Origin of the sequence: Actinomadura decatromicini (assembly GCF_008121305.1) — a bacterium.
Classification (GTDB): domain Bacteria; phylum Actinomycetota; class Actinomycetes; order Streptosporangiales; family Streptosporangiaceae; genus Spirillospora; species Spirillospora syzygii.
Map to the genome: position 1 here is coordinate 1,375,309 of NZ_VSRQ01000001.1, position 453,700 is coordinate 1,829,008.

The 453,700-nt window shown below is 71.8% G+C and carries 389 protein-coding genes, 1 other RNA gene and 3 pseudogenes (1 of these 393 cut by a window edge); 181 read left to right on the forward strand and 212 right to left on the reverse strand.

What is annotated here, in order from left to right:
• A protein-coding gene (locus FXF68_RS05620; protein ID WP_148757782.1) for an NAD-dependent epimerase/dehydratase family protein crosses the window boundary here: on the forward strand, positions 1-887 show its 3' portion. The gene continues 97 nt to the left of window position 1, outside the view; the window shows 887 of its 984 coding nt (coding positions 98-984); the start codon falls outside the window, past its left edge; the stop codon is at positions 885-887.
• Between the two features lie 7 nt (positions 888-894).
• Here FXF68_RS05620 and FXF68_RS05625 read toward each other — a convergent pair whose 3' ends face one another.
• Positions 895-1,785 (reverse strand): polysaccharide pyruvyl transferase family protein, encoded by an 891-nt coding sequence (locus FXF68_RS05625; RefSeq protein ID WP_148757783.1) that lies wholly within the window; start codon positions 1,783-1,785, stop codon positions 895-897.
• Between the two features lie 154 nt (positions 1,786-1,939).
• Between FXF68_RS05625 and FXF68_RS05630 the strand changes: the two genes are divergently transcribed.
• The gene (locus tag FXF68_RS05630; RefSeq protein WP_148757784.1) at positions 1,940-2,176 is read left to right on the forward strand and encodes a hypothetical protein; all 237 of its coding nucleotides are present in this window, start codon (positions 1,940-1,942) and stop codon (positions 2,174-2,176) included.
• Between the two features lie 48 nt (positions 2,177-2,224).
• Here the strand turns inward: FXF68_RS05630 and FXF68_RS05635 are convergent, their stop codons facing one another.
• From FXF68_RS05635 to FXF68_RS05650, 4 genes are all read right to left on the reverse strand, one after another.
• Positions 2,225-2,467, reverse strand: a complete 243-nt coding sequence (locus FXF68_RS05635; RefSeq protein ID WP_148757785.1) for a CDGSH iron-sulfur domain-containing protein — start codon at positions 2,465-2,467, stop codon at positions 2,225-2,227.
• Positions 2,442-3,131, reverse strand: coding sequence for a HemK2/MTQ2 family protein methyltransferase (locus tag FXF68_RS05640; protein WP_187437792.1), 690 nt, complete (start codon positions 3,129-3,131; stop codon positions 2,442-2,444). Before FXF68_RS05640 ends, FXF68_RS05635 begins: the two co-directional genes overlap by 26 nt.
• Positions 3,131-4,210 (reverse strand): iron-containing redox enzyme family protein, encoded by a 1,080-nt coding sequence (locus FXF68_RS05645; RefSeq protein ID WP_148757787.1) that lies wholly within the window; start codon positions 4,208-4,210, stop codon positions 3,131-3,133. Before FXF68_RS05645 ends, FXF68_RS05640 begins: the two co-directional genes overlap by 1 nt.
• 209 nt (positions 4,211-4,419) lie before the next feature.
• The gene (locus tag FXF68_RS05650) at positions 4,420-5,442 is read right to left on the reverse strand and encodes a Ppx/GppA phosphatase family protein (protein WP_148757788.1); all 1,023 of its coding nucleotides are present in this window, start codon (positions 5,440-5,442) and stop codon (positions 4,420-4,422) included.
• 285 nt (positions 5,443-5,727) lie between these two features.
• Here FXF68_RS05650 and FXF68_RS05655 point away from each other — a divergent pair, with 285 nt between their 5' ends.
• Positions 5,728-6,720, forward strand: a complete 993-nt coding sequence (locus tag FXF68_RS05655; RefSeq protein ID WP_148757789.1) for a helix-turn-helix domain-containing protein — start codon at positions 5,728-5,730, stop codon at positions 6,718-6,720.
• A 23-nt stretch (positions 6,721-6,743) separates the two neighbouring features.
• Here the strand turns inward: FXF68_RS05655 and FXF68_RS05660 are convergent, their stop codons facing one another.
• Genes FXF68_RS05660 through FXF68_RS05670 form a run of 3 tightly spaced genes read right to left on the reverse strand, consistent with a single transcriptional unit; the run spans position 6,744 to position 9,159 of the window.
• Complete coding sequence (locus tag FXF68_RS05660) at positions 6,744-7,517, reverse strand: ABC transporter permease (RefSeq protein ID WP_148757790.1); 774 nt, start codon at positions 7,515-7,517, stop codon at positions 6,744-6,746.
• Complete coding sequence (locus FXF68_RS05665) at positions 7,514-8,485, reverse strand: ATP-binding cassette domain-containing protein (protein ID WP_148757791.1); 972 nt, start codon at positions 8,483-8,485, stop codon at positions 7,514-7,516. Before FXF68_RS05665 ends, FXF68_RS05660 begins: the two co-directional genes overlap by 4 nt.
• A gap of 11 nt (positions 8,486-8,496) precedes the next feature.
• Positions 8,497-9,159, reverse strand: coding sequence for a DUF4097 family beta strand repeat-containing protein (locus FXF68_RS05670; RefSeq protein ID WP_148757792.1), 663 nt, complete (start codon positions 9,157-9,159; stop codon positions 8,497-8,499).
• 226 nt (positions 9,160-9,385) lie between these two features.
• Between FXF68_RS05670 and FXF68_RS05675 the strand changes: the two genes are divergently transcribed.
• A complete protein-coding gene (locus FXF68_RS05675) occupies positions 9,386-10,138 on the forward strand; it encodes a GbsR/MarR family transcriptional regulator (RefSeq protein WP_148757793.1) in 753 nt (250 codons plus the stop codon).
• A gap of 31 nt (positions 10,139-10,169) precedes the next feature.
• Here FXF68_RS05675 and FXF68_RS05680 read toward each other — a convergent pair whose 3' ends face one another.
• Positions 10,170-11,690: an alpha/beta hydrolase gene (locus tag FXF68_RS05680; RefSeq protein WP_148757794.1), complete on the reverse strand. Its 1,521-nt coding sequence runs from the start codon at positions 11,688-11,690 to the stop codon at positions 10,170-10,172.
• A gap of 140 nt (positions 11,691-11,830) precedes the next feature.
• Between FXF68_RS05680 and FXF68_RS05685 the strand changes: the two genes are divergently transcribed.
• The 3 genes from FXF68_RS05685 (at position 11,831) to FXF68_RS05695 (ending at position 14,981) form a co-directional block, all read left to right on the forward strand.
• Entirely contained in the window at positions 11,831-12,979 is a 1,149-nt protein-coding gene (locus FXF68_RS05685; RefSeq protein WP_148757795.1) for a sensor histidine kinase, read from the forward strand.
• Positions 12,967-13,641 carry a response regulator transcription factor gene (locus FXF68_RS05690; RefSeq protein WP_148757796.1) on the forward strand — a complete coding sequence of 225 codons (675 nt, stop codon included), beginning with the start codon at positions 12,967-12,969 and terminating at the stop codon, positions 13,639-13,641. The genes FXF68_RS05685 and FXF68_RS05690 overlap by 13 nt, the downstream gene beginning before the upstream one ends.
• Before the next feature lie 116 nt (positions 13,642-13,757).
• Positions 13,758-14,981: an MBL fold metallo-hydrolase gene (locus FXF68_RS05695; protein ID WP_148757797.1), complete on the forward strand. Its 1,224-nt coding sequence runs from the start codon at positions 13,758-13,760 to the stop codon at positions 14,979-14,981.
• Between the two features lie 112 nt (positions 14,982-15,093).
• Here the strand turns inward: FXF68_RS05695 and FXF68_RS05700 are convergent, their stop codons facing one another.
• On the reverse strand, positions 15,094-15,693 hold the full coding sequence (locus FXF68_RS05700) for a QsdR family transcriptional regulator (RefSeq protein ID WP_148757798.1): 600 nt from the start codon (positions 15,691-15,693) through the stop codon (positions 15,094-15,096).
• A 99-nt stretch (positions 15,694-15,792) separates the two neighbouring features.
• On the opposite strand from FXF68_RS05700, the gene FXF68_RS05705 reads away from it, so the two are divergent.
• The 4 genes from FXF68_RS05705 (at position 15,793) to FXF68_RS05720 (ending at position 20,387) form a co-directional block, all read left to right on the forward strand.
• On the forward strand, positions 15,793-17,241 hold the full coding sequence (locus FXF68_RS05705; RefSeq protein ID WP_148757799.1) for a carboxylesterase/lipase family protein: 1,449 nt from the start codon (positions 15,793-15,795) through the stop codon (positions 17,239-17,241).
• Positions 17,238-18,065, forward strand: coding sequence for an enoyl-CoA hydratase (locus FXF68_RS05710; RefSeq protein ID WP_148757800.1), 828 nt, complete (start codon positions 17,238-17,240; stop codon positions 18,063-18,065). The genes FXF68_RS05705 and FXF68_RS05710 overlap by 4 nt, the downstream gene beginning before the upstream one ends.
• Positions 18,058-19,470 carry an AMP-binding protein gene (locus tag FXF68_RS05715; RefSeq protein ID WP_187437744.1) on the forward strand — a complete coding sequence of 471 codons (1,413 nt, stop codon included), beginning with the start codon at positions 18,058-18,060 and terminating at the stop codon, positions 19,468-19,470. Before FXF68_RS05710 ends, FXF68_RS05715 begins: the two co-directional genes overlap by 8 nt.
• Before the next feature lie 311 nt (positions 19,471-19,781).
• On the forward strand, positions 19,782-20,387 hold the full coding sequence (locus tag FXF68_RS05720) for a three-helix bundle dimerization domain-containing protein (protein WP_148757801.1): 606 nt from the start codon (positions 19,782-19,784) through the stop codon (positions 20,385-20,387).
• Between the two features lie 78 nt (positions 20,388-20,465).
• On the opposite strand, the gene FXF68_RS05725 is transcribed toward FXF68_RS05720, so the two are convergent.
• Together FXF68_RS05725 and FXF68_RS05730 are read right to left on the reverse strand one after the other, a co-directional pair.
• Positions 20,466-20,942, reverse strand: coding sequence for a hypothetical protein (locus tag FXF68_RS05725; protein ID WP_148757802.1), 477 nt, complete (start codon positions 20,940-20,942; stop codon positions 20,466-20,468).
• Positions 20,943-21,038: 96 nt separating this feature from the next.
• Complete coding sequence (locus FXF68_RS05730; RefSeq protein WP_148757803.1) at positions 21,039-22,043, reverse strand: GlxA family transcriptional regulator; 1,005 nt, start codon at positions 22,041-22,043, stop codon at positions 21,039-21,041.
• A 71-nt stretch (positions 22,044-22,114) separates the two neighbouring features.
• Here FXF68_RS05730 and FXF68_RS05735 point away from each other — a divergent pair, with 71 nt between their 5' ends.
• Both FXF68_RS05735 and FXF68_RS05740 read left to right on the forward strand, forming a co-directional pair.
• A complete protein-coding gene (locus FXF68_RS05735; protein WP_148757804.1) occupies positions 22,115-22,435 on the forward strand; it encodes a cupin domain-containing protein in 321 nt (106 codons plus the stop codon).
• A 282-nt stretch (positions 22,436-22,717) separates the two neighbouring features.
• Positions 22,718-23,761 carry a hypothetical protein gene (locus FXF68_RS05740; RefSeq protein WP_148757805.1) on the forward strand — a complete coding sequence of 348 codons (1,044 nt, stop codon included), beginning with the start codon at positions 22,718-22,720 and terminating at the stop codon, positions 23,759-23,761.
• Between the two features lie 70 nt (positions 23,762-23,831).
• Here the strand turns inward: FXF68_RS05740 and FXF68_RS05745 are convergent, their stop codons facing one another.
• Positions 23,832-25,376, reverse strand: a complete 1,545-nt coding sequence (locus FXF68_RS05745; RefSeq protein WP_222869809.1) for an alpha/beta hydrolase — start codon at positions 25,374-25,376, stop codon at positions 23,832-23,834.
• 48 nt (positions 25,377-25,424) lie between these two features.
• On the reverse strand, positions 25,425-26,582 hold the full coding sequence (locus FXF68_RS05750) for a serine hydrolase domain-containing protein (protein ID WP_187437745.1): 1,158 nt from the start codon (positions 26,580-26,582) through the stop codon (positions 25,425-25,427).
• 190 nt (positions 26,583-26,772) lie between these two features.
• On the opposite strand from FXF68_RS05750, the gene FXF68_RS05755 reads away from it, so the two are divergent.
• The gene (locus tag FXF68_RS05755) at positions 26,773-28,143 is read left to right on the forward strand and encodes an ATP-grasp domain-containing protein (RefSeq protein WP_148757807.1); all 1,371 of its coding nucleotides are present in this window, start codon (positions 26,773-26,775) and stop codon (positions 28,141-28,143) included.
• A 101-nt stretch (positions 28,144-28,244) separates the two neighbouring features.
• On the opposite strand, the gene FXF68_RS05760 is transcribed toward FXF68_RS05755, so the two are convergent.
• The 4 genes from FXF68_RS05760 to FXF68_RS05775 are packed head-to-tail and all read right to left on the reverse strand — an operon-like array spanning position 28,245 to position 31,700.
• Entirely contained in the window at positions 28,245-28,880 is a 636-nt protein-coding gene (locus FXF68_RS05760) for a hypothetical protein (protein ID WP_148757808.1), read from the reverse strand.
• A complete protein-coding gene (locus FXF68_RS05765; protein WP_148757809.1) occupies positions 28,868-30,004 on the reverse strand; it encodes a hypothetical protein in 1,137 nt (378 codons plus the stop codon). The genes FXF68_RS05760 and FXF68_RS05765 overlap by 13 nt, the downstream gene beginning before the upstream one ends.
• Positions 29,986-30,732 carry a PIG-L family deacetylase gene (locus FXF68_RS05770; RefSeq protein WP_148757810.1) on the reverse strand — a complete coding sequence of 249 codons (747 nt, stop codon included), beginning with the start codon at positions 30,730-30,732 and terminating at the stop codon, positions 29,986-29,988. Before FXF68_RS05770 ends, FXF68_RS05765 begins: the two co-directional genes overlap by 19 nt.
• Before the next feature lie 2 nt (positions 30,733-30,734).
• The gene (locus tag FXF68_RS05775) at positions 30,735-31,700 is read right to left on the reverse strand and encodes a tetratricopeptide repeat-containing protein (RefSeq protein WP_187437746.1); all 966 of its coding nucleotides are present in this window, start codon (positions 31,698-31,700) and stop codon (positions 30,735-30,737) included.
• 201 nt (positions 31,701-31,901) lie between these two features.
• On the opposite strand from FXF68_RS05775, the gene FXF68_RS05780 reads away from it, so the two are divergent.
• Positions 31,902-32,615, forward strand: coding sequence for a phosphatase PAP2 family protein (locus FXF68_RS05780; protein WP_148757812.1), 714 nt, complete (start codon positions 31,902-31,904; stop codon positions 32,613-32,615).
• Positions 32,616-32,625: 10 nt separating this feature from the next.
• On the opposite strand, the gene FXF68_RS05785 is transcribed toward FXF68_RS05780, so the two are convergent.
• Together FXF68_RS05785 and FXF68_RS05790 are read right to left on the reverse strand one after the other, a co-directional pair.
• Positions 32,626-33,363 (reverse strand): GntR family transcriptional regulator, encoded by a 738-nt coding sequence (locus FXF68_RS05785; protein WP_148757813.1) that lies wholly within the window; start codon positions 33,361-33,363, stop codon positions 32,626-32,628.
• A gap of 47 nt (positions 33,364-33,410) precedes the next feature.
• Entirely contained in the window at positions 33,411-34,145 is a 735-nt protein-coding gene (locus FXF68_RS05790; protein WP_148757814.1) for an SDR family NAD(P)-dependent oxidoreductase, read from the reverse strand.
• 65 nt (positions 34,146-34,210) lie between these two features.
• Here FXF68_RS05790 and FXF68_RS05795 point away from each other — a divergent pair, with 65 nt between their 5' ends.
• Positions 34,211-34,819, forward strand: a complete 609-nt coding sequence (locus FXF68_RS05795) for a TetR/AcrR family transcriptional regulator (protein WP_148757815.1) — start codon at positions 34,211-34,213, stop codon at positions 34,817-34,819.
• Positions 34,820-34,821: 2 nt separating this feature from the next.
• On the opposite strand, the gene FXF68_RS05800 is transcribed toward FXF68_RS05795, so the two are convergent.
• A complete protein-coding gene (locus FXF68_RS05800; protein ID WP_148757816.1) occupies positions 34,822-36,276 on the reverse strand; it encodes an MFS transporter in 1,455 nt (484 codons plus the stop codon).
• 97 nt (positions 36,277-36,373) lie between these two features.
• Between FXF68_RS05800 and FXF68_RS05805 the strand changes: the two genes are divergently transcribed.
• Positions 36,374-36,868 (forward strand): winged helix-turn-helix transcriptional regulator, encoded by a 495-nt coding sequence (locus FXF68_RS05805; RefSeq protein WP_148757817.1) that lies wholly within the window; start codon positions 36,374-36,376, stop codon positions 36,866-36,868.
• Positions 36,869-36,914: 46 nt separating this feature from the next.
• Here the strand turns inward: FXF68_RS05805 and FXF68_RS05810 are convergent, their stop codons facing one another.
• The gene (locus tag FXF68_RS05810) at positions 36,915-37,778 is read right to left on the reverse strand and encodes an alpha/beta fold hydrolase (protein ID WP_246178333.1); all 864 of its coding nucleotides are present in this window, start codon (positions 37,776-37,778) and stop codon (positions 36,915-36,917) included.
• Between the two features lie 95 nt (positions 37,779-37,873).
• Here FXF68_RS05810 and FXF68_RS43660 point away from each other — a divergent pair, with 95 nt between their 5' ends.
• The 4 genes from FXF68_RS43660 to FXF68_RS05830 all read left to right on the forward strand — a co-directional run bounded on the left by FXF68_RS43660 (position 37,874) and on the right by FXF68_RS05830 (position 42,690).
• A complete protein-coding gene (locus FXF68_RS43660; protein WP_148757819.1) occupies positions 37,874-38,407 on the forward strand; it encodes a CGNR zinc finger domain-containing protein in 534 nt (177 codons plus the stop codon).
• 74 nt (positions 38,408-38,481) lie between these two features.
• Complete coding sequence (locus FXF68_RS05820; protein ID WP_148757820.1) at positions 38,482-40,029, forward strand: MFS transporter; 1,548 nt, start codon at positions 38,482-38,484, stop codon at positions 40,027-40,029.
• A 6-nt stretch (positions 40,030-40,035) separates the two neighbouring features.
• Positions 40,036-40,650, forward strand: coding sequence for a TetR/AcrR family transcriptional regulator (locus FXF68_RS05825; RefSeq protein ID WP_148757821.1), 615 nt, complete (start codon positions 40,036-40,038; stop codon positions 40,648-40,650).
• 111 nt (positions 40,651-40,761) lie between these two features.
• Positions 40,762-42,690 carry an amino acid transporter gene (locus FXF68_RS05830; protein ID WP_148757822.1) on the forward strand — a complete coding sequence of 643 codons (1,929 nt, stop codon included), beginning with the start codon at positions 40,762-40,764 and terminating at the stop codon, positions 42,688-42,690.
• Positions 42,691-42,740: 50 nt separating this feature from the next.
• Here FXF68_RS05830 and FXF68_RS05835 read toward each other — a convergent pair whose 3' ends face one another.
• Positions 42,741-43,064, reverse strand: coding sequence for a hypothetical protein (locus FXF68_RS05835; RefSeq protein WP_148757823.1), 324 nt, complete (start codon positions 43,062-43,064; stop codon positions 42,741-42,743).
• 186 nt (positions 43,065-43,250) lie between these two features.
• On the opposite strand from FXF68_RS05835, the gene FXF68_RS05840 reads away from it, so the two are divergent.
• Positions 43,251-43,706, forward strand: a complete 456-nt coding sequence (locus tag FXF68_RS05840; RefSeq protein ID WP_148353904.1) for a tellurite resistance TerB family protein — start codon at positions 43,251-43,253, stop codon at positions 43,704-43,706.
• 15 nt (positions 43,707-43,721) lie between these two features.
• Here FXF68_RS05840 and FXF68_RS05845 read toward each other — a convergent pair whose 3' ends face one another.
• The 3 genes from FXF68_RS05845 to FXF68_RS05855 form a co-directional block, all read right to left on the reverse strand.
• Positions 43,722-44,612, reverse strand: coding sequence for a M48 family metalloprotease (locus FXF68_RS05845; protein ID WP_148757824.1), 891 nt, complete (start codon positions 44,610-44,612; stop codon positions 43,722-43,724).
• Positions 44,609-44,980: a BlaI/MecI/CopY family transcriptional regulator gene (locus tag FXF68_RS05850; protein WP_148757825.1), complete on the reverse strand. Its 372-nt coding sequence runs from the start codon at positions 44,978-44,980 to the stop codon at positions 44,609-44,611. The genes FXF68_RS05845 and FXF68_RS05850 overlap by 4 nt, the downstream gene beginning before the upstream one ends.
• A 62-nt stretch (positions 44,981-45,042) precedes the next feature.
• Positions 45,043-47,082 (reverse strand): SpoIIE family protein phosphatase, encoded by a 2,040-nt coding sequence (locus FXF68_RS05855; RefSeq protein ID WP_148757826.1) that lies wholly within the window; start codon positions 47,080-47,082, stop codon positions 45,043-45,045.
• 160 nt (positions 47,083-47,242) lie between these two features.
• Here FXF68_RS05855 and FXF68_RS05860 point away from each other — a divergent pair, with 160 nt between their 5' ends.
• The gene (locus tag FXF68_RS05860) at positions 47,243-47,695 is read left to right on the forward strand and encodes a MaoC family dehydratase (RefSeq protein WP_148757827.1); all 453 of its coding nucleotides are present in this window, start codon (positions 47,243-47,245) and stop codon (positions 47,693-47,695) included.
• An 18-nt stretch (positions 47,696-47,713) separates the two neighbouring features.
• On the opposite strand, the gene FXF68_RS05865 is transcribed toward FXF68_RS05860, so the two are convergent.
• Positions 47,714-48,538, reverse strand: a complete 825-nt coding sequence (locus FXF68_RS05865; RefSeq protein ID WP_148757828.1) for an SAM-dependent methyltransferase — start codon at positions 48,536-48,538, stop codon at positions 47,714-47,716.
• Between the two features lie 185 nt (positions 48,539-48,723).
• Complete coding sequence (locus FXF68_RS05870; protein ID WP_222869810.1) at positions 48,724-49,845, reverse strand: PQQ-dependent sugar dehydrogenase; 1,122 nt, start codon at positions 49,843-49,845, stop codon at positions 48,724-48,726.
• A gap of 311 nt (positions 49,846-50,156) precedes the next feature.
• Between FXF68_RS05870 and FXF68_RS05875 the strand changes: the two genes are divergently transcribed.
• Positions 50,157-51,002 (forward strand): SMP-30/gluconolactonase/LRE family protein, encoded by an 846-nt coding sequence (locus FXF68_RS05875; protein ID WP_148757829.1) that lies wholly within the window; start codon positions 50,157-50,159, stop codon positions 51,000-51,002.
• 22 nt (positions 51,003-51,024) lie between these two features.
• Here the strand turns inward: FXF68_RS05875 and hpnH are convergent, their stop codons facing one another.
• The 9 genes from hpnH to FXF68_RS05920 form a co-directional block, all read right to left on the reverse strand.
• Positions 51,025-52,029: an adenosyl-hopene transferase HpnH gene (gene hpnH / locus FXF68_RS05880; protein ID WP_148757830.1), complete on the reverse strand. Its 1,005-nt coding sequence runs from the start codon at positions 52,027-52,029 to the stop codon at positions 51,025-51,027.
• Positions 52,030-52,078: 49 nt separating this feature from the next.
• On the reverse strand, positions 52,079-53,944 hold the full coding sequence (gene shc / locus FXF68_RS05885) for a squalene--hopene cyclase (protein ID WP_148757831.1): 1,866 nt from the start codon (positions 53,942-53,944) through the stop codon (positions 52,079-52,081).
• 37 nt (positions 53,945-53,981) lie between these two features.
• Positions 53,982-54,992: a polyprenyl synthetase family protein gene (locus FXF68_RS05890; RefSeq protein WP_148757832.1), complete on the reverse strand. Its 1,011-nt coding sequence runs from the start codon at positions 54,990-54,992 to the stop codon at positions 53,982-53,984.
• The gene (gene hpnE, locus FXF68_RS05895; protein ID WP_148757833.1) at positions 54,989-56,359 is read right to left on the reverse strand and encodes a hydroxysqualene dehydroxylase HpnE; all 1,371 of its coding nucleotides are present in this window, start codon (positions 56,357-56,359) and stop codon (positions 54,989-54,991) included. Before hpnE ends, FXF68_RS05890 begins: the two co-directional genes overlap by 4 nt.
• A complete protein-coding gene (gene hpnD / locus FXF68_RS05900) occupies positions 56,356-57,216 on the reverse strand; it encodes a presqualene diphosphate synthase HpnD (RefSeq protein ID WP_148757834.1) in 861 nt (286 codons plus the stop codon). Before hpnD ends, hpnE begins: the two co-directional genes overlap by 4 nt.
• Before the next feature lie 4 nt (positions 57,217-57,220).
• The gene (gene hpnC, locus FXF68_RS05905; RefSeq protein WP_148757835.1) at positions 57,221-58,078 is read right to left on the reverse strand and encodes a squalene synthase HpnC; all 858 of its coding nucleotides are present in this window, start codon (positions 58,076-58,078) and stop codon (positions 57,221-57,223) included.
• A 343-nt stretch (positions 58,079-58,421) separates the two neighbouring features.
• Positions 58,422-59,285 carry a DUF5753 domain-containing protein gene (locus FXF68_RS05910; protein WP_148757836.1) on the reverse strand — a complete coding sequence of 288 codons (864 nt, stop codon included), beginning with the start codon at positions 59,283-59,285 and terminating at the stop codon, positions 58,422-58,424.
• A gap of 162 nt (positions 59,286-59,447) precedes the next feature.
• A complete protein-coding gene (locus tag FXF68_RS05915) occupies positions 59,448-60,248 on the reverse strand; it encodes an SAM-dependent methyltransferase (RefSeq protein ID WP_148757837.1) in 801 nt (266 codons plus the stop codon).
• 477 nt (positions 60,249-60,725) lie between these two features.
• Positions 60,726-61,787 carry a PucR family transcriptional regulator gene (locus FXF68_RS05920; RefSeq protein WP_148757838.1) on the reverse strand — a complete coding sequence of 354 codons (1,062 nt, stop codon included), beginning with the start codon at positions 61,785-61,787 and terminating at the stop codon, positions 60,726-60,728.
• 211 nt (positions 61,788-61,998) lie between these two features.
• Between FXF68_RS05920 and FXF68_RS05925 the strand changes: the two genes are divergently transcribed.
• The 6 genes from FXF68_RS05925 to FXF68_RS42140 all read left to right on the forward strand — a co-directional run bounded on the left by FXF68_RS05925 (position 61,999) and on the right by FXF68_RS42140 (position 67,530).
• Positions 61,999-62,730 (forward strand): SDR family NAD(P)-dependent oxidoreductase, encoded by a 732-nt coding sequence (locus tag FXF68_RS05925; protein WP_148757839.1) that lies wholly within the window; start codon positions 61,999-62,001, stop codon positions 62,728-62,730.
• Complete coding sequence (locus FXF68_RS05930) at positions 62,731-63,477, forward strand: SDR family NAD(P)-dependent oxidoreductase (protein ID WP_148757840.1); 747 nt, start codon at positions 62,731-62,733, stop codon at positions 63,475-63,477.
• Positions 63,478-63,538: 61 nt separating this feature from the next.
• A complete protein-coding gene (gene speB, locus FXF68_RS05935; RefSeq protein ID WP_148757841.1) occupies positions 63,539-64,480 on the forward strand; it encodes an agmatinase in 942 nt (313 codons plus the stop codon).
• Positions 64,477-65,403, forward strand: a complete 927-nt coding sequence (locus FXF68_RS05940; protein ID WP_148757842.1) for a polysaccharide deacetylase family protein — start codon at positions 64,477-64,479, stop codon at positions 65,401-65,403. Before speB ends, FXF68_RS05940 begins: the two co-directional genes overlap by 4 nt.
• Positions 65,400-66,863: an APC family permease gene (locus tag FXF68_RS05945; protein WP_187437747.1), complete on the forward strand. Its 1,464-nt coding sequence runs from the start codon at positions 65,400-65,402 to the stop codon at positions 66,861-66,863. Before FXF68_RS05940 ends, FXF68_RS05945 begins: the two co-directional genes overlap by 4 nt.
• Positions 66,864-67,371: 508 nt before the next feature.
• On the forward strand, positions 67,372-67,530 hold the full coding sequence (locus tag FXF68_RS42140; protein WP_187437748.1) for a DUF6183 family protein: 159 nt from the start codon (positions 67,372-67,374) through the stop codon (positions 67,528-67,530).
• A gap of 3 nt (positions 67,531-67,533) precedes the next feature.
• On the opposite strand, the gene FXF68_RS05950 is transcribed toward FXF68_RS42140, so the two are convergent.
• On the reverse strand, positions 67,534-69,963 hold the full coding sequence (locus FXF68_RS05950) for an ABC transporter permease (protein ID WP_148757843.1): 2,430 nt from the start codon (positions 69,961-69,963) through the stop codon (positions 67,534-67,536).
• Positions 69,963-70,724, reverse strand: a complete 762-nt coding sequence (locus tag FXF68_RS05955; RefSeq protein WP_187437749.1) for an ABC transporter ATP-binding protein — start codon at positions 70,722-70,724, stop codon at positions 69,963-69,965. The genes FXF68_RS05950 and FXF68_RS05955 overlap by 1 nt, the downstream gene beginning before the upstream one ends.
• Before the next feature lie 110 nt (positions 70,725-70,834).
• On the opposite strand from FXF68_RS05955, the gene FXF68_RS05960 reads away from it, so the two are divergent.
• Positions 70,835-71,440, forward strand: a complete 606-nt coding sequence (locus FXF68_RS05960) for a response regulator transcription factor (protein ID WP_148757844.1) — start codon at positions 70,835-70,837, stop codon at positions 71,438-71,440.
• Here FXF68_RS05960 and FXF68_RS05965 read toward each other — a convergent pair.
• The gene (locus tag FXF68_RS05965; RefSeq protein WP_148757845.1) at positions 71,437-73,611 is read right to left on the reverse strand and encodes a sensor histidine kinase; all 2,175 of its coding nucleotides are present in this window, start codon (positions 73,609-73,611) and stop codon (positions 71,437-71,439) included. The two genes, FXF68_RS05960 and FXF68_RS05965, sit on opposite strands and share 4 nt — an antisense overlap.
• Positions 73,612-73,793: 182 nt before the next feature.
• Between FXF68_RS05965 and FXF68_RS05970 the strand changes: the two genes are divergently transcribed.
• Positions 73,794-74,630, forward strand: a complete 837-nt coding sequence (locus tag FXF68_RS05970; protein WP_148757846.1) for a class I SAM-dependent methyltransferase — start codon at positions 73,794-73,796, stop codon at positions 74,628-74,630.
• A 33-nt stretch (positions 74,631-74,663) separates the two neighbouring features.
• On the opposite strand, the gene FXF68_RS05975 is transcribed toward FXF68_RS05970, so the two are convergent.
• Together FXF68_RS05975 and FXF68_RS05980 are read right to left on the reverse strand one after the other, a co-directional pair.
• Complete coding sequence (locus FXF68_RS05975; RefSeq protein ID WP_148757847.1) at positions 74,664-75,626, reverse strand: SRPBCC family protein; 963 nt, start codon at positions 75,624-75,626, stop codon at positions 74,664-74,666.
• 10 nt (positions 75,627-75,636) lie between these two features.
• Positions 75,637-76,431: an SRPBCC family protein gene (locus FXF68_RS05980; RefSeq protein WP_222869811.1), complete on the reverse strand. Its 795-nt coding sequence runs from the start codon at positions 76,429-76,431 to the stop codon at positions 75,637-75,639.
• A gap of 599 nt (positions 76,432-77,030) precedes the next feature.
• Between FXF68_RS05980 and FXF68_RS05985 the strand changes: the two genes are divergently transcribed.
• The 4 genes from FXF68_RS05985 to FXF68_RS06000 all read left to right on the forward strand — a co-directional run bounded on the left by FXF68_RS05985 (position 77,031) and on the right by FXF68_RS06000 (position 80,996).
• Complete coding sequence (locus FXF68_RS05985) at positions 77,031-78,278, forward strand: extracellular solute-binding protein (RefSeq protein ID WP_148757848.1); 1,248 nt, start codon at positions 77,031-77,033, stop codon at positions 78,276-78,278.
• Positions 78,279-79,223, forward strand: coding sequence for a carbohydrate ABC transporter permease (locus FXF68_RS05990; protein WP_246178335.1), 945 nt, complete (start codon positions 78,279-78,281; stop codon positions 79,221-79,223).
• A gap of 73 nt (positions 79,224-79,296) precedes the next feature.
• A complete protein-coding gene (locus tag FXF68_RS05995; RefSeq protein ID WP_148757849.1) occupies positions 79,297-80,112 on the forward strand; it encodes a carbohydrate ABC transporter permease in 816 nt (271 codons plus the stop codon).
• Positions 80,109-80,996, forward strand: coding sequence for an ROK family protein (locus FXF68_RS06000; RefSeq protein ID WP_148757850.1), 888 nt, complete (start codon positions 80,109-80,111; stop codon positions 80,994-80,996). The genes FXF68_RS05995 and FXF68_RS06000 overlap by 4 nt, the downstream gene beginning before the upstream one ends.
• Here FXF68_RS06000 and FXF68_RS06005 read toward each other — a convergent pair.
• Positions 80,993-81,466 (reverse strand): SRPBCC domain-containing protein, encoded by a 474-nt coding sequence (locus FXF68_RS06005; RefSeq protein ID WP_148757851.1) that lies wholly within the window; start codon positions 81,464-81,466, stop codon positions 80,993-80,995. The two genes, FXF68_RS06000 and FXF68_RS06005, sit on opposite strands and share 4 nt — an antisense overlap.
• Positions 81,467-81,472: 6 nt before the next feature.
• On the reverse strand, positions 81,473-81,952 hold the full coding sequence (locus FXF68_RS06010) for a winged helix-turn-helix transcriptional regulator (RefSeq protein WP_148757852.1): 480 nt from the start codon (positions 81,950-81,952) through the stop codon (positions 81,473-81,475).
• 83 nt (positions 81,953-82,035) lie between these two features.
• On the opposite strand from FXF68_RS06010, the gene FXF68_RS06015 reads away from it, so the two are divergent.
• A complete protein-coding gene (locus FXF68_RS06015; protein WP_148757853.1) occupies positions 82,036-83,271 on the forward strand; it encodes an MFS transporter in 1,236 nt (411 codons plus the stop codon).
• Here FXF68_RS06015 and FXF68_RS06020 read toward each other — a convergent pair.
• From FXF68_RS06020 to FXF68_RS06030, 3 genes are all read right to left on the reverse strand, one after another.
• On the reverse strand, positions 83,268-83,987 hold the full coding sequence (locus FXF68_RS06020) for a phosphatase PAP2 family protein (RefSeq protein WP_187437750.1): 720 nt from the start codon (positions 83,985-83,987) through the stop codon (positions 83,268-83,270). The two genes, FXF68_RS06015 and FXF68_RS06020, sit on opposite strands and share 4 nt — an antisense overlap.
• A gap of 302 nt (positions 83,988-84,289) precedes the next feature.
• Complete coding sequence (locus FXF68_RS06025) at positions 84,290-85,369, reverse strand: hypothetical protein (RefSeq protein ID WP_148757855.1); 1,080 nt, start codon at positions 85,367-85,369, stop codon at positions 84,290-84,292.
• Between the two features lie 176 nt (positions 85,370-85,545).
• Complete coding sequence (locus FXF68_RS06030; RefSeq protein ID WP_246178338.1) at positions 85,546-87,861, reverse strand: ATP-binding protein; 2,316 nt, start codon at positions 87,859-87,861, stop codon at positions 85,546-85,548.
• A 406-nt stretch (positions 87,862-88,267) separates the two neighbouring features.
• Here FXF68_RS06030 and FXF68_RS06035 point away from each other — a divergent pair, with 406 nt between their 5' ends.
• The 6 genes from FXF68_RS06035 to FXF68_RS06060 all read left to right on the forward strand — a co-directional run bounded on the left by FXF68_RS06035 (position 88,268) and on the right by FXF68_RS06060 (position 91,634).
• Complete coding sequence (locus FXF68_RS06035; RefSeq protein ID WP_148757856.1) at positions 88,268-88,567, forward strand: hypothetical protein; 300 nt, start codon at positions 88,268-88,270, stop codon at positions 88,565-88,567.
• A 51-nt stretch (positions 88,568-88,618) separates the two neighbouring features.
• Positions 88,619-88,978, forward strand: coding sequence for a VOC family protein (locus FXF68_RS06040; RefSeq protein ID WP_148757857.1), 360 nt, complete (start codon positions 88,619-88,621; stop codon positions 88,976-88,978).
• Positions 88,975-89,292 carry an ArsR/SmtB family transcription factor gene (locus FXF68_RS06045; protein ID WP_148757858.1) on the forward strand — a complete coding sequence of 106 codons (318 nt, stop codon included), beginning with the start codon at positions 88,975-88,977 and terminating at the stop codon, positions 89,290-89,292. Before FXF68_RS06040 ends, FXF68_RS06045 begins: the two co-directional genes overlap by 4 nt.
• Positions 89,289-90,233, forward strand: a complete 945-nt coding sequence (locus FXF68_RS06050) for an ATP-binding cassette domain-containing protein (protein ID WP_148757859.1) — start codon at positions 89,289-89,291, stop codon at positions 90,231-90,233. The genes FXF68_RS06045 and FXF68_RS06050 overlap by 4 nt, the downstream gene beginning before the upstream one ends.
• Before the next feature lie 47 nt (positions 90,234-90,280).
• Positions 90,281-91,069 (forward strand): ABC transporter permease, encoded by a 789-nt coding sequence (locus FXF68_RS06055; RefSeq protein WP_246178340.1) that lies wholly within the window; start codon positions 90,281-90,283, stop codon positions 91,067-91,069.
• A 70-nt stretch (positions 91,070-91,139) separates the two neighbouring features.
• Positions 91,140-91,634 carry an SRPBCC family protein gene (locus FXF68_RS06060; RefSeq protein WP_246178341.1) on the forward strand — a complete coding sequence of 165 codons (495 nt, stop codon included), beginning with the start codon at positions 91,140-91,142 and terminating at the stop codon, positions 91,632-91,634.
• On the opposite strand, the gene FXF68_RS06065 is transcribed toward FXF68_RS06060, so the two are convergent.
• Positions 91,603-92,079 (reverse strand): VOC family protein, encoded by a 477-nt coding sequence (locus FXF68_RS06065; RefSeq protein WP_148757861.1) that lies wholly within the window; start codon positions 92,077-92,079, stop codon positions 91,603-91,605. The genes FXF68_RS06060 and FXF68_RS06065 overlap by 32 nt on opposite strands.
• Positions 92,080-92,168: 89 nt before the next feature.
• On the reverse strand, positions 92,169-94,049 hold the full coding sequence (locus FXF68_RS06070) for an ABC transporter ATP-binding protein (RefSeq protein ID WP_148757862.1): 1,881 nt from the start codon (positions 94,047-94,049) through the stop codon (positions 92,169-92,171).
• A 178-nt stretch (positions 94,050-94,227) separates the two neighbouring features.
• Between FXF68_RS06070 and FXF68_RS06075 the strand changes: the two genes are divergently transcribed.
• Positions 94,228-95,385 carry an aminotransferase class V-fold PLP-dependent enzyme gene (locus FXF68_RS06075; protein WP_246178344.1) on the forward strand — a complete coding sequence of 386 codons (1,158 nt, stop codon included), beginning with the start codon at positions 94,228-94,230 and terminating at the stop codon, positions 95,383-95,385.
• Here FXF68_RS06075 and FXF68_RS06080 read toward each other — a convergent pair.
• Positions 95,337-95,747 carry a CBS domain-containing protein gene (locus tag FXF68_RS06080; protein ID WP_148757864.1) on the reverse strand — a complete coding sequence of 137 codons (411 nt, stop codon included), beginning with the start codon at positions 95,745-95,747 and terminating at the stop codon, positions 95,337-95,339. The two genes, FXF68_RS06075 and FXF68_RS06080, sit on opposite strands and share 49 nt — an antisense overlap.
• Positions 95,748-96,012: 265 nt before the next feature.
• On the opposite strand from FXF68_RS06080, the gene FXF68_RS06085 reads away from it, so the two are divergent.
• Complete coding sequence (locus FXF68_RS06085; protein ID WP_246178346.1) at positions 96,013-97,821, forward strand: D-alanyl-D-alanine carboxypeptidase family protein; 1,809 nt, start codon at positions 96,013-96,015, stop codon at positions 97,819-97,821.
• Positions 97,822-97,836: 15 nt separating this feature from the next.
• Here FXF68_RS06085 and FXF68_RS06090 read toward each other — a convergent pair whose 3' ends face one another.
• From FXF68_RS06090 to FXF68_RS06110, 5 genes are read right to left on the reverse strand one after another with little or no spacing between them, the layout of a single operon-like run.
• Complete coding sequence (locus FXF68_RS06090; RefSeq protein ID WP_148757866.1) at positions 97,837-99,270, reverse strand: pyridoxal phosphate-dependent decarboxylase family protein; 1,434 nt, start codon at positions 99,268-99,270, stop codon at positions 97,837-97,839.
• Positions 99,260-100,624 (reverse strand): MFS transporter, encoded by a 1,365-nt coding sequence (locus FXF68_RS06095; RefSeq protein WP_148757867.1) that lies wholly within the window; start codon positions 100,622-100,624, stop codon positions 99,260-99,262. The genes FXF68_RS06090 and FXF68_RS06095 overlap by 11 nt, the downstream gene beginning before the upstream one ends.
• Positions 100,621-101,229, reverse strand: a complete 609-nt coding sequence (locus FXF68_RS06100; protein WP_148757868.1) for a TetR/AcrR family transcriptional regulator — start codon at positions 101,227-101,229, stop codon at positions 100,621-100,623. The genes FXF68_RS06095 and FXF68_RS06100 overlap by 4 nt, the downstream gene beginning before the upstream one ends.
• A 52-nt stretch (positions 101,230-101,281) precedes the next feature.
• The gene (locus FXF68_RS06105) at positions 101,282-101,911 is read right to left on the reverse strand and encodes a LysE family translocator (protein ID WP_148757869.1); all 630 of its coding nucleotides are present in this window, start codon (positions 101,909-101,911) and stop codon (positions 101,282-101,284) included.
• Between the two features lie 26 nt (positions 101,912-101,937).
• Positions 101,938-102,516, reverse strand: a complete 579-nt coding sequence (locus tag FXF68_RS06110) for a TetR/AcrR family transcriptional regulator (RefSeq protein ID WP_148757870.1) — start codon at positions 102,514-102,516, stop codon at positions 101,938-101,940.
• 97 nt (positions 102,517-102,613) lie between these two features.
• On the opposite strand from FXF68_RS06110, the gene FXF68_RS06115 reads away from it, so the two are divergent.
• Positions 102,614-103,321, forward strand: a complete 708-nt coding sequence (locus FXF68_RS06115; RefSeq protein WP_148757871.1) for an MBL fold metallo-hydrolase — start codon at positions 102,614-102,616, stop codon at positions 103,319-103,321.
• Between the two features lie 4 nt (positions 103,322-103,325).
• Here the strand turns inward: FXF68_RS06115 and FXF68_RS06120 are convergent, their stop codons facing one another.
• From FXF68_RS06120 to FXF68_RS44615, 8 genes are all read right to left on the reverse strand, one after another.
• Positions 103,326-103,943: a TetR/AcrR family transcriptional regulator gene (locus FXF68_RS06120; protein WP_246178348.1), complete on the reverse strand. Its 618-nt coding sequence runs from the start codon at positions 103,941-103,943 to the stop codon at positions 103,326-103,328.
• A 175-nt stretch (positions 103,944-104,118) separates the two neighbouring features.
• A complete protein-coding gene (locus FXF68_RS06125; protein ID WP_187437751.1) occupies positions 104,119-104,655 on the reverse strand; it encodes a peptidoglycan-binding domain-containing protein in 537 nt (178 codons plus the stop codon).
• 123 nt (positions 104,656-104,778) lie between these two features.
• Positions 104,779-105,540 carry a hypothetical protein gene (locus tag FXF68_RS06130; protein ID WP_148757873.1) on the reverse strand — a complete coding sequence of 254 codons (762 nt, stop codon included), beginning with the start codon at positions 105,538-105,540 and terminating at the stop codon, positions 104,779-104,781.
• An 85-nt stretch (positions 105,541-105,625) separates the two neighbouring features.
• Positions 105,626-107,200: a serine/threonine-protein kinase gene (locus tag FXF68_RS06135; RefSeq protein ID WP_148757874.1), complete on the reverse strand. Its 1,575-nt coding sequence runs from the start codon at positions 107,198-107,200 to the stop codon at positions 105,626-105,628.
• Between the two features lie 411 nt (positions 107,201-107,611).
• Positions 107,612-111,040, reverse strand: a complete 3,429-nt coding sequence (locus tag FXF68_RS06140) for a DEAD/DEAH box helicase family protein (protein ID WP_148757875.1) — start codon at positions 111,038-111,040, stop codon at positions 107,612-107,614.
• A gap of 30 nt (positions 111,041-111,070) precedes the next feature.
• Positions 111,071-112,264 carry a restriction endonuclease subunit S gene (locus tag FXF68_RS06145; RefSeq protein ID WP_148757876.1) on the reverse strand — a complete coding sequence of 398 codons (1,194 nt, stop codon included), beginning with the start codon at positions 112,262-112,264 and terminating at the stop codon, positions 111,071-111,073.
• Positions 112,261-113,778, reverse strand: coding sequence for a type I restriction-modification system subunit M (locus tag FXF68_RS06150; protein WP_148757877.1), 1,518 nt, complete (start codon positions 113,776-113,778; stop codon positions 112,261-112,263). Before FXF68_RS06150 ends, FXF68_RS06145 begins: the two co-directional genes overlap by 4 nt.
• A gap of 240 nt (positions 113,779-114,018) precedes the next feature.
• The gene (locus FXF68_RS44615) at positions 114,019-114,405 is read right to left on the reverse strand and encodes a DUF397 domain-containing protein (protein ID WP_148758222.1); all 387 of its coding nucleotides are present in this window, start codon (positions 114,403-114,405) and stop codon (positions 114,019-114,021) included.
• Here FXF68_RS44615 and FXF68_RS06160 point away from each other — a divergent pair.
• Entirely contained in the window at positions 114,349-115,404 is a 1,056-nt protein-coding gene (locus FXF68_RS06160) for an LLM class flavin-dependent oxidoreductase (protein WP_148757878.1), read from the forward strand. The genes FXF68_RS44615 and FXF68_RS06160 overlap by 57 nt on opposite strands.
• Positions 115,405-115,592: 188 nt before the next feature.
• On the opposite strand, the gene FXF68_RS06165 is transcribed toward FXF68_RS06160, so the two are convergent.
• The 7 genes from FXF68_RS06165 to FXF68_RS06195 all read right to left on the reverse strand — a co-directional run bounded on the left by FXF68_RS06165 (position 115,593) and on the right by FXF68_RS06195 (position 119,463).
• The gene (locus FXF68_RS06165; RefSeq protein ID WP_148757879.1) at positions 115,593-116,240 is read right to left on the reverse strand and encodes a DUF4360 domain-containing protein; all 648 of its coding nucleotides are present in this window, start codon (positions 116,238-116,240) and stop codon (positions 115,593-115,595) included.
• 472 nt (positions 116,241-116,712) lie between these two features.
• Positions 116,713-117,171 (reverse strand): hypothetical protein, encoded by a 459-nt coding sequence (locus FXF68_RS06170; RefSeq protein ID WP_148757880.1) that lies wholly within the window; start codon positions 117,169-117,171, stop codon positions 116,713-116,715.
• A gap of 151 nt (positions 117,172-117,322) precedes the next feature.
• The gene (locus tag FXF68_RS06175; protein ID WP_148757881.1) at positions 117,323-117,955 is read right to left on the reverse strand and encodes a histidine phosphatase family protein; all 633 of its coding nucleotides are present in this window, start codon (positions 117,953-117,955) and stop codon (positions 117,323-117,325) included.
• A gap of 23 nt (positions 117,956-117,978) precedes the next feature.
• Positions 117,979-118,158, reverse strand: a complete 180-nt coding sequence (locus FXF68_RS06180) for a hypothetical protein (RefSeq protein ID WP_246178352.1) — start codon at positions 118,156-118,158, stop codon at positions 117,979-117,981.
• 44 nt (positions 118,159-118,202) lie between these two features.
• Positions 118,203-118,445, reverse strand: a complete 243-nt coding sequence (locus tag FXF68_RS06185) for a DUF397 domain-containing protein (protein WP_148757883.1) — start codon at positions 118,443-118,445, stop codon at positions 118,203-118,205.
• A gap of 38 nt (positions 118,446-118,483) precedes the next feature.
• Entirely contained in the window at positions 118,484-118,669 is a 186-nt protein-coding gene (locus tag FXF68_RS06190; protein ID WP_148757884.1) for a DUF397 domain-containing protein, read from the reverse strand.
• Positions 118,660-119,463, reverse strand: coding sequence for a helix-turn-helix domain-containing protein (locus FXF68_RS06195; RefSeq protein ID WP_187437752.1), 804 nt, complete (start codon positions 119,461-119,463; stop codon positions 118,660-118,662). The genes FXF68_RS06190 and FXF68_RS06195 overlap by 10 nt, the downstream gene beginning before the upstream one ends.
• Positions 119,464-119,665: 202 nt before the next feature.
• On the opposite strand from FXF68_RS06195, the gene FXF68_RS06200 reads away from it, so the two are divergent.
• On the forward strand, positions 119,666-120,064 hold the full coding sequence (locus FXF68_RS06200) for an ATP-binding protein (protein ID WP_148757886.1): 399 nt from the start codon (positions 119,666-119,668) through the stop codon (positions 120,062-120,064).
• Positions 120,043-120,420: a hypothetical protein gene (locus tag FXF68_RS06205; RefSeq protein WP_187437753.1), complete on the forward strand. Its 378-nt coding sequence runs from the start codon at positions 120,043-120,045 to the stop codon at positions 120,418-120,420. The genes FXF68_RS06200 and FXF68_RS06205 overlap by 22 nt, the downstream gene beginning before the upstream one ends.
• A gap of 280 nt (positions 120,421-120,700) precedes the next feature.
• Here FXF68_RS06205 and galE read toward each other — a convergent pair whose 3' ends face one another.
• Complete coding sequence (gene galE, locus FXF68_RS06210; RefSeq protein WP_148757888.1) at positions 120,701-121,705, reverse strand: UDP-glucose 4-epimerase GalE; 1,005 nt, start codon at positions 121,703-121,705, stop codon at positions 120,701-120,703.
• Positions 121,706-121,977: 272 nt separating this feature from the next.
• On the opposite strand from galE, the gene FXF68_RS06215 reads away from it, so the two are divergent.
• The 8 genes from FXF68_RS06215 to FXF68_RS06250 all read left to right on the forward strand — a co-directional run bounded on the left by FXF68_RS06215 (position 121,978) and on the right by FXF68_RS06250 (position 132,333).
• Entirely contained in the window at positions 121,978-122,640 is a 663-nt protein-coding gene (locus FXF68_RS06215; RefSeq protein WP_148757889.1) for a response regulator, read from the forward strand.
• Between the two features lie 127 nt (positions 122,641-122,767).
• Positions 122,768-124,168, forward strand: coding sequence for a YveK family protein (locus FXF68_RS06220; RefSeq protein ID WP_148757890.1), 1,401 nt, complete (start codon positions 122,768-122,770; stop codon positions 124,166-124,168).
• Between the two features lie 97 nt (positions 124,169-124,265).
• Positions 124,266-125,411: a DegT/DnrJ/EryC1/StrS family aminotransferase gene (locus FXF68_RS06225; RefSeq protein WP_148757891.1), complete on the forward strand. Its 1,146-nt coding sequence runs from the start codon at positions 124,266-124,268 to the stop codon at positions 125,409-125,411.
• A 10-nt stretch (positions 125,412-125,421) separates the two neighbouring features.
• On the forward strand, positions 125,422-126,615 hold the full coding sequence (locus tag FXF68_RS06230) for a polysaccharide biosynthesis protein (protein WP_148757892.1): 1,194 nt from the start codon (positions 125,422-125,424) through the stop codon (positions 126,613-126,615).
• A gap of 7 nt (positions 126,616-126,622) precedes the next feature.
• Positions 126,623-127,879, forward strand: coding sequence for a glycosyltransferase (locus FXF68_RS06235; RefSeq protein WP_148757893.1), 1,257 nt, complete (start codon positions 126,623-126,625; stop codon positions 127,877-127,879).
• Complete coding sequence (locus FXF68_RS06240; protein WP_148757894.1) at positions 127,876-130,635, forward strand: O-antigen ligase family protein; 2,760 nt, start codon at positions 127,876-127,878, stop codon at positions 130,633-130,635. The genes FXF68_RS06235 and FXF68_RS06240 overlap by 4 nt, the downstream gene beginning before the upstream one ends.
• Before the next feature lie 4 nt (positions 130,636-130,639).
• Complete coding sequence (locus FXF68_RS06245) at positions 130,640-131,392, forward strand: sugar transferase (RefSeq protein ID WP_148757895.1); 753 nt, start codon at positions 130,640-130,642, stop codon at positions 131,390-131,392.
• A 23-nt stretch (positions 131,393-131,415) separates the two neighbouring features.
• Positions 131,416-132,333: a hypothetical protein gene (locus FXF68_RS06250; RefSeq protein WP_148757896.1), complete on the forward strand. Its 918-nt coding sequence runs from the start codon at positions 131,416-131,418 to the stop codon at positions 132,331-132,333.
• Between the two features lie 9 nt (positions 132,334-132,342).
• Here FXF68_RS06250 and FXF68_RS44395 read toward each other — a convergent pair whose 3' ends face one another.
• Both FXF68_RS44395 and FXF68_RS06255 read right to left on the reverse strand, forming a co-directional pair.
• Positions 132,343-132,468 carry a hypothetical protein gene (locus FXF68_RS44395; RefSeq protein ID WP_281292133.1) on the reverse strand — a complete coding sequence of 42 codons (126 nt, stop codon included), beginning with the start codon at positions 132,466-132,468 and terminating at the stop codon, positions 132,343-132,345.
• 161 nt (positions 132,469-132,629) lie between these two features.
• The gene (locus tag FXF68_RS06255) at positions 132,630-134,195 is read right to left on the reverse strand and encodes a Rieske 2Fe-2S domain-containing protein (protein ID WP_222869812.1); all 1,566 of its coding nucleotides are present in this window, start codon (positions 134,193-134,195) and stop codon (positions 132,630-132,632) included.
• Between the two features lie 263 nt (positions 134,196-134,458).
• Between FXF68_RS06255 and FXF68_RS06260 the strand changes: the two genes are divergently transcribed.
• The 8 genes from FXF68_RS06260 (at position 134,459) to FXF68_RS06295 (ending at position 142,024) form a co-directional block, all read left to right on the forward strand.
• The gene (locus tag FXF68_RS06260; protein ID WP_187437754.1) at positions 134,459-135,346 is read left to right on the forward strand and encodes a sensor histidine kinase; all 888 of its coding nucleotides are present in this window, start codon (positions 134,459-134,461) and stop codon (positions 135,344-135,346) included.
• On the forward strand, positions 135,343-135,990 hold the full coding sequence (locus FXF68_RS06265; protein WP_148757898.1) for a response regulator transcription factor: 648 nt from the start codon (positions 135,343-135,345) through the stop codon (positions 135,988-135,990). The genes FXF68_RS06260 and FXF68_RS06265 overlap by 4 nt, the downstream gene beginning before the upstream one ends.
• A gap of 87 nt (positions 135,991-136,077) precedes the next feature.
• Positions 136,078-137,013, forward strand: a complete 936-nt coding sequence (locus tag FXF68_RS06270; protein WP_148757899.1) for a cytochrome P450 — start codon at positions 136,078-136,080, stop codon at positions 137,011-137,013.
• Positions 137,014-137,046: 33 nt separating this feature from the next.
• A complete protein-coding gene (locus FXF68_RS06275; RefSeq protein ID WP_148757900.1) occupies positions 137,047-138,198 on the forward strand; it encodes an alpha/beta hydrolase in 1,152 nt (383 codons plus the stop codon).
• Position 138,199: 1 nt separating this feature from the next.
• Positions 138,200-139,219 carry an alpha/beta hydrolase gene (locus FXF68_RS06280; protein ID WP_187437755.1) on the forward strand — a complete coding sequence of 340 codons (1,020 nt, stop codon included), beginning with the start codon at positions 138,200-138,202 and terminating at the stop codon, positions 139,217-139,219.
• Positions 139,220-139,276: 57 nt separating this feature from the next.
• Positions 139,277-140,581, forward strand: coding sequence for a sensor histidine kinase (locus FXF68_RS06285; RefSeq protein WP_148757902.1), 1,305 nt, complete (start codon positions 139,277-139,279; stop codon positions 140,579-140,581).
• A 17-nt stretch (positions 140,582-140,598) separates the two neighbouring features.
• Complete coding sequence (locus FXF68_RS06290; protein WP_148757903.1) at positions 140,599-141,303, forward strand: response regulator; 705 nt, start codon at positions 140,599-140,601, stop codon at positions 141,301-141,303.
• Positions 141,304-141,412: 109 nt separating this feature from the next.
• Positions 141,413-142,024, forward strand: a complete 612-nt coding sequence (locus FXF68_RS06295) for a response regulator (RefSeq protein ID WP_148757904.1) — start codon at positions 141,413-141,415, stop codon at positions 142,022-142,024.
• 10 nt (positions 142,025-142,034) lie between these two features.
• Here the strand turns inward: FXF68_RS06295 and FXF68_RS06300 are convergent, their stop codons facing one another.
• The 3 genes from FXF68_RS06300 to FXF68_RS43670 are packed head-to-tail and all read right to left on the reverse strand — an operon-like array spanning position 142,035 to position 147,215.
• Positions 142,035-143,543 carry a serine/threonine-protein kinase gene (locus FXF68_RS06300; protein WP_148757905.1) on the reverse strand — a complete coding sequence of 503 codons (1,509 nt, stop codon included), beginning with the start codon at positions 143,541-143,543 and terminating at the stop codon, positions 142,035-142,037.
• A 22-nt stretch (positions 143,544-143,565) separates the two neighbouring features.
• Positions 143,566-145,236, reverse strand: a complete 1,671-nt coding sequence (locus FXF68_RS43665) for a serine/threonine-protein kinase (protein WP_187437756.1) — start codon at positions 145,234-145,236, stop codon at positions 143,566-143,568.
• Positions 145,236-147,215, reverse strand: a complete 1,980-nt coding sequence (locus tag FXF68_RS43670) for a serine/threonine-protein kinase (protein WP_246178355.1) — start codon at positions 147,213-147,215, stop codon at positions 145,236-145,238. The genes FXF68_RS43665 and FXF68_RS43670 overlap by 1 nt, the downstream gene beginning before the upstream one ends.
• A 251-nt stretch (positions 147,216-147,466) precedes the next feature.
• On the opposite strand from FXF68_RS43670, the gene lysX reads away from it, so the two are divergent.
• Entirely contained in the window at positions 147,467-150,718 is a 3,252-nt protein-coding gene (gene lysX, locus FXF68_RS06315) for a bifunctional lysylphosphatidylglycerol synthetase/lysine--tRNA ligase LysX (protein ID WP_148758224.1), read from the forward strand.
• Here the strand turns inward: lysX and FXF68_RS06320 are convergent.
• Positions 150,715-151,245: a hypothetical protein gene (locus FXF68_RS06320; RefSeq protein ID WP_148757906.1), complete on the reverse strand. Its 531-nt coding sequence runs from the start codon at positions 151,243-151,245 to the stop codon at positions 150,715-150,717. The two genes, lysX and FXF68_RS06320, sit on opposite strands and share 4 nt — an antisense overlap.
• 116 nt (positions 151,246-151,361) lie before the next feature.
• On the opposite strand from FXF68_RS06320, the gene FXF68_RS06325 reads away from it, so the two are divergent.
• A complete protein-coding gene (locus tag FXF68_RS06325; protein WP_246178358.1) occupies positions 151,362-152,099 on the forward strand; it encodes a DUF7873 family protein in 738 nt (245 codons plus the stop codon).
• Positions 152,100-152,424: 325 nt separating this feature from the next.
• Here FXF68_RS06325 and FXF68_RS06330 read toward each other — a convergent pair whose 3' ends face one another.
• From FXF68_RS06330 to FXF68_RS06350, 5 genes are all read right to left on the reverse strand, one after another.
• The gene (locus tag FXF68_RS06330) at positions 152,425-153,519 is read right to left on the reverse strand and encodes a winged helix DNA-binding domain-containing protein (protein ID WP_148757908.1); all 1,095 of its coding nucleotides are present in this window, start codon (positions 153,517-153,519) and stop codon (positions 152,425-152,427) included.
• A 78-nt stretch (positions 153,520-153,597) separates the two neighbouring features.
• Positions 153,598-157,320 (reverse strand): DEAD/DEAH box helicase family protein, encoded by a 3,723-nt coding sequence (locus FXF68_RS06335; RefSeq protein WP_148757909.1) that lies wholly within the window; start codon positions 157,318-157,320, stop codon positions 153,598-153,600.
• An 86-nt stretch (positions 157,321-157,406) separates the two neighbouring features.
• Positions 157,407-157,610: a PspC domain-containing protein gene (locus FXF68_RS06340; RefSeq protein ID WP_067895774.1), complete on the reverse strand. Its 204-nt coding sequence runs from the start codon at positions 157,608-157,610 to the stop codon at positions 157,407-157,409.
• 130 nt (positions 157,611-157,740) lie between these two features.
• The gene (locus FXF68_RS06345; RefSeq protein WP_222869813.1) at positions 157,741-158,430 is read right to left on the reverse strand and encodes an HAD family hydrolase; all 690 of its coding nucleotides are present in this window, start codon (positions 158,428-158,430) and stop codon (positions 157,741-157,743) included.
• A complete protein-coding gene (locus tag FXF68_RS06350; protein WP_148757910.1) occupies positions 158,427-159,080 on the reverse strand; it encodes an MBL fold metallo-hydrolase in 654 nt (217 codons plus the stop codon). The genes FXF68_RS06345 and FXF68_RS06350 overlap by 4 nt, the downstream gene beginning before the upstream one ends.
• Positions 159,081-159,159: 79 nt before the next feature.
• Between FXF68_RS06350 and FXF68_RS06355 the strand changes: the two genes are divergently transcribed.
• The gene (locus FXF68_RS06355; protein WP_148757911.1) at positions 159,160-159,360 is read left to right on the forward strand and encodes a hypothetical protein; all 201 of its coding nucleotides are present in this window, start codon (positions 159,160-159,162) and stop codon (positions 159,358-159,360) included.
• A 76-nt stretch (positions 159,361-159,436) separates the two neighbouring features.
• Here the strand turns inward: FXF68_RS06355 and FXF68_RS06360 are convergent, their stop codons facing one another.
• The 3 genes from FXF68_RS06360 to FXF68_RS06370 form a co-directional block, all read right to left on the reverse strand.
• Positions 159,437-159,736, reverse strand: a complete 300-nt coding sequence (locus tag FXF68_RS06360; protein WP_067895763.1) for a Fe-S cluster assembly protein HesB — start codon at positions 159,734-159,736, stop codon at positions 159,437-159,439.
• A gap of 93 nt (positions 159,737-159,829) precedes the next feature.
• A complete protein-coding gene (locus tag FXF68_RS06365) occupies positions 159,830-160,789 on the reverse strand; it encodes an LLM class F420-dependent oxidoreductase (protein ID WP_148757912.1) in 960 nt (319 codons plus the stop codon).
• Between the two features lie 31 nt (positions 160,790-160,820).
• Positions 160,821-161,588 carry an SDR family oxidoreductase gene (locus FXF68_RS06370; protein ID WP_148757913.1) on the reverse strand — a complete coding sequence of 256 codons (768 nt, stop codon included), beginning with the start codon at positions 161,586-161,588 and terminating at the stop codon, positions 160,821-160,823.
• Positions 161,589-161,762: 174 nt separating this feature from the next.
• On the opposite strand from FXF68_RS06370, the gene FXF68_RS06375 reads away from it, so the two are divergent.
• Positions 161,763-162,212, forward strand: a complete 450-nt coding sequence (locus FXF68_RS06375) for a Zn-ribbon domain-containing OB-fold protein (protein ID WP_222869814.1) — start codon at positions 161,763-161,765, stop codon at positions 162,210-162,212.
• On the forward strand, positions 162,209-163,399 hold the full coding sequence (locus tag FXF68_RS06380) for a lipid-transfer protein (protein ID WP_148757914.1): 1,191 nt from the start codon (positions 162,209-162,211) through the stop codon (positions 163,397-163,399). Before FXF68_RS06375 ends, FXF68_RS06380 begins: the two co-directional genes overlap by 4 nt.
• Here FXF68_RS06380 and FXF68_RS06385 read toward each other — a convergent pair whose 3' ends face one another.
• From FXF68_RS06385 to FXF68_RS06415, 7 genes are all read right to left on the reverse strand, one after another.
• Complete coding sequence (locus tag FXF68_RS06385; protein WP_187437758.1) at positions 163,400-165,049, reverse strand: serine/threonine protein kinase; 1,650 nt, start codon at positions 165,047-165,049, stop codon at positions 163,400-163,402.
• A gap of 579 nt (positions 165,050-165,628) precedes the next feature.
• Entirely contained in the window at positions 165,629-166,099 is a 471-nt protein-coding gene (locus tag FXF68_RS06390) for a MarR family winged helix-turn-helix transcriptional regulator (RefSeq protein WP_148757916.1), read from the reverse strand.
• 65 nt (positions 166,100-166,164) lie between these two features.
• Entirely contained in the window at positions 166,165-167,763 is a 1,599-nt protein-coding gene (locus FXF68_RS06395) for an acyl-CoA synthetase (protein WP_148757917.1), read from the reverse strand.
• Positions 167,764-167,774: 11 nt separating this feature from the next.
• Complete coding sequence (locus FXF68_RS06400; protein WP_148757918.1) at positions 167,775-168,932, reverse strand: thiolase domain-containing protein; 1,158 nt, start codon at positions 168,930-168,932, stop codon at positions 167,775-167,777.
• Positions 168,925-169,968 carry a thiolase domain-containing protein gene (locus tag FXF68_RS06405; RefSeq protein WP_148757919.1) on the reverse strand — a complete coding sequence of 348 codons (1,044 nt, stop codon included), beginning with the start codon at positions 169,966-169,968 and terminating at the stop codon, positions 168,925-168,927. Before FXF68_RS06405 ends, FXF68_RS06400 begins: the two co-directional genes overlap by 8 nt.
• Complete coding sequence (locus FXF68_RS06410; protein ID WP_187437759.1) at positions 169,965-170,831, reverse strand: OB-fold domain-containing protein; 867 nt, start codon at positions 170,829-170,831, stop codon at positions 169,965-169,967. Before FXF68_RS06410 ends, FXF68_RS06405 begins: the two co-directional genes overlap by 4 nt.
• A 67-nt stretch (positions 170,832-170,898) precedes the next feature.
• A complete protein-coding gene (locus FXF68_RS06415; RefSeq protein WP_148757921.1) occupies positions 170,899-172,458 on the reverse strand; it encodes an acyl-CoA synthetase in 1,560 nt (519 codons plus the stop codon).
• 155 nt (positions 172,459-172,613) lie between these two features.
• On the opposite strand from FXF68_RS06415, the gene FXF68_RS06420 reads away from it, so the two are divergent.
• From FXF68_RS06420 to FXF68_RS06435, 4 genes are all read left to right on the forward strand, one after another.
• Positions 172,614-173,426 carry a crotonase/enoyl-CoA hydratase family protein gene (locus FXF68_RS06420; RefSeq protein WP_148757922.1) on the forward strand — a complete coding sequence of 271 codons (813 nt, stop codon included), beginning with the start codon at positions 172,614-172,616 and terminating at the stop codon, positions 173,424-173,426.
• Between the two features lie 115 nt (positions 173,427-173,541).
• Positions 173,542-173,811, forward strand: coding sequence for a hypothetical protein (locus FXF68_RS06425; RefSeq protein WP_148757923.1), 270 nt, complete (start codon positions 173,542-173,544; stop codon positions 173,809-173,811).
• Positions 173,808-174,044 (forward strand): type II toxin-antitoxin system RelE/ParE family toxin, encoded by a 237-nt coding sequence (locus tag FXF68_RS06430; RefSeq protein WP_281292134.1) that lies wholly within the window; start codon positions 173,808-173,810, stop codon positions 174,042-174,044. Before FXF68_RS06425 ends, FXF68_RS06430 begins: the two co-directional genes overlap by 4 nt.
• A 247-nt stretch (positions 174,045-174,291) precedes the next feature.
• Positions 174,292-174,660, forward strand: a complete 369-nt coding sequence (locus FXF68_RS06435) for a hypothetical protein (RefSeq protein WP_187437760.1) — start codon at positions 174,292-174,294, stop codon at positions 174,658-174,660.
• A gap of 49 nt (positions 174,661-174,709) precedes the next feature.
• On the opposite strand, the gene FXF68_RS06440 is transcribed toward FXF68_RS06435, so the two are convergent.
• Positions 174,710-175,819 (reverse strand): NAD(P)H-dependent flavin oxidoreductase, encoded by a 1,110-nt coding sequence (locus FXF68_RS06440; protein ID WP_148757926.1) that lies wholly within the window; start codon positions 175,817-175,819, stop codon positions 174,710-174,712.
• Positions 175,820-175,914: 95 nt separating this feature from the next.
• A complete protein-coding gene (gene pgfA, locus FXF68_RS06445; protein WP_148757927.1) occupies positions 175,915-176,949 on the reverse strand; it encodes a cell envelope lipid trafficking protein PgfA in 1,035 nt (344 codons plus the stop codon).
• 101 nt (positions 176,950-177,050) lie between these two features.
• On the opposite strand from pgfA, the gene FXF68_RS06450 reads away from it, so the two are divergent.
• Together FXF68_RS06450 and FXF68_RS43675 are read left to right on the forward strand one after the other, a co-directional pair.
• Entirely contained in the window at positions 177,051-177,791 is a 741-nt protein-coding gene (locus FXF68_RS06450) for a class I SAM-dependent methyltransferase (RefSeq protein WP_148758227.1), read from the forward strand.
• Positions 177,788-179,026 (forward strand): acyltransferase family protein, encoded by a 1,239-nt coding sequence (locus FXF68_RS43675; protein WP_246178360.1) that lies wholly within the window; start codon positions 177,788-177,790, stop codon positions 179,024-179,026. The genes FXF68_RS06450 and FXF68_RS43675 overlap by 4 nt, the downstream gene beginning before the upstream one ends.
• A gap of 1,201 nt (positions 179,027-180,227) precedes the next feature.
• On the opposite strand, the pseudogene FXF68_RS43680 reads toward FXF68_RS43675, so the two are convergent.
• From FXF68_RS43680 to FXF68_RS06495, 9 genes and pseudogenes are all read right to left on the reverse strand, one after another.
• Positions 180,228-183,335: pseudogene (locus FXF68_RS43680) on the reverse strand (alpha-(1->3)-arabinofuranosyltransferase domain-containing protein); the annotation flags it as partial.
• A 16-nt stretch (positions 183,336-183,351) separates the two neighbouring features.
• A complete protein-coding gene (locus FXF68_RS06465; protein ID WP_148757930.1) occupies positions 183,352-184,551 on the reverse strand; it encodes a glycosyltransferase family 4 protein in 1,200 nt (399 codons plus the stop codon).
• Positions 184,548-185,354, reverse strand: a complete 807-nt coding sequence (locus FXF68_RS06470; RefSeq protein WP_148757931.1) for a glycosyltransferase — start codon at positions 185,352-185,354, stop codon at positions 184,548-184,550. The genes FXF68_RS06465 and FXF68_RS06470 overlap by 4 nt, the downstream gene beginning before the upstream one ends.
• Before the next feature lie 13 nt (positions 185,355-185,367).
• Positions 185,368-185,499 carry a hypothetical protein gene (locus FXF68_RS44400; protein WP_255220389.1) on the reverse strand — a complete coding sequence of 44 codons (132 nt, stop codon included), beginning with the start codon at positions 185,497-185,499 and terminating at the stop codon, positions 185,368-185,370.
• Positions 185,499-187,190, reverse strand: coding sequence for an MmpA family trehalose lipid delivery protein (locus FXF68_RS06475; RefSeq protein WP_148757932.1), 1,692 nt, complete (start codon positions 187,188-187,190; stop codon positions 185,499-185,501). The genes FXF68_RS44400 and FXF68_RS06475 overlap by 1 nt, the downstream gene beginning before the upstream one ends.
• 40 nt (positions 187,191-187,230) lie before the next feature.
• Complete coding sequence (locus tag FXF68_RS06480; RefSeq protein ID WP_148757933.1) at positions 187,231-189,405, reverse strand: acyl-CoA dehydrogenase family protein; 2,175 nt, start codon at positions 189,403-189,405, stop codon at positions 187,231-187,233.
• Between the two features lie 72 nt (positions 189,406-189,477).
• On the reverse strand, positions 189,478-190,911 hold the full coding sequence (locus tag FXF68_RS06485; RefSeq protein ID WP_148757934.1) for a hypothetical protein: 1,434 nt from the start codon (positions 190,909-190,911) through the stop codon (positions 189,478-189,480).
• Positions 190,912-190,986: 75 nt separating this feature from the next.
• The gene (locus FXF68_RS06490; RefSeq protein ID WP_148757935.1) at positions 190,987-191,853 is read right to left on the reverse strand and encodes an EI24 domain-containing protein; all 867 of its coding nucleotides are present in this window, start codon (positions 191,851-191,853) and stop codon (positions 190,987-190,989) included.
• A gap of 11 nt (positions 191,854-191,864) precedes the next feature.
• Positions 191,865-193,349: a GMC family oxidoreductase gene (locus tag FXF68_RS06495; protein WP_148757936.1), complete on the reverse strand. Its 1,485-nt coding sequence runs from the start codon at positions 193,347-193,349 to the stop codon at positions 191,865-191,867.
• 216 nt (positions 193,350-193,565) lie between these two features.
• Between FXF68_RS06495 and FXF68_RS06500 the strand changes: the two genes are divergently transcribed.
• Genes FXF68_RS06500 through FXF68_RS06510 form a run of 3 tightly spaced genes read left to right on the forward strand, consistent with a single transcriptional unit; the run spans position 193,566 to position 197,284 of the window.
• Complete coding sequence (locus tag FXF68_RS06500) at positions 193,566-194,681, forward strand: ABC transporter permease (RefSeq protein ID WP_222869815.1); 1,116 nt, start codon at positions 193,566-193,568, stop codon at positions 194,679-194,681.
• Positions 194,682-194,702: 21 nt separating this feature from the next.
• Positions 194,703-195,776 carry a sugar ABC transporter substrate-binding protein gene (locus FXF68_RS06505; RefSeq protein WP_222869816.1) on the forward strand — a complete coding sequence of 358 codons (1,074 nt, stop codon included), beginning with the start codon at positions 194,703-194,705 and terminating at the stop codon, positions 195,774-195,776.
• A complete protein-coding gene (locus FXF68_RS06510) occupies positions 195,776-197,284 on the forward strand; it encodes a sugar ABC transporter ATP-binding protein (protein WP_148757937.1) in 1,509 nt (502 codons plus the stop codon). The genes FXF68_RS06505 and FXF68_RS06510 overlap by 1 nt, the downstream gene beginning before the upstream one ends.
• Before the next feature lie 145 nt (positions 197,285-197,429).
• On the opposite strand, the gene FXF68_RS06515 is transcribed toward FXF68_RS06510, so the two are convergent.
• From FXF68_RS06515 to FXF68_RS06525, 3 genes are all read right to left on the reverse strand, one after another.
• Positions 197,430-199,592, reverse strand: coding sequence for a hypothetical protein (locus FXF68_RS06515; protein WP_148757938.1), 2,163 nt, complete (start codon positions 199,590-199,592; stop codon positions 197,430-197,432).
• A complete protein-coding gene (locus FXF68_RS06520) occupies positions 199,589-200,359 on the reverse strand; it encodes a hypothetical protein (RefSeq protein ID WP_148757939.1) in 771 nt (256 codons plus the stop codon). Before FXF68_RS06520 ends, FXF68_RS06515 begins: the two co-directional genes overlap by 4 nt.
• A gap of 66 nt (positions 200,360-200,425) precedes the next feature.
• On the reverse strand, positions 200,426-201,082 hold the full coding sequence (locus FXF68_RS06525) for a Crp/Fnr family transcriptional regulator (RefSeq protein ID WP_148757940.1): 657 nt from the start codon (positions 201,080-201,082) through the stop codon (positions 200,426-200,428).
• Positions 201,083-201,147: 65 nt separating this feature from the next.
• On the opposite strand from FXF68_RS06525, the gene FXF68_RS06530 reads away from it, so the two are divergent.
• From FXF68_RS06530 to FXF68_RS06545, 4 genes are all read left to right on the forward strand, one after another.
• A complete protein-coding gene (locus FXF68_RS06530) occupies positions 201,148-202,011 on the forward strand; it encodes a TIGR03619 family F420-dependent LLM class oxidoreductase (protein ID WP_148757941.1) in 864 nt (287 codons plus the stop codon).
• Positions 202,012-202,031: 20 nt separating this feature from the next.
• Positions 202,032-202,475 carry a nuclear transport factor 2 family protein gene (locus tag FXF68_RS06535; protein WP_148757942.1) on the forward strand — a complete coding sequence of 148 codons (444 nt, stop codon included), beginning with the start codon at positions 202,032-202,034 and terminating at the stop codon, positions 202,473-202,475.
• Between the two features lie 170 nt (positions 202,476-202,645).
• Positions 202,646-203,356 (forward strand): HAD family hydrolase, encoded by a 711-nt coding sequence (locus FXF68_RS06540; RefSeq protein WP_148757943.1) that lies wholly within the window; start codon positions 202,646-202,648, stop codon positions 203,354-203,356.
• A gap of 27 nt (positions 203,357-203,383) precedes the next feature.
• The gene (locus FXF68_RS06545; RefSeq protein ID WP_148757944.1) at positions 203,384-204,166 is read left to right on the forward strand and encodes a maleylpyruvate isomerase family mycothiol-dependent enzyme; all 783 of its coding nucleotides are present in this window, start codon (positions 203,384-203,386) and stop codon (positions 204,164-204,166) included.
• A 133-nt stretch (positions 204,167-204,299) separates the two neighbouring features.
• On the opposite strand, the gene FXF68_RS06550 is transcribed toward FXF68_RS06545, so the two are convergent.
• Positions 204,300-205,667, reverse strand: coding sequence for a carbohydrate-binding protein (locus FXF68_RS06550; protein WP_148757945.1), 1,368 nt, complete (start codon positions 205,665-205,667; stop codon positions 204,300-204,302).
• 332 nt (positions 205,668-205,999) lie between these two features.
• On the opposite strand from FXF68_RS06550, the gene FXF68_RS06555 reads away from it, so the two are divergent.
• The 6 genes from FXF68_RS06555 to FXF68_RS06580 all read left to right on the forward strand — a co-directional run bounded on the left by FXF68_RS06555 (position 206,000) and on the right by FXF68_RS06580 (position 213,773).
• Positions 206,000-206,998 carry a helix-turn-helix transcriptional regulator gene (locus FXF68_RS06555; RefSeq protein WP_187437761.1) on the forward strand — a complete coding sequence of 333 codons (999 nt, stop codon included), beginning with the start codon at positions 206,000-206,002 and terminating at the stop codon, positions 206,996-206,998.
• A 216-nt stretch (positions 206,999-207,214) separates the two neighbouring features.
• Positions 207,215-208,879, forward strand: coding sequence for a hypothetical protein (locus tag FXF68_RS06560; RefSeq protein WP_148757947.1), 1,665 nt, complete (start codon positions 207,215-207,217; stop codon positions 208,877-208,879).
• A 387-nt stretch (positions 208,880-209,266) separates the two neighbouring features.
• Positions 209,267-210,139 (forward strand): isocitrate lyase/PEP mutase family protein, encoded by an 873-nt coding sequence (locus FXF68_RS06565; protein WP_222869817.1) that lies wholly within the window; start codon positions 209,267-209,269, stop codon positions 210,137-210,139.
• A 54-nt stretch (positions 210,140-210,193) separates the two neighbouring features.
• On the forward strand, positions 210,194-211,198 hold the full coding sequence (locus tag FXF68_RS06570) for a bile acid:sodium symporter family protein (RefSeq protein ID WP_148757948.1): 1,005 nt from the start codon (positions 210,194-210,196) through the stop codon (positions 211,196-211,198).
• Between the two features lie 71 nt (positions 211,199-211,269).
• Complete coding sequence (locus tag FXF68_RS06575) at positions 211,270-212,586, forward strand: hypothetical protein (protein ID WP_148757949.1); 1,317 nt, start codon at positions 211,270-211,272, stop codon at positions 212,584-212,586.
• Positions 212,583-213,773, forward strand: a complete 1,191-nt coding sequence (locus tag FXF68_RS06580) for a hypothetical protein (protein WP_148757950.1) — start codon at positions 212,583-212,585, stop codon at positions 213,771-213,773. The genes FXF68_RS06575 and FXF68_RS06580 overlap by 4 nt, the downstream gene beginning before the upstream one ends.
• 72 nt (positions 213,774-213,845) lie before the next feature.
• Here FXF68_RS06580 and FXF68_RS06585 read toward each other — a convergent pair whose 3' ends face one another.
• Positions 213,846-214,487: a DUF4360 domain-containing protein gene (locus FXF68_RS06585; protein WP_246178362.1), complete on the reverse strand. Its 642-nt coding sequence runs from the start codon at positions 214,485-214,487 to the stop codon at positions 213,846-213,848.
• 329 nt (positions 214,488-214,816) lie between these two features.
• Between FXF68_RS06585 and FXF68_RS06590 the strand changes: the two genes are divergently transcribed.
• Complete coding sequence (locus tag FXF68_RS06590) at positions 214,817-216,307, forward strand: DHA2 family efflux MFS transporter permease subunit (RefSeq protein WP_148757951.1); 1,491 nt, start codon at positions 214,817-214,819, stop codon at positions 216,305-216,307.
• Between the two features lie 277 nt (positions 216,308-216,584).
• Here FXF68_RS06590 and FXF68_RS06595 read toward each other — a convergent pair whose 3' ends face one another.
• Positions 216,585-217,553, reverse strand: a complete 969-nt coding sequence (locus FXF68_RS06595) for an aldo/keto reductase (RefSeq protein ID WP_148757952.1) — start codon at positions 217,551-217,553, stop codon at positions 216,585-216,587.
• Between the two features lie 27 nt (positions 217,554-217,580).
• Positions 217,581-218,414 (reverse strand): inositol monophosphatase family protein, encoded by an 834-nt coding sequence (locus FXF68_RS06600; protein WP_148757953.1) that lies wholly within the window; start codon positions 218,412-218,414, stop codon positions 217,581-217,583.
• A gap of 124 nt (positions 218,415-218,538) precedes the next feature.
• On the opposite strand from FXF68_RS06600, the gene FXF68_RS06605 reads away from it, so the two are divergent.
• Positions 218,539-219,453, forward strand: coding sequence for a LysR family transcriptional regulator (locus FXF68_RS06605; RefSeq protein ID WP_148757954.1), 915 nt, complete (start codon positions 218,539-218,541; stop codon positions 219,451-219,453).
• Between the two features lie 9 nt (positions 219,454-219,462).
• Here FXF68_RS06605 and FXF68_RS06610 read toward each other — a convergent pair whose 3' ends face one another.
• A complete protein-coding gene (locus FXF68_RS06610) occupies positions 219,463-220,233 on the reverse strand; it encodes a phosphotransferase (protein WP_148757955.1) in 771 nt (256 codons plus the stop codon).
• Between the two features lie 184 nt (positions 220,234-220,417).
• Between FXF68_RS06610 and FXF68_RS06615 the strand changes: the two genes are divergently transcribed.
• Positions 220,418-221,050, forward strand: a complete 633-nt coding sequence (locus FXF68_RS06615) for a DUF4360 domain-containing protein (RefSeq protein WP_148757956.1) — start codon at positions 220,418-220,420, stop codon at positions 221,048-221,050.
• 28 nt (positions 221,051-221,078) lie between these two features.
• Here the strand turns inward: FXF68_RS06615 and FXF68_RS06620 are convergent, their stop codons facing one another.
• The gene (locus FXF68_RS06620; RefSeq protein WP_148757957.1) at positions 221,079-224,552 is read right to left on the reverse strand and encodes a tetratricopeptide repeat protein; all 3,474 of its coding nucleotides are present in this window, start codon (positions 224,550-224,552) and stop codon (positions 221,079-221,081) included.
• 123 nt (positions 224,553-224,675) lie between these two features.
• The gene (locus tag FXF68_RS06625; protein ID WP_187437762.1) at positions 224,676-228,098 is read right to left on the reverse strand and encodes an nSTAND1 domain-containing NTPase; all 3,423 of its coding nucleotides are present in this window, start codon (positions 228,096-228,098) and stop codon (positions 224,676-224,678) included.
• A gap of 42 nt (positions 228,099-228,140) precedes the next feature.
• Between FXF68_RS06625 and FXF68_RS42150 the strand changes: the two genes are divergently transcribed.
• The 3 genes from FXF68_RS42150 to ligA all read left to right on the forward strand — a co-directional run bounded on the left by FXF68_RS42150 (position 228,141) and on the right by ligA (position 231,247).
• A complete protein-coding gene (locus FXF68_RS42150) occupies positions 228,141-228,461 on the forward strand; it encodes a CU044_2847 family protein (protein WP_187437763.1) in 321 nt (106 codons plus the stop codon).
• 72 nt (positions 228,462-228,533) lie between these two features.
• Complete coding sequence (locus FXF68_RS06630) at positions 228,534-229,184, forward strand: GNAT family N-acetyltransferase (RefSeq protein WP_148757959.1); 651 nt, start codon at positions 228,534-228,536, stop codon at positions 229,182-229,184.
• 71 nt (positions 229,185-229,255) lie between these two features.
• A complete protein-coding gene (ligA, locus tag FXF68_RS06635; RefSeq protein ID WP_148757960.1) occupies positions 229,256-231,247 on the forward strand; it encodes an NAD-dependent DNA ligase LigA in 1,992 nt (663 codons plus the stop codon).
• Between the two features lie 12 nt (positions 231,248-231,259).
• Here the strand turns inward: ligA and FXF68_RS06640 are convergent, their stop codons facing one another.
• Both FXF68_RS06640 and FXF68_RS06645 read right to left on the reverse strand, forming a co-directional pair.
• Positions 231,260-232,366, reverse strand: a complete 1,107-nt coding sequence (locus FXF68_RS06640; RefSeq protein WP_222869818.1) for a polysaccharide pyruvyl transferase family protein — start codon at positions 232,364-232,366, stop codon at positions 231,260-231,262.
• A 68-nt stretch (positions 232,367-232,434) separates the two neighbouring features.
• Positions 232,435-233,247, reverse strand: coding sequence for an NAD(P)H-binding protein (locus tag FXF68_RS06645; protein ID WP_148757961.1), 813 nt, complete (start codon positions 233,245-233,247; stop codon positions 232,435-232,437).
• A gap of 79 nt (positions 233,248-233,326) precedes the next feature.
• On the opposite strand from FXF68_RS06645, the gene FXF68_RS06650 reads away from it, so the two are divergent.
• From FXF68_RS06650 to FXF68_RS06665, 4 genes and pseudogenes are all read left to right on the forward strand, one after another.
• A complete protein-coding gene (locus FXF68_RS06650; RefSeq protein ID WP_148757962.1) occupies positions 233,327-233,836 on the forward strand; it encodes a TetR/AcrR family transcriptional regulator in 510 nt (169 codons plus the stop codon).
• An 89-nt stretch (positions 233,837-233,925) separates the two neighbouring features.
• Positions 233,926-234,720, forward strand: a complete 795-nt coding sequence (locus tag FXF68_RS06655) for an ArsR/SmtB family transcription factor (RefSeq protein WP_246178363.1) — start codon at positions 233,926-233,928, stop codon at positions 234,718-234,720.
• Positions 234,721-235,045: 325 nt separating this feature from the next.
• A pseudogene (locus FXF68_RS06660) lies at positions 235,046-236,533 on the forward strand (SDR family oxidoreductase); the annotation flags it as partial.
• A 629-nt stretch (positions 236,534-237,162) separates the two neighbouring features.
• Positions 237,163-237,645: an MSMEG_6728 family protein gene (locus FXF68_RS06665; RefSeq protein ID WP_148757964.1), complete on the forward strand. Its 483-nt coding sequence runs from the start codon at positions 237,163-237,165 to the stop codon at positions 237,643-237,645.
• Positions 237,646-237,653: 8 nt separating this feature from the next.
• On the opposite strand, the gene FXF68_RS06670 is transcribed toward FXF68_RS06665, so the two are convergent.
• Positions 237,654-238,094 (reverse strand): DUF6098 family protein, encoded by a 441-nt coding sequence (locus tag FXF68_RS06670; RefSeq protein ID WP_148757965.1) that lies wholly within the window; start codon positions 238,092-238,094, stop codon positions 237,654-237,656.
• 175 nt (positions 238,095-238,269) lie between these two features.
• Here FXF68_RS06670 and FXF68_RS06675 point away from each other — a divergent pair, with 175 nt between their 5' ends.
• Positions 238,270-240,381 (forward strand): DUF1990 family protein, encoded by a 2,112-nt coding sequence (locus FXF68_RS06675; protein WP_148757966.1) that lies wholly within the window; start codon positions 238,270-238,272, stop codon positions 240,379-240,381.
• Here FXF68_RS06675 and FXF68_RS06680 read toward each other — a convergent pair.
• The 4 genes from FXF68_RS06680 to FXF68_RS06695 all read right to left on the reverse strand — a co-directional run bounded on the left by FXF68_RS06680 (position 240,312) and on the right by FXF68_RS06695 (position 244,280).
• A complete protein-coding gene (locus FXF68_RS06680; protein ID WP_187437764.1) occupies positions 240,312-240,917 on the reverse strand; it encodes a TMEM175 family protein in 606 nt (201 codons plus the stop codon). The two genes, FXF68_RS06675 and FXF68_RS06680, sit on opposite strands and share 70 nt — an antisense overlap.
• A gap of 93 nt (positions 240,918-241,010) precedes the next feature.
• On the reverse strand, positions 241,011-242,153 hold the full coding sequence (locus FXF68_RS06685) for a TolB-like translocation protein (RefSeq protein WP_148757968.1): 1,143 nt from the start codon (positions 242,151-242,153) through the stop codon (positions 241,011-241,013).
• Positions 242,150-242,683 (reverse strand): RNA polymerase sigma factor, encoded by a 534-nt coding sequence (locus FXF68_RS06690; protein WP_148757969.1) that lies wholly within the window; start codon positions 242,681-242,683, stop codon positions 242,150-242,152. The genes FXF68_RS06685 and FXF68_RS06690 overlap by 4 nt, the downstream gene beginning before the upstream one ends.
• Positions 242,684-242,765: 82 nt before the next feature.
• Positions 242,766-244,280 carry a glycosyltransferase family 39 protein gene (locus tag FXF68_RS06695; protein WP_187437765.1) on the reverse strand — a complete coding sequence of 505 codons (1,515 nt, stop codon included), beginning with the start codon at positions 244,278-244,280 and terminating at the stop codon, positions 242,766-242,768.
• Positions 244,281-244,495: 215 nt separating this feature from the next.
• On the opposite strand from FXF68_RS06695, the gene FXF68_RS06700 reads away from it, so the two are divergent.
• From FXF68_RS06700 to FXF68_RS44405, 6 genes are all read left to right on the forward strand, one after another.
• Entirely contained in the window at positions 244,496-244,885 is a 390-nt protein-coding gene (locus tag FXF68_RS06700; protein WP_148757971.1) for a peptidase inhibitor family I36 protein, read from the forward strand.
• A gap of 121 nt (positions 244,886-245,006) precedes the next feature.
• Complete coding sequence (locus FXF68_RS06705) at positions 245,007-246,179, forward strand: 4-hydroxybenzoate 3-monooxygenase (RefSeq protein ID WP_222869819.1); 1,173 nt, start codon at positions 245,007-245,009, stop codon at positions 246,177-246,179.
• A 143-nt stretch (positions 246,180-246,322) separates the two neighbouring features.
• Positions 246,323-246,916 carry a COG4315 family predicted lipoprotein gene (locus FXF68_RS06710; protein ID WP_222869820.1) on the forward strand — a complete coding sequence of 198 codons (594 nt, stop codon included), beginning with the start codon at positions 246,323-246,325 and terminating at the stop codon, positions 246,914-246,916.
• Between the two features lies 1 nt (position 246,917).
• The gene (locus tag FXF68_RS06715) at positions 246,918-247,430 is read left to right on the forward strand and encodes a COG4315 family predicted lipoprotein (protein WP_148757973.1); all 513 of its coding nucleotides are present in this window, start codon (positions 246,918-246,920) and stop codon (positions 247,428-247,430) included.
• Positions 247,423-247,854: a hypothetical protein gene (locus tag FXF68_RS06720; RefSeq protein ID WP_148757974.1), complete on the forward strand. Its 432-nt coding sequence runs from the start codon at positions 247,423-247,425 to the stop codon at positions 247,852-247,854. Before FXF68_RS06715 ends, FXF68_RS06720 begins: the two co-directional genes overlap by 8 nt.
• A gap of 168 nt (positions 247,855-248,022) precedes the next feature.
• Positions 248,023-248,151 carry a hypothetical protein gene (locus FXF68_RS44405; RefSeq protein ID WP_281292136.1) on the forward strand — a complete coding sequence of 43 codons (129 nt, stop codon included), beginning with the start codon at positions 248,023-248,025 and terminating at the stop codon, positions 248,149-248,151.
• A gap of 234 nt (positions 248,152-248,385) precedes the next feature.
• Here the strand turns inward: FXF68_RS44405 and FXF68_RS06730 are convergent, their stop codons facing one another.
• Positions 248,386-248,970: a CGNR zinc finger domain-containing protein gene (locus FXF68_RS06730; protein ID WP_148757975.1), complete on the reverse strand. Its 585-nt coding sequence runs from the start codon at positions 248,968-248,970 to the stop codon at positions 248,386-248,388.
• Between the two features lie 80 nt (positions 248,971-249,050).
• On the opposite strand from FXF68_RS06730, the gene FXF68_RS06735 reads away from it, so the two are divergent.
• On the forward strand, positions 249,051-250,313 hold the full coding sequence (locus FXF68_RS06735) for an MFS transporter (protein ID WP_148757976.1): 1,263 nt from the start codon (positions 249,051-249,053) through the stop codon (positions 250,311-250,313).
• A gap of 161 nt (positions 250,314-250,474) precedes the next feature.
• Here FXF68_RS06735 and FXF68_RS06740 read toward each other — a convergent pair whose 3' ends face one another.
• The 3 genes from FXF68_RS06740 to FXF68_RS06750 form a co-directional block, all read right to left on the reverse strand.
• A complete protein-coding gene (locus tag FXF68_RS06740; protein WP_148757977.1) occupies positions 250,475-250,813 on the reverse strand; it encodes a YciI family protein in 339 nt (112 codons plus the stop codon).
• A 10-nt stretch (positions 250,814-250,823) separates the two neighbouring features.
• On the reverse strand, positions 250,824-251,267 hold the full coding sequence (locus tag FXF68_RS06745) for a VOC family protein (protein WP_148757978.1): 444 nt from the start codon (positions 251,265-251,267) through the stop codon (positions 250,824-250,826).
• A gap of 208 nt (positions 251,268-251,475) precedes the next feature.
• On the reverse strand, positions 251,476-252,777 hold the full coding sequence (locus tag FXF68_RS06750; RefSeq protein WP_222869821.1) for an FAD-dependent monooxygenase: 1,302 nt from the start codon (positions 252,775-252,777) through the stop codon (positions 251,476-251,478).
• Between the two features lie 342 nt (positions 252,778-253,119).
• Between FXF68_RS06750 and FXF68_RS06755 the strand changes: the two genes are divergently transcribed.
• The 4 genes from FXF68_RS06755 to FXF68_RS06770 all read left to right on the forward strand — a co-directional run bounded on the left by FXF68_RS06755 (position 253,120) and on the right by FXF68_RS06770 (position 256,974).
• Entirely contained in the window at positions 253,120-254,400 is a 1,281-nt protein-coding gene (locus FXF68_RS06755) for a hypothetical protein (RefSeq protein WP_148757979.1), read from the forward strand.
• A 190-nt stretch (positions 254,401-254,590) separates the two neighbouring features.
• On the forward strand, positions 254,591-254,971 hold the full coding sequence (locus FXF68_RS06760) for a hypothetical protein (protein ID WP_148757980.1): 381 nt from the start codon (positions 254,591-254,593) through the stop codon (positions 254,969-254,971).
• A 242-nt stretch (positions 254,972-255,213) separates the two neighbouring features.
• A complete protein-coding gene (locus FXF68_RS06765; RefSeq protein WP_281292137.1) occupies positions 255,214-255,891 on the forward strand; it encodes a YoaK family protein in 678 nt (225 codons plus the stop codon).
• Positions 255,892-256,035: 144 nt separating this feature from the next.
• Positions 256,036-256,974 (forward strand): LysR substrate-binding domain-containing protein, encoded by a 939-nt coding sequence (locus tag FXF68_RS06770; RefSeq protein WP_148757982.1) that lies wholly within the window; start codon positions 256,036-256,038, stop codon positions 256,972-256,974.
• Here the strand turns inward: FXF68_RS06770 and FXF68_RS06775 are convergent.
• Both FXF68_RS06775 and FXF68_RS06780 read right to left on the reverse strand, forming a co-directional pair.
• Entirely contained in the window at positions 256,952-257,812 is an 861-nt protein-coding gene (locus tag FXF68_RS06775; protein WP_246178364.1) for an alpha/beta hydrolase, read from the reverse strand. The genes FXF68_RS06770 and FXF68_RS06775 overlap by 23 nt on opposite strands.
• Positions 257,809-258,618, reverse strand: coding sequence for an alpha/beta fold hydrolase (locus FXF68_RS06780; RefSeq protein WP_148757983.1), 810 nt, complete (start codon positions 258,616-258,618; stop codon positions 257,809-257,811). The genes FXF68_RS06775 and FXF68_RS06780 overlap by 4 nt, the downstream gene beginning before the upstream one ends.
• Positions 258,619-258,856: 238 nt before the next feature.
• On the opposite strand from FXF68_RS06780, the gene hsaA reads away from it, so the two are divergent.
• Genes hsaA through FXF68_RS06795 form a run of 3 tightly spaced genes read left to right on the forward strand, consistent with a single transcriptional unit; the run spans position 258,857 to position 262,131 of the window.
• On the forward strand, positions 258,857-260,020 hold the full coding sequence (hsaA, locus tag FXF68_RS06785; RefSeq protein ID WP_148757984.1) for a 3-hydroxy-9,10-secoandrosta-1,3,5(10)-triene-9,17-dione monooxygenase oxygenase subunit: 1,164 nt from the start codon (positions 258,857-258,859) through the stop codon (positions 260,018-260,020).
• On the forward strand, positions 260,017-260,625 hold the full coding sequence (hsaB, locus tag FXF68_RS06790) for a 3-hydroxy-9,10-secoandrosta-1,3,5(10)-triene-9,17-dione monooxygenase reductase subunit (RefSeq protein ID WP_148757985.1): 609 nt from the start codon (positions 260,017-260,019) through the stop codon (positions 260,623-260,625). The genes hsaA and hsaB overlap by 4 nt, the downstream gene beginning before the upstream one ends.
• 54 nt (positions 260,626-260,679) lie before the next feature.
• Positions 260,680-262,131: an amidohydrolase family protein gene (locus tag FXF68_RS06795; RefSeq protein WP_148757986.1), complete on the forward strand. Its 1,452-nt coding sequence runs from the start codon at positions 260,680-260,682 to the stop codon at positions 262,129-262,131.
• A gap of 47 nt (positions 262,132-262,178) precedes the next feature.
• Here FXF68_RS06795 and FXF68_RS06800 read toward each other — a convergent pair whose 3' ends face one another.
• From FXF68_RS06800 to FXF68_RS06820, 4 genes are all read right to left on the reverse strand, one after another.
• On the reverse strand, positions 262,179-263,129 hold the full coding sequence (locus FXF68_RS06800) for a formylglycine-generating enzyme family protein (RefSeq protein ID WP_148757987.1): 951 nt from the start codon (positions 263,127-263,129) through the stop codon (positions 262,179-262,181).
• Positions 263,130-263,199: 70 nt separating this feature from the next.
• Positions 263,200-264,615 carry a sulfatase family protein gene (locus FXF68_RS06805; RefSeq protein WP_148757988.1) on the reverse strand — a complete coding sequence of 472 codons (1,416 nt, stop codon included), beginning with the start codon at positions 264,613-264,615 and terminating at the stop codon, positions 263,200-263,202.
• 749 nt (positions 264,616-265,364) lie between these two features.
• The gene (locus tag FXF68_RS43685) at positions 265,365-266,276 is read right to left on the reverse strand and encodes a pentapeptide repeat-containing protein (protein ID WP_246178439.1); all 912 of its coding nucleotides are present in this window, start codon (positions 266,274-266,276) and stop codon (positions 265,365-265,367) included.
• Between the two features lie 458 nt (positions 266,277-266,734).
• Positions 266,735-267,739: a hypothetical protein gene (locus tag FXF68_RS06820; protein WP_148757990.1), complete on the reverse strand. Its 1,005-nt coding sequence runs from the start codon at positions 267,737-267,739 to the stop codon at positions 266,735-266,737.
• Between the two features lie 184 nt (positions 267,740-267,923).
• On the opposite strand from FXF68_RS06820, the gene FXF68_RS06825 reads away from it, so the two are divergent.
• Both FXF68_RS06825 and FXF68_RS06830 read left to right on the forward strand, forming a co-directional pair.
• Complete coding sequence (locus FXF68_RS06825) at positions 267,924-268,883, forward strand: winged helix-turn-helix domain-containing protein (RefSeq protein ID WP_187437766.1); 960 nt, start codon at positions 267,924-267,926, stop codon at positions 268,881-268,883.
• Positions 268,884-269,214: 331 nt separating this feature from the next.
• Complete coding sequence (locus tag FXF68_RS06830) at positions 269,215-271,560, forward strand: tetratricopeptide repeat protein (RefSeq protein ID WP_148757992.1); 2,346 nt, start codon at positions 269,215-269,217, stop codon at positions 271,558-271,560.
• A gap of 193 nt (positions 271,561-271,753) precedes the next feature.
• Here the strand turns inward: FXF68_RS06830 and FXF68_RS06835 are convergent, their stop codons facing one another.
• From FXF68_RS06835 to FXF68_RS06845, 3 genes are all read right to left on the reverse strand, one after another.
• A complete protein-coding gene (locus FXF68_RS06835; protein WP_187437767.1) occupies positions 271,754-273,334 on the reverse strand; it encodes a sulfatase family protein in 1,581 nt (526 codons plus the stop codon).
• A gap of 405 nt (positions 273,335-273,739) precedes the next feature.
• Positions 273,740-273,826, reverse strand: coding sequence for a putative leader peptide (locus FXF68_RS44730; RefSeq protein WP_148758236.1), 87 nt, complete (start codon positions 273,824-273,826; stop codon positions 273,740-273,742).
• A 419-nt stretch (positions 273,827-274,245) separates the two neighbouring features.
• Complete coding sequence (locus tag FXF68_RS06845; RefSeq protein WP_187437768.1) at positions 274,246-274,908, reverse strand: FadR/GntR family transcriptional regulator; 663 nt, start codon at positions 274,906-274,908, stop codon at positions 274,246-274,248.
• Between the two features lie 195 nt (positions 274,909-275,103).
• Here FXF68_RS06845 and FXF68_RS06850 point away from each other — a divergent pair, with 195 nt between their 5' ends.
• From FXF68_RS06850 to FXF68_RS06900, 11 genes are all read left to right on the forward strand, one after another.
• Positions 275,104-276,222: a sugar phosphate isomerase/epimerase family protein gene (locus FXF68_RS06850; RefSeq protein WP_222869822.1), complete on the forward strand. Its 1,119-nt coding sequence runs from the start codon at positions 275,104-275,106 to the stop codon at positions 276,220-276,222.
• Complete coding sequence (locus FXF68_RS06855; protein ID WP_148757995.1) at positions 276,219-277,310, forward strand: sugar phosphate isomerase/epimerase family protein; 1,092 nt, start codon at positions 276,219-276,221, stop codon at positions 277,308-277,310. The genes FXF68_RS06850 and FXF68_RS06855 overlap by 4 nt, the downstream gene beginning before the upstream one ends.
• Positions 277,298-278,488 (forward strand): M24 family metallopeptidase, encoded by a 1,191-nt coding sequence (locus tag FXF68_RS06860; protein WP_148757996.1) that lies wholly within the window; start codon positions 277,298-277,300, stop codon positions 278,486-278,488. Before FXF68_RS06855 ends, FXF68_RS06860 begins: the two co-directional genes overlap by 13 nt.
• A 28-nt stretch (positions 278,489-278,516) precedes the next feature.
• Entirely contained in the window at positions 278,517-279,632 is a 1,116-nt protein-coding gene (locus FXF68_RS06865) for an ABC transporter substrate-binding protein (RefSeq protein ID WP_187437769.1), read from the forward strand.
• Positions 279,629-280,462: an ABC transporter ATP-binding protein gene (locus tag FXF68_RS06870; RefSeq protein WP_222869823.1), complete on the forward strand. Its 834-nt coding sequence runs from the start codon at positions 279,629-279,631 to the stop codon at positions 280,460-280,462. Before FXF68_RS06865 ends, FXF68_RS06870 begins: the two co-directional genes overlap by 4 nt.
• 23 nt (positions 280,463-280,485) lie before the next feature.
• Positions 280,486-281,241 (forward strand): ABC transporter permease, encoded by a 756-nt coding sequence (locus FXF68_RS06875; RefSeq protein WP_222869824.1) that lies wholly within the window; start codon positions 280,486-280,488, stop codon positions 281,239-281,241.
• A 10-nt stretch (positions 281,242-281,251) separates the two neighbouring features.
• Positions 281,252-282,016, forward strand: coding sequence for an ABC transporter permease (locus FXF68_RS06880; protein ID WP_148757998.1), 765 nt, complete (start codon positions 281,252-281,254; stop codon positions 282,014-282,016).
• Positions 282,017-282,036: 20 nt separating this feature from the next.
• Positions 282,037-283,833 carry a 2-oxo-4-hydroxy-4-carboxy-5-ureidoimidazoline decarboxylase gene (locus tag FXF68_RS06885; protein WP_148757999.1) on the forward strand — a complete coding sequence of 599 codons (1,797 nt, stop codon included), beginning with the start codon at positions 282,037-282,039 and terminating at the stop codon, positions 283,831-283,833.
• Between the two features lie 83 nt (positions 283,834-283,916).
• Positions 283,917-284,698 (forward strand): IS5 family transposase gene (locus tag FXF68_RS06890; RefSeq protein ID WP_246178366.1). Its coding sequence is split into 2 segments (ribosomal slippage): positions 283,917-284,244 and positions 284,244-284,698, totalling 783 coding nucleotides; the frame shifts between segments, so codons are not numbered across the junction.
• Between the two features lie 140 nt (positions 284,699-284,838).
• A complete protein-coding gene (locus tag FXF68_RS06895) occupies positions 284,839-288,399 on the forward strand; it encodes a WD40 repeat domain-containing serine/threonine protein kinase (RefSeq protein ID WP_148758001.1) in 3,561 nt (1,186 codons plus the stop codon).
• A 605-nt stretch (positions 288,400-289,004) separates the two neighbouring features.
• Positions 289,005-289,709: a hypothetical protein gene (locus FXF68_RS06900; protein WP_148758002.1), complete on the forward strand. Its 705-nt coding sequence runs from the start codon at positions 289,005-289,007 to the stop codon at positions 289,707-289,709.
• Positions 289,710-291,399: 1,690 nt separating this feature from the next.
• Here the strand turns inward: FXF68_RS06900 and FXF68_RS06905 are convergent.
• From FXF68_RS06905 to FXF68_RS06940, 9 genes are all read right to left on the reverse strand, one after another.
• Entirely contained in the window at positions 291,400-292,194 is a 795-nt protein-coding gene (locus FXF68_RS06905; RefSeq protein WP_148758003.1) for a GntR family transcriptional regulator, read from the reverse strand.
• Between the two features lie 71 nt (positions 292,195-292,265).
• Complete coding sequence (locus FXF68_RS06910) at positions 292,266-293,171, reverse strand: ribokinase (protein ID WP_148758004.1); 906 nt, start codon at positions 293,169-293,171, stop codon at positions 292,266-292,268.
• On the reverse strand, positions 293,168-294,052 hold the full coding sequence (locus tag FXF68_RS06915; protein WP_148758005.1) for a sugar phosphate isomerase family: 885 nt from the start codon (positions 294,050-294,052) through the stop codon (positions 293,168-293,170). Before FXF68_RS06915 ends, FXF68_RS06910 begins: the two co-directional genes overlap by 4 nt.
• Before the next feature lie 109 nt (positions 294,053-294,161).
• The gene (locus tag FXF68_RS42155) at positions 294,162-295,160 is read right to left on the reverse strand and encodes a nucleoside hydrolase (RefSeq protein WP_187437771.1); all 999 of its coding nucleotides are present in this window, start codon (positions 295,158-295,160) and stop codon (positions 294,162-294,164) included.
• Positions 295,157-297,514: a N,N-dimethylformamidase beta subunit family domain-containing protein gene (locus tag FXF68_RS42160; RefSeq protein ID WP_187437772.1), complete on the reverse strand. Its 2,358-nt coding sequence runs from the start codon at positions 297,512-297,514 to the stop codon at positions 295,157-295,159. The genes FXF68_RS42155 and FXF68_RS42160 overlap by 4 nt, the downstream gene beginning before the upstream one ends.
• Positions 297,511-298,806, reverse strand: coding sequence for an ABC transporter permease (locus tag FXF68_RS06925; protein WP_246178368.1), 1,296 nt, complete (start codon positions 298,804-298,806; stop codon positions 297,511-297,513). The genes FXF68_RS42160 and FXF68_RS06925 overlap by 4 nt, the downstream gene beginning before the upstream one ends.
• On the reverse strand, positions 298,803-299,930 hold the full coding sequence (locus FXF68_RS06930; RefSeq protein WP_148758007.1) for an ABC transporter permease: 1,128 nt from the start codon (positions 299,928-299,930) through the stop codon (positions 298,803-298,805). Before FXF68_RS06930 ends, FXF68_RS06925 begins: the two co-directional genes overlap by 4 nt.
• Entirely contained in the window at positions 299,927-301,531 is a 1,605-nt protein-coding gene (locus FXF68_RS06935) for an ABC transporter ATP-binding protein (protein WP_246178370.1), read from the reverse strand. The genes FXF68_RS06930 and FXF68_RS06935 overlap by 4 nt, the downstream gene beginning before the upstream one ends.
• Positions 301,528-302,580 (reverse strand): BMP family lipoprotein, encoded by a 1,053-nt coding sequence (locus tag FXF68_RS06940; RefSeq protein WP_222869826.1) that lies wholly within the window; start codon positions 302,578-302,580, stop codon positions 301,528-301,530. Before FXF68_RS06940 ends, FXF68_RS06935 begins: the two co-directional genes overlap by 4 nt.
• 138 nt (positions 302,581-302,718) lie before the next feature.
• Here FXF68_RS06940 and add point away from each other — a divergent pair, with 138 nt between their 5' ends.
• From add to FXF68_RS06955, 3 genes are all read left to right on the forward strand, one after another.
• Complete coding sequence (add, locus tag FXF68_RS06945; protein ID WP_148758008.1) at positions 302,719-303,837, forward strand: adenosine deaminase; 1,119 nt, start codon at positions 302,719-302,721, stop codon at positions 303,835-303,837.
• Between the two features lie 97 nt (positions 303,838-303,934).
• Complete coding sequence (locus FXF68_RS44735) at positions 303,935-304,369, forward strand: AraC-like ligand-binding domain-containing protein (protein ID WP_148758009.1); 435 nt, start codon at positions 303,935-303,937, stop codon at positions 304,367-304,369.
• Positions 304,354-304,575: a hypothetical protein gene (locus FXF68_RS06955; RefSeq protein ID WP_148758010.1), complete on the forward strand. Its 222-nt coding sequence runs from the start codon at positions 304,354-304,356 to the stop codon at positions 304,573-304,575. The genes FXF68_RS44735 and FXF68_RS06955 overlap by 16 nt, the downstream gene beginning before the upstream one ends.
• A gap of 8 nt (positions 304,576-304,583) precedes the next feature.
• On the opposite strand, the gene FXF68_RS06960 is transcribed toward FXF68_RS06955, so the two are convergent.
• Positions 304,584-305,141 (reverse strand): TetR/AcrR family transcriptional regulator, encoded by a 558-nt coding sequence (locus FXF68_RS06960; RefSeq protein ID WP_148758011.1) that lies wholly within the window; start codon positions 305,139-305,141, stop codon positions 304,584-304,586.
• A 128-nt stretch (positions 305,142-305,269) separates the two neighbouring features.
• On the opposite strand from FXF68_RS06960, the gene FXF68_RS06965 reads away from it, so the two are divergent.
• Complete coding sequence (locus FXF68_RS06965) at positions 305,270-306,763, forward strand: DHA2 family efflux MFS transporter permease subunit (RefSeq protein ID WP_148758012.1); 1,494 nt, start codon at positions 305,270-305,272, stop codon at positions 306,761-306,763.
• A 401-nt stretch (positions 306,764-307,164) separates the two neighbouring features.
• Here the strand turns inward: FXF68_RS06965 and FXF68_RS06970 are convergent, their stop codons facing one another.
• The 3 genes from FXF68_RS06970 to FXF68_RS06980 form a co-directional block, all read right to left on the reverse strand.
• Positions 307,165-307,965: a hypothetical protein gene (locus tag FXF68_RS06970; RefSeq protein ID WP_148758013.1), complete on the reverse strand. Its 801-nt coding sequence runs from the start codon at positions 307,963-307,965 to the stop codon at positions 307,165-307,167.
• Entirely contained in the window at positions 307,962-309,332 is a 1,371-nt protein-coding gene (locus tag FXF68_RS06975; RefSeq protein WP_187437773.1) for an FAD-dependent oxidoreductase, read from the reverse strand. The genes FXF68_RS06970 and FXF68_RS06975 overlap by 4 nt, the downstream gene beginning before the upstream one ends.
• Positions 309,333-309,443: 111 nt before the next feature.
• Entirely contained in the window at positions 309,444-314,705 is a 5,262-nt protein-coding gene (locus tag FXF68_RS06980; RefSeq protein WP_148758015.1) for a type I polyketide synthase, read from the reverse strand.
• A 679-nt stretch (positions 314,706-315,384) separates the two neighbouring features.
• Between FXF68_RS06980 and FXF68_RS06985 the strand changes: the two genes are divergently transcribed.
• From FXF68_RS06985 to FXF68_RS06990, 3 genes are all read left to right on the forward strand, one after another.
• Positions 315,385-315,633, forward strand: coding sequence for a hypothetical protein (locus tag FXF68_RS06985; RefSeq protein ID WP_148758016.1), 249 nt, complete (start codon positions 315,385-315,387; stop codon positions 315,631-315,633).
• 427 nt (positions 315,634-316,060) lie between these two features.
• Positions 316,061-316,201, forward strand: coding sequence for a hypothetical protein (locus FXF68_RS42165; RefSeq protein WP_187437774.1), 141 nt, complete (start codon positions 316,061-316,063; stop codon positions 316,199-316,201).
• 2 nt (positions 316,202-316,203) lie between these two features.
• On the forward strand, positions 316,204-317,082 hold the full coding sequence (locus tag FXF68_RS06990; RefSeq protein WP_148758017.1) for a tyrosine-type recombinase/integrase: 879 nt from the start codon (positions 316,204-316,206) through the stop codon (positions 317,080-317,082).
• Between the two features lie 70 nt (positions 317,083-317,152).
• On the opposite strand, the gene ssrA is transcribed toward FXF68_RS06990, so the two are convergent.
• The 5 genes from ssrA to ftsE form a co-directional block, all read right to left on the reverse strand.
• Positions 317,153-317,525, reverse strand: a transfer-messenger RNA (tmRNA) gene (gene ssrA, locus FXF68_RS06995).
• 323 nt (positions 317,526-317,848) lie between these two features.
• On the reverse strand, positions 317,849-319,810 hold the full coding sequence (locus FXF68_RS07000) for a penicillin-binding transpeptidase domain-containing protein (RefSeq protein ID WP_148758018.1): 1,962 nt from the start codon (positions 319,808-319,810) through the stop codon (positions 317,849-317,851).
• Positions 319,811-319,819: 9 nt separating this feature from the next.
• Entirely contained in the window at positions 319,820-320,311 is a 492-nt protein-coding gene (gene smpB / locus FXF68_RS07005; RefSeq protein WP_148354156.1) for an SsrA-binding protein SmpB, read from the reverse strand.
• 357 nt (positions 320,312-320,668) lie between these two features.
• A complete protein-coding gene (gene ftsX, locus FXF68_RS07010; protein WP_148758019.1) occupies positions 320,669-321,574 on the reverse strand; it encodes a permease-like cell division protein FtsX in 906 nt (301 codons plus the stop codon).
• Between the two features lie 198 nt (positions 321,575-321,772).
• Positions 321,773-322,462: a cell division ATP-binding protein FtsE gene (gene ftsE / locus FXF68_RS07015; RefSeq protein WP_021597771.1), complete on the reverse strand. Its 690-nt coding sequence runs from the start codon at positions 322,460-322,462 to the stop codon at positions 321,773-321,775.
• 478 nt (positions 322,463-322,940) lie between these two features.
• On the opposite strand from ftsE, the gene FXF68_RS07020 reads away from it, so the two are divergent.
• Positions 322,941-323,126 carry a hypothetical protein gene (locus FXF68_RS07020; protein ID WP_148354158.1) on the forward strand — a complete coding sequence of 62 codons (186 nt, stop codon included), beginning with the start codon at positions 322,941-322,943 and terminating at the stop codon, positions 323,124-323,126.
• A 20-nt stretch (positions 323,127-323,146) separates the two neighbouring features.
• Here FXF68_RS07020 and FXF68_RS07025 read toward each other — a convergent pair whose 3' ends face one another.
• Positions 323,147-324,286: a DUF8094 domain-containing protein gene (locus FXF68_RS07025; protein WP_148758020.1), complete on the reverse strand. Its 1,140-nt coding sequence runs from the start codon at positions 324,284-324,286 to the stop codon at positions 323,147-323,149.
• A 144-nt stretch (positions 324,287-324,430) separates the two neighbouring features.
• Here FXF68_RS07025 and prfB point away from each other — a divergent pair, with 144 nt between their 5' ends.
• Together prfB and FXF68_RS07035 are read left to right on the forward strand one after the other, a co-directional pair.
• Entirely contained in the window at positions 324,431-325,537 is a 1,107-nt protein-coding gene (gene prfB, locus FXF68_RS07030; protein ID WP_148758021.1) for a peptide chain release factor 2, read from the forward strand.
• Between the two features lie 140 nt (positions 325,538-325,677).
• Positions 325,678-326,673, forward strand: a complete 996-nt coding sequence (locus FXF68_RS07035; protein WP_148758022.1) for a DUF8094 domain-containing protein — start codon at positions 325,678-325,680, stop codon at positions 326,671-326,673.
• A 120-nt stretch (positions 326,674-326,793) separates the two neighbouring features.
• On the opposite strand, the gene FXF68_RS07040 is transcribed toward FXF68_RS07035, so the two are convergent.
• The 9 genes from FXF68_RS07040 to FXF68_RS07080 form a co-directional block, all read right to left on the reverse strand.
• Positions 326,794-331,650 (reverse strand): NAD-glutamate dehydrogenase, encoded by a 4,857-nt coding sequence (locus FXF68_RS07040; RefSeq protein ID WP_148758023.1) that lies wholly within the window; start codon positions 331,648-331,650, stop codon positions 326,794-326,796.
• A 216-nt stretch (positions 331,651-331,866) separates the two neighbouring features.
• The gene (locus FXF68_RS42985; protein WP_222869828.1) at positions 331,867-333,483 is read right to left on the reverse strand and encodes a serine/threonine-protein kinase; all 1,617 of its coding nucleotides are present in this window, start codon (positions 333,481-333,483) and stop codon (positions 331,867-331,869) included.
• Positions 333,484-333,676: 193 nt separating this feature from the next.
• Entirely contained in the window at positions 333,677-335,632 is a 1,956-nt protein-coding gene (locus tag FXF68_RS07050) for an acetoacetate--CoA ligase (RefSeq protein ID WP_148758024.1), read from the reverse strand.
• A 128-nt stretch (positions 335,633-335,760) separates the two neighbouring features.
• On the reverse strand, positions 335,761-336,471 hold the full coding sequence (locus FXF68_RS07055) for an HAD family hydrolase (protein ID WP_148758025.1): 711 nt from the start codon (positions 336,469-336,471) through the stop codon (positions 335,761-335,763).
• 89 nt (positions 336,472-336,560) lie between these two features.
• Positions 336,561-338,189: an L-glutamate gamma-semialdehyde dehydrogenase gene (gene pruA, locus FXF68_RS07060; protein WP_148758026.1), complete on the reverse strand. Its 1,629-nt coding sequence runs from the start codon at positions 338,187-338,189 to the stop codon at positions 336,561-336,563.
• Between the two features lie 91 nt (positions 338,190-338,280).
• Positions 338,281-338,790: a DUF6912 family protein gene (locus tag FXF68_RS07065; protein WP_148758027.1), complete on the reverse strand. Its 510-nt coding sequence runs from the start codon at positions 338,788-338,790 to the stop codon at positions 338,281-338,283.
• Between the two features lie 24 nt (positions 338,791-338,814).
• Positions 338,815-339,462 (reverse strand): HAD family hydrolase, encoded by a 648-nt coding sequence (locus FXF68_RS07070; RefSeq protein ID WP_246178372.1) that lies wholly within the window; start codon positions 339,460-339,462, stop codon positions 338,815-338,817.
• Positions 339,463-339,654: 192 nt separating this feature from the next.
• Positions 339,655-340,551: an N-acetylmuramic acid 6-phosphate etherase gene (gene murQ / locus FXF68_RS07075; RefSeq protein ID WP_148758029.1), complete on the reverse strand. Its 897-nt coding sequence runs from the start codon at positions 340,549-340,551 to the stop codon at positions 339,655-339,657.
• Positions 340,548-341,465, reverse strand: coding sequence for a MurR/RpiR family transcriptional regulator (locus FXF68_RS07080; RefSeq protein WP_187437775.1), 918 nt, complete (start codon positions 341,463-341,465; stop codon positions 340,548-340,550). The genes murQ and FXF68_RS07080 overlap by 4 nt, the downstream gene beginning before the upstream one ends.
• Positions 341,466-341,625: 160 nt before the next feature.
• On the opposite strand from FXF68_RS07080, the gene FXF68_RS07085 reads away from it, so the two are divergent.
• From FXF68_RS07085 to FXF68_RS07095, 3 genes are all read left to right on the forward strand, one after another.
• Positions 341,626-342,834: an N-acetylglucosamine kinase gene (locus FXF68_RS07085; RefSeq protein WP_246178374.1), complete on the forward strand. Its 1,209-nt coding sequence runs from the start codon at positions 341,626-341,628 to the stop codon at positions 342,832-342,834.
• 193 nt (positions 342,835-343,027) lie between these two features.
• Positions 343,028-344,665, forward strand: coding sequence for a glycoside hydrolase family 3 protein (locus FXF68_RS07090; RefSeq protein ID WP_148758030.1), 1,638 nt, complete (start codon positions 343,028-343,030; stop codon positions 344,663-344,665).
• Between the two features lie 88 nt (positions 344,666-344,753).
• Positions 344,754-345,260, forward strand: a complete 507-nt coding sequence (locus FXF68_RS07095) for a hypothetical protein (RefSeq protein ID WP_148758031.1) — start codon at positions 344,754-344,756, stop codon at positions 345,258-345,260.
• Here the strand turns inward: FXF68_RS07095 and ptsP are convergent.
• The 7 genes from ptsP to nagA form a co-directional block, all read right to left on the reverse strand.
• On the reverse strand, positions 345,257-346,972 hold the full coding sequence (gene ptsP / locus FXF68_RS07100; protein WP_246178375.1) for a phosphoenolpyruvate--protein phosphotransferase: 1,716 nt from the start codon (positions 346,970-346,972) through the stop codon (positions 345,257-345,259). The genes FXF68_RS07095 and ptsP overlap by 4 nt on opposite strands.
• A 1-nt stretch (position 346,973) precedes the next feature.
• On the reverse strand, positions 346,974-347,246 hold the full coding sequence (locus FXF68_RS07105) for an HPr family phosphocarrier protein (protein ID WP_148354172.1): 273 nt from the start codon (positions 347,244-347,246) through the stop codon (positions 346,974-346,976).
• A 66-nt stretch (positions 347,247-347,312) separates the two neighbouring features.
• On the reverse strand, positions 347,313-348,002 hold the full coding sequence (locus FXF68_RS07110) for an HAD family hydrolase (protein ID WP_148758032.1): 690 nt from the start codon (positions 348,000-348,002) through the stop codon (positions 347,313-347,315).
• Between the two features lie 4 nt (positions 348,003-348,006).
• Positions 348,007-348,456: a PTS sugar transporter subunit IIA gene (locus FXF68_RS07115; RefSeq protein WP_148758033.1), complete on the reverse strand. Its 450-nt coding sequence runs from the start codon at positions 348,454-348,456 to the stop codon at positions 348,007-348,009.
• Positions 348,457-348,514: 58 nt separating this feature from the next.
• Positions 348,515-348,748 carry a PTS sugar transporter subunit IIB gene (locus FXF68_RS07120; protein ID WP_148758034.1) on the reverse strand — a complete coding sequence of 78 codons (234 nt, stop codon included), beginning with the start codon at positions 348,746-348,748 and terminating at the stop codon, positions 348,515-348,517.
• Between the two features lie 65 nt (positions 348,749-348,813).
• A complete protein-coding gene (locus FXF68_RS07125; protein WP_148758035.1) occupies positions 348,814-349,854 on the reverse strand; it encodes an SIS domain-containing protein in 1,041 nt (346 codons plus the stop codon).
• Positions 349,851-351,011: an N-acetylglucosamine-6-phosphate deacetylase gene (gene nagA, locus FXF68_RS07130; protein WP_148758036.1), complete on the reverse strand. Its 1,161-nt coding sequence runs from the start codon at positions 351,009-351,011 to the stop codon at positions 349,851-349,853. Before nagA ends, FXF68_RS07125 begins: the two co-directional genes overlap by 4 nt.
• 107 nt (positions 351,012-351,118) lie before the next feature.
• On the opposite strand from nagA, the gene FXF68_RS07135 reads away from it, so the two are divergent.
• The 4 genes from FXF68_RS07135 (at position 351,119) to FXF68_RS07150 (ending at position 355,725) form a co-directional block, all read left to right on the forward strand.
• On the forward strand, positions 351,119-352,459 hold the full coding sequence (locus FXF68_RS07135) for a PTS transporter subunit EIIC (RefSeq protein ID WP_425458587.1): 1,341 nt from the start codon (positions 351,119-351,121) through the stop codon (positions 352,457-352,459).
• Between the two features lie 207 nt (positions 352,460-352,666).
• The gene (locus FXF68_RS07140) at positions 352,667-353,410 is read left to right on the forward strand and encodes a GntR family transcriptional regulator (RefSeq protein WP_148758038.1); all 744 of its coding nucleotides are present in this window, start codon (positions 352,667-352,669) and stop codon (positions 353,408-353,410) included.
• Positions 353,411-353,583: 173 nt separating this feature from the next.
• The gene (locus tag FXF68_RS07145; RefSeq protein WP_148758039.1) at positions 353,584-354,963 is read left to right on the forward strand and encodes a PTS transporter subunit EIIC; all 1,380 of its coding nucleotides are present in this window, start codon (positions 353,584-353,586) and stop codon (positions 354,961-354,963) included.
• Positions 354,964-355,245: 282 nt separating this feature from the next.
• Positions 355,246-355,725, forward strand: a complete 480-nt coding sequence (locus FXF68_RS07150; RefSeq protein WP_148758040.1) for an Rv3235 family protein — start codon at positions 355,246-355,248, stop codon at positions 355,723-355,725.
• Positions 355,726-355,798: 73 nt separating this feature from the next.
• On the opposite strand, the gene FXF68_RS44740 is transcribed toward FXF68_RS07150, so the two are convergent.
• Both FXF68_RS44740 and secA read right to left on the reverse strand, forming a co-directional pair.
• Entirely contained in the window at positions 355,799-356,095 is a 297-nt protein-coding gene (locus FXF68_RS44740) for an SEC-C metal-binding domain-containing protein (RefSeq protein WP_425458588.1), read from the reverse strand.
• Positions 356,078-358,675: pseudogene (gene secA / locus FXF68_RS07155) on the reverse strand (preprotein translocase subunit SecA); the annotation flags it as partial. The pseudogene secA and the gene FXF68_RS44740, both read right to left, overlap by 18 nt.
• Before the next feature lie 183 nt (positions 358,676-358,858).
• Here secA and FXF68_RS07160 point away from each other — a divergent pair.
• The gene (locus tag FXF68_RS07160) at positions 358,859-359,308 is read left to right on the forward strand and encodes an HGxxPAAW family protein (protein WP_246178377.1); all 450 of its coding nucleotides are present in this window, start codon (positions 358,859-358,861) and stop codon (positions 359,306-359,308) included.
• A 226-nt stretch (positions 359,309-359,534) separates the two neighbouring features.
• Here FXF68_RS07160 and FXF68_RS07165 read toward each other — a convergent pair whose 3' ends face one another.
• The 7 genes from FXF68_RS07165 to mtrA all read right to left on the reverse strand — a co-directional run bounded on the left by FXF68_RS07165 (position 359,535) and on the right by mtrA (position 368,331).
• Positions 359,535-360,875: a winged helix-turn-helix domain-containing protein gene (locus FXF68_RS07165; RefSeq protein WP_246178440.1), complete on the reverse strand. Its 1,341-nt coding sequence runs from the start codon at positions 360,873-360,875 to the stop codon at positions 359,535-359,537.
• A 58-nt stretch (positions 360,876-360,933) separates the two neighbouring features.
• Entirely contained in the window at positions 360,934-361,686 is a 753-nt protein-coding gene (locus FXF68_RS07170) for a response regulator (RefSeq protein WP_148758042.1), read from the reverse strand.
• A gap of 389 nt (positions 361,687-362,075) precedes the next feature.
• Positions 362,076-362,729 carry a ribosome hibernation-promoting factor, HPF/YfiA family gene (gene hpf / locus FXF68_RS07175; RefSeq protein WP_148758043.1) on the reverse strand — a complete coding sequence of 218 codons (654 nt, stop codon included), beginning with the start codon at positions 362,727-362,729 and terminating at the stop codon, positions 362,076-362,078.
• A gap of 720 nt (positions 362,730-363,449) precedes the next feature.
• Positions 363,450-364,151: a ComF family protein gene (locus tag FXF68_RS07180; protein WP_148758044.1), complete on the reverse strand. Its 702-nt coding sequence runs from the start codon at positions 364,149-364,151 to the stop codon at positions 363,450-363,452.
• 75 nt (positions 364,152-364,226) lie between these two features.
• Positions 364,227-365,918, reverse strand: a complete 1,692-nt coding sequence (locus tag FXF68_RS07185) for an LpqB family beta-propeller domain-containing protein (protein WP_246178379.1) — start codon at positions 365,916-365,918, stop codon at positions 364,227-364,229.
• An 83-nt stretch (positions 365,919-366,001) separates the two neighbouring features.
• Positions 366,002-367,627, reverse strand: a complete 1,626-nt coding sequence (gene mtrB / locus FXF68_RS07190; RefSeq protein ID WP_187437776.1) for an MtrAB system histidine kinase MtrB — start codon at positions 367,625-367,627, stop codon at positions 366,002-366,004.
• Between the two features lie 26 nt (positions 367,628-367,653).
• The gene (mtrA, locus tag FXF68_RS07195; protein ID WP_148354188.1) at positions 367,654-368,331 is read right to left on the reverse strand and encodes an MtrAB system response regulator MtrA; all 678 of its coding nucleotides are present in this window, start codon (positions 368,329-368,331) and stop codon (positions 367,654-367,656) included.
• A gap of 436 nt (positions 368,332-368,767) precedes the next feature.
• Here mtrA and FXF68_RS07200 point away from each other — a divergent pair, with 436 nt between their 5' ends.
• From FXF68_RS07200 to FXF68_RS07220, 5 genes are all read left to right on the forward strand, one after another.
• On the forward strand, positions 368,768-369,895 hold the full coding sequence (locus tag FXF68_RS07200) for a hypothetical protein (RefSeq protein ID WP_148758047.1): 1,128 nt from the start codon (positions 368,768-368,770) through the stop codon (positions 369,893-369,895).
• Positions 369,896-369,900: 5 nt separating this feature from the next.
• On the forward strand, positions 369,901-370,689 hold the full coding sequence (locus tag FXF68_RS07205) for a DUF4129 domain-containing protein (RefSeq protein WP_246178381.1): 789 nt from the start codon (positions 369,901-369,903) through the stop codon (positions 370,687-370,689).
• Positions 370,683-371,897, forward strand: a complete 1,215-nt coding sequence (locus FXF68_RS07210) for a DUF4350 domain-containing protein (RefSeq protein ID WP_148758048.1) — start codon at positions 370,683-370,685, stop codon at positions 371,895-371,897. The genes FXF68_RS07205 and FXF68_RS07210 overlap by 7 nt, the downstream gene beginning before the upstream one ends.
• 101 nt (positions 371,898-371,998) lie before the next feature.
• Positions 371,999-372,922, forward strand: coding sequence for an AAA family ATPase (locus FXF68_RS07215; protein ID WP_246178442.1), 924 nt, complete (start codon positions 371,999-372,001; stop codon positions 372,920-372,922).
• A complete protein-coding gene (locus FXF68_RS07220) occupies positions 372,922-374,214 on the forward strand; it encodes a DUF58 domain-containing protein (RefSeq protein ID WP_148758050.1) in 1,293 nt (430 codons plus the stop codon). Before FXF68_RS07215 ends, FXF68_RS07220 begins: the two co-directional genes overlap by 1 nt.
• A 176-nt stretch (positions 374,215-374,390) precedes the next feature.
• Here the strand turns inward: FXF68_RS07220 and FXF68_RS07225 are convergent, their stop codons facing one another.
• The gene (locus FXF68_RS07225) at positions 374,391-375,386 is read right to left on the reverse strand and encodes a stage II sporulation protein M (protein ID WP_148758051.1); all 996 of its coding nucleotides are present in this window, start codon (positions 375,384-375,386) and stop codon (positions 374,391-374,393) included.
• A gap of 245 nt (positions 375,387-375,631) precedes the next feature.
• On the opposite strand from FXF68_RS07225, the gene FXF68_RS07230 reads away from it, so the two are divergent.
• Entirely contained in the window at positions 375,632-376,873 is a 1,242-nt protein-coding gene (locus tag FXF68_RS07230) for an RDD family protein (RefSeq protein WP_148758052.1), read from the forward strand.
• A 28-nt stretch (positions 376,874-376,901) separates the two neighbouring features.
• Here the strand turns inward: FXF68_RS07230 and FXF68_RS07235 are convergent, their stop codons facing one another.
• From FXF68_RS07235 to ahcY (FXF68_RS07245), 3 genes are all read right to left on the reverse strand, one after another.
• Positions 376,902-377,378, reverse strand: a complete 477-nt coding sequence (locus FXF68_RS07235; protein ID WP_246178383.1) for a hypothetical protein — start codon at positions 377,376-377,378, stop codon at positions 376,902-376,904.
• Positions 377,379-377,503: 125 nt separating this feature from the next.
• Positions 377,504-378,760 carry an adenosylhomocysteinase gene (gene ahcY / locus FXF68_RS07240; protein WP_148758054.1) on the reverse strand — a complete coding sequence of 419 codons (1,257 nt, stop codon included), beginning with the start codon at positions 378,758-378,760 and terminating at the stop codon, positions 377,504-377,506.
• A 68-nt stretch (positions 378,761-378,828) separates the two neighbouring features.
• Positions 378,829-380,259, reverse strand: a complete 1,431-nt coding sequence (gene ahcY, locus FXF68_RS07245) for an adenosylhomocysteinase (protein WP_148758055.1) — start codon at positions 380,257-380,259, stop codon at positions 378,829-378,831.
• Between the two features lie 175 nt (positions 380,260-380,434).
• On the opposite strand from ahcY (FXF68_RS07245), the gene FXF68_RS07250 reads away from it, so the two are divergent.
• Both FXF68_RS07250 and FXF68_RS07255 read left to right on the forward strand, forming a co-directional pair.
• Complete coding sequence (locus FXF68_RS07250; RefSeq protein ID WP_148758056.1) at positions 380,435-380,788, forward strand: MerR family transcriptional regulator; 354 nt, start codon at positions 380,435-380,437, stop codon at positions 380,786-380,788.
• A gap of 164 nt (positions 380,789-380,952) precedes the next feature.
• Positions 380,953-381,471 (forward strand): hypothetical protein, encoded by a 519-nt coding sequence (locus tag FXF68_RS07255; protein ID WP_148758057.1) that lies wholly within the window; start codon positions 380,953-380,955, stop codon positions 381,469-381,471.
• A 134-nt stretch (positions 381,472-381,605) separates the two neighbouring features.
• On the opposite strand, the gene FXF68_RS07260 is transcribed toward FXF68_RS07255, so the two are convergent.
• The 7 genes from FXF68_RS07260 to FXF68_RS07290 all read right to left on the reverse strand — a co-directional run bounded on the left by FXF68_RS07260 (position 381,606) and on the right by FXF68_RS07290 (position 388,712).
• Positions 381,606-382,283 (reverse strand): response regulator, encoded by a 678-nt coding sequence (locus FXF68_RS07260; RefSeq protein ID WP_148354199.1) that lies wholly within the window; start codon positions 382,281-382,283, stop codon positions 381,606-381,608.
• Positions 382,284-382,343: 60 nt separating this feature from the next.
• On the reverse strand, positions 382,344-383,951 hold the full coding sequence (locus tag FXF68_RS43690; protein WP_246178384.1) for a sensor histidine kinase: 1,608 nt from the start codon (positions 383,949-383,951) through the stop codon (positions 382,344-382,346).
• A 561-nt stretch (positions 383,952-384,512) separates the two neighbouring features.
• The gene (locus FXF68_RS07270; RefSeq protein WP_148758058.1) at positions 384,513-385,478 is read right to left on the reverse strand and encodes a cation diffusion facilitator family transporter; all 966 of its coding nucleotides are present in this window, start codon (positions 385,476-385,478) and stop codon (positions 384,513-384,515) included.
• 2 nt (positions 385,479-385,480) lie between these two features.
• Positions 385,481-386,626, reverse strand: a complete 1,146-nt coding sequence (locus FXF68_RS07275) for an SIS domain-containing protein (protein WP_246178387.1) — start codon at positions 386,624-386,626, stop codon at positions 385,481-385,483.
• Positions 386,623-386,805 carry a Trm112 family protein gene (locus FXF68_RS07280; RefSeq protein ID WP_067901080.1) on the reverse strand — a complete coding sequence of 61 codons (183 nt, stop codon included), beginning with the start codon at positions 386,803-386,805 and terminating at the stop codon, positions 386,623-386,625. The genes FXF68_RS07275 and FXF68_RS07280 overlap by 4 nt, the downstream gene beginning before the upstream one ends.
• Positions 386,806-386,822: 17 nt before the next feature.
• Positions 386,823-388,178 (reverse strand): phosphomannomutase/phosphoglucomutase, encoded by a 1,356-nt coding sequence (locus tag FXF68_RS07285; protein WP_148758059.1) that lies wholly within the window; start codon positions 388,176-388,178, stop codon positions 386,823-386,825.
• A gap of 153 nt (positions 388,179-388,331) precedes the next feature.
• Positions 388,332-388,712, reverse strand: coding sequence for a DUF3499 domain-containing protein (locus tag FXF68_RS07290; protein ID WP_148758060.1), 381 nt, complete (start codon positions 388,710-388,712; stop codon positions 388,332-388,334).
• Positions 388,713-388,878: 166 nt separating this feature from the next.
• Here FXF68_RS07290 and FXF68_RS07295 point away from each other — a divergent pair, with 166 nt between their 5' ends.
• Positions 388,879-389,307 (forward strand): metallopeptidase family protein, encoded by a 429-nt coding sequence (locus tag FXF68_RS07295; protein ID WP_246178388.1) that lies wholly within the window; start codon positions 388,879-388,881, stop codon positions 389,305-389,307.
• Between the two features lie 54 nt (positions 389,308-389,361).
• On the opposite strand, the gene FXF68_RS07300 is transcribed toward FXF68_RS07295, so the two are convergent.
• The 4 genes from FXF68_RS07300 to FXF68_RS07315 all read right to left on the reverse strand — a co-directional run bounded on the left by FXF68_RS07300 (position 389,362) and on the right by FXF68_RS07315 (position 395,813).
• Positions 389,362-390,804 carry a DUF5719 family protein gene (locus FXF68_RS07300; RefSeq protein ID WP_148758061.1) on the reverse strand — a complete coding sequence of 481 codons (1,443 nt, stop codon included), beginning with the start codon at positions 390,802-390,804 and terminating at the stop codon, positions 389,362-389,364.
• Positions 390,801-394,097 (reverse strand): glycosyltransferase family 2 protein, encoded by a 3,297-nt coding sequence (locus FXF68_RS07305; protein WP_148758062.1) that lies wholly within the window; start codon positions 394,095-394,097, stop codon positions 390,801-390,803. The genes FXF68_RS07300 and FXF68_RS07305 overlap by 4 nt, the downstream gene beginning before the upstream one ends.
• 271 nt (positions 394,098-394,368) lie before the next feature.
• Positions 394,369-394,632 (reverse strand): WhiB family transcriptional regulator, encoded by a 264-nt coding sequence (locus FXF68_RS07310; protein WP_021594342.1) that lies wholly within the window; start codon positions 394,630-394,632, stop codon positions 394,369-394,371.
• Between the two features lie 254 nt (positions 394,633-394,886).
• Positions 394,887-395,813, reverse strand: a complete 927-nt coding sequence (locus FXF68_RS07315) for a hypothetical protein (protein ID WP_148758063.1) — start codon at positions 395,811-395,813, stop codon at positions 394,887-394,889.
• 134 nt (positions 395,814-395,947) lie between these two features.
• Between FXF68_RS07315 and cofD the strand changes: the two genes are divergently transcribed.
• The 3 genes from cofD to FXF68_RS07330 all read left to right on the forward strand — a co-directional run bounded on the left by cofD (position 395,948) and on the right by FXF68_RS07330 (position 400,838).
• Entirely contained in the window at positions 395,948-396,901 is a 954-nt protein-coding gene (gene cofD / locus FXF68_RS07320) for a 2-phospho-L-lactate transferase (protein WP_148758064.1), read from the forward strand.
• A complete protein-coding gene (locus tag FXF68_RS07325; RefSeq protein WP_148758065.1) occupies positions 396,898-398,184 on the forward strand; it encodes a coenzyme F420-0:L-glutamate ligase in 1,287 nt (428 codons plus the stop codon). The genes cofD and FXF68_RS07325 overlap by 4 nt, the downstream gene beginning before the upstream one ends.
• 98 nt (positions 398,185-398,282) lie before the next feature.
• A complete protein-coding gene (locus FXF68_RS07330) occupies positions 398,283-400,838 on the forward strand; it encodes a bifunctional FO biosynthesis protein CofGH (protein WP_148758066.1) in 2,556 nt (851 codons plus the stop codon).
• Between the two features lie 7 nt (positions 400,839-400,845).
• On the opposite strand, the gene FXF68_RS07335 is transcribed toward FXF68_RS07330, so the two are convergent.
• The 5 genes from FXF68_RS07335 to FXF68_RS07355 form a co-directional block, all read right to left on the reverse strand.
• A complete protein-coding gene (locus FXF68_RS07335) occupies positions 400,846-401,790 on the reverse strand; it encodes a LysR family transcriptional regulator (RefSeq protein ID WP_148758067.1) in 945 nt (314 codons plus the stop codon).
• A 289-nt stretch (positions 401,791-402,079) separates the two neighbouring features.
• Positions 402,080-402,772 (reverse strand): DNA-3-methyladenine glycosylase family protein, encoded by a 693-nt coding sequence (locus FXF68_RS07340; RefSeq protein ID WP_246178391.1) that lies wholly within the window; start codon positions 402,770-402,772, stop codon positions 402,080-402,082.
• Positions 402,773-403,088: 316 nt separating this feature from the next.
• A complete protein-coding gene (gene manB / locus FXF68_RS07345; RefSeq protein WP_148758068.1) occupies positions 403,089-404,156 on the reverse strand; it encodes a mannose-1-phosphate guanylyltransferase in 1,068 nt (355 codons plus the stop codon).
• A gap of 36 nt (positions 404,157-404,192) precedes the next feature.
• Positions 404,193-405,341 (reverse strand): glycosyltransferase family 4 protein, encoded by a 1,149-nt coding sequence (locus FXF68_RS07350; RefSeq protein WP_148758069.1) that lies wholly within the window; start codon positions 405,339-405,341, stop codon positions 404,193-404,195.
• 114 nt (positions 405,342-405,455) lie between these two features.
• On the reverse strand, positions 405,456-406,160 hold the full coding sequence (locus FXF68_RS07355) for a class I SAM-dependent methyltransferase (RefSeq protein ID WP_148758070.1): 705 nt from the start codon (positions 406,158-406,160) through the stop codon (positions 405,456-405,458).
• A 60-nt stretch (positions 406,161-406,220) separates the two neighbouring features.
• Here FXF68_RS07355 and FXF68_RS07360 point away from each other — a divergent pair, with 60 nt between their 5' ends.
• Both FXF68_RS07360 and trxA read left to right on the forward strand, forming a co-directional pair.
• Positions 406,221-407,234, forward strand: coding sequence for a lysylphosphatidylglycerol synthase transmembrane domain-containing protein (locus tag FXF68_RS07360; RefSeq protein ID WP_148758071.1), 1,014 nt, complete (start codon positions 406,221-406,223; stop codon positions 407,232-407,234).
• Positions 407,231-407,554 (forward strand): thioredoxin, encoded by a 324-nt coding sequence (trxA, locus tag FXF68_RS07365; protein ID WP_148354218.1) that lies wholly within the window; start codon positions 407,231-407,233, stop codon positions 407,552-407,554. The genes FXF68_RS07360 and trxA overlap by 4 nt, the downstream gene beginning before the upstream one ends.
• Here trxA and FXF68_RS07370 read toward each other — a convergent pair.
• The 3 genes from FXF68_RS07370 to FXF68_RS07380 all read right to left on the reverse strand — a co-directional run bounded on the left by FXF68_RS07370 (position 407,535) and on the right by FXF68_RS07380 (position 411,843).
• Complete coding sequence (locus FXF68_RS07370; RefSeq protein ID WP_148758072.1) at positions 407,535-408,626, reverse strand: glycosyltransferase family 4 protein; 1,092 nt, start codon at positions 408,624-408,626, stop codon at positions 407,535-407,537. The genes trxA and FXF68_RS07370 overlap by 20 nt on opposite strands.
• Positions 408,627-408,633: 7 nt before the next feature.
• The gene (locus tag FXF68_RS07375; RefSeq protein WP_246178444.1) at positions 408,634-409,569 is read right to left on the reverse strand and encodes a glycosyltransferase family 2 protein; all 936 of its coding nucleotides are present in this window, start codon (positions 409,567-409,569) and stop codon (positions 408,634-408,636) included.
• Between the two features lie 249 nt (positions 409,570-409,818).
• Positions 409,819-411,843 carry a hypothetical protein gene (locus FXF68_RS07380; protein WP_148758074.1) on the reverse strand — a complete coding sequence of 675 codons (2,025 nt, stop codon included), beginning with the start codon at positions 411,841-411,843 and terminating at the stop codon, positions 409,819-409,821.
• A 112-nt stretch (positions 411,844-411,955) separates the two neighbouring features.
• Here FXF68_RS07380 and FXF68_RS07385 point away from each other — a divergent pair, with 112 nt between their 5' ends.
• From FXF68_RS07385 to FXF68_RS07425, 9 genes are all read left to right on the forward strand, one after another.
• Complete coding sequence (locus FXF68_RS07385; protein WP_148758075.1) at positions 411,956-412,807, forward strand: TIGR03089 family protein; 852 nt, start codon at positions 411,956-411,958, stop codon at positions 412,805-412,807.
• A 78-nt stretch (positions 412,808-412,885) separates the two neighbouring features.
• A complete protein-coding gene (locus FXF68_RS07390; protein WP_148758076.1) occupies positions 412,886-414,310 on the forward strand; it encodes an LCP family protein in 1,425 nt (474 codons plus the stop codon).
• Between the two features lie 15 nt (positions 414,311-414,325).
• On the forward strand, positions 414,326-415,513 hold the full coding sequence (locus FXF68_RS07395) for an acyltransferase family protein (protein WP_148758077.1): 1,188 nt from the start codon (positions 414,326-414,328) through the stop codon (positions 415,511-415,513).
• A 106-nt stretch (positions 415,514-415,619) separates the two neighbouring features.
• Entirely contained in the window at positions 415,620-416,753 is a 1,134-nt protein-coding gene (locus FXF68_RS07400) for an acyltransferase family protein (RefSeq protein WP_148758078.1), read from the forward strand.
• Positions 416,754-416,811: 58 nt separating this feature from the next.
• Entirely contained in the window at positions 416,812-419,025 is a 2,214-nt protein-coding gene (locus tag FXF68_RS07405; protein WP_281292141.1) for a bifunctional glycosyltransferase/CDP-glycerol:glycerophosphate glycerophosphotransferase, read from the forward strand.
• A 227-nt stretch (positions 419,026-419,252) separates the two neighbouring features.
• Positions 419,253-422,657: a bifunctional glycosyltransferase/CDP-glycerol:glycerophosphate glycerophosphotransferase gene (locus FXF68_RS07410; RefSeq protein ID WP_187437778.1), complete on the forward strand. Its 3,405-nt coding sequence runs from the start codon at positions 419,253-419,255 to the stop codon at positions 422,655-422,657.
• 57 nt (positions 422,658-422,714) lie between these two features.
• Entirely contained in the window at positions 422,715-423,494 is a 780-nt protein-coding gene (locus tag FXF68_RS07415; RefSeq protein ID WP_187437779.1) for a hypothetical protein, read from the forward strand.
• The gene (locus FXF68_RS07420) at positions 423,491-424,672 is read left to right on the forward strand and encodes a glycosyltransferase (protein WP_148758081.1); all 1,182 of its coding nucleotides are present in this window, start codon (positions 423,491-423,493) and stop codon (positions 424,670-424,672) included. The genes FXF68_RS07415 and FXF68_RS07420 overlap by 4 nt, the downstream gene beginning before the upstream one ends.
• 115 nt (positions 424,673-424,787) lie before the next feature.
• On the forward strand, positions 424,788-425,798 hold the full coding sequence (locus FXF68_RS07425; RefSeq protein ID WP_148758082.1) for a CDP-alcohol phosphatidyltransferase family protein: 1,011 nt from the start codon (positions 424,788-424,790) through the stop codon (positions 425,796-425,798).
• A 96-nt stretch (positions 425,799-425,894) separates the two neighbouring features.
• Here the strand turns inward: FXF68_RS07425 and FXF68_RS07430 are convergent, their stop codons facing one another.
• From FXF68_RS07430 to wecB, 3 genes are all read right to left on the reverse strand, one after another.
• Positions 425,895-427,994, reverse strand: coding sequence for a glycosyltransferase family protein (locus FXF68_RS07430; RefSeq protein WP_246178445.1), 2,100 nt, complete (start codon positions 427,992-427,994; stop codon positions 425,895-425,897).
• An 86-nt stretch (positions 427,995-428,080) separates the two neighbouring features.
• Entirely contained in the window at positions 428,081-428,833 is a 753-nt protein-coding gene (locus FXF68_RS07435) for a hypothetical protein (protein ID WP_148758084.1), read from the reverse strand.
• The gene (gene wecB, locus FXF68_RS07440) at positions 428,826-429,926 is read right to left on the reverse strand and encodes a non-hydrolyzing UDP-N-acetylglucosamine 2-epimerase (protein WP_148758085.1); all 1,101 of its coding nucleotides are present in this window, start codon (positions 429,924-429,926) and stop codon (positions 428,826-428,828) included. The genes FXF68_RS07435 and wecB overlap by 8 nt, the downstream gene beginning before the upstream one ends.
• Before the next feature lie 24 nt (positions 429,927-429,950).
• Between wecB and FXF68_RS07445 the strand changes: the two genes are divergently transcribed.
• From FXF68_RS07445 to FXF68_RS07455, 3 genes are all read left to right on the forward strand, one after another.
• Positions 429,951-431,390: a glycosyltransferase family 4 protein gene (locus tag FXF68_RS07445; protein ID WP_246178393.1), complete on the forward strand. Its 1,440-nt coding sequence runs from the start codon at positions 429,951-429,953 to the stop codon at positions 431,388-431,390.
• Between the two features lie 24 nt (positions 431,391-431,414).
• Positions 431,415-432,677, forward strand: coding sequence for a nucleotide sugar dehydrogenase (locus FXF68_RS07450; protein ID WP_148758086.1), 1,263 nt, complete (start codon positions 431,415-431,417; stop codon positions 432,675-432,677).
• A 162-nt stretch (positions 432,678-432,839) separates the two neighbouring features.
• Positions 432,840-434,000, forward strand: a complete 1,161-nt coding sequence (locus tag FXF68_RS07455; protein ID WP_222869830.1) for a glycosyltransferase — start codon at positions 432,840-432,842, stop codon at positions 433,998-434,000.
• A gap of 48 nt (positions 434,001-434,048) precedes the next feature.
• Here the strand turns inward: FXF68_RS07455 and FXF68_RS07465 are convergent, their stop codons facing one another.
• Positions 434,049-435,977 carry an outer membrane protein assembly factor BamB family protein gene (locus FXF68_RS07465; RefSeq protein WP_148758087.1) on the reverse strand — a complete coding sequence of 643 codons (1,929 nt, stop codon included), beginning with the start codon at positions 435,975-435,977 and terminating at the stop codon, positions 434,049-434,051.
• Between the two features lie 91 nt (positions 435,978-436,068).
• Here FXF68_RS07465 and FXF68_RS07470 point away from each other — a divergent pair, with 91 nt between their 5' ends.
• The 5 genes from FXF68_RS07470 to FXF68_RS07490 all read left to right on the forward strand — a co-directional run bounded on the left by FXF68_RS07470 (position 436,069) and on the right by FXF68_RS07490 (position 440,740).
• Positions 436,069-436,671, forward strand: a complete 603-nt coding sequence (locus FXF68_RS07470) for an HD domain-containing protein (protein WP_148758088.1) — start codon at positions 436,069-436,071, stop codon at positions 436,669-436,671.
• A 33-nt stretch (positions 436,672-436,704) separates the two neighbouring features.
• Positions 436,705-437,202, forward strand: a complete 498-nt coding sequence (locus FXF68_RS07475; RefSeq protein ID WP_148758089.1) for an SRPBCC family protein — start codon at positions 436,705-436,707, stop codon at positions 437,200-437,202.
• Between the two features lie 118 nt (positions 437,203-437,320).
• Complete coding sequence (locus tag FXF68_RS07480) at positions 437,321-439,798, forward strand: HelD family protein (RefSeq protein WP_148758090.1); 2,478 nt, start codon at positions 437,321-437,323, stop codon at positions 439,796-439,798.
• Between the two features lie 49 nt (positions 439,799-439,847).
• Positions 439,848-440,066 (forward strand): hypothetical protein, encoded by a 219-nt coding sequence (locus FXF68_RS42990; protein ID WP_222869831.1) that lies wholly within the window; start codon positions 439,848-439,850, stop codon positions 440,064-440,066.
• Positions 440,067-440,098: 32 nt separating this feature from the next.
• The gene (locus tag FXF68_RS07490; protein WP_148758091.1) at positions 440,099-440,740 is read left to right on the forward strand and encodes a TetR/AcrR family transcriptional regulator; all 642 of its coding nucleotides are present in this window, start codon (positions 440,099-440,101) and stop codon (positions 440,738-440,740) included.
• On the opposite strand, the gene FXF68_RS07495 is transcribed toward FXF68_RS07490, so the two are convergent.
• The 5 genes from FXF68_RS07495 to FXF68_RS42170 are packed head-to-tail and all read right to left on the reverse strand — an operon-like array spanning position 440,737 to position 445,600.
• Positions 440,737-441,591, reverse strand: a complete 855-nt coding sequence (locus tag FXF68_RS07495; protein WP_148758254.1) for a glycosyltransferase family 2 protein — start codon at positions 441,589-441,591, stop codon at positions 440,737-440,739. The two genes, FXF68_RS07490 and FXF68_RS07495, sit on opposite strands and share 4 nt — an antisense overlap.
• A gap of 23 nt (positions 441,592-441,614) precedes the next feature.
• Positions 441,615-442,478 (reverse strand): CDP-alcohol phosphatidyltransferase family protein, encoded by an 864-nt coding sequence (locus FXF68_RS07500; RefSeq protein WP_148758092.1) that lies wholly within the window; start codon positions 442,476-442,478, stop codon positions 441,615-441,617.
• A complete protein-coding gene (locus FXF68_RS07505) occupies positions 442,468-443,523 on the reverse strand; it encodes an iron-containing alcohol dehydrogenase family protein (protein WP_187437796.1) in 1,056 nt (351 codons plus the stop codon). Before FXF68_RS07505 ends, FXF68_RS07500 begins: the two co-directional genes overlap by 11 nt.
• A gap of 54 nt (positions 443,524-443,577) precedes the next feature.
• Positions 443,578-444,309, reverse strand: a complete 732-nt coding sequence (locus FXF68_RS07510; RefSeq protein WP_148758094.1) for a phosphocholine cytidylyltransferase family protein — start codon at positions 444,307-444,309, stop codon at positions 443,578-443,580.
• A 25-nt stretch (positions 444,310-444,334) separates the two neighbouring features.
• The gene (locus FXF68_RS42170; protein WP_187437782.1) at positions 444,335-445,600 is read right to left on the reverse strand and encodes a DUF5941 domain-containing protein; all 1,266 of its coding nucleotides are present in this window, start codon (positions 445,598-445,600) and stop codon (positions 444,335-444,337) included.
• Between the two features lie 85 nt (positions 445,601-445,685).
• Here FXF68_RS42170 and ispD point away from each other — a divergent pair, with 85 nt between their 5' ends.
• Positions 445,686-446,399, forward strand: a complete 714-nt coding sequence (ispD, locus tag FXF68_RS07520; RefSeq protein WP_148758095.1) for a 2-C-methyl-D-erythritol 4-phosphate cytidylyltransferase — start codon at positions 445,686-445,688, stop codon at positions 446,397-446,399.
• On the forward strand, positions 446,396-447,160 hold the full coding sequence (locus tag FXF68_RS07525) for a glycerophosphodiester phosphodiesterase (protein ID WP_148758096.1): 765 nt from the start codon (positions 446,396-446,398) through the stop codon (positions 447,158-447,160). The genes ispD and FXF68_RS07525 overlap by 4 nt, the downstream gene beginning before the upstream one ends.
• Here FXF68_RS07525 and FXF68_RS07530 read toward each other — a convergent pair.
• Together FXF68_RS07530 and FXF68_RS07535 are read right to left on the reverse strand one after the other, a co-directional pair.
• Complete coding sequence (locus FXF68_RS07530) at positions 447,157-447,972, reverse strand: hypothetical protein (protein ID WP_148758097.1); 816 nt, start codon at positions 447,970-447,972, stop codon at positions 447,157-447,159. The two genes, FXF68_RS07525 and FXF68_RS07530, sit on opposite strands and share 4 nt — an antisense overlap.
• 102 nt (positions 447,973-448,074) lie before the next feature.
• The gene (locus FXF68_RS07535) at positions 448,075-449,166 is read right to left on the reverse strand and encodes a glycosyltransferase family 2 protein (protein WP_148758098.1); all 1,092 of its coding nucleotides are present in this window, start codon (positions 449,164-449,166) and stop codon (positions 448,075-448,077) included.
• Positions 449,167-449,437: 271 nt separating this feature from the next.
• Between FXF68_RS07535 and FXF68_RS07540 the strand changes: the two genes are divergently transcribed.
• From FXF68_RS07540 to FXF68_RS42175, 3 genes are all read left to right on the forward strand, one after another.
• Positions 449,438-451,120, forward strand: coding sequence for an LCP family protein (locus tag FXF68_RS07540; protein ID WP_148758099.1), 1,683 nt, complete (start codon positions 449,438-449,440; stop codon positions 451,118-451,120).
• A gap of 78 nt (positions 451,121-451,198) precedes the next feature.
• Complete coding sequence (locus FXF68_RS07545; RefSeq protein WP_148758100.1) at positions 451,199-452,008, forward strand: thioesterase family protein; 810 nt, start codon at positions 451,199-451,201, stop codon at positions 452,006-452,008.
• Positions 452,009-452,108: 100 nt separating this feature from the next.
• Positions 452,109-453,059, forward strand: coding sequence for a hypothetical protein (locus tag FXF68_RS42175; RefSeq protein ID WP_187437783.1), 951 nt, complete (start codon positions 452,109-452,111; stop codon positions 453,057-453,059).
• A gap of 69 nt (positions 453,060-453,128) precedes the next feature.
• Here FXF68_RS42175 and FXF68_RS07555 read toward each other — a convergent pair.
• Positions 453,129-453,700 (reverse strand): acyl-CoA dehydrogenase family protein (locus FXF68_RS07555; RefSeq protein WP_281292143.1); only part of this gene is annotated, 572 nt, incomplete at its 5' end.

The following is a 453,700-nucleotide window of genomic DNA, read 5'->3' on the forward strand; positions in this document are numbered from 1 at the left end:
TGGACAACCTGCTGACGGGAACGGCCCGCAACATCGCGCACCTGATCGAGCGGCGCGACTTCCTGTTCAAGGAATGCGACCTGACCGAGCCCGTGGACGTCCCCGGCGACATCGGGTACGTCTTCCACCTCGCCTCGGCCGCGTCCCCGGCCGACTACCTGCGGCTGCCGATCCAGACGCTGGAGGTGGGCAGCCTCGGGACCCGCAACGCGCTGGAGTTCGCCGAGGCCAAGGGCGCCCGGTTCGTGCTCGCCTCCACGTCCGAGGTCTACGGGGACCCGCTCGTCCATCCGCAGCCCGAGTCGTACTGGGGCAACGTCAACCCGATCGGGCCGCGCAGCGTGTACGACGAGGCCAAGCGGTTCGGCGAGGCGCTGACGTCGGCGTTCCGGCACTCGCGCGGCCTGGACGCCGCCATCGTGCGGATCTTCAACTCCTACGGGCCGCGGATGCGCCCGGACGACGGCCGCGCCATCCCGACCTTCCTGCGGCAGGCGCTCACCGGCGAGGACATCACCGTCACCGGCGACGGCTCGCAGACGCGCTCCATCTGCCACGTGGACGACACCGTCCGGGGGATTCTCGCGCTCGGGACGTCGGAGCATCCCGGCCCGATCAACATCGGCAGCCCGTTCGAGATCTCCATGACCGACCTCGCTGAGCTGGTCATCGAGCTGACCGGCTCGCGGTCCCGGATCCGGTTCGTGGACCGTCCGGCGGACGACCCGCGCGTGCGCCGCCCCGACACGCGCCTGGCCGAGGAGGTGCTCGGCTGGCGGCCCCGGATCCCGGTCGAGGAGGGGCTGCGCACCACGATCGAGTGGTTCGCGCGGGAGCTGCGGTGCCCCGTCCCGCCGCAGGCCAAGCCCCGGCAGGTGCCCGCCTAGGCCGCTCTCAGCGGACGCCGAGGGCGTTCAGGAGTCCGCTCACGAGGAGGTCGGGCGGAGGCGGCGCCGCCGCCCGCGCCCGGCCCTCCGGGGACAGCGCCCAGCCCCACCACCGGTCGAGGACGGCGGGGTCGAGCAGCGGCGTCCCCGCCGTCTCCGGGACGGTCACGACGGCGGGCCACGACCAGGCCCGCGCCTGCGCCGCCACCTTCGCGCCGCCCGCCACCGGGTCCACGGCCAGCGCGGGGACGCCGTTCTTCAGCGCCAGGACGAGCCCGTGCAGCCGCGTCGTCACCACCAGGTCGAGGCGGCGCACGGCCGACTCCAGCTCCGCCGCCGTGCGGAACAGCCGCCAGTCGCGCGGGTCGAGCCTCGTGTCGAGGGGCAGCCGGGCGCATTCGCGGGCGGCGAGCCAGCCGGTCAGCTCCCGCTGGACGCCGGAGTGGCGCCGCCGCGTCCCGTACTCGGCCTGGCCGGGCGCGAGGACGATCCCGACGACGGGCACGGCCGGGGTCGCGACGCCGCCCGCCAGGTCCGGGCGGGGCGCCGCCGCGGGCGCGTCCCGCGCGAGGACCGCGTCGAAGCCCGTGACCGCCGGGTCGTCCGGGTCGACGACGGAGACCCCGACCGCGATCCGGACGCAGTGCGCGTACCGGCGGTGCAGCTCCTCGATCTGCGTGCCGCGCACGGGGCCGCAGGCGAACACCAGGTGGGTGTAGCGGGCCGGGTCCGCGTGCGCGAGGTCCAGGCCGTCCGGCCTGAACACGGGGCTCCACGCCAGGTCGGAGTCGACGCGGGCGTCGGCGAGGCCCCGGCGTACCGCCTCCATCGCCAGGACGTCGCCCGCCGTCGCCTCGCCGTGCACGAAGCTCGGCCAGCCGGTCACCAGCACCCGCATCCGCCGCCGACCGCCTTCCGTCCCGGGCCTCGCCGTCGACCCGCGTGCTACCCGCGCCCGGCCGCGCCATTCGGCCCGGCGAATCCGCGTAGGGGCGGACGCCTCGGGTAGCACCGCCGACGAAACCCGATCCGAGAAGCATCAGGAGGTCGTGATGGTGACGGCGCATCCGGAGACCGGCGAGGTCACCGGCACCAAGGACAAGGACTACAACCTGATCTGGTACGTCGAGCAGTGCCTCAGCAACGCGCTGCGCCTGGAGGTCTACATCGCCGACGCCGAGCGCGCGGGCGACGAGCGGCTCGCCGACCTCTTCCGCCGCGCGCAGTCCGACAGCCGCAAGGGCGCGCAGCAGGGCAAGGAACTTCTCGCCCAGCGAATCGGCAGCTGAGCATCGGGAGCTGAGGGTCGGGAGCCGACTCCCGAATTCCGTGTCCGGTCAGTCGGCCGCCGGACGTTCCCGGTCGTCCGGCGGGCCGGCGCGGACGCGGCGGCGGTGGCTCGTGTCGCAGAACGGGAACGCGCGGCTGCGGCGGCACGCGCACAGCGCCACCAGGAAGCGGTCGGACGTCACCGTCGAGCCGTCGTCCATGACGACCTCGACGGGGCCCTCCACCAGCACGGGCCCGCCCGGGACGACCCGTACGCGCGTTCCCTCAGGCCGCTCGGCGTTCGGCGCCATGGTCCCTTCCCGTCGTCGTGATCCGTTCGGCGCGCACGACCACGAGGTCCTCGTGGCCCTGGCCCGGACGCAGCAGCCCCCGCGCCGCGAGGGCGTCCGCGCGGCCCCGCATCACCGGGCCGAACGGCTCGCGGTGCCGGGCCACCACCGAGGCCCGCATCCCCGCGCGGCGCAACGCGACCAGCGTCGCCGCCACCCCGTTCAGCGCGGAGTGCACGATGAGCAGCGTCCCGGACGGCGACAGGTGGCGGGGAGCCGCCTGGCAGATGCGGTCCAGGAGCATCCGGCCGCCGGGGCCCGCCTCCCACGCGCGGGCAAGGCCCTTCGCGGCCGTCGGATCGGCGTCGCCCGGCACGTAGGGAGGGTTGGCGACGATCACGTCGAAGACCTCCCCGGCGACCGGCGCGAACAGATCGCCGCGCAGCACCCGCACGCGCAGGCCCCGCACCATCGCGTTGAGCCGCGCCGTGAGCACCGCCCGCGCGGACACGTCCACCGCGACGACCTCGCAACCGACCTGAGCCGCGGCGACCGCCACCGCGCCCGTCCCGGTCCCCAGTTCCAGCACTCGCGCGCCCGGGTGGACGCCGGTGCCGCGCAACGCTTCCGCGAGCAGCCGCGTGTCGGACTGCGGGCGGTACACCCCCGGCGGGCGGAGCAGCATCACCGGCCCACCGTCCCCGGAAGGGGGTGGCGCAGCGATGTGCGGCCCGCGCGCCAGCAGCCCAGCATGTGGTCGGCGAGGCGGTCCTCCAGCAGGTTCGTGGCGCGGATCCCGAGGACGACGTCAGGCGCGAGGTCCGGCTCGTCGGCCAGCAGCCCGCCGATCACGTCGTACCGCAGCACCTGCTCGTGGACGGCGTCCGCCTCGATGTGCTCGGTGTAGAAGCGGAGCGCCCGGGGGCCGCCGCCGAGGCGCTCCAGCGCCCGCGCCATCCGCCGTGCGGACGGCGCCGTGGTGATCTCCGCGGCGGCGAAGTGGCCGACCAGCGCGCCGCGCAGCGATCGGCGCAGCCCGAACATCGACATCATGTTCACCGTGGCCAGCATCACCGCCGGGGCCGCGTCCACGTAGGCGCCGTAGGAGGAATCGAGGCCGAGGTCGTCCAGGAGGTCGGCGTAGAGGCCCTGGTGGATCATCTCCGGACGGCCGCCGCCGAACTCGTCGTGCTCCACCGCCACCAGCGCCGTCTTGGCGCGGCCCCGCAGGCGCGGGACGACCCAGGCGTGCGGATCGGCCTCCTTCAGGTGGTACACCGACCGGTGCGCGGCGTGCTCCAGCAGGTGCCACCGCTCCCCTTCGTCCTGGAGGTGGTGGGTGATGCCGTGCCCGTCGACGGGCTCGACCAGGAGTTCGTCGAGTGCGCCGTCGACATCGCCGGTGTTGAGGTCGCCGGTGTCGACGTCGCCGGGGTCGCGGAGCTCGGCGTCGCGGCGCAGGGCGTCCAGGAACACCGCCTCCATCGCGCCGCGCAGGCGCAGCAGGTCCGGATCCCACTCCCAGTCGGGGTCCACGTCCGTGAACCCTCGGTAGTGCAGCTCGTAACAGGTGTGCAGGGCGATTTGCAGATCCTCACCGTAGGGGTCGGCCGAGGCGACGGCCGTGAGAGTGTCGGACGGGCCCGGCGGTCTCCCGGCGAGGGTGTCCATTACGGCCCGTGACAATGGGCCCCGCGCTCCGGGCAGGACCGGAACCTCCGCTCGCGCGGCGGGCCCCCGGGTCGCGGCCTGCTGAACGGTCATTCTCTCCTCCGTCACGTTGACGCCCCGTTGCGGTACCCGTTCCCGTGCGTCCCATACGCCCCGATACGACGGAGTTGTCCGTTCAACAATCCGTTCACGGCCTGGTCAACCGGCGAGGACCCGCGGATCGAGCAGCCGGTCGCGACCGTCCCGCCTGCCGGCCGTACAGGTTCTTCGGGCCGAGGCGCCCTCCGGTCGAAGGCGGGCGGTCAGCCGGTGAGGACGGGCACCGGGCGCTGCGCGGCGGCGGGGACGGCCTGGGTGAGCCGCGCGGTCTCGTCGTCGGCCGCCGCCGGATCGGACATCGCCTGGAGGCGCCGCACGATCAGGCCCTCGCGGATCGCCCACGGGCAGATGTCGACCCGGTCGACCTCCAGGGTGGTCATCAGCGCCTCGGCCACGATCGCTCCGGCGAGGATCTGCGCCGCCCGGGGCCGGGACACCCCGCGCAGCTTCGCGCGGGCCGCCGCGCGCTTCGCCGCCAGGACGGGGATCTGCTCGCGGAGCCGGTCCACGTCCAGGACGCGCCGCGCGTACGGGCCCGCCTTGCGTCTGGGCGCCCCGGTCAGCCTCGCGAGCTGGGTGAACGTCTTGGACGTCGCCACCGCCCGCACCGGCCGGTCCCCTTCCAGGCCCGGCCTCACCTGCGCGGACGTCTCCGCCAGCCGCTCGTACACCTGGCGGCGCAGCCTCCGCACGTGCTTGCGGGACGGCGGGTCCCCCGGCAGGTGCGCGCGGGTGAGCCGTCCCGCGCCGAGCGGCAGCGACAGCGCGAGCGCCGGTTCCTGGCCGTCGCCGTGGGCGATCTCCAGCGACCCGCCGCCGATGTCGGCGAGCAGCAGCCGTCCCGCCGACCAGCCGTACCAGGCGCGGGCGGCGAGGAACGTCAGCCGGGCCTCGTCCCGGCCGGACAGGAAGCCGAGCCGCACGCCGGTCGACGCCGCGACGCGGGCGACGATCTCCTCCTGGTTGGCGGCGTCCCGCACCGCCGACGTCGCGAACGAGACGAGTTCCTCGACGCCGTGCGCGGCGGCGGCGCGCACGGCCTCCCCGACCGACGCGACCAGCCGGTCGACCGCCGGCTTCTCCACGGCCCCCTCGGGGTCGATCGCCTCGGCCAGCCGGGTCGGGCGCTTGACCGTCGTCACCGAACCCGGAGGTGCGCCGACGGCGAGGTCCACCACCTTGAGATGAGCGGAGTTGGAACCCACGTCGAGCACACCGATTCGCATGCCGACCCTTTACCCGATCATGGCGCGTTCATTAGTGGTCTTTCGCGGGACGCCCCGGTCATCGCGGCGCCGAACGCCAGGTTGGGACGAGGGGCGACCGTTCCAAGGGCGCCGCGGAACCCCGGTCGAGCGCGGGTGGGATTTGGTCGGACCATTTCGGTGAACGCGCCGAATGGTCGAGCTGGACGCGCCGCGCCACCCCTGGCGGCGCGGCCGTCGCGGCGGCGAGTGGCATACTTGCCGATATCCGAACGTTTTCGGCCACTTCCGTCGCGGGAGGCGTCCATGGCCACCGTCGCCCTCGCCCTGCTCGACGGGATGCCGCTGTACGAGATCGGCATCGCCTGCCAGATCTTCGGCGTGGACCGCAGCGAGCTGACCGGATCCGGGTGGTACGAGCTGCGGCTCTGCGCGGCCGAGCCGGGCGACGTGGAGTTCGAGTTCGGGTTCACCGTGCGCGCCGAGCACGGGTTCGACGCCCTGGCGGAGGCCGAGATGGTGGTCGTCCCGGGGCTGCCTTACGAGTACGTCGAGTCGGAGTGGACGGCGCCGTCCGGGCTGACCGACGCGCTCGCGCGCGCCCATCGCGCGGGCGCGCGGATCGTGTCGCTGTGCACGGGCGCGTTCATCCTGGCGGCGGCCGGGCTCCTGGACGGGCGTCCGGCGACGACCCACTGGATGCACGCCGAGACGCTGCGCCGCCGCCACCCGGACGTGCGGGTCGACGCCTCCGTCCTCTACATCGACGACGGGGACGTGCTGAGCAGCGCCGGACGCACGGCCGGTCTCGACCTGTGCCTGCACATCGTCCGCCGTGACTTCGGGGCCGAGGTCGCGAACCAGGTCGCGCGGCGGATGGTGGTGCCCGCGCACCGTCCGGGCGGGCAGGCACAGTACGTGGAGGCCCCTGTCCCGCGCACGGACGCGGAGGGGCTCGGGTCCGTCCTGCAATGGGCCGCCACGCGGCTCGACGAGCCGCTGACCGTCACCGACCTCGTCCGGCAGGCCCGGATGAGCCCGCGGACGTTCGCGCGCCGCTTCGCCGCGCACACCGGGACGAGCCCGTCGCGGTGGCTGCTCGACCAGCGGCTCGGGCGCGTCCGCCTGCTGCTGGAATCCACCGACCTGCCGATCGACCAGATCAGCGGGCGGAGCGGCCTCGGCTCGGCCGCGAACCTGCGCCGCCATTTCACCCGGCACGTCGGCGTCACGCCCACCGACTACCGCCGCGCGTTCCGCATCCGGAACGGCCAAGGGCCGCCAGACCGGGTGGTCTGACGGCCCTTCCGGCCGGTCCACGGTCACGCTTTGTTGTAGGTGTGCTTGGCCCAGAGGTAGGAGACGACGCCGATTCCGGCGCACCACGCGATGGCGATGACGGCGTCGTCGCCGATCGGACTTCCGAGCAGCAGGCCCCGGACGGTCTGCATGATCGGCGTGAACGGCTGGTAGTCGGCGAACCAGCGCAGGACGGTCGGCATCGAGTCGGTGGGAACGAATCCGCTGCCGAGAAACGGGAGGAACACGAGGGGCATCGGCGCGTTGCTCGCCGCCTCCGGCGTCGGGGACTTCAGGCCGAGCGCGACCGACAGCCACGTGATGGCCACGACGAACAGGATGAGCAATCCGGCCGCCGCCAGCCATTCGAGAACGGTGGCATCGGGACGGAACCCGACCGCGAGGGCGACGACGATGACGACGGCCATGCCGACGAGCTGCTGGATGACGCTCGCGACCACATGCCCCGTGAGGACCGACGCCCGGGAGATCCGCATGGTGCGGAAGCGGGCGATGATGCCCTCCGTCATGTCGGTGGCGACCATGACCGCAGTTCCGGTCGCGGCCATGGTCGCCGCCATGAGCAGGATGCCGGGGACGACGTAGTCGACGTAGGTGTCGCGCCCGCCGCCGATGCCCGCGCCGAGCGTGCCGCCGAAGACGTAGACGAACAGGAGCAGCAGGATGACCGGCGTGATGACGAGCTGCACCGTCATGGACGGGTAGCGGATCAGGCGCTTGAGCTGGCGCCGGACCATCGTGGACGAGTCGCGGGCCGCGAGACCGAGGGCGCTCATCGGGAGACCTCCGCTTTCTGGCCGGTGTCGTGGCCGGTGAGGGTGAGGAAGACGTCGTCGAGGTCGGGCGTGTGGACGCTGAGGTCGGACGGTTCGACGCCCGCCGCGTCCAGCCGGGCGAGCAGTTCGCGCAGGGACGCGACGCCGCCGTCCGACGGGACCTGCAAGGTGAGCCGGTCGTCGTCGGACGGGTCCACGAAGCCGCGGCCGAGGGCGTCGAGCGCGTCCTTGAGCGCGTCGTCGTCGGTGAACCTCAGGGACACGTGGCCGCCGGGGATGAGCCGCTTGAGCTCGTCGGCGGTGCCCTCGGCGATCAGCCGTCCGTTGTCGAGGAGGGCGATGTGGTCGGCGAGGCGGTCGGCCTCGTCCAGGTACTGGGTGGTCAGGAAGACGGTGACGCCGCCCGCGACCAGTTCCCGGACGATGCCCCACATGGTGCGGCGGCTGCGCGGGTCGAGGCCGGTGGTGGGCTCGTCCAGGAAGATCAGGCGCGGGTCGCCGACCAGCGTCATCGCCAGGTCGAGGCGGCGCCGCATGCCGCCCGAGTAGGTTCCGGCGGGCTTGCGGGCCGCGTCGACAAGGTCGAACCGCTCCAGCAGCTCGGCCGCCCTGCGCCTGCCGTCGCGGCGGGACAGGTGCCTGAGGTCGGCCATGAGGAGCAGGTTCTCCTCGCCGGTGAGCAGCTTGTCGACGGCCGAGTACTGCCCGGTGACGCCGATCGCGCCGCGCACGTCGTCCGCGTGGCGCGCCAGGTCGAACCCGGCGACCCGGACCTCGCCGGCGTCGGCGCGGAGCAGGGTGGACAGGATCTGGACGGTGGTCGTCTTGCCCGCGCCGTTCGGCCCGAGCAGGGAGAAGATCGTCGCCTCGGGGACGGCCAGGTCGACGCCGTCGAGCACGACCTTGTCGCCGTCCTTGCCGGGGAAGGACTTGCGCAGCCCGTTCGCCGCTATGGCCAGGTTCGTCACTGTTCTGCTCCTCAGAGGCTGCGGGCGGTGATGTCGCCGTGGGAGGTGGTGGCGCGGATGTCGAGCGCGGGCGCGCCGTCGTTCTTGAGGGCGTTGTCGATGCGGCCGTAGGCGGTGCCCGCGTCCAGGACGGCCGAGACCCCGGCGGCGGCGCCGACCGAGATGTCGCCGGACTGGGTGCGCAGCACGACCTTGCCGCCCGCGGCCTCGGTGATCGTGATGTCGCCGCGCATGGTGCTGATGTCGGCCGAGCCGTTCAGCCGTCCGACCTCGACGTCGCCGTCCGTCGCGGTGAGGTGGACGCCCGCCGCCTCGTCGATCTTGATGTGCCGGTAGGCGCCGTCGAAGACGACGTCGCCGAGGCGTCCGACGGCCCGGAGCTCGGCCGCGCCGGTCGTCGCCTTGACGTGGGACCCGGCGGGCAGCTTGACCGTCACCTCGACGGACCCGGCCGGGCCGACCGCCCGGCCGCCGGTCGCGGCCTTGATCCGCAGGACGCCGTCGCCGAAGTCGACCGCGGTCTGCTCGGCGGCCCGCACGTCGCGCCCCTTGGCGGCGTTCGCGGGACGGACCTCCACCGAGGTGTCGCCCCGGTCGGCGGCGATGAACTGGACCCGTCCCGCCGGGATCTCGACGACGGTGGAGATCGGGCCGGGGGTGTCGAACTGCCGCATCGCGCACTCCTTGCACTCGTGGTTTCCGATGATGGAAACGCTACGTTGCATTCCAAATCTCTGCAAGCAACTCGTTGCACGAGAGATGCATAGATGCAGGTGAACAGCTTGAAAGTGTTGCAACAGCCTTCGTGATTAACGCAACAACCCTCGCCCTCTCATTGCAATGGCGAGTCAGTGAACGCTATGGTGGAGGCGTTCACGGACCGCCGGGGAGGGGATCGCGATGCCGGGAGGCAGGCTCAACCAGCAGGACCGCCAGCAGATCGCGGCGGGGCTGGCCGACGGCCTCCCCTACGCCGAGATCGCGCGGCGGCTCGACCGTCCGACCTCGACGGTCACGCGCGAGGTGATGCGCAACGGCGGGCCCACCGGCTACCGAGCCGACCTGGCCCACCACGCCACCGAGCGCCGCGCCCACCGCCGCAGGCGGGCCGCGCCGCGGGCGGAGGCGGCGGAGCGGCTCGACGGACGCGACGCCGAGGCCGTGCGCGAATACACCGACCGGCTGACCACCGTTTTCATGACGTCCGGCCTGCCGAAGATGATGGCCAGGGTGCTGGCCTGCCTCTACACCACCGACTCGGGGAGCCTCACCGCGTCCGAACTGGCGGAGCGGCTGCGGGTCAGCCCGGCGTCCATCTCCAAGGCGATCACGTTCCTGGAGAACCTGGAGCTCGTCCGCCGCCAGCGCGACGAGCGGCGCCGCGACCGCTACGTCGTGGACGACGACCTGTGGTACCAGTCGATGATCCGCAGCGCCCGCTCCAACGGCGAGTTCGCCGACGCCGCCCGCCAGGGCGTCGACGTCCTCGGCGCCGGCACCCCGGCCGCCGCCCGCCTGGAGAACGCCGCCCGCTTCCTCGACTTCGTCACCGAGAGCCTCTTCCGCGCCGCCGAACAGGCCCGCGAGGTCCTCTACGCCCCACCCGAGACCTTGACCTGCCACTCGGATCCAACAAAACCGAGCAACCGGTAAACGACGATCGCGGACCTTCGCTCGGCGAACCCTAGGCCGTCCCGGCGGGGCAGGTCGGGTCGGCGGCTGGGAGGACGCCGGTGGCCAGGTAGGCGTTGACCTCGGTGTCCACGCAGGCGTTGCCGTATTCGCCGTAGATGCCGTGGGCGGTGACGCCGCGCAGGGTGAGCAGGCGGGAGCCGGTCAGCGCGCGGTGCATGGCCTGGCTGCCCTGGTAGGTCGTGGCGGTGTCGCCGGTCGCGGACACGATCAGCGCCGGGGTCGCGTTGCCGACGCGCGTCGGGGCCTCGCGCGGGTCGTTCGGCCAGAACGCGCACGGCCAGATGTTGTTCTTGAGCGGGCCGAAGAGCGGGTGTCGCGCGCGGCTGCGCTGGACGTCGTCCCAGTAGGCGTCCGGGTCGCGCGGCACGGCGCGGTCGCCGCAGGTGATCGCCGCGGCCGGGCTCACGAGCGGGGAACCCTCGCTGGTCAGGACGAACGCCAGGAACCCGTCGAGTTCGGGGCCGGGGTCGGCCTGACGGCGGTGCGCCGCCTCGTTCAGCGTCCGGACGGTGGACGCGAACTCCGCGCGTCCCGCCGGACGGTCGTCCCCCGAGCCGACGGAGAGCAGATACGGGACGGCCTGGTCGTCCACCTCGTACCGTCCGACGCGCAGCGGGCGCTCCTCAGCCGCGGCGACGATCGCGTCCACGGTCGCGAGCACCCGGGCGGGCGTGGCGCCGAGCCCGTAGGCGCCGTGGCGTTCGGCGGCCCACACCGCCCAGCCGCGCAGGGCGCGCTCCGCCTCGTCCTCGGTGCCGCGCAGCGCCCGCGCGCCCCACGCCTCCGGGTCTCCCGCGCTGTCCAGGACGACCCGGTCGGTGCGGCCGGGGAACATCTGCGTGTAGACCGCGCCCAGGTAGCTCCCGTAGGAGTAGCCGAGGAACGAGATCCGCCGCTCCCCCAGCACACGCCGCACGAAGTCGATGTCGCGGGCCGTGTCGCGCGTGTTGGCGAACGGGAGCACGTCGGCGTGGCGGCGGGCGCAGCGCTCAGCCAGATCACGCTGCACCGCCACCTGGTGGTCGAACCGGGCGCGGGTCGAACCCGCCGAGCGGAGCCACATGCCGATGGGCCAGCCGCAGTCGAGCGGCGTGCTGCGTCCGACGAAGCGCGGGTCGAGGCCGACGAGGTCGTAGCGGTCGGCGACGTCCTTCATGGCCGTGCGCACGTCCAGCGGCATGCCGAGCGTGGGCTCGCCGGGGCCTCCGTTGTTGAGCACCAGGGTCCCGATGCGATGGGCGCGGTCCTTGGCGCGGATGCGGGAAAGCGCGAGCTTGACGGTGCGTCCGTCCGGCTTGGAGTGGTCGAGCGGGACGGCGACCTCCGCGCACCGCGCGCCCGCCTTGTCGAGCTTGCGGCCGAGCGCGTCGCCGGGCCCCTGGACGCAGCGCTTCCAGTGCAGCGGCGGACGCGGACCGCCATCGGCCTCGCTCAGCGGCGCGACGGCGGCGGACAGCGCGATCAGGGCGGCGACCGGCACCAGCCGGGTCAGCAGGAGTCTGGGTTTCATGGCCGAGGACGCTATGCGCGCCGGACGTCCCGTCCGATACAGCCAACCGCAGGCGCCGTGCTACAGCCCGCTGTAGTGCCCGGCTGGAACCGGCGGCGGACAATGATCTCCAAACCGCCGTCATCAAGGAGGAGGCGCGCATGCGCGACCGGGTGCTCCGGGGCTCGGCCTACCTGCTGGGCACGCTGGTCACCGCCGTGGCCACGGTGCTCGCGCTGCCGGTGCTGCTCGCGCCGCCCGTGGCGCGCGGCTGGGCGGACTGGCACCGGCGGCGGGCCGCCAGGCTCCTCGGCGTCCCGGCCGAGGGCCGGACGCACCGGGACCTCGCCTGGACGTTCGCGCACGTCGCCGCCGGGTTCCCGCTCGGCCTCGCCGCCCTGGTGTGCCTGGGCAACATCCTGGTCGCCGCGGTGGCGATGACGTCGTGGTGGGCGTTTCCCGCCGACGCGCGTCCCACCCTGTTCTCGGTCGCCGACGTCCGCGTGGACGGGTGGACGACCGCGCTGGTCGCGGGCTCCGCGCAGCTCGCCGTCCTCGGCGCGGCGGCGTGGTGGGCGCTTCCCGCGCTGGCGCGGCTGCACGCGCGGCTGTGCCTGGCGGTGCTCGCGCCCTCGGCCCGCGACCGGCTGACCGAACGGGTTGACGCGCTGACCAGGAGCCGGGTCGGGGTCGTCGACGCCCACGGCGCGGAGCTCCAGCGGATCGAACGCGACCTCCACGACGGGACGCAGGCGCGCCTCGTGACCATCGCCATGCAGCTGGGCATCGCCCGCGAGGCGCTCGCCGACGACCCGGACGCGGTCGCGACGCTGATCGGGCAGGCGCACGACACGGCGGAGGAGGCGATGGCCGAGCTGCGCGCCGTCCTCCGGACGATCTACCCGCCGATCCTCGCCGACCGGGGGCTGGACGGCGCGCTGACCGCGCTCGCGGCCCGGTCGGGCGTGCCGGTCCGCGTCGAGCGCGCCGGGCTGGACGCGCTCCCGGCGCCCGTGGAGGCGGTGGCCTACTACGTGATCGCCGAGGCGCTGACGAACGTGGCGAAACACGCGGCCGCCACCCGCGCGGACGTCCGGGTCGAGCGGGCGGGCGACGTGCTGTCCATCGAGGTCACCGACGACGGGCGGGGCGGGGCGGACGAGGCGCGCGGCACCGGGATCACCGGGATCCGGCGGCGGGTCGCCGCCCTGGACGGCTCCGTCCGCCTCGACAGCCCGCCGGGCGGCCCCACCACGCTCGCCGTCCGTGTAGCGATCGTTCCGGAGGCGGGGGCGCCGTGCGAGTCGTGATCGCGGAGGACAACGTCCTGCTGTCCAGCGGGCTGGAACTGCTGCTCGCGTCGAAGGGCTGCGAGGTGGCGGCGGTCGTCCGGGACGGCCCGGCCTTCCTCGCCGCCGTCGCCGAACACCGTCCCGACATCGCCATCGTGGACGTGCGGCTGCCGCCGACGTTCCGCGACGAGGGGATCCACGCGGCGCTGCGGGCCCGCCGCGAGCACGGCGCGCTGCCGGTCCTCGTGCTGTCGCAGTACGTCGAGCGCGAGTACGCGGGCGAGCTGCTGTCCGACGGGCGCGGCGGCATCGGCTACCTGCTCAAGGACCGCATCGGACGGGTGGCCGAGTTCGTCGACGCGCTGCGCCGCGTCGCGTCCGGCGGCACCGCCATGGACCCCGAGGTGATCGCCCAGCTCCTCGCGCGGCCCGGCGAGCCGCTCGACGCCCTCACGGCCCGCGAGCGCGAGTCGCTCGCGCTGATGGCGCAGGGCCACGACAACGCCACCATCGCCGAGCGGATGCGCATTTCCGACAACGCCGTCCACAAGCACATCGGGAACATCTTCGCCAAGCTCGGCCTCGCCCCGGACGACTCCGGCCACCGCCGCGTCCGGGCCGTCCTCGCCTACCTGGACGGCACGCGGGAGGTCTTGCCAGCGCGCCCCGATCGGCCGTAGGGTCACACCAATCTCTGTAGTGAACACTACAGAGATCCACGCCCCTCGCCGGTCGTCGGCGACCGTCTCGCCGCATGCCTCTGGCCACCCCCAGCGAAGGAAGAGGTCGTCCCACCATGTGCGAAGAGTCCGGAGAAGAGTTCCGTGCAGAGGCCCACGAGGAGTCGTGCGGGGAGTCCCGCCCGCGGCTGTCCCGCAGGGGGCTGCTGCGCTCCGCGGGAGTGGCGGCCGGGGCGGTGACCGTGTCCGGCGTCCTGTCCGGCACCGCGTCGGCGACGGCGCCGTCCGCCCCGGCCGCCGCGAAGGGGTACGGGACGCGGCTCGTCCTGCTCGGCACCGCCGGAGGGCCCATCTGGTGGAAGGGGTCGGACCGGGACGGCGTGTCCTCGGCGGTCGTCGTCGGGGACGCCATCTACCTGGTCGACTGCGGGAACTCGTCCGTCCACAACTTCCGGGACGCGGGCCTGCTCGGGCCCGGCGACGGCAAGAACGACCTCGGCGAACTGCGCGCCGTGTTCCTCACCCACCTGCACTCCGACCACGTCGCCGACTATCCGGGCCTGCTGCTCTACGGCATCTGCGGCGGCGGGCTCGGCCGGGACGACCGGCCCGTCCAGGTGTTCGGGCCGGGACGGCGCGGGGCCCTCCCGGCGGTGTTCCCGCCCGCCCGGCCCGCGCCCGAGCCGGTGAACCCGGCCGCGCCGACGCCCGGCACGGTCGACATGACCGCGTCCCTGGTCGCCGCGTTCGCCACCGACTTCAACGACCGGCTCTTCGACACCGGGTCCCCGGCGATCACCGCCCGGGTGAAGGCCCATGACATCGCCTTGCCCGACGGCGCCGCGCCCGGCGGGAAGATCCCGCGCCTGGACCGGCCCATCCCCGTCTACGAGGACGACCGGGTGCGCGTCACCGCGACGCTCGTCGACCACGGGCAGATGTTCCCCGCGTTCGGGTTCCGGTTCGACACCGACGACGGCTCGGTGGTGTTCTCCGGCGACACCACGGTCTCGGACAACCTGGTCGACCTCGCCGGGGACTGCGACGTCCTCGTCCACGAGGTGATCGACCAGGCGTGGGTGGAGCAGAGCATCGCGGCGCTGCCCGTCCCGCAGGAGACCAAGGACGGCTACATCAACCACATGATCGGCTCGCACACCACCATCGAGCAGGTCGGGAAGGTGGCGCGGCGGGCGGGGGCGGGCAGGCTCGTCCTCAACCACTTCTCGCCCGGCCACCTCCCGGACGGGCGGTGGCGCCGCGCGGGCCGCGACTTCGCGGGGCAGGTCGTCCCCGGCCGCGACCTCATGCAGATCGGCGTCGGACGCAAGAAGCACTGACCGGCGAGTTCGGGCGCGCGGCCCGGCGGGAGACGGGTCGCGCGTCCGGGCGTCAGTGGGCGCGGCCCGGCGGGAGACGGACCGCACCACACGGGGGCCGGGAGCGCGGGGCTCAGGGGCGGGGCGGGGGAAGCAGGGCGGCCAGGACGCGGCCCGCGGCGTCGGGGTCGGCGGGTTCGCCGGTGATGGTCGGCAGGTAGTGGAACGACTCGGTGACGCGCAGGACGGTGTAGGCGAGATCGTCCAGCGGCAGCGGGGTGGAGACGCGGCCGTCCGCCAGGTCTTCGGCGACCTTCTCGCGGATCAGGTCGAGGAGCCTCGGCTGGAAGCCGTGCGACTTGAGCGTCAGCAGCCGCATCGCGAGGTCGTTCTCCTGCTCCAGGAACCGGCGGGCGCCGGGCTGGTCCCAGATGGCGCGCAGCAGGCGGACCATCAGCTCGGGCACGCGCGGGCCCGGCTCGGACGCGAGGCGTTCCCACTCGTCCCGCAGGGTACGTTCCGTCAACGACCAGATGACCTCGACCAGGAGCTGCTCCCTCGTCCCCACCCAGCGGTAGAGGGTGACGCGGCTGACGCCCAGCTCGGCCGCCAGGGACTGGACGTCGAGCCGCCGTCCGGCGAGGAAGTCGGCGCGGGCCCGCCTGAAGGCGTCCAGGGCGGTCGGCCTGCCCTTCCGGCCCGCCAGCTGACGTTGCAGCGGGGTCTGTTCCATAGATGAAACCTCCTCATCGGACGTTACACCTTGACAACGGAGCGAAGCCCACTCCAGTGTATGAAACATAAGTACTAGATGTTTCATGGAGGTGACATCATGGCTTATCTGCTGCAAACCAGGCAGGGTGCGCTGCGCGGGCGCGACGATCACGGGATCACCGCCTACCTGGGCGTTCCCTACGCCAAGCCGCCGTCCGGCGAGCGCCGGTTCGGCCCGCCCGAGCCCGCCGAGCCGTGGGACGGCGTCCGGGACGCGACCGGCTTCGGGCCGACCGCGCCCAAGGACGACTACATCCCGATGTACGTCCCGCTGTTCCCCGAAGTGGACATCGAAGGCGACGACTACCTCAACCTCAACATCTGGACGCCGGGCGGGGGCGGCCTCCCGGTCCTCGTGTGGATCCACGGCGGCGCGTTCACCAACGGGTCGAACTCCCTCCCCGAATACGACGGAAGCGCGTTCGCCCGCGACGGCGTCGTGTTCGTCGGCGTCAACTACCGGCTCGGCGCCGAGGGCTTCGCCTACCTGGACGGAGCCCCGGCCAACCGCGGCCTGCTCGACCAGATCGCCGCCCTCCAGTGGGTGCAGGACAACATCGCCGCGTTCGGCGGCGACCCCGGACGGGTGACCGTCGCGGGCGAGTCGGCGGGCGCGTGGTGCGTGCAGACGCTCCTGTCCATGCCGCGCGCCAAGGGGCTCTTCCAGCGGGCCATCGCGCAGAGCGGCGGCGCCCAGCACGTCCTGACGCCGGAGACGGGACGGCTCGTCGCCACCGACCTCGCGCTGCGTCTGAACGCCGAGCCGACCCGCGCGTCGCTCGCCCGGCTGTCCCCGGCGACGATCGCGCGGGCGGTCCGCGCGGTCGTCGAGGAGGTGCAGACCGCCCCCGACCCCGACAAGTGGGGCGACCTCGCCCTCTCCGCGCAGCCGTTCGCGCCGACCGTCGACGGCGACGTCCTGCCCGGCCCGCCGCTGGACGGGTCCGACCCGGACGTCGCGCTGCTGGCGGGCACCACCGCCGACGAGGCCCGGCTGATCCTCGTCGCGTCCGGGACGATCGACGCGATCGACGAGGACACGCTGCACGCGTCCGCCGCCGCCTACGGCCTGGACGCCGACCGCGCGCTCGCCGTCTACCGGGCGAACCGGCCGGACGCGCGGCCCGGCGACCTGCTGTCGGCCATCGTCTCCGACTGGTACTTCCGCGTCCCGGTCGTCCGGTCCGCCGAGGCCAGGGGGACCAACACCTGGATCTACCGGTTCGACTGGGCGGCCCCGGCGCTCGGCTCCGGGCACGGCGTCGACATCCCGTTCGCCTTCGACACGCTGGACGCGCCCGGCCTCGAAGCGCGGATCGGCCCGGAGCCGCCGCAGTCCGTCGCGGACGCCTTCCACGCCGTCTGGGTCTCCTTCGTGACGACCGGCGACCCGGGCTGGGCGCCCTACGAGCCGTCCGCCCGCACGGTCGGCGTGATCACCGACACCGTCACCGCGGTCGACGACCCGGCCGGGTCCGAGCGCGTCCTGTGGGAGGGGCGCCGATGAGTTCCGTCCGGTACGAGACGCCGCTGCCGAAGGTGGCCCGGATCGTCCTGGACCGGCCCGAGCGCCGCAACGCGCAGGACACCGGCCTGCTGTACGAGCTGAACGACGCCTTCGACCGCGCCGCGCACGACGACGCGATCGCCGTCATCGTGCTCGCGGCGGAGGGGCCGCACTTCTCGTCCGGCCACGACCTGCGCGAGGAGGACCCGTTCGGGGCGCTGGACGGCCACCGGACGGTCGGCACCGCGTCCGGCTTCACGCGACCCGGCGCGGAGGGGCTCATGGCCCGCGAGGAGGAGGTGTTCCTCGGATTCTCCGAACGGTGGCGCGACATCCCCAAGCCGACGATCGCCGAGGTCCAGGGGAAGGTCATCGCGGGCGGGCTGATGCTGGTGTGGCCGTGCGACCTCATCGTCGCCTCCGAGGACGCGGAGTTCGTCGACAACGTCGTCGCGATGGGGGTGAACGCCGTCGAGTTCTTCAACCACCCGTACGAGTTCGGCGTCCGGAAGGCGAAGGAGCTGCTGTTCACGTCGGGCGCGCTCACCGCCCGCGAGGCCGAGCGGATCGGCATGGTCAACCGGGTCGTGCCGCGCGACCGGCTCACCGAGACGGCCCTTGAGCTGGCCGCGCGCATCGCCGAGCAGCCGCCGTTCGCGCTGAAGCTCGCCAAGCGGTCGGTCAACGCGGCGCAGGACGCGCAGGGCAGGCCGGACGCGATCCGGCACGCCTTCGCGCTGCACCAGCTCGCGCACAGCCACAACGCGCAGGTCCACGGCTTCATCGTCGAACCCGACTTCATGAAGCGGTTCACCCGTGGGTGAGGGCGGCGTGGTCCCGCTCGGACGGATCCTCACCGACCTCGCGCTGGCCGACCCGGACCGGCCGATCGTGACCTGCGGGGACGAGACCGCGACGCGCGCCGGGCTGGAGGCGAGGGCCAACCGGCTGGCGCGCACCTACCGGAGGCACGGCGTCGGGACGGGCGACTTCGTCACGGTCGGGCTGCCCAACGGGATCGGCTTCTACGCGGTGGTGTTCGCGCTGTGGAAGCTCGGCGCCGTCCCGCACCTGATCTCCCCGCGGCTGCCGGACGCGGAACGGGCGGCGATCATCGACCTGGCGGAACCCGTCCTCGTCGTCACCGAGGAGGCCCCGGACCCCGACCTGAGCGACGCCTACGTCGAGCCGCGCGTCGGGCCGTCGTGGAAGGCGCCGACGTCGGGCGGGAGCACCGGGCGTCCCAAGCTGATCGTCTCCGGCCAGCGCGGCGAGCTCGACCCGGCGGCGGCCGCGTCCATGCTCGGGCAGCGGGACGGCGGCGTCCAGCTCGTCCCGGGACCGCTGTACCACAACGCCCCGTTCAACTTCTCCATGTACGGGCTGTTCGCGGGCCAGCATCTGGTCGTGCTGGAGAAGTTCCATCCGGTCGCCGTGCTGGACACCATCCAGAAACACCGCGTCGACTGGGTGAGCTTCGTCCCGACGATGATGCTGCGGGTACTGCGCGAGCTGGAGAAGGGCGGCTCGTGGGACCTCGGCTCCCTCGAACAGGTCTGGCACGGCGCCGCGCCCTGCCCCGCCTGGCTGAAGGAGACGTGGTTCGACCTGGTGGGCGCGGCGAACGTCCACGAGATGTACGGCACCACCGAGGGCCAGATGATGACCCACATCGACGGCGTCGAATGGCTCGCGCACCGGGGCTCGGTCGGGCGCCCGCTCTGGGGCGAGGTGAAGATCCTCGGCCCCGACCTCGCCGAACTCCCCGCGGGCGAGCTGGGCGAGGTCTACACCCGGCCCGGCCCGGACACGCCGCCCTACCGCTACGTGGGCGCGGAGCCGCGCCGGGCGGGCGAGTGGGAGTCCGTGGGCGACCTCGGCCGGCTGGACGCCGACGGCTACCTCTACCTCAGCGACCGCCGCACCGACCTCATCATCACCGGCGGGGCCAATGTCTATCCGGCGGAGGTCGAGGCGGCGATCAGCGAGCATCCGTCCGTGCTCGACTGCGCCGTCGTCGGCCTCCTGGACGAGGACCTCGGCCGCCGCGTCCACGCCGTGGTGCAGGCCGCCGTCCCGCTCACCGCCGACGACCTGCGCGCCTTCCTCGCGGAACGGCTCGTCCGGTACAAGATCCCCCGGACGTTCCGCTTCACCGACCGCCCGCCCCGCGACGACGCCGGAAAACTCCGCCGCGCCGCCCTGACCGAACTCGAGGCGTCCTACTGAACGCCCCGGCGCGGCGGCGACCGGTCGACCACTCAGGGGATAGACCATAACTGGAATTAAGGGCGGGGCATCGAAGTGAAATAAGTGCGCTCTTGCTCCGTTTGGGAATCGGGCGGCGTTCAGCGTGGCCGGTGTCGCGCTCTTAGGTGATGGGTTTGGCCGGGCGCCGACGAGAAAACGGCGGTTCGGCAACCATTCTGGTAACGATTGCGCGGCGCGGGTACTGATCATGCTGGTCAAGGCTGGATCCTGCGGGTATGGGCGGGACCGGTGGTCTGGGGATCTGTCCGACCGACTGCGTGGTGGAGCAGTTGAGCGGTTGGCCGGCGCTGAGACTGTGCAGAGCCGATTGCGGTTTCGGCAGGGCGTTCGCCTGCGGGGGCGATCAGATCCTGCACCTGCACGGCCGTGATCTGGCCGAGTTGTATCTGACCTGGCCGCTCATCTGGCGGATGCGGCGGCCCCTGATGGACTGCGCGTCGGTGCGGATCCGGCCCGGCAGCGGCTGGGTGCGGATCTGGCTGGGCGGCGACGACGACATCGCGTTGCTCATCTCCCTGGTGAGCGTCGCCATCAAGGCCGATCTGGCGACGATCGACACCGTCCAGCCGCGGGTGGGCGCGTGCTCGCTGGGGTATTCGCACCTCGCCGAGCAGTTCATACCCCAGCCGCCGCCCGGTCGAGGGGGCCTGCCGATGACCCCGTCCGGGAACCCGATAGAGCGCGAAGAACACGTGATGCGCGAGGTGACCGACCGCCTGCTGCGCACTTTCGCGGGTCGGCGCCGTCCCGAACAGGTGACGCAGGCGGTCGACGCGATCTACCGCCGCTTCGACAACCGGCCCATCCGGGATTTCGTCCCCGTGCTGGTCGAGCGGCTCGCCCGCGAGCAACTCGTCCCCGACCCGCCCGGCTGACGGCGAGACGGAATGGCGGACGTTTCCGCGCGGCCGCCGAATGTGTGTCCGGCGGCCGCGCGTTCTCGGGGACGGTTCTCAGGCGCGGAAGGTGACATGGGCGGACAGGCGCTCTCCGCTGAGCCACATCGTCCCGACGCTTCCCGTGGTGGTCACCGACCACGACTGGTTGCCCGAAGGGTTGTTCACCCACGCCTTCGTTTCGCAGGACGTGACGTCCCGGCAGAGGTGCTGGGAAATGGCGGGCTTTCCGGGGTTCGTGCCGGACACGACGTCGATCATCGCGACCCTCTTGTTGCATTCGATCTTGCCGTAGTGCCAGACGCGGCCGCCGCTCGTCCCGGCGCTGGCATAGGTGCGGCAGCGCAGGCTTCCGTTGGCGAAGTGGCTGCTCCAAGGGCCGTAGTCGCTCTTCTTGAGCGCCGTCGCGGCGGCGACCTGACCCGCTGACCGGGGCGACGGCCCGGCGTCGGTGGCGACGGAGGCGAGCACCGCGGCCCCGCCGAGCGTGATTCCCAGCGCGCCGACGGCGACCAGAACAGGCGTCTTCTTCATGGGGGTGGCCCTTTCCACGGGGTCATTTCGGAGCGGGCCGGAATTCCGGTCCCGCCGTTGACTCCGGAGAAGGTAGCGAGCCGGGCCATTCCGACCTCAGGGCCCTAGGGCCTCAGGTCGCTTCTCGCGGGGCCCCACCCTTTCGGCCGCATTAGCGGGACGGGCGTGGAATGCGCGGCGGTAGGCGCCGGGGGTCGTGCCGAGGGCGCGGACAAAGCGCCTGCGGAGGTTGGTGGACGAGGAAAGCCCGACCCGCTGCGCGACGGCGTCCAGCGGAAGGTCGGAGGACTCCAGCAGTTCTCGGGCGGCGGAAAGGCGTTGGGCGAGCAGCCATTGTCCTGGGCCGACGCCGAGCTGGTCGGTGAATCGGCGGGCGAGGGTGCGCGCGGAGACGCCCGCGTGCGCGGCCATGTCCTGGACGCTGATGGGTTCGGCCAGCCGTCCGGTGACCCATTCCAGCAACGGCGCGAGCGAACCGTCGATCTGGACGGGACGGGCGGGCGCCGCGTACTGCAATTGCCCGCCTTCGCGGTGTGGCGGCATGACCATGCTCCGCGCCACGTGCGCGGCGTAGCCGGCGCCCTGGTCGGCGCGCACCAGGTGCAGGCAGAGGTCGATGCCCGCACCGGCGCCGGCGCTCGTCGCGACGTCCCCGTGGTTGACGTAAAGGACGTCGGGATCGACCTGGATGGACGGGAACCGTTCGGCCAGTTGCCGCGCCCGCGCCCAGTGCGTGGTGGCCCGCCGTCCTTCCAATAGGCCCGCGTGCGCCAGCGCGAACGCGCCGGTGCAGATGCTGACGACCCGCGCGCCGCGCTCGTGCGCGTTCCGCAGGGCCCGGACGACCGCGCGCGACGGCGCCTCATCGACGGGCGTCCAGCCGGGGACGACCACCGTGTCCGCGCGGCCGAGCGCCTCCAACCCGTCCTCGACCAGCATGGAGTACCCGGCGCGGGTGCTGACCGGGCCGGGACGCTCCGCGCACACGCCGAAGCCGTAGCGGACGGGCAGCCCCGGCCACCGCGCGCCGAACACCTGGGCCGCGCAGCCCAGCTCGAAGGTCAACTGCTGCGGCCGGACGAGCGCCACCACCCGATGCATGGCAGGAAAGTACCCTAAGACGTCATTCCTGACACTGGGGACGAGGGCGGGCGCTCGGGCAGCCTGGCCTCATGGCGACAGTCGATTACGTGTGGGCCGCCGTCCAGGACGCCCCGGTTCGTGAACTCTTCCCGGGCATCCGCCTGCGCACGCTGTGGGAGGGGGACAACGGCGCCTCCGCCCACGTGCTGGAAATGGACCCGGGGACCCGCTGGCAGGGCATAGACGTCCACGAGCCCGGCCCGGAGGAGGTCTTCGTGACGTCGGGGGTCTTCAACGACGGCGTCCGCGATTACCCGGCGGGGTCGTTCATCCATGCCCCGGCCGGGTCCAGTCACGTCCCGCAGACCACGACGGGCTGCACGTTGTTCCTCTTCTACCCCGAAGGCTGAGAACGCCGACCCGTTCCCTGATATCGGAAATACCACCCGCATTCTCGCCATCGCGACGAATTGCCGGGGCATCGCTTCTGACCGGCGGAAACGAATGCCGATGGACGCGAAAAAGGCCGCCCCTCGAACCCCGAACGAGAAGGCTGGCATGATGTTGGCACTGCATTAAACGTTTTCCTTGGCGACCTTCTGCCCGCCCTCGTTACCATGCTGCGGTAAATCGAAACGGGGTCATCGACGCGCCGGTTCAGGGTCTCCGCGCGCGTCCGAGAAGGGGGAAGTATGACGTTTCGCATTTTCGTGATCGCCATCGCGGCGGCGGGAACGATCTTGCTCGGCAACGGCGCCCACGCCGCGACCCCTCCGGGCGCGCCGCGGCCGTCGCAGCATGTCGGGAATGGCGCCAAAGCGCCCGTCACGGTGGTGCACGTCTACGGCAACAACAACACCATCGTCACCGACCGGTCGGTGGCGGCGGTCGGGATGGGCAACCGCCCCAACGCGAACACTGGCGACGTCTCCTCAAGCGGGACCCTGGGCATCGACGACAAGAACTCGACGTTCCAGTCCGGCACCTCGACGACCGGCCCGCCCGCGACTCCGACCGACCCGGCCCCGGTCGTGACCTCGCCGCAGCCTCCCGCCCAGACCGGGCAGACGTCTCTGGACCCGGCGGGCTCCCGCGTCGCGAAGCCGGGGCCCGTCCGGAAAACGCGCACGCGAGCCGCGACACCGCAGTTCCCGGTTCCCGTTTCAGGGAAGGGGCAAAGCACCGCCATCTCGGGATACGAAGACCATTCGGTGAACGTCTCCGGCGAGGACCAGATCGCCGTCTACGACGATTCCAACCTGTTCGTGAACCGGAACGGGCGGCTCAACGCGAACACCGGGGACACCGATTCGAGCGGCCTCAACGCCGTCGACGTATCGGGCTCGACCGTCAAGTCGGGCGACCACAACGAGGACGGCGAGGACGGCGACGAGAACAACGACGACAACGCCAGGCGAGCGGACCCCCGGCCGACGTTCACGCCGGTCGCCCAGCCCGCGGCGCCGGTCCCCCCGAAAGGCCAGACCTCCAGCACGGTGACCGACGAGGGGGCGTCCAACGCCACCGGTAAGAACTCCCTCACGATCGGGGCGGACGGCTACGACAACCTCGGCACGACCGTCCGTGGAAAGCGCAACATCGCGACCTACGACGACTCCAATGTGGTGACCGGCGGCACCGGCGACGTGAACGCCCAGATAGGCGACAGCGATACGAGCGGCGCCGTCGTCATGGACGTCCACGACTCGAATCTCCAATCAGGGAATTCGACCTGATCCTCCAGCAGCGGATCCGGGAGCCCCGGATCGGGAGCGGTCCCGATCCGGGGCTCCCGCCGTCATGCGGTCACTTCTCCGGCGGGCAGTTCTGGTCCTCGGCCGGGAGGCGGCCGGTCAGCAGGTAGCCGTTCACCCGGTCCCGGACGCACGTGTTCGGGTATCCGCGCTGGTAGGGCGCGTGGACGGAGGCGTCCAGCGTGATCATCCGCGAGCCGCGCAGCAGCCGGTGGACGGTCTCGTTCCGCTCGTAGGTGGTGCGGGTGTCGCCGGTCGCGGCCACCATCAGCGCGGGCAGGTCCGCGTCGATCCTCGTCGGCGCCTCGGCGGGGCGCGCCGCCCAGAACGCGCAGGGCTGGATGTTGCGGGCCAGCGGCCCGAACACCGGGGACGAGCGGCGGTGCCGCTGGACGTCCCGCCAGTAGAACGCCGGGTCGCGGGGCGCGGCCCGGTCCCCGCAGATGATCGCGGACTGGCCGCTCCCCTCGGCGGAACCGGCGCCGGTCAGCAGGTAGGACAGCTCGTCGGCCAGCTCGGGCGTGGGCTCGGCCGGACGTCCCGCCGCGGCCTCCCGCAGCACCCGGACCGACCCGGTGAGGACCGCGCGGGCGCCGTCCTCGTCCGTGCCGAGATTGTCGATCAGCACGATCGGCAACATCGAGGCGTCCACCCGGTACGGGCCGACCGCGAGCGGGCGGCGGCCCGACTCGGCGGCGATGCCGTGCACCACCGCGAGCACCTTGTCACGGGTGTCGCCCAGGCCGTAGGTCCTGTTGCGTTCGGCGGCCCATCCGGCCCACGCGGCGAGGGCGCGCTCGTTGGCGCCCTCGGTTCCCGCGATCAGGCGCGGGCCCCAGGAGTAGGGGTCCTGCGAGCTGTCCAGGACGACGCGGTCGAGCTTGCCGGGGAACATCGTCGCGTACACCGAACCGAGGTAGGTCCCATAGGACGCCCCGTTGTAGGACATCTTGCTCTCGCCGAGCGCTCCCCGGATGACGTCCATGTCGCGGGCGATGTTGCGGGTGCTGATGTGCGGGATGACGTCGCCGTTCGTCCGGGCGCAGCGGTCCGCCAGGTCCTTCGCGAAGGCCACGCCCTGCTCGAACGAGCGGCGGGTCGGCCCGGCGCCCTTGATCCAGGTGGCGCTGGGCCAGCCGCAGTCGACCCGGGCGCTGCGGCCGAGCGACCTCGGGTCCATGCCGACGAGGTCGTAGCGCGGACCGGCCGCGCCCATCAGGTTCCGCATGTAGGGGGGCAGGTCGATGGCCGCGCCGGGCCCGCCGCCGTTGAGCAGCATCATGCCGAGCCGCGGCCCCGGGCCGGACGCCTTCAGCCGGGAGATCGCCACCTTGATCGTCCGGCCGTCCGGCTTCGTGTAGTCGAGCGGGACGGTCACGTCCGCGCACCGGGCCCCGGCCGCGTCCAACTCCTTGCCGGTCTCGTCGTCCGCGCCGAGCGTGCACGCCTTCCAGTCGAGCCGCTGCTGGTAGAACCGGCTCAGGCCGCCGGACGTCGAGGCGGCCGAGGGCCTCGCCCCCGGCAGCGCGGACACCGCCAGCGCGGCGGCCGCGGCGGCGCCCACCGTGAGCACGGCCACCGATCGGATCGCGGTCACCATTGTCGCCTCCGTACTTGTCGCACCACATCACTTGTCGCACAGGCGTCACTTGTCGCACAGGGCGGTCTGGACGAGGTTCAGCTCGTCGTCGAACGCCTCCTTGGTCGCGGGGTTCTCGTTGAACGCGATCGCGACCCGGCGGCCGGACGGGGCGACGCCCGCGATCGAGGTGAAGCCGTCGATGTCGCCGGCGTGGCCCCACCACGTCCCGCCGCAGCGCAGCGGCGTGCCGATCAGGCCGAGGCCGTAGGCGGCGCCGTCCCAGACGCGGTCGGGGTCGAGGGCGACCGCGTCCTTCATCTCCGCGAGCAGCGCGGGCGGCACGAGCTGGCCGCCGAGGAGCGCTCCGAAGAACGCGGACACGTCCCGCTGGGTGGAGATCAGCGCGCCGCCCGTCCACGCCGCCGTGGTGTTCATCTCCGTGTAGTCGACGAGCTTGCCGTCCTGCCGCCGGACGTAGCCGTGCAGGTGGCGGCCCCTGATCCGGAGTTCGTCGCCCGGCCAGTAGGTGTCGCGCAGCCGCAGCGGGCCGATGATCCGGCGCTGGATCTCGTCCTCCGCGCGGTGCCCGGTCACCTTCTCGATGAGGAGTCCCGCGATGACGTAGTTGGTGGTGGAGTAATGCCATTCGGTTTCGGGAGCGGGCAGCGACAGCGCGCGGTCGACCAGTTCCCTCGGCTCGAAATGCCGGTACCGGAACTCGTCGGCGGACGCGAAGCTGTCCATGTGGTCGGGCAGGCCGCTGGTGTGGTTCAGCAGGCTCCGCACGGTGATCTTCCGGCCGTCGTGGCCGTTCCGGTCGAGCAGGCCGGGCAGGTAGCGCGCGACGGGCGCGTCCAGCGAGATCCGCTTCTCGGCCGCGAGCTGGAGCACCGCGGTCGCGGTGAACGTCTTGGTGATGCTGGCGACCCTGGTCCGCGAGGCGGCGTCCATGGGACGCCCGGTCCGCCGGTCGGCGGTTCCGGTCGCCGCCGTCCACGTCCCGCAGCGCGGGTCGTCGACCCGCACCGCCGCGCCGGGCATCCCGTGCACGCCCGTCATGCGGTTCAGCACCTGCCGGGCGGCGGCATGATCGCAACCGCGCGGGCTCGCGGCCCGCGCCGGTGCCGGAGCCACGGCCGGGACGCCGATCACGGCGCCCGCCGCGAGCACCGCGACCGTCCCCCGGACGGCGCGTCCCCGCCTGGATTCACTTGTGGTCATGTACGACGACGCTAGGTTCGCGTCCCGGCCCGGCACATTGCGGCGATCTCCCGGATCCGCATTGAGGCTCCCCGGACCGCGAACAGGGGGGCCAGCCTCATCGACACCGGCGGCGTCCCCGTTTCGGCCGCCCGCCGCCGCGACCGGCCGCTACCCTCGTGATCATCGGACGGGATGGAAGCGGTGCGGAATGCCGACGGGGGCCCTGGATGTGACGGAGGCGTTCAACCGCCTGCTCGCCGAGAACCCGGACGAGGCGGCGGAATTCCTCAGCCCGTCGCCCGTCTCCCCCGGCCGGGCCATGGGAGAGTTCGTCGAACTGGGATACCGCCTGGACGAATGGCGCCACACCGTTACCCCGCAGATCCTCTCCCGGAGTGCGATCGAATTCCTGGAGCGGGGCGTCCGGGCGGTCATGGCGGGCGTCGACCATTTGCTGCGGGCGACTTTCGAGGACGATCCCGGAAAGGCGGCCGAGGCTCTCCGGATCGAGCGCTGGAAGACGGGTCTTCTCCATGTCGCGCGGCGTCAGGATTGGGCGCGGATCGCCCGTCCCGACGTCATCTGGCACGGGGACATCCCGCGCCTGCTCGAACTGAACGCGGGCACCTGGCTCGGCGGGCTCGGCGAAAGCGACCTGCTCGCCCGCGCGCTGGTGGGGTGGCCGAGGGCGGAGCATTTCCTGAAAGAGGCCGGGGTCTGTTCCGTCGACACGGTCAGTTCGCTCGCCGCGCACATCAGTGCGACCGAACGGCTCCGGGCAGGCGATCTCGTGGTGATCGCCTACTGGGCGGACGGGCGCGACAACATGCCCCCGGTGTTCCGCCGCGCGCTGGAATCGCAGGTCAGGCGGGGCGGGCTCAACGCCGTGGTCGCGCCCGTCGAGGAACTCGACCTCACCGGCCGCCACGTCACGCTCGAAGGAAAGCGCGTCGCGGCCCTGTACCGGTTCTTCGAGGAAGTCGAGGACGACCACCCGGAAAGGGCCGGGCGGTGGCGGCGGCTGCTCGACCACATCGCCGCCGGACGAGTCGTCCTCGTCGGCGATTTCGTCGGTGACGTGTTCGCCAACAAGACATTGCTGGCCATGCTCTCCGAAGCCGCCGACAGCGGCACCGTTCCGAACGCGGCCGACGTTCGCAACGTCCTGCCCTGGACCCGCCTTCTGGCGGACGGACGAACCACCCGCGACGGCGCCCCGATCGACCTCCTCGACCATTGTTCGCGGCACCGGGACGGCCTCGTCCTGAAACCGGTCGACGGGTACGGCGGCGCGGACGTCGCCTTCGGCGCGACGATGGCGGAATCGGAATGGGCGCGGAGCATCGAGCGCGCGCTCGACGACGACCGCCTCTGGGTGGTGCAGCGTTTCATCCCATCGGAGACGGAACGCCTCGCCTTCTTCCAGGACGGGCAGATGCGAACGGCGCCCGCGCGTTCCGTCACCGGCGCCTTCTTCGTCGACCGCCGTTTCGCGGGCGGGATACGCCGCTGGGCGACCAGCGAACTGAACGTCAATCCCGTGTGCGGTTCCGGAGAGGGAAGCGTCTTCGTCCGATGACGTCCGCGACACAGGGCTGACCCTGACGGCGCCCAGGTGCGCCACGTCCTGTGCACCCCGCCGGACGTCCACTTGACCGAGGTCGCAATGTTCTCAGCACGTCAATACCCAAGCTGACCCTCGCGCACGAGAAGGTCGGCGGCTGCGCAGATGCGGACTCGTTGGTAGGTCTCGTTCAGTTCCCGCAGCGAGTGCGCCGTGCAGTGGGGCGTTAGGAAGTGCTGTGCGAGTCGTGTTCGATGTGCTTGCCATTCCTGACGGGGGTCCGGGCGTAGGCGGGTGGAGATGGGGAGCACCGCGTCGCCGGACGGCCGGAGCGGGAGGACGTCGGCCCAGCGTTCGGCGGCGTCCAGGGCGTGGAGGGCGGCCGGCTCGGGGCCGGGCGGGCGTGTGGTCCAGGCGGCTGCGCGGGTTCGGACGTCCAGCGCCACATTGCCGTGCGCGGCCTCGGCTATCAGGAGGAAGGCGCGGGCGGGTAGTGCCTCGCAGGCGAGCATCGTCAGCGCCGGGTCGCCGCCGGGCGGGCGCGGCTCGGTCGCGGGCAGGACGGTAACGGCGGGCGGGCCGCCCCAGACCGGGAGGCCGTGCAGGTACTCCTCGGCATCGTCCGTGCCCGCGCCGCACGCCGGGCAGCGCATCACCCTCGCGACCAGCGGCGTCATCTCGCGCGAGCGGAGGAAGAAGACCGCCGCCTCGCGCCGCGCCATCCGCTCGACGACCGCCGTCACACCGGACACGCGGCCCCGCTGTGGTCGGACGATCCGCGAGCGCACCCCGCCGCGCAGATCGCCGCGTACGCCGCGCGGACGTCCGCCGCCGGACGGGCACAGAGCCCCGAGTCGATCCACGATTCCAGCGCCGCCGTCCGCAGCGCGGCCCGGACGGGCCCGTCCGGCGCCGCCCGGACCCCGGAACGCGCCAGGTCGGCGCCGAGCAGGTAACCGGCGGCCCAGACCTCGGTCGCGTCCGCGATCGTGACGCCGTCCGCGCCGGGCCCGCCGGAAAGGAAATCGGCGAAACCGTCGAGTATCGCGTCCGGATCGAAGCCCGCGACACCGCACCAGTCGAGCCAATACCAGCCGTACGGATGGGACACGTATTCGCCCGCGCCCGGACGCACGAACCTGATCAGGCAGCGGGACCCGCGCAATTCCACGGTGAATTCACGCGGCCCGCCGGTGAACCCGGTCTCATCCGGCGAGTCGGCCCAATGCCCTGGCGGCAGGCGCAGACCAGGGGCGAGGACGGTCCCGTGCCGGGAACCGTCCAGGTCGTTGCCCGCCAGGCTCGGATGGTCGGTGTGGTCGACGAGATGCGGGATCGTGGCGGCCATGCGCAGGCCGCGCTGGTTGCGGAAGTCGATGATCGCCTCGTCGTCGTCGCCCCAGAACGCGTCATCGGGCAGCGGGGCCAGGTGCTCGGCCAACGCCCGCGCCTCCTGGACGGGCAACACCAACCCCAACGTCGGCGTCCATTCATAAGGGGAAAGCGGAGCCCAGGATCGTCCCGCGAGAGCGGCCTTGCGCGTCAAATAGGAGTTGTGCGGGCTGTTCCAATTGACGCACAACGCCAGCCCGTAGCCGGGACGCTGCGCGATGGCCTCGGTCAGTTCCCTGGCGAAGCCGGGGACGGGCACGACGTCGTCCTGCAGAACGAGGTGATGGGTGGCGTCGGCGGCGATCGCCGCCCAGGCGCGCTTGGCCGTCCGCAACGCGCTGGGCGGGCCGCCGGGGCAGGGGTCCTCGACGACCCTCGGCGCCAGCGGCGCGCACGACCTCAGCAGTCCGGGCAGCAGCGCGGACCGGCGCGGATGATGCATGATCACCGCGCTGAGCCGCACGGTCATCGCGCCAGCCGCCACGCGGCCTCGTGACCGAGGAGCGCCGTCCACCGGTGCGGGTCGGCGGGGCCGAGCCCGAGCGCCGGGAGCTGGCTGCGGTACGCCCCGACGGCGCGGGCCTTCCGCTCCCGCTCGTCCGCCGCGAGCCGGACAGCCCGCCCGACCAGCGCGTCCGGGTCGACGCCGTTGCTCACCAGCTCGTCGACGACCCACCGGTCGGGGTCGAGGTATTCGGCGGGCTCCGCGCCGGTGACCCAGGTCGGCCAGCCGTGCGAGATCGTGTAGGGGAGGTCGGCGTAGAGGTGGACCGGGGTGGCGCGGTCAGCGGCGGCGTCCAGCGCGGCGAGGACGGCCCTCCGCAGCGCGACGTGGTCGGGGTGGCCGCCGATCCCGGCCGGGATCCAGATCTCGGCGGCGCCCGCGATCTCCGCCCGGAGGCGGTCGGCCAGCCGTCCGAGGTCGAGCTCGCCGGTGCGGAACTCGTCCTCCGGCTCGTCGAGCCGCCGCCGGGCGCAGCCCAGCATGGACATGGCCGCGTCGTCCTCGGCCAGCCGCTCCCGGTGCCGCTCCGCGGCCGATCGCGCGCGGGTCAGCCGCCCCCATTCGGTGTGCTCGACGCTCGCGGGCGGCGCGCCCGCGAACACCGTCACGACCTCCGCGTGCGGGCGCGTGAGCTGCACGGACGCCGACAGGACGGCGTCGTCGAGGTGGGGCGAGAACACCCGCACCGCCCCTTCGGCGGCGGCCACCGCTAGGCGCCTTCCGGCGACGGCGGGCCGCCGAGCAACGACTCGGTGGCGCGCGTGTGCGGATGCTCCGGCCCGAGCACGCGGCGGCGGCGCCGCAGGACGTCGGCGAGGAGCGCGTGCGCGGCGGTGGCGTCGCCGGTCACGGCGGTCCAGCGGGCCAGTTCGTGGCCGGTCGTGAGCGTGCGCGGATGGTCAGGGCCCTGGACGTCCCGGCGGATCGGCAGCAGCTCTTCGAGGAGGGCGCGGCCGGTCGCCGGGTCCCCGGCCTCGGCCGTCCAGCGGGCCAGTTCGTGCCGGGTGGTGAGCACGCTCGCGTTGCGCGGCCCCCACGCCGCCTCGCGGCGGGGCAGGAGCTCGCGGAACAGCGCGGCCGCCTCGCCGGGGCGGCCGACGAGGCCCGTCCGGCGGGCGATCTCGTGCCGGGTGGTGAGCGTGCCGGGATGCTCGGCGCCGTGCAGCCGGACGCGGACGGCGAGCAGCGCGCACAGGGCTTCGAGGGCGGTCTCGTGGTCGCCCGCCTCGCCCGTCCAGTAGGCGAGCCGGTGCCGCGTCGTGAGGGTGTCGGGGTGCTCCGCGCCGAGGACCCGCTCCCGGACGGGCAGGAGGTCGCGGCACAGGTCGGCCGCGCCGGCGAAGTCACCGCATTCGCCGGTCCAGAAGGAGAGATTCTGGCGGCAATGGAGCGTGTTCGGATGTTCCGGGCCCGCGACCCTTTCCCACTCGGGCAGATATTCCCGGAAAGCGCGCAGCGCGTATTGCGGGTCGCCCGCCTCCCCGATCCAGTGCGCGTGGAAGTCGCGGGTGGTCAGCGTCTCGATATGGGCGCGGCCGTAGTGGTCGGCAAAGCGCGGGAGCAGCGTTCCGAGGAGGGCGATCGCGCGGGACGTCTCGCCCCCGTCGCCGAGCCGGTCGGCGTGCTCTCTCCGCTGCCGCAGTTCCCGATCACCTAATGATTCGGCGGTTGTCAAGAAGCACCTTCTCGGGGGGCCGTACAACTGCCGATGATCTTACACAACAATGGACCGGGACAGCGGCGCGTCGCCGCGGCCGGACGACCGCGCGCTGTACCGTCGTCCTGCCGGGCGAAGGGGCCGCCGCGCCGACCTCGTCCCGGACGTGGAGCCCAGGCACAGGTGGCGACCGGGGGTTGGCTCGTGCGTGCGTCCGAAATGCGACGACCTGTCGCGCCGCCCGCCGAGCCGGGCGCGGGCCGGTGGCGGCGGGCCGCCGCGCCCCTGGCGCTGGCCGTCGCGCTGGCGGTGTGGACCCTCCTCGTCCTGGTGGGAGGCCCGGTCATCCACCTGGACGTGACGATCAGGGACGCCGTCGTCCACGCCACGGCGGACGGAGGATGGCCCGCCCCGACGCGCGCGGCCCGGCAGTACGCCAAGGTCGGCGACCCGCTCGCGGCCGGGACGGTCCTGGCCCTGGTCGCCCTCGCCCTGGCGTTCCTCCGGCGCGACGTCCGGCCGATGCCGTACGCCGTGGCGGCCGTGTCGCTGCTGGTCGTCACGGTGATGATTCCGAAACTGCTCTACCACCGGACGGGCCCCAATCCCGCCGATCCGGGAAACGGCGGGACCGGCTTCTACCCGTCCGGCCACACCACCACATTCCTCACCCTTTACGGGACCGCGCTGATCCTCGCCGCCTGGCCGCTCACCCGCTGGAAACTGTGCGCGATCGGAGCCGTCATCGCCGTGTCGGCGGGCTCGTACGGAACGGCATTGGTGTGGTGCGACTACCACTGGACGAGCGACGTGATCGGCGGCTGGCTGCTCGGCCCCCTCGTCCTGTGGACGGTATTCGCCACGAAAACCACCGCCCGCCTGATCGACCGAGTCGCCGAATTCACCGAACGCGCGAAACCGCCGAAACGCTGACTCCGCCCGCCTATCCGGCGGAGCGGCGCGGGGACTTCAACCCGAGGTGGATGCGGTACCGGTCGGCCCGGTAGGTGGAGAAGGCGACCTCGGCGCAGACGCCGCGGCTGTACGTCCGCTGCCGCAGGAAGAACACGGCGGCGCCCGGCGCGACGCCGAGCGGCGTGGCGTCGTCGCGCCCCGCCGGGCCCGCCTCGATCGTCTGGTCGCCCTCGTCCATGACGATCCCGAACTCGGTCTCCAGCACCTTGAACAGGGAGCCGCCGGGCGCGCGGCGCGCGAACAGGTCCGGCGCGAGGGACGCCGGGACATGAGAACGTTCCACCGCCATCGGCTCGCCGTCGGCGAGCCGCAGCCGCTCCAGCACGTGCACAGCCAGCCCGGGCGCCGCGCCGAAGTATCCGGCGAGGCGCGCGTCGGCCTCGATCGTCCGGGCGCGGAGGTCGACGCACCCGGGCGCCATGCCGAGGGCGCGCATGTCCTCGGTGAACGACACCAGCTCCTTCGGCATCCACACCTTCGGACGCGCCACGAACATGCCCTTCCCCTGGACGCGGCGGAGGCGGTCCTCGGCGACGAGCTGGTCGACGGCCTGCCGGACGGTCGCCCGCGACAGCCCGAACCTGCGGCAGAGGTCGCGCTCGGACGGGACGGGCGCCCCCACCGGCAGCCGGTCGTTCTCGATCATGTCCAGCAGGATGGCGCGGAGCTGGAGGTACTTCGGCATGGGCCCGGAGGGATCGATCACCCTTCATGCATATCCGATCATCGCCCGATCCGGCGGCGGCGAGGCGATCACCAGGGCACGTGCCCGCGGTCGTTGAAGAAGCCGCCGGTCTGAATCGCGTCCGCGGACGCGGCCAGGTCCACGATGATCCGGGCGCCCTCCTCGACGGTCCGGGTGCCGCGGTGGCCGGTGAGGTCGGTGGCGGTGTAGCCGGGCGTCGCCGAGTTGATCGCGATGTGCGCGAGGTCCGGGTCGCGGGCGAAGGCGCGCGCGTACTGCACGGTCAGCATGTTCAGCGCGGCCTTCGACGCCGCGTACGCCATCCGCCGGTCGGCGTCGCCGCCGAAGTCGGCGCCGCCGCTCGTCAGCCCCAGGGACGCCGTCGTGCTGGACACGTTGACGATCCGCGGCGCGGCCGACGCGCGCAGCAGCGGCAGCATCGCGTGGACGAGCGTGACGACGCCGAACACGTTGACCTCGAAGGTCTCGCGCAGCTCGGCCGCCGTGGTGTCGGCGGGGAGCCGGTCGACGACGGTTCCGGCGTTGTTGACCAGCACGTCGAGGCGTCCGTGGTCGCGGCGCAGCCGGTCCGCCACGGCCTCGACGTCGGCGGCGTCGGTGACGTCGAGCCGCACCGGGACGGCCGTCCCGGCGCCGCGGAGGTCCGCGGCCGCCGCGGCGCCGCGCTCCGGGTCGCGGCTGCCCATGAACACGGTCATCCCGCGGCCGAGGAGCTGCCGGGACGTCTCCTTGCCGAGCCCCTTGTTCGCGCCGGTCACGAGCGCCACCTGCCGGTCGGCCATGCCTCGTCCCCTCTTCCGTTCATGTTACGACCTGCATCACAATATACAAGCTGTATCATGACTGGATGGCGAGGGAAACGGGCCTGCGGGCCGCGAACGTCCAGCGGACGAGGCGCGGGATCCTCGACGCGGCCCGGCGGCATCTCGTCGAGTCCGGCTACCACCGGCTCAGCCTGGAGGACGTCGCCGCCGACGCGGGCGTCACCCGCGTCACCATCTACCGGCACTTCGACTCCAAGCTCGGCCTCCTCGACGCCGTCGGCGAGGACCTCGCCCAGCGGTCGGGGCTGGTCGCAGGCATGCGCGAGGCCGCCGAAATCGGCGACCCCGCCGCCGCCTTCACCGCGATGGTCGGCGAGCTGTGCCGATTCTGGGGCGCCGACCCCGAGCTGCTCCGGCGGCTGATCAGCCTCTCCGCCGTCGATCCCGAAGCGCATCAGGTCGTCGCCGGACGGGAGGACTGGCGCCACGCGCAGATCGGCGGGTTCGTGCGGCGGCTGGCGGACGCCGGACGGCTCCGGGAACCGTTCGGCGTCCGCCAGGCCACCGTCGTCGTCGGGACGGTCACCGGCTTCCCGGCCTGCGACGAGATCGCGACCCGGCTCCGCACCGACCTGACCGGGCTGGGCCGGATGCTGCTGCCCCTGCTCGGCAGCGTCGTCCGGCTCGACTGACCTCAGGCGACGGGCGCCGAGGGGATGGACGGGGCCGTCCCGGCCGGAGCCGCCACGGTCGGCGGCGCGTCGCGCGGGGCGCGGAGGCCGGTGGCGACGACGACCGCGCCGAGCGCCGCCGCCACGACCGGGACGATCAGCGCGGTGCGCAGGCCGTCCATCCCCGACCCGGCGGCGACGCTGACGGCGGTGACGGTGGACAGGCCGAGCGCCATGCCGAACTGGACGGACGTGTAGAGCAGGCCGCCCGCGAGCCCGTGCTCGTCCGGCGCGACGCCGTCCGTGGCCGCCATGGTGAGCGGCCCGTAGGCGAGGGCGAAGGAGACACCGAGCAGGACAAGCGACGGGAGCATGGCGGCGTAGGTCCAGTCCGTCCCGACGGGGAGGAACAGCGCGTACGCGACGGCCGCGAGCACGACCCCGCCGAACAGCACCCGGACGTTGCCGAACCGGTCCACCAGGCGCGGCGTCAGGACGGGCGCGAGCACGGTGTCGATGCCGATCACCAGCATGGCGAGGCCGGTCTCCAGCGTGCTCCAGCCCCGCAACTCCTGGAAGTACAGGGTCGCCAGGAACTGGAATCCCGAGAACGCGGCCAGGAAGAGCAGCGCGGCGACGTTCACACGGACCAGCGGCGCCGACCGCAGGACCCCGAGCCGCACCAGCGGCGACGACGACCGCCGCTCGACCACCACGAACAGCCCCAGCAACACGAGACCGGCGGCGAACACGACGACGGTCAGCCCGCTCCCCTCCCCGGGATGCTCCAGCCTGACGACGCCGTACGCCAGCGACAGCATCGCCCCGGTGATGCTGAACGCCCCCGCCAGGTCGAACCCGCCCCGCGGACGCTCGCCCCCGGTGTCGCGGACGACGGCCAGCGCCGCCGCCAGGATCAGCGCCGACAGCACGACCGGCGCGAAGAACACCCAGCGCCATCCGGCGGTGGCGAGCACGCCGCCCGCGACGACGCCGAGCGAGTAGCCGCCCGCCGCCGTCCCGGCGTAGAAGCCGAGCGCCTTCGTGCGCACCGGCCCCGCCGGGAAGTTGGACGTGACCAGCGCCAGCCCGGCGGGCGCCATGAACGCGGCGGCGACGCCGGTGACGAACTGGGCGACGAGCAGCATCCAGCCCTCGGTGGCGAGCCCGCCGAGGCCGGACGACATCAGGAAGACGCCCAGCGACGCGACGAAGACCCGGCGGTGCCCGAGCAGGTCGGCGGCGCGCCCGCCGAGCAGCATGAACCCGCCGTAGCCGAGGACGTAGGCGCTGACGACGCCGGAGAGCATGCCGGTCGACAGGCCCAGGTCGGCGCGGATCGACGGCAGCGCCACGTTCAGCATCGCCACGTCGATCCCCTCCAGGAAGATCGCGCCGCACAGCACCAGGAGCACGGCCCGCGCGCGTCCCGTCAGGCGGACGGGCCCGTCCGCGGACCCGGTCACGGAATTGGACATGGCGCCCTTTCGCGGAGGGAGCCGTCCGGGGTGGTTCCCCGAGTGTCGGTCGGTTCCCTCTTGTAACCGACAGCATCGTCGGACACCATTGGTAAGCATGGAAGACGGAACTTCGGAGTCCCTCGGTAACCCCTGTGATACCGGCCTTGACGACGACGTCGTCCAGTGGGACCAGCGCGCCGACTGCGAGGTCCGCCAGATCCTCGACCGCGTCGCCGACAAGTGGTCGCTCCTCGTGATCGCGCTGCTCGACAAGCGGAGCCTGCGGTTCACCGAGCTGCGCCGCGCGATCGACGGCGTCAGCCAGCGGATGCTGACCCGCACGCTGCGGCACCTCGAACGCGACGGGCTGGTGAGCCGGACGGTGCACCCGACCGTCCCGCCCCGCGTCGACTACGCCCTCACGCCGATGGGCGCGACCCTGCACAGCACCATCCGCGCCCTGGTCGGGTGGACGGAGGAGCACCAGGGCGCCATCGCCGCCGCCCGCACCGCCTACGACCGGCGCGCCGCCGCCGAGCGGGAGGCCGCCGAACGCGAGGCGGCCGAACGCGACGCCGTGGCCCGCGCCGCCCTCCCGGCCCGAACCTGACGGCGCGCCACCGGCGGCGACCGAACGGGTCACGGCCGGTGGCGGGTCAGGCGAGCGCGCGGGGCAGGAAGCCGCGGATGAGGGCGGCGATCTCGCGGCCGTGGGTCTCGAGGGCGAAGTGCCCGGCGTCGAGGAGGTGGAGTTCGGCGTCCGGCAGGTCGCGGGTGTAGGCGCGGGCGCCCTCGACGCCGAAGATCTCGTCGTTGCGCCCCCAGGCGATCAGCATGGGCGGACGGTGCGCCCGGAAGTACTCCTGGAAGGACGGGTAGGCGGCGATGTTGGTCTGGTACAGCCAGAACAGCTGAACCTGGATCTCCTTGTTGCCCGGACGGTCCAGGTAGCTCATGTCGAGCGTCCAGGAGTCGGGCGACACGCGGTCCAGGCGGTCGGCGGGGACGCCGTGCGTGTACTGCCAGTGGATCGCCTCCAGGCCCAGCGCCGCGGCGACGGCCGGCTCGTGGGTCTCGCGGTCCTTGTAGTACTCGAAGAGGAGGTCCCAGAAGGGCGTGAAGCCGTCCTCGTAGGCGTTGCCGTTCTGCGTGACGATCGCGGTGATCCGCTCCGGGTTCCGGCTGGCGATGCGCAGGCCGATCGGGGCGCCGTAGTCCTGGACGTAGATGGCGAAGCGGTCGAGGCTCAGCGCGTCGAGCAGCCCGAGGGTGACCTCGGCGAGGCTGTCGAAGCTGTAGTCGAACTCGTCCGGGGAGGGCATCGCCGACTGGCCGAAGCCGATGTAGTCGGGCGCGACGAGGTAGAAGTCGTCGGCCAGGTCGCGCAGCAGGTCGCGGAACATCGCCGAGCTCGTGGGAAACCCGTGCAACAGCACCAGGACGGGCTTGGCCGGGTCCCCGGCCTCCCGGTAGAACACGTCGAGCCCGTTGACCCGCACCGTGTGATGACGGACGACCATCATTGCCCCTAACCGTTGAAATAAATAACGACAGTCAGAGTTAGCCAGGCTCGCGCCTAACTTGTCAAGCTTGTCTTGCCGGTTAGCATGGAAGGATGGCGCATCGACCACTGACCGGCGAACCCCTCCCGCTGGACCTCGTCAACACGCGATGGCCCAGCGGCGACGCGATGCTGGACGAGTTCGACGAGCCCGGCGCGCTCGCCGCCTGGCTGCGCGAGCACAACCTGCCTGCCGGCGGCGCCGACGGCGACCCGGAGCGCTACCTCGCGCCCCTCCGGGCGGCGCGGGCGGCGATCCGCCGCTCCCTGGACGACGGCGTCGACGACGACGTCAACGCCGTCTTGGCGCACGGCACGCTGCGCCTCTCGCTGGAGGACGGCGCACCGGCCGAGCACCCCGTCCTGGACGACGAGGCATGGCGTCCGGCATGGCTCGCGGTCCGCGCCCACCTCGACCTGCTCGCCGCCGCTCCCCCGGACCGGCTGCGCCGCTGCGCCGGGGACGGCTGCATCCTGTGGTTCCTCGACACGTCCCGCAACGGCCGCCGCCGCTGGTGCTCGATGACCGCCTGCGGCAACCGCGCCAAGGCCAGGGCCCACTACGCCCGCGCCACCACCCGCGGCTAGCCCCCGGATTTAGTTGAACCAACGTACAAGTAGTACGTTGGTTCAACTATCTATGGGACAAGGTGGCACAAAGCATGGGACAGCGGGGACGCGCCGGGTGGCGCGAGTGGACCGGACTCGCGCTGCTGGCGCTGCCGACCATGCTGCTCGGGCTCGACGTGACGGCGCTCTACCTCGTCGTCCCGAACCTGGCGGCGGACCTGCGCCCGTCCGCGACGGAGACGCTGTGGATCATGGACGCCTACGGCTTCTTCATCGCGGGCTTCCTGATCACGATGGGGACGCTGGGCGACCGCGTCGGACGGCGCCGGTTGCTGATGATCGGGGTCGCGGCGTTCGGCGCGGCCTCGGTCTTCGCGGCCTTCGCGCCCAGCGCCGGATGGCTGATCGCCGCGCGGGCCCTGCTGGGCGTGGCGGGCGCGACGCTCATGCCGTCGACGCTGTCGCTGATCAGCAACATGTTCGGCGACGTCCGGCAGCGGGCGCTGGCGATCGGCGTGTGGGCGACGACGTTCGCCCTCGGGATGGCGGCGGGCCCGGTCGTGGGCGGCGCGATGGTCGCCGGTTTCTGGTGGGGCGCGGCCTTCCTCGTCGCCGTGCCGATCGCCGCGCTGGTCCTGGCCGGTGCGCCGGTGCTGCTGCCGGAGTACCGGTCGGCCGCCGGACGGCTCGACCCGCTGAGCGTCGGGCTGTCCCTCGCGGCGATGCTGCCGATCGTCTACGCGATCAAGCACGCGGCGGCCGAGGGCGTCGACGTCCGGGCATCGGTGGCGCTCCTCGTCGGCGGTGGCGCGGGGGTCGTGTTCGTCCGCCGCCAACTGGGGCTGAGCGAGCCGCTGCTGGACGTGAAGCTCTTCACCGGCCGGGCCTTTTCGGCGGCACTCTCCGTCCTGCTGGTCGGCCTGGTCGGTTTCGGCGGGGTGATGTTCCTGGTCACCCAGTATTTGCAGCTCGTCGACGGCCTCTCGCCGACGGCGGCGGGGCTGTGGATGGGGCCGCCCGCGCTGGCCATGCTCGCCGGCGCCATCGGCGCCCCGCTCGTGGCCGGTCGCGTGTCGCCGGGCGTCGTCATGTCGGGCGCCTTGGCGGTGTCGCTGACCGGATACGCCCTGCTCGCCCTCGCGGGGACGGACGGCAGGACGAGCGTGGTCGCCGGGTTCGCGTTCGTCTACCTCGGGCTCGGGGTCATCGCCGCGCTCGGTACGGACATCGTCGTGGGCGCGGCGCCGGCGGAGAAATCCGGAGCGGCGGCGGCGCTCTCCGAGGCCGTGCAGGAACTCGGGGTCGCGGCAGGCGTCGCGCTCCTGGGAAGCCTCACCACCGTGATCTACCGGAACGGGGTCGACGTGCCGTCCGGGCTGTCCCCGTCCGAGGCCGACGCTTACGGCGACAGTCTCTCCGGGGCCTCGTCCCTCGCGGGCCGGTCGCCGGCGGAGGCTCTCGACCAGGCGCGGGCCGCGTTCACCAGCGGGCTCAACGCCGCCGCCGCGGTGGCGGGCGTCGCCATGGCGGCCGCCGCGCTGGCCTGCTTCGCGGCGCTGCGCCACCTCCGGCCGCTCGGCGAGGCCGGGCCCGAGGCGGAGCCGGTAGCCTCGGCGGTCGGGGACGGAGACGGCGGGTGAGCAGGGATGACGGCTGAACAGGACACTGCCGGACAGGGCACTGCCGGACAGAACGCTGCCGAACGGGGCACTGCCGATGGGCGCAGGCTGCGGGGCGAGCGCCGCCGGGCGCAGATCATCGAGGCGACGCTCGCGATCGTCCGCCGCGACGGCGCCACCGGTGTCACCCACCGCGCCGTCGCCAAGGAGGCGGGGATCACCACCAGCCTGACCCTCTACTACTTCGCGACCCTGGACGACCTGCTGGTCGCCGCCCTGACCAGCGTCACGGACGAGTACACCACCCGCATCCGTCAGCTCATCGAGTCCGCCGACGACCCGCTCGACGGCCTCGCCCGGCTCATCGCCGAATCCGCCGGGCCGGGGCGGGAGCGCGCACTTGCCGAACGGGAGCTGTCCACCCTGGCCGCCCGCCGTCCCGCCCTGCGACCGGTGGCACGGCGCTGGCGCGACAACGTCGCGGAACTCGCCCGCACGCGGACGGACGACCCGGGCGCCGTCGAAGCCTTCGTCGCCCTGTCAGACGGCCTGTGCACGGCCATCCTCCTCGACGAGGAGGACGCCGACCCCGACCGCGTCCGAGCCGTCCTCGGCAGAGTGCTGGAGCGGACCCGCGAATAGCCCGTCCGGCGCGTGTTCGCCGATCTTTCTTCCGGAGGGAACGCACGACCCGCCCTGACGACAGTAAAGTGTCCTGTTTTTGTCAGTCGGGTGGGACCGAGGTGAATGCGGATGAGCACGTCGATCCAGCGGGACACGGGCTCAGGTATGCGGAGATGGCTGCTGCAAGGGCTGCACCGTCCTGGCCGGAAGGCGGGCCCGCACCACCGGCCGAGCCACGAGGACGCGCCGCACAAGCAGCACGCCTGGTGGCAGGTCATGTGCCTGACCGGCGTCGACTACTTCTCGACGCTCGGCTACCAGCCGGGGATCGCCGCGCTCGCGGCCGGGGCGCTCAGCCCGATCGCGACGCTGCTGCTCGTCGCGCTGACCCTGTTCGGCGCGCTGCCGGTGTACCGGTCGGTCGCGGGGCAGAGCCCGTACGGGCTCGGCTCGCTGTCGATGCTGGAACGGCTGCTGCCCGGCTGGCGCGGGAAGCTGCTCGTGCTGTTCCTGCTCGGGTTCGTCGCCACCGCGTTCATCGTCACCATCACCCTGTCGGCGGCGGACGCGACGGCGCACCTGCTGCACAACCCGTTCGTCCCGGACGCGATGGCGGGCTGGCAGGTCCCCGTCACGCTGATCCTGATCGCCGCGCTCGGCGGCATCTTCCTGGTGGGCTTCAGCGAGGCGATCTCCATCGCCGTGGTGCTGGTCGCGGTCTACCTCGCGCTGAACGTCGTCGTGGTCGGGACGGCCCTCGCCAAGGTCGCCGGGGACACCTCGCTGATCGGCGACTGGACGGACGTCCTCACCACCGAGCACTCCAGCCCCATCGCGATGATCGCCGTCTCGCTGTTCGTGATGCCGAAACTCGCCCTCGGCCTCTCCGGCTTCGAGACCGGGGTCGCCGTGATGCCGCTGGTCAAGGGTGGTCTCGAACAGCGCATCCGGGGCGCGCGCAAGCTGCTGACCACGGCGGCGGCCGTGATGAGCGTCTTCCTGATCACGTCCAGCTTCGCGACGACCGTGCTGATCCCGAAGAAGGAGTTCGAGGACGGCGGCAAGGCCAACGGCCGGGCGCTCGCCTACCTCGCGCACGAGAACCTCGGCGACTGGTTCGGCACCGTCTACGACGTCAGCACGATCGCGATCCTGTGGTTCGCCGGGGCGTCCGCCATGGCCGGGCTGATCAACATCGTGCCGCGCTACCTGCCCCGCTACGGGATGGCGCCGGACTGGGCGCGCGCGACCCGGCCGCTCGTCCTCATCTTCACCGGCGTCTCCTTCGTGATCACGCTGCTGTTCGGCGCGGAGGTCGAGGCGCAGGGCGGCGCGTACGCGACCGGTGTGCTGGCGCTGATCCTGTCCGCCGCGGTCGCCGCGACCCTCGCGGCCTGGCGGCGCGGACGGCGCCGCGCCGGCGTCGGGTTCGGCGTGGTCACGGTGATCCTCGTGTACGCGACCGTCGCGAACGTCATCGAGCGGCCGGACGGCGTGGTGATCGCCGTCCTGTTCTGCGTCGCGATCGTCGTGACGTCGCTGATCTCCCGCGCGACCCGCTCCACCGAGCTGCGCATCACCGGCGTCGACCTCGACGAGACCGCCCGCCGGTTCCTGGACGAGACCCGCGACCTGCGCGTCATCGCCAACGAGCCGGACGAGCGCGACGAGCGCGAGTACCGCGACAAGGCGGCCGAGGCGTGGGCGCTGCACCGGCTCCGCGCCGACGAGGGCCTGCTGTTCCTGGAGATGACCGTCTCGGACGCCTCCGAGTTCGAGTCGACCGTCCACGTCGTCGGCGAGGAGCGGCACGGCTACCGGATCCTGCGCGCCGAGAGCCCGAGCATCGCCAACGCCATCGCCGCGATCCTGCTGCACGTCCAGGACGAGACCGGCAAGCCCGCGCACGTCTACTTCCACTGGGTGGAGGGCAACCCGGTGGGCGCGCTGCTGCGCTACCTCGTCTTCGGCGGCGGCGACATCCCGCCCCTCACCCGCGAGATCCTCCGCCAGGCCGAGCCGGACGTCGAACGGCGCCCGGTCGTCCACGTCGGCTGAACCCTCGGCTGAACACGTCGGCTGAACCCGTCGGCTGGGCCGCGCCGGGCTCAGCCGCGCGGGCCGCCGCCGGACCGCGCGATGATCCACTCGGTGGTGCGGCGGACGCGGACGATCCGGCGCCGCAGCCGCGTCCGCTCGGGCGCGGTCGCCCGGGCCCGGCGGTCCCCGGCCCGCGGCCGTCCACCCGCCGTGCCCGCCCCGGTGCCCGGCATCATGCTCCGCGCCGCCGCGGCGAGCAGGGACGCCGCCTCGGCCAGCTCGGCCAGTTCGCGCTCCTCCTCGCGGGGCCCGGACGCCCGCAGCACCCGGACGCAGGCCCCTTCGACCTCGGCCATCCGCGCGCCCAACCGCAGCAGCCCCTGGTCGCTCATCGTCGTCTCGCCCCCGTGCGTCGTGGCGTGTCTCCTTCGTCTGCGCCTCTGTCTCAAGGATGCTCCGCGGGCGCGCGGGGTTCGAGTCATTTCCCGACACCCCGCGGTAAGGCGAGGGGCACCGCCCGTCCTCCCGGATCTGCTACTACATTTGTGGCAGTAAGCCGACGAGCGAAGGATGACGACATGCCTTTCTGGGACAAGCTGCGTGAGTCCACCCAGACCATGCAGACTCAGCTCCTCAGCAAGAAGAACGAGCTCAAGAGCGGCGCGTTCCGCGACGCGAGCATGGCGATGTGCGCGCTGGTCGCCGCCGCCGACGGCAGCGTCGACCCGGCCGAGCGCCAGCGCACCGCGTCGCTGATCGCCTCCAACGAGGTGCTGCAGAACTTCCCCGCCGACGACCTCCAGCGCCGCTTCAACGACTACGTCTCCAAGCTGACCGCCGACTTCGACTTCGGCAAGGTCTCGGTCCTCCAGGACATCGGCAAGACCAAGAAGAAGCCCGCCGAGGCGCGTGCCGTCATCCAGATCGGCATCGTGATCGGCGGCGCGGACGGCCACTTCGACGACCAGGAGAAGGCCATCGTCCGCGAGGCGTGCTTCGCCGTCGGCCTCGACCCCGCCGAGTTCGAGCTCTGACCAGGCCGGGCCGGGTCACCCGAAGGCGAGCAGCGACACCAGGCACGACACGAGGACGTGGTCGAGCTGCAGCGTCGTCGCCGTCAGCGTGCCGGTGACGACGCCGTTGCCCATGAACAGCAGCGGGCCGGTGACCGCGTTCTTCGCCGGGGCCGTGCCGCGCAGCGCCTCCACGCGCTGGACGACCCCCGAGTCGGCGAACGCGGCGCCCGGCCCCGCCGCCCGGGGCTGGGCCAGGGCCACCTTCGCGATCGTGCGGGCGACCAGGGTCCGGTCGCCGACCGCCTCGGCGGCGTCCTCGTCCGCCCAGCGCTCCACCGCGAGGCGCAGCCGCGCCCGCAGCGCCCCGAGCGGCGGCAGGACGGCCGCCGCGAGCAGCCCGGCCGCGAGGTAGCGGTGGTGCCGGTGCCGCAGATGGGACGTCTCGTGCTGGAACACGACGTGCAGCTCCCGGGTCGTCAGCCTGCTCAGCAGCCCGCGGGAGAGGAGCACGCCGCCGTCCCGTCCCGGCACCGCGACGGCGATCGGGACGTCCGTCTCCAGCGGCTCCCCGGCCGCCGCCCGCGCGGCGCGGAGCTCGCGCGTCCAGCGGACCGCCGTCCAGGCCGCCGCGCCGAGCCCGGCGAGCGTCAGGACGATCGCCGGGACGCCGACCATGTCGGGCACCGGCCGGTCGTCCCCGAACAGCGCCCATTCGGGGACGTGCGCGGCGGCGGCCGGGGCCAGCGACGCCGCGTAGTTGATCCCGACGAAGATCCCGGTGCCGAGCGCGGCCGTCGCCGCCATCGCCGCCGTCGTCGCGAGCAGCCGCGCCGACCAGGCCGGATGCAGCGGCAGCGGCGTCCGGCCGAGCGCCGCGCCCAGCGTCAGCACGATCGTCAGGGGCAGGAAGGTGAACCAGGTCACCCGGCGTCCTCCGGCCGGTCGGCGACGTCGAGGAACTCGCGCAGCGCGCGCGCCTCGGCGGCGCTGAGCGACCGCGCGAACCGGCTCAGCACGCCGCCCGGGTCGCTGGCGTGCCGGAGCTGGTCGTGCATGCGTCCCGCGACGAGGGCCGACTCGTCCACGGCGAGCCGGTAGCGGTAGGACCGCCCGGACCGGGTCCGCGTCACGAGCCTCTTCTCGTGCAGCCGGTGCAGGATCGTGTTCACCGTCGTGTAGGCGGGGTCGCCGTCGAGCCGCGCCACGATCTCGGCCGTGCTCGCGTGCCCGCCGAGCCCGGCCAGCGCGGCGAGGACCTCCGCCTCCAACTGCCCGAGCGGTCTGCGCGGCATCGGCCCCACCTCCTCCTGACGGCCTGCGTCCGGCTCAAGATAGACCACCGCCGAGGCGCCGGTCAGCCCGGACGGCGGAGGGCGATCATGGCCATGTCGTCGATGCCCGCGGTCGGGAGGTGGCCGATCAGGCCGTCGCAGAAGGCGGCGAGCGGAAGCCCGGCGAGTTCGCCCGCCCGCTCGCGGAGCCGTCCGAGGCCGATGTTCAGGTTCTCGCCCGGCCGCTCGACCAGGCCGTCGGTGTAGAGCAGCAGGGTGTGGCGGGGCGGCAGGCCAAGCGTCGCGCTGCGAAAGGGCGGGTCGAAGAGGTCACCGAGGCCGAGCAGGGGGTTGGTGCCGTCCTCCAGGAGGCGGGAGTCGCCGTCCGGGCCGACGAGGAGCGGCGGCGGGTGGCCCGCCGTGGCGTAGCTGAGGCGCGGCTCGCCCGGCCCGGATTCCTCGATCTTGGCGAGGGCGCAGGTGGCCGTGCCGTCCGGGGTCAGCGTGGCCATGGCGATGTTCAGCCGCCGCAGGATCTCCCCCGGCGGGCCCTCGCGGTCGACGATCAGCCCCCGCAGGATGTTCCGGAGCTGGCTCATCGCGACCGCGGCGGCCAGGTCGTGCCCCGCCACGTCGCCGATCGCGAGGACGAGCGCCCCGTCCGGCAGGACGAACGAGTCGTACCAGTCGCCGCCCACCTCGGCGGTCGCGGGGCTCGGCCGGTACCGGGCGACGATCTCGCGGTCGGGCACGGCGGGCGGCTCGGCCAGCAGGCTGTGCTGGAGGGCCAGCGCGACCTGGTGGGTGCGCTGGTACTGGATGGCGCTGCTCAGCGCGTCGTGGGCGTGGTCGAAGAGCTGCCCGAGCAGGGCGACGTCGTCCTCGCTGATCGGCTCGCGGTCGGCGGTGGCGGCGGCGGTCACGACGGCGGCGACCGTTCCGTCCACGGTCACCGGGAGCATGACGACGCTGTTCGCGCTCGCCTTGACGAGCCAGTCGCGGGTGCCCTCCGGCAGCAGGCCGCGCGGCGGCTCCCCGGCCGGGAAGGTGCGGTACAGCGGGCGGCGGCGCCGGACCGTCCGGGTGAACTCGCTGTCGGCGGCGAACCACTCCTCGCCGAACGGCGGCTGGCGCGGCAGCCCGGCCCGCGCGGCGGTCGCGACGCGCTCGGCGACGACCGGCGCGCCGCCCCGCCGGTCGGGGAAGTCGGGCAGCAGGTGGACGCCGCACCCGTCCGCGATCGCCGGGACGAGGACGTCCGCGAGCGCGCCGAGCATCTCCCGCACCCCCGTGTGCTCGGCGGTCGCGACGGCGGCGCGCTCCAGCAGCTCCCTGCGGCGCTCCTGCCGCCAGCGCTGCTCGATGTCGACGCAGGTGCCGACCCATTCGACGATGGCGCCGTCCTCGAAGACAGGCGCGGAGTGGATCTCGAAGTGGCGGTGGTCGCCGTCGACGGTGCGCAGCCGGTAGACGTACTCCCAGGGGCGGGCGTCCGCGATGGCCGCGCGCCACGACCGGAGGGCGGGTTCGCGGTCGTCCGGGTGCAGCGCCCGCAGCCAGCCCCGGCCCCGGAACTCCTCCCACGTCTGCCCGGTGACCCGCTCCCAGCCGGGGCTCGGCTCGATGGGGTCGCCCTCCGGGTTCGTCACCCAGACGATGTCCGCGCTGACCCGCAGGAGGCTCTGGAACCTGTGCAGGGCGCGGCGGTGCCGCTCGACCGTGTTGTCGGCCTGCTGGGCGGCCAGGACCTGCCTGGTGACGTCCACGACCAGGATGAGGACGCCCGGCCTGTCGGTGGAGATCCTGGACAGGCTGAACGAGAAGAACCGCTCCTCGTATCCGCCGTCGGGGTAGTAGAGGCTGATCGGGGCCTCGGCGAGGCTGACCGGGAGGCCGCTGGACAGCACTCGGTCGAACAGGTCCAGGTAGTCCTCCTGGAGGAGGTCGCGGAACGTCTCCCGCATCGGGCGTCCGGGGGCCCTGTCCCCGAAACTCCTGCGGAACGCTTCGTTGGTGTAGGTGAGGGTGTGGTCCGGGCCGGTGGTGATGGCTACGCCCACCGGGGCGGGGTCGAACAGCTCCGGCGCCTTGCCGTGGTACTCCTCCTTTCGGGCGTCGTCCATGCCGTCCCCTCGGTTCGCCGGTTACGCCTCACCCTGCCCCCTACCCCCACTAGCAGGGGACATGACCGTCCGTACGTCCGCCCATGGACAAACCGGGAGGCGGCGTCTTGTGCCGCCGCGGCATTGCCCGCCGCCGGGCCGGCTCGTGAGGATCGGCGCCATGAGACGTTTCGCGGACCTCGCCGAGTTCGCCGCCGCGAAGGGCGAGCACCTCGGCCACAGCCCCTGGCGCGAGGTGACCCAGCACCGGATCGACCTGTTCGCCGAGGCGACCGACGACCACCAGTGGATCCACGTGGACCCGGAGCGCGCGGCGGACGGGCCGTTCGGCGGCACCATCGCGCACGGATACCTCACGCTGTCGCTGGTCAGCGCGTTCATGCCGGAGATCTTCCAGGTGGACGGGGTGTCGATGGGCGTCAACGTCGGGCTCAACCGCGTCCGCTTCCCCGGCCCGGTCAGGACCGGCGCCCGCGTCCGGGGCGGCGCCGAGCTGGTCGACGTGAAGAACTCCCCGGCGGGGAAGCTCGCGACGGTGCGGGTCACGGTGGAGGTCGAGGGCGAGAAGCGTCCGGCGTGCGTCGCGGACACGCTGTCGCTGTACGTCCCCTGAGGCGGCACGTCCGGGCGGTCAGGGTTTGCGGGCCACGGCCGCGTACATGTTGGTGGCCGTGTCGGGGAGCGGCGCGGCGCCGGGCTCGGGACGCCAGCGCGGCATCGGGACGACCCCCGGCGCGAGGATCTCCAGCCCGCTGAACAGCCGCTCCACCTCGGCGCGGTCGCGCAGGTACATCGGGATGCCGCTGCGCGTGTACTGCTCGGCGAGCCGCCGGGACTCGGGCGCGAGGTCCCCGGTCGGGACGGTCACCGCGACGTGGCTGCCGGGCGCGAGCGGGCCGACCAGCGCGTCGACCAGGCCCCGCGCGTCCGCGACGAACTGGAGCATCGCGATCACGGTCAGCGCGACCGGCCGGGTGAGGTCGATGAGCCCGTGCAGGACGCGGTCGCCGAGCAGCGCCTCCGGGTCGCGCATGTCGGCCTGGATGTAGGCGGTGCGGCCCTCGTCGGTGCTGGTCAGCAACTCGCGGGCGTGCGCGAGGACGATGGGGTCGTTGTCGACGTACACGATCCGGGCGTCCGGCGCCGCCGCCTGGACGACCTCGTGCAGGTTCGGCGAGGTCGGGATGCCACTGCCGACGTCGACGAACTGCCGGAGGCCGAGCCCGGTGAGGTAGCGGGCCATCCGCCGCATGCACGCCCGGTTGGCGAGCATCGACGTGCGCAGCCCCGGCCAGCCCGCGAGCACCTCGGCGGCGGTCTCGCGGTCGGGGGCGAAGTTGTCCTCGCCGCCGATGATGTAGTTGTAGACGCGCGCCGAGTGCGGCCGGTCGGTCTGCAGTTCGCTCGGGTCGAGGCGGCCCTGCGGTTCGAGGCGGCCCTGCGGGGCGTCCGGCATGTCCGTCCTGCCTTTCGGTCGCGGGCGCCGGGAGCGGCGCGGCCCTCCCTACAGCAGAGCACGGCGACCGGCCCCGGTGAAGGGAGCCGGCCGCACGCGGGAAAAAACCCGCGGCCGGCCGGACGACCCGAGCTCGTCCGGCCGGCGCAGGCGGTCCAGCCGCGGGAGCGCCGGAAGCGACCCGGCTAGCGGCTCTTCTTCGGGAAGCTGATCACGCGGTCGTCGGTCGCGGCGGGCGAGCCGCGGCCGTCCCGGTTGCTCGTCATGATCCAGAGGCTGCCGTCCGGGGCGAGGGAGACGGTGCGGATCCGCCCGTAGGTGCCGGAAAGGACGGCGGTCGGGGCGCCGGACGTGCCGCCCTTGCCGTCCAGCGGGACCGTCCAGAGCCGCCGTCCGCCGACGGCCCCGGCGTACAGGGTGTCGCCCACCACGGCGGCGCCGCTGGGCGACGCCTCCCGCGTCTGCCAGACGACGAGGGGGTCGATGTAGGTGGGCTCGCCGCCCTTGCCCTCGACGTTCGGCCAGCCGTAGTTGCCGCCGGGGACGATGTGGTTGATCTCGTCCCAGGAGTTCTCGCCGAACTCGGTGGCGTACATCTGGCCGTTGCCCCAGGCGACGCCCTGCACGTTGCGGTGTCCGAGGGAGTAGACCCGGGAGTTCGGGAACGGGTTGTCGGCGGGCGGGGTGCCGTCCGGGTTCATCCGCAGGATCTTCCCGGACGGGGAGTTCTTGTCCTGGGCGTTGGTCCGCGTCCCGGCGTCGCCGACGGTGGCGTAGAGCTTCCCGTCGGGGCCGAAGGCGAGGCGGCCGCCGTCGTGGAAGGTGTTCTTCGGGATGCCCGAGTAGAGCACCTCCTGCTGCGCGGGCGACGCGAGCTTGAACCGGACGATCCGGTTGTCGGACGACGACGTGTAGTACGCGTAGACGTAGCCGTCCTGCTCGTAGGTCGGGGAGACGGCGAGGCCGAGCAGCCCGCCCTCGCCCGTGGACACGGGACCGGTGAGCTTGGCCACCTCGGTCGGGGTGGTCGAGCCCGGGGCCAGCTTGAGGACGCGGCCGGACGGCCGCTCCGAGATGAGCGCGCTGCCGTCGGGCAGGAACGCGAGGCCCCAGGGGACGGTCAGGTTGGTGGCCAGCACCTTGGGGGCGTTGAAGTCGAAGGCGGGGTCGGCGGTGCGCGCCGCGGCCGGACCGGCCGGGACGGGCGCCGCCGCGGCGGCGGGGACGGGGAGCGCGGCCGCGACCGCCATGGCGGTGACCACGGCGGGCGTACGCAGCGAACGGGAAAACGCGGCGGGGAGCTTCATGGGAGGCACGCCTTTTCTACCGGCGGGCAGGTCACGTTGATCACACGACCTCGGGAGCATTCCGGAGACAACTTACCCGCCCCACAAGGCGCTGGGAAGTTCTACTTTTTCACCTTTCACATTTTGTCCAACCGTAGGAAATAGAAAGCCCGCGCGGCGGCGCGGATTTTACGGAAATGGGGAAGTCAGCGGGTATACCAGGGCGAAGTGAAACCCGTTCGGCCTCGGCTGTCGATCCGGGCGGTCCCCGTTCGTGTAGAGGGTGGGACGCGGGCCGCCCGGCCCGCGCGCGAGACGGAGGTGGGACGACGATGCGCGAGGTCAGGACGCTGCTCACCGGGCGCGGGCTGGTGGAGTCGCCGCGCTGGCACGGCGACCGGCTGTATTTCTCCGACTGGACGGCGGGCGAGGTCGTCTCGGTCGGGCTCGAAGGGCGGAGCGAGGTGGTCGCGCGGGTGCCGTCGCTACCGCTCTGCACCGCCTGGCACCCGGACGGACGCCTGCTCATCGTCTCGTCCGCGGAGGGGCGGCTGCTGCGCCGCGAACCGGACGGCTCCCTCGCCGTCCACGCGGAACTCGGCAGGCCGGGCTGGAACGACATCGCCCTTGACGGAAAGGGAAACGCTTACGTCAACAGGATCGGATTCGACCCGATGAGCGGCGGGATAGCGGAGCCGGGAAGCGTCGTCCTGGCCGCCTCCGACGGCTCGGTGCGAGAGGTCGCGGGCGACATCGCCTTTCCCAACGGAATGGCCGTCACCCCGGACGACTCGACCTTGATCGTCGCGGATTCCTATGGACATAACCTGCTGGCCTTCGATATCGGCGGCGACGGCGCATTGTCCGGACGGCGCGTCTGGGCCGACCTCGGCGAGGGTGCGGCGCCGGACGGCGTCTGCCTCGACGCGGAGGGGGCGGTCTGGTACGCGGACGTCCCGAACCGGCGGTGCGTCCGGGTCGCCGAGGGCGGGGCCGTCCTGGACACGGTCGAACTGGACCGGGGCGGCTTCGCCTGCGCCCTCGGCGGCCCGGACGGCCGGACGCTCTTCGTCGTCGCCGCCGAATGGCGCGGCATGACGGAGCCGGAGCCGGTCGCGCCGGGCAGCGGCCAGGTGCTGGCCGTGGAGGTGGACGTCCCCGGCGTCGGCCGCCCGTGACATCGCCACGGGCGGCCCGCCGTCACTTCTCGCGGATCGCCCGCAGGGACTCCTTCAACGAGCCGACCGTGGAGAACACGGCGGTCGGCTCGTATCCGCAGTGCGCCATGCAGTTGGCGCAGCGCGGGTCGCGGCCGCGGCCGTAGGAATCCCAGTCGGTCTCGTCCAGGAGTTCCTTGTAGGACTGGGCGTACCCGTCCGACATCAGGTAGCAGGGGCGCTGCCACCCGAAGAGGGAATAGGACGGGATCGCCCAGGCCGTGCACGGGAAGTCGGCCTTGCCCTCCAGGAAGTCGAGGAAGAGCGGCGAATGGTTGAACCGCCACTTCTTGCGGCGGCCGTCGGCGAACGACTTGCGGAACAGCTCCCGCGTCTCCTGGACGCCGAGGAAGTGCTCCTGGTCGGGCGCCTTCTCGTAGGCGTACGCGGGCGAGATCATCATCTCGTCGACCTTGAGGTCGTCGTTGAGGTAGTTCAGGACGTCGATGACGGTCTGCGGCGTGTCGGTGTTGAAGAACGTCGTGTTGGTGGTGACGCGGAACCCGCGCCGCTGGCATTCGCGGATGGCGGCGACCGCGTCGTCGAACACGCCCTCCTTGCACACCGACTCGTCGTGCCGCTCCTTCAGCCCGTCGATGTGCACCGCCCACGCGAAGTACGGGGACGGCTTGAACTTGTCGAGCTTCTTCGGGATGAGCAGCGCGTTCGTGCAGAGGAACACGAACTTCCTCATCTTGATGAGCTCGGCCACCAGCACGTCGATCTGCGGGTGCATGAGCGGCTCGCCGCCCGCGATCGACACCATCGGCGCGCCGCACTCCTTGATGGCGGCGACCGCCTGCTCGACCGGCATGCGTTTCTTGAGCACGTCGTGCGGATGCTGGATCTTCCCGCACCCGGCGCACGCGAGGTTGCACGCGAAGAGCGGTTCGAGTTCGACGATGAGCGGAAACTTCTCCCTGCCCTGCAGTTTGTTGCGGAGGATATAGGTCCCGATGCGAAGGCTTTGGCGGATCGGCATGCTCATGGTCGGACCTCCTTTGGCAGGGTGAAACCGGCGGCCTGCACTGGGGACGTCATGTGGCGCCTCCGAGGTAGCGCCCGAGGGCGCTGATCGGGAAGACCAGCCGGTAGAGGTGGTAGTTGATGTAGAAGTCGCCGGGGAATCCGGTGCCGGTGAACTGGTCCTCGTCCCAGGTGCCGTCCGGGCGCTGGTGGTCGACGAGCCAGCGGACGCCCGCGTCCATGGCATGGGACCGTTCCCCCGCCGCGAGCAGCGCGAGCAGCGCCCACGCCGTCTGCGACGCGGTCGACTCGCCCCGTCCGATCCACGCCGGGTCGTCGTAGGAGCGCAGGTCCTCGCCCCAGCCGCCGTCCGGGTTCTGGTGCGCCTCCAGCCATTCGACCGCGCGGCGGATCGGCGGCTTGTGCGCGGGGACGCCCGCCGCGACCAGCGCGGGGACGACGCTCCCCGTCCCGTAGACGTGGTTGGCGCCCCAGCGTCCGAACCACGAGCCGTCCGCCTCCTGCGCCCGGAGCAGCCACACCACGGCCCGCTTGACCGTGCGCGACTCGGCGCGGCCCTCCCCCGCGAGCGCCTCGACGACATGGGCGGTCACGTCCGCGGACGGCGGGTCGATGACCGCGCCGAAGTCGCAGAACGGCAGTTTCGTGCACAGCTCCCGGGTGTTGTCGGCATCGAACGCGCCGTACCCGCCGTCCCGGGACGCCATTCCCTCCAGCCACCGGATCGCGCGCTGGATCGGCTGCTCAGCCTCGGGGAGGTCGACCTTGCGGAGGGCGAGGATCGCCTCGGCGGTGTCGTCGGTGTCGGGGTAGACGTCGTTGTCGAACTCGAACGCCCAGCCGCCCGGCGGGACGTCCGGACGGCGCACCGCCCAGTCCCCGAGGCCGCGGACCTCCTCGGCCACGACCCAGGCGGCGGCGCGGCGCAGCGCCGGGTCGGTGGGCGGGACGCCCGCGTCGCCGAGCGCGTTGATCGCGAGGACCGTGTCCCACACCGGGGACTGGCACGCCTCCAGGCGGCGGCCCTTCTCGTCCCGGATCGTGAACCGGTCGAGACCGTCCAGGCCCCGCTTGATCACCGGGTGGTCGAGGCCGTAGCCGAGCTCGTACAGCGCCATCAGCGAGTACACCCAGGGCGGCTGGATGCCGCCCCAGCAGCCGTCCGCCTCCTGCCGCGCGATGATCCAGTCGGCGGCGCGGCGGATCGCGGCCCGCCGCAGCGGGCCGACCGGGCGCTTCTGGTACACGTGCAGGACGCGGTCGAGGCCGGTGAAGAACCGTCCCCAGCCCCGCTCGTCCTTCGCCGGGCGGACGCCGGTGCGCAGCTCTGGCAGGTCGAACGGCAGCGCCCGCACCGGACGCAGCGACCCGAGCACCGTCAGCGGGACGATCGTCTGCCGCGCCCAGCACCCCCAGTCGTACACGTTCAGCGGGAACCGGTTCGGCAGGAACATCAGCTCGGGCGGCATGACGGGCAGGTCGTCCCAGGACCACAGGCCGAACAGGGCCAGCCAGATCCGGGTGAAGACCCGGCTCGCCTCGATCCCGCCCGACTCCCGGACGTACTCGGCGGCCCTGCGCATGTGGTCGGCGTCGACGGGGTCGCGGGCGAGGCGCAGCGCGACGTACGCCTCGATCGTGGTCGACAGGTCCGGCGGGCCGCCGTGGAAGTTCGCCCACGTGCCGTCCGCCCGCTGCCGGGAGCGGATCCAGCGCGCCGCCTCCGCCGTCTCCGCGTCGGACCTGATGCCGAGGAACTGCCGGAGGAGCAGGTCCTCGGCGTCCATGGTCACGTTCGTCTCCAGCTCCCCCTTCCACCAGCCCTCCGGCGACTGGAGGCGGAGGAGGTGGTCGCGGGCCGCCTCGGCGGCGGCAGCGGCGGCACCGGTGAGTCCGGACACGTCGGTCGTGGTCATTCAGCGCTCCTTGCTGTCCGCGTGTGCTGGGCCGGGGCTAGTGGTCCCTTTCGGTGACGAAGAGGGCGATGTCGCGGAACTCGGCGCGGACGTGGTCGTCGATGCCCGCGTCGCCGAGGTGCTTCTCCGCGGACGCGATCCGCCGGTCCGCCTCCGCGGCGGCCCAGTCGCGCCCGCCCGCCGCCTCGACCAGCCGGGCCATCTCGCGCAGGTCGTCCTCGGACGCCGGGCCGGGACGCGCGTACAGCTCCGCGAGCCGCGCCGACTCGGGCGTCCCCGCGTTCAGCGCGAACACGACCGGGAGCGACTTCTTGCGCGCCCGCAGGTCGGACAGCACCGGTTTGCCGGTCGTGTCCGGGCTGCCCCAGATGCCGAGCAGGTCGTCCACGAGCTGGAACGCGAGGCCCATCTCGGAACCGAACCCGGTCAGCTCGGTGACGAGGTCCGTCGGGCCCTCGCCGAGCATCGCGCCGATCGAGCAGGAGCAGGCGAGCAGGGCGCCCGTCTTGTCCGCGGCCATGGTGAGGCATTCGTCGAGCGTCACGTCGTCGCGCCGCTCGAAGCCGAGGTCGAACGACTGGCCGGAGATCAGCCGCTGCGTCGCGGCGGTCAGCGCGCGGGCCGCCCAGTGCGAGCCGCGCGTGTTCTCGTCCAGCAGGAGCTCCTCGGACAGCGCGAGCAGGGCGTCGCCGCCGAGGATCGCGGCGGACGGGCCGAAGACCGTCCACGCGGCGGGACGGTGCCGGCGCGTCCGGTCGCCGTCCATGATGTCGTCGTGCAGCAGCGAGAACGCGTGCACGAACTCGACGGCGACCGCGCCCGGCAGCGCCGTCTCGTAGGACGCCCCGGCCGCGCGGCCGGACAGCAGCGCCAGCGCGGGACGCAGCGCCTTCCCGCCCGCCGCGGCCGGACGGCCGTGCTCGTCGGTCCAGCCGAGGTGGTAGGCGACGACCTTCCGGATCGACGGGTCGAGGCGTTCGGCGGCGGCGCGCATCGCCTGGTCGACCAGGGCGCGCCCGTCGGTGATCGAGGCGGGGACGGCGGTCATCGTCCGCTCACCCCGTTCGCGGCGCTCGCGCCTTTCGCCCCGCCCGCGCCGGACAGGTGCCGCCGGACCAGCCGGGCGGCGCTCAGGCCACTGCGCACGGCTCCCTCCATCGTGTCGGGCCAGCCCGTGTCGGTCCACGCGCCGGCGAGGAACAGCCACGGCAGCCGCGTCGCGGACGCGGGGCGCAGCGCGCCGCTGCCGGGGCCCTGGCGGAATGTGGCGTGCCGCTCCCGGGTCACGAAGAAGTCGGTGACGCGAGCCCGGCGGGCGGCCGGGAAGAGGCGCGCCAGCTCGGCGAGGAACACGTCGCGGATCTCGGCGGTGGGGGTGTCGATCCAGCGGTCCGCCGCCGACACCGACACGGCCAGGTACTGGCCGGACGGCGGGCCGCCGATCCGCGTCCGGTCGAAGATCCACTGCGCGGGCGAGCCGATCGCCGCGACGAACGGCTCGTCCAGGACGGGGCGGTCGTAGACGACATGGACGTTGACGATCGGGCTGGAGCCGAGCCCCTCCCATTTCGCGCGGTCGGGTGACGCCTCCTCGGGGACGAGCGTCGAGGCGACCCGGTGCGGCACCGCGACGACCACGGCGTCCGCGCTGACCGGGGAGCCGTCGACCAGCAGCGTCGGGCCGTCCTCGACGGCGGTCACCTTCGCGCCGAGCCGGACGCTCCCGCCGCCCTCCTCGATCTTCTTCGCCGCGATCGTGCCGTGCAGCTCCCCGAGCGGGACGGCCGGGACGCCGATGTCGGCGGCGTCCGAGCGGCCGAGCAGCGCGGTCTTGCAGACGAACGCGGCCGGGCCGAGCGCCGCCTCGTCCAGCCTGATGTTCAGGGCGGCCGTGACGAACAGCTCCCACAGCGCGAGCCGGGCCCGTTCGCGCTGGCCGTGCCCGGCGAGCCAGCCGCCCATGCTCGTCTTGTCGAGTTCGGGGTCGGCGGTGTCGAGCCGGTCGAGCGCCAGCGACGCGCGCACCGCCCGCAGCCGGTCGGACGGCGTCAGCAGCGAGTACCCGGCGAGGGCCGGGAGCAGGTGCAGCGGGCCCGGCGCCTTCGCGCGGCGGAGCCGCCCGCCGCCGCCGTCCGGGGTGAGGACGCGGACGTCGAACCGGTCCTGCACGTGGACCAGGTCGTGCGCGCCGAGCCGTCCGAGCAGCCCTTGGTAGGCGGTGCAGCACTTCAGGAAGATGTGCTGCCCGTTGTCGACGGTGAGGCCGTCGCGCTGGAAGGAATGCGTCGCGCCGCCGAGCCGGGGACGCGCCTCGTAGACCGTCGCCCGCAGCCCGGCCTCCTGGAGGGCGAGCGCCGCGGTGATCCCGGCGAGCCCGCCGCCGACGACCGCCACATTCTGCATGGGCCCGGTCATCGCCGGATCCCGGACATCGCCATCGCGGACACGGTCGCCTTCTGCCAGGTCGGCAGCGACGTCCGCGTCTCCAGTGCGGCCAGCGGGTCGGCCGTGATGCGCTTCAGCACCTGCCGGTAGATACCCGCCATCGCGCCCGCGCACGCGGCGCTGCGCCGATCGAGCATGGGGAGCAGCTTCGACCCGGTCGCGTACCACTCGTCCGCGCGTGCGGCCTCGAACCGGATCAGCGCGACGAGGTGCTCCGGCGGGTCGGTGAACCGGCCGGACTCGTCCAGGTGCAGCGTGCAGCCGAACCTCGCGAGGTCCTTGGCGGGGAGGTAGACGCGGCCGTTCGCGCGGTCCTCGCGGATGTCGCGCAGGATGTTGGTGAGCTGCAGCGCGACACCGAGGGCGTCCGCCCGTGGAACGGCCGTGTCCGGATCGGACGTGCCGAACACGCCGAGCGAGAGGCGGCCGACGGCGCCCGCCACGCAGCGGCAGTACCAGAGCAGGTCGTCGAACGTGTCGTAGGTCTCGCCGCGGACGTCGGCCTCGCAGCCGTCGATCAGCTCGCCGAAGGCGTCCAGCGGGATCGGGTGGTCGCGGGCCGCGTCCGCCAGCGCGACCAGGACCGGGTCGTCCGGATGGTCCGCGATGCGGGCGAGCCGCGCGCGTTCGTCCGCCAGCCGCGCGAGCCTCGTATCGGGAGGCGCGTCGTGGTCGTCGCCGATGTCGTCGATCCGCCGGGCGAAGGCGTAGACGGCGCTGAGCGCCCGCCGCTTCGGCGCGGGCAGCAGCCGGATCCCGTAGGAGAAATTGCGCGCCTGCGTCCGCACAACGCTCTCGCAGTACCGGTGAGCGCTGGCCTCGTCCATTTCCTCATCTCCTTCCCAAAGTCCGCGACCACTCGGCGAGCAGCCGCGACTTCTTCGGTTTCGGCGCGCCGCCCAGCACGTCGTAAGCGTTTCGGTCCAGCGCCGCGAGCGCGGCGAGGCCGCCCGCGACATAGCCGGACACCGCGACCCGCGCGAAGCCGCGGAGCCGGGGGGTGAGGGCCGCGCCCTCGGCCAGGAGCCGCGCCGCGCGGCCGGCCTGGAGCGCGACCACGCCGCGCAGCCGCGTCGGGGTGACGGCGGCGGACAGGTCGTCCTCGACGCAGCCGAAGCGGCGGAGGTCGTCCTGCGGCAGGTAGACGCGGCCGTTGCGATGGTCCTCGGCGACGTCCTGGCAGTGCTCGATGATCTGCAGCGCGGTGCACACCTTGTCGGAGAGGGCGAGCCGGTCCGGGGTGGCGGCGCCGAACACGTGCAGGACGATGTGCCCCACCGGATCGGCGGACAGCGCGCAGTACGCCAGCAGGTCGTCGAACGTCGCGTAGCGCGTCACGTCCTGGTCCCGGCGGTTGGCCTGGAGAAGGCGGCGGAACGGCCCGGCCGGTATTCCGCACGCGGCCACGGTGCGGGCCAGGTTGCGCATCGCGGGCAGTTCCGGACGTTCCCCGGCATAGACGCGGTCGAGGTCGCGTTCGACGAGGTCGAGAAGTCCGGCGCGCTCTTCGGGGGGAGCCTCGTCGCCGATGTCGTCGACGAGCCGGGCGTAGCCGTACACGTTGAGCAGATGGGCGCGGTGGCGCGCCGGCAGGAGGCGGCTGGCGACCGGAAAGTTCTCTCCGGTCTGCAGTTCGTCGCGGGAACGACGTTCCGCTGTCTCGTTCCACAAACGCTCGCTGACGGACATGGCGTTCCTTCGAGGACGGCGGCGTATGGGGCGGTCAACAACGCTGCCCGATAACCGGGTGTCCGCCCGGTAATCGCGGGCAATGAGGGTCATGCGGCGTACGTCCCCTGGTAACCGCGCCGACCCTCCCGAATATCCGTCTTTAATGAATATAGACCGGAAGTGGTCAGACGGGAATATGCGATCGGCCAAGCCCGCGATCACCCTTTGTCATGGCGCATTCTCAGCACGCGATCATGATTCGGCGCCCGGACGCGGCCACCGGGCGGGCACGAGGGCGGGAACGGAGCGACCGGAACCCCGGAGCGGGATCCCGGTCGATACGCGGCGGCTCAGTATGTGGTCAGTACGTGGTGAGGATGGCGGCCAGGCGCCGGGGCGTGTGTTCGGGCGGGGACGCCTCGGTCACCAGTCTGTTGAACACGTGCCAGTGCCGTTCGACCTCGGCCAGCCGCACCGGGTAGCGGGCGCTCTCGGCCCGCTCCAGGTAGACCAGGTCGGACAGGCCCTGCTGCGGGAACCGGACGAGCGTGAGCGGGCCGTCGCCCGCGACGGCCGTGCAGACCGCGTCGGGGACGAGCTGGACGGTCACGTTCGGCCGCCTGCACAGCTCGATGATGCGCTGGATCTGCGCCCGCATCGTGGCCGGGCCGCCGACCGGACGCCACAGCGCCCGCTCGCCGAGCACGATCCACAGGTTGAGCGGGCGCGGGCGGCGCCGCAGCACGCGCTGCCGCCGCATCCGGAACTCGACGCGGCGTTCGACGTCCGGGACGGGGTTGCCGCCGACGAACAGGGCGCGGGCGTAGTCCTCGGTCTGGAGCAGGCCGGGGACGTACCGGGTCTCGAACGTCCGGACCAGTTTGGCCGCCTGCTCGGCGGTCAGGTACGGCCGCACCCAGGACGGGACGAGGTCGGCGTCGTCCGCCCACCAGGGGCGCGCGTTGGTCTGCTCGGCGAGGGCGAGCAGCGTGGTGCGCTCGTCGCCGTCGGCGCCGTAGACGTTGAGGAGGGCGGCGACGTCGCGCGGCTTGCAGCCGGACCGGCCGAGCTCCAGCCGTCCGACCTTGGAGTCGGACGCGCCGATCGCCCGCGCGGCGCGGGCCCGGCTCAGCCCGGCCGCCTCGCGCAGCTCGCGGAGGCGGCGGGCGAGCAGCATCCGCGGCACGAGCGGGTCACCGCCCTGCGCGCCTGTGTACCGTCTCATGCCCGTGATCGCGACGGAGGCCAAGGGGACTCCTCCCGGGAGATCGGCGTGCGACGACCGCCTCACTATAACCTTCACGCACCGCGTCGAAGACGGGACGTTGAGCTACCTTTCAGTATGGCGGCGGGGCCGGAGGTCGCCGTGCGTCAGGGTTTACGGGCGTCAGGGTTTACGGGCCACCGCGCAGAGCGTCGGCAGCGGGACGACCTCGACGTCCACCTCCGGGCGCCACGCGCCGCTCGTCACGAGCCCCGGCTCCTCGATCTCCAGGCCGTCGAAGTAGCCGCGGATGAACTCGGGGCTGCGCAGCCGGAACGGGATGGCGCCGGTCTCGTCGTAGGCGCGCTGGGCCGCGTTGAACCTCTCGTTCTCGTCGGTCGAGTCGTGCAGGATCAGGTAGCTGCCGGACGCCAGCGGCTCCATCAGCCCCTTGACCACCCCGTACGCCTCGCCGGGCTCGACGATGTGCCCGAGCACGCCGATGATCAGCAGCCCGACCGGCTCGGACAGGTCGAGCAGGTCGGCCGCCCGGTCCATGATCGTCTTCGGGTCGTGCAGGTCGCAGTCGATGTAGGCGGTGCGGCCCTCGGCCATCAGGGCGCGGGCGTGCGCGAGGACGAGCGGGTCGTTGTCGACGTAGACGACCTTCGCGTCGGAGGCGGCGCGCTGGGCCATCTCGTGGGTGTTGTCGAGCGTGGGCAGGCCGGTCCCGCAGTCCATGAACTGGCGGATGCCGCGCTCGGTGGCGAGGAACCGGATGGCGCGATCCATGAAGTAGCGGCCGGCGCGGGCGATGTCGACGATGCCTGGATACAGCTCGACGTACTGGTCGCCGGCGTTCCGGTCGACCTCGTAGTTGTCGGTCCCGCCGAGCCAGTAGTTCCAGATCCGGGCCGACTGGGGAACGTCAGTGTTGATCTTCGCGTCCGAACCCCGTTCCGGGGCGGGGCTGGCATCCGTCATCGGTCTGACGCTCCTTTCGGCGGGACGGGCTTGCGGTGCGCGGGCGCCGCCGTTTCGGGACCGCCGCCCGACGACCACAAACCTAGACCCGTCCACCGGGAGCCGGTCAGGAACATCGAATTTGGACCTGTCCACATTCGCAATCGGGACATTTAGCAATACTCTGCGTGCCCGTCCCCGCGCACCCCCAGTGACCCTCGTGACCAGCGAGACTCAGGGTGCGCTCCCCTCCCTTCGATCTTGGACGGCCGGAATCGGCCGCGTCGGCGGCGCGCCCGCCCGTTCACCGGCGGCAGGCCGGACGACCTTCGCATTTCACCGGATCGACCCCGCGATCATCCCGGACAAAACAGTCCAAAATTAGAGAAACCAGAATTAGCCGAGTGAACGCCATGCGGTAATTACAAAATGGGCACCCCAGGCCGGGTTTTCCCGCCGCTCGCCGACGCGCGCGGATAACCGAATCGCCCGCCGTCGTCAGGACGGCGAAACGCCGCGCCGCGTCACCGACCAGGTCGCGACGGCGAGGGCCACCCGGTCCTCGAACTGGAGCGGGTTGCGGCCGGTGAGCGCCTCGATCCGGGACAGCCGGTGCCGCAGCGTGTTCGGGTGCAGGTAGAGGGCGCGGGACGTGGCGCCGACCGCGCCGCCCTTGTCGAGGAACGTGCGGAGCGTCTCGACCAGGCGGGTCCCGTGCGCGTCGTCGTAGTCGGCCAGCGGGCGCGCGATCTGGTCGATGAACGGGGCGAGCTGGTCCTGGTCGAGGCGGCCGAGCAGGGCCTGGAAGGTGGCGAGGTCGGCGGCGTGGACGACGCCGCCGGTGCGGCGGGCGGCGTCCAGCGCGGCGAGGCTCTCGGTCAGCGACAGCGGGAGGTGGTCGAGCGGGCCGGGGCTGCCGATGCCCGCGGGCTCCGGCCAGACGCCGTCCCCGTCGGTGATCACGATGGCGGTGTCGCCGTCCACGCCGAGGACGCCGGGCAGGTCCTCCTCGGGCGGCGGCATCGCGACCGCGCGGAGCGTCGCGGGGTCCAGCCCGGCGTCGTCGATCCGGGGACGGAGCACCTCGGCGGACGCGAGCCCCTCCCCCACCATGCGGAGGAGGCGTCCGGTCTCCTCGCGCTCGTGCCGCTCGTCCCGTCCGGCGGCGAGCCGCTCGGCGAACCATTCGGTGAAGCTCAGGAACGGGACCTCGGGCGGCACTTCGAGGAGCGGCAGGCCGAGCCGGTCGCAGACCTCGCGCAGGCCGGCGGGCGCGGCGGTGGTGACGTCGCCGATCCCGTAGCCGATCGCGGCGCCGCGGCTCGTCTTGACGGACCCGGCGAACGACGCGCAGGCGGCGGCGTCCCGCAGCGCCGCGCCGACCGTCAGGACGATCTCGTTCCCGCGCAGGTAGGGCCCCGGGTCGAGCAGCTCGGTCGAGTGCGCCCAGCGGATCGGCCGGTCCAGGCCGTCCGCCCCGGCGACCAGCCGCAGCCGGAACCGGGGCATCTCCAAGAGCTGCCGGACCGTGAGGCGCAGCACCGCCGGATCGCTGGTCACGGCCTCAGCCTCTCACCCCGGGACGCGCGCGGACGGCGACGCCCGACCGTCTTTTGGGCAAGGAAACGAGTTTTGGAGAAGAGCACGACCTTTCGGGTGCCCCGCGGTGCGTTCGGCCAAGAAATCGCCGTCTCCCTTGTCACCCCCTGTTATGGCGGGTTTGCCTGGGAGTTCCGCCCCACCAGGGGAGACCGAGCGGATCGGAGGCCCGATGCCCGAACGACCGGAGCGCCCCGAACGCCTTGCCGGGCGAGGCCGGGTCGCGCTCGTCACGGGGGCGGCGAGCGGGATCGGCGCCGCGATGGTGCGCGAGCTGTCCCGGCGCGGCTGGACGACCGCCGGGCTCGACCTCAGCCCCGCGCCGGACGCCGACCACTCGGTGGGCGTGGACGTGTCCGACCCCGCGCAGGTGGGCGCCGCGGTCCGGCGGATCGAGCGGGAGCTCGGCCCGGTCGGGGCGGCGCTGTGCGCGGCCGGGCACTACGCGATCGTCCCGGTGTCGGACATCGCGTGGCCGGAGTGGCGGCGCATGCTCCGCGTCCATCTCGGCGGGCTGGTGAACGTGTGCCGGGCCGTGACGCCGGGCATGGTGGAGCGGGGAGAAGGCGCGGTCGTCGCGGTGACGTCCGAGCTGGCGATCGGCGGCGGCGACGCCGAGGCGCACTACGCGGCGGCGAAGGGCGCCGTGATCGGGTTCGTCCGGTCGCTGGCGGTGGAACTCGGGCCGTCCAGGGTGCGGGTGAACGCGGTGGCGCCCGGCCCGACCGACACGCCGCTGCTGTCGCCCGACTCGCCCTGGCGCAAGGCGTCCTACCTGCAGACCCTTCCGGCGGGACGGCTGACGTCCGCGGCGGAGGTCGCGCTCACCGCCGCCTACCTCGTCGAGGACGCGACGTTCTGCGCGGGCGAGGTCCTGTCCCCCAACGCCGGGGCGGTGATCTAGATGGCGGTGGCGCTGATCACGGGCGCGGGCGGCGGTCTCGGCGCGGCGGTCGCGCGGCGGCTCGCCGCCGACGGCCACCTCGTGGCGCTCAACGACCATCCCGACCGGAGCGTCGCGGCCCTCGCCGCCGAGCTGGACGGGATCGCCGCGCCCGCCGACGTCGCCGACCCCGAGGCGGTCGAGGCCATGGTCGCGGACGTCGAGCAGCGGACCGGCGAGCACGTCGGCGTCCTCGTCGCGGCCGCCGCCCACATGACGATGGCCCCGTTCGCCGAGCACGACCCGGACGACTGGTGGCGGATCGTCGACGTCAACCTCGGCGGGACGTTCGCCTGCGCGCAGGCCGTCCTGCCCGGCATGGTCGAGCGCGGCGGCGGCCGGATGGTGCTGGTCTCGTCCGAGTGGGGGCTGATCGGCTGGCCGGACGCGACGGCGTACTCCGCGTCCAAGGCCGGGATGATCGCGCTCACCAAGTCGCTCGGCCGCGAGCTCGGCCCGCTCGGCATCGCGGTCAACGCGGTCGCGCCGAGCGTGATCGACACCCCGCAGCTCGAGGTGGACGCGAAGGCCGCCGGGGTGACCGTGGACGAGATCCGCGAGCGGTACGCGGCCCGCGTCCCGCTCGGCCGGATCGCCGCGCCGGAGGAGGTCGCGGCGGCGATCGCGCTGCTCGCCGACGACCGGCTCCCGACCCTGGTCGGGCAGATTCTGCACGTCAACGGCGGCACCACCCGATCCCGCGCCTAACCTGCAAGCAACCCCTCACGCACGGCGACCCCTATTTCGGCAACCCCGCGAAAGGACATCGATGCAGCCGGTCGGACAGGTCAACGCACTGGAGGTCCCGAGGTTCGCGGGCCCGGCGACGTTCGCGCGGCTCCCGGCCCGCGCCGACGTCCCCGGCTACGACGTCGCGATCGTGGGCGTGCCGTTCGACGGCGGCGTGTCGTACCGTCCGGGCGCGCGGTTCGGCCCGGCGGCGGTGCGGCAGGGGTCGCGGCTGCTCAAGCCCTACAACCCGGCCCTCGACGTGCTGCCGTTCGCGTCCATGCAGGTCGTGGACGCCGGGGACATCTCCTGCAACCCGTTCGACATCGGCGCGGCGATCACCCAGGTCGAGTCGGGCCTGCGGGACCTGACCGGGGACGGCGCCCGCGCCGTCGCGATCGGCGGCGACCACACCATCGCGCTCCCCGCGCTGCGGGCCGCGCACGCGCTGCACGGGCCCGTCGCGCTGGTCCACTTCGACGCGCACCTCGACACCTGGGACACCTACTTCGGCGAGCCGTACACGCACGGCACCCCGTTCCGGCGCGCCGCCGAGGAGGGGCTGCTGATGCGGGACGCGAGCGTCCACGCGGGCATCCGTGGCCCCCTCTACGACCCGCAGGACCTCGTGGACGACGCCCGGTTCGGGTTCACGATCGTCCACTGCGCGGAGGTGGAGGGCCTCGGGACGGCGGGCGTCGCCGAGCGGATCAGGGCCCGCGTCCAGGACGCGCCGGTCTACCTGTCGATCGACATCGACGTCCTCGACCCCGCGTACGCGCCGGGCACCGGGACGCCCGACAGCGGCGGCCTGACCAGCCGGGAGCTGCTGTCGATCCTGCGCGGGCTCGCGGGCCTGCGCATCGTCGGCGCGGACGTCGTGGAGGTCGCGCCCGCCTACGACCACGCCGAGATCACGTCCATCGCGGCGGCCACGGTCGTCTACGAGATCCTCGGCCTGCTCGCGAAGGACCGGCCATGACGCCCGCCGGGATGCGTCCGGCCGATCCGGTCCGCTGGCCGGGGGCGGCGACGTCGGCCGCGTCGTTCACGTTCGACGTGGACGCCGAGTCGGCCGTGCTGAGCGCCGACCCGGGCACCGCCCTGCGGCCGAGCGTGCTGAGCCACCAGGCGTACGGGCCGCTCACCGGGCTGCCCCGGCTGCTGCGGATCCTCGCGCGGCACGGGGTGCGGGCGACGTTCTTCGTCCCGGGCTTCACCGCGCACCGGCATCCGGACGCCGTCCGCGCGATCGCCGACGGCGGCCACGAGATCGCCCACCACGGCTACCTGCACGAGACCCTCATCGGGCCGTCCGGTCCCGTCGACGAGCGGGCGGAGGCCGACATCCTCGACCGCGGCCTCGACGCCCTCGCGGAGGTCGCGGGCGTCCGCCCGGACGGCTACCGCGCGCCCATGTGGGAGCTGACCCACGCCTCGCCGCGGCTGCTGGCCGAGCGCGGGTTCCTGTACGACACCAGCCTCATGGACGCCGACGTCCCGTACGAACTGGACGCGGGCGGCGGCGCGTCCCTCGTCGAGATCCCCGTCCACTGGGGGCTGGACGACTGGGAGCAGTACTGCTTCATCCCCGGCGTCTCCGGCACCGGCCTGATCGAGAGCCCGGCGAAGGCCGCCGGGATGTGGCGGGACGAGTTCGAGGCGCTGCGCGCCGAGGGCGGCTGCTTCGTCCTGACCGCGCATCCGTTCCTGTCCGGGCGGCCCGGCCGCGCCGCCGCGCTGGAGGGGCTGATCGAGCACGTCGCGTCCTGCCCGGACGTGTGGCTGGCCCCGCTCGGCGACATCGCCCGGCACGTCCGCTCCCTCGCCCTGTCCCCGCGCCGCCTCCCGCCGCCGCCCACGTCCGGCCACCGCTCGGACGACGACCGCAAGGGGTCGCGATGACCACGTCCAGTAACGAGAAGGCGGGCGGCGTGCCGCCCGCCGCCGCCGAGCACCCGCACACCCTCCGCAAGGGCTTCGACCTGCGGTCGGCGACCGCGCTCGCGTTCGCCGACGTGTCCCCGATCGTCGCGCTGTACGCGATCTTCACGCTGGGGCTGCTGGCCGCCGGGCCCGCGTTCTGGTGGGCGTTCCCGATCGTCCTCGGCGGGCAACTGCTGGTCGCCTGCGTGTTCGGCGAGCTGGCGTCCCGCTGGCCGTACGAGGGCAGCGTCTACCAGTGGGCCCGGCACGTGCGCGGTCCCGGCGCCGGCTGGTTCGCGGCCTGGGCGTACATGTGGGGGCTGACGATCGCGCTGTCCACGCTGTCGTACGGCGCGGCGGGCTTCCTGCTCCAGGCCGCCGGGGTCGACGCGCCCGGCAGGGCGGCGACGATGGGCACGGCCCTCGCGATCCTCGCGCTCGGCAGCCTCGCCAACATCGTCGGCCGCCGGACGCTGAAGATCCTCGTCGTGGCGAGCCTGGTCTGCGAGGTGCTCGCGTCCGTGGGGCTCGGGACCGTCCTGCTGCTGTTCTACCGGGAGCACTCGTTCGGCTTCCTGCTGGACGGCGCCGGGACGGCCGGGAGCGGCGGCTGGCTCGCGGGCCCGATGCTGGCCGCCGCCGCGTTCGTCGGCTGGTCGTTCGTCGGGTTCGAGTCGGCGGGCGCGATCGCCGAGGAGGTGGAGCACCCCGAGCGGGAGGTGCCGAAGGCGCTGATCTTCGCGCTGCTCGCGGTCGGGATCATCGTGATGTACTCGGCGGCCGGGCTGATCCTCGCGATCCCGGACCTGCCGAAGGTGATGGGCGGCGGCGTCGCCGATCCCGTCAGCGACACGCTCGTGTACCACTTCGGGTCGTCGATCGGACGTCCGCTGCTCGTCATGTTCGTGATCGGCTTCCTGGCGAGCTTCCTCGCCGTCCAAGCCGCGGTGTCCCGGGTGATCTGGGCGTCGGCGCGCGACAAGGCGCTGCCCGGCTCCGGCGTCCTCAGAAGGCTCGCCGGGCCTGAGCGGCTGCCCGTCCCCGCGATCCTGCTGACGGCGGTGGGCGCGGCCGTGTTCGTGCTCCTCTCCGGGTCGAAGCTGTACTCGGTGCTGGTCAACTTCACGACGGTCGGGTTCTACGTCGCGTTCGGGCTGCCGGTGTGGGGCGCGGCGATCCAGCACCTTCGCGGCCGGTGGCGGCCCGGCTCGTTCAGCCTCGGCCGGTTCAGCGGACCGGTGACGTACGTCGCGGCGGTGTGGCTGGCCCTCCAGACGGTCAACATCGTCTGGCCGCGCGACACCGGCGACGCCTGGTACATCGAGTGGAGCATGGTGATCACCCTCACCGCCGTGGGCGCCGCCGGCGCCGCCCTCTACCTCGGCTGGTCCCGGCACCGCATCACCGCCGCCTACGGCGAGACCCTCCGCGACACCTGACCGGGCGCGCGGTGCCAGACTTCGGGCGTGGAGATCGAGGAGGCCGTCCGGCGGATGGGGCTGGCCGACACCTACCGCGACCCCCAATGGCGCAAAGCGGTGAAGGTGACCGACCAGGTCGTCCAGAAGGCGGAGCCGCCGTGGCTCGAAGCGCTGCTCCGGGCGCTGCTGCGGGTGGAGTCGCCGACCTACCCGATGCGGTACGGCTTCCCGGTGGCGCTGCGGCGGCTCGCGGACGCGCCGGGCGGCGCGGACCGGGTGCGGAGAGTCCGCGAGTTCGCCGCCGCCGGGCTGGCGTGGGGCGACGTCCGCTACGACCTGCGCGAGGTCGCGTGGTGGCTGGCGAGCGCCCAGCCCGCCGACGGCCCGGCGGAACCCGGCGTGAGCGCGGTCGAGCTTGACTGGCCGGACGCCCGGCTCGCGCTCAGCGCCCATCGCGCCTGGGTCTCGGACGACGGCTACGGCACCGAGGCGCGCCTGTTCCGGCTGGACGGCCCGCTCACGCCCGGTGACTTCGGCGGTCGAGCGCGCCGCCGACCTCTGCGCCTGGGTCCTCTCCACCTCGGACTGGCATCTCCAGGTGCACCCGTCCATGGACGTGGGCGTCGCCGCCCTCCGCCCGGACGGCCGGACCGTCGCCGTCATGGCCGCCACCGACAGCGACTGACCGCTAGTCGCGGGCGCCGAGGGCGTCGGCGGGACGCGCGGCCATGGCCGTCCAGGCGGGCAGGACCGTCGCGGCCCCGGCGAGGACGCCGCCCCAGGCGAGCACGCCCAGCAGGCCGAGCGGCGGGACGTGCGCTCCGCCGCCGGTCATGCCCCTGCCGAACGCGGTGAGCGTCGCGAAGGCGATCGCGGTGCCGAGGACGCCCGCGACCGCGACTACGGCCAGGGTCTCCCAGCCGAGCATCCGCATGATCTGGCGGCGGGTCGTCCCGACGAGGCGCAGCAGCGCGAACTCGCGGGCGCGGCCCGCGGTGGACATCGCGAGGGTGTTCACCACGGCGATCGCCGTGAACGCGAGGATCAGCGCCATCGCGACCAGGTTGACCTCGGCGTTCGCGTCGGCACCGGCCTCGGCGAGGGCGGCGGCGTCCGTCACGGGCAGGCCCGCGGGCGGCGTGCCCGCGATCAGCAGGGTGCCTCGCGGGTCGTCCACATGGGCGGCGAGCAGGTCGCGGGAGACGGTGAGGTCGCCGAAGCCGAGGCCCCGCCCGTACACGGCGATCACCGTGGGCGCGATCGGCGTGCCGTCGCCCAGGTCGAGGCGCAGCCGCTCGCCGGGGAGGACGCCGAGCCGGTCGGCGGCGGTCCGGCTCACGGCGATGGTGGACGGGTCCAAGTTCCGGAGGGAGCCTTCGCGGACGTCCAGGTCCATGGTCTGGTTCAGGCCCTCCGGCGTGACTCCCTGGATCGCGTAGTTCTCCAGGTCCACGCGGACGGTGCTGTGCACGACCTCGGTCACGGCGGTGACGCCGGGCGCGCGGCGGATTCGATCGGCCGTCGCGTGCGGCACCCTCGGGCCGAGGACGTGCGCGGCGATCGTGCCCTCGGTCGCCTGGCGCGTCGCGGCGTGGCCCATCGTCGTCTGCGCGAACAGGATCGTCGCGGTCAGCCCGGTCATCAGGGTGAGCGGCGCGACGACCGACGCGACCCGCCGCGCGCCCGCGCCGAGGTTCGCCGCCGCGAGGTGCCCGCCGACCGGCGACAGCCGCAGCGGCACCGCCAGGACGGCGACGGCGCCGCGGACGACGGCGGGGCCGAGCAGCGCCACGGCGACCGTCCAGACGATCGCGGTCAGCACCGTGACCGGGCTGGACGCCGCTTCCGTGTGCAGCCCGGACAGCACGGCCGTCAGGACGGCGGCACCGGCCGCGACCGCGAGACCGGCGACGATCCGGACGGCGCCGAGCCGCCCCCGGGCGGGCGCGGCGTCGCCGAGCGCCTCGACCGGACGGATCCGGGCCGTCCGCCGGCCCGTGATCCGGGCCGCGGCGAACGCGGCGGCGACGGCGGCGAGCGCGGCGGCGGCCGGCGGGAACGGGCTGACGACCAGGTCCAGGTTCGGCGGCAGCGCGCCGAGCCCGCGGAACCGGTCGCGCAGCAGGACGGCGAGCGGCAGCCCGGCCGCCGCCCCGAGCGGCCCCGCGAGGAGCCCGACCAGCAGCGCCTCCCGGCCGATCATCCGGCGGACCTGGCGCGGCGTGGCGGCGACGGCGCGCAGCAGCGCGAGCTCCCGGTCGCGCTGCTGCACCGACAGGGCGAACGTCCCGGCCACGACGAGGATCGCGACGAGCAGGGCCGTCCCGCCGAGCGCGCCGCCCAGGCTGATCAGCTTGATCCGGGACCTCTCCGCGCCGAGGAACTCCGCCCTGCCCCGGTCGGCGCCGGTGTGGACGGTCGCCCCGGTGCCGCGCACGGCGTCCTCGACCGCCTTCCGCGGGCCGTGCGCGCCGATGGCGGTGACCATGCCGTCCCGTCCGGAGAGGCGGCGCGCCTGCGCGGTGGAGAAGAAGACGGCGGTCTGGTGGTCGAGGGCCTGCGCGGTGACGCCGACGACGCGGTAGCGCCCCGGAACCGCGGACGACACCTCCACGGTCGCGCCCGGCCGCAACCCCTTCGCGCGGGCCGTCGCGGCGTCGATCACGATCTCGTCGTCCGCGCCCGGGGCGCGTCCGTCCCGGATGGTGAACGGCGTGAGCGCGGCGGACTCCCACCCGTGGCCCCACGATTCGCGGGCACCTCCGGTGGAGCCGCCGATCTCGGCCGGGAAGGTCACTTCGGTGACCACGCCGCGCACGCCGTCCGCGTTCCGGACCCTGTCCGCGACGGACTCCGGCAGCCAGGCGCGTTCCGCGATGGTCTTTGCCTTGTGCTTCACCTTTCCCTTCTTCTTGACGAACGTCTTGTGGACGAACTGGTCCCCCGTGACGACGACCGGCGAGCCCGCGTACCGCTCGGGCGCGACCGAGCCGCGCAGTCCCGTGTCGAGCAGGACACCGCACGCGCACACCAGAGCGGCGGCGCACAGAAGCGCGACGAACGCGCCCGCGAACCCCGCCTTGCGGTGCCGCAGCGTGCTGAGAACGAGCCAGAGCATCACTTCCACGCCCCCAGCCGGGTCATGCGGGCCGCGACCCGGTCGCCGGACGGGGCGTCCATCGAGTCGACGATCCGCCCGTCGGCCAGGAACAGCACCGTGTCGGCGTACGAGGCGGCGACCGGGTCGTGCGTGACCATCACGACCGTCTGGCCCATGTCGTCCACCGTCTCTCGCAGCAGCGTGAGGACGTCGCGCGCCGTCATCGTGTCGAGAGCGCCGGTCGGCTCGTCCCCGAACACGACCTCCGGGCGCGTCACCAGCGCGCGGGCGATCGCGACGCGCTGCTGCTGCCCGCCGGAGAGCTGCGCCGGACGGTGCCCGGCCCGCTCGCCCAGCCCGACCCGGGCGACCACCTCGGCCAGCCAGTCCGCGTCGACCCGCGTCCGCGCCAGGCGCAGCGGCAGCGTGATGTTCTGCGCCACCGTCAGCGACGACACCAGGTTGAACGCCTGGAACACGAACCCGACCCGCTTCCTGCGCAGTTCCGTCAGCCTCGTCTCGTTCATCCCGGACAGGTCGGTGCCGCCCAGCCGGACGGTGCCCGACGTGGGCGTGTCGAGGCCGGCCGCGCAGTGCAGGAAGGTGCTCTTCCCCGACCCGGACGGCCCCATGACGGCGGTGAACCGTCCGCGCGGCACCGACGCCGTCACCTCCCGCAGCGCCGCGACCGCGCCCCGGCCCCGCCCGTAGACCTTGCTGACCGCCTCCAGCCGCACCGCGGCCGTCGTGCGCGTCCCCTCGATGACCCTCTCGTTCATGCCCTCAAGTCTCCTGACCTGGGCGTTCGCGGGCCAGAGATGTGATCACCGGCTACCCGTGACCTCGTCATGGTTCGGGCCATGACGGCGCCGCTGGTACACATGGACGTGTGATCAAGGTGCTCCTCGCGGACGACCACCACGTCGTCCGCAGCGCCCTCGCCGGACTGCTCGGCCTCGAACCCGACCTGACCGTGGTGGCCGAGGTCGACCGCGGCGACGAGGTGCAGGCCGCGGCGCGCTCGGCCGGTCCGGACGTCGCCGTCCTCGACGTCGACATGCCCGGCCTCGACGGCCTCGCGGCGGCCGCCGCGCTGCGCGCCGAGCTGCCGGAGGTCGCGACGCTCGTCCTCACCGGGCACGGCAAGCCCGGGCACCTGCGCCGCGCCCTGACCGCCGGGGTCCGCGGCTTCCTGCTGAAGACCGCGCCGCCGGAGGAACTGGCCGCCGGGATCCGCGCGGTCGCCGCGGGCGACCGCGTCCTCGACCCGAAGCTCGCCCTCACCGCCTGGGACAGCGCCGACAACCCGCTCACCCCGCGCGAGACCGACGTGCTGCGGCTCGCCGCCGAGGGCGCGGAGGCCACGGAGATCGCCGAGCGTCTCCACCTGTCCGCCGGGACGGTCCGCAACCACCTGACCGCCGTCGTCGCGAAGCTCAACGCCCGGAACCGCACCGACGCCGCGCGCATCGCCGGCGAGGCGGGCTGGCTCTAACCGATCGCCCGTTCCTTCGACCGGTGGCCCGTCCGCTGACCGATCCTTGCCTCCAAGCGGAAGCGGCCCGTGCCGTCGGCGCGCGCGCTGAGCGTCCCGCCGTGCGCGGCGAGCCGCGTGGTCAGGTTCCCGATGCCCGAACCGGGCGGCGTGCGGGGCGCGTCCGGGTCGACGCCGTCGTTCTCCACGACCAGCCGTACGGCGTCGCCGTCCCGTTCCGTCAGGATGGCGCAGCGCGTGGCGGCGCTGTGCCGGAGCACGTTCGTCACGGCCTCGCGCAGGACGGCGCCGAGCACCGCCGACACCTCGCCGTCCACCCGGCCGTCCAGCGGGGCGTGGTCCGCGTCTGTCTCGACGCCCGCCGCCGTGAGCACCGACCGCGCGGACGCCACCTCCCCGTCCAGTGAGAGGTCGGCTTCGCCGCCGGTCGCTGCGCGCAGGTCTCCGCGCGCCCGCTCCGCCATCTCCACGACCTCGGCCAGCTCCCGGCGGGCGCGCTCCGGGTCGGCGCCCGCCAGCCGCCGCGCCAGCTCGCATTTGAGGAGGATCGCCGCCAGGCTGTGGCCGAGCAGATCGTGCAGGTCCCGGGCCGCCCGCAGCCGCTCCTGGACGGTCGCGGCCCGCGCCAGCTCCACGCCCGCGATCTGCAGATCGCGCACGAGCCTCGCCAGCCGGACGAACCCGTACACGACGAGGCCCGTCACCAGCGTGCTCACCGTGAAGTTGACGGTCGCCGCCGTCCCGAGGCCGAGCGCCGCCGCGCCCGCCCCGGCCCCGGCCATCGTCGCCGCCACCAGCGGGACGGCGGCCCGCGCCGGGAACCCGACCAGGAACGTCCCCGCGAGGACGCCCGCGAGGCCGAGCCACGCCTCCCCGAACACCGGGACCGGCGCGACGCTGAGCACGGTGAGGACCAGCGGCCACCGGCGGGGGCGGCCGGTGCTCGTCCAGCCGAGCTGCGCCACCGCGACCAGCGCCAGGACGACGGCCGCCGCCGCCCAGCGCGGCCCCCACGGGACGAGCAGCAGGCCCTTCGCGCAGAACCCCGCCAGCACGGTCGCGAGCAGGGTCAGCGACAGCCGGTACGCCGTCCGGTCGGGGACGCTGACCGCACGGTCCCCGGCGTCCACGACGGCCTCCACCGCGAACCGGCCGTCCTCGCCGAGCCCGGCGGAGAACGCGCCGCCCGCGGCGCGGACCCGCGCCGCGGCCTCCGCCAGCCCGTCCTCGCCGCGCTCCGCCGTGCGGACGCCGTCGTTGACGACGCGAAGCGTGACGGCCCCGCCGCGCTCGGACGTCTCGACCAGGCAGGACCGCGCCGTGCCCGCCCGGACCACGTCCGTGACGGCCTCGCGCAGCACCAGCGCCAGCAGCGCTCCGGCCGGGCCGAGCGGTTCGCGGTGCCCGGTCCGCACCTCGGCCCGGACGTCCGCCGCCTCCAGCAGGGCCCGCGCCGCCGTCGCCTCGGGCGCCAGCGACATGCTCCGGAAGTCGGCCGCCGCGGCGCGGGCGTCGTTCAGCGACCGCCGCGCGACCGCCAGCACGTCCCCGATCGCCTCGGGCCGCTCCGCCGCGCGCCGGGCGCCGGCGGAGATCGCGTGAAGCCCGGCGCCGAGGCCCCGGTTCAGTTCCGCCGCGATCCGCAGCCGCTCCCGGCCGACCGCCGCCAGGGTGAGCGGCAGCCGCGCCGCCGCCGCGTCGTCCGCGCGGTCGGCCAGCCGGACGAGCCCGTACAGCACCAGCGCGGCCAGCAGGCACGTGATCGTGACGTCGACGCTCGCGCCGTCCCGCAGGACGTCGATGAGCGTCGCGCTGCCGACGACCCCGGCCGCCAGGGGCCACGCGACCGCGGGCCGCGGGACGCCCGCCGCCAGCAGCGACCCGGCGACGAACGCGAGGATCACCGCCGACGTCCCGAACGCGAGGACGACCGTGTACGCGGCCAGGGCCTGCGCCGGGACGACCCAGCCGCGCCGCCACCGGCCGAGCCGCGGCATGACCCAGACGAGGTGCAGTACGAGGACCGACGCGACCAGGGCGACCGCCGCGCCGATCCGCACGGCTCCGTCGGTCCGGGACGGAGCCGCCAGCGCGTACACCCCGGCGAGCGCCGCCGGCACGACGCCGACGACCACCCGCGCGATCCGCGGATCCGGCCCCGCCTCAGCCAAGAACTTCGCTCCCCGTCACAAAACGGCAATTTTACCTGGGCGGCGGGGCAGCGGCGCGGGACGGGGTGCTCGCGGCGGCCGATCGTCTAATGCAACGGGGCCTTAATCGGAAATTTATTTTGCTCTGATATGATGGAGAAAATGGCACATAAGCTCCCCTTCGACGAAAGGGGAGCAGTTACATGGATGCGGGAAAGCCCAGCGCGACCGCGTTTTCCTCGGCGGCGGCACGGGCCGCCCACCTGGTGGCCGACGACGAGCCCCGGATCTTCGCCGACACCCTCGCAGCGCGGCTGCTCGGCGGGCGTGCAGACGAGATGATCGGCTATCACCGCGCGCAAGGCGGGCACATCATCCTCGCGGGGACGCGGGCCATCACGACCGTGCGGAGTCGGTATACCGAGGAACGGCTCGGCGGGCACACTCAGTACGTCATTCTCGGCGCGGGTCTCGACACCTACGGCTATCGCGGCGACGCCGGTGTGACGGTGTTCGAGGTCGACCGTCCGGCCACGCAGGAATGGAAGAAGAGTCTGCTCGAATCGGCTGGAATCGCGGTGCCCGCGTCCGTCGCGTTCGTCCCGGTCGACTTCGAGTCGGACGATCTCGTCGCCCGGCTCGAAGCCGCCGGACTCGACGCCGAGCGGCCCGCGCTGGTGAGCTGGCTCGGCGTCAGCTTCTACCTCACCCGGGACGCCGTCACGGCCACCCTCGCCCGCATCGGCCGGCTCGCGCCCGGGACCGAACTCGTCATGGACTACGCCCTCCCGGCCGGAACGCGGGACGCCGAAGGCGACGCCTACGGCGAGATCGCCGAGCGGGTCGTCGGGGAGTCCGGCGAGCCCTACCGGACCGCGTTCGCTCCCGGCGACATCGACGCCCTCCTCAAAGGACACGGGGTCGATGTCGCCGAGAACGTCCGCCTTGCCGATGCCGTCCCGCCGGAACTGTGGAGGCGCACCGATTCACTGCGCCCGTTCGACTATTTCCGGCTGGTCAGGGCCACCGTCACCGGCTGACCGGGTGCGGCGCCGCGCTCCGGCCGACCGGGGTCAGTGGGCCTCTTCGTACTCGCGCTCTTCCTCCTTCAGGGCCTCCTCGTGCGTCCGGACGACCTCGCTGTCGTGGATCTCGCCGCGCCAGCCCTCGACGTCGTCGGGGTGCGTGAGCGACTGCGTCATCACGTACCGGCGGAAGTGCTTCAGCTCCAGCCGGACGCGGCGGCCCTGCGCGCGCCAGAGGTTGCCGGTCCGCTCGAACAGCCCCTGCGGGTGGTATTCGAGGACGAGCAGGACGCGCGTCAGGTTCGGCGACAGCTTGTGGAAGCTGACCGTCCCGTCGACGTGTCCCTTCGAGCCCTTCGAGCGCCAGACGATGTGCTCGTCCGGGACCTGCTCGATGATGGTCGACTCCCACGTCCGGCTGGACCAGAAGACCTTCGCCTTCCAGTGCAGCTTCGTCTCGTCGGCCTGCTCGACGCTGACGACCTTCTTCATGAAGGACGGGAAGTCCTGCAGCTGCGTCCACTGGTCGTAGACGAGGCGGCGCGGCGCACCGATGTCGATCTGCTCGACGATGTTGGTGGTCTTCACCTTCTTGCCGCTCTTGCCGCCCTTGCCCTTCCCCTTGCCCTTGTCTCCGACGCCGGGAAGGGAGTCGGGCAGGGCGTCGCCGGCGGTGTCCTTGATCCGTCCGAGCAGGCCGGAGCCGTTGTGCTCGGCGTTCCCGCCGGACTTGCCGCTCGACTTGCCGGACTTCTTCTTGCCGGACTTGTCGTCCTGCTCCGCGGACGAGTCTCGCCGCCCGCTGATCGCGCGGCCCGCGGCGACCGCCGCGCCCGCGCCGAGCAGGACGCCGCCGGCCGTCCCGGCGGCCCGTCCGCCGCCGGGCACGTTCTTCGTGATCCGGCTGAGGCCGCTGCTGCGGCGGCGGCCCGGCAGCCGTCCCGCGACGCTCCCGATGTTGCTTCCGATGTTGCCGACGGGCAGTCGGCCCGTCCGACTTCCGCGTTTCATCCTTCGCTCCTCATTCCGGTGTTGTGACGACCTCGCCGTCGCGGATCTCGCCGCGCCAGCCCTCGGCCTCGTCCGGCCGGGTCAGCGCGCGCGAGGTCGCGTGGCGGCGGAAATGCTTGAGTTCGAGGCGGACGCGGCGGCCCTGCGCGCGCCAGAGGTTGCCGGTCCGCTCGAAGAGCCCGCGCGGGTGGTATTCGAGGACGAGCAGCACCCGCGTCAGATTCGGCGACAGTTCGTGGAAGCTGACCGTCCCGTTCACATGTCCCTTGCGGCCCTTCGAGCGCCAGACGATGTGCTCGTCCGGGACCTGCTCGACGATCGTGGACTCCCACGCCCGGCTGGACCAGAAGACCTTCGCCTTCCAGTGCAGCTTCGTCTCGTCGACCTGATCCACGCTGACGACCTTCTTCATGAAGGACGGAAACTCCTGAAACCGCGTCCACTGGTCGTAGACGAGGCGGCGCGGAGCGCCGACGTCGATCTCCTCGACGATGTTGGTGACCCTCGCCTTGCGGCCCCGGAGGCCGAAGACGCGGGCGAGGGTCTCCTTCAGGGCCGTCCAGCCGAAGCTCAGCAGCGCGCGGAACGGGGACTTCCCGTCGTGCAGCGCCGTGACCCCGGCCAGTGCCGCCCGCATGAGCGGACCGCCCTCCTCGGCCGCCGCCGTCAGCCGCCGGACGGCCCGTTCGAGCCGCTTCTCCAGCCGCCGGACGGCGGCGCGCGCCATCCGCCCGGCCAGGCTCCGGGCCGACAGCACGGCGGCGGCGCCGCCCGCGCCGGCGGCCAGGCCCGTCCGGAAGTTCATCTCGGCTCCATCCCGTGATCTCGTGCCCGTGATCTCGTGCGCTGTCGTCCGGTCTCGGTACGGCGGCCGAAGTACCCGGTCAAGCAGCGGCAAAACAGGCACCAAGGAAGCGGTCGGCCGAAGGGGCCCCGCGAGCGCGGCCGATGACCGCGACCGGACGGCGGAGTGAACGGCGGGTGTGCGCTCAGAGTGAACGGAGGGACACTCCTGTTCGGCCGACCAGACCAGCCCAGCGTGCGCACCAGACCAGACAGCCCACCTCAGGATGGTCCATAACGGTTAAGACTCTTGCGTAATCGAACCCTTGAACTGGTACGGACCAGTGTTTATCTTCATGGCCACAACGCGCGTTTGTGTTCAGTGAGCATTCACATCGCGCACATTTTTTCATGCGCGAAGGGGGGCGCCGGGGCGGGTCCGGGATCGCCGGACGCAGAACGTGATCATGTGATTCCCGACCGCAGTACTCGGCTCCCGGGGTTGACGGAGCATTCGGAGCCGATCACGGCAGGACGACCTCAGCGCATGAAATACGGCACACCTCAGCACGGGCGCGCCAACGTGCGTCCACCAATGCAAGGCGGAGAAGGCGGGGACAGATGAAACGGCACCTCCTGGGCGTCGTCGCCGCGGGTCTGACCGTGGCGCTCGGCGTCAGCGGATGCGGCAAGGGCAGCTCATCGGACAGCGGTTCGGACGGAAAGACCATCAAGTTCGTCGCCGCGATCTACGACGACAACACGAAGCCCTACTGGGACGCGCTCATCAAGGACTTCGAGGCCAAGAACTCCGGCTACAAGGTCAACCTCGAGATGGTCGACTGGTCCCAGATGGACGCGAAGGTGAAGACCTACGTCCAGACCAAGCAGGTCCCCGACATCCTGAACTACAACGCGTTCTCCGACTTCGCCCGGGACGGCCTCATCTACAAGGCGTCCGACGTGGTGTCCCCGGCGACGCTCAGCGACTTCACTCCCACGTTCGTCGAGCAGGCGAAGTACAACGGGGAGCAGTACGGCCTGCCGTTCATCTCCAGCGCCCGCCTTCTCTTCTACAACAAGGACCTCTTCGAGAAGGCCGGCATCAAGGCCGCGCCCGCCACCTGGGACGAGGTCAAGGCCGACGCGAAGAAGATCAAGAATGGCAGCACGATCGGCTACGGGCTGCCGCTCGGCCCCGAAGAGGCGCAGGCCGAGTTCTACTCGTGGGCGATGAACAATGGCGGCGGCTGGGTCGACGCGTCCGGGAAATGGGCGATCAACCAGCAGGCCAACATCGACACGCTGACCTTCCTGAAGGACCTCAACAAGTCCGGGCTGACCCAGCCGAACCCGGAGAGCACCGACCGGAAGACGGTGTTCAACCAGTTCGCGCAGGGCAAGATCGGAATGGCCATCGGCGGCCCGTTCACCAAGGCCGGATTCATCGACCCGGTGAACAAGAGCCTGAACTTCGGCGTCGCGCCGCTGCCGAGCAAGAGCGGCAGCGAGCACAACACGCTCGGCGTCATGGACGTTCTCGCCGCGTTCAAGAAGGACGGCAGCAAGAACCAGGACGCCGTCAAGAAGTTCCTCGACTTCTTCTACCAGAAGGAGAACACCTCGAAGTTCCTCACCACCGAGGGCTTCCTTCCGGTGACGAAGTCGGCCGGTGACGCGCTCAGCGCCGACCCGTACATGAAGCAGTTCGTGGACGCCCTCCCGACGTCCAAGTTCGCCCCCACGTCCAACCCGGCGTGGTCCGCGGTCGCGGGCGCGGTCAAGCAGGACCTCGGCAGCTCCGTGGCGAGCAAAGACCCGAAGACGGTTCTGGACAAGATCCAGGAGACCGCCGAGAAGGCCGGCTGAGTGCAGGACCTCAAGACCAGGCGGCGGGGGGCCGCCACCTCCCCGGCCCCCCGCCCCTCCCTGCTCCGCCGGACCGGACGGGCGCTGACCCCGCTGGCGTGGCTCGGCCCGTCCCTCGTGCTGATCTGCGTCGTCGTGCTGTGGCCCGTCATCGAGATGGTGCGGACGTCGTTGCAGGACATCACCTCGTCCGGCGTCACGCTCGGCTACAACGGCACCGCCAACTACACCGACCTGTTCGACGAGGACGACCTGATCCCCGTCGTGCTGCGCACGCTGCTGTGGGTCGGTGGAATCGTGGTCATCACGATGACGCTGTCCCTCGCGCTCGGCCAGCTGCTGAACGCCCGCTTCCCCGGACGGCGCGTCGTCCGCTGGGCCGTCGTCGTCCCCTGGGCGGCGTCGGTGCTGATGACGGCGCTGATCTGGAAATGGATGCTGGACAACTATTCCGGGCTCGTCAACCGCGTTCTGCTCGACCTCCACATCATCGACAAACCGGTGAATTGGCTGGCGCATCCGGGCCAGGCGATGCTGTGGATGATGTGGGTCGCGGTGTTCGTGTCGCTGCCGTTCACGTCGTTCGTGATCCTCGCAGGGCTCCAGACGATTCCGGAGGACGTGTACGAGGCGGCCCGCGTCGACGGCGCGAGCGCGTTCCGGACCTATTTCGGCATCACGCTTCCGCTGCTGCGCCCCGCCATTCTGATCGCGTCCATCATCAACGTCATCAACGTGTTCAACTCATTCCCGATCATCTGGGCGATGACCGCGGGCGGGCCGGGAAGCGACACCGACACCACGACAACGTTCATGTACAAACTGGCCTTCTACGACCAGCACGTCGGCGAGTCCGGCGCCATGGCGGTCGTGAACTTCGCCTTGATCCTCGTCATGGTGCTGTTCTATCTGCGGGCCGCACGTTGGCGGGAGGAGGTTCGATGACCGGAGCGAAGCGAGGATCATCGAACCTCCATCTCGGGGGCCTGGGGCGCGCCCCACAGAAAGGAAGGCGCCGATGACTCGGCGGGTCATTCTCACCGGGCTCGGCTGGCTGGTCGCCTTCGTCTTCCTGCTGCCGTACCTGCAGATGCTCATCACGGCGCTCAAGCCGGAAAAGGAACTGACGAAGTCGCCGGGCACCTATTTGCCGTCGCATTGGACGTGGTCGAACTTCATCGACGTCTGGTCGGCCGCGCCGGTCTGGACATATCTGCGGGTTTCGCTCACCGTCGCGGCCGCCGCGACGATCGTGACGCTCGCGTGCGCGATGCCCGCCGCGTACTACACGGCACGGAACCGTTTCCGCGGACGGGGGGCCTTCCTGCTGCTCGTCCTGGTGACGCAGATGTTCGCGCCGACCGCGCTGGTCATCGGCATCTACCGGGAAATGGTCGCGCTCAACCTGACCGACACGCTGCTCGCGCTGATCCTGGTGAACGCGGCGTTCAACCTGCCGTTCTGCATCTGGATCCTGCACGGTTATTTCTCCAGCATCCCGAAAGAGCTGGAGGAGGCGGCGTTCCTGGACGGCGCCGGGCGAGTCGGCGCGCTCACCCGCGTCACCCTGCCCATTTCCATGCCGGGCGTCGTCACCGCGATCGTTTACACGTTCATCGCGGCGTGGAACGAGTACATCGTGGCGTTGACGGTCACCGCGTCGCCGGACCGGCGTCCGCTGACCGTCGGCGTCCCGTCGTTCGTGACGCAATACCAGGCGCACTGGCAGTTCCTTTTCGCGACGTCGCTGATCGCGATCGTGCCGGTCGTCATCCTGTTCATCTTCATCGAGCGCTACCTCATCGGCGGGCTCACGGCGGGCTCGGTGAAATGAGCCTGATCGGACTCGACGTCGGCGGGACCACGATGAAGGCCGCCATCACCCGGGACTCCGCGGTGCTGGCGACCGACTCGTGGCCCACCGACCACGCGGACCCGGTGGGCGGCATCCTGGACTTCGCCGCCCACCTGGTCGCGCGCGCCGCCGCCCTCGGCTCTCCGGCCCGCGCCGCGGGAATCGCCGTCCCCGGGATCGTGGACGAGAAGGCGGGCGTCGCCGTCAACTCCGCGAACCTCGGTTGGCGGGACGTGCCCATGCTGGAACTGGTGCGGGAACGCATCGGGATTCCCGTCGCGATCGGCCAGGACGTCCGCACGGGCGGCCTCGGAGAGGCCGTTCTCGGCGCGGGCCGCGATGCCGGGGACTTCGTCTTCGTCGCCATCGGCACCGGCATCGCCGCCGCCCTCATCATCGGCGGCACGCCGTATCCGGGCGTCGCCGGCTGGAGCGGCGAGATCGGTCATGTGGTCGTCCGTCCGGATGGCGAGGACTGCGCGTGCGGCAACCGGGGCTGCCTGGAGACGTACGCCTCCGCCGCCGCGATCTCCCGCCGCTACGGCGGCAACGTCCCGGCCGAGGAGGTCATAGCCCGAGCCGGGAAGAACGACGAGAAGGCCGCGCGGGTCTGGTCGGAGGCCCTCGACTGCCTGGCGGACGGCCTGGCCGCCGCGACGCTCCTCATGGACCCCGGCCTGATCATCCTGGGCGGCGGCCTGGCCAAGGCGGACCGAGGACTCCTCGAACCGCTCGAAACACGCCTCGCGCCCCGGCTGACGTTCCGCGCGCCTCCCGGCCTCCTGCATTCCGAGCTGGACGACCAGGCAGCCGTGAAAGGCGCGGCGATCCTGGCCGCCCGCCTGGTGGAGGACCCGCCCTAGTCCGTTCCGCGCTCGCCGCGTTCGACGAATCTCGCAAGGTTGTCCAAGGCCATTCGGGTGCCGAGTTCGTTGTCCGCGGCGGGCACGCTGTCGGGCATGCCCTCGTGCAGGATGGTCACATCGGTGGCTCCGTCCGCGTCGGCGAGTGTCGTGGTCATCGTCATCTCGCCGTTCAACTCCGGGTCGTCGGTCTCGAACCGGAAGACCTCGACCACCTGCTCGTCCTGCACGACCTTCACGAACCGGCCGTGGTACGTGTCGGTATGGGCGGACGTCTTCCCGGTCGCGGCCGGTTCGTCATAGGTCAGCGAGATGCGGAAGGCGCCGCCTTCACGTCCGTCGAACTCGTGCACCCGGCTGGTCATGCCGTCCGGCACCCGCCAAGCCGCGATCGCGTCCGCATCGAGAAGCGCCCGAAACACCACCGAACGCGGCGCGTCGATGCGACGGGTGACCTGTGTCGAGTACATGAGGATCTACCTTGCCTCATGGAGCGGGCTGTTGTCCTTCCGCTGGACGGCGGTCGTATCGACGCTCGCGGGAGCGCCGCGGGAATCGGTGGCGCGAAGCTGCGGGAGCGGGAGTCCGCTCTCGTCGACGAGAACCGAGTGGGCCTCGTCCGGAGTGAACGCATGCCGTTCGCCCCACTGGCGCATGGCCACGATGACGGTGAAGAGGTCGCGTCCCGCGTCGGTGAGCACGTAGATCTGCCGGCGGCCTGACGGCGCCGTCCGCCGGTCGAGGATGCCGCGCTCGACCAGCCGCCGGAGACGGTCGGTGAGGATGTTGCGCGCGATCCCGGTGCGCTGCTGGAAGTCGGTGAACGAGCGGGCGCCGTCCATCGCGTCGCGAACGATCAGCAGGCTCCACCGCTCTCCGACGAGGTCGAGCGCACGGGCGACCGGGCAGGTGGAGTCGGTCCAGTCCATGTCGCCGAAGCGGGCGGTGGCGGTCATCACCCCTCCTGATGAGTTGCGGATTGAAACTATTCTGCCGTACGGTCAGTTTAGTTGCAATCTGCTACTGATTGGAGTCTCCCGTGAGCCTCACGTTCGGCCGGAGGGCGCTGCTCGCAGTGATCTGCTCGGTCGCCGTCGCCACGATCTACGCCGCGCAGCCCGTCCTCGCCCAGATCGGTCGTGACCTGGGCGTCCCGGACGCGGGCCTGGGCTGGATCGTGGCAGCGGGGCAGGTCGGCTACCTGATCGGCCTGGCCTTCCTCGTCCCGCTGGGGGACATGCTCGATCGGCGCGGGCTCATCGCGAGCCACCTGCTCCTCGCCGCGGTCGGCATGGCGCTGGCGGCGGCCGCCACCCAGCTCTGGCTGCTGCTCGTCGGACTCGCCCTGACCGGACTGTTCGCGGTGGTCGTCCAGACCACCGTCGCGTTCGCCGCCGACGTGGCGACGCCGTCCGACCGGGGCCGGACGCTCGGCATCGTCACTTCCGGCGTCATCATCGGCATCCTCGGATCCCGTGTCCTCGCGGGAAGCCTCGCCGCGGTCTGGGGATGGCGAAGCATCTACGTGGCGCTTGCCGCACTCCTCATCGCGCTCACTCTTCTCGTCCTGAAACTTCTACCGGCCGACAATCGCTCCACTGACGCGACGTACGGCCATGTGCTGGTCTCACTCGGCCGCCTCTTTCGCGAACCCGTGTTCCTCTCGCGCGGTCTGATCGCGTTCTTTCTGTTCGCTTCCTTCGGGACGCTCTGGAGCGGACTGGCGCTACCGCTCGCAGCGGAACCCTGGCACCTGAGCTCCGCGGAAATCGGCCTCTTCGGAATCGCGGGCCTCGCCGGGGCCCTGGGGGCCGCAAGGGCGGGACGATGGGCTGATGGCGGTCGCGCCAATCTCGTCACGGGGGTCGGGCTCGCGCTCCTGGCCGCGTCCTGGCTGGCCTCGGGTCAGGCGACCTGGTCACTCTGGCTGGTCGTGGTGGGTGTCGTCGTCCTCGACCTCGCGGTCCAGGCGGTGCACGTCAGCAACCAGCACTTGCTCACCAGCGTTTACTCGCACCAGACGAGCAGCGCCATCGGCGGATACATGCTCTTCTACTCGATCGGCTCAGCCCTCGGAGCAACCGCCACCACGACGGTCTACTCCGCTGCCGGATGGACCGGATCCGCCATTCTCGGGGCTGCCTTCGCCCTCTGCGGACTCTCCGTCTGGGCCGTCAGCCAACGCATGCGGCCAAAGCGAGACGGCGAGACGGTTCGCCCTACCGGGCACTCCGTCCTCTCAACACATCGAGCGCCCACTGCTGGATCGCGCTAACAGTCGGGCATCACCCCGGCGAGCGCACGGTGGCGGGGACGGGACGCGGGATTAGAGCGGTTTGGTGATGCGTCGCCGTCCGGTGCCATTCGTCGCGCGTCCAGCAAGGCTCGCGCCGCGAAGACGGTGACGAGCAGCATCGCCCCGCCGACCGCCCATCCGCCGAATACATCGGTCACCCAATGCTTGTTCAAATAGGTGCGCGTGCACCCCTCGACGTAGGCGAGGGTCACGATGGCACTCCAACTCCATATCCGCACGGCACGACCCGCACACGAATAGGCCAGGGCCAGGAAAGTGATTGTGCCGTAGATCACCAGAACCCGCGCGCAGCCACCGGACGGAAAGGTGCCCAGCGTGGTCGGCGGGTGTCCCCGGTCCACGACCTTGGCCAGCGCCGCCTGATCGAATTTCTGCACCAGCACGGACGTGCTGATGAGAAAGGCAGGAACCCAGGGCCGTTCTCGCCGCCACAACGCGACCCCGGTGAGCACGACGATCGCCACGAGGGCGACGAACCGGGTCTGCCAGACGTTGCCCAACCGTCCGACCAGCTCGACCGGATCGGCCCATTGCCTGTCGTAATGGTCCTCCATCAGGTCGAAAACCGCCCGGTCCACGGGGCCCTCGACGCGCTGCACCAGCTCGCCGAGGGCCAGACCGCCCGCCGTCAGCACGAACACCCCGGCTCCGTAGAGCATCACGAACCCGCCCACGGGACCGAGTGTCCCGGCTAACTGGGCGCGAGCGAGCACAAGCCGTCCCGGCGCGGACAGCCTCCCGAACCGATGGAACAGGAGCACCGAAATAACGGACACAAAGTGTACAGAGGTCATTGCTAACAGTATGATGATCTCCATAACAGAACATTAGCAGCACTGTCAGAAGCGGCTGCGGTCACCGGTCACCAATCCGGACATTGCACCTTCCCTGGCACGAACGATGACGACGGCACCGGAACGTTCCGCTTTCCGCCGCCCGCCGGAGTGCATCGCACAAGACCAGCGGTTGCCGCGTGTCAGGTGAATAGGCGTTGCACGAAGAAGACGGCCAGTGAGGCGATTATTCCCGTCACGTACTGCAGGATGGTCGCCGTTTTTATCGGAAGGCGGCGCAGGGTACGGAAATGCGTGTACGCCTGGAACGCGCCCGGCAGGTCGTGGGAGAGGAGGAGGTGTCCGGGCGGACGGTGCGTCTGCGCCATCAGCGGGTCCACGATCGTGTCGATGTGACGCCGGACCAGGTGCGCGAGCGTGACATAAGGCTGGACGCCGACGTACAGCGCCGTCACCACCGCCAGCACGGGAAACCCTACGTAGAACCCCTCCATCAACGCGCCCGGACGGTCACTGGTCACGCTCACGGTCGACACCTCGGACTGCAGGACGCCCGCCGCCGTGGCGATAGCGACGCGCGCGTACACCCGGCACAGTTGGACGATCGCCGGAGTGTGCGCCGGGTCCAGCCACGCCATCTGCAGGTCCCCGCAGCGGTGCAGGCGCAGCGGAACCTCGGCGAGGGTGTAGAGCCAGTACACGACGCCGCCGCCGACGAAACCCGTCCAGGCGCAGGAGATGTAGATCCACGCGCTGACCGCGACGGAATCGGTGTCCTGATGCGACATCGCGTAGACGAGAAGGGACGACATGACCGCGCCGCCCGCTCCCGCCGCGAGCTGCGGGACGAAACGGCGGCGCGTCCGCAGCCAGGCAAGAAACGCCCGCCGTTCCGCCGACACGGCGAGGAGGTCGGAGACGCCTTCGGCGAGGACCGCCGTCCAGCGCCAGGCATACCAGCCGAGGCCCAGCATGAGGACCGTGGTGACCGACGCCGACACGACGACCAGTTCGCCTGTTTCGCCGCGCAGCGGGTGCTCCTCCGCCAAGCCGCCGGCGACGAGCCCGAGCACGTACGGCCAGCCCGCCATGACCACGACCGAGACCGTCGCCGTCAGCGCGGACACCCGGCCGGGCAGGAGACGGGCGACCGCGCCGGCCAGCAGCACCACCAGAACGTGCGTGCGGCCCTCGTCGGCGAATCGGTTCAGGTCGTCCGCGGTCTTGGCGTCGGGAAGGCCGCGCCGGTCGATGGCGGCCAACCGCCCGAGAATGTCCCCCTGCGCCTGGGGAGCCGTCCCGCCGCGGCGTTCGCTGTCGTCTGTGCGCTCGGTCGCCTCTAACCCCATCGCGTCCCGCCCTGCCGTCGCCCACCGTGGCACCACCGTGACGATTCACGTCGGCGCGCACAAGCCGCAGACCGGACCTGGACGAACGGTCAGCTCTTCTGCGCGGTGATCCAGGTCGCAATCTGCGCGCGCGACGAGTAGCCGAGCTTGGCGAGGATGTGCTCCACATGCGAGTCGGCGGTGCGCTTGGCGATCGTCAGCCGTTCGGCGATCGCCCGGTTCGACAGCCCCTCCGCGACCAGCGCCGCGACCTGCAGCTCGCGGTTGGTGAGCGGGCCGCCGGTCCGCGCCCCCTCCCCCTCGGGACCCTCGCCGAGGGCGTCCTCGACGGCGTCCGCGAGCGGGAGCCGGCCGCCCTCCTCCAGCGCCGCGCGGAACGCCTCCTCGCCGAGGGCCTGCTGCGCCCGGTCGATGTGGATCTCGCGGAGCAGCGCGTGGTGCGGACCGAACCAGGACGTCTGGGTGAACTCGCGCAACCGGTCGGCGGCCCCCAGCAGCCGGACGGCCCGCGCCGCCTCGCCCCGGCTGGACAGGCACGCGGCGATCGACTCGAGCGCCAGCGTCGTGCCGAGCTCGTCGTCCAGGTCGCGCTTGATCCGCAGGGCCCGGCGGAGCTGCTCCATCGAGGCGTCGAGGTCGTCCGCCAGCCACAGCGCGAGCCCGCAGACGAGCATGCCGTAGGAGCGGACCCACAGCTCGCCGCGCTCCGCACCGGCCTGGGCGGCCGCGTCCGCGTGCGCGACGGACGCCGTGAACTCGTTCTTGAACAGGTACGCAACACCGCGGAACACGTCGATGAGCAGGAAGAGCAGGTCGTCCTCGCCGCTGCCGCGGGCCAGTTCGTCGGCCGTGCCGAGCAGCCGCAGGACGAGGTCGAAGTCGCCCTCGAACAGCGCCACGATGCCCTTCGCCGACACCGCGAGCGCGATGCCGCGCGGATCGTCGTCGGCCCGGCCCTGCGCCTCCGCGCGGTCCAGCAGTTCGCCCGCCCTGGCCAGGTCGTCCTGAAGCGTCATCGTCAGGGCGGCGATGGCGAGCAGGCCCGTCCAGCCCGGGCCGGTCGTGTCGCGCGTTTCGAGGACGCGGTCGACCCAGTGCCGGCCCTCGCCCACCGTCCCGCGCAGCGCCCAGAGGCGGCCGAGGGTCTCCAGGGCGTCGCGGAGCGCGCCGGGTTCGGCCGTCGCGACGACGTGCCCGAGCAGCGCGCGGATGTTGCCGCGCTCGCAGTCGAACCACTCGAGCCACTGGATCTGCGCCGCGCTCGGCAGCTCCGCGCGGGCACGCCGCAACTGCCGGGCGTACCAGGCGAAACAAGCGTGCCGGAGGCGGTCCCGCCCGCCGAGCCCGGCGAGGCGCTCGGCGCCGTACTCGCGGAGCGTGTCGAGCATCCGGTAGCGGGCCTCGCCGCCGCGGTCGGCGCGCTGCACGATCGACTTCTCGACCAGGCCGGTCAGGACGTCCGCGACGTGGTCGGCGGGGAGCCCGTCGCCACCGCAGACGTTCTCCGCGGCCTCCAGGTCGAAGCCGTCGGCGAACACCGAGAGCCGCGCCCAGAGCAGCCGCTCCTCGGGCGAGCACAGCTCGTGGCTCCAGTCGACCGCGGCGCGCAGCGTCTGGTGGCGCCGCACGCTGGTGCGCCTGCCGCGCACCTGGAACAGGTGGGTGCCGAGGCGTCCGAGCACCTGGTCGAGCGAGAACGCGCGGAGCTGGACGGCGGCGAGCTCGATCGCGAGCGGGATGCCGTCGAGCCGGTCGCAGAGCTGCACGGCCGCGTCGCGGTTGCCGCGGGTGAGCGTCCACCCCTGGACCGCGGCGGCCGCGCGCTCGGCGAACAGCCTGACCGCGTCGCCCTCGCCCTCGACCGCGCCGCCACCGTCGCCGTCCCCATCACCGTCGCCCGACCGCCCGAGCGGCGCGACGACCACGGTGTGCTCGCCCATGACGTCGAGCGCCTGCCGGCTCGTCGCGAGGACGCGCAGGCCGGGGGCCGTCCGCAGCATCGCCTCCGTCAGCGTCGCGCACTCGTCCAGCAGGTGCTCGCACGTGTCGAGGACGAGCAGCAGCCGCCGGTCGGCGAGGTGGTCGACGAGGCATCCGACCGCGGTCTCGCCCGCCTGCTCGGCCAGCCCGAACGCGTCGCAGATCGTCTGCGCCAGCAGCGACGGCTCGGTCAGCCCGGACAGGCCGACGAAGTGGACGCCCTCGTCGAACTCTTCCTCGGACAGGGCGGCGGTCCGGACGGCGAGCCTCGTCTTCCCGACGCCCGCGGGCCCGGTCAGCGTCACGAGCCGGTGCTCGCCGACGAGCCGCCGGAGCCGGACGAGCTCCGCGTCCCGGCCGACGAAGCTGGTGAACTCCGCGGGCAGCCTTCCCGTCTGTCGCTCCAGCGTCGAGTTCCGCACCACGGCTGCCTCCGAGTCAGCTTCCGCCGGAAGCCCGGCTACGAGGGGACGTCAGGATTGTAATCACGCTGCCACGGACAGCAACCTTGATCGTCCGTGGCGGGTAGGGAGGTGTCCACTCCCGGACGGGTCGCACACGCCCCGCCGGACGGTTTCGGTACGGGCGATCGGTGCAACTACCGATGTGCCGCCGCCGCGGCCCCGCCAGGATGGGCACCGGCCGGACGGGGGTGCGGTCCGTCCTCGGGTTGGGGGATGGGGCGTGGCCCGCGCCTTCGGACGGCCGTCCACCCGGCGTTCCCGCGCGGTCCGCCGAGACCGGCGGCCGGGGGCGGCTGCGGGAGGCCCCGGCCGCCGGACCCCGACCGGCGGGCGCGGATGGACGGGCACGGCTGGACGAAGGGGTCCGATGAAGACGGCGCAGACGCCGACGAACGCGAGCCTGTACAGCTGGGACGTGCGCTGCCCTGACGCGTGGCGCGCGGGCCCCGGCGGGATCAGCGCCGACCGGCGGCGCGCGGTGGCGGCCCTCGCGGAGGCGCTGGCGGCCGAGCGGGGCGGCGCGTCCGGCGCGGTGTGGGCGGTCCGGCTGAAGCCCGGACGCCCTCCCGAGTACTGCTACGACGGGTTGATCGCCGAGGGCTTCCGCGATCCGGCGTCGGGCGCGGTCACCGTCGAGGCGCCCTCGCCCGCACGGTCCTATGCGTAGGCTATTCCCGACGTTTGACAGGTAGGGAATCACCTACGTATCGTCTGGCACATGAACATCACGCATGTGCGGCTGCTGACCGTTCCGGTGTCCGACCAGGACGCCGCCAAGTCCTTCTACGCGGACACGCTCGGCTTCGAGGTCGTGGCCGACCAGTCCACGGGACCGGTCCGCTGGCTCCAGCTCGCCCCCAAGGGCGCGCAGACGAACGTCGTCCTCGCCGCCCACGTGCCCGGGCACACGCCGGGGAGCCTCCACGGGCTGATCCTGGAGACGTCCGACCTGGACGCCGACTGCGCGCGGCTCCGCCAGGCCGGGGTGGACGTCGACGGCCCGCAGGACCTCCCGTGGGGACGGCAGGCCACGCTCACCGACCCGGACGGGAACGGCCTCGTCCTGGCCGAAGCGTGACCGCGGACGTCTTCGCGGCGCTCGCGAGTCCCGTCCGGCGGGAGCTGACCGGGCTCCTGCTGGACGGGCCGCGCCCCGTGAACGACCTCGCGTCCCACTTCGCGATGAGCCGGCCGAGCGTCTCCGAGCACCTGAAGGTGCTGCGGGACGCCGGGCTCGTCACCGAGCAGCGCAACGGGCGGCAGCGCATCTACCGGCTGGAGCCGGGGCCGCTGCGCGAGCTGTCCGAATGGCTGCACCCGTACGAGCGGTTCTGGCGCGAGAGGCTCTCCGACCTGCGCAGACTCCTCGACGAGGAGGAGGGCGAGGGATGACGCCCGTGCTGGAGGCCGCCGGGCTCGCCAAGCGGTACGGCTCCGTGGAGGCCCTCGCCGGGCTCGACCTCGTCGCCGAGTCCGGCCAGGTCGTCGCGCTGCTCGGGCCGAACGGCGCGGGCAAGACGACGTTCGTGCGGTCGGTGGCGACGCTCGTCCGACCCGACCGGGGGACGCTGCGGGTGGACGGCGTCGACGCCGTCCGGCACCCCGGCCGGACGCGCCGGATCATCGGGCTCGCCGGGCAGCACGCGGCCGTGGAGGCGGCGATGACCGGGCGGGAGAACCTGGAGATGATCGCCCGGCTGTTCGGGCAGGGCCGCCGCGCCGCGCGGGAGAGCGCGCGGCGGGTGCTCGACCGGCTGTCGCTGGGCGAAGTGGCCGACCGGCTCGTCCGCACCTACTCCGGCGGGCTGCGCCGCCGCCTCGACCTCGGCGCGTCCCTGGTCGGCGCGCCCCGCCTGCTGCTGCTGGACGAGCCCACCACCGGCCTCGACCCGCGCAGCCGCATCGAGCTGTGGGACGCGATCGGCGACCTCGTGTCCGGCGGCACCGACGTCCTGCTGACCACCCAGTACCTGGACGAGGCCGACCGGCTCGCCGACCGGATCGTGATCGTCGACCGCGGCCGGGTCGTCGCGGAGGGCACGCCGCCCGAGCTGAAGTCGCGGACCGGCGGCGACCTGGTGGAGGTGCGCGTCCGCGACCACGCCTCGGTCGGGATCGCCGCCGGGGCGCTGGCGGCGTTCGGCGCCGTCCAGGCCGACCCGGCGTCGCTGCTGGTCACGATGGCCGCCCCGCACGGCACGGACGACCTGATGAGGGCCGTCCGCGCGCTGGACGAGCGGCGCGCCGCCGTCGCGGACATCGCGCTCCGCCGCCCGACCCTCGACGAGGTCTTCCTCGCCCTGACCGGGGCGCCCGAACGGAGCCCCGCATGACCGCCGCGCCACCGAGGGCCGGTTCAGGGGCCGGTTCAGGGGCCGGGTTGGGCGCCGGTTCCGGGGTCGGGCTGGCGGCCGCGAGCTGGACGGTCGCCCGGCGCGGCGTCCTGCGGACGGTGCGGACCCCGCAGATCATCGTGATGGGGCTCGTCCAGAGCGTCGCGTTCCTGCTGATCTTCCGGTACGTGTTCGGCGGGGCGATCGGCGGCGCGACCCGCGGGCACGGGCTGAGCTACGTCGACTACATGATCCCCGGGCTGCTGACGGTGAGCGGGCTGTTCGCCGGGATGAGCGCGGCCGTCGCCGTCGCGGACGACCTCGGCTCCGGCTACCTCGACCGGCTCAGGTCGCTGCCGATGCCGCGGCTCGCCGTCATCGCCGGGCAGGTCGCGGCGGACACCGTCCGGGTCGCGCTGATCCTCGCCGTGTCTGCCGGGCTGTCGTTCGCGGTCGGGTTCCGCGTCCACGCGGGCTGGGGTTCGGCGCTCCTCGGGTTCGGGCTGTGCCTGCTGTTCGGGTTCGCGTTCGTGTGGGTGTTCGTCGCGCTCGGGCTGCTCACCGCGAACCCGCAGGCCGCGCAGGGCGTCGGGTTCCTGGCGCTGCCGCTGAGCTTCGTGTCCGGCGCCTACGTGCCGGTGGACACCATGCCCGGGTGGCTGCGCGGCTTCGCCGAGAACCAGCCGGTCACCGCGATGATGGACGCCGTCAGGTCGCTGACGCAGGGCGACGTCCTGGACGGCGGCGGCCACGACGTCGCCGTGGCGCTCGCGTGGACGGCCGGGATCATCGCCGTCTCCGCCGCCGTCGCGGTCGCCCGCTTCCGCCGGATCTGACGCCCGACCCGACGCCCGACCTGACGCCCAACCCGAGGCCCGACCTGACGCCTGACCTGGACGAGGGGACATGAACGCGAAGGATGACGGAATGGAGGGCGGCATGGAGGACCGGATGAGCGGCGAACCCGCGTCCATCGAGGTGGACGAGTTCCTCCCGCACCCGCCCGCGAAGGTGTGGCGGGCGCTCACCGACCCCGACCTGCTGGCCCGCTGGCTGATGCCGAACGACTTCAAGCCCGCGGTCGGGCACCGTTTCGCATTCACCACCCGGCCGATCCCGAACATCGGCTTCGACGGGATCATCGCCTGCCGGGTCCTGGAGCTGGACGAGCCGCGGCTGCTGCGGATCTCCTGGGGCGGCGGCGGGCTCGACACGACGGTGACGTGGCGGCTCGTCCCCGAGGGGCGCGGCACCCGCATGTTCATCCGGCACGCGGGCTTCGACCTGGACGACCCCGTCCACGCCTTCGCCTTCCGCGGCATGGGCAGCGGCTGGCGCTCCCACGTCCTCCGAGCCCTCCACCAAACCCTCACCGACCTCCCCCGGGACGGTTGGGGTTAGGTGGGCTGGGGTCGGCGTAGATGCCCTTGAGCATGCCGGTAGCCTCGCCCACTTCGATGAGGTGGCCGTCTGGGTCGCGCATGTAGCAGCGGATCTCGGCCTTGCGGTCGAGCGGCTCGGTCAGGAACTCGGCGCCGAGGGAGCGGGCACGTTCGTAGAACGCGGCGATGTCGGCCACGCGGACGTTCATGAACGCCGTGACCGGGTCGCCCGGCTCGGGGGCCCTGAGGACGATATCGGGCTTGTCGGGGGTGGGCCCGCCGCCCGGGTTCATGATGATCCAGGTGTTCGCGACCTTGACGATGGCGGGGTTCTCTTCCAGCACGACCTCGCCGCCGAGGACGTCCGCATAGAACGCGCGGGAGCGGGCGACGTCCCGCACGGTCAGGAAGTGCGTCAGCACCAGCCCTTGCTCGGGTGCGGGCAGTTGGCTCCGGTCGACCATCTCCGCGTCCTTTCCGCGTCCTTCCGCGCGTCGGCTCCGACTCACGTCACGGCGTACTCCTCCCCTTCGGTCCCTTCTCCAACCGCACGTCAGACGGCGGGTTCGAGGGGCGGACGGTCGCTGAACTGGGTGCGGTACAGCTCGGCGTAGCGGCCCTCGGCGGCGAGGAGCGCCTCGTGGGTGCCGCGTTCGACGATGCGGCCGTCCTCGACGACGAGGATCTGGTCGGCGGCGCGGACGGTGCTGAGCCGGTGCGCGATGACCACGGCGGTGCGCCCGGCGAGCGCCTCGGTCAGCGCCTCCTGGACGGCGGCCTCGGACGTCGAGTCGAGGTGGGCGGTGGCCTCGTCCAGGATGACGACGCGCGGGCGGGCGAGCAGCAGCCGGGCGATCGTGAGCCGCTGCCGCTCGCCGCCGGACAGCCGGTAGCCGCGTTCGCCGACGACGGTGTCGAGCCCGTCGGGCAGCCCGGCGATGAGGGCGTCGAGGCGGGAGCGGCGCAGGACGTCCCACAGCTCGTCCTCCTCGGCCTCGGGACGGGCGAGCAGCAGGTTCTCGCGGATCGTCTCGTGGAAGAGGTGGCCGTCCTGCGTGACCATGCCGAGCGTGTCGCGGATGTGCTGGAAGGACAGGTCGCGGACGTCGACGCCGCCGAGCCGGACGGCGCCCGAGTCGACGTCGTAGAGGCGGGGCAGGAGCTGCGCGATCGTCGACTTGCCCGCGCCGGACGACCCGACCAGCGCGATCATCTGCCCGGGCTCGGCGCGGAACGACACGTCGTGCAGGACGTCGACGCCGCCGCGCGTGTCGAGCGTGGCGACCTCTTCGAGCGAGGCCAGCGAGACCTTGTCGGCGGACGGGTAGGCGAACGTCACCCCGTCGAACTCGACGGAGACGGGCCCGTCCGGGACGGTGCGCGTCTCGGCCCTCTCCGCAACGAGCGGCTTCATGTCGAGCACCTCGAAGACCCGCTCGAAGCTGACCAGCGCGCTCATCACCTCGACGCGGGCGCTGGCGAGGGCGGTCAGCGGCGCGTAGAGGCGGGTGAGCAGGAGCGCGAGGGCGACGACGGCGCCCGCGTCGAGGTGGCCGCGCAGCGAAAGCACGCCGCCGAGCCCGTAGACGAGCGCGAGCGCCAGCGCGGACACCATGGTCAGCGCGGTGATGAAGACGTGCTGCACCATCGCGGTGCGGACGCCGATGTCGCGGACGCGCCGGGCCCGCGCGGCGAACTCGGCGGACTCCCGGGCCGGACGGCCGAACAGCTTGACCAGCGTCGCGCCGGGCGCGGAGAAGCGCTCGGTCATCTGCGTGCTCATCGCGGCGTCGTGCCCGGCGGCCTCGCGTTCGAGCCGCGCCAGGCGGCTCCCCATCCGCCTGGCCGGAAGAACGAAGACAGGCAGCAGAACCAGGGCGAGCAGAGTGATCTGCCAGGAGATGCGCACCATCACGGCGAAGGTGAGCAGCACGGTCACCAGGTTGCTGACCACACCGGACAGGGTGTCGCTGAACGCGCGCTGCGCCCCGATGACGTCGTTGTTGAGACGGCTGACGAGCGCGCCCGTCCGGGTGCGGGTGAAGAACGCGACCGGCATGCGCTGGACGTGGTCGAACACCGAGGTGCGCAGGTCGAGGATCAGCCCCTCGCCGATGCGCGCGGACAGCCACCGGTTCGCCAGCCCGAGACCGCCCTCCGCCAGCGCCAGGAACGCGATCAGGATGGCGAGCCAGACGACCGTGGACGAGTCGGACTTGTCGACGATGGCGTCGACGACCTGCCCGGCCAGCACCGGCGTCGCGACCGCGAGCACCGCCATCAGCACGCTGAGCGTGAGGAACGCGGCCAGCGTGCGCCGGTGCGGGCGGGCGAAACCGGCGATCCGGCGCAGCGTCGCCTTCGAGAACGGCCTGCTGTCGCGCGCGTGCATCGCGTGGTGCAGTGACATCCACGCGGTGACTTCCATGTCCATGACGAACCCCGTCGATCGTTAGCCTGGTGAGAGCCAGCCTGCGACCTCAACGATGGTTGAGGTCAAGTCGCCGCCCGTCGACTCAGGGTCGCGCGTGGGTACGACATTCTCGCCGGAGCCTCCAGGACGCTCCCGCCCCGCGGGGCTCCGGACGCCTCCCTCCGACGAAAGGGCGCATGTGGACATCGACGGTCTCCGAGCCGACACCCCCGGCTGCGCGAAGGTCGCCCACCTCAACAACGCGGGCGCGGCGCTGCCGCCGCGTCCCGTGATCGACGCGGTCGCGGACCATTTCGAGCTGGAGTCGACGATCGGCGGTTACGAGGCCGCCGAGCAGAACGAGACGGTCATCGCCCGTTTCTACGGTGCGATCGCGGAGCTGATCGGCGCGCGCGCGGACGAGATCGCCTATGTGGAGAACGCGACCCGAGCCTGGGACCTGGCCTTCTACGCCATTCCCTTCACCGAAGGCGACCGCATCCTCACCACGACGAGCGAGTACTCCAGCAATGCCATCGCCTACCACCAGGTGGCCTCGGCCAAGGGCGCCAGCGTGGAGGTCGTCCCAGACGACTCGGATGGAACGCTCTCACTGGACGCCCTTGCGGCAGAGCTGGCCAAGGGCGATGTCCGTTTGGTGTCGCTGAACCACATCCCGACGCACAACGGGCTCGTCAACCCGGCAGCCGAGGTCGGACGCCTGTGCCGGGAGCACGGTGTCCTGTTCCTGTTGGACGCCTGCCAATCCGTGGGCCAGCTCGTCGTGGACGTCGCCGAGATCGGCTGCGACATGCTCTCCGCGACCGGACGGAAGTTCCTGCGCGGCCCGCGCGGGACGGGTTTCCTCTACGTGCGGCGCGAAATCGTCCAGACGCTGGAGCCGCCGTTCCTCGATCTGCAGGCCGCCAGCTGGTCGCCGTCCAGCGGCTATGAGATCCGCGAGACGGCGCAGCGCTTCGAGACGTGGGAACGGTATGTCGCCGGGCAGATAGGGCTCGGTGTCGCCGCCGACTATGCGGCCGACCTAGGTATGCGGGCCATCGAAGAGCGGGTGATCTGGCTCGGGTCCCGGTTGCGGGAAGAACTGGCCGCCCGGCCTGGGGTCACCGTCCAGGACAAGGGCGCGTTGCAGTGCGGCATCGTCACGTTCACCGTGGACGGGATGGAGCCCGGCGCCATCAAGCAGGCCGCCAGGGAACGTGGGGTCAACGTCAAGGTCACCGATCCGCTCGACCACGGATATGACGCGGGCGCCGTCCCCCACTCGGTACGGGCCTCCCTGCACTACTACAACACCGAGGACGAGTTGGACCGGCTGCTGTCCGTCCTGCCCTGACGCGCGAGGTCGCCCAGCGTGACGATGCCCACGGGACGTCCGTCCTCGATGACGGGCAGGCGGCGCACCGAGCGCTCCCGCATGATCTGCGCGGCCCGGTCGAGGGAGTCGTCCGGGCCGACGGTCACCGTCCCGCTGCTGGCGATGCGGCCGACCGGCGCCTCCTTCGGGTCCCCTCCGGCGGCGAGCCCGCGTATCACCAGGTCGCGGTCGGTGACGACCCCCATCAGCTCGTCGCCGTCGGCCACCAGCACGGCGCCGATCTCCTCGTCGCGCATCGCCCGCGCCACCGTCACGAGGTCGAGCTCCGGGGACACCGAGGTAGGGGAACCGGTCATGATGTCGCGGACCTTCGCTGCCATCGCACACTCCTCCTAGAGCCTCGTGGGGTCCGCCTCCGCGGCCCGGGAACGAGGCGGGCCCTACCCGACAGAAACCGGCTCATTCCTGAGGATCCGGGCCGATCAGGCGGGGGCGCGGACGTGAGTAAGGCGCGACATCGGCGCGGCCTGTGCGAAGTCTGCCGAACCTTCTCGATAAACTTCGCATCCTCACATATGCACGGGGGTTGTCGGGGGAAAGACGGCTCCGTCTGCCGGGGATGCGCCAGCCGAGGAGGTCGGGGCCGTGGACGACGCCAAGCAGGAACCGGTGACGTCCGGTTCCGAGGAGAACGAACCGAAGGACGACGAGCGGGAGTCGGCGCGGACGGCGACCGCCGAGTTCGCCGTCCCGAAGAACGTGTCGCTGACCAGGCCGGACATCTCGATCCAGCGTCCCACGCCGCCGAAGCCCGAACCGGAGCCGGAACCCGAGCCCGAGGCGGACGAGCCCGAGGACGAGCACGACGAGGAGCCTGCGGCCGCTCCACCGCAGGGGCCATGGTCCGCCCAGCTCCCCGAGTCCGCGCAGGACGAGCCTGAGACCGCACAGGACGTCCCCCCACCGAGTGGGGCAGGGCCCACGCGCGTCGAACGTCTGCCCAACCTCCCCACTCCAGGCCACACGCCGGAGGATTCTCCGGCCGTCCGATCGTCCGGCCAGTGGGTCGTGCCCTGGGACGGAGGGTCGGCCCCCGCCGCCTCCACTCCCGCCGCCCCTCCCCCGCCGCCCGCATCCACACCGCCCCCATCCACACCGCCCGTGGCGGCACCGCCAGTAGCCGCACCGCCCGCGCCCCCCGCGCCGCCGACGCCCTCCACACCGCCGCCCCCGCAGCCCGCCACCGCGCCCGAACGCGAGCGCAAGGGCGGGCGGCGCGGACTCGTCGTGCTTGTCGCCGCCCTGGTGCTGGTGGTCGGGGTCGTCGCGGGCCAGCTCGTCCGTCCCGTCCCAGACCCGACGGTCAAGCAGCTCATCGCGTCCAGCCACGCCTTCCCCGGCCAGGCCCCGGCACTGCCGTGGCCGACAGTGGGGCAAGCGGTGGTCCACGTTGAGGGCCTCGGGACGATGGGCACGTCCGGTGGGGCGACATCGATCCCAACGGCGAGCGTCGCGAAGGTCATGACCGCCTACGTCTACCTCCGCGAGCACCCGTTGAAGCAGGGCCAGCCGGGCCCGGTCCTCACGGTCTCGCCGCAGGCGGCCGCGCAGATCCCAGCGCGCAAGAAGCGCGGGGAGTCGCTGCTCGGCGTGACCGCGAACCAGAGGCTCACCCAGCGGAAGGCCCTGGAGGCCCTGCTCGTCATCTCCGCGAACGACATCGCGCATGAGCTGGCGCGCTGGGATTCGGGAAACGAGCAGGCGTTCGTGGCCAAGATGAACGAGACCGCGAAATCGCTCGGGATGACCGGCACCCGCTACACCGACCCGAGCGGATACGACTCCGGGACGGTCAGCACCGCCGCCGATCAGGTGAAACTGCTGCGTGCGGCGATGTCCATCCCAGCGTTCACCGAGATCGTGAACAACCGCGCCTACGTCGCCGACGACGGCACGCCGCCCCGCGAGGGCGGGAACTTCCTGCTCGGCCAGTACGGCGTCGTCGGCGGCAAGACCGGCTACACGGACGCGGCCGGAGGCAACTTCGTGTTCGCGGCGCGCAAGAGCGTCGGGGGCGTGAACGTCCTGCTCGTGGGCGCGGTGATGGGCCAGCACTCCCCGACGGCGGCGGGCGCGGTCAGCGCGGCGGAGCGGCTCGTCTTCGCGGCGGAGGCGGCGCTGGTCCCGGCGACGGTCGCGCCGAAGGGCGCCCGGGTCGCCCGGGTCGACGACGGGCTCGGCGGGACGACGCCGCTGCGCGCCGCGGCCCCGGTGACGGTCGTCGGCTGGCCCGGGCTCACCGTGCCGATCGCCGTCAGGGGAAACCCGCCGCACGAGGCGCGCGCCGGCAAGAAGGTCGGCGCCGTCAAGGCCGGAGCGGCGACCGTCCCCCTGCAACTCGGACAGAAGCTGGAAAAGCCGTCCGTCGTCAAACGCCTCATCCGCTTCAACTGACCGCGACGCCGACACCTACCGCGCATAAAGCACGGACAGGAAACGGATCAGCAGCGCCTCGCGCGTCGCGGGCGGCAGGACGTCCAGAATGGCGTTGACCGTCGCCATGGACGGCGCCGCGGCACCACTCTCAGAAAGATCGACGCCGACCGACCTGAGCAGTTCACCGAACCCGGCGTCGTCGAGACCGTCCAGGTCAAGGCCGGCGAGCGCGTCCGCGAGACCAGCCGGAACGTCCGGCGGCCCGGCCACCCTCGCCGCCTTGACGGCGTCGGAAAGCGCCCCGAGAAGGGCCTCCACGTCGCTGACGCCGGTCAGCGTGAAATGCAGGTTCGGCGGAATCCCCTGGTAGGAGAGCTGAGGCTGGAAGAACCAGCCGCGCGCCCGCGCCTCGTCGGCGACGACGAACACGTCGAGTTCCGGGTCGTCCGACGCGACGGCGACGAGCGGAACAACGGGCTCCCCGAGCACCCGCAACCCAGGAATTTCGGCGACGCCTTCAACGAGCCGTTCCGCCACCCGCATCGAAGTCGAGGCGAGTTCGCGGTACCCGCGCGCACCGACCGCGTTCAGAGTGGCCCAGGCGGCGCCCAGCGGCCCGGCGCTCTTGCTGCTCTGCACACCCGCGTTGATGACGGTGTATCCGGGCCATTCCGCGGACGCGAAGTAGGCGCACCGGCGCAGCGACTCGTCCGCGAAAAGGACGACCGACGCACCCTTCGGCGCATACCCGTACTTGTGCAGGTCGCAGGAAAGGGACGTCACCCCGGGCACGGACAGGTCGAACGGCGGCACGTCGCGTCCCGCCTCCCGCAGCCAGGGCAGCACCCAACCGCCCACGCAAGCGTCCACATGGCACGGAATCCCTGCGGAAGCCGCGACCGCCGCGATCTCGGGAACCGGGTCCATGACGCCTTGCGGATAGGACGGGGCGGAGGCGACGACCAATACCGTCCGCGCCGTAATCGCACCAGCGACAGCGACGGGATCTGCTCGGAATGACGAGTCGACAGGAACCTGCACGACCTTCGCGCCCAGGTAATGCGCCGCCTTGTGAAAGGCCGGATGCGCGGTGGTCGGCACCACGATCTCGGGCCGTCCGTCCACCGAACGACGATCCCGCGCCGCCTTGACCGCCAGCATGATCGACTCGGTGCCGCCGCTGGTGAAGATCCCGGAGCCGCCGCCGAGCCGGTCCGCGACCGCGCCGACGACCTGGCGTTCCAGGGCGACGATGCTCGGGAACGCGGTCGGGTCCAGGCAGTTGACCTCCAGCATCTCCTGGAACGCGGACGCGGCGAGGGCGTGCACGGCCTCGCGTCCGGTGTCGTAGACGTAGGCGGTCACCTGGCCGCCGCGCACGGGCAGGTCGGCGTCCCGCAGCCGGGCCAGCTCGGCGAGCAGTTCCCCGGCGGGACGGCCGGTTTCGGGGAGACGGTCAGACGGCATGTCCCTGCTCTTCCTCCAGTTTTCCAACCCCGCCCGCACGGCGGTGGACGGCGGCGGCCCGCCGGTACGCCAACGCCAGCGGCACGCTCAGCGACAGCAACACCGCCGGGACGATCGAGAACCCGACGCTGAGCCCGGTCAGCGCCGACCCCTCCTGCACGACGGGCTCGTCGAGGTCGGACGACCGGAACGACGACACGGTCAGGATCAGCGCGTAGATCCCGGGCCCGAGGGCGAACGCGCCGGTCTCGGCGGCCGTCCACAACCCGGTGAACGCGCCGGACTGGGCGTGCCCGGTGCGTCCGGCGTCGGCGTGGACGGTCTCCGGCAGCAGCGACAGCGGCAGCAGTTGCACGGCCGCGAAGCAGAAGCCGGTCAGCGCGCTGAGCGCCAGCACCCCGGGCACCGACCCGATCAGCGGGTACACGGCGACGGCCGTCACCGCGAAGATCACGAGCGCCGCGACGTAACAGTCGATGTATCCGTACCTGCGGGCCAGCCACCGCCACACCGGGACCGCGAACGCGGTCGGCCCGACCATGCACACGAACATCGCGGACGTGAGCCCGTAGTCGTCCAGCCGGTAGGTCGCCACATAGGGCGCGCCCGCCAGTTGGACCGCGACGGCGAGGGTGTTCCCGACGTTGGCGCTGAGCAGCAGGAAGAACGGGCGGTTCCCGCGCGCGGTGCGCAGCGCGGCGGCGAGGCCCAGCGGACGCGGCCCCGGCCGGGACGGCACCCACCGCGTCGCCAGCGCGCTCCCGACCATCGCCGCGCCCATGAGGAGCCCGATCACGACGCCCATCAGCGCGTATCCGGCGCGCCCGCCGCCGCCGACGTCGGCGAGGGCGGGGGCGATGCCGCCCGCGAGCAGGATCCCGACCGTCAGGCACACCACGCGCCAGGCCATCGCCCGGCCGCGCTCGGCGGGGTCGTCCGACACCTCGGCGGGCAGCGCCACGTACGGCACCTGGAAGCAGGAGAACGCGCTCGCCGCCAGCAGGAACGCGACCCCGGCCCAGGCGGCGGCGAACCCCGGCGAGCCGCCGGGGACGGCGAACATCGCGGCGAACAGCACCGGCACGGTCACCGCGCCGAGCAGCAGGAGGCGGGTGCGGCGGCCGGTCCGGACGGCCTCCCGGTCGCTGGCCGCGCCGACGATCGGGTTCAGCAGGACGTCCCACGCCTTCGGCACGACGAGCGCGACGCCCGCGACGGCCGCCGACACGCCCAGCACGTCCGTCAGGTAGTAGAGGAGCAGCAGGCCGGGGACGGCGGAGAACACGCCCGTCCCGATCGAGCCGACGCCGTAACCGAGAAGTCTCCGCCGCGGCAGCGCCGCCGTCGTGGTCATCCGGCGGTCTGGCCGGGCAGGCCGATCGCGGTCGCGACGAGGCGGCGGACGTGCGCGCGGAACCTGGCCAGCTCGCGCGGGTCGCCCATGCCGCGGCGGCGCCCGTCGCCGTCCAGGACGCCTCCGGCGCCGAACCCGTGGGTGCACCAGACGATCGTCCACACGACGTACTCGATGTCGACTCCGTCTGGCACGACCTTGCGGGCGGCGGACACGACCATTTCCATCAGGGGCCGGACGTACTGCTCCTCAAGGTGCGCGATGTCCGAGGCGTCCGACAGCCAGCGGTGCATCCACAGCGCGGGGATTTCCGGGTGCTCGACGCAGAAGTCGATGTAGCGGTCGGCGAGCGCGACCATCCCCTCCGCGTCGCGCGGCACCTCGGCGAGCGCGCCTTCGAGCGCCGCCCGTTCGGCCTGGTGGGCGCGTTCCATGACGGCCAGGTACAGGTCGCGCTTGCCGCCCGCGTGGTAGGCGACGGTGGCGACGTTGAGCCCCGCCGCCTCCGCGATCATGCGGGTGGACGTCCCGTCGTAGCCGAGCGCGGCGAACAGCCTGGTGGCCACGTCCAGGATGCGCTCCCGGCCGTTGTCGCTGCTGGTCATTCCTCCACGCTAGGCGGTCGACCACATCCCGGTCAAACGATTGATGGAGAGACTAGGAACGGCGGGTGGCGGGCCCGGCGAACACGGCGGCGGCGCCGAGCCCCAGGTAGACGAGCCCGGTCGCGTACCGCTGCCGCCGCCGGAACACGGGACGGGCCCGCAGCCACGCCCCGATCGACCCGGCCGCGACCGCGTACACGATGTCGCTGACCAGGCCGATCAGCGCGAGGACGACGCCCATCACGGCGATCTGCAAGGGGACGGCGCCCGCGTCCCGGTCGACGAACTGCGGCAGGAACGCCAGGAAGAACAGCACGACCTTCGGGTTCAGGACGTTCACCAGCATGCCGTCCAGATACACACGCCGCAACGGCTGCGGCTTGAGTACGGGCCCGTCGAACTCGTCCCTGCCGCGCAACGTCCGGTAGGCGAGGAACACCAGGTACGCGGCGCCCGCATAACGCAGCACGCCGAACGCGGTGGCGGACGCGGCGACGACCGCCGACAACCCGGCCGCCGCCGCGGCGATATGGACCAGCGTCCCCGTCTCGACACCGAGCGCCGACGCGACCCCGGCACGCCGTCCCTCCCCGATGCTGCGGGTGGTGATGTAGAGATGGTTCGGTCCGGGTATGGCGACCAGCGTCAACGCGGCCAGCAAGAACAGCAGAGGGTTAGTCACGGCCCGGACACTAGATCCGCAATGGCCTACCCACCAGGTCCAATCATCCCACTAGACCATGGACCAATCTCAGGCGAGCGACCGTCCGTCAGGGCACGGCGTATGCCGGACAGGCCGTATTCGAAGGCACGGTCGACATCACCTCCGAGCCGGAAGGCGCCGATGAGCTCCATCTCGATGAAGCCGGTGGCCCAGGCCGTCACCAGGCGGGCGGCCTCAAGCGCCTCGTGTTCGCCGACGAGTTCCCTTGAAGCGTGCAGCACCGGGCCGGAGGCACGGGCCAGGGCCTCGGACGGCGCGTCCGCGGAAAACATCAGCCGAAACCCCTCCGGCCAGGACCGTGCGAACTCCCGGTAGGCGCGCACCAGCCCTTCCAGCGACCCGTCGGACGCCGCCAGCCGCGCGCCCAGGTCGTCGATGGTCGCCTCGGCGACGGCGGCCAGCAGCGCCGCGCGGTTCTCGACGTGCTTGTAGAGGGACGGGGCGCGCACTCCCACCTTCTCGGCGACGGCCTGCATCGTCAGCCGCCGCTGCCCGCCCGCCTCCAGCAGCTCGCGTCCCGCGGCGACGATCCGGTCGAGCGAGGTCTTCTCGGGGGTCGGCATCGCTCGTCCTCTCAGAACGAAGGCTATTTGACGTAGCCATCATAGCTAATTATCTTAGCTATCACCATCTCCGCCAAGGTCACAGGTAGGAAGCCCCATGAAGCTCGCACCGCATCTGCACCGCCTCGGCAACGACATCGTGGCGTGCTACCTCATCGACACTCCCGAGGGCATCACGCTCGTCGACGCGGGACTGCCCGGCCACTGGCGGGATCTGCAGGACGAACTCCGCTCCCTGGGCAAGACCGCCGACGACATCCGCGGGCTCGTCCTGACCCACGGCGACTCCGACCACATCGGCTTCGCGGAACGCCTCCGGAGCGAACACGGAGTCCCGGTGTTCGTGCACGCGGCCGACGCCGTCCGCACGCGCACGGGCGAGAAGCCCAAGGTCGCGTTCGGACCCATGCGGCTCGGTCCGACGCTCGGTTTCTTCGGCTACTCCATCCGCAAGAACGCCCTGCGCCCCCGCTACGTCAGCGAGGTCACCGAGATCAGCGACGGCGACGTCCTGGACCTGCCCGGCAACCCCGTGATCGTCGGCATGCCGGGGCACTCGCCGGGAAGCGTGGCGGTGCACGTCCCGATCGCCGACGCGCTGTTCGTCGGGGACGCCCTGACCACGCGGCACGTCCTCACCGGACGCGGCGGCCCGCAACCCGCGCCGTTCACCGACGACCCGGCGCAGGCGCTCGACTCCCTCGACCGGATCGCCGGGCTGTCGGCGTCCTGGGTCCTCCCGGGACACGGCGCTCCCTGGCGCACGTCCCCGGCCAAGGTGGGCGAAGCGGTCCGGAACGCCTGAGGCCCTAGGACGCGGCGGGCGCGGCGAGAGCCCCGGCGAGCACCAACCGCCCGGCCGTCCGGACCATCGTCGCGACCTCCTCCACCGGCTGCCGCAGCGACGCGAGGCTGATCAGCGCGGCGAGCAGCACGTGCCCGAGGACGACCTCGACGTCGTCCCGCTCCGGCACCGGCTCCCCGATCGCCGTCGACAGCCGCTCCCGCAGGAACAGGAACAGGACGTTGCGGGGCTCGTCCACGCTGGAGTCGTCCGAGGTCACGGCCTGGATGATGGCGGACGTGAGGGTCGGCTCCGCCGCCGCGACACGGACGATCCGCTCCAGCAGCGCGGTGAGCCGTTCGAGCGGCGTGTCCCCGACCGCGAGCGCGTCGACGTCGCCCGTGACCCGGTGAGCCCAGGTGGCGGCCACCTCGGTGAGCAGATGGTCCTTGGTGGCGAAGTAGCGGTAGACGGTCGCGCGCGCGACTCCGGCGCGGTCCGCGACGTCGTGCATGGTGACCGCCGGATACCCGCCCTCCAGCGCCAGCTCGCGCGCGGACTCGATCAGCCGCTCCCGCCGCGCCTGCTGATCCTTGTTCAGCGTCCGCGTAACGGTGAACCGCCCCTCGCCGCTCAAAGCCACCCTGCCTTCCCGCACCGCCCGGCCAGCCAACAACCCCCATTCTTCCGCCTTTTCTCCCCAAACCGCGCTACAACCGACCTGCTGCTTCCGTCCGAGCCGCTCCAGTGCCAGGCGGGGCAGCAGGTCGTCCTTCCACGGGGCCGTCACCGCGTCGGGCGGCAAGGCCCTGGCGGGGTCACTTGCCGGCGGGAGTGGAGACCAGCTTGTTCCAGTCCTTGGGGTCGGCGTAGGCGTGGACGGGAAGAGCGTGGGCGCGCTGGAACTTGTTCAGCTTGGTCCTGGTGCGCGGGCCGAAGTAGCCGGTGATGGGCAGGTCGTCGTTGTAACGCCACTTGTTGAGCGCCACCTGCAGGCCCTTGACGCAGTCGTTGCGCTCGCCGTAGGAGAACCCGCCCTTGCCGGTGAGGCTGAGCCAGGTGGAGGCGCCGACGATGCCGTCGACCTTGTTGCCGTTCTTGTACTGGAAGCTGCGCACCGCGGCGTAGGTCTTGGGGCCGAAGTGCGAGGGCACGGCGACCTTGTCGCCGTGGCAGTTGAGCAGCCACTGCAGCGCCCGGACGTTCTCGCTCGTCTGCCCCTGCCGGAGAACCGGCCAGGTGAGCCCCTTGTAGGTGGGCTCGGGGTCGGCCGAGGCGGGCGAGGCCAGCACCACGCCGCCCAGAACCATGCTCCCGGCGGCGAGCCCGGCGACCGCGATCCGCGTGACGTTCATCCTTTTCTCCCCGGTGTGTGGTGGGTTACGCCAGGTGAGAGGTCGGCCGGACAGCGGTGGTTCGGAGACGGCGCCCCGCTGTCCGGTCACGGTCATTCGCGAACATTCCGGCGGAACACGCCGTCACCAGCTCAAAATTCGCGCCGCTCCGCGCTTCACGGGAGGGCGTGCGTCGGCGAGCGGAGCTGGGACGTTGCGGCGGAGTGTCCGCACGCCCAGTGGCACCAGTACCAGGCACAGGCCGCTGGACACCACGACGTCGAGGACGGTGCTCTCCTTGAGTACTCCCATGAACACCACCCCCGCTGCCAGGAACAGCAGGCTGCGGACGAGACCGAACGTGCGTGATCGGAACGCGGCGATGGTCATCAGCAGGACGCCCACGTAGTGGCAGAACGCGGCTGTAACCGGGATTCGCCAGGGGCCGTAGGACAATCCCACGTACCTGTCCAGGACGGTTCGGGTCGTGTGTTCCCAATCCTGAGTTCTGGCCAGTTCAAAGGCGCTCTGGTCCACACCGGCGTAGTACAGCCGGGCGAACAGGCCCATGATGATGAGAATTCCGCCCCAGCGGGCGAGATGGGGTGACCTGGTGGCGGTGATCTGCGCCAATGTGCAGATCGCGGGCCACAAAAGCAAGGCACCCGCGACGAACATCGCGTAACTGGCCGTGACGAAGGTCGGATCGTGGTTGTAGGCGGCCAATTGGCCGCCCGCGGCGAAGGTGTCCCCTGCCACCCGCTCCTGCTCTGGAGTCAGGGTCACGGAATGTGATGCCAGATACCGCAACAGCATGCCCGTCAGCCACACGACAGGGCCGACGATCAGAGCCAGGCCACCGATGACGGGGCCGGGAAACCAGGTGTCGCTCTTTTCTTCGGTCACGCCTAAGACTGTGGATCAGAGGCCCCGGGCATCACATCGGTCGATGGTCAACCCGGTGACGTCACTTTAGTAAGGTGACGGCCCTCTAGTCGGTGGTGAAGGTTCGCATGGCGGCTTCCAGGATCTCGTCGCCGCCGGTGTCCTGCTCGTTGGTGATGGCCGAGTCGAAGATGAGTTTCCAGAGCTGCCCGTCGGCGTTGTAGTACACCTCCTTCTTGCGCCAGAGACCTCCGTCCTCGGGACGGTAGGTCATGGTGAGGACCTTGCTTTTCCGGCCGTTCACCACCGCGTCGGAGAGCGTGATCTGCCGGTCGGTGAACTTGGGCTCGCTCGCGAACTGCCGGTACCAGTAGGTGGCTCTCGCTTCCGGGGGACCGTCCGCCAGGTCCCAGCGGAGGAGGATGAGCTCCCGGTTCACCTGGCCCTCTTCCGTCTGGAAGACCACGCCGCCTCCGTGGTCGAACAAGTCGCGGGCTTTGTAGTTGCCCGGCACGGCGATGGAGGCGCCGAGCTTGTGATGCACTTTCCAGCCTTGGGGGACATTGGACGCCGTCTGCCCGGAGCCACCGGGCCACATCACGGCGGCAACGGCGGCCCCGGTCACGACTGACGCGGTCAGCACGGCGATCGCAGACCGTCTCCAGCTCCGGCGATTGTTTATGGGGCTGGTCTGGCTCTGGTCCGGCCGTTGGCCTCCTATCAGCAGGGTTTGCGGGCTGGCGGCCTTTTCGAGGACGTAGATGATTTCGTCGCTCGGCGGTCGCCTGTGCGGCTCCTTGTTCAGCAGCGCCATGATGAGGTCCGAGAGCGCGCCTGCTTGTGAAGGAGGCGGCGGTTCAGCTCGCAGGACGGCTTGGTGCGTTGCCTGCCACGTCTGGCGGAGGAAGGGCGAGAAACCCTCGATCGCCGTGTAAAGGAGCACCCCGAGCGAGAAGAAGTCCGACGCGGGTCCCGGCAGGTGGCCGAGTATGCGCTCCGGCGCGGTGTACTCGGGCGAGCCGATCAGAGTGCCCTCCTGCGTCAGCGGCCTCTCGCCCTCGATGCTGGCGATACCGAAATCGGTGAGCACGATGCGATCGGACACTTCGATCATGATGTTCGCCGGTTTAACATCACGATGCAGAACCTTTCGGGCATGGGTCGCGACCAGCGCGTCGACGACCGGCAGCGCGATTCTGGCGGCCTCCATCGGAGGCAGTGTGCCCTCGGCGAGAATTTCGGCCAGAGACCGGCCGCGGATCAACTCCATGATGATCCAGGGCTGATCGTCCACTGACACCACGTCGTGTACGCGGACGATCGAAGGGTGATCGATCTGCGCGGCGGCACGTGCCTCGCGCTCCAACCGCGCGAACGCCGCGTGCCTGTCCTCGTCGGGCACGTGCTTGGGCAGGCGGGGTTCTTTGACGGCGACATCCCGGCCGATCACCAGGTCGCGGCCCTTCCACACAGTGCCCATTCCGCCCTGGCCCAGCCGTTCCACCAACTGGTACCGGTCCCCCAATAAATGGCCGGGACCGGGGCGAGCATGGCGACCCCTGGCCGCTTCGTGCACCTGCGACCGGACGTGGGCATCTGGGACGACGTCCGACCTGGGCCGCATCGGCACGCGGCGACCCGCGTCTCCCGGCGTCTCCGTCGCCGCCTTCGCGTCATTCATGAGTTCATAATTCACGCCCCACGATGATCGCCTCAGACTTTCCACCAGATCCACCCGCACCGAGTGCCCACGCTTCACGCGCGTGCTGCGACTGGCTGGATGATCAGCAACGAGGGCTCAGATGCCGATTCGGATGATGGCAGGCGGATATATGATTACATGTCTAGCGAAAGCGGCTCGTTAACTCGAAACGATCAACTGCCGGAGGATCATATTCGCGACACATCAAGGTCCCGAGCGCCCAACTGATCGGCAAGCAGCAATGCCCAGCGGAGGCGGGCACGACCACCGAATGCGAGAGTGCCTCGCGTTGGCAGCCGATCTACCGGACAAGTATTCCGTACTGGCGTGTTGTCCGTTCAGTTGGTAATAGCCTTCTGACTGCCAGACCGCGCCAAGCACAGGGTTGCACTAGCCTGCTTGCGAGTCGGATGGAACAGCGGTAGATCTAACGTGCTCCAGGATATGCTGGATAGACGTCACTTCGGCCTCCGTGAAGAGGTCTTCCGGACCACCAGGGGCCTTCCCGGTGAATGGCGGAACGTACAGATCGCCAATGTCCACGAACCCGTTCTTGGCCACGTAGCTGACGAGGAGTTGGAGAAAGTCGAGCTGCGCGGCCGAGAAAGTCTTCCCCGCTTGGAAGCGGTCGAATGCGGCTGTCGAGGCCTCGTAGTCCAGGCCGGTGATGGAACGGAGGAAAAGGCCGAGATTCCCGTACTCTTCACTGACTTGGGCGATGTCGTCGCGCGTGCCGAACCCGGAGTCGATGAAGACGTCCTCGAAGTGGATGATGTCGACACGTGTGAGCTGACGGTTGCGCAGTAGCTTCTGCACCGAGACCTCGTCCTCGTGGCTGCGCAGGTAGGTACGAACCTTGGTCTCGAACCGGGTCCGGTTGGTGCCCAGCGAGACGCCTTTGAGCTCTGCCTCGGTGAGTGCCCCCAACTCGTCTTTGAAGTCAGTGTAGAGGACGCCTTTCTTGGTCTTCTGGATCAGTTTGGCAAGGCCGCGCACGCGGCGGCGCATCAGCTCCAGCATCGGCAGCGACACGTCCTGCCACCACTCGTCCATGGTGAGGTCCGACAGCAGTTCCCGCTCCCGGGCCACAACCGGGTTGTTCACCGTGGTCGGGTCGAGCAACGCCTCGGCGATTTCCTGGACCTGTTCGCGCAGGGCGTCGTAAGCGGGGTCGCCGTTGAGGACTGCGAGCTGGAGACGGAGCGCGAGTAGGTCGAACCGTTTGGCCTCCTCACCGTTCTCGTCATCGCGGAACTCGGTGGGCAGGCCGGCCAGGTTCTCGGTGATCTCCTCCCGCTTCTCGGCGGTGATCTGCAGCCAGTTCACGGAGTTCTGGTAGCGCTCGACCTGCTCCAGGCGGCGGCGCACCTCGACGTTGCCCGGATTCATGCCCGAGACCTCTTCCTGGAGGCGCGCGGCGAGATCCCGGCGCAAGCCGGTCTCGCTCTGCGTGGCGTCCGAGTCGGGGGACGGTTCCGGCATCGGGTTCCGCAGGTCCAGGCCATAGAGCAGTTCTGTGCGCTCCCGGAACAGGCGTTCGCTTAGGGAGGGCTGAACGCGCCCTTCGGCCGTGGCGATGTCCTGGTTGAAGAACTCTACGTTGCGGCCCAGGTCGAAGACGAAAAAGCCCTGCTTGTCATTGTTGGGACCAAACAGGTCAGGACACAGGCGGGTGCCTCGTCCGATCATCTGCCAGAACTTCGTCTTGGACCGGACGAGCTTGGCGAACACCAGGTTGACGACCTCGGGAATGTCGATACCGGTGTCCAGCATGTCGACCGAGACGGCGATGTGCGGCGGCGAGTTCTTCATCGAGAACTTGTCGATGAGGTCTTGCGCATAGGCAGCATCGTGGGTAATCACACGGGCGAAATCGCCGCGGTGCTCGGGGTACAACAGGTCGAACCGCTTGACGATGAACTCGGCGTGCTTCTTGCTTCGCGCGAAGATGATTGTCTTGCCCAGCCGATCCCCGCCTTCGACCGGGGCACCATACTCCATGAGCGTCTGGAGCATCTTGTCGATGGTGTCGTTGTTGAACAGGAACCGGTTCACGTCGTCGGCGCTGACCTGGTCGGGCGTGCCGTCGTCCTCGTCCCAGTCGAGGAGGTCCCACGCCTCCTTCTCCTGCTCGGACAGTTCGTCGTAGCGGATGCCGCGTTGCGGGAACTTCAGCGGGACGTTCACCGTGCGCGGCGGGACCAGATAGCCCTCGGACACAGCCTCGTCCAGCCCGTAGTCATCGGTCGGGACGCCGTCCTCCAGGTTGAAAAGGCGGTAGGTGTTACGGTCGATCTCGTCCTTGGGTGTCGCGGTTAGGCCGACGAGGAGCGCGTCGAAGTATTCGAAGATCGTGCCGTACTTCTGGTAGACGGACCGGTGCGCCTCGTCGATGACCACGAGGTCGAAGTAGCCGGGGCCGAACCTCCGAAGATCGCCGTCCGTCTCGTTGATCAGGCCCATCATCGTCGGATAGGTGGAGACGTAGACCCGGCCGTCCTCTTTTCGCTCGGTCGTCAGGTTCACGGTCGGCGTGCTGGGAAGGTGCGCTTTGAAGGCGTTGGTGGCCTGGGTGACAAGGGCCTTTCGGTCCGCGAGGAACAAAACTCGCTTGATCCAGTGAGCCCGCTGAAGCAGGTCCACGAGCGCGATGATCGTGCGCGTCTTACCCGCGCCCGTTGCCATGACGAGAAGCGCCTCGCGCTGGTTGTCGCGCTCGAATGCTTCAGCGATGCGCCTAATGGCGCGGCTCTGGTAGTGGCGACCCGCGATCTCATCGTTGATGCCCACGCCCGAGAGGGCTTGTCGGCTGGTACGTCGCTGGATCAGCGTCCGCAACTGATCCTTGGTGTAAAAGCCCTGGATTTCGCGTGGCGGATAGGTAGCGTCATCCCAGATGAAGGTCTGGTATCCGTTCGTATAGAAGATGACCGGACGCTGGTCGAACTCCCGCTCAAGCGCGTCGGCGTACAGTTTGGCCTGCTGCTTGCCGGTCGTCGCGTCCTTTGTGGTGCGCTTCGCCTCGACCAGCCCGAGCGGCTTGCCGTTGTCGTCCCAGAGGACATAGTCGATCCTGCCCGTGCCAGAGTTCGACGGCAGCCCACTGACCGGGTACTCCCGGTCCTCATTCTTGTCGAGCTGCCAACCCGCCTCCTTGAGAAGAAGGTCGATGATGAGGTCGCGGGTCTCCGCCTCGTCGTAGTCATGTGTGTCCGGTTGGATGGCGTTCGCGGCCTTGGCGGCCTTGATCTCCGCGCGCAGCCTGGCGACCTCCTGGTCGAGATCCTGCGTCCTGCGGCGTTCCCTGACGAGCTCCTCTTGCTGCTCCGCGTATCTTTCGGCAAGCGCCTTGATCTCGGCCTGCTTCTTCTTCCGAACTTCCGCGGGTTCCGGAGTGGGGATCAGCGACTTGTCGAACTCCAACGCGGGCGCCGGTGCCATGTCACGGGAGTAATGCCGAGCGACCCAGTAGAGAACGTGGAACAACTCGGCGACCGTCCGGACAGCGTCCCCCCCGCGCACCGGCCCCGGCCGGTGGACGGCCGAGTTCCCCTGTCGCCGGATCACGTCCATCTTCGTGCGGATGGCCGGACCGACCAGATTCACCATCGTCGGTTCCGCGATCATCGCTGCAAGATCGCCGCGATAAGGAAGCTTCAGCGTCCCGTCGGCGCGATACAGCCAGTTGACCGTGAGTTCGAGAGCCCGCCGCGCATAGAAGCACGCGGTCCGCGGATCAGCGTTAGCTAGGCGCTCCGCCCGGACGGCTTCGTCATGAAGATCAGGCCACTCGCCTTTGAGGAACCCGAAGTTGCTCACAGGACACCCCTACCCCATGGGTCAGATGCCTCAATACTGCCACAGCTCCCCCCGAAACGCCCGCTGCCGCAACGACTCAAACAGGTCATCCAGTTCTCGAAGGTGACGCTCATGATGAGCGCGCAACGAGCGCAATTCGTTCACTCGGTTCTGATATAGGCGCTGAAGGCGGAGTGGCGGAATTTTGATCGGGGTGTGCCGGACATCGGAGGTACTGATCGTGTGGAGTCCCGAGGTAGTGCTTGCCGCTCTGAGCAGAAAACGGCGCCCCTCTGCGGAGTTGAGATAGGCAGCCGCATAATCAGGGATCAAGGACGATGCGTCCAGCCGTACCCTGATCAGATGATTCTGATGGATACAAGGCTCAATTGAACCGTCCCAAACCGCTACCCTGCCTATCTCATCGGGGTTGCCATGCCCCTCAACGACAAGCAGGTCCCCGGCAGCAAGGTGCGTCCTGGCCAACTCTCTTTCCGTAACCCTCATTACCTTGATCTCTCTCAGATCAAGTCTGTTACGATAAACGTTGGCGACACGTAGATAAGGAAGCTCCAGTGGATTATTCCTGCGCTTTGCCGTGACCTGCAAGCCGCCTTGAATATCAGCCCTTTCTCCTAGACTATCCGTTGGGAAACCTGCAGTCAACTCCCCGAACATGTCCAGGAAAATGGACTGGGCCAACTCTTCGAGGAGGGTGATCGAGGCCCGCCGCCTCTCCCGCAGCGCGTCCGTTTGATCGAGCACCGCAGCGATGCGTTGCTGATCAATCAGAGGGAGAAGCGGTATTTCGAGGTTAGCAACGAAATTCTCTGGCACACGACGCTGACCAGCGCTACCCGTCATCCGCCGTTCCCCGGCGACGCGAGTTCGCGGCTGGCGCAGGTAATGAAGAAGATAACGATGGTTTAGCCGCGACCGGTCCGGCCGGATGACATGGAACTCTGTCGACCCGGCACCAAGCGTATGCCGCAGGACGGCCTGCGCTATTTTTCCGTTTTCGAAACAAGGGGTGATTTTTGCGAGCAGGAGATCTCCGTCGACGAATTGGGTGTAACCTTTCGCAACTTCGCCAAATTTTCGATCGACACCGCTCGTCGTCTTTCCCGTCTCCGTATCCAAGTCTGCCATGCCAAGAAAGGAAACGGGCGCATTTGGCTGCACCTTGCCACCCAAGGACGGATTTATTTGGGCGACCTCGTTAAGCCTGACCACATCCGAAGTCACTTCAAGATACCTTTCAGGTTCGACAGGCTCTCCTGAATGTCGGACTCGACGCCTTCTAGTTCCTCGATAATCTCCAGAGGTGGGCGATGTTCGATCTCCTCGTGAATAATCTCCTTGTAACGGTTAACGCTCAGGTCGTAATCCTGATCCGCTATTTCCCTCTTTGAGATGCAGAAGCTTTGTTCAGTGCGAGAGCGATGTTGTTCGCTGCCAGCGCGACGGTCCCAGCGAGCCAAGATATCCGGGAGATTATTTTTCGTGTGATCGACTTCCGCCAAGGGCGTACTAGGTGTCGGACCTAGTTGGGCTTCAGCGATGAGTGGAATTCGCTTGTCATCCAGGCTGAAGCCGTCCGCAATCATATCGTAGAACCAGACAGTGTCCGTGTCTCCGCTATTGGTCTTCGTGAAGAAGAGAATGGCGGTAGAGACGCCAGAATAGGGCTTAAAAACACCGCTTGGAAGCTTGACAACGGCGTCCAATTTCTGATCTTCAACAAGGAGCCTACGGAGACCCTTGTGCGCCTTAGTGGAGCTGAAGAGGACGCCCTCAGGGACGATGACTGCGGCGCGACCACCAGGCTTTAGCAGGCGGAGGAAAAGTGCGAGGAAGAGCAGCTCAGTCTTCCTGGTTTTGACGATCTGCTGCAGATCCTTAGCGGTGGTTTCGTAGTCGAGGCTGCCCTTGAAAGGTGGATTTGCCAAGATCAGCGAGTATTGCTCAGCTTCATCGGCGACGTTCTCGGCAAGTGAGTCGCGGTAACGGATGTCTGGCTGCTCGATGCCGTGTAGGAGCATGTTCATGCTGGCGATGCGCAGCATGGTGCTGTCGAAGTCAAAGCCGTGAAACATGCTTGAGTGGAAGTGCTTCTGGCTAGTGGCGTCCAACAGGGCATCGCCGTGTTCGCGTTGGACATATTCGGCGGCAGCCACGAGGAACCCGGCCGTTCCGCAGGCGGGATCGCAAACTTCGTCCTGTGGGCCTGGGTTCATCATCTCGACTATCAGCTGGATGATGTGCCGAGGTGTACGGAACTGACCGTTCTGTCCAGCGGTGGCAATCTTACTGAGCATGTACTCGTAAAGATCACCCTTGGTGTCGCCCTCGCCGAGTGGTATATCGTCCAGAAGGTCAACGGCCTTGGTCAGCAGGTTCGGCGTGGGGATGGTGAACCGGGCGTCCTTCATGTGATAGGCGTATGTGGAGTCATCCCCGCCGAGACGGCGCAGCCAGGGAAAGATAGCCTCGCCCATCATGGTGAACATGGTTTCCGGATCGAGTTCGCGCAGGCGTGCCCAGCGGTGCGCCTCACTGTCCTCGTCGTAGATCGGGTTCTCGATTGGCTTGTTCGTACGGCCAGCCTTGCGCTCCTTGCCGGTCTGGATGTCTTCCAGACGGCGCAGGAACATCAGGTAGGTGATCTGTTCGATGACCTCCAAGGGGTTGGAGATCCCTCCCGACCAGAACGCATCCCAGAGGCGGTCGATCTTGCTCTTCAGCTCACCCGTAATCACGCCAGAACCTTAGTGCATCGTGGCCTTGCATGTTCCCTAATTCGTGCAGGCCAGGAGTGTGGTCCGGCAGGGGCATGTCACCCTGTGCGCGGGTGTTCGGACGACCTCGGCGGACGGCGCGTGCATACCATGCCCCGGGCCATCCAGACTCGTCGTGCCTATAGCGGGGTCACAACCTGACCGTCCGCCGTCAGTGAGCCTTGGGCGCCTCGGCGAGGCGGCGGAAGTCGTAGCGGCTCATCACGACGGTCGGACCGCTGGGTTCTTGCTGTCCCGAATGCCAACTGCCCCCGTGGTCGAGGCCATCTCGATGCAGGCGCCCCCTGAACCGTTGCTACGGGATGCCTGCTTCCACGCCACGGGGCTTTGGGTGGGCGCCACCTCGACACATGCGTCGCCGTCCTCATGGCTTCGAGATGCCTTGCGCCACGACGCTTCACACAAACCCATGCTGCCTGACGACTGCTGTGGGTCTCCTCCTGGAAGTGTAGAGCTAGGTAAGGGTGAGCGTGCAGAGCCGGCGAGCTGACAGGCTGAGTGCGTTGCGGTCCTCGTGGCTCGGAGGTTTCTATGCGTGCAGGTGTTGTGGTCACCGCGCAGCCCGGTGTCGAGGAGCTTGCCGTCCATGCCGAGAGGCTGGGGCTGGACAGTTTTTGGGTCAACGACACACCGATGGTTCACGGTGACCCCTTTGTTGCCTTGAGCCTGTGCGCGAAGGCCACCGGGCGGATCAAGCTCGGCATCGGGGTGACCTCACCGGCGCTGCGCTCGGCCCCGGCCGCCGCCAGTGGGTTCGCCAGTCTCAATGCGCTGGCACCGGGACGGATCATCTGCGGAGTCGGGACGGGGAACACCGCCCGGCGCACGCTGGGCATGCGGCCGACCACGGCGGCTACGGTGGAGACTTTCCTCGCCCAATTGCAGGGGCTTTGTGCCGGACGCACCGTCGAGTACCGCGAAGGTGACCGGGTGCGCGACGTTCGTTTTCTGCACGCTGGGGCGCAGGCGAACACGGCCGACCCGATCGAGTTCGTCGTGGCCGCGCTGGGGCCGAAGGCCGCCGCCGTCGCAGGTCGTCGCGGCACCGGCCTGATCTCCTTCGGCCTGATGGATCCCACCGCCTGGCGCGCGCTCCTCGATGTCAGCCGTAACGCCGCCCACGAGCCCGGCTCCCGCCGCACGCAACCTCGGGCGGACTCCTATCTGGTGACCGCGCTGCACGTCCTCGACGGTGGCGAGGCCGCCGACAGCGATGCGGCCCGGGACGCGACCGGTCACCTCGTCCTGTCGCTGCTGGCCTTCGCCGCCGACGCGCCCGCCTTTGCCGACCAGCTCGGCCCCGTTGAACGCGCGGCGGTGCGGCGGCTCCTGGATCGACGCGGCACCGCTGCGGACGCACCTGACCGGTACACCAAGCTCTATCCCAACTATCTCGGACGCATCGCGCCACAGGACCGTGACCTGATCCTGCCCTCGCTGATGAACACGCTGGCCTTGGTCGGCATTCGCGATGACCTTCGCGCGCGCATTGCCGCTCTGCAACAGGCCGGCGTGGACGAGCTGCTCATCCAGCCGGTGATCGATCCACCGAGCGAGATGGCCCAGCTAGCCGAACTTCTCAGCTAAGGAGCTTTGAACCGCCCTAATGCCGGGCGGTGGTGGGCCCCGGGGGCGGCGGAGGCGTTCGACGCCGCCGCCGCCGACACCGCGGGGGGAAGGCCCGCGGTCAACGCGAGAGCGGAGAGGCAGACCACTCCCTCACGCATGGACCCTTGTCCCTTCCGTAGGAAGTTGCTTGGAGACGGGCGGCCCGATTACGGGCAGGTCTTCCAGGTGTAGCGGTAGGTCGTCTTGATGGTGTTGTCGAGGGAGTCCACACCGACGAAGCTGACCTTCGTCTTGTCGGTCCCCGGCTCTACCCGCACTTCGGTCTTGATGTTGAAGAACCGCTCCTCGCCGCATGGCGACCATACGAGCTGCGTGAACGTCACGGCGTCGTTGAACTGCCAGTTCTTCTTGATGGGGCCGGTGAGGGGATGTGAGGTCTCCGCGGTCTCCGGATGGCCCATGAAGTAGTAGCTGGCGACCTGTGTGCCGCTCGCCCCGGATAGCAGGGAGGCGTAGCCCCGGTGTTCCGTCGTCGAGACGGCGTAGCTGAACCCATGCGGGACGTGGACGTTCAGGATGAGCTGGCAGCTCTTGCGGGCTTCGACGGGCGAGACCGTACCGCCCGCCTGGGCGATGTACTTGGCGTAGGTGACCGTGAACGAGTCGGCGGAGGACGCTATGGCGGGCGAGGCGCTGTCCTTCGGACAACCACTGCCGTTGTAGCTTATGACATCGATGGTGATTCCGGTCGGGCCGTGAGCCAGCAGATGCTCGGACGCGGCGGCGGGCGTGACCGACGCGGCGGTCATGGCTAACGCTGCGGCAGCCGTGGATAAGGCGATCCCTTTGCGCATGCTATTCCTTACTCGGGGGAGACGTGGGAGACGGCGTCGGGTATCTGGGGTGAACGGACGTCGCCGTTGAAGACAGATCCGGGATCTACTTGAATAGTAACTTTTATGGTCAAGTACCGTCAATCAGAGCTTTTCAACTTTCCGACATGCGGCAATTGCCAGGTGGAGTCGGGTCTCATCTCGCCTTGATCATCGATTATCGAGCGTCAATGCCGACTCTTTGACAAAGAACCGTTCCAAGTAGCCTTTCAAGATCACTATAGGGCTATGAGCAGGAAGTTCACACGTTCACAAACGGCCGGAAGTGGTCGCAGCGCCCTCCATGGAGCGCTCCCGTGCCATCTCTTTAACAGACGCCGGTCGGTGCGGCCGACTTACCCGGATTGCAGGTCCCCACGCGCCGCCGTACCCGGCGCGTGGGACCGACTTCCATCACTCGCCGCCGACCAATTCGCCGGTCAATCCAGCCGAGTCACTGGTTGCCGCAAATGACGTAACGTCCCTGGGTCGGGGTTTCCCTGCCGTCGATGTCGCCGATGCTCAGGGTCACGACGTACTCCATGCCGCCGAGGCACCTGAACGTGTATTCCGCGGTCCGGGTTTCGTTCCAGAATCTCAGTACCGGGTCGAAGAATGTGAGGTTGACCTTGAATTTCGGAGTGAACGGGGCCTTGCCTCCGACCCATTCTGCCTTACAGAAGATTACTGTCTTTCCCTCCTGGACTTTCGACGAGCACGCGAACGACTTGATGACGAAGTCGGAGGCGGCCGCGGCCCGGTTCGTCGTGCCGAGCGTCGTGGTGCTCTGCACGATGCGCGCGGTCGGCCCCGACGCGTCTGACTGGGGAGCGTAGGCCCCGACCATCGCGACGAGCGCGAGGAACACCGCCGTCAGAAGGGTCGCCGGCGCGAGGACGGTTCTTCGGCTCATGGGCTTTCCTTTTCGCTGGTCACGGACGATTCAGCGGCGGAAACGTGAACCGCCGGTCATGGTTCGCGCGAGACCGGCGAGCGGATGACGTGCGGGGACGCCTGCATCTGGCGCTGCTCAAACGAGCATCGGCCCGTTGGGGGCTGTGCTGTCACGGGGCGTGACGATGTTCGGCGGGCGCGTCTGCTTCGGGCCAGGCTGGGCAGTGCCAGGCTTGACCGTCCCACTCGACCAGGAAGGGGCGGGCGTGGGGCAGGGGCGTGCCCCAGACCTGGGAGCCGAGGGCGCATAGTCGTGCGAGCGTGATGGTGAGGCTCGCGACATGGCCGACTACGACAACGGTCTCCCCGGGGTGGGCTGCGGCGATCTTCCTGAGGGTCGCCGTCATGCGGGCGAGGACGTCGTGTCCCGTCTCGCCGTCTGAGACCCGTTGGTCTAAGTTCTGCTGGACGATCCAGGCGTGAAGAACCTCTGCGGTTCGTGCGCGGATCGCCGGATCGGTGGTTCCCTCGTGCCTGCCGATGCCGACCTCGTTCAGCTCTGGCATCGCCGTGACGGTGAGAGCTGGCAGGGACGTCAGGTGCTCTGCGGTCTGCCTTGCCCGGACCCCCGTGCTGGAGTAGATCTGGGTGATCGGCTCGTCTGCGAGTAGCCGAGCTGCCGCGAGGGCTTGGTGGCGACCGCGCTCGGTCAATGGCGCGGCCGGAACGACTCCGGCGGTGCCGGTGATGACGTTCGCCGATTCGGCGTGCCGCAGGCACCAGATGCGAAGGCGATCGCTCATGCGGCTTGTCCCTCGGGCGGGCTCTAGGCGCGGTGGCGGCGGAGCGTCCAGAAGAGCCAGTTTCCGGTGCTGGAGCAGGACGCCACGTCCCAGCCCTGACTGCCGAGATCGGAGAGTAGGGTCACTATCTCCTTGTGGTTGCCGTGATACATCTCCTCGTAGTCCCCGGGAAGGTTGACCTGGATGGTCTCCTGGTCCCACAACCACTCGATAGTGCCGAACTCATAGGTGAAGATCGCTAGCTCCGTTAGAGGTTCTTGAGGGCGTTAGCAAAGTTCCGGAAGTCGCTGGCGCTGAGGATGAGTTTGGGACCGTCGGGATCCTTGCTGTCGCGGAACGCCACGATGTTCGGGGCACCAGCAACCTCGACACAGTTGTCACCCTCTGCCGTGCTCCGCGAAGCTTTGCGCCACACCCCGACTTCAATGCAAGCGTCTCCATCAGCGTGACTCCGCGATGCCTTGCGCCAGATGACGTTACTCAGATTCATGTCGCCTCATGACTTTGCTTACTAATCAACAAGCCGGGCTAGATGTTCTTGAGGACGTTGGCGAGGTTCCGGAAGTCACTGTTGCTGATGATGAGCTTGGGCCCATTGGGGTCCTTGCTGTCACGGAACGCCACGATGTATGGGGCCCCAGCAACCTCGACGCAATTGTCGTTCTGGACTGTGCTGCGTGAAGCTTTGCGCCATGCGGCTTTGGTCAGGTCCATCTCTCGTCAATCACCCTTCTAATCAACGCTCGGCTCTCCCTCACGTTGAGGGCCTCTGCCTGAAGACTAGCGAACGTTTCGTTCAGAGTGGCTAGGTCTGCCGGGTCTGCGCTGGTCACACCTTTCGTCGCGGTGACGATGTACGTGGCCTCGCGACGGTCCGCCTGGGTCGCGATCGCGAAGGCAGCCCGCGCCTCCTCTACGTAGACGGTCGGGAGGATCTGGAGCCGGATGCCGTCTCGATACGACAGTTCAACGAGGTATTCAAGTTGCTCCCGCATGACGTCCACTGCGCCGACCTGCCTAAGCAGGATGCTCTCCTCCAGGACCACGAAGATCTTGGGCGCCGGGGCGCTCAGGACCTGCTTCTGCCTCTTCATCCTGGTGGCAACGGCTTCGGGGCTCTTGAGGATTGCGCTCGCGTAAGCTTCGCTCTGAAACAGCCCATTCACTATGTGCGTCTCGTAGACGCGGATCACGTTGGCTGTCAACTCCGCCTTCGGGAAGTCGACGAAGTGGGTGGCATACTTGATCGACTTGATCGCCTCGACCAGGTCGTTCCATGCCTCCACGATCTCACCGTTCGCATGCAGCGCACCGTCCAGCCGCTTGGCGAAGTCGAGGCGGCAGCGGGTCTTGCCGCGTTCGACATGGCTGATGTAGGCGCGCGAGACTCGTACCAGTGTGGCCAGTTCCGTCTGGTTGAGTCCTGCCGCTTCGCGCAACCGCCTGACTTCTAAGCCGAAGGTCCGGAGTTCGGGGCTGTCTTTGCTGTTGTGACTGCTGTCGGCCATCTTGATCTCCCGTCCTAGGCGCAACTTCGTCGCTAACAAATGCAACCGGAATGCGGGTGCTGCCGCAGTCATCAGTAACGTACGCCTTCTTGTGGCTTCATGGTGTTCGTTCAGTAACAGAGGGTGATTGCGGCGGGTACTTCTGGTTTGGGGTGTTGGGCCCGTTCGGGATCAGCCGTTGTCCAGGCTGGAGGGGTCACCGATGCCAGCGGTACTGGTCGCGCCGGAGTCACCGGCGCTTGTTCTGGAGTCGTCCGAGTACGCGCCTGCGAAAGCGCGGCGCTACCTGACGCAGCGGTTCGCCGAGCTCGGGCTTGGCGACGACTTCGTGGGGCGCGTCGTCGTCACCGAGCTGGTGACCAACGCTTACAAGCACGTCGGGGTCGGGCGCATCATTGTGCGCGTCCTGCCGGATGTCGGCCTCGACCTCACGGTCATCGAGGTGTGGGACGAGGGGATCGCGCAGCCCGTGGTCCGGAGCGAGAACGACGACGCGGAGGACGGGCGCGGGTTGTTGCTGATGGCGCAGCTCGTCCACGACTGGGGTGTCCGGCGGATCGGCGGGGAGGGCAAGGTCGTATGGGCCCGCTGCGCTCGATGAACCGCGAAAGCGGTCGGCGGTTGCTGCGGTGGCGCGGGCGGCCGGGACGCGGCGCGGTCGTCGGGCATCTCGACGGGCTCGCGGTCGCTCTCGCGTCCAAGGGATACCGGCATATCAAGCTCTATCAAGCCGCCGAACTCCCGGGGCGTCCGCTGCTGTTGTGGGTGTTCGTGTTCGGCGTGCAGGGGCATGTGCGGGTCGCTGTTACCGTTCGCGCTATGGACGGTGGGGCCTGGGCCTATTACGAGGCCCGGCGCGGCGAGTACGGATACTTGTGCCCGTGCGGTGATGCTCAATACGCCGCTGAGCGGGTCGATGCTCTCCTGAAACACCGAATGTTTCCGTCCACCTGGTAGGGGCGGAGAGCGATGATGTCCCGTGTCTCTGGTTCCTGGGGCCGCCTTTGGGACGGTGTTTGCAGCGCCTCGTTATGGGCGTTCGTTCCCGACCGGCGTGTTGACCCTCGGACCGCAAGCGAGCTGGCCGAAAGGCTTTGTGAGGCCCTTTCCCAGGATGCGCGGCGGCCGGATGGGACTTGGGCTGGACGACCTTTCCGGCGGCGGAGATGAGCGCGCCGCCGGCCTGTTCGGTCCATCCGCTCCGTGGAAGGACCGAACAGGCCCGTGCGGGCGGGTCTCAGGCCACGTCCAGGTCGCGGCGCCTCTCGGCCCATTGGAGGGAATGGCGGATGGCGTCCTCGATGGTGTATTCGGGCTTCCAGCCGAGCAGTTCCAGGGCCTTCGCCGGGTTCACGAAGGCGCCGACGACGTCGCCGGGACGGGCCGGGGCGTCCACCGCCTGGAAACCGTCGCCGACGACTTCGCGGAAAGCGGCCACCAGTTCGCGGACGGTCGTCCCATCGCCGGTGCCCAGGTTGATCACCTGGTAGCGGGGCGTGTCGCCGAGCGGCGGGACGATCGCGTCGAAGCGGTTGACCGACTCGTAGAAGGCTCGGGCGATGTCCCACACGTGGATGTAGTCGCGGATCGCGGTGCCGTCGCGGGTCTCCCAGTCCACTCCGGTGATCGTGAACGGGACGCCGTTGGTGTGGCACTCGATCATCTTGCCGAGCGCGTGCGTGGGCTTGCTGTTCTGCAGGCCGGTGCGCAGCCGCGGGTCGGCGCCGATCGGGTTCAGGTAGCGGAGGGAGATCACCCTCAGGTCATAAGCCTTGCAGAAGTCCTGCAACAGCAGCTCCGCCATCATCTTCGAGCGGGTGTACGGGTTCTGCGGTTCGAGCTCGGACGTCTCGGTGACCGACAGGTCGGGCTCGGGACGGTACATCCCGGCGGTGGACGCGAAGATCATCCGGTTGCAGCCGTTGCGGACGAGGTGCCCGGCGAGGTCGAGGGTCTTGGACAGGTTGACCCGGTAGTACCGGAGCGGGTCCGTCATCGAGTCGGGCACGACGATCAGCGCCGCGCAGTGGACGGTCGCGGCGATGTCGGGATGGTCGCGGAAGATCTCGTCGACGAGGTCGCCGTCGCCGATGTCGCCCCGGTAGAAGATCTTCCCGTCGGCGAACTCGGAGCGGCCCGTGACCAGGCTGTCGAGCACCACGGGTGTGACGCCGCGTTCGGCGAAGGCGGAGGCGATGGTGCTGCCGATGAATCCGGCTCCCCCGGTGATCAGGACTTTCATTTGTTCCCCTGGTACGGCCAGTACGTCCCCTAATCGGTCACGGCCAGGATCAGCAGGCGATCGCGGTCGGTCAACGGCCGGAACTCCAGGTGACCGGGACCGGACGAGGGTGAACCCGGCGGCGCGGGGCGGCGTCCGCGCACGCGACCTCCGCGCGCGTCGCCCGCGCGGAACGGAGGTGCGCGAAACAACCCGAACCCCGCCGGAACAGGACGGACGCAGTACAGCATTTGCAGGATCCGCCGCGCGTCCGCAGCGGTCATCTTCGGTGCATGGAACCGATCCGCGTCCTCATCGTGGACGATCACGCGCTCTTCGCCGAGGCGCTCGCCGCCCGGCTCGGACGCGAGCCAGACCTCGTGATCCTGCCGATCGCCGCCGACGTGCGGCGCGCCCTCGCGCTCGTCGCCACCGAGCGCCCGCGGGTGCTCGTCCTCGACCTGACGCTGGGCGCGGAGAGCGGCTTCGACGTGCTGGAACAGGTCAGCGAGACGCATCCGGACGTCCGGGTCGTGGTGCTGACCGCGACGAGCGGGCTGGACGCGCTGGTGCAGGCCGTCCGGGGCGGCGCGGTGGGCTGGCTGGAGAAGACCGAGGGCGCCGACATGGTCGCCCGGGTGATCAGGTCGGCGGCGCGCAAGGGCGGGTGGATCCCGCCGGACGTGCTGGGCGAGGTCCTGCGGCGGCTCCGCACCGAGGAGGCCGCGCCGGACGCCGGGGCGCAACTGCTGGCGGAGCTGACGCCGCGCGAGCGCGAGGTCCTCCAGTGCATGGTGGACGGCCTCGGCCGCGCCGAGATCGCGGACCGGCTCGGGCTGTCGGCGAACACCGTCCGGACACACACGCAGAACTTGCTGGCGAAGCTCGACCTGCATTCCGCGCTGGAGGCGATCACGCTCGCGATGCGCGCCGGTATGCGCCCGTCGCACCGGTAGGCCGGAAACCGGTGGGCCCGAACCGGTGGGCCCTGGTGCAAACAGCGTAGGCCGGGGTCGTCTTTTGGGCGATTGCGGCGAATAGCCGCGTTCCTACGCTCGCCGTGACGAAGCCGGAGGAATGATCGTGGAGATCGACGAAGTCGCGGCGCGGGTGGTCCGCACCTACTGGGCGCTGCTGCTGGTCATGACGGTTCTCCCGTTGACGCTGGTGGCGCTGCTGATGAGCGGGCAGGAGCCGCCGTCGGTGGCGAAGTCGCGGCTGCAGGCGAGCAGCAAGGCGACGGACGCGGCGCCCGGGGACGCGGGCGTGAGCATCGTGGTCAGCCAGGTGAAGGCGTTCGCGACCAGCGAGAACCTGCTGTCCAGGGTGGTGCGCGCGCAGCGTGTGGACCGTTCGACGGCGAAGGTCGCGAAGGCGATCGGCGTGACCGGTCTCGGCACGTCCACGGTCGTCGAGCTGTCGGTGAAGGACGCCGATCCCGCCGTCGCGCGGAAGCTGACCGACGCGATCGGCACGGAGGTCGTCCGGGAGATCAACCAGTCGAACCAGGGATCGATCAAGCAGCAGATCGACGAGATCGACGCGCGGGTCCGGACGCTGGAGCGGCGGCTCGGCCCGCTGTCGCGGCGGGCGGGCGCGCAGCCGAACCCGGACATCGGCGCGGCGAACGAGCGGGAGCGCGTCCAGGCGGAGCTGACCGACCTGCGCTCGAACCGCTCCGACCTGCAGACGCAGCTCATGTCGGCGGGAACGGCGTCGGTCGTCCAGCCCGCGGTGCTCGCGCCGAAGTCGGACCCGGTGGTGATGATGTCCGCCATCGCCGGCCTCGTCGGGCTGATCGGCGGGATCCTGATCGCGGTGGTCGCGGAGATGGTCCGGCCGACGATCCCGGGGCAGCGGCGGGTCGCGCGGCGGCTCGGGGTGCCGCTGCTCGGCTGGGCCGACCAGGGACCCGCGCAGCTCGCCGACCTCGGCCGCCGCGTCCGGCTCGCCGCGAAGAAGGAGGGCGTCGGACGGGTCACGCTGGTCGGCGCGCCCGGCCCGCTGCCCGCCGAGCTGGTGTCGTCGGTGGCGGCGGCCGTGTACGGGGACGCGACGAAGGTCGTCACCACCACCACCGCCCAGCCGGGACGCGACGAAGACGACGGCAATGACGACGACGGGCCGTCCGGGAAGGGCGGCGACGGGCCGTCGCTGAACAGCAGCGGGTCCACCGGGAAGAGCACGTCGGTGGTGCGGGCGCGGCCGGGGACGGCGGTGCTGGCGAAGAAGCCCGCCGCCGTGACGTCGACGGAGACCACGCAGCCCGTCCCGGTCCGGCAGCTGTGCCACGTGCACGCCTTCGAGGACATCGACCCCGGCGCCGACGACGAGGTCGGCGTGGTGGTGGCGGTCGGCCCGGTGACGACGGTCGCCGGGCTGGAGACGGTGCGGGACCTGGTCGCCGCGTCCGGGTGGCCGCTGCTCGGGGTCGTCGGCACGTCCCGCAAGTCCGCGACGCCGAGGAAACGCCGCGTCCCGTAGAGCCCGCGTCCCGTAAGAGCCCGCGTCCCCTAGGAGCCGCTCCCGTAAGCACCGCGTCCGTAGAGCCTTCTCGTTCCGCTAGATCAAGGGGTGGTCCATGAGTTCGTCCGTTCCGTTCACGGTCCCGTCGGTGGCCGGCGAGGTGTCCGACGCCGTCGTCAAGGTGCTCGACTCGGGATGGATCACGACGGGGCCGCAGACGGCCGCGTTCGAGCAGGAGTTCGCCGACTACCTCGGCGCCGCGCACGTGGTGATGGTCGCGTCCTGCACGACGGCGATCGAACTGTGCCTGCGCGCGCTCGACCTGCCGCCCGGCTCGGTCGTTCTGACCCCCAGCCTGACGTTCTGCGGCGCGATCAACGCGATCCTGCACGCGGGGCACCGGCCCGTGCTGGTGGACATCGACGAGGACACGCTCGTCCCGAGCCCGGCGACCGTCGCGGCCGCGGCGGAACGCTCCCGGCCGGCGGCGATGATCGTCCAGAACCAGGGCGGGTACCCGGTGGACGTCGCCGCGCTGGCCGAGGCGGCGGGCCTCGACCGGAGCCGGGTCGTCGAGGACGCGGCGCACGGGCCCGGCGCGCAGCGGGACGGCAAGCCGGTCGGGTCGGAGTCGCAGGCCGCGTGCTTCTCCTTCTACGCGACGAAGAACATGCCGATCGGCGAGGGCGGCGCGGTGGCGTCCGCCGACCAGGAGTTCGCCGACCGGGTCCGCGCGATGCGCATGCACGGGATGAGCAAGGACTCCTGGAAGCGCTACCTGCCCGGCGGGAGCTGGCGGTACGACGTGAAGACGGTCGGGCTGAAGGCGAACATGACGGACGTCCAGTCCGCGATCGGGCGGGCGCAACTCGCCGCGCTGCCCGGCTGGCAGAAGGAGCGCGCCGACCTCGTCGCCCGCTACGACTCGGCGCTCCACGGACTTCCGGGGCTCGTCCTGCCGCAGCGGAACCTCGACGGCGTCACGCACGCCTGGCACCTCTACCAGGTCCGCGTCCAGGACCGGGACGCGATCAGCGCGGAGCTCGAAGCGGCGGGCGTCGCGACGTCCGTGCACTTCATCCCGGCGAACCAGATGACCGCCTACCAGGCGATCCTCGGCGCGGAGGAGTGCGCGGCGGTGCCGGTCACCGACCGGGTCGGTGAGGAACTGCTGTCGCTGCCGCTGTATCCGGGGCTGTCGGCGGACGGGCAGGACCGGGTCGTCGCCGCGCTCACCGAGGCGCTGCGGACCCGGGGCTGAGGGGCCGACCGTGCGCAGGTTCCTGCCGCGCCGCGCCGCGGCCCCGCCGCCGCCGGCGCCCGTCCCGGTCAGCCCGCTGGCGCTGCTGATGGGACGGGACGAGGTCGTCCTCGCGGGCGACCGCGGGCGGCGGCTCGTGCGCGGCCGGCGGGTGCTCGTGACCGGGGCGTGCGGCACGATCGGCCGCGCCCTGTGCCGCCAGGTCGGACGGCTGGAACCGGCGTCGCTGTGCCTCGCCGACAAGGACGGCGAGGCCCTGGAGCGGCTCGGCGCGGCGTGCCTCGCGGACCCGGCGTGCGGTCCGGTGACGCTCGCCGAGGTGGACGTCCGGGACGGGGCGGGCGTCGCCGGGCTCGTCCGGGACGCCCGCCCCGACCTGGTGTTCCACACCGCCGGGCGGAGCGACCTCACCGACGTCGAGCGGGACCCGTGCGGCGGCGTCGCCGCGAACGTCCTCGGCACCCGGCACGTCATCGACTGCGCGGTGCGGCACGACGTGCGGCGGCTCGTCTTCGTGTCGTCGGACAAGGCCGCCGACCCGACGTCGGTGCTCGGCGCGACGATGCGGCTCGGGGAACTGCTGCTGCGGACGGCGACCGGCGGCCCGACCTGCTTCGCCGCCGTCCGCGTCGGGAACGTGATCGGCGAGGCGGAGCCGCTGCTCAGCCTGCTCGCGCACCGGATCTCGTCCGGCGAGACCGTCACCATCACCCACCCCGAGGTGGCGCGCCACTTCATGACGGTGACGGAGGCCGCCGGGCTGCTGATCGAGGCGGCGGCGATGGCGGAGGAGGCGGAGACGTTCGTCCTGGACATGGGACGGCCCGTCCCGGTGGTCGACCTCGTCCACCGGTACGCCGAACAGCTCAGGCTGCCCGAGGTGACGATCCGGTTCAGCGGGCTCGGCCCCGGCGAGAAGCTCGCGGAGAAGGCGTTCGCCGACTCCGAGCGGCGGCTGCGCACCGCGCACCCGAAGATCTGGGCGACCCGCCCCGCCGCGCCGCCCGCCGGGCTGCCCCAGCTCCTGGACGAGCTGGAGGACGCGGCCGGGGCGGGCGACGACGACGCCGTCCGGCTGCTGCTGCGCCGCCTGCTCCCCGAGTACCACCCCGTCCGGCGCCCGGCGCCCGCCGGCGACCCGCGGCCGCCCGCGCCGTCGCGGCTCTGCGACGCCGGGTGCAGCCCCGATCCTCCCCGCCTGTGAGGTGCCCGTGAGTACAACCAGGAAGCTCAGAGTCGCCACGGTGATCACCCGGTTCAACGGGGGCGCCGGGCAGGTCGCGCTGAACGGCGCGCTGGCCCTGCCCGAGGGCGACTACGAGCGCGCGATCGTCACCGGCGGCGTCGGCATGGACAGCAAGGCGCGCGGTTCCGGCCCGGCCTCCCCGGATTCCGCCGCCCCGTCCGCGCGAAACGGCGTCCTCTACGGGGACGATGCCGTCGCGAACGCCGCCGCCGGTGACCTCACCCCGCGGGCGCACGCCGCCGGGATGGAGATCGTGCAGGTCGGGCCGCTGGTCCCGCAGATCTCGCCGCGCGACGACATGGCCGCGTTGAAGACGCTGACCCGGGTGCTCGCGGAGGGGCGGTACGACGTCGTCCACACGCACAGCGCGAAGGGCGGCGTGATCGGACGGGTCGCGGCGGCGCGGGCGGGCGTCCCGCGCATCGTGCACACCTGGCACGGGTTCCCGTTCAACGAGTTCCAGTCGTGGCCGCGCCGACGCCTATACATACGCCTCGAACGGATCGCCGCGAAGCGCACCGACGCCTTCCTCGCGATCGGGTCGGAGACGGTGACGACCGCGCTGCGCCTCGGCCTGACGACGCCGGAGCGGGTGCGGCTGTCGTGGCCCGCCGTGGACGTCGCCGCGTACGCGACCGCGCCCGGGTCCCGCGCGCAGGCGCGCCGCCGCCTCGACCTGCCGCTCGGCGTGAAGGTCGTCGGGTCGGTCGGGCGGCTGACGTTCCAGAAGGGCCCGGAGATCTTCGCGAAGGCGATCGCGCGGCTGCCGGACGACGTGTTCGGCCTGTGGGTCGGCGGCGGCCCGATGGCGGACGAGCTGGCGGAGCTGACCGCGAAGCTCGGCGTCGGCGACCGGATGCGCTGGCTCGGGCACCGCGACGACGTCGCCGACGTGCTGCCCGCGTTCGACGTGATGGCGATGGCCAGCCGGTGGGAGGGCCTGCCGTGCGTGCTGGTCGAGGCGATCGGGGCGGGGATACCGCTGGTCGCGACGGCCGTCCCGTCCAACCAGGACCTTGTGCTCGCGGGCGAGACGGGGATGCTCGTCCGGCCCGAGGACCCGGAGGGGCTCGCCGGGGCGATCTCCGCGCTGCTCGACGACCCGTCCGCCGCCGCGCGGATGGCGGAGCGGGCACGGGAGCGGGTCGGGGACTGGTTCTCGCCCGCGCACCTCGGCGTCGTCCTGGACGAGACCTACCGAGGGAGCTCGCACCGCCCATGACCGCGACGATCGACGCCCCGGCCCGCCCCTTCGCGGAGGGCGCGCCGCCCTTGAAGCGGCGGCTGCGGACGACGTCCGTGGTGCTGGTCGCGGGCATCGCCTCGCTGCCGCTGCTGATGCCCGCCGGGCTCCCGCCCGGACCGGGGAACACGGGGCTGCCGGACGTCGCGCTCATCGGGGTCACCGCGACCATGCTGCTGTGGGCGGGGACGCGGCGGCTGCCGGTCCGGTGGCCGTTCCTGCTGCCCACGCTGCTGACGATCATCGCGGGCGGGATCGCCGCCGTCGTCAACGACGCGGGCGCGCTCACCCTCGTCAAGGACCTGTTCGTGCTGCTCTGGGCGGTGAGCATCGCGAACCTCGGACGCGACCCTTCGCTGCTGAAGGTCGCGCTGCGCGCGTTCGTCTGGATCGGCACGTTCTACGCGCTCGTGATGATCGTCGGTTTCGTGCTGGGGATCGAGGCGCTGTCGGGCAAGCAGGTCGACGGCGAGCGCGCGATGTTCACGTTCGGCGACGCGAACTACGCCTCCAACTGGTTCATCTGCGTCTACTTCATCGCGCGGGCGACACGGTTCCCGGCCACGCCATGGCGGCGCCGGACGGTCTGCGGCGTGCTGCTCGCCGCCGAGATCCTCACCGGCTCGAACGGCGGGCTCCTCGCGCTGGTCGCCGCGATCCTGCTCGGGTACCTGTTCCGGCTGTTTCGCGAAGGGAAGGCGCACCACGCGATAGCGGTCGGCGCGCTCGCCGTCTTCGTCGGAGGCGGCGGCGTCGCGGTCGTGACGACGGTGGACATCCAGCCGTTGCTGGACCGGGCCAGCGAGGCGTCCCCGATCCTGCGCGACTCCATCGGACGGACGACCGGGGAGAGCACCAACTCGCGCAGCACCGTCCTCGCCACCACGATCCAGATGATCGAGGACCAGACGCATCCGTGGGGCATCGGGCCGGGCCGGACCGAGGCGGAGATGCTGATCCGGCAGGAGACGTACGTCCGTGAGGCGCACAACGACTACGTCGCGTCCGTGCTGGAGCGCGGGTTCCTGGGTGGCGTCGCGCTGATCCTGCTCGTTTTCGTCCTGCTGTTGAAGTGCGTGCGGATCGCGCGGCGGAACGCGCTGACGCGGGAGTACGCGCGGCTCGTTCCGCGTCCTGAACTGTTCGGCGCGCTGGTCGCGGTCTTCCTCATCTCCGGGTTGTTCTACGAGACATTGCATTACCGGCATGGGTGGGCGTTCTTCGGGTTGATCGCGGCGCTGGATCTGTTCGGACGGCGAGAGGCCGCACCCGAGGCGGTCACCACGAAAAAAGGGCGCAGTGAAATCCGTAGGAGCCACCGGGAGACCGCGCCGCCGGTGACGGCCGTCCTCGAAAAGGAACCCGCACCGGAAAAGGAATCCGCCCCGGAGAAGGAATCCGTTCCGGAGAAGGAATCCGTTCCGGAGAAGGAGCCGGAGGAGGCGAGCGCGGCCAAGCTCAAGCGGCGGCTGATCGCGCTCGTCGCCGGGAACATGGCCGGGCGGATCGGCGCGCTCGCCTCGCTCGGCATCGCGACGATCATGGTGGCGCGGATCGGCGGACCGAAGCTCGTCGGCGCGTTCACGCTGGTCAGGATCCTGCCGGGGCTGCTGTGCCAGTTGTCCAGCGCGGGACTGCCGGGCGCGGCGCCGTTCTTCCTGGCGCGCGACGGCTACGACCAGAGCCGGGTGCGGCCGACGCTCGCCTGGCTGACGGTGATCGGCGCGACGATCTCCGGCGTCGGGTGGCTCGCGCTCAGCCCGCTGGTCTTCCTTGTGTTCTTCAAGTCGTTCGGGTTCTGGGTGACGGTCGCGGCTGCCGTCCCGTCGTTCACGCAGGGATTCGTGTCCGTCGGCAAGGGCCTCCTCCAAGGGACGGACGACCAGCCGGGCGCGAGCCTCGCCATCGCCGTCGAGGAGTTCGTGTTCCTGCCGATCTACCTCGTCCTCCTCACCGGCTGGTACGGGCCGGGCGCGCTGATCGCCGGGCTGGTGCTCGCCGACATCGCGGCCGCCGCGTGGATCGCGCGGCGGCTCGCGCGGCGCGGCTTCTTCGCCGGGTGGGGCCGCCCCGACCCGAAGCTCGGCCGGTCGATCGCCGGGTACGGGTTCCGCGGCTACCTCGGCCAGCTCATCGATCTGCTGCAACTCCGGTTCGACATGGCGCTGCTCGGCGCCCTCGCGGGGCCGAAGGTGCTCGGCGTGTACACGGTCGCGAGCAAGTTCGCGGAACTCGTGCAACTCCCCGGGCTCGCGGTCAACTACGTCCTCTATCCCGACTTCGCGAAGGAAGACCGGGAGACCGCGACGAAACGCACGTCACGGCTGATACTGCCCGCGCTCGGCGTCTCGGCGCTCGCCGCGCTGCCGCTCGCGCTCGTCGCCGGGACCGCGCTGCCCTGGATCTTCGGGGACGTGTTCGACGACGCGGTCGTGCCCACCTACATCCGGCTCGCCGGGGTCGTCACGTTCGGCGTCACCGGGCTGATCATGGCCTACCTGTACGGTGTGGGACGGCCCGGCGCCGCGTCCACCGGGCAGGGCATCGGCCTCATCGTCGTCGTGGTGCTCGGCGCCGTGCTGATCCCGACGCACGGCGCGACCGGCGCGGCGGTCGCCACGTCCCTGTCGTTCGTCGCGACGACGGCGGCGCTGCTGGTCTGGTTCCAGCGCGTCAAGAACACGCCCCCGAAGACCACCTCCGTGAAAACCACGTCTTCTACAGGCAAGGGGTGACCCCATGTCCGAGGACCACGCCGCGCTGCCGAGCCGTCCCGTCGACCCGTCCGACGGCGTCCCGCCGTCCAGGGCGCGCCGCGTGCTGGACGTCGTCGGCGCGGTCGCCGGGCTGCTGCTGCTCAGCGTCCCGCTGCTGGTCGTCTTCACGCTGGTGAAACTGTCCAGCCGGGGGCCGGGCGTGTTCCGGCAGACGCGCGTCGGGCAGGGCGGGCGGCCGTTCGTCATGTACAAGTTCCGGACGATGCGGCAGGGCGTCGGCGGCCTCACCGTCACCGCCAACTGCGACCCGCGGCTCACCCGGATCGGCAAGCTGCTGCGGCAGTGGTCGCTGGACGAGCTGCCGCAGCTCGTGAACGTCCTGCGCGGGCAGATGACGCTGGTCGGGCCGCGTCCGGAGACCTACGATCTCGCCGTCCACTACCCGCCGGACTGCCGCTGGATCTTCGACCACCGGCCGGGGCTGACCGGGGTGTCGGAGGTCCGGTTCCGCGACTTCGACGTCCTCGGGCCGGGCGAGGAGGTCGACCTCGTCAACTACATCGAGCGGATCGTCCCGGCGCGGGTCGCGGTGGACGCCGTCTACCTGACCGACCCGTCGATGCGCGCCACGCTCGGCGCGATCTGGGACACCGTCAAGCACATCCTCGGCTTCACCGTGCCGCCGCTCCAGGTCGGCGGGGGCGGGTCCGAGACGGGCGCCGTCCAGGGGACGGCGGCGCACGCCGCCGCGAAGGAGCCCGGCTCCGCCGCCTGACCACCGTTCTCGGGGAGGACGCCATGGACATCCGGGACGTGCCCGTCAAGGTGTGGGCCGTCGCGGGCGCGCTGCTGCTCTCGGCCGGCGTCCTGCTCTACGCGCAGCACAGGTCGTCCGGCTACGAGCCGTACGACGGGCCGCTCGCCACGCCCGGCACGCCCGCCGCGAAGCCCGGCGAGACCCGGCGGATCGCGCTGAACACCCAGCCGTCCGACTATCCCCGGCTCCAGGCCCTCGGCTACGACCTCGTGGACGTGAAGCCGGACGCCTCCCTCGTCGCGGGCGTCCCCGCGGGCATGCGGGCGCTGCTGTGGGTCGGCAACTTCACCTGCGGCGACTTCGAGCTGGGCTTCGAGGACTTCCAGAAGGCCGTCCAGCGGTTCGGGCGCGACCCGAAGGTCTACGGCTGGTACCTGTCGGACGAGCCGAACCCCGGCGAATGCCCCGAGGTCGCCAAGGAGATCCGGCGGCGCGCCGAGTACGTCCGGCGGCACGCGCCCGGCCAGGTCTCGTTCATCTCGCTCACCGACTGGCCCATGAAGCCGCTCGCGCCGGGCCGCGTCGGCGTCGACCTGATCGGGCTCGACCCGTACCCGTGCAAGGGCTCGACGAAGGCCGAGGACCGCTGCGACATCGGGGCGATCGACCGGATGGTCCGGATGGCGGACGAGGCGGGCATCCCGCGCGCCAAGGTCGCGCCCGTCCTCCAGACGTTCGGGCAGAGCTGCTCGAACGGCGACAAGAAGTACTGGATGCCGACCCAGGACCAGTTCAAGCAGATCCTCGCCCGCTGGGACCGGCTCACGCCCCGTCCCCCGCTGGAGATCTCCTACTCCTGGGGACGCCAGCACGAATGGGCCTGCCCCACCCTCGCCGACGCCTCCGGCGGCGCGCACCCGGACCTGCAAAGCATCATGAAGGCCCGAAACAGCCAGTGACCTGGGAGATCAGCCTCCAGGGTTGTCGGCGATCGCCGGGTGTCCGCCGCCGGACGGCACCGGGAAGTCCATTGATCCGAGCTTCAACGCCAGGATTTCCATCACACCGACGATCAACACGAACGCGACGGCCATCAGGCCGAGCTTCGTGCGGTTGAACCCGCGCAACCCTTACCCCCCACACGAACAGGAAAGAAACCTAACACGCCGTATGCATTGCCATATGCCGGACACGCCAAAAATGCGGCACCCCCCGGCCCCTGTGCGCCCGGGACCGGGGGACGTGTCGCCCTCTTTCACCCGATTTTGCGGCTGGTGAGGTTGGCGGCGCGGGCGTTGACGCATTCGCCGGTGGCGAGGTCGAAGGCGAAGTTGTGCGCCAGGCAGTGGATCCGGCCGTTTCGCAGGACGGCCCCGACGGACAGGTCCTCGCCCGCGTGCGGGCAGTAGCGGGGGATGTCGTAGCGGCCGCCGTCGCACTCGACGGTGATCCGCTCGGACTCGTCGCGTCCCGTCTCGTACGCCTCGACGGCCATCAGCGCGGGTGCGTTGGCGTGTTTGAGGAGGCCGACGAGGTAGTCGTTGTAGACGTCGGGGTCGCGGTAGAGGCTGAGGCGGAACGAGATCAGCAGGTCCTCCCAGGCCATCCGGCCGGTGAGGACGCCGTCCAGCCAGCGTCCCGCGGTGGTGATCCGGTAGTGCGGGCGGACGTCCGGGGACGCCTCGGCGACGGTGAGCCCGTCCGGTCCGAAGTCGACGTCCCAGACCCCGCCGTTCGGGCCGGTGATCTCGAACCGGACGACCATCGCGATCTGCCGGAGGAAGTAGTCACTGAGCCCGCCGAGCCGCTCGAAGTGCGCGGCGAAACGGTCGAACAGGCCGGGGCCCGGCTCGGGGTTCTCGGCCATCACCTCGGCGATGGCGCCGGCGCGGTCGGCGGCGTACCGTTCCAAGTACGCGGGGCGGTCGGCGTCCGCGAACGAGAACTCCGCCGACACCGGGTCGCGGACGACGTCGCCCGTGTCCAGGTCGAGGACGTCGCCGGGCTTGAAGTAGTCCCAGCGCTGCCCCGGCAGGTGCTCGCGCAGCCAGTCGGTCGACACCTCCGGGTCGCAGAACGCGCCGTCCCTCTGGTCGAGCACCCGGTTGAGGGCGGCGACCTCGTCGTCCAGGAAGCAGGGCGGCCCGGCGAACGGGACGGCCAATTCCGGCGCCGTCTGCCGGACGAGCCGCTGCGCCGCGCGCAGCTTCGACACCCGCTTGTCCATCGAGATCTTGGCCATTTCGGCGGCCGGGTACTCGTAGCAGATCGGATGCCACGAGGCGCCGGACGTCTGCAACGCCATCAGGTCCAGTGTGCCGCCCGCGAGATGTTTGGCGCGGCGCGCCTGCGCGGCGGTCAGCCGGGCGTCGTTGCAGTGCAGGATCCCGCGCCCGTCGGCCACGACGAGAAAGGCCGCGTCATGGCACATCGGGGAGAGTTCCGGAATCGCGGTGATCCAGGATCCCTGATTGTCCAGCGGGAATTTCTCCCAGTCCGCCAACTCGATAACCTGGCGGCCGCCCGCGGCCGCCGTCATCCGCTCCCGGAAGGCCGGTCCCGGATAGCGCGGAATGAGGATTCGGGTCCGTGCCGGAAGCCGGTCGATGACCCATGGGTCGAAATGATCTAGGTGTTCGTGCGACACCGCGACCCAGTCCGCGTCCAGCAGCGGGACGAGATCCAGGTGATCGTTTCTCGGATACTGGTGCCAGGCTCCGAGAAAGGCCCCCGTTGGAGCGAGCCACGGGTCCGCGAGCAGGTGGAACGCGGCCGCGTCCACCGCCACCCCCGCATGTCCGAGAAATGTGACCTTCGGCATGTGCAGATTGTGCGCCGGCGGGCCCGCGGACACACCCGCAGTAATACGCAAAGCGGCTACGCCGTAGGCATGAAAGAAAGGCCGACAAGTGAACTGACAATCCCGTCGCGACGCACCGTCAAACGGAATGGTTCACCCTCTGATCTGCATGTCCACTTCTGGTCAGCCAGTGGTCTGTTGCGGTCAATTGACTGGACATAGGCGGCGGCGCCGGGCGACCGTCTTAGACGTGCTGGAATAGCGGACGGGGGTTCCTCATGGACATGGGGCGGTCACGGTCGTCCCCGGCGGACGGGCGGGTGGGCGTGGGGACGCTCCCGGCCGGGCCGGGGCCCGGGCGCCACGACAGGCCGCACGACAGGCCGCCGCCGGCCGGAGGCGGCGGTCACCTGCTCTGGCGGCGCAGGCTCAGGCACGACATCCGCCACGAACTCGGCACGATCATCATGCTGGCGTCGGCCGTCGTCGTCGCGGAGGACGTCGGCGAGGCCAGCCGGGCCCGCATCGAGCAGCTCCTCGGCGAGACCAGGTGGCTCGACCACCTGCTGCGGCGGCTCGACGAGGACGACGCCGAGGAGGACGGCGACGGCAGGCCGCTGCCGAGCCCGGAGCGCATCCGGGTGGACGACCTGACCGCCGAGGTCGTGACCGGGATGCGGCTCTCCACCACGCACGAGGTGTGCTTCGCGGGTGGCGAGGCGTGGGCCCACATGGACCCGGTCGCGCTGTGGCGGGCGGTCCGGAACGTCCTCGACAACGCGTGCCGCGTCGCGGAGGGGCGCGTCGACGTGCGGGTCGAGGCCGACCAGGGCTGGATCGCGATCCAGGTCGACGACGACGGGCCGGGCTTCGGCGCCACCGGCGCGGCGTCCCGCGGCGCCGAGCTTCCGCGCGGGCGCGCGCGGCGCGGGCTCGCCTCGCTGGGCCTCGGCATCGTGCACGACCTGATCTCCGGCTACGGCGGCAGCCTGGAGATCCGCACCTGCGAGATGGGCGGGGCGCGCGTCCGCATGCTGCTGCCCGCCGCGCCGCCGCCCGAGAACCCGGCCGGCCCGCCGACCGCGACCGGCTCTCCGCACGTGCCCGGCTCCCTCAGCGCCGCGGGGACCCCCGCCGACCCGCACGGCGACGACTGGCGGCGCCATCCATGAAAATGATCATCTGCGACGACCACGCGGTCTTCGCCGAGTCGCTGTCCCTCGTCCTCGCCGACGCCGGGCACAGCGTCCTCGCGGTGACCTACTCGCCCGCGGAGGCGCTGCCGGTGCTGCGCGCGCGGCGGCCGGACGTCTGCCTGATCGACCTGCAGTTCCCGTCCGGCACCGCGCTCGACTGGATGCCGCGGCTGCGCGCCGCGGCGCCGGGCACGCGGTTCGTCGTCCTCACCGGGTTCCTGGAGCAGCCGGTGCTGGACGCCGGGGTCGCGGCGGGCGTGCGCGGCTTCGCGCACAAGGGCCAGCAGGCCCGCGACATCCTCAGCGTGCTGCGCCGCGTCGAGGACGGCGAGGTCGTCGTCGACCAGGCGGCCCGGCGCGGCGGCGGCCGTCCACGCAGCCAGGCGGAGCAGGTCGCGCGGTTCCTCACCCCGCGCGAGCGCGAGGTCCTCACCCGGCTCGCGCGCGGCGAGTCGACGCAGGCGCTCGCGAAGGCGATGGGGGTGACGCGCAGCACCGCGCGCAGCCACGTGCAGAGCGTGCTGAGCAAGCTCGGCGTGCACTCGCAGCGCGAGGCGGTGATCGAAGCGGCCCGGCACGGGCTGGTCAGCGTGGAGACGGGCGAGTGGCTCGCGGGTTGACCTAGCCCCGCCGTATGGGACGGCCGAATCCGGCCCTTCAGGGTTCGGCCGTGACGCGTTAGCGTCCGCCTTGAAGAGGAGGTGCCCATGCCTCACCGGCGAGGTGTCCTGCCGACCGCTCTGCCCATCACCGACGCGGGCGCGCTCGACCGCGCGGACACCTACGCCCGCGGCATCCCCCACGACCGGCTGGAGCGCCTCCGCGCCAAGACGCCCGTGGTGTGGCTGGACGGCCGCGCCGCCGGACGCCCCGGCTCGTGGGCGGTGCTGCGCCACGCGGACGTCCGGCGCGCGCTCCTCCACCCGGAGCTGTTCGCGCCGCAGGGCGACGGCGTCGTGCACGGCCCGGCGACCGACTTCGGCTTCGGTACCGGCCCCGACACCGGCGGGCACTCCCCGGACGGCGGGCCCGGCGACGCGCACGACGCCGCGCTCATCGACATGGATCCTCCCGCGCGGGCGCTGCTGGCGCGCGTCCCGTCCAAGGAGCCGGTGGACTTCGTCGGCGAGGTCGTCGGCGACCTGCCCGAGACGCTGCGGAACACTCTCGCCGGGGGCCTGTACGCCCTGCTCCGCCATCCCGCGCAGTTCGCGCGGCTCCGCGAGGAGCGCTACGACGAAGGACTCGTCGACAGCGCCGTCGAGGAGATGCTGCGCTGGTGGACGCCCGTCCTCCAGGTGTGGCGGGTCGTGCAGCGCGGCACCGTGATCGGGGGCGTTCCGCTGCTCGCCGGGGAGCGGGTTACGCTTTGGCTTGTGTCCGCGAACCACGACGACGAGGTGTTCGCCGAGCCTCGGCGGTTCCTCCCCGAGCGGTTCCTGCGGGACGTCCGGTCGCATCTGTGCTTCGGGTTCGGGCAGCGCGCGTGCCTCGGCGCGCGGCTGGCGCGGGTGCACCTGCGCGCCCTGCTCGACGCGGTGCTGGAACGCCCCGGGCTGCCGCAGCTCGCGGGCGAGCCGGTCCCGCTGCGATCGAGCGCGCGGCACGGGTTCGAGCACCTGCCCATCCGCTGGACGGCCTGAACCCCGTCCGGCCCGAGCACCGTAGGTCTTCGAGTGGGACTGACGAGCTGGGGGACGTTCGGCCTGCTGGCCTTAGCCGCGGTCGGTTGCATGGCCGCGGTCGTGGCCCTCTGGCCGAAGGCGGCCGCGAAGCGGAGACGGGCGGTGGCGGCGCGGGCGGCGATGCTCGCCGGGTCCCAGCTCGTCGTGCTGCTGGCGCTGGTCACGGCCCTGAACGCGCACTACCTGTTCTACGGGTCCTGGACGGACCTGGTCAGCGCGGCGGGCGGCGGCGTCGGACCGCCGGGCGGCCCGGCGGTCAACGCGAACGCGGCCGCCGCCGGGGGCGGCTCGCGGATCGTGGTCCGGACGGCGCGCCCCGACCTCTCCCCCGGCCCCGGCGGGAAGCACGCGCCCGCGAAGGACGGCCAGGTCGAGCGCGTCGTCGTCCAGGGCGTCCGCACCGGGCTGTCGGCGGAGGAGTACGTGTACCTGCCGCCGCAGTACTTCCAGGCGGCGTACGCGACCCGCCGGTTCCCCGTCGTGCTGTTCCTCGCCGGATACCCGGCCGCCGACCGGCTCGTCTGGATCAGGCGCGGGCACATCCCCGAGGACGTGCTGCAGGCCCAGACCGCGCACCGGATCCAGCCGATGATCTACGTGATGGCACGGCCGACCGTGGTCGCCGGATGGGACACCGAATGCGCCGACGTGCCCGGCGGCCCGCAGGTCGAGACGTTCTTCGCGCAGGACGTCCCGGAGGCGGTCGCCGCGACGTACCGGACGGCGCGCGGCCGGAGCGGCTGGGGCGTCGCCGGGTACTCGACGGGCGGCTTCTGCGCGGCGAAGCTCGCCATGCTGCACTCGGACCGGTTCTCCGCCGGGGTCAGCATGGCCGGGCACTTCCACGCGCTGCTCGACACGACGACCCGCGACCTGTACGGCGGCAGCCCGGCCCTCCGGCGGAACAGCAACCTGATCTGGCGGGTGCGAAATCTTCCCCCGCCGCCGGTGTCGCTGCTGGTCGCGTCGGCGGACGTCGGCGAGAAGACGTTCCCGTCCGCGCGGATGTTCATGCGGGCCGCGCGCCCGCCGCTGATGGTGGACGAGCTGCTCCTGCCGTCCGGCGGCCACAACTTCAAGACGTTCCGCAAGTACATCCCGCCGTCGATCCGATGGCTGAGCGCGCGTCTGCGGGGCGAGTGACATGGAACCCGTGAGCGTCGCGTTCATCGGCCCGGTGTGCCTGCTGGCGCTGGGCGCCGTCGGCGCCGCGCTCGCGCTGTGGCGGCGGGCCGCCGGGCCCGGCCCGCGCGCGGTGCTCGCCCGGAGCGGGCTGCTGCTCGCCGCGCAGTGCGCGCTGACCGCGTCGGTCGTCCTGCTCGCCAACCGGTACTTCGTGTTCTACCCGACCTGGGACGACCTGCTCGGCAACACCCCCGAGGGCGCGCGGGTGGCGCACGTCCAGGTGCAGGGGCCGCGGGCCGCGCCCGCCAGGCGCACCGGCACCGAGGCGCGGTCCGGCGGCGGCCGGGTCGACGTCCTGGACGTCCGCGGCGCGCGCAGCGGGATCGACGCCAAGGCGCGCGTCTACCTGCCGAAACGGTACTTCGAGCCGGGCGCGCAGCCGCTGCCGGTGGCCGTCGTCCTGACGGCGGGCGGCGGCGGGCCGACGATCCCGGCGGACGCCCGGCCGACGATCTACGTGGCCGTGCCGCTCCCGGGCGGCCGCTGCCAGGACGTGCCCGGCCGCACCGGGGGCCCGCTGGCCGAGACGTTCCTCGCCGCCGACCTGCCCGCCGCGCTCGCCGACGCCTACCGCGTGCCGCCGACCCGCGACGGCTGGGGCGTCGCCGGGGACGGCCCCGCCGCCGGGCGGTGCGCGGCCCGGCTCGCCATGCTGCACTCCGACCGGTTCGCCGCCGTCGCGACCCTCGACGCCCGCTTCGACGAACCGCGCGGCGACCCGGCCGGCTACGGCGGCAGCGAGGCGGTCCGGCGGAGCGACGACCTGCCGTGGCGGCTGCGGCACGTCCCGCCGCCGCCCGTGTGGCTGCTGGCCGCCGCCGACCGGGACGGCCCCGACGCCGGGCAGGCGCGGCGGTTCGTCTCGCTCGTCCGGCCGCCGATGCGCGCCGAGACGCTCCTCCTCGCGCACTCCGGCGGGGAGCTGGCGGACGTCCTCCAGCGGCTCGGGGACCGGCTCCGCCTACCTCCGAGGGAGTAGGGGCGCCGCCTCCCGACGGCCGACGCGGCCCGGACGCCGATGTCCTAACGTGCAGGCATGAGCACCTCGCCGGTCCGTCCGCACTGGCCGCGCCCGTCCGCGTGGCCGGTGTGGGTCGTGCCGGTGCTGCTCGCGTTCGTGCAGGTCGTCGGGTCGCTGGGCGCGGAGCACGGCGGTCCGCGGCACGGGTGGGATTCGGGGCGGGAGTCGTCCGGCCCGCCCTGGGCGGACGGCGGGTCCGGCGGGCTCGACGTGGGCCACCGGGAGCTCGGGCCGCTCGGCCTCGCCCTGCTGCTCGCCGGTCCGGCGCTGCTGCTGCTGCGCCGCCGCCGCCCGGTGTTCACGCTCGCCGCGGTCGCCGCCGTGACGGCCCTCTACCTGCTGCGCGCCTACACCTACGGGCCCGCGCCGTTCTCCCTCGCCGTCGCGCTGATGGCGGCCGTCGTCGCCGGGCACCGGCTCGCCGCCTGGGCGGGCACCGGTGTCGGCCTCGCCGCCTACCTCGGGCTGACCGCGCTGATCGGCGGCTCGGAGCAGCAGCGCGGCCACGGCGGCGTGTTCCCGGTGGAGCGGCCGAGCCTCACCGACGTGGCGTTCGTCGTCGGCTGGGCGCTGGTGGTGCTGGTGACGTCGGAGCTCGTCCGGATGCGGGCGCAGCGGGCCGCGGAGGCCGCCCGCATCCGCGCCGAGAAGGAGCGCCGCGAGGCCAGCGAGGAGCGGCTGCGGATGGCCCGCGAACTGCACGACGTCCTCGCCCACAACATCTCGATGATCAACGTGCAGGCGGGCGTGGCGCTGCACCTGATGGACCAGAACCCCGAGCAGGCCCGCACGGCGCTCGCCGCGATCAAGGACGCGAGCAAGGAGGCGCTGACCGAGATGCGCGGGGTGATCGGCGCGCTGCGGGCGGAGGGCGAGAGCGCGCCGCGCTCCCCCACCGCCGGGCTCGACCGGCTCGACGACCTGCTCGACCGCGCCCGCTCCGCCGGGCTGCGGGTGGACGCCGAGGTCACCGGGGAGCGGCGGCCGCCGCACTCGGGCGCCGACCTCGCCGCGTTCCGGATCGTCCAGGAGTCGCTGACGAACGTGGGCCGCCATGCCGGGCCGGGACCGGTGACGGCCCGCGTCCGGATCGCCTACGGTGAACACGACATCGAGGTCCGGGTCGAGGACGACGGCCGTGGGGTGTCCCTCCTGGACGACGACCCGGACGGGACCGGGTCCGGCATCCGGGGCATGCGGGAGCGGGCGGCGGCGCTCGGCGGCGAGTTCGAGGCCGGGCCGCGGCCGGGCGGCGGGTTCCGGGTGCGGGCGCGGCTCCCCCTCGGCGACGGACCCGGCGACGCGCCGGGCGAGCGGTGAGGCGGGGAGGACGGGACATGCGCTACTCCGACGGGTCGGCGGCCGGGGACGGCTCCCCGATCACGGTGCTGCTGGCCGACGACCAGGTGCTCGTCCGGGCCGGGTTCCGGGCGCTGCTGGACGCGCAGGCCGACATCGAGGTCGTCGGCGAGGCCAGCGACGGCGAGGAGGCCGTCGCGCGGGCCCGGTCGCTGCGTCCCGACGTCATCCTCATGGACATCCGCATGCCCGGCCTCGACGGCCTGGAGGCGACCCGGCGGATCGCGTCGGACGAACGGCTGTCCGGCGTGCGGATCGTGATCCTCACCACGTTCGAGTTGGACGAGTACGTCTTCGAGGCGCTGCGCGGCGGCGCCAGCGGGTTCCTCGTCAAGGACACCGAGCCGGTCGAGCTGCTGCACGCGGTGCGGGCCGTCGCGGAGGGCGACGCGCTGCTGTCCCCGAGCGTGACCAGGCGGTTGATCGCCGAGTTCGCGGCGCGGGCGAAGGAGCCCGCGCCGTCGCCGCGGCTGAACGCGCTCACCGAGCGCGAGCGGGAGGTCATGGCGCTCGTCGGGGAGGGCCTGTCGAACGAGGAGATCGCGGCGCGCCTGGTGGTGAGCCCGGCCACCGCGAAGACGCACGTCAGCCGCACGATGGTGAAGCTCGGCGCCCGCGACCGCGCCCAGCTCGTCGTCTTCGCCTACGAGTCGGGGCTGGTCAAACCGGGCTGGCTGCCCTAGTAATTCTTACTCCGGGGCGATTCACTGTCCTCGTCCGATCGGTGTGGCAGGGTGGACGGCGGGGCCGCGGGCATCCGGCGGCGGGGCCGTATCGACGCGAAGGAGTCCGGTGCCGAACGACACGAGGATCCTCGCCGTCGACGATCGCGCGGAGAACCTGACCGCCCTCGCCGCCGTCCTGGACGCCCTGCCGGTCGAGGTCGTGCCCGTCACCTCCGGCCAGGCCGCGCTGAAGGAACTGCTGAACGACGAGTTCGCGCTGATCCTGCTCGACGTCGTGATGCCGGAGATGGACGGGTTCGAGACCGCCGGGCACATCAAGGCCAGGCCGCGCACCCGGGACGTCCCGATCATCTTCCTCACCGCCGGCGGCGAGGCCGGGGAGCAGGCGTTCCGCGGCTACGCGGCGGGCGCGGTCGACTACCTGACCAAGCCGTTCGACCCGTGGCTGCTGCGCGCGAAGGTGTCGGTGTTCGTCGAGCTGCACCGCCGGAACCTCCAGCTCAGGCGGCAGGCGCGGCTGCTGCGGCAGACCCTCGCCGAAGGCGCCGGGGAGTCGGTCATGGCGGCCTGCGACCGGCTGCTCGGGGCGCTCGACGAACGCCTCAAGCGCGTCGAGGACGACGTCGACCGGCTGCGCTCCGGCGAGCCCGCCACCGACCTCGGCGGCCACGTCGCCGACCTGCGGCTCGCCCTGGACGCCCTCTCCCCCGGCGCCTGACGCCCGGCCGCTAGGCGGTCGCGGTGACCGCGGGCGGCGTTCCGGCCGCGCCGCTCTTGAGCTTGCCGCGCAGGATGAACGCGCCCGCCAGCACCGCCGCGACGACGAGGACCACCGCGATCGTGACGATCAGCACCGTCCGGCGGCGCTCCGTCCCGCCGTGCCCCGCACTCTGCCCGCCGTGGACGGGCGGCGGGGGTGGCGGCTGCTGCCAGTTCGCGTACTGCTGCGGCTGCTGCCACGGCGGCGGCGTCTGCGGAGCCGACGGGAGACCGGGCGGCTGGGCGGGCGGCTGACTGGGCGGCTGGGTCGGCGGGCGGCCGAGCGCCGGATGCCGCGACGGCTGCGGCTGCTGGGAGGGCGGCGGCTGCTGGGAGGGCGGCGGCGCCCATTCCGTCTGCTGGAACGTCCGCGACTCGGACTCCAGCGAGTCACGCGCCGGATGAGGGCTCCGCCCCGGCACGCCGTTCTGGTCCGGCTGCCGGAACCGGCCGGGGTCGCGCCTGGTCACCGCCTCCCGCTCGCCCGGGTCGCGGCGCGTCACCGGCTCCGCGTCGGGTCCGTCGAGGTCGCCGGGGTCGCGGCGGGTGACCGCGTCGAGCTCGGCCGGGTCGAGGACGGTCTCCGACGCGTCGTCCGTCCGGGTGGCGGGCGCGAAACGGCCGGACGGCTCGTCCGCCACCGTCTCGCCGACCGGGGGCGTCACCGGGAGGGTCGCCACGCGGGTGAGGAGGGGCTGCGCCTGCGCCGCCGTCATCCGGTTCACCGGCTCGCGGGCGAGCAGGCCGTCCAGGACGCGGGCGAGCGGCCCCGCGTTCCGCGCGGGCGGGACGGGCTCGGTCAGCGCCGCCTGGAGCGAGGCCATCGCGTCCGACCGCTCGTAGGGGGAGCGTCCCTCCACGGCCGCGTACAGGGTCGCGCCGAGCGACCACAGGTCGGACGCGGGCACCGCGCGCTCGCCCTGCGCCCGCTCCGGCGGGATGTACGCGGGCGAGCCCATGACCAGGCCGGTCTGCGTGAGCGTCGCGTCGCCCTCCACCTGCGCGATGCCGAAGTCGGTGAGGACCACGCGCCCGGTGTCGGTGATCAGCACGTTGCTGGGCTTGACGTCGCGGTGCAGGATGCCCTTCTCGTGGGCGTGGCGGAGCGCCCCGAGCATCTGGAGCCCGATGTCGGCGACCCGGCGGTGCTCCATCGGCCCGCGCTCCAGCAGGTCTTGCAGGGACGGCGCGAGGACCAGCTCCATCACGATCCAGGGGCGGTCGGACTCCTCGACCACGTCGTGGACGGTCACCACCCCGGAGTGGTTCAGCCGCGCCGACGCCCGCGCCTCCCGGAACGTCCGCTCGTACAGGACGTGCCGCTCGGAGTCGGACAGGCCCGGCGGCAGCAGGACCTCCTTGACCGCGACCTCGCGGTCGAGCATGACGTCGAAGGCGCGCCACACGGTGCCCATGCCGCCGCGGCCGACCACCGAGTCGAGCCGGTAGCGGTTGCCGAGCAGACGTGCCTGTGCCATGGCTAGAGGGTCCCCCCGCTGGTCATCCCACCCCGGAGGGACGGAACGTGTCGAGAACATTCTTCACGAGTGTCTCGTTCTCGTTCCACTGGGACGCGGGAACCGCGACGATGACAGCGTACGCCCGGCCGTCCGCCATCACACCGCGGTCGCGCGCCCGGGTGAGGCCCCCCGACCGGGACCAGGTGAACTCGATGTCGGCGGCGGGCCGCCCCGCCACGCTGGTGCTGGTGATCGGCGCGACGCGCTGGAAGCCCTTGAGCTTGCCGTCCGCGATGGCCTCCCGCTCCCAGGTGACCCAGTGCTCGTAGGGGTCGCCGGTCCACGGGGTGCGGTCGACCTGGACGTAGGCGCTGGTCGCGGGATCGGTCCAGACGACGCTGTTGCCCTGCTCGGAGCGCCGCCACCCGCGCGGGACGCCGATCGTGTAGCCGGTGCCGCTCGCGGGGATCAGGCCGTCCGGGAGCGGCGTCCGCGGCGGGACGGACGGCGACGAGGGCGTCGTGCTCGGCGGCGTCTGCGCCTGAGGCGTCGTCGGCTGATCGATGACGGTCGGCGACTGGGACGCGCCCTGCGCGCCGCCGGACGTGCCGTCCGGCCACAGCAGGTACCCGGCGACCGCGAGGACCGCCGCCGCCACGACCGCGCCCGCCACGACTGGGACGATCGCCGACCGCCGCTTCGGTGCCGCCGCCGTCGTGTAGGCGGGCGTCCACTGGCCGCCGGTCCCCGGCGGGTACTGCGTGGTCATGTGGTCCGGCGGCGGGGGCACCGGCACCGAGACGGGCATCGGCGGGAAGGTCGGCGTCTGCCCGACCGGGGGGCCGTCCACCGAGGTGGCCTCGTGCGACGCGATCTGGACGGCGGCCAGCCCGGCGGCGTGCCCGTTCGCGATCGCCGCCAGCGCGTCCTCGGCCTCGGCGCCGCTCATCCGCCGGACCGGGTCGCGTTCGAGCAGCCCGGCGAGGACGGGCGCGAGCGGCCCCGCGTTCCGCGCCGGCGGGACGTCCTGCGTCATGATCGCGGCGAGCACGGCCATCGCGTCGCTGCGGTGGTGCGGGGCGCGGCCCTCGGTCGCGGCGTAGAGGGTCGCGCCGAGCGCCCACAGGTCGGACGCGGGGATCGCCGGGTCGCCGTTGATCCGCTCCGGCGACATGTACGCGGGCGAGCCCATCATCATCCCGGTGGCGGTGAGCGTCGCGTCGCCCGCCATCTGCGCGATGCCGAAGTCGGTGAGCACGGCGCGGTCGTCGTCGCCGACGAGCACGTTCGCGGGCTTCACGTCGCGGTGCAGGACGCCGATCGCGTGCGCGGCGCGCAGCGCGCCCGCGACCTGGCGGCCGATCGTCGCGACGCGGCCGGGCGGGAGCGGGCCGTCCTCGTCGACGATGTCCTGGAGGGAGCGGGCCCGGACCAGCTCCATGACGATCCAGGGGCGGCCGTCCTCGTCGACGACGTCGTGGACGGTCACCACGCCGGGATGGTTCAGCCGCGCGGACGCCCGGGCCTCCCGCAGGGTGCGGCGGTGCCGGTTGTCGCGCTCGTCGTCGCTCAGCCCGGCGGGCAGGACGACCTCCTTGACCGCGACCTCCCGGTCGAGGGTCTCGTCGCGGGCCCGCCACACGGTGCCCATGCCGCCGCGCCCGACCACGGACTCCAGCCGGTACCGACCGGCGAGGACGCGCCCCTCCATCAGTCGCCCGCGGGCGTGAAGAGGCGGTAGACGGGCTGCAGGTCGGCGTGGACCTCGCCCCAGTCCGCGTCGGGCGCGCAGAGCAGGATCGCGTAGCCGTGCCCGTTCGCGACGAAGCCGCGGTTCAGGATGTGCATGCGGCCGCCGTCCCCGTCGAAGGTGAACTCCCAGTCGGCCGACTTCTTGCCCTTTCCCGTGTCGGGGACGGGCGGGTGGTCGCCGGTCGGCCTGATGTCGATCTTCTTGTAGCCGCGGAAGCCGGCGCCGCCGCGCTCCTGCCGCCGCCAGTCGCCGATCGCGCTCTTGCCCGGATCGTCGGTCTGGTCGATCTGGATGTAGGTCCGGCGGCCGGGCGCGTAGTAGAAGTCGCCGCCGTTCCTGCGCTCGGGGCCCGTCCACTTCTCCGGGAGGGAGAGGCTGTAGCCGCTGCGGTCCTTGTGCGTCCGGTAGCCGGCGGGAATGCCGACGCCCGGCGTGCCGGTCGGCTTCGCCGAGGTGGGCGGCGCGGACGAGCCCTTGACGCCGGTCGCCGGGGTGGTCGCGCCCTCCTTGCGGGCCCGCTCGCCGCCCTTGCCGCCGCCGTTCGCCAGCGCGATCCCGGCGACGACCATGATGATGACCAGCACCACCGCCGCCACGATCAGCACGTTGCGGTTGGACGCGAGCACCGGACGCCCGCCGCCGCCACCGTGCGTCGTGGGCGGGAAGTGCGTCGCCTCGTGGTCGACCGCGCCGTGGTCGGCCGCGCCGTGGTCGGCCGCGCCGTGGTCGGACTTGCCGTGGCCACCGGACCCGTGCTTGAGCGCCCCGTGGCGGGCGGGCATCGTGCTGCCGACGGGCTCGGTCCGGGGACCGGAGCCCCGCCAGGACGACACGCGGTCGGGATCGGGCGTGGTCTCGTTCGGCCCCGCCTTCCCCGTGTTGCCCGCCTTGCCCGTCCTGCCCGCCGTCGCGGGCCCGGCCGCGGCGACGCCGGGCGGGATGTCGAAGCTGGTCAGCTGGTCGGGGCGGGCGCCCGCCGCCTCGGCCGCGGGCGGCTCCACGACCGTCTCGGCGGGCGATGCCGGGCCCGGGGCGGGGACAGGCGGGAGGTCGTCGGCCGTGTACTCGACGGCCATCGTGCGCTGCGTGTCGACGGTCTCCTGGCGGACGATGTCGTCCAGCAGCGCGCCCGCCTCGATGGCGCCCATCCGCTGGTCGGGGTTCTTCTGGAGCAGCCCCTCGATGACCGGGATGAGCCGTCCGCCCTTCTCCGGCGGGTCGGGCTCCTCGGAGATGACCGCGACCAGCGCCGCCATCGGCTCGGGCCGCTCGAACGGCGACTTGCCGTGCAGCATCGCGTACAGGGTCACGCCGAGCGACCACAGGTCGGACGCGGGCCCCGCGACACGCCCGCGCGCACGCTCCGGCGCGATGTAGGCGGGCGAGCCCATGACGAGGCCCGTCTGCGTGAGGGTGGCGTCGCCGGACGCGGTCGCGATGCCGAAGTCGGTGAGCACGGCGCGCTCCCCCATGCGCCCGGTGCCGGTGATGAGCACGTTGCTGGGCTTGACGTCGCGGTGCAGGACGCCGGCCTCGTGCGCGGCGTGCAGCGCGGCGAGCATCTGCCGCCCGATCTCGGCGGCGCGGCGGGCCTCCAGCGGGCCCTCCTGCTTGATCACCTGGTCGAGGGAGCGCGCCCTGATGAGCTCCATGATGATCCAGGGCCGGTCGTCCTCCTCGACGACGTCGTAGACGGTGACGACGCCGGGGTGGCCGAGCCGGGCCGCGGTGCGCGCCTCACGGAACGTGCGCTTGTGGTGGACGGCGCGTTCCTCATCGGTGAGACCATGCGGGAGGATGACCTCCTTCACCGCAACGTCACGACCGAGGACCTCATCGTGTGCCTGCCAGACCGTCCCCATGCCGCCCCGGCCGACCTGCGTCACCAGGCGGTAGCGGCGGGCGAGCAACCGCTCACCGGTGGGTTCATTTGGCATATCCGCGACCATATCGACTTTTGCTGACAACCTTGGACCGAGCTTGCAAGCCACATCCCCCTACTCGTACGACGTCCGGCCCCACCATGAGGTTCGCCGCCGGACGGGCACGCGCCGACGGAAGCGTGGTGGACGTGACACCCGTGACGAATAAGAAGGCAGCACCGCACGGCGACCGGGGGAACGCGCCGGGACGGGAACCGCACGATCCCCGCGCGCCGCGCGGCGGTCTGCGCGGCGAATGGGGACGGCTGATCCAGGCCGCACCGACGATCTTCTTCTGGTACACGCGCCTCTCCGGGATCCTCTCGCTCCTCGCGTGGGTCTCCTATGGTCTCATCCTCGAGATAGCCGATATCTGGGCGTTGCGCTGGATCGGCTACCTCGGCTGGTTCCCGAGCGTGCCGATCGGCCTCGTCTGGATCCTGCTGTCGATGGGGATCAGGCGGCGCAAGAAGGCCGCCTGGCGGATCCTCGTGGCGATCTTCTGCCTGCCCACCGCCCTCGGCGTGACGGCGCTGCTGACCACGCTGATCAGCCCGGAGAAGCCGACGCCGATCGGCCTGATCGTCAGCGCGGGCGTCTACCTCGCGGTGCTCGTCCTGCTGATCTCCGCGCGCGGCCAGTTCACCACGCTGCCGGACCGCGCGAACCGCAGGCTCGCCACGCTGGTGTTCATCGGCACGCTGATCGTGACCCTCGGGATCGGCACGCTGCTCGTCAACATGACCGACCGGAACCGGCACGGCGACCTCTGGACGCACCCGCTCTACGCGATCTCGCAGACCGTCCTCGGGCCGCGCGTCAGCGGCAAGCCGATCAACGTGAACGTCCCGTTCGCGGTGGACGCGATCCTCTGGGTGCTCGGCACGGGGCTGCTGCTCGTCACGTTCTGGGCGCTGTTCAAGCCGGGACGGCGCGACCCCGTCCTGAGCCCCAGGGAGGAGCTCGCCGCCCGCGCGCTGCTCGCCGAGTACGGCGACCAGGACTCCCTCGGATACTTCGCGCTGCGCCGCGACAAGGACATCATGGTCGCGCCGAACGGCAAGGCCGCCATCGCCTACCGGGTAGAGGGATCGGTCTCGCTCGCCAGCGGCGACCCGCTCGGCGACCCCGAGTCGTGGGACCAGGCGATCGAGGCGTGGCTCGCGGAGTGCCGCGCGCACGCCTGGATCCCGGGCGCGGTCAGCGTCGGGGAGCGCGCCGCGCACATCTACCGGCGGCACGGCTTCGACGCCCTCGAACTCGGCGACGAGGCGATCATCGACCTGACCGACTTCAACCTGGACGGACGGGAGATGCGGCAGGTCCGGCAGGCCGTCCGGCGGGTGGAGCGGGCCGGGTACAGCGTGCGGATCAGGCGGCACTCGCAGATCCCGGCGTGGGAGATGGCGAAGCTCATCCGCAGCGCGGACGCCTGGCGCGGCGACGACACCGAGCGCGGCTTCTCGATGGCGCTCGGCCGCCTCGGCGACCCGACCGACGGCCGCTGCGTCATGGTCGAGGCGTTCGACGCGGGGGGCGAGCTGCGCGGGCTGCTCAGCTTCGTCCCGTGGGGGCGGACGGGGCTGTCGCTCGACCTGATGCGCCGCGACCGGCTCGCCGAGAACGGCCTGAACGAGTACATGGTCGCGAAGCTCGCGGAGAAGGCGGCGGCGGTCGGCGCGCAGCAGCTCTCGCTGAACTTCGCGATGCTGCGCAAGGCGTTCGCGGAGGGCTCGTCGATCGGCGCCGGGCCGGTCGCGCGGCTCTACTACCGGTTCCTGTCGTTCGCGTCGAAGTTCTGGCAGCTCGAATCGCTGTACCTGGCGAACTCCAAGTACCTGCCGCACTGGCGGCCGCGCTACGTCTGCTACACGCACGGCCGGGACGTCCTGCGGCTCGGGCTCGCCTACGCCCGCGCCGAGGGGTTCCTGCCGAACCTGAACCGGCCGAAGCTGGACCGCGCCGCCGCGATGGTCCCGTCCGCCGACCTCGTCCAGCGGATCAAGGAGATCGAGGACGCGGCCGACGCCGCCCGCGCGCCGCAGCGGCGGCTGTCGGAGCAGGAGCGGGTCCGGCACGCCAAGCTCGACGAGATCCGCGCCGCCGGGATGGAGCCCTACGCGCTCGGCTTCGAGCGGACCGACTTCGCCGCCGGGATCCGCGAGCGGTTCGCCGGTCTCGCGCCGGACGCCCACACCGGGGAGCGGGTCGCGGTCGCCGGCCGGGTCGTCCTCGCCCGCGAGCACGGCAGGCTGATCTTCGTCACGCTGCGCGACGAGACCGCCGACCTCCAGGTCATGCTGACCGCGGACGCGCTCGGCGACGAGTCGCTGCGGCACTGGAAGAAGCTCATCGACCTCGGCGACCAGGTCGGGGTGCGCGGCGAGGTCGTCACGTCCCGGCGCGGCGAGCTGTCGGTGCGCGCCGAGTCGTGGACGCTCGCCGCCAAGTGCCTGCGGCCGCTGCCGAACAAGAGCACCGGGCTGTCCGACCCCGAGGCGCGGGTGCGGCAGCGGTACGTCGACTTCATCGTCAACGACGAGGCGCGCCGGATGCTGCGGATCCGCGGCGACGCGATCGCCGCCGTCCGGGACGGCCTGCGCGACCGCGGCTACCTCGAAGTCGAGACGCCGATGCTCCAGCCCGTCCACGGCGGCGCCGCCGCGCGGCCCTTCACGACCCGGATGAACGCGTACAACCTCCAGCTCTACCTGCGGATCGCGCCCGAGCTGTACCTGAAGCGGCTGCTCGTCGGGGGGGTCGGGCGCGTCTTCGAGCTGAACCGCAACTTCCGCAACGAGGGCGTCTCGCCGAAGCACAACCCCGAGTTCACGATGCTGGAGGCGTACGAGCCGTACGGCGACTACGACACGATGGCGGAGCTGACCCGCTCCCTCGTGACGGACGCGGCGCGGGCCGCGCTCGGCACCACGGTCGTCGTCCGGGACGGGGTCGAGCACGACCTCGCGGAGCCGTGGCGGCAGATCACCGTGTACGGGTCGGTGTCGGAGGCGCTGGGCGAGGAGGTCACCCCGGAGACCCCCGTCGCGGTCGCGCGCGCACACGCCGAGCGGTGCGGGCTGAACGCCGACCCGCAGTGGGGGCAGGGGAAGATCGTCCAGGAGCTGTTCGAGGCGCTGGTCGAGGGGACGCTGACCGCGCCGACGTTCGTCCGGGACTATCCGGCGGAGACGTCCCCGCTGACCCGGCCGCACCGCGCCGACCCGCGGCTCGCCGAGAAGTGGGACCTGATCGTCTTCGGGATGGAGCTCGGCACCGCCTACTCGGAGCTGATCGACCCGATCCTGCAGCGCCGGCGCCTCACCGAGCAGTCGCTCCAGGCGGCGGGCGGCGACCCGGAGGCCATGGAGCTGGACGAGGACTTCCTGCGCGCCCTGGAGTACGCGATGCCCCCGGCGGGCGGCATGGGCATGGGCATCGACCGGCTGCTGATCACGCTGACCGGGCGGAGCATCCGCGAGACGATCCCGTTCCCGCTGGTCCGGCCCGGTTCCTAGAGCGTGCGGGGGACGGGGCGGTAGCCCTGGGCGGCGAGCCAGCCGCGTGCCGCGCCGCGCCGGGCGTCCTCTCCCTCGGGGAGGGGCAGCGGCGGGATCGGCAGCCAGCGGTCCGAGTCGTCGGCCTCCTCGGCGGGGACGACGTCGCCGCGCTCCAGGTCGAGGAGGGAGCCGCCGTCGTCCAGCGCCGCCGCCACGGCGCCGAGGTCGGCGGGCAGCGGGACGAGCGGCGGCGCGGGACGGCCTCCGAGGGCGGCGGCGAGGTCGGCGGCCAGCTCGGCGTCGCCCGGCAGGCCGCGTGAGTTCAGCGCGTCGAGGCAGGCGCGGGCGAGCGGCTCGACGTCGGGCTCCGTGTGGGGCTCGGTGTCGGTCTTGCGGGTGGCCAGCGCGAAGACGAGCACGTCGCCCGCGTATTGCAGCACCGGCGCGAGCGGCCGTCCGCGCAGCGCGCCGAGCCCGGCGCGGCCGTCCCCGCGGTGTGCGGCGGCGCGCAGCCGCGCCAGCGATTCCCCGTCCCATTCGGTCACACGGACATTTGTACAGACTTCCTCTGACACTGGGTGGCGGTTCCGCCGGAAAAACCATTATGGATATTCGCCGGGCGTCCGTAGCGTTGACCATGTTCCTGACGGGAGAAGGTGAGATGACCATGGCAAAGCTCAACCAGATCATCGCCATTGAGAAAGGCGTGAAGGGCCGCGCGCAGCGCGAGGTCGCGGACGTTCTGCGGCTGCTCCAGAAGCCGGTGCTGCTGTCGGGCATCTCCCGCGTCTACCGTCCGAAGGACGAGGAGGGCGAGACCCTCCCGCCGGAGTCCACCAAGGTCCAGGTGAAGTCGGAGGACGCGCTCCGCGACGTCTCGAAGACGCTCACCCGGCTGTTCGACGTGGTCGCCACGAAGGACTGGGCGAACCGCGAGGCGAGCGCCGACGTCGTCGTCGACGGCAGGCCGATCCTGACCGGCGTCCCGGTCACCTACCTGCTGTTCCTGGAGAAGCAGCTCAACGAGCTGCACGCGGTCCTCGACAACCTGCCCGTCCTGGACGCGTCCGAGTCGTGGACCTACGACGAGGGCCAGGACGTGTGGCGCGCCGCGCCGGTCGAGACGTCCCGGACGAAGAAGGTCCCGCGGGCGCACGTCCTGTACGAGGCGACCGACAAGCACCCGGCGCAGGTCGAGACGTTCACCGAGGACGTGATCGTCGGCACCTGGACGAAGGTCGCGTTCTCCGGCGCGCTGCCCGCGCGCCGCCTGAACGAGCTGCGCGACCGGGTCGACCGGCTGCTGGCCGCGGTGAAGTACGCGCGTGAGGAGGCCAACACGGCGGAGGTCGACGACCGGCAGGTCGGCGACGCCGTCTTCGGCTACCTGTTCGCGTGACCCCGAGACTCCCCCGCTGGAGCGCGGGGGGCCGCGTCCCCGTGGACGCGGAAAGCTGAGGATGACGCTCAGTCTGAATACGCAAGCTCAGACTATCGCTCCAGGCTCAGCATTCGCCGTTCCCCACTGGCGGAGGCGACCGGTCTTTCCCGTAGTTGTCAGTTCGAATCTGACCCGCGGCTCTCGTGCCGCGGTAGCTCAACGGAAGAGCGCGGCGAAGGAAAACTGACCCGGCGCCTGTTCATCGCAGGTGGGCGCATTCGACGGCTTCCGGGCCCCGGGGATCGGGTAATCCCCGGGGCCCACCTGTCGCCATTCTTCGAGGTCACCCTGTCCAGGCGGTGATGCGCACCTCGTGCGCGGCGTCGGGGTCGGTGAACTCCAGGAGTCTCGCCGCCTCCGCCTCGACGGCCGGCTCGTCCGGGATCGGCGCGAACGCCTCGACGGTCAGGACGGCGCGGCCCGCCTTCCGGTCGTGCTTGAGCGTCCACAGGCCGTGGACGCGCCCGTCCACGAGGAGCGTCGGCTTGGTCTCCGACCCGACGCATACCCGTTTGCGGTGCTCGTCCGTCATCAGGCGGGTGCGGTCGGCGTAGGCGAGGACGAGGTTGTCGAACCCCGGCAGGAACCGGACGGGCGCGTCGCCGCCGCCGTCCGGCAGCGGGGCGTCGGGGAGGTCGAAGAGTTCGACGCCGTTCTCGTCCTGGTAGACGCGCAGGTCAGGGCGTAGTTCGTCGAAGACCTCGGCCATCCGGCGCAGGCCCGACCAGATCTGGAAGTCCTTGACGGAGGCGGGCCCGAACGCCGCCAGGTAGCGGCGGACCAGCCGCTCCGGCCGGGCCCGGTGGAACGGCCTGCCGATCCACTCCTCCGCGAGCGCGAACGGCGTGGCGCCGCCGACGTTCCACGTCCCGCTGGGCGGCGGGTGGACGACCGACAGCAGCGCCTGGACCGTCCAGCCGATGACCGTCCGGTCGCGGCCCGGCCACATCTCGGCGAGCCTCCCCGCGAGCTGCGGGCGGGTCATGACCTCGCCCTCCAGGAGCTTGCGCGCCGTGGCGGCCAGCTCGTCGAGGTCCCAGTCGCGGGTGGCGCCGCCGAACGCGCCCTGCCGCGCGCGCAGGATGCTCTCCTGGACGAGCGGCCGCAGCCACAGGTAGTCGTCGGCGAGGGCCATGTGCTGCGTCCCCCTGAGGATCGACCCGCGCACGACGTGCCGTGCGGTCATGAGGTCGGTGAGGTCGTCGCGCCGGAAGCCCGCCAGCCGCGTCCAGAGCGTGTAGTAGGGGACGTTGTTCTCCTGCGCCTGGAGCGCGACGAGATGCCGGACGGCGTCCAGCGCGGACATGTCGGCCCGCTCCAGGAGGTGCTGCCGCTCCAGCGCCGCCCGGTTGAGCGTCCGTCGATCCAGCGTCCGCATGAGCGCCCCCTTGAGACAGGAACAAAGCATTCCGTTCTACGATACCAGAACGGAATGCTCTATTCCCCTTGTGCGGAGCTAGCCGGAACCGGCCTGCTGCTCCCGATACGCCTCCACGGCGTAGCGAAGCCGGGCACCGACAAGGAGCGCTTCATCGTCCGGGCAGCCGAGCAGCCGGGTGACCAGCTCGACGATCTGCTCGTCGGTGAGATCCGGCTCGCGCGCGGCGATGCGTCCGACGATCTCGACCAGCTCGGGACGCTTGTAACTGACGATCGACCGCCCGCGCTTGACCTGCGCCGGAGCGTCGGAGGGCGGCGGCTGCTCTGTGCGGGGCGGAGGTCCGGGCTGCCCCCAGATCGCCGGAACGTCCGGACGGGTCTGCGTGGACGGCTCCTCGGCGGGCGGCGGCGGCCGACGCCCCGGCGCGTCCAACCGCCGAGGCGGCGGCCCACTCCCGGGCGCAGGCGCATTCCCCTCCCCCCGCCCGACACGCGGCGCGTCCAACCGCCGAGGCGGCAACTCACGCCCCCCACCACCACCCGCACCCTCCCGAACATCCGAACCCGCCTGCGCGGGCCGCGGAGGCTGCGCGGACTGCGGAGGTTGCGCCGATTGCGGAGGCCGTCCGGACTGCGCGGGCTGCGCAGGCTGTGTGAACTGTGGAGGCTGCGCGGGCCGTGCAGGCTGCGGGGACTGTGCGGGTTGCGGGGGGTTGACCGGCGCGGAGACTGGATTGGCGGCGGGCGGGCGGAGTTCGTCCGCGGTTGAGCGTGGGGCGGGTGGCGTCGGGGGCCGGTTCGGGACGCGTGGGGGTGGGCCTCCCGCGTCCAGCCGTCGGGGTGGCGCCTGCTCGGGCGGCGGTGTCTGCGTGGGTGGAGCTGGTGGGGTCGGGTCGTGGACCTCGGCGGGCTCTGTGGTCAGGGCGGTGAAGAGCGGTGCGGTCGGGGTTATCACGTCGTGCAGGTGGGCCGGGAGCAGGGTCGACGGGGGCAGGCCCTCCAAGGGTGGAAGCGCGGGGCCCGGCGGGCCGACGAGGATGATCCGGGGCGCGAGCCAGAGCAGGAAGAGGGCCTCCGCGCCCGCCTCGTGTTCGCCGTCCACGATCACGACGTCGAACGAGTCCGGGACGGGCGGCAGCGCCTCCGGGACGCGCCAGAGCGGCAGGATCCAGGCGGGGATGTCGCTGGACGCGGGCGGGTTCTCGCGGGCGGCCGTCCAGGCGCGGGCGGCGGCGAGGTCGGCGCGGACGTCGGCGAGCCGCGCCTCGGCCTCGGCGAGCGCCTCGCGAAGCCGGTCCGCCTCCGGGACGCTCCGCTCGGCGAGCCTGCGGGCGGCGGTCCGGGCCCAGGCCCACGCCTCGTCCCAGCGCCGGGCGCGGTCGTGCCAGGCGGGGTCCCCGTCGGTGGCGACCATCAGGTGCGCGAGGTCGGGATGCACGGCCCGGACCCGGGCGAGCAGCTCCTCGCAACGGATCTGCAGCGACCGCTCGTGCCTGGCCTCGGCGAGCGCGCCGAGCGCGCGGCCGTAGGCGGCGGCGTCGCGGTCGTCGATCGCGGCGAGCGCGGCGCGCAGCTCGGGCGGGTCGCCGGGGACGGCGGGCCCGATCGAGTCGCGCAGCGCGTCGAGGTCGGCGGCGGCGCGGTTGACGCCGAGCCCCTCCAGCGCGTTCTGCAGCGAGGACGCGTACCCGTGCCACTGCACCGGGTGCCCGAGCGGGACGGCGAGGCCGCTCCGCTCCAGCAGCGCCTTCGTCTTCTCCACGGCGGGCATCGCCTCCAGGACGCGGCCGAGCCGCGCGTGCGCCCGCAGGAACCGGGCGACGCGCTCGCCCGGCGGCAGGTCGGCGGGGAAGGAGATGCCCGCCGCCTCCCACACGTACTGGAGTTCGCGGCAGGTGATCCGCACCATGAGGTCGGTGTGCAGGAGGCCGAGCGCCTCCGCCGTCGCCGGCGCCGCGCCGTCCACGGTCACGGCGGCGAGCAGCGGCTCGGCCTGGCGCTGCGCGGCGGAGCGGAGCGGCCCGCGCTTGAGCGTCCCGCCGGCCGCGAGGTGGCCGCGCAGCTCGTGCGCGGCGGCGGCGACCGCGCGCAGGTCGGCGCCCGGCGGCAGCTCGATCCGGTGCCCGCGCAGCTCGCCGAGGGCGCGCTCGGCCCACTGGGCGCGGGCGGTCATCTCCGCGACCCGCGACCAGATCAGCGGGCGGCGCCCGGCGAGCGCGTCGCCGAACGCGCGGACGGCGAGGTCGGCGGAGTTCCAGCCGCCCGGGTGCCCGTCCAGGCCGAGGTCGCGCAGCGCCGCTTGGACGACGGAGGCGTTGCCGTCGAGCCGGGCGAGGAGCGTGACGTCGGCGTCCCGCAGCCGCCGGGACAGGTCGGTCCTGGACCGTTCGGCGCGCTCGGCGGCGGCGGACTCTGCGTCGATCAGCGTCCGGACGTAGGCGGCGCTCGGCAGCGCGCCCGGGTCGACGTCGCGCTGCTCGGTGCGGGCCTTGCGCTCGGGCGTCTCCTCCGCGAGCAGGACGACCAGCTCCGCCGCCTCCGCGCGGGAGATCGGCGGGCCCGCGGGCATGCCGTCCCGGACCGGCATCCACGACAGTTCGGGCGCCTCGCCGCGCAGCCGCTCGTCCGGCCGCTGCTCGGGGGCGTCCGCGTCGCCGCTCCGCACCCGTTCGCCGATCTCCGCGACCCGGCGGGCCGCCTCCCGCTCCTTCGCCGCGAGCGCGTCGAGGTCGGGGGCGGGTTCGGCGGCGCGGGCGCGGACGCCGTCGGCGACCCGGCCGGCCGTGGCGGGATCGGCGACGGTGAGGCCCGCGAGGCCGGGCGGGAGCGCGGCCCGCAGCGCGCCCGACGCGGCCGCGCCGGACGTCGCGACGAGCACCCGGTGCCCGCGCTGGAGCAGCCCGGCGAGCAGGTCGGGGACGGTCTCCGGCGCGCGTTCCGGGACGTGCATGACGTGCGGGCGGCGGCCCGGCGTGACGAGCCGGGCGAGGCCGTCCGGGACGCCGCGCACCAGCAGCCCGAGCAGCCGGGCGTGGTAGTCGGCGACGGCGGCCCGCCCCGGCGGCCGGACGACGAGCGCGGGCGCGAGCCTGACCCGCGGCACCGGCGAGGGCGCGCCCGGGTCGGGCGTCCAGTCCTCGCGGAAGTCGGCGGGGGCGGACAGCGCGACCGAGCACCATTTGCGCAGCACGTCCCCGGTCGAGGCGTTGAGCCCGAAGCCCTGCCCGGCCTGGACGGCGTCCGCCACCCACCCGGCGGGCCGGTAGACGGGGTGCCCGGCGAGCAGTTCCCGGTCGCGCAGGGTCGTGTGCCCGGCGAGGACGACGTCGATGCGCTCGGTCCGGTCGTCCACCACGATGCGGACGGGCGTGTTCAGCAGGTGGTCGTGCACGGCGGGCCGCCACGACAGCAGCCCGGTCGCGAGCACGACCTCCTGCCCGGACAGCTCGCGCAGGATCCGGTACCAGTTGCGGAGCGCGAGCCAGCCGTCGAACTCGTCCAGCACGACGGGCGGCGTCAGCGGGATGACCGGGACGCTGAACAGCACGTCGCCGGGCCCGGCGTCCGTCTCGACGTAGACGTCGCCGGGCAGCTCGCACAGCCAGTGGACGTGGTCGTGCCCGGACAGGTCGCGGGCCGGACGGCGCCGCGCCTGCGCGAGGTCGCGCAGGTAGCGCAGCAGCCGCGCCGCGTGCTCGGCGTCGCGACCTTCCGGAACCCCGCCCGGAATGCCGCCCGGAATCCCGCCGGGAACCTCGCCGGAATCCCGGCCCGGCCCCGGTCCGCCCTCCGCTGGCACCGCGGCTCCCTCCCTCCCGGGAAAGCTGGTGCCACGATCTAACACCCCCGGGCGGGCCTGGTCGAGCGCTATCGTTTGATCTTGTGTTACCGCGCGCCCGCGAGGTGGCGGTCCTCGTTCGGCATCATGACCCAGAGCACGAGGTAGACGACGAACTGCGGGCCCGGCAGCAGGCACGACAGCAGGAACAGGACCCGGACGGTCAACGGCGACATACCGAACCGTTGCGCGAGGCCCGCGCAGACGCCCGCGATCATGCGGCCGCGGCGCGGACGATAAAGGCCGTTCATCTCTGTTCTCTCCCCGATTCGTCGGACTGTTGTCGCGGCCGCGGAACTCGCGGCCACGACATCCACGCTACGAACCGGACACCAGCGCACGCATCGGCCGTTCGACCTGTTCGCGTCCCATACTCCGGGGCTAGGGGACGTCCCCTAGGGGCTCGGCGTTGTGGGCGGCGACGAGCTTGGGGAGGGCGGCGAGGTCGTCCAGGACGAACAGGCACCGGCTCAGCGCCTCCGGGTCGTCCTGGATGTGCCCCCACGGCCCGCGCCGCAGGAACGCGACCTGCATCCCGAACGCGAGCGCCGGACGGACGTCGTTGTCGACGCGGTCCCCGACGTACAGGACGCGGTCCGGGAGCACGTCCGCGAGTTCGGCGCAGCGCGCGAAGAACTCGGGGGACGGCTTGCTGACGCCCCACACGTCCGAGATCCCGACGACGTCGGCGTCCAGGCCGAGCGCGGCGATCTGACCGGCGGCCTCCACCGGCTGGTTGCCCGCGATTCCGACGTAGAGGCCCTGGTCGCGGAGGCCGGACAGGCAGGCCCGCGCGTCCGGGTACAGGTCGTCCGGGCCGAACCCGTTCGGGACGCCCGCCTCCGCCCTGGCCCGCTCCTCCGCCGCCAGGTCGAACCCGGGGCGGAAGTGCTCGAAGACGTCCATGTGGGAGCCGCCCGTCGCGAGCACCGCGCCGAGCTTGGCGAGGAACGTGTGCCGGGGGACGCCGAGCCAGTCGGCCCAGCGCCCGTAGATCTCGCCCTCGTTGATCAGCGTCTCCCCGACGTCCAGGAAGACGGCCCGGATCGCGGCCTCTCGGGGGACCGTCACGCGTCCGCCAGGTCGACCGAGGTACCGGGGACGAGCCGCTGGAAGTCCGCCCCGATCTCCTCCCCCGCCTTGGCTACGTGGTTGCCCATCACCGTGAGGCCGATGTCGTTCAGAAGCCCGTCGTGCACGACGAAGGCACGCTCGGGCCTGACTTCCCGCGCGTATGCGTACAGTTCCGGGATCTTCATCCAGGGCGCGTTGCCGGGCAGGCACAGCGTGGGGACGGGCTCCGCTGGGACGGTCAGCGCATCCCCTGGGTGGAAGACCTGGCCGTCGATGAGGAACCCGGTGTTCGGGATGGGCGGGACGTCCGGGTGCAGGATCTCGTGGTCCTCGCCGTAGACGTGGACGTCGAAGCCCGCGACGGTGACGGCGTCCCCGTGGCCGACCTGGTGGACGCGACCGCCGAGGTCGGCGAGGCTCTCGGCGACGGTACGGGAAGTCCACACCTCCAGCGCCGGACGCTCCGCCATCGCCTTGCGCAGCGCGTCGGCGTCGAAGTGGTCGAAGTGCTCGTGGGTGATGAGCACGGCGTCGGCGGCGGCGAGCGCGTCCGCGGCGCCGTCGCTGAACGCGCCGGGGTCGATGACGATCGTCCGGTCGTCCCTGGTGATCTGGACGCAGGCGTGTCCGAGCTTGGTGAGACGCATCCTCCGAGCCTTTCACGCGGCGCGCCCCGTCCCGCCGACCACCCCTGGCCCGGGTGGCCGATCTGCGAGACTGGCGGGCGTGACGACCCCGCCTTCGCCCGACTCCCCGGACGCGGAACGGCCGTCCCGGGAGGAGTTGGACCGGCAGGTGCGCGACCGCTACGGAACCTGGCGCGACCAGCCGCGCGGGCTGGCCTGCGCGGTCGTCGCCGCGTTCCTGGTCCTCACCACGGTGGCGTTCGCGCTCGCCGCGATCGCCGTCATCGAGGCCATGTACTGAAAGCGGCCCGTATGACACGGAGCCGGAGCGCCCCGCCTGGTGCGCTCCGGCTCCGCCTTCCCCTCTTGTGGCTCAGTCAGGTAGGGGTCCCCCCGGTCCCCTCCGCGATGGTGAACGCCACGTCGCCCTGCGGGTCGACCTGCGCGTCGAGGGTCTTGTCGTCGAGCATCTGGGCGACACCGGCTTCCAGGTACACCTTCGCGCCCTCCTCCTCGACGACCTGGTCGCCGGCTTCGGGGGCGGGGGCCACGGAGAGCCGCAGGGCGTCCGAGCCGTCGAGCCCGGGCTCGATGCGGATGCCGGTGTCCGGCGGAAGCTCCGGGTTCGCGGTCACGGTTCGGATGACCTGCACGGCACCGTCGGTCAGCGTGAGCACGATCAGCTCCTCACGTCTTCATTCTCGGATCGGATCTGCCCCACCCTCCCCGATCCTCACACCGGCAAACATGCGAGCCGTATCCGAACGGTTTCAGTCCGCGTCCGGCGCCAGCGCCCGCACCGCCTCGGCCGGGGACAGCCCGCCGCCCGGGACGACGGCGAGCACCGGCGTCGTCAGGCCGTTCGCCCCGTACTCCCGGACGCGGGCCCGGCACTCGGCGGGCGTCCCGTGCACGAGCAGGTCGTCGACGACCTCGTCCGGGATCGCGGCCAGCGCCGCCTTGCGGTCGCCCGCCGCCCACGCCTCGTGCATCGGACGCAGCGCCTCGCCGCGTCCGAGCCACTCGTGGAACGCCCGGTACACGGGGACGGTCAGGTACGCGGCGATCATCCAGCGGCCGATCGCGCGGGCCTCCGCCGCGTCGCCGGTCGGGCAGACGAACAGCCGCGCGATCAGCTCGGGCCCGTCGCCCAGCACGCCCCGCACCACGGGGACGTCCCGCGGCGCCAGCCAGTTGGTGATCGCGCCGTCCGCCTCGCGGGCGGCGAGCCGCAGCATGCCGGGACGCAGCGCCGCCAGCACCACCGGCGGCGGCGTCGCGGGCGGGGTCTCCAGCTTGAAGCCCCGGACGGCGAACGTCTCGTACTCCTCCTTGACCTTCTCTCCCGCGAGCGCCCTGCGGAGGAAGCGGAGGGTGTCGCGGGTCCGCTGGTAGGGCTGCTCGAACCGGATGCCGTTCCAGCGCTCGACGATCGTGTCGGACGACGTCCCGATGCCGAGGACGAACCGACCCGGCGCGAGGTCGGCGAGCGTCGCGGCGTGCTGGGCGAGCAGCGCCGGGCCGCGCGTGTAGACCGGCACGATCGCGGAGCCGAGCCGCACCTCGGGGCCCCACTGGGAGGCGAGCGCGAGGGGGGTGAAGGCGTCCGCCCCGGCGACCTCGGCGCTCCAGGCGTCGGTGTAGCCGAGCCCTGCCAGCCCGGCGACGACCTCGCGGTGCTCGGCCAGCGGAAGGCCGGTCAACGGAATGGTGATCCCCCAGCGGTTCATGCGCGCCTCCTTGGGTGTCAGGCGAGGGACGTCAGGCGAGTGACGGGCGGACGGTGACGCCGCCGTCCACGACCAGGGTCTGCCCGGTCATCCAGGACGAGGCGTCCCCGGCGAGGAAGACGGCGGCGTTCGCGATGTCCTCGGGCTCGCCGAGCCGTCCGAGCGGCGTGGCCTTGCTGATCTCCGCCTCGTTCGGCTCCCAGAGGGCGCGGGCGAGATGGGTCTTGACCAGGCCGGGCGCGATGCAGTTCACGCGGACCTTCGGCGCCAGCTCCATCGCGAACTGCTTGCTGAGGTGGATCACGGCCGCCTTGGTCGCGTTGTAGTAGCCGATCCCGTGCTCGGTGATCAGGCCGCCGACCGACGCGATGTTGATGATCGCGCCGCCGCGCTCGGCGAGCGAGGCGCGCAGCGCGAGCTTCGTCCAGGTGATGACCGCGAACTGGTTGACCTCGACGGTCTTGGCCGCGGCGGCGGGCTCGATGTCGGCCATCGGCCCGTAGTAGGGGTTCGTCCCGGCGTTGTTGACGAGGACGTCGAGGGCGCCGAACTCGGCGACGGCGGCGTCCACGCACGCGGCGGCCTGGTCGGCGTCGCCGACGTGCGCGGCCTTCGCGAGCACCCCGGCGTCCGGGTGGGCCCGGGAGATCTCCTCGGCGACCTCGTCCAGCGCCTCCTGCTTGCGCGAGGACAGGACGACGTTCGCGCCCTCGGCGGCGAGCGCCGTCGCGATCGCCTTCCCGATGCCCCGGGACGCCCCGGTGACCAGGGCCGTCTTGCCTTGCAGTCCAGTCCGCATCCGAACTCTCCCTACCGGTGCGCATCCGAGGCGCGGCATCACCAGAATCCGACTCGGTTCACTGTAGCGAGGTGACTGACGGGTCAGTCAGCGGGTCTTCGATGCGCCCGGGCCACATTCTTTCTAACGATTGTTTGATTGGTACAGTGCGCCCAGAGAGACGAGGAGGGCCGCGTGACCACTACCAAGGAACGCCGTCCGGCGATCGACGGCTGGTTCGGGACGGCCGAGGGCGGGGTGCGGCTGCTCGGGACGCGGTGCGCGTCCTGCGGGACGCCGTACTTCCCGCGCAACGAGCTGGCCTGCCGCAACCCGCGCTGCGCCGGGCCGAAGGACGGCTCCGAGCTGGAGCCGTACGCGCTCTCCGGGCGCGGCCGCGTCTGGTCCTACGCCGACTCGCGGTACAAGCCGCCGCCCCCGTACGTCTCGCCGGAGCCGTTCGTCCCGTACACGGTCGCGGCCGTCGAACTGGAGGCCGAGCGGATGGTCGTCCTCGGGCAGGTCGCGCCCGGGTACACGGTCGACGACCTCGCCGTCGGCATGGAGGTCGAGCTGACCGAGGGCGTCCTGTACGAGGACGACGACGCCGAGTACACCGTGTGGATGTGGAGGCCCGTCCGATGAGCCGCGATGTCGCCGTGCTGGGCGCGGGCATGCACCCGTGGGGGAAATGGGGACGGAACTTCGTCGAGTACGGGCTCGCGGCGGCGCGGGCGGCGCTCGCCGACGCCGGGCTGGCGTGGCCGGACGTCCAGTACGTGGCGGGCGCGGACACGATCCGCAACGGGTATCCGGGGTTCATCGCCGGGGCGACGTTCGCGCAGGCGCTCGGCTGGACGGGCGCCCGCGTCTCGTCCAGCTACGCGGCGTGCGCGTCGGGCGCGCAGGCCGTCGACACGGCGCGGGCGCGGATCCTCGCCGGACTCTGCGACGTCGCGCTGGTGGTCGGCGCCGACGCCGCGCCGAAGGGCTTCTTCAAGCCGGTCGGCGGGGACCGGCCGGACGACCCGGACTGGCTGCGGTTCCGGCTGCTCGGCGCGACGAACCCGCTGTACTTCGCGCTGTACGCGCGCCGCCGGATGGCCGTGCACGGCGCGACCCCGGAGGACTTCGCCGCCGTGAAGGTCAAGAACGCGCGGCACGGGCTCGCGAACCCGAACGCCCGGTACCGCAAGGAGGTGACGCTGGAGGACGTCCGCGCGTCCGCCGTCGTCGCGGACCCGCTGCGCCTCCTCGACATCTGCGCCACCAGCGACGGCGGCGCGGCGCTCGTCCTGTCGTCGGTGGAGTTCGCGCGGCGGCACGGCGTCGCCGACCCGGTCCGGATCTCCGGGCTGTCGACGGTGACGCCGACGTTCCCGAAGACCGTCCTCGACCTGCCGGACTTCGCGACCGACTCCGCGACGGCCGTGCCGGAGCCGGAGCGCCCGTTCCGCTCCGCGCTCGCGCACGCCGCCTACGAGGAGGCCGGGATCGGGCCGGACGACCTGTCGCTCGCCGAGGTGTACGACCTGTCCACGGCCCTCGAACTCGACTGGTACGAGGACATCGGCCTGTGCGAGCCCGGCGGCGCCGAGGAGCTGCTGCGGTCGGGCGCGACGACGCTCGGCGGGCGCGTCCCGGTGAACCCGAGCGGCGGGCTCGCGTCGTTCGGCGAGGCGATCCCGGCGCAGGCGATCGCGCAGGTCTGCGAGCTGACCTGGCAGTTGCGCGGGCAGGCCGACGGCCGCCAGGTCGAGGGCGCGCGGACGGGCATCGCCGTGAACCAGGGCCTGTTCGGGCACGGCTCGGCGGTCGTCGCCGTCCGCTAGCTACTTGACGGTGAACCCGTCGCAGCCGATGTAGAAGGCGTCGCCGTTCGGACGGACGTGGAACCACACGATCGTCCAGACGCCGGGGAACAGCGGGCCCGTCCCGCCCTGCGAACCGCGCCAGTTGAAGTCGTCCGGGTAGGTGAGGTCCAGGCCGTTGCTGCCTGCCTCCTCACCCTCGGGATACAGGTGCGGCTTGCTGTTCACCCACGCCGGGCCCGCGCTGCCGGACGGCCCCGGATCACGGACCTGCGCGGCGATGTAGTAGCCGTTCGGCCGGTCGTACTTGATGCGCGCGGTGAACGTGACGGACTTCTTCGTGTACGGCTCGCGCGGCGCCGATACCTGCAACTGGGAGGAGACCCGCTCGTCCTCCTTCTCGGGCTTGATCGCGGGCAGGCAGGTGTAGTCCTTCTGCGAGAACTTGGTCATCTGGTAGTCCATGGTGGGCTGCTTGACGAAGATCTCGTCCGGCGGGCGTCCGTCCGGGCCGGGCGTCCGGCCGCCCGCAGGGGAACTCGCGGGCGTCGTCGGCGAACCGCCGCCCTGGACGCCCTGACCTGCCCGGGCTCCCTGGGCTCCGCCTCCGCCGCCGGTCGCGCCGTTCCCCTCGCCCGAGCCGCCGTCCTGGAAGACGGCCCGCGCGGCGAACGCGCCGCCGAGGACGACCGCGACCACCCCGGCGCCCGCCGCGATGACGGCGGCGCGGGAGCGCAGGCCCGTCCGGCCCGTGACGGTCGTCCTGGTGCGCTCCGGCGGGACGAGCCCGGACGTCGCCGCGTCCGCGACGCTGACCGGCGCCGGCCGCGGCGCGCCGACGAACCGCCGGTAGTCGGGATCGTCCGCGATCGCGACCGTGGACGCGGCGATCTCCAGCAGCCGGGCCGGCGTGATCCGGGCACCCGGGTCCTTCTCCGCGCAGAGCCGGACCAGCTCCGCCACCCGCGGGTCGGCGCCGTCGAGGTCGATCTCGCCGCTCAGCGTGCGGTGGATGATCGCCTCGATGCGCCCGCCGCCGAACGGCGGGCGCCCGGTGGCGGCGTAGGCGATGGTCCCGGCGAGGGAGAACACGTCCGACGCGGGCACCGGCTCCTGCTCCCGCACGACCTCCGGCGCGACGTAGCCGGGCGTGCCGTTCCACGCCCCCGTCTGGGTGATCTGCGTCTGCCCCTCGCCCCGCGCGATGCCGAAGTCGATCAGGCGCGGGCCGTCCGGGGCGAGGATCACGTTGCCGGGCTTCAGGTCGCGATGCTGGACGCCCTGCCCGTGGATCTCCAGCAGCCCCTGGGCGAGGGCGGCGAGCAGCCGCAGGCAGGTGTCCGGCGGCAGCGGCCCGTGCTCGGCGACGGCCTGCCGGAGCGTCGGCCCGGGGACGTACTCGGTGGCGAGCCAGTACGGCGGCGCGTCCAGCCCGGCGCCGACCATCGCCGCCGCGAACCGGCTGCGGACCCGCTCGGCGGTCGCAACCTCGCGGCGGAAGCGGGCGAGCGCCTGCGGGCCCTCGAAGCCCTCGCGGATGACCTTCAGCGCGATATGCCGTCCGCCGCCGGTCAGCCCCAGGTACACCTGGCCCATGCCGCCCGCGCCGATGCGCGCGATGAGGGGGTAGCCGCCGATCTCCGCAGGGTCTTCGGGACGCAGTGGTTCCACGTCGAAAAGCCGTCCTCTCACCGGGGGGATGCCGCGCATGATTTCATTCCGGACCGCCGCACGGCCACTCGCGACGCCCCGATCCGACCCGACTGTCCAAAATAGGGCGATGTGACCGAAATCACCGCCTCTAACCCGTGTGACCTGCGGTGGAGCGGTGAGCGTGGTAAGTGTCACCGTCCGAGCGGATCCCGCGAAGCCTCCGGATGGGGTTGAACCCGCACTGACTGTCAGTCCGGGTTTCTGGGAGGCGGGGATCGACCACGCCCCGGCGGCTGACTCCGGGGACGGCCGCCGCGGCCGGGGGGACCGCCGCGACCGTCCCCGGACTGTGTCTGCCCAGGGGGGCGACCCCCTGGAACCCCCGTTGCGGCGCAGGCGGTATTTACCCAGGGGGGCGCCCCCCTGGAACCCCCGTTGCGGCGCAGGCGATCCTCACGTCGCCCTTGCGGTCTGTCTTGCCTGTTGCGGGCGTGTGGGCGTCGCTGCGGTCGTCTGCGCCGGCGGGTCGGGCGGCCTCCGGCGCTGGGGCGCCTCCGGCCGCCCGACCCGTGGCGGTGGTTGCTCTTCGCTTGCGCCTTAGGGGAGTTTGCGGATTTCTTCGATCACCGCTGGCATTACCTCGTTGTTGTGGCGGATCCAGTCGAGGAGGACTGCTATCTGCTCGTCCGTGTAGGTCTCTAGGCGGTCTCGGAAGGCTCGGGCTATCGGCTCGAAGTAGCGGCCGAACTGGGCCACGTTCTCCTCCACCAGCTCGACGATCACGCGGCGGCGGTCGTCGGGGTCGCGGGTGCGGCGGACGTACCCGGCGCGCTCCAGCCGGTCGATGACCGCGGTGATCGCGCCGCCGGTGGTGATGCCCATGAGCTGCGCGAGCTGCCCCGGCGTCTGCGGGCCGTCCAGCGTCAGGGCGTTGACGCACTGCGCGTCGGTGACGTTCATGCCCGCCTTGCTCGCGGTGGCATGGTGCAGCAGCACCGTGAACATCGTGCTGCGCTGCATCGCCATTTGCAGCTCGCCCGCCATCCGCTCGCGTTCCGGGGTCGACACGCCCTGCCCTCACTTTTCTCTCATGACGAGACACTCATTTCAAGAGCGACTCTCCACGGGAGATTCTAGTGGGCGGGGCCGGGGCGGGGCCAGGTGGGGCTCTCCTCGGCGATCCGCTTCGCCCAGCGGTAGTCGGCCTTCCCGGCGGGCGACCGCTTCATCTCCGCGACGAAGGCGTACACGCGCGGCACCTTGTAGCCGGACAGCTCCTTGCGGCAGTGGGCGTCCAGGTCCTCGGGAGATGGCGCCTCCTTTGATGGCTGGACGATTGCGGCGACCTTGTTGCCCCAGCGTTGGTCGGGGACCCCTGTCACCACGGCGTCGTACACGCCGGGATGGCCCTTGAGGACGGCCTCGACCTCTTCCGGGAACACCTTCTCGCCGCCGGTGTTGATCGCCTGCGAGCCGCGTCCGTAGACGGCGATCGACCCGTCCGCCTCGACCGTGGCGATGTCGCCGGTGAGGAGCCAGCGGCGGCCGTCCACGATCGGGAACGTCTTCGCGGTCTTCTCCGGGTCGTTGTAGTAGCCGAGCGCGATGTGTCCCGTGCGGGCGACCTGGCCGATGACGCCTGAACCCGGCTCGACGGGGCGGAACGCGTCGTCTAGGACGGTGACGTCGTTGACGTCCGGCGCGAATCGCAGGCCCTTCTCGGGGGTGGACCCGGCGACGGCCTCGGCCGTCGAGCCTGACTCGGTCGAGCCGAACCGGTCCAGGATCATCGTGTTCGGGAGGAGCGTCTGGACGCGGTCGCGGACGGTTCCGGTGAAGATCGCGCCGGTCGAGACGAAGGCGAAGAGGGAGGACGTGTCGTAGTCGGTTCGGGCCAGCTCGTCCGCCATCGGGATCGCCATCGCGTCACCCGTGATCGTCAGCGAGTTGACCTTCTCGCGCTCGATCGTCCGCCACACGTCGGCGGCGTCGAACTTGCGGGTGTAGACGAGTGTCGCGCCCATGAACCAGGCGATCCACGACGCGACCTGCGCCGCGCCGTGCATCAGCGGCGGGATGGGCATCATCGTGAGGGGGCCGCCGGTCCTGGCCATCTCGACGATGTCCTCGGGTTTTGTGGGACGTGGGAGCGTCGGGTTCCAGAACGCGAACAGGAGCTCCTCGGTCGTCCACATGACGCCCTTCGGCATGCCCGTCGTCCCGCCGGTGTAGATGATGTAGCGGTCGGTGGCGGAGCGCTTCGGGAGGCCGTCGCGGGTGGGGTTCGCGGTTTTCAGTGCTTCGTCGTAGGCGATCGCTTGGTGGAGTGATGGGGTGCCGCCTACGGCGATCAGGTGTTTCAGGGTGGGTGCGTCGGCGGCGGTCGCGGCGACCCGGTCCTCGAACTCGACGTCGTACAGGAGCGCCACGCTGTCCGAGTCGCGGTACACGTAGAGCAGTTCGCTCTCCACGTACCGGTAGTTGACGTTGATGGGGACGGCCCTGATCTTGAGTGTGGCGATCAGCGCGGCCGCGTACTCGACGCCGTTGTAGAGCTGGACGGCGACGTGCTCCCCCGGACGGACGCCCGCGTCCCTCAGGTGGTGGGCGAGGCGGTTGGCGTGCTCGTCCAGCTCCGCGTAGGTGAGCCGCCGGTCGCCGCAGACAAGCGCCACGCGCTCGGCGATGGCGTCCGCGACTCCCTCGAACAGGTCAGCGTGGTTGTACTCCATCGGGCGCCCCCTCAGGGCTTGTCGCTGCCGACGATCCACATCGCGAAGAACTGCGCGCCGCCGCCGTAGGCGTGGCCGAGCGCGCGGCGGGCGCCGTCCACCTGGTGGTCGCCCGCCAGCCCGCGCACCTGGAGGGCCGCCTCGGCGAACCGGATCATCCCGGACGCGCCGATCGGGTTGGACGACAGCACGCCGCCGGACGGGTTCCACGGGATGTCGCCGTCCAGCGCCGTCGCGCCCGCCTCGGTGAGTTTCCAGCCCTCGTGCTCGCCGCAGAAACCGAGGTTCTCCAGCCACATCGGCTCGTACCAGGAGAACGGGACGTACACCTCGGCGCAGTCGAGTTCGCGGCGCGGGTCGCCGATCCCGGCCTGCCGGTACACGTCGGCCGCCGCGTCCTTGCCGCCCTGCGGGCTGACGGAGTCGCGCCCGGCGAACATCATCGGCTCGGAGCGCATCGACGTCCCGTGCACCCAGGCCGGTTTCGCCGGGGCCTTCTTCGCCGCGTCCTCCGAGGCCAGGACCATCGCGCAGGCGCCGTCCGAGGACGGGCACGTCTCCAGGTAGCGGATCGGCTCCCACAGCATCGGCGTCGACTCGACCATCTCGCGGGAGATGCCGGGGATCTTCAGGTGCGCGTACGGGTTCCTGAGCGCGTTCTCCCGGTCCTTGACGGCGACGAGCGTGCCGATGTGGTCGGGCGCGCCCGACCGGCGCATGTAGGCCCGGATATGGGGCGCGAAGTAGCCGCCCGCGCCCACGACCAGCGACGTCGTGAACGGCGAGTTGACCGTGAGGGCCCACGTCGCGTTCGACTCCGACTGCTTCTCCCACGCGATCGTGAGGACGCGCTCGTGCACCCCGCCCTGGATCAGCCCCGCCGCGACGATCGCCGTCGACCCGCCGACCGACCCGGCCGTGTGCACCCGCATGATCGGCTTGCCGGCGGCGCCGAGCGCGTCCGCGAGGAACGTCTCCGGCATCAGCACGCCCTCGAACAGGTCGGGTGCCTTGCCGACCACGACGGCGTCGATGTCCTTCCAGGTCAGCCCGGCGTCGTCGAGGGCGCGGCGGGCCGCCTCGCGGAGCAGCCCGGCCATCGACACGTCCAGCCGCTTCGACTTGTAGGCCGTCTGCCCGACGCCGATGACCGCGCAACGCTCACCCATGCTCTTCTCCCGACAGCACGCAGACGAGGTTCTGCTGGAGGCAGGGGCCGGACGAGGCGTGCCCGAGCGCCCGCGTCGCCGTCCCGCCGTGGATCCGGGACGCCGCCTCCCCGATCCGGATCAGGCCCGCCGCCATCATCGGGTTCGCGGACAGCGCACCGCCGGACGGGTTGACGGCGACGTCGCCGTCGTCGAGGCCGAGGGCCTCTTTGAGGATCAGCTCCTCGTGGCTGAACTGCGCGTGCAGTTCGGCGACCTCGACGCCCGCCGCGCCCGCCTTCTCGCCCGCGATCCGCGCCGACTCCGAGCGGGTCAGGTCGCGGACGCCCGGCGAGTGCGGCTCGGTGCGATGGTCGATCCCGGTGATCCAGGCGGGACGTTCACACAACTCACGAGCCCTGTCCCCGGACGCGAGGACGATCGCCGCCGCCCCGTCGGTGATGGGCGCGACGTCGTACGGACGCAGCGGGGCGACGTCGTATTCGTCGCCTTCGGGCTCCGGCAGGTGAAGGGCGAAAGGGTTGTCGCGTCCGGCTTGGCGAGAACGTGCGGCCACTGCGCGCAGATCGTCCTCGGTGGTGCCCGACCTTTCCAGGTAGGCGCGGGCTTGGAGCGCGGCTAGCGATACCGCGTCGATTCCGAGTGGCGCCAGGTAGTACGGGTCGAGCTGCTGGGTGAGGATCGTGCGCAGGTCTCCTTGGGACGATTTCCCGAACCCGTAGACGAGCGCCGTGTCGATGTCGCCGTGCAGCAATCTGACCCAGGCTTCGTACAGGGCCCAGGCGGCGTCCATTTCGACGTGGCTTTCCGAGATCGGGGGCCAGGCTCCGACCGCGTCCAGTGCCGAGACGAATGCGAACGGAGCCCCGGCGAGATAGTCGCACGAGCCTGAGCAGGTGAAGCCGAATTGTCTGAGACCGGTCTTCTGTTTTATTTCGGTGATGACGGGGGCGAGCATCTCGATCTCGGCCAGGCCCTCGTCCTCGGCGCTGTGCCGGGTCTGCGCGAACGCGACCACGGCGATCTCGCGCGTCATGTGTAATCCTTGATCTCGTCGAAGGGGACATCTGGCTCGTCAAGCGGCTCGAACCATTTGATGTTGCCCATGCTCGGTTCCCATTCCTCGCGCGGACGCCAGGCCGCCTTCACCCGCATGCCCATCCGCACCTGGTCCGCCGGAATTCCCGCGACGAGCGTGAGCATCGTCAGGCCCGCGCCGTCCAGCAGCACGTAGGCGGACACGAACGGCACCTCGGGCGCGCGTGGCTCGGGAATGTTGTTGACGGCGAACGTGGTGACGGTGCCGGTGTCGGGCAGTTCCACCTCTTCGGTCGTCGGGACGCCGTCGCGCGGGCACAGCCCCTTCATCGGGACGATGACCTGCTCGCACACCGGGCACCGATGGCCCAGGATCTTCCCCTGCGAAATGCCCTCAAGGAAGCGCTGCAGCGCCTTCCCGCCTTTCAGCGAGTACTCCAGGCGCGTTGGCGCGTTCATCATCGTGACTTCGGGCTGGAAGCATTCGATGTCGCCGATTCCGCCATTGCGTTCGGCGCGCCAGCGGGGGCGCACGCGCATTCCCGTCTTGAGGAAGCGGGGCGGTTTCGCGCCCTCCTCGAAAACGCCGACGTCGAGTGCGTGCAGCAGGGCGGTGTCGGCGCCGTCCGGCCGGACGAGCGCCCACGCGAACGGGCGGTCCAGCGGATGCCCCTTCGCCGGGCGCGGCACCCACGACCACGTCGTGACCGTCCCGGCCGGGCCGACCTCGACGAACTCGCCGGTCACGTCCTCACCGGTGTCCGGGTCGTGCTCGGACGGCGGGACGAGCACCCGGCCCGCCGCCGTCCGGACGCCGACCAGCCGCCCGTCGCGCAACTCGCTGAGGAACCGTCCGATCACCGGGCCGACCGAGCGCGTATAACCCCCCGGGAATTCCAGGACGTGGTTGACCTCAGATGGCCCCGTGCTAAATGGCACTGTCGCGGTCCTTCCAGTACGGCTCCCGGAGTTTGCGCTTGAGGAGTTTTCCGTTCGGCTCGCGCGGCATCGTCTCGATGAAGTCGATCGACTTCGGCCATTTCATCCTGGCGAGCCGTCCCTCCAGGGAGGCGAGGATCTCGGCGGCGAGCGCGGGGCCCGGCTCCACGCCTTCTGCGGGCTCGACGACGGCCTTGATCTGCTCGCCCCATTCGTCGTCCGGGATGCCGAAGACGGCGACGTCCGCGACCTTCGGATGCAGGACGATCTCGTTCTCGATCTCGGCCGGGTAGATGTTCGCGCCACCCGAGATGATCAGGTCGGCCTTGCGGTCGGACAGGAACAGGAACCCGTCATCGGTCAGATAGCCGATGTCGCCGACGGTGAAGAAGTCCTTGAGCCGGTTCTCCTTCGTCTTCTCCTCGTCGCCCTTGTACTCGAATTCGACCCCGGCCATCTTCATGTAGATCGTGCCGTGGGTGCCGTTCGGGACGGGGTTGCCGTCGTCGTCCACGATGAGCAGTTCGCTGATCGGCCAGGCGTTGCCGACCGTGCCGGGATGGGCGCGCCAGTCGGCGGGGCTCGCGATCGTCCCGCCGCCCTCGGTCGCCGCGTAGTACTCCCAGATGCAGTCGCCCCACCAGTCGAGCATCCGCTGCTTGATCGGCACCGGGCAGGGCGCCGCCGCGTGGATCGCGTGCTTCATGCTCGACACGTCGTACCGGGACCGGACGTCCTCCGGCAGCGCCAGCAGCCGCTTGAAGTGGGTCGGGACCATGTGGGTGTTGGTGACGCGGTAGTCCTGGATGAGCCTGAGGGTGTCTTCGGCGGTCCACTTGTCCATGTAGACGAGGGTGTGGCCCATGTGCAGGGCGGTGCCGCCGAACTGGGTGACGGCGGTGTGGTAGTTCGGCGAGGTGATCAGGTGCGCCTCGTGCTCGCCCCCCGCCGGACGTCCCGCCGCGATGCCGAAGAAGCTCAGCAGGAACGTCATCAACTCGGCGCTGTCGTCGGGGTCGAGGCCCATCAGCGCGCGCTTGACGCCCTTCGGACGCCCGGTCGTCCCGGACGTGTAGTGCATGGTCGCGCCGTTGGTCCGCTCGTCAGGGAGGGTGTCGGGCTGCCCGTCGACCAGTTCTGCGTACGGGCGGAAGCCGTCGACGTCCCCGAACGCGAACCGGCAATGCGCCTCGATCTCCTCGCCCGCCCGCGCGCCCTCAGCCGCGTACCGCTCGTGGACGAAGAACGCCTTCGCCTCGCTGTCGGCGACGATGTACCCGATCTCCGGCCCGGTCAGGTGCCAGTTCACCGGCGTGTAGTACCAGCCCGCCTGGAGCGCCGCCAGGTACAGCACCAGTCCCTCGGACCCGTTCGGCACGAGCCCGCAGAACCCGTCGCCCGCCTCCAGGCCGAGCCCGCGCAGCCCGTGGACGAGCCGGTTCGCGCGGGACAGCAGCTCGCCCGCGGTGTGCTCCGTCCCGTCCGGGTCGACGGCCGCGACCCACCCGGGATCGGCCTGCGCCAGCCGCCAAAAGCCCAATGACCCCATCGGATCTCCCTCGATGACCACGGTGAGCGCCGTCCCCCGGCGGACGCCCCGGCGGGCAAAAGTAGATCACGTTCTCGTTTTGCAGATCAAGCCCTACCGACCAAGGATCACTTTAACTAGAATCTGTTCTCGTTTGACATCCACCTGGAGGACCCATGGCGGACCTGCTGCCGATCAGCACCGAGCACTGCGTCGTCGAGCGCGACGGCCACGTCGTCACCGTCACGATGAACCGTCCCGAGGCGCGCAACGCGCTCAGCTCCGCCATGCTGGTGGGCCTCGCGGACGCCTGGACCTACATGTCCGAGACGCCGGACGTCCGCGTCGGCATCCTCACCGGCGCCGCCGGCACCTTCTGCGCGGGCGCCGACCTGAAGGCCATGGCGCAGCAGCCGTCCGACCCCCGGATCCGGGAGCGCATGGCCGAGATCCCGAACTTCCACTGGAAGGGCCTGCTCCGCGAGGGACGTCCGACCAAGCCCCTGATCTGCGCGATTGAGGGCTACGCCGTCGCGGGCGGCACCGAACTCCTCGTCGGCACCGACCTGCGCGTCGTCGCCGAGAGCGCCACCCTCGGCCTCTACGAGGCGAAGCGCGGCCTTTTCCCGATGGGCGGCTCCGCGATCCGCCTCCCCCGCCAGATCGGCTACGCCAACGCGATGGACATCCTCCTGACCGCCCGCTCGGTGACCCCCCGCGAGGCACTCGCGATGGGCCTGATCAACAAGATCGTCCCGGACGGCACGGCCCTCGCCGCCGCCCGCGACCTCGCGGACCAGATCGCCGCCTGCGGCCCGCTCGCCGTCCAGGCCATCCTGCGCACCTACCGCGAAACCGAACACCTCCCCGAAGAGGCCGCCCTCAAGATCTCCGACGACCACGGCTGGCCCGTCATAGCCTCCGAAGACGCCAAGGAAGGCTCCCGAGCCTTCGCCCAGAAACGCCCCGCCGTCTTCAAAGGCGAGTAATCAACAGAGCGTAGCCATTCAACCACGCTTCGATGGTATGTTCGACCAGGAGAGCGGGCGGCCCGGCCCGCGCCGCCCCCTGGATGAAGAACGAACCATGAGTACGCTGGCGACCATGAGCGCGGAACCGACCGGACCCACATCGGACGTCCCCAGGACAGACGAGTACGAGGTCATTCACCTGGGCGGCGAGGCAGCGGCGATCGTCCCACTAGATGACCTCAGACGGCTCAAGGCGCTGGAACGAGCAGCCACACCGGAGGCGCTGGAGGAGGCCGAGGCCGCCGCCGCGTTCGCCGCGCTGGACGAGTGGGAGGCCGCCGGACGTCCCGGCGCCGTCTCCCACGAGGAGTTCATGACGGAGATCCTCGGCACCGACAAGTGAAGATCGAGTGGTCACCGCAAGCGCGGGAGACAATGCGCCGCTACATGCATGACCAGGAGGGCATGCATGCCATCGCCGCTGCGGTGGGCGAACTGATCGATAATCCGAGCCCCCCAGAGGCGTTCGCCTGGGGCAAATCCGACTTCAGGCTTCGGGTCGGCCCATACCGGGTGTTGTACCGCGTCAGTGGCGGCATCGTCTACGTCGCCCACGTAAGCCGCACGACGAGTTGAGCGGCGGGGCCCGACCCTACGCGGCCGGAGTCTCTCGTCTTGCGCAGCACTGGCGATGAGCTGACAGCGAGGTGATTCGCGTTTTCTCTCTAGGTTGATTGGAGATTTCGGACCGCCCCAAAAGGGGGTCGGGTTTATGGAAGGCCGGGCGTGGCAGCGGTTAGGCGAAGCGAGTCACGGAAGGACTGAGCTGGCCATGGCCTTGCATATCGGACGTAGGCGGCACGAGCCACCGGCGGATGAGGCGGTGCCGCGGCGGAGCCTCTGGCATCGGCGGACGGCGGCGACCGACGAGACGGCGAAGGCGGGAGCCGGGAGGCGCAGGGCGCCGCGGTGGCTGCGCAGCAGGCACAACCCGGTGAGCGCGATGATCCTGGCCGCGGGCTGGGCCGCCGTCGTGATCCTCGCCCTCGGCATGCTGCTGACCTGGGGCGACGCCAACCCGGGCAACACGCTCGTGGACGCGACGCTCGACGCCGGACGCTGGCTCGCCACCCCGTTCCACGACGTCTTCACGCGGAGCGATCCCGACGAGCAGCTCTACATCAACTGGACGCTCGCCGGAGTGGTGTACTACGCCCTCGCCCGCACCCTCTCCTGGATGACGAGGTTCTGACGACCCGGGAGCCCCGGCCGCGAGCAGCGCGCGGCCGGGGCTCCGGCGCTCAGGAGTCGGTGATGGCGTTCAGGCGGGTTATGGCTTCTACGTATTCGTCGATCAGGTCGTAGATGACCTGGGCGGACGGTTTTATCTGGTTCATGGAGCCGACTATCTGGCCTACGGGGAAGGTGACCAGTTCGCCGTCGCCGGAGCGGGAGATGCGGGGGAGGGCGTCGGCGATCAGCATGAACTGCATGGGCATCGGGAGGTAGCCCGGGGAGTTCTCGCTTTCCCACGCCTCCGTCCAGGCGGTTTTGAGGAAGCGGGCGGGCTTGCCCGTCCAGGCGCGGGAGCGGACGGTGTCGCGGGACGTGGCGTTGAGGAGTTTCGGGAGGGCGCGTTCGGGGGTGTCGGCTTCGGCGACCGTCAGCCAGATGGAGCCGGTCCAGACGCCGTCGGCGCCGAGGGCCATGCCCGCGGCCATCTGGCGGCCGCGGCCGATGCCGCCCGCGGCGAGGACGATCGTGTCCTCGCCCACCGCGTCCACGACCTCGGGGATCAGGACCATCGTGGCGACGTCGCCGGTGTGGCCGCCCGCCTCGGTGCCCTGCGCGACGATGATGTCGACGCCGACGTCCACCTGCTTGCGGGCGTGCCGGGCGTTGGACGCGAGGCCCGCGACCTTCACGCCGTGCCGGTGCGCCTCCTCCACGACGTCCGCCGGGGGCGGGCCGAGGGCGTTGGCGAGCAGGGCGATCGGGTGCTTGAGCGCCACCTCGACCTGGGGGCGCGCGGTCACGTCCGTCCAGCCGAGGAGGGCCTTGCCCGCCTGGTCGGTGGGCGGCTCGACGCCGTGCTCGGCCAGGAGGTCTTCCAGGAACCTCTTGTGCTCGGCCGGGATCATCCCCTGGAGTTTCGCGAGCAGTTCCTCGGCGTCGCCCATGTCGGCGCCCTCGTACTTGGCGGGCATGACGACGTCCACGCCGTAGGGCCTGCCGCCGACGTGCTCGTCGATCCACGCGAGTTCGAGTTCGAGCTCCTCGGGGGTGAAGTGCAGGGCGCCGAGGACGCCCATGCCGCCTGCGCGGCTCACCGCCGCGACCACGTCGCGGCAATGACTGAACGCGAAGATCGGGTACTCGATGCCGAAAAGTTCGGTGACTCGTGTCCGCACAACCCCGACCCTAGGCGGGGGAAGGCAAAACTGCAACAGGTTCTAGTTGTGTTGGGCGTCGTCAGGTCACGTCAGGGCTTTGGGTAGAACACGTATCAGGGAGTGGGGTTGGGCGTGGTGCTCGCCGCCGGGGCGGGCGGGGGCTGGTCGGCGAACTTGCCGTCGGCTCGGCGCGGGGTGGCCGGGGCCGGAGGGGCTGCGGGGCGGACGAAGGCGAGGGAGAGGCCGACGAACAGGAGGATCAGGCCGAAGAAGACACCCGCCCCGGGGATGTAGCTGCGCAGGAGGTCGATCTTCAGCGCGGTCGAGTTCGCCATGTCGACCAGGTTCCGCTGGTCCTTGTCGATGGTGATGAGGTCGGCCTGCGCGACGATCATCGAGCCCTTGCCGTTCGGCGTCCGGACGGTGCTGCGGATGTTCTGCCGGTGCTTCACGGGGATGCCCGTACGCGGGTCGACCCAGACGGTGTTGTACGCCTCGGTGTATCGGTCGACCTTCTGGTTTCCCGCCTTCTCGGGGAGGCCGAGCATCTTGGCGGGCATCTTGACGTCCAGCCGGGCGGTCTTCGTCAGCGGGATCGTCTGGGTGAAGCGGTACGCGGGGAGGCCGTGGACCTCTTCGACCGCGTTGAACCGCATCGGCGCCGACTGCCGCGTCGTCATGTCGTAGAACGGGTAGTCGCGCTTGTGGACGTTCGCGATGGGGAACAGCAGCCCGTACCCGGACATCCGGACGCGGTTGTCGCCGTCGACGTTGGAACCGCAGCAGTTGGTCAGCTTCCCGGTGCGGCGGTCGAACGCGATGCGGAAGCCCTGGATCTGGACGGGCTTGTCGGGCTTGGCCTGGTTGTAGATGTTGGTGGTGGAGTCCCAGACGGCGATGTCGCCGTTGCCCTCGTTCGCGCGGACGTCGCCCCGCACGGTGTTCTTCGCCAGGAGGGTGACGTTCTTCTTCAACTTGAGGTCGGACTCGTCGAAGTACGTGGAGCCCTTCGATTCCAGGGACGTCACCTGGTAGCGGTTCAGCGGCGCCACGACGACCCGGTCGGCCACATAGAAGCGGACGAGGGGCGCGAGTGTCAGCAAGAACGCGCCCAATCCGATCAGGATCAGGCCGACAGGTCGCCGCATGGACCACCTCCACGGGGGGCTACTGCCCGGTACCCTACCCCTGCCAGCGCCCCCTACCTCCCGCGATCGCCCCGCTCCCCCGGACCCTCAGCGAGGTGCCCATGCCGTCCACCGAGCGCCGTGCCACGCTGGGACGGTCGGTGCGGCTGCTGAGCGCATTCCGCAAAGAGCAGACCGAGCCGGACCATTTCTACGGCCTGATGGCCCGCGATACCGTCGCGCTCCTCGGCGCCTATGTCGGCTTGGACGGGATGACCGTTCTCGACGTTGGCACGGGCACCGGGCATTTCGCGCGGGCGCTCGCCGACGCGGGCGCGCGGTGCGCGGGCGTCGACCATTCTTTGGCTGAACTGACCTCGCTGGGCGTTCCCGCGCCGAACACGATCGCGGCCAGCGCGCTCGCCCTTCCGTTCCGGACGGGTTCCGTCGGCGTGTGCTTCTCGTCGAATGTGCTGGAACACGTCGTCCGGCCGTGGCGGATGGCGGACGAAATGGTGCGCGTGACGAAGCCGGGCGGGACGGTCTTCCTGTCGTTCACCAACTGGCTGTCCCCGTGGGGCGGCCATGAGACCTCGCCTTGGCACTACTTCGGCGGCGACCGGGCGGCGCGGCGCTACGAGCGGCGGAACGGGCGTCCGCCGAAGAACCTGTACGGCCAGAGCCTGCATCCGGTGTCGGTGTCGGCGGCGCTGGAGTGGGCCCGGGGGCGCGCCGACGTGGGCGTCCTGGACGCCCTGCCCCGCTACCATCCGCGCTGGGCGGAGGGGATCGTTCGCGTTCCCGGGCTGCGGGAGATCGCGACGTGGAATCTCGTCCTGGTGCTGCGGAAGAAGGGGACGTGAAGTCCGCCGTCGAGGCGGCCGATACGGCTGCGCCGCCGATTTCCGGGCATCAGGACACGTTCGACGGTATCCGGGCCGTGGCGGCGTTGTGCGTTCTGGTGTTCCATGTGGCGAGCGCGGCCGGGTCCGTTACGAATCCGGCCGGGGTGCGGTGGCTTTACAACGGCGGACAGGTCGGCGTTCCTATTTTCTTCGCGCTTTCCGGCCTGCTGCTTTACCGGCCGTGGGCGGCGGCCGTCCTGAATGGGCGCCCCGCACCGCGCGCTGGTGAATACCTGCGAAAGCGGGTCTTCCGCATTCTGCCCGCCTATTGGGTCCTGGTCGTCGTCTTTATGCTCACGGCGGGACGCGACCACGTCGGCGACCCGCTCACCTGGGCGTCGCTGCTCACGCTCACGCAGACCTATCTGCCGGACGCCTGGTGGAATGGCGACCTCGGCCCCGCGCACCTCGGGCAGATCTGGAGCCTGGCCGTCGAGGCGGCCTGGTATGTCGCGCTGCCGTTCACCGCCGCGCTCCTCGCCTGGTACGCGCGGCGCGGGCCGGGCGGCGGCGTCGGCGTCCGCGCGCGGCGACTGCTGACCGGTATCGGCGTGTACGCGGCGCTGTCCCTGGTCTGGACGGTCGTCATGTTCGTCCCGGATCGGCATTCGCAGGCCGGACTGTGGCTTCCGCGGTACTTCGCCTGGTTCGCGATCGGGATGGCGCTCGCCGTGGTGACGGTGTGGGCGCGGCTGGACGAGCGCGCCGCCGTCCTGTGCCGGGCGGTGTCCGACTCGTGGGCGGCGTGCTGGACGGCGGCGGCCATGCTGTACGTGGTCGCGGCGACGCCCGCCGCCGGGCCGCTCACCCTCCAGACGCCGGACGCGTTCTGGACGGCGGTTCTGCACGTGATCGTCCTCGGGCTGTGCGCGGCGGCGCTGGTCGCCCCGGTCGCGCTGGCCCCGGCCGGGCATCCGGCGCTCGGCCCGGTCCTCGGCAATCCGGTGATGCGGTTTCTCGGGCGGATCTCCTACGGCGTGTTCCTGTGGCAGTTGCTGATCATCGTGGCCTGGTACGAGGCGGCGGACCGGGGCCTTCGGGGAAACGTCGCGACGGACCTTCCGCTGCTGGCGGCGGCGTCCATCGCAGCGGCGAGCCTGAGCTACTACCTGGTGGAACGTCCGGTGCGGGCGCTGACCCGCCGCCGGGATCCGGCCCGTCCGCAGGACCCTGTCCGGGCGCCGTCCAGCTGAGCGCGATCGGCCCGCCGGGGCCGCCGCCGGACGGCCGGGGCCGCCACAACTCGGCCGCCACCCGTCCCACCACGGCGACTCCGAGGAGCTGCGGGACGACGTCGCCGAGCAGGCCGGACGGCGACGAGGGGTCGGCGATCACGTCCAGCCAGGCTCCGGCGGCGAGGCAGCCCGTCCCGGCGAGCATCGCGACCGCGACCGGCCACGGGGACGCGGCGGCCCGCGCGACGGCGGACCCGCGCCCGCGCGCGAACCCGCATCCGGCCGCGACCACCGTGGCGACGGCGAGGCCGGGCGCCCCGGCGATCCAGCCGCCGAGCGCGGCGGCGAGCCCGACGGCCGCCCACGCGGGCCACCCCGTCCCCGCCACGGGCGCCAGGCGCCGGTCTCGGCCCCGTCCCCCCGGCCAGACCCCGACGAACACCAGCATGAGCAGCAAGGACAGCCCTCCGACGACCGCGAAGCGCTGCGCCCGGTCCGGCCCATAGGTCAGCTCGACGACACCGCGCGTACCCGCCGGGACGAGCCACCCCTGCTTCCACCCGTCCAGCCGAACGGGCCGCAGCGCCGCTCCACCTACGCTCGCACGCCACCCATCATTGAAGTTCTCGTTCACGACAAGAAACGAAGCGGCAGCGGCGCTCACCTCAACCCTGCGAGACCCCGCCCCCCAATCAAGCACCTTGACCTGCCCAGACACCGCACCCAACCCGCCCCGCGCTGCGGACACGCCCGACGACGCGCTGGGCGCACCAGACGCGCCCCGCGTGACAGAGGCGCTCGGCCCGCCAGGGGCCGCAGGCGTGGCGGACATGCCCGGCGTGACAGGCACGCCAGAGGCGCCTGACCCGGCAGGCGTGGTGGAGGCGTCCGGCCCGGTGGGCGTGGTGGGCGTAGTTGGTTTTGGAGTGAGGGTGATGGTGTTGAGGCGGTAGGGGTCTAGGGGGGTGGCGGTCAGGTGGTTTTGGGCCGGGGTGACGGGTGCTTGTTTGCAGGCGGTGAATTTGAGGGGGCGGCCGGTTAGTAGGTCGCCCTGGGTGCCGGTGGCTCTCGTTAGCAGAGGCGTGGTGCCGATGCGGAGATTTGGGCCTAGGCCGCATGGGAGGTGCAGCGGGGAGTTGCGCACGTCCGGTAGGGGGCGCACGCCTGGTATGTGTAGTTCGGTTACTTGGATCGGCTGTGGTTGTGCCTCCTTCAGGAAGGTGAGCGTTAGGCGGTCGGTGGTCATCGGGGCGAAGCTCAGCCTGCCAAAGGCGTCCGACAGTCCTTCGCGGGTCTCGCCGTCGTCGCCCTTGACCCGGATCCGGACCGGGCCCGATGCACCGGGCGGGCGGTCGACCGTGACCGTCGCCACGCGCTTCTGTCCCTTCCATCGCACGCTGTATCGGGGCTGGTCATCGCTATCCCCCGCGATCCAGGACGTCGCCGGGTCGCCGTCGAACGCGGACCGGGCCTGGGCCACGGGGTGCCGCGACAGCGTCGAGCTCGCCGCGACCGACGCCTGGCCCCGCACCGCCGTGTACCGCTCGACCAGCGCGGGATCGGTGAGGACGGCCGTCCCGGTGACGAGAGCCTTGCCGCCCACCGCCGACGTGAACGTGCGGTCGAACCCGGTGCCCTCCTCGTCCGTGGAGCCGAGTGAAGGCGAGCACACCCAGCGCAGGCTGCCCTTCATGCATTCGGGCACGGCCCCGCTCGTCCGGCTCAGCACAACGGTCGCGGGCCCCGTGACCTGGGCGGGCGCGGGCAGGACGTAAGTGCGGCTCGGCTTGATCCCGCCGACCGACACCTCCGCCACCGCCGCCCGCGCGAAGGCCGGGACGACCGGCTTCGCCGCGAGACGCGCGATCCGGAGCCGGAGCCAGCGGGTCGGGCCGTCCGGCGCGCGGAGCGGCTGGGCGTCCGCCGTGCGCCGGACGTCCTGCTCCACCGTCCCGCGCTCGGTCTCGACCGCGACGCGCGCGACGGCGGGTCCGAGCGCCGGGTCCTGGACGAACGCGGCGGCCACCCCCCGCACGTCGCGCGGACGGTCGAAGTCGACGCGCAGCCATTGCCCGACCGGGCCCGTCCAGCCGCCGGTCTTCCAGGCGGTGAACCGGTTCCCGTCGAACGCGGCGAACGGAACGGCGCCCGGCTCGCGGGCCTGCGGGATCGCGTCGTCCCCGCCCGCCGACGTGGACGCGGTGACGTCGCGGACGCCCCCGCCGTAGGCGACGTGGGTTGCGTAGCGGTCCCAGCCGTCGTCCAGGACGTCGGCGGCCTCGCCCCGATGCGCCGCCGTCAGCGTCTCCGACGTCTGGTGCAGCTCGCCGAAGTTGCGCCGCAGCACCCGGGGCGAGTCCGTCACGACCGGGGCGCCGCGCAGGTCGGGCGCGTCGTCGTCGAACAGGACGGGGCCGTCCGGCAGCGCGCCGTCGTCCGCCATCGCGAGCAGCGACTCCGGCCCCCCGTACACGCGGACAGGCTCAGTCGCGGAGGCGAGGCCCGCGACGTCGGCGGCGGCAGCGACCTCGTAGACCTCCAGCGCCGGGTACGGCTGGTCGACGGCCGACACCGCGTCGCCGTTGGCCTGGCCACCGGTCGGCGGGCCGAACGCGGCCACCCTGCGCAGGCCGGGCGAGTCGTCCAAGGCTTGGTGGACGCGGGCGGGCCACGCGCCGCGCAGCGTCTCGCGCCGCAGGTCGGTGCGCACCAGCACGTACCGGACGCCCATCCGGCCGAGGAACGCGCTCAGCCCCGGCGACCCCTGGCCGGAGCGGACCTGCCGGTCGATCGCGTCCAGCGCCCGCGTGTACCCGGGCGACCCGGCGGGGACGAGCTGCCGCACCCCCCACCGCGCGTCCAGCAGCGGTTGGACGATGTCGTCCATGGGACGTCCCCACAGGTACTCGCCGAACGGCGCGCCCGGCACGGCGAGCACGCCCTGCCGCCCGGCCCGCGCGTTGAGCCAGGACGCCGCGTCCCGCCAGTACCGGGGGACGTCCGTGAACTCGCCGGGCCCGGTGAGGCCGTGCGAGGCGGCGGTGAGGCCGATGCCGCCGAGCCCGACGGCCGCCGCGACCGGCAGGCTGACCAGCGACTTCCACTTCCAGGCGGGCGCCTTGGCGCCGGTGAGCAGGTGGGCGAGGCCGAGCGCGAGCGGCAGCCGGACGACCGCGTCGAACTTGTGCAGGTTGCGGAGCGGGGCGAGGGGGCCGTCCAGCAGGTCGCGGAGCTGCCCGGCGAACGGGCCCGGAACGTCGCTGAGGTGCCCCATGGACAGGACGGCCATCCCGGCGAGCAGCGTGACCAGGAGGAACGTCCGCTCGGGGAGGAGCCGTCCGAGCAGCCCGGCGAGGCCGAGCGCGGCGACCGCGCCCGTGCAGAGGATCGGGAGCGGGCCGAGCGAGAGGCCGTGCCCGACCGGCCACCAGACCTGGCCGTCCACGACGAGGTAGTTGACCCAGCGTTCAGCGCCGCGCAGCACGTTGACCAGGCCGGTCGGCCCGGTCGTCGTGTCGGCCTTCTCGGTGTAGGTGAGCCAGGAGAACCCGTACTTGCCGGTCAGCAGCAGCGGGACGAGCCACCACGCCACGGCCGCGCCGGCCGCCGCCGACCACCAGGCGAGCAGCCGCAGCCGGAACGTCCCGCGCGTCAGCACGTAGACCACCGGGACGATCAGCACCGCCACGGTCGCGGTCGCGTTGATCCCGCCGCAGCAGGCGATCGCGAGCCCGGACCGCGCCGCCGCCCGGACCCGTCCGCCCTCCCCCGACGCGGCGGTGACCAGCGGCAGGACGATCCACGGCAGCATCGCGACCGGCAGGTACTCCGACGAGATCTGGCCGAGCGTGGCGAGCGCGTTGGGCGCGAGCGCGTAGGCCATTCCGGCGAACGGGCGCGTCCCCGGGCCGCCGACGCCGAGCCGTCCGGCGAGCCGCCACGCGCCGGTGAACGCCAGGCACATCAGCAGCGCGAGCCAGAACCGCTGGGTGATCCACGCGGGCATCCCGGCGACGTCGCCGAGCGCGAAGAACGGACCCATCGGGAACAGGTAGCCGACGGCCTGGTTCTGGAGCTGGCCGAACTGCTCGGGGTCCCACAGCCGCACCGCGCGGCCGAGGAACCCGACCGGGTCCACCGCCATGTCGATCTTGGTGTCGGCGAGGATCGCGCCGGGCCGGGTGCCGAACGCGAGCGCCGTCAGCGCCAGGCAGCAGGCGAGCGCGCGGAGCCGTTCGCGCAGCCGCTCGTACGCCCGCTCCGCCGTGTGCCGCAGAGGCCGCGGCGGCGCGCTGGCGCGAGGCGGGTCCGCCTCTCCCACCGCCATCGAGCCGCCTCCCCCGTCAGTCCGCGTGCGGGTCACCGTACCCGCGACCGCGCGAGTCGCGGACAGGGCGGTCCCGAGCGTCGCGGACGGCGGCGGCGACCAGGTCGCGGACGCCGGCGGCCGTCCGCGCCCAGTCGAACCCGCCCGCCCAGTCCCGGCAGGCCGCGGCGACCTCCGCGCGGCGGACGGGGTCGGACAGCTCCTTCAACGCCCGGTCGGCCACGTCCGCCTGGTCGTCGCCGTCGCGGACGAGCCAGCCGGTGACGCCGTCGCGGATCGCGTCGCGCAGGCCGTCCACGTCGGGCGCGACGGTCGGGACGCCGAGCGCCGCCGCCTCGACCACGCTGAGCCCCCACCCCTCGCCCTGCGACGTGCTGAGATGCAGGTCGGCGCGGGCGACGAGGGCCGCCTTGACGTCCTCGGGCACGTGCCCGTGCAGGACCACGACGCCGTCCAGGCCGCGCGCGGCGATCCCGGCCTTGAGCGCGGGCGTCTCGGGGCCGTCCCCGACGATGTGCAGTTTCAGCCCTGGACGGGCCACCGCGAGCCGCTCCGCCAGGTCGAGGAGCAGGTGCGGCCGCTTGTGCGGGACGAGCCGGTTCACGCACACCAGGTCGGGATTCCCGGCGGGCCCCGGCGGGGTCGTCCCGGCGGGGTCGGTGACGTTCGTCCCGTTCGGGACGACGTGCGCGGGCCCTTTCCAGCCCAGCCTTTCCCGCACCGCGCGCAGCGTGGACGGCGACACGACCACATAGGCGTGGCGCCGGTACGTCCAGTTGCTCACCGGCCCTTCAAGCCGCCGTCCGAGCCACGACAGCCAGCCGGGGAAATACAGCCCGAATTGGTTCTCGTGCACATGGTGAATGACGCAGAACACCGGCACCCGGCGGGGCAGTACCCATGGCGTGAAGAAGGGGATGCCGTTCTGGCAGTCGATGACCGCGTCGAACGGTTCGGCGCGCCGCAGGCGGCGGGCCAGCATCCACAAAAGGACGAGCGGATACACGGTGAACGTCCCGCCGAGACGAACGAATTCGACGCCCTCGACGCGCCCGCCACGCTTCTGCCCCGGCGCGCGGCACGTCACGTAGTGGACGCGGGCCCCTTCGGCGGCGTACCGCCGGGCCAACTCCCAGGCGTAACGCTCCGCGCCGCCCGCCGCCGGGTGCCACGGGTCCCGCCAGTTGACGACCGCGAGTCGCGGGCCGCCGCTCATCCCGGCTTGACGCCCGGCGCGGACGGAATGCCGGGCTGCGGGACGGCCACCGCCCCCACCGGCGTGGCGAGCGCGGGCCGGAATCCGGCGCGCGCCCGGATGCGGGCCAGGTCGACGAGGCATTGCAGAGAATGGCGCCGGACGGAGAACGTCGAACCGGGACGGTCGCGCCACACCACCGGAATGTCCGTCACGGACGCGCCCCGCCGAACGCAGTGCGCGAGCAGTTCGACGTCGAACGAGAAACCGGCAGTGCGCAGATCCGCCGCGACGGAACGTGCCAATGCCCCGTCGAAGAACTTGAACCCGCACTGGGTATCGGAGACGCCGCCCACGAGATCGCGGACGATCCGGTTGAACGTGATGGCGCCGAGCCGCCGCACCGGCAGCGCGTAACCCTCAACGACCGACCGACCGTGGCGCCTTGACCCCACCACGACCGGGCGGCCCTCGCGCAGCAGGACGATGGCTTCGTCCAACGCCGCGAGGTCTGTTGCCATGTCCGCATCCATGAAACCCACGAACGGGGCGTCTGTCGAGAGGAGCCCCTCGCGGACCGCCGCGCCCTTCCCGCGCCGCTCGCAACGCAACAGCCGAACCGGAACCGGGCCCCGGAAGGACCGGACGATGCGCGCCGTCCCGTCAGTGCTGGCGTTGTCGACGACGATGACCTCCGCGCGCAGCGGGAGCCCGGCGAGCTTGCCGCACAGCAGGCCGAGCCCGTCCGGAAGCCGGTCGGCCTCGTTGTACGCGGGAACGACGATCTCCAGAAGCACCGCGCCGCCGTCACACCGGGTCGCCATCGGGGCCTACACGTCAGCGGGAGCCGTAGTTGTACAGCGGCTTGATGACGGGGTCCTTCTGGGAGGCGTTCGCGAGTTGCACCGCGGTGAACGATGCTCCGGCGGCCAGCAGAACGCCGACCAGCGCGGCGATGGCGATGCGCATCAGGGGGTCCTTCGACTGCGGGGTTTGATACTGCCGAGTAACGGAAGGCTCAGAGTAGCCCTTGGGGTCCCGATTGACCAGGCGACGGCCAGACCGGTGACGACCCACGCGGCCACCGCCGGCGCGACCGGGACACCGTCCCCGGGCGGCGCGGCGGACCCGTCGATCCGGTAGACGACGAGGTCACGTCCGCGCAGCACTTCGCGCACGTCCCCGGCCGGACGGTGCGCGGCGGTCTCGGCGTCCACCACGACGTACCGCACGCCCGCGTCGCGCAGCGCGGCGGCCGAGGTCGTGGCGGGCGGGGCTGTGGCGGGCGCCAGCCGGACGGCCTTCGGGTCCTCGGGCGCGACGGTCGTGCCGCCGACGGTGACGGCGTCGTTCACGACGACCCGGCGGTGCAGGTAGCGGGGCAGCGGGTCGAGGACGCGGCGGCCGTGGTTCCACGGGTAGCTCCGGTACGCCGCCCACGGCAGGACCAGCACGTCGCCCTTCGCCGGGTCGCCGTCGACGATCCGGCGGGCCCGCGCCCAGTCGTCCGGATACCGGACGGCCCGCAGGTCGCCGGCCGCGCCCCAGGCCAGCGTCGGCAGCAGGAACACCGGGACGGCGACCGCCGCGAGCGCGACGCCGGGCAGCCGCGCGTCGGCGGCGCGGTCGGCGGCCGCCCCGAGCCCGGCCGCGACGACGACGGCGAGCGGCGCGACGAACTGCTGGCCGTCGCGCACCACGGCGAACCCCGGCCACAGGCCGACGAGCCCTTCGAGGACGGGCGCCGCCACCGCGCCGAGCGCCGCCACCGCGAACCCGACCCCGGCCGCGACCGCCGCGCCCCGCCGCCAGGCGGGCTCGCGGCACCACGTCCGGTACGCGGCGAACGCGCCGATGACGACGACCAGCCAGAGGGACGCGATCACCGGCGTCCCGTACCCGGACGGGACGGTCTCGCCGTTCCACGCTCCGCCGAGGGCGAGGAGGCTGCCGAGCGTCCCGAACGGGGTGTCGGCGCGGGCCGCGAACAGGTCGACGGCGGTGTCGTCCGAGGGCAGGCCGCCGGGCCGCAGCAGTCCCGGCACCAGCCAGGGCAGGCTCAGCACGGCCACGGCGCCGACCACCTTCGCCGCGCCGCGTCCCCGCACGGTCACGAGCGCGACGACCAGCGCGGTCAGCCCGGAGACGGCGAGCGCCGCGAACCCGCCGATCGCGGCCGGGATCAGGGCGCGGACCAGGCGGCGCCCGCCGCCGCGCTCGTCCGCCCGCGCGGCGGCGGCCACCGCCCAGGGCAGGGCCGCGTAGCCGAGGAGCAGCGCCCACTGGCCGAGCAGCAGCCGCTCGGCGACGAACGGGTTCCAGGCGTAGCAGACCCCGGCGGCGAGGCGCGGCGCCATCCGCTCGGACGGCACCAGCGACGCCGCCGCCGTGCAGGCCATCACGAAGATCGCCAGGAGGACGAGCTTCTGCACCGCGTCGGCCGGGATCACGGTGGCGAGCGCGGTCACGACGGCGTCGCTCGGCACGTGACGCGGGACGATCCCGGTGAGCCCGAACGTCAGCCGCGTGAACGCCGGATCGGGCACGAACACCATGTCGTAGGACAGCACGAACCCGGGCGCGAGCCCCGGCCCCAGCGCCGCGAGCCCGAGCCCGAGCCCGGTCAGCGCGGCCACCAGATGCCGCGTCCGCTCCTTCATTCGCGCCCGCTCATGTGCGCCCCGCTCATGTGCGCGGACGCTACCCGACCTGTCCCTTTGCGGGGGACGCCCCCGGCTGTCGCACCGGTTCCGGGTCGCGGGGCAGGCCGAGGATGCGTTCGCCGATCACGTTCAGGTTGACCTCGGTGGTGCCGCCGCCGATCGTCATCGCGCGGGACGCGAGCAGGTAGCGGGTCCAGCGGGCGCGCAGGCCGTCCTTCCATCCGCCGGTCAGGGCGCCGTCCGCGCCGAGCAGGGTGAAGCCGAACTCGGTGACGCGCTGGCCGTGCTCCATCGCCACCAGTTTCCGGACGTTCGCCGTCGCGCCCGGATCCGTCCCGGAGAGCTGCTTGAGGGTGGCGCGGAGGCCGAGGAGGGCGAAGGCGTGCTCGTCGCAGAGGAGGTCGCCGAGCCCGTCGCGGACGACCGGGTCTCCGTCCACGCCCAGCTCTTCGGCGAGGGCGAGCAGTTTGGGCACGTCCCCGCCGAGCTGGAAGGTGCTGGTCAGGCCGACGCGCTCGTTGGCGAGCGTGTTGCGCGCGACGCGCCATCCCGCGTTGACGGGCCCGACGACCAGATCGTCCGGCACGAACACGCCGTCGAGGAACACCTCGTTGAAGATCGCGTCGCCCGTGCATTCGCGCAGCGGCCGGATCTCGATGCCCGGCGATTTCATGTCGACGAGGAAATAGGTGATGCCGTCGTGCTTCGGACGGTCCGAATCGGTTCGCGCGATGCAGATTCCCCATTGCGCGTCGCGGGCCAGGGACGTCCAGATCTTCTGACCGGTGATCGTCCAGCCGCCCTCGGCGCGCTCGGCGCGCGTCCGGAGCGAGGCGAGGTCGGAGCCCGCGCCCGGCTCGGAGAAGAGCTGGCACCACACGATCTCCCCGCGCAGCGTCGGCGGGAGGAAGCGTTCCCGCTGCTCGGGCGTCCCGTGCTGGACGAGCGACGGGACGACCCACGACCCGATCATCAGCGGCACCGGACGCACCCCGGCCGCCGCCAGCTCCCGCTGGACGACGACCTGCTCCAGCGGCCCGGCGTCGCGTCCCCACGGTTTCGGGAGGTGCGGCGTCACCCAGCCGCCGTCCGCCATCGCGGCGCGCTGCTCGGCCGGTTCCAGCGCGGCGAGGTCGGCGACGCGGGCGCGGATCTCCTCCTGGAGCGGCCCCGCGTCGTCGGGAAGCTCGACGTCCATGGGACGGCGGACGCCCGCGACCGCGAGCGCGGCGACGTCCGCCCTGTGCTCGCTCGCCCGTCCGAGGAGGGCGCGCAGCGTCAACGCCCTCCGGTAGAGCAGGTGGGCGTCGTGCTCGTAGGTGTAGCCGATTCCGCCATGGATCTGGATGTTGCCCTCAGCGCACTGGACGGCGGCGTCGGCGGCCAGCACGGCGGCGACGGCGGATGCGTACGAGCGTTGTTCGCGTGTTTCGTCCAGGGCGCGGGCGGCGTCCCAGACGGCGGCCCTGGCGCGTTCGACGGCGATGAGCATCCGCGCGCACTTGTGCTTGACGCCCTGGAACTGCCCGATCGGACGGCCGAACTGCTCGCGCAGTTTCGCGTAGGCGACGGCGTCGTCCAATGCGCGTCCGGCGACGCCGCACGCCTCGGCACCGAGGACGACGACCGCCAGCGTCCGCGCGCCGGGCACGTCGAGGACACGCTCGTCCGGCACGGTCACGCCGTCGACCGTGACCGAGCCGACCGGGCGCGTGACGTCCAGCGATTCCAACTCCCCCACGGTGACGTCCGCGCGGTTGACGGCGACCCAGCGCCCACCGGCACGCAGCAGGAAAAGGTCGGCGAAAGGCGCGCCGAGCACGGGCTGAACCGTCCCCGAAACAGTGGAACCGTCCATTACCAGAGTGCCCGACAAGCCGACCGCCGCCGTGTGGGAACCGTCCGCCAGACCCGGGAACAGGGACAGCGCCCCGCAGGCGTCCAGCATCGCGGACGCGAGGACGGTCGGCGTGTACGGCCCGGGAACCAGGGCGCGCCCCAGCTCCTCCAGCGCGACCGCCTGTTCGAGCAGGCCGAAGCCCTGCCCGCCCGCGTCCTCGGGAAGGTGCAGGCCGGGCAGGCCCTGCTCGGCGAGCGCGGGCCAGCAGCCGGGATCGGCGTCCCGGACGGTCCGCGCCGTGACGGCCCGCTCGGCGAGCCCCCGCACGGACGCCGCGAGCGCCTCGTGCTCCCCTGTCAGCCCGATCGCCATGGCCCCACCTCTCCTCGACGTGGGGCCAGCCTATTAGAACGCGATTCGGCTCGGCGGGTCGGCGGCGCCGCGCTACGACACGAGCTTCAACCGGCCGAAGAACTCGTTGACGTCCGGGTACTGCTTCTTGTGCGTGTTCGGCATGGACGCGAACGCGACGGCGGGCGTCTTCCGGCCGGTGTCGATCACGGCGGTCGCGACGATCTCGCCGGTCGCCCGCACCCCGGTGCGCCGGTAGCTGAGGTAGGAGGCGACCAGCCAGCCGCGGCGGCCGTCCACGACCATGGCCTGCGACGCGAGCGGCGCGGACTTGTGCGGGAACGCGTAGTACTGCGCCTCGAACGCCTGCGCCGCCAGGCCCGTGATGTTCTTCACGGTGTCGGGGCCGTGGTAGGAGCTGAGCAGGCTCGGCGGAAGCGTCCCGGTGAGCAGCTGGCCGTACCAGAACTGGGCGCCGTGCCGCTCCGTCACGAGGATCTGCTGCCCGGACCAGCCCGTCGTGCCCAGCTTGTTCTGCTTCGTCGGCACCTGCCACGGCGCGGCGAGCCGCGGGTACGACAGGCCGGAGCGGACGTCGGCGACCCGGCCGAGCATCCGGCTCGGCCGCCCGGCGAACCGCGCGAGCCGCTTGTCCGGCGGCATGTCGACCTGCGGCGTCTCCGACCGCTGGGCAGACGCCGTCCGGCCGGCGGTGCCGCCCGTCGTCTTGGCGGGCTCGTCGTCGCCGCCCTTCAGGAAGTACACGGCCCCGGCCGCGGCGAGCGCGGCGACCAGCAGCCCGACGCCGCCGATCAGGATGAGCCTGGAACGGCCGCCGCCCTCGTCGAAGACGTCCCGCTCCGGGCGTTCCGGACGCTCCCGGCGCTCCCGCCGCTCGCGGCGCTTCTCCGGCTTGCCGTCGCCGCCCAGCTTGGCGTCGGCGGCGGCCTCGTCGGCCATCCAGTCGGGCATCTGCCAGTTGCCGCTGCTCGGCTTGCCGGGCTTCGCGGGCAGCCCGGCGCCGGTCGGGACGGCGGGCACGTAGTTGTCGTCGCCGCCCTGGTCGGCGGAGTTCTCGTCGAACAGCGAGTCGTCCCACTGGGGCGGTTCGTCCTCCCGGACGGGGGCGACCTTCACGTCGTCCTCCGCGCCGGGCTCCTCCGACGGCCCCTGGCTCCACTCCTCGGACGGCTCCGGCCGCCACTCGGCGTCCTTCCACTCCTCGGGCGGAGCGTCGGTCCGCCATGAATCGGCCGGGGACCTCTCCCAGTCGTCGTCATCGTCGCCGAGCCGCGCGGCGGGCCGGTCCTCGACCTTGCCCCACACGTCGTGCGGCGCCGCGCCCGGCTCGGCCCCGGCGACCGGGGCCTCGGCGGGCGGCGACGGGGCGGGCAGGACGGCCTCGGGGTCCGGGAACGTCATCCGCGGGCCGGTCGCGGTGGCGTCCGCCGCCTCGCGGGACTCGTCCCGCGGCTCGCCGTCGTTCATCTCGGTCCAGCGCACGCCGCGCTCCCCCTGATCGGACATGCGGCACACGTTACGCGAAGATCAGCCGTCCGGTTCCGGTCACCAATCACGCTCAGGACACATCTTCCCATCGACTCAGCGGCTCCCCGGCGACCCGATGGCACCCGCTGTGACCTGCGGCTCTTCGGCGAGCCTCGCTCTGGCCAGCAGCGTCGCGCCCGCCACCGCGCCCGGCATGGCGAGCACCGCGCCGAGCGGGATGAGGAAGACCACGACGGTCGCCGCCCCGAACCCGAGGACCAGCGGACGGTTCCGCCGCAGCAGCGCGAACCGCTCCCTGCGCCGGATCCCGCGCCGCTCCAGCGCGACCGACGTCAGCTCCCCCGCCAGGAAGTATCCGGACACCAGCCCGGCGACCACCGGCACCACCGTCTGCCCCACCAGCGGCAGGAACCCGCACGCGAAGAACACGACGGCGAAGCACAGCGCGACGACGCCGAGGATCACCGTGTCCTTGATCGCCCGGCCGATCTGGACGAGCAGCGGCACGTCCGGCTCCGGCGGCGCGCCGCCCTCCGACTCCTCGACCCGGACGGCGATCGCCTCGTAGAACGGGTCGCCGACGAGCAGCGTCACCGCCGTGAACGTGATGACGGCGAGGAACAGCGCCGAGCCGAAGATCGCGATCCCGGCGACGACCCGCGCGGACGTGCGCGCCGCGTCGGACCAGCCGTCCGCGAAGCCGGTCGTCCACCCGGCGAGGTCGTCGATCTCGAACCCGAGGAAGACCAGCGCCGCCGCGTACACGACGAGGACGATCAACGCCGGGATCAGCCCGAACAGCCACTGCGCGGGATGCCGGGCGGTCCAGCCGAGCCCGCGCAGCAGGAAGCCGACGCCGGTGAAGAAGTCTCTGAACGCGGACGGCCTCGGCTCTGGCGGAGGCGCCGCGAACGGGTTCGGAGGGACGGGCGGCTGCTGCGGGAGGTGCGGCTGGCTCACGCGCCCAAACCCTACCCGGCCAGCAGGTCCGCGGCCTTCTCCCCGATCATGATCGACGGCGCGTTGGTGTTGCCGGTCGGGACGTCCGGCATGATCGAGGCGTCCGCGATCCGCAGCCCGTCGACGCCGCGCACGCGCAGCTGCGGGTCGACGACCGCGTCGTCGTCCACGCCCATCTTGCAGGTGCCCGCCTGGTGGTGGTACGTGACAACGGACTGGCGGACGTAGGAGCGCAGCCCGTCCGCGCTCTTCGCCAGCGGCCCCGGGTACAGCTCGCGCGCGCCCCACGTGCGGCGCAGCTCCGGCGCGCCCACGATCTCCTGGCACAGCCGGACCGCGACGCCGAGCGCCTCCACGTCGGCCTGCGCCGACAGCACGCGCGGGTCGATCACCGGCGCGTCCCACGCGGAGTGGCTGGAGAGCCGCACCTCGCCGCGCGACTCCGGCCGCACCAGGCCCGCCATCAGCGAGACGCCGTGCGGCGGGCCGTCCATCCACGGCTCGTAGAGCGGGACGCCGAAGTGCAGCGGCTGGAGGTCGGGCGGCTGCGTGCCCTGGCGGCTGCGCCAGAACAGGTGGCTCTGCGTGGCGGGCAGCCCGCGCGTCAGCGTCGGCGGACGGTCGGTCGAGGCGATCACCGGCACCAGCCAGTGGTCCTGGAGGTTGCGGCCGACGCCGGGCAGGTGGACGACGGCGCCGCCGAGCGTGTCCGCGTCGCCGATCCCGGACCGCAGCAGCAGCACGGGCGAGCCGATCGCGCCCGCGCACACCACCGTCTCGTCGGCATGGCAGCGTTCGACGGCCCCCTCGCGGATCCACTCGACGCCGACGCAGCGGCGCCCGTCGAAGAGGAGCCGCCGGACGACCGCCTCCGGGACGAGCGTGACGCCGCGCCCGACGACCGGGGCGAGGTAGGCGGCGGCGGTCGTGAGCCGCTTCCCCTCCCGGATCGTGAACTGCATGAACGACACGCCCTCCTGGCGGGCGCCGTTGTAGTCCGGGTTGAACGGGAGCCCGGTCTGCCGCGCCGCCTCCACGATGGAGCGCTGCACCGGGTCGGGCTCGTAGCCGGTGAGGACGTCCAGCATCCCGGGCCCGCCGCCGTCGAGCCCGTCGGCGCGCGCGAAGAGCGGCTGCACGTCCTGCCAGGACCAGCCCTCGTTGCCGAGCGCCGCCCACCGGTCGTAGTCGGCCGGGTTGCCGCGCACCCAGATCATCGCGTTCAGCGCGTGCGACCCGCCGACGACGCGCCCGCGCGGCAGGTGCAGCAGGCGCCCCTGCGCCTCCTGCTGCGGGACGGTCCGATATCCCCAATCGAGCGGCGAGTCCCACAGCTCGTGCATGCGGGCGGGATCGTCCACGGCGGGCTCGGCGCGGTGCGGTCCCGCCTCGACGACGAGGACGCGGCGCCCGGCGTCGGCGAGCCGCCGCGCGACCACCGAGCCGGCCGAGCCGGCCCCGACGACGATCACGTCGGCCGTCCAGTCGTCGCGCATCGCTGACCTCCCGTGGAGACGAGTGCGCTCAGCGTAGGTTCGAGCGCTCCACCGGACCCGTGATCACCGCAGGTCGTGCCACCACAGACAAGGACTGTTCCGGCACAGCCAAGAACCCGGACGGCGGCGGGGTCCAACCTGCCGTCAACGTCAGTCGGGGGACGACGAGCTGAATCCGCCCGTGAGCACGGACGGACGACGAAAGGAGTTCCGCCCGTGACCACGGAACGGCAGTCCGGCGCCGAGGCGAAGGACGGTGACGCGGGGCAGTCCGGCACGGCCGAGAAGGCCGGGTCGGCCGAGAAGGCGCAGCCCCAGGGCCTGGGGCAGGCCGCGTCGCTCGCCCAGTCGCGGCTTCCGGTCCTCGCCGTCCGGGCCGGCCGCGGCGAGGCGACGAGCGTCCTCGTCGCGACCCTGGTCCTGGTCGCGTTCATCAGTGTCCTGCACCCGGACTTCCTCCGCGTCGGGCAGCTCCTCGACACCCTCCAGTCGGCGGTGTACGTCGGGCTCCTCGCCTGCGGCATGGCCTACCTGCTGTCGATGCGCGAGATCGACCTGTCGGTGGGCTCCACGTTCGGGCTGACGGTGATCGCGACCGGCGTGATGATGAACCACGACATCCCCGCCTGGCCCGCGGCGCTGCTCGGGATCCTCCTCGGCATGGCGCTGGGGCTGGTCAACGCGCTGATCGTCCAGTACGTGGGGATCCCGGCGATCGTCGCGACGCTGGCCACGCTGTCGGTCTTCCGCGGGCTCACGCTCGCGCTGAGCGACGGCCGCCAGGTCACCGGCCTGCCGCTGGAGAGCTCCTTCTTCACCGTGCTCGGCGGGAAGACGCTCGGCGTGCCGACGAGCGTGTGGGTGCTCATCCTCGTCGCGATCGTCCTCACCCTGGTGCTGCGGTTCACGCCGTTCGGCTACCGGGTGCGGTCGATCGGGTCGAACCCGGACGCGGCGACGTTCTCCGGGATCTCGATCCCGCGCGTCCGGATGCAGGCGCTGGTGCTGATCGGGGGCCTCGCCGGACTGTCCGGCGTGCTCGGGCTGGCGTTCTTCACCTCCGGGGACCCGAACATCGGCACCGGGTTCGAGCTCCAGGCGATCGCCGCGGCGATCATCGGCGGGACGCCACTGCGCGGCGGCAGCGCCACCGTCGTCGGCGCCTGCCTCGGCGCCGTGCTGCTCAGCGTCGTCACCAGTGGGTTGCAGTACTTCAACATCCCGGCCAACTGGAGCGCGTTCGCCACCGGCGGCGTCATCCTCGCGGCCGTCGCGCTGGACAGCCTGGTGCGCCGCCGCAGGCGGCGTGAGAGCGCCCGGCTCGGACTCTGAACACCCCCCGAGGAGAGCAACGTGAGGATCAGATCCCTGGCCTTGGCCACCGTCACCGTCCTGATCGGCACCACCGCGCTGGCGGGCTGCGGGTCGAGCGACTCGGGCGGGTCCGGTAAGAAGAACACCGGCACGCTCAAGATGGCCTTCATATACGCGTCGACGACGCAGAACCCGTTCCAGGAGATGGCGTTCGGCGCCAAGGCGGCGTCGGCGGCGGACGGCAAGGTGACGCTGAACGCGGCCGCGCCGACCGGCGTCAACGGCCCCGCGCAGGTGCAGCTCTTCCGCTCCGCGATCCGGAACTCGAAGGACGGCATCGGGCTGCAGAGCCTCGCCCCCGACCTGTTCGTGCGGCCGCTCGTCCAGGCGGACGACGACGACGTCCCGACCGTCGCGGTGGACGCCGCGCCGCCGCCCGGCACCAAGACCAAGCTGTTCATCGGCAACAGCAACACCGAGGTCGGGCGGGCGCTCGGCCAGGAGTTCATCAAGCACGTCCCGGCGGGCACCAAGGGCGAGGTCGTCATCGGCAACGACATCCCGGGCCTGCGGCTGCTCGAACAGCGCATCGAGGGCCTCACCGAGGTCATCAAGAAGGAGCGGCCCACGCTCACGATCAAGGGCCCGCTCGACTCGAAGTCCGAGCCCACCGACAACTACAACGCCTGGAACTCGATCGTGAAGGCGAACCCGAAGGCCATCGCGTTCCTCGGCGTCGGCGGGCAGGACGGCGTCTCGCTGCCGCTGATCCAGAAGCAGACCGGCCGCAAGTTCCTCGCCGGGTCCTGCGACATCGACCCGGCCGCGCTGAAGGCCGTCAAGGACGGGTCGCTGTTCGCGCTGTCCTCGCCGGAGCACTGGCTGAAGGGCTACGTCGCGCTCCAGCTCATGATCGACGCCAAGCGCAAGGGCACGAAGCTGCCCGAGGGCTGGTGGAACCCCGGCACCCTCGTCATCACCAGCGCCAACATCGACGAGGTCATGAAGCGGCAGGTCAACGAGCAGAGCCGGACCGCGTTCTTCAAGCCGATCGTGGACGAGCAGCTCGCGAACCCGACCAAGTACCTCAAGCCGCTGGACCAGGCGAACTGATGGCCGTCCTGCGCGCACGGGACATCGCCAAGTCCTACGGCGGCGTCACGGCCCTCGCCGACGGGACGATCAGCGTCGAGGCCGGCTCGGTGCACGCCCTGCTCGGCGAGAACGGCGCCGGGAAGTCGACCATGGTGAAGGTGCTGTCCGGGGCGATCCGCCCCGACGGCGGCACCCTCACCCTGGACGGCGAACCCGTCGCCTTCCGCGACACGGCGGACGCCGTCCGGCACGGGGTGGCGGTCGTGTCGCAGGAGCTGAACCTGTTCCCGGACCTCGACGTCCTCGCCAACCTGTACCCGCTGCGGGAGCCGCGGCGCGGCCCGTTCCTGAACCGCCGCGCCATGGCCGACGCGGCGCGGCCGATCCTCAAGCAGCTCGGCCTGAACGTCGAGCTCCGCACGCTCGTCCGCGAGCTGTCGCTCGGGCAGCGGCAGCTCGTCGAGATCGCGCGGGCGCTGCTGTCGGAGCCGCGCGTCCTCGTCCTGGACGAGCCGACGTCCGCGCTCGACCGGGACGGCTCCGACCGGCTGCTCGGCATCCTCCAGGTGCTGCGCGAACGGCAGGTCGGGGTCGTGTTCGTCTCGCACATCCTTGAGGAGGTCATGCAGCTCTGCGACACGATCACGGTGCTGCGCGACGGCCGCACCGTGCTCAGCGGCGCCGACCGCGCGGACCTCGCCATCGACGACATCGTGTCGGCGATGCTCGGACCGCGCCCGGAGCCGTCGGCGACGCCCGTCCCGCAGATCAAGCAGGCGGAGGGTGAGCTGCGGCTGGACCACGTGGCCGTCGACGGCGTCCTCGACGACGTCGACCTGGCGGTGCGCGCCGGGGAGGTCGTCGGGGTCGCGGGCCTCGCGGGGGCCGGGCACCTCGCCGTCCTCGAACTGGTCGCCGGGCTGCGGCGGGCGTCTCGGGGGGACGTCCGACTGCCCGGCGGCCGCCCGGCCCCGCGCGGGCTGCGGCAGGCGATCAAGGGCGGCGTCGCGGTCGTGTCCGGCGACCGGCGCGGCCGTGGCCTGATGCTGGACCAGCCGATCTGGCAGAACATCGGCCAGGTCCGCTCGATCGGGCTGAGCCGGGACGGCGTGGTCGTCCGCCGGGGCGCGCTGCGCTCGCGGGCGCGCGGCCACGTCGAGCGGCTGCGGATCCGCTGCCGCGACGTCGACCAGCGGGTGGGCCTGCTGTCCGGCGGCAACCAGCAGAAGGTCGTGCTGGCGAAGTGGCTGGACGCGTCCCCGGCCGTCCTCCTGCTGGACGACCCGACCCGCGGCGTGGACGTCGGCGCGAAGGCCGAGATCCACGACCTGATCAGGGGCGCCGCCGCGGACGGGGCCGTCGTCCTGCTCGCGTCGACGGACCTGGACGAGCTGACCGAGGTGTGCCACCGCGTGCTCGTCTTCCACCGGGGCAGGATCGCGGCGCGGCTGTCCGGCGACGAGCTCGACCAGCACACGATCGTCCGGGTGTCCAACACGGGCGAGCGCCAGGAGTCGCCCCGCTAGTCGCGGGCCTGCCCGCGCCGTACGGCGCGGGCAGGCCGTCGGGCACCCCGAACGCTCCCAGACCGCTCGGCGCATCTCCCGCCCCGTCCAACGAACGCGCGGCCGAAAGAATCCCCACTCTCGGTGGCGATGTTTGGCGCGAGCGTCACCGCCCGGGCGTGACCGCCCTCCGGAACCACACCCAGCCCGCCAGGAGCAGCCGCTGCCACTCGGGTTGGAGGACCTGAACCAGCAGGTCATCGCGGACGTCCCGGCTTTCCCGGCGCGTGCCCGCCCAGGCTCGGATGAAGTCCGTCATGAAGGTCCGGAGATTCGGGTCGTGGCCCGCCGCCGCCGCGAACATCCAGACGATCCGCGGCCGCAGGTCGGGCCGTACCACCGCCGTTTGGAGCCACAGCCCGGACGCCGGCGGGAAGCCGTCGTAGCCGGGCGACGTCCCGTTCTCGGCGAGCATCGCCTCCCGCCACGGGGCCGGGCACGCGCGCGGGTCGAGCGCGCCGGGGCCGGTCAGCATCAGCGCGCATCCGGCCGCGTCCCGGTCCGCCGCGAGACGGATGAACAGGGACGTCCCGAGGGCCCTGCGGGGTGCGGCCTCCTCGTGCGGGCGGTTGTCGACGTTGCCCGCCCACGCCAGCGCCGCGCCGATCACCTCCTGCCGGTGGTGGACGGCCAGTTCCAGCGCCGCGTCCAGCGCCACCGCGCGGATCCGCCCGCCGCCCCGGCGGGCGAGATGGTCGATCACCTCAAGGGGCCCGCGCGCCGACCCGGGCGGCAGCAGGTCGAGCATCAGCCGCAGCCCCGCCCGGGCGCGGCGCGAGCCGTCCTGGCCCGTGGTGAGCTGGACGGACGACAGGCACCAGTCCCGCGCGGCGGCGAAGACCGCGCGGGGATGGGTGCTCGCCAGCGCCCGCGCCACCTCCAGCACCTCGTCCTGCACCTGCTCGTTGCCGTGGGTGGCGAGGTGCTTGAGCCGGGTCAGCGCGATCGTCACGTGGGTCAGCCCGAGCACCTGGCAGACGCGCGCCACGGTCAGCTTCAACGTCTGCGGCGCCTGCCGGTACCTGGACCACTCGTACAGCGCCCTGCGCACCCGGCCTCCGACGAAAGGGTGCAGGCAGGTCCGGGCGAGCGCGATGTAGGCGAGGTCCGCCGCCCGGTGGCGGTCCCCCGCCCACCCCTCCGCCATCTGGACGATCTTCTCCACCGAGCCGTGCTCGGCCGCGAGGTCGGCGAAGACCTCGACGAGCTTCGCCCGCAGCTCCTCGCTGAGCGTCACCACCTCGTCGGTCGGCAGCGCGGACAGCCAGGACAGCAGGTCGAGGCGCGCCAGCGGGTAGTCGTCCCAGACGTGCCGCAGGACGGACTCGGCGAAGCCGTGCCGGCGGAACCCGATCCGCTCGTCGAGGCGGTCCGCGCCGAGCAGCTCGGCCAGCCCGGTGGACGGGCACCACGCCAGCCCGCCGCCCTCCACCCGGATCTTGAGCTGCCGGGCGAGCGACAGCGCGGCCCCGTAGACGCTGGTCTCGTCCGCCGGCGCTATCGTCGCGGCGGCGACCAGCAGCGTCTGGTCCTGGAAGCCGGGGTGGTCGGCGAACCAGCCGGTCAGCTGCTCCTTCCAGCGCAGGTAGGCCCGCTCGACCTCGCGCTCGTCGGCGGTGGCGACGACGAGGTCGGCGAGCCGCCGCGCGTCCCCGGGCGTCGCCAGCTTGAGCAGCTCGGCGGCGCGCGGCCAGTGCGGCCAGTGCGTGCGGCCGAGGCCGCAGCGCTCCAGCCTGCGCCGGTAGACGGCCATCGCGGACGGCGGCTCCACCGCCACCGCCGGGAGGAACTCGGCGTACCGGCCCTGCTCGGCCTCCCCGCCCACGACCAGCAGGAACCCGCCGGACGCGCGGACCGCCTCCAGGCACGACCGCAGCCGCGACTCCCCCTCGTCCGCCGCCCGCACCAGGTAGCCGCGCTCCGCTCCGGAGATCTCCTGGACGTCGTCCTCACCGGCGGAGAACAGGTGGATCGGCAGGCCGGGACGCAGCTCGCGCAGCGCCGCGATCCCCGTCGTCGCCACGCCCGCGCCCTCCGGCCCGGCGAGCGAGACCGCGTGGTGGCGGCGCAGGAGGTCCACGATCACGTCGTGGTTGCGCGCCCGCACGTAGCCCGCGACGCGGTCGGCGATCTCGCCCTCCGACAGGACCATCGACGGGCGTCCGCGCACGAAGCGGAGCTGGTTGACGACCAGGTCGCGGGACACCGTGTTCCCGACGACGTTCTGGCTGTCGTCGCCGACGATGGTGAGGTCCTCCATCGTCGTCATCGCCGCTCCTGGAGGAAGTCGCCGCCGACGGTGTTGCCGATCGCGTTCTGGGCGCCGTCGCCGCTGATCGTAACGCCGTTAATCGTGACGCCGCCGCCGGCCGGCCCGGCGGGCCGGGGCCGTCGGGCTTCGGGCTCGTCCGGTTCGTCCGGCGGTCCGTCCGGCGGTTCGTCGAGGGCGGACGGCGTCGGCACGTACAGGTAGGCCGGACGGTCGAACCGCTTCACCCTGACCTGGACGCGGGTGAACTGGCTCTCCCGCAGCTTCGTCCGCCCGCCCGCGACGTAGGCGGCGAACAGGTCCGCCGAGACGATGAAGGCGGTGAAGGTGACCTCCGGGTCGCTGCGGCTCAGGGCGTCGCGCAGCGGGGCGGCGTCGAGGAGCCGGTTGACGTCGATGGTCGCCGCCGAGATGCCGGGGGCCTCGGGACGCTCGTCGTCCACGAGCCCCATGTGCAGGGCCGCCCGCAGGCGCAGGTGGAGCCCGCGGGCCCGGAGGCGCGGCGCGGCGGCCGCCAGCGCGTCCTGTAACCGGCGCGGGAACGGGTCGATCAGCGCGGGCGCGGCCTCCAGCGGCAGGATCGCGAGGATGCCGTCGCCGGTGCTCTCCATGAACCGGACGTTCTCCCACGTCTCGCCCAGCCTGCTCTTCCGGCAGGCCGTCTTGAGGGCCCGGCGGATCTCCTCGTGGACCGTCCGGAGGTCGACGTCGCGGTGCGCGCTGAACCTCTCGGCGTCGACGACGAGCAATGCACGGAACGCTTCCACGGATTCTCCTCGGGAGGTCGGTTCTCACCAACCTTGCGGACGATCCGGTGGGGGCACTGTCGGTTTTCAGACAGAGCCGCGTCCCGATGCGGCCAGCGCGCGCAGCCGGGGCAGGTCGGTGATCACCGTGCGGCCGCGCTGGGTGGTGACGACGCCGAGCGCCCGCAGCCGGGCCAGCTCCCCGGCGACGACGCCGCGCGACAGCCCGACCGCCTGGCCGATCTGCGTCTGGCCGAGCCCGACGTCCACCATGTCGCCCTCGCTCGGGACCGCGAGCCGGAGCAGCGCCCGGACGACGCGGGGCCCGGCGGGCAGCGCGGCCGTCTCGGCGCGCCACTCCTCCCCTTCGCGGAGGCGCCGCATCGCCCGGCGCAGCAGTTCCTCCTCGGCGCCGGACTCGCGCAGGAGGGCGCGGAACCGGTCCGCGGACAGGGACCGCACGGCGCACGGGTCGATCGCCACGACCGTCGCCGAGCGGCCGTCCCCGCCGAGGACGCCGACCTCGCCGAGCAGTTCGCCCGGACCTCGGACGGCGAGGAGCAGAACCTCGCCGTCCGGCAGCGTGAGCAGCGCCTTCACCCGGCCCGACATCAGCAGCAGGACGTGCGAGGCCGGGTCGCCCTGCCGGAGCAGGACCTCGCCCGCGCGGCAGCGCCGCGGCGTGCCCTCCGCGACGAGCAGTTCCCAGGTGCGGGCCGAGACGCCCGCGGGTTCGGGACTCATGGGGCAATGATGCTCCCCCGGAGCCTGGTCTGGCAGGCAAGTGAAACACGTTCTAGTATGCGGGGATGAGGTTCACCTATGCCGAGGCGATGACCGATCCGTCGTTTTATCTGCCGCTCGCCAAGGCGGCGGAGGACGCCGGGTACACGAGCATGTCGGTGGCGGACTCGCTCGTCTATCCGAAGGAGTCCGACTCGGTTTATCCCTACACCGCGGACGGGAACCGCGAGTTCCTTGAGGACAAGGCGTTCATCGAGACGTTCACGCTGATCGCGGCGATGGGGGCGGTGACCTCGACGATCAGGTTCACGCCGTTCGTGCTCAAGCTGCCCGTCCGGCCTCCGGTGCTGGTGGCGAAGCAGGCGACCTCGGTCGCGTGCCTGACGGGCGGGCGGCTCGGGCTCGGCGTCGGGCTCAGCCCGTGGCGGGAGGACTTCGCGGCGATGGGCGTCCCGTGGGAGCGGCGCGGGCGGCGGATGGACGAGGCCATCGACATCGTGCGGGGGCTGAGCGGCGGCGGCTACTTCGAGTACCACGGCGAGTTCTTCGACGTCCCGGCGATCAAGATGACGCCCGCCCGGCCGTTCCCGATCCTCGTCGGCGGGCACAGCGAGGCGGCGCTGCGGCGGGCCGTGGTGCGCGGGGACGGCTGGATGCACGCGGGCGGCGGCGACGACCTCGACGGGCTCCTCGCCGACCTGAACCGGATACGCGCCGAGGAGGGAAAGGCGGACGCCCCGTTCGAGGTCCACGTGATCTCGCCGGACGCCTACACCCCGGACGGCGTCAAGCGGCTCGCCGACAAGGGCGTCACGGACGTGATCGTCGGCTTCCGCTCGCCCTACCGGAAAGGCCCCGACACCGAGCCGCTCGCCAAGAAGATCGAAAAGCTCGGGCGGTTCGCCGAGACCGTCATCGCCCGCACCTGAAACGAGAACACGTTATAGCCATGGACTCCGTCAATTGGCTCGCCCCGGACGCCGCCCATCCGGCCCGCCGCGCCGCCCGCGCCTCCATGTCCGCCGTCGCCGCGGGCCGCCGGGACGACTGGCTCGCCCTTTTCGCCCCGGACGCCCTGGTCGAGGACCCGGTCGGCCCGTCCTTCCTGGACCCGGCGGGCGGCGGCCACCGGGGCCGCGCCGCGCTCGAAGCCTTCTGGGACCAATTCATCGCCGCCGTCGACGAATTCAGGTTCACCGTCGCCGACTCGTTCGCCAACGGCCCGTGCTGCGCCAACGTCGCCACCATCACGACCATCACGAACGGCGCCGCTATGACGATCGACTGCGTTCTCGTTTACACCTTGGACGACACCGGCTTGATCACGTCCCTGCGCGCGCACTGGGAGCCCGAGCGCGCCATGGCGACCCTCGGGACGGCCGCGCCGCGCTGACGGTGGCAACTTCTCGCCCGATTCGCGGGCCCGATTCGGCGTGGGCGTACCCAGCACGCAAGTGCGTAGACCATAATTTCCGGGAAAAGAACATCCGCGTCCCGACAGGTCTTTGCAGTTGCATGACGCGTTCGCTGACGGGCGGCGGCCAACCCGTGAGAGAAACGGCGATGACCCCGACAATCAAGGCCGTCCTGTTCGATCTGGACGGCACACTCGTCGATCACGACACCGCAGCCGCGATCGCGCTCACCCGGGCACTCGGGTCCCTTTCCCCTTCGCTCGACCAGGCGCGCGCGCGGCGCCGGTGGAAGGAACTCGAAGAAGAGGCGGTCCAGCATTACCTGGCCGGGCGCCTGACGTTCACCGAGCAGCGGCGGCTGCGGATCACCTCGCTCGCGTCCGAACTCGGGCTCGGCACCTGGGACGCCTCGCGCGCCGACGCCTGGTTCGACGGCTATCTGCGCCATTACGAATCGGCGTGGCGCGTGTATCCGGACGTCCGCCCGATGCTGGACGCGCTCGCCGAACGGCACCCGCGGCTGCGGCTCGGCGTCCTCACGAATGGCGACGCCGATCAGCAGCGGGAGAAACTCCGGCGGGTCGGGCTCGCCGAAAGGCTGCCCGAGATGATCACTTCGAGCGAGACCGGCGACACCAAGCCGAGCCCGAAGATCTTCCATGACGGGTGCGCCCGGCTCGGGCTCGCCCCGCCCCAGGTCGTCTACGTCGGGGACCGCCTGCACACCGACGCCATCGCCGCCGCGAAGGCGGGGCTGCGCGGCGTCTGGCTCAATCGCAAGGACGACCCGACGCCGACCGGGCCGCCCGTCATCCGGTCCCTCGACGAACTCCCCGCCCTTCTCGCCGCGATCGCGTGACGGCGGAGGCGCCGCTATGGTGCCTCCATGACCGGGGTGGGTTTCGAGCGTTATCGCGACGAGCTCGTCGCGCAGACGGACGCGGTTCGGGAAATGGTGAGGGGCGCCGACCCGCGCGCCGACGTGCCGTCCTGTCCGGGCTGGAATCTCGGGCAGTTGCTCGGGCACATCGGCGGTGATCATCATTGGGCGGCGGAGGTCGTCCGGACCCGCGCCACCGGGCCCGTCCCGGACGAAATCGTGAACGACCTCGCGCGATACCGCGAAACAGATCTTGAGACGCTGGACGGCTGGCTCGCCGAAGGCGCGGCCGAATTGGCGGACGCGCTCCGCGACGCCGAGCCCGAAACGCCCGTGTGGTCCCCCTCGGAAGATCATTCCGCCGGGTTCTGGGCGCGGCGGATGCTCTATGAGACCGTCGTCCACCGGGCCGACGTCGCGCTGACGATCGGCACGGAGTTCACGCTCGCCGCCGATCTCGCCGTCGACGCGCTCGACGAATGGATGGGCTACTCGGTGTACGAGGAGGCCACCTCCGAACCCGGCCTCATCGGCCCCGGCCGGACGCTGCATTTCCACGCGACCGACTCGGACGAGCCGGCCGAATGGGTCGTCGACCTGAGCACGGAACCGGCGACCTGGCGGCGCGCCCACGAGAAGTCCGCGGTCGCCGTGCGCGGCGCCCTGACGGACCTGCTCCTTTTCGTCTACCGGCGTCCCGGTCTCCGCGACCGCGTGGACGTCGTCGGCGACGAGGAACTCCTCGACCTGTGGCGGGAACGGGCCGGATTCTGGCTCGAAGCCGAATAGGAACGCCGGGAAATGGGAGCGGCCTTCCCCCAGTGTGGCCACTGGGGGAAGGCCCTGGGAGAAACGGCGCCGCGGTCAGGGAGCGCCGTTCACGGGTGCCGGACGGTGGCCCCCGTTATCGGGTCTTCTGCTGTCAGACCTTCTGCCACAGCGCCGGAACGGCCGCCGGGGTCCAGCCGGGCTGGGCCTGGTGGCCCTGCAGGCACCGGTAGCTGGAGCCGTTGTAGGTGACGGTGTCGCCCGCCTTGTAGACGGTGCCCGCGGCCCAGGTGCCGGACGGGTCCGGGTCGCCCGGGTCACCGGGGTCGCCGCCGCTGCCGCCGGTGTAGAGGGTGAGGCCGTACGCCGACAGCGCCGGGTTGATCGGCTGGAAGTAGGTCGTGCCGCCGCTGCTGCAGTTGCCGGAGCCGCCGGAGGTCACGCCCTGCGCCTGGGTGCCGGAGATGAACGAGCCGCCCGAGTCGCCGGGCTCGGCGCACACGTTCGTCTGGGTCACCCCGTAGACGGTGCCCTCCTGGTAGGTGACGCTGGTGTTGAGCGCCTGGATGCTCCCGCAGTGCCAGCCGGTCGTGGAACCGGAGCGGCACACCTGCGTGCCCGGCTGGGAGACCGTCGAGCCGGTGACGTCCCGGTCCGCGACGGATCCGTAGCCGTTCACCTTCGCGGTCGGGGTCCAGTTGCTGTTCGTCGCGACCCACGAGTAGTCGTTGCCGGGGAACGTGGACCCCTGGAAGCTGCCCTGCTGGACCTGGTTGTAGCCGCTGGTCGTGGTGCCCGGACGGCCGCAGTGCCCGGCGCTGGCGAAGCCCGACTGCGTCCCGCGCTTGACCGGGAAGCCGATCGAGCACCGGCCGGAGCCGTTCATGTAGTAGGCGTCGCCGCCGCGCAGGTCGTAGAACGTGCGCGGCTTGATGTTCGAGCGCTTGACCGTGACGGTGTCGGCGCTGAGCCCGGCGGACTTCGCGAAGGCGAGGGCCTTCGCGGGCGTGGCGCTCAGCAGGACGACCTTGTTGGTCTGCACGTCCACGTACCAGACCGGTGCGTGCGACTTCACGCCGCGCCGGCTGGCACGATCCAGCTTGGCCTTGGCGGCTTCCAGGTCGGCGAAGCTGTGGCCGACGACCGTCGCCTGGGCGCCCTGGGCGGTGATGGCCGCCACGGCGGAACGGTCCGTTGTGGCGACATGGAGCGTTGCACCGGTCTTGCCGGAGACCCAGCTTCCCGCGTAGCTGCCGGCGAGCTTGAGGCGCAGCTTGCCGGCGGTCACGCCGTTGTCGAACTGGTTGACCAGGGCGCTCTTCGCCTCGGCCGCGGTGAGGCCGAGGTCGCGCTGCATCGCCGCCAGCACGGTGGGCGACACGTCCGCGACCGTGGCCGCGGAGTACGGCGACTGGGCCGGCGCCGCCGGCTTCGCCTGCGCGGTCGCGATGCCCTGGGAGCCGGCCAGGCAGAGCGCACCGGCGGTCAGCACCGCGACGCGCATGCCGCGTCTGTGAGACATGATCTCTCTCCTCGGGGTGGGGGGTGCGGTAAAGGTAGATGCATTCGCATAGGCTGAGAAGACCTTTCCTGGACCGCGTTCTGGCGAGTTGTCGCCGCTGTCCAAAACTCGCCATCGCACCCACTTGCCGAGCCCCGCGGGACGGGCGCAAAATCGTTCGGCTCTGGTGAGTGCGCGGGCGGCGCCGGTCACGAAAGATGCGTCGGCCGGCGCCGTCCGCACCGGTAGATCTTGCGGATCACGGCGCTCGTCCTCGGCGTACTTGGCCGGTTTGAGACCAGATGAGCTGCGAAGACTTGGCGGCCTTACGCCGTTACTACATAATCCGGTCCATGCTCCCCGGCATCGCTACCAGCGAGAATCCATTCGCGGCTCTGGGCGTCACCGCTCTGCAACAGTCCATTTACACCACGTTGCTCTACCACCCCGGCAGCACATTGAGTGAGCTGGCGGGACTGACGGAACAACCACGCTCCCGGCTCGCCGGAATCCTCATGGATCTGGAGGCCCTCGGCATGGTCGACGTCGACGTCTCCCCCGACCCCGCCTACTTCCCCTTCCCGCCGGACGCCGTCGTCGAGACGCTGATACGCAAGCGCGAAACGGAGTTCATCCGCGCGCGCATCGAGGCGAAACGGCTCAGCGGCGACCTGCTGGCCATCGAACAGCGCAGCAACCCGGAGAAACTCGTGGAGATCATCGACGGGTTGGAGGCGGTGTCGCAGCGCTGGGAACAGGTGCAGCGCGGCGCGGTCAAGCAGATCAAGGCGATCGACAAACCGCCCTACGCGGTCGATCCAGGAGTGCCGAACGAAATCGAGCGGGAACGGCTCGCGAACGGCATAGAGTATCGCGTCATCTACACTCCGGAAGCGCTCGCGATCCCGGAGCGGCTGGAAATGGCGCGGCACGACTGCGGCATCGGCGAACGCGCCCGCATCCTGGAGAACCCGCCGACCAAGCTCGTCATCGTCGACGACGAACTGGCGCTGATGCCGCTCCGCGGCGACGAACCCGGAGTGACCGCGCTGATCCGCCCGTCGACGCTTCTCGACATTCTCATCAGCGTGTTCAACGCCTGCTGGGAACAGGCCACGCCGTTGCACGCCGACGACGACTCGGGCCCGCAGGACGTCTGGCCCCGCCTGTCGGACGTCGACCGGCACCTGCTCTCCCTGCTCGCCGCCGGGCTCAAGGACGAGGCCGTCGCCCGGCACACCGGAATGGGCGCGCGGACGGTCAGCCGCCACGTGGCCCGCCTGCTGCGCACGCTCAACGCGCGGACCCGGTTCCAGGCGGGAGTCCACGCCGCGCGGCGCGGGCTGGTCTGACCGGGCCCACCCCTACCTCCCCCTATCGCAATCGGAACGGCCATTGTCTTCGCAGTTCAATCGTCACTTTCACCGGAAATTGAAGATCATGTGTAAGATGATCACGTAATCGAAGGGACGGAACTCCCCGCAGCGGCGATTCTCCCCGAGAGGGTCTCCGCGTCCCGGTTCTGCGCCCACTCTCCGACCTCTGTCACCGCACAGGAGGGACTTCAGGTGAGGCGCTGGAGAACAGCCCTGATCAGCATGACCGCGCTCGCCGCGTTGCTCGTTCCCGTTCAGGCGGCCGACGCCGCCGACCAGGGCGGGAAGCCACGCGACGCCGCGGGGCCCTTCGTCCGGCTCGGCCACGGCAAGACCAAGGCGCCCGCGCGCGGGGCGGCGCTCGTGGACCATTCCGTGACGATTCACGGCATCGACAGGAACGGCACGCAGGTGGCGCCGGTCGCTACCATCATCGACACCACGACCGGCACCGAATATCCGCTCAACGTCTCCGGCGACACCCTTACGGGCAGCGTGCCGGACGGCGAATACAGTCTGACCGGGATCATCGTCACGGGCGACCCGTGGGCCCCCGACAACCTGACGCTCTACGGAAACCCGACGCTGACCGTCGGCGGCGACACCGACATCACCCTGGACGCGCGGACGGCCGCCGAGGTCAAGGCGGTCAGCCCGTCCACGACCGCGACCGAGGTCGACAGCTACGCCCAGATCGTGGACACCATCGCCGGGCAGGAGATCTCCACGACGCTCAGGGGCAGCGCCAGTGTCCCGCTCTACGCGTGGCCGTCCGCGAGCACCACTCGTCCGTACCACTTCGTGTACGTGGAGAGCCAGGTCGAGCCGCTGACCACACTCCCCTCGCCGCGCGCCTACAACCTGGCGTTCCCGACGAGCGGCCAGATCCCCTCGACGCTGACGTTCACGGCCACGCCGGCGAGTCTTGCCCTGGTGAACACGACGTACGGGTCGCAGGGAGTGGCGTCCACCAGCCCCGGCCCGCACACCTCGGTCATCGACTTCGACGGCGTCGGCGGCAGGGTCCTGGGGCTCACCCACCCCGCCAACGCACCCAGTACCCAGCGCGTCTACTACACGGCGGCCGGCGTGCACTGGAGGAGCAACTACATCTACACGCTCGGCCAGCAGGTGGCCGAGAACGATTTCGCCTCGCGCACGTACACCGCCGGGAGCACCTATTCCGAGAACTGGAACAAGGCGGCGTTCGGGCCGACCCTGAAGGTCGGGCACGGGCAGGGACTGTTCGTCACCGCGCCGCTGCTGGCCGACACCTCCATACCGGACCACGAGAACCTGGGCGGGCAGTCCTCGACCGGCACCACCGGCTCTCTCACCCTCTACCGCAATGGCGTGCAGGTCGGGACCAGCACCAATCCGCTGGGCAACAATTGGACCGTGCCCCCGCAGGCCGCCAATTACCGGCTCGACCTGGCGGCGCAGCGCACGGTCGGCTGGTCGAAGTACGCCACCAAGGTCAACGCCAGTTGGAAGTTCTCGTCCGCTGAGGGTTCCACCGATCCGTTCGTCGACCAGCACAATGTGCTCCAGCCGCGCATCGGCGGCAATTTCGACACCAGCGGGCGCGCGCCGTCCGGCACGACCTTCCCGCTGGACGTGAGAGTCCAGCGCCCGCCCGGCGGGACGGCCGTGGCCACGATCTCGTTGAAGGCGTCCTTCAACGACGGGGCCACCTGGACGACCCTCACGCTCACCCCCAACGGCACCGACCGCTGGACCGCCAACGTCAGCCACCCCGCCGTCAACAATGGCTATGTGGCACTGCGATTCCAGGCGTCCGACAGTTCCGGGAACTCCGTCGACCAGACCGTTACGAGGGCTTACGGCCTGAGCTGACCGTCCTCACCTGAGCGCCTCCCGACCGGGACGGCGGACCGGGATCCACCGGCCGCGCCGCTCCGGGTCGGGAGGCGTTCGCGCACCCGGCGCCAAAAGCTGAATTTCTTTTGCGTACGGCCTCCGAAGCGAACCGGTCGACCCGCCCGCCATTCCCAAAAGATCTATGTAAAGGGCATGAATACAAGTCGGGATATCGAAGTACAAACCCGCCCAACCGGATCTGTTTTTGCGTTCACCAGAATCTTCCTTTACTCCCTCCCGACTTCATGGATGCGTAACTGTCCGTGACGCGGTACAGCGACTGGCGCGTCCATTGCCCACTGGGGCGGCATTCCGCCCCAGTGGGACAAGTCGCTTCACCCAACGAGATGAGAGGAGTGATAGGTGAACTACGGAGACGAGCTACGACGAGAGATCATGTCCGACGGCACCACCCCGTTGATCGGGGTGTTCGACATGTTCTCCGCCTCCGTCGCCGCAAGGCACTTCAACGGCATGTTCGTGTCGGGATTCGGGTTCGCGGCGTCGTACTACGGCCTGCCCGACATCGGCTTCATCGCCTGGCCCGACATGGTGGCGTTCGTGCAGCGGCTGCGGCTCGCCTTTCCCGGACGGCACCTGCTCGTGGACATCGACGACGGCTACGTGGACCCGGAGGTCGCCTGCCACGTGGTCGAGCAACTGGAAATGATAGGCGCCTCCGGCGTGATCCTGGAGGACCAGCAGCGGCCGCGGCGCTGCGGACACGTCGACGGAAAGCGCATCCTGCCCCTGGACGACTACCTCACCAAGCTCGAAATGGTGCTCGAGACGCGCACCGACCTCGTCGTCGTCGCGCGTACCGACGCCACCGACGAGGAGGAGATCCTCCTGCGGGCGAAGGCGCTGGCGGACACGGACGCCGACGTCATCCTCGTCGACGGCGTCCGGAGCATCGAGCGGATCCGCCAGGTCCGCGAGGTGATCGGCGACAAGCCGCTGCTGTTCAACCAGATCGCGGGCGGCAAGTCGCCGCGCGTCTCCCTCCCGGAGCTGAGCGATCTCGGCGTGAAGGTCGCGATCTACAGCACCCCGTGCCTGTTCGCGGCGCAGAGCGCGATGGAGGACGCGGTCGTCGGCCTCAAGCGCGACGACGGCCGGCTGCCCGAGCACACCGAGGGCAGCGTCGGGGTGAAGGAGTCGCTCGACCTGCTCGAACGCAACATCAGCCGCAACCACCCCAAGAAGGGACGGGCACTAACCGACTCGCTCGCCTGACCTCCGTCCGGAAAAGCGATACGGCGGCCCCGCCACAAGGAGCAGAGAAAGGCAATGCGCATCATCTCCGCGACATTGGCGCGGCTGCACATCGACCCATACATCGCGGCGATTCTCTGCTCCGTGGGAATCGCCGCGATGTTCCCGGCCTACGGCGGTTTCGCCACGGTCCTCGACCATGCCGGAACGGTCGCGATCACGCTGCTGTTCTTCCTGTACGGCGCCCGGCTGCGCACCGCCGAGACGCTGCGCGGGCTCGGCCACTGGCGGCTGCACACGGCGATCTCCGCGATCACCTTCCTGCTCTTCCCGGCGCTGGCGCTCTTCTGCCTGCCGCTCGTGCCGGACCTCCTCAGCGAGCCCCTCTACCAGGGCGTCGTGTTCCTGTGCGTGCTGCCGTCCACGGTGCAGTCGTCGATCACGCTCACGTCGATCGGCCGCGGCAACGAGGCGGGCGCGATCTGCAGCGCCTCGCTCTCCAACCTGCTCGGGGTCGTGATCACCCCGCTGCTGGCGACGGTGCTGATCTCGGCCGGGGACGGCGGGGTCTCGCTCGAATCCGTCCGCGACATCGCGCTCCGGCTGCTGCTTCCGTTCCTGCTCGGGCAGGCCGCGCAGCGGTGGATCGGCGATGCCGTCCGGGCGCGCCGCCGCGCCCTTTCCCGTTATGACCGCGCGGTGATCCTTCTAATGGTCTACACCGCTTTCAGTCGCGGCGTCGTCAACAACGTCTGGGACGGGCTCGCGGCCACCGAGATCGGCGTCCTGACAATGGTCATCGCCGCGCTGCTGGCCGTCGCGCTCGCGCTCACCGCGCTCATCTCCCGGGTCGGCGGCTTCTCCCGGCCCGACCACGTCACGATGCTCTTCTGCGGTTCCCAGAAGAGCCTGGCCAGCGGGCTGCCGATGGCGACCGTGCTGTTCGCGGACGCCGGCATCAGCACCGTCGTGCTGCCCCTGATGCTCTACCACCAGCTCCAGCTGCTCGTCTGCTCGTGGCTCGCGCAGCGCTTCGCTGCGGCGCCCGAGGCCGCGGAGCCCGCGCCCGCCGCCGCCTGATCCCGGAACCTTCGTTCCACTCGCGGAGTCCAAGAGGATCAGCACCAGTCGCAACCCCCTCTGGAGTCCGTGTGTCCGATTCCGGACCGCCCGGGCCCGCTCCCCGATGGTGGACGGGCCGCGGGCGGCAAGCGGCGGCCGGGACGATCGCGCTCGTCCTGGCCGTCTCGGTCGCCGTCGCCGTCGCCGCCTCGCGGGACCGCGCCCCCGAAGGCATCTCCGACGGCCCCCTGCTCACGGCGCCCGGCGGCCCCGACCGCGTCCCCGCCGGACGGGTCGTCACGAAGCTCCCCCGCAACTGCGGGGTGTCCGCCGCGACCGCCGCGAGGCTCGCGCCCGGCGCCGACCGCGACGCCGAGAAGGGCAACGTCTTCAGGCAGGGCGGGCCGGGGAGCTGCATGTGGTACTCCCTGGACGACGGCAAGGCCAAGTGCGGGTTCTGCGTGGGCGACTTCCGCAACGAGCGCGTCCTCTACGTCGACATCACGCTGTCGACCGGACGCCTCCAGGCGCCGATCACCGAGGCGATGCAGGCGCTGACCCCGGCCGAGCCGAACCGGGCGGCGAACCCCGACCCGCCCGCGCTCGTCGAGGGGCTCGGCGAGGAGGCCACCGCCCGCTACTCGGCGGAGATCGAGACCGAGGGCGCGGTCGTCGGGTTCCGGGTGGGCAACGCCGTCGTGTCCGTCCGCTACAAGGGGTGGGACGACGTGCGCGGACGGCGGCGGACGATCCCGGAGAAGACCGCGCTGGACGGCGCCCTCGCCGCGGCGGCCGAGACGGCGAAGAGCATGGACACCGCGGCGCGACCGGTGCTGAGCCCGGTGAAGAACCCGGTCACGCCGCCGCTCCGCACGGTCCCCAAACCGTGCGACACGGTCACGGACCCCACCGTCGGCAAGGTCGCGCGCGGCGCGTACCGGCGGCGGGGAAGCGCGACCCTCCTGACGATGGCGGCCCCGGCCGGGATGTCGGTCGACGCCTGCGCGTGGAACGCGCGGACGTCCCGCTACTCGGGCGAGGGCCGGACGCGCACGCTCACCATCTCGCTCGCCGTCGCCGACGAGCGGCTGCCCGGCCTCGGGACCTTCACCGCGACGCGCCAGTTCCTCGGCGTCTACCAGAACCAGCGCGCCGGGAAGTCGCCCGGAACTGACGCTTTCACCGGTTTCACACCGCTGACCGGGCCGGGCGAGCGCGCCTTCGCGGTCACCAAGGTCCAGCGGAGCGCGTCGGAGGGCGAGGTCGGCCTGGTGATCTTCCAGAAACGCAACGTGCTGGTGGAGGTCGCCTACCGGGGCGCCGACGAGGACGTGCCCCTCACCGGGAAACGGCTGGTCGACAGCGCCTACACGGTCGCCGTCGCGGTGGAGAGGTCGTTGCGATGACGGACTCGCCCGCGCGGACGGCCGACGCGACCGGCGCCGTCGTCTTCGCCTCCATCGTGACGCTGGTGCTCAGCATCGCCCTGATCTGGGTGATCCCGACGCCGGGGCCGCTCGACCGGCTGCCCGACCCGCCGTCCGGGCCCGACCGCGTGCCGTCCGGGCCGGTCGTCCGGACGTTCCCGAAGGGCTGCGCGATCTCGCCCGCCACCGTCGAACGCCTGGTGGGCGAGCCGCGCGTGGTCAAGGACGGCGGCCGGGGAGTGTGCGCGTGGTCGTCGCGGAACGGGGACGACAGGTCCGGACGGTACCTGTCGATCAGCTTTGAGCTGTCCCTCGACACCGGCGCGACCGCGTACCCGAATTTCCTCGCGACCGGGCGGGCGCCGCTGTCGGCGGCGATGAAGTCGTTCGGCGCCCGGTGGTCGGACGTCACCGTCCAAGGGGTGTCGGGCTTGGGCGACGAGGCGGTCCTCCAGGTCTCGCCGTCCAGCGGCGCGACGGTCGTGACGCGGGTGGGGAACGCGAAGGTCGTCGTCCAGTACAGCGCCAGCCGTTTGCCGATGCCGGAGGCGGCGGCCCGGGACGGCGCGTTCACCGCCGCCGCCGAGGTCGTGACCGGGCTCGGCGCGCGTGGTCCCGCCCGTCCGGCGGTCGCGCCCGCCGCGCGGCCCGCGCCGTCGCGGACGATCCCCGACCTGTGCGCCGCGCTGTCCGAGCGGACGCTGCGCGACCTGGTCGGGCGCGACGGCGCCGCCGAGGGCTCCGAGTCGCGGCAGACCGGCCTCGTCGCCGAAGGGGCGAGGCAGCGCGGCTGCTCCTGGCGGACGCCGGACTTCGACCTCCAGGTCGCGGTCGCGGTCGTCCCCGGCGCGGGACCGTTCGACGGGACGCGCCTCGCCGCCCGCGAGTACGCGATCCGGCACGTCGACGCGCGTGCGGAGGAGACGCTGAGCGTCCGCGACCGGAAGTACTTCCACCCCGTGCCCGGCCTCGGCGACGAGGCGTTCGCGGCGCAGGTCCCCGGCCTGGTGCCCGGCACGGTCATCTTCCGGGACGGCGACGTGCTCGCCCGCGTGACCTACGAGGAGTCCGACGAGCGCGAACCGCTCAGCGGCGACAAGGCCCTGCGCGGCGCCTACGCGGCGGCGAGGGAGATCGCGCGGGCGCTCTCGGCCGAGCATTCCTGAAAGGACGCGTGGAAAAGACGGGGCCGCGCCCGCGTCCTGGCTGGACGTGAGCGCGGCCCGGTCATCACGGGGTCAGGGGCACTTCTTCCAAGCGAAGTGGTAGATCGTCTTAACGCCGCCGTCGGCGGAGTCGAACGAGATGAAGCTCGTGGTGTTCGGGTCGGACGTTCCCTTGTCGACCCGCAGCTCGGTGTTGATGTTGAAGTTGCGGTCCTCACCGCAGGGCTTCCAGACGAGGGCGCCCACCGGTGTGCTGTCGGTGAACTGCCAGTTGTCGGCGTACTTGCCCTTGATGGTGTGGCTGACCGGCGTGGTCTGGGCCTGGCCCTGGTGGTAGTAGCTCGCGCGCTCCAGGCCGGAGGCGCCGTCGGCCAGGTTGGCGTAGCCGCGGTAGTCGGCGCTGGCGATCGCGTAGGTGAAGCCCTGCGGGATGTGCACCGCGAGGCTGAGCTGGCAGTTCTTGCGCAGGTCGGTCGGGTTGGACTTGCCGCCGGCCTGGGCCAGGTAGTCACTGTAGGTGACGGTGAAGGCCGTGTTGTCGGCCGCCGATGCCACGGCGGCGGTGCCGGCCTTGCAGCCCGAGCCGTTGACCGTGAGGACGTCCAGGGTGATCCGGCCGGGAGGCGGCGGGTCGTTCACCGCGGCCTGGGCCATGCCCGTGGTCAGCGCCAGGGCCGAGAGGCATGCCGCCGATGCGGTCACTACTTTACGCACGGTCGTTCTCCTTCAGAGGGGCGAGGGGGTTACACGGGCTAAAGGAGCGTGTCCATGGAATTACACATTCACCGGGGCACCCTCCAATTGACGCAGATCCAGGATCCGAATGGAGGTTAACCAGGGAGCCGACAAGCGTCAATCGTCGGTTTTCAACTCTTTTGAAGCGGAGTGAAATTGACAGGCGAGAAGTCGCCGCGACACTTGAAACAGAAACTCCGGAGCGTGCCGCGTTCCAGGGCGGGCCGATCGGTTTGCGCCGTCCCAGCCGGGTAGGCCCAGACGGGAACGGCACTACGGAGAGTGTTCGGGCATCCGGGGGAACGAAGATGCCGACCGATCGACTGCCGCTGGGTTCGACGGGGGCGCGCTGGCTGCTGGCGGTCACGGTGCTGGGCTCGGGCATCGCGTTCCTGGACAGCACCGTCGTCAACGTCGCGCTGCCCGCGATCGGCCGCGAGCTCGGCGGCGGGCTGGCCGAGCAGCAGTGGGTCCTGGACGGCTACCTGCTGACGCTGAGCGCGCTGCTCCTGGCGGGCGGCGCGGCCGGCGACCGCTACGGCCGCCGCCGCGTGTTCACCGGCGGGCTGGTGCTGTTCACCCTGGCCTCGCTCGGCTGCGGGCTCGCGCCCAGCGGCGGCACGCTGATCATCGCCCGGCTGGTGCAGGGAGTGGGCGCGGCGGCGCTGGTGCCGGGCAGCCTGGCGCTGATCGACGCCGGGATCCGCGAGGAGGACCGCGGCCGCGCGGTCGGCATCTGGGCGGGCATGTCCGGGGTGACCTCGGCGCTGGGCCCGTTCATCGGCGGCTGGCTGGTGGACGCCGTCTCCTGGCGCTGGGTGTTCTTCATCAACCTGCCGCTGGCGGGCGTCGCGCTGGTCATGACGCGGCACCTGGCCGAGAGCAGCGACCCGACCAGCCGGGAGAGCGGCCGGTTCGACGCGGTCGGCGCGGTCCTGGTGACGCTCGGCCTGGCCGGGGTGATCTACGCGCTGATCGAGGGGCCGAGCCGCGGCTGGCGTCCGACGACGGTCGGCGCGGCCGTCGTGGGGATCGCGGCGCTGGTCGCGTTCCCGCTGGTCGAGGCGCGGGCGGCGGCGCCGCTGCTGCCGCCGGGGCTGTTCCGCTCCCGGCAGTTCACCGGCGCCAACCTCACCACCCTCGCCGTGTACGCGGCGATGGGCGGGGCGCTGTTCCTGCTCGCCCTGCAACTCCAGCAGAGCCTCGGCTACTCGGCGCTGGACGCCGGGCTCGCGACCCTGCCGACCACCGTGATCATGCTGCTGGCGTCCCCGCGGATGGGCGCGGTGGCCCAGCGGACCGGCCCCCGGCTGCCGATGACGGCCGGTCCGCTGGTGGCCGGGGCGGGCCTCGCGCTGATGGCGCGCATCGTCCCCGGCGCGGGCTACCCCGAGGCGGTGCTCCCCGCGGTGGTCGTGTTCGGGATCGGGCTGTCGATCACGGTGGCGCCGCTGACCACGACGGTGCTCGCGTCCGTGGCCGAGCGGCACGTCGGGGTCGCCTCCGGCGTCAACAACGCGATCTCCCGGATGGCCGGGCTGCTCGCGGTCGCGGTCCTGCCGCTCGCCGCCGGGCTGAACGCGGGAGCGGGCCAGCCCCTCGGCCCCGGCTTCCCCCGCGCCATGTACATCGCCGCCGGGGTCGCCGTCCTCGGGGGTCTCATCGCGCTCGCCACCGTGCGGACCGCCGCGCCGGTCGAGGCCCACCCGCTGCCGGGCGTCAACCACGCCTGCCAGCATCCGTGCACGCGCACGTCCGAGCGTCCCGTCGCGGCGAGCGGCGCCGACGGCTCGCGGTGAAGCACCTGGGCTCGACGGCGTCGGACGTTCCCGGCCGGTCGAGGCGCATCAACGCCAGCCGCCGCGCTTTTCGTATGGACCGTGGCATTTTCGTTCGGGTTCTCAATCGGCCTTACGGTGCGGTTCACCTCCTCAGAGCGGGCGTGCGGGCGGCGGCGGCAGCGCCCGCTCGGCGGCCTCGCCGATGGCGAGCAGCCGGGCGTCGGACGAGTGGGTCCGACCAGCTCAAGCCCGATCGGCGGGCCGGTGCGGACGTCCGGCCTCGCGCTTTTCGCGTTCAGTGGAAAATGTCCGAGATACGGGTGTGGTCTTTCTCGTCCAGCCGGATGTCCATGGCCTCCCGGACGGCGTCCCACTGGGCGGACGTGCGCGGCGCGACGATCGGCGCGCTGACCGCCGGATGGTCGCGGAGCCAGGCCAGCGCCAGCCCCGAAACGGTCGCGGAAAGCTCCCGCGCGAAATCGCGCAGCGCGGCGACCCTTTCCAGATTCTCCGGCAAATAGAAGCCCTTGTAGTAGAGGTCGCCCGCCACGGCGATGCGGCTATCCGCCTCCGGTGGCGCCCCGTCCAGATACCGCTCGGAGAGCACCCCGCCCGCGAGCGGTGAGAACGGCGTGTATCCGAGGCCCTCGCCCGTCACCAGGGGCAGCAATTCGAGTTCGTCAGTGCGGTCTAGGAGGTTCAGGCGGTTCTCGACGGTGACGGGACGGTGCAGCCCCCGCGCGTCCGCCGTGGTCAGGATCTCCTCCAGCTTCGCGCGGTCGACGTTGCTGACGCCGTAGGCGCCGATCGTCCCCGCGTCCTGCGCGGCGGAGAAGGCGGTGAGGGTCTCCTCGATCGGCGTCGCCGGATCCTGGACGTGCGAAAGGTACAGGTCGACCCGGCCGAGGCGTTCGACGCTGCGCGCCAGCCGCCGCCGGACGTGCCCGGCCGACAGGTCCCGGCCGCGGGAGCCGTCCGGCCTGCTGACCAGGCCGACCTTCGTCGCGACGACCGCGTCCGCGGGCCGCCGGTCGCGCAGCCAGCGCCCGACGACCCGCTCGCTCTCGCCGCCGCCGTAGGAGTCGGATGTGTCGATCATGTTGATGCCGAGCTCCCACGCCTCGTCCAGCCGCTCGAACGCCTCCTCGGCGCTCAGCCCGAACCCGCGCGTGCTCGCGGAGGCGCCGACCCCGCCGATGGAGCCCGCGCCGAAGACGAATTCGCTGATCTCGATGCCGGACGCACCGAGCGGAACCTTGCGCATGTCGAACGCCTTTCTCTGAGGACGGTTTCAGGCGATGGTCGAAAGGGTCTGGACGGCGGCGGCGTGCACCCCGGGGGCGGCGGCGAGGAAGTCCGCGCTGCCGAGGCCCCACGGCCGCCCGCGCGTGTCGGTGACGGCGCCGCCCGCCTCCGCGACGAGCAGCGCGCCCGCGAGCAGGCCGGACCGGACCTGGCTGAACTGCCAGAACACGTCCATCCGCCCGGCGGCGACCTGGACGAGCTGGAGCGTCGCGGGCACCGACACCCGGATCACCAGCGCGGCGTCGAGCATCGCGGTCACCGACGCCCCGATGCGGGCGAACGTCTCCGCCGACTCGCCCGGCGCGGCCTGCCCGGTGCCGACGAGCGCGGCGTCGAGCCCGGCCTTCGGGGAGGGACGCAGCCGCGTCCCGTTCAGGAACGCGCCGCCCGACCGGACCGCCGTGTAGGTGTCGTCGGCGAGCGGAAGGCGCACGGCGGCGAGGACGGGCTCGTTGTCGCGGACGAGCGTCGCCGTGACGCCCCAGTCCGGCATGCCGTGGACGTGGTTGACGTTGCCCTCGACCGGGTCGGTCACCCACCATTCGCCGTCCGGGAGCGCGCCGCTCTCCAGCTCGTCGTCGACCCAGCCCGCGCCGGGGCGGAGCCGCGTCAGCTCCGGTTTGAGGATCTCCAGCGAAGCGGCGTCGTTGGCGTGGATCGCGGCGACGACCTCATCGCGTCCGGTGAAGCGCGGCGCGGTCGAGAACCGCTCGGCCATGCGCGCGCCCGCCGCCCGCACGACCTCGGCGACCTGCGCCGCCAGCGCTTCGTCGCCGGTCGAAGACGGGTCGGTGACGTGAGCGTCCGACTGCAGGGACATCGTGACTCCTCTCGTAGATGGACGGCTCGATCGGTGCGGCGAACGCCCGATCGGCCTGTCTTCGACGCTAGGAGTGGGTGATGATTAAGGCCAGTGCATCTTTGCTAGGGCTACATTTACTCTCGTGCACTTGGACCTGAACCTGCTGGTCGCGCTGGACGCACTGCTGGAGGAGAACAGCGTCGCGGGCGCGGCCGAGCGGCTGAACCTGTCCGCCCCGGCCGTCAGCCGGACGCTCGGCCGGATCCGGCGCGCCACCGGCGACCAGATCCTCGTCCGGGCCGGGCGCTCGATGATCCCGACGCCGTACGCGCTGGAGATCCGCGGGGAGGTGCACGAGCTCGTCCAGCGGGCGCGCGGGGTGCTGCGCCCCGAACACCACCTCGACCTGGCGAACCTCGACCGGGCGTTCTCGGTGCGCGGGCACGAGGCGATCACGACGGCGATCGCGCCCGCGCTGCTCGCGACCGTCCGGGACGAGGCCCCCGGCGTCGCGATCAGGCTCCTCGCCGAGGCGAGCGGCGACACCGACGAGCTGCGGCACGGCCGCGTCGACCTGGAGATCGGCTCCACCGAGCCGGACGCGCCGGAGGTCAACCACATGACGGTCGGGCACGACCGGCTCGTCGCGGCGGCCCGTCCCGGCCATCCGTGCGCCGAGGACGGTCTGACCGCGGCGCGTTTGGCCGCGGCCGACCACGTCATCGTGTCGCGGCGCGGACGGCTCCGCGACCCGATCGACACGTCCCTCGACGCCCTCGGGCTGCGCCGCCGCGTCGTGGCCTCGGTGCCGACGAGCACGGCCGCGCTGTACCTGGTGGCGGAGAGCGAGCTGGTCGTCGCGGTGCCCGAGCACATGTGCCGCCCGCTGCTGGCCAGGCTCGGGCTCCGCACCCGGCCGCTGCCGTTCGAGCTGCCGCCCGTCCCGATCATCATGGCGTGGCACCAGCGCCACGAGAACGACCGGCCGCACATCTGGCTGCGCGACCGCGTTCGCGAGGCGCTCGCCTTTTACGAGCAGGGCGCGGGACGGGCCTGAGGCCGCCTTTCAGCCACGCCAGAACGAGGCGGGAAGGGTGTCGATTTCGGCGGCGGCCTTTTCCAGGTCGTCGGCGAACGGCAGCAGGTTCGCCTGCCCGGCCGCCGCCATGTGACGGATGACGGCGGCCTGGCGGCGGGCCCGGCCGGTGACGGCGTCGGCGAACGCGGCGCGGTCGCCGTCGTAGCCGTAGGCGTCCAGCAGGAGGTGCAGGCGGCGCGACCGGTCCTCGAACTCGGTGAACCCCTGGAAGGCCGCGACGTGCCTGGCCTGGAGCGGAACCCAGGTCAGCGCCAGGTGGGCGAGGTCGAATTCGCGCGAGGACGGCCCGGCGGTGTCCCAGTCGACGAACCCGACCAGGCCGCGTTCCTCGTCCCAGACCGCGTTGTAGGGCGACGCGTCGTGATGGCCGATGATCAGTCCGGGACGCCACGACTGCCCCGCGAGCCAGGTCGCGCCGTCCGGCGGGACGAAGCCGGCCGTGGTGTCGTGCAGTCGGCGCATCCACTCCGCCGCCTGGCGCAATGCCTGGTCGGAATGGGGCCACGCGGGCCAGGGATGCCGTTCCCCGATGGTGTCGCCGTGCAGGAACGTCAGGACTTCGCGCCCCCGCTCGTCGAATCCCAGCACTCGGGGCGCGCCCGCGAATCCGGCGGTCTCCAGGTAGCGCAGGACGGCGTGCACGGCGGGCGTCCAGGGATTGGCCGGACGATGCACCGTGTCGCCGATCCGCACACCGCCGACATGCCTGCCGCCCGGCAACCGCTGTTCTTCGTCCATGGAGCCTCCCGACCCGTTCACGGACCCAGTGTGACCGACCGTTCTCGACACGACAACGGAATTATGGCGACCCGTCACACACAGCGAAGTTGAATGTTGAAAAAAGCCGAACGAATTAATATTGACACATTCTGACTGCAAAATTAATGTTACGGCGAGCTCCCCGCCCGAAAGGCTCCCGCCGATGAACGACAAGGCGCTCGCGGCGCTCGGCGCCGCCGCTCTCACCGTGCCCGTCCTCGCGTCCGCGCCCCCGGCGGCCGCGGATCCGCCGCCCGGCGGCGTCACCATCGAGATAGCGACCGTCAACGGCTCCGGCTGCCCGCGCGGGACCGGGGCCGTCGGCATCCTCAATGACAGCGAGGATTTCCGCGTCCACCTGTCGACGGAGCCCACGCGGGCCGAGGCGGGCGGCGCCTCGTCCCCGGCGGGCTCCCGGAAACCGTGCCAGCTCAGCATGAAGGTCCACGTTCCCCAGGGATACACGTACGCGGTGCGGCAGACGGACTACAGCGGCGACGCGCACCTGGAGCCCGGCGCCTCCGCCACCCTGAGTTCGAGCGTCTACTTCCAGGGGACGACGGCGCCCAAGCCGGCGACCAGGACGCTCCGCGGCCCGTACTCCGGCCCCTGGCAATTCGAGATCAGCGAGTCCGAGCCCGTCTTCACCCCCTGCGGCGAGCAGCGCAACCTGAACTTCCGCGCCGAGTTGCAGGCCGACCTGGGCGACTCTGACCCGGCCAAGACGAATTTCATTGAGACGGACGGCAAGACCGTCTACCACTTCGCCTGGAAACGCTGCCCGGCATCAATATGACGACTCGCCGCCACGGCGGCGAAAGGCATCAGAGGGGAATGGTGACCTCGTCTTCGAGGGGCGGGTTGATCTCCTGTTCGCGGTATCCGGTCGCGGCGAAGCAGCGGATGCGGAGCCGGTCCGGGGAGACGTCCACCCGCAGGAAGCTCTTGAACAAAGGCGGGCGGTCGCGCGGCACGCGGTCGACGAGGTAGCGCATCGCGATCCGCCTGGACAGCAGGTTCGCGGTCACGCGCATGCCGAGCCCGGGTTCGGGCGCGTCCATGCTCCACCAGCGCAGCGGCGTCCGGAGTTTGCGCGAGAGATAGACGCCCGCCTGGGCGGCGGGGATCGCCGGGCCACCGGTCCGGCGGAAAGGGAGCGCGCGGCTGAAGAACGCCATGGAGTCTTCGCGGAGCGGATAGCAGCGGAATGCCTCTTCGTCCACGACCGTCGTCCGGCGAATGGTGTGCGTGGGGACGGTCAGCGCTCCCCCGCCGCCCGAGACGATGTACTGGATGGTGCGGTCGCCCACGCGCACCGGATAGCGCTGGTAATTGTGGATGCTCCCGCCGACCGCCGCGACGAAGGTGCGGGCCGGGTCGCGGACGATCTCGTCGACCGTCCCCCCGCCCTCGATCCGCACCGGCCGGTACCTGTCGTTCCCGTAGATCGCGTGGTGGCTGACCAGGAGCTTCGGCTTGTCCCCCGCCGACACCCGGCGGAGCCACTCGGCCTGGTCGCGGTCGACGATCCCGCCGATGCCGGTGTCGATCCCGATGATCCGCAGGGACGGGGTGTCGATCGCCCAGTACGGTCCCGGCTGCCGCGCCCGCTGCCGGGACGCGCCCCGCAGCTGGCGGGCGGCGGCCAGCGCGTCCTCGTCGGCGACCGTCGCGCGCCGCCACAGCAGGCCGCGCAGCCCGGACGGCGTCCCCGCCGCGGGCAGCGGATCGGCCCCGCAGAAGATCCGCATGAAGCCGTTGAGCCCGTCGTACCAGTCGTGGTTGCCGGGCACCGCGTAGATCGGCGCCGGATAGCCCCGGTAGGGCCGGAAGAAGCCGGGGCCGGCGGCGTGCAGCGCGCCCGCGGGCAGCAGCACGTCCCCGCAGATGATCATGAAGTCGGTGTCCGCGCCGGTCTTGAGCAGGCCGGGCACGACGGCGTACTGCCCGGCCCCGCCGCCGCCCGTGCTGCCGAGCAGCAGAAAGCTGCCGGCCTCCCGATCATGGACGATCATCGTGTCCGGCACGGCCCCCCGCTCCCGCTGCTCCGCCACCCACCTGCGGCGCAGCCCGTTGGACGGGTCGCCGAACACCTTCGCGATCGTCTCGTTGCGCCGGTGCCAGAACATGGACGGGCTCAGCCACGACAGCTCGCGGACGTCGTCCCCGGCCAGGTTGCGGAAGACGCCGACCTCGCCGCGCTCCCACGTGCTCTCCGTCCGCGAGCTGGACGGGCCCGGCCGCGCCCGGTCGAGCCGCGCCGCCCGCGCCGACGGCATCGGGATCGGCACGCGCCCGCCGCCCGGCACCGCCCGGACCGCCGTCCCGCAGAGGACGATCTCGTCCGGCTCGCCGCCCTCCCGCGTCCGCAGCCGCTCCAGGTTGCGCGCGGCCTCCCGGAGCCCGGCGGCGACCGCCGGTTTGAGGGCCTCCTCCGCCCAGAACGACTCGCCCAGGTGGGCGCGGAGGACGCCGAGGTCGTTCAGCGCGGCGGGCATCGCCTCGGCCACCTCCCAGAACCGGGCGGACGCCTCCTCGTAGCGTCCGTCCTCCATCAGCAGGACGCCGAGGTTGACGATCGCGGCCGGTAGACCGGCGGCGATGGCGTTCCCGAACCAGGTCTCGGCCTCCTCCCGCCGGTTCGTCTCGGCGAGCAGCAGCGCGAGGTTGTTCATCGCCTCCGCCACCTCCTCGGCGGCGGCGCGGCGGAACAGCACCTCGGCCTCGTCCCGGTCGGCGAGCAGCATGCCGAGGTTGTTCCGCGCCTCCACGCTGCCGCGCGCGACGCCCAGCCGGTAGAGCCGCTCCGCCTCGCCGGTGTCGCCGCGCAGCGCGTGCAGCAGGCCGAGGCTGTTGGCGCCGTCCCCGTCCCCGGCGTCGCAGGCGCGGCGGAACAGCGGCTCGGCCTCGGAGACGCGCTCGTCGTCCCAGAGCAGCGACCCGAGCGGGCACAGCAGCTCGCCCCGGCCGGGCCGGGCGTCGAGCGCGGCGCGCAGTGCGCGTTCGGCGACGGGCAGCCGGCCCGCCCGGCGCGCCGCGCCCGCGAACGGCAGCGCGTCCTCGGGGGTGAGCAGGTCGCACACCGCGTCCCAGACCGGCGCGGGCATGTCCTCGTCGGCCGCTTGGACCTGGTCGACGAGGTAGTCGAAGGGCTGGTAGAGGCCGTCGTCGACGCGGTTGAGGCAGGCGGCGACGTCGTCCTCGCGGGTCGTCGCCCACTCCAGCGCGTCGGCGAAGCCGGACTCGTCCGGCCGCGCGTCCTCCGCCGGGACGAAATGCTCGGACAGCGCCCGGAGCGACGCCTCGCCGAACGCCCCGAGATGACCGGCGGCCCGCGCGTGCACGGCCGCCGAGACGACCGCCGCGCCGAGGGGGTGCTCCCCGTCGCGACCCCGCTGCCAGCGGTCCAGCGCCGCCGTGCCGCCCGCCAGGTACTCGGCCAGCCGGACGGCCCGGTCGCCCGCCGCGTCCAGGGCGGCGGCGATGCGCTCGTCCCCGCGCAGCCCCTCCGCGTTCGCGCGCTCGGCCCCGGTCAGCTCGCGGCGCACCCGGACCTGGACGAACGCGCTCAGCGCCTGCCGGACCTCCGGGGGCAGCGAGCCCGGCGCCTCCTCCAGCGCCCGGCGCGCCTGGGCCCGCATCGTCGCGACCACCAGGACGCGCGAGTCGCCGTCCGCCGGGTTCGTCAGCCTGTCCAGCGTGGCGCGGTCGAGGCCGCCGCGTCCGAGGTAGGTCTCCAGGTCGTCCAGCCAGATGACCGTGTCCGACAGCCGGACGCCCGCCTCCGCCAGCTCCGTCAGCGACCCCGGCCGGACGGGGACGAGCAGGCGCAGCGGCCCGCGCCGGTCCAGGCGGCGGATCGCCTCGAACGCCGCGCGCGTCTTCCCGGCGGCGGACGGGCCGGTGAGCAGCCCCATCCGCCCGTCGCGGAGGACGCGCTCGACGTCGGCGTCCACGTCGCGCGGGACGTAGGCGGCGGCCCGTCCCCCGGCCCGCCCGCGCGCGTCGAGCCGCGCCGGGTCCGGGTAGTCGCGCACCCTCGGCAGGACGCCCTTGGGGGTGGAGTGCAGCGCGTGCGTCCACAGCGCCTCGCGCCGCGCGCGACCGGCGGCGCGCCGCTCCTGCGAGCCGCTCTTGAGGACGTCCACCAGGACGTCCTTCAACACCGCGCCGAGCAGCCCGACGACCACCACCGCGAGCGGGTACCCGGCCAGCGCCGGGAGCTTCTCGGCGTAGGTCAGCCCGACCAGCGCGCCGACGGCGAGCACCAGCACCCCGCCGGACAGCCAGCGCCGCATGGCGCCCCACCTTCCCGGGCCCGCCCGTCCCGTTTCGAGAAGGATGCCCGCGATGCCGTCGCCGGCGAACCCGGTTCGCGTCCGCCGCGACGGCCTGATGTGGCCTGCCCGCGCGCCGGGCTCTCAGCAGACCTTTCCCTTGTGGGCTCCGGCCGGGACGAGCTTCTTGAGGGTGGTCGACTCGGGCATGTTCCCGTAGAGGCGGCACAGGTGCGCCACCTCCCGCCCGGCGTCGGCCTTGGACCCGGAGAGGACCAGGTCCTTGGTCTGCCGAGCCATCGCCGCGAGCTGCCCGGACGTGGGGTTCCCCGGCGTCGGCAGCAGCAGGCCGATCTGGTCGCCGTCGATCAGCGCGAACCCGTCGCCGCCCAGCGGGAGGAGCGTCTGCCACGCGTTCGGGACGCTGAGCGGGTCGAGGCGTTTCCCGTCGGCGAGCGACCAGCGGGTGACGGGCAGGACGCTCGTCTCCTTGAGGAACTCGTCGGTCTCCTTGAGGGACGATCCGGTCGGCGGGATGAGCCGCCACCAGGTGTCGTGCAGGACGGTCCCGGCCGGGTCGAACGCCAGCGCGCCGACCGCCTCCGCGACGCCCACGTCCCTGAGCCGGGTGATCATGCGGCCGGTGGTCATGTCCCAGACGTCGAACAGCGTCACCCTGCCGATCTCCACGACCGCCGCGAGCCGCCGTCCGTCCGCGCTGGTCGCCAGCTTCGCGCTGGTCAGCGCGTCTTCGAGGACGCGGGACGAGCCGTCCGGCGGGATGAGCACCAGCTTGTTGCCGAGCGCCCGCTGGTCGCCGCCGCCGGTGCCGTCCGGAAACTCCAGAAAGTTGATGACGAGCCCGGCCGGGGTGAGGCGGAACAGCGAGACCACGTCGCGCGAGGTGACCGGCAGCGGGCCGGACGGCAGCGCCTTCTTCTCGCGGACGTCCCACCGCCGCAAGGTCAACTGGTCCTTGGTCATGACGGCTGCGGCGAGCGTCCGCCCGGTCGGGTCCAGGGAAAGGTGCGTGGCCCGGCTGCCCTTGGGGAAGAGGACGGCCATTCTCGTCTTGTTGCGAGCGAGATCGGTGACGACCAGGCAGAACCTTTCGGTCTTGAACGCCTCCATGTCGGCCTTGACGACGCACCGGCCCGAATCCGAGTCCTTGATGGAGGCGAGGTAGGTCGCGGCGGCGTAGCGGCCGTCTGCGCTGACCGTGACGTTGCCCGCGATGGTGCCGCCCTCGTCGGACAGGGTCGTCGGGGTCGCACGCCCGTTCGCAATGCGCCAGGCCAGGGCCTTGTTGTCAGGGGAGCGGGTGACCAGCGTCCGTCCGTCGGCGCTGACCTTTCCGGAGAGGTCTCCCCCGGTTTGGCCCTGTCCTTTGAGATTGATCCAGCCGGTCGACGTGTCGGGGATTATCTGGGTGAGCTGGACGGTGTCCCGGTAAAGGCGGTGAACGGCCTTGCGGGTGTCGCCGTTGGCGCGCGTCCGGTAGGCGCGGAGCGTGAGATGCGCGGCCCCGTACGGATCGGAGTTCTGCTGCTGCTTGGCGCGTTCGAGAAGGGTCTGCGCGGCATTGTCGGTCAGGCCGCGGCTGACCGGGATCCAGATGATGAGGGCGGCGCCGGTGACGACCGCCATCGCCCCGGCGAGCCGCCGCCGCACGGCCCACCGCCGCCGCACGCTCGCCCTGATGTAGGCGTGCTCGTCCGGGCTGAGGTCGTCGGGACGCCGCCGCTCCTGCCGCAGCGCGTCGGTGAGGTCGGCCCGCGAGAGCAGCCGCGAGGCGGGCCGTCCGTGCCGCCGCCACAGCGCGATGCGCTGGCGGAGCGCCTCCTGCCAGAGCCGGAACTCGCGCGCCCCGCCGCCGATCTCGCCGAGCCGCCGCCAGTGCGTCACCAGCGCCTCGTGGACGAGCTCCGCGCTCTGCCCGTCCTCCGGCAGGACGACCAGCCGCGACACCGCCAACCGCTGCGCCACGCGCCACTGCTCGGGGGCGAGCTGGTCGCGCGGCGCGGTCCGCCGGGTGATCTCCTGCCGGTCGGGGTCGGGCCTGATCAGCTGGATGAGGAGGCGTTCGGCGGACCGCTGCTCGGCCGGGGTCAGCTCGCCCCACAGGCGTTCGGCGAACCGGTCGAGCCCCTTGCTGACGCCGCCGATCGCCGCGTAGGCGTCGTGGGTGAGCAGGCCCCCGGACTGGAGGTCCCACAGTTGCGCGAGGGTGAACTGGAGCAGGGGGAGGCGCCCCGGGCCCACCCCGAGGTCGCGCAGCAGGGTGTCGACGAGTCCGGGCTCGTACTCGACGAGGGGCGTGCGGCGGATCGGCTCGGTGATCGCGGCGCGCAGGCCCGCCGAGGACAGCTCGCCCACGGTGATCGTCCGGTCCCCGGCGACGAACGCGGCCAGGTGCGGGTCGTGCAGCACCGGTGCGAGGTAGTCGGCCCGCAGCGTCAGCAGCAGTGCGAGCGGCGATCCGGGCCGGTCGGCGTAGGCGAGGGCCTTCGCGAACGCGCCGCGCTCCTCCTCGGGCGCGTTCAGCACCTCCTCGAACTGGTCGACGGCCAGGACCAGGCGGTTCGCCTCCAGGTGAGCGAGCACAGTCGTCAGGAACTCCGGCATGCCGCCGCGTTCCAGATGGGTGGCCAGCGCGTCGACCTGGTCGAGCCGTTCGGCCGGATGGGACCGTCCGGGGAGGAGGGCCTGCGCGAGCGCGTGCAGCGGCGTCCGGCCCTGGCCCGGCCGGAACACGACGACCGCCGTCCGGCCGTCCGCGCGCACCTTCGGCGCGACGCCCGCCTGGACGATCGACGACTTCCCGACGCCGGACGGCCCGGTGACCGTCACCACCGGCCGCTCGGCGACGAGCCGCGCGATGCGCTCGACCTCGTCGGACCGGCCGAAGAACGAGGCCGCGTGCTCCGCCTCGAACGGCATCAGCCCCCGGAACGGCGACGGCGGACGGACGGCCTCCCGCAGCTCCGGCCACGCCTCCAGCAACGTCGCGGTCGGCACGACGTATCCGCTGCGCACGCGCGACCCGGACCAGGCGGCGACCACCATGCCCACCACGTCGCCGCGTCCGATGTGCCAGACCGGGGTGCCGGAGAATCCGCCCTCGATGGTGAACTGGCTGCCGTCCTCGACGTCGACCTGGAGCCAGCCGTCCGCCTGCGGGCCGCGGAGCACCCCGACGCTCCAGACGCCCCGGTCCTTCCCGTCGGGGAAGCCGAGCATGGCCACGCGCTCGTCGAAGGCGGCCTTGTCGACCAGGGGCGCGACCCGTATTTCCGGCGGCGCGGCCTGGACGAGTTTCAGGACCGCGACGTCCAACCGCGGGTTCCAGACGGCGACCTCGGCTTGCAGCGCGTCGCGGCCGAGGAACTCGACCCGAAAGCGGCCCCCGGGCCTGGCGTGCGACTCGAACGGAACCCCGGCCGCGCCGTTCACGACATGGGCGGCGGTGATCACGTAGCGGTCATTGACCGGGAATCCGGCTCCGGCCGGCGTCCCGTCCGCGTCGAGGATTCTCGCGACGGATCGCTTCGGCACGGTCGTCTGCACACGAGCAACGATAAATGGTCGGAATGGCGTACGCTGCGGGACGTGACCCCTCTGGAGATCCCTTTGGAAGGCGGCGGCCGGCTGGTCGTCGAAGTCGGCCCGTCCGAACGCGAGGAGATCAGGCCGGTCGGCCGCGCGAGCCGGGTGGCGGAGCAGGCGGGCGCGACGTTGCAGGACGCGCTCGACGGAATCACCCCGGCGGTCGAAAGCATCGCCCGCAAGCTGCGCGCCGTCCAGGATCCGCCCGGCAGAGTGGAAATCACTTTCGGCATCAAGGTGTCCGGTCAGGCGGACTTGATGATCGCGAAGACGACGTCCGAGGCGCATTTCCAGGTGACCGCCGAATGGTCCGGCTCGGCCTGATTCGGTCCGCGCCCTGATCGGCCGGCCGGAAAATCGGATGAGCTCCGGCGGCGGGGCGGCCAGTATGGGGGCATGCTCGTGGATCACTTCCCCCTGGTCGGGTTGCGGCTGCGGACGCCCCGGCTCGAACTGCGGCTGCCGTCGCCCGAAGAGCTCGCCGCGCTGGCCGACGTGGCGGCGGAGGGGGTCCACGATCCGGGGACGATGCCGTTCCTCGTCCCGTGGACCGACCGTCCGGCCGATGAGGTCGCGCGCGGCGTCATCCAGCGCCACTGGGCGAAGCTCGGCGAGTGGACGCCCCGGAACTGGTGCCTCGACCTGGCCGTCTTCCACGAGGGCGCCGTCGTCGGGTTGCAGGACGTCAGGGCCCGCGACCTGGCGGTCACCCGCCGGGTGGGCACCGGGTCGTGGCTCGGACGCCGCCACCAGGGCCGGGGGATCGGCACCGAGATGCGGGCCGCCGTGCTGGAACTGGCCTTCGCCGGGCTGGGCGCGGACGAGGCCGAGTCCAGCGCGTTCGCGCACAACGAGGCGTCCCACGGGGTGTCGCGCAAGCTCGGCTACGAGCTCAACGGCGTCGACCGCCATGCCGTCCGGGGCGCGCTGACCGTCGACCACCGCATGCTCCTGACCCGCGCCGCCTGGGAACGGCACCGCACCGTCCCCGTCACCATCGAGGGCCTCGACCCATGCCTGGAGCTTTTCGGGCTCGATCCCGCGTGACGTCCCTTCACGCTGCGTGACGGCCGAGGCGGGGGGCGGACACTGTCGGTGGCGTCGCGTTTAATCGAGGCGTGGACGTTGGAAAGCGCATCGCGGAGCTGACCGCCGAGGTCAAGCGGCTGAACGACCTGTACTACGGCACGGGCGACAGTCCCCTGCCCGACGCCGACTACGACGCGTTGAAGGACGAGCTGGCCGCGCTGGTCGCGGAGCATCCGGAGCTCGAGCCGTCCGACAGCCCGCTGGGCCGGGTCAACGCGCCCGCCGAGCTGACCGGCCCGACCCGGCGGCACGCGCGTCCGATGCTGTCGCTGGCGAAGGCGACGAGCGAGGAGCAGATCCGCGCGTTCTGCGACCGGTTCGGCGGCCAGGTCTTCCGCGTCTCGGAGAAGCTCGACGGGCTTTCGCTCAGCGTCGTCTACACGGACGGACGGCTCGACTACGTCGCCACGCGCGGCACCGGCGCGGTCGGCGAACTGGTCACCGAGAAGGTGCGGCACGTGATCCCCGGCCTGCCGACCGAGGTCGACGCGCCCGGACGGATCGAGGTCCGCGGCGAGGCCGTGATGCTGCGCTCGGTCTGGGCCGCCTACAACGAGGCCCACCCCGACCGGACGCTGACCAACCCCCGGTCCGGCGCCGCCGGGACGCTCGTGCTCAAAGACCCCGAGGCGGCGGCCGAGGCCAAGCGGCTGCTGCGGTTCTTCGCGTTCGGCGCCGACCGCGACGGCGTCGCGGTGGACGTCCCCGCCGGTTTCGAGCCGGTCGCCCAGTACGTGTGCGCCACCGGCGACGAGGTGATCGACGCGATCCACGAGATCGGCGGCCGCCGCGACGGGCTCGACTACGACATCGACGGCGCGGTCGTCCGGCTGCACGAACCGGCCGCGTTCGACGCGGCGGGCTTCAACAGCGCCGAGCCGCGCGGGGCGATCGCGTTCAAGTACCCGCCGGAGGAGAAGCTGACGACGCTGCTGTCGGTCGAGTGGCCGGTCGGCAAGATCGGCCGTGTCCCGCCGCGCGCCAAGGTCGCGCCGGTGTTCGTCGGCGGCGTGACCGTGGAGAACGTCACCCTGCACAACCCGCGCCTGATCCGCGAGCGCGACCTGCGGATCGGCGACACGGTCGCGGTCGTGCGGCGCGGCGACGTGATCCCCTTCGCCGGGCGCTCGCTGCCCGAGCGGCGCGACGGGACCGAGGTCGAGATCGTCCCGCCGGCGCACTGCCCGTCGTGCGGGTCGGAGCTGGAGGTCCGCGGCACCGGCGAGGAGCGCTGGTGCCTGAACCTGCAGTGCCCGGCGCAGGCGACGCGCCGGTTGATGCACTGGGCCTCGCGGCAGGCGGCCGACATGGAGGGCGTCGGCGACGTCTGGATCGAGAAGCTCGCCGAGGACGGCGTGCTCCGCCGCCGCAGCGACTTCTACGACCTGACGGCCGACCAGCTGCTCGGCTACGAGCGGATGGGCGAGGTCAGCGCGAAGAACATGGTCGACTCGATCGCGTCGTCCAAGGGCGTCGGGCTGCGGCGGGCGCTGATCGGGCTCGCGATCCCGATGGCGTCCGAGGGCACCGCGAAGCGGCTCTGCCTGGCCGGATACGAGCGCATCGAGGACGTCGCCGCCGCGACCGCCGACGACCTGGTGGCGATCCGCGACATCGGGCCGAAGGCCGCCGAGAGCATCGTGGCGTTCTTCGCCCGCCCGGAGGTGCGGGAGGAGATCGCGGCGCTGCGCGAACGCGGCGTGAGCCTCGACGTCCTCGACGAGGACCGTCCGGTCGACGCGGCGGCCGCGGGCGACTCGCCGCTCAAGGGAAGGTCGGTCGTCATCACGGGCGCGTTCACCGACCCGCGCTCGGGCGCCAAGATCAGCCGTCCGGACGTCACGCGCCTGGTCGAGCAGGCCGCGGCCACCACCGCGTCGTCGGTCTCGTCCACCACCGACTACCTGCTGACCGGCGACAACGTCGGCGCGGCGAAGACCGCCAAGGCCGAGAAGCTCGGCGTGACGGTCGTCGCCCAGGACGAACTGTGGCGCTGGCTGGCCGAAGCCGGGATCGCCTGACGCCGACCCCGACTAGGAATAGACCTTCGCCGCGATGGCGGTCTTGGCCTCCCGGAAGGAGCGGAGCACCGACGCATCGAACCCGCCCCGGCTCGGCCGCTCCGGCACCCGCGGGATCTCGGCCAACGTCCAGCCGCTGCCGCGATCCGCCAGCGAGCGGTGCTTGGTCGAGTAGTAGTCGGCCTTGACCGACACCGCGACCCCGGTCGCGCCCGCCGCCGCGGCCAGCAGATGGAAATGGAACCGGGTGGAAATCCAGACCTGCTCTGGCCCGGCCGGGAGGCCGTGCTGCCACACGCCCGCGAACGGATAGAACCGCACGTCGGGAAGGTCCGCCTCGATCAGCTCGAAGACCGACCGGTCGACTCCGGGAATTCCTTCGACAATGCCGACCTGGCCGCCCGTCACGCCCCACGCGCGCACGGTCTCCAGCACGAAGGACGCCAAAGCGGCCCGAGGCATTTCCAGCAGATCCGATTGCAGGCAGAGCATGACCTCGCGCAACTGCTCCCCCGGCCGCCGGTACAGGTGCGGGCCGATTCCGAAGAACATGTCGTCGCCGGTGTCGGACGCCGCCGTCCCGACCAGGCGCGCGGACGGCTCGTCCCGCACGTCGACGATCTCGAACCGCGACGCCAGCTCCCGCACCAGGACCTCCGCGTGATCGGCCACGGGCCACAGCCCCTGCCCGGTCATCGCCGCGCGTCCGCCCGACCTCTCCACCGCGCCCACGGCAGCGGCCAGCAGCCCGTAGTGCTTGGGCCAGACGCGGTTGATGTAGCCGCCGCCGATGATGTGCACCACCCGCGCTTCGGCGGCCAACTGGATCCCGGCCGCCCACCGGCAGGCCATCGACGGATTGTGCATCGCCTGCCGCACCCATCGGACGACCTCCCACGGCTCGTCCCCCGGCGCCTCCCAGCACAACCGCCAGAAGGTGTCGGTGAACCGCACCCGAGGATGCAACCCGCCCAGCAGAACCTGCGCCGGACCAGGGCTGGGGCAGTCCAGCCAGACCTCCGTCTCCGGAGCCCGCTCCGCCAGATACCGCAGCCACATGGCCGCGATCAGCTCGTCCCCGTAATTGGGAAACCCGGTCGTCCCGACGAGATAGAACACGGCCCTCAACCCTTTCGCCCGCCCTAAGCGCCCGACAACTCATACCGCACGAGTGGGAGAAATGGTCCTTACGCCGCGCTCGTCTCCTCAAGGAACTCGCGCAGCGAACGCGGCGGGCGTCCGAGGATGTCGGCCACGGTCGTGGTGGTGCTCGCCCAGCGTCCATCCCCGATCTGCGACATGAGTTCGGCCAGGTCACGGGCGGCGGGGGCGGGCATGCCGCGCTTCTCCAGATGGACGGCGGCCTCGTCGACCGGCATGTCCACGTAGCGCACGGTCCGGCCGAGCGCCCGGGTGAGCTCGTCGGCGATCTCGTCGTGCGTGGGCGCTACCGGGCCGGTGAGCTCGTAGACGGCGTCGTCCCCGATGGGCCGCGTCAGCAGCGCGGCGGCGACCGCCGCGATGTCGCGCGCGTCGATGTAGCCGACCCCGCCCCTGCCGTACGAGCCGAAGATCCGTCCCTCCTCGTCTACGTCGCCCGCGAGGTTCTGCATGAAGCCGACCGGCGCGAGGATCGACCACGGGACTCCCGACGCCTTGAGATGGTCGTCCACCTGCCCGTGCATGCCGAACCCGAGCAGGCTGCTCGACGTCACGCCGCGCACGGAGACGGTCACCACCTGCGCGGCCCGCGCGGCCGCCGCGTGGTCGATGACCGCCTTGTGCGCCCGGACGAACCCCGGCCACAGCGCGCTGTTGAGGAAGAGCCGGTCGCCCGGCTCGATCGGGACGGTCTCCGGCCGCTCCAGGTCGCCGACCACGTAGTCGCATCCCAGTTCCTCGCCCTGCTCCGCGCGCCGTACCAGGGCCCGCGCCGCGCCGCCCAGCTCCCCGATCAGCGCGCGGCCGATCGTGCCCGTCGCGCCCGTCACCACGATCATCAAGCACCCTCCTAAGCGGAATGTCACCTTCCGCTTCTATAATAAGCGGAATACCGTCGTCCACTTCAAGGGGAGATCGATGCGCGCCGACGCCCGCCGCAACCGGGACAGGATTCTGGAGGCGGCGCGCGACGCCGTGGCCGAGCGCGGCGCGGACGCGCCGATGGAGCTGATCGCCCGCCGCGCGGGCGTCGGCGTCGGGACGCTCTACCGCCGCTTCCCCGACCGCGGCGTCCTGCTCGCCGCCCTCGCGGAGCAGTACGTCCACGAGCTGACGGACGCCCTCGACCACGCCGCGGCGGACGAGCCGGACGCGCTCACGGCCATCCGCGCGTTCATCGTCCACAGCGTGGAGAAGAGCCGCGGCGCCATCGCCGCCGCGCTGGCCGACGCCTCCGCGCCGGAGGCGAGGCAGGCGCTGATACGCCGGCTCGACGACCTGGTACGGCGGGCCCAGGCGGACGGCGCGATGCGTTCGGACGTCGGCACGGGCGACCTCATGGAGCTGCTCAACGTCTTCGCCTGCCACCCGGGCGTCGTCCCGGAACGCTTCCTCCCCCTCCTCCTGGACGGCCTCGCCGCGCCCTGACCGGCACGCGCCACTCCCGGCGCGACCGATCTGACCTGCGGCGACGCACCGCTTGACATTATGCAGGTAGTTACCTGCATAATTCAGGGGTGAGCTTGGAAGCCAACCCGATGGACGCCGCCTTCAAGGCGCTGGCCGACCCGACCCGTCGCCTGCTGCTCGACCGGCTGCGCGAGCGCAACGGCCAGACCCTGGGCGAGCTGTGCGAGCGCGTGGAGATGGCGCGCCAGTCGCTGACGCAGCATCTCGACGTCCTGGTCAGCGCGAACCTCGTGACCGTGGTCCGGCGCGGACGGCAACGGCTGCACTACCTCAACCCCGCGCCGATCCACGAGATCGAGCAGCGCTGGATCGCGGAGTTCGACAGGCCACGGCTGCAAGCGCTCACCACCATCCGGAATCAAGCCGAGGAGTACGCCATGACCGAGACGGCCGTCTCAGCGCCGACCTACGTCTACGTCACCTACATCCGTGCGAGCGCCGAGCAGGTGTGGCGCGCGCTGACGGACGCCGACCTGACCGCGCGCTACTGGGGGCACGCCAACGTGTCCGACTGGAAGGAGGGCTCGTCCTGGGAGCACCGGCGCGCCGACGGATCGGAGGCCGTCGACGTCGTCGGCAAGGTGCTCACCGCCGAGCCCCCGTCCCGCCTGGTCATCACCTTCGAGGACGACCTCGACTCCGTGTCGCGGCGGGAGCCGTCCGTGGTCACGTTCCTCATCGAGCCGCACCAGGACATCGTCCGGCTGACCGTGACCCACGAGAACTTCCCCAACCAGGAGATGTTCAACGGCGTCTCGCAGGGCTGGCCCGCCGTCCTGGCGAACCTCAAGTCCCTGCTCGAAACCGGCGAGGTCCTCCCCCAGGCGCCCTGGGACATGTAGTCGAACGAGAAGGAAGACCCCCGTGGAAACCGCCGACCTCCAGGTGGCCTACCGCTCGCTGCTCGACGCCGCCGCCACCGTGCCCGAGCACGGCGGCGCGAGCCCCGCGCCTGAGCGTCAGGAACCGTCGAGGCCTACTTCGGCACGATGGTGAGCCCCTATCCGGCCGCCGTGTCCTGACCGGTCCACCGCCCTGTTCGTCGGCGGCCGGAAGACATCCGCGCTGGGTGCGCGCTTGCGCCGGGGGCGGTCGGGTACGAGGTGTCCCACATAGGGGGGACGATGATCAGCACACCTCGCCCGGCGACACGCGGTGGCCGCCGCGATGAATGACCGAGACGACGGCGGCGGGCGCCTGTTCCTGGTGACGGGGGCCAGCGGTTACATCGGCGGACGGCTGGTCCCCGAACTGCTGCGCGCGGGCCACCGCGTCCGGTGCATGGCCCGTTCGGCGCGGCGGCTGCGCGACCATCCGTGGGCCGGGGAGGTGGAGATCGTCGAGGCCGACGCGACGGATCGGGAGTCGACCCGCCGCGCCCTGGAGGGCGTCGACGTCGCCTACTACCTGATCCACGCGATCGGCGGCGGGAGCGGGTTCGCCGAGACCGACCGCCGCGCCGCGCGCACCTTCGCCGACGCCGCCCGCGACGCCGGTGTGCGGCGGCTGGTCTACCTGGGCGGGATGGACCCGGCGGAGGAACTGTCGCCCCACCTGTCGTCCCGCGCCGAGGTCGGCCGGATCATGCTGGACGCCGGGGTGCCCGCCGTCTGGCTGCGCGCCGCGGTGATCACCGGTTCGGGCTCGGCGTCGTTCGAGATGCTCCGCTACCTGACCGAGCGGCTGCCGGTGATGGTCACCCCGCGCTGGGTGCGCACGCGGCTCCAGCCGATCGCGATCCGGGACGTCCTGCACTACCTGGTCGCGGTCGCCGACCTGCCCGCCGACGTCAGCCGGGGCTTCGACATCGGCGGCCCGGACGTGCTCACCTACGCCGACATGATGCACCGCTACGCCGCCGTGGCCGGGCTGAGGCGGCGGCTCATCATCCCGGTCCCGCTGCTGAGCCCGGGACTGTCGAGCCTGTGGGTCGGCGGCGTCACCCCGGTGCCGGGGAGCCTCGCCCGCCCGCTGGTGGAGTCGCTGCGCAACGAGATGGTCTGCCGCGAGGACGACATCGGACGGTACGTCCCGCCGCCGCCCGATGGCCCGACCGGCTTCGAACGCGCGGTGTCGCTGGCGCTGCGCCGCGTCCGCGACGCCGACGTGGCCACGCGCTGGTCGTCGGCGAGCGTCCCGGGCGCCCCCAGCGACCCGCTGCCCACCGACCCGGACTGGGCGGGCGGCAGCCTCTACACCGACGAGCGGACCCGCACCGTCGACGCCTCCGCCGAACGTTCGTGGACGGTCGTCGAGGGCATCGGCGGCGACCGCGGCTGGTACTCCTTCCCCCTCGCCTGGCGCGTGCGCGGCATCGTGGACCGCCTGGTCGGCGGCGTCGGCCTGCGGCGGGGCCGCCGGGACCCGCACCGGCTCCGGATCGGGGAGACCGTCGACTTCTGGCGCGTGGAGGAGATCGAGCCCCCGCGGCTCCTGCGCCTGCGCGCCGAGATGCGGCTCCCCGGCCTGGCCTGGCTGGAACTGCGCGTCACCGAGCGGGAGGACGGCCGCTCCGACTTCACCCAGCGCGCGCTGTTCCATCCCCGGGGGCTGTCGGGCCACGCCTACTGGTGGGCGTTCAAGCCCTTCCACGACCGCGTCTTCGGCGGAATGTCCCGCGGCATCGCCCGAGCCGCCGAACGCGACCGGCCGGCCGGGGCCGTTTACGCGCGCCGCTCCGGGTATCGGCGGGGCATGGACGTGACCCGCTCACGGGAGCTTCTGGGCATCTACCTCAACGATCACCTCGCCGCCGCCGCCGGTGGCGTGGCGCTGGCCCGCAGGGTCGCACGCGGGCATCGCGACTCGGACAAGGCCGAGCGGCTCGGACGGCTGGCCGACGACATCGCCGCCGACCGCGGGGCCCTCCTGGAGATCCTGACGTCGCTCGGCCTGCCCGTCCGCCGGTACAAGAGCCTCGCGGTGTCGGTCGCCGAGAAGGCGGGACGCCTCAAGCTCAACGGCGGCCTGGTCCGCCGCTCGCCGCTGAGCGACGTGGTGGAGCTGGAGGCCATGACCCTCGCGGTGGAGGGGAAGCGCGCCGGATGGCGCACCCTCCTCGCCGTCGCCGAGCAGGAGCCCGCGCTCGACACCGAGCGGCTCAGGCTGCTCCAGGAGCGGGCGAACGATCAGCTCGCCGTCCTGGAGCGGCTCCGCGCCGACGCCGTTCGCGACACGTTCCAGGAGCCGAGCACCGCGGACCGCGCCGCCGCGCCGCTGACGTCGTAGCCTGGACGGCCGCCGGGTCTCCAGGACGGGCGCCGGGACGATCGGGGGTGTGCGCCGTGCAGACCTTCCTTCCGCACGCGGACTTCGCCGCCACGGCCCGGGTCCTCGACCAGCGCAGGCTCGGCAAGCAGCGCGTCGAGGCGCTGCAGATCCTGCGCGGGCTGACGGTCCCCGGCTACGGCTGGCGCAACCATCCGGCCGTGAAGATGTGGACCGGGTACGAGGAGGCGCTCGTCCGCTACGGGTTGGAGATCTGCCGCCAGTGGTCCGGCCTCGGGCACCGCGACACGTGCGCCGCCACCCTGACGTCCGACCTGGCCGGAGCGGTCGGCATCGAGCGGCCGCGCGCCCAGGACCTGCTGGCGGACGCCGGTGAGCTGCCGCCCTGGCTGGGCGACCCGGAACTGCACCGCAGCCACCGCTCCGCGCTGGTCCGGAAGGATCCCGCGTTCTACGGGCCGCTCTTCCCTGGCGTCCCCGACGACCTGCCCTACGTCTGGCCCCGATCGGACCGCGACCGCGCGGCCGACCCCTCCTGACCGGGCCGTCAGCCGCCGGGACGGTCCAGTGGCCCCCATTCGACGTTAGTGTCCCGCTTCATGATTTCTTCGGCCTCGTCCAGGACCCGCTTGTCGATGAGGGCCACCAGGCGCGGGCGGGCGATGACGGGCTCGTTGTCCGGGCCGCGACCGGCCTCGTCGCCCGCCAGCACCCAGGGCCGCGCGCCCGGGGTGCGCGCCTTCTCGAGGTGGGAGTAGTCGTGCAGCCGCCGCGCGACCCACAGGACGGTCGAGCGGTCGCCCCACCACTCCTCCACGGCGAGGGGATTGGCCGACAGGCCGGGCAACTCGGCCCCCGTCAGGCCGTCCATGCTGTTCGGACTGGACTGGTCGGCCTCGGGATCGGCCGACCAGCGGACGTACAGCGGCGAGCGCTCCTCCAGCAGTTCCGCCAGCCGCTCCAGCGACGTGATCACCTCTTGCGCCATGGAAGTGCCTGTTCCCACCAATGACCGGACGATTCAACAGCGGAGGCGACGGGCCGCCGCCACGGACCGTGCACGGTTTGCCCCATCCCGCACGGGTATGGCTGAGCGGGTCGCGGCCGGACGAGCAGGTCGGACGCGGGATCACGGGATCACACGGCGAACATCGGGGGACGCTGTGCGGACACGTTGGCGGCGGCGGGCGCGGGCGGCCCGCTGGCCCGCGGGCATGGGCATCGCCGGGTGGCGGTGGCTGCGGCGCTCCCGGCGGGTCTCGCGGCGCCGGCTCCGGTCGGGGGCGCTGCCGGAGGCCGACCGGTTCCCGCACCACGACGGGGCCGGGACGCAGGGTGCGCCGCAGGGGGTCGGTCCCACCTTCCAGCGGCGCTACATCGTCCAGATCACCGGCAGCGCGCTGACCCCGCCGGAGTTGATCAGTCTGGTCGGCGCCGATCTCAACGCGGCGTCGCCGGTGGAGGTCGCGGTCTTCGACAAGACGTCGGGAGGCGCCCGGCGGCTGGAGGTCGGGGACGAGTACATGGTCCACATGCCGGGGCCGTGGAACTGTCCCGTCCGGGTGGTGGAGCAGACGGCGGAGTCGTTCCGGTTCGCCACCCTGCGCGGCCACATGGAGGCCGGTGAGATCGAGTTCCGGGTGGCGGAGGGCCGCGACGGCGGCCTGGTCTTCATGATCGAGTCCTGGGCGCGCAGCGGCGACCGGCTGGCGGAGCTCCTCTACGCGAAGGTGGGAATCGCGAAGGAGATGCAACTGCACATGTGGTCGCATTTCTGTCTGCGGGTCGCCGAACTCTCGGGAGGCCGCGTGGTCGGGGAGATAGAGGTCCAGACGGAACGAAGGGAAGTCCCCGGAACGGAGCGGCGGCCGGGGCCGGTCGGACGCGCCGTCGAAGCGGTGTTCGTGCGGGGTTTCACGCTGGCCGCGCGGCGGCTGCGAAACCGGCCGCTGCATCCGAAGGGCCTTGTGGTCGATGCCGCCTTGCGGCTGCACGGCACGTCCCAACGCTGGGGAGTGCCATTGTTGGACGACCAGACAGAACTGCATGGCAAAGCGCGTCTCTCCCGCGCGATCGGATTGCCGTCCGCGCTGCCCGACATCCTCGGACTGGCGCTGCGATGGACGCTCCCGAACCCAGAAACCGACGACCTGGACACCGTAGACCTACTGCTGGCCACCACGGGGCGCACCATTCTCGGCCGCCATCTCCTGCGTCCCATGAACCGATGGAGTCCCGCGTTCTACGGCTCTCTGCTGGCATACCGGGTCGGTGACCGCCGCGTCCTGTTGGGCGCGGTCGCCCGGGGACCGCGCCGCGCACCGGCCGACCTCGCGACCCTCGCGCAGGCCCTGGACGAGCGGCCGCTCCTTTTCGATCTGATGGTGGCCACCGAGTACGGCCCGTGGGAGCGATTCGGCGAACTGCGGCTCACGGGACCGGCGCAGAATGACGAGCGCGAACCGATGCGTTTCAATCCGACCCTGCACCCCGTCCCCGAACTGCATCCGGCGGGGCTGTTCCAGCAGATACGCGGCTCCACCTACGCGGCCGTCCAGCAAGTCGCACCCCCTCACGCGAGCCGCGGCGCCGTTCGCCGGAAGACACGGACCCCACGGCGCATGCGACGGGAATACGCCGAACTCCACCACCGCCGCCTTAATTTCGACCCGCGGCAATACAACATGGACGGGCCCGAGAAGGGCTGGCATGTCGACGACTACCGGCAGCGGTTGCCCCCGGAGCCGCCGGGGCCGCCGATCCCCGGCGGAAGCTGGGAGGTCGCCCGCCGCCTCACGCGGAACTACGAGTACGCCGACCCGGCCATCATCCGGCGGATCCTCCGTTCGGGCCCGCCCGCGCCCGGCCGGGACATGCTGCTCGAAGCCCGGTTCTACGGCCTGCCCTTCTACCTCGGACTCCGCGTCGGCGGCGTCGTCGACACGACCATCGAGGAGGACGGACGCCAGGCGCGAGTGTGGGGCTGGAACTACCAGACATTGGAAGGACACCTCGAACGGGGCCAGATGAGCCAGGAAGTCCGCAAATGGCTCGACACGGGTGAGGTGGAATTCCATATCCACGTCTTCTCGCAGGCAGCGTCCACGTCCCATCCCGTCGTGCGTCTCGGCTTCCTGCTCTTCGGCCGATACATGCAGTTGAAGTTCTACAAACGCGCATGCCGCCGCATGCGGGCCCTGACGGTTCAAGACCTGAATCGACGCCAAGCCTTCTCAACGGCGGAGGACAAGAAGAGCAGGAGCAACGTCCAGTAGTTCAGACTCGGAATGGCCAGCGCGAGGACCAGCGCGAGGGCCAGCAGCCCGGCGGCGGTGACCGACCCGGTGAGGTAGTCCGCGGGCGGCGGAGCCGTCTTCGACGCCAGCTCCGGATTCGCCCGGACGACGAGCTCCAGCCCGGTCTGGAACACCACGGCGAGAAGGACCGTGGCGATATAGAAACCGGCCGTGAACCGGTCGTTTCCGTAGACGCCGACCATCTCCGTCGGGAACGGCAGCACGACGATGGTCAACAGCCACCCGGCATTGCATATGACCAGCGGCTTGGAATAGGCCCGCACGTGCCGGAAAAAGTCGTGATGCGAGAACCACAGCCGACTGATGACAGCGAAACTTAGCAAGAAGCCGAAGATCTCCGGCTTGTGTTCGGTGACCACCTCGGTGGCGCTCTGCCCGTTCCGCGCCGCCTGGGGCACCACGTCCACCAGCGGCAGGACGAGCAGCGTGACGGCGATCGCGACGACGGCGTCGGTGAAGAAGACGAGCCGGTCGGGATCCCTCGGGATGGACACCGCCCCAACTCTGTCAGCAGCCACGGCCCCGAAAGGTAAAGCCCCCGGCAGTCCCCGGAACGTTTCAGGCTCCGGTCGCAGGCGCGCGGGGGGTCACCAGGCGATCAGGCCGAGGTCGCTGCGGCGCAGGTCGGGGAGGCGGTGGAAGCGGCCGTCGTCCATGCGGAAGATGGCCCGGTCGTGGCGTGAGCTGACGAGGAGGTGCCTGCCGGTCGCGTCGAGGGTGGCCCGGAAGTCCACCGGCGCCGCGGGCGCGATCTGCCCTTCCGTCATGCGGCCGACTTCCGGGAAGGACGACTTCTCGGACTCGGGCCTGGCGGGCAGGGTCACCTTCACGATCGAGACGGAGCCGAACTTCCCCAGGTCGTCGGTGTTCTGCTGGATGGCCGCGACGGTACGCCCGTCCGGTGAGGGCCTGAAGGACGACAGGTCGGGGAGGCTGTGCAGGACGACGGGGGCGTGGAAGAGGGTGGTGTCGGCCGTGCTGGTGTCGAGTCGGCGCAGGAGGAAGCCGTCGCGCTCGGGACGGGGGGTCTCCGGAGCGTTGGTTGCGAGGAAGAGGTTGCGGCCGTCCGCCGCCCACGCCGGGGACTGGACGTAGTCCATCGAGTCGGCGGTCTGCCGCGGCAGCCGCCATCCCCGGTCGACACCGGACGAGGCGTCGACGACCGTCAGGTCGTCGAAGTCCCGGCAGTCGCCGGGGTTGTAGAAGACGATCGCGACGCGGTCGCCGTCCGCCGTGGCGGCCATCTCGTCCACCTGGGCGTTGAAAACGGTGGGCAGGGCCGTCCGCTCGGCCACGGTCCCGTCGCGGCGCAGGGTCACCTTGTCGATGCGGGTGCGGCAGGGGGCGGTCTCGGCGGCGAGGAAGGCGGTGCGCCGGTCGCCCGAGAGGGCGAGCGCGGCGTAGTGCCCGGCGCGGGCCGGGATGTCGTCGATCATGCGTCCGGTCCAGGAGTCGAAGACCCCGACGCCGCCCTTCCGGTGGGTCGCCAGGAAGAACGGGGGGCCCTCGTGCGCGCCGAGCGTCTCCGGGCCGCGCAGGACGCCGCGCAGCACGACGGTCACCGCCACGACCGTGACCACGGTCAGGACGGCGGCGACGGGCACCGTCCACCGTCCCGCCGGCCGGTGGCGGCGGCGGGCGGCGGGCAGGTTCAGCGGCGGCAGCGACTCGCGCGTCACCTCGCGCGTCTCGGCGGCGGCGGCGTCCTTCAGCAGCCGTTCGACGTTCACGGGGTCTCTCCAAGCATGCGCTCAAGGGCGGTGCGCCCACGGGACGTGTTGGACCGGACGGTGACCCGGCTCACCCGCATGACCTGAGCGGTCTCCTCCTCGGACAGGTCGAGGACGAACCGGAGCACCAGCGTCTCCCGCTGCCGGTGCGGCAGCCGGCGCAGCGCGTCGAGGACCTCCCGGCCCTGCTCCCGGTCCAGGACCCGGCTCTCCGCCGACGCGACGGGCGGGTCCTGGACGCCGAGCGGGCGGCGGCCCCGGCGGCGCAGCACCGACCGGCAGTTGTTGAGCACCGACGACCGCAGATAGGTGAGGGCCTTGTCGGGGTCCTTCAGCCGTCCCCACCGCCGGTACAGGCCGAGGAAGGAGTCCTGCACGACGTCCTCGGCGGTGGGCCTGTCGCCGACCATCACCAGTGCCAGCCTGACCAGGTCCAAGGCGTGTGCTTCGTACAACCGCGTCACCGCCGTCTCGGCGGAGCGCACCGCTAAGTCCGGCGGGCCGTCCTGGCGGAAGTTGAGGAGGCTCACGGGTAGGAGACGCGACCGGGCCGCCGATGTTGCACGGGCGGCCGAACTTTTTTCGGGCGGTTCGTCTACCGCTGGTACTCGTCTATCGCTGGTACAGGGTCAGCGTGATGCCGGTGACGCGCCAGACGTTCGCCTGCCGGAAGTTCCGCTGGAGGGCGTCGACCTTCGCGCGGTCCTGCGGCACCAGCGACGGCATGCGCCAGGGCCCCTCCAGCAGCCAGACCCGGTTCGTCCCCGCGCCGGTCAGGCGGCGGCCGATCTCCGCCGGGTCGTACTCGGCGCCGCCGAAGTTGCCCGCCTCGGCGGGGGTCCGCCGCATCGTGACGTCGCGCAGCCCGTGGAACTCGTCCGGGTACGCCTCGGCGATCGACCGCCGGTCCTTCGTGATGAAGACGATCGCGTCACCCGGCCGGGACTCCCGCTCGACGATCTGCGCGGCCCCGCGCAGATTGTCCCACCATTTCTCCGGACGACGCTGATCAACGTGCAGTGGTTGCAGCAGGACGGCCATCACCAGGAGCGGCGCGACCCACGTCCGGTAGGGCAGCCGGACGAGCCCCGCCGCGGCCAGCAGCGCCATGGCGGGGAGGCTGCCGATCACATAGCGGTATGTGTAGAACGGGTGGAACTGGGAGACCAGGAGCAGCACGGTCGCGGGCAGCAGCAGCCACGGCACGGCCAGGGCCTGCGGGCCGATCGGGCCGCGCCGCCGCGCCGTGACCAGGCCCGCCGCGATCGCGACGCCGAGCAGGTACGCCACGACCGGGGGGCCGGTGAACGTCTCGACCAGGTAGCGGACGTCGAGCCATCCCGGCCGGGTCAACCAGTCCAGGGCGTTGCGCTGGGTCACGGCCAGCGCGATCAGCGGGCTCACCGCGACGACCGCCGCGGCCGCCGCGGCCGACCACCGGCGCAGCATCGTCCGGGTGCGGCGCGTCAGCAGCAGCGTCACCAGGTGGGCGGGCAGGATGAGCAGCGCGAACAGGTGGACCAGCCCCAGCAGCACGACGCCCGCGCCGTAGGCGGCGTACCGGCGCTGGGAGCCGCGTTCAGCCAGGTCCACGAAGAGCACGGTCAGCCACACGGTGAGCGCCGCGACCAGCGAGTAGGACCGGGCCTCGTGCGCGTAGTGGCTGGCGAACGGGGCCCCGGCGCAGATCAGCCCGGCGATCAGCCCGGCCGGCCCGGAGATGATCTTCCGGCCGAGGACGGTGACGCCCGCCGCCATGGCCGCGAACGCCGCGATCGACGGGATCCGCAACGCGAACTCACTGGCCCCGAAGACCTGGATGACACCGTGCATGAACAGGTAGTAGGCGGCGTGGACGGCGTCGATGTGCCGGGCGCACCCGAGGATGTCGGGGACCGAGCGGCGGGCGATCTCGGACGTGATCGCCTCGTCCCGCCACAGCGGCAGCCGCGCGGCGCCCCAGACGCCCATCGCGAGCGCCAGCAGGGCGGGCACGGCGGGAAGGAGCCAGGCCCTCCACCGCTCCCGCCTCGCGTCCCCGCGCGGGCCCGCGTCCTCGATCGGCGGGCCGGGGCGCCCGGCGGTGGCCGGGCGTTCCCCCGGCAGAAGATCCAATCGTGAGTTCACGGTAAGAGACGCAATGAGCCCCCCGCGCTGTTGCATCACCCCGACCCCTAATTTCGATCAAGTGCGTGCTTTGTCGGGGGCGGGCGGGTCATCGTGCGTCGGCAGAGGGCCGATGACCTGCGCGGCTGGTTGTACGGGTTCCCCCGGATACCCCTCCCGTTCTTCACTTGCTGTAATTGGACGACAACCGACAGCAACTATCGGGGGTTTACGCGATGACCAGCTTCAGTTACCGCCGTTGGTCGGGGACGCGCGCCGCGGTCCTGGCGGCGGCCGCCGTCATCGGCACGGCCGCCATGGCGGCGGTCGGCGCGCCCGACGCCCCGGCGGCCAGACGCGACCGCCACGGCTGCACCGACGACCGCGTGTGCATCTATCCGGGGCCCGAATGGAGCGGCGACCGTCCCGCCGTCCATCACTCCGCCGCCCGAGTGGTCAATCTCGGGGGCTTTCGCGGTGACCACCGCGTCTTCAACAACGCCTACCGCACGACGGTGCGATTCTGCACCGGCTACAACGGTCAGGGATGCGGGGCTCCGATACACCCCGGCCATTGGACCGACAGAAACCTCACTCCAATCAATTCGCTCCTGATCCAGAGATAGCCGCGGCCGGGTCCGCCATGGGGCGGCACGCCCCAAAGGACCTGCGGCGAAGAGGTGTTTCGGTCCTCGCGCGGTGACGGCGGACTCCTGCCGGCGGGGCTCGGTGCGGTACATGTCGGGTATGCGCGAGAGCACTCAGGTCGTCGTCATCGGGGCCGGTCCGGCGGGCCTGACCCTGGCCAACCTGCTGCGGCGGGCAGGCGTCGCATGCGTGGTCCTGGAACGCCAGAGCCGGTCGTACGTGGAGAAGCGGCAGCGCGCGGGCGTGCTCGACCACTCCGCCACGCGGGTCTTCGAGGAATGGGGGCTCGCCGACACCCTGCTCGCCGGCGTCCCCCACGACGGCACGCTGGAGATCCGCCTCGACGGGGAGCCCCGCTACCTGGACCTTCCCGCCCTGTCGGGTGGCAGGACGGGCCGCATCATCCCGCAGCAGTTACTCGTCACGCGGCTCGTCTCCGCGTTCCTGGACGGCGGAGGCGACCTGCGATTCGACGCGGGCGAGGTGACCCCGCACGACCTCGGCGGCGACCGTCCCACGGTCACCTACCGGGACCCGGCCGGGACGGTCCACGAGATCGCCTGCGACTACGTCGCCGGGTGCGACGGCCACCACGGCGTCAGCCGGGCCAGCGTGCCCGCGGAGGCCGTCACCGTCTACTCCTTCGACCACGACATCGGCTGGATCACCGTCCTCGCCGACGCCCCGCCGCCCCGCCTCCCGCTCTTCGGGATCAGTTCGCACGGCTTCGCCGCGCAGTTCCCGCGAGGCCCGGCCGCCAGCCGCTTCTACCTCCAATGCGCGCAGGACGGCACACCCTCCGACTGGAGCGACGAGCGCGTGTGGCGGCAATTGCGACTCCGCCTGGGCGACGAGGGCCTGCCCGCCGGGCCGATCACTGAGAAGGCCGTCGTGGAGATGCGCAGCTTCGTCCTCGACCCGATGCGGTACGGCAGGCTCTTCCTCGTCGGAGACGCCGCGCACATCATCACCCCCATGGGCGGCAAGGGGATGAACCTGGCGATCGGCGACGCGAACGTCCTCGCCCACGCGCTTCACAAAGCCTTGGTCGAGGACGATGAAAGGGAACTCCACGACTACTCCGCCAGCCGTCTCAAGAAGGTATGGAATCAGCAAGAATTCTCCCGCTGGCTGACGGAGCTGACCCACGATGCCGGAAACGCCGCCCAGGCCGGGACTTTCCGCCGCCAACTGGCCAGAGCACGCCTGGACCGCCTGTTCACCTCCCGCCCCGCCGCCCACGCCTTCGCGGACCTGATGACCGGCGACTGACCCGACCGCACCATCTTCATTACCGGGTAAAAGCCTCTCCTGAAATTGCGGGTCACGCTATTGGGCCGGACTTAGGGGTATGCGACGCCGAGGCAATGAATATCGGCGGACCCGGCTCCGCGTTCTCGGAGGGAGGGACACAAATGTCTCAGGCGCACAAGACCGACCCGGCTCACCGGCCCCGGCGACGCCGGATCGTGGGGGTGCCGCTCGCCGCGGCGGCCCTGGCGGCGGCCCTGCTGGAGGTCGCCGGGTGCGGCGACGGAGACTCGTCCGCCACCAACCAGGCGGCGACGGCGACGGTCCAGTCCCCGGCCCCGTCCCAGACCGGCGCCGCCACCGGGGAGACGATCAAGACGGCGACCGTGGGCAACCTGGGCCAGATCCTGGTCGACGGCGAGGGCCGGACGGTCTACCTGTTCGAGAAGGACACGGGCACGGCCTCGACCTGCTCGGGATCGTGCGCGGCGGTGTGGCCGCCGGTCGCCACCTCGGGCAAGCCCCAGGCCGGACCGGGAGCGGACGCGACGAAGCTGGGCACCACCCGGCGCGGCGACGGCTCGGCCCAGGTCACCTACGGCGGACATCCCATCTACTACTACGCGCCCGACGGCACCTCCCCCGGCAGCGCCAAGGGCCAGGGCCTCAACCAGTTCGGCGCCAAGTGGTACGTGCTGTCGGCGTCCGGCAACAAGGTCCAGTCGACCGGCGGCGGCTCGAACGGCGGCGGCTACTGACATGCGCCGCCGGTGGGCGGCCCGGCTCCGGAGCGCGCTGATCGTCGGCGCGCTCACGGTGCCGGTCGCCGGATGCGCGCTGGCGACGAACTCGCTGCACCCCGGCCGAGCGAAGATCAGCACCGAGCGGGTGTCCTCGCTCGGGCCCATTCTGGTGGACGGCCGGGGCCGCACCCTCTACCTGTTCGTCGCCGACCTGCCGAACCAGTCGAGCTGCGACGGCGCGTGCGCCGCGATCTGGCCGCCCGCGACCTCGGCGGGACCGCCCACGGCGGCCGGCGCCGCCCAGCAGTCGCAGATCACGACGATCGCCCGTCCCGAAGGGCCGCGCCAGCTCGTCTACGCGGGACACCCGCTGTACTACTACCAAGCCGACACCGGACGCGGCGACATCCGAGGCCAGGCCCTCACCCAGTTCGGCGCCGAATGGTACGCCGTCTCCCCGCAGGGCGAGCAGGTCGAGAGCGGCACGAGCACCGGCCAGGGCTCCCGGACGGGTGATCGCGGTGCGTGACCTGCTGCGCTACCTGGCCGTGCTGCTGCTGTTCGGCGTCGGCGCGGTCCACCTGTACGAGTACTTCGCCGACTACTACCGCGTCATCCCGATCATCGGCATCCTGTTCCTGATCAACTTCGCCTCCGCGGTGGCGCTCGGGCTCGCTCTGGCCAGCCCGCTGGGCTCCCTGCCCGGCGTCGCATCGATCCCGGTCCTGGGCCGCGCACCCCACGCGCTCGTCGCGGCCGGAGCGATCGTGTTCGCGCTGGGCACCATCATCGGCCTGCTGATCACTGAGAACACCACGCTTTTCGGATTCCACGAATACGGCTACCGAACGACGATCGCCCTAGCCCTCGGCCTGGAATCAGGCGTCGTCGTGGTTTTGGCGGCCTACCTGGCCCTCGAAACACGCCACCCCCACCCAAGCCCAGCGTATTGAGAGCCACCCCGGGACTTGGCCATCACTGCTGCACTGATCAATTGTGCTGCTGCCTCTGAAGGCACCATGCCACCATCGAGGTCGAGACACGGCCAGGTGCGTGGCCAGCACGCCGACCACGCCCCGGCCGAACCTCAGCGGAACAAGTGAACACAGGAAGGACGCGGCATGCTCGCCTCACTTCAGCCGGGACTGACCGCGCGGCTGGACTACGTGGTCCGGCCCGAGCGCACCGTCCCGCACCTGCTCCCCGAATCCGACGACGCCAACGACGACACCCCGAGCAAGCCGTCGTAGAAGAAACCGCCCGCCAAGCCCTGACCCGCTGGGACGAACACGTCACCCACCACACCGTCACAACCGACATCAACACTCCGACCAATCCATGACGGCCGACTACTCCAGGCCCGAGAAGTAAGAGAACCGAGCCTCGTTGGCCGCCCTCTAATAGTTCGAGTGGGAAAACCTTCGAACAACAAGTCGACTAGCCGTGGGCGCGCGAGTTGTTTGATCCTTCGGAAGGCTTGGCCTTCAGTTTCGTGCGCGGCGGGTGCGCAGGGTGTCCTTCTTGGCCTGGTTTCCGCAGGTGTTCATCGAGCACCAGCGGCGGGTGCCCGGTCGGGAGGAGTCCAGGAACAAGGCGTTGCAGTCCTGACCGGCGCACCGGCGGACCCGGCCGATGGCCGCCGAGGTGACCAGGTCCAGCGCGTCCCTGGCGATCAGGGCAAGGGACGCGAGCAGCGGTTCGTCAGCGTGCCAGCGCAGGCGGCCGGAGGCGTCCAGCCAGGGCGCCGGGACCGGCAGGGCGGCGAGCTCGTTGACGGTCTCGCGCGCCCGCGCGGGACATGACTCGATCCCGGCAGGGCTCACGGCCGCGTCGATCAGCTCATGGATCGCCTCACGCAGCACACGCGCGCGGGCGTCCTGGCCGGGCTCACCGACGGCCTCGCCTGCGGCGAACGGGGCGAACTGGGCCACCCAGGCCCGCACGGCGGCCAGGTCAGGAAGCTCTTCCTCCGCTCCGGGGGCACCGCGGTGGCGGAGGGTCCGGATGAAGTCCAGGCACAACCGCCCCGCTCCGCTGCGGAAGACGGGAGCGGGCGTCTCAGCGGTCATGAACAAACACCCTACCCCTGGAACCGGTTTAACCGGTACCGTCGAACCGGTTAAACCGGTTCTCGAATGCGAGGGTCCTCATGACCGACGAACGTCTGGGGCTCGGCTCCCCCGCCACGGCACCAGGACGCCGGCTGATCTTCCTGCTCGCGCTCGCCTGCGGCGTCGGCGTGGCCAACATCTACTTTCCGCAGGCGATCGTCCCGCTCATCGCAGACGGGCTGAGCGTCTCGCCAAGTAGGGCCGCGACGGTGGTGACCGCCGCCCAGTTCGGCTACGCCGCCGGGATCTTCCTGCTGGTGCCGCTGGGCGACCGGCTGATGCACCGGCGCCTGATCGTCGTCCTACTGGCGATCACCGGCCTGGGCCTGCTCGTGGCCGGGACGGCGCCCACGCTGCCCGTGCTGGTGACCGCCAGCGCCCTGACCGGCGCCGCGACCGTCGTCCCGCAGATCCTCATCCCGATGACCGCCGGGCTGGTGCCCGACGACCGGCGAGGCGCGGTGACCGGAACCCTGCTCAGCGGCCTGATCGGCGGAATCCTGCTGGCCCGCACCTTCGGCGGCGGCCTCGGGCAGTGGCTCGGCTGGCGCGCCCCCTACCTGGTCGCGGCGGCCGTGATGTTCCTGCTCGCACTGGTCCTGGCGTTCGCGGTCCCCACCACGACTCCGCCATCACGGGACCGCTATCCGGCGCTGCTGAGCGCACCCTTGCGCCTGATGCTCGCCGAACCCGACCTTCGCCGCTCATGTCTGTACCAAGCGCTGATCTTCGCCGGCTTCACCGCCGGCTGGACCAGCCTCGCGCTCCTGCTCACCGGCCCGGAATACGACCTCGGCACCTCCGCCATCGGGCTGATCGCACTCGTCGGCGCGGCCAGCATGTTCGCAACCCCCATCGCCGGACGCAGCACCGACCGGCGCGGCCCCGACACCGTGAACCTGGTCTGCATGCTGGCCGTCATCGGCGCCGCCGCGCTGCTCACCACCGGATCCCTCGGCAGCACGCTCGGCCTGATCGGACTGACCGCAGGGATGCTCATCCTGGACGTGGCGGTGCAGTCAGGCCAGGTCGCCAACCAAGCACGAATCTTCGCGCTCCGCCCCGAAGCCCGCAGCAGACTGAACACCGCCTACATGACCTGCGCCTTCCTCGGCGGCAGTACCGGCTCCTGGCTCGGCGTCCACGCCTACACCCACTTCGGCTGGACGGCAGTGTGCCTCCTCGTGGGAACCCTCGCCGGACTCGCCCTCACCCGCCACCTCATCGCCTACCGCACCCACATCCCCCACCCAGAGCAAACACCCGACACCACCCCTCTCGAGCCGCATGTTCGAAGCTGAAGTTCCTAACGGCCACGCGAAGCCGAACGGTCCCGAGTGGCCACGCGCTGAGCGGCAGCACGGAGGCGGACCGGCTGAAGATCTACGCGGCGTCCGGACGACCTGGTCGCCCGCGTCGAGGGTCTGGGACCATTTCCTGACCGCCCGGCTGATCGGATCGGTCAGAGGGGGAGGGCGTCTCCGGGGAAGCCGTGGCACGGGTGTACGTCGCAGCGCATCATTCCGGCCTGCACGCAGGGGTCTCCGGCCATGATCTCAGCGGCTTCCTCGGTCGGCACGGTCATGATCACGACGCCTGCCATGGTGTCGGAGGCGACCGGGCAGAGAATGGCGATCACCCCATCAGCACGAAGGGACACCATACGTCGCTGATGCTCGAGTTCTATTGCATCCGCGCCGTTCATGGTTCGCTCCGGCGTCCATTGTAGGAGCGCCAGGCTGTAAGGTTTCGCGGTCGAAGCCAGAGCCTGAATCTGTTCGTCGGTCACCGACGTGCTCACGATATCTCCTCTACTTTTGAATGCGCTCGGCCAACGAGACGATGATTCCTTCAGGCCCGCGGACGTAGGCCATCCGCCACAAGCCCTCGTATTCGCCGATGCCTCCCACCAGGCCATAGCCGTCGGCTGCGGCCTGGTCGACGGCGGCCTGCAGGTCCTGTACCTCGAACGCGACGTTGCGCAGGCCCAGTTCGTTGGCCGGTGCGGCTGGTGAACCCGGGAGGTGGTCCGGCCGTACGAAGCTCGAAAGCTCCAGCGTCCTTCCGCCGCCCGGTGGCCGCAGCATCACGATTTCGGTGGCGGCTCCGGTCATGCCGATCACCGTGTCCAGGAAATCGCCTTCCACGGCCATCTTCTGATCGGCCTCCATGCCGAGGCTGACGAAGAACGCCGTCACGGCGTGGAGGTCGGCGACGGTGATGCCGACGTGGTCGAAGCGCTGTATAAGTCCCATCGAATGCCTTCCTAGGCGTCGTGAATATACTTCAGCCCTCCGGTCACGTGGTCACCAAAATGGGGGCTGGACGCACGACTCCCGAGCCGGAACGGTACGCCACGCCGTCCCTACGGAATGGGCGGCGCGCCTTGCTGATCGCCACCAGAGCTGAGGTCGGTCGGCGGTGTCCCACCGAAGGGTGGTCTCTCGACACGTTAGGCGGCGCCTACGGCTTGGCCGACGAGGTGATCGGCGATCCGGTCGGGGCCGCGGAGTCCGGTACCCCCGCGTAGTCGGGCAGCTCGATGCCGTTGATCGCGCGTCCGACCAGCTCGGTGAACCATTCGCCGGTGAAATCGGGGCGCGGCTCGGCGTCCGGCCCCGGGACGTCGCGGCTGCGGGCGTTCAACCGGCCGATCTCCTGGTTGGCCTCGACGAACGAGCGCATCCGCGCCTCGTAGCGGGCGAACCCGGCGGCGGGGTCCCATCCGGCGGCGGCCAGTTCCCCGGCCAGCACGTAGGCGCCGACCAGGGCCAGCCCGGTGCCCTGCCCGGACATCGGCGAGGAGCTGAACGCCGCGTCCCCGAGCAGCCCCACACGTCCACTCGACCAGCGGTCCATCACCACCTGGGCGACCTGGTCGAGGTAGAAGTCCGGGGTGTCGTCCAGGTGCGCGAGGATGTCCGGGGCCAACCAGCCCAGGCCCGCCATCCGGTCACGGAGCAGGGTCTTCTGGGCCGCGACGTCCCGGTAGTCGACGTCGAAGTCGCCCGAGGGGAAGTAGAACATGGCCATCGCCCGGGTGGCGTCCTGGATGGGCCGCAGGAGGGCAGAGCGTCCGGACTCCTGGTCCTGGTGCTCAAGCAGCCAGCGGTCCAGCCCGAACTCGTTCGGCACACTGTAGAAGGCCAGCACGTGCCCGAGGTGGCGCAGGAACCGCTCATGCGGCCCGAAGACCATCGCTCGCAGCTCCGAGTGCAGCCCGTCGGCCCCGACCACCAGGTCGAAGCGCCGCCGGTCGCCGCCCGCGAAGACCACGTCGACCCCGTCCGCGTCCTGGGTGAGCCCCACGATCCGGTCGCCGAAGACGTACTCGACGCCGTCGCGGGTGTCGTGGTAGAGAACCCGGGCGAGGTCCCCGCGCAGGATCTCGATGTCCGCGATGAACCCGTCGCCGCCGTCGTCGTCGGCACGGAAGGTCTCCAGCACCTTCCCGTCGGCGTCGACGGTGTGCGCGCCGGCGGTGTCGGTGCACGCCGCGCGCACCGCCGCGTCCAGCCCCATGCGCCCGATGACCTCCTTGGCGACCCCGCGAGCGTCCACCGCCTGCCCGCCGGGACGCAGCTCGGGAGCCCGCTCCACCACGGTCACCTCGGCGCCCCGCCGCCGCAGCCAGTGGGCCAGCGCGGGCCCCGCGATGCTCGCCCCCGCTACCAGCACCCGGGGACCGCTCCCCCGCGTCCCCTGCTCGCCGGTCCGGATGGTGTGCTCCTGCTCGGTGCCGTCGACGCTCACCACTGCCTCCACGTGCTTCCTCCCGCGCTGGATTGCTCCCAGCACAGGCCCACCGCTGTCGGTGTGTCCCGCCGTATCGACCACGGACCCGCACAAAACTCATCGGCACGACCGAAATCGCGTCCAGGCTTCCGCAAACAACACCCTGAACTCGGGGAGCGGATGCCCAGCCAAGGACCCGTGAGCTAACAGCGTGGTGCACCACCGCAGGACCGCGTGCCAGCGCGTTGGCCTCTGGGGATGGTGTGTTGCTTGGTGCGGAGAAGGGCTCACGCGCCGGTGTAGGAAGGTACACCCGTGCTCGGGGACTCAGACCCATCGAGCGCAGGCGCGGGCGGACCTAGCGTCAGCGCCATGACGAAACTCACGGCTCGTACGCGCTCCCACCGCGTCACGCTGGGCGGTGCCGGGATCGTTCTCACCGCGGTGTGCGCGACCGCGATCGGCCTCACCCTCGGGCCCCCGGACGGTCACAGGGCCGCCGCCGCCAACGCGGCGACCCCTCAGCGCGGCAGCGTGGTGTCGGTGACCAGGGTCGCGCACATGTCGCCCGCACAGACACGCGCGTACCTCACCTCGGTCGACCCCGCGCTCAAATCGCCCCGTCCCCGAAACGGGGTGGACGCCTACCGGGTCGTCTACCGGACGATCTCTCCCCGCGGCGGGCCCACGACCGCGAGCGGCGTGGTCTCCCTGCCGCTCGCCCCGATGAAGAACGCGCTGCGGCCGGTCAGCTTCGCCCACGGAACCCACGTGTCCAGGTACTACGCGGGCTCGATCGCCGAGGACGGCCAGAGCCGCGCGGCCGCGATCTACTACGCGGCCGCCGGGTACGCCGGGGTCGCCCCCGACTATCTCGGACTGGGGCTCGGGCCCGGCACGCATCCGTACATGGACGCGGGCTCCGAGGCGTCGGCGTCCCTGGACATGCTGCGCGCCGCGCGGTCGGTCGCAGCCGCCCATGGCGGACGGTTCAACAGGCATGTCCTGGTGACCGGCTTCTCCCAAGGCGGTACGGCCGCGATGGCGCTGGGCCGCGAGTTGCAGCGCGGCGCGGACCCCTACCTCCGGCTCGGAGCGCTCGCCCCCGTCAGCGGCCCCTACGATCTGCGACACGCGCAGGTCCCGGAATCACTCCGCGCCGGGTCCACGCTCGCGCCGAAGGCATCGGTGCTTTATCTCGCCTACGCGACGGTGTCGTGGGACCGCCTGTACGACCTCTACGCCTCCCCGTCGGACGTATTCAAGGCCCCTTACGACAAGATCGTGGAAGGTCTCTTCGACGGCACCAAGGACCAGGACACCGAGATCATCCCGCGACTGCCGGACACCCCCGGAGACCTGCTCACTCCCCGGTACCGGCGGTGGCTGCTCCATCCCTCGGGGGTGCTGCTGCGAGCCATGCGGTCGTCCGACGGCACCTGCGATTGGGGACCGCGCGTCCCGACCCGCCTGTCGGCCGGGTCCGGAGACGAGCAGGTCACCTTCTCCAACACGCTGAACTGCGCGGCGGCACTGCGCTCACACGGCGCGAAACCGCAGCTCATCGACTACGGTCGGGACACGCGGCACATGGATTCGCTCTCCCGGGGCCTCCCCGACACCCTCCGCTGGTTCCAACACCTCGAACGCTGACGACGCCCGGCTCACGGTCCGAGCACAGGCGAGCCCTGACACGGTCCAGGCATCACGCGGCACCCGCCGGAGTCAGCCTCGACAGCGGCCACCCGGTTCCACGGCAATCACCATGTGTAGTTACTTCATGGCTATGAGTGATTAACTAGGGGGTGTCGCCACACTCGGTCACCGGGAATGAGGAACAGCCATGAGAAAGAGGCCAGCCACGCCAAGAGCCGCCCTCCTAGTGGCGGTCGGCGCCACCGCCATGGCCTTGGCACCGGCGTCCCCGGCCACGGCCGCCACGCCCACGCGGGCGGCGATCGGGCACCTGCGGCAGGCGCCCGCCTACACCTGCGACAGGGTCGACCGCTCGGGCCCCGGTTCCCTGGCGCCCTACACGGGCTCAGGGAACTGCCAGGCATCGGGCGGTCTCCCTCAGCAAGGCCCCCTCTTCGACGAGTTCGACATCCTCGACCGCCACGGCGGCGGCCAGTCGGTCCACTGCTCCACCGGCAGCGGATTCTCCGGATACGCCAACCTGCCCGACACCGTCGAGGGAAACTACTGCACCCCCGTCAACGCCTGATCCAGGCCCCGCGCCCCAGCGGCAAGGACCACTCAATAGTCCGAACAAGCTTCCAGCCATGACCAATACATGACCGGATAGCCGATTCGCCGTTTTCTTCGAGGCAGGCGGATAGCGCCGGTTGCAGGAACTCGACGCAAATCCGCATACTTCATCACCGTCCTATCCCCATAGCCGTTCCTCGCGCCACGCGCACAGCACTGCTTCGCGGGACCGCATCCGCCCACTGCGAGAATGCGCGAGTGTCCGAACCGCGCGATCATGGACCACTGCCGCCCTTGCTCGTCCTCCTCACGGTCATGACCGGATTGGTGGACTCGGTCAGCTATCTGGAACTCGGCAATGTCTTCGTCGCCAATATGACGGGAAATATCATCTTTCTCGGCCTGGGGTTGGCCACCAAAGGGCAGACGGGCGAGATCCAGCCGACCACCCTGTCGACCCTCTGCTTCTGCGCCGGGGCCGCCGTCGGCGGGCATCTGGCCTTCAACAAGATCACCCACCGCGGGCGGCTGCTCGGCGCGGCCACCGCCGTCCAGACCTTCGCCATCCTCGTCGCCGCCCTGCTGGTGTCGGCACTGGGGCACACCGACGAGCCCGGCAGGCTGGTGACGATCGGCGTCCTGGCGGCCTCGATGGGCTGGCAGTACGCGATCATCCGGCGGCTGGAGGTGCCCGACTTCCGGACCGTCGTGGTCACCACCACGATCACCGCGCTGGTCGCCGACCGCGACGAGCCCAAGGAACGCATCGTGCGCCGGGCCCTGTCGGTCGCCACCCTCCTGCTGGGCGCGGCGATCGGCGCCGTCCTCATCCGCGAGGTCGCCGTGGCGGCCCCGCTGTGGTGCGCCGCCGCCATCCTCGCCGTGGTCTCCGCCGCCTCCTACATCACCGCGAATCGCGCCGACGCCGACCGCTGAACGCCGCGCGCGACACCTCCACGGCCGGCCGGGTAGCCATGCCGCGGTACGCCGAGACGGCGATCGCCTATACCAAGATTGTGATATATGAAAAGGTGTCGCAGCGACCCGTGACCTATTACGGGTATGTGATAACAAGTGGTCATGCGCGCCATCGATCTGCTGAACGGGCGGCTCAAGCTCCGCCACCTGGTGCTGCTGGTGACCATCGCGGACCAGGGCAGCGTGCTGCGCGCGGCGGAACACCTGCGCCTGGCTCAGCCCGCCGTCACCCGCAGCCTGCGCGAGGTCGAGCAGATCCTCGGCGTCGAGCTGTTCACCCGCGGGGCGCGCGGGATGACGCCGACGCTGTTCGGCGAGGCGTTCATCGAGCATGCCCGGGCCGTGCTCGCCGAGCTGCGCCGGGCGGGCGAGCGCATCTCCGGCCTCGCCGACGGCGAGACGGGCACCGTGGCCATCGGCACTCTCCTGGCGGGATCGAACGTGCTGCTGCCCCGCGCCATCGCGGCGCTCAAGCGCGACCGGCCGGGCATCACGGTCATCGTGCGCGAGGCGACGTTCGTCGAGCAGGTGCCGCGCCTGCTCGACGGGGAGATCGACCTCGTACTCGGCCGGCTCAACCCGATCGAGGACGTCCGGGGCGTCCGGCAGCTCACGCTCTACAGCGAGCCGGTCCGGCTCGTGGCCAGGGTGGGCCATCCGGCGCACGAGCAGCCGCGACCGGACCTCGCCGACCTGCTCGCCTACCCATGGGTGCTGCCCCTGGAGCAGACCGCGCTGCGCCATGAGCTGGAGCAGGTGTTCACCGCCGCGGGGCTGCGCCTGCCAGAGAACCTGGTGGAGTGCACTTCGATCCTCACCGTGCGCACGCTCATCCAGGACACCGACATGATCGCGGCGCTGCCCGAACTGGTGGCCATGACGTCCGAGGGCATCGCGCCGCTGCCGATCCCGCTGGACCCGGTCCGGCGGCAGGTCGGCGTCACGCTGCCGGACCGGCGGCCGCTCACGCCCGCGGCCAGGCTCATGCTCGACCATCTGCGCGAGCAGGCCGCGCTGGTCACACGGACCGGATCAGCTTGATCAGGGCCCGGCTCACGGCCGTGTCGGACGCGGCCAGGTCGAGGACCACGTCGAAGTGGTCGCGGTCCGGGACGACCATCAGTTCGGCCGCCGGCCCCCAGTGGTCCTGGAACCGCCTGCTCTGCTCGACGAATCCGGAACCGTCGTGCCCGGCGACCACGAGGACCACGGGGAAGCGCCGCCCGGCGGGGAGCAGCAGGGGGCTGAGCGCCGCGGCCCCGGCCAGGTCGAGCCTGATCGTGTCGTTGACGTACGTCCGGGTGATCGGCCTGATGTCGAACAGCCCGCTGAAGGGCATCGCCGCCTTGACCACGTCGTCGGGCACGCCGAACTCGCGCTGCCAGCCGTCCACCATCAGCATCCCGGTCAGATGACCGCCCGCCGAGCTGCCGCCGACCACGATCCGGCCGGGATCGAGCCCGAACGCGCCGCCCTCGCGGTGGATCCACGCGATCGACGCGCGCACCTGCCGGACGATCTCCTCCAGTGTGGCCTCCGGCGCCAGCGTGTAGTCGGGCACGACCGTCGCGATCCCCCGGTCGTTCAGCGACCTCGCCATGAACGCCGAGTCGTGCCTGGACAACGCCATCCAGTAACCGCCGTGCAGGAACACGAACACCGGCCGCGCCTCCCCCGGCGCGGCCCCCCACACGTCCAGCCGTTCGCGGTCGTAGACCACCGAGCGCCCCGGCAGCCCCACGACCGCCTCCCGCGACATGCGCCGGTAGCGCCGCATGTGCGCGCCGAACAGCTCAGGCCCCGCCTTGCGCCTGACGTTGTAGGCGCGGTCGAGCGCCTCCTCGTCGAGTTCGCGGCCGGGCCAGGACGCGAGGTTCACCCTCCCGCGCCCGCCGTGAACGCCAGGATCGCCTCGGAGGTGATCTCGGGTGAGTCCAGCGTCGGGAAGTGCGTGGGACCGCCCAGCCAGCGCGGCTGGAACCACGGGTGCTCGGCGCTGAAGGCGCGCTGCCCGCGGCGGTGCCCGAGGTCGCTCGGCTGGGAGAACAGGTGCGCGATCGGCCGCTCCTGCTTGATCGCCAGCATCCGCTCCAGCGGCGATCCCCAGGCGGCGTACGCGGCCTCGATCACCCGGCACGACCTCGTCCACATCTCCTCGTCGAACCCGGCCATCTCCTCGTACAGGTGGCGCTTCACCGCAGAGCTGTCGGAGCCGTCGAGCCAGATGTCGAACAGCTCCTGACGCCCCTGGCTCCATGTGTCGGGGTGGTACCCGGCCCGCAGTCCCTCGACGAACTCGGGCGAGGCCCTGCGCACCAGCCAGTCCACGACCACCACGCGGGGTACGCGCCCCGCGCCGAGCCGGTCGGCTATTTCGAGGTTGGCCCAGCCGCCGTGCGAGGTCGACACGGGGACGACTCGCCGCACCGCCAGCTCGTCCAGCAGCGCGACGGCGTCGTCGGCCATCTCCCGCGGCCCGAAGTCGCCCGCGACCGTGCGCCGTGTGCCGTGCCCGCGCCAGTCCATGCGGATGACCTGCCGCTCCTCGGCGAGGATCGACAGCACCCGGGAGAACAGCCGGTGATCCTGGCACCAGCCGCTCAAGAGCAGCAGCGCGGGCTCGTCCGTCACGGTGCCCGTGACGTCGAAGTCGATCTCATGGCCGTTCAGTGTCGTCGTCCTCATGGTGCCCCACCCTCGTCCCCGGACACGATCCAGGGCAAATACCCGTCCGGGGTGCTGGTATCACAGGATGGGTATGACGTGCGGCTTTACGGCCGCGGAGGCGGATCGGAAAGCCAGGACCCAGGAGGCCCGGTATGACGCTGTCGGTATAGGGGCCGCGTGAAGCGGTATTGGCCGTCACGTCGCGGCCCGCCGGATGATGCTCGTCAACCACCCCGATCCGACCCGGGAGCGATCCATGAGCCAGCAGGTGCTCGACGCCGTCCGCGAGTTGCTGCCCAGCCTGCGAGAGCGCGCGCAGGAGACCGAGGACGCGCGCAGGGTGCCTGAGGCCTCCGTCAAAGCGCTGCGCGAGAGCGGCTTCTTCCGGCTGCTGCAGCCCGCGCGCTACGGCGGCTACGAGTGCGACCCGGTGACCTTCTACACCGCGGTCCGCCTGGTCGCCGGCGCCTGCGGGTCGACCGGCTGGGTCGCCTCCGTGCTCGGCGCCCACCAGTGGCACGTCGCCACCTTCCCGGCGCAGGCTCAGGACGACGTCTGGGGGAGGGATCCCGGCACGCTGGTCTCCTCGGCCTACGCCCCCCTCGGGCGGGCGAGCGCCGTCGAGGGCGGATACCGGCTGTCGGGCAGGTGGAGCTTCTCCTCCGGCGTCGACCACGCGGGCGCCGCCATCCTCGGCGGGTTGATCCTCGGCGACGACGGCGCACCCGTCGACTGGGCGGCCTTCCTGGTACCCGTCCAGGACTACACCGTCCACGACGTCTGGCGCACTGTCGGGTTGCGCGGCACGGGAAGCAACGACGTGGAGGTCCAGGACGTGTTCGTCCCCGCGCACCGCGTGCTCAGCTTCAGCGCCTCCTTCAACTGCGCCTGCCCGGGCCAGGAGGTCAACACCGGTCCGCTGTACCGGATCCCGCTCTACTCCCTGATGACCACCACGATCGCCACGCCGCTGGTCGGCATGGCGACGGGGGCATACGACGCGCACGTCGCCCACCAGCGCGAACGGGTCAGGGTGTTCGCCGGGGAGAAGGTCAAGGACGACCCGTTCGCCAAGGTGCGCGTGGCCGAGGCCGCCAGCGAGATCGACGCGGCGTGGCTCCAGCTCACCCGCAACATCACCGAGATCTACGACGCCGCCCGCGCGCGGGAACCCATCGCGACCGCGCTGCGGCTGCGGCTGCGGCGCGACCAGGTGCGGGCCTCCGAGCGGTGCGTCGCCGCGCTGGACCGGCTGTTCGAGAACTCCGGCGCGGGGGCGCTCGCGGACGGCACGCCGATCCAGCGCTTCTGGCGCGACGCCCACGCCGCGCGCGTCCACGTGGCCAACGACCCCGAGGCGGCGCTGAAACTGTACGGTGACGGCGAGTTCGGCGAGACCGTCGCGGCGGGCATGCTGTGAGGCGCGCGCCCGACGCGCCCGGGGCCCCGGGCGGCACCCCGGACGCGCCCGGGGCCCGGGACGGCGCGGCGGTCGACCGCGGGACGTTCCGGCATGTCCTCGGTCACTTCTGCACGGGCATCGCCGTGATCACCGCCTTCGACGGGGCGCGCCCCGTCGGCTTCGCCTGCCAGTCCTTCGCGGCGCTCTCCCTGGACCCGCCCCTGATCCTGTTCTGCCCCGCGAAGACCTCGGGCACCTGGCCCGCGATCCGGCGGGCGGGCCGCTTCGCGGCCAACCTGCTCGCCCACGACCAGCGCGAACTCAGCTCCCGCTTCGGCCGAAGCGGCGCCGACAGGTTCACCGCCACTCCCTGGCACCCCTCCCCCGGCGGCGCCCCAGTGCTGGACGGCGCGCTGGCCTGGGTGGACTGCACCGTGCACGCCGTCCACGACGGCGGCGACCACCACATCGTCGTCGGCCGGGTGGACCACCTGGCCGCCGGCGCCGGAGAGCGCCCGCTGCTGTTCTACCGCGGCGGTTACACCGTCACCGAACCCCCAGCCGCACCCGCCCAGGCCCAGCCGCACTTCCTCACCTGGGCAGACCCCGGCGAGTGGTACTGACCGCCGCGTCGGCAGGCATCTTCCGCACCATTCCACCCCTCGGAGGTTGATCCCATGAGCAACGCCCGCAAGGTCGTCACCGGCGGCCACGTCATTACCATGGACGACCGGTACGGAGATCTGCCCCACGGCGCCGTGCTCATCGAGGACGGCCGCATCACCGCCGTCGTCCGCGACGCCGCCGAACTCGCCGGCGCCGACGCGGAAGTGATCGACGCGAGCGGCGGAATCGTCCTGCCCGGCCTGGTCGACAGCCACCGGCACACCTGGATGGCGCTGATGCGGGCGATCGCCGCCGACCAGTCGCTGCCCCAGTTCCTCGGCACGACCTTCGGCGGCACCGGTTCCTTCCTCACCGCCGAGGACCTCGGGACCGCCTCCCTCGTCGGCGCGCTGGAGGCACTGGACGCCGGCGTGACCACGATCATGGACTGCTGCGACTGCGTGAACACCCCCGCCCACGCCGACGCCGCGATCGACGCGCTGCGCGCCACCGGCATCCGCGCCGTCTACGCCTACGGCATGCAGAAGTGGGACTTCACCCCCACCCCGTTCACCGGCCACCACGACCGGCTCAAGGACTTCCAGCGGGTCCGCCACGAGCTGCGCGACGGACTCGTCACGCCCGGAGTGCTGCTGAGCGACTTCGGCACCGTGCCGTTCGAGCACACCATGGCCGAGGTGCGCCTCGCCGCCGACCTCGGGGTGGTGATCAGCTCCCACACCGCCGCCGCGACCGGTTCCATCCTGCTCAAGGGCCTGCGCGAGATGCGCGACCACGGCCTGCTGAACCCCGGCCACGTCCACATCCACTGCCCGGCGCTGGACGAGCGGGAATGGCGGATGATGGCCGACACCGGAGCGAAGGTCACCATCGCCCCGGAGACCGAGATGCAGATGGGCATGGGGATCCCGCCGCTCCGCCCGGCGATGGAGGCGGGCATCGCGCCCGGCGTCAGCACCGACATCGTCTGCGTCGGATCGGGCGACCTGTTCTCGCAACTGCGGCTCGGCCTGCAGACTCAGCGCATGCTCGACAACGACCGCGTGCACCGCACCGGCACCATGCCGTGGACCATCGCCCTGACGACCAAGGACGCACTGGCCTGGGGCACGACCAACGGCGCCGACACCCTCGGCCTGTCCGACCGCATCGGCTCCCTCACCCCGGGCAAGCAGGCCGACGTGGTCGTGCTCAAGCCTCGGATGGACCTCGTCCGCTCCAGCCACCCCACCGGCACCGTCGTCCTGCAGTCCACCGCAGCGGACGTGGACACGGTCCTGGTCAACGGCGAGTTCCGCAAGCGGAACGGGAAGCTGCTCGGCGTCGACCTGGCCGCGGTACGCGCCCGAGCCGAGACCGCGCTCACCCGCATCCACGACGGCCACGCGAAACTGCCGGACCTACGGCCCGAAGACCTCCGCGCCTGGTGGGAGACCGCCGAGCGGATGGCCACCCGCTCCTTCGGCTCCGCCTACGCCGACGGCATCCCCCAACCGTCCTGACTCCAGGTGGAAGACGCCACGTCGAACGGATCGGCTGTGCGTGACGGTCATGCATGTCCCGCTTCAACAGGCCCCCGGGCGACGCGGAAGCCGATGTTGCCCGCGGAACTGTCGGGCGTGTTGGACGACCTGGCCGCGACGCGATAGCGGTTGCAGTACGACGCGTGGCACATGTGCGAACCACCGCGCATTACCCGGGCCGTGCCCCAGGGCGGGCCTACCGGATCCCTGCGCGGCCCGGTGCGGTGGAACTCGGCGCTGAACCAGTCGGCGCACCACTCCCAGACGTTCCCGGCGACGTTATAGAGACCGTAGCCATTGGGACGGTAGGACTTCACCGGCGCCGTGCCGAGATAACCGTCCTCGCCGGTGTTGAGATTCGGGAAGTCCCCCTGCCAGACATTGCACATGTGCCGTCCGCCCGGGGTCAGTTCGTCCCCCCAAGGGTAGCGGCGCTGTTCCAGCCCGCCCCGAGCGGCGTACTCCCATTCCGCCTCGGTGGGCAGCCGGGTGCCGGACCAGGCGCAGTACGCCTGCGCGTCGTTCCACGAGACGTGCACGACCGGATGGTTCTGCCTGGAGGTAATGGACGAGCCGGGCCCCTCTGGCCGCTTCCAGAAAGCACCCGGTACGGCACGCCACCACGGAGCCGTGTGAACGACCTGCGAAACGCGCGCATTCTCCTCACTGAGAAAACTCTCGAAGATGAAGGAGAATCCGAAGCTCTCGGCCTCGGTGACGTGGCCGGTGGCCTTGACGAAGGCGGCGAACTGGCTGTTGCTCACCGTGGTCGCCTCGATCTGGAAGGGGCTCAACTCGATCTCCCGGATCGGTCCCTCCCCGTCGGCCCGGTAGCCCTCCTCGTCGTCGGTGCCCATGAGGAAGGACCCGCCGGGAAGCGGGATCATGCGCTTGTGGCGGGGCGTGGCCGACCGCGGGGCCACGGTCGACGGGATGTCCGCCGGCTCGCGGCCGGGGGTGCAGCAGAGCTTGGACATGGGTTCTCTCCGCTCGGTCGGGGTGACCGCGGCCCGCCCGCGAACACGGGCCGCGGTCCTGGCTGTGTGGTCAGCTCCGGCGGTCCGCGGCGAGCTGGGCGGCCAGCGCGGGGATGCCCAGGTTCTGCTCGTCGGCCGGGCTCGCCTGGTAGAGCTTGTTGGTGAGCTGGTACGGGTCGTTGACGAGGTCGTAGTACTCCCGGAAGGTGACCTGTCCGGTGCCGGACACCCTGCCGCTCGCGTCGGTGCGCAGGTCGTAGTACTCGACGTACTGCCTGTTCTTCGCGACGTAGGACGCCCAACTGTCCTTGACGCCCGCCGTGCCCTGCTTCCACCATTCGACCAGCAGGTGATCGCGGTTGAAGCCGGACAGCAGCGACGTGCCGTCCTGCGGCGTCGTGGCGGTGATCCCGGCGGCGGCCAGGATGGTCGGCGCGATGTCGATGTTGGCGACGATGCGGTTGTCGGTGGTCCCCGAGCCGAAGCCGCCCGCGGGCCAGGACAGGTAGAACGGCACCTCGTGGGCCGGGGAGTAGGGCGTCCCCTTTCCGAGGAGGCCGTGATCGGCCCACTGGAACCCGTTGTCGCCGATGTAGATGACCAGCGTGTTGTCGAGCTGGCCGAGGGCCGTGAGCTTGTCCTTGAACGCCTGCACGGCGTCGTCGACCGACAGCAGCGTCCGCAGTTGCCGCTGCCGCACCGCCCGGCCGTCGGCCAGGGTGTTGGTCGCGTTCTTGACGTAGGCCGGCTTGTCACTCCGGTCGGCCTCGGGGACGGAGGGACGGCCGTTCCAGGTCGGCACGACCGTGTCGGCGTACTGGGCGGCGGGAACGTTGGGCTCGTGCGAGGCGTACGGGGTGACGTACGCGAACCATGGGCGCGTGTCGGTCGTGGATTTGCTCAGGAAGGCCAGCGTCTTGTTCTTGACGATGTTGGTCGTGTACCCGTTGATCGTCTGGACGGTGCCGTTGACGTTCCACTGGGCGTCCACGTATCCGGGCTGGAGCAGCGCCCATTCCTCGAAGTGCGGTGGATTGTCGGACAGCGTCCAGGAGTTGAGGTACTTCCCGAACAGCCCGGTACGGTAGCCCGCCTGCTTGAGGTGGTGCTGCACCGTCGTGCTCTGGTCCAGGCTGTAGGAGGCCCCGTTGTTCCGCACGCCGTGGTTGTGCGCGTAGCGTCCCGAGAAGATCGACGACCGCGAGGGGGCGCACAGCGGAGTGGTGACGTGGCCGTTGCTGTAGGTCACGCCCTGCCCGCCGAGCCAGGCGATGGTCTTCTGGATCGCCCAGTTCGTCTGCTTCGGGTTGTCGTCGGTCACGATCAGGAGGATGTTCGGGCGAGCGGCCGCGGACGCCGTTCCGCCGATCCCCGGAAGCACCGAGGAAGCGGCCGCCACCGCGGCCGCCGCGGCCGAGCCGACGAGGAATCGCCGCCGCCCGAACCCGCCCGTCCCGCCTTCGCGCTCTCGCTGTTCCTCACTCATGTTTCCCCACTCCTCTCGCAGACGGCGACATGCCGTCTCCAGCCGGAAATGAATCACTCGATAGACGCAGGGGACGCCGAGAAAAAGAGAGAACAGGCTCACAGCGCGAAACGATCGAGCCACATCGGAAGGTGATCTCAAACCTGGAGTCCTGGACGCGAACCCACAGGAAGCCTTGCCGACGGCACGGCAACAGACTGCTGGACGATGCCGTTCCGGCGACTACGCGGCAAAAGGCGGACAGAGCGCGCTCGCCTGCCGCTTGAAATCGACATGCAGGCGAGCGACCAAAAAGTCACCCGGAGTCATAAGCGAACGGTAATGAACCGTCCCCGATCGCGTCAATCCCGCGAGCTGACCTATTTCCGGAAGAAGGTGAACCCCGCGGCCGTAGACCAATTTCGCCACAGCGCACGCCAACGCCTTAACGCCGCAAAGGGGCGACGATCCGCATTGACAATTTCCCGCAGAATGCGCGGGCGCCCGCACATTCGAGCGCGGCCGGAACACCGGCACTAGGCCAAGCGCTCACGCACCCTTCCGAGAGAGCCACCCGAAGCCACTTCCAAACCAAAACGGTAGGAAAAATAGGATAGCCGTGTCAACGCTTCACCCTCGGCCTACACCGGACACCCTGGCCAACCCCAACCTGGACGAACGCGAGGCTGAGACCGCGATTCTCCATGCCGAGCCGGCCCTGGCCGCTGCTGCTTTGAGAACCTCAAGGTCGACGCGCGGGGCGGCCGAACCTACGAGCTCGGGTCGGGGCCGAATCGGGTCGTGCCGTCGACCTTGGCGGACTTGCGGATGCGAGTCTGGACCGTGGGCTGGACTCCGCGCAGGTTGGCACCGCGCAGGTCGGCGCCGTCGAGTTCAGCGCCGCGCAGGTCGGCGCCGCGGAGGTTAACGCCGCGCAGATCGACTCCGCTCAGCTTGACCTCGGTCAGAACGGTGTCGCTGAGGTCGGCTCCGGCCAGGAGGACGCCGGGGAGCTGAACACCGGTTAGGTCGGCGCCGCGCAGGTCGGCACCGCGCAGGTCGGCGCCGGGCAACTCGGCGCCGGGCAATTCGGCGAGTTCCAAGTTCGCTCCGCGCAGCTCCACATGATCCAGGTGGGCTCCGCGTAGATCGGATCCGGCCAGGTCGGCGCCTGCCAGGCTCGCCGGCGATGTCAGGCGCAGGACGGGAACGCCAATGCGGTGCAGGTCCATCCGGGGCGCCCCGTACGGATCGGCCGGGCGGCGGGCCACCACCGCCATAGCGGCCGCGACGTCGGTGTCGGGCGCGTCTGGAAACCGGGGCAGTGGGGCGTGCTTGAGGCGGACATGCTCGCGGACGAAGACGGCCAGCACATCACGGATGGCCAAGCGGTCGCGGGGTGAGTCTTTTGCGACGCGTTCGAGGGCGTAAACGGCGGCGGCGCGCACCTCCCGCCTACCAGAGCCCAACTGCTCCACGGCCTGGGCATAGCGCTCGGTGACCTGACCTTCCTGGAGCGCGCGCACGTTGTCGCGGCTGGTGCGCAGCTCAGCTTGGCCGGTCCGCAACGTCTGCGCGGTCGCCAGCAGACTTCCACCTCCCAGCACGACACCGGCCAGCAACACCAAGCTGTTGATCCACTGATGGCGGCGCTGGCCCCGTTGCTCCCGCGCTCGCTCCACCAACTCCAACCGCCGGTCGGCAGGTAAGGCGTCCAACTCGGCCTGCGACGGCGGTCGCACCCGGCCCGGCCGAGCCTCGCCGTCCCGGTCCCGGGACCGATCGGCAGACCCTCGCTCCGACGACGAGGACGACTCGGTCGATTCAGTCACACCCCCTCAGACGCCCGCGACCATCCAGACAGTTCGAAAGGATCACATCGGAAGGCGGGCGAGCCGTCGTGTCATGAGCGTCATCGCCGAAAATCCGAAGTATTTAGGCCCGAACCGGCCTGGAGCCGGCCTTCACCGCCCTTGAGGAACACGAGCGGCAGACAGGTCAGCACTGCTGCTGACCGGCGAGAAGCCCCAGGCATCGGCCCCGAGGAACCGGCCGCCGCATCCTCGTCACCCCCGGCCTGCTGCTTCTGGGCCTCGGCCCTCCACCGGCACGTGCCGGTGGAGGGCCGAGGCTTATGGGGTTAGTGGCAGCTCGGGGTGTGGCAGGCTACCGCGTCGCGAGCTCCGGGGCCCCAGGCGAGTTCGAGGTCGCTGTTGCCGATGCTCGCCGATGGGGGGCTGTGGACGACGCCGATCTCCTCGATCGTCTCCTGCGGGGGGAGGTTGAGGTGGGAGTTGTTGTCGATCCATGACAGCCCCCAGTGGGCGGCGTCATGGATGACGGCGGTGTAGCCGGAGCAGATGTTGTTGGTTTCGCTGTAGGTGAGGGATGTGTTGCTGAAGCCGAGTTGGCCGCTCCAGGTCGCTTGTTTGCAGCCGGTTCCTCCGGGCGCGGGGGTGTAGTTGACGACGGTGTTGCCTGCTCCGTACCACATGAGGATGTACAGGCTGTTGGGGAAGAGGATGACCGGCGGGTTCTCGGTGGCGATGAGGTCGTCTCCGACGTACCAGTCGCTGCCGTTGGTCTGAAGCAGGTTGCGAGTGAAACATCCCCAGACGGCTCTGACGTCGCGGGGGTTGGACGGCTGGAGGCAGCCGGACTGGTAGTAGGTGCCGGACATGGAGTAGGCGGTGGCGCCTCCGGTGGGCCGGAACTTGCGCAGCTTGGCGTTCGCTTCGGCTCTGGGGATGCCCGCGTTGAGCGCGTCGGTGTAGGTGGAGCGGCCGGCGGATCGGTAGGCGCGGACGAGCTTGGACGCCGAGCCGGGCTTCTTGCTTGTCTTGGGGAAGGTCACCGTCATGGATCCGTACCGGCCATGGCTGGACTGCCCGGAGCGCAGGTGCACGGTGACGCCGGCCGTCCCGGCGTAGGTGAAGCCGGTGCCGTTGTCGGAGGTCCAGCGTGAGGTGATCGACCCATCTCGGTTGCCGTGCTCGGACACCAGCCGCAACCCCTGCACCGAGCCCTTGGGCGCCATGACCTTGACGGCCTTGGACGATGCGAGAAGGTGCTCGGCCGCCGTCGTGGACGGGGCGGCCGATGCCGGAGCGGCCAGGCCGCCGAGAAGGGCCAGGCCTGCCGCCATTGCCGCACCCGCGGTGACACCACGGGGTCGGCGGGACTGCTTGATGCGCATAGGTCTCCTTTGTGTCAGCCGGGGAGCAACCAAGCCCCCGAGCTGTTAGGCGAGCGAGAAGGACCATGGCGTGACGCGCCCGTCCGTTAGAAGATGTTTTGAGGAATTCAAATCACGACGGGGGGCAGGCTCGGTGATTCGTGTCGAGTTGGATGCCGGTGGGGTGGCCGGGATCCGCTTCGTGGTGTCGCCGCTGAAGGCGGCACAGGAATTGGCATTCAAGTTCGGCCGCTACCCGTACCTGCTGCCCCAGGCGTGGCGGCGCCGTGCCGCCGCGGCGCTGGCCGAGCCGGGCCTGCCGCTGCTGAATGCGCTGATCGCGAAGGCGGCGACCGGTTATTTCCCGGACTTCATCAATCCCGTACCGGTCTGTTTCGAGGAAGACGTGGACGACCAGTTGCATAGGGTCACCACCACGCCAGCAGACCGGATCGGCTACGAGGCCGCGATCATCTTCGGGGGCCATCCATGGTGCCTGAGAGGCGATGTCAGCCGGGCACCGGTGATGGCGCAGGCGACCCAGGGCGGCGAGTCGCGGCTGGCGCAGAGCCTGGCCGAGGAGTTGAAGGTCTTCTGGACAAGGGCGCTCGCCGCGCAATGGTCTCGGATCAGAGAACAGATCCACGCCGACATCGCGCTGCGCGGAGCGCAGACCGCTCGCGATGGCCTCGCCGCCATGGTCACCGGACTGGCGCCATCGCTACGCTGGCGCGGCGGCGGCCTCGACCTCGCAGCCACAGCCGACGGCGGACGAACCAGAGCCGACGGGCTGTTACTGACCCCGGCACTGTTCAGAGGAACGGTCACCTTCGCGATCGACCCGCCCGACGCGGTCCAACCCCGACTCCCGATGATCACCTACCCCATCGCCGACACCACTCCGGCCAAGGCCCACACCCGGCCACCGCGTCTTGGCGCCACCAGAGCTCAACTGCTCCAAGAGCTCACCGCTCCCGCCTCGACAACAGAGCTGGCCAAAAGACTGAACCTGTCACCCGGAACCGTGTCCTACCACCTCCAAGCCCTCCATCGTGACGGAATGATCCAGCGGGCACGCCAGGCCCAAAGGGTGCTTTACCAGCGGATCATCTAAACGTCCGGCGGCCTTTCGAGACCCGGCCCTGATCACGGCAGCGCGTCTACCGCCTTTCACACGAGAAATACCTCGCCAAGCGATCACGGCAATCACGTCTCCGCCTAGTTAAGGCTCTGGAATTTCTAAGCGAGGGTGTGCTCAGGCCGCGATGACGGCGAGCGCGGCCTCCCCATGGCCGAACATGGCCGAGCGGCGGGTTCCGCAGGCGGTGAAGCGGTGCCGCGCGGGAGACGTCCGTAGCGTGCAGGGTGTGGGAAGTGATCCTCCGGTGGAGCCGCCTGGCCCGCCTGAGTCCAGGTCTGGAGCTGAGGCTGGGGTTCACCAGAGGGTGAACGCCGCACGCGATGCTTACATCGCGGGCCGGGACCAATACATCATCAACGTCGGCGGGCAGAGCGAGGCATCCTCATCTGCACCGCTGGGTCGGGTGATCGGCGAACTGGGTGAGCAGGACGCGCTGGCATTGGAGGTGCACCAGGCATTCGAGCCGAGCACGGTGAGCACGTCCGTCCAGGTGCCGGTGCTGCCGGTGTATCTGCACCGACCGGAGTTCGACGACCGGTTGCGCGCCGCCGTCGCAGGCGCGGCGCATGGCAGTCGCCTGGTGGTGGTGGTCGGGGATTCCTCGACGGGTAAGACGCGGGCGTGCTGGGAGGCCATCCGCGCCGAGCTGCCGGACTGGCGGGTCTGGCACCCGCTCACTCCCGAACGCCCGCTCGCGCTTGCCGAGGCGGTACGCGCCGGGCGGATCGCGGCGCGGACGGTGATCTGGCTGAACGAGGCCCAGTTCTACCTGCAACCCGCAAGCGGGGAACAGGTGGCGGCCGAGCTGCAGGCGCTGCTGGCCGACCCGGCGCGCGGGCCGGTGCTGGTGCTGGGGTCGATGTGGCCCAACTTCCGGCGCACCCTGACTCGCGTTCCCGATGACGAGGCGGATCCGGATCCGCACCGTGCCGCGCGGACGCTGCTCGACCGGACCGACTACGTCACCGCACCGCCTGCCTTCACCGCCGCGCAGCTCACCAGCCTGGCCGCCACCATCGCCACCGACCCGCGCCTGCGCGCCGCAGCCGCGCAGGCGCGCGGGGGCCGGATCACCCAGGAACTGGCCGGCGCTCCCGAACTGCTGCGCCGCTACGAGCAGGCGAGCCCGGCGGCGCGGGCGGTGCTGTGGGCCGCGATGGACGCCCGCCGCCTCGGCCACAGCCTCTACCTCCCCGAACCGCTGCTGCAGGAGGCCGCTCCCGGCTACCTGGACGACCACGAATGGGACCAGATCGGCGGCACCGCCTGGTTTCGTGCCGCCCTGGACGAGCTCACCGCACAGCACGTCCGCCTTCCCGGCCCACTGGTCCAGCACCGGTCCCGCCCCGGGGAGCCGGCGGCCGTGCCGTTGTACCGGCTGGCCGACTACCTCGAACAACACGCCCGCACCGAACGCGCCCGCCGCTGCCCGCCCGCGTCGTTCTGGACCGCGGCCGCCCACCACGTCCACACCCCCGACGACCTCGTCGTCCTCGCAGACCAGGCAGAGCGCAGAGGCCGCTACCGGCACGCCGCGCACCTCTACCAGCAGGCCACCGACAAGGGCAACCCCGACGCATTTGCGCGCCTGGCCTGGCTGAGGGAGAACGCCGGTGATGACGCGAGTACCAAGCGGCTCGCCCGCCAGGCCCTCGACGCGGGGAACACCGACGCGCTGGTGGCCCTGGCCCGGTCACGGGAGAAGGCCCTTGACTGGCAGGGTGCCGAGCCGCTCTACCGGCAGGCCGCCGACGCCGGGAACCCCGAAGCGCTGGTGGCCTTGGCCGAGCGGCGGGAGAGCGCCGGTGATCGCGCGGGCGCCAAGCGGCTCTACCGGCAGGCCGCCGACGCCGGGAACACCACCGCGCTGGAGTCTCTGGCCTGGCAGCGCGAGCGGGCCGGTGACCCGCAGGGCGCCGAACGGCTGGCCTACCAGGCCGCCGACGCCGGGAACACCGACGCGCTGGTGCGGTTGGCCCGGCGGCGAGAGAAGAAGGGCGACCGGCAGGGTGCCGAGCTACTCGCCTACCAGGCCGCCGACGCTGGACACTTCGACGTCCTGGCACGCCTGGCCCAGCGGCGGGAGAAGAAGGGGGATCGCCGCGGTGCCGAGCGGCTCTACCGGCACACCGCCGACGCCGGGAACACCACCGCGCTGGCGCACCTGGCCTTGCTGCGGAAGAAAAAGGGTGACCTGCGGGGTGCCGAGCGGCTCTACCGGCAGGCGGCCGACGCCGGGAGCACCGACGCGCTGGTGGCCCTGGCCAACCTGCGGTATGAGGCCGGTGACGGCAAGGCTGGCGGGCGGCTCTACCAGCAGGCCGCTGAGGCCGGGAACCCCCATGCGCTGACGGTCCTGGTCTGGGAGCGGGAGAACGCCGGTGATCATGAGGATGCCGAGCGGCTCGCCCGGCAGGCAGCCGACGCCGGATACCCCTTTCTGCTGGTGTCCCTGGCCAACCGGTGGGAGTGGACCGGTGACCGTCACGGTGCCGAGCGGCTCCTGCGGGAGGGCGCCGACGCCGGAGAGGGCTACGCGCTGACGGGCCTGGTCCGGCTACGCGAAGAGGCAGGTGACGTCACGGGTGCTGACCTGCTCCGCCGCTTCGGCCTGACCGCCGCCGGGGAAACCGAGCAACCCTGGACCTAGCAGCCAGTACAGGTCCGGACCCAGGCACCACGACCAACCGAATGCGCGCCGACCATGGCGCTGGCCGGGTCGCCGCTGCTGTTTCCCGGATTGCCCTTGTGCTGGCAGGAGGGTTTGCCCCAGTCGGCTGTGTTGGACGCGGTAGAGGGGACAGGGAAGTCCCTGTCCCCTCCGAATCACCGACGAGGGCCCGCTACTGCGGAGGATTCTCTTCCGCGTTACGCAACGCCTGGCCGGAGGCGTTCTTCATGCTGGCAACCCAGGCATCGAGCCGTTGCCTGAGCGTCGCGCCCGCGCTGCCGTAGGAGTTGTCGAGTTGGTTGGGGTCCACGGACAGGTCGTACAGCTCATGCTCGCCCGTGTCGTAGGCGACGTAGTTCAGCGGACCGTGCGTGCCGAGCGTGTTGGGTTTGGCTCTGAGTCCGGCGTAGACGGGGGCTCCCCCGGTGGCCAGCGCCTGCGCATCACCGGGGTCCTGGGGCTCCAACAGGTTGGTCTGGGTATTCGTGTTCAGGGTGCTGGGCCCGGCGTGCTCGTTCAGCAAGGCCAGACGCCACCGCGACGGCGTGACTCCCTTCAGGAACGGCACGAGTGACCGGCCGTCGACGAAACTGGGCGGCGTCACCCCGGCCAGTGCGGCGAAGGTCGGCGCGAGATCGGTATTGAGCGTGAAGGCGTTGACGGTCGCTCCGGCCGGGACGCCCGGCCCACGGATGACCAGCGGAACGTTGAGGTCTTCCTCGTAGGCCGTGTTCTTGCCGGAGTTCAGCCGGTGCTGACCCTGGTGGAAACCGTTGTCCGAGGTGAAGACGATGTAGGTGTTGTCGAGGACGCCCTGTGCTCGCAGGGTGTCGATCGTGTCCTGGACGAGGTCGGTGACCGATCGAAGTGACTCCCTGCGCTTTTCGTAGAAGGCGTCGATGTTGTCTATCTGTGTCTGGGTGAGCTTGGCCTTGTTCCGTATCCAGGCTGGCTTGTCGCTCACGTCGTCCTCGTTGAACGAGGGGGTCCGTGGAGCCTTGGCGCCGGCGTAGATGCCCTCATAGCGGGGCGGCGGAGTCGCCGGCCCGTGAGGGATGTAAGGAGCGACGTAGGTGAAGAAGGGTTTGTTCGGATAATTGGTGGTGGTGTTCTTGATGAAGGTGGTCAACTTGCGCGAGATCACGTCGACGCCGTAGTCCGACGGTGCGCTGCCGTAGTGGACGGTAGTGCCGCTGTCGTTGACGTCGTAGTTGTACTCGGAGTAGGGGCTTCCGCCGTTGGGGCTGAACCAACGGGTCCATCCGGGTGGGATGTACGTGCTGCTCGGCGCCCCGTTGGGGTAGCCGTTCAGGTACTTGCCGAATAGAGCGGTCCGGTAGCCGGCGCTCTGGAGCCAGGTCGCGATCGTCGAATTTTCCAGGCCCTTGTTGTACACGGTCTGGAATCCGCCGCCGGAACCCGGATCATTCGTGAAGATTCCCGTGTTGTGGGCGCACTGCCCTCGCAGCGTCGACGTTCGGGACGGGCAGCAGAGGGAAAGCTCGACGAACTGCTTGCCGAATGTGGTCCCCTGGCTGGCGAGGAGCGTCTGGAGCCCGGCGTCCTTGGCGAAGACGTCTTCGTTGAGATCGTCTGTCAGAATGAAGACGATGTTGGGTTGGGTTGTCGCCGCCGCCAGCGCCGACGAGCCCTCGATCCTCAGACCCGCGTAGACGGCGCCCGCGAGCAGGACGAGCACCAGCAGGGTCACCGAGAGCGTCGATCTCCGGCGGCGTGCCATGTACGACTTCATGCCTGCGCCCTTTCTTCCTGCGCTTTCTAGAATCCATCGCCGTGCGTTCTCGCAGCGATTTCCTGGCGCGTCACCTCCCTTGCCGGCCACGCAGCCCGCAGTTTCTTCGATTCTCTGTTCCAGTCGGCGGACGCACGGACGCCACTCGTGGCCACTGTGCCGATGTGACCTGGTTTCCGGCGTGTCCGGGCCGCGCAGCACCTTGGGGGATCTCAGAAGATAAACGAGATAGGGGACGGAACGGCTCGCCAAAGAGGGCTTATCGCTTATCGCACGTCTACGATATTTGCGCAAGCCGCATGGAAGGTTTCTTGGAAACTGGAGTTCCGGTGCGTGCGGCCCCCAGGGAAAGGGGCCGCAGTACGGCTGACCCATCGACGCTCAACGGGAGCGACGTCCCGCCGGTTAGGCCGCGAGGAGTGGACAGAGCGCGCTCGCCTGCCGCTTGAGGTCGACATGCAGGCGAGCGACCAGAAAATCGCCCGGAGACATGAGCAAACGGTAATAAGCAATCCGTGATCGCGTCAATACCGCGAGATGTCCAATTGTCACGCTAATGCTTACCGCGCAACCGTGGACCAAGGATTGTGCGACTTATGGGCAGCATAAGGCTCGCGCAGAATAAGTCAATTCATTGGGCGTCCGGCGCCGGCGCGAGCCTTCGCGCGATCACAGGGGGACGGTCGAAGCCCATCAAAACGGTAGGAAAAGTCCGGTTACTTGTCAACCGCCGAACCGACGTGGAAGGCACGCCACTGCCGAGGCCGTCCACCCGGCTCCGAGGGGCTGGCGCAGGACACGCTCAGGCCGGAGACCAGCACGCGGCGCCCCGCCACCCCGCGCCGCCTGGAGCGCCGCGCTGCTCGACGCCCCGGTCTCGGCCCCAGTCACGGGCACCGTCCCCGCCGCCGTCAGCCGAGGAGGTCGCGTAGGAAGCGGCGGTAGTCCTCGTGCAGGTCGTGGCATGCCTGCCGGGCTTGTTCGAACTCGCCGTTGAGGACGCCGGCGGCGAGGGTGCGGTGGCGGGCGAGGGTGGCCTCGTCCATGGTGCTGCCGCTGGGGCTGATCTTGAGCACGGTGGAGATCTCGGTGGTGAACTCCTCCCACAGCCGGACGGCGGTCGCGGACCCGGCGGCGGCGACGATCGCGCGGTGGAAGCGGTGGTCGGCCCGCGTCGCCTCGGCGCCGTGCGCGACGCAGCGCTCCAGTTCGGCCAGCGCGGCCTCGACCTCCGCGGTCTCCGCCGCGCCCGGGGGCAGGCGGGTGGTCACGCCGAGGACGCCGCATTCGAGCACCTCGCGCATCACGGTCACCTCGACGAGGGAGCGCTGGGCGTCCCGGGACTGGAGGGCGACGTCCTTGGCGGTGACGAAGGCGCCCCGTCCCACCTGGACCTCCACCAGGCCGAGCGAGCTCAGCATGCCGAGCGCCTCGCGGATGACGGGCCGGGATACGCCGAACGCCTCGGACAGCCGCCGCTCCGACGGGAGCTTCTCGCCGGGGCCGTACCGCCGGGCGCGGATGTCCTGGAGCAGTTGGTCGGCGACGCGCGAGCGCTGGGTCTGCGCGCTCACCGGACTCCGCCACCGCACCGCGTCACCACTGCGTCACCACCGCGTCATCACCGTGTCGACTCCTTCGTTGGCGCATGTGCAACATACCGGGCGCCTCAGAGCGAAGGCGGCTCCGCGCGACCCCTGGACAGGAGCGGAACGCGTTGCTACATTCCCGGCACTGGTAAGACCAGTAATACCAGAAGGGGGTCACCGGTGCGTGACAGCGGGTCCATTCCGGAGACCACCGAGGCGCCGTGGTCCCCGCGCATCGGCGTCGACGGGCGCAAATTCCCGGGCGCGGTGCGGGGCGGGTGTCACGACACGCTCGTCCGCGCGCAGCGCGAGGGCTTCGGGGGCGTCTTCTTCCGGACGCTGCTCGACATGAGCCCGACCCTGGACGACGGGGAACTCCGGGAGATCCGCGACCACGCCGACGAGCTCGGCATGTACCTGGAGGCGGGGCTGGGGAAGGTCAACCCGTTCGCCACGCCGGAGACGCCCGAGCTGCGGGCGGCGGGGGACGGCGACATCCTGCTCGGGTTCCGCCGGATGATGGAGGCCGGTGCGCGGATCGGCTGCGTCGAGCTGTGGGCGGCCACGACCAACTACCAGGTCGGCTACCCCGGCAAGTTCGTCTGGGACCGGTTCCGCACGGACGTGACCTGGCGGGAGCAGCTCGCGGCGACCCGCCGTTTCCTCGCGCGGCTCCGCCCGATCGCCCTCGATCTCGGCATCCACATCAACCTGGAGACGCACGAGGAGATCACCTCCTTCGAGCTGGTCGAGCTGGTCGAGGCGACGGGCCCGGACGTGTGCGGCATCGTCTTCGACACCGCCAACCCGCTGCAGCGGCTGGAGCATCCGCGGTCCACCACCGACCGCGTCGCGCCGTACGTGCGGCAGACGCAGCTCAAGGACTGCTCGATCACGCCGGTCCGGGACGGCCTCCGGTTCGACCTCACGCCCTGCGGGGACGGCCTCGTCGACTTCGGCTATGTCCTGGCCGCGCTCGCCCGCACAGCTCCGGCCGTGAACCTGACCATCGAGAACCAGGAGTCGCGCGCGGACTTCCCCGGCCCGGCGCCGGTCACGGTCCTGCCGATCCGCGACGCGGACTTCGTCGGCTCGCACTCCGACCTGACGGTCCCGGAGTTCGCCGCGTTCACCGGCCTGGTGTACGGCCGCGCGTTGGAACGTTCGCAGGACGCGGTGCCGCCCGCCCGGTTCGGTGATGCCGAGGCGATGGCGGCCGTGCGGCGCAGCCTGGACCACGTCACGAAGGTCCGCGACCGCGTGGCCGCCGCCGCCCGGTGCCCGGCGGTGCCGGCATGAAGGTCGGGATCGACGGACGCAAGGTGCCCGGCGCCGCGGGACGTCCCGCCATCGAACGGTTGGACCTGGCCAAGGACCTGGGCCTCGACGGGGTGTTCTACCGGACCGTCTTCGACATGGACCCCGGCCTGGACGCCGGCAGGCTGGCCGAGTACCGCCGGCGTGCCGACGCCCTCGGGCTCTACCTGGAGGCCGGCGTGGGGAACGTCAACCCGTACGCGATGGCCGAACACCCCCACCTGCGGCGCGCGGGCGACGGCGACACCGTGCTCGGCTTCCGCCGCGCGATCGAGGCCGCGGCCGGGATCGGGTGCCGGGAGCTGTGGGTCGTCACCGGCGGCTTCAAGGACCATCCCGGCCGGTTCGCCTACGACCGGTTCCGGAGCGACGCCGACTGGCCCGACCAGCTCGCCGAGACCGCGCGGTTCCTGGAACTGCTCGCGCCGGTGTGCCGGGAGCACGGCGTCCACCTCAACCTGGAGACGCACGAGGAGATCACGTCCTTCGAGCTGGTGCGGCTCGTCGAGCGCGTCGGCGCGGACGTCCTCGGCATCACCTACGACACCACCAACCTCCTCCAGCGCGGGGAGGACCCGCTGGAGAGCGCCCGCCGCGTCGCGCCCCACGTGCGCCAGACCCACATCAAGGACTGCCTCCTCGGCAACAGGACGGACGGCATGCGGTACCAGCTCCGCCCGGTGGGGAGCGGGCTGCTCGACCTGGCGGCGATCCTGCGGTCGCTGCGGGACGCCGGAGCCCGGCCCAACCTCAGCCTGGAGACGCTCACCTCCGCGGCGGAGTCCGGCGGAGGCGAGGACGGCCCGCACCCCTACCTCCGCCCGCTGACGATCGAGCTGTACGACCCGGCCTGGCACGCCATGCATCCGGACCTGACGTCGACCGAGCTCGCCGCCGTCGTCCGGCTGGCGGCGGAAGGCGACCGCCGGGTCGCCGAGGGCGCCGCCGAGTCGATGCCCGCGTTCGCCGGACGCCCGTTCACGCACGCCGACGCGGTGGCCTTCGTCCAGGCCGGGGCCGCTCACCTGCGTTCGCTCGCGTCGCTAGGGGGTGTGCCGTGCGCGATGTAGCGGCCGTGCTGCCGTCCCGCTGGGACGAGCTCTGGGAACGGATCGACGACGACACGCTCGACGGGGTCGTGGTCCTCGGTGCGCCGGGATGCCTCGGGCCGTCCGCCGACTCGCCCGGCGACGTGCGGGTCCTCACCGGTTGGATGCCGCCCTTCAGCCCGGCCGCCGTGCTGCTCCGCCGCGACCGGCCGCCGATCGTGCTCGCGATCGGGCCGCACGACGCCCGGGGGTTCCGCGACCGCCTGGGCGACCTCGCGGACGTCCGGCAGGTGCCCAGAGCCGCCGCGCTCGCCGAATCGCTCGGGACGCTCCTCGGGACGCCGCGTCCCGGCCGCGTCGGCGTCGCCGGGCTGGCGGAGCTGTCCGCCGGGCTGGCCGGCGCGCTGCGCGGGCACCTGCGCGAGCCGCGCCCGGTGGACGGGCACCTCCACGCGATGCGGGTGCGCCACTACGCCGACTTCGCGGACCTGGCGAAGGCCGTCGCGGCCATCTCCGACGCGATGATCGAGCGGGTCTTCGCCGAGGCCGCCGCGCGCCCCCGCTCCGGCGCCGAGCTGATGGTCGCCGCCGAGCAGACCGGGCGTTCCCTCGGCGCCGAGTCGGCGGGGTGCTGGATCGCGACCGGCGCGGCGCCGTCCACCACCTACTTCGAGCAGCGGGAGCTGCGGGACGTCCTCGGCGACGGCGACCGCCTCCAGATCGGGACCACCGTCCGCTACGACGGCTTCTACGGCCAGAGCCTCCGGACGGCCGTGGTGGGCCGCCCGCGGGCGGAGCTGGAGGAGCACGCCCGCCGCCTGCTGGACGTCCAGGACGAGATCGCCGAGCTGATGCGCCCCGGTGTGCCGCTCGCGGACGTCGCCGCCCGCGCGGCCGAGCTCGTCGACGACGCGTGCCCCTACCCGGCCGGGGAGGACCCGTTCCGGTTCCAGTTCTGCCACGGGCTGGGGCTCAGCTACTCCGAACCCGCCATGCGCGCCGTCAGCGGCGCGGCCGACCCGCGGTTCGCGGACGCCGTCTTCGCCGAGGGCATGGTCGTGGAGGTCCACCCGAACTACTCCGTGCCGGGTCTCGGACACGTGTGCGCCGGGGACATGGCGCGGGTGACCTCGGCCGGAGCCTGCTGGCTCACCTCGTCGGCCCGTGGCCTGGTCCGCCTCGACATCGCCCCCCGCTAGTACCACCCACGTCAGGAAGGGCGCCACCGTGAACGAACAACCCCAGATCACTCCTGGTACGGCCGGTGCGGCCCGGGGAGCGCCGGCCCGGTCCCGCCGTGGCTTTCTCAAGCTCACGGCGGCGGGGACGGTGCTGGCCGGCGCCGGTTCGCTCGCGGCGGCCTGCGGGGGCGGCGCGGCGACCGGCGCCGCCGCGGGGAGGACCCGGCTCAAGGTCGCGCTCGGGTGGGTGACCAACATCGAGTTCGCCGGGTTCTGGCTGGCCGCCGACCGGGGCTACTACCGCGACGAGGGGCTCGACGTCGTGTTCAAGGGCGGCGGGCCCAACACCCCGCTCCCGCACGTCCAGCTCGCCTCCGGGGCCGTCGACTTCGCCGTCGACCCCAATATGCGCCAGGTGCTGGAGGTGATCGGCAAGGGCAACGACCTGGTGCTGCTCGGCGCCCAGTTCCAGACCGACCCCAACGGGCTGCTGTCCCTCGCCAAGAAGCCGCTGACCGGGCCGGGCGATCTGCCGGGACGGCGCATCCTCAGCCAGCAGGGCACCCAGCCGGTGCTGGAGGGCCTCTACAAGGCCAACCACCTGAAACCCGACTTCCAGTTCGTCCCGGCGGGGTTCGATCCCGGCGCGCTGGTCCAGGGCAGGGGCGACGCCTACAACTGCTTCGTCACCAACCAGCCCATCACCCTGGAGACCAAGTTCGGGCTCCAGCGCGGCTCGGGATACGAGGTCGTGACCTACGGCGCCCTGGGCTGCCCGGCCTACGCCAACGTCATCTCGTGCAAGCGCGCCACGGTGGCGCGGCGCCGCGACGTCGTCGTGAAGTTCATGCGGGCGTCCGCCCGCGGCTGGCAGGACAACCTGGCCGACCCGAAGGCCGCGGTGCGGCTCGTCATGCGCAAGTACGGCGTCGACCTCGGCCTTGACGAGAAGCAGCAGGCCCGCCAGAACGCTCTCCAGACGCCGCTGACCGAGAGCGAGCAGACCAAATCGAAGGGGATGCTGCGCATCGACCCGGAGATCCTCGGGTCCCGGATGTATTCGTGGCTCCGCCTGGCCGGGGCCACGCAGTTGCCGGACGTGGGCAAGGTCGTCGACACGTCGATTCTCGACGACGTCTTCAAGAAGGGGCCCCGGCTTTGAGCGGGCCGGTGGTCGACAGCGGGCGTCCGTCCTCGGGTGGATCCGAAGGCGACGCCGCCGCCGTGGAATTGCGCGGAGTCGCCAAGGACTTCACACTTTCCCGCAGGCGCGAGCCTTTGTGCGCCCTGGACGGATTCGACCTGACCGTCGCGCGCGGCGAATTCGTCGCCGTTCTCGGGCCGTCGGGCTGCGGCAAATCCACCGTGCTGCGGATGATCGCCGGGTTGGAGACGCCCACCTCGGGCTCGGTCCGGGTCGAGGGCGGCACCCCGTCCGCCCTGGTCGCCGAGCACCGCCTCGGCGTCGCCTTCCAGGACTCGGCGCTGCTGCCGTGGGCGAGCGCGTGGGACAACGTCGCGCTGCCGTTCCGGCTGGCCGGCCGGGCCGTGCCCGAGGAGCGGATCCGGACGCTGCTCACGACGGTCGGGCTGGAGGGCTTCGCCCGCGCCCGTCCGAAACAGCTCTCCGGCGGGATGCGGCAGCGGATCTCGATCGCCAGGGCCATGGCGCTGGACCCCGACGTGCTGCTGCTGGACGAGCCGTTCGGCGCGCTCGACGCCGTCACCCGCCGCCGCCTCAACCTCGAACTCGGAGCCGTCTGGGCGCGGCGGCGCACCACCACCGTGCTGGTGACCCATGACGTCGCCGAGGCCGTCCTGCTCGCCGACCGGGTGGCCGTGATGACCGGGCGCCCGGGGTCGCTGGCCCACATCGAGACCGTCGCGGCGCCGCGCCCGCGCGGGGAGGACTTCACCCGCGGCCACGAGTTCCACGAGGTCGTGGACCGGCTCGTCGCACTGCTCGACGATCCGTCCGGCGGCCGACGGTGATCGCCGTGCGGAAGGTGGGCGCCGTGCGGAGGGCGAACGCCGTGCGAAGGGCGGGCGCCGGCGTCCTGGGCGTCGCCGTCCTGCTGGGGCTGTTCGAGGTGGTCGGCCGGACGGGGGTCGCCGGTTCGACCTGGCCACCGCTGTCCTCCGTCGTCTCCTACAGCGTCGGGGATCCGGGACGGGTGATCCTCGCCCGCGCGGCCGAGGCGACCGTCGTCGAGGCGTCGGCCGGTCTCGCCGCCGGTACCTTCGCCGCGGTCGCCGCCGCCGCGCTGGGCCTGGTGGTTCCGTGGCTGCGGGCCGGGATGAGCCAGGTCGCGGTGCTGCTCAGCACCGTCCCGCTGATCGCGCTCGGCCCGGTCCTGGTCACCACGGTCGGCACCGAGCGGACCCCGGCGGTGATCGCGGCGCTCGGCTCGGGCTTCGCGGTGTTCGTCGCGATGTCCTCCGCGTTCTCCCGCCCGGCGACGAGCCTGGACGACCTGTTCCAGGTCCTCGGCGCCACGCGGACGAGCACCATGGTGCGGCTGCGCGCCCCCGCCGCGGTCCCGTCCTTCTTCGACGGGCTGGCGCTGGCCGCCCCGGCGGCGCTGCTCGGCGCGGTCGTGGGCGAGTGGTTCGGAGCTCCGCGCGGTATCGGCGTCCTGCTGGTGAGTTCGATGCAGAACTTCGACGTCGTCCAGCTCTGGGCGCACGCGCTGTGCCTGTCGGTCGTGTCCCTGGCCGCGTACGGGGCGTTGACCGGCGTCCGCCGGGTCTCCGTTCGCCGATTCACCTGAGGAGGAACTCGTGCACCACGCGCACGTCCCGCGGATCCTGATGCGCTGCCTCCAGGTCGCCTGGCCCGCCGTCCTCCTCGTCGGCGGATGGGCGCTGTGGGTCAGGGTGAACGGATACACCGACCTGGTGGCTCCGATGCCCCAGAGCGTCGCCGCGGACATCCTCACCCACCCGGGCGCCTACCTGGGGCCGGTGCTCACCACGACCTGGACGGCCCTCGCCGGCCTCGTCGCCGGGACGTTCGTGGGAGCCGTGCTCGCCGTCCTGGTCTGGTCCTCCCGCATCATGACCGCGGTGCTGACCCCGGCGGCGGTGCTGATGCGCTCGGTGCCGGTGGTCGCGATCGTGCCCGTCATGATCGGGCTGGTCGGCGCCGGTCGGCCCGCCGTCGTCGCGATCACCGTGGTGGTGACCTTCTTCCCGGCCTTCAGCCTGGTCGCCTCCGGGCTGCGGGCGCCGCCCCCGGGCGTCCGGGACGTCTTCACGGTGCTCGGCGCCTCGAAGGCCGCCACCCTGGCCCGCCTGCTGATCCCGTACGCGGTGCCGAACGCGCTGGTGGCCGTCCGCATCGCCGCTCCCAGCACGATCCTCTCGGCGATGCTGGCCGAGTTCCTCATCGGCAAGAGCGGCCTGGGATTCATGTTCGTCGACTCGGTGTCGTACTCCCACTACGCCCGGGCGTGGGGGACCGGCGTCGTCGCGACGGCGCTCGCGGTCGTCTCGTTCGTCGCGGCGACCCGCCTGGAGCGCTGGACCCTGGCCCGGGTGACCTGACCTTCACAGGAGGAACACACATGCACGCCGACGGCGCGTTCCGGGTCAGCCCGGTCAACACCCGGACAGAGCTGCACGACGGATACGACTGGCCCGTCCCGTTCACTCTCATCGACAGCACACTGCGCAAGACGCTGTTCACGGCCGGCACCGTGACCACCATCGACGGGTTCCTGCGGATCGCGGAGCAACTGGCGGCGGCCGGGGTCCGGCACGAGTCCCTCAACGTCGACTGGACCGGCGGCACGACGCCGCCCGAACGCCAGTTGGAGCTGGTGCGAGCGGTCGGCTCCCGCGACCTCGGGTTCAGCCTGAACGTGTTCGCCGACACCCTCCTGCCGCTCGGCGGGCCCGCCCCGCCGGTCGGCATGCGCGAGACCGCCGAACTGCTCGTCGAACTCGGCGCCGACACCTTGGCTCCCGGCCTCGTCCCGGCCCTCGACGCGGACGCCCGGGCACGCCGGCTGGACGGGCTCGAAGCGCTCTTCGACGTGGCCTGCGACCTGGGCGCGGGGGTGACCGTCACCGTGGCGCAGGTGGGCCTGCGCGACCTCGACGAGATGCTGCCCGCGGTCAACCGGGCGATCGAGCTCGGCGCGCTGCGGATCGACCTGATGGACTCGGTGAGCAGTCTCGGCCCCGAAGCCATGAAGGCGTTCGTCCGGGAGTTCCGCGACCGGCTGGCGGCGCCCGTGCCCCTGACCATGCACACCCACGACGACTTCGGCCTGGCCACCGCGTGCACCCTCGCGGCAGCGACGGCCGGCGCGTCCCCCGACGTCGCCGCCGGCGGAGTGTCGTACCGGTGCGGGTTCGCCGCGATGGAGGAGGTCGTCCTCGCTCTGGAGACCCTCTACGGCGTGCGCACCGGCGTCGACCTGTCGGCCCTCACCCGCCTCGCCCGGACGGTGGCCGAGGAGTCGGGCCTCCCCATCCCGCCGCTCAAGCCGGTCGTCGGCCGCTACGCCTACCTGCGCCACATGCCGCGCGACGTGGCGGCCGCACTCCGCGACGGCCCGACCGCCTTCCCGCCGTCGTCTTGCGTCGCCCCCGAAATGGTGGGCGGACGCCTGGAATGGGTGTGGGACAGCCTCGGAACCGACGACATGGCCGCCGCCCTGGCACAGTCCCTCGGCGAGAGGCTCACCGGCGAGGAAGCGGCTGCCGTCCGTCGCGCCCTCGACGCCGCCGTGGCCGAAATCGAGCATTACCCGCGGTGGCTGGAGCCGGAACGCGCAGCGGAGACAGCCGCCCAGACCATCGCCGACCTACGCCGCCAAGAGAAAGTCGCCTTCAACGTGACCCACGCCGCCGTCGAGGCCGGCGTGCAGGTCTTCGACGAACTCGACATGCGCCGGGCCACGGAGCTGGCGTACGAATGCTGCGCCTGGGCCCCGTGGGCGGACCGCCTTTGCACCGGCCGCCCTTACCGCACTTGGACCGCATTGGACGAGGCCGCCCGCACGGGCCTGGCCAACCTCCAAGAGGACTCGCTGACCACGCTCGTCGACAAGCACCCGCCAATCGGCGCCGAAGACCTCGCCACCACTTTCTCCAGTCTCGAACAGTCCTCGCTGGCCGCGTCCCCGATGCTGCTGCGCGAGCTGGCCCACCTCAACGCGGCATACAGGACCCGTTTCGGGTTCACCTACCTGGTCGCAGCCGAGGGGCGCACCGCCGCCGACCTCGTCGCGAACATGCGACGCCGCATGAAGAACCCCAAACCAAAGGAACTATCCGTGTCCCGCGCACAACTGGCGACAATCGTCCACACACGACTCCGCCGCACACTCACCGCCCTCACCCGCGAACTCTGACCTAGAGCCGTCCCGCAACGCCCCGCCACCTACCGCCAAGACCACCACCCTGCCGGACGCCTGCGCGCACGGTCGAGCGGCAGGTGCCCGAGGAGTTGTGGGAGCTGTTTCAGCGGGTGGTGCCGCCTGCTCCGACGCGGCCGCAGGGCGGTGGCCGGCGTCGGTATGGGGATCGTGAGGTGCTGGCGGCGATCATCTTTGTGGCGATCACTGGTTGTACGTGGCAGCAGTTGCCGCCGGTGTTCGGGCCGTCGGGTCCTACCGCGCACCGGCGTTTCACCGAGTGGAGTGCCGCGCGGGTGTGGGCCAGGCTGCATCGCCTGGTGCTGGATGAGTTGGGCGCGCGCGGTGAGCTGGACTGGTCGCGGTGTGCGATCGACTCGGTCAGCGTCCGCGCCGCCAAAGGGGGGAGCTGACCGGCCCGAATCCTGTCGACCACGGCAAACGTGGGTCGAAGATCCATCTGCTGGTCGATCATGCCGGACTGCCCCTGTCTGTCGGGATCTCAGCGGCCAACACCCACGACAAGCTCGCGCTGGAGCCGCTGGTGCGGGGCATCGCACCGATCCGTTGGCGGCGCGGGCCACGCCGACGGCGCCCGGCCAAGCTGCACGGCGACAAAGGCTACGACTACGCCGAGCTGCGGCGCTGGCTCCGCAGCCGGGGCATCACCCCGCGCATCGCCCGGCGCGGCATCGAGCGCTCCGACCGGCTGGGCCGACACCGCTGGGTGGTGGAACGAACGGTGTCCTGGCTGAGCGGCTGCCGCCGACTGCACCGCCGCTACGAACGCAAACCCGAGCACTTCCTGGCCTTCGTCGGCATCGCCGCCACCCTCATCTGCCACCGCCGACTAACCAAATGAGATGACGTCTTACCCACCTGGGTGACTGCCGGAGGTTGGAGATCAGTGCGTTGAAGGCCGTTATCGGACTGAACTCGCGTACCAGGTTGGGAGTCTTCACAAGTCGGACGAACTTCCTGTAAGGCCGGAGGTGACGGGGCGTGTCCGTTCCTTTAGAGCCGGGCGATCCGGAGCGGTTGGGAGAGTACTGGCTGGCGGGGCGCCTTGGCGCGGGAGGCCAGGGAGTGGTCTTCGACGCCTACGCAGCGGACGGGACGCGGGTGGCCGTCAAGGTGTTCCACACCGGGGACGGCAAGCCCGCGGATCTGCGGCGGATGGGCCGGGAGGTCGCTGCGGCGCAGCGCGTGTCGGCGTTCTGCACCGCGAGGGTTTTGGACTGGCGGTTGGACGGGGCGCGTCCGTACATGGTGAGCGAGTTCGTGGAGGGCCCGAGCCTGGCGCGGGCCGTGCAGGACGGCCGACGGTTCATCGGTGACGATCTGCACCGGCTGGCGGTGGGGATCGCGACGGCGCTGACCGCGATCCATGAGGCGGGCGTGGTACATCGGGATCTGAAGCCCGGCAACATTCTGCTGGGGCCGGACGGCCCGCGCGTGATCGATTTCGGAATCGCCCGCACGCTGGAGATGTCTGTCACTCCCGGTCCTGCGGCGGGAACACCGTTGTATATGGCGCCGGAGCAGTTTCGGAACGGTGACGTGGGGCCGGCGGCCGACGTGTTCGCCTGGGGCGCGATCTTGTTGTTCGGCTGCACCGGCGACCATCCCTTCCGCGCGGACAACCTGTCCGCGGTGATGCACCGTGTCCTGACCGCCCGCCCCGACGTGAGCGTCCTGCCCGAGGCGTTGCGGCCGTTGGTCGCCGCCGCCCTGGCCAAGGATCCGTTGGAGCGTCCAGCGGCGCGCACGCTGCTCGCAGCGCTGACCGGCGGCCCTGCCGCCGACGCGAGCGGGCTCATGGCCGCGGGCACCGCCGAGGCCGGGCTGCTGGCCCGCTGGGAACCGACTGATCCCGCGCTGGGGCGGGTCGCCGAGGAGGCCTACCTCTCGCTGTCCGCCCACGACCAGGGACTGGTGCCCGAAGTGTTCCTGCGTCTGGTGACGATCGGCGACCAAGGCCAACTCGCGCCTCGTGCGGTCGCGGCGCCGGAACTGCCGGACGGTCCTCGGTCGGACGAGAGCGAGGCGTTTGATCGGATTCTGGCCGCCTTCGCCCCGCTCATCACGCGAGTCGACGCGCGGATCGTGCTGTCGCGCCCGGCCGTGTTACGGGCCTGGTCGCGGGCACGCGACTGGCTCGACCGGTACGCCGACGGACTGCCCGGTCACCAGCAGATCCGCCGGGCGGCGCGTGCCTGGGACGACAACGGCCGCAGGCATGCGGACGTGCTGACCGGCAGCATTTTGCAGGAGGCTCTGTTATGGGCCGCAAGTCACCGCCGTCCCGCCCTTAACCGGCTCGAACGCGATTTCCTCGACGCCGGGTCCCGGGCCCAGGTGCGCGGCAGGCGTCGCCGTCGGCTGGTCATCGGGGCGTTGATGACGCTGGTGCTCGTCGCGGGAGCCGCAGGCGGTGCGGCCGAGGTGCAAAGCCGCGTCGCCGCCGGCGAACGCGGCAAGGTCACCGCCCAGCGCAACCGCGAGAGGGCGCGGTCTCTTGTGGCCGAGGCCGACGCCCTGCGGCTCACCGACCCCCGCACCGCCATGCTGCTGGACGCCGCGGCCGGGCGGATCGCGCCACACGAAGCGCAGGTCCTGGCAGGGCTGCATGACGCGCTCACCGCACCAGCCGTCGACGCCTTCACTCCGCCCGGCGCCGACGGCGGCACCCAGTACGCGCTGAGCGGCGCGGGCACCACCCTTGTCGGTGTCAAGGACGGGACCGCCCGCCTATGGGATGTGAGCTCCGCCCGCCTGACACGTCAGGTCTCAGGCATCGACGGTGACGTCCACGTGGTCGCACTCAACGGCGACGCGACCCTGCTGGCCGTACGGGACGATGACGCGGTACAGCTGTGGAACACGGTCACAGGCAAGCGGATCGGCGTGCCGATCCCGGTCGGCCCCGCCGAGACTCTCGGTGATCTGCACGCAGGTGTGCTGCGTTTCAGCGCTGACAGCCGCTTTCTGCGCGTTCCCGGAAGCACTCTGGCGGCGGGCGACTGGGTGAACCTGCGCACCCGCTCCAGGGTGCGCGTCGGCTCGCGTCCAGTGGAGACGCTCGGCCCCGATGGCGTCTTCGGCGCCGTACGCGTCTCCAGACCATCTTCCTTGCAGGACGGCGCCTCTCCGGTCCAGGTGTGGAATCTAGCCGAGGGCATCCGCAGGACGTTGTCCGGCTTGGCCGCGCTCACCAAGGTCACCGACACACTGTTCAGCGCGGACGGACGGCGATTCGCTGCCGTCGAGGAAGACCAACTCCACATCTGGGACCTCACCACGGGGCGCGAACTACCCTCCGACAGCCAATTCAACGACTCTCTAGACGAGACGAGTCTGTCACCGGACGGCAGCCTGCTGATGGTGGTCGACAGCGACGGCGTCTCGGTCCGCGCGGTCGGCTCCGGAACGGAGTTCGCCCGGCTGCCCCTCACCTCCGTGCAGGAGGTGGCCTTCAGCGCCGACGGCGGCGTGCAGCGGGTTCTCGGCGCCGACGGCACAGTGATCACACTGCGGGTCGGCCATCCGGCCGCCCCGAACCCCACCGGGACGTCCGCGCTGTCCGGCTCCGCGCAGCTCATGGCGGTCGTTGACCGAGATCGGCTCGTCGTGCGAGAGGTGGCCACCGGCCGCACTCTGTGGTCACGGCCAGTGCTCGATCTCAGAGCGCTGGAAGGTCTCGGCGGCCTGAACGCCTACGGCTGCCTGTGCGCGGTCGCCTTCAGTCCTGACGCCACGAAGGTCGCGGTGGGCGGCTCATTGGTCGACAGCACCAACGACCATGTCCACATCGCCATCCTGAACACCTCCAACGGCGCTCTCCTCAAATCCTTCCCTTTAGCGCAGTACGAGGGCGTCGCAGGCGTGTCGAGCATGGCGTTCAGCCAGGACGGGCACCTGCTCCAGGTGGCGCCCAGCCAGCTCGGGGACGAAGGCGTCCCCAAGATCGCCTCAATGGAACTCTGGAGTTGGCAGGACGCCTCCGGAACGGCGCTGCGCGGCATGGACAGCACAGGCGCGGCATTCCACCCCGATGGGAGCACCCTGGTCACCGCAGGTGGAACATTGATCGACGTCGCGTCCCACAGGCGGCTGCGGCAGCTGGGCAACGCGCAGGGCGCAGCGTTCAACCGGGACGGAACGAGCCTGGCGATCTCCGGCCCAAGCCACATCACGATCTGGGACACCCGTACCTGGCGGCCGCTGCCCGTCCACCTCGCCGCAGCGAACCCGACCACACCCGTCTTCTCCCCAGACGGCCGCACACTCGCCGCCCTCACAGACGGCGGGCTCCAACTCTGGGACCTCCCGACCGGCCGCCCGCTCGGGGCACCGATTCCGGGCCAGTACGTCGACGCCCGTTTCGACCGGACAGGCGAACACCTTCACCTCCTCGGCGAGAACGGAACCACCCACCACACGATCCCCATCGCCCCGCACCACCTGCTCGCCGCAGTCTGCTCCCGCGCCGGCCGCACCCTCACCAGAAAAGAGTGGCATCAGCACGTCCCAGGTCTCCCCTTTCAGAACGTCTGCCCCTGATCGCCTCACATCCCTCTCCTGCGGCAGCCCCACCGGAACCTGACGGGTTCGAGCCCGGCGAGACCGCCGACCCGGGCAACCCCCTGCCGCTCCCCGGCACCTGTTCACCCGCATCGTCGGGCAGTTTCTACCGCTACCTACCGACGGCAAGACATAAGGCCCTCAGGCCCCCCTCCCCACGGCCCCCGCGTCCTGGGCTCCTTGACCGTTATCCAGCCTTCGCCCCAGACCGCGATGATGACTCGGCTCGGGCCCGGGGAAGTACGGGGGGTTCGTGGATTCTTGGCGCCTCTGCTGGTGGAACCCACATTTCAATCGGGGTGAGCGCCTCTGCCCTGATCATGGCCCCGCGATCGGGCACCGAGAAGGTGACCGAGCTTCGATCAATCCGGTCCAGCACTCGCGGAAAGGAAGGGACACCGGTCCGAAGGTGGCCTATCTCGACTTCATCCGGGCACGTGAACGACCCCGGCATGTCGGACGATGCTGGACGGGTGAGACCCGTAGAGCGAAGACCTGCCCGGCATCATGGTAAACGGCACCACCATGGGGCGCGCAGGCGTCGGCTGTGGCTGGGCGGCCTGCTATCGGCCGTACTCGTCACAGTGCTCAGCACGGTGATCTTCAACGCCCTCCATCGCGGCGTCTCTCACATCACCGGACCTCCATTGCCGTTCTCAATGACCGTCCGGATGAACGAGGTCAGCGGTACGGGTCCCAGCTGCGGAAAGCTGTATCTGATCGATCGGACCGTTGAAACGATGCCGCGGATTCCTGACAGTACGCCGCCCGACCGCTGGTGGAAGGCTCTCGGTGCGGTCGACGCCGAAGACACCACCATCGAGATCGTGCTCCAAGGGAACACCCCGAACGCGGTCGTGCTCCGGAATCTGCAAGTAGAGGTGACACAACGCAGACCACCGGCCCGAACTGGCGCTGTGTACTCATCGGGACAGTGCGGCGGGCCGATGGACCCACGCAAGTTCTCGGTGGATCTGGACCAATCGCCACCCAAGCCGGTGCCGCAGGCAGGCGCGAGCCAAGCCCCAGACGGCGCGGACATTGAGCAGCCGCCGATCAACTTCCCCTACAAGATTTCCGATGCCGATCCGGAGATCTTCATCGTCAGCGCCGACACCGCCCACTGCGACTGTTCCTGGCATCTCCTGCTGACCTGGTCTCAGACTGGCCAACAGAAGACGAGCAGGGTCGATCTCAATGGCCAAGACTTCCGCACCACAGCCACTGAAGGGCTCCGACACTGGTGGTCACCTCGAAGCGGCTATCCCTGGGCCGCCGTCCAACCATAACGCGCACAATTGATCGACGGTCAGCTGCTGTCACGCAGCTACGACTCAAGCCCTAGAGCGGCGCGACCATATCCGCCACATCAGCGACCCCCGTGAGCAACACGCCCGGCCCCATCGAACCGACCACCGAGAGAACGGACCCGGCGAACACACCACGTCATGGTCGACTGGCCCGTGGAGGCCACCCGGGCCCAGCCGTGGACGGCACGCCAAGCGAAGCTCGACGACGATCGGGTGACCGGACGTGGCAGAGCGGCTGCACCTGCCAGCGACGAAGCGGCACAGCGTGGGGACGCCCGTAGCGCGCACGGTGCGGGAACAGATCCTCCGGGCGAGCCGCCCAACCCGCCCAAGCCCGAGTCCGGGGCAAGCGGGCACCGGGACCCGCCAAGATGCGACCGCCGCCCGAGATGCCTTCACCGCTGGCGGGAACCAGTACATCACCAACGTCGGCGGGCTGAGCGACGCGCCCTCCGCAGAGCCGCTGGGTCGAGTGATCGGTGAACTGGACAAGCAGGACGCGCTGGCGCTGGAGGTCCACCTGGCATTCGAAGCGGACGCGTCCGGACAGGTGCCGGGTCTGCCGGTGTACTTGCCCCGGCCGGGGTTCGATGACCGGTTGCAGGCCGCCGTGGCGGACGCAGGGCAGGGCAGCCGCATGGTGGTGGTCGGGGATTCCTCCGCGGCTAAGACGAGGGCTGCTGGGAGGCGATCCGCGCCGAACTACCCGGCTGGCGGGTCTGGCACCCGCTCACCCCTGAACGGCCGACCGCGCTGCCGAAGCGGTCCGCGCCGGACGGGTCGCCGCGCGGACGGTGATCTGGTTGAACGAGGCCCAGTTCTACCTGCAGCCTGCAGGCGGGGAACAGCTCGCAGCCGAGTTGCAGGCTACGAGCAGGCGAGTCCGGCGGCGCGGCTGTGCTGTGGGCGGCAATGGACTCTCGCCGCCTGGGCCACAGCCTGGTTCCTTCCCGAACCCCTGCTGCGCGACGCCGCCCCCTGCCGCCTCGACCACTACGACTGGGACCAGAACGGCGGCACCGCCTGCTTCCCCGCCATGGTGGACGAGCTCACAGCCCGGCACCGGCGTCTGCCCGGTCCGCTGGGCGAACACCAGGCCCGCCCCGGTGATCCACAATCACCCTGACGCGCTGGTGGACCGGGCCTGGCTGCGGAAGGCGACCGGTGACCGCTGGAGCGCTGACCTGCTGCACCGTGTCGGCCTGTCCTCCGCTGGGGACGCTGAGGAACCTTGGACCTAGCGTTCCGCTCAGGGGCGGGTTCAGGAACCACGACCGACTGGGAGCACGCTTGGTAAGGACGTTGCTACCGGCCTCGCCGTTTGTCCTCCCAGCCGCGTGTCCTGTTCCCAGTCCCCGAACGAGCGACCCTTGGCACCACGTCCGGAGCCCGAAGAATGCGGAGATGGACGCCTCAAATGCCAGTTCTATGTAAGCATCCGGTCCCTGGTCAGCGGTCCGCAAGGCCATGCCTGCACGCCGCGGGCGCAAACGGTGCCTCAGCTGACTACTTCACGAGACCCTACGGGCCTCTCAAGGCCAACAGCGAACCCCGACCTGACCAGGCCAACCCAACCAGCACCGAACCTGGCCTCACGGAGACCATCACTCTCCTGGGAAGGAGACGGATAATCCGGTGGATCACCGCACGGGCAGGTGGTGGACGGTGCTCAGTCCTTCCGTTGCCGCTGGACCTGGAAGGAGAAATCGGTGCCGCGGTGGTAATCACGGGATAGCAGAATGGGCCTTCCCTCGTCGTCGGTGTGTTCCTGGGTGAGGAGGAGCCAGGCGATGTTCGACGGCATTTCGAGTCGTTCCGTCAACGACGGGTCGAGGTGCACCGCGGAGACCGTGGCGGTCGCCGCCGACACCCGATGGCCCGCCTGCTCGAAGAGCTTGAACAGGGAACCGGTCCAGTCGATCTCCGATATCGGCTGCTCGAAGATTGCGCGCTCGAAGACATCGATGCTGTAGACGACCGCGTCGTTCTCGTGCCGTCTCAGGCGTTCGAGCCTGATCACGGTCCGGCTCGCGGGCAGGCGGAGCGCGTCGCGTTCGGCGGGCGTGGGCTCGTCGAGCGTGACCGACAGCACGGCGTTCGTGACCTGGAAGCCCCGGCTGGCGAGCATGTCGGTCACGCCTTCGAGCCGGGTGAGCGGGCGCTGCACCGTCGGACGAGTACGGACGAAGCGGCCGAGTCCCTGCTGCGACTGCACGAGTCCCTCTTGTTCGAGGAGACGAAAAGCTTCGCGCACGGTCGTCCGCCCGACCTTGTGCCGTGCGATGAGCTCGTTCTCGCTGGGGAGCCGGTCGCCCGGTTGGAGGCCGTCCTCAAGGATCATGCGTTCGAGATCATCGCGCAGCGTGTGCGGCAGTGACCGGCCGTCCCTCGGCTCGGGCTGGGCGGTCGAATGGCGTTTCACGGACATGATGGAGATCGTTTCATTGAGGATGTCGGCGGGCATGCGCGGGGCGGATTATCGCGTTCGGCCGCCGGCGCGGCCCGTCCAAAAAGGGCGGCTAATTCGCTCTGACGTTATTCGAGGTCATTCCGGGTGGGATAGGACGGGACGCAGAGTCTCCGGGTCACGGAGTAGGACGCGACGGCGATTGCGGTTTGGCAGGAATGATACAGGGACTCGCTTTTGGAGAGTTCGGCGGCGAAGGCTCCGGCGAACGCGTCTCCGGCGCCCGTGGGGTCCACCGCGGTGACCTTCGGCGCCGCCAGGTGGGTCGATATTCGTCCGTCGAAAAGGGTCGCCCCGTGCGCACCGTGGGTGATGATGACGGTGGGGACGCCGAGCCGTGCGCTGAGCGCGACCGTGGCATCCGCCGGGGGCTGCCCCGAATGGCGTCCGCTCGTACCGAGCAGGTCGTGCCCTTCGAGATCGTTGACGATCAGGACGTCGATGTCGGACCACGGGTCGGGGTGGGCGAGGAACTGTTCGACCGGGCTCGCGTTGCAGACGACGGTCGCGCGCGCGGAGGCGACGCGCGCGGCGTGCAGGCTGACCGCGAGAGGGATCTCTCCCTGGATGCTGAGCACGTCCCCGTGGACCAGGTGGGCGAGCGCCCGGTCGACGTCGGCCAGGTCGAGGGCGTCGGCGGCGCCGGGCCACGTCGCGACGATCTGGTTCGCGTCGTCGGCGACGAGGATGAAACTGCGCCCGGTGGCCGTGCCGGGGACGCGGGCGACTCCCGTGGCGCCGACGCCTTCCCGGCGGAGGAGTTCCAGCGCACGGTCCCCGATGGGATCGTCCCCGACCGAGCCGATGAAGCGGACGGGCGCCCCTAGCCGGGCGGCCGCGACCGCCTGGTTCGCGCCCTTCCCTCCGTCGCTGTCGGCGAGGGTGTGCGCCGCCACGCTCTCCCCGCTTCTGGGGAGCGCGCGGCAGTACATGAAGCTGTCGTGGATGTAGGCGCCGAGGATGTGGACGGTCATGCGTTGATGCCCAGGTGGAGCGGCGCGATGGACGCGGCGTCGACGGTCACCTCCATGTCCGGGTGGTCGTGGGCGAGCGTCACCGGGTACATGACGTCGGGTTCGCCGGTAAGCAGCAGGACGCGGACGATGAACTGCTTCCAGGCGCCACCGTCGGTGATCAGGTGCAGCTTCCGGGCCGACAGGATTTCGCTCATGCCGATGGTGACGGCCATGCGCGGGATGGTCTGCGTGTAGCCGCCGGTGGTGCGGTGCGAGTGCGCGACGATCGTGTCCTCCAGCAGCGGTACGACGCGGGTTCTGGACGCCCTGAACTCCTCGACCGTGTAGTGGTGCCACCGGGTGGCGGGCGGTTCGTTGAAGGCGAGGTGCCCGCGGTACCCGAATCCGGCGAAGCAGGTGTCGGCGCCGCCGGCGTCTCGCAACCGGTTGGTGAAGGCGTCGGGGTCGTGGACGTCCGGGTAGACGATGTTCCGCGGAGCGGGGCGAAGGTCCGCGTCCAGGAGGCCGTACAGGTTGCGGTCGCAGAAGCCGCGGAAGCTGAACGGGTGGTCGGGGCCTACCTGCCGCCCCTGCCAGTCGAGGAACTCGTCCATGTGGAAGGCCAGGACGTTTTGCCAGGTGATCCGCTCCTCGTTGCAGATCCGGGCCAGCAGCGGGTACTGGCTCTTCGGCCCGACGGGGAGGATCCACCGGGTGGGCCGACCGGCCTCGTTGTTGGTCTTGATCTCGTCGGCCATGAGACGGGCCAGCCAGGAGTAGAGATGGTCGAGGTTCGGCAGCACGCGCACCTTGTGGCGCGTCTCCTTGATCAGCTCGTCGACGGGCATGGTGAGCTGCTCGGGGGTGAGATCGTGGGCGAAGCGTGCGATGGGCCGCATCAGGGGTCCTGTCATGTGTCGGGCTGACGGGTCGGGTTCGTTGGGCGCGTTCCGGGAAGTGGATGAGCGGTTCGGAGTGCGTGAGTAATCCAGGGAGTGGAAGGGCGGTTCAGGGATTGGGGCCCGCTCCGATCGGGGCGGGCCGGGCGCCGACTCCGGCCAGGGTGGAGATCACGTGGCGCGCGAAGGCGTCGGGGTCTGCGGCGACGGCGACCTTGACGGTGCGTCCGCCGCCGCGCACGACGCGTCCCTGGCTCGGGCCGCTGGTGACGATCGCGGTGTCGATCGTCTCGAAGCGGCAGATGTCCTCGCCGCCGAGGTGCGAGGCGGTCAGGGTGTCCCAGCAGCAGTACGGCAGGCCGGTGCATTCCCACGTGCCGAACGTCATCGCCCACAGGGTGGCCACGAGCTCCGCGGCGTCGGACGGGCCCGCCGCGCGGGTGAGGTCGTCCACGAGATCGCTGGTGACCGGGACGAGGTCGGTGGCGTCCAGCGGATAGAGCGTCACCGGCAGCGTGCTGCGCCACACCCGGTCGGCCGCGTCGGGATCCCAGTACAGATTCCATTCCGCGCTGCCGTCGTGCCCGGGACGGTCGACGTTCCCGGCGACGTCGACCGCACCCCCCATGATCACGACTTCGCGGATCCCGGCCTCGATCTCCGGGTGCTCGTCCAGGCCGCGGGCGAGGTTGCTCAGCGGGCCGGTGCAGACGACGGTCACCGGCTCCGGTGCGGCCAGCACCTTCCGGGCGAGGTCCTTGTGCGCGGGCAGGGACGGACGGCCGCCGCCGGGCCGGCGGGCGTCCCGGGCGCCCCGGCCGGGGGCGGGCGCGGCGTTGAGGATCGGAAGGCGGTCGACGCGGAGGCAGTCGACCCGCCAGGCCAGCGGAAAGGGGTTCCTCCCCTCGATGATCCCGGGAGCGGGACGAAGGTCGTCCCGGCCGGCGAGGCGGAGCATCTTCGCGGTGACGGAGAGCGCGGGTTCGAGCAGGCAGTCCGCGGGCGTGACGGCGACGCCGACGAGGGTCACGTGCTCGTAGCTCAGCAGGAGTCGCAGCGCGGCGAGGTCGTCGAGACCGCCGTCGTGATCGAGATAGACCAGGGTCACGGTCGTCCTTCGGGGGCGCGGTGGGCGTCGGGGGGTGGGGCCGGTCGTGGCACGGGATCGTGGAGGAAGCGGTCCAGCACGTTCCTGGTGATCGTGGCCACGTCGTTGTCGCCGTGGTTCCAGGTCACGCTGGCGGTCCAGGTGACGGAGCCGACGGAGAAGACGGCGCCGCCGCCGGGCAGGCGGCGCAGGACCATGTCGGCGCGTACCGCGCCGGGCGTGCCCGCCTCCTTCGAGTCGGCGGCTTCCAGGAAAAGCGGCGGGTGGCGTCCGGCCGAGGTGGCGAGGCGCGCCGTGCCGGGGTGGCGCGGGTCGGGGCGGAAGCTGTCGATCTCGTCCCCGGCGGCGCCGTCCAGCGCGTGGCCGGACTCGCCTACGACCTCGCCGGGGACGCCGGCGAAGACGAAGGCGAAGTCCGGGTGGTCGGCGTCGGGCAGCCGCCGGTATCCGCTCGCCCGCGGCCAGCCCTGGGCCGCGTACGCGACGCCGAGAAGATCCTGGGGCGGCCGGCCGCACAGCGACCACAGGCCGCCGGGCCGCCCGTTCGCCGTCATGGTGGCCTCGTCGTCCGGGGCGCTCCACCAGCCGCCGTCGCCGCGGCGCCGTACCTCGATGCGATGCGGGGCGTCGGCGGTCCGCGCCGCGACCCAGTAGAAGCCGTTGCCGCCGAGGTACATCAGCCGACCGCCGGTCCGGGTGAACGCGGTGACCGCGTCGTGGACCTCTTCGCTGACGTACTCGGGGTGGCTGCCGGTGATCAGGACGCGGTAGCCGGACAGCAGGTCGGCTCCCTCGTCGTGCAGGTGCTCGTCGGAGGTGACGTCGACCGGGTGGCCGGTGCTCCGCAGCCAGCGCAGGAATCTCAGGTCCGCCGGGTAGTGCCGATACGTTCCGGTCAGCCACCAGCGGTAGTCCGGGTCGATGGACAGGATCGGCCGCAGCCGCGAACTGTAGACGGCGGGCGTCCCGTCGGCGCGGCGGTCGTAGAGCGAGGCGCCCAGCCGTTCGGCGTCGTTGAGGTGGGCGTTGACCTCGTCCAGGACGATCGGCCGGTCGCTGACCGCGCGGTAGTCGCCGAAGAAAGCCCGCTCGGAGCGCTGACGGTGGTTGGCGTAGGCGAGATAGGTGAAGGTGGGGAGGAGCAGGAGCGCCCGGGGTGGCCGTGAGCCGGGGACGGCGCGGGAGGTCCGCGGCCGTTCGCTGGACGGGCCGACGATGAGCGGCAGGTCGAGCCGGCCGTTCGCCGTCGTGACGCGGACGCCGAGGACTCCGCTGCGCTGCCGCGCACCTACCCGGACCTCGGCGATCAGCGGCCAGCGGGCGTCGTCGAGGTCGTCGGAGCTCAGGTGCAGCGCGGCGCCGCGACGCCCGCCGTGCCCCCGGAGGCCGTCCGTCGGATTATTGACGATCGAAAGGCGCGGCGCGGCGAGTCTCGGTGGCGTCCGCGGCGGGTTCGCGGGCGTCGCTGCGGGAATGTCCGCGCGCGTCGCCGCCGGACGCCCGGCGACGCCGATCGCGACGAAGTCCCATACGGCGACGGTCGACGGATCGGCGGCGTACCGGTTGTCGATGCCCCGTTCACCGCGGGCGGCCCGTTCGGCCTCGTCCTGCCGAAGCTCCCGGGCGACGACCACGAGGTCCTCGATCCGCGCGTTGAGCGTGTCGGACGGGACGCCGGACGCCGTCCGCGCACCGATGGTGGCGTGCCAGCGGGTGACGGGCGCAGCGGGCGCGCATTCGCCCCGCTCGCGGGGCGTCGTGCCGTCGCCGTCCGACCGTGCCCGCAGGGTGGTGCCGGTGCCGTCCGTCCACAGCAGGTCCGCGCGGTGGGCGGTGCGGATGAAGGTCATCAGGTACCAGATACCGGGATCGAGCGGGATTCCGGTCTCGGTACGGTGCCCGGCGTGGTCGACGACGATGTTCCCGTCGGCGTCCACGTACCACCAGGTCCGGACCGGCAGCGTCTCCTCGGCAGGGTCGTCGCTCTCCTTGACGGCGTCGTCGTGGCGGACGAGTTCGGCGAGGGTCTGCCGACGGCCGTGCACGGTGTTCTCCGCCCGCAGCCACATCATGAGGCTGACGTCGTCGCCGGTCTGCGTCCACGGGCCGGTACGCAGGTACGAGCCGGTGGGCGGCACGGCCTCGGTGAGGGTCCTGGCGCGCGGCCGCACGTCGGGCGGGGCGGGGAGGTCCGGCCCGTCCAACGTGACCACGTCCACGGTGACGGACGCTGTGGTGCGTTCGGCGGGGAGGCGGTCGACCAAAAGGGCCGCGTGCACGCCGACGAGCTCTCCGGGCCGGGCCGTCCACGTCGACAGGTAGCCCGCCACCCGTCCCACGGTTCCGGCCGTCATAGGTCGATCACTCCCCGGCGGTAGGGGATGCCGTCGGCGGCGGGCATTCTGAGGCGGCGGGCGGAGGCCACCAGGACGATGAGGGTGACCGCGTACGGGGTCGCGTACACGAGCTGCGTCGGCACCTGGTGGAGGAGGCCGAACCACGCGATCGCGGCCGCGCCGGCGGCGAGGGAGACCGCCGAGGCCCGGCGCCTCCGGCGGAGCAGGAGGACGCCGATGGCGAGGAAGGCGAGGCCGGCGGCGAGGATGAGCCCGCGGACGGCCCCGGACTGGCGGAGCTGCAGGGCGTCGGAGTACCCGAACAGCAGGGCCCCCGCGGCGGTCCCTCCGGGGCGCCAGTTACCGAAGATCATGGCGGCCAGCCCGATGTAGCCGCGCCCGGCGGTCTGCCCTTCCCGGTACAGGCCGCTGGCCACCGTCACCAGGAAGGCGCCGCCGAGTCCCGCCAGGGCGCCGGACACGACGACGGCGATGTACTTGGTGCGGTAGACGGCGACGCCGAGGCTGTCGGCCGCGCCCGGGTTCTCGCCGATGAACCGCAGCCGGAGCCCGAACGGCGTACGCCACAGGATCAGCCAGCTCAGTGCGAACAGGACGACGGCGAACAGGGTGAACCAGGAGATCTCGGCGACGAGGCCGCGCAGCAGGCCGGCCGCGTCGGACACCGCGAACCAGTCCCGGCGCTCGACGGCGCCGAGCAGGTCGGGGCTGCGCCGGCCGCCGACGTGTCCGCCCGCCAGCACGGGAACGGTGAAGGTGCCGATCGCGCCGCGGACCGGTGGCGACTGCGTCGCTCCGGCCTCGGGCAGTCCCTCCCAGTTGATCGTGGACAGGTAGCGGACGAGGCCGGGCGTCAGCAGGTTGATCGCGACACCGGAGATCACCTGGTCGACGCCGAAGGTCACCGTGGCGACGGCGTGCACGAGGCCGCCGATCGCCCCGCCCGCGGCTCCGGCGAGGACGGCCGGCCACACGCCGTGGGAGGCGCCGACCCACGCGGCGCTCCACGTGCCGAGGATCATCATTCCTTCGAGGCCGAGGTTGGTGACGCCGGCGCGTTCGCTCCACAGCGCGCCCAGGGCGGCGAGTCCGACCGGGACGGCCAGCCGCAGCGCCGCCCCGACGAGGCCCGATCCGGTCAGCGAGGGAACGCCGGCGAACGCGTGAACGGCGGCGACGATGAGCAGCCCGGCCGCCGTCGCGGCGAGCACGCGCGGTCTCGGGGCGAGACCGGCGAACACGGCGGCACGCCGCCGGACCGCGGCCGGCACGCGGACGGTGGCCGTCACAGCGCGACCTCCCGCTGCCCGGCGCGGTGTGCGGGGGCCGCCTGCCGGGCGCGGACCGCCCGCGCGGTCTGCCGCGCCGTGATCCGCTTGACCAGCTCGTACGCGATCACCACTGACAGCACGATGACTCCCTGCATGATGGTGACGATCTCCTTGGGGATGCCGTCCAGGTCGAGGATCTGCGCGCTGCGTTCCAGGAAGCCGAAGAGCAGCGCCGCCGCCGCGATCCCGGCGGGCCGGTTCCGGCCGAGCAGGGCGACGGCGATCCCGGTGAACCCGATCCCGGCCGGGAAGTCGAGTCCGTAGTCGTGGGACTGGCCGAGCAGGTACGGCAGACCCGCCAGTCCGGCCAGGCCGCCCGAGAGCAGCAGGGTCAGGACGGTCATGCGCCGCGGGTCGATCCCGTTCGCGGCCGCCGCGTCCGGGTTCAGGCCGGTCGCCCGGACCTGGTACCCGTACCAGGTCCGCGTCAGGAGATAGTGCACGCCGATCCCGACGACGACCGCGATAGCGAGGAACCCCCACAGCGCGACGGTCGGCGGCAGGCGCACTCCGACCGCCGCGAGGAGCGGGTTCAACGACGGCATCCACCCGCTCTCGGGCAGCCTGCGCGTGGCGACGCCGGAGCCTGCGGAGGAGAGGTGCTCGGCGAGCAGGTACGCGGCGAGCGCCGTCGCGATGTAGTTCAGCATCAGCGTCGAGATGACCTCGTTGACGCCCCGGACGACCTTGAGCCACGCGGCCACGCCGGCCCAGGCGGCGCCGACCGCGACGGCCGTCGCCACGATGACGGCGACGTGCAGCGGTCCCGGGAGGTGGATCACGGCGCCCAGCGCCGCGCCGGACAGCGCGCCGAGGCGGTACTGGCCCTCGACGCCGATGTTGAAGAGCTTCATGCGGAAGCCGATGGCGACCGCGAGCCCGGTGAGGAAGTACGGCACCGCCCGGTTGACGGCGGAGACCACCGACTCGGGCGTCCGCGCGTAGTCGGCCATGACCGTGAACGTGTGCCACGGCGAGTGTCCCGACGCGACGAGGACGAGCGCGGCGACGAGCACCGCCAGCAGCGCCGCCGACACCGGGGCGGCGGCGCCGAGCGCGGCGCGCCGGGCCACGGCCCTCACCGTCCGTCCCCTTCGGCGCTCCCCGGCCGGGCGCGCTTCGAGGCGCCCCGCTCGGCGGCGCCCGCTTCGGCGTCGTCGCGGCCGGTCATCAGCGCCCCCAACCGGCGCGGGGTGAGACGACCGGCCGGTATGGGGCCGCTGACGCGACCGGAGAACGCGACGTAGACGGTGTCGGACAGGGCGATGAGCTCGTCCAGATCGGCTGAGACCAGCAGGACGGCGAGGCCGTCGTCCCGCGCGTCGCGCAGGTGCCGCCACAACTGCGCCTGGGCGCCGACGTCGACGCCGCGGGTCGGGTGGGCGGCCAGCAGGACCTTCGGCCGTGTGGACATCTCGCGGCCGAAGACGAACTTCTGCTGGTTCCCGCCCGACAGCGCGTACGCCGGCGTGCCCGCGCCGGGCGCCTTGACCGCGTACTCGCGGATCACCTCGGCGGTGGCGTCCCGCACGGCCCGCCGGTCGATGCGCCAGGAGCGCAGGCTCCCGCGCAGCCGCTCGTTGCCCAGCAGCAGGTTCTCCCACAGCGCCGCGCGCAGCAGCATGCCGTGCCGGTGCCGGTCCGCGGCGATCGACGCCAGGCCGAGCCGGCGCCGCTCGGCGACGCCGAGCGGCGTGACGTCCCGGTCGCCGAGGCCGATCGTGCCCGCCCGGACCGGCAACAGGCCCAGGACGGCATCGAGCACCTCGTTCTGCCCGTTGCCCTCGATGCCGGCCAGCCCCACGATCTCGCCCGCGCGCACGGTCAGCGACACGTCCTCGATCGGCGGCCGGTCGGGCGCGCCGGCGGCGACCTCGCGCAGGCGCAGCCCGACCGCCTCCCGCGGCCGGGTCGCGCGGGGCGGGACGTCGGGCAGCCGCCCGCCGACCATCATCTCGGCGAGGCCGTCCTTGGTGGCGTCCGCGCGGTCCACGGTGCCGACGACCCGTCCGGCGCGCATGACGGTGATCCGGTCGGCGGCGGCCAGCACCTCGTCCAGCCGGTGGGAGATGAACAGCACGGAGATGCCGCGTGCGCGCAGGCTGCGCAGGCTTTCGAGCAGCCGGTCGACCTCGGCCGGCACCAGGACGGCGGTCGGCTCGTCCAGGATGATCACCCTGGCGTCGCGGTACAGCACCTTGATGATCTCCACACGCTGCCGTTCGCCGACCGACAGGTCGCCGACAGTGCGGTCGGGGTCGACGGTGAGGCCGTGCGAGCGGCCGATGCCGGCGATCCTGGCCCGTGCGGCCGGCCGGTCCAGCAACCCACGGCGCCGGGTCTCGGCGCCGATGACGACGTTCTCCCAGACCGGAAGGTTGTCGGCGAGCATGAAGTGCTGGTGGACGAGCCCGATGCCCGCCGCGATCGCGGCGCGCGGCGTGGCGAAGCGGACCTCCCGCCCGGCCACCCTCAACGTCCCCCGGTCGGGCCGGTCCTCCCCGTAAAGGATCTTCATCAGCGTCGACTTCCCGGCGCCGTTCTCCCCGACGATCGCGTGGATCTCCCCGGCCCGGACGGTCAGGGACACGTCGTCGTTGGCCAGCACGCCGGGGTAGCGCTTGCTGATGTGCAGGGCCTGCAGCACGGCCGTCGCCTGGTCGGTCATGGCGTGGTCGGTCATGGCGTGGTCGGCACGGTGATCTGCCCGGCGATGATCTGCTTCTTCAGCGCCTCCAGCCTCGGCGCGATGTCCGTGATGAAACCGCCGCTGGTCGCGTAGCCGACACCGTCCTGCGCCAAGCCGAACCGGACGCTGCCGGACTGCGGCCGCCCGTCCGCAAAGTCCTTGACGAACGCCGAGACGGCCACGTCCAGGTTCTTCGTCGCGCTGGTCAGCACGTGGGGCCGCGCGGCGGGATCGACGGTCTGGTACTGGTCGCCGTCGACTCCGACGGCCCACCTGCCGGCGGCGGTCGCGGCCTGGAAGACGCCGCGTCCCGACGCCCCGGCGGCGTGGAAGACGATGTCCGCGCCGCCGTCGTACATGCCCTTGGCGGCCTCCCTCGCCTTGTCCGGGGACGAGAAACCGGAGAAGTCCGGAGGCTGGGTCAGGTACGTCACGTCGATCTTGATGCCCGGCCTGACCTTCCGCGCGCCGGCCGCGTAGCCGGCCTGGAACTTCTCCTGCGGCGGCGTCTGCACCCCCGCGACCAGGCCGATACGGCCGGTCTTGGACTTCAGCGCGGCGGCGGCGCCGACCAGGTAGGACGCCTGTTCCTCGGAGAAGACCAGCCCGGTGACGTTCGGGGCCTTGACCGTGTCGTCGTCGATGATGGCGAACCGGGTCTTGGGATAGGCGGCGGCGAGCTTCCCGACCGGATCCTCGAAGAGGAACCCGACACAGATGATCGGGTTGTACCCGGTGTCGGCGAGCAGGCGGAGCAGCTCTTCGCGGTCGGTTCCGCCCGAGTTCGGGCTGAGCTCCTTGGCGGTGATGCCGAGGTCCCGCTTCACCGCGTCGACGCCCGAGGCGACGCCGTCGTTGAACGACTTGTCGCCACGTCCGCCGATGTCGTACACGACGCCGAGTTTCACCTTCACGTCCGTGCGGCCCCCCGTGGTGGACGTCCCCGTGGACGCCGCGCCGCCGGAATCACCGCACCCGGCGAGCGACGCCGCCGTAAGCAGGCACGCGGCGGCCGCCGCTCCCGCCATTCGAATTCTGCGCATGGGGGGACCTCCTGGGGATCTCGGGGCCGGCCGCCGGCGAGCTGGCTCGGCGGCGACCCGGTGGGCGCACCGTAACCTACATAACTGGCAAGTGACAAGTACTTGTCTGTTAAGTGGGTGAGCTGCGATGATCCGGCCATGCGAACGAAATCACCGGATGACGAGCACGACCCGTCCACGCTCTCGCCCGACTGGATCCGGGCACTGCCCAAGGTGCTGCTGCACGACCACCTGGACGGCGGAGTCCGCCCGGAGACGGTCATCGACCTCGCGGCCGAGGCCGGCGTCGCCCTGCCGGTCCGCGGCGCCCGCCCGCTCGCCCAGTGGTTCGCCGACAACGCCGACTCCGGCAGCCTGGCGACCTACCTCCGCGGGTTCCGCTACACCTACGGGCTCATGCAGAACGCCGCCGCGGTGGAACGAGTCGCCTATGAGGCCGTGGCGGATCTGGCCGCCGACGGCGTGGCCTACGCCGAACTGCGGATCGCGCCCCAACTCCACACGGAGGCCGGGCTCACCATGCTCGGCGCCCTGCGCGCCGCCGAGGCCGGACTACGCGCCGGGGCCGACCACGCCAGGGCCGCGGGGACCCACATCGACGTCCGCCTGATCGCGTGCGTCGAGCGGGACCTGCCGATCGACGAGGCGGCGATGGACGCCTTCATCACCGCGTGGAAGCTGGGCCTGATCGTCGGCGTCGATCTCGTCGGGCCCGAACTCGGTCACCCGGCCGCGGCGCACACGCGGCAATTCGAACGCGCCTTCCAGGCGGGCGTGCCGGCGACGATCCACGCGGGCGAGGCGGACGGCACCGAGTCGATCCGGCAGGCCATCGAACTGCTGCACGCCCGGCGCATCGGACACGGCGTGGCGCTCGGCGACGAGGTGCCCGAAGGCGCCGAACCCGCGGACGGCTCGGTCGCGAAACTCGTGCGCGACCGGGGCATCACCGTCGAATGCTGCCCGACGTCCAACGTCCACACCGGCGGAGCGGCGACCGTCGACGCCCACCCCATCCTCCGGATGGCGCGCTGCGGAATCAACGCGACGGTCAACACCGACAACCGGCTCATGAGCCGGACCAGCCTGAGCCAGGAGACGGCGCTGCTCGCCACCGCGCTCGGCGCGGGGCCCGACGAGATCCGCGACTTCCACGTACGGGCCGCCGAGGCGGCCTTCCTGCCCCCCGCCGAACGCCGACGGCTGGCCACCCGGATCGCCCAGTTCGACGACGGAAACGACGCACTCTCAACCTAGGAACGCATTTCCCAACTCATACATGGCCCGAAACACCAGCGATGCATGCGGCCAATTCTATTCCAATCACCAGACCTTCGAGTACCTGGAGTGAGCTATGCAGGTCACGAGGCACAACACCGAAGAGCTTTTACCTCAGCAGCTATTCGCGAGTTGGCAGCAGCGCGGCGCCAAGGCACTCACACCCACGTGGCTGGAATGCGATGGCCCTCGCGATTTCCGGGCCCGGGCACTGGGAATGGCACTGGACGGCGTGCACATGTGCGAATTGACGCATCCGCCGGTGCGGATACACAGAACCGCGAGACAGATCCGTGGCTGCGATCCGGAGGCATACCAGGTCAACCTCGTCTTCAGCGGGAAGGCGGCCGTCCGTCAGGCGGGGCGCGAGACCGTCTTCGGAGCTGGACAGTTCACCCTGGCGTCCTCCAGCGGGCCGAGGAGTTCAGCCCCCAAGACGCACCGCCCCTGGCCCGTACCACCGCCGACCTGCTGGCCGCCGTTCTGGCCCACCGCGTGGACGGCCCTCTGACCGAGACGCCCAAATTCCAGCGGCGGCTACTGCGCTTACGCATCGACGAGTTCATCCAGCAGCGGCTGACCGATCCCAACCTCAGCCCGGCCACTACCGCCGCACCGCGCTCGCCCAACACCGCGTACCTCGACTACGTGAGGACCTCGTTCGCCCGCCTGAAAGCCGAACAGCACCAGTTGCTCAGCCTCACCGCCCCTCATTAGCGACAGCGTCAGTCCTGCTTGGCGAGGCCGTCGCCGAGCAGCGCCAGGATCCGTTCGGCGCGCTTGCGTCCCGAGTACTCGGCCACCCAGCCCAGGGCGGCGGACGCGGCGAACAGTTCCTCGGCGGTCACGTCCGGACGCACCTCCCCGGCCTCCTGCGCCCGCGTCAGCAGACGCTCCGCGGCGCGCATCATGGCCGACGACGAGGCGTGCAGCTCGGATTCGTCGTCGCCCAGGGCGCCCAGCACCGAGGCGGGAAGGCCGCGGCACGCTCCGGAGCGTTCGGAGAACAGCTTGAGCCAGCCGATGAGGGCGTCGCGCGGACTGTCGGACTCGATGGCCTTCTCCGCCGCCGCGCGCATGTTCTCCAGGCCAGTGCGGAGTACAGCCTCCAGCAGCGCGTCCCGCGTGGGGAAGTGCCGGTAGAGCGTCCCGATCCCGACGCCCGCGCGGCGCGCGACGTCCCGCAGCGACGCGTCGGTGCCCTGCTCGTCGAAGACCTCACGGGCCACGGCCAGCAGGGTCTCCCGGTTCCTGCGGGCGTCCGCCCGCGGTTCGGCGCTCACGGTCCGTCCAGCCAACGCGGTTCTCCTCGCCGGGTCGTGTTGATATTCGGAGCACTGCTCCGTATATTTCCGGAGCGGCGCTCCATATAGTACCCGGCGCCCTCGTTCCCGACAGGAGGGACCTCACCATGACGGCGGACAACGACGAGAGCCCGCCCACCGCCGCGCCGGGTGGTCCGGCATGCTTCTCCCCGGCGCTGCGCAACGTGGTCATCGTGACCACGCTCGGCTCGTTCATGGCGTTCCTGGACTCGACGATCGTCAACGTCGCGCTCCGGACACTGTCGGTCGAGATGACGGCCTCGCTGGCCACCATCCAGTGGCTGACGACGGCCTACCTGCTGGCGATGGCCGCGGTCATCCCGGCCGCCGGCTGGTTCGCGACGCGGCTGGGCGGCGGGCGCGTCTACATCGTCGCGGTGCTGGTCTTCACCGCGGCGTCGCTGGCCTGCGGGCTCGCCGGGAACGTCGAGCAGCTGATCGCCTTCCGGGTGGCGCAGGGCACCGCGGGCGGCCTGCTGCTGCCGATCTCGCAGATGATCACCATGCGCGCGGCGGGTCCGGCGCTGCTGGCCCGGGTCATGGCGGTCAGCGGCGTGCCGACCATCCTGGCCCCGGTCGTCGGCCCCACCATCGGCGGCCTCCTGGTGGAGCACGCGGGCTGGAGCTGGATCTTCTACGTCAACATCCCGCTCGGCCTGCTGACCGCACTACTGGCGGTCCGGTTCCTGCCCGCCGACGACCGCTCGGGACGCGCCCGGCTGGACGTGCCGGGCCTGACCCTCGTCACCGCGGGCAGCGTCGCCCTCACCTACGGCCTCGCCGAGATCGGCGCGACCGGTCACGTGACCGACGCCGAGGTCCTGACCGCGGTGATCGGCGGCCTCCTCCTGGCCGCACTCTTCGTCGCACACGCCCTGCGGGTCGAGCAACCGCTGGTCGACCTGCGGCTCTACAAGAACAAGATGTACGCGGCCGCCTCCGTCACCAACATCAGCCTGGGCGCCACCGTCTTCGGCGCCGTCATTCTGATGCCGCTGTACTTCCAGATCGTCCGGCACGAGGACGCGGTGAACACGGGCCTGCTGCTCATCCCGCAGGGCCTCGGCGCGGCCATCGCCATCAGCCAGGCCGCCAGGCTCACCGACCGGTTCGGCAGCGGCCGTGCCTCCCTCGCCGGCGGCCTGGTCGCCGTGATCGGGACCGTCCCCTTCGCGTTGATCCAGAACGACACCGGCTACTGGTTCCTCGGCGCGATGATGTTCGTGCGCGGGTTCGGGATCGGGGCCTGCGCGGTGCCCGCCGTCGCCGCCGCCTACCGGGCGATCTCCCCTGCGAAGATCCCGGACGCCACCGTGCAACTGAACGTGGGCCAGCGCATCGGCGGGTCCGCGGGCACCGGGCTGTTCGCCGTCATCCTGCAGAACCGGCTGGACGAGGCGACCGGACCCGCCGCACAGGCCGAAGGGTTCGCCACCGCCTTCTGGTGGGTGCTCGGCATCGCGTTCGTGGCCACCGCGCCGTCCCTCGGCCTGATCGCGCTGGAACGCAGCACGAAGCGGGACGCGGCCACGGCCGGGGAGGCGACGGCGGCCGGGGCACCGTCCCGACCGCGGCGATGAGGGCCGCACCCACCCTCGGACGTCGGCGAAGTTGGGCGAGCTGGCCGGGAATCCCGTAGCGGCGGCCGGAAAGCCGCTGCGGACCTGCGCGGGCTACAGGGCCTGGCCCGACTGCGAGAACAGACCGGCGACCCCGCGGCACTGAGCGGCTCCGCCGCTTCGGCCTGACCGCCGCCGGTACCGTCATGATACGAGTCCGCGCCCTGAACCATCGGCTCTCGGAGTCTCGCGGCCATGCCGTCTTCACGGCCCACGGTTCCTTAAAGAAGCGTGGAGGGTGTGAGAACAGATTGTTCGGCCGAACCAGGTGCCCGCCGTTCTCGGGCCGTCCCTTGTCGGACCGTCGACGCGCGATGAACAGGACCACGAACCGGGTTAGGCACTGCTGCTGGCGCGACCGCTCAGGGTCGGCTACTGCCAGGGGAGCGGCCGGAAGCGCTGGTCGGTGAAGAGTCTGGCAGGAGGGTGGTGAGCAGGTAGCAAAGGACGCCCATGGTGGTGAGAGTCAGTATTGAGGCGCTTTCGACAAGGAGGGCGGGGGCGGCGGAGTGCACTGCGGCGGCCAGTGGCCAGCAGACCAGGCCGTACGCGGCGGCGTAGGCGCCTGCGGGCAGAGGTAGCAGCAGCAGCCGTCGGGCGCCGTGGAGGTGACCGCCCAAGAGGAACTGGAGTGCTCCCGTCAGCAGGCCGGTCATGATGAACGCGGCAGGCCATGCGGGCGGGAGTCCGCAGATCTTGTAGGGCTGGTTCCCCTGGTAGGTGTAGAGGTGGAATAGATTGATGGCGCACTGTTCGAAGGCGAATTCGGTCGCGTAGAGCACTGCCGCCATTTTCCAGAATCGGGCTCGTGGCCAGTGGTTGGTGAGGGCGAGAAAGGCCAGGTATCCGGCTCCGGCGATATAGACGGGAAACGCGGTCGCCATGTAGGGCGAGATCGTGACATCAAAGGCGCGGTAGTAGACGGGGTGGTCGGTGGCCGGGGCGGTGTGCAGGCCTGCCAGCAGGCGTGCTTGGGCGTCGCTGAGAGTGGACGGTACCGCCCCCATAAGCAGGATTCCCAGGTCGGGGCTGCGGTGCCGTCTCCATTCCCGTATGGCCCAGATGGTCAGAGCGGTTGTGGCGGCGGCGAAGGTGGCGACGACCAGGGCGTTGCCGATCTGCTGCTCGATGCTTCCGTGCAGCGGGCCTGTGGAGGAGGTCATGGCGGGCTCCCGAACGCCGCGCGGCGTCGGTCGGCGCCGAAGAGCACGCATCGTGTCAGCACCGGCGGGGACAGGAGGCGGGCCGGTCGGCGGGTGAGATGCATGACCTCCAGAAAGGCGGCTTGGACTGTGTCGCTGCGGGTCGCGGCGGTCAGCACCCGCTCCAGGTAGCGGCCTTGGATCTGCTCGCGCAGACCCGGCCGCTCGCCCGCGGCGGCGCGCCAGCGCAGGTCGGCTGTGGTCGCGACCTGCCAGGCCGGCTGGTTGGCACGGGCGAGGAGCCGGTGATAACGAAGGGAGAAGCCGGTGGGGCGCGGGTCGGTGTCGAGGCACCGCGCCAGGACCAGTGCCCCGGACGCGGCGGTGCTCATGCCTTGGGCGTAGAGGGGATTGAAAGTGCAGGCGGAGTCGCCCAGGCAGATGAGGTTGCCGGGGTGGCGGGTGAGACGGTCAAGGTGGCGGCGGCGGTTGTCGGTGCTTGCGGTGACGGTCACCGGGGAGAGCGGTTCGGCGTCGGCGATGGCGTCGGCGATGGCGCCCGCGTGCAGGCTTTGGGCGAAGCTGACGAAGGCATCGTCGGCATGGGTCGGCCGGTGCTCGCCGACGCCGAGGAGGGTGACCAGCCACCGGTCGTCTTCGATGGGCATGAGGACGGCACCGCGCGGGTGGTGGGGCGCGCCAGGCTGCACGTAGCAGGCTCGCCACCCCATGCTCCTTCCGGGCGGCCGATACTGGCGGCTGGCGTATCCCAGGCCGGAGGACACGATCGTGACTGGTGGTATGGGAAGACCCGCCTCGTGCAACCAGTGGTCGATGCGCGAGCTTCTGCCGGTGGCGTCGACGACCAGGTCAGCAGGCAACTCGGTCACGGTGTCGCTGCCGGTTTCCCTCGCCAGCACGGTTTCCACGGTTTGGCCGCGCAGCCGGAGTCCCTGGACGCTGTGCCGCTGCCGCAGCTGGACGCGCGGGTGGGCGAGCACACGCCTTCTCAGCAGCCATTCCAGGTGGGTGCGGCTGAGGCCGTAGGCGCGCAGGTTGGACGGAAACCGCCTGGCCCAGCCGTGTGAATTGTGGATGGCGACCTCGGTGGCGAAGTCGCCGACGAGGAATCCGCGGGCGGCGAGGTCGGCGGTGAAGCCGGGCAGAAGGGCGTCCATGTCCATTTGACCGCGCACGGCCAGGGCGTGGACGTGCGTTGCCTGCGGTACTCCGCGGCGGGTCACCGGTTCGTCGGGCAGGAGGTCACGTTCGACCACGACGATGCGGGCGAAGTAGCCGGTCAGGGCGGCGGCAGCCAGCAGTCCGCCGATGCCCGCGCCCAACACGACGGCCTGGTCGCGCGGAAGCGTGGACGGGACTGTTCTCACCGCGGTGCTCCGGCGTCCTGGAGGGCGTCGACGGCGCCCGGGCGCTGCGGGAGCCAATCGGCCAGGCCCGCCGCGTTCTGGATGATGTGTCGGTGGTTGTGGCACCTCATGTCAGGGCCCGGTCATGTGGCGGCCGACTTCACCGGAGTCCAGTTGCCCGAGAATCCAGTCGGCGAGGCTCGCCGCGGTGGGTTTGACCCAGATCACGCCAGGTTTGATTTCGATCCCCAACGCGCTCTGGAGGCGTTGTTGAAGTTGGATCGCCCCAAGCGAGTCGACGCCGAGCATGACCATGCTGGTGTGGGGGCCGATGTAGCGGGCGGTGCCGCCGAGGAGGTCACGGATCTCCCCGATGATGAGCCCCTCGACGATTCGGCGGCGTTCACTCTCGTCCTGCGTCGCGAGCACCCGCAGGCGCGCCGGGGATGCGGCGGTGGCGGGCGACTGCCTTTCGCCGCACAGGTCGGCGAGGAGGGTCGAGGAGCGGACCGACCGATAGGGCGCCGTCCAGGCGTCCACATCGAGGGCTGAGTAGGCGATCTGGTGGTGTCCTTCCTTCAGTATGCGTTCGAGTGCGTCCGCGCCGTCGACGGGAGAGATCGTCACGAAGCCTCGTTGGGCCAGATGCCGCCCGCGTCCGACCTGGCCCCAGGCGCCCCACTGGATTCCGGTGGCGGGCAGGCCCTCGCTGACGCGGTGTGCGACAAGGGCGTCGAGGTAGGCGTTGGCGGCGGCGTAGGCGCCTTGCCCCGGAGACCCGAGGAGGGAGGCGACGGACGAGTAGACGACGAAGAAGTCAAGGTCGGTGCTGTGGGTGGCCTGGTGCAGTGTCCAGGCGCCCTCGGCCTTCCCCCGCCATACTCGGCCGAGGAGTTCGTCGTCGAGATTGACCAGGGTGGCATCTTCAACGACACCGGCAGCGTGGAGGACTCCGCGCAGGGGCAGCCCGCCTCGGGTCGCGGCGTCCAGCAGCCGATGGGCGGTCGTGGGGTCAGCGACGTCACCGGTGACGACCGGGAGTTCCGTGCCGGAAGCGGCGCGCAGCCTGGCAAGTTCTTCGGCCGCCGGTTCTGATGGTTCCCGGCGGCTGCAGACGACCACGCGGCCGGCGCCGCGTTCGGCGAGGCGGCGCACGGTGAGAAGGCCGAGCCCGCCCAGTCCGCCGGTGACCACGTAAGCGGCGCCTTCCCGCACGGGACGGGGCAGGCCGGTCACGGTATCCGGCGCGCCGCCGGCCTTGACGCGGGCGACGGCACGGACGCCGTGCCGCCAGGCGATCTCGGTGATCGCGGGCGGGTCGGCGAGCAGGTCCGGCAGAACCGATTCCAGCGGGGTCGCGGCGGCCACCTCCAGCGCGCTGGGCAGCAGGTCGGGGTGTTCGAACGCGGCGACCCGGAGGAGGCCCCGGACACCCGCGGCGGCAAGCGGATCATCGCCTCGCCACATCACCCACAACCGTGGCGGGTTCCGCCGGGCCGAGAGGTTCTGGAGCACGGCCAGCGTCCGGGCCACCGCGGAGCGGGCGGCCTGCGGGGTCGGGACGACGGCCTGGCCGTCGAGGGCGAGCACGACGTGGGTGGTGGCCGCGGCGGGTCCGTCGTCCAAGGCGGCGCGGAGCCGGGCCGAGTCCAGCGGGGCGGCCGTGTGGACCAGGGTGGCGCTGCCGGCGGCCCGCACTCCGAGCAGTTCGGCCAACTGTTCGGCCCACAGGCATTCCTGCGGGTGGACGACCAACCATCGCTGGCCGGGCGAGACCGGCGCTTTGGCGGGTTTCTCTGCAATCCAGTCGAGGTGGTACAGACGTGCGGTGTACCGCTCCTCGGCCGGGGTGATGTTGGTCAGGCGCAGGTCTCGGACCTCGGCGAGAACCGCGCCCTCACCGTCCACGAGGGCCCCGGACGCGCGACAGGCGAGATCGTCGGCCTCGTGCAGTCGGACGTGCGCGGTCGCGGTGTGCGCGGTGGGGCCGTGGACGAGAATCTCCCCGCAATCCGAGACCACGACGGGCCCTGGGCTGAGGGCACAGCCGTTCAGCCAGGCCGCCACGACGGTCTGCACCATCTCGTCGACCAGGGCCGGGTGCGCCAAGAACGGGGAGGCCGACACCCGAGCGCTGTCCGCGAGAGAGAGCCTGGCGACGGCTCGATCGTGGTCGGGACCTATCTGGATCCGGGAGATCGCGGAGAAGGCGGCACCGTGGAACACGTCATGGCGGCCGCGCAGGGTCTGCTGAAGCGCCGCGAGCGGGGAATCGCTCCATTCCTCGTCCGGGCTGTGCAGGACGCCCGAAGAAGGCGGCGCCTGGTTCACCGGATCGAGCGCCCGGACGGTGGCGTGAGCGTGCACGAAACGACCGTCGTCGCCTAGTGTAAGGACTTCCCCGCGGGCCTGGTCCCCGGCGCGGACCAGCAGCGTCGTGACCCTGGGCTCCGGATCGAGGACCAGCCGCCTTTCAATCCGCAGATCGCTGAGAGCGACCGAGCGCGTCCCGAAGACCTCGGCGCCCGCCGCAAGCAGCATCTCGGCGAACCCGGTGCCGGGCAGAACAGGGGTTCCCGCCACCCGGTGGTCGCCCAGCCATGGCAGCGTCCGGGGGCTGACAGGGGTCTGCCACAGATGCCGGTCGGGATACTCCGGGTCGGTCACATGGCCGCCGAGCAGAGCGTGTTCATCAGCCGCGGGCAGCTGCGGGGCGACGAGGACATACGGCGGACGGTCGCCACCGTGACGCGTGCGGTTCCAGGCCGTGCCGGGCACATCGGCGAGATCGCCATCGCCGTAGCGAGTGCCGAACCCGATACCGTCGCAGCCGGCCACGTGCGCGGTGGCCAGGTGACATAAGAACGTCTCCGAGTCGTCGGCGCCCCGCCGGAGCGACCCCACCGCCACGACGTCATCGATGCCCGCGGCGCGTGCGGTGTCCTGCACGGGACCGGCGGCGAGGGGATGGGGGGTGCACTCGACGAACAACCGGTGACCGTCGGCGAGCGCGGCCTCGACCGCGCGCTGGAAATGAACCGTGTCGCGCTGGTTACGGACCCAGTACGCGGCGTCCAGCGGACCGGGTCTCCGAGAATCGTCTCTGACGGTGGAGTAGAAGGCGATGGGGCCGGGCTCTTGGGGGTCCAAGTCCCCCAGGACTTCCCGGAGTTCGTCGATCATCGGGTCGACCTGCGCGGAATGCGAGGCCACGTCGACATCGACCATGCGAGCCACGGCACCGGACGCGTTCCAGGCTTCGACCAAGGCACGGACCTGCCGGGCGTCACCGGAGACCACCGTGCTGTGGGGCGCGGTGACGACCCCGATCGACACGCCGTCAGCGCCCATCGACTCGATCGCCTCCCGGGCTGCGTCTAGGTCGAGCATGACCGACGCCATGGCGCCGTGCGCGATCCGAGCGAGGAGCGCAGCCCGCCGACAGATGACCTTGGCTCCGTCCTCGGGGGTGAGGACGCCCGCCACCACCGAGGCGGCGATCTCACCGAGGGACTGGCCGACGACCGCAGCGGGTTCGATGCCCCAGGACCGCCACACAGAGGCGAGCGCCACTTGAATGCCGAACAAGGTGGGTTGGATACGGTCGACGCCGATGAGCCCGCCCGGCTCCAGGATCAGTTGGCGCAGGGAGAACCCGGACTCTGCTTGGATCAGCGGTTCGAGCTCGTCGATCGCCGCGGCGAAGACCGGCTCGTGCGTGAGGAGTCCCCGGCACATCCCGGCATACTGCGATCCCTGCCCGGTGAACACGAACACCGGCCCTCGGTGATCCGGCGGCAGGACGGGGGTTCCCTCGGCCCACCCCGCACTCTCCTCCCCCGCGGCGTACGACCGGCACCGGCCGCTGAGCTCGGCGTGGTCCCGGGCGACGATTCCCAGCCGGTGGTCGGCATGAGTGCGACGCAGTGCCAGGGTGTGCGCCACGTCTCGGAGCGGGACCTGGGCGCCTTCCCTCTCGGTCCAGTCGGCCAGCCGAGTCGCAGAGGCGGCGAGAGACGGCGCGGAATTGGCCGACAGCAGGAACAGCCTGGGGCCCGCGTCCAGCGTGCGCCGCTTCGCCGCTACACGTCGCGGGCGCGCGGGAGCCGCTTCCAGAACAAGGTGCCCGTTGGTCCCGGTGACACCGTAGGAGCACACGGCGGCCAGCCGGGACCCGTCCGGCACAGGCCACGCGGTCACGCTCGTCGGGACGAACAACCGCGACCGGTCGTCGTGGACGATCGCCGGGTTCCATTCGGCGAAGTTCTGGTTGGGCGGGACGGCACCCCGCCGTAGACATTCAATGGCCTTGATGACCCCGGCGACCCCGGACACGGGCTCGGTGTGCCCGATGTTGGTCTTGACCGAGCCGAGCGCGCACCGTCCTCGGCCCCGGCCGTACACGGCGTTGATCGAGTCGTACTCGATCGGGTCGCCGACCATGGTGCCCGGTCCATGCGCCTCGACCAGCCCGACGTCGCCCGGGTCGACACGCGCCCTGGCGACGGCGTCGCGGAACAACGCCTGCTGCATCTCGCTCGACGGCGCGGTGAGCCGGGCCGTCTGACCATCGTTGTTGACCGCGCTGCCGAGGATGACCGCGAGCACCCGGTCCCCGTCCCGCCGCGCGTCCGCCAGCCGCTTGAGCAGCAGCACCCCGGCGCCCTCGCCCCGCACGTACCCGTCGGCACGAGCGTCGAAGGCGTGACAGGCACCGCGCCCGGACAGCAGCAGCGGCGCCTCGAGATAGTGGGTCTGCGGCGAGAGCATCAGCATCACGCCACCCGCGAGCGCGGCATCACACTCACCCAAGGTCAGAGCTCCGCAGGCGGCATCCACCGCCACCATGCCTGCGGAGCAGTGCGTACCGATCACCATCACCGGGCCGCGCAGGTCCATCGAGAACGCGACTCTCCCCGCCGGTCCCGCATGAAAGTTCCCAAAGAGGTAGGGGCTGTTGGGCGCATCCTCCACCGGCCGTTCCTCGCGGAAGAGGTTGTCCACCGCGTAGGTGCCGACGTAGACCCCGGTACGGGTGCCGCGCAACCCGCCCACTGGAATCCCGGCGTGCTCCACCGCCTCCCAGGCGGTCTCCATCAATACCCGCGCCTGCGGATCCACCCACGCTTGCTCCGCGGGCGCGACGGACAGCGCTTCGGGCTCCCACGCCCACACGTCACCGTCGAGGAAGCAGCCCACAGCGGTCCGTTCTCGCAACTCCGGGTCGTGCAGCAGTGCCAACTTCCCGGCATCCCACCGGGCCGCGGGCACCCGGCCGGCCGTCTGACGGCCGTCGGCCGCCAACCGCCACAATCCGGCCAACGTCTCCACCCCACCAGGAAACCGGCAACCCACACCGATGATCGCAATCGGTACACCGCTGGCAGCAGACATCACAAGCCTCTTCTCCAAGACAGAAAACTGACCGGACGCCAGCCATCCAATGTCCCCAATACTCGATAAGGACGGCTACTCAGGCGCATACGTGCGGTACGAACATTGATAAACCTCGCACTCACGTCAACTCATCTCAACCACCCTTTCCTTCCCGGGAGAAATGGCCCGTCCTGTCCGCGTGGCGAATCTTCACCACCGGTTCGCCGACCGGGACTCGGCACCGCCGCCGGTCCAGCAGCGGTGATCAACCGCTACCGCCGTCCAAGACGACCCGCACCAGCCCTGCAGCTACCCGCCCCTCGGCCATCACCGCCTCCTCTTCCCAGGTCGCATCTCACCCAAGGAGGACTGTTCTGCAATTATTAGACCCGACCACAAACCGACACAATACCCGCATTCAAGGTTTTTCCGACCCAAATCAAAACGATCACGGATCTCAAGATTAACTGACAATGAATCTTGAAGAAGAGTCACAAATTTCCTCCTGCAACGCACCGAGTAATGTGAAAATCAGACGTGACACTGTTCGCGAATGTCTTACCGGATCCGCTACAGCGTGGCGGTGCCTGAGTGAGGTAATCGGACGCCTGTTCGGGCGAGACCATCGGGGAGCGCCCGTAGCGCGTACGACCCGCCTGAACTCCCGTTCGGAGCCGAAGCCGAGGTCCACCAGAATGTGACCGCCTCCCGCGATGCCTTCACCGCCAGCGGAAACGAGTACTTCATCAACGTCGGCGAGCAGAGCAAGATCCTCTCCGCAGGATCACCGGGGCGGGTAATCGGTGAGCTAGTCGAGCAAGCCGCGCTGGCATTGGAGGTTCATCAAGCGTTCGAGGCGAACACGTCCAGGCAGGTGCAAGTGCTGTCGGCGTACCCGCCCGCCCCGTCGGTCGGAAAACCGGGCGGGTGTCCCAGCGACCGGTGAGGGTGGAAGACCTGGACTGACCAGGCATCACCGCGCGGCCCGGTAAAAGAACGCGCCATCGCGTACCGGTCCCCACGCCGTCGCCTTCCAGCCCGCAGGTCCTGCTACCGGTCGTGTTCCCAGTTGCTTACCCCCGAGCGGGGCCGGACCGAGGTGAGCGAGCAGGTAGAACAGCCAGGTAATGGCGGCACCCGCGACGACCGCGCCGCGCGAAGGCCCCGGACGAGCGACCCTGCCGCCACGTCCGAAGCCCGACGAGAGCGAGCGGGGCGCTCACTCGCCAGTCCCACGCGGGGCCGCCCGGCCCCTGGTCAGCGATACATGAGAACCGCGCCGTGCTGGCACGCCGCTGGCGTGCCAGCGCCGTGCTGGCACGCCGCTGGCACAAACGGCGCCTCAACCGACTCAACGAAACCATCGCCAGAAGGTGCTCGGACGCATCGAACGCCACAAGGAAGAACTGAAGCAGGACGCCGACCTGCTGTCCTCGATCGCGCAGGAACTCGTCGACGTCCGCATCCTGGAGAACGAGAAGCCGAGTTCCTCACCTGCGGAAGCGGGCGAGTAGCCGTGGGACGACCGCCTCTGCCCGTGGGCACGGCCGGAAAGATCCGCTTCGACAAACTGGGCAAGCAACGCGTGCGAGCACGGGTCGAGGTCCGGGACTACGACGGGGAAACCCGCGAGGTCAACAGGTCCGGCCCTACTCGCGCGGCGGCCGAACGACGGCTGAAGGAGGCGCTGCGTGATCGGGTCGGCCTCCCGACCAACGGGAAGATCACCGCGGACACGCGGCTACGCGACGCCGCGACGCTGTGGTGGGAGGAGGCAGAGGAGTCCGGCAACCTGTCGGAGCAGACACACGAGATCTACCAGCGCGCTCTGAAAAGGATCCTCAAGGGCCTCGGCGGCCTGCAGATGCGTGAGATCGACGTGCCGGCGGCGGACCGGTTCATCAAGGCCGTGCGGAAGAACAACGGCGCCAGCGCGGCCAAGACGGCCAAGGGAGTGCTGTCACTGCTGCTCGGAATGGCCGTGCGTCACGGCGCCCTCGGGGCGAATCCGGTCCGCGAGACGGCCAAGATCTCCACCGGCAGGCCAGCTCGGGTGCGGGCCCTCACCCCGGCCGAGGAGACCGCCATGCTGACCAAGGTCGCCGCCGACCAACAGGCCCGGCAACGCGACGTCCCCGAACTGGTGGAGTTCCTGGACGGCACCGGGATGAGGATCGGTGAGGCCCTGGCCGTCCGGGCCGAGGTGATCGACCTGGAGGCCGGTGTCCTGGACACCTCACACCCGTACGGTGACCGGATGATCACGATGATCAGCGGCGACGGCACGCCGACCCATCACCGGGCGGGAGACGCCGGCCTGCTGTTCCCGGCCTGTTCGGCGGCGTGCGCAACACCAGCAACGCCAGCCGGGATCCTTCACAGGGAGCATTCGTAAATCGGGAGTATTTCGGGACCGCAACACAGAAGCCGCTGGCCAAACATGCGCTGGCCAGCGGCTTTGTGTCAAGTGGAGGTGGCGGGAATCGAACCCGCGTCCTTCGGTGATGGGTCAGGGCTTCTCCGGGTGCAGCCTGCTTGGCGTTTTCTCAGTCCCGGCGCTCACGCAGGCGTGTCGCCGACGGGCTCAGTCGCTGTTTGTTGTTCCTACCGGCCCCGCGACCGGGCTGGTAGGTGGAGTCTCCTTACGATGCCAGACCCCGGTTCGGAGACGCTACCGGGCTGACAGAGTTCGCTCCTCGCTCAGGCGGCGAGGGCGAACTCGGACTGCTTCTTGTTGGCAGTTATTGGTTTGCTGTCACAGGATTTACGAGGTCACGACAGCAACCCTCGACCCGCTTCCCCTGGCTCGAACGACCGAAGTCGAAGCCGGTCACCCCCATGTTGAGTTGTCAAAACGGGCACCCTAGGGCGTCCGTACGACGACGTTACAAGGTTAACGCGGGCAGCGGCAACGTAATTCCCCGGCCGGGGGCACCGTGAGCCCCGGTGGGCGTGCGCGTGGCGCGCCCACCGGGGTCGACCGGCAGGGTCGGGCCGGTCCGGACGGCAGAGCCTCCCCCGAGACGAGGCTCTGGTCTCATCACGGCGACTGAGTCCGCAACCCCCCAAGCGGAATCTCAGTCACCCGGAAAGACGCTCGGGGGTGACGGGATGGTTGCGCCCAGGGCGTAAAGAGCTGACAAAGTCGCGGCGCGGCCTGGTCAGCCCGTGGTTCGGGCGGTCCGCGGAGCGCCCCGCAGGAACAGCGCGGCGACCTGGGCGGTGGGGACGCGGCCCTCGACGGCGAGCGCGAAGGCGCGGTCGCCGGCGGAGCCGACGAACCAGGAGACCGTCTTCGTGCGCCCGCCCTCCTCGTAGGTGGCGAGCGCGGCCACGCCGACGACGTCGCCGGACACGCGGGCGGGCCGCGCGTTCCCGCGCCTCGCCGTCTGGTCGAGGACCTTCTTGAGGCCGGCGATCGGCTCGGCCTGGAGGCTCTGCGCCTGCGGCGGCTGGACGGTCTGCTGGATGTCCTTCAGCACGTACGGCGGCCGCCAGGTGCCGCTCTGCGCCGCGCCCGCGACCAGGGCCATCGCGAGCGGGCTCACCCGGACGTTCCCCTCTCCGACCATCATCGCGGCCTTCTCGCCGTCGTTGGCCGGGGTGGGCACGGAGCCGGTGAAGGCGGGGACGCTGAGCCCGTAGTCCTTGCCGAGGCCGAACTGCGCCGCCTCCTTGACGAGGGTCTGCGCGTCCAGCTTGGAGCCGAGCCCGGCCAGGGCGGTCTTGCAGGACGCGGCGAAGTGGTCGGCCAGGGTGGCCTTGGGAAGGGTCCTGTTCGTGAACGTCTTGTCGCCGATGGTGACGGTGGCGGGGCAGGTCGTCTCCGTGGACGCCTTCATCCCCGCCTGGGAGAACAGCGCCTCGGTCGACACGATGCCGAACGCCATGCCGGGGGGGTAGCGGCCCTCGAACGCGAGGTTGCGGCCGTTCGTCCCGTGGTTGGACACGGCCCGCACCTCGCCGGTGCTCGGCCGGACCTCCACCAGCGACGCCGGATAGGGCAGCTTGCTGAGGGCGTTGTCGGCGCGCGCCTGGAAGGCCGGGTCGAGGGTCGTCTGCACCGCCTGCGGCTTCTGGCCCTCCCAGGACCGCAGCTCCTCGGTGTTCTTGCCGCTCTCGTCCTGCGCGACGACCTGGACGGTCGGGGTGCCCGCCAGGCGGCGCTGCTGGAGGAGCTGGACGCCGCTGACGCCGATCGTGTCGCCCGGCTGGTAGGGGGCGCCGACCTGCTGGAGGCGGTCGGCGGTCGCGGGCCCGAGGTTGCCGATCAGCTCGGGCGCGTACCCGGGCGCGATCGGCGCCTGGATGCCCTTGAACTGGAGCCCCGGCACGTTGCCGAGCCGCTGGATCAGCCCCCAGTGCGCGGGGACCTGGAGGGTCAGCAGCGGCAGGAACTCCTGCGGCGGCGCGGACCGGACGCGGCCGAGGAGGCGCTCGGCGTCCAGCCGCCGCCCCCCGTCGATCTTGGTCTGCCTGGTGAGCAGGTCGATGGTGCGCTTCGGGTCGGCGAGCTGCCCGGGGTACACGCCGACCATGTACGCGCCGGTCACCCGCAGCACGGACCGGCCCTGCGTGTCGGTGATCTGGGCGCGCTTCGGCACCTTGGTCACCACCGCGAGCCGCTGCCCCTGCCGCAGCTTCGTGTGGATGATGGACGGGCTCCACACGACCTTCCACTTGCCGCCGACGCGCCGCAGGTGCATCAGCCCCGGGTACTCCCACGGCTGGCCGTTCTCACCGAGGTCGATCTTCACGGTGAAGCGCGCGTCGGCCTCGTCGCCCTTCTTGACGATCTGGTCGACCTCGCTGCCCGGCACCTCGGTGCCGAGCGACAGCCGCAGGGACGCCGCGTCGAGCTGCTGCCGGACGCGGCTCAGCGCGTCCTCCACCTGGTCGCGGTCGAGGCCGACGGTCCGCCCGGCGGCGGCGTGGTAGTTGCCGACCTGCCAGGCGATCAGGAAGTCGCGGACGGCGGGCATCGCGGACGGCTCCGCCCAGCACCCGGTGGTCATCGTCGCGACGAGGGCGCCGCATCCCGCGAGCGCGACCGCCCGGCGGCCGCGCCTCCAGGCCGGCGTCCGCGTCCCCGCCGGAGCCCGCCTCCGGCCGCGCTTGCTCATCGACACCCTTCACCGTCTCCTGAACCGGGCCGCCGCAGCCTTCTGCATCTCGCGATCGGCCTCCCGCTTGGCGATGGCCTGACGCTTGTCGTACGACTTCTTACCACGGGCCAATCCGATCTCGACCTTGGCCTTGCCGTCCTTGAAGTACAGCGAGAGCGGGATCAGCGTCCAGCCCGGTTCCTCCGACTTCGTGATGATCTTCTGGATCTCGCGCTTGTGCAGGAGGAGCTTGCGGCGGCGGCGCGGCGCGTGGTTCGTCCAGGTCCCCTGCGTGTACTCGGGGATGTGGACGTTCTCCAGCCAGATCTCGCCGTCGCGCACATGGGCGAAGCCGTCGACGAGGGACGCGCGGCCCGCGCGCAGCGCCTTGACCTCCGTGCCCATCAGCACCATGCCCGCCTCCCACGTGTCGTCGATGTGGTAGTCGTAGCGGGCCCGCTTGTTCTGGGCGATCAGCTTGTTCGAGGTGTCCTTCTTGCGCCCGGTGTCCCGTGCCACTTCGTCAGTCCTTGTCCGTCGCGTGTAGGCCGCGCAGCACCGTCCGGGCGCGGCGCTCGGCCTCCCTGGGTGGCGGGTCGAAGCCCTTCCCGTATGTACGCGATCCTACGATCACCGCGCGGCTCGCAGGTCACGACGGGCCCGCCGGCGAGGAACGACGACGCCGTGCGGACGAGGTGGGATCGTCTTGTTCGACGATCGCGCCGCACCGTGAGTTCGACCGGTTCGACCGGTTCGGCCGGGCGTCCACGCGGCGCGGCGGGGACGGGGGCCGGAAGACGCGGACCGGGACATGCCGCAAGTGTAGGGCGGCACGGGGCACCGGATCCGGCGGTCCCGCCGGATCCGGTCATCGCGTCAGATTCTCAGATATCTCCGGAGCGTCAGGAACGACGAGAGGGCGCAGAGCAGCACTCCGAAGCAGATCGACACGATCATGACGGCGACCACCGTGCTCCAGCCGAGCTGGCTGACGAGCTGGACGTCCCCCGCCAATCTGTCGATCAGCAGTGTCTTGCTGAACACAAGCAAGATGGAGGCGAACATCCCTCCGATCAGGCCCGCGATCGCGCCCTCCAGGATGAACGGCATCTGGATATAGGTGTTGGACGCGCCGACCAGCCGCATGATGCCCGTCTCCCGGCGCCGGTTGAACGCCGACAGCCGGACGGTGTTGCCGACCAGCATCACCGCGGCCACCACCTGGATCAGCGCGATCATCAGCGCGGCGACCTGGAGGCCGTTCAGGATCCGGAAGAACCGCTTCAGGATCTCCTGCTCGTTGATCACCGTGTCCACGCCGGGACGGCCGAGCACCGCCTGCGCGACCGCCTTGTACTCCTCCGGGTTCTTGAGCTTCACCCGGAACGAGTCGGGGATGTCGCCCTCGCGGGTGCTCTCGACGAAGCCGGGCGAGCCGGAGAAGCGGTCCTTGAACCGGGCGTACGCCTGCTGCTTGCTCTCGTACTGGACGCCCGAGACCTGCGACATCCCCTTCAGCTGCGACTGGAGCGCCTGCCGCTGCTGGTCGGTGACGTCCTGCTTCTGGCAGCTCGGATTGGAGCTGGTCTTCGCGCACAGGAAGATCGAGACCTCGATCTTGTCGTACCAGTAGCTCTTGGACGCGCGGACCTGTTCGCGCAGGAGCATCCCTGTGCCGAAGAGCGCCATGGCGATGGCGACGGTGATGACGAGGGAGATCGTCATCGTCATGTTCCGGCGGAGACCGATCCAGATCTCCTGGAGAACGAACTGTACGCGCATGCCTCGCTGTCCTTGATCGCCTGTGTCCCGCCGGAAGCCTGGGCCGTCCGCTCCGGAACACGGCCGGAGCGCGGCCTGAAAGCGGCCCGGGCGCGGCCCGATGCGGGGGTCCTGCCTCTGGGCCTCGGGGTTTCGTACGACCCGGCAGGAATCGATGGTTCAGATGGTCTGGGTATGCGGTTCGGTCGGGTGGGCGGGCTAGTACGCCTGCCCGTACACGCCGCGCGACTGGTCGCGGACGACGCGGCCGTCCTCCAGCTCGACGACGCGCTTGCGGAACGCGTCGACGATCGCGGCGTCGTGGGTGGCCATGACGACGGTGGTGCCGGTCCGGTTGATGCGGTCCAGCACCTTCATGATGCCGATCGAGGTGGCGGGGTCGATGTTCCCCGTCGGCTCGTCCGCCAGCAGGATCATCGGCCGGTTGACGAACGCCCGCGCGATGGCGACGCGCTGCTGCTCGCCGCCGGACAGCTCGTCCGGCATCCGGTGGGCCTTGCCCTCCAGGCCGACGAGGTCGATGACCTCGGGGACGACCTTGCCGATGAAGCGCCGCGGCTTGCCGATCACCTCTAGGGCGAACGCGACGTTCTCGAAGACGTTCTTGTTGGGAAGGAGGCGGAAGTCCTGGAAGACGCAGCCGATCCTGCGGCGCAGGTGCGGCACCTTCCAGTTGCTCAGCCTGCTCAGGTCCTTGCCCGCCACGTGCACGTGACCCTGGGAAGGACGCTCCTCCTTGAGGATGAGGCGCAGGAAGGTCGACTTCCCCGAGCCGGACGGACCCACCAGGAACAGGAACTCGCCCTTTTCGATGGCGACGTTCACATGCTGCAGAGCGGGCCGGTTCTGGCTCGGGTAGACCTTGGTGACGTTGTCGAAATGGATCACGGCTGCATCACGGCGGTTCAGTCTAGGGGTTGGGGAGCGGCCCGGCGCGCGGTCGCGGACTCGTCCGCGCCTCGCGTTCTGCGCCGCCCGGCTCCGCGACCAGGTGGGACGCTGAGCCTTGGAGCAGTGTAGAGGGGTGAGTCAACTGGCTCGTCCCACTCGGAGTGGTACGGCCTCCCAGAGGCGGCGAGGCGTCCGATCGGTGACCATTCGTCGTCCGGTTCGCGGGGGGCGGGGGCCGGGAACACCGAACGGGCGCCACGAGTGTGCGGCGCGTGCCGTCCGATCAGTGCCATGCGAACCCGTCTCCCGACGTCCGGCCGTTTCGTACCGTCTAGCTCCCGGACTTGCCGGAACGACCATACAGTCCGGCTACGCTGGATGATGGCGAAAGATACCTAATGGGTGGACGTACACCCACAGGGTGGTCGTTTCGCGCACGGACCCGCATGCCGTTCTCGGAGATTGGGGCCACTACATGAGCTGCGAACATCTGATCTGCGCTCGGTGCTCGAACCCGGTGGTCGACGGACGCTGCCCCACCTGCCGCGAGGCCCGGTCGGAGCTGCACCGGCACGGCCCCTCGGTGCCGCCGTCGGTCGTCCTGGCCGGGCTGGTCGCGCTGTTCTTCGTCGCGCTCGTCCTGCAGCGCGTCTACGGCTAGGCCGGGCGCGCTCGGGGGAGCTAGGGCTTTTTGATCGGCGGAGTGGCGGCCTTGGAGATCGCCCCGTCGTCGGCCACCAGGTGCGCCTTGGCCTGGGTCTTGCCCTTCTTCGCCCGGGGCGGGTCGTAGGCGGCGAAATGCAGGGTCGCCGTGGTGTCGACCTCGTTGCCCTCGACGGTGCCGTCGAGCAGATGCTCCGCCTCTTCCGGGATCTCCGGCTTCGGGGTGGACGGGTCCTTCGCGACGAGGGAGCTGGTCCGGAACAGGGAGTAGATGATGAGGCCGCCGCCGTGCTCCGTCCGCAGGCCGAAGTAGGGGAACGGTGTCGCGGTGTAGACGACCTGGAGCGTGAGGTCGTGTTTCTTGGCGTCCTTCTTGGCCCGTTTGGCCTTCTGGTAGAAGCCCGTCGTGGTGGCACCGGACTTCATCACCTTGGCGGCGACGCTCCCCGGGCCCTCCGCCGCCATCGTCGCCTGGATACCGCCCACGTCACGCGGACGGATCAGCACCGACTGGTCGTCCGAGCCGAGCGCCGTCGCGTACCCGGCGTCGTCGATCTCGACCTTCGGTTCCTTCGCCTTCGGCTGGAGCAGGGTCGCCAGCGTCAGCTTCCACGAGTCGGACGGCCCGCGCAGCACGAACGCCATCAGCGCCCGGCGCCTGCTCTTGGACTCCCCCGCGACCGAGCGGTCCACGGACGCCACGAACCACTGCGGGTAGCCGTCGTCCTTCAGTTTCGGCACGTACAGCTTGGGAGCGCCGTACACGAACCGCCGCACCGGGTCGCCGTCGTAGGCCGCCTTGCGGAACTCGGCCGCGGTGAGCTGGGACTGGCCGTCGGACGTCCAGGTCAGCGCCAGCCGCTCGTCGCCCGCAGCGCGCGCCACGTCCTCGTCGGTGACATAGGTACGGAACGCCCGCTCCGCGACCTCCGGGGTCAGCGGGACGGACGGCGGCGGCGACGTCGAGGGCATGCTGACGGTGGGCCGCGCCTCCGTCCGGCCCTCCCCGCCCGCCGCGCAGCCCGCGGCGAGCGGCAGGACGAGGGCCGCTCCGGCCACGACCGTCCGCGTGAATCCGTACACAGATCCGTCCCCCGGACCGAGCTCCATGCCGACCGTCCACCGGCCGGGCTCCCTCTCGGCCCGTGATTCTTCCACCAACATGATATTGGCGGGACGCCCTGCCGGTCGTCCGGCACGTGGGCACGGGCCGCCCCGCTCGGGCCCGTGGGGCGCCCGCACGTTGTCCACAGGGCGTCCGCGCGCGACCAGCAGTGCCGGGACGGCGCTAAGCTCGGGGACGTGGCAGGCATCGAACCGGAAGAGGAGCTCAAGGAGCTCGGCTCGACACTGTCCGGCATCGAGCAGGTGCTGGACCTCGACGGCATGCGGCGCGACATCGCCGAGCTGCGCGAGCAGTCCGCCGACCCCGAGCTGTGGAACGACCAGGAGCGCGCCCAGACGGTGACGCGCCGCCTGTCCTACCTGGAGGCCGAGCTCAACCGCGTCGAGGCGTTGCGCCAGCGGCTGGACGACACCGTCACGCTCTACGAGCTCGCCGGCGAGATGGACGACGAGGCCACCCGCACGGAGGCCGACGAGGAGCTCGCCGCCCTGCGCAAGGCCGTCCAGCAGCTTGAGGTCCGCACGCTGATGTCGGGCGAGTACGACGCCCGCGAGGCGCTCGTCACCATCAACGCGCAGGCTGGCGGGGTCGACGCCGCCGACTGGGCGGAGCAGCTCCAGCGCATGTACCTGCGGTGGGCCGAGCGCCACAACTACCCGACCGAGGTGTACGAGACGTCCTACGCCGAAGAGGCCGGGATCAAGTCGACGACCTTCACCGTCAAGGCCCCCTACGCCTACGGGACGCTGCGCGGCGAGCACGGGACGCACCGCCTCGTCCGCATCTCCCCGTTCGACAACCAGGGCCGCCGCCAGACCTCGTTCGCCGGGCTGGACGTCGTGCCCGTGGTCGAGCAGAGCGACCACGTCGACATCGACGAGAACGACCTGCGGATCGACGTGTACCGGTCGTCCGGGCCGGGCGGCCAGGGCGTCAACACCACCGACTCCGCGGTGCGGATCACCCACCTCCCCTCCGGGATCGTCGTGTCCTGCCAGAACGAGCGCAGCCAGATCCAGAACAAGGCGACGGCGATGAACGTCCTGCAGGCGAAGCTCCTGGAGCGCAAGCGGCAGGAGGAGGCGGAGAAGATGTCCGCCCTGCGCGGCGAGGGCACCAGCAGCTGGGGCACGCAGATCCGCAACTACGTGCTGCACCCGTACCAGATCGTGAAGGACCTGCGCACCGGCGTCGAGGTCGGCAACCCGTCCGGCGTGCTCGACGGCGACATCGACGAGTTCATCGAGGCCGAGATCCGCTGGATGCGCCAGCAGGAGCAGTAACCCACGCCGCTCCCCCGGCGGTGGTGAGTCCCGCGCCGAGAACTTTCTCGGCGAGTTTCGTATTCAGAGAGTGACCTGTCGGTCACTCTGCGAAGATGTCCTGCGGTCCGGATCGCCGACGCCATATCGGGGGGCTTCGCATGGCCGCACGCACCGCCACCACCGCCTCAGTCACCTCATCCCTGCTGGTCGCCGCGGCGCTCAGCGCGGGATGCTCGGGCGGCGGGAACAACACTTCGTCCGCAGAACAGGGCGAACCCGCGGGCACACCCGCACTCAGCAGGGCGCAGGCCGAGCAGGTGCTCGCGTCCTACTCCGACCGCGCGAACCAGGCCGCGCGGCGCTTCAACGGAACGGCCCTGAGCACGATCGAGGCCGATCCGCAACTGTCCATGGACGTCGCGGCGCTGAAGTTCCGCCGCGCCGCCCGGCAGCGCGCACCGAAGGTGGAGTTCACGCCCACGGCGTACTACATCCCGCGCCTGACCGGCTATCCGCACTGGTTCGCGTCCGCCGTGGTCAGCGGGAAGGGCAAGCAGACGCTCCAGTACGCGATGCTGTTCACGCAGGCCAGGGAGGGCGCGCCCTGGCTGCTGGCCGCGGCGCCCTACTCGGGGGAGGACGTCCTCAACCGGGTCGCGCTGGCCCCGGACGGCACGGCCACGCCGGTCCGGCCGGACGCCGACGGCCTCGCCGTCCCGCCGGAGCGGCTGCCGCGGGCGCACGCCGCGCTGCTCACCGAGGGCCCGCGGGCGTCCGGCGCGGCGCTCCTCGCCGACGGGGCGAAGACCAGCGAGACGTACAAGGCGCTCCAGCAGGGCGAGAAGACCCTGGCCGGACGCGGCGTCACGCTCTCGTCGCGGTTCTCCACCACCCCGTACGGGGTGTACGCGCTCCGCACGAAGGACCGCGGGGCCCTCGTCTGGTACGTCCTCAAGCAGAACGAGGCGTACTCGTCGTCCAAGCCCGGCGCGCTCACCGTCGGCGGCGACCTCCTCGGTCTCGCCCCGGCCCGCGCCGCGACGACGCGGATGGACACGACCGTCCTCGTCCAGTACCTGGCGACCGTCCCGCCGAAGGGACGCGCCGCCGTCGCCGCCATGTACCGCAAGGCCGTCGCGGTACACGGCTCCTGACCTCCACCGGGTGCCGGGCGGTCCCGCTCCTCCGACCGCTGCAGCGGGCCCGCTCCGGCACCCGGTGGTGTTCTCGCTTCCGTGTGGACGGAGCGGGTGGCCGCAGGGCGGCCCCCTGGGCTAGTCAGCGGGGAGTGAACTGGCGGTGACCAGGGTGCGGATCGCGCCCAGGGCTACCGAGAGGGTCGCCAGGTCGAAGCTGTCGCTCTCCCAGATCTCGCTCAGGGTCTGCTGGGCTCGTTGGACGGCCGGCCTGTTCTTCTCCGCCCAGTGGACCATGCGCTCCTCCGGCTGGCCGCCGGGTTCGCTGGTGACGAGGACGTCCCTGGTCAGGGCCGCGTGGGCGGTGTACAGGTCGTCGCGGAGCGCGGAGCGGGCCATCGAGCGCCACTTGTCATCGCGGGGCAGCGCGATGATCCGTTCGCGGAGCCGCGACAGTTGCAGCCGGTCCGCGAGGTCGAAGTAGACCTCCGCGACCTCCTCCACCGGGCGTGCCGTGTCGTGGGCGATGCCCACCAGGTCGAACGTGGAGAAGGCAGGGACGAACGTCGCGCACCGCTCGGCCAGCTCGTCCGGGACGCCGCGCTGCGCGAACCCGTCCCGGCGCTGCTCGAAGGCGGACAGGTCCAGGCCGACGAGCAGCTTCGACAGGTGGGTGCTGAGCGTGGCGGCGCTGCCCGCGAAGAAGTCGATCGTCTCGCGGATGTCGAACGGCGGGCGCCGGTTGTGCAGCAGCCAGCGGGCGCCGCGCTCGGTGAGCTTGCGCGCCTCCAGCAGCATCGCGATCTGCGTCGACTCGTCCACCTGGTCGGACAGGCCCTCGACCGACCGCCAGAACTTCGGCATCTCGAACACGTCGCGGGCGACGAGGTAGGCGCGGGCGATGTCGGACGACGACGCGCCCGTCTCCTCGTTCATCCGGAACACGAACGTGGAGCCGCTGGCGTTGATCAGGTCGTTCACCACGGCGGTGGTGATGATCTCGCGGCGCAGCGGGTGCCGGTCCATGTAGGGCCGGAACCGTTCGCGCAGCGGGGTCGGGAAGTAGTCGACCAGCCACGACTCCAGGTAAGGGTCGTCGGCCAGGTCGGAGGCGACGAGGTCGTGGTCGAGGGCGAGCTTGGCGTAGGCCAGCAGGACGGAGAACTCGGGGCTGGTGAGCCCGAGCCCGGACTGCCGCCGCTCGGCCAGGGCCTTGTCGTCCGGCAGGAACTCAAGGCGCCGCTGGAGGCGGCCGTCCCGTTCGAGTTTCCGCAGGTAGCGGGCGTGGATGTGGAGCATCGCCGGGGCCTGCGCGCGGGCCGCGGCGAGCACGACGTTCTGCGCGTAGTTGTCGCGCAGGACGAGCCGTCCGACCTCGTCGGTCATCTCGTAGAGCAGGCCGTCGCGCTGCTCGCCGGTCAGCTCGCCGTCCCGCACCGCCTGGTCGAGCAGGATCTTGATGTTGACCTCGTGGTCGGACGTGTCGACCCCGGCGGAGTTGTCGATGAAGTCGGTGTTGATGAGTCCGCCGCCGCGGGCGAACTCGATCCGGCCGAGCTGGGTGACGCCGAGGTTGCCGCCCTCGCCGACCACCTTGCAGCGCAGCTCGCCGCCGTCCACCCGGACGGGGTCGTTGGCCTTGTCGCCGACGTCGGCGTTGTTCTCGGCGGACGACTTGACGTAGGTGCCGATGCCGCCGTTCCACAGCAGGTCGACGGGCGCCTTGAGGATGGCCCTGATCAGCTCGAACGGCGCGAGCGCCTTGACGCTGTCCGCGATGCCGAGCGCGACCCGCATCTGCGGGGTGAGCGCGATCGACTTGGCGGTGCGCGGGAACACGCCGCCGCCCTTGGAGATCAGCGCCGTGTCGTAGTCGGCCCAACTGCTGCGCGGCAGCTCGAACAGGCGGCGGCGCTCGGCGAACGAGGCCGCCGGGTCGGGGTCCGGGTCGATGAAGACGTGCCGGTGGTCGAACGCCGCGACGAGGCGGATGTGCTCGGACAGCAGCATCCCGTTGCCGAACACGTCGCCGGACATGTCGCCGATGCCGACCGCGGTGAACTCCTCGCTCTGGACGTCCTTGCCGAGCGCGCGGAAGTGGTACTTCACCGACTCCCAGGCGCCGCGGGCGGTGATGCCCATGCCCTTGTGGTCGTAGCCGACCGACCCGCCCGAGGCGAAGGCGTCGCCGAGCCAGAAGCCGTACTCGGCGGCGACCCCGTTCGCGATGTCGGAGAACGTCGCGGTGCCCTTGTCGGCGGCGACCACCAGGTAGGTGTCGTCGCCGTCGTGCCGGACGACGTTCGGCGGCGGGACGACCTTCCCGTCCACGAGGTTGTCGGTGAGGTCGAGCAGGCCGGAGATGAAGTCCTTGTAGCAGGCGATCCCGGCCTGCCACCAGGCGTCGCGGTCGACGGACGGGTCGGGCAGCTGCTTGCCGACGAACCCGCCCTTCGCCCCCGCCGGGACGATCACGGTGTTCTTCACCGCCTGCGCCTTGACCAGCCCGAGGATCTCGGTGCGGAAGTCCTCGCGGCGGTCGGACCAGCGCAGCCCGCCGCGCGCCACCGACCCGAACCGCAGGTGCACGCCCTCGACCTTCGGCGAGTACACGAACACCTCGTACTTCGGGCGCGGCTCGGGCAGGTCGGGGATGCCCTGCGGGTCGAACTTCATCGCCAGGTACGGCTTGCCCTGGTAGTGGTTCGTGCGCAGCGTCGCCTGGACGAGCGCCAGGTACGCGCGCAGGATGCGGTCCTCGTCGAGGCTCGCGACCTCGTCCAGCTTGCCCTGGAGCTCCTCGGTGATCCCGGCGCTGCGCTCCTCCTCGCCGCCCTGCAGGGACGGGTCGAGGCGGCTCTCCCACAGCCGGACGATCAGCCGCGTGATGGACGAGTTCCGCAGCAGCACCTGCTCGATGTACCGCTTGGAGAACGTCGTCCCGGCCTGGCGGAGGTACAGGGCGTAGGAGCGCAGGATCATCGCCTGCCACCAGTTCAGCCCGACGTGCAGGACGAGCGCGTTGAACCCGTCGTTCTCGATCTCGCCGCGCCACAGCCGGGTGAAGGCGTCCTGGAACAGCCCCTTGACGGCGTCCTCCGCGACGTCGGCGGGCGGCTGGTACCGCAGGCCGAGGTCGTAGATCCAGTAGCGCTGCCCCTCCGCCGAGTTGATCTCGTAGGGCCGCTCGTCGATCACCTCGACGCCCATGTTCTGCAGCAGCGGCAGGACCCGGGACAGCGAGATCGGCTCGCCCAGCCGGTAGATCTTCAGGCGCCGCTCGCCGGGCTCGGCGCCGTCCGGCTCGTACAGGTCGATCGACGTGTCGGCGTCGCCGGACAGGTCGTCCAGGCGGCGCAGGTCGGCGACGGCGGTGCGGGCCGGGAAGTCGGCCTTGTAGCCCTCGGGGAACGCCTCGCCGAAGCGGCGGGCGAGCGTCCCGGAGCGTTCCTCGCCGCACTGGTCGACGATCGCGTCGCCGAGGTCGTCCTCCCAGGAGCGGATGGCGGCGGCGAGGCGCGCCTCCAGGTTGGACACGTCGACGTCGGGCAGCGGACGGCCGCGCTCGCCCCGCACCACGACGTGCAGCCGGGCGAGGTTCGACTCGGTGACGTTCGCGCTGTAGTCGACGCTGACGCCCTCGAACGCCTCCCTCAGCATCTCCTGGATGCGCAGCCGGACCTTGGTGGTGTAGCGGTCGCGCGGCAGGTAGACCATGCAGGACATGTAGCGGCCGTACATGTCCTTGCGCAGGAACAGCTTGAGCTGGCGGCGCTCGCGCAGCCGCAGCACGCCGAGCGCGATGGGGAGCAGGTCGTCCACCGACATCTGGAACAGCTCGTCGCGCGGGTAGCCCTCCAGCGTCTCGACGAGGTCCTGCCCGTCGTAGCTGTCGGCGGGGAACCCGGCCTGCTCGAGCACCTCCTCGAGCTTGCGCTTGAGAACGGGCACGTGCGCGATCGACTCGCTGTAGGCGACGTGGGTGAACAGCCCGAGGAAGCGGCGCTCGCCGATGACCGCGCCGGACCCGTCGAACTTCTTCACCCCGATGTAGTCGAGGTACAGCGGCCGGTGGACGGTGGAGCGCGAGTTCGCCTTGGTGATGACGAGCAGGCGCTTCTCCGTCGCCTTCTCGCGCACCTCGGGCGGCAGCGCCGCGAAGCTGTCGGACTCGCGCTTGTCGCTGCGCAGGATGCCGAGGCCGGTGCCGGGCTCGGGGCGCAGGGCGAGCCCGTTGTGCCCGTCCGCGTCCTCGCCCTCGGTGAGGGTGTAGTCGCGGTAGCCGAGGAAGGTGAAGTGGCCGTCGGCGAGCCAGTCGAGCAGCTCGACGCCTTCGGCGAGCTCCTTCTCCGGCAGCGGCGGCGCGGCCGCCTTGATGGCGGCGGCGATCTCCCCGGCGCGGGCGCGCATCTTCGGCTCGTCCTCGACGGCGACGCGGACGTCCTGGAGGACGCGCAGCAGGTCCTTCTCGAGCCGGTCGAGGGCGGCCGGGTCGCTCGTCCGGTCGACCTCGATGTGCATCCACGACTCGTCGATGTCGTCGTCGCTGTCGAGCTTGCCGCGGAAGGCCCGCAGGTGGCCCGCGACGTCGCGGTCGACGCCGAGCAGCGGGTGGACGATCAGGTGCGTGGCGAGCTGGTGCCGGGACAGCTCCATCGTGACCGAGTCGACGAGGAACGGCATGTCGTCGGTGACGACCTGGACGACGGTGTGGCCCGGGTCCCAGCCGTCCTCGTCCAGCGTCGGGGTGAAGACGCGGACCTTCGCGCGTCCCTGCGGCCGCTCCTCGCCGAGCGCGCGGTGCGCCATCGCGGGGCCGCAGACGGCCGCCGGGTCGCGGGACAGCAGGTCCTCGCGGTCGACGTGGCGGTAGTAGAGCCGGAGGTAGGCGACGGCCTCCTCCAGGTCCTCGCCGCGCGCCCCCGGATGCCCCGCGCATGTTTCCGCGGCCCGCCTGAGCAGGTCGTCCTTCGCTTGATCGAGCATGCCGCCCATCAACAACAACTCCCCTAGAGAACCTTCGCCACTCCGTTGTGGCGACGCTCACTGCACGAGCGTAGCTACGAAACACCGCAAAACCGACCTACCCGGCCGGGACGGCGACGTGGCCTGCCCCACCCTGCTCATCCCAGCCTGCCAGGCCGCCGCGGACGTCCGTCGACGATCGGCGAACTCGTCCCAGGGGTTGGGACGGATCTTGCGAAGGCCCTGCTAGGGGGCGGGATTGCCCGACGGGTCGGGCGGTCCCGAGGGGTCGCCGGGACCGCTGGAGGGGTCGGACGGCCCGTGCGAGTCGGGCGGCGTCGGCTTCGTCGGCTTGGTGGCGGACGGAGTCGGGCTGGTCGGCGTCGGGCTGTCGGACGGCGACTCGGAGGACTGCGTCGGCTGATACGTCGGCGTGGTCTGCGTGTGCGCGGGTTTCCGGCTCGTCGGCAGCTCCATGCTCGGGACGGAGCCGGACGAGGTGGGCGGCGCGCTCGGGTCGGCGACCTTCTGCCCCGCCTTGCCCTTGTCGCCGGAGCTGAGCGCGAGGACGGACGACACCACGACGATCGCCACGAACAGCGCGGCGGCCCCGGCGAGCAGGGCCGAGCGGCCGGACCCGGCGAGCACGCCGCGCAGGCCGCGGCCGCGGCCGCCGCCGTCGCCCGGCGCGACCGGGTCGAGGTCGCTGGGCAGCGTGTTCCCGGCGGCCCATTCGGCCGGGGTCTGGTGCAGGTCGTCGTGCAGGTGGTCGTGGAGGCCGTCGTGCAGGTCGTCGTCCGGGTCGTCCTCGGACCGTCCGAACGCGCTGTGGAACGCGACCGCGGCCGGGGACGCCTCCGGGTCGTTGAAGACGGGCTCGTCGTCGTAGGCGGCGTCGTCGTCGAAGACGGGGTCGTCGCCGAACACCGGGTCGGGGTCGAAGACGTCGCCGGTGACGGCCTCCGCGGCGCGGACCGAGCCCGCGGCGAGCATCGCGTTCTCGTCGGTGTCGTCGGCGGGGCGGGCGTCCCGGCGCCGCGGCCCGTGCAGCGAGGCGTCGTCGTGGCCGAGCAGCCGCATCAGCACCTGCCGGGCGCCGGGCCGGTCGGCCGGGTCCTTCTCCAGGCAGTCGAGCACCAGCTCGCGCAGCGCGCCGCCGAGGTCGCCGAGGTCGGGCTCCTCGTTCAGGATGCGGTTGATCACGGCGGGGATCGTGTCCTGGCCGAACGGGGGCTCGCCGGTGGCGGCGAACACCAGGGTCGCCGCCCAGCAGAACACGTCGGCGGGCGTCCCGACCTCGTCGCCGCCGATCTGCTCGGGCGCCATGTAGGACGGCGTGCCGATCACCCGGCTGGTGAGCGTCGTCCCGGCGCTGAGCGCGCGGGCGACGCCGAAGTCGATGACGCGCGGGCCGTCCGGGCCGATCAGCACGTTGTGCGGCTTGAAGTCGCGGTGGACGATCTTCGCCTGGTGGATCGCGGCGAGCGCGGTCGCGGTGCCGACCGCGAGCCGGTCGAGGGCGGCGCCGTCCAGCGGGCCGTGCGCCATGACCTGCTGGTTCAGCGACGGCCCCCGCACGTACTCGCTGACGATGTAGGGCCGCTCGCCGTCCGCGTCGGCGTCGATCACCTGCGCGGTGCAGAACGGCGCGACCCGCTTGGCGACCTCCAGCTCGCGCAGGAACCTCGCCCTGGCCTTGTCGTCGGACGTCAGCTCGGCGTGCAGGAGCTTGATCGCGACCTGCCTGCCGTCGTCGTCCGCGCCGAGGAAGACGGTGCCCTGACCGCCCTCGCCCACCCGGCCGATCAGGGCGTACGACCCCAGCCGATCCGGGTCCCCGGACCGCAGCGCCCCAACCTCCATGCGTGGAACCGTCCCTCTCTCGATCGACGGGCCGCCTGATGCCCCCTGCGGCCCGGATCACCCCTCTGACTGTGAGACGCCTGAGGCCCGCGTGAAGTTCACCCGGTCATGCGACCTTACGGTGTGTTCTGCGGCACCGCGTCCCGTCGGCCACGAATGGCCGGACGACAACCTTAATGCGGACAGAATCCGACTAGGGGGTGAAGTGTTGGAGGACTTCCGGGTTGGCCATGGAGTCGCGGTTGGCCGCCTCGTCCACCGGGGTGCCCTGGAGGATCTTGCGGACGGGGACCTCCAGCTTCTTGCCCGACAGCGTGCGCGGGACGCCGGGGACGGCGTGGATCTCGTCCGGGACGTGCCGGGGCGACAGCGCCGTCCGCAGCTCGCGCTTGAGCCGTCCGAGCAGGTCGTCGTCCAGCGACGCGCCCTCCGCGAGCTGGACGTACAGCAGCAGCCTGCCCTCCCGGCCGAGCCGTCCGGTGTCGATGACGAGGCTGTCGGCGATCTCGTCGAACGCCTCGACGACGCGGTAGAAGTCGGACGTCCCCATCCGGACGCCGCCCCTGTTCAGGGTGGAGTCGGACCGTCCGTAGATGACGCAGCCGCCGTCCGGGAGGATCTTCAGCCAGTCGCCGTGCCGCCAGGTGTCCGGGAACATGTCGAAGTAGGACTCGCGGTACCGCTCGCCGTTCTCGTCGTTCCAGAAGAACACCGGCATGGACGGCATGGGCTCGGTGATGACGAGTTCGCCGACCTCGTCCACGACGGGCTTGCCGTCGTCGCCGAACGCCTCGACCTTCGCGCCGAGGCCCCGGCACTGGATGACGCCCGCGCGCAGCGGAAGCAGCGGCGACGGCCCGACGAACCCGGTGCACAGGTCGGTGCCGCCGGAGAACGAGCCGAGCAGCAGGTCGCTGCCGACCGCGTCGTACACCCACGCGAACCCTTCGGGCGGGAGCGGTGAACCGGTGGAGCCGATGCCGCGCAGCCCGGAAAGGTCGTGTTCCTCGCCCGGACGCTGCCCGTCCTTGGCGGACGCCGTGATGTACGGCGCGCCGACCCCCATGTAGGTGACGCCGCTCTCGGCGGCGAGCTTCCACAGCTCGACGGGGGCCCCGTCGTACATGACGACGGTCGCACCCACCAGAAGACCGCCGATGAGGTAGTTCCACATCATCCAGCCGGTCGTGGTGAACCAGAAGAAGACGTCCTCTGGCCCGAGGTCCTGGTGGAAGGACAAGGCTTTGAGGTGCTCCAGGACGACCCCGCCGTGCCCGTGCACGAGCGGCTTGGGCAGGCCCGTCGTCCCCGACGAGTAGACGACCCACAGGGGATGGTCGAACGGGACGGCCTCGAACTCGAGGGTGTCGTGCCCGGGACGGGGCAGATCGCCGTAGTGCATGCCGACGCGCAGACCGTCCGGGGTGGCGGCCGGGTCGAGGTAGGGGATCAGGACCGTGGCGGCGAGGGTCGGCAGCGCGGCCTCGATCTCGGCGACGACGCCGCCGCGGTCGAACCGCTTGCCGTTGTAGGCGTAGCCGTCTACGGCGATGAGCACCTTGGGCTCGATCTGCGCGAACCGGTCGATCACCGAGGAGGAGCCGAAGTCCGGGGAGCAGGACGACCAGATCGCGCCGAGCGACGCGGTGGCGAGGAAGCAGATCAGCGCCTCGGGGATGTTCGGGACGTAGGCGGCGACCCGGTCGCCCTTGCCGACGCCCAGCTCGGCCAGGCCCGCGCGGACCTCCGCCACGTGCAGCGCCAGCTCCCGGTGCGAGATGACGCGGTGCCCGCCCGCCTCGGAGCGGAAGACCACGGCCGTCTCGTCCGGGGCCTCCTCGGCCCGGCGCAGCGCGTTCGCCGCGTAGTTGAGGGTCGCGCCGGGGAACCATTTCAGGCCGTCGACCGGCATGGGGCCGCCCGTCCGGACGGGGCCGTCGCCCCGCTCGCCGACGACCTGGAAGTACGACCAGATCGCGTCCCAGAAGGCGTCGACCTCGGTGACCGACCAGCGCCAGAGGTCGTCGTAGGACTCGGTGAGGACGCCCCGGTCCCACAGCCAGTGGACGAAGTGGGTCACCCGCGCGTTCGCGACGACCTCCTCCGACGGCTCCCACAGCGTCGAGCCTTCGGTCACCTCACGGGACATCTCGCTCCCTCCCCGCCGCGCGGCGCCGCGCGGCCATCCCAATATCGGGCCGGTCCCGCATTCCACGCAACCTACCGCCGCCCGCTCCACGCCCAGCTCACAGCCCCCGCCGCCGAGCCGGTCGCGGGTCAGATGCGGGTCAGCTCCGCGACGGCGCTGACGACGGCGTTCGTGTCGGCGAGGGTCGCGAGGACGCGATCGGCGCCCGCCGCGCGCAGCTCGGCCTGGGTGGCGCTGCCGGTGGCGACGGCGATGATCGGCGAGCCCGCGATGCGGGCGGCCTGGACGTCGCGGGGCGAGTCGGCGATGTAGACGGTCGCCGCCTCGGGGTAGCGGGCGCCGTGCCGCTCGGCGGCGCGGGTCCGGGCGAGTTCGAGGAGGGCGGCCTTGCTGTAGACGCCGTTCTCGTAGCCGCCCGCGTCCAGGTCGAGGCGGGGCGCGAGGCCCAGCTCGGTCACCTTCAGGACGGCGTTCGGCCGCACCGACCCGGTCAGCACCGACTGCACCACGCCGGGGACGTGGGCGAGCGCCTCGACGGCCTCGCGCGCACCGGCGAGGACGCGGCCGTGGGCGCGCAGGTCGGCGCGGCGGGTGCCGAACGCCTCGGCCAGCGCGGTGAAGAAGGCGGGCAGGTGGTCGTCGGTGGTGACGACGTCGTTGAACGCGAGGGTCTCGAAGATGATCTCGGACTCGGTGCGGCCGGGGGTGGGCGCGAGCCGGACGAGGGGCCGTCCGATGGTCCGCTGGAACGCCTCGGCGTAGGCGTCCCGGGTGACCCGCCCGACGTCGACCAGGGTCTGATCGATGTTCCACAGCACCAGACGGTTCAGCGTCGACATCCCGTTCCCATGCGCGGCTAGTTGAGCGTGGATGGGCCGACCTTATCGTCGGCCTTTCTCCACGCTGCACGCAACCAGGGTGCTGCTCGCTAGCCCATGTGGGGGTAGCGGTAGTCGGTCGGGGGGACGAACGTCTCCTTGATGGAGCGGACGCTCGTCCAGCGGGTGAGGTTGAAGACCGAGCCCGCCTTGTCGTTGGTGCCGGACGCGCGGGCGCCGCCGAACGGCTGCTGCCCGACGATCGACCCGGTCGGCTTGTCGTTGATGTAGAAGTTCCCGGCGGCGAACCGGAGGGTCTCGGTGGCGGCGTCGATCACGTGCCGGTCCTCGGCGATGATCGAGCCGGTCAGCCCGTACTCCGAGACGCCCTCCATCTGGTGCAGGACGGTCTCGTAGTCGCCGTCGTCGTAGACGTGCACGGCGAGGATCGGCCCGAAGTACTCGTCGGTGAAGACCTCGTCGGTCGGGTCGGACGCCTCCAGCACCGTCGGCCGGACGAAGTAGCCGTCGGAGTCGTCCAGCGTGCCGCCCACCAGGATCTGGATGGACGCGGTGGCGCGGGCCCGCTCGATCGCCCGCTCGTGCTTGGCGAACGCCCGGTCGTCGATCACCGCGCCCATGAACAGCGACAGGTCCTCGGCGACGTTTCCCATGGTGAGCGACTCGGTCTCGGCGAGGAAGCCGTCGCGCATGCCGTCCCAGACCGAGCGCGGGACATAGGCGCGGGACGCGGCGGAGCACTTCTGCCCCTGGTACTCGAACGCCCCCCGGACCAGCGCGGTCTTCACCACGGCCGGGTCGGCGGACGGGTGCGCGACGACGAAGTCCTTGCCGCCGGTCTCGCCGACGACCCGCGGGTACCCCTTGTAGGCGGAGATGTTCTCGCCGATCGTCCGCCAGAGGTTCTGGAAGGTGGCGGCGGAGCCGGTGAAGTGCAATCCGGCGAGGTCGGGGTGGCGCAGCGCGACGTTCGAGACGGCCCGCCCGTCCCCGGTGACGAGGTTGATCACGCCGGGCGGGAGCCCGGCGGCCTCCAGCACCCGCATCGTGAAGTGCGCGGCGAGCTGCTGCGTCGGGGACGGCTTCCACACCACGACGTTCCCCATGATCGCGGGCGAGGTCGGCAGGTTCCCCGCGATCGCGCTGAAGTTGAACGGGGTGATCGCGAGGACGAACCCTTCGAGCGGCCGGTACTCCAGCCGGTTCCACATGCCCGGCGACGACAGCGGCTGGATCTCGTGTATCCGTTGCGCGTACCGGACGTTGAACCGCCAGAAGTCGATCAGCTCGCAGGCCGCGTCGATCTCGGCCTGCTGCACCGACTTGGACTGCCCGAGGATCGTCGCGGCGTTCAGCGTCGGCCGCCACGGCCCGGCGAGCAGGTCGGCGGCGCGCAGGAAGATCGCGGCGCGGTCGTCGAAGGACATGGCCCGCCAGCCGGGCGCCGCCTCCCGGGCCGCCGCGATCGCCTCGACCACGTCCGCCTCGCTCGCGTTCCCCATCCGGCCGAGGACGTGGCGGCGGTTGTGCGGCTCGACCACGTCGACCGGCGTGCCCGCGCCCATGCGCCGCTCCCCGCCGATCGTCATCGTCAGCTCGGTCTGCGCGCCCGCGAGCTCCTTGATCCGCGCCTCCAGCGCGGCGCGCTCGCCGCTGCCGGGCGCGTAGCCGCGCACCGGCTCGTTCACCGGCTCCGGGACGGTGGTGACGGCGTCCATCTGACGGCCCCCTGCGAATACGACTGGCGTTGTCGCAGGCCCTACCCGCCCACGTCCGGCCATACCGCCAGCCCGGCGAATCGCCGAGCGGTCAGTCGAGCAGGTGGGGGAGCTCCTGGGTGGCGTACCAGAGGAGGTCGTGGCCCTCGGCGCCGTCGACCGTGAACCGGGCGTCGTCGTCGCCCGCGTCGGCGGCCGCGAGGGCCTCGACGGCGGCGGCGACGTCGGGGACGGCGTCCTCGTCGTCCACGTGCCCGGACGCGATGCGCTGCCAGGGGATCACCGCGGCGACCTCGACCAGGGCCCGGTCGTCGTCGGCGAGCCGGGCGTCGCCGGGCGTCCGGCGCACCAGGTCGTCGGTGACCTCGGCGGCGAGGACCACGCGGCGGCGCGGCGCGGCCGGGTCTTCGGCGAGCAGCCGCAGCGAGGCGCGGGCGGCGGCGGACATCGCCGCGTACTCCAGCTCCTCCAGGTCGCCGCCGACGTACCACTCGCGCAGCGCGGGCGTGACCGCGTGCGCGGCGAGCGGGGCGGGGCCGACCTCCCGCGCGGCGTGGGCGCGGGCGAGCAGCGTGAGCGTGGACGGCAGGTAGAGGCGCATGAGGTCAGCCAGTCTGCCAGACCGTCACGGCAGGACGCGCAGGCTCCGCAGTTCGGCGATCGTGGCGCCCGGGGCGGTGTGGTGGATGCCCCGGATGCCGAGCGCCTCCGCCGCGCGGACGTTGTGCTCGATGTCGTCGATGAAGACGCAGTCGGCGGCGTCCAGCCCGAGGAGGCCGAGCGCGTGCCGGAAGATGCGCTCGTCCGGCTTGCGGAGCCCGACCTCGGACGAGATCACGACGGCGTCGAAGAGGTCCGCGAACAGGTCGTGCGGATAGTCGTTGCCCCACGAGTTGGACAACAGGGCCGTGCGGGCGCCGGCGGCGCGGACCGCGCGGAGCGCGTCGTACATCGGGTGGACGGGCGCGAACGCGCCGAACATCCGGGCGATCAGCCCCGCCGCCTCGACCGGGTCGCCCTCGACGGTGCGCAGCTCGGCGGCGAGGAGGCCCTCGAACTCCGCGACGGGGAGCGAGCCGTCCTCCAGGCCGTGGATCGGGTTGACGTCGCTGCCGTCGTACGCCTGCTTGACCCAGGCGCGCATGACGTCCTTGTAGCGCTCCACGTCGATGCGCTCGGCGGCGAGCCACACGTCGATGGCGTCGTTGAGGGGGGACGTCAGCACGCCGCCCCAGTCGGTGATCACGGCCTTGACCGGTCGTTCGTCGGGCACGTCCCAGATCGTAGGCGATTCCGGGCGATTCACCGAACCGCGTTCTACCCGCCCGGCCGCGCCGGACGGGGGCGCGGGGTCCGTGATCATGCGACCGGTGCGGGGACGATCGCATGATCACGGAGATTTCCTAGCGGCCGGCGTCTCCCCCGCCGGGCCGTCCGTTCCGGTGCGCTCTCCACCGGGGTTCGCTCACGCCGACCTGAGCCGCTGCAGCGCCTCGCGGACGCCGCCGTCGGTCTCTTCGAGCACCACCGTCGCGCGCGCCGCGGGGACCTCGCCGAGCAGCGAGACCAGCGCGACCCGCGTGTTGCCGCCCGCCTCGGTGAGGGCGTTCTCGCAGGTCCGGGCGTCCATCCCGGTCGCCTCGGTGAGGATGCGCACCAGCCGGGCGCGCAGTTTGGAGTTCAGCGCGTTCACGCTGACCATCAGGTTGGAGTAGGTGCGCCCCATCCTGATCATCAGTGTGGTGGAGAAGGAGTTGAGCACGAGCTTGGTCGCCGTGCCCGCCTTCATCCGGGTGGAGCCGGTGATCACCTCGGGCCCGGTGGCGAGCCCGATGTGCACCTCCACCTCGTCTCCGTAGGGGGTGTGCGGGTTGCAGCTGATCAGTGCGGTGCGGGCGCCGAGCGCGGTGGCGGCGCGCAGCGCGCCCACCACGTACGGGGTGCGGCCGCTCGCCGCGATCCCGACGGCGACGTCCCCTGACTGGACGTCGCGCGCGTCCCGGCGGCCGAGCTCGACGTCGTCCTCGACGTCCGAGATCGCCTGGGACAGGGCGCCGGGCCCGCCCGCGTGGTGCGCCACGACGCGGCCCCAGATGCCGAACGTCGGGGGCAGCTCGGCCGCGTCGATCACGGCCAGCCGGCCGGACGTCCCGGCCCCGAAGTAGTGCACCCGCCCGCCGGAGCGGAGCGAGTCCACGGCGATGTCGACCAGCCGGGCGACCTCCGGCAGGACGGAGGCCACGGCCATCGGCACCGTCGCGTCCTCAGAGTTGATCAGGCGCAGCACCTCCAGGGTCGGCAGCGTGTCGACGTCGAGGGTCCGCGGGTTGCGGCCCTCGGTGGGGAGCTCGCAGTCGATCACCGACGCCTCCGGTCGGGTCGCACGGTCCGGCCGCGGACCGCCTCGAATGTGGCTTCCAGGGCCTTGCGGGTCGGCCCGTAGGTGCGCTGCGCCACTCCGACGAAGACGCAGTCGACCACCGTGAGCTGCGCCAGCCGGCTGGCGGTGGCGCCGGAGCGGAAGGTCGTCTCCCGCGCCGCCGTGGTCAGGATCAGGTCGGCCACCTCCGCGATCGGGGACTTGGGGAAGTTGGTGAGCGCGACCGTCCGCGCGCCCCTGCTCCGGGCGACCTCCATCGCGTCGATCGTCTCGACCGTCGCGCCGGTGTGCGAGATGCCGATCGCGACGTCCCCGGTCTTCAGGACGGCGGCGCTGGTCAACATGATGTGCGCGTCCGCCCAGGCCGAGCAGACGCGGCCGATCCGGTGCAGCTTCTGCTGGAAGTCGGCCGCGACGAACGCGCTGGCGCCGACCCCGTAGACGTCGACCCGGTCCGCGGCGACGACCGCGTCCACGACCTGTTCGAGCATCTTGATGTCGAGCTGCGAGGCGGTCTCCTCGACGGCGCGGGCGTCGGCGAAGGTCACCTTCTCGACGATCTGTTCCAGCGAGTCGTCGGGACTGATGTCACTGCCGATGACCCGCCCGCCGGCGGCGCTCTGCGCGCGTCCCGCCTCGGTGGCGAGGGTCAGCCGCAGCTCCGGGTAGCCGTGAAACCCGATCGCCCGGCAGAACCTGATGACCGTGGTTTCGGACGTGCCGCAAGTCTGGGCGAGTTCGGTGATGGTGGAGTTGGCGACCCCCTCGGGGTCGTCGATGACACGTTGAGCGACACGTCGCTCGGCGGGGGGCAGCGAGGGCAGCAGCGAGCGGACCCGCACCACGGTGCTCAGCGGCGTCGCCTCTCTGTCCCTCTCTCTGTCGTTTGTCTGCACGTGAGACGCCGCCTCCTCTCGTGGCGCACCGGGCTCCCCCGTGATCCCCCGCTCGGCGCCCTGTTCGGGGCTCCGCTCGGAGCCGATCGGTTTCCTCATGGCGGAAATTTTCTTACGTGCGAGATGTCACGTCAACGGTAGAAAAGGCTACGGTCGCCATGTGTTGACCCATTTGGCCGGTCCTTACGTGGTCGGTATCGACGCGGGTGGCACGAAGACCCGCTGCGTAGTACTGACGCTGGGGGGTGCTCTGGCCGGTTCCGGCACCGGCCCCGGGGCCAACCCCAACTCTGGAGGCGACACCGCCGGGGCCCTGACCACGGCCCTGCGGGAAGCACTCGGGGACCTGGACCGAACCCACATCCTCACCGGCGTGTTCGGCATCGCCGGCGCCGGCTCCGCCGGACGGCCCGCGGCCGTCGCGGCGGCGCGGCAGGCGTGGCAGGCCGTCGGCCTGCGCGGCTCGCCCGCGGTGGTGACCGATATCGCGGTGGCGTTCGCCGCCGGGACACCCGAGCCCAAGGGCATCGTGGTGTTCTCCGGCACGGGCGCCGGCGCGGCGGTCATCAACGACGGCGCGATCGTGCAGCGCGCGGACGGCTACGGCTGGCTGGTCGGGGACGAGGGTTCGGCGGTGTGGCTCGGGAAGGAGGCCGTCCGCGCGGCGCTCGCCGCCTACGACGGCCGAGGCTCCCCGACGCTCCTCACCGACTCGGTCCCGCGGGCGCTCCTCGGCGCCACGGTGGTGGCGGAGATCGACGGAGAACGGCGAAGACCTCGCCCTTCCCCGCGGGCGCTGGCCTTGGCCGGCGCCCCTTCGTCGTCACAAGGCGCTTCGGTCCTCGCGCAGGGCGGCGCGCTCGCCTCCGGAGCAGGCACCCCCGCACCGGGCGGCACGGGAACCGCCGTGCTGCTGTCCGATCCGCCCAGCCCCGCCACCGGGAGCGACGGGCCCTGCCAGCCGCCGCCCGGCGGCGGGCTCGGCGGCGGCTCGCCCGACCCGCCGCCGAATCCCCGGCTCGCCCAGGCGATCATCAAGGAGGTGTACGGCCGTCCGCCCGCGGCCCTCGGGCGGCTCGGCCCGGTGGTCGCCGCCGCCGCGGCCGCCGGTGATCCGGTGGCCCGGCGCATCACCGAAGAGGCCGCGCAGTGGCTGCTCCGCGACGTGGACGCGGTGCGCCCGGCCCTGTCCGATCCCCGCGCCCCGGTCGTGATGCACGGCTCGGTACTGCGCGAGGGACCCGTCGCCGAGGCCGTCCGGACCGGGCTGCGCGACCGCTTCGCCGCGGCGCCGCGCTGCGCGGGCGACGGCGCGGTCGGCGCGGCCGGGATGGCGCTGCGCCGCCTCGGCCACCCCCTGCCCGGCTGAGCCGACCGCGCTCCGCCCGGCGCCCGGCCCGGCCGCCGATCGGCCCGGCCGATCCCTGGCAGACGGCATCGACGCCGTCCGGGGTCATCGCGATGGACCCCACACGATCCGCGAATGGTGATCCTGGGGTCCATCGTGATCTCGCTGTGACCACGGTGACGGCCGCGCCCGATGATGCCGTAGCGTTGACCGGGTGCGTGCTTCCCGTCCCGTAGCGGTCGCGGCCCTCGCGTTGGCGCTGGCCGCGGGATGCGGCGGTGGCGGCGACGGCGGCGAGCGCCCGGCGGCGGGCCGCTCCGGCTCCCCCGGCCCGGCGGGACGGCCCACACCCGCGCCGGACGCCTGGATCCCCGGCCGGGTGGCGAAGATGTCGCTCGCCGAGAAGGTCGGGCAGCTGTTCGTGACGCGCTTCTCCAGCCGCGCCGACGGCCTCGCCAAGATCCGGAAGTACCGCGTCGGCGGGCTGATCTACTTCCCCGAGAACTTCTCGTCCCCGGCCCGGACGGCGGCGCAGTCGAACGCGCTGCAGAAGGCGTCGAAGATCCCGCTGCTGCTCGGCGTGGACGAGGAGCAGGGCATCGTGTCCCGCACCCCGTTCATCACCCGGTTCCCCGGCAACATGGCGCTCGGCGCCACCTCGGACCCGGCGGACGCCCGCGCCGCCGGCCGGGTCACCGGCGCCGAGCTGCGCGCGGTCGGGATCAACCTCGACTACGCGCCGGACGCCGACGTCAACGTGAACCCGCGCAACCCGGTGATCGGGCTGCGCTCGTTCGGCGCCGACCCGGCGCTCGCGTCGAAGATGGTGACCGGGGCGATCCAGGGCTACCAGGACGCCGGGGTCGCGGTCAGCCCGAAGCACTTCCCCGGGCACGGCGACACGGCGACCGACAGCCACACCGGGCTGCCGGTGATCACCCACTCGCGGGCGACGTGGGAGCGGCTCGACGCGCCCCCGTTCCGGGCGGCGGTCGCCGCCGGGGCCGACATGATCATGACGGCGCACATCGTGGTGCCGAAGCTCGACCGGTCGGGCGACCCGTCCACGCTGTCGAGGACCGTGCTGACCGGGCTGCTGCGCGGCACGCTCGGCTACCAGGGCGTGATCACCACCGACTCGCTGGAGATGGCGGGCGTCCGGCAGAAGTACGGCGACGCGGTGGTGCCGGTCCGCGCGATCCTCGCGGGCGCCGACCAGGTGCTGATGCCGCCGAGCCTGCCGCGCGCGTACCGGGCGGTGGTGGCCGCCGTCCGGTCCGGGAAGATCTCGCAGCGGCGGCTGGACGAGTCGGTCACGCGGATCCTGAAGCTCAAGCAGCGGCGCGGGCTGTTCCAGGGGACGTCCGCCGACCCGGCGAAGGCCGCCGCCGCGATCGGGACGCCCGCGCACCGCGCCACCGCCCGGCGGGTCGCCGAGCGGGCGGTGACGCTCGTCCGCAACGACCGCGGCCTGCTGCCGCTCAAGGGCGGGAAGGTCGCGGTCACGGGGCCCGCGAGCGCGGCGCTGACCACCGCGCTGCGCCGCCGGGGCGTCGCGGTCACCACCGCCGGTTCGGCCGACGTCATCGTGCTGACCACGGAGAACGCGGGGGCGGCGACGGCGGCGCGGATCCGCGCCGCCGGGTCGAAGCCGGTCGTCGTCGCCGCGCTCGGCCGCCCCTACGACCTCGACGCGGCGCGCGGCGCGCGGGCCGCGCTGGCGACGTACTCGTCCGGCGCGGTGTCGGTCGGGGCGCTCGCCGGGGTGCTGAGCGGCGCGGTGAAGCCGACCGGGAAGCTCCCCGTCCCGGCGGGCGGGCAGCGCGTCGGTCACGGCCTCGCCTACAGGTGACCCGGACCGGCCGTCTGGACCGGCCGTGTGGACGGGGGCGCCCGTCTCCTGGGAGGATCGGCGCGCCTTCGGCCCCCAGGAGGTCCCCGTGCGTGTCCGCGCGCTCATCGCGGTCGTGTTCCTGTTCGCGGCGTCCACCGCGTGCGGCGGCGAGCCGGACCTGTCGATGCCGCCGCTCACCCCCGAGCCCGGCGACTCGCGGCTGGTCGACGGCGCCACCTCGGCGGCTCCGGCCGACACCTTCCCCGCGCGGCTCGCGCTCTACAAGTACCTGCGCGGCGTCGCGGCGGGCAACGTCCGGGCCTGCGCGTACCTGACGCCCGAGTTCGAGCGGGCCGCGTTCGGCCGGGCGGGCGGCTGCCGCGCCGGGTTCCTGCGCGCCCGCGCGCAGCTGCGCCCGCAGGACGTGGCGGCGCTGCGCGGCGTGACCGTCCCGGCCTGCGAGGACGGCCCGGCGGACGGCGAGTACACCGTCCGCTTCGAGCAGTTGAAGTGGGCGGGCGAGCCCGCCCGCCCCGGCGGCCTCCTCGCGGCGGCCTTCACCCTCCGCAAGACCGGCCCGTACTGGCAGCTCGCTCCCTCTCAGGAGGGTTAGATTCCCAGGTCGGCGAGGTGCGGCAGGTGGGCGCGGGCGGCTTCGCGGGCCTCGGCGGCGGTGCGGGCCGCGCGGGCGGCGGACGCGGCCCGGCGGCACTCGTCCAGCGTGTGCCGGGCGAGCGCGGCCCGCACCAGCGGCAGCGACGGCGCGCTCATCGACAGCGACGTCACCCCGAGCCCGACGAGGACGCAGGCGAGCGCCGGGTCCCCGGCCGCCTCGCCGCACACCCCGCACGGGACGCCCGCCCCGGCCGCGGGCGCGACCAGGTCGAGGACGGCGGGCTGCCACGGGTCCTGGAGGTTGGCGAGGGCGCCGACCTGCCGGTCCGCGGCGCAGGCGTACTGGGTGAGGTCGTTCGTCCCGATGCTGAAGAACTCGACCTCCGGGGCGAGGTCGCGGGCGCGCAGCGCCGCCGCCGGGATCTCGATCATGACGCCGGGATGCTCGATGCCCGCGTCCCGGCAGACCCCGGCGAAGTAGGCGGCCTCGTCGGCGTCCGCCACCATCGGGGCCATGACCTGGAGTTTCACGGGCAGCCCGGACGCCGCGCGGGCGAGCGCCGCGAGCTGCGCGGACAGCACCTCGGGGTGCAGCCGGGTCATCCGCAGGCCGCGCTCGCCGAGCGCCGGGTTCGGCTCCTCGGCGGGCGGCGGCAGGAACGCGAGCGGCTTGTCGGCGCCGGCGTCCAGGGTGCGGACGACGACGCGGCCGTCCGGGAACGCCTCCAGGACCCTGCGGTAGGCGTCCTCCTGCTCGTCCGCGCTCGGCGGCGTCGAGCGGTCGAGGAAGAGGAACTCGGTGCGGTACAGGCCGACGCCCTCGGCGCCGTGCTCCAGCGCCGCGTCGACGTCCTTCGGGCCGCCGATGTTCGCGAGCAGCGGCACCGCGTGGCCGTCCTTGGTGGCGCCGGGGCCGGAGGATTCCGCGAGCGCGGACGCGCGGGCGGCCACGGCGGCGCGGGCCGCCGCGACCTCGGCGTCGGACGGGTCCGGGACGACCGTCCCGGCGCTGCCGTCGACGAGGACGCGGGTCCCGTCCGCGAGGGACGTCGCGCCCGGCAGCGCGACCACGGCGGGCACGCCCATCGTCCGGGCGAGGATCGCGGTGTGGCTGGTCGGCCCGCCCTCCTCGGTCACGAACGCGACGACCCGCGCGGGGTCGAGGACGGCCGTGTCCGCGGGAGCGAGGTCGCGGGCGACCAGCACGAACGGTTCGTCGGAGGTGGGCACGCCGGGCATCGGCAGGCCGAGCAGCCGGGCGATCGTCCGGTCCCGGATGTCGTCCAGGTCGGTGACCCGGGCGGCCATGTACTCGCCCGCCCCGGCCAGCATGTCCCGGTAGACGCCGAACGCCTCGAAGACCGCGCGGGGAGCGGCGGCGCCGTCGTCGATCCGGGCACCGACGCCGTCGGCGAGGCCGGGGTCGCGGGCCATCAGGGCCTGCGCGTTCAGCACGTCGCGGCCGTCGGTGTTGCCCACGGCGGCGGCGCGTTCCCCGCGGTCCTCAAGGTCGGCGGCGACCGCCTCCAGCGCGGCCGCCGCGACGGCGCGCTCGGCGGCGGCGTCCCCGCCGTGCCGCGACCCGGCGGGCGGCTCCGGGACGGCCCCGGCGATGGTGCGCACCGGCCCGACGCCGACGCCGGGGCTGACCCCGGCGCCGTGCAGCGGGCCACCGGGCTGCGACGACTTCCCGTCCTGCGACGAACCCACGTCAGGCTCCCTCGGGCTCCGGCGTGGCGAGCAGCCGCTCCAGGTCGTCGAGCAGCTCGTCGGCGCCCGCGCCCTCCGCGGACAGCACGACCTCCTCCCCGTGCCGGGCGTCCAGGCCCAGCACGGCGAGGATGCTCTTGGCGTTCACCGGGGCGCCGCCGTGCTTGGCCACGGTCACGTCCATCGGGGCCTTGGCCGCCGTCTGGACGAACAGCGCGGCCGGCCGCGCGTGCAGCCCCACCCTCGACTCGATCTTGACCTTGCGCTCGGTCACGGCACACTCCCTCTCAGCTTGTCCCTGGTCAACTCTGGTCTTACGGGTCAACTCTGGTGTTCGGGGTCAACTCTGGTGTTCACGGGGACGCGGGCCGCGCACCCGCAGCGCGGGGCCCGGCACGACGTCCACCTCGTTCAGGTCGGCGACCACGTGGTCGGCCCCGGCCAGCGCGTCCGCGGGCTGCGTGGTGCCGACGCCCACGCAGGTCATGCCCGCCGACTTCACGGCCGCCACGCCCGCCGGGGCGTCCTCGAACCCGACCGCCGCCTCGGGCGGGACGCCGAGGTCCCGCGCGGCGGCCAGGTAGCCCTCCGGGTGGGGCTTGCCGGTGTCGACGTCGTCCGCGGTCACGACGACGTCGAGCAGGTCGCGGACGCCCAGCTCGGCCAGCAGGCCCTCGGCGTAGCCGCGCCGCCCGGACGTCACCACCGCGAGCGGCACGCCCGCCCCGGCCAGCGACCGGACGAGGCCGACGGCCCCGGGCACGGGCGCGGCGTGCGGCAGGTCGGGCAGCGTCCCGTAGGACTGCGCCTGCTCGAACAGCTCCTCGACCGTCCGGCCGGGGAACAGGTGCGCCAGCTCCTGGAGCACCTCGCGCCCGCGGCGCCCCGCGAACGACGCGATCACCGCGTCGTCGTAGGGGGCGCCGTGCGCGTCGAACAGCCGCGTCCACATCACCCGGTTGCGCGGCTCGGTGTCGATGAGGGTGCCGTCGAGGTCGAACACGGCGGCGTCCAGGTCGATCACCGCCATCCGATCAGCTCCATGTGAACAGCTCGGCCCCCTTCGTCACCTCGCCCGACTCCACCACGTCCGAGAGGGCGTCGGCGCCCGCGTCCAGGGCCACGACCGCGCAGACCGGCGAGCGCCCGCCCGCCTCGATCACGGCCGGGTTCCAGCCGACGACCGGCTGCCCGGACACGACCTGGTCGCCCTCGCCGACGAGGAGGTCGAAGCCCTCCCCCTTCAGCTTGACGGTGTCGATGCCGAGGTGGACGAGCACCCCGTGGCCTTCCTCGTCCACGACGACGTAGGCGTGTGGATGCAGCTTGACGATCTTGCCGGTGACCGGGGCGATCGCCTGGCCCGGGCCGCGCTCGGGGTCGACCGCCGTGCCCGGGCCCACCATGGCCTGGGCGAACACCGGGTCGGGGACGCCGGCCAGGCCGACGACCCGGCCGGAGACCGGTGACAGTACTCGGGTCATCAGGGGGTCCTCTGGGTCGGTGGGAGCGGCTCGCTCGGAGCGGCTCCGTGGGGATGGGTCAGTCGAGGATGTCCTCGATGTCGCTGGAGATGGTGTCGGCCTCGGGGCCGACGACGACCTGCACGACGACGCCGCTGCGCATGACGCCGAACGCGCCCGCCTTCTTCAGCGCGGCGTCGTCGACCTTGCTCGGGTCCGCGACCTCCGTGCGCAGCCGGGTCGCGCACGGCTCGATCTCCACGATGTTCTCGGCGCCGCCCAGGGCGGCGACGATCGCCTCGGCCTTGTCCATGTCGTTTCTCCTGTCGGGCCGGGCCCGGCGTCGCGGGCCACTCGGGGATCGCTGGTCGGGACGGCTCAGTGTGTCTGGGTGACCTTGTTGAGGCCACGGGGTACGTCTGGGTCGATGCCGAGACGGCGGGCCAGGTTCTCTACAAGAAGCTGACCGGGGACGATGAGGCCGAGCGGCGCCACCCATTCGGGCAGCGCCGGACCGGGCAGGGCGGCCGTGGACGCGGCCGCGAGGTCGTCGCCGCCGCCGATGCCGTAGGCGTGCGCCCCGGCGCTCTCGATGCGGCGCGCGAGCGCGACCGTCCCGGCGAGCGTCGGGCCGGAGCCGGCCGCGACGAGCAGCGCGGGCGTCTGGCCGTCGACCACGGCGATCGGGCCGTGCTGCAGGTCGGCGTACGACAGGCCCATGGCGTGCAGGTAGCACGCCTCCTTCATCTTCAGCGCCAGCTCAAGCGCGGTGCCGAACGCGATGCCGCGCCCGGACACGACCGCGCCGGGCACCTTCGCCAGCGCCTCGACGATCTCCGCCAGCGGGGCGGAGCCCTCCGTCCGCTCGATCATCCCGGCGACCTCGTCGGGGACGCGGCGCAGGTCGTCCGCGGCGACGTCCGCGCCGAGGCCGACGCCGAGCACCGACAGCGCGGCGAGCTGGGTCGTGTAGGTCTTCGTCGCCGGGACGGCGACCTCGTCGCCCGCGAGCGTGATCAGCGCGACCTCGGCGGCCTCGGCGAGCGGGGACCCGGCGCCGTTGGTGATCGCGACCGTCCGGGCGCCGCAGTCCTTCGCCCAGGCGAGCGTCTCGACGATCTCCTCGGTCTTGCCGGACTGGCTGATCGCGACGGCCAGCACGCCGGACAGGTCGAGCCTGCGCCGGTAGGTCGTCGCGATGGACGGGGCGGCGAGCGTGGACAGCCGCCCGGCCCGCGACTCCACCAGGTAGCGGCCGTACACCGCGGCGTTGTCGGACGATCCCCGCGCGATGAACAGCACCTGCCGCGTCTCCCGGGCGAGCGCCCCGATGTCGGGCGTGCGCGGCAGCAGCGCGTCGATCGTCCGGCGCAGCGCGTCCGGCTGCTCGCCGATCTCGGCGCGCATTCTGCTGGTCATGATCCCCCTCCGAAGACTTTCTGCCCGTTGACCCACGTGGTACGCGCCCGGTGGTCCGGCCCCAGCCAGACCAGGTCCGCGGCGGCGCCCGGGGCGATGCGGCCGAGGTCCGGCCGGCCGATCAGCTCGGCCGGGATCCGGGTCGCCGCGTCCACCGCGGCGGCCGTGCCGATCCCGAGGCCGATCGCGTTGCCGACGGCCTCGTCCAGCCGGAGGCCGGACCCGGCGATGGTGCCGTCGGCGCGCAGCGGCGGGCCCTGCTCGGGCATGGTGATGGGCTCGCCGCCGAGTTCGTAGGTGCCGGGGGGCATCCCGGCCGATGCCGCCGCGTCGGTGACGAGCACGACCCGTCCGGCCGCGGCGCGGAACACGAGCTCGGCCGCCTCCGGCCCGACGTGGTGCAGGTCGAGGATCAGGCCGGGGCTCAGCCGGTCGTCGATCAGCGCCTGCGCGGCGACGCCCGGCTCGCGGTGGTGGACGCCCGACTGCGCGTTGAAGATGTGGGTGACCATGCGCGCCCCGGCGTCCGCGGCCTCGGCCGTCTGCGCGGCGGTGGCGTCGCTGTGCCCGACGCTGACCAGCACGCCCGCGGCGGTGAGGGTGCGGATCGCTTCGAGGGCGCCGTTCCGCTCGGGGGCGAGGGTCACAAGCTTGACGAGCCCGGTCTCCAGCAGCGTCGCGATCGCCTCGGGCTCCGGGTCGGTCAGGTAGATCGCGTTGTGCGCGCCCTTGCGCTTCTCCGACAGGAACGGGCCTTCGAGGTGGACGCCGAGGACGCGGGTGCCGCGCGGAAGTCCCGGCAGGAGGTCGCGGAGGCGGTGCAGCGCTGCGGCCTGCGTCGCGACCGGGGCGGTGATGAACGTCGGCAGGAACGCGGTGACGCCGGTCTCGGGGAGGCGGCCGACGACGGTGTGCCAGGCGGCCTCGTCGGCGTCCACCATGTCGTGGCCGAAGAAGCCGTTCACCTGGAGGTCGACCAGGCCGGGGGCGAGCAGGCCGTCCGGCAGGTCGACGTCGGACGGGCCGTCCGGCGGGCCCTGCCCGGCCTCGGCGATCACGCCGTCCACGACGCGGACGTATCCCGGCGAGAGTACGCGGGTAGAACTGCCCGCGGGGGTAATGATCATGCGGTTGGCCGTGATCAGAAGTGATGCCATGGGTGCGCACTCTCTGTGACGCGACGATCGCTGGTCGTTAACGCCCGAATCAACTGGTCTAGTCCGGACTAGACCAGGTGGCACCATACTCCACGAATCGGATGGGAATGACAATGTCGGCCGGAACTCGTCAGGAACGGACGGGGCTCGGCGGCGCCTGGACGTCCGCGTTCGGCGTGCTGCAGCGGATCGGCCGGAGCCTCATGCTGCCGATCGCCGTCCTGCCCGCCGCCGGCATCCTGCTCCGGCTCGGCCAGCCCGACCTGCTCGGCGCGGACGGCCTCGGCTGGGACCGGATCGCCGAGGTCTTCGCCGCCGCGGGCGGGTCGCTGCTCGACAACCTGCCGATCCTGTTCGCGGTCGGCGTCGCCATCGGGTTCGCGAAGAAGGCCGACGGGTCGACCGCGCTCGCCGCCGTCGTCGCCTACCTCGTGTTCGACCGCGTCTCGAAGACGCTGTTCGCGCACAGCCCCGAGTTGAAGGGTGCGGTCGTCCAACTGGTCCGGCAGGAGGACGGCTCGCTGAAGGAGACGATCGGCTACGGGCTGACGAACCCGACCCAGGTCCTCGGCGGCATCCTCGTCGGGATCATGGTCGCCCTGCTCTACCAGCGGTTCTACCGGGTGAAGCTGCCGTCCTGGCTCGCGTTCTTCGGCGGGCGGCGGTTCGTCCCGATCGTCAGCGCCGCCGCCGCGCTGCTGCTCGGCGTCGTCCTCGGCCTGGTCTGGCCGGTGCTCGGCGGGCGCATCGACGCGTTCGGCGACTGGATCACCGGCGCGGGCGCGCTCGGCGCGGGCGTCTACGGCGTCGCCAACCGGCTGCTGATCCCGTTCGGGCTGCACCACATCCTGAACTCGCTGATCTGGTTCGTGTTCGGCTCCTACCAGGGGCCGGACGGCGTCGTCCACGGCGAGATCAACCGCTACCTGGCGGGCGACCCGCACTCCGGGACGCTCCTCGCCGGGTTCTTCCCGGTGCTGATGTTCGGCCTGCCCGGCGCGGCCCTCGCCATCTGGCGGACGGCCCCGCCGCACCGCCGCGCCACCGTCGGCGGCCTGATGCTCTCCGCCGCGCTGACCGCGTTCGTCACCGGCGTCACCGAGCCCATCGAGTTCTCGTTCATGTTCGTCGCGCCGCTGCTGTACGGGATCCACGTCGTCTTGACCGGTGTGTCGATGGCCCTGCTCGCGGCGGCGGACGCGCAGCTCGGATTCAGTTTCTCGGCCGGGCTCATCGACCTGCTCCTGAACGCGACCAAGAGCAACACCCGCCATCTGTGGATGGTCGTCGCGCTCGGCGGGGTGTACTTCGTCCTGTACTACGCGATCTTCACGTTCGTCATCACGAGGTTCGACCTGCCGACGCCCGGACGGGAGCCGGAAGAGGACAGCCCGCCCGAGGCGCCGCCGGACGAGCAGCCGGACACGCCCTCCGCACGAGGTCCCTGACCTGCGCGTTCGCCGATCTTGCCGGACGAACGCCGTGATGCCGTCGTTACGAATTCGTGCATTGACAGGTGTTTTGAACCTGTGGTCTAGTCCGGCCTAGACCGGTACGAACCAAATCGAATAGCCCTGAACTACTGTCTAGCCCACATACCCGTCGTACCCCGGCGAATCCAGTCGATCCGGCCCCCGGCCATCGAGGAAACCCCCGTGACGACCATCGACCCGCACAGTCCCGTCCCGAAGTACTTCCAGCTCCGCGCGATACTCCTCGACCTCATCGAGAGCGCCGAGCTGCCCGTCGACGCCCCGATCCCCTCGGAGCGCGAGCTGTGCGTCAGGTACGAACTGTCCAGGATGACCGTCCGGCAGGGCGTGGACCAGCTCGTCTCAGAAGGACGGCTGTACCGCGTCCCGGGCAAGGGCACGTTCGTGGCCAGACCGAAGATCGAGATGCCGCTCCGGCTCGTCTCCTTCACCGAGGACATGCTGAGCCGCGGGCTGCGTCCGGGCGCGATCGACCTCGACCGCCGGACCGTCCCGGCCGACGCGAGGCTCGCCCGGATCTTCGAGATCGAACCCGGGACGGAGATCCACGTCATCGAGCGGCTGCGCACCGCCGACGGGGAGCCGATGGCGCTGGAACGTGCCCACATCCTCGCCTCGCTCGCCCCCGACCTGCTGGACCGCAGGCTCGCCGACCGATCGCTCTACGGCGTGCTCGAAGCGGTCTACGGGCTGGTCTTCGACGCCGGAGACCAGACCATCGACGCCGGTCTCGCCGACGCGACCGACGCCAGGCACCTGCTGATCCCCCGCGGCAGTGCCGTCCTGCACCTGCAACGCCGCTCCTACACCGGAGGCGCGTGCGCCGAACTGGGCGTGTCGACCTACCGGGCGGACCGGTACCAGATCCACACCGCGCTGGGGAACCCCCCGGCGCACCAGCCCTGACCCAGCCCCGCGAAACCCACCCCTGAGAAGCCCCGCCCATGAGACGTCCCAGACCTTGAGAACTTGAGAACTCTCAGCATCTGAGAAGTCTCACCCCGAAAAGTCCAGCCCCTGAGTAGTCCCGCCCCGACCACCCCTGAGAACTCCTGTAACCCCTGAGGAGGAACCTCGCGATGACCGCCACGACAGTGGACTCCGCGCCACGGCGCGGGTCGAGCATCCTCGCGGTGCTGCAGCGGATCGGCCGCAGCCTCATGCTGCCGATCGCCGTGCTGCCCGCCGCCGCACTGCTGCTCCGCTTCGGCCAGCCCGACATGCTCGGCAAGGACGGCCTCGAGTGGAACCGCGTCGCCGAAGTCGTCGGCAACGCCGGCAACGCGCTGTTCATGAGCCTGCCCCTGCTCTTCGCGGTCGGCGTGGCGATCGGCTTCGCCAAGAAGTCCGACGGCTCCACCGCCCTCGCCGCGGTGGTCGGGTACCTCGTCTTCGACCACGTCTCCAAGACGATGTTCTCGCACTCCGACGACCTCAAGGCGACCGTCCTCATCACGCAGGTGAAGGACGGCCAGCCGACGCCGACCATCGACTGGGGCGCCACGAACCCGACGCAGGTGCTCGGCGGCATCCTGATGGGCCTCACCGCGGCGCTGCTCTACCAGCGCTTCTACCGCGTGAAGCTGCCCACCTACCTGGCCTTCTTCGGCGGACGGCGGTTCGTCCCCATCGTCACCGCGCTCGCCGGCCTGCTGCTCGGCGTCCTGATCGGCTTCGTCTGGCCGGTGCTCGGCGGCTGGCTCACCGACTTCGGCGACTGGATCACCGGCGCGGGCGCGCTCGGCGCGGGCATCTACGGCGTCGTCAACCGGCTGCTGATCCCGTTCGGCCTGCACCACATCGTGAACTCGCTCATCTGGTTCGTGTTCGGCACCTACAACGGCCCGGACGGCGCCGTGCACGGCGAGATCAACCGCTACCTCGCCGGCGACCCCCACGCGGGCGGCCTGCTCGCCGGGTACTTCCCCGTCCTGATGTTCGGCCTGCCGGGCGCCGCGATGGCCATCTGGCGCGCCGCGCCGCCGCACCGCCGTCCCGCCGTCGGCGGCATCATGGTCTCCGCCGCGCTGACCGCGTTCGTCACCGGCGTCACCGAGCCGATCGAGTTCGCGTTCATGTTCGTCGCGCCCGTCCTGTACGGGGTGCACGTCGTCCTCACCGGCATCTCGATGGCGGTGCTGGAGGCCGCCGGGGCGAAGCTCGGCTTCGGCTTCTCGGCGGGCGGCATCGACCTGCTGCTGAACGCCTCGAAGGACAACACGAAGGGGCTCCCGCTCATCCTCGGAATGGGCGTCCTCTACTTCTTCGTGTACTACTTCGTCTTCAAGTTCCTGATCGTGAAGTTCAACTTCGCGACGCCGGGACGTGAACCGGAGGGCGAGGAGTCGAGCATCGCCGACCCGACCGCCGACCCGGAGCTCGCCGGCAGCGGCGGCACCGGCACCACCGGCGGCGGGAAGAAGCGCGCGAAGCCGCAGGACTCCCCTGCCGGCGGCTGACCGACCCCGGGTGCCCGCGGCACCCCTCCCCCGGGCCGGTCCAGCCCACCGGCCCCGCTCCCGGGCCCCGGCGCCCCCGCACCCGTCCGGGGCCCGCTCCCAGAAGGCGGCGGGACGCCCCAGCGTCCCGCCGCCTTCTCCCCTTCCCAGCGTCCGGCCGGTTCGCTTATCGCTTTGGCGGCGGATATCCGGCCTGTTCGGGGCTATTCGGCCGTAGTCGGCCAGGACGTATTTTTCGCGGCTCTCGCGACTCCTGTCATGAACCGAGACAGGAGGTCTTTCATGCGGCGACGTACGGACAAGCCCGCTGCGGTGCGATTCGTCCGGTACCGTCCGATGCCCGCCACCCGGGGCGCGCTGGCGCTGCGGCCCGCGACGCCCCAGACGCACCCGGTGCGGCCGCCGGGGCTGCGCCTGGTCCGTCCGGCGGACGGGGTGGAAGCCGAGGTCGGAGCCGTCGCCGACGCCGCCGTACGGTTGATCGTGGAGGTCCTGGCGGGCACCCGTCCGACGCACCAGCTCTCCCTGGTGGCCGTCCCCGCCGTCTGCCGCGAGCTGCTCCACCGGGCCGCGCCGAGCCTCGCCGGGCGACGGGTCGTCCCGCCGAGGGTGCTCTCGTGCCGGACGCAGCGTCCCGCACCGGCGATCGCCGAGACGACCGCCGTGGTGGTGGTCGCGGGCCGCGTCCACGCCCTGGCCCTGCGCCTCGACCACACCCGGGGACGCTGGCGCTGCACCGCCCTCGAAACGACCGCCCGATAGCCGACGGCGGCCTCCCGGAAGTCCGGGAGGCCGCCGTCGAAGCGGTGCTACGCGGTCACTTGCCGCTACGCAGTCACTTGCCGCGGCTGCGCGGGTCGCCGTGGCAGCGCTTGAACTTCTTGCCCGAGCCGCAGGGGCACGGGTCGTTGCGGTTCACGCCCGCGTACTCGTCGTCGACTTCCTCGCTGTGGTGCTCGACGCCGCCCTCACCGTCGACGGTCGGGGCCGAGTACTCCAGCTTCGACGGACGCGACGGCTTCTCCAGCCCCTTCGCCTTGATGGCGGGGGCCTCCGCGGGGGCCTCCTCGACCTCCTCGACGTCGTCCAGCGAGAGGGTCTCGACGTCGCCCGCCGACTTCGCGACCGACACGGGCGCGGCGCCGACGACCGGGGCGTCCGGCTGCTCCTCGACCTGGACCTCCAGGTTGAACAGGTAGCCGACCGACTCCTCCTTGATGCCGTCGAGCATCGCGTTGAACATGTCGTAGCCCTCGCGCTGGTACTCGACCAGCGGGTCGCGCTGCGCCATGGCCCGCAGGCCGATGCCCTCCTGGAGGTAGTCCATCTCGTAGAGGTGCTCGCGCCACTTGCGGTCGAGGACGTTCAGCACGACGCGGCGCTCCAGCTCCCGCATCACCTCGGCGCCGAGCTCCTCCTCGCGCTTGTCGTAGCACGAGTGGGCGTCGTCGCGGATCTTCGCGGCGAGGGTCTCGGCGTCCAGGCCGGAGATGTCGCCGTCGACGGCGTCCTCGACCAGCTCGTCCACCGTGATGGAGATCGGGTAGAGCTGCTTGAACGCCTTCCAGAGCTTGTCGAGGTCCCACTCCTCGGCGAAGCCCTCGCCGGTGGCGCCCGCGACGTAGCCCGCGACGACCTCGTCGATCATGTTGCGGACCTGCTCGTGGAGGTCGGCGCCCTCCAGCACCTTGCGGCGCTCGGCGTAGATGACCTTGCGCTGCCGGTTCAGCACCTCGTCGTACTTCAAGACGTTCTTGCGCATCTCGAAGTTCTGCTGCTCGACCTGGCTCTGCGCCGACTTGATCGCGTTCGAGACGATCTTCGACTCGATCGGCTGCTCGTCCGGGATGTTCAGCCGGTTCATGATCGCTTCGACCCGGGCGGAGTTGAACAGCCGCATCAGGTCGTCCTCAAGGGACAGGTAGAACCGGGACTCGCCCGGGTCGCCCTGGCGGCCGGACCGGCCGCGGAGCTGGTTGTCGATGCGCCGCGACTCGTGCCGCTCGGTCGCGAGGACGTACAGGCCGCCGATCTCGACGACCTCCTCGTGCTCGCCCTTCACGGCCTCCTTGGCCTTCTCCAGCGCCTCCGGCCAGGCAGCCTCGTACTCCTCGGGCGTCTCCAGCGGGGACAGCCCGCGCTGGTGCAGCTCCAGGTCGGCGCGGAAGTCGGGGTTGCCGCCGAGCATGATGTCGGTGCCGCGGCCGGCCATGTTCGTCGCGACGGTCACGCCGCCCTTGCGGCCCGCCTCCGCGACGATCGCCGACTCCTGCTCGTGGTGCTTGGCGTTCAGCACCTGGTGCGGGATGCCGCGCCGCTTGAGCATCTTGCTCAGCTTCTCGGACTTCTCCACGGACGTGGTGCCGACGAGGACCGGCTGGCCCTTCTCGTGCCGCTCGGCGATGTCGTCGACGACGGCCTCGAACTTGGCCTGCTCGGTCTTGTAGACGACGTCCGCGACGTCCTCGCGGATCATCGGCTTGTTCGTCGGGATCGGCACGACGCCGATCTTGTAGGTCTTGTTGAACTCCGCCGCCTCGGTCTCGGCGGTGCCGGTCATCCCGGACAGCTTCGAGTAGAGGCGGAAGTAGTTCTGCAGGGTGATCGTGGCGAGCGTCTGGTTCTCGTCCTTGATCGCCACGCCCTCCTTGGCCTCGATGGCCTGGTGCATGCCCTCGTTGTAGCGGCGACCGTGGAGGATCCGGCCGGTGAACTCGTCCACGATCAGGACCTCGCCGTTCATGACGACGTAGTCCTTGTCGCGCTTGTAGAGCTCCTTGGCCTTCAGGGCGTTGTTCAGGAAGCTGACCAGGGGCGTGTTGACCGAGTCGTACAGGTTGTCGATGCCGAGCCAATCCTCGACCTTCTCGACGCCCGACTCGGTGATGCCGACCGTGCGCTTCTTCTCGTTGACCTCGTAGTCGCCGGGGCCGTACTCGTCGACCTGGCCCGCCGTGCTGACCAGCTCGGCGCGCTTCAGGCGCGGGGCGATCTTGGCGAACTCGCCGTACCACTTGGAGTTCTGCTCGGCGGGTCCCGAGATGATCAGCGGGGTCCTGGCCTCGTCGATCAGGATGGAGTCGACCTCGTCGACGATGGCGAAGTTGTGGCCGCGCTGGACGCACTCGTCCAGGCTCCACGCCATGTTGTCGCGCAGGTAGTCGAAGCCGAACTCGTTGTTCGTGCCATACGTGATGTCGGCCTCGTAGGCCGCGCGGCGCTCCTCGGGCGTCATCTGCGCCAGGACGACGCCGACCTCCAGCCCGAGGAACTGGTGGACGCGGCCCATCCACTCGGCGTCACGTTTGGCCAGATAGTCGTTGACCGTGACCACATGGACGCCGTCGCCGGACAGGGCGTTCAGATAGGCCGGCAGGACGGCGGTGAGGGTCTTGCCCTCCCCCGTCTTCATCTCGGCGATGTTGCCGAGATGCAGCGCGGCCCCGCCCATGATCTGGACGTCGAAGTGGCGCTGCCCGAGCACGCGCTTGGCGGCCTCGCGAGCGGTCGCGAACGCCTCGGGGAGCAGGTCGTCCAGGGTCTCGCCGTCGGCGAGGCGTTCTCGGTACTTGTCGGTCAGCTCGCGCAACTCGGCGTCGCTCATCTCGAGGAAGTCCTCCTCGATCGAGTTGACCTGATCCGCGAGCTTCTTGAGCTTGCGCAGGGTCTTTCCCTCGCCCGCACGAAGGATCTTGTCGATGACTGGCGGCACTCTCGAAGGCTCCTTGCAGATCGTGGTTCACCGCTCCAGGCGGCGCGCACACCACACGTACGATGCCCATCGTAGGCGAGACCCAGAATGGTCTAGGTCACTCCGCAGCGCAATCCACAACGGGCCCCGTTTGACATTCCGGGTGCCGGAGAGGATCCCCCACAGCAGTCGGAGGGAGGCGCTGTGTCCGAAAATTCGCAGTCAGGAGAGCCGCGCACGGCCGGAGCGGACGGCCCGGACGGGCCGGGCGGGTCTCAGAAATCCCGGGACGAGCGGTCGGCGCACGGTTCGCACGCGGTGCACGAGCCGCACGGCTCGCACGCGGGCGCGCTGAGCTCGTGGTTCGCGGTGGCCGTCATCTTCGCCGGGTTCGTCGTCGGCGGCGTCGCGCTGTGCCTCGGCCCCCTGTGGATCATGTTCTGGGTGGGCGTCGGCGTGGTCGTGCTGGGCATGGTCATCAGCGGTTTCGTCCACTTGTTCGCGGACGTGGTGGTGGACGCGCCCCGTGTCGTCCCGGAGATCGTCGACTACTCGCTGTTCGGCAGGCGGACGGCGAAGCGGCGCGGCGGCTCGGGCGGCGAGGCTTTGGACCGTCCCATCGCGACCGATCCCCAGCACACCCCGCACGGCTGACGTTCCGGACGGAGATCAGAATTCCCCGGAATTGGAGCATGTCTTTCGTCGCATAACAACAAGCCCGAAACCGGCTCCATTCCCAAGGCTCCCCCGAGCCGCCCCCGGAACACCACTCCGGAATGTCACTCCAAGCATCCCCTCTACCCCTGAGCGTCACCAAACCCCCGCCTCCGGCCCACTCCCACCGGGCCGGAGCGGGGCACCACCCCCCAAACCGGGCGCGTCAGGCGGGGGTGGCGTTCTTCAGGGCGGAGTCGAGGATGTCGCGCGGCAGGTCGGAGCGTTCGACGCGGACGTCGTCGCAGCCGACCCAGGAGGCGGCCCGCCACAGCGCCGTGGCGAGCGCCGCGGCGGACGACTCCGTCCGCGACGGCGTGCCGGTCGCCCGAGCCTCCATGGAGACCTGCCTGGCGATGAGGGTGCGGCCCTCCCTGGCGGGGTCGACCCGTCCGAGCAGACGGCCCCCGGCCAGCAGCGGCATCGCGAAATAGCCGTGGACCCGCTTCGCCCTCGGGACGTACGCCTCCAGCCGGTGGTCGAACCCGAACACGCGGGACGTGCGGGCCCTGTCCCAGACGAGCGAGTCGAACGGTGACAGCAGCGTGGTGGCATGCCTGCCACGCAGGCCCGGCAGTTCGGCCAGCGCGTCGGGGTCGGCCCAGGCGCGCTGCGTCCAGCCCGCCACCTTGACCGGCACCAGCGCGGTCGCCTCGACGACCTGCTCCACCTGGTCCTGCTTGAGCCGGTAGTAGTCGGCGAGGTCGGCCCGGGTTCCGACGCCGAGGGCCCGTCCGGCGCGGGCGACGAGCGCGGTCAGGCAGGCGTCGTCGTCGAGTTCCCGTGCGAGCAGTTCCGCCGGGACGGCACGCTCGGCCAGGTCGTACACCCGCCGCCAGCCGACGCGCTGGACGCAGACGACCTCGCCGATGTCCAGCAGCCACTCGATGCCGATCTTGTGGTCGCTCCAGTCCCACCACTCGGCGCTCGCCTTGGCCCCGCCCAGCTCCTTGGTGGTGAGCGGACCGTCCGCCTTCAGCCGGGCACGGATCTCGTCACAGACCCCTTCGGGCACTTTGTGCCAACGCCATCCCCGCTGGAGGTACGCCCGTCGACGAAATGCGAACAAAGGCCAGTCGCCCAACGGCAGCACCGAAGCCGCATGCGCCCAATACTCAAACGTCCCGAACCCACCCTGGCCATTGGTCGCGCCAGCATGTCGTCCAGCGGACGAGCCCGGAACGACGCCACCGGCTGGTCCGGCCAGAGCAACGCCACCAGCACGCCCACCCGGAGCGGTGGTGGGGCGTCCGGCGGTCCGGGTTGCGGCGGTGGGGGTCTGGCCGTTGCCCCAGTAGGCGGTTTCGACGGCGGCGCGGCCGACCGGGCCCAGGCGGGCGTAGGGGACGAGTTCGTGCGAGCGCGCCAGGACGGAGATCGTGTCGAGCTGGACGGCGCCGAGCCGTTCCAGCATCGCCGGGACGCCGCCCTTCGGGCGCGCGCCGATGAAGCCCTGGGCACGCAGCTGGAGCCGTCGTGCCTCGTCCGCGGTGAGCTCTGCCTCGATCACGTCCGCGATGCTACGGCACGACACCGACAAAAGCGGATTGCCGGTCGCGACGGACTCAGGTGATCTCCAGCAGCTTCTCCCGGACGGCGTACACCACGGCCTCCATCCGGGAGTGGAGCTGCAGCTTCTCCAGGATGTTCCGGACGTGGTTCTTCACCGTGTTCTCGGAGATGAACAGCTCGCGGGCGATCTCCCGGTTGCCGAGGCCGCGGGCGACGAGCCGCAGCACCTCCATCTCGCGCTCGGTGAGGCGCGGCGCGGGCACCTGCTGGGTCCGCTCCTCGCTCCGCTTCGCCAGCGCGGCGAACTCGGTGATGAGCTTGGACGCCATCGACGGGCTGATCAGCGACTGCCCGCCGTGCACCGCGCGGACCGCCTGCGGCACCTCGTCGATCGAGATCTCCTTGAGCAGGTAGCCGCTGGCCCCGGCCTTGATCGCCTCGAAGAGGTCCTCCTCCTCGTCGCTGATCGTGAGCATGACGATCTTGGCGCTGGGCGCCGCGTCCTTGATCGCCGTGCACGCCTCGATGCCGCTGCGGCGCGGCATCCTGATGTCCATCAGGACGACGTCGGGCAGCAGGTCGCCCGCCATCTCGACCGCCTCGTGCCCGTCCCCGCCCTCGCCGATGACCTCGATGTCGCTCTCCCCCTGCAGGACCATCTCCAGGCCGCGGCGGAACAGCGCGTGGTCGTCGACGATGAGCACGCGGATCGGGTCGGCGGGCTGGGCCGCCTCAGGGCCGGCGGGGGTTGCGCCGGCCTGACGGGGTACCGCCGCGGCGTCGCGAGCCTCGGGATTCTCGCTCACCAGAGTCGCGGCGTGGAGAAGACGCCGCTTCCCCCCTTCAATCTTCAATATTCAGCGTTCAGCGATCTGCGGCCGCCGGAGGGTTGGCTGCTCTCCGACGGGGTCGTTCTGGGGAACCTACGGGTTCCGGGGACGGACCCGGGGGATTTCGGGCCGGGGTGTCCTCCGGTGAACTGCTGTGCGTCCCGGGAGGTTCCCGGGTGGCCGCCGCGGGTCCGGGGACCCGGCGGGACCGCCGCCGCGGCGCGGGGCCGGGCCTGGCTCCGGACGGCCGAGTGGCGCTCGGCGCCGCACCGGACCCTCCCCCGGACCACCGCGTCCGCGGTTCGGCTGGTACGCCTTTTCAGATCATGGCATGGTTCGGACGGTGACGTGACGCGAGTGCCGCATCACTCTTCGACGAGCCTGATGACCCCGTAGTCCCAGCCCCGTCTCCGGTAGACGACGGACGGGTGCCCGGTGGCCTTGTCGCGGTACAGGAAGAAGTCGTGGCCGACGAGCTCCATCTCGAACAGGGCTTGTTCGATGCCCATCGGCTCGGCCTTGTGGAACTTCTCGCGGACGACGACGGGGCCGTCGCCGTCCATGGGGATCGGGACGATGTTCTCGTCCGGCGAGACCTTCACGGCCTCGGGTTCGTCCCTGACGGGCGGAGCGGGTCGCGTAACGGGCGGCGGGGGCTCGGGGAGCGCCTCCGGCAGCGGCTCCATGGTCGCGAGCTTGGCACGGCCCTTCCCGCCGTGCCCCTTGCGCCGTTCGGAGTCGCGGCGCAGGCGCGACTCCAGCTTGTCGAGCGCCAGGTCGAGGGCGCCGTACCGGTCGTCGGCGGCGGCCTCGGCACGGATCACCGGGCCCCGGGAGCGGATCGTCAGCTCCACCCTTTCGCGCTGGTCGGCGAGCCGTGGGTTGCGTTCCTCGGACACCTCCACATCCACGCGGATGACCTTCTGGTTGAGCCGCTCGATCTTGGCCAGTTTGTTGTCGACATGCCGACGGAACCTGTCGTTGACATCGGTGTGCCGGCCCCTGACGGTGATGTTCACGCGGGGACCCCCCTTCTCCCGGTTGCGTTTCCGGCCGGCCGGGGAGCTCCTGTACGCCCCGGACGGCACCACAGGACGGTGGGTCGCACCCGCCCGGCCGACCTGGTCTTCGTCCCCACATCCGCCTGCTGAAGGCCTCGCGGCGCTTTCGCCACTACTGCCCTTCTCCCTGTGCGGGGGATGTCGGATCCCCCGCCGGGGCAGGACTTACCTCTAAGGCGCACCGTGATCGGTCGACGAGAAGTCGCCTTACGTGGGCCGTTTCGCCTGCGCCTGGCATCGGCTAGCCGGACCGGCTGACGCGCTCCTGACGAGCGCTGCGATCCAACGCAACCACGGACCCGGGCGGGTGCCATGTCAGGAACGCTAACCCCTTACGCCACGAATGTCAGGGGGGTGGACGGAGGAAAAACTCACTGACCGTCATCGGAGACTGTCGCATCAGGCACCCTGCCTCGTTTCAGGCGCCCCACGGATCACTGTGAACCCCCACGGACGCGCCCGTCGCGCCCTCTCCACCACCGCAGGTCAGACGGGTCTCTCCCTTCGGTGAGTTTGGAAAACCTCGACTCCCCCACTGCCAAGACGTGCCCCGGACGCCCGCCCCGCCTCCCCCGAAATCTCGACTACGCGTGGTAACTACCTGCCGGTGTTTCCCTCCAACGTGAAGAAAGTCACCAACCACCCCCAAAGACAAAATCGTTCCAATCCATCCCGTTGCTATCTCCGTTCTCGGCGGAGAGGGGTGGTGGCGATCGTGGCGGTGGCCGATGGCTCGGCTCCGGCGGCGCGGAGGGCTCGGGCCGCTTCCGCGAGGGAGGCGCCTGTGGTCATCACGTCGTCCACCAGGACGATCCGGTGGCCGGTGAGGTGGGTGCTCGGCGTCACTTCGAGGGCTCCGTCCAGGTTGGCGGTTCGTTGCGTGGCCGTGAGCCCGGCCTGATCGGCTACGCGGCCGCGTTGCCGCAGGGCGGGGACGGCGGTCACCGGCAGACTCTCCGCGCGCAGGCGCCGTACCGCGACGGCCACCACTCCCCGCAGAGGGTCGTGCCCGCGTCGACGGACCGCCCCACGCGCCGACGGCACCCACACGACGGCCACCGGCAGGCGCGGGATGGTTTTGGACGGGGGCGAGCGAGTGGGGGTCAGGGCGGCGTGGATGGCGGTGGCCAGGGCCTCGCCTAGCGGGACGGCTAAGGCCGTGCGGCCGTGTTCCTTGTAGGCGGACAGGATCGTCCGGAGAGGCCCCTCATAGGGCGCGACCGTCCAGGGAGGCGGTAGGCCGCCCGGAGCCGTTCTGGCGGGGCTGGCGGGGGCTTGCAGCGGGGCCGCGCACTCCTCGCACAGCAGGACGGGGGCCGTGCCACAGCCGGCGCAGCGCTCCGGGAGCAGCAGCTCGATCAGGTCGGCGAAGAAGCTCATGCCCTCGACGATGCCGCCCGCGAGCCGCCCCGAGCACAAGATCCGCCAGTTGTGGATAACTTCGCCGGGCGCGCGTCAGCGGGGGTAGCTCGGGTCCTTGGCGGCGGTGGGGCAGATCCAGGGGCTGTAGGAGTTGCTCGGGACGCGCTGGCGGCAGACCTGTTCCTTGCCGGACGAGCGGGTGCCGATGAGGATCGGGGCGCCGGGCGCGGCGGCGATCGTGCGGGGCTCGCCCAACGAGCCGACCCCCAACGACGTGATGGCGCTACCGCTGATCGGCATCAGGAACGGCAGCGTCTGCGAGTCGCGCTTGGCACGCCCCAAGACGGCGAGGGTGTTGTAGTCACGCCAGGCGAGGTCGACAGCGTCCTGGAGTTCGGAACTCACCGGCAGGAATGAGCCGACGTCAAGGGAACCGTCCGGGGCATGGGCGATGCGGCCGACCTGCACCTGAGGACGGCCGTCGATCCGCGCGATGACGGCCGCGCGGACACCGTCGCGTGCGACGCGGAAGGCCAGTACCTCACGTCCGCCCAGACCCCAGTGGGCGGCGCGCACGGCTGAACGGCCACGCGGGCGCACCCACAGCCAGGATTCGTCCCGCCGGGTCTCCACGACCCACAGCGTGCCGTCATTGCTCCACGACGGGGCGGTGAAACGAGCCCCTTCCTGCGCGGTCAGCAGGACGTGCGGGGTGGGCGCTCCGGTGACGGGGGCCGCGACATAGACCTGGCGGGCCGTGGCGCTGAGCCCCGCGAACTCCTGGTAGTCGGGGGCGATGGCAGGGCGGGAGAGACGACCGCCGGGACCCGTCACGATGGGCTGGGCCCGGTCGCCCTGCAACGTGCCCAGGTACCCGGACGCCCCCACCACGTAGGCGTTCTCGTGAGTCTCACCTTGCGGCACCTGCCCGTCAGGGGAGTTGCCCTCCCAGGCGTGCACGGGCTGGGTGGCCTCCATGTCTTGGGCGATGACCGTCTCGCCGTTGATCTGGAGCCGCCACCGTTTGATCTCCGAAAGCTGCCGCATCGTCCAACTGAGTTGCGCCGACATCCGCTCGATGTTGCCTGCGTGGGCCTCTTCGGACAGGTCGACGGTGGCGACGTCCTTCTCGATATGGACGCCACGGCGCAGCCGGGTGCGAGGCGGAAAGGCGGTACGGACGGCCCCGTTCAGCCAGGACGTCGGCCCCGCCAGCAACGCCTGGACGAGCTGCGTGGGCAACGTCTGCCTGTTGACCACCGGCAGGAAGATTCCGTTGGGGACGAGGGTCTGCTGATCAGGCGCGAAGAAGAACAGGTTGACGGTGCGCATGGCGCGCTCGACGTCGTCCTTGGAAAGGAGCAGCCCTCCCTTGTCGTCACCCGGCATGCCGGTGATGCGCCATACGCCCTGGGGGGTCTTGGCCAACTGGAACGTGGTGTCGAGCCCCTTCGGGGACGCCGTGTACTGCCCGTCGGACGTGATCGTGCCCAGTTCGTCACCGGTGACCCTGACCGTCGCCTGGTCACCGGCCGTCTTGACCACCTGCGGCGCAATGATCCGGCTGGACAGGACGGTCACGAACGGGCGCAGCCCCGGGTTCCAGGACGTCTGCGGGCTGAGGTACGTCTTCGCGACGTGGTGGTTATCGTCGAAGCTGGCGGACGCGGCGAGGAACCCGGAGACGATCTGGGCCGGACCCCATTCCGGCCGCGGTTTCACCGGGATCAGCCGCACGTACGGGTCGTCGACGCGTTCCGCGCGTTCCGCGGGCTTGCCGGTCACGACCTGCCCCCCGCTCGGAACGGTCGCGCACCCCGCCCCGCCGAGCACGAAGAGCCCTCCCGCGAGAAGACACGTGCCCCGCTTCACTCCCCGGCCTCCAGCTCCGCGTACAGCGGACGGGCGTCACCGGCCCCAGGAGGGACGAGCGGCAGCGGCGAGCCCCTGAGTTCGGCCCCGGCCACGCGAGGCAGCGAGAGGCGGAACTGGGAGCCCGCGCCGGGCTCTCCCCACGCCTGCAGCCATCCGCCGTGCAGCTGCGCGTCCTCCCGGGAGATCGACAGGCCGAGGCCGGTGCCGCCGGTGGTGCGGGCGCGCGCGGGGTCCGCGCGCCAGAACCGGTCGAACACCATCTGCCCCTCTCCCGGTTTGAGCCCCACGCCGTGGTCGCGGACGGCCACGGCGACGGCGTCGCGGTCGGCGGCCACGGAGACGACGATGTCCTCGCCTTCGCCGTGCTCCACGGCGTTGACGAGCAGGTTCCGCAGGATGCGTTCGACTCTGCGCCGATCCACCTCGGCCATGCAAGGCTCACCGGGCAGTTGCAGGACGACCTTGCTGCCCTTGCGCTCTGCCAGGCCCTGGATGTCCCCGACGACGCGCAGGACGAGGTCGCGCATGTCCAGGGATTCGGCGTCGAGCGTCGCCGCGCCCGCGTCGTGCCTGCTGATCTCCAACAGGTCGGCCAAGAGGGACTCGAACCGCTCCAACTGGCTCTGCAACAACTCCGCGGAGCGTCCGACCGCGGGATCGTCGAAGGTGTCGCGGTTCTCGTAGAGCATGTCCGCGGCGATCCTGATGGTGGTCAGGGGCGTGCGCAGCTCGTGGGACACGTCCGAGACGAACTGGCGCTGCACCTGCGACAGGTCTTCCAGTTCCCCGATCTTTTCTTGCAGGTTGGCGGCCATGTCGTTAAACGAACGGGCAAGGCGTGCCAAGTCGTCCTCACCGCGGACTCTCATGCGCTCTTCGAGACGTCCGGCGGCGAGGCGCTGCGCTCCTTGCGCGGCCAACCGCACCGGGAGGACGACCTGCCTCGTCACCAGTGCCGCGATTGCCGCCAAGAGCAGCACGAGGACGACACCCACTCCGGCCAGGGACCGCCCCACGTTAGTCAGCGTCCGCTGTTCCTCTTCCAGGGGGAACAAGTAGTAGAGCTCGAACTGGCCGGTCTTGCCGCCCACGATGAGCCCGCGCTCGGACGGACGGTCACCGACATAGGAGAGCTTTCCGTAGGTGTAGGCGCTCGCACCCGCCGGAGCGTTCTTCAACTCCTCACGGAGCCGTCGCGGGACGCTCTCTTCCCGCAGCTCATTGGTCGTATACCCGTCGAAGTACTGCTCCGTGGTGTCGCGGATATAGACCTCGTACAGACCGGACGGCCCGCTACGCGACTTCAACCTGTCGATGGTCGCGTTGAGCCTGCTGCCGTCACCCGGCGAGTTCCCCAGGTCGCGCTGTACCTGCGCCAGACCGTCGTCAAGTTGGAGGCGTGCGGCCTTGACCTTCCCGTCCATCAGGGCGGACGACACCTGCTGCATCAGGAACGCGCCCAGGATCGCCACCACGATCGCCGAGATGAACAGCGTCGAGGTGACGATGCGCACCTGGATCGAGCGGCGCCACCGCGTGTACCCGGTCCGGACGGCGCTCCGCAGGGCGCGGTGGACGGCCCTGAGCCCACGCCGGACGGACCGCTTCGCCCTCGTCATGCCGGCGCTCATGGGGTGGTCCGGCGTCAGGCCGGTCCCGCCTTGTAGCCGACGCCGCGGACGGTGACGACGATCTCGGGGCGCTCCGGATCCTTCTCGATCTTGGCGCGGAGGCGCTGGACGTGGACGTTCACCAGGCGGGTGTCGGCGGCGTGCCGGTAACCCCAGACCTGCTCCAGGAGGACTTCACGGGTGAACACCTGGCGGGGCTTGCGGGCAAGGGCCACCAGGAGGTCGAACTCCAGCGGCGTCAGCGGGATGTGGCGTTCTCCGCGCTTCACGGAGTGCCCGGCGACGTCGATGGTGATGTCGCCTATCTGCAGGGTCTCGGGGGCGGGCTCGTCGGTGCGGCGCAGGCGCGCGCGCACACGGGCCACCAGTTCCTTGGGCTTGAACGGTTTGACGATGTAGTCGTCGGCGCCGGACTCCAGGCCGAGGACGACGTCGACCGTGTCGCTCTTGGCGGTCAGCATGACGATCGGAACGCCGGACTCGGCGCGGATCTGGCGGCACACGTCGATCCCGTCCGCCCCCGGCAGCATCAGGTCGAGCAGCACGAGGTCGGGCCGGGTCTCCCGGAACGCCTCAAGCGCCTTGTCGCCATCGTGCACGAAGGAGGGCTCGAAACCCTCGCCCCTCAGCACGATGCCGAGCATCTCGGCGAGCGCGAGGTCGTCGTCGACGACCAGTACACGTCCTCTCATGGCCCTCATCGTCGCAAAGTCGGGGTTCGGTGGGTTGAGCACGTGTCAGCTCCGCCATGGCCGGCGGGCGCCGGCGCGCTGTGCGGCGGACGATACGTCCTCGAAGGCGCGATGGCTCGGCCCCACCTCGCCAGGGAGAGATATGCCTTGGCGTGCAAGGTTACCCGCGTTTGTGTCGTACATGGCTCCCCCTGGATGGTGGGCGCACGGAATTGTAGGGGGTGCTCCCGAAACCCGCGCGGGTCAGGACAAGATCGGCATGAACCGGACGCCCGCCGGGCCCCGTGGCGTCCCGGAACGTTATCCACAGGTCGGCGGACGGCAAACCCGGCACCTCGCGCGTGACAGGATGACGTGACCGGCGGGGGCGCCGGGGCCCCTGGGGGCCCGGGGGGACGCGCCGGCAGACCCCCTCCACACATCGCAGGGAGCCGAGATGCCGGGACCGGACGGCTGGGACGACGACATGGACGCCGACGGCGTGCAGGGCGTCCCGTTCCGTCCCATGTCCATGTCCGAGATGCTGGACGGCGCCATCGCCGGGATCAGGCGGCGTCCGCGCACGTCACTGGGCCTGGCCGCGGCGATCAGCACGGTCATCCAGGTGGCGAGCTCCATCGCCGCCTACTTCTTCATCGGGGACCAGGCCCGCGACGAGGTCACCCCGGACGTGCTGATGGAGTCGCTGGGCGCGCAGCTCACCCTCACCGTCATGAGCCTGGTCCTGTCGGCTTACGGGATCCTGCTGCTTTCGGGGATGCTCGCACCGATCCTGGGCCGTGAGCTCGTGGGGATGCCGATCGCGCCCAGGCAGGCATGGCGTGACGCCAAGCCCCGCTTGATCCGGCTGGTCGTCACGGCCGCGGCCGTCATAGGCATCTCCTTGGGCGCGTTGGTGCTGCCCCTGGTGCCGTTCACCCTGCTGGTGGTCGGCGGGGCGCATCCGGCGCTGGGAGTGCTCGCGGGCGTGCTGGGCTTCCCCATCGGCATCGGGCTGATGGTGTGGCTCTACCTGTTGTTCGTCCAGGCCGTCCCGGCGGTCGTGCTCGAACGGCAGACGGTGACGGGCGCGCTGCGCCGGGCGGTCGCGCTCTCCAAGGGGCGCTGGTTTCGCACCTTCGGGACGCTGCTGCTCGCCATGCTCATCACCGTGTTCATGGGCTTCTTCGCCCTGCGCATCCCGTTCCTGGTCGTCCAACTGATCTTTTTCGGCAGCTCCTCCGGCAACGACGCGACGATGGGCGCTCTCGCGGTCGACACGGTGGGCCGCATCGTCAGCTGGTCGGTGGTGCTCCCCTTCGACGCCGGTGTGATCGCCCTCCTCTACATGGACAGGCGCATGCGCCGTGAGGGCTTCGACCTCGACCTGCGTACCAGAGGGCGTTCCGCCTCCGCCATCGCGCGGGCCTCCATCGCGAGGGCCTCCATCGCGAGGGATCAGAACGGCTCCGCGCCGGAAGCGGAAGGCGGCGAGCAAAGCGACACCGACCACGGCGAGGGCTTCATCGACCTGTGGCGGACGAACCCACTACCGGCACGTCCCGGGACGGGGGCGAACCAGTGACGGCCATGCTCACAACGCTCACCACTCACGCGCTCACCACTCACATGCTCGGCACTCAGGCGCTCGGCACTCAGGCGCTCGGCACTCACATGCTCGGCACTCAGGCGCTCAGCACTCAGGCGGGCGACCCGGTCGGCCGGGACGAGGCGCGCGAGCTGGCCCGCCGCGAGCTGGAGAAGCAGATCTACCAGCGCGAGAAGCCGTCCTGGGTGGAGCGCCTCCTGGAGGACTTCGCGGACTGGCTGCAGAACCTGTTCAGCCGGTCCCCGGGTCCGGATTCGCAGGGCAGCGGCAGCGGCTGGCTGTCGATCGCGGTCATCGTGGTCGTCGTCCTCATCGCGCTGGCGATCGCGGTGTGGCTGATGAAGGGCCGCCGCAACCCGCGCTCCCGCGGCGCCCCCCTGCTGGACGACGTGCCGTCCACCGCGCTCGACCACCGGGCCGCGGCGGAACGTCATGCGGCGTCCGGGCAGTGGGCCGAGGCCATCCGCGAACGCCTCCGGGCGATGGCCCGCGACCTGGAGGAGCGGGCCGTCCTGGCGGCGCGCCCCGGACGCACCGCCGACGAGCTGGCCGCCGAGGCGGGCGAGGCCGTGCCCGCCCTCGCGGACGACCTGCGCGCGGCCGTGCTCGTCTTCGACGACGTCTGGTACGGCGACCGTCCCGGCACCGCCGAGGGGTACGCGCGGGTCAAGGACGTGGACGAACGGCTCCGGGCGGCGAAGCCCAAGCCGCTTGAGGCGGACGACCTCGCCCCCGTCGGAGCCGGTGACGAGGAGGGCCCGCGATGGTGACGCAGACCGCGCCCCAGAGTTCGTCCCAGGGCGCGCAGGGGCCGGCGGAGCCGTCCGCCCGGCAGGTCGCGGGACGGCGCTGGCGCTCCGCGCGCGGTGTCGTTGCCGCGCTGCTCGCCATGGTCGTGGTCGCGGTGATCCTGGCCGCGCTCCGTCCGTCGACGTCCCCCGACGCGCTCGACCCCACCTCGCCCAAGCCGGACGGCAGCCGCGCCCTGGTGGAGATCCTCCGCCAGCACGGCACGCAGGTGACCGTGGCCAGGCACGCCAACGACGCGGTCGACCAGGCAAGGCCGGACACGGTCATCGTGGTGACCCGCACCGAGCGGCTCACCAACGAAGACCTCGTGCTGTTGAGCAACGTCCAGGCGAACCTGCTGCTCGTCACGCCCACGTCGTTCGCCCTCGCCGACCTGGCCCCGCGGGTGCGCGAGGACGTTCCCGGCCCCACGGAGGCCGACGCACCCGGCTGCTCTCTGCAGGCGGCGACGCTCGCGGGCGCGGTGACCCTGCACGAGGCGATGACGTACGAGGTGACCGGCCCCGGCACCCAGTGCTACGGGACGAAGTACGGCGGGGCGCGCCTCGTCCAGGTGCAGAACGGCGCGAACACCGTCACGGTTCTCGGTTCCAAGGGGCCGCTGACCAACCGGAGGCTCACCGAGGAGGGCAACGCCGCGCTGTCCATGAACCTGGCGGCGGGCTCGGGTTCCTCAGTCGTCTGGCTGATCCCCGACCTGCCCAAGACGGGTTCCGGGGCCGGGCAGAAGTCCCTCGGCGACCTCTTGCCGTTCGGCACCAAGCTGTTCTTCCTCGAACTGATCGTCGCGGTGCTGCTCGTGGCGCTGTGGCGGGCGCGCAGGCTCGGACCGGTCGTGGCGGAGGCGCTGCCGGTCGTCGTCCGGTCCGCGGAGACCGTGGAGGGGCGCGCGCGCCTCTACCGCGCCGGGCACGCCCGCGACCGCGCCTCCGACGCGCTGCGCTCCGGCGCCCGCGAACGACTCGTCCCGCTGCTCGGCCTCCCCCGCAGCCATGCGCAGGACCCCTCCGCCGCGCAGGAGATCGTCACGGCGGTCGCCCGCCGGACGCCCTACGACGAGCCGTACGTCGGCGCGGCCCTGTACGGTCCCCAACCCGTGGACGACGCCGGGCTCATCGCGCTCAGCGACGTCCTCGACGACCTGGAAAGGCAGGTACGCCAGTCTTGAACCACCCAGTAGATCTCGGGAAGGGCGCCGAGAGCGACACCCCGCCGCCGGGCGCGCTCTCCGAGGACGCGCGGCGCCAGGCCGAGACGGCCCGCGCGGCGCTGACCGCGCTGCGCGGCGAGGTCGCGAAGACGGTCGTCGGCCAGGACTCCGTCGTCACCGGCCTGGTCATCGCGCTGCTCTGCCGCGGCCACGTGCTGCTGGAGGGCGTCCCCGGCACGGCGAAGACGCTGCTCATCAAGACGCTGTCCCGCGCGCTCGACCTCGACTTCAAGCGCGTCCAGTTCACCCCCGACCTGATGCCGGGCGACGTCACCGGATCGCTGATCTACGACAACCGGACGTCGGAGTTCGAGTTCCGCGAGGGCCCCGTCTTCACCAACCTCCTGCTCGCCGACGAGATCAACCGGACGCCGCCGAAGACGCAGGCGTCACTCCTGGAGGCCATGGAGGAACGGCAGGTCTCCGTGGAGGGGTCCGCGCGCGCTCTGCCCGACCCGTTCGTGGTGTGCGCGACGCAGAACCCGATCGAGTACGAGGGCACCTACCCCCTGCCAGAGGCCCAGCTCGACCGGTTCCTGGTCAAGCTCACCGTGCCCGTCCCCACGCGGGACGAAGAGATCGCCATGCTCCAGCGGCACGCGGCCGGGTTCGACCCGCGCGACCTGTCGGAGGTGCAGCCGGTCGCGGGTGCCGCTGAGCTCGCCGCTGGGCGGGCCGCGGTTCGGGCCGTCCACCTGGACCAGTTGGTCGCCGCGTATGTGGTCGACCTCTGCCGGGCGACGCGCCAGTCACCGTCGCTCCAGCTCGGGGTGTCGCCGCGTGGCGCGACGGCGCTGCTCGCGACGTCCCGCGCGTGGGCGTGGATGTCCGGCCGCGACTACGTGACGCCGGACGACGTGAAGGCCCTGGCCCGGCCGACGCTGCGGCACCGCGTCCAACTGCGTCCCGAGGCGGAGCTGGAGGGCGCGACGGCCGACGGCGTGCTGGAGGGCATCCTGTCCCACGTCCCCGCCCCGCGCTGATGGCGCTGACCGGGCGCCTCGGGCTGCTGGCCCTGCTCGGCGCGATCGTCCCGCTGTTCGTGCCGGAGTGGCGGGCGATGTTCGCCGTGTGGGGGGCGCTGCTGCTCGGCGTCCTCGCCGACCTGGCCCTGGCGGGGAACGTGCGCGCGCTGCGCTTCCACCGCGCGGGCGACACGAACGTCCGGCTCGGGGAGTCGGCCCAGGTGTCCCTCATCGTGGAGAACCTCGGACGGCGCCGCCTCAAGGCCCGCCTGCGGGACGTGTGGCCGCCCAGCGCGGGCGCCACGCCGCGCATGGTCAGGGTGGACGTGCCCGCCGGGGAACGGCGCCGCGTGGAGATGACGCTGACGCCGACCCGGCGCGGCGACCGCAAGGCCGTGACGGTCGTCGTCCGCTCCGTCGGGCCGCTCGGGCTGGCCGCCCGGCAGCTTTCGCGCGCCGCGCCCTGGACGGTCCGCGCGCTGCCCGCGTTCCCGTCCCGCCGCCACCTCCCGGCCAAGCTCGCACGGCTGCGCGAGCTCACCGGCGCGCACGTCGCCCTCATCCGCGGACAGGGCACCGAGTTCGACTCCCTGCGCGAATACGTCGACGGCGACGACGTCCGCTCCATCGACTGGCGGGCCACCGCGCGCCGCAACGACATCGTGGTGCGGACGTGGCGTCCGGAGCGCGACCGGCGGATCTACCTCGTGCTCGACACCGGCCGCACGTCCGCCGGACGGGTCGGCGACATCCCCCGGCTCGACTGCTCGATGGACGCGGCGCTGCTGCTCGGCGCCCTCGCGTCCAGGGCGGGCGACCGCGTCGACCTGCTCGCCTACGACCGGCGCGTCCGTACCCGGGTCGAGGGCGCGTCCCGGACGGATCTGCTGCCCGCGATGGTGCACGCCATGGCGCCGCTGGAGCCGGAGCTGATCGAGTGCGACGCGGCCGGGATGGTGTCGACGCTGATGGCGCGGGTCCGGCAGCGGTGCCTGGTCGTCCTGCTCACCGAGCTGAACGCGGCCGCGTTGGAAGAGGGCCTGCTGCCGCTGCTGCCGCAGCTCACCGCCCGGCACCTCGTGATGATCGCCGCTGTGTCCGATCCCCGGGTGGGCGAGATGGCGGCCGGACGCGGCGACCTCGCGTCCGTGTACGACGCGGCCGCCGCAGAGCGCGCGCGGGCCGAACGCCGCCGCCTCACCGCCGAACTACGCGGACACGGCGTCGAGGTGGTAGACGCCCCGCCAGACGAAATCGCCCCCGCCCTGGCCGACGCCTACCTGGCCCTGAAAGCCGCCGGCCGCCTCTGACGGCCGCCTCCAGACGTACGCCGCCAGGCCAACGCCGCCGGGCCAACGCTCTGGTCGAACGCCTCCGGGCCAACGCCTCCGGGCCAACGCTCTGGTCGAACGCCTCTGAGCGAACGCCTCTGAGCGAACGCCGTCGGGCTGACGCCTCCGGGCTGGTCACCCCGTGGGCGTGGAGGTCAGCCCGCTGTGGGGGCGAGGTCGGGGCGGAGTTCGGCGTCGCCGGTTTCGCCTTGGCGGACCGCGCGGCGGCCCAGGACGATCACGTAGGAGAGGAAGGCGATCTCGGCGACGACTCCGATGGAGATGCGGAGCCATGTGGTGTGCACCCAGCCGGTGACGAAGCCTTCGATGAGGCCCGAGACGAGCAGGACGCCGACCAGCCCGATGGCGATGCTGATGGCGGCGCGTCCCTCCTCGGCCAGGGCCTGGCCGCGGCGGCGGCGTCCCGGGTCGATGATGGTCCAGCCCAGCTTGAGGCCCCCGGCGCACGCCAGGTAGACGGCGGTGAGCTCCAGCAGGCCGTGCGGCAGGATCAGCCCGAAGAACACGTCGCCTTTGCCGTAGGCGAACATCAGGCCGCCGATCAGACCGAGGTTGACCTGGTTCGCCAGCAGCACGTACACGGTCGGGATGGCGAGCAGGATGCCGAACGTCAGCGCGATGGCCGACACCCAGGCGTTATTGACCCAGACCTGGAACGCGAACGAAGACGCGGAGTGCTCGGTGTAGTAGTTCGCGAAGTCGTGGTCGACCAGTTCACGGATCTCGTCCGGTGTACCGATGCTGGCCTGGACCTCGGGGTTGTGCACGACCCAGATCGCAAGCGCGAGCGCGAGGAGGTTGCCCAGGACGGCGTTGCCGAGCCACCACCATCGCATCCTGTACGCGGCAGCCGGGAAGGACACCGTGGCAAAGCGGGTGACGTCGCGCCAAAGCGGCGCCTGCGCCCCGGCCACCGTCGCCCTGCCCCGTGCCACGAGGGACGACAACCGTCCTACGAGCTGGGGGTCGGGCGAGCTGGAACGGACGACGGACAGGTGCGTCGCGGTCCGCTGGTAGAGCTCGACCAGTTCGTCGGCCTCCGCGCCGGACAGCTTGCGGCCGCGGTTGATGAGCCACTCAAGGCGCTGCCATTCCGCGTTGTGCGCGGCAACATAGGCGTCGACGTCCACCCGGGGAGACTAACGCGACGCGCGTCGTCCACCGAACCGCGTCATCCCGACGAACCGCGTCGTCAACCGAACCGCGTCGTGAACCGAACCCCGTCGTCCCACCGAAGCGCGTCGTCCCACCGAAGCGCGGCGTCGGGCGAAAGGCGCATCGTCAACCTGAGCCGCGTCGTCCCGGCGAACCGCGGTGCCCTGGCGAACCGGCAAAATGGGTCGGGACCTGATGCACACCCTTGGAGGATCAGGACATGGCCGAACTCGTCACCGGCGAGGCCGTCGCGCTCGACATCCGTGTCGCGCGGCTGGCGAGCCGTGGCTGCGCCATACTGCTCGACCTGCTCTTCCAGACGATGCTGCTGTACTTCGCCGTGTACATCACGGCGATGACGTCGCTCGTGGCCGACGACGCCTGGACGATCGGGCTGACGCTGCTCGCCACCGTCGCCGTCCTGGTCGGGTACCCGTGCGTGTTCGAGACGCTGACCCGCGGGCGGACGCTCGGCAAGATGGCCGTGGGTCTCCGCGTCGTAGCGGATGACGGCGGTCCCGTCCGCTTCAGGCAGGCGCTCGTGCGCGCACTGGCCGGGGTCATCGAGTTCTGGCTCTTCTACGGTTCGCCCGCGCTCATCACCTCGTTCTGCAACCGGCGCGGCAAGCGCCTCGGCGACCTGTTCGCGGGGACGATCGTCATCCAGGAGCGGGTGCCCGCGTCGGCGATGTTCTTCGGGCCCGTGGCCGTCATGCCGCCGCAGCTCGCCTGGTGGGGACGCTCGCTGGAGCTGTCGATGCTCTCGGACGAACTCGCCATGACGGCCCGCCAGTACCTGACGCGCTTCTGGGAGCTGCTCCCGGACGTGCGCGACTCGCTGGGGCAGCGGATAGCGGCCCAGGTCGTCGCCGTGGTGAGCCCCCCGCCGCCGCCGGGTGTGCGGCCGGAGATCCTCCTGTCGGCCGTCCTTGCCGAGCGGCGGTACCGGGAGGAGTGGAGGCTGGCCCAGCGCAGGGCGCAGCGGATGAGGCGCTTCGGCTGGACGTCCTGGCAGCCCGCCGCCGCCCCGGCCATGGCGATGGCGGGGCCCCCGCCGTCCGGGCCGATCACGGCGGGGCCTCCCGCGCCGCCGCCGTTCAGCGCGCCGGGTCCGGGGCAGCCGCGGTTCCTGCCGCCGTCCGACTACGGCGCCGGGCCGTACCAGGGCGTCTTGCACGGGCCTCATCCGCCCGCTCCGGGCCCGTACCCGCCCGGCCCCCACCCGGGTTCGACCGCGCCGCCCGGCGGCCCGTACGCGCCCGCTGGGCCGCCCGTCCCCCATCCGCAGGGACCATGGCAGCAAGGGCCATGGCAGCAGGGATATCCGCCGCAGGGCCAGTACCCGCCTGGCCAGTACCCCCAAGGCCAATATCCGCAAGGCCCGTATCCGTCAGGCCAATACCCGCAAAGCCACTACCCGGAGAACCACGGCCCCCAGAACCACTACCCGCAAGGACGCTGATCCCGCCGGATCCATTCCTTGAAAGCGGTCAGGAGCGCAGATTCGGCGGGGAATCCAGCTCGGTCAATTCCACGCCCGGCGCGCCGACCACCACGTCCCCCGCCAAATGGACGGTCTCGACCTCTCCCGTGGCCAGATCCGCGACCTCGTAGCGCGATACCGGAAGCGGCTCGGTCTCCGTTTCGTACGTGGCGGTCTCGCCCCGGCTCCACTGCCACGCGACGGTCAGCGGCGAAAGCGACGGCCCGCTCAGCCGGACGAGGCGAACGGTCGTCCGCGCCCCCTCCTCCAAGCCCAATGAATGGGCGGCCGCGACAAGGAACGCGGGCGAGTCGAACATGAATCCGGACGCCCGTTCGGCGTGCTCGGTCCCCGTCTCCCCGGCGGCGTGCACTGTTTCTCCGGCGGCGCGCACCCACGCGACCTGCGCGCCCGTGACGCCGCCCCGCAACCACCAGGTCGGGGTGACGACTTCGACGCGGATCTGCCGCCAGCGCGAGTCCACGACCAGATCGGTCCGGACGCCATCGGAGCGACGCGACGTATAACGCCAGCCGCCCGGTCCAGGCGCGCACTGAAAACGCTCTTCGACCTCCCCGTTCATGAGGAGATACGTACCGGAGGGCACGGTCACGACCCCAGGCGCCAGGAATGCAGGTAATCCTCCTGCTCGGAGGTCAGCTCGTCGATCGACACCGACATGGACGCCAGCTTCAGCCGCGCCACTTCGGTGTCTATCTCCTTCGGAACGTCGTGGACGGCCGGGGCCAATGTCGAATGCGCGGTCGCGAGCCACGCGCACGTGAGCGCCTGATCGGCGAACGACATGTCCATCACGGCCGCCGGATGCCCTTCCGCGGCCGCCAGATTGACGAGGCGGCCCTCGGCGAGCAGGACGAGTCGCCGCCCGTCCGCGAGCACGTACTCGTCCGTCTGCGGCCGGATCCCGCGATGCACTTCGACGGCCATTTCGCCCAGCGCCCGGACGTCGATCTCCACGTCGAAGTGCCCGGAGTTCGCGAGGATCGCGCCGTCCTTCATGAGAGCGAGGTGTTCACCGTTCACGACGTCACGATTCCCCGTGACCGTAATGAACACGTCGCCGTCCACGGCCGCCTCCGCCATCGGCTGGACGGCGAACCCTTGCAAAGCGGCGTCCAACGCCTTCACTGGGTCGATTTCGGTCACCACGACACGCGCACCCAACCCGCGGGCCCGTTCGGCCAGACCGCGACCGCAATAGCCGAAGCCCGCGATGACAATCGTCTTACCGGCCAACAAAGTATTGGTCGCGCGGACGATTCCGTCCAGTGTCGATTGACCCGTCCCGTAGCGGTTGTCGAACATGTGCTTGGTGTCGGTGTCGTTCACCGCGACCATCGGAAAACGGAGCGCGCCCTCGCGTGCCATTTGATGGAGCCGGATGACGCCGGTCGTCGTCTGCTCGCATCCGGCCTTGACCGCGCCGAGCAGATCCGTCCGGTCGATGTGCAGGGTGTTGACCAGGTCGCAGCCGTCGTCCAGGACGAAGTCGGGCTCGGTCTCCAGCGCCTGGTGAATGTGCGCGTAATAGCCCTCGCGGTCGATTCCCGCGCGGGCGAAGACCTCCGCGCCGTACTCCTCCACGAGCGCGGCGGCCGTGTCGTCCTGCGTGGACAAAGGATTGGACGACGCGAGCGCGACGCTCGCGCCGCCCGCCTGAAGGGTCCGGATGAGCCCGGCCGTCTCGGTCGTGATGTGCATGCACGCCGCGACCTTGAAGCCCTCCAATGGGCGCTCCTCGGCGAACCTTTCCCGGATCTGCCGCAGAACGGGCATGCTCCGGTCGGCCCACTCGATGCGCTTGACGCCCTCATAGGCGAGCGCCCCACCCGCGATATCGCTCATCCGCACCTTCAAGAAGCGACTGCCGGACGGGTGGCGACCCGTCCGGCAGTACCGGCTGACGCAGTGAATCAGTAACGGTAGTGGTCCGGCTTGTAGGGGCCCTCCACGTGGACGCCGATGTAGGCCGCCTGCTCCTTGGTGAGCTCGGTCAGCTTCACCCCGAGCGCGTCGAGGTGGAGGCGCGCGACCTTCTCGTCCAGGTGCTTCGGCAGGACGTACACGCCGACCGGGTACTCCTCGGTCTTCGTGAACAGCTCGATCTGCGCGATGACCTGGTTCGTGAACGAGTTGGACATCACGAACGACGGGTGGCCGGTGGCGCAGCCGAGGTTCATGAGGCGGCCCTCGGCGAGGACGATGATCGAGTGGCCGTCCGCGAACCGCCACTCGTGCACCTGCGGCTTGATCTCGATCTTCTCGATGCCCGGGATCTTGGCGAGCCCGGCCATGTCGATCTCGTTGTCGAAGTGCCCGATGTTGGACACGATCGCCTGGTGCTTCATCCGGCTCATGTGCGCGGCCGTGATGATGTTGAAGTTGCCGGTGGTGGTGACGAAGATGTCGGCGATCTCGACGACGTCGTCCAGGGTGGTGACCTGGAAGCCGTCCATCGCGGCCTGCAGCGCGCAGATCGGGTCGATCTCGGTGACGATCACGCGGGCGCCCTGGCCGCGCAGCGCGTCGGCGCAGCCCTTGCCGACGTCGCCGTAACCGCAGACGACCGCGACCTTGCCGCCGATCAGGACGTCGGTGGCGCGGTTCAGGCCGTCGATCACGCTGTGCCGGCAGCCGTACTTGTTGTCGAACTTCGACTTCGTGACCGAGTCGTTGACGTTGATCGCCGGGAAGGCGAGCGTGCCGGCCTTCGCCATCTCGTACAGGCGGTGGACGCCGGTCGTGGTCTCCTCGGTGACGCCCTTGATCGCGGCGGCGGTCTCCGTCCAGCGGCCCGGCGTCTCGGCGATGGTGCGGCGGAGGGTGTCGAGGATGATGCCCCACTCCTCCGGGTCGTCCTCGGACGCGGTCGGCACCGCGCCCGCCTTCTCGTATTCGGCGCCCTTGTGGACGAGCAGGGTCGCGTCGCCGCCGTCGTCCAGGATCATGTTCGGGGCGCCGCCGTCCGGCCAGCGGAGGGCCTGGTCGGTGCACCACCAGTACTCTTCGAGCGTCTCGCCCTTCCAGGCGAACACCGGGACGCCCTTCGGGTCGTCCTTCGTGCCGTCCTTGCCGACGACGATCGCGGCGGCGGCGTGGTCCTGGGTGGAGAAGATGTTGCAGGACACCCAGCGGACGTCGGCGCCGAGCTCCACCAGCGTCTCGATCAGGACGGCGGTCTGGATCGTCATGTGCAGCGAGCCCATGATCCGGGCGCCGCGCAGCGGCTTGGCGGCGGAGTACTCCTCGCGCACCGCCATCAGGCCCGGCATCTCGTGCTCGGCGAGCCGGATCTCCCGGCGCCCGAAGTCGGCCAGCGAAAGGTCGGCGACCTTGTAGTCCATGCTTTCGTTGCTCCTTGGTCCGCGGATGGCGGGTCGGAAGGCGGGTCGGTACGCGAGGTACGCGAGGGTTGACGCCCGGACGGGCACTGGGTCAACGCCGCGAGTCTAAGGGGGCCGGACGCCGCGAGGCACGGTCGAGCGCGACTTTCTGACGCGAATTTGTCAGAATTGCCTCATGCGCATCACGGAGGCCGCCCGGCGGCTCGGCACCTCGCCCCGAATGCTCCGCTACCGGGAGGCCCTCGGGCTGCTGCCCGTCACCCGGGAGGCGGCGCTCGCGCGGCGCGGCGGCGGGCACCGCCGGTTCGGGGACGCCGAGCTGCGCGCCGTCGCGCTCGCCCTCGCGCTGGAGAAGCGCTACGACGTCGGCCCGGCCGAGCTGGCGTTCGGGCTGCGCGTCCTCGCCGAGCCGCAGGTCCAGGCGCACGTGCGGGAGCTGGGCGAGCGCATCGGACGGCTGTCCGCGCCGCCGGCCCGGGCGCTCGACTTCGAGAAGGAGAAGGCGATGCGGCTGCTGCGCCGGAGGTGACGGGCCGTTCCGGGGGGCGTGGGGGGTCGTCCCCCCACAATGATCCGGCCCGGCATCGCCGGTGCCACCGACGAATCGGGACCGATCACGGTGTTTCGGAACGAGCCCGGCGCGGCTCTCGTAACCGCTACGATCCGCCCGGTAACCGGACGGAAGGGCGGCTCATGCGCTCCATGGTCTACGGGGTGCTCGGCATCATCCTCGGCATCGGCCTGTTCGTGGGCGGTGCCGCGTCGAGCGGCGACGACGACGTGAAATGCGGCGGCAGGACGATGTCGCCCGGCGACACGTGCACGACCATCCGGGGCGGGGACTCCACGGAGCGCACCTACGACGAGCAGAAGTCCAAGAACGGCCACGAGGGCGTCGTCATGATGATCGTCGGGCCGCTGGTGGCGGTCGGCGGCGTGGTACTGCTCGCCGGGTCGTCCGCCGGACGGCGCCGCCGCGCCCGCGCCGCCTTCCGTACGTACGGCGGCCCCGCGCCCCACCAGCACGCCGCGCACGGCTACCCCGGCCCGCACCCGCCCGCGCACCCCGGTCATCCGCCCGGGCAGCCCGGCTACCCGGCGGCGCAGCCCGGGTACCCGTCCGTGCCGCCCGCCGCGCACCCGGCGTTCCCGCCGCCCGGCGGGTACCCGCCCCAGCCGCCGCCCGGCGCCTACCCGCCGTACCACGGCTGACCGGCGGACCCCGGCGCCGTACGCGGCCCTGGCGGCGCGTCCGGCCACGGCGGCGCACTCGGCCACGCCGCCCCGCTCGCTTACAGCGCCCCGCTCGCTTACAGCGCCACGTTCGGTTACAGCGCCACGTTCGGCTACGGCGCCGTGTTCTCGCCCGGGACCACCACGCCCGACTCGTAGGCGAGCATCACGGCCTGGGCCCGGTCGCGCAGGTTGAGCTTGGTGAACACGCGCGCCACGTGCGTCTTGACGGTGTGCTCGCTGACGACGAGCCGCTGCGCGATCTCGCCGTTCGACAGCCCGCCCGCGATCAGCACGAGGACCTCCGTCTCCCGCGCCGTCAGCGTCGCGAGCTCCGACGGCGCCTGCGGGCGGTTCCGCCGCTGCTTGGTGAACTCGCGGATGAGGCGCCCGGTCACCTGCGGGGCGAGGAGCGAGTCGCCGCGCGCCACCACCCGGACGGCGGAGACCAGCTCGTCGGCCGTCGCGTCCTTCAGCAGGAACCCGCTGGCGCCGACGGCGAGCGCCTCGTAGACGTACTCGTCCACGTCGAACGTCGTCAGGACCAGCACCCGGACGTTGTCCGACCCGGGCAGCGCCAGGATGCGGCGGGTGGCCTCGATGCCGTCCATGCCGGGCATGCGGATGTCCATGACGACGACGTCGGGGCGCGGGAGCCGCTCCGCGATCCGGAGCGCCTCGCGCCCGTCGCCCGCCTCGCCGACGACGGTGATGTCGTCCTGCGCGGCGAGCAGCGCGGCGAACCCGGCGCGGACGATCGTCTGGTCGTCGACGATCAGCACGTTGATCACCGGCGCCGCCCCGGGCGGACGGCGGGCGCGGACGGCGCGGCCGACGCGGACGGCGCCGGGTCAGCGCCGCCCCGGAGGCGCCTCGGAACCGTGTGAACCGTGTCCACGGGTGGAATTCCCCTCCCTCGTCACCGGAAGCTCGGCCTCCACCAGGAACCCGCCCTCGGCGGCCGGGCCGGCGGAGAACCGCCCGCCCAGCATGGTCGCACGTTCCCGCATGCCGACGAGGCCGTGTCCGCCACCGGACTCGGGTGCAACGGGGGACTCCAACCGGGTGTGTCCGCCGTCCACGGCGGTGGGGCCCGCCGGGTCGAGGACGGCGGTACGGGACTCGGGGTCGTCCCGCCGCAGCACCCTGGTCTGCGACGACGGGGGCTGCGGCGACGGCCCCGGACCGTCGTCGCGGACCCGGACCGCCAGCCGGTCCGGCAGGAACATCAGATCGACGTGCACGCCCGCGCCCGGCGCGTGCCGCCGCGCGTTCGTCAGCGCCTCCTGGACGATCCGGTACGCCGACAGCTCCACCGTCGTGGACAGCCCGCGCGGGTCGCCGTGCACGGCGAGCTCGACACGTCCGCCCGCGCCGCGGTGCTGCTCGATCAGGTCGGGCAGTCGGTCGAGCCGGGGCTGCGGGGAGTTCGCCGCGTCCGGCTCCGGCGTGGCGTCGGCGCGCAGCACGCTGAGCAGCCGCCGCATCTCCACCAGCGCCTCCCGCGCGGTCTTGGCGATCTCGCTGTACCCGGCGCGGGCCTCCGGCGACAGGCTCTCCATCGTGTACGGCGCGGTCTCCGCCTGCACCGCGATCATGGAGACGGAGTGCGCGACGACGTCGTGCAGCTCCCGCGCGATCCGGGCGCGCTCGCGCATCACCGCCTGCTCCCGCTGGACGGCGGTGAGCCGGGTGAGGGTCTCGTTGGTGCGCTCGGCGGCCTCCGCCTCCGTCCGCCCGGCGGACTCGACGACGCGGCGCGCGTCGCCCAGCCCGATCGCGGCGAGGACGGCGATCAGCACGGCGGGCCAGGGGACGTCCCGGAGCGTCGACGTCGCCAGGTACACGACCGCGACCGTGACGACGCTGCCGACCGCGAGCACCCCGGCCGACTGGCGGGGCAGTTGGCGGCCCAGCGCGTACAGCGTGTAGAGGGCCGCGAACCCGCTGGTGACGAGGAGGATCTGCCCGGTCAGCAGGCTCGCCGAGACCGCCCCGAGGACGATCGCCGCGACCGGCCGCAGGTTCTCCCGGCGCCAGCAGAGCGGCAGCGTGGCCGCGACCGCGAACCCGCCCGCGAGGCTGACCGGCGACTCGCCGCTCGGCGCCAGCTCGGCGAGCGCGGCGACGGTGAGCGCGAACCCGGTGACCGGCGCGAAGTACCAGGAGCCGACGACCTCGCGCCAGGTGCCGATCCAGCGGGGCAGCGGCGCCGTCGCCCCGCCCGGACCGCCCGGACCGCCCGGACCGCCCGGACCGCCGGTCGCGCCGCCGTTCAGCCGCGCGCCGAGGCGCAGCGCGAGCGGGCGCAGCAGCGTCCCGATGCCGGTGAGGATCCACAGCAGCAACTGCCCGACGCCCGCCACGATCCGGCCGGACAGCCGCCACGCGTGGTGCGCGACGGCCGGGCCGAACCCTGCGGGGCCGGATCCGGTCTTGGGCTTGTCATCGGAGGTCACGACTCCATACTGACCGTTGGGCCGAGGTATCACCTCACCGCGCGGATGTATGCGGACGAGGCGGATCCGCCTCTGGTACCACCCGCTTTCCCTCCTTGAGGGGGACGTGGAGAAGAGGCTCGCGAACGTAGTGTTCTAACCGTGACCGCAACGGCAGCGGCGCCGGCGTAGGGGGTTCGGTGCGGCTGCCGCGGTCACACCAGAACCACCCGGTTTCAGGGGTCCGGGTGGGGAGGCATGGGAAAGCACCTCGCCGGACGGTCTGGTACGCGCCTCTCAGGAGGCAAAGCCGGTCTAGCCTGGGCTGGGGTCGGCCGGCACGGCAACGGCCGCCCGGCGAGGGGTCCCATTGTCGGGAACGACGCCCCTCGCGGAACGGCGCCCCCGTTTAGAGGACGCGCCACACCCCCTCCCGGACGACGCACCCGGCCGAGCGTTCAGGCCAAAACTCAGACCGAACGCTCAGACCAAACTCAGACCGAGCGTTCAGGCCGAGGTCCAGACCGAACGCTCAGGCCGAGACTCCGCACGGGCATGACGCCGAGCGTCCCGCACCCGCGTTCAGGACGTGGGGGATTCGGGGGCCGTCGCGTCCGGGACGCTGACGCCGGCGCGCGACGCCTCGTCCAGCGCGGGCTCCAGGTAGATGAGCTTCGCCTCCGGGAACCGCTCGCGGATCTTCGCCTCCGCCGCGTCGATGCCGCGCGCCACGTCCGCCGCCGTGTCGTCGTGGTTGACGGCGATCTTCGCGGCGATGAGCAGCGCGTCCGGGCCGAGGTACTCGGTGCGGATGTGGATGACGTGGTCGACCTGGTCGACCGACTCCAGCGCCTCGATGATCGCCCGCTCGTGCTCCGGGTCGACGCCCTCGCCGATCAGCAGGCTCTTGGTCTCGATCGCGAGGATCGTCGCGACGGCGCCGAGCAGCAGGCCGATCGCGACGGTGCCGACGCCGTCCCAGACGCCGTCGCCGGTGGCCACCGCCATCGACACGCCGAACAGCGCGAGCAGCAGGCCGATCAGGGCGGCGAGGTCCTCCAGCAGGACGACCGGCAGCTCCGGCGCCTTCGCCCGGCGGATGAACGCCCACCACGACTGCTCGCCGCGGATGGCGTTCGACTCCTGGATCGCGGTGCGGAACGAGAACGACTCCATCCCGATCGCGATGATCAGGACGGCGAACGCCCAGATCGGGGACTCGACCTTCTCCGGGTGGGAGATCTTGTGGTAGCCCTCGTACAGCGAGAACGCCGCGCCGACCGTGAACAGCACGACCGCGACCACGAAGGCGTAGAAGTAGCGCTCCCGGCCGTACCCGAACGGGTGCTGGGGCGTCCGGTCCCGCTCGGAGCGCTTCCGGCCGAGGAGCAGCAGCCCCTGGTTCCCGGAGTCCGCCACCGAGTGGATCGACTCGGCGAGCATGGACGACGAACCGGTGAACGCGAACGCGACGGCCTTCGACACCGCGATCCCGAGGTTGGCGGCCAACGCGGCGACGATGGCCTTCGTTCCACCCTCAGCACTCATCTCTACGCAATCCTCGCTTTGAGCTCTTGAATGGCAGACACGGGAGTGGGGTCCACCCCCAGCGCGATAGCCAAGTAAACCGTGACATAGTCGCCCAGCGCGATCAGTGTCGCGATTCTCTCCAGCGGGTGTTCGCCCTCGGCCGCGATCTCGGTGACCGCCACGCCCCGGCCGCGCGCCAGCTCGGCGGACGCCTCGCACCGCTTGCGGACCTGCGGGTGCTCGTCCGCGTCCCGCAGCAGGACGAGGTGCAGCCCGTGCTCCGGGTCGTCCGACCGGTCGCGGAAGAAGTCGTCGGGATCCTCCGACGAGACCCGCCCCCGCGCGAAGTGCCCGTCGAACGCCATCACCTGGTTGTGCTGGGCCTCCGGGACCTCGCCGAACACCCCCGGATACTTGGCGTTCTCGTTGAGCTGGCAGCACATCCGGTAGGCGGCCGTCGCCGCCAGCGCGGACGACCCCCACACCAGCGGCACGTCCCCCGCCAGGTCGAGCGCGATCCGCTTGGCCGGGTTCACGAACGGCTCGCTGGACGGACGGCACCGGAAGGCGACGTCCTCCAGCCGCTTCGCCGTCGACTCCAGGACCGCGTCGGGCACATCGGCGAGGCCGAGCGCCCGCGCCGCCAGCAGCACCGGGACGGTCAGCCCCCACAGCGTCGCGCGGGGCTGCCCCACCGACCGCACCGGGACGAACACCCCGCGGGTCATGGCGGCGAGTTCGGCGAGCGGCGAGCCCTCGCCGCCGACGAACAGCAGCCGGCAGCCCCGGCGGGCCGCCTCCGCCGCGACGTCGAGGGTCTCCTCCGTCCGCCCGGAGCAGGACACGGCGACGACCAGGTCGGCCGCGCCGACCCAGCCGGGCAGCCGGTAGCCGCGCACGGTCGTCACCGGGACGGCGCAGCCCGTCCCGCACACGGCGGCGAGGACGTCGCCGGAGATGCCCGAGCCGCCCATGCCGACGACGACGATCGCGCGGGGACGGCCGTCCTCGGCGAGGACGCCGACGCCCGCCTCCTCCGCCGCGCGCCGCGCCTCCCGGACCTGCGCGGCGGACGAGGCCACCTGCCGCAGCATCCCGCCGGGGTCGGCCGCCTCGGCCGCGTCCGCGTCGTCCAGCCGGGAGGGGTCGAGGCCGGGCGAGGTCACGGAGCGGGAGTCCTCGCCTCGTCGACGAGCAGGACGGGGATGTCGTCGCGCACCGGGTAGGCGTAGCCGCACGTGCCGGTGCAGACCAGCTCGGCGGCCGCGTCGTCGGCGCGCAGGCCGCCGCCGCAGTTCGGGCACGCGAGGATCTCCAGGAGCCAGGAGTCCAGGTGCATGGTCATCGCAGCGTCACTCTCCCTCACTTCTTCCTCACCAGGGCGAGGACCTCGTCGCGGACCGCCGCCATCGTCTCCTCGTCGCCCGCCTCGGCGTTCAGGCGCAGCAGCGGCTCGGTGTTGGACGGCCGCAGGTTGAACCACCAGCCGGCGGCGTCGTCGGCGACGGTCAGGCCGTCCAGCTCGTCGACGGCGACGCCGGGGCGCCCGGCGAACGCCTCGCGGACCTGCGCGGTCGTCGCGTCCTGGTCGGCGACCTCGCTGTTGATCTCGCCGGACGCGACGTACCGGGTGAACTCGGCCATCAGCGCGGAGAGCGGGCCGTCCTGCTCGCCGAGCGCGGCCAGCACGTGCAGCGCGGCCAGCATGCCGGAGTCGGCGAACCAGAAGTCGCGGAAGTAGAAGTGCGCGGAGTGCTCGCCGCCGAACACCGCGCCCGTCTCGGCCATCGTCTGCTTGATGAACGAGTGCCCGACGCGGGTGCGGACGGGCGTCCCGCCGTGCTCGGCGACGATCTCCGGGACGGCCTTCGACGTGATCAGGTTGTGCACGATCGAGGAGCCCGGGTGCTTCGCCAGCTCGCGCGTCGCGACCAGCGCGGTGATCGCGGACGGGGCGACGATCTCGCCGCGCTCGTCCACGACGAAGCAGCGGTCGGCGTCGCCGTCGAAGGCGAGCCCGATGTCGGCGCCCGTCTCGCGCACCTTGGCCTGCAAGTCGCGCAGGTTCTCGGGCTCGATGGGGTTGGCCTCGTGGTTCGGGAAGGTGCCGTCGAGCTCGAAGTACAGCGGGACGAGGTCGATCGGCAGGCCCTCGAACACCGACGGGACGGTGTGCCCGCCCATCCCGTTGCCCGCGTCGACGACGACCTTCAGCGGGCGGATCGACGACAGGTCGACCAGCGTCTTCAGGTGCTCGGCGTAGCCCTTGAGGATGTCGCGGCGGGTGACCGTCCCCGGTTCGCCGTCGTAGGCGGGGACGCCGTTCTCGATCAGCTCGCGGATCTCGGTGAGGCCGGTGTCGCGGCCGACCGGGCGCGCGCCGGAGCGGCAGAGCTTGATCCCGTTGTAGCGGGCCGGGTTGTGGCTCGCGGTGAACATCGCGCCGGGCAGGTCGAGGCTGCCGCTCGCGTAGTAGAGCATGTCGGTGGAGCCGAGCCCGGCCTCGATCACGTCCGCGCCCTGGGACGTCGCGCCCCGCGCGAACGCCTCGGCCAGCGGGACCGACGACTCCCGCATGTCGTGGGCGGTGACGACCGCGTCCGCCCCGGTGACCCGGACGAACGCCGCGCCCGCCGCCTCGGCGGTCGCGGGATCGAGTTCGTCCGGCACGACGCCCCGGATGTCGTACGCCTTGAAGATCTTGGCGAGGTCGCCCACTCCTGCTCCCTGTTCGAAGAACCCGGCCCGAAGAAACGAAGAAACGGGGTTCCCGAGCCTACCGGGACGGACGGTCCGGCCCCGCCGCGACGCCGCCGACGGAGAAACAGGTTCCGGCACGGGATCACGCCAGGCGGGGCCCGTAGGGGCGTGTCACTCCTGGCCGGGCTGGGTTCCCGCGGGTTCGGAGCGGAGCACCCGCAGGTGGCCGCGGCGGCCGACCTCCGTGCCCTGCCCCACCGGCTCGTGCGTGCCGCCGGGGGCGGGCTTGGCGGCCTCGCGGACGGCGTCGGCGAGCGCCTCCAGGTCGTCGGCGCTGGGCTCGGTCTCCTCCTCGACGGGGAGCCGTACCAGTTCCCACCCCATCGGGGCGGTGAGCCGCTCGGAGTGCTCGGCGCAGAGGTCATAGCAGTGCGGCTCTGCGTACGTTGCGAGCGGACCCAGGACCGCCGTGGAGTCACGGTAGACGTACGTGAGCGTGAACACTGCGGGCGCCTTGCAGGCGGTACGAGAGCAGGTGCGGACGGGGCTCACGATGGCTGACCGTACCTCCGTCCCAGCGGCTCCGCCACCACCCGGGCGCACGTGTCGCCGTTACCGGGTGATTTCCGGGGTAACAACTACATTCCGTGTGGTCTCAAACTCTCACCGTGCAGACAGGGCCCGTCTGCGGCGCGTGGGGTGGAGGTACGCTTATCGGGTGCGATCCCGTCTGGCAGGCGTACGGCGCCGCGACCGGCACGGCCGCGGCGTCCGCGGTCCGCTCACACCCCCGCAGGCGCCGGTCTCCCGCACCCGCGCGGAGCGGTTCGACGACCTCGTCGACGACGAGGTGCGCCGGCTCGGCCGCCGCTGGGGGCGCGAGCTGGCCAAGGTGCGTTTCACGGTCGAGGACGTCCCCGGCGTGGAGCCCTGGTTCGAGGGGCCCGTGCCGCTCGGCCAGACCGTCCCGGGCGAGGGCGACCGGCCGGTCCGCATCACGGTGTTCCGGCGTCCGGTGGAGGCGCGGGCGAAGGGCGAGACCGAGCTGGCCCGGCTGATCCGCGACCTGCTGGTCGAGGAGGTCGCCGACCTGCTGGGCCTGTCCCCCGAGTCCGTCGACCCGAGCTACGACAGCCCGGACGACTGACCTCGAAGGCCGCCTCAACCCGGCGTCAGCCCGCTCAGCCCGGGGTCGTAGCGGTCAGCCCGGCGTCAGCGCGCTCTGCGAGTCGGCCGTGCCCGGCAGGTCGATGGTCGTCACGGCGGGCACGATCGGCAGGACGGTGAACAGGAACTCGTCGCCCTTGCCCTTCGACAGCGTCCGCGCCGCGTAGACGGGACCGGAGCCCGCCTTCGGCGTGACGATCACCCCGAAACTCCCGCCCCCGCTCGGCGCCGCGAGCTTGGACTCGACCGTGTGCCCCGCCGGGACGCCGATCTCCTGCGGCCCGCTCCTGCCCTGCGCGTTCACGGTCGTGACCTGGACGGTCGCCGCGCCCGCCGGGGCGCTGAGCACGAGCGTCGAATCGAACCGGTTGTCCGCGACGATCCCCGGCCCGGCCGCGCCGAGCGGCGCGGCGGCCGCCCCGTAGGCGACGTCGGCGCCGCGCTCGGCCGCGAACCCGGCGAGGACTGGACGGTCCGAGACGAGCCGCACCGCCGCCGCCCGCCCGGACAGCGCGCCGTCGAGCGCGAGGGACGTGACGGTCTTGGCGGGCGCGTCCAGGACGTCCTGCCCGGCCGGGACGAACGTGCCGTCCTTCGTGACCACCTGCACCCTGACCTGGGCGTCCGCGTCGCCCGGCACGGACACGAGCAGCCGCCGCGCCCCCGTCCCGCCCGGCAGCCCCGGCACGATCACGGACGCCGCGGGCGCGGGCGACGCGGGCACCCACTCGACGCCCTTGCCCTTCCCGGCGCGGACGCGCAGCGACGCCGCGATCCGCCCGCTCGTCGTCCGGACGCGCAGCGCGAGGTCGGCGGCCGACTTCACGATGCTCCCGAGGCCCTCGTCCGACTCGCCGATCCGGACGACCTTGGTCGTGTAGGGGTCGACGCGCGTGCCGCGCCCCTCGACCGTGTCGAGCGGGCCCTCGCCGGACAGCGCGGCCAGGTCGACGGACGCGGGCTGCGAGTCGACGTTCGTCAGGTAGAGGACGACCTGGTCGGCGGCGTCCGGGCCGGGCCCGATGAACCACGTGTCGGTGGCGGGCGCGGCGCAGCGGGCCCCGGCGAGGCCCCGGTCGTCGCCGCTCCCCCGGTCGGTGGTCTGCTCGGCCTCCAGCCCGGCGGCGAGGGCGCCGGTGGCGCGCAGCGTGTACGAGTCGTCGCCGGACGTCGTGTCCTTGCCCCACCCCTGGCCGGGCGAGGTCATGGTGGCGAGCGCGGAGCCGCCCTTGGTCGGGGCCATGTCGGCGCGTCCGGCGCCGCGCTGCTCGCCCGCCGACTGGACGGCGAGCCGCCCGCCCTCATGCCCCGGGCACACCAGGACCGCCGACGTGACCGGCGCCCGCCCGCCCTTCTCGGCGGCCTCGCCCGGACGGGAGTACGCCGCCGCCCCGTACAGCGCGGCGACCGCGACGAGCATCAGCGCGGCGGAGGCGTAGCGCATGCCGAACAGGCGCAGCACCCTGTCCAGGTTCACGAGACCTCCTCAGGGTCGGGGCTGGCTTCCTCCGCGGGCGGCCCCGCCGTGAGCTCCTTCACGGCACGTGGCGCCGCGAGGGCAGGCGGCTCCTCCGAGACGCGCGTGTGCGTCCCGCGCCGCCGTCCCTTCCGGCCCCGGCCGTTCCGTCCCCGGCCGCGCCGCCGTTCGCGCTCGCCGGTGAACAGGAGGGTGTCGCCTCGCGCGCCCGGTAGCGCCAGCGCCGCGACGACCAGGACGGCGACCGCCTGGATGCCGATCCACACGTGCCGCGTCGTCATCGACCGCGTGAGGGCGAACTCGCCGCCGCCCGCCGGGATGTCGTAGCCCTGGGCCCAGCCGTCCACCTTGCGTTCCTTAAGGCCGCGGCCGTTCAGGGTGGCCCGCCATCCGCCGTCGGACGGTTCGGCCAGCAGAAGCGTGCGCGGCCCGGTGCCCGCCGGGATGCGGACGCGGGCGTCGATCCGTCCGGCGCGCAGCGGCGTGACCGTGCCGCCCTCGACGAGCATCATCCGCGCCGACTGCGCCTGGAGCCGCCACACGGCGAACGTCCCGGTGCGGCTGAGGCGGGTCAGCTCGGGGGCCGCGTCCAGGACCTTGGTGACCGGGTCTTTCGCGGGTTTCGGCACGAGCAGGTACTGGACGCCCATCCGGGTCAGCGCGGGCCCGTCGTCGCCCTCGCGTCCGGCGGCCAGACCGGCGACGAGCCCGGCCAGCCGGTCGGGGCCGGGCCCGGTAGCCGCGACCTCCGCCTCGCCGAGCCGCGGCCGGGCGTCGCGGACGAGCGTGTACGACACGCGCCCGTCCGGGTCGGTGCGCAGAACGAGCGTCCGCGGCCCGCCCGGCCCGTGGACGAACGCGGGCACGACGTCGGGGTCGACGCCGCCGAGCGGGCCGTCCGCGCCGCGGACCGTCCAGAACCCGGCGGCGAGCAGCGGCGCGGTGAGCGCGGCGGCCAGCACGACCGCGCCGCCCGCCTTGTAGATGAGGTGCTGCCCGGCGAGGGCCTCGGTCGCGCGCTGGACGACGGCCGTCGCGGCGAGCAGCGTCCCGGCGCCCGCGAACAGCAGCGCGGCACCGGGCCAGACGGGCGCCTCGTCCGCACCCTTCGTGACGACGGCGGCGCTGGCCAGGACGGCGACGAGCAGCCCGTAGACGCCGATCAGCCAGCCCGCGAGGACGGTGTTGCGGCGGGTACGCAGCGGCAGCGCGCACACCGCGACAGCGAGCAGTCCGCCCAGCGCCCACCACGCGGGCGTACCGGGCCCGCCCGGGTCGAGGGCGAGCAGCCCGGCCGCGCTCGTCCCGGACTCGAACCGCCGGTGCAGGCCCGCCTCCAGCAGGAACCGGGACGGGTGCAGCAGCAGCCCGACCGTCCACGGAAGCAGGAGCAGGGGCGGGACGCCGAGCGCGATGAGCAGGTTGCGGCGGCCCTCGCGGCGCGGCCGGTCGAACAGGGCCCAGACCGTCCCGGCCGCGAGCACGGCGATCAGCCAGGTCAGCGGGACGAACGCCATCGCGACGGCGAGCAGCAGCCCGGCGGCCCAGGCGGCGCGCCCGGCGCGCTTGCGGCGCGTGCGGGCGTCCAGCGCGGCGTTCTCGGTACCGACCGCCGAGCGCGGCAGCCCGTACACGCGGGCGACGTTCACGGCGATCAGCGGCAGCAGGACGTGCACGACGGCGGTGCCGAGCCGTCCGCCCGCGACGGCGCCGGTCGCGGCCGGGAGCAGCGCGTACGCGGCCGCGAACCAGGCCCGGACGGCGCCGACCGGGATGCGGCGGCCGGTGGCGCGGGCGCGCCGGCCGGTCCGCGCCGACCCGGTGACGAGCAGCCGGGACGCGCGGTAGGCGGTGAGCCCGGCGAGCGGCACGCTGCCGAGCAGCAGGACCGACACGGCCAGCCACGGCTTCCCGAACAGCGCCGTGGACAGCACGGCCAGCACCCCGACGTACGGCGGGCTTCCGGCACCGCTGCCGAGCCCGACCGGATGCCACCCGGACACGTACTGCGCCCACAGGTCGCTCGCGCCGCCCCACGCGGGGACGAGCGCGCCGCCGCCGAGCCGTCCGGCGGCGGTCAGCAGCGACCGCTCCGCGACGCCCGCGACGGCGGCGAGCGCCAGCACGATCAGGACGCCGGGCCGGGCCAGGAACCGGCGGATCGGGCCGGGCTCGTCGACGGTCGGGTCCTCGTCGTGCTCGTGGTCGCGCTCGTGGGCGGCGAGGAACTCCGAGACCGCCTCGGCCGCGCGCCGTCCGACCACCCATCTGGCCTGGAACCTGCGGACGCTGCGGTACACGTGCTTGCGCCCGTCCGCGCGGGCGGCGCGGGCGCGGCGGACCCGGCCCGGGTCGCGCAGCACGTCGCCGAGCGCCCGCAGCTCCTCGCGCGCCGCCCCCGGCTGCTTGGTGACCAGCATGAACAGCGCGTGGACGAGCGAGGCCCACACGTTCCGGACGACGGCCCGCAGCATCGCGCCGAGCGGCTGGTTCGCCAGCAGCGTGTGGACGGCGTTGCGCCGGTCGCGGCGGGCCGGGTGCTCGGCCGACATGCCGATCTCGCGCAGCCCGCGCCGGGCCGCCTCCGCGTGGTGGACGACGGCGTCCGTCGCGGTGACGACGCGGTGCCCGGCGGCGTGCGCCCGCCAGCAGAAGTCGAGGTCGTCGCGGAAGAGCCCGTAGTCGACGTCGAACCCGCCGAGCCGCTCCCACACGTCCCGGCGGACGAGCATCCCCGCGCTGCCGACGGCGAGGACGTCCCGGACGCCGTCGTGCTGCCCCTGGTCGAACTCGTACGGGTCGAGGCCCGTCACGCGGCGTCCGGCGGCGTCGACGCTCACGCCGACCTCGCGCAGGACGCGGCGGTCGTCCCAGTCGCGGACCTTCGGGCCGAGGACCGCGATGCCCGGGTCGGTGTCGGCCGTCCGCAGCAGGTGGGCGAGGGCGTCGTGGGCGGGCGCGCAGTCGTCGTGCAGCAGCCATACCCACTCGGTGCGCGGGTTCCCCGGCTCGTCGTCGGGGACGGGCGCGGACGCGGCGTCCTGCCGGAGCGCCTCCGCGACCGCCTCCCCGTAGCCGGTGGTGCGCGGCAGCGTGAGGACGGTCCCGTCGCCGATCACCTCGGCGAGCAGGGCGGGGCCGCGGTCGCGGCTTCCGGTGTCCACGGCCACGAGGCGCTGCACCGGACGCGCCTGCGTCAGCAGCGCCTTCAGCGTCTCCGGAAGCCACCGTGCGCCGTCATGCGCGACGAGGACGGCCGTGACGACATGGCGGTCGAGAGCGTTGCGGGCCAAGAAAACGTTCGATCTGTGGGGGGGACGACGGGGAACGGCCGCGTTCGCGTGGGAGAACGACAGCAGCCGTGCCGGCACGGAGCCGACACGGCTGCACACTGTACGCGCGGACCATGTGAACACGCTTCGGAAACCGGAGATCCGGCGGCCCTCCCCCGTAGAGGGCCTCTCCCCGTCGGCCGGTCCCGGCGCCCGAAGCCGCGCTGGTCGGACGCGGCGCCGTCGCGCGTTGGACGTCCTGTCCCGGACGTCGCGCGCTGGACGTCACGCGTCAGACGGCCTGCCGCTTCAGTTTGCGGCGCTCCCGTTCGGAGAGCCCTCCCCAGATGCCGAACCGTTCATCGTGCTGCAGCGCGTACTCCAGGCACTCCGTACGCACCTCGCATGCCCGGCACACCTTCTTGGCCTCCCGAGTGGAGCCGCCCTTCTCCGGAAAGAACGCCTCCGGGTCCGTCTGCGCGCACAGGGCGCGCTCCTGCCAGCCCAACTCTTCACCGTCTGTGCCGTGCGCCAGCGGGATGACGACCTCGCTCACAGCGCACCTCCCTGCCCGTGGAACCCCCTGGTCAATGCCTCCCCCCGGGGTTCATTCCCCTGAGAGCGCATTGAAACTACACCGACGAAATTACACGTGTGTAGCGCCCGCCCCGTCAAGCCGGAGAGCTTTCCGGACCGACAAAGCGGGCTATCTCGGGAGGGCCCGGTGACCTTTCGATGAAGATCCGTTAATCGGGCGGTAACCACCGTCAGCGCGGCCGTCTCATCGCGGCGGCGCCGCCGCGGGCGGTGTCACTGCGGCGGCGGGGGCCGGTTGTCGCGGTACCAGTCGCCGCTGTCCTCGGGACGGTCCCCGCCGCCCTGCTGCGGCGGCGCGGGCTGCGTGCCCTGCGGGCCCTGCTCCTGGCCGGAGCCGCCGTAGGCGCGGGTCCACTCGCCCATCTCGTCCTGCTCGGACGGCTGCTGCTGCGGTTGCTGCTGCTCGTAGCCCTGCTGCCCGGCCTGCTGACCGGCGCCGCCCTGGTAGTACTGCTGGCCGTACTGCTGCTGGCCGTAACCCTGCTGCCCGTACGCCTGCGGGTCGTACTGCTGCTGGCCCTCGGCGCCCGGCTGCTGCTGGCCGTACTGCTGATACTGCTGGTATTGCTGCTGGCCGTAACCCTGCTGGTCGTACCCCTGCTGCCCGTAGCCCTGCTGGTCGTAGCCCGGCTGCCCCGGCTGGACGGGCTGTCCCGGCTGTCCCTGCTGATAGCCCGGGTAGCCCTGCGGCATCTGCGGACGCGGCGGCTGGAGCCGCTGGAAGGCGGTGAAGACGAACCATCCGCCGACGCCGAGCACGGCGAGCTTCCCGGCGCCGACGAGGAACGCCGACAGCTTCGTGACCGAGTTCGCGGCCTCGGAGTCGGCGAGCATCCCGCTCAGCCAGCAGATCACGCCGAACAGCGCCATCCCGCCGAGCACGCCGAGCGCGCCCATGGTGATCGTCCTGCCCTGCGGGGTGGGCGTCTCCCACGTCGCGAGCAGGACGGCGAGGACGAGCAGCCCCACGATCCCGATCTGGAGGAACGTCCCGCCGAGGGTCTCGAGGAGGGCGCGGTAGGTGAACGAGCCGTCGTCCCCGAGAAGGCTGATGATCCCCGCGAGCAACTGCACGCCCGCTGAGGCGAGCAGTACCCAGGCGGCCGGTTCGCGCAGGCGCTGGACGGCTTCCTTGTTCACGGTGACATCTCCAGACCGAGGCTGCGTGATTACACGGCAAAGCTTTGCATATCCACGCCCGCCAGACCCAGAGGGGAGGACGTCCCGGGAGGGGACGGCCGCGGGCCCGGACGCGGATGAATAGGGTTGATCTTATGAAGATCGTGGCGTTGGCGGGCGGGATCGGCGGGGCCCGTTTTCTGCGCGGGCTCAAGGCCGCCGCCCCCGAAGCGGAGATCACCGTCATCGGCAACACCGGCGACGACATCTCCCTGTTCGGGCTCCGGGTGTGTCCCGACCTGGACACCGTGATGTACACGCTCGGCGGCGGCATCAACGAGGAGCAGGGCTGGGGCCGGGCCGCCGAGACGTTCACCGTCAAGGAGGAGCTCGCGGCGTACGGGGTCGGGCCCGGGTGGTTCGGGCTGGGCGACCGCGACTTCGCGACGCACATCGTCCGGACGCAGATGCTCGCCGCCGGGTACCCGCTGTCGGCGGTGACAGAGGCGCTGTGCGACCGGTGGCGGCCGGGCGTCCGGCTGATCCCGATGACCGACGACCAGGTCGAGACGCACGTCGTGATCGAGGACGACCAGGGCCGCCGGGCCGTCCACTTCCAGGAGTGGTGGGTGCGGCTGCGGGCGTCCGTCCCGGCGCTGTCGATCGCGGCGGTCGGGGCGGAGGAGTCCAAGCCCGCGCCGGGCGTGGTCGAGGCGGTCGACGAGGCGGACGTGGTGCTGTTCCCGCCGTCCAACCCGGTGGTGAGCATCGGGACGATCCTCGCCGTCCCCGGCATCCGTGACGCGGTGGCGAAGAAGACCGTCGTCGGCGTCTCCCCCATCATCGGGGACGCCCCCGTGCGCGGCATGGCCGACGCCTGCCTGACCGCGATCGGGGTCGAGACGTCGGCCCGCGCGGTCGCCGAACTGTACGGGCTCGGGCTGCTGGACGGCTGGCTCGTCGACGACGCGGACGCCGGCGTCCGGGTGGAGGGCATCGAGGTGCGGGCGCGCCCGCTGCTGATGAGCGACCCGGACGCGACCGCCGCCATCGCCCGCGCCGCCCTCGACCTCGCAGTGGAGCTGAAGAGGGCGGAGGACGCGGAGTGAACTTCGAGGTGTTCGGGATCCCGGGGCTGCCGGAGGTCGCGGAGGGCGACGACATCGCGGCGCTGATCCCGGCGGACGCGGTGCGGGACGGGGACGTGCTCGTCGTCACGTCCAAGATCGTGAGCAAGGCGGAGGGCCGGGTCCTGGTCGCGGACGACCGGGAGAAGGCCATCGACGCGGAGACCGTCCGGGTGGTGGCGCGGCGGGTCCACGCGCGCGGCGAGACCCGGATCGTGGAGACGCGGCAGGGGCTCGTCCTCGCGGCGGCCGGGGTGGACGCGTCCAACACCAAGCCGGGGACGGTGCTGCTGCTGCCGGAGGACCCGGACGCCTCCGCCCGCCGGATCCGCGCGGGCGTGCGCGAGCGGCTGGGCGCGGACGTCGCGGTGATCCTGTCCGACACGCTCGGCCGTCCGTGGCGGAACGGGCTGACGGACGCGGCGATCGGCGTCGCGGGCCTCGACCCGCTGAGCGACCTGCGCGGCATGGACGACCGGCACGGCAACCGCCTCGAACAGACGATCACCGCCGTGGCGGACGAGATCGCCGCCGCCGCCGAGCTCGTGAAGGGCAAGCTCGACGGGGTGCCGATCGCGGTGGTGCGCGGGCTGTCCGCGCTGGTCACGGCGGACGACGGGCCGGGCGCGCGGGTCCTCGTCCGGCCGCCCGACGAGGACATGTTCCGGTACGGCCCGTCCGAGGTGCTGCGAGCGCGCCGCACGATCCGCGAGTTCACCGCCGACCCGGTCGACCCGGCGGCGGTGCGCCGCGCGGTCGCCGCCGCGATCACCGCTCCGGCGCCGCACCACACGACGCCGTGGCGGTTCGTCCTGCTGGAGTCGGCGGAGTCGCGGACGCGCCTGCTCGACGCGATGCGCGACGCCTGGGAGGCCGACCTGCGCCGGGACGGCTTCTCCGAGGAGTCGATCGCCAAGCGGCTGCGCCGCGGGGAGCCGCTGCGGCGGGCGCCGTACCTGGTCGTCCCGTGCCTGGTCATGGACGGCTCGCACGACTACCCGGACGAGCGCCGGGCCCGCGCCGAGCGGGAGATGTTCGTCGTCGCGGCCGGGGCGGGCGTGGAGAACCTGCTGGTCGCGCTGGCGGCGGAGGGGCTCGGGTCGTGCTGGGTGTCGAGCACGATGTTCTGCCGCGACGTCGTCCGCGACGTCCTCGACCTGCCGGACGCCTGGGACCCGATGGGCGCCGTCGGCATCGGCCGCGCCGCCGCCCCGCCCCGCGACCGGCCTCCCCGCAGCCCGGACGCGTTCGTCGAGGTCAGATAGTCCGGCGGAATAGAACGCGGACGTCGCGGCTTGGGCTTATCGGACGTCCGGGGCACCCGCGGCAATCTGGAATATGACGATTGGCATAGAGTGCCCGCATGGACGCCACCAGCTCCGCGCTCCGCCGGGCACTGGCCCGCGCGCGTGACGGCAAGACACTGGACCGATCCGAGGCGACGACACTGTTGCAGGCCCGGGGGCCGCAGCTCGACGACCTGCTCGCGTACGCGGCCCGAACCCGGGACGCCGGTCTGGAGGCGGCGGGCCGTCCGGGCGTCATCACCTACAGCCGCAAGGTCTTCATCCCGCTGACCCGCCTCTGCCGGGACCGCTGCGGGTATTGCACGTTCGCGACCGTCCCGCACAAGCTCGCCGCGCCCTACCTCAGCCCGGACGAGGTGCTGGAGATCGCGCGGCAGGGCGCGGCGATGGGCTGCAAGGAGGCGCTGTTCACGCTCGGGGACCGTCCCGAGGACCGGTGGAAGCAGGCCCGCGAATGGCTGGACGCGCACGGCTACGACGACACGCTCTCCTACGTGCGCGCGATGGCGATCCGGGTCCTTGAGGAGACGGGCCTGCTGCCGCACCTGAATCCCGGCGTGCTGACGTGGCGTGATTTCCAGCGGCTCAAGCCGGTCGCGCCGTCCATGGGGATGATGCTGGAGACGACGGCGACGCGGCTGTTCAGCGAACGCGGCGGCCCGCATTTCGGGTCGCCGGACAAGGACCCGGCCGTCCGGCTGCGCGTCCTGGAGGACGCGGGACGCACGAACGTCCCGTTCACCACCGGCATTCTGATCGGCATCGGCGAAACGGTCGAGGAGCGCGCCGACTCCATTTTCGAGATCCGCCGGACGATGCGCGAGTACGGCGCGATCCAGGAAGTCATCGTGCAGAACTTCCGCGCGAAGCCCGACACGAAGATGCGCGGAACGCCGGACGCGGAATTGGACGAACTCGCCGCGACGATCGCGGTGACGCGCCTTGTCCTTGGCCCGAGGGCGCGCGTGCAGGCGCCGCCGAACCTCGTCGCCGACCAGTTCGCGCTGATGCTGCGCGCCGGGATCGACGACTGGGGCGGGGTGTCGCCGCTCACGCCCGACCACGTGAACCCGGAGCGGCCGTGGCCGCAGATCGAGGAGCTGGCGGCGAAGACCGCCGAATCGGGCTTCGACCTGCGTGAACGGCTGACGATCTATCCCGAGTACGTGCGCCGCGGCGAGCCGTGGCTCGACCCGCGCCTGACCGCGCACGTCGCCGCCCTGGCCGACCCGGCGACCGGTCTGGCCCGCGAGGACGCCGTCCTTGAGGGACGTCCCTGGCAGGAGCCGGACGGCGGTTTCGAAGCATCAGGACGAACCGACCTCCACACCGAAATCGACACCACCGGCCGCACCACCGACCGCCGCGACGATTTCGACGAGGTGTACGGCGACTGGGACGCGCTGCGCGACCGCCTATCCGCCCCGCAACGCTTCGACGCGGACGTGAAGGCGGCCCTCTCCCGCGCCGAGCAGAACCCCGCCGGATTGACCGACGACGAAGCGCTCGCCCTCCTCCACGCCGACGGCCCGGAATTGGACGCGCTGGCCGCCCTCGCCGACGACCTGCGCCGAGAGGCGGTCGGCGACGAGGTCACCTATGTCGTCACCCGGAACATCAATTTCACGAACGTCTGCTACACCGGCTGCCGTTTCTGCGCGTTCGCCCAGCGCCGCACCGACGCCGACGCCTACACCCTTTCCCTCCAACAGGTCGGAGACCGTGTGGAGGAGGCGTGGGCGGCGGGGGCCACCGAAGTCTGCATGCAGGGCGGCATTCACCCCGACCTTCCCGGCACCGCGTATTTCGACCTCGCCCGCGAGGTGAAGCGCCGCGCCCCCGACATCCATTTGCATTCCTACAGCCCGATGGAGGTCGTGAACGGCGCGTCCCGGACGGACATGTCCATCCGCGAATGGCTGGAGGCGGCGCGGGAGGCCGGTGTCGACTCCCTCCCCGGAACGGCCGCCGAGATCCTGGACGACGACGTCCGCTGGGTGCTGACCAAGGGCAAACTGCCGACCGACCAGTGGGTCGAGGTCGTCACCACGGCTCACGAGATCGGCATTCCGACGACGTCCACGATGATGTACGGGCACGTGGACACCCCGGCGCACTGGGTCGCGCACATCAAACTGCTCCGCTCCATCCAGGAACGGACGGGTGGGTTCAGCGAATTCGTGCTGCTGCCGTTCGTCCACCACAACTCGCCGATCTACCTGGCCGGGCTGGCGCGGCCGGGGCCGACCGTCCGGGAGAACGTCGCCGTTCACGCGCTGGCGCGCATATTGCTGCACGGCTCCATTTCCAACATTCAAACGTCCTGGGTGAAAATGGGCGACGAGCTCTGCACCCGCGTCCTGCAAGGCGGCGTGAACGACCTCGGCGGGACGCTCATGGAGGAGACCATCAGCCGAATGGCCGGATCCGAGAACGGCTCTTTCAAGGCCATCAGCGAACTGGAGGAGATAGCGCGACGCGCGGGCCGTCCGTCCCGGCAGCGCACCACCCTGTACGGCGAGGTGCCCGCAGAGAGACTGGAGGCATCCCGGCGCACGGACGGCATCGGCGAATTCGGACGGCTCCGGGCCCTCCCGATCTCGACCGCGTGACTACCGGTCAGGGTGCGCCGCGGATGCAGGTCGGGTGGCGTTCGACCAGTTCGTCCGCCGAGTGGCGGAGCTCGTCCACGACGGCCATGACCGAGGGACGTACCTCGGCGCCGACCCGTGTCCACAGGACCATGCGGCGGTCGACGGGGGTCTCGGCGATGTCGCGGACGACGATGCCGTCCTCGCGTTCGGCGACCGCCAGGTCGGGGACGAGGCAGGCCACCCCGGCGCGGGCGACCATCGCGAGGATGACCATGAGGTCGTTCGACCGGTGCCGGACGTCGGGACGGAATCCGCCGAGTTCCACGCACGTCCGTTCGAGCAGGTCGGCGTGGTTGGTGCCGACGTGGCCCGTCACCCATGCGCATCCGGCGAGGTCGGTCACTCGCACCGGGCCGCCGCCCAGGGCGAGCGGATGGTCCTCGGGCAGCGCGACGCGCATCTTCTCCGTGATGAGGACCTCCGACGTCAGCTCCGGACGTCGCGGACGCGGCAGCAGGGCGTATTCGTCCGTCATGACGAGGTCGATCTCCTGAAGCACAAGGTCCTGCAAGACGCGGTGGGACTCTTCGTCCACGACGTCCACCATGAGCTCCGGATACATCTTCGCCAGCCGTGGCAGCGCGGGGGCGAGCACGTGCAGCAGGGCCGTCTGGAAACCGACGAGCCGGACCACCCCGGCGACGCGCCCGCTCGCCGCGAGCGCCGCCTCCTCCGCGCGCTTCGCCCGCGCGAGCAGGGCCTCGGCGTGCTCGCACAGCACCTCGCCCGCCGGGGTCAGCCGCAGCCGCCGCCCGGCCCGCTCCACCAGCGGGACGCCGACCTCCCGCTGCAACTGCGCGAGCTGCTGCGACACCGCGGACGGGCTGTACCCGAGCGCGTCGGCGACGGCCCCGGCCGTCCCGAGCCGCTTGAGTTCGCGAAGCACCCGCAACCGGCCGAGATCCAGCATAGTGAAGAGATTCTTACACAATCCCTGCAGGAACTGTCGCTGGACCTCAACGTTGGACCCAGTCAAACTGTAGGTGCGACGGAAAGCGGCGGACACCCCGCCTCCCCCGATCGCCCCGCGCGGGAACGCTCTAAAACTGCGATCCCAAAGGAAGAAGCCATGTTGTACGTGCTCGGACTCATCGCCGCCCTCGCCGTCCTCGGCCCGCTGTTCGGGGCCGACAGCCGTGACGGCCTCGACTGGACGCCGAACAACTTCTGGCTGCGCCGCCGCCGCGGCCCTGACCAGGTCAAAATGACCGGTAGTCGCGGACCGGCAGGCGGGGGCCACGCCTCGGCGGGTGCTTCCCGGACGATTCCAGCAGCCGGGTGACCCGGTAACGATGCCCGGCGTACGGTTCCAGCAGCTCCAGCATCCCGGCGTCGTCGACCTTGCGGCCCGCCAGCGCCCAGCCCACCAGGCCGGGCAGATGGTAGTCGCCCACGGAGACGGCGTCGGGATCGCCGACCGCGCGCTGCCTGACCTCGGCGGCCGTCCAGACCCCGATGCCGGGCAGCGAGCGGAGCCGCGCCTCGTCCGGCCCCTCCTCCAGCCGCCGCGCGACCCGCGCGGCGCCGATGATCGTCCGCGCCCGGACGGCCTCCAGCCCCGACCGGTGCCACTCCCACGAGGGAATCCGGACCCAGACGTCCGGCGGCGGCGGAACCCGCATGTGCGGCGCGCCCGGCGCGGGCTCCCCGAACCGGCGCAGCAGGTAGCGCCACCCTCGCCACGCCTCCTGCCCGAGCACCTTCTGCTCCATCACCGCCGGGACGAGCGCCTCGAAGACCCGCCGCGTCCGCCCGATCCGCAGCCCCGCCCGCTTCGTCACCTGATCCCGGACGACGTCATGCCGCGCAACGAACCCCTCCGGCTCGTCATCGACCCCCAGTAGCTCCGGCACCCCATCGAGCAGCCATTCCGCCCCGGCACCCCAAGCCATGGCCTGGACGACATCACCGGCCCAACACAGCCGAAGCGTCCCAGGCCCTTCCGGCGTATAGGACGCGCGCCACACAGACCCGTCCCGCTCAACCCTGAACGCCGGATCCCCACCACCCCGCCGATGCGGCGCGAGCGTCCCGACCAGATCCAGTTCCCAGGGCGGCCGCCACTCCCGAACCCGGCCGGGGAGCCGCCCAGCGGTCGACTCCCCGGCCCCACGCCCACCCGTGTGGGAAAGACTGCCTGGTCCGGGGCCCATCTCACTCCATCAACCGCTCAACAAGACCCCGCTAGTCTGCCACCCGCCCACCGGGTCAGGCGTCGGTGGAGAAGCGGATCGCGGTCGGGGGGAGTTCGATGCCCGGCCAGACGCGGGCGCCGGGGCGGAGCTCGTTGCCGGGACCCACCACCGCGCCGTCGCCCAGGACCACGCCGTCCAGGACGGCGCCGGGGCCGACGCGGGCGCCCCGGCTGAGGACCGAGTCGCGGACGGTCACGCCTTCGGCGACGAACGCGTCGTCCAGCAGGACGCTGCCGAGGACGGTCGCCCCGGCCTCGACCACCGCGCCGCGTCCGACCGTGGTGCCGCCGCGGACGACCGCGCCCGCCGCGACGCTCGACCCGGCGAGGGCGAGGTGCTCGCCCGGCTCGCCGGGCATCGCCGGAGACGCCAGCTCGCCCAGCACCAGATCGCGGGACCCCTGCACGAACGCTTCGGGCGTACCGACATCGAGCCAGTAACACGACTCGACGTGGCCCATCACGATGGAGCCCGACGCGATCAGGGACGGGAACGTCTCGCGTTCGACGGAGACGACCTCGCCCTCCGGGATGGTGTCGATGGCCGAGCGGCGGAACACGTAGCAACCCGCGTTGATCTGGTTCGTCACCGGGTTCGGCGTCTTCTCCAGGAACGCGGTGACGCGACCGTGGTCGTCGGTGGGCACGCAGCCGAAGCGGGACGGGTCGTCCACCTCGGTGAGGTGCAGCGTGACAGCCGCACCCGCCTGCTCGTGCAGCTTGACCTGGGCCGGTACGTCATGGCCGGACAGGATGTCGCCGTTCAGGATGAGGACCGGGTCGTCCGGCCCGGAGGTCAGGGCGGGGGACGCGTTGCGGATCGCGCCGCCCGTGTCGAGCGGCTCGTCCTCGCAGACGTAGGCGAGGTCGACGCCGTACGCGTGGTCGCCGAACACGGCCTCGAACATCTCCGCCCGGTAGGACGTGGCGAAGACGATCCGCTCGACGCCCGCCGCGTGCGCGCGCGCGAGCTGGTGCGCCAGGAAGGGAACGCCCGCCGTGGGGAGCAGCGGCTTCGGCGTGGAGATGGTCAGCGGGCGCAGGCGGGTGCCCCGGCCCCCCACAAGGAGGATCGCTTCCACTCGGTTCCTTTCTCGCGGCGGGCGACCACCGCGAGCCTAGTGGCTGCGGGACGCCGCGTACTGCTCGACGGCCCGCCGGTAGGAGTCGAGGTGCGCCGCCGCCGACGCCGACCAGGAGAACCGCTGCGCCCGCTCGTGCGCGGCCTCGGCCAGCTCGGCGCGGCGGCCCGGGTCGTCGAACAGGGCGGCGAGCGCGTTGCCGATGGGGCCAGCCTCGGGCTCGGTGTAGGCGACCGCGTCTCCGCCGACCTCGGGCAGCGGCCCGTGCCGCGTGGTGAGGACGGGCGCGCCGCACGACATCGCCTCCAGCACCGGCAGGCCGAAGCCCTCGCCCCGGCTCGGATGCGCGACGACCAGCGCGCCGCCGAAGAAGCCGGGCAGCGCCGACCACGGCAGGTAGCCGGGACGCAGCACGCGCAGCTCCAGCGGGACGGTGGCGAGCGCGGCGTCGACGTCGTCGTCCCAGCCGCCGCTGCCGCCGAGGACGAGCGCCGGAGGATCGTCCCGCCCGGCGCACGCCCGCACCCAGCCGCGGATCAGGTTCGGGACGTTCTTGCGCGGCTCCAGCGCCCCGAGATAGGCGACGTAGGGACGTCCGTGCAGGCCGAGCCGGTCGGAGACGTGCTTGGTCTCGGCCTCGCTGGGCCGGTGGAACACGTCGTGGTCGACGCCGTGGTAGGCGACGTCGATGTGCCCGGGGTCGGCGCCGAGCAGCCGGACCAGCTCGTCGCGGGTCGCCCGGGAGGGCGCGATCAGCCGGGTCGCGCGGCGCGCCGCCGACCGGGTCGCGGACTTGACGTACGACGTCCGCACCGGGTCGTGGAGCTCGGGATCGGCGAACATCGTCACGTCGTGGATCGTGACGACCGTGGGCAGCGTCGCGCTCACCGGCATCGTGTAGGTCGGCAGGTGGATCACGTCGGCGCCGACGCGCTCGGCCACGTGCGGCAGGCCGGACTGCTCCCAGGCGAGCCGGGTGGCGCGGTGCGCGAGCGTCGCCGGGCCCGCCACGACCCGCGCCCCCGGCACGAGCTCCTCGTAGCGTTTCTCATCGGAGCGCTGGCAGGCGACGGCGAGGTCGGCGCCCTGCGCGTGCAGGGCGCCGAGCAGCCCGTCGACGTATCGGCCGAGCCCGCCGCGGTCCGCCGGCACGGCTGTGGCGTCGAGCAGGATTCGAGGCGCCACGGTCCATCCCCCCATCCAGCGCGGTGGCGTAGATCACTCTTTACTCTTCGAGCCTACGCCCGCCGATGCCCGCTTCGCGGGACCTCACACAGCGATTCAGGACCTCGTGAACAACTACCGCTTTCGGGCCTGAACCAGAACGATGCTGCCGCGCTCGTTCGGCGCCTTGCGGTCGGCCAGCGCGACCAGCGGAGTCAGCGGCGCGGCCGCGTTGAAGCCGACCTTCCCGCCGTAGGTGGACAGCGACAGGTAGAGGCGCTCGGCCCCGGCCGTCCGGAACTGGTAGCTGTGTCTGACCAGGTCAAGGCCGCGTTCGTCCATCAGCTTGCGCAGGCTTTCGTGCGTGTACGTGTGCTGGACGTGGTACTTCGACCTGTGCGCGTCGCGCAGCTTCGGCCAGGCGTCGGCGCGGCTCAGCACGTCGGCGGACATGAAGATCTCACCGCCGGGCTTGAGGACGCGGGCCATCTCGTCCAGGGAGCGCCCGCCGTCGTCGAAGTGCTCGATCGCGCAGACCGACAGGACCGCGTCGAACGAGCCGTCCGCGAACGGGAGGCGGAGCGCGTCGCACTCGATCAGCGCGGGCGCGTCGGCGAGCGTCCGGCCGTAGACCATCTTCTTGCGGGCGAGGTCGATCGAGACGGCGTCGGCGCCGCGCCGGCGCGCCCGCCCGGCCCAGTAGCCGTCGCCGCCCGCGACGTCGAGGACGCGCCTGCCGCGCAGGTCGCGCCCCATCCAGCCGAGGAGCGTCCCCGCCTCGCGGTACCGGCACACGTGCACCTGGTGGCCCATGAAGGCGACCACATCGGAAATCTTCATCGTGCCCCAACTGTAGGCGGCGCGGGCGGCGGCGAGGTCGCGTTCGCCTACGCTGGGCGCGTGAAGACGAAGGCCGTCGCCGTCCGGGCGCTGCGCGTGCTCCTGGTGGTCCTCGCGCTCGCGTTCTGCGGGTACAGCGTGGCCTCGCAGTGGGACGCCGCCGTCGACGCGTTCCGGCAGATGTCGTGGATCGCCCTCGCCGGGGCCATGGCCGCCGGGCTCGCCGGGCTGTTCGCCTGGATGCTCGGCTGGCGGGAGTTCCTCGCCGGGCTCGGGTCGCCGCTGCCGGTGCGCGCGACGTTCCGGATCTCCGGGGTGTCCCAGCTCGGCAAGTACGTGCCGGGCAAGGTGTGGGCGCTCGTCACGCAGATCGAGATGACCCGCGAGCACAAGGTGCCGCCGGAGCGCAGCTTCGGCTCGACGCTGCTCGCGGTGGCGACGTCCACGGCCTGCGGGCTCGCGGTCGCGGCGGTGACGCTGCCGCTGACGTCCGCGACGGCCCGCGAGACGTACTGGTGGCTGTTCCTCCTCGCGCCGGTCATGCTGGCGATGCTGCACCCGAGGATCGTGACGTGGGCGCTCGGGCTGATGCTCAGGCTGATCCGGCGGCCGCCGCTGGAGCATCCGGTGAGCCTCGGCGTCACGCTGAAGGCGGTCGGCTGGACGGTCCTCGGCTGGAGCCTGTTCGGCGTCCACACCTGGCTGCTCTGCGACGCCGTCGGCGGCGACGGGACGGGCCTGCCGTTCACCGCGACCGGGGCCTACGCGCTGGCGTTCGTCGCGGGCTTCCTCGTGTTCATCGCGCCGGGCGGCATCGGGGCGCGGGAGGCCGCGCTGACCGTGGTGCTGTCGCCGGTGCTGCCCGCGGGCGCGCCGGTCGTGGTGGCGATCGCGTCCCGGGTGCTGCTGACCGCCGCCGACCTGATCAACGCGGGCGTCGCGTTCCTGCTCGGCCGGACCGCCCCGAAGGCCGCCCCGAAGGCCGTCGCGCCGGACGCCGCGCCGGACGCCGGGAATGAACCGGCGCCCAGGGAGCTTGTGAGGGATACGCAGCGAACGAAGGAGGGACCGTGACGGCCCCGATCACCGTGACCGACGCGACCTTCGCGGACGAGGTCCTCAACAGCGACACCCCGGTGCTGGTCGACTTCTGGGCCGACTGGTGCGGCCCGTGCCGCATGATCGCCCCCGTGCTCGACCAGATCGCGACCGAGCAGGACGGCAAGATCAGGATCGCCAAGCTGGACTACGACGCGAACCCGGAGACGCCGAACAAGTTCGGCGTGATGGGCCTGCCCACGCTGCTGCTCTTCAAGAAGGGCGAGGTCGTGGAGCAGATCGTCGGCGCCAAGCCGAAGCGCGCCCTGCTGAAGGTCATCGAACCCCACCTGTGAACCCGGTGAGCGCGTCGAGGTAGGCGGCCCACACCGGGCCGTGGTCGACCGGACGGACGCCGGAGCGCAACCGCTCCGGCTCCCCCGGCGCGTAGAAGCGCCTGATCGCGGCGGCCAGGGCGGCGACGTCGTCCGGAGTGCAGACGACGCCGTCCACGCCGTCGCGGACCTGCTCGCCGAACCCGCCCACGTCGGTGGCGATCACCGGCAGCCCGTGCTCGTACGCCATCCACACGTTCTGCGACGCGGTCGCCGTCCGGTAGGGCAGGACGAGCGCGTCCGCGGCGGCGAACAGCCCCGGGACGTCGGCCGCCGGGACGTATCCCGGCCGCAGTTCCACCCGTCCCGCCAGGTCGAGCGAGCGGATCAGTTCGCGGGTTTCCTCCAGGCCGCCCCAGAACTCGCCCGCGACGGTGAGCGCGACGTCGTCCGGGCCTTCGGCGAGGGCGCGGAGCAGGACGTCCAGCCCCTTGTACGGGCGGACGATCCCGAAGAACAGCAAGCGGCGGCGGACCTTCCCGTCGCCCGGCGGCGGCGCGGCGGGCGTCGGCAGGTGCGCGGGCATCTCCGCCACCCGCACCGGACGGTCGGTGAGCCCCCGCGCCAGCTTCCCCTGCGCGTCCGAGTGCACGAGAACGGCGTCGACCCTGCGCAGCAGGCGCTTCATGAGCGGCTCGTCGTACGGCTTGCGCTCGTGCGGCAGGACGTTGTGGCACAGCGCGACGACGGGCGTCCGGCCGCGGAGACCGGCGAGTATCCCCAGGTAGGCGGGCACCTGGACCGGGCTCAGCACCACCAGCACGGCGAGGTCGCAGGCGCGGAGCGCGCGGCCGGTGCGCCACCAGCCGTCCGGGCGGCGCCAGTCGAGCGCGCGGCGGGTGCCGGGGAACGGCTCGCCCTCCGGGTCGGAGATCGTCTGCTGTCCGGGGTACAGGAAGCCGGGGTACTGGGCCCGCCACGACTCGATGACGACGTCGTGCCCGGCGGCGGCGAGCCGGTGCGCCAGCTCGGTGGTGTGCTGGGCGCCGCCGCCCTTGTACGGGAAGGCCGGTCCGACGATCGCTATTCGCACGGGCGCGTCAGACGTCGCCGCGCGAGCGGACGATCAGGTCCGCGAGCAGCGCCAGCGACGCGATGATCAACCCCGTCACGAAGATCATGATGGTGTTGTTGGCGAAGTAGCCGAAGTGCACGACCATGTCGAACACGCCCTTGAGCAGGCCGATCACGATCAGCCACAGCGCGGGCGGCATCAGCACCTTGAGCGGGTTGAAGTACATCACCATCCGCAGCACCTGGAGGATGTAGCGGTAGGCGTCCTTGGTGAAGTGGAACTTCGACTTCCCGGCGCGCTTGGCGTAGTCGATCGGCATGTACCGGACGGGATGCTGGTTCGACAGGAACGCGATCGTGATCGTCGTGACGCAGGAGAACCCGGGCGGCAGCAGCCGCAGGTACGGCAGCGACACCTCGCGGCGGAACGCGCGCAGCCCCGAGTTCAGGTCGGGGATCTTCGTGTTGGTGAGCCGCTCGGCGACCTTGCGGATGAACCACTTCGCGGGCACCCGCAGCGCCTTGTGCGAGCCCTCCTCGGTGGTGCGGGCCCCGACGACCTGGTCGATGGACGGGTCGGTGTCGAGGACGTCCACCAGCTCGGGGATGCGCTCGTTCGGGTAGGACATGTCGGCGTCCGTCCACACGACGATCTCGCCGCGGGCCTGCTGGGAGCCGATGCGGCGGACCGTCCCCGAGCCGCTGTTGTGCTGGAACGCCATCACCCGCATGTTCGGGAAGCGGGGCGCGGCCTCCTCCAGCCGGGCGAGCGTCGCGTCGGTCGAGCAGTCGTCGACGGCCAGCAGCTCGTAGGTCTTGCCGCTCGCGTCCATCGCCGCGCAGATGCGCTCGACCTCGTCGATCACGTGGTCCTGCTCGTTGTAGCAGGGCAGCACGATCGTGACGTGGACGGGCCCGTCCACCGGCCCGGCGGGCGCCGGAACGACCACCGTCTCGGGCACGGGCTCGGACACCGTCTCGGGCGCGGTCGGAGACGCGGCCTCGACGTCGGTCTCGGCCACGGTCTCGGCCACGGATTCGGCCACGGATTCGGGCGCGGGCTCGGTCTTCGGCTCGGCAGACTGTGTGCTCACGCAGCGCGAGGATACTCGCCCCGGCCGACCGGGACCGCTTTTCCCGCCGCGCGGGCGTCCGGCCCGGATCATTGTGGGGACGACCCCCCACGCCCCCCGGAACGGCCCGGAGGCCGGTCAGCCGCGTGCGGGCTCGGCGATCCAGACGTCCATCGAGAGGCCCCACGTCCCGCCGGGCGGTCCGGTGAGGGACCGGCCGTCCTGGCGTGTCCGCACGTGGAGGACGTGTTCGGGCGTCCCGTAGGGCGCGACCTGCTCGGGCCTCGCCGCCATGATCACCGGACGGCGGCCGGCCCGGTACGCCCCGGCGGCGACGCGGCGCACGTCGTCCGGCGACGCGCCGCCGGTGGTGCGCGCGGCGGGCACCCCGCACATGCCCCGGACGACCTGGAGGAACCTGTCCCCGGTCGACTGCTCCACCACGATCACGGAGCTGCGCGGCTTGAGCTGGTCGCACATCCCGCGCACGGCGCCGACCTCGTGCTGCTCCGTCCGTGTCACCAGGAACCCGGCGGACGTGATCACGATCGGGACGAGCATCAGCGCCACGCCGACGACCGTCCCGCCCCGGACCACCGCCGGCCCGTAGCCGAGGCGGCGGACGCGCCGCGCCGCCCACGCCCCCGCGTACACGGTGAACAGGAGCAGTCCGGGGATGACCAGGCCGATCAGCCGGCGGGACGCCCACGGATGGTCCGGCGTGATGCCCGGCCGGAGCAGCACCTGCACGGTCGTCCAGACGATGACCGCGTAGGGCAGGAGCCATTCGGGCGACCGCCCGCGCAGAAGCCGCCGGACGATGAGCGCCGCGCCGAGCGTCGCGAACAGCACCGCCGGGATGCCGATGTACCAGGCGACCCACCACAGCGAGTGCTCCGAATACTGGCGGGTGCCGTCCACCGCGAGGTGCTGGATGCGCTGCACCGTCTCGATGAAGCGGACGTTCATCTCGTCGTCGCGCGTCGCCGGTTCCCGCCGGACGGTCTGCACCAGCGGCCGCACCGCGAACCCCGCCATGACCAGCACGGTGAGGACGGCGGCGGCGCCCGGCAGGCGCCCGCGCGCGACGGCCGAGCCGAGGCGGCGCAGCCGCAGGCCCGTCCGGTTCCAGCGCAGGAGCGCCACCATGACGACGGTCGCCACGACGACGGCGGCGGCGATGGCCAGCAGCGGGTTGAGGGACGACCCCAGATACGACAGGTAGGGCCGGGACAGCGTGTAGCCCTCCACCAGCCCGGCGCCCGCGCCGAGGAGCAGGCCGCCCGCCGTCCAGTAGCCGGTCCGCCGCCCGCGCGCCGCCCAGAGCCCGGCGACGACCAGCACCGGGAGGACGTCGCGGAGCCCGTCGATGCGGACGAGCACGATCAGCCCCAGCGCGAGCCCCGCCAGGAACGCCTTCAGGTCGGCGGTCCACCCGCCGTCCCGCCGGACGTCGTGCAGCAGCGACAGCCCGCCGAGCAGCAGCACGATCGCGGGCAGCTCGCTGAACGTGCCGCGCGAGACGTAGAGCATCGGCAGCGTCAGCGCCAGCAGCAGCGCCCCGGCGGGCGCCCACCGCGGCCCGACGAGCCGCGCGACCAGCCCGGCGAACGCGAGCACGCAGCACGCGCCGAGCAGCGGCGCCGCGAGCAGCATGCCGTGCGTGCCGCCGATCCAACCGCCGAGCGCGAGCACCAGTGGGAACCCCGCCATGAACTGCGGGACGACCGCGCCGTCGTGCTGGTAGAACGCCGGGCTGTCGAAGTGCAGCGCCGGGTCGGGGCCGCCGAACGCCGACTGCATGAGCGGGATCGGCAGCGACCCCTCGTCCTTCAACCACGTCGCGAACTGGACGTAGGACGCCGGGTCGCGCCGGACGACGATCTGCTCCCCCGCCATCGCGATCTGGAGCACCAGGAACGCCACCGTGATCGCGAGGACGGCGGCGACCGGCCACCACGGCACCTCGTCCCACTGGCGGCCCCACTCGCGGGTCCGCAGGCCGAGCCACAGCGCCACCGCGGCGACCGGCACGAACAGCGCGATCGCCGGTCCGGGCCGGAACACGCCCGCGAGCAGCAGCGGCAGCGCGACGGCCAGCCACGCCGCGACGAGCAGCGCCGGGGCGACGGTGACCCGCACGAGCAGCCGTCCAGCGTTCATGTGTTCAGCCCCGTGCCCGTCCGTCCGATGGTGGTTCGTTCCCGTGCGGAGCGTAGCGGCCCCGGCCGGGCGGTGAGCCGCCGCCGATCATGCGGGCATACGCTCGGGGACCATGAGCGCACACGCCCGGGAGGCGACCCGGCCGGCCGAACTGCTGCGGCGGCGCGTCGCGGACGACCCGTCCAGCCCGTTCGTCACCTTCTACGACGACGCGGCGGGCGAGCGCGTCGAACTGTCGGCGCGGACGTTCGACAACTGGGTCGCGAAGACGGCGAACTTCCTGGTGGACGGCCTCGCCGCCGAGCCGGGGACGCGGGCCGTGCTCGTCCTGCCGCCGCACTGGCAGACCGCCGTGTGGCTGACGGCCTGCTGGTCCGCCGGGATCGTCGCGCAACCCGTCGATCCCGGAACGTTCCGCGCCGGGACCATCGAACCTCCGCCCCCCTCCGAGCCGTACATCGTGGCAGCGGCACAGGAGGTGCTGGACGACGTGGTCGGGGACGAGGCACTCGCGAGCGGAGCCGAGGAGGTCGTCGGCCTGTCGCTGCACGCGCTCGGCGGCCCGCTCGCCGACTGCCCGCCCGGCGTCACCGACTACGCGGCGGAGGTCCGCGGTCACGGAGACAGGTTCGATCCCTCGCCGGAAGTGACTCCGGAGACCCCCGCGTTGAATGTGACAAACGCCACATTCACCGGAGCGGACCTGGTCGCCGAGGCCCGCGCCGCCGCAGATAGATGGGAACTGGACGCGCGCGACCGCCTTCTGGTTGACATGCCCTTCGCCACACTGAACGGGGTTCTGACCGGCTTGCTCGCACCACTAGCCTCAGGGGCTTCCGTCATAATCCAACGAAACTTCGACGAAGCCGTTCTGGATCGACGGCTCACCGTGGAGCATGTGACGGTGGTCGCCGGCCCGCTGGGACCGAATGCCGCATCCGAGTCCCCTCGCCGGCTCGCCTGACCTACGCTCTCCTTGCCCTGACCGCCCAGTTGCCCTGCCCACCCAGGACCCCGCCCCGCGTCCCGGACCACGGAGCCGATGAACAGCAACCCGATGTACATGGAGTACGTCGACGACGCCGATCCGCAGCCGACGGCGCCGCGACGCGGCTGGCGCATCCTCGGCTGGGTCTGCGTCGGACTGTCGGTGGTCATGGTGGCCGGCTCCCTCACCGCCTACGGCCTGTACCGCAAGGCGTTCGGGAACATCGCGCACGAGGACGTCAACGCCCAGCTCGGGCCGAACCGGCCGAAGAAGCTGAACAACGCGATGAACATCCTGCTCCTCGGGTCCGACACCCGTGAGGGCGCGAACGCCAAGTACGGCCGGTCGATGAAGAACGAGCCGCCCCGCTCGGACACGATGATCCTGCTGCACCTGTCCCCCGGCGGCGGCCAGGCGATGGGCATCAGCTTCCCGCGCGACCTGATGGTCCGGATGCCGTCCTGCAAGAGCCGCAAGGGCACGCAGATCCCGGCCCAGTCCCGCGCGCAGATCAACTCGGCGTTCACCAACGGCGGCGCGACCTGCGTCATCAAGACGATCGAGAGCCTCTCCAACATCCGCGTCGACCACTTCATGCAGGTCGACTTCAACGGCTTCAAGTCCATCACGACCGCGGTCGGCGGCGTCCCGGTGTGCCTGCCGAAGGACGTCGACGACCCCAAGTCCAAGCTCAAGCTGAGCAAGGGCAAGCACGTCATCAAGGGCGAGCAGGCGCTCGCGTACGTGCGCGTCCGGCACGGCCTCGGGGACGGCTCCGACACCGACCGCATCAAGCGCCAGCAGAAGTTCATGGGCGCCCTCGCCAGCAAGGCGATGAGCGCGGGCGTGCTCAGCAACCCGAAGCGGATGCTCAGCCTGATGAACGCGGTGACCAAGTCGCTCACCACCGACAAGGAGCTGACGCCGCAGGTCATGATGGACATCGGCCGCGAGATGCAGGGGATGACCTCCGGCAAGCTGCGGTTCGTGACCGTCCCGTCCGGGCCCGACCCGCTCGACACGAACCGGGTGGCGCTCACCCCCGCCGCGCAGCCGTTCTTCTCGGCCGTCCGCAACGACAAGACGGTGCCGAAGGAGCCCAAGCCGGGCAGCACGACCATCCCGCCGAGCCAGATCCGCGTGCGGGTCTACAACGGCAGCGGCATCGACGGCCAGGCCGGGCGCGTCGCCGACGACCTGGAGTCGCAGGGCTTCCAGGTCACGGTCGGCGGCAACGCGACCGCCGCGACGTCGGCGACCAAGGTGCTGTACGGTTCCGGGGCCGACCAGCAGGCCCAGTCGCTCGCCGCGCTCATCCCGAGCAAGCCCGCGCCGGCCGCCCGCACCCGCGGCGGCACGCCCGGCGTCGTCGACCTCGTCGTCGGCAGCGACTGGACGAACCTGAAGAGCGCCGGCGCCGGCATCCCCAAGCAGCAGGGCGAGATCCGGGCGAACGACGACATCTGCAAGGAGACCTAGACCGGGGGGCAGGCAATGACCTACACCACCGGGCCCTACGGGGCCGAGACGGCGCCGCTCACCGACCGCCCGCTCACCGCGGACCCCGGCGTCCCCGCTCCCGCCGGGCCGCCGCTCGCCGAGGGCGCCCCCGCCGGGGGACCGTCCACCGACCCGTCCGCGGGCCCGTCCGCCGGGGAGGCGCCGCGGCCGCGCAAGGAGCGCGACCCGTTCTTCGACAACGCCAAGTACTTCGCGATCCTCCTGGTGGTGGCGGGGCACTCGCTCGCGAACCTGCTGAACGTCCCGGTGGCCAAGGGCCTGTACATCTTCATCTACCTGTTCCACATGCCGCTGTTCATCGTGATCACCGGCTACTTCTCGCGGAACTGGACGTTCGCCGGCGGCAAGGCGCGCAAGCTCATCACCAACGTCGGCGTCCCGTACGTGGTGTTCGAGTTCGCCTACTCCATCTACGACTGGCTGGCCGGGCGCAACGAGCTGGAGATCAGCCTCCTGAACCCGTACTACCTGACGTGGTTCCTGCTGGCGCTGTTCATGTGGCGGCTGTCCACGCCCGTGTGGCAGCAGATCCGCTGGCCGCTCGCCGTCGCGGTCGGGTTCGCGCTGCTGTCGTACATGAGCGACCTCGGCGGGACGTTCGACATCCACCGGGTCATCGGGCTGCTGCCGTTCTACGTCCTCGGGCTCACGTTGAAGCCCGTGCACTTCGAGCTGCTGAAGAAGCCCGTCGCGCGGCCGATCGGCGCGGTGGTGCTGCTCGCCGGGCTCGGCGGCACCTACCTCGTCATGAACCACATGTCGCGCAACTGGATCTTCTGGAAGGACGCCCACTTCGAGCTCGGCGTCGGCAACTTCTACGGGACGCTGATGCGGCTCGCGATGTTCGTCGCCGCGACGGTGTTCCTCGCCGCGTTCCTCGCGCTGATCCCGCGCCGCCGCCACTGGTTCACCAAGCTCGGCGCCTACACGCTGTACGCGTACCTGCTGCACGGGTTCGTCACCCGGCTGCTGAACTTCACGGGCTGGTGGGACGCCGACTGGATGCACACCATCCCCGGCGTCTTCGTCGTGATCTGCGGCGCGCTCGTCGTCGGGACGGCGCTGTGCTCCAAGCCGGTCGTCCGGACGATGAGCTGGGCGCTGGAGCCCAAGATGACGTGGGTGTTCACCCCCCTGCGCCGTCCCGGCGCGTCACGCTGAGCGATGCGCCTCGGGCATCCGGCGGGCGGCACACGCGCGCGGGCACTAGAGTCGCCCATGCCTCCCCGTGAACGGCCGTTGAGCACCAAGTGAAGCTTTCGGAGACATGACGGACACCCTTCCCCCACCGCGGAGCCCCGCCGCCCCCGCCGCCTCGGGCGTCGGCGTGGCGCCGGGTACCGAGGCGGCGCAGGCGCCGCCCCCGGCCCCCGGCCCGCGGCGCCGCGACCCGTACTTCGACAACGTCAAGTTCTTCCTCATCCTGCTGGTCGTCGTCGGCCACGTCTGGGAGGTGTTCCGCGCCCGCAGCCTCGCGGCGGACGCGGCCTACAGCGTGGTCTACGGGTTCCACATGCCGGTGTTCGTGTTCGTCTCGGGCTACTTCTCCCGCGGCTTCATGCGCTCGACCGACAAATTCCGCGTCATTTTCCCGACGCTGATCGTGCCGTACGTGATTTTCAACGTCCTTTACCGTTTGCAGCTCGTCTGGCTGAACGGAAATGACTTCCGGCTGCACGAGATTTTCCGTCCGCAATTCCTGATGTGGTTCCTGGTGGCGCTCGTGCTGTGGCGGCTGAGCGCGCCGCTGTGGTCGCACCTGCGGTATCCGGTCGCGGTGTCGGTCGCGCTGTGCCTGGTCGCGGGGAGCTGGAGCTTCAACTCCGACTCGACGCTGTGCCGGGCGGCGGCGCTGCTGCCGTTCTTCGTGCTCGGGCTGACCGTCCGGCCGGAGCGGGTCGCGGCGCTGCGGAGCCGCCCGTGGACGCGCTACGCGGGCGCCGCGCTGCTGGTCGCGGCGCTGCCGGTGGCCTACGTGTGGCAGCGCGGGGACGTCGTCCCGAAGATCGAGCACGGCGTCCTGCTGTGGAACCGGGGCTACGAGCACATGGGATTCGGGGCGCTGGAGGGCATGGGGTACCGGCTGCTGGCGCTGGCGCTGGCGGTCGTGCTGGGCGCGGCGTTCCTCGCGGCCGTGCCGCGCGGACGCGCCTGGTACACCGAGCTCGGCACCCGGACGATGTACGTCTACCTGCTGCACGGCCTCGTCGTGAAGGGCCTCGACTACGGCGGCGTCCTCGACGCGGACTTCTACCGGACGCCGCTCGGCCTCGTCTCCGTGACGGTCGGGGCCCTCGCGCTCGGCACGGCGCTCGCCACCGTCCCGGTGCAGCGGCTCACCAGGCGGGTCGTCGAGCCCGACGGCCGCTGGCTGCTCAGGCCCGCGCATCGCCGCACATAAGATTTCCTAGCATCTGCGGGTATAGTCCTGATTCACCGAGCAGTCGATTGGTCAACGCGTGAGCAGTGATTACGGCATCTCCTTGAGCATCATCGTTCCCGTGCACAAAGTGCAGGGGTACATCCGCCAATGCCTCGATTCGATCCTCGACCCGGACCTGCCCAACCTTGAGGTCATCGCGGTCGACGACGCGTCCCCGGACGGCTGCGGAGAGATCCTCGACGAGTTCGCCGAAAGAGACTCCCGCGTCCGGGTGCGGCACCTCACCGAGAACGTCGGGCTCGGCCACGCCCGCAACATCGGCCTCGACATGGCGACCGGCGACTACGTCTGGTTCTTCGACAGCGACGACTACGCGACCGAGGGCGCCGTCCGCGCGGTCCTCGACCGGCTGGACGAGACCCGCCCCGACGTGCTGATGTTCGACTACGCCCGCTCGTACTGGAACGGCAAGGTCAAGCGCAGCATCATCAACCACCTGTTCCGCGAGCCGCCCGCGCCGGACGTGTTCACGCTCGCCGACCGTCCGAGCCTGCTGGAGATGTTCACCTCGATCTGGAACCGGGCGATCCGCCGCGAGTTCATGATCGAGCACGGGCTGCGCTTCAACAGCGGCTACTACGAGGACGTCAGCATCACCTACCCCGTCCTCATGGCGGCGGAGCGGGTCAGCTTCCTCGACCGGGTCTGCTACGTCTACCGGCAGCGCCGCCGCGGCGCGATCACGAAGACGGCGAGCGCCAAGCACTTCGACGCGTTCGACCAGTACGACCGCATCTTCGCGTTCATGGACCAGCTCGGCCCGGACATGGACCAGTTCCGCCCGCTGATGTTCGACCGGACGATCTGGCACCTCCTCGTCATCATCGAGCGCGCCGACCGCGTCTACCCGTCGGAGAAGCAGCGCTTCTTCGCCGAGATGACCAAGACCTACAACCGGTACAAGCCGCCGGGGCACGTCCCGCCGGACGACGACGCCCGCCTCGCCGACAAGCACCGGGCGATCGAGCGGGGCGACTTCAAGGCGTGGGAGCGGCTCGCCTCGCCGCGGTTCACGACCAAGGCGAAGAAGAGCGGCCGCAAGGTCCGCAAGCTCCAGCGGCAGGGCGTCGTCCGGTCCAAGCAGCTCGCGAAGGACCGCTACTACCAGCTCCGCCGCCGGCTGCCGGTCGAGGAGGACCTCGCCGTCTTCGCCGCGTACTGGTACCGCGGGTACGCCTGCAACCCGGCCGCGATCTACGAGAAGGTCCGGGAGCTGGCCCCGCACATCCGCTGCGTGTGGATCGTGAAGCCGGGCGGGCGCAAGGCGATGCCGGAGGGCGTCGACTACGTGGTGTCCGGCTCCGCCGAGTACTACCGGACGATCGCCGCCGCGAAGTACTTCGTCAACAACGTCAACTTCCCCGACCACCTCGTGAAGCGGCCGGGGCAGGTGCACCTGGAGACGCAGCACGGCACGCCGCTGAAGAAGATGGGCCTCGACCAGATGGAGTATCCGGTCGGCGCCAACGACATGGACTTCAAGGCCCTGATCGAGCGCTCCGACCGGTGGGACTTCCTCGTCTCGTCCAACCCGCTGTCCAGCGAGGCGTGGGAGCGCGGCTTCCCGTGCCACTACGAGATGCTGGAGATCGGGTACCCGCGCAACGACCGGCTGGTCCGCGCCACCGAGGAGGAGCGGGCCCGGCTGCGCGACGAGCTGGGCCTCGCGGAGGGCACGACCGCCGTCCTGTACGCGCCGACGCACCGCGACTACCAGCGCCACTACTCCCCGATGTTCGACATCGGGCGGGTGATGAGCCAGCTCGGCGACGACCACGTCCTGCTGCTGCGGGCGCACTACTACTACAAGCTCAAGGACATGGCGGCCGACATGGGCTGGCCCGAGGACCGGGTCATCGACGTGTCGGCGCACCCGTCCGTCGAGGACCTCGCGATCGCCTCGGACGCGCTGCTCACCGACTACTCGTCGGTCATGTTCGACTACGCCAACCTCGGCAGGCCGATCGTGATCTACGCGAACGACTGGGAGACCTACAAGCTCACCCGGGGCGTGAACTTCGACCTCACCGAGTTCCCGCCGGGCGTCATCGCCTACAACGAGGCCGAGCTGGTCGACGCGTTCGTGTCCCGGGCGCCGTGGAGCGACGCGGCGACGAAGAATCTGGAGGCGTTCCGCGCCCGGTTCTGCCCGTGGGACGACGGGAACGCGGCCGAGCGCGCCGTGCGCCGCGTGTTCCTCGGGGAGAAGATCGCGAACCCGCCGCAATAGCGGCCAACGGACCACGGGGCGCACCGCCCCGCAGTAACATCCGGTCAAGATCGGCAACCTCTGGACGAGGGCCTTCCCAGGTCCCGCCGCACCCGGCCGCACGGCGCCCGGCCCCATCCGCCGGCCGCGCCGTCCCCGGGATCCGGTCCGGGGCGCCGGGTGGTCCCCGCAGGGAAGCCGTCCGGCACGTCGCCGGTCCGGCCGAGTATCGAAGGAGTGTGGGTCGGTTGTCCGCCAGCAGGATCAGCGTCGTCGTGCTCTCGCACGGCGCCGGGGAGCGTCTCGCCGACGCCCTCGAGTCCATCGCGGCCCAGACGTTCCGCGACCTTGAGGTCCTGGTCGTGGACGACGGCACCGGCACCGCCGCGCAGGCGGCGCTGCCCGACGACCGGTTCCGGCTCGTCCGGCGCGGGGCGCCGAGCCGCGGCGCGGCCCGCAACCTCGGCGTCGCGGAGAGCACCGGTGAGTTCCTGCTGTTCAACGACGACGGCAACCCGATGCCGCCGGACGCGGTCGCCTCGCTCGTCACGGCGCTGGAGGCGTCCGGCTCCGACCTCGCCGTCGGCCCGGACGCGACCCGCAAGTGGACGGGCCAGGTGTCGGAGTGGAAGCCGCGCGGCGGCGCCCCCGCCCCGGCGGCGGGCACCGACCTGCGCCGCACCCCCGAGCTGCTGGGCGACCGCCGGATCGGCGGGGCGCTGCTGCGCCGCTCGTTCTGGGACGCGGCCGCGCTGGAGTTCCCCGACGTCAACCGCTACGACGACCTGCCGGTGAAGGTCCGGGCGCTGCACCTGGCGAAGGCCGTGGACGTGGTCCCGGACGTCGTCCTGCACCGCCGCGCCGCGCGCTGGCCGGTGACGACCGAGCTCCAGGAGATCGCGGACGGCTTCGGCGCCGCGAACCTCGTGACGACGTGGGTCGCCGAGCGCGGCGACGTGAAGGAGCTGCGCCGGTTGCAGCTCGCGCTCGTCTCGACCGAGCTGCGGATGTTCCTGGACGTCCTGCCCGACCTGTCCGGCGAGGAGCGGGAGCAGGTCGTCGCGCAGGCCGCCGCGTACGCCAAGGGCGTGTCGCCGAAGGTGTTCGGGGAGACGGCCGCGCTGACCCGGCTCAAGTGGCACCTGGCGGAGTCGGGCCACACGATGGAGCTGGTGAAGGTCGTCCGGTACGAGCGGGGCAAGTCGTCGCCGTCGATCGTCCGCGACCCGGTGCGCCGCTACGTCGTCTACCCGTACTGGAAGGACAGCAAGCTCGACGTTCCGCGCGAGGTGTACCGGGCGCGCGACGAGGTGAAGATGCGCGGCCGCGCGCACGCGGTGCGCTGGGACGGCGACCGCCTCGTCGTCACCGGCGAGGCGTACATCAACTCGGTCAGCTCGCGCCGCCGCTGGACGTCGATCAAGACGGTGACACTGCGCAACGGCCGCCGCAAGATCGTCATGAAGGCGCGGCAGACGCCGAAGCCCGGCAAGTCGTCCGGCGGCTGGACGGGCTTCGAGTTCGCGCTGGACGCGGCGAAGCTGAAGGAGCGCGGCGGCTGGGTCGAAGGCGTCTGGGAGGTGCACGCCTCGGTGCTGAACTCGGGCGTGTTCCGGCAGGGCCCGATCCGCGGCGGCGGCTCCGGCACGGGCGCCCACCCGCCGTACCGGTACGTGGCCGACGACGTGCGGATCGTCCCGAAGGTCGTGGACGAGCGCCTGGTCGTCGAGGTGGAGCGGGTCACGGCGAAGGCGACCGCGCTGACCTGGGACGACGACACCCTGCTCGTGGAGGTCGAGGCGTCCGGCAAGCCGCCCGCCGAGGTCGTCCTGACGCTCGGCGACGCACGGGTTCCCGTGCCCGTGACGGCCCGGTCCGGCGGCTGGACCGCCCGCGTCGACCCGGCCGCGCTCGACGCGGAGATCAACCCCGACTCGATCGACGACACCCGCGACTGGACGCTGTCCGCGGACGGCAGGCAGCTCGTCCTCGCGGAGGGCGTGGATGAGGCGCGCCGTACGTTCGGCGCGCTGGAGGTCGGCACCGGCCGCGACCCGAGCGGGTACGTGCGGGTGCGGCGGACGACGACGCGCCTGTCGGTGGAGAGCTGCGTGTGGCGTCCGGACGGGACGCTGTCGCTGACGGCGACGCACCCGGCGCACTCGGCCGGGCAGATCGTGGTGCGCAGCCGGGGCCGCCGCAAGGAGTACGCGTTCGACCTCGTCCAGGACGACTCGGGCACGCTGCGGGCGGACGTCCCGGCGGCGGCGGTGCCGGGCGTCGCGGGCGTGCTGCCGCTGCGGCCCGGCCGCTGGGACCTGCTGTTCCGGCCGCCCGGCGAGGGCGAGCGGGCGCTGACCGTCCGGCTGACGGAGGCGGCGCAGCGCGCGCTGCCCGGCCCGCTCGAAGTGGCCCGGCGCGGCTACGAGCTGGAGGCCAAGGACGGGCGGCTCGTCGTCTCCGTCACCGGGGACGTGTCGAGCGAGGAGAAGAGCGCGGGCGCGAAGTACCGCGAGGAGGCGCGCCGCCGGGTCGCCCGCGACGGGCTCCGCGACGCGGTCCTGTTCTCCTGCTTCAACGGGCGGCAGTACTCCGACAGCCCGAAGGCCATCCACGAGGAGCTGCTGCGCCGCGGCTCCGACCTCGAACAGCTCTGGGTCGTCAACGACGCGCAGGCCGAGCTGCCGGACACGCTGAACGCCGTCCGGCTGAACGGCAAGGAGTGGCAGGAGGCGGTGACGACGTCGAAGTACATCGTCACGAACCACCGGCTCGGCGACTGGTTCCAGCGGCACCCGGACCAGGTCGTCCTCCAGACGTGGCACGGCACGCCGCTGAAGAAGATCGGCCGGGACGTCAAGGAGGTCCACTTCGCGTACGCGCCCGGGATGAAGTCGGCGCTCCAGAGCAAGGACAAGCCGGCCGGCCCGGCGGTGCCGGAGTGGAGCCACCTGCTGTCGCCGAACCCGTTCAGCACGGAGATCTTCCGCCGCGCGTTCGCGTTCAAGGGCGAGATGCTGGAGGTCGGGTACCCGCGCAACGACCTGCTGCACAGCCCGGACGCCGACGAGGTCGCCCGGTCGGTGCGGCGGCGGCTCGGCATCCCGGAGGGCAAGCGGGTCATCCTGTACGCGCCGACCTGGCGGGACGACCAGTACTACAGCCGGGGCCGCTACAAGCACGACATGCGCCTCGACCTCGACCGCGCGCGGGACGCCCTCGGCGACGACCACGTGCTGCTCGTCCGGCTGCACAGCAACGTGGTGGACGGCGTCCCCGAGGACCCGGACGGCTTCGTCCGCGACCTGTCGCTCTACCCGGACATCACCGAGCTGTACCTGATCTCCGATCTCATGGTGAGCGACTACTCGTCGGTGATGTTCGACTACGCGAACACGCGGCGGCCGATGCTGTTCTTCACCTACGACCTCGCCGACTACCGGGACCGGCTGCGCGGTTTCTACTTCGACTTCGAGGCCGAGGCGCCGGGGCCGCTGGTGGAGACGTCCGACGAGCTGATCGAGGCGATCCGCCACGTCGACGACGCGACCGCCGGGCACAAGGACCGCTACGCCGAGTTCGTGGACCGGTTCTGCCCGCTGGACGACGGCCACGCCGCGGCGCGCACCGTCGACCGCGTCTTCGGCCGTTGATAAACTTCGCGTCTTGAATGCGTGGTTTTGGGGGAAAGGCACGGTCCCTTGGACGCGGTGGCGAACCATTGCAGGGTCGGCGTCGACGACCACCTGCACATCCGCTGGCAGGCCCCGGTAACCGACGGTGACCGCGTGGTCCTGCGGAAGGGCGCGTCCCCCGGCACCCGGGTGGAGACCATTCGCGGCGACCGGCGCTCGGTGAGGCTGCCGCTCGCCGGGCTCGCGCCCGGCAAGTGGGAGGTCCGGGTCGAGTCGCGCGGCACCGACCGCCCGCTGCTGACGGACGACCCCGGCTTCTCCTTCGACGAGCTGCGCGACTACGCCGCCGGCGCCCGCGACCGGACGGTCCGGGTCGTCCGCGTGGCGGACGGGGCCGTCCGCCTCGTCGTCCGGGAGGTGACCCCGCACGCCGAGGTCGAGGCCGTGGACCCGCGCGACGGCGAGATCCGGTTCGAGGGACGGCTCGCCTACGCGGGCCCGCGCCCCGGCGCGGACGCCCGGCTCGTCGCCGTCGCCCGCGACACCGAGGTCACCCTGACCTGGGACGCGCGGCTCGACGGCATCGACTACCGCACCGCCCTCCTGGTGGACGACCTCGCCGCGCAGGAGCCCGCGCTCTGGGACCTGTGGCTCGACGTCGGTCCGGCGGACGCGCCCGACGTGCACGCCCGCCTCGCGTCCCGGCTGGACGACGCGACCGGCAAGCGCGGCAAGCTGTCCTACCCCCGGCAGCTCGTCGTGTCCGGTGAACGGGAACTGGCCGTCCGGCCGTACTACACGCCGTGGGACAACCTGTCGGTCGCCTGCCGCCCGACAGGGGACGGCGCCCAGTGAGGATCACCTTCCTGCTGCTCGACGCCTTCACGATCGACGGCACCGTGCGCAGCACCTTCACCCTCGCGGACGAGCTGTCCCTGCGCCACGACGTCGACATCGTCAGCGTCCTGCGGGACGCGGACCGTCCGGTGTTCCCGCTGTCCGACCGGGTCGAGCTGCGCTCCCTGGTCGACCTGCGCCCGGACGCGAAGGTCCCGTGGCCGAACACGGCGCGCGCCGAGCGGCTGATGCCGGAGCCGTCCGCGCTCGTCCACCCGGAGGAGCGCTGCTACGACAAGTTCTCCGCGTGGACGGACGATCGGCTCACCCGCTTTCTGCGCCGTCCGCACACGGACGTGCTGGTCACGACCCGCGCGGGGCTGAACATCGCGGCGGCGCGGTTCGTCCCGCGCCGGGTCGTCGTGATCGGGCAGGAGCACCTCCAGCTCGGCATCCACGCGGACGGGATCCGCGCGGAGATCGAGGAGTGGTACCCGAGGCTCGACGCCCTCACCAGCCTCACGAACGCCGACCGCGCCGACTACGAGGCCCTTCTCCCGGACGGCTCGTGCCCCGTCTACACGATCGGGAACGGCCTGCCCCGCCGGCTCTACCCGCTGTCCCGGCAGGACAACAGGCTCGTCGTCGCCGCCGGGCGGATGGTCTGGATCAAGGGCTACGACCTGCTGATCGGCGCGTTCGCGAAGGTCGTGGAGAAGCACCCGGAGTGGCGGCTGCGGATCTACGGGCAGGGCGTCCGGCACGACGAGCTGCTCCGCAAGGCGACCCGGCTCGGGCTGCACAACAACGTCCTGCTGATGGAGCCGACCGACGACATGGAGGGCGAGCTGGCGAAGGCGTCGATCCTCGCGATGTCGTCGCGGGCCGAGCCGTTCGGCATGACGATCATCGAGGCGTTCGCGTGCGGGCTGCCGGTCGTCGGGTTCGACTGCCCGCGCGGCCCCCGCGAGATCGTCACCGAGGGGCACGACGGGCTGCTCGTCCCGCCGGAGGACGTCGACGCGCTCGCCGAGACGCTGATCCGGGTGATCGACGACGAGGAGCTGCGGCGCCGGATGGCGGCGAACGCCCGCGCGTCCGCGGAGCGGTTCGGCATCGCCGGGGTGGCGGAGCGGTGGGAGCGCATGATCGCCGAGCTGCGCCGCCGCCCCCGCCGCGCCACCGGCCGCCGCTAGCATCCGCCCCTGAACGCCGTCCGACGGCACGGTCACGAGTCGGAGACAATGCCCGGATCATGTTCCGGCCAGCCGATACCATCGGACCGCTTCCGACCGACGAGAGGACCACTCCATGGCGAACTTCACGCTCGACGACGTTCGGCAACGGACGTACAAGGCGCGTGACGCCTGGTGGACGGTCCTCCTCGTGGACCCGCTCGCGTCCCGGCTGGTGAAGTTCACCGCCAACCGGACGCGGATCACGCCGAACCAGCTCACCGTCGGCGCGCTGATCCTCGGCCTCGCGGCGGGCGGCTGCTTCGCGGTCGCGTCCTGGCCGTGGCTGCTCGCGGGCGCGCTGCTGTACCACCTGTCGTTCACCCTCGACTGCATGGACGGCAAGATCGCCCGGTTGAAGGGCACCGGCTCGGTGTTCGGCGCGTGGCTCGACTACATCTTCGACCGCGTCCGCGTCCTCGCCTGCGCGATCGCGCTGATGGGCGGCCAGTACCACGCCACCCACAACACGGCCTACATCTGGACGGCGCTCGCCGTCGTCTTCCTCGACATGCTCCGCTACATGGACGCCCTGGAGATCTACAAGGTGCGCTCGCAGATGCGCGCCACCCTCCAGGCCGCCCGCCACGAGGCCGACTCGCTGGAACTCGCGGCCCAGCGCGCCAACGGCGGGGCCGTCGACGAGGACCTCCTGTCCGCCGCGGGCGCCATCGCCGACGACCCCGAGGCCGACATGGAGAACCGCGTCGTCGGCGACGACCCCGCCAACGCCGCCCTCCAGCAGGGCTTCAACGAGCGGTTCCCCTGGTACGCGCGGATCCGCCCGTTCCTCACCGCGACCCGCATCCGCCCGCACCTGATCAGCGGGATCGAGTTCCAGATGGGCGTGTTCATCGTCGCGCCGATCGCCGCCGCCATCGTCTCCGGGGCGGTCATCCCGGTCGTGGTCCTGAGCGCCGCCGGGATGCTCGCCTTCGAGCTGATCATCATCTACAAGTTCTGGCTGTCCACCCGCGACTACAGCCGCACCATGACGAAGCTCGACGCGCGCATCGCCACCCACCGCAGCGAGCCCGCCGCCGCCCCCGAGTACGAGCAGACGGGCGCCGCCACCAGCACCGGCTGACCCCCCGCGACCCGTCGGTGATCACGGCGGTGAGCCTGCTGTTCGGCTGCGCCGTGGGCGCGGGCGGCGACGGCGTCGTGGGCGAGTGATGACTGCTCAGGTGGTGCTCAGCAGGTCCGTCCAGCGGGCGCAGACCTCGGCGAGGCCGTAGGCGGACGTGACCTGGGTGCGGGCGAGCCGCCGCTCGTCCTCCCAGCGGCCCTCGGCGACGGTCGCGGCGATCGCCGCCGCCATGTCGAACGGCGTCTCGTGGATCCAGCGGCGGTCGTAGATCGTCTCGGCGCCCGGCCAGGGCAGCAGGGCGGGCACCGCGCCCGCCGCCATGCCCTCGGCCGGGGCCAGGTGGAAGCTCTCGTCGTCGCTGGTCGACAGGACGAAGCCGATGCGGCGCAGCCACGCGGCGACGTCGCGCCCGTAGGAGTCGAAGACGACGCCGCCGGAGAGGAGCGCGGAACGGCGGATGCGGCGGAAGACCTTCTCGTAGTGCGCCCGCTCTTCGTCCTTCTGCCAGATCCACCAGTATTCCCAGGGCAGTTTCGACTTGACGAAGAGGGTGAAGCGCGGGTCGTCGCGGCGGAGCTCCTCCAGGACGTCCAGGGCCAGGTCGAGCCGTTTCCGGGACGGCGCGATGCCGATCATCCCGAGGTGGTGCTCGGCGCCGGGGAGCTTCGCGCGGTCGAGCTGCGCGTCGTCCACCCAGTTCGGGACGGTGGCGACCTTGTCGGCGGGCCACCCGGTGATCTCGCGGGTCAGCGCGTTGTAGTGCGGGCTGACGCAGACGACGTCGTCGACGGTGTCGATGTCGAGGCTCTTCGGCCACCCGGCGTACAGCTCGAAGCGGTGCAGCCGGACGACGAGCCGCTGCCCGGGACGCTTGCGCTGCGAATACCAGAGCGCGTTCGGCCCGCACCATTCGCAGACGACGACGTCCGCCCAGTCGGCCAGTTCTTGGCTGCGCCTCTCGTCGTGCGCCTTCAACGCCGACCAATGGTCGACCCGGACCTCCATGTCCGGACGCGAACGCAGATAGTCGAGCAGCGCCGTGAAGAACTTCAGGTCGTGTCCCGCGACGCCCACCCGCAGCGGACGGTCCTTGACGGAAAGGACCCGCTGGGAAGGCTCCGGGAACGCCTGCGCGAGACAGGCGCGGAGGCGTCCGGCGGCGGCCTCCAGCGTGAACTCCGCGGCGGCGGCGCGGCAGCGCTCGACCGCGAGCGTGAACACGTCGGAGTTCTTGCCGATGAGCGTCAGCGCGTCGAGGACGTCGTCCTCGGTCGCGGCGAACAGCGGGTAGTCGGCGCCGAGCAGCCGCTCGTGCATGGGCGTCCGGTTGAGGACGACGGGGACGCCGAGCGTCCCGCACTCCAGCACCTTCGTGGACAGTTCGAGGCTCGCGTCCATGGACGCGTCCCGCCAGGACAGGCCCACGTCGCAGGCCGCGGTGAGCCGCATCGCCTCGGCGCGCGGATGCCCGCCGTGCCAGACGACGCCCTGCCCGCTCTCCAGCGCGGTCCGCATCCGGGTGGCGAACGCCGGGTCGGCCGGATCGTTGTGGATCTTGTCGCCGATCATGTGCAGCTCGGCGTCCACGCCGCGGATGGCGAGCAGGCGCGGCAGCGACGTCATCTCGTAGGTGTTCCAGCGCGGCGCGAACTTGCCGCTGTAGGCGAGCCGCAGCTCACGGCGGTCGGGCGGGCCGTCCGGACGGGGTTCGAGACCGTCCGGGAGCACCACGACCGGCGGGAACAGGACGCTCTTCCCGGCCGTCGCGGGCACCGCGCCCTCCAGGAACCCGCGCAGCTCCTCGGTCTGGCAGAGCAGCACGCGGGACGCGTCCGCGATCCGCCGCAGCTCGGCCTTCGCCGAGGCGGGGAACTCGGCGGCCGACTGCGGGACGTCGGTGAGGTACGTCCAGAGGCGCCCGGCGAGCGAGCTGCCCGACAGGTTGCCCGCGACCCGGCGTCCCCGGATCACGACGAGGTCGTACGGCTCCGCCTCGGCGTCGATCCGGGTGAGCATGACGGCGGCCTGCCGCGCGGGCATGGCGCCGTCCCCCTCGAACAGCCCCTCCTCGTGCGGGCTGCGGACGGTGACGCCGGGCAGGGCGCGGAGCGGGTCCACGAGGCGTCCGGTCCGGACCGGCGCCTTGAGGACCAGGGTCACCTCGCAGCCGGCGCGGGCGAGGGCCTGGACCATGCCCTGAGCCCAGATCGCGGAGCCGTCGATGATGTTGAGATCGACGTCGCCGTAGACGAGGGCACGTGGTCGCAAGGTGTGTCCTTTCAACGGGCCGAGGTCCCTGTGGGGGGACGATCCCCCACACCCCCCGGCGACTGCACTGGTTCCAAGAGCCCCGCGAGGCGGCCGGAAGCGGTGACGGGATCGGTCACGGTCGCGTCCCAGCTCAGGCAGGCGAGCGTGGCGGGCGCGGGCGGCCCCTCCCGGGGCGCCCACAGGACGATCGGGAGCGAGCGCGCGGCGGCGATCCGGCGGATCTCGTGGAGCGCGAGGTCGCGGTCGTACATGCCGGGGACGCCCAGGTACGCCCACGCACCGCCGGGCTCCCCCGCCGCCGCGTCCACGACGAGCATGTCCACGTCGGCGGACTGGAGCGCGATCGCGGCGTCGTGCGGGTAGAGCGGGACGACCTTCGCCTGCTCCCCGAGCAGCGCGGCGGTCCGGTCGCCGAGCACGCCCGCGATGATCATCCGGTCGCAGGGCCCGGCGACGAGGAGCCGGTTCTCCGGCCGGTCGACCCGGTCCACCGGGACGCCCTGGTTCCCCGCCGACGCGGGCGCGGACACGGGCGCGTTCCGCTTGCGCCAGAGCCGGTACAGGTCCTTCGGCAGCCGCTTGCCGCGCTTCGGGTTGCGCGCCGCGCCCGCGACGAGCCGGCCGAACTGCACGGCCGTCGACGCCTCCAGCGCGGCGAGCCGCCGCTCCAGCTCGGCGAGCCGCTCCTCGCGCTCGCGCAGCCGCGCCCGCAGCCGTCCGAGCTGCTGGTACGCCTTCGCGTTCCGGCTTTCCTCACTCACCCAGGTACTCCATGATCACCTCTGCGATGCGGGGACCGGCGTGGCCGTCCCACAGCGGCGGCCTGCGCTCCCCGGCCCGCGCGCCCGACTCCAGGACCTTGCGCACTCCCGGCACGACCTCCTCGAACGTCACCAGCCGGTTCGTGCCGTGCGTGATGGTGATCGGCCGCTCGGTGTTCGGCCGGACGGTCAGGCACGGCACGCCGAGGATCGTGGTCTCCTCCTGGAGGCCCCCCGAGTCCGTGACGACCGCCGCCGCCCCCCGCACGGCCGCGATGAAGTCGATGTACCCGAGCGGATCGAGAATGTGCACGCGGTCGTGCGCGTCCAGCCCGGCGGCGAGCAGGTTCGCCCGGCCGCGCGGGTGCACCGGGATCACCAGGTCGGCGAGGTCGGCCACGCCGTGCAAGTGCCGGACGAGCGCCGCCGCCGTGTCCGGCTCGTCCACGTTCGCCGGACGGTGCATCGTCGCGAGGACGTACCGCTCCGGCAGCCCGTGCTCCGCCCGCACCCGCTCGGTGTCGAACGCGTCGAGGTTCGCCAGCAGCGTGTCGATCATCGGGTTGCCGACGAAGTGCGCGCGCGACACCGGGACGCCCTCGTCCGCCAGGTGCCCGACCGCCTCCGGGCTCGTCACGAGGCAGAGCGCGGAGAGCTGGTCGGTGAGGCGGCGGTTGACCTCCTCGGGCATCGTCATGTCGAAGCTGCGCAGCCCGGCCTCCACGTGGGCCACCGGGATGTGCAGCTTGGCCGCGACCAGCGCGGCGGCGATCGTCGAGTTCACGTCGCCGTACACGATGACGAGGGCGGGTGAACGCCCGATGAACTCCCGCTCAAGACCGATCATGAGCGCGGCGGTCTGCTCGGCGTGCCCGCCGGAGCCGACGCCGAGGTTCACGTCCGGCTCCGGCAGGCCCAGCTCGTCGAAGAAGATCTCCGACATCCGGGCGTCGTAGTGCTGGCCGGTGTGGACCACGGCCTGCTCGGCGCCCGCCGCCCGCAGCGCGCCGATCACCGGCGCCGCCTTGACGAAGTTCGGCCGCGCCCCGAGGACGTGCACGATGGGTCCCAACACAATTTCCCTTCTGTTCATCGGGGTTGCCTACGCTCGCCCGCCGTGCCCACAAAAAAGCCCGTCTACCTGGCAGGACTCGTCTGGCGGCAGCTCCGGGACGATCCCGGCAGAGCCGCCCGACTGGCCGTCCGGCTGCTGGCCCGCGCGCCGTTCGGCCGCCGGCTGCGCACGTCCCGGCTCGCCGTCCCGAAACCGCGGGACGTCCGGCGCGAGACCGCCGACCTGCGCAGCCTGCTGGACCACGCGCCGCCCGCCCCGGTGCGGGAGCGGGCGCTCAAGCGGCCCGTCGAAGGCGTCCTCCAGTTCGTGACCAACGCTCTGCCCTGCACGAACGCGGGTTACACCGTCCGGACGCACCGGATCGCGCTCGCCCAGCGCGACATGGGCTACGACCCGCACGTGGTGACGCGGCTCGGCTATCCGCTGAACCAGGGCGTCGGCGACGCTCGGCCGCGCGTCGAGGTCGACGGGCTCGCCTACCACCGGCTGCTGCCGTGGTGGCCCGCCGCCGACCCGCTGCGGGCGGTCGCGAAGAGCGCCGACCTCGCCGGGCCGCTGGTCGAGGAGCTGCGGCCGTCCGTCCTGCACGCGGTCAGCAACCACCTGAACGCGGCGGTGGCGCTGGAGGTCGGCCGCCGCCACGGGCTGCCCGTCGTTTACGAGGTGCGCGGATTCCTTGAGGATTCTTGGCTGTCCCGCGACCCGGCGCACAGCGAGTCCGACGACTTCTACCGGCTGACCCGGGAGCTGGAGACCCGCCGCATGACCGAGGCGGACGCGGTCGTGACGCTCGGCGAGGCGATGCGGGCGGAGATCGCGTCCCGCGGCGTCCCGATGGAGAAGATCTTCACCGTCCCGAACGGGGTGGACGAGGCGTTCCTCGAACCGCTGCCGGACCCCGGCGGGCTGCGCGCCCGGCTCGGCATCCGGGACGACGCCACCGTCGTCGGCCTCACGTCGTCGTTCTACGGCTACGAGGGCATCGACACGCTGATCGACGCCGCGGCGCTGCTGCGCGATAAAGGTGCGCCCGTAACCCTGCTGCTCGTCGGCGACGGCCCGGAGCGCGGCGCGCTCGAACGGCGCGCCGCCGGGCACGGCGTTCACGCCGTGTTCACCGGGCGGGTGCCGATGGAGTCCGTTCGCCGATTCCACGCCGTCCTCGATGTGTTCGCGGTTCCGCGCCGCGCGGACCGGGTGTGCCAACTGGTGACGCCTCTGAAGCCGATCGAGGCGATGGCCGGGGGAATCCCCGTCATAGCCAGTGATGTCAGGGCACTTCGCGAAATCGTGGAACCGGGCGTGACCGGCGAGTTAACAGTTCCGGAAGACCCGGAAGCATGGGCGAATTGTCTGGAAGACCTGGCTTACAGTCCCGAAAGAAGGCAGAAAATCGGGCGGTCGGCCCGGGAATGGGTCCGCGCGGAACGCACTTGGCGGGCCGTCGCGGAGCGATATCGGGCCGCTTACGCCATCACATAAATCGCTGCGAAGGGAGCCACCGGCGTGGATCTGGTGGTCATCGGACTCGGCTACGTGGGACTGCCGCTCGTGCGCGAGGCGAGCCGGGCCGGCCTTCGGGTCGCCGGGCTCGACCGCGACGCGCGCGTGGTCGCCGGGCTCAAGGCCGGGCTGTCGCACATCGACGACGTCTCGCCCGCCGAGATCGAGGAGATGCTGGAGGCCGGGTTCGTCCCGAGCCTGCAGGAGGACGTCCTGGACGGCGCCCGCACCGTGGTGATCTGCGTGCCGACGCCGCTGTCCCCGGAAGGCGGACCCGACCTCACCGCGGTGCGCGGCGCGTCCGAGACGGTCGCCCGGCACCTGGAGCCGGGGACGCTCGTGGTGCTGGAGTCCACCACCTACCCGGGGACGACGGAGGAGGTCGTCCGGCCGATCCTGGAGTCGTCCGGGCTGGTCGCCGGGGAGGAGTTCCACCTGGCGTTCTCGCCGGAGCGGATCGACCCGGGCAACCCCGTCTACGGCGTGCGCAACACGCCGAAGATCGTCGGCGGGCTCGAACCGTGCTGCGCGTCGGCCGCGTCGGCGTTCTACGGCAAGTTCGTCGAGCGGGTCGTGGAGGCCAAGGGCACCCGCGAGGCCGAGATGGCGAAGCTCCTGGAGAACACCTACCGGCACGTCAACATCGCGCTGGTCAACGAGATGGCGGTGTTCTGCAACGAACTCGGGATCGACCTGTGGGACGCGATCGACTGCGCCGCCACCAAGCCGTTCGGGTTCCAGGCGTTCCGCCCGGGGCCGGGCGTCGGCGGGCACTGCATCCCGATCGACCCGAACTACCTGTCGTACAAGGTCCGGTCGCTGGGCTACCCGTTCCGGTTCGTGGAGCTGGCCCAGGAGATCAACGACCGGATGCCGCGGTACGTCGCGGAACGCGCGCAGCAGCTCCTCAACCGGGAGGGACGCGCGCTCAAGGACGCGAAGGTCCTGCTCCTCGGCGTCACCTACAAGGCCGACATCGCCGACCAGCGCGAGTCGCCCGCCCGTCCGGTGGCGCGGCGGCTGGCCCGGCTCGGCGCCGACCTGTCGTTCCACGACCCGTTCGTCACGTCGTGGGACGTGGACGGGGAAGCGATCCGGAACGCGGGCGCCGACCTGCCCGCCGCGCTGGCCGCGGCCGACCTCGCGATCGTGCTGGCCGGGCACGCGGCCTACGACCCGGCGACGCTGACGCGGCACGCGCGGCTGCTGTTCGACACCCGCGGCCGGACGCGGGACGCCCAGACCGACGCCGTCGAGTTGCTCTAGCCCGGTGGAGGCGCCGGCTCCCGGCGGGCTCCCTAGCACGGGGGGTCCAATCGCCCGGCGTCGTCCACGCCATGGACGACGGGAATTCATCGGCGATTTCCATCCGGGTCCAAGACTCGGCGACAGGGGACCACGATTCCGAATCACGCGGAGTGGGTGAGAATGCGGGTCTGTGTTTGCACCGTGGTGCACCATCCCGAAGACGCGCGCATTCTGCACCGGCAGATACGCGCCCTGCTCGACGCCGGCCACGAGGTCACGTATATCGCTCCGTTCCGGGCCTGCAACGCGACCCCGTGGCGGGAGATCAGCCCGGTGGACATCCCGCGCGCGACGGGGCGGCGCCGGTTCCGCGCCCTGCGCGCCGCGCACCGCGCGCTGGCCGAGCACGCCGCCTACGCCGACGTGATCCTGCTGCACGACCCCGAACTGCTCGTGTCGCTGCCTCGCGAGGTGAGCAAGCGCACGGTCGTCTGGGACGTCCACGAGGACACCGCCGCCGCGCTGAGCGCCAAGGGCTGGCTGCCCGGCCCGGCGCGTCCGCTGCTGCGCCCGGCCGTGCACCGGCTGGAGAAGCGCACCGAGCGCAGGCACCGGCTGCTGCTCGCCGAGGAGGGCTACCGGGAGCGGTTCGGCCGCGAGCACCCGGTCGTGCCGAACACCACCTACGTGTCCGACCGGCGGCCGCCGGAGCCGGACGGCCGCCGCGCCGTGTACGTCGGGCAGCTCTCCCGGGCGCGCGGCGCGCTCGACATGATCGAGATGGCCCGGCCGCTGGCCGCCGAGGGCGTGCTGGTCGAGCTGATCGGCGCCGCGGACGTCGACGTCCGCGACCCACTGCGGGCCGCGCAGCGCGAGGGGATCCTGCGCTGGTACGGGTTCGTCCCGAACGACCGGGCGCTGCGCATCGCCGAGGGCGCCATGGCCGGGCTCGCGCTGCTGCACGACGAGCCGAACTACCGGCACTCGATGCCGACCAAGGTCGTCGAGTACATGGCGCGCGGCGTCCCGGTGATCACCACGCCGAACCCGCCCGCCGTGGACATCGTCGAGCCCGCCGACTGCGGGCTGGTCGTCCCGTTCGGCGACCCGGAGTCGGCGGCGAAGGCCGTCCTGCGGCTGCGCGACGACCCGGACCTGCGCGCCGCCATGGGCGAGCGCGGCTACCGGACGGCCCGCGAGCGGTTCCACTGGCCCGTCCACGCCGAGCGCTTCGTCGCCCAGCTCGAAGCGTGGGCGGGCCGCTCCTCCCCCAGCCGCGTCAGGGAGCCGGAGCCCGACCCGGAGCCCGAACCCGCACCCGAGCCGGTTCCCGAGTTCTGAGCCCTCACCCGCCCCCCGCCCCGCGGCGTCAGGACCGCGTGAGCCGCGTCAGGACGGCGCGCGCAGCCGGTACGCCACCGACCGCGCGAGCCGCGCGGCGGCGCCCGGCGGGCGGTCGGCCTCCACGACCACGACGCAGCGGGCGACGCGCAGGGCGATCATCCCAGCGGTGGGGCCGATCTCGTACGCCTCGTCGGCGCCGATGTCGCGCCGCCGCCGCGACTGCGCCTGGGTGGCCTGGAGGGCGTCCAGCATCTGCGACGCTGCCTGGTCGGTGCGCGCCGTCCAGCGCACGCTGACGGTGAAGCCGCCCGCCGTGCCCTCCTCGTGGCCGGGGCCGGTGGGACGGTCCGACGGCGACGCCGTCCCGGACGGGCTCGCGGACGGATCCCGCGTCCCCCGCTCCCGGCGGTCCGGGGGCGGGCGGCCGGTCCCGTCGCCCGGGTCGCGGTGGCGCGGCTCGTAGGCGCAGGACACCGGGTGCGGCAGCCGGACGCCCCCGGCGCTCGCGTAGGCGGGCGCGGAGCGGTGCCCCGGCATCCGCGCAGCGGCGAGGTCGGGCTTCTTCAGCAGCGCGCAGGCGTCCGGCCAGTCGGCCGCGGGGACGCCGTCCAGCTCCGCCGGGCCGGGCCCGAGGAGCCCGCCGCGGAGCACGACGAGCCGGGTCGCGCCGTCCGGCCGCGGCGCCGCCTGCGGGACGGCCGCGTACAGCAGCCCGCCCGTCGCCGCGAGCCACGGCCGCGCACCCGGCAGGTCCGGGTTCATGGCGAACGGCGCGGGCGCGGTCGCGGTGCGCCCGTCGAGCGGCTCGACGATGTCGACGCCCGCCGGGAGCAGCCGCTCCGCCAGCCGGGGGCGCAGCGCGAACACGTGCCCGCCCGCCTGCGTCAGCGCCGCGTAGGCGGGGACGTCCCGCCGCCACTCGACCCGCCCGGACGGCACCCGCACCGCCTCCATCCGGGTGGCGCCGCGCTTCGCGCCCTTCGGGTGGTAGACGACCACGAGCCGCCCGCCGGCGAGGACGCCGGGGCACATCGCGTCGCCGCACACGTCGCCCGCCCAGGCGGCGACCTGCTCGCCGTCGTCGCCGAACGCCCGCAGCGCCGTGCCGTCGGAGGCGAGGGTGACGCCGTCCAGCATGGAGACGTCGGGGGACTCGGCGGAGCCGAGCCGCCGGTCCCAGCGGACCGCGCCCTTCGCCGGGTCGACCGCGAGCAGCCGTCCGCGCCGGTCGCCGCCCGCGCACTCCAGCGCGAGCGCGGTGAGCGTCTCCCGCCCGTCGGACGGCCGCGCGCCGCCCTCGGCGAGGCGGCAGCCGCGCGGCAGCGGCAGCCGCCACACCTGGCGCCCGGTGACGGCGGAGACGCCGAACAGCGTCCGGCGCGGCTCGTCGGTGGTGAGCAGCACGTCCGACCCGGCGGGCCAGCGCAGCGTCGTCCGGGAGACGGCGGCGGGCCGGGTGCCCTCCCGCCGCCACAGCAGGCCGCCGGACAGCGCGTCGAACGCGACGAGCAGCCGGTCGGAGCGGTCGCCGTCCCGCTCGAAGTAGGCGACGAGCCGGGACCGGGTGGACGCCCAGCCGAGCAGCGTCCAGCCGGACCGGCGGTAACTCCAGCGGGGCCCGCCGGTGCGCGCGTCGCGGACGTCGAGCCCGCGCCCGGACGCCGTGACGAGCTGCCCCTGCGCGACCGCATAGGCGACGCCGTCGAAGCCGGGGACGGAGCCGTGGTGCGTGCGGGTCGTCCGCTCCCAGCTCACCGCGAGGGGGCCGGGCGGCGGCCCGACCTCGCGCTGCGGCGTGACGGGCTCGGCGGTCACGGTGTGCCGCACCTGCCACCACTCCGCGCCGAGCACGAACCGGTCGACGAGGACGGCGCACACCGCGATGGCGACCGCCCCGGAGACCAGGCCGAGGGCCACGCGGACACCGCCCACGGACTCCGGCCGGCCGCCGGGCCGGTGCCGGCTCGCGACCACGACCGCGCCCCTCCTTCCGCGTACCGTGCCTGTCAGACGCGACACCCACCATGCCCTGTGCGGGACGTCCGCGCGACAGAACGGAGGAACCGTGGAGGTCTTCACACACTGGCGAACCTGGGACGAGGCCCGCGCCGCCCTGGTCGGGACGGAGATCGACCTGGACATCGACGTGGACGCGGTCGGCCGCGCGGCGGAGGCGGCGGAGCGGTGGCACGGCGACCAGCGGCGGCCGACCGGCGCGCCCTACGTCGAGCACCTGCTTGAAGCGCTTGAGGTGCTGGTGAGCGGGCCTCGCGTGACCGACACGGCGGTGCTGTCGGCCGCGCTGCTGCACGACGTCGTCGAGGACACGTCCGCGACCCTCGCCGACGTCGAGGCGGAGTTCGGCCCGGTGGTGACCGAGCTGGTCGACTGGGTTACGAAGCCGCCCGCGGGCGGGGCCGGACGCCAGGCCAAGCGCGCCGCGAAGGCCGCCTACCTGCGCCGCCTCCGCGACGCGCCGCGCGAGGCCGTGCTCGTGAAGCTCGCCGACCGCGTCAGCAACGTCCAGACCCTCGACCGGATGCCGCCGGACTTCCAGCGCCGCTACTACGCCGAGACGGTGACGTACATCGTCCCGCTGGCGGAGGCCGAGCCCTGGTTCGCGGACTGGTACGCGGAGTGGCGGCGCAGTTTCGCCCACCTGAAGTGACCGATTGGTCATGGAGTGGGAGGATGCGGTGCCATGGACAGGGAGTGGGTGGTCGAGGAGAGCGTCCCCATCGGGGCGGACGCGCGGACCGTGTACGCGGCGGTCGCCGATCCGCGCCGGATGGGCGAGTGGAGCCCCGAGGTGTTCGCCGCCTGGGTGCGCGGGCGGGCGATCAGGCCCGGGACGAGGTTCGTCGGCTTCAACCGGATCTCCTGGCGGGTGTGGTTCACCACCTGCCAGGTGACGGTCGCGGTACCCGGCGAGGCGTTCGCGTTCCGCGTGACCGTCTTCGGGATACCGACGGCGATCTGGGGCTACCGGATCGAGGACATCGCGGACGACCCGGCCGTCCCCCGCACGCGGCTCACCGAGTACTGGGAGGACCTGCGGCGCGGCGGCCGGCGCGCGGCGTTCGCGGGGCTGCTCGGCAAGGTGTTCACCGGCGTCCCGGCGGAGCGGCGCGCGGCGGTGAACCGCGCGGGCATGCGCGCCACCCTCGACCGGATCAAGGCTGCGGTCGAACCGGCCTGACCTGCGCCGACGTCGGCGCCGCCGTGAACGTCGGGCGGACCGAATAAGCTGTCTCCTTCGCCCCTTCGGGGTGCCGGGGACGTTCCCCGGCCACGCACACGCGCGAGGAGCAGCCCGCATGTCGTCCCAGGTCAACGGTCGGCCGACCGGCCCAGACGGCACGGTGAAGGATCGCGAGATCGCCGCCGAGCAGCGCTACGTCGACATGGCCTACGCCCGGCTCGAGGAGATGCGCGCGGACGCCCAGGCCATGATCCGCGAGGGCTACCGGCAGTCGCTCGCCGGCACCAAGGGCTCCCTGGTCGACCGGGACGCCATGGTCCACCAGGCGGCGCTGCGCGCCCAGGCGCTGGACGTCGCCGACGACGGCCTCGTCTTCGGCCGCCTCGACCTCGCCCCCGGCGAGCAGGGGACGCGCGAGACCCGCTACATCGGCCGGATCGGCGTGCGCACCAGCGAGCACGACTCGCTCGTGATCGACTGGCGGGCGCCCGCCGCCGAGGACTTCTACCGCGCCACCCCGGAGGACCCGCGCGGCGTCGTCCGCCGCCGCGTCCTGCACTCGCGCGGCCACACCGTCGTCGACCTGGAGGACGACCTCCTCGACCCGGACGCCGCCGACGGCATGACGATCGTCGGCGACGGCGCGTTCCTCGCCTCGCTCGCCCGCGCCCGCGAGGGCGCGATGCGCGACATCGTCGCGACGATCCAGCGCGAGCAGGACGAGGTGATCCGCGCCCCCGTCGACGGGACGGTCCTCGTCCGCGGCGCGCCCGGCACCGGCAAGACGGCCGTGGCCCTGCACCGCGTCGCCTACCTGCTGTTCCGGCACCGCCGCCGGTTCGGCTCGCGGGGCGTGCTGGTCGTCGGCCCGAACCCGCGCTTCACCGCCTACATCGAGCGGGTGCTGCCGTCCCTCGGCGAGGGCTCGGCGGCGCTGCGCTCGCTCGGCGACCTGGTGGACGGCGCGACGGCGACCGTCCACGACCCGCCGCGGCTCGCCCGCGCCAAGGGCGCGGAGGCGATGGCGACCGTGCTGCGGCGCGCCGTCGCCGACCACGCGCCGGGCGCGCCGGACGAGCTGCGCGTCGTGTTCAAGGGCGTCGTCGTCCGGCTCGACCGGCCCCGCCTCGACCGGATCAGGAACGAGGTCCACCGGCGGAGCCGGGGCAGCGTCAACGCCGCCCGCGGCCGGGCCGCGACGATGCTCCTGGACGCCCTCTGGCGGCGCTTCACCGACGTCGGCGGCCCCGAGGCGGCCGAGGCCGCGGAGGGCGCCGAGGCGGGCCTGTGGAACGCGATCCTCGCCGCCGACGGCCTCGCCGCGCTCGACGAGGAGCCCGCGCGGAACGGCGGCGGGGGCGGCGACCCGAAGCGCGAGCAGTTCGACGCCCGCGTCCGCGAGCAGCGCGCGTTCACCGACTTCCTGGTCGCCTGGTGGCCGCTGCGCCGCCCGCTGGACGTGCTGCGCTCGCTCGCCGACCCGGCCCGGCTGCGCCGCGCCGCCGGACGCGACCTCGACCGCGCCGACCTCGACGCGCTCGCCGCGTCCTGGGCCGGCGACGCCCCGCTCAGCTACCAGGACGTCGCCCTCCTCGACGAACTCGACGCGCTGCTCGGCTCGCCGCCCCGGCCGCGCGGCCGCCGCGCCCCCGCCGAGGACGACCCGTTCGTCGTGGACGGCGTCAACATCATCACCGGCGAGGAGGTCGCCGACGACACGTGGGAGCCCGAGATGCAGGAGCTCACCACGTCCATGGAGCGGCTCGAACGGTCCCGGCGGGTGGACGACGGGGTGGTCGAGGAGCGTCCCGAGTACGCGCACATCGTCGTCGACGAGGCGCAGGACCTCTCCCCCATGCAGTGGCGGATGCTCGGCCGCCGGGGCCGCCAGGCCAGCTGGACGATCGTCGAGGACCCGGCCCAGAGCGCCTGGGAGGACCTCGACGCCGCCCGCCGGGCGATGGAGGCGGCGCTCGGCGGGGAGCGCCCGGCGTCGAAGTCCCGGCGGCGGCGCGGCGGCGGCGGGCGCAAGCCGGCCCCGCGCGCCCGGCACGACTACGAGCTGACGACGAACTACCGCAACTCGACGGAGATCGCGGCCGTGTCCGCGCGGGTGCTGGCGCTGGCGCTGCCCGAGGCGCGCCCGGCGCGGGCCGTCCGGACGTCGGGCATCGAGCCGGTCGTCCGGGTCGTCCCGGAGCGCGACCTCGCGGACGCGGCGCGGGCGGCGGCCGAGGAGCTGGTCGGGCAGGTGGAGGGCACGATCGGGGTGATCGTCCCGCTGCCGCCGGAGGAGTCGGGCGGGCAGCCGAGCCTGTTCGACGCGCCCGCGCCCGAGGAGCCCGCCGCCGCGTGGACGCGGGCCGCCCTCGACCGGATCGCCGCCGGGCTGCCGGAGCGCGTGCAGGTGCTGAACGTCCTGGAGGCGAAGGGCCTGGAGTTCGACGCGGCCGTGATCGTCGCGCCGGAGACGGTGGCCGCGCAGTCGCCGCGCGGGCTGCGCGTGCTGTACGTGGCGGTGTCGCGGGCGACGCAGCGGCTGACCGTCCTCACCGCCGACCCGAAGTGGAGCGGCACCCTCCTCGACGACTGAGGAAGGACCGAGCGGGGGCCGGGCTACGCGCTCGGCGGATCTCGCCGGGATGGCGCCGCCGGAGCCCGTCCGCGTCGACCGCGAGCTGGACGACGGCGACCTTGTCGACCTCGGCGGCGGCGCGCACGCCGTCGCGGTGGCCGCGCCCGGCCACCCGCCGGCAGTGTCGCGGTCCACGCCCCGGACGCGGCCGCCCGGCTCCGGACTGCGGCCCGAACCGGGGGATAAGATCCCGTCCGGCCGGGTTACTCTGACGTCGTCCTGTTAACGGACATCGTCCCTTTTGACGGACGGAGATCGATGAGCGGCCGGAATCCCGCGCCCAGGCGCAGCTACGGCGGCCGTTCGGCCGAGGAGCGCCGCGCCGAGCGGCGGGAGCGCCTGCTGGCCGCCGGCCTCGACCTGTTCGGCACCCGCGGCTACGCCGCCACGTCCATCGAACGGCTGTGCGCGACCGCGAGCGTGTCCACCCGCAACTTCTACGAGGAGTTCTCCGGCCGCGAGGAGCTGCTCACGGCGCTGCACCGCGACATCAACGAGCGCGCCGCCGAGGCCCTGTCCGGCGCCTACGCCGAGGCGGCGGGCTCCGGCCTCGCGACGCGGGTGGAGCACGCCGTCCGCGCGTTCATCACCGTCACCGCCAGCGACCCGCGCTGGGCGCGCATCGCGTTCGTCGAGGTCATCGGGGTGAGCGCCGGGCTGGAGCGGCACCGGCTGAGCTGGCGCGGCCGGTGGGAGGACGCCCTCCTCGCCATGACCCGCGAGGCCGTAGACCGCGGCGAGGCCGTCGACCGCGACTACCGCCTCACGATGATCGCCGTGATCGGCGCGGTGAACAGCCTCGTCCACCACTGGTCCTCCCGCGACCAGGACATTCCCTTAGACGACGTCACAGCGGAACTGACCCGCCTCATCTTCGCGGTGTTGACCCAGGACGATTAGATGATGGGTGGGCGGCCCGTTCTCGTCATGCGCCAGGCGGTGGCGTAGGAGATCGGGCGGCGCGGGCCCGCCGGCTTGCGCCAGCCCTCCACGAAGCCCTTGAACCACGGCTTGAGCGCGCTCGGACGGCGCTCGCGCAGGAGCGTCATGGCGATCCACACCGTCAGGTAAGTGAAGGCGAGCGGCCAGGGCAGGTTCCGGCGCGCGAGCCACACCCGGTTGCGCGCGTTGTACCGGTAGAACATGTCGTGCCGCGTCGGCAGCACGGACGGGTGGAACATCACCGCCGAGGCGTCGTACACGATGCGGTAGCCCGCGTTGAGGATCTGCCAGGCGAGGTCGGTCTCCTCGTGGGCGTAGAAGAAGTCCTCGGGGAGGCCGCCGCCCGCCTCGTAGGCGGCGCGCCGGATCGCGCACGCGCCGCCGAGGAACGTGGTGACGGGCGACGAGCGCTCCGGGTCGCCGGCGCGCAGCCTCGGGACGTGCCGGCGCTCGCCGCGCCCGCCCTCGGGGTCGCGGACGCGGAACGACACCGCGCCGAGGTCGGGCTCGGCGGAGAACCGGTCGCGCAGGTGGGCGCCGAGCCGGGTGGAGCGGTACCAGCCGTCGTCGTCCAGGAACAGGACCACGTCGCCGCAGGACGCCGCCACGCCGCGGTTGCGCCCGGCCGGGATGCCGACGTTCTTCGGCAGGGACAGGGTCTTGACGCGCTCGTCGTTGAACGGCGCTTCGTCCGCGCGGTCGCCGACCGGGTCGGCGCCGTTGCCGACGAGGACGACCTCGACCTCCACGTGCTCCTGCTCCAGGGCGCTTTGGACGGCGCGGGCCAGCTCGTCCGGACGGTTGCCCATGGTGAGCACGACCACGCTCAGCTTCACTTCAGCCTCCGCGAGGCGAGGATGCTGACCAGGTGCAGCAGCGTCTGCACGACGGCGACCGCAGCCACGGCGACCATCAGCACCCGGACCGCGACCGGGTCGTCCGAACCGGTCAGCGCGTCGATCACGGCGGCGGCGACGATCAGCAGCGACAGCTCGACCGCGCCGATGATCCGGTGGAAGCGCAGCATGGACGCCGCCTGCCGGGCCAGCGCGATGCCGGTGGAGCGGGGCCGCAGCGCCCGGTCGCCGCCGGACGGGTCGGCGGGCAGCCCCGACTTCGCCCGCGCGACGACGACGTTGTCGGTCTCCGCCTTGATCAGCGCGGCGCCGAGCGCGGCGACGAGGCCGAGCTCGGCCCAGCCGCCGTTGCGCCAGCCGCCCTGCGCCATGAACCCGAGCCCGACGAGCAGCGACACCTCGGACAGGTAGTGGCCGATCCGGTCGAGGAACACCCCGGCGACCGACGTCCGGCGCAGGTAGCGGGCGACCTCGCCGTCCACGCAGTCGAGCAGCAGGTACACCTGGATCAGCACGGCGCCGCCGATCGCCGTCCACAGCGGGTCGACCGGCAGCGACACCACGAGCCCCGCGACGACGCCGCTCGCCATCATCAGGTAGGTGAGCTGGTTGGGGCTGAACCCGAGGCGCAGCGCGATCCACGCGAAGTACGGGGACAGGTCGCGCATGTAGAGGCGCCCGGCCCAGTGCTCCTCGTTCCGCCGGTCCTTCAGGCCGGGCGGCTGCCCGTACCGGCGGATGTCGGCGACGGACGCGCCCTTACGGTGCGGCCGGTCGTCACCGGGGGTCTCGCCGGGGGGTTCCGGGGAGCGGCTCCGCCCGGGGCTCTCAGCCTCCATGGGCCTGGACATACTCTTCCACCGCCTTGAGGGTCGCGCCCTTGTCGAGGCCGAGGTATTCCAAGATCGTAAAGCGGCCGGGCCGGGTCCGGGGGGCGAACAGCACGGCGTCCGCGAACTGCTCGGTCGAGAGCCCGATGTCGGCCGGGAAGCGGGGCAGGCCGTGCCGGCCGAGGCAGGCGAGGATCTCGGCGAGCCGCTCGGCGCCCTGCCCGAGGTGGGTGGCGCGCAGGTGGTAGCAGAACGCGGCGCCGAGCCCGGCCAGCTCGCCGTGGTTCGCGGCGTCCGGGTAGAGCTGGTCGATGGCGTGCAGGATCTCGTGGTCGCCGCCGCTCGCCGGACGGGAGTCGCCCGCGAACGACATCGCCATCCCGGACAGGACGAGCCCCTCCGCGAGGACGGTGAGGAACCGGTCCGACTCGATCGAGCCGGGCTGGTGCAGCAGCGCCTCCGCCGCCGTGCGCGCCACGGTGAGCGCCATCCGGTCGACGCGCTCGCCGCACTCCTCGGCGGCGAGCAGCCAGTCGTCCACGGCGGAGAAGTTGCTGACCACGTCCCCGATCCCGGCGCGGACGAGCCGGGGCGGCGCGGCGTGCACGTAGTCGAGGTCGACGACCATCGCCAGCGGCATCACCACGCCGAACGAGCCCTTGCCCTTGTCGTGGACGAGCGACGCGACCGGCGAGCAGATCCCGTCGTGGGACAGGTTCGTCGCGACCGACACCATCGGGATGCCGGACAGCGTGGCCGCGTACTTGGTGGCGTCGATCGTCCGGCCGCCGCCGATCCCGACGACGGCCTCGTAGGACCCGCCGCGCAGCTTCGTGCCGAGGTCGACGGCCGCGTCCACGGTGCCGCCGTCGACCTGGAACACGTCGCATTCGGCGAGGGACGGCCGGACGTGCTCGGCGATCTGGTCGCCCTGCCCGCGGCCGACCGCGATCGCGACCCGTCCCTCGGTGGCGATCCGCTTGTCGGCGAGCAGGTCGCCGAGGGCGGCGACGGCGCCGCGCCGCACGTCGATGGAGAGCGGCGCGTTCAGCATCCGCGTCAGCAGGGGCATGGGCCTCCTCGCTCGGGGTCGCGCGCTTCCGGTCGGTCAGTAGCCCTTGGCGATCCGGCGGGCCTTCTCCAGGTCGTCGTGGTTGTCGACCTCGACCCACTCGACGTCGCCGATCGGCGCGACGCCGATGCGGCCGCCCCGGTTCACGAGCTCCTGGTAGCCGTCCTCGTAGTAGAGGTCGGGGTCGCGCTCCCAGGTGGCCTTGAGCGCGTCGGCCAGCGGCTCGGCGGCGGCGGGCTCAACGAGCGTGGCGCCGATGTACTCCCCGTTCGCGGTGGACGGGTCCATGAGCTTGGTGATGGTGCGCAGGTGGCCCGCGTCGTCGAGGGTGATCTTCATCTCCTCGTCGGCGAGAGTTTTCACATCGTCCACGGCGAGGAGGATGTCAGGTCCGCGGCTCGCAAGTAGCGTCTTCTCGACACTCACGGGATGGACCGTGTCGCCGTTGACCATGAGGACGCCCTTGGAGAAGTGCTCCCGAGCCAGCCACATGGAGTAGGCGTTGTTCCACTCCTCGGCTTTGTCATTGTGCACGAGCGTGATGGACACGCCGTACCGCTCCTCAAGGGCGGCCTTGCGTTCCTCCACCGCGTTCGCGCGGTAACCGACGACGATCACGACGTCGGTAAGGCCGACCTCCGCGAGGTTGCCGAGCGCGATGTCCAGGATGGTGGTCTCACCGTCCACCGGGACAAGGGCCTTGGGCAGCGTGTCGGTGTAGGGCCGCAGCCTCCGGCCCGCGCCCGCCGCCAGCACCATGCCGATCATGCTCTCTCTTCCTCTCGGTCGACCGTCACGCCGTCGTCGTGCCGCCTGCTCCGCGTGCGCCTGCTCCGTGTCCGCCTGCCCGGTGTCCGCCTGCTCGGCGTCCACGCGACCGTGTCCACGCGACCGCGCCCTCGCCGCCGAACAGGACGCCAAGGTAGGCGGCCAGCGCGGCGTACGCGAACGTGAGCGGACCGGCGAGGCCCGCGACGGCCGCGACCAGCAGCCGGCCGTCCCAGCCGAGCCCGGCCCGCGGGACCCACTCCTGCGGCGGGCGCCCTCGGCGGACGCGACGCACGACGTCGTGGTGGTGCAGCGCCAGGACCGTGACCGACACGTACACGAGCGGTGCCGGAACGCCCTGCGCGAACCCCAGTACGGCGAGGTAACCATACTCGATCCCGCGCGTTATGGGCGGTACGAGCCGGTCCAGACGCCCGTCGTGCGGGTGCGCGGCGGCGGGTCCGACGAGCATCAGCGCGACGGCGGGGGCGAAGAGCGCGGGAGCCGGGCCGCCGTCCGGGCGGGCGGCGAGCAGGACGCCCGTCGCGGCGGCGGCGAGGACGGCGCCGGGCAGCGGCGCGAGCCGTCCGCGCGCCGCGCGGCCCAGCATCAGGGACGCGGGCCCGTCGTCGCGGTGCACGCGCACGGCGGCGGCGTGCGCCGGGACGGTCAGCGCGCGCACCGCGAGAGCGCCGAGCGTGGCCGCCGCTCCCCAGGCGATGAGCAGGACGAACGCGGTCTGAGCACCCGCGATCGCAGTGGCCGCCGCGAGCAGCGCGGAGCGCTCCGCGACCGGCAGCCGCAGCGTGGCCGCGACCCGCCGCGCCAGGACGCCCCGGCGGGACGGACGCGGCGGGGACGTCGCGTCCAGCGTCGTCCGGACGGACAGCAGCGCGGCCGCCCCCGTCGCCGCCCACCACACGCGCTCCCCGGACGCGGCCCCGCCCGCCGCGAGCCCCGCGTAGACGGCGAGCTCCTTTCCCGCGTCCAGGACTTCGTGCCCCGCGCCCGGCGCGGCGCCGAGGACGAGGGACGCGCACAGCAGCAGCGCGCCCGCGAGCAGCCCGCCGCGCGTCCCGGCGGAGAACCACACCGCCGCCAGCCCGGCGGCGGCGCACGAGGTCGCCGCGAGGGCGTCCGGGCCGAGCCCGCGCCGCGCCGCCCACTCCGCCGCGGCCCGCGCGCACGGGCGCGCCGCGCAGCCGCCGAGAAGGCCGTCCGCCGGGTCTCCGGCCTGGTGGTCCGGTACGTTGAGGTGCACCGGCCGAGCGCGCGGCGGTGCCTGCTCCATCGGATGCCTCCGGCCGGTCGGGGAGTGTCTGCAGGTGCAAAGCGTAACGACCTGGTGACCGGGAGTCGTGGGGAACTGAGGAGAGATGGCGACGACGGTTGCGGTGGTGCTCGCTGGCGGTGTCGGCGCGCGGATGGGCGCCGGACGCCCCAAGCAGCTCATCGAGGTGGGCGGCCGCCCGATCCTCGCCCGCGCTATCGCCGCGTTCGACGCGCACCCCGGCATCGGCGAGGTGCTGGTCGTGATGGCGGCCGGGCACCTGCGGGAGGCGGCGGCGATCGCCGCGCCGTTCCGCAAGACGACCGGGGTCGTCGAGGGCGGCGACACCCGGACCGCGTCCACGGTCGCGGCGCTGCAGCGGCTCGGCGGACGCCCGGACGACGTCCGCGTCCTGTTCCACGACGCGGCCCGCCCGTTCGTGGACGCGCCTGTCATCGACCGCGTCCTCGCCGCGCTGGACGACCACGACGCCGTCGCGGTGGGCGTGCCGTCGTCCGACACGATCGTGGTGGTCGAGGACGGCCTCGTCGCGTCCATGCCGCCGCGCGAGACGATGACCCGGTTCCAGACCCCGCAGGGCTTCCGGCTCGGCACCGTCCGCAAGGCGTACGAGCTGGCCCTCGCCGACCCGGCGCTGCGCGCCACCGACGACTGCGGGATCGTGCACCGCTACCTGCCGGACGTCCCGATCCGCGTCGTCGCGGGCAGCGAGCGCAACCTCAAGGTCACCCAGCCGCTCGACGCGGTCGTCGCCGAGCATCTCGCCACCGAGCCCGCCACCACCGAGGACTCCCATTGATCTTCGATCGGACGCCCACGCTGATCGGGCACCGCGGCCACGGCTCGGGCGACGTCGTCCCGCCGGGGGCGGCGGCGCCGGTCGCGGAGAACACGCTGCCGTCGCTGCTAGCCGCCGTCGCGGGCGGCCTGTCCTGGGTCGAGATCGACGTGACGCGCACCGCCGACGACGACCTCGTCCTGCGGCACGACCCGACCGTCCCGGACGGCGCGCACGTGATCGACCTCCCGGCGGCGGCGAGCGGGCTGCCGCGCCTGGTCGACGTCTTCGACGCGCTGCCCACCGGCGTCGCGGTGGACGTGGACGTCAAGACCATCCTGGACGACGCCGTCGACGACCCGCCCCGCCGCACCGGCGCGCTCCTGCTCCCGGTGCTGCGGCGGGAGGCGCGGCGGCGCAGGCTGCTCGTGACGTCGTTCGACCCGTCGCTGCTGGTGTTCCTGCGGGACGAGCTGCCCGGCGTCCCGCTGGGCCTGCTGACGTGGCTGCGGTTCCCGCTGTGGCACGCCGTCCCGGCCGCCGCCGGTCTCGGGCTGGACGCCGTCGCCGTGCACACCGGCTCGTGCGGCGCCGACCATCCCGACACGCGGCTGCGTCCGCTGGAGCACTGCGTGGAGGTCGCGCACAAGGCCGGTCTCGAAACGGTCGTCTGGTGCCCGACCGCCGAGGCGGCGCCGCGCTACGCGGCCGCCGGGTTCGACGCGATGGTGGTCAACGACGTCCCCGGCGTGCTCGCGGCGCTCGGGCCGTCCGGCTCCTAGCGGTTCCCGCCGTACATCCGCGTCCACTCGCCGGGCTCGTCGTCGTCGGACGCCGACGGGCCGCCGGAGGGCGGCTTGTCATCGGCCGGAGGCGGCGACGGCGGCGAGGCCGACGGCAGCGGCGGCGGGTTCGGCGCGGAGGGCTGGGCGGGCGGCTGCCCGTACTGCGGCACGCCCTGCCACGGCGGCGTGCTCGCCCCCGGCGACCCCGGCGCGGGCGGCTGAGGCACGCCCGGCTGCGGCGGAGCCCCGTGCATCGGCGCCTGCTGCATCGGCGCCTGCATGGGTGAGTGCATCGGCTGGTGCATGGGCTGCTGGTGCATCGGCGGCGGGCCCATCGGCGCGGGCGGCGGCCCTCCGAACCGCGGCCCGGGGCCGTGCGCGAGCCCGGTCCGCGCCCGCCACCGCGACGGCGCCACGGACGCCACGAGCAGCCCGACGCCGAGCAGCAGGAAGATCCCGAAGGCGGAGAGCGTCAGGTACCCGTCGCCGATCCGGTCGGGGATGATGTCGCGGCCCGCGTGCCGGAACGCCCAGCGCGGCGAGAAGACCCACAGGAGCCCGACGATCGTGAACACGACGCCGGGGATCAGCGACGCGAGCGGCGACACCCGCGACCCGGCCACGAGCCCGATCAGGACGGCCGCGACCAGGACGAGGCCCCCGCCGACCCAGCGGTCCGAGCCCTCGTAGGCGAGGATGCGCGCGAACTGCCCGAGCTTCGTCGTCCCGTACGCCATGCAGGCGGCGATGATCGGCGTGACGATCAGTCCGATCACCACGCCGAGCCCGTGGCGTGCTCCGTTGGACATGGACACCCTCCAAACCGGGGTCCGGGCAGGATCCCGCCCAAACCTAACCCTGAGACGTCCGGCAGGGCACGAGGGTTCGAGGGTGGAGTTGTATTTTGCCCGCTAGTGGACGGACTCGCCCGGTTTCATCGGGGTCGGCTGGCCCAGCCTCGGCGGGCTGGTCAGGAACCCGATTCCCCAGGTCACGTGCATGGTCGCGTACACGAGCGGCAGCCGGACCCACGCGGACGCCGGCAGCCCGCGTCCCTCCACGGCGGCGCCCACGATCATCGCGGCCGCGTACCCGCCGGGGACGATCCAGCCCGGCCAGAACCCGAACACCCCGGCGACCGCGCCCGCCGTCATCGCGACGACGGCGATCGGCGGGGCGAGGTAGCGGAGGTTCAGGGTGCCCTGGTGCTCGCGTCCGACGACGCGGCGCCAGCGCCCGGTGTGGAAGTACTGCTTGGCGAGCGCCCGCAGGTTCGGCCGCGGACGGTAGGTGACCCGCATCCGCGGCGTGAAGAAGATCCGCCCGCCGGTCTGCCGGATGCGGTGGTTCATCTCCCAGTCCTGGGCGCGGGTGAACGTCTCGTCGTAGCCGCCGACCCGGTCGAGGGCGCTGCGGCGGAACGTCCCGAGGTACACGGTCTCGACCTCGCCCGCCTCGCCGCCGGTGTGGAACCGCGCGTTACCGACGCCGATCTTGGACGTCATCGCCCGCGCGACGGCCTTCTCGAACGCGGTGACGCCCTCGGCGGCCATGATCCCGCCGACGTTGTCGGCGCCGGTCTCCTCCATCGTCTCGACGGCGGCGCGGACGTAGTCCGCCGGGAGCAGCGAGTGCCCGTCCACCCGGACGATGATCGAGTACTGCGACGCCTTGATCGCGATGTTCAGGCCCTGCGGGGTGCGCCCGGTCGGGTTGGCGACGACGAGGATCCGCGGGTCCTCGGCCGCGAGCCCGCGGGCGATCTCCTCGGTCCGGTCGCGGGACGGCCCGATCGCGAGCACGAGTTCGAGCTCGCCGGGATAGTCCTGCGTGAGGATGCCGCGGACGGCCTCGGTCAGGTGCCGCTGCTCGTTCAGCACCGGCATCACCACCGACACGGCGGGCCAGGTGCGCTCGGCGGCGCGGGTCTCGCCGGTCTCGGTCTCGGCGGAGTCGGCGCTGGACCGCTCGCCTCGCTCGGTCTGCTGGGTTTCCTGTTTCATGGCGCGCTGGGCATGGGGAGACGGATTCATGTGGGCTCGCGGACGCGCCCCGGCCGGAGACCGGAGGGGAGCGCCCCTTCCTCTCTCTGTGCTCGCTTGTCTGACGCAGCCCACGCCACCCAGTTTGCGTGCGGGCCGCCGGGGTGTGGTCAAGACGGCGCCACGTTACTGCAAGGACACGAGCTCCAGGTAGCGAACGGACGGGTGTCGCCCACTTTAGAGTGGAGTCGACTCGCGGGAGAACGACGTCTTCGGGAGGCGGGCGGCCGGTATGGCAGACGGGCACGACTCAGGTCGCGGCGCAACGGACCCGCCGGACGGCGACCCGCTGGAGCGGTACTTCCGGCCGCGTCCCGGCGGCCGGGCGGCGGCGGGCGACGGCGACGACATCGAGGGCGTGACCATCGAGGGCATGCCCGCGCCGCGTGTCCCGGTGGAGGGCCCGCGCGGGCCGCGCCGCCCCGGCCGGGGGCTGAGCCCGCGCGCGGCGATGAGCGCCCGGCGGCAGAAGCGCTTCCTCACCCTGACCGGGGCGGCGTCGGTGTTCGTCCTGCTCACCTCGGGCGGGGCGTGGGCGTTCCAGAACTACGTCACCGGCATGCTCGACAAGGTGTCGGTGGACGGCCTCGGCCGCGGCAAGGACGCGCCGAAGGGCGCGATGACGATCCTCGTCGCCGGGGTCGACCGCCGCGACGGGCTGACCCGCGAGCAGCAGCGCGCGGCGAAGCTCGGGCACCAGCCGGGCGAGCGGTCCGACACGATGATGCTGGTCCACGTGTCGCGCGACCACGACAAGGTGTCGATCGTGAACCTGCCGCGCGACTCCTACGTCACCATCCCGGCGCACAAGTCGAACGGGTCGGAGGGGGCGAAGGGCGCGCAGATCCCGTCGCGTCCCGGCAAGCTCACGTGGGCGTACCAGTTCGGCGGGCCCGACCTCACGGTCAACACGATCAAGCGGGCGACGGGCGTGTCCATCGACCACTACGTCGAGGTGAACTTCTACGGCTTCGTCCACATGGTGGACGCGCTCGGCGGCGTGGACGTGTGCACCGAGCAGGCCGTCGACGACCCGAAGAGCGGGCTGAAGCTCCCGCCCGGCAAGTCGCACGTGGACGGCCTGAAGGCGCTCGCCTACTCCCGCGCCCGCTACACGCTGGCCGACGGCAGCGACCTCGGCCGCATCGACCGGCAGCAGCAGTTCATGGCGTCGATGATGAAGCAGGCGCTGTCGACGAAGACGCTCGGCGACCCGGTCAAGTCGACGAGGTTCCTGAACGCGGCGCTGAAGTCGCTGCGCGTCGACCCGAAGCTGGCCGACAACCTGCCGAAGCTCGCCGACCAGATGAAGAACCTGTCGACCGACAACCTGACGTTCGCGAAGATCCCGCTGTCGAACCCGGGGGCCAACGTCGTCCTGTGGAACACGCCGACGCCGCAGTCGGTCGTCCAGTGGGACGAGGGCAGGGCGCGCGACCTGTTCACCCGCATCCGGCGCGACCAGCCGGTCGCGGAGCAGCCCGAGAAGCCGTCCGCGAAGCCGACGAACCCGGCGGAGAAGCCCGGCGACCAGCTCACCGTCCCGCCGGGCGACATCTCCGTCCGCGTCCTGAACGCGATCGGGACGCCGGGGCTCGCGACGAAGGCGGGCGGGCAGCTCCGCAGGCTCGGGTTCGGGGTGACGGTCGTGCCGGGCGTGGCGCGGCGCGGGCTCCAGACGACGCAGATCCAGTACGGGCCGGGCAAGGCCGACTCCGCCAAGACGCTGGCCGCCGCGATCCCGGGCGCCCGGCTGAAGGAGATCCCCTCGCTCGGGACGCGCGTCCAGGTCTTGGTCGGCGCGAACTGGGACGGCGTGCGCCGCGTCGAGGTCAAGGGCGGCTCCCCGACCGGCTCGCAGTCGCCGAAGCCGGGGATCGAGACGGGCACCGCCACCCAGAAGCTCTGCGGCTGACCCCGGGTGCCCCCGGCCGACGCGGCCGACCGGGCCCCGGCCTGATCTAGAGTGGCGTTCTAGACGGGAAGGAGCCCCATGAGCGACGACGCGCCGCCCGCCCCGGCGTTCTACGAGCCGCTCGGCGGCGGCCGGTTCGCCTCCACCCCGGCGACGGCGGGCCCGTGGTCGCCCGGCCTGCAGCACGGCGGACCGGTGTCCGGCCTGATCGGACGGGCGTTCGAGCGGCACGACCCGGTCCCCGGCACGCGGGTCGCGCGGGTGACGGTCGAGATCCTGAGCCCGGTGCCGGTGGCGGTGCTGGACGTCGCCGTCCGCGTCGTCCGGCCCGGCCGGCGGGTCGCCCACCTCGAAGGGGAGGTCCGGCACGAGGGGCGGACGGTCGTCCGCGCCACCGCCTGGCGGATCCTCGCCGCGCCGGAGCGGCTGGAGCCCGTCGTGCACGCGCCCGGCCCGCCGCCGCTGCCCGGCGCGACTCCCCCGTTCGGCGACTGGGAGGACCTGCACGTCGGCGGCTACGTCGCCGCGATGGAGTGGCGCCCGGTGGAGGGGCACTTCACCCGGCCCGGCCCGGGGACGATCTGGGCGCGGCCACGGGTGCCGCTGGTCGCGGGCGAGGCCGACACGCCGCTGGTCCGGGCGCTTACCCTGGCCGACAGCGCGTCCGGCGTCGGCAGCCAGCTCGACCTGGCCAAATGGCTGATCATCAACACGGACGTGACGGTCGCGCTGCACCGCGACCCGGTCGGCGAGTGGCTGTGCATGGCCGCGTCGCTGGACGCGAGCCCCGGCGGCAGCGCGCTGTGCCACGCCACGCTCGCGGACGCCTCCGGCGAGTTCGGCCGGGCGCTGCAGACGATGCTCGTGGACGATCGTCCGCCCGACTGACCCTCCGACACGACCCCCCTCCATGACTCTTGAATCTTGATCGATTACTCTGGGTAGCAAGACCGTGACAGAGAGAGATCACTCGTCAGGAGTCCAAAGGATGTCGACAAGGATTCTCGGCCTGCTCACCGCGACCACCGCGGCGCTGGCGATCAGCGCCTCCATGGGCGGCACCGCCTTCGCGGACCCGCCGCCCGCACCGCCCGGCGCGGACGCCGCGCCCGGCGCCGCGCCGGGCTCGGACCCGGCGGCGGCGGACGCACCGGAGGCGGGCCAGCAGCCCGGCCAGGACGCGGGACAGCAGAGCCAGCAGAACGGCCAGGACGCCGGGCAGCCGCCCGCGCAGCAGCCGGGCCAGGAGACCGGGCAGGAAGCGGGCCAGCAGCCGGGCCAGGAGGCCGCGCAGCAGGACCCGCAGCAGAACGGGCAGCAGGCCAGCCCGGAGGCAGGCCAGGAAGCCGCTCAGCAGAACCAGCAGAACCAGCAGAGCCCGCAGGACCAGCAGCAGGCGGCGCAACAGAACGGGCAGCAGGCCGCCCAGCCCGCCGCCGACCAGCAGCCCGGCCAGCAGAGCGGCCAGCAGGCCGCGCAGCCCGCGGCCGACCAGCAGAACGCCGCCAGCCAGCAGCCCGGCGCGGACCAGCAGCCCGCCGCCCAGCAGGCCGCCGCCCAGCAGGCCGTCCAGCAGGCCGCGCAGCAGGCCGCGCAGCAGAACGCCGCGCAGCCCGGCTCCGAGCAGCAGCCTGGACGGCCCGCCGCCCAGCCGCCCGCGAAGGACGGCACCAACCTGGCGGCCTGTCTGGACGCCAACTGCGAGGTGCAGGTCCGCGACGGCCAGAGCATCGCGTTCGACAAGAAGTACGGGATGGCTCCGGTCCGGGTCGGGGTGCGTGGTCACCAGGTGACCTTCACCGCCCAGAACGGGAACTCCAGGAACACCGCGTCGATCGACGCCTCGTCGCCGAACTCGGCCGCGTCGTACAACGGCGTGACGCTCCGCCCGCGCATGGCGCCGGACGGCAGCGTGATCCTCACCATCTCGCGCGACTAGCGCGGGGGTCGAACGCCGAAGGTCCCTGCCCGCGCGACGGGTGGGGGCCTTCGACTGTGCGGCTTCCGGTTATTTGAGGAGTTGGCGGGCGATGACCATGCGCTGGATCTGGTTGGTGCCCTCATAGATCTGAGTGATCTTGGCGTCGCGCATCATCCGCTCCACCGGGAACTCCCGCGTATACCCATACCCGCCCAGCAACTGCACCGCATCGGTAGTGACATCCATCGCCACATCCGACGCCAACGCCTTGCACGCCGACGACACCAACGTCAGGTCGCGGACCCTCTCCCCGTCCATGGCCCGCTCGGACTTGATCGCCGCGTGATAAGTGAGTTGCCGCGCGCCCTCCAGCCGCATCGCCATATCCGCCAGCATGAACTGCACACCCTGGAAATCAGCGATCGGCCTGCCGAACTGGCGGCGCTCCTTCACATACCCCACCGCGAAATCCAACGCTCCCTGCGCGATCCCCAACGCCTGGGCGGCAATGGTGATCCGAGTGTGGTCCAGGGTCGCCAGCGCGGTCTTGAACCCCGTCCCCTCCGCCCCGATGATCCGATCGGCCGGGATCCGCACATCCTCAAGGATCACCTGCCGGGTCGGGGAGCCCTTGATCCCCAGCTTGCGCTCCTTGGGCC

Coding starts and splice junctions, on each gene's coding strand:
- hpnC (WP_148757835.1), bottom strand. CDS start 58,078: ATGTCCGTCAGCGAGCGTTTGTGGAACGAGACAGCGGAACGTCGTTCC.
- FXF68_RS07340 (WP_246178391.1), bottom strand. CDS start 402,772: ATGGCTTGGGGTGCCGGGGCGGAATGGCTGCTCGATGGGGTGCCGGAG.
- FXF68_RS05735 (WP_148757804.1), top strand. CDS start 22,115: ATGGCGACAGTCGATTACGTGTGGGCCGCCGTCCAGGACGCCCCGGTT.
- FXF68_RS06190 (WP_148757884.1), bottom strand. CDS start 118,669: ATGGACCTGACCAAAGCCGCATGGCGCAAAGCTTCACGCAGCACAGTC.
- FXF68_RS05980 (WP_222869811.1), bottom strand. CDS start 76,431: ATGAACTTCCGGACGGGCCTGGCCGCCGGCGCGGGCGGCGCCGCCGCC.
- FXF68_RS07250 (WP_148758056.1), top strand. CDS start 380,435: ATGCGCATCACGGAGGCCGCCCGGCGGCTCGGCACCTCGCCCCGAATG.
- FXF68_RS07400 (WP_148758078.1), top strand. CDS start 415,620: ATGACGGACACCCTTCCCCCACCGCGGAGCCCCGCCGCCCCCGCCGCC.
- FXF68_RS06350 (WP_148757910.1), bottom strand. CDS start 159,080: ATGCGTCTCACCAAGCTCGGACACGCCTGCGTCCAGATCACCAGGGAC.
- FXF68_RS07480 (WP_148758090.1), top strand. CDS start 437,321: ATGTCGTCCCAGGTCAACGGTCGGCCGACCGGCCCAGACGGCACGGTG.
- FXF68_RS05780 (WP_148757812.1), top strand. CDS start 31,902: ATGCGACGACCTGTCGCGCCGCCCGCCGAGCCGGGCGCGGGCCGGTGG.
- FXF68_RS06035 (WP_148757856.1), top strand. CDS start 88,268: ATGAAGACGGCGCAGACGCCGACGAACGCGAGCCTGTACAGCTGGGAC.
- FXF68_RS06170 (WP_148757880.1), bottom strand. CDS start 117,171: ATGAGCCGAAGAACCGTCCTCGCGCCGGCGACCCTTCTGACGGCGGTG.
- FXF68_RS07530 (WP_148758097.1), bottom strand. CDS start 447,972: ATGTCCAACGGAGCACGCCACGGGCTCGGCGTGGTGATCGGACTGATC.
- FXF68_RS06535 (WP_148757942.1), top strand. CDS start 202,032: ATGGACTCCGTCAATTGGCTCGCCCCGGACGCCGCCCATCCGGCCCGC.
- FXF68_RS06805 (WP_148757988.1), bottom strand. CDS start 264,615: ATGAGTGAGGAACAGCGAGAGCGCGAAGGCGGGACGGGCGGGTTCGGG.
- FXF68_RS07355 (WP_148758070.1), bottom strand. CDS start 406,160: ATGAAGATTTCCGATGTGGTCGCCTTCATGGGCCACCAGGTGCACGTG.
- FXF68_RS06405 (WP_148757919.1), bottom strand. CDS start 169,968: ATGACGCGCGAGATCGCCGTGGTCGCGTTCGCGCAGACCCGGCACAGC.
- FXF68_RS06910 (WP_148758004.1), bottom strand. CDS start 293,171: ATGACCGTCCACATCCTCGGCGCCTACATCCACGACAGCTTCATGTAC.
- FXF68_RS06780 (WP_148757983.1), bottom strand. CDS start 258,618: ATGAGGACGACGACACTGAACGGCCATGAGATCGACTTCGACGTCACG.
- FXF68_RS05790 (WP_148757814.1), bottom strand. CDS start 34,145: ATGGCCGACCGGCAGGTGGCGCTCGTGACCGGCGCGAACAAGGGGCTC.
- FXF68_RS06470 (WP_148757931.1), bottom strand. CDS start 185,354: ATGGCGACCCGGTGTGACGGCGGCGCGGTGCTTCTGGAGATCGTCGTT.
- FXF68_RS06530 (WP_148757941.1), top strand. CDS start 201,148: ATGAGGTTCACCTATGCCGAGGCGATGACCGATCCGTCGTTTTATCTG.
- FXF68_RS07230 (WP_148758052.1), top strand. CDS start 375,632: ATGGCCGAACTCGTCACCGGCGAGGCCGTCGCGCTCGACATCCGTGTC.
- FXF68_RS06160 (WP_148757878.1), top strand. CDS start 114,349: ATGCGTGCAGGTGTTGTGGTCACCGCGCAGCCCGGTGTCGAGGAGCTT.
- FXF68_RS07475 (WP_148758089.1), top strand. CDS start 436,705: ATGGACAGGGAGTGGGTGGTCGAGGAGAGCGTCCCCATCGGGGCGGAC.
- FXF68_RS05860 (WP_148757827.1), top strand. CDS start 47,243: ATGAGACGTTTCGCGGACCTCGCCGAGTTCGCCGCCGCGAAGGGCGAG.
- FXF68_RS06485 (WP_148757934.1), bottom strand. CDS start 190,911: ATGTCCGATCAGGGGGAGCGCGGCGTGCGCTGGACCGAGATGAACGAC.
- FXF68_RS05750 (WP_187437745.1), bottom strand. CDS start 26,582: ATGACCACAAGTGAATCCAGGCGGGGACGCGCCGTCCGGGGGACGGTC.
- FXF68_RS07115 (WP_148758033.1), bottom strand. CDS start 348,456: ATGACCCGAGTACTGTCACCGGTCTCCGGCCGGGTCGTCGGCCTGGCC.
- FXF68_RS05710 (WP_148757800.1), top strand. CDS start 17,238: ATGAGTTCCGTCCGGTACGAGACGCCGCTGCCGAAGGTGGCCCGGATC.
- FXF68_RS06270 (WP_148757899.1), top strand. CDS start 136,078: ATGCCTCACCGGCGAGGTGTCCTGCCGACCGCTCTGCCCATCACCGAC.
- FXF68_RS05855 (WP_148757826.1), bottom strand. CDS start 47,082: ATGGACGACGCCCGAAAGGAGGAGTACCACGGCAAGGCGCCGGAGCTG.
- FXF68_RS05870 (WP_222869810.1), bottom strand. CDS start 49,845: ATGAAGCTCCCCGCCGCGTTTTCCCGTTCGCTGCGTACGCCCGCCGTG.
- FXF68_RS42175 (WP_187437783.1), top strand. CDS start 452,109: ATGTCGACAAGGATTCTCGGCCTGCTCACCGCGACCACCGCGGCGCTG.
- FXF68_RS05995 (WP_148757849.1), top strand. CDS start 79,297: ATGACTCGGCGGGTCATTCTCACCGGGCTCGGCTGGCTGGTCGCCTTC.
- FXF68_RS07280 (WP_067901080.1), bottom strand. CDS start 386,805: ATGACCATGCACCTGGACTCCTGGCTCCTGGAGATCCTCGCGTGCCCG.
- FXF68_RS07535 (WP_148758098.1), bottom strand. CDS start 449,166: ATGAAACAGGAAACCCAGCAGACCGAGCGAGGCGAGCGGTCCAGCGCC.
- FXF68_RS07270 (WP_148758058.1), bottom strand. CDS start 385,478: ATGAGTGCTGAGGGTGGAACGAAGGCCATCGTCGCCGCGTTGGCCGCC.
- FXF68_RS06450 (WP_148758227.1), top strand. CDS start 177,051: ATGCCGTCCACCGAGCGCCGTGCCACGCTGGGACGGTCGGTGCGGCTG.
- add (WP_148758008.1), top strand. CDS start 302,719: ATGCGAACGAAATCACCGGATGACGAGCACGACCCGTCCACGCTCTCG.
- FXF68_RS06540 (WP_148757943.1), top strand. CDS start 202,646: ATGACCCCGACAATCAAGGCCGTCCTGTTCGATCTGGACGGCACACTC.
- hpnD (WP_148757834.1), bottom strand. CDS start 57,216: ATGGACGAGGCCAGCGCTCACCGGTACTGCGAGAGCGTTGTGCGGACG.
- FXF68_RS05830 (WP_148757822.1), top strand. CDS start 40,762: ATGAGCACGTCGATCCAGCGGGACACGGGCTCAGGTATGCGGAGATGG.
- FXF68_RS06370 (WP_148757913.1), bottom strand. CDS start 161,588: ATGCGGACTGGACTGCAAGGCAAGACGGCCCTGGTCACCGGGGCGTCC.
- FXF68_RS06200 (WP_148757886.1), top strand. CDS start 119,666: ATGCCAGCGGTACTGGTCGCGCCGGAGTCACCGGCGCTTGTTCTGGAG.
- FXF68_RS07020 (WP_148354158.1), top strand. CDS start 322,941: ATGAGCTGCGAACATCTGATCTGCGCTCGGTGCTCGAACCCGGTGGTC.
- FXF68_RS05940 (WP_148757842.1), top strand. CDS start 64,477: ATGACGCCCGCCGGGATGCGTCCGGCCGATCCGGTCCGCTGGCCGGGG.
- FXF68_RS06285 (WP_148757902.1), top strand. CDS start 139,277: ATGAGCACCTCGCCGGTCCGTCCGCACTGGCCGCGCCCGTCCGCGTGG.
- FXF68_RS07200 (WP_148758047.1), top strand. CDS start 368,768: ATGCCGGGACCGGACGGCTGGGACGACGACATGGACGCCGACGGCGTG.
- FXF68_RS05890 (WP_148757832.1), bottom strand. CDS start 54,992: ATGACCGCCGTCCCCGCCTCGATCACCGACGGGCGCGCCCTGGTCGAC.
- FXF68_RS05910 (WP_148757836.1), bottom strand. CDS start 59,285: ATGAGACGGTACACAGGCGCGCAGGGCGGTGACCCGCTCGTGCCGCGG.
- FXF68_RS05650 (WP_148757788.1), bottom strand. CDS start 5,442: ATGCGAATCGGTGTGCTCGACGTGGGTTCCAACTCCGCTCATCTCAAG.
- FXF68_RS06215 (WP_148757889.1), top strand. CDS start 121,978: ATGGAACCGATCCGCGTCCTCATCGTGGACGATCACGCGCTCTTCGCC.
- FXF68_RS06265 (WP_148757898.1), top strand. CDS start 135,343: ATGAAAATGATCATCTGCGACGACCACGCGGTCTTCGCCGAGTCGCTG.
- FXF68_RS07040 (WP_148758023.1), bottom strand. CDS start 331,650: ATGGGCGGCATGCTCGATCAAGCGAAGGACGACCTGCTCAGGCGGGCC.
- FXF68_RS07210 (WP_148758048.1), top strand. CDS start 370,683: ATGGTGACGCAGACCGCGCCCCAGAGTTCGTCCCAGGGCGCGCAGGGG.
- FXF68_RS07335 (WP_148758067.1), bottom strand. CDS start 401,790: ATGCTGGATCTCGGCCGGTTGCGGGTGCTTCGCGAACTCAAGCGGCTC.
- ahcY (WP_148758054.1), bottom strand. CDS start 378,760: ATGAGCGATATCGCGGGTGGGGCGCTCGCCTATGAGGGCGTCAAGCGC.
- FXF68_RS06125 (WP_187437751.1), bottom strand. CDS start 104,655: ATGAACGTCACGCGGATCGCGGTCGCCGGGCTCGCCGCCGGGAGCATG.
- FXF68_RS05740 (WP_148757805.1), top strand. CDS start 22,718: ATGACGTTTCGCATTTTCGTGATCGCCATCGCGGCGGCGGGAACGATC.
- FXF68_RS07540 (WP_148758099.1), top strand. CDS start 449,438: ATGGCAGACGGGCACGACTCAGGTCGCGGCGCAACGGACCCGCCGGAC.
- FXF68_RS06195 (WP_187437752.1), bottom strand. CDS start 119,463: ATGGCCGACAGCAGTCACAACAGCAAAGACAGCCCCGAACTCCGGACC.
- FXF68_RS07180 (WP_148758044.1), bottom strand. CDS start 364,151: ATGAGCTTCTTCGCCGACCTGATCGAGCTGCTGCTCCCGGAGCGCTGC.
- FXF68_RS43665 (WP_187437756.1), bottom strand. CDS start 145,236: ATGGAGGGGCGCGTCCTCGCCGGTCGGTACCGGCTGGAGTCCGTGGTC.
- FXF68_RS06415 (WP_148757921.1), bottom strand. CDS start 172,458: ATGGGGTCATTGGGCTTTTGGCGGCTGGCGCAGGCCGATCCCGGGTGG.
- FXF68_RS05945 (WP_187437747.1), top strand. CDS start 65,400: ATGACCACGTCCAGTAACGAGAAGGCGGGCGGCGTGCCGCCCGCCGCC.
- wecB (WP_148758085.1), bottom strand. CDS start 429,926: ATGAACAGAAGGGAAATTGTGTTGGGACCCATCGTGCACGTCCTCGGG.
- ispD (WP_148758095.1), top strand. CDS start 445,686: ATGGCGACGACGGTTGCGGTGGTGCTCGCTGGCGGTGTCGGCGCGCGG.
- FXF68_RS06510 (WP_148757937.1), top strand. CDS start 195,776: ATGGCCGTCCTGCGCGCACGGGACATCGCCAAGTCCTACGGCGGCGTC.
- FXF68_RS07255 (WP_148758057.1), top strand. CDS start 380,953: ATGCGCTCCATGGTCTACGGGGTGCTCGGCATCATCCTCGGCATCGGC.
- FXF68_RS06165 (WP_148757879.1), bottom strand. CDS start 116,240: ATGCGCAAAGGGATCGCCTTATCCACGGCTGCCGCAGCGTTAGCCATG.
- FXF68_RS07425 (WP_148758082.1), top strand. CDS start 424,788: ATGGCGAACTTCACGCTCGACGACGTTCGGCAACGGACGTACAAGGCG.
- FXF68_RS06110 (WP_148757870.1), bottom strand. CDS start 102,516: ATGCCGACCCCCGAGAAGACCTCGCTCGACCGGATCGTCGCCGCGGGA.
- FXF68_RS06940 (WP_222869826.1), bottom strand. CDS start 302,580: ATGCGCAGAATTCGAATGGCGGGAGCGGCGGCCGCCGCGTGCCTGCTT.
- FXF68_RS06070 (WP_148757862.1), bottom strand. CDS start 94,049: ATGGACATGGAAGTCACCGCGTGGATGTCACTGCACCACGCGATGCAC.
- FXF68_RS05925 (WP_148757839.1), top strand. CDS start 61,999: ATGCCCGAACGACCGGAGCGCCCCGAACGCCTTGCCGGGCGAGGCCGG.
- FXF68_RS06770 (WP_148757982.1), top strand. CDS start 256,036: ATGCGCGCCATCGATCTGCTGAACGGGCGGCTCAAGCTCCGCCACCTG.
- FXF68_RS05875 (WP_148757829.1), top strand. CDS start 50,157: ATGCGCGAGGTCAGGACGCTGCTCACCGGGCGCGGGCTGGTGGAGTCG.
- FXF68_RS42985 (WP_222869828.1), bottom strand. CDS start 333,483: ATGGAGGTTGGGGCGCTGCGGTCCGGGGACCCGGATCGGCTGGGGTCG.
- FXF68_RS07205 (WP_246178381.1), top strand. CDS start 369,901: ATGCTCACAACGCTCACCACTCACGCGCTCACCACTCACATGCTCGGC.
- FXF68_RS06905 (WP_148758003.1), bottom strand. CDS start 292,194: ATGCCCGCCGACATCCTCAATGAAACGATCTCCATCATGTCCGTGAAA.
- FXF68_RS05865 (WP_148757828.1), bottom strand. CDS start 48,538: ATGCCGGACGCCCCGCAGGGCCGCCTCGAACCGCAGGGCCGCCTCGAC.
- FXF68_RS07430 (WP_246178445.1), bottom strand. CDS start 427,994: ATGGTCCAGGCCCTCGCCCGCGCCGGCTGCGAGGTGACCCTGGTCCTC.
- ahcY (WP_148758055.1), bottom strand. CDS start 380,259: ATGGACTACAAGGTCGCCGACCTTTCGCTGGCCGACTTCGGGCGCCGG.
- FXF68_RS05795 (WP_148757815.1), top strand. CDS start 34,211: ATGGCGAGGGAAACGGGCCTGCGGGCCGCGAACGTCCAGCGGACGAGG.
- FXF68_RS07055 (WP_148758025.1), bottom strand. CDS start 336,471: ATGTCGACGCTGAACCGTCTGGTGCTGTGGAACATCGATCAGACCCTG.
- FXF68_RS07120 (WP_148758034.1), bottom strand. CDS start 348,748: ATGGACAAGGCCGAGGCGATCGTCGCCGCCCTGGGCGGCGCCGAGAAC.
- FXF68_RS07135 (WP_425458587.1), top strand. CDS start 351,119: ATGACAATGTCGGCCGGAACTCGTCAGGAACGGACGGGGCTCGGCGGC.
- FXF68_RS07395 (WP_148758077.1), top strand. CDS start 414,326: ATGACCTACACCACCGGGCCCTACGGGGCCGAGACGGCGCCGCTCACC.
- FXF68_RS05730 (WP_148757803.1), bottom strand. CDS start 22,043: ATGCATCGGGTGGTGGCGCTCGTCCGGCCGCAGCAGTTGACCTTCGAG.
- FXF68_RS06050 (WP_148757859.1), top strand. CDS start 89,289: ATGACGCCCGTGCTGGAGGCCGCCGGGCTCGCCAAGCGGTACGGCTCC.
- speB (WP_148757841.1), top strand. CDS start 63,539: ATGCAGCCGGTCGGACAGGTCAACGCACTGGAGGTCCCGAGGTTCGCG.
- FXF68_RS06705 (WP_222869819.1), top strand. CDS start 245,007: ATGCGCGAGAGCACTCAGGTCGTCGTCATCGGGGCCGGTCCGGCGGGC.
- FXF68_RS06425 (WP_148757923.1), top strand. CDS start 173,542: ATGAGCGCGGAACCGACCGGACCCACATCGGACGTCCCCAGGACAGAC.
- FXF68_RS07050 (WP_148758024.1), bottom strand. CDS start 335,632: ATGTCCCGTGAGGTGACCGAAGGCTCGACGCTGTGGGAGCCGTCGGAG.
- FXF68_RS06710 (WP_222869820.1), top strand. CDS start 246,323: ATGTCTCAGGCGCACAAGACCGACCCGGCTCACCGGCCCCGGCGACGC.
- FXF68_RS06280 (WP_187437755.1), top strand. CDS start 138,200: ATGGAACCCGTGAGCGTCGCGTTCATCGGCCCGGTGTGCCTGCTGGCG.
- FXF68_RS06290 (WP_148757903.1), top strand. CDS start 140,599: ATGCGCTACTCCGACGGGTCGGCGGCCGGGGACGGCTCCCCGATCACG.
- FXF68_RS06475 (WP_148757932.1), bottom strand. CDS start 187,190: ATGAAGGAGCGGACGCGGCATCTGGTGGCCGCGCTGACCGGGCTCGGG.
- FXF68_RS06330 (WP_148757908.1), bottom strand. CDS start 153,519: ATGCGGACGCTGGATCGACGGACGCTCAACCGGGCGGCGCTGGAGCGG.
- FXF68_RS05680 (WP_148757794.1), bottom strand. CDS start 11,690: ATGAAACCCAGACTCCTGCTGACCCGGCTGGTGCCGGTCGCCGCCCTG.
- FXF68_RS06760 (WP_148757980.1), top strand. CDS start 254,591: ATGAGAAAGAGGCCAGCCACGCCAAGAGCCGCCCTCCTAGTGGCGGTC.
- FXF68_RS06300 (WP_148757905.1), bottom strand. CDS start 143,543: ATGGCACAGGCACGTCTGCTCGGCAACCGCTACCGGCTCGACTCGGTG.
- FXF68_RS06965 (WP_148758012.1), top strand. CDS start 305,270: ATGACGGCGGACAACGACGAGAGCCCGCCCACCGCCGCGCCGGGTGGT.
- FXF68_RS06980 (WP_148758015.1), bottom strand. CDS start 314,705: ATGTCTGCTGCCAGCGGTGTACCGATTGCGATCATCGGTGTGGGTTGC.
- FXF68_RS06570 (WP_148757948.1), top strand. CDS start 210,194: ATGCGCATCATCTCCGCGACATTGGCGCGGCTGCACATCGACCCATAC.
- FXF68_RS05850 (WP_148757825.1), bottom strand. CDS start 44,980: ATGCCGCGCAGACCGCTCGGGCAGTTGGAGGCGGAGGTCCTCGCCGCG.
- FXF68_RS05755 (WP_148757807.1), top strand. CDS start 26,773: ATGCCGACGGGGGCCCTGGATGTGACGGAGGCGTTCAACCGCCTGCTC.
- FXF68_RS06795 (WP_148757986.1), top strand. CDS start 260,680: ATGAGCAACGCCCGCAAGGTCGTCACCGGCGGCCACGTCATTACCATG.
- FXF68_RS07065 (WP_148758027.1), bottom strand. CDS start 338,790: ATGCGCCTCTACCTGCCGTCCACGCTCACGCTGCTCGCCCGCGCCCAC.
- FXF68_RS06465 (WP_148757930.1), bottom strand. CDS start 184,551: ATGAGCGGCGGCCCGCGACTCGCGGTCGTCAACTGGCGGGACCCGTGG.
- hpnH (WP_148757830.1), bottom strand. CDS start 52,029: ATGAGCATGCCGATCCGCCAAAGCCTTCGCATCGGGACCTATATCCTC.
- FXF68_RS06745 (WP_148757978.1), bottom strand. CDS start 251,267: ATGGGACTTATACAGCGCTTCGACCACGTCGGCATCACCGTCGCCGAC.
- FXF68_RS06620 (WP_148757957.1), bottom strand. CDS start 224,552: ATGCGGCGCTGGCTGTCCGGCGGGGTGCTGGTGCTCGCCGTCGGCGCG.
- FXF68_RS05915 (WP_148757837.1), bottom strand. CDS start 60,248: ATGACGGATGCCAGCCCCGCCCCGGAACGGGGTTCGGACGCGAAGATC.
- FXF68_RS05975 (WP_148757847.1), bottom strand. CDS start 75,626: ATGAAACGCGGAAGTCGGACGGGCCGACTGCCCGTCGGCAACATCGGA.
- FXF68_RS06590 (WP_148757951.1), top strand. CDS start 214,817: ATGCCGACCGATCGACTGCCGCTGGGTTCGACGGGGGCGCGCTGGCTG.
- FXF68_RS05630 (WP_148757784.1), top strand. CDS start 1,940: ATGGTGACGGCGCATCCGGAGACCGGCGAGGTCACCGGCACCAAGGAC.
- FXF68_RS06205 (WP_187437753.1), top strand. CDS start 120,043: ATGGGCCCGCTGCGCTCGATGAACCGCGAAAGCGGTCGGCGGTTGCTG.
- FXF68_RS07125 (WP_148758035.1), bottom strand. CDS start 349,854: ATGACCAGCAGAATGCGCGCCGAGATCGGCGAGCAGCCGGACGCGCTG.
- FXF68_RS07385 (WP_148758075.1), top strand. CDS start 411,956: ATGAGCGCACACGCCCGGGAGGCGACCCGGCCGGCCGAACTGCTGCGG.
- FXF68_RS06820 (WP_148757990.1), bottom strand. CDS start 267,739: ATGGCGGCAGGCCTGGCCCTTCTCGGCGGCCTGGCCGCTCCGGCATCG.
- FXF68_RS07545 (WP_148758100.1), top strand. CDS start 451,199: ATGAGCGACGACGCGCCGCCCGCCCCGGCGTTCTACGAGCCGCTCGGC.
- FXF68_RS06525 (WP_148757940.1), bottom strand. CDS start 201,082: ATGAGTCCCGAACCCGCGGGCGTCTCGGCCCGCACCTGGGAACTGCTC.
- FXF68_RS06730 (WP_148757975.1), bottom strand. CDS start 248,970: ATGACCGCTGAGACGCCCGCTCCCGTCTTCCGCAGCGGAGCGGGGCGG.
- hsaA (WP_148757984.1), top strand. CDS start 258,857: ATGAGCCAGCAGGTGCTCGACGCCGTCCGCGAGTTGCTGCCCAGCCTG.
- FXF68_RS05840 (WP_148353904.1), top strand. CDS start 43,251: ATGCCTTTCTGGGACAAGCTGCGTGAGTCCACCCAGACCATGCAGACT.
- FXF68_RS07000 (WP_148758018.1), bottom strand. CDS start 319,810: ATGAGCAAGCGCGGCCGGAGGCGGGCTCCGGCGGGGACGCGGACGCCG.
- FXF68_RS44395 (WP_281292133.1), bottom strand. CDS start 132,468: ATGGCCGTCGCGTTCGTGTTGATCGTCGGTGTGATGGAAATCCTGGCG.
- FXF68_RS06250 (WP_148757896.1), top strand. CDS start 131,416: ATGGACATCCGGGACGTGCCCGTCAAGGTGTGGGCCGTCGCGGGCGCG.
- FXF68_RS05985 (WP_148757848.1), top strand. CDS start 77,031: ATGAAACGGCACCTCCTGGGCGTCGTCGCCGCGGGTCTGACCGTGGCG.
- FXF68_RS06260 (WP_187437754.1), top strand. CDS start 134,459: ATGGGGCGGTCACGGTCGTCCCCGGCGGACGGGCGGGTGGGCGTGGGG.
- FXF68_RS06480 (WP_148757933.1), bottom strand. CDS start 189,405: ATGGCGATCGGGCTGACAGGGGAGCACGAGGCGCTCGCGGCGTCCGTG.
- FXF68_RS05825 (WP_148757821.1), top strand. CDS start 40,036: ATGACGGCTGAACAGGACACTGCCGGACAGGGCACTGCCGGACAGAAC.
- FXF68_RS06065 (WP_148757861.1), bottom strand. CDS start 92,079: ATGGTCGACCGGAGCCAACTGCCCGCACCCGAGCAAGGGCTGGTGCTG.
- FXF68_RS06600 (WP_148757953.1), bottom strand. CDS start 218,414: ATGTCCCTGCAGTCGGACGCTCACGTCACCGACCCGTCTTCGACCGGC.
- FXF68_RS06365 (WP_148757912.1), bottom strand. CDS start 160,789: ATGAACCGCTGGGGGATCACCATTCCGTTGACCGGCCTTCCGCTGGCC.
- FXF68_RS44730 (WP_148758236.1), bottom strand. CDS start 273,826: ATGTCTCCGGGCGATTTTCTGGTCGCTCGCCTGCATGTCGACCTCAAG.
- FXF68_RS06515 (WP_148757938.1), bottom strand. CDS start 199,592: ATGACGACGATGGAGGACCTCACCATCGTCGGCGACGACAGCCAGAAC.
- FXF68_RS06615 (WP_148757956.1), top strand. CDS start 220,418: ATGAACGACAAGGCGCTCGCGGCGCTCGGCGCCGCCGCTCTCACCGTG.
- FXF68_RS06100 (WP_148757868.1), bottom strand. CDS start 101,229: ATGACCAGCAGCGACAACGGCCGGGAGCGCATCCTGGACGTGGCCACC.
- FXF68_RS06855 (WP_148757995.1), top strand. CDS start 276,219: ATGAAGGTCGGGATCGACGGACGCAAGGTGCCCGGCGCCGCGGGACGT.
- FXF68_RS05820 (WP_148757820.1), top strand. CDS start 38,482: ATGGGACAGCGGGGACGCGCCGGGTGGCGCGAGTGGACCGGACTCGCG.
- FXF68_RS06240 (WP_148757894.1), top strand. CDS start 127,876: ATGACCGCGACGATCGACGCCCCGGCCCGCCCCTTCGCGGAGGGCGCG.
- FXF68_RS07150 (WP_148758040.1), top strand. CDS start 355,246: ATGCGGCGACGTACGGACAAGCCCGCTGCGGTGCGATTCGTCCGGTAC.
- FXF68_RS05930 (WP_148757840.1), top strand. CDS start 62,731: ATGGCGGTGGCGCTGATCACGGGCGCGGGCGGCGGTCTCGGCGCGGCG.
- FXF68_RS06400 (WP_148757918.1), bottom strand. CDS start 168,932: ATGGGTGAGCGTTGCGCGGTCATCGGCGTCGGGCAGACGGCCTACAAG.
- FXF68_RS06340 (WP_067895774.1), bottom strand. CDS start 157,610: ATGAACGGCCTTTATCGTCCGCGCCGCGGCCGCATGATCGCGGGCGTC.
- pgfA (WP_148757927.1), bottom strand. CDS start 176,949: ATGCGGCGACCTGTCGGCCTGATCCTGATCGGATTGGGCGCGTTCTTG.
- FXF68_RS06915 (WP_148758005.1), bottom strand. CDS start 294,052: ATGCGGCCCATCGCACGCTTCGCCCACGATCTCACCCCCGAGCAGCTC.
- FXF68_RS06420 (WP_148757922.1), top strand. CDS start 172,614: ATGGCGGACCTGCTGCCGATCAGCACCGAGCACTGCGTCGTCGAGCGC.
- FXF68_RS07145 (WP_148758039.1), top strand. CDS start 353,584: ATGACCGCCACGACAGTGGACTCCGCGCCACGGCGCGGGTCGAGCATC.
- FXF68_RS05655 (WP_148757789.1), top strand. CDS start 5,728: ATGGCCACCGTCGCCCTCGCCCTGCTCGACGGGATGCCGCTGTACGAG.
- FXF68_RS06970 (WP_148758013.1), bottom strand. CDS start 307,965: ATGACCTCCTCCACAGGCCCGCTGCACGGAAGCATCGAGCAGCAGATC.
- FXF68_RS07380 (WP_148758074.1), bottom strand. CDS start 411,843: ATGAACGCTGGACGGCTGCTCGTGCGGGTCACCGTCGCCCCGGCGCTG.
- FXF68_RS05695 (WP_148757797.1), top strand. CDS start 13,758: ATGTGCGAAGAGTCCGGAGAAGAGTTCCGTGCAGAGGCCCACGAGGAG.
- FXF68_RS05645 (WP_148757787.1), bottom strand. CDS start 4,210: ATGACCGTTCAGCAGGCCGCGACCCGGGGGCCCGCCGCGCGAGCGGAG.
- FXF68_RS06645 (WP_148757961.1), bottom strand. CDS start 233,247: ATGATCGTGGTGACGGGCGCGACGGGCACGATCGGCCGCGCGCTGATC.
- FXF68_RS44400 (WP_255220389.1), bottom strand. CDS start 185,499: ATGCGCATCGCCATCGCCGCGCTGGTCGGCGTTCTGCTGGCCGCCGGA.
- FXF68_RS06755 (WP_148757979.1), top strand. CDS start 253,120: ATGACGAAACTCACGGCTCGTACGCGCTCCCACCGCGTCACGCTGGGC.
- FXF68_RS06010 (WP_148757852.1), bottom strand. CDS start 81,952: ATGACCGCCACCGCCCGCTTCGGCGACATGGACTGGACCGACTCCACC.
- FXF68_RS05700 (WP_148757798.1), bottom strand. CDS start 15,693: ATGGAACAGACCCCGCTGCAACGTCAGCTGGCGGGCCGGAAGGGCAGG.
- FXF68_RS05685 (WP_148757795.1), top strand. CDS start 11,831: ATGCGCGACCGGGTGCTCCGGGGCTCGGCCTACCTGCTGGGCACGCTG.
- FXF68_RS06835 (WP_187437767.1), bottom strand. CDS start 273,334: ATGAAGTCGTACATGGCACGCCGCCGGAGATCGACGCTCTCGGTGACC.
- FXF68_RS06255 (WP_222869812.1), bottom strand. CDS start 134,195: ATGCCGAAGGTCACATTTCTCGGACATGCGGGGGTGGCGGTGGACGCG.
- FXF68_RS06630 (WP_148757959.1), top strand. CDS start 228,534: ATGCTCGTGGATCACTTCCCCCTGGTCGGGTTGCGGCTGCGGACGCCC.
- FXF68_RS05625 (WP_148757783.1), bottom strand. CDS start 1,785: ATGCGGGTGCTGGTGACCGGCTGGCCGAGCTTCGTGCACGGCGAGGCG.
- FXF68_RS06550 (WP_148757945.1), bottom strand. CDS start 205,667: ATGTCTCACAGACGCGGCATGCGCGTCGCGGTGCTGACCGCCGGTGCG.
- FXF68_RS44735 (WP_148758009.1), top strand. CDS start 303,935: ATGCAGGTCACGAGGCACAACACCGAAGAGCTTTTACCTCAGCAGCTA.
- FXF68_RS05705 (WP_148757799.1), top strand. CDS start 15,793: ATGGCTTATCTGCTGCAAACCAGGCAGGGTGCGCTGCGCGGGCGCGAC.
- FXF68_RS06595 (WP_148757952.1), bottom strand. CDS start 217,553: ATGCGCAAGGTTCCGCTCGGTGCGTCCGGCATCGAGATCAGCGAATTC.
- FXF68_RS06610 (WP_148757955.1), bottom strand. CDS start 220,233: ATGGACGAAGAACAGCGGTTGCCGGGCGGCAGGCATGTCGGCGGTGTG.
- FXF68_RS06000 (WP_148757850.1), top strand. CDS start 80,109: ATGAGCCTGATCGGACTCGACGTCGGCGGGACCACGATGAAGGCCGCC.
- FXF68_RS05970 (WP_148757846.1), top strand. CDS start 73,794: ATGGATGCGGGAAAGCCCAGCGCGACCGCGTTTTCCTCGGCGGCGGCA.
- FXF68_RS42990 (WP_222869831.1), top strand. CDS start 439,848: ATGGCGCCGCCGGAGCCCGTCCGCGTCGACCGCGAGCTGGACGACGGC.
- FXF68_RS07505 (WP_187437796.1), bottom strand. CDS start 443,523: ATGCTGAACGCGCCGCTCTCCATCGACGTGCGGCGCGGCGCCGTCGCC.
- FXF68_RS06135 (WP_148757874.1), bottom strand. CDS start 107,200: ATGAATGACGCGAAGGCGGCGACGGAGACGCCGGGAGACGCGGGTCGC.
- FXF68_RS06225 (WP_148757891.1), top strand. CDS start 124,266: ATGAGTTCGTCCGTTCCGTTCACGGTCCCGTCGGTGGCCGGCGAGGTG.
- FXF68_RS06495 (WP_148757936.1), bottom strand. CDS start 193,349: ATGCGCGACGACTGGACGGCCGACGTGATCGTCGTCGGGGCCGGCTCG.
- hpnE (WP_148757833.1), bottom strand. CDS start 56,359: ATGACCGGGCCCATGCAGAATGTGGCGGTCGTCGGCGGCGGGCTCGCC.
- FXF68_RS42170 (WP_187437782.1), bottom strand. CDS start 445,600: ATGGAGCAGGCACCGCCGCGCGCTCGGCCGGTGCACCTCAACGTACCG.
- FXF68_RS07220 (WP_148758050.1), top strand. CDS start 372,922: ATGGCGCTGACCGGGCGCCTCGGGCTGCTGGCCCTGCTCGGCGCGATC.
- FXF68_RS05950 (WP_148757843.1), bottom strand. CDS start 69,963: ATGCTCTGGCTCGTTCTCAGCACGCTGCGGCACCGCAAGGCGGGGTTC.
- FXF68_RS44405 (WP_281292136.1), top strand. CDS start 248,023: ATGCTCGCCTCACTTCAGCCGGGACTGACCGCGCGGCTGGACTACGTG.
- FXF68_RS44615 (WP_148758222.1), bottom strand. CDS start 114,405: ATGGACGGCAAGCTCCTCGACACCGGGCTGCGCGGTGACCACAACACC.
- FXF68_RS06395 (WP_148757917.1), bottom strand. CDS start 167,763: ATGGAGTACAACCACGCTGACCTGTTCGAGGGAGTCGCGGACGCCATC.
- nagA (WP_148758036.1), bottom strand. CDS start 351,011: ATGGCATCACTTCTGATCACGGCCAACCGCATGATCATTACCCCCGCG.
- FXF68_RS05800 (WP_148757816.1), bottom strand. CDS start 36,276: ATGTCCAATTCCGTGACCGGGTCCGCGGACGGGCCCGTCCGCCTGACG.
- FXF68_RS43670 (WP_246178355.1), bottom strand. CDS start 147,215: ATGCCAAATGAACCCACCGGTGAGCGGTTGCTCGCCCGCCGCTACCGC.
- FXF68_RS05955 (WP_187437749.1), bottom strand. CDS start 70,724: ATGAACGAGAGGGTCATCGAGGGGACGCGCACGACGGCCGCGGTGCGG.
- mtrB (WP_187437776.1), bottom strand. CDS start 367,627: ATGACGAGGGCGAAGCGGTCCGTCCGGCGTGGGCTCAGGGCCGTCCAC.
- FXF68_RS06885 (WP_148757999.1), top strand. CDS start 282,037: ATGCACGCCGACGGCGCGTTCCGGGTCAGCCCGGTCAACACCCGGACA.
- FXF68_RS07510 (WP_148758094.1), bottom strand. CDS start 444,309: ATGATCGGCATGGTGCTGGCGGCGGGCGCGGGCCGGAGGCTGCGGCCC.
- FXF68_RS06580 (WP_148757950.1), top strand. CDS start 212,583: ATGACGGACTCGCCCGCGCGGACGGCCGACGCGACCGGCGCCGTCGTC.
- FXF68_RS05670 (WP_148757792.1), bottom strand. CDS start 9,159: ATGCGGCAGTTCGACACCCCCGGCCCGATCTCCACCGTCGTCGAGATC.
- FXF68_RS07110 (WP_148758032.1), bottom strand. CDS start 348,002: ATGGCGGTGATCGACCTGGACGCCGCCGTGTTCGACCTCGACGGCACC.
- FXF68_RS06650 (WP_148757962.1), top strand. CDS start 233,327: ATGCGCGCCGACGCCCGCCGCAACCGGGACAGGATTCTGGAGGCGGCG.
- FXF68_RS07500 (WP_148758092.1), bottom strand. CDS start 442,478: ATGGAGGCTGAGAGCCCCGGGCGGAGCCGCTCCCCGGAACCCCCCGGC.
- FXF68_RS06115 (WP_148757871.1), top strand. CDS start 102,614: ATGAAGCTCGCACCGCATCTGCACCGCCTCGGCAACGACATCGTGGCG.
- FXF68_RS05675 (WP_148757793.1), top strand. CDS start 9,386: ATGCCGGGAGGCAGGCTCAACCAGCAGGACCGCCAGCAGATCGCGGCG.
- FXF68_RS05640 (WP_187437792.1), bottom strand. CDS start 3,131: ATGCTGCTCCGCCCGCCGGGGGTGTACCGCCCGCAGTCCGACACGCGG.
- FXF68_RS42160 (WP_187437772.1), bottom strand. CDS start 297,514: ATGACGGCCGGAACCGTGGGACGGGTGGCGGGCTACCTGTCGACGTGG.
- FXF68_RS05660 (WP_148757790.1), bottom strand. CDS start 7,517: ATGAGCGCCCTCGGTCTCGCGGCCCGCGACTCGTCCACGATGGTCCGG.
- FXF68_RS07035 (WP_148758022.1), top strand. CDS start 325,678: ATGGCCGCACGCACCGCCACCACCGCCTCAGTCACCTCATCCCTGCTG.
- FXF68_RS06080 (WP_148757864.1), bottom strand. CDS start 95,747: ATGGCAGCGAAGGTCCGCGACATCATGACCGGTTCCCCTACCTCGGTG.
- pruA (WP_148758026.1), bottom strand. CDS start 338,189: ATGGACGCCGTCACCACCGTCCCGGAGCCGGTGAACGAGCCGGTGCGC.
- FXF68_RS06245 (WP_148757895.1), top strand. CDS start 130,640: ATGTCCGAGGACCACGCCGCGCTGCCGAGCCGTCCCGTCGACCCGTCC.
- FXF68_RS05810 (WP_246178333.1), bottom strand. CDS start 37,778: ATGGTCGTCCGTCATCACACGGTGCGGGTCAACGGGCTCGACGTGTTC.
- FXF68_RS06325 (WP_246178358.1), top strand. CDS start 151,362: ATGACCATGGCAAAGCTCAACCAGATCATCGCCATTGAGAAAGGCGTG.
- FXF68_RS06175 (WP_148757881.1), bottom strand. CDS start 117,955: ATGAGCGATCGCCTTCGCATCTGGTGCCTGCGGCACGCCGAATCGGCG.
- FXF68_RS06935 (WP_246178370.1), bottom strand. CDS start 301,531: ATGACCGACCACGCCATGACCGACCAGGCGACGGCCGTGCTGCAGGCC.
- FXF68_RS05725 (WP_148757802.1), bottom strand. CDS start 20,942: ATGAAGAAGACGCCTGTTCTGGTCGCCGTCGGCGCGCTGGGAATCACG.
- FXF68_RS07390 (WP_148758076.1), top strand. CDS start 412,886: ATGAACAGCAACCCGATGTACATGGAGTACGTCGACGACGCCGATCCG.
- FXF68_RS06380 (WP_148757914.1), top strand. CDS start 162,209: ATGAGCCGCGATGTCGCCGTGCTGGGCGCGGGCATGCACCCGTGGGGG.
- FXF68_RS05835 (WP_148757823.1), bottom strand. CDS start 43,064: ATGAGCGACCAGGGGCTGCTGCGGTTGGGCGCGCGGATGGCCGAGGTC.
- FXF68_RS06800 (WP_148757987.1), bottom strand. CDS start 263,129: ATGTCCAAGCTCTGCTGCACCCCCGGCCGCGAGCCGGCGGACATCCCG.
- FXF68_RS06095 (WP_148757867.1), bottom strand. CDS start 100,624: ATGACCACGACGGCGGCGCTGCCGCGGCGGAGACTTCTCGGTTACGGC.
- FXF68_RS06735 (WP_148757976.1), top strand. CDS start 249,051: ATGACCGACGAACGTCTGGGGCTCGGCTCCCCCGCCACGGCACCAGGA.
- mtrA (WP_148354188.1), bottom strand. CDS start 368,331: ATGAGAGGACGTGTACTGGTCGTCGACGACGACCTCGCGCTCGCCGAG.
- FXF68_RS07495 (WP_148758254.1), bottom strand. CDS start 441,591: ATGGGCAACCGTCCGGACGAGCTGGCCCGCGCCGTCCAAAGCGCCCTG.
- FXF68_RS06700 (WP_148757971.1), top strand. CDS start 244,496: ATGACCAGCTTCAGTTACCGCCGTTGGTCGGGGACGCGCGCCGCGGTC.
- FXF68_RS43660 (WP_148757819.1), top strand. CDS start 37,874: ATGGCGCATCGACCACTGACCGGCGAACCCCTCCCGCTGGACCTCGTC.
- FXF68_RS06545 (WP_148757944.1), top strand. CDS start 203,384: ATGACCGGGGTGGGTTTCGAGCGTTATCGCGACGAGCTCGTCGCGCAG.
- FXF68_RS06090 (WP_148757866.1), bottom strand. CDS start 99,270: ATGCCGTCTGACCGTCTCCCCGAAACCGGCCGTCCCGCCGGGGAACTG.
- FXF68_RS06715 (WP_148757973.1), top strand. CDS start 246,918: ATGCGCCGCCGGTGGGCGGCCCGGCTCCGGAGCGCGCTGATCGTCGGC.
- ftsX (WP_148758019.1), bottom strand. CDS start 321,574: ATGCGCGTACAGTTCGTTCTCCAGGAGATCTGGATCGGTCTCCGCCGG.
- FXF68_RS06040 (WP_148757857.1), top strand. CDS start 88,619: ATGAACATCACGCATGTGCGGCTGCTGACCGTTCCGGTGTCCGACCAG.
- FXF68_RS06185 (WP_148757883.1), bottom strand. CDS start 118,445: ATGAATCTGAGTAACGTCATCTGGCGCAAGGCATCGCGGAGTCACGCT.
- FXF68_RS07490 (WP_148758091.1), top strand. CDS start 440,099: ATGAGCGGCCGGAATCCCGCGCCCAGGCGCAGCTACGGCGGCCGTTCG.
- FXF68_RS07455 (WP_222869830.1), top strand. CDS start 432,840: ATGCGGGTCTGTGTTTGCACCGTGGTGCACCATCCCGAAGACGCGCGC.
- shc (WP_148757831.1), bottom strand. CDS start 53,944: ATGACCACGACCGACGTGTCCGGACTCACCGGTGCCGCCGCTGCCGCC.
- galE (WP_148757888.1), bottom strand. CDS start 121,705: ATGAAAGTCCTGATCACCGGGGGAGCCGGATTCATCGGCAGCACCATC.
- FXF68_RS06060 (WP_246178341.1), top strand. CDS start 91,140: ATGAACGCGAAGGATGACGGAATGGAGGGCGGCATGGAGGACCGGATG.
- FXF68_RS06555 (WP_187437761.1), top strand. CDS start 206,000: ATGCTCCCCGGCATCGCTACCAGCGAGAATCCATTCGCGGCTCTGGGC.
- FXF68_RS06670 (WP_148757965.1), bottom strand. CDS start 238,094: ATGGCGCAAGAGGTGATCACGTCGCTGGAGCGGCTGGCGGAACTGCTG.
- FXF68_RS07330 (WP_148758066.1), top strand. CDS start 398,283: ATGGACGCCACCAGCTCCGCGCTCCGCCGGGCACTGGCCCGCGCGCGT.
- cofD (WP_148758064.1), top strand. CDS start 395,948: ATGAAGATCGTGGCGTTGGCGGGCGGGATCGGCGGGGCCCGTTTTCTG.
- FXF68_RS06005 (WP_148757851.1), bottom strand. CDS start 81,466: ATGTACTCGACACAGGTCACCCGTCGCATCGACGCGCCGCGTTCGGTG.
- FXF68_RS05805 (WP_148757817.1), top strand. CDS start 36,374: ATGGAAGACGGAACTTCGGAGTCCCTCGGTAACCCCTGTGATACCGGC.
- FXF68_RS05635 (WP_148757785.1), bottom strand. CDS start 2,467: ATGGCGCCGAACGCCGAGCGGCCTGAGGGAACGCGCGTACGGGTCGTC.